Source organism: Streptomyces sp. NBC_00019, assembly GCF_045041015.1.
Lineage (GTDB): Bacteria > Actinomycetota > Actinomycetes > Streptomycetales > Streptomycetaceae > Streptomyces.
Genome location: NZ_CP108302.1, coordinates 6,755,321 through 7,210,216, shown reverse-complemented (window position 1 = coordinate 7,210,216; position 454,896 = coordinate 6,755,321). Strand labels below are relative to the sequence as shown.

General features: G+C 69.8%; 414 protein-coding genes, 3 tRNA genes, 13 pseudogenes and 1 riboswitch (2 of these 431 only partly in view). Of the genes and pseudogenes, 196 read left to right on the top strand and 234 right to left on the bottom strand.

Annotation, left to right across the window (positions count from 1 at the left end; all coding sequences use genetic code 11):
• Window positions 1–920: the start of a glycosyltransferase family 1 protein gene (locus OHU89_RS34175; RefSeq protein WP_405648698.1), read on the bottom strand. The gene continues 1,699 nt to the left of window position 1, outside the view; 920 of the gene's 2,619 nt are visible here — the first part of the coding sequence; its start codon is at window positions 918–920; its stop codon lies off the left edge, out of view.
• Window positions 921–1,214: 294 nt separating this feature from the next.
• On the opposite strand from OHU89_RS34175, the gene OHU89_RS34170 reads away from it, so the two are divergent.
• The 6 genes from OHU89_RS34170 (at window position 1,215) to OHU89_RS34145 (ending at window position 11,231) form a co-directional block, all read left to right on the top strand.
• Window positions 1,215–2,417: a S8 family peptidase gene (locus OHU89_RS34170; RefSeq protein ID WP_405648695.1), complete on the top strand. Its 1,203-nt coding sequence runs from the start codon at window positions 1,215–1,217 to the stop codon at window positions 2,415–2,417.
• A gap of 204 nt (window positions 2,418–2,621) precedes the next feature.
• Complete coding sequence (locus OHU89_RS34165; RefSeq protein ID WP_405648693.1) at window positions 2,622–4,706, top strand: alpha-1,4-glucan--maltose-1-phosphate maltosyltransferase; 2,085 nt, start codon at window positions 2,622–2,624, stop codon at window positions 4,704–4,706.
• Entirely contained in the window at window positions 4,703–6,403 is a 1,701-nt protein-coding gene (gene treS / locus OHU89_RS34160; protein ID WP_266887856.1) for a maltose alpha-D-glucosyltransferase, read from the top strand. The genes OHU89_RS34165 and treS overlap by 4 nt, the downstream gene beginning before the upstream one ends.
• A gap of 83 nt (window positions 6,404–6,486) precedes the next feature.
• Entirely contained in the window at window positions 6,487–7,857 is a 1,371-nt protein-coding gene (locus tag OHU89_RS34155) for a maltokinase N-terminal cap-like domain-containing protein (RefSeq protein ID WP_405648689.1), read from the top strand.
• Between the two features lie 26 nt (window positions 7,858–7,883).
• Complete coding sequence (gene glgB, locus OHU89_RS34150; protein ID WP_405648687.1) at window positions 7,884–10,301, top strand: 1,4-alpha-glucan branching enzyme; 2,418 nt, start codon at window positions 7,884–7,886, stop codon at window positions 10,299–10,301.
• Window positions 10,302–10,367: 66 nt separating this feature from the next.
• Window positions 10,368–11,231, top strand: coding sequence for a hypothetical protein (locus tag OHU89_RS34145; RefSeq protein WP_405648684.1), 864 nt, complete (start codon window positions 10,368–10,370; stop codon window positions 11,229–11,231).
• On the opposite strand, the gene OHU89_RS34140 is transcribed toward OHU89_RS34145, so the two are convergent.
• The 4 genes from OHU89_RS34140 to OHU89_RS34125 all read right to left on the bottom strand — a co-directional run bounded on the left by OHU89_RS34140 (window position 11,228) and on the right by OHU89_RS34125 (window position 14,834).
• Window positions 11,228–13,441: a HelD family protein gene (locus OHU89_RS34140; protein ID WP_405654778.1), complete on the bottom strand. Its 2,214-nt coding sequence runs from the start codon at window positions 13,439–13,441 to the stop codon at window positions 11,228–11,230. The genes OHU89_RS34145 and OHU89_RS34140 overlap by 4 nt on opposite strands.
• Window positions 13,442–13,594: 153 nt before the next feature.
• Window positions 13,595–13,909 (bottom strand): co-chaperone YbbN, encoded by a 315-nt coding sequence (locus OHU89_RS34135; RefSeq protein WP_266887862.1) that lies wholly within the window; start codon window positions 13,907–13,909, stop codon window positions 13,595–13,597.
• On the bottom strand, window positions 13,906–14,295 hold the full coding sequence (locus tag OHU89_RS34130; protein ID WP_405648681.1) for a MerR family transcriptional regulator: 390 nt from the start codon (window positions 14,293–14,295) through the stop codon (window positions 13,906–13,908). Before OHU89_RS34130 ends, OHU89_RS34135 begins: the two co-directional genes overlap by 4 nt.
• Before the next feature lie 29 nt (window positions 14,296–14,324).
• Window positions 14,325–14,834 carry an Lrp/AsnC family transcriptional regulator gene (locus OHU89_RS34125; protein WP_266887865.1) on the bottom strand — a complete coding sequence of 170 codons (510 nt, stop codon included), beginning with the start codon at window positions 14,832–14,834 and terminating at the stop codon, window positions 14,325–14,327.
• A gap of 45 nt (window positions 14,835–14,879) precedes the next feature.
• On the opposite strand from OHU89_RS34125, the gene OHU89_RS34120 reads away from it, so the two are divergent.
• Together OHU89_RS34120 and OHU89_RS34115 are read left to right on the top strand one after the other, a co-directional pair.
• Window positions 14,880–15,794 (top strand): NAD-dependent epimerase/dehydratase family protein, encoded by a 915-nt coding sequence (locus OHU89_RS34120; RefSeq protein WP_405648678.1) that lies wholly within the window; start codon window positions 14,880–14,882, stop codon window positions 15,792–15,794.
• A 1-nt stretch (window position 15,795) separates the two neighbouring features.
• Window positions 15,796–16,692, top strand: a complete 897-nt coding sequence (locus OHU89_RS34115; RefSeq protein ID WP_405648676.1) for an aldo/keto reductase — start codon at window positions 15,796–15,798, stop codon at window positions 16,690–16,692.
• Here the strand turns inward: OHU89_RS34115 and OHU89_RS34110 are convergent.
• The 4 genes and pseudogenes from OHU89_RS34110 to OHU89_RS34095 all read right to left on the bottom strand — a co-directional run bounded on the left by OHU89_RS34110 (window position 16,671) and on the right by OHU89_RS34095 (window position 21,159).
• Window positions 16,671–18,281 carry an AAA family ATPase gene (locus OHU89_RS34110; protein WP_405648672.1) on the bottom strand — a complete coding sequence of 537 codons (1,611 nt, stop codon included), beginning with the start codon at window positions 18,279–18,281 and terminating at the stop codon, window positions 16,671–16,673. The two genes, OHU89_RS34115 and OHU89_RS34110, sit on opposite strands and share 22 nt — an antisense overlap.
• Before the next feature lie 168 nt (window positions 18,282–18,449).
• A pseudogene (locus OHU89_RS34105) lies at window positions 18,450–18,959 on the bottom strand (maleylpyruvate isomerase family mycothiol-dependent enzyme); the annotation flags it as partial.
• Window positions 18,960–19,169: 210 nt separating this feature from the next.
• Complete coding sequence (locus tag OHU89_RS34100; protein WP_405648669.1) at window positions 19,170–19,388, bottom strand: hypothetical protein; 219 nt, start codon at window positions 19,386–19,388, stop codon at window positions 19,170–19,172.
• 97 nt (window positions 19,389–19,485) lie between these two features.
• A complete protein-coding gene (locus OHU89_RS34095) occupies window positions 19,486–21,159 on the bottom strand; it encodes an MFS transporter (RefSeq protein WP_405648666.1) in 1,674 nt (557 codons plus the stop codon).
• Between the two features lie 124 nt (window positions 21,160–21,283).
• Here OHU89_RS34095 and OHU89_RS34090 point away from each other — a divergent pair, with 124 nt between their 5' ends.
• A complete protein-coding gene (locus OHU89_RS34090) occupies window positions 21,284–21,901 on the top strand; it encodes a TetR/AcrR family transcriptional regulator (RefSeq protein WP_405648663.1) in 618 nt (205 codons plus the stop codon).
• A gap of 96 nt (window positions 21,902–21,997) precedes the next feature.
• On the opposite strand, the gene OHU89_RS34085 is transcribed toward OHU89_RS34090, so the two are convergent.
• Window positions 21,998–23,380 (bottom strand): cation:dicarboxylate symporter family transporter, encoded by a 1,383-nt coding sequence (locus OHU89_RS34085; protein ID WP_405648660.1) that lies wholly within the window; start codon window positions 23,378–23,380, stop codon window positions 21,998–22,000.
• A 152-nt stretch (window positions 23,381–23,532) separates the two neighbouring features.
• Between OHU89_RS34085 and OHU89_RS34080 the strand changes: the two are divergent.
• Window positions 23,533–25,170, top strand: a pseudogene (locus OHU89_RS34080) (ATP-binding protein); the annotation flags it as partial.
• Between the two features lie 569 nt (window positions 25,171–25,739).
• A complete protein-coding gene (locus OHU89_RS34075; RefSeq protein ID WP_266887881.1) occupies window positions 25,740–26,429 on the top strand; it encodes a response regulator in 690 nt (229 codons plus the stop codon).
• Here the strand turns inward: OHU89_RS34075 and OHU89_RS34070 are convergent.
• Window positions 26,416–26,964 carry a hypothetical protein gene (locus OHU89_RS34070; RefSeq protein WP_405648656.1) on the bottom strand — a complete coding sequence of 183 codons (549 nt, stop codon included), beginning with the start codon at window positions 26,962–26,964 and terminating at the stop codon, window positions 26,416–26,418. The two genes, OHU89_RS34075 and OHU89_RS34070, sit on opposite strands and share 14 nt — an antisense overlap.
• A 60-nt stretch (window positions 26,965–27,024) precedes the next feature.
• Between OHU89_RS34070 and OHU89_RS34065 the strand changes: the two genes are divergently transcribed.
• The 4 genes from OHU89_RS34065 to OHU89_RS34050 all read left to right on the top strand — a co-directional run bounded on the left by OHU89_RS34065 (window position 27,025) and on the right by OHU89_RS34050 (window position 31,160).
• Window positions 27,025–27,894: a 5'-methylthioadenosine/S-adenosylhomocysteine nucleosidase gene (locus OHU89_RS34065; RefSeq protein WP_405648653.1), complete on the top strand. Its 870-nt coding sequence runs from the start codon at window positions 27,025–27,027 to the stop codon at window positions 27,892–27,894.
• Window positions 27,895–28,073: 179 nt separating this feature from the next.
• Window positions 28,074–29,447: an extracellular solute-binding protein gene (locus OHU89_RS34060; protein ID WP_405648652.1), complete on the top strand. Its 1,374-nt coding sequence runs from the start codon at window positions 28,074–28,076 to the stop codon at window positions 29,445–29,447.
• 10 nt (window positions 29,448–29,457) lie between these two features.
• Window positions 29,458–30,318, top strand: a complete 861-nt coding sequence (locus OHU89_RS34055; protein ID WP_405648650.1) for a carbohydrate ABC transporter permease — start codon at window positions 29,458–29,460, stop codon at window positions 30,316–30,318.
• A 5-nt stretch (window positions 30,319–30,323) separates the two neighbouring features.
• Window positions 30,324–31,160: a carbohydrate ABC transporter permease gene (locus OHU89_RS34050; protein ID WP_405648647.1), complete on the top strand. Its 837-nt coding sequence runs from the start codon at window positions 30,324–30,326 to the stop codon at window positions 31,158–31,160.
• On the opposite strand, the gene OHU89_RS34045 is transcribed toward OHU89_RS34050, so the two are convergent.
• Both OHU89_RS34045 and OHU89_RS34040 read right to left on the bottom strand, forming a co-directional pair.
• Complete coding sequence (locus tag OHU89_RS34045) at window positions 31,097–33,301, bottom strand: tetratricopeptide repeat protein (RefSeq protein ID WP_405648645.1); 2,205 nt, start codon at window positions 33,299–33,301, stop codon at window positions 31,097–31,099. The genes OHU89_RS34050 and OHU89_RS34045 overlap by 64 nt on opposite strands.
• A gap of 66 nt (window positions 33,302–33,367) precedes the next feature.
• On the bottom strand, window positions 33,368–33,832 hold the full coding sequence (locus OHU89_RS34040; RefSeq protein WP_405648642.1) for a PPOX class F420-dependent oxidoreductase: 465 nt from the start codon (window positions 33,830–33,832) through the stop codon (window positions 33,368–33,370).
• 176 nt (window positions 33,833–34,008) lie between these two features.
• Between OHU89_RS34040 and OHU89_RS34035 the strand changes: the two genes are divergently transcribed.
• Window positions 34,009–34,722 carry a helix-turn-helix domain-containing protein gene (locus OHU89_RS34035; RefSeq protein WP_405648639.1) on the top strand — a complete coding sequence of 238 codons (714 nt, stop codon included), beginning with the start codon at window positions 34,009–34,011 and terminating at the stop codon, window positions 34,720–34,722.
• A 49-nt stretch (window positions 34,723–34,771) separates the two neighbouring features.
• Here OHU89_RS34035 and OHU89_RS34030 read toward each other — a convergent pair whose 3' ends face one another.
• Entirely contained in the window at window positions 34,772–35,797 is a 1,026-nt protein-coding gene (locus tag OHU89_RS34030; RefSeq protein ID WP_266887900.1) for an ATP-dependent 6-phosphofructokinase, read from the bottom strand.
• Window positions 35,798–35,979: 182 nt separating this feature from the next.
• Here OHU89_RS34030 and pta point away from each other — a divergent pair, with 182 nt between their 5' ends.
• From pta to pyk, 3 genes are all read left to right on the top strand, one after another.
• Window positions 35,980–38,085: a phosphate acetyltransferase gene (gene pta, locus OHU89_RS34025; protein ID WP_405648636.1), complete on the top strand. Its 2,106-nt coding sequence runs from the start codon at window positions 35,980–35,982 to the stop codon at window positions 38,083–38,085.
• Window positions 38,082–39,305 carry an acetate kinase gene (locus OHU89_RS34020; protein WP_405648633.1) on the top strand — a complete coding sequence of 408 codons (1,224 nt, stop codon included), beginning with the start codon at window positions 38,082–38,084 and terminating at the stop codon, window positions 39,303–39,305. The genes pta and OHU89_RS34020 overlap by 4 nt, the downstream gene beginning before the upstream one ends.
• A gap of 82 nt (window positions 39,306–39,387) precedes the next feature.
• Window positions 39,388–40,812 (top strand): pyruvate kinase, encoded by a 1,425-nt coding sequence (gene pyk, locus OHU89_RS34015; RefSeq protein ID WP_405648631.1) that lies wholly within the window; start codon window positions 39,388–39,390, stop codon window positions 40,810–40,812.
• Between the two features lie 124 nt (window positions 40,813–40,936).
• Here pyk and OHU89_RS34010 read toward each other — a convergent pair whose 3' ends face one another.
• The 4 genes from OHU89_RS34010 to OHU89_RS33995 all read right to left on the bottom strand — a co-directional run bounded on the left by OHU89_RS34010 (window position 40,937) and on the right by OHU89_RS33995 (window position 45,192).
• Complete coding sequence (locus OHU89_RS34010; protein ID WP_405648629.1) at window positions 40,937–42,235, bottom strand: hypothetical protein; 1,299 nt, start codon at window positions 42,233–42,235, stop codon at window positions 40,937–40,939.
• A complete protein-coding gene (locus tag OHU89_RS34005) occupies window positions 42,225–42,794 on the bottom strand; it encodes a DUF6114 domain-containing protein (RefSeq protein WP_405648626.1) in 570 nt (189 codons plus the stop codon). Before OHU89_RS34005 ends, OHU89_RS34010 begins: the two co-directional genes overlap by 11 nt.
• 117 nt (window positions 42,795–42,911) lie before the next feature.
• Window positions 42,912–43,547 carry a DUF6230 family protein gene (locus tag OHU89_RS34000; RefSeq protein ID WP_405648623.1) on the bottom strand — a complete coding sequence of 212 codons (636 nt, stop codon included), beginning with the start codon at window positions 43,545–43,547 and terminating at the stop codon, window positions 42,912–42,914.
• Window positions 43,548–44,211: 664 nt separating this feature from the next.
• Window positions 44,212–45,192, bottom strand: coding sequence for a tetratricopeptide repeat protein (locus OHU89_RS33995; RefSeq protein WP_405648621.1), 981 nt, complete (start codon window positions 45,190–45,192; stop codon window positions 44,212–44,214).
• 205 nt (window positions 45,193–45,397) lie between these two features.
• Between OHU89_RS33995 and OHU89_RS33990 the strand changes: the two genes are divergently transcribed.
• Window positions 45,398–46,036 (top strand): TetR/AcrR family transcriptional regulator, encoded by a 639-nt coding sequence (locus OHU89_RS33990; RefSeq protein ID WP_405648619.1) that lies wholly within the window; start codon window positions 45,398–45,400, stop codon window positions 46,034–46,036.
• On the opposite strand, the gene OHU89_RS33985 is transcribed toward OHU89_RS33990, so the two are convergent.
• The 4 genes from OHU89_RS33985 to OHU89_RS33970 form a co-directional block, all read right to left on the bottom strand.
• Complete coding sequence (locus tag OHU89_RS33985; protein WP_405648617.1) at window positions 46,012–47,712, bottom strand: methylmalonyl-CoA mutase; 1,701 nt, start codon at window positions 47,710–47,712, stop codon at window positions 46,012–46,014. The two genes, OHU89_RS33990 and OHU89_RS33985, sit on opposite strands and share 25 nt — an antisense overlap.
• Window positions 47,713–47,784: 72 nt before the next feature.
• Window positions 47,785–48,123, bottom strand: coding sequence for a DUF3817 domain-containing protein (locus tag OHU89_RS33980; protein ID WP_266887922.1), 339 nt, complete (start codon window positions 48,121–48,123; stop codon window positions 47,785–47,787).
• Window positions 48,124–48,190: 67 nt separating this feature from the next.
• Entirely contained in the window at window positions 48,191–48,700 is a 510-nt protein-coding gene (locus OHU89_RS33975) for a MarR family winged helix-turn-helix transcriptional regulator (RefSeq protein WP_046263392.1), read from the bottom strand.
• 11 nt (window positions 48,701–48,711) lie between these two features.
• The gene (locus OHU89_RS33970; RefSeq protein ID WP_405648614.1) at window positions 48,712–49,962 is read right to left on the bottom strand and encodes an MFS transporter; all 1,251 of its coding nucleotides are present in this window, start codon (window positions 49,960–49,962) and stop codon (window positions 48,712–48,714) included.
• A gap of 83 nt (window positions 49,963–50,045) precedes the next feature.
• On the opposite strand from OHU89_RS33970, the gene OHU89_RS33965 reads away from it, so the two are divergent.
• Window positions 50,046–51,032 carry a DUF5937 family protein gene (locus OHU89_RS33965; protein ID WP_267014862.1) on the top strand — a complete coding sequence of 329 codons (987 nt, stop codon included), beginning with the start codon at window positions 50,046–50,048 and terminating at the stop codon, window positions 51,030–51,032.
• A 178-nt stretch (window positions 51,033–51,210) separates the two neighbouring features.
• Window positions 51,211–52,209, top strand: coding sequence for a glycoside hydrolase family 6 protein (locus OHU89_RS33960; protein ID WP_405648611.1), 999 nt, complete (start codon window positions 51,211–51,213; stop codon window positions 52,207–52,209).
• A 31-nt stretch (window positions 52,210–52,240) separates the two neighbouring features.
• On the opposite strand, the gene OHU89_RS33955 is transcribed toward OHU89_RS33960, so the two are convergent.
• The 4 genes from OHU89_RS33955 to OHU89_RS33940 all read right to left on the bottom strand — a co-directional run bounded on the left by OHU89_RS33955 (window position 52,241) and on the right by OHU89_RS33940 (window position 56,926).
• A complete protein-coding gene (locus OHU89_RS33955) occupies window positions 52,241–54,196 on the bottom strand; it encodes a galactose oxidase-like domain-containing protein (RefSeq protein WP_405648609.1) in 1,956 nt (651 codons plus the stop codon).
• Window positions 54,197–54,198: 2 nt separating this feature from the next.
• Window positions 54,199–55,980 (bottom strand): glycosyltransferase family 2 protein, encoded by a 1,782-nt coding sequence (locus OHU89_RS33950; protein WP_405648607.1) that lies wholly within the window; start codon window positions 55,978–55,980, stop codon window positions 54,199–54,201.
• A gap of 308 nt (window positions 55,981–56,288) precedes the next feature.
• Window positions 56,289–56,582, bottom strand: a complete 294-nt coding sequence (locus tag OHU89_RS33945) for an MTH1187 family thiamine-binding protein (RefSeq protein WP_405648605.1) — start codon at window positions 56,580–56,582, stop codon at window positions 56,289–56,291.
• Window positions 56,579–56,926, bottom strand: a complete 348-nt coding sequence (locus OHU89_RS33940) for a DUF3817 domain-containing protein (RefSeq protein WP_405648603.1) — start codon at window positions 56,924–56,926, stop codon at window positions 56,579–56,581. Before OHU89_RS33940 ends, OHU89_RS33945 begins: the two co-directional genes overlap by 4 nt.
• A gap of 311 nt (window positions 56,927–57,237) precedes the next feature.
• Between OHU89_RS33940 and OHU89_RS33935 the strand changes: the two genes are divergently transcribed.
• The 5 genes from OHU89_RS33935 (at window position 57,238) to OHU89_RS33915 (ending at window position 60,420) form a co-directional block, all read left to right on the top strand.
• Window positions 57,238–57,699, top strand: a complete 462-nt coding sequence (locus tag OHU89_RS33935) for a zinc ribbon domain-containing protein (protein WP_405654776.1) — start codon at window positions 57,238–57,240, stop codon at window positions 57,697–57,699.
• Window positions 57,700–57,769: 70 nt separating this feature from the next.
• Complete coding sequence (locus tag OHU89_RS33930) at window positions 57,770–58,402, top strand: AIM24 family protein (RefSeq protein WP_266899296.1); 633 nt, start codon at window positions 57,770–57,772, stop codon at window positions 58,400–58,402.
• A 1-nt stretch (window position 58,403) separates the two neighbouring features.
• On the top strand, window positions 58,404–59,054 hold the full coding sequence (locus OHU89_RS33925) for an AIM24 family protein (protein ID WP_405654774.1): 651 nt from the start codon (window positions 58,404–58,406) through the stop codon (window positions 59,052–59,054).
• Complete coding sequence (locus OHU89_RS33920; RefSeq protein ID WP_405648601.1) at window positions 59,051–59,848, top strand: AIM24 family protein; 798 nt, start codon at window positions 59,051–59,053, stop codon at window positions 59,846–59,848. The genes OHU89_RS33925 and OHU89_RS33920 overlap by 4 nt, the downstream gene beginning before the upstream one ends.
• Window positions 59,849–59,943: 95 nt before the next feature.
• The gene (locus OHU89_RS33915; RefSeq protein WP_405648599.1) at window positions 59,944–60,420 is read left to right on the top strand and encodes a MarR family winged helix-turn-helix transcriptional regulator; all 477 of its coding nucleotides are present in this window, start codon (window positions 59,944–59,946) and stop codon (window positions 60,418–60,420) included.
• 14 nt (window positions 60,421–60,434) lie between these two features.
• Here OHU89_RS33915 and OHU89_RS33910 read toward each other — a convergent pair whose 3' ends face one another.
• On the bottom strand, window positions 60,435–61,850 hold the full coding sequence (locus OHU89_RS33910; protein ID WP_405648597.1) for an ATP-binding protein: 1,416 nt from the start codon (window positions 61,848–61,850) through the stop codon (window positions 60,435–60,437).
• Window positions 61,851–62,040: 190 nt separating this feature from the next.
• On the opposite strand from OHU89_RS33910, the gene OHU89_RS33905 reads away from it, so the two are divergent.
• A complete protein-coding gene (locus OHU89_RS33905; protein WP_405648595.1) occupies window positions 62,041–62,682 on the top strand; it encodes a PepSY domain-containing protein in 642 nt (213 codons plus the stop codon).
• A gap of 6 nt (window positions 62,683–62,688) precedes the next feature.
• Here OHU89_RS33905 and OHU89_RS33900 read toward each other — a convergent pair whose 3' ends face one another.
• From OHU89_RS33900 to OHU89_RS33890, 3 genes are all read right to left on the bottom strand, one after another.
• Window positions 62,689–63,951: an MFS transporter gene (locus OHU89_RS33900; RefSeq protein WP_405648593.1), complete on the bottom strand. Its 1,263-nt coding sequence runs from the start codon at window positions 63,949–63,951 to the stop codon at window positions 62,689–62,691.
• A 272-nt stretch (window positions 63,952–64,223) separates the two neighbouring features.
• Window positions 64,224–65,180: a methylmalonyl Co-A mutase-associated GTPase MeaB gene (gene meaB / locus OHU89_RS33895; RefSeq protein ID WP_266887950.1), complete on the bottom strand. Its 957-nt coding sequence runs from the start codon at window positions 65,178–65,180 to the stop codon at window positions 64,224–64,226.
• A 30-nt stretch (window positions 65,181–65,210) separates the two neighbouring features.
• On the bottom strand, window positions 65,211–66,413 hold the full coding sequence (locus OHU89_RS33890; protein ID WP_405648590.1) for an acetyl-CoA C-acetyltransferase: 1,203 nt from the start codon (window positions 66,411–66,413) through the stop codon (window positions 65,211–65,213).
• Between the two features lie 148 nt (window positions 66,414–66,561).
• Between OHU89_RS33890 and mce the strand changes: the two genes are divergently transcribed.
• Window positions 66,562–67,002, top strand: a complete 441-nt coding sequence (mce, locus tag OHU89_RS33885; RefSeq protein ID WP_405648587.1) for a methylmalonyl-CoA epimerase — start codon at window positions 66,562–66,564, stop codon at window positions 67,000–67,002.
• On the opposite strand, the pseudogene OHU89_RS33880 reads toward mce, so the two are convergent.
• Window positions 66,988–67,230: pseudogene (locus tag OHU89_RS33880) on the bottom strand (hypothetical protein); the annotation flags it as partial. The gene mce and the pseudogene OHU89_RS33880 sit on opposite strands and share 15 nt — an antisense overlap.
• On the opposite strand from OHU89_RS33880, the gene scy reads away from it, so the two are divergent.
• The gene (gene scy, locus OHU89_RS33875; protein WP_405648585.1) at window positions 67,212–71,093 is read left to right on the top strand and encodes a polarized growth protein Scy; all 3,882 of its coding nucleotides are present in this window, start codon (window positions 67,212–67,214) and stop codon (window positions 71,091–71,093) included. The pseudogene OHU89_RS33880 and the gene scy sit on opposite strands and share 19 nt — an antisense overlap.
• 209 nt (window positions 71,094–71,302) lie before the next feature.
• Window positions 71,303–72,241: a cellulose-binding protein gene (locus OHU89_RS33870; protein ID WP_046263072.1), complete on the top strand. Its 939-nt coding sequence runs from the start codon at window positions 71,303–71,305 to the stop codon at window positions 72,239–72,241.
• A gap of 12 nt (window positions 72,242–72,253) precedes the next feature.
• On the opposite strand, the gene OHU89_RS33865 is transcribed toward OHU89_RS33870, so the two are convergent.
• A complete protein-coding gene (locus OHU89_RS33865; RefSeq protein WP_405654772.1) occupies window positions 72,254–72,631 on the bottom strand; it encodes a TetR-like C-terminal domain-containing protein in 378 nt (125 codons plus the stop codon).
• Window positions 72,632–72,805: 174 nt separating this feature from the next.
• On the opposite strand from OHU89_RS33865, the gene OHU89_RS33860 reads away from it, so the two are divergent.
• The 5 genes from OHU89_RS33860 (at window position 72,806) to OHU89_RS33840 (ending at window position 77,687) form a co-directional block, all read left to right on the top strand.
• Entirely contained in the window at window positions 72,806–73,633 is an 828-nt protein-coding gene (locus OHU89_RS33860; protein WP_405654770.1) for an MFS transporter, read from the top strand.
• A 9-nt stretch (window positions 73,634–73,642) separates the two neighbouring features.
• Window positions 73,643–74,602 (top strand): ABC transporter ATP-binding protein, encoded by a 960-nt coding sequence (locus tag OHU89_RS33855; protein WP_405648583.1) that lies wholly within the window; start codon window positions 73,643–73,645, stop codon window positions 74,600–74,602.
• 2 nt (window positions 74,603–74,604) lie between these two features.
• Window positions 74,605–75,375 (top strand): ABC transporter permease subunit, encoded by a 771-nt coding sequence (locus OHU89_RS33850; RefSeq protein WP_405648580.1) that lies wholly within the window; start codon window positions 74,605–74,607, stop codon window positions 75,373–75,375.
• Window positions 75,376–75,486: 111 nt separating this feature from the next.
• Window positions 75,487–76,812, top strand: a complete 1,326-nt coding sequence (locus OHU89_RS33845) for an ABC transporter ATP-binding protein (protein ID WP_405648578.1) — start codon at window positions 75,487–75,489, stop codon at window positions 76,810–76,812.
• Entirely contained in the window at window positions 76,809–77,687 is an 879-nt protein-coding gene (locus OHU89_RS33840; protein WP_405648576.1) for an ABC transporter permease, read from the top strand. Before OHU89_RS33845 ends, OHU89_RS33840 begins: the two co-directional genes overlap by 4 nt.
• Here the strand turns inward: OHU89_RS33840 and OHU89_RS33835 are convergent.
• On the bottom strand, window positions 77,684–78,007 hold the full coding sequence (locus OHU89_RS33835) for a hypothetical protein (protein WP_046262493.1): 324 nt from the start codon (window positions 78,005–78,007) through the stop codon (window positions 77,684–77,686). The genes OHU89_RS33840 and OHU89_RS33835 overlap by 4 nt on opposite strands.
• A 222-nt stretch (window positions 78,008–78,229) precedes the next feature.
• Between OHU89_RS33835 and OHU89_RS33830 the strand changes: the two genes are divergently transcribed.
• On the top strand, window positions 78,230–79,258 hold the full coding sequence (locus OHU89_RS33830; protein WP_405648573.1) for an LLM class flavin-dependent oxidoreductase: 1,029 nt from the start codon (window positions 78,230–78,232) through the stop codon (window positions 79,256–79,258).
• 83 nt (window positions 79,259–79,341) lie between these two features.
• Here OHU89_RS33830 and OHU89_RS33825 read toward each other — a convergent pair whose 3' ends face one another.
• Window positions 79,342–79,734: an SCO5389 family protein gene (locus OHU89_RS33825; RefSeq protein WP_266887972.1), complete on the bottom strand. Its 393-nt coding sequence runs from the start codon at window positions 79,732–79,734 to the stop codon at window positions 79,342–79,344.
• Between the two features lie 249 nt (window positions 79,735–79,983).
• Here OHU89_RS33825 and nucS point away from each other — a divergent pair, with 249 nt between their 5' ends.
• Window positions 79,984–80,667, top strand: a complete 684-nt coding sequence (gene nucS / locus OHU89_RS33820) for an endonuclease NucS (protein ID WP_405648572.1) — start codon at window positions 79,984–79,986, stop codon at window positions 80,665–80,667.
• A gap of 103 nt (window positions 80,668–80,770) precedes the next feature.
• Here nucS and OHU89_RS33815 read toward each other — a convergent pair whose 3' ends face one another.
• The 4 genes from OHU89_RS33815 to OHU89_RS33800 form a co-directional block, all read right to left on the bottom strand.
• Window positions 80,771–83,293 carry an ATP-binding protein gene (locus OHU89_RS33815; RefSeq protein ID WP_405648570.1) on the bottom strand — a complete coding sequence of 841 codons (2,523 nt, stop codon included), beginning with the start codon at window positions 83,291–83,293 and terminating at the stop codon, window positions 80,771–80,773.
• 255 nt (window positions 83,294–83,548) lie between these two features.
• Entirely contained in the window at window positions 83,549–83,872 is a 324-nt protein-coding gene (locus OHU89_RS33810; RefSeq protein ID WP_067029557.1) for an STAS domain-containing protein, read from the bottom strand.
• Window positions 83,873–84,022: 150 nt separating this feature from the next.
• The gene (locus OHU89_RS33805; RefSeq protein WP_307025789.1) at window positions 84,023–84,871 is read right to left on the bottom strand and encodes a 3-hydroxyacyl-CoA dehydrogenase family protein; all 849 of its coding nucleotides are present in this window, start codon (window positions 84,869–84,871) and stop codon (window positions 84,023–84,025) included.
• Between the two features lie 136 nt (window positions 84,872–85,007).
• Complete coding sequence (locus OHU89_RS33800) at window positions 85,008–85,649, bottom strand: TetR/AcrR family transcriptional regulator (RefSeq protein WP_405648567.1); 642 nt, start codon at window positions 85,647–85,649, stop codon at window positions 85,008–85,010.
• 80 nt (window positions 85,650–85,729) lie between these two features.
• Here OHU89_RS33800 and OHU89_RS33795 point away from each other — a divergent pair, with 80 nt between their 5' ends.
• From OHU89_RS33795 to OHU89_RS33785, 3 genes are read left to right on the top strand one after another with little or no spacing between them, the layout of a single operon-like run.
• Window positions 85,730–86,512, top strand: a complete 783-nt coding sequence (locus tag OHU89_RS33795) for an ABC transporter ATP-binding protein (RefSeq protein ID WP_405648565.1) — start codon at window positions 85,730–85,732, stop codon at window positions 86,510–86,512.
• A 13-nt stretch (window positions 86,513–86,525) separates the two neighbouring features.
• The gene (locus tag OHU89_RS33790) at window positions 86,526–87,275 is read left to right on the top strand and encodes an ABC transporter permease (protein ID WP_405648563.1); all 750 of its coding nucleotides are present in this window, start codon (window positions 86,526–86,528) and stop codon (window positions 87,273–87,275) included.
• Between the two features lie 13 nt (window positions 87,276–87,288).
• Window positions 87,289–87,861 (top strand): cob(I)yrinic acid a,c-diamide adenosyltransferase, encoded by a 573-nt coding sequence (locus OHU89_RS33785; RefSeq protein ID WP_405648561.1) that lies wholly within the window; start codon window positions 87,289–87,291, stop codon window positions 87,859–87,861.
• On the opposite strand, the gene OHU89_RS33780 is transcribed toward OHU89_RS33785, so the two are convergent.
• The gene (locus OHU89_RS33780; protein ID WP_405648560.1) at window positions 87,858–88,391 is read right to left on the bottom strand and encodes a hypothetical protein; all 534 of its coding nucleotides are present in this window, start codon (window positions 88,389–88,391) and stop codon (window positions 87,858–87,860) included. The two genes, OHU89_RS33785 and OHU89_RS33780, sit on opposite strands and share 4 nt — an antisense overlap.
• 152 nt (window positions 88,392–88,543) lie before the next feature.
• On the opposite strand from OHU89_RS33780, the gene OHU89_RS33775 reads away from it, so the two are divergent.
• The 3 genes from OHU89_RS33775 (at window position 88,544) to OHU89_RS33765 (ending at window position 92,317) form a co-directional block, all read left to right on the top strand.
• Window positions 88,544–89,734, top strand: coding sequence for a sensor histidine kinase (locus tag OHU89_RS33775; RefSeq protein ID WP_405648558.1), 1,191 nt, complete (start codon window positions 88,544–88,546; stop codon window positions 89,732–89,734).
• The gene (locus OHU89_RS33770; RefSeq protein ID WP_405648556.1) at window positions 89,731–90,372 is read left to right on the top strand and encodes a response regulator; all 642 of its coding nucleotides are present in this window, start codon (window positions 89,731–89,733) and stop codon (window positions 90,370–90,372) included. The genes OHU89_RS33775 and OHU89_RS33770 overlap by 4 nt, the downstream gene beginning before the upstream one ends.
• A gap of 118 nt (window positions 90,373–90,490) precedes the next feature.
• Complete coding sequence (locus tag OHU89_RS33765) at window positions 90,491–92,317, top strand: glycosyl hydrolase family 18 protein (RefSeq protein ID WP_405648554.1); 1,827 nt, start codon at window positions 90,491–90,493, stop codon at window positions 92,315–92,317.
• 24 nt (window positions 92,318–92,341) lie between these two features.
• On the opposite strand, the gene OHU89_RS33760 is transcribed toward OHU89_RS33765, so the two are convergent.
• The 26 genes from OHU89_RS33760 to OHU89_RS33635 all read right to left on the bottom strand — a co-directional run bounded on the left by OHU89_RS33760 (window position 92,342) and on the right by OHU89_RS33635 (window position 120,122).
• The gene (locus OHU89_RS33760; RefSeq protein WP_266887997.1) at window positions 92,342–92,788 is read right to left on the bottom strand and encodes a DUF2550 domain-containing protein; all 447 of its coding nucleotides are present in this window, start codon (window positions 92,786–92,788) and stop codon (window positions 92,342–92,344) included.
• 128 nt (window positions 92,789–92,916) lie between these two features.
• Entirely contained in the window at window positions 92,917–93,291 is a 375-nt protein-coding gene (locus OHU89_RS33755; protein ID WP_046262507.1) for a F0F1 ATP synthase subunit epsilon, read from the bottom strand.
• A 132-nt stretch (window positions 93,292–93,423) separates the two neighbouring features.
• Window positions 93,424–94,860, bottom strand: coding sequence for a F0F1 ATP synthase subunit beta (atpD, locus tag OHU89_RS33750; protein ID WP_266887999.1), 1,437 nt, complete (start codon window positions 94,858–94,860; stop codon window positions 93,424–93,426).
• A complete protein-coding gene (locus OHU89_RS33745; protein WP_266888001.1) occupies window positions 94,860–95,777 on the bottom strand; it encodes a F0F1 ATP synthase subunit gamma in 918 nt (305 codons plus the stop codon). The genes atpD and OHU89_RS33745 overlap by 1 nt, the downstream gene beginning before the upstream one ends.
• 20 nt (window positions 95,778–95,797) lie before the next feature.
• Window positions 95,798–97,390 carry a F0F1 ATP synthase subunit alpha gene (gene atpA, locus OHU89_RS33740; RefSeq protein WP_266888003.1) on the bottom strand — a complete coding sequence of 531 codons (1,593 nt, stop codon included), beginning with the start codon at window positions 97,388–97,390 and terminating at the stop codon, window positions 95,798–95,800.
• A gap of 122 nt (window positions 97,391–97,512) precedes the next feature.
• Window positions 97,513–98,328 carry a F0F1 ATP synthase subunit delta gene (locus OHU89_RS33735; RefSeq protein ID WP_405648550.1) on the bottom strand — a complete coding sequence of 272 codons (816 nt, stop codon included), beginning with the start codon at window positions 98,326–98,328 and terminating at the stop codon, window positions 97,513–97,515.
• Window positions 98,325–98,873, bottom strand: a complete 549-nt coding sequence (locus OHU89_RS33730; protein WP_266821963.1) for a F0F1 ATP synthase subunit B — start codon at window positions 98,871–98,873, stop codon at window positions 98,325–98,327. Before OHU89_RS33730 ends, OHU89_RS33735 begins: the two co-directional genes overlap by 4 nt.
• Window positions 98,874–98,911: 38 nt before the next feature.
• Window positions 98,912–99,148 (bottom strand): hypothetical protein, encoded by a 237-nt coding sequence (locus OHU89_RS33725; protein WP_015657805.1) that lies wholly within the window; start codon window positions 99,146–99,148, stop codon window positions 98,912–98,914.
• 76 nt (window positions 99,149–99,224) lie between these two features.
• The gene (gene atpB, locus OHU89_RS33720) at window positions 99,225–99,992 is read right to left on the bottom strand and encodes a F0F1 ATP synthase subunit A (protein ID WP_266829795.1); all 768 of its coding nucleotides are present in this window, start codon (window positions 99,990–99,992) and stop codon (window positions 99,225–99,227) included.
• A gap of 273 nt (window positions 99,993–100,265) precedes the next feature.
• Window positions 100,266–100,703, bottom strand: coding sequence for a hypothetical protein (locus OHU89_RS33715; protein WP_266821968.1), 438 nt, complete (start codon window positions 100,701–100,703; stop codon window positions 100,266–100,268).
• Window positions 100,704–101,014: 311 nt separating this feature from the next.
• Window positions 101,015–102,355 carry an MraY family glycosyltransferase gene (locus OHU89_RS33710; RefSeq protein ID WP_405648546.1) on the bottom strand — a complete coding sequence of 447 codons (1,341 nt, stop codon included), beginning with the start codon at window positions 102,353–102,355 and terminating at the stop codon, window positions 101,015–101,017.
• A 129-nt stretch (window positions 102,356–102,484) separates the two neighbouring features.
• Window positions 102,485–103,726 carry a serine hydroxymethyltransferase gene (gene glyA / locus OHU89_RS33705; protein WP_405648544.1) on the bottom strand — a complete coding sequence of 414 codons (1,242 nt, stop codon included), beginning with the start codon at window positions 103,724–103,726 and terminating at the stop codon, window positions 102,485–102,487.
• 69 nt (window positions 103,727–103,795) lie between these two features.
• Window positions 103,796–104,467, bottom strand: coding sequence for a low molecular weight phosphatase family protein (locus tag OHU89_RS33700; protein ID WP_046262517.1), 672 nt, complete (start codon window positions 104,465–104,467; stop codon window positions 103,796–103,798).
• A complete protein-coding gene (locus tag OHU89_RS33695) occupies window positions 104,464–105,111 on the bottom strand; it encodes an L-threonylcarbamoyladenylate synthase (protein WP_405648542.1) in 648 nt (215 codons plus the stop codon). The genes OHU89_RS33700 and OHU89_RS33695 overlap by 4 nt, the downstream gene beginning before the upstream one ends.
• 50 nt (window positions 105,112–105,161) lie before the next feature.
• A complete protein-coding gene (prmC, locus tag OHU89_RS33690; RefSeq protein ID WP_266888013.1) occupies window positions 105,162–106,007 on the bottom strand; it encodes a peptide chain release factor N(5)-glutamine methyltransferase in 846 nt (281 codons plus the stop codon).
• A gap of 40 nt (window positions 106,008–106,047) precedes the next feature.
• A complete protein-coding gene (gene prfA / locus OHU89_RS33685) occupies window positions 106,048–107,124 on the bottom strand; it encodes a peptide chain release factor 1 (RefSeq protein WP_266888014.1) in 1,077 nt (358 codons plus the stop codon).
• A 103-nt stretch (window positions 107,125–107,227) separates the two neighbouring features.
• The gene (gene rpmE / locus OHU89_RS33680; RefSeq protein ID WP_020122779.1) at window positions 107,228–107,446 is read right to left on the bottom strand and encodes a 50S ribosomal protein L31; all 219 of its coding nucleotides are present in this window, start codon (window positions 107,444–107,446) and stop codon (window positions 107,228–107,230) included.
• 160 nt (window positions 107,447–107,606) lie between these two features.
• Window positions 107,607–108,743 carry an LCP family protein gene (locus tag OHU89_RS33675; RefSeq protein ID WP_405648539.1) on the bottom strand — a complete coding sequence of 379 codons (1,137 nt, stop codon included), beginning with the start codon at window positions 108,741–108,743 and terminating at the stop codon, window positions 107,607–107,609.
• 204 nt (window positions 108,744–108,947) lie between these two features.
• Window positions 108,948–110,690 (bottom strand): trypsin-like serine protease, encoded by a 1,743-nt coding sequence (locus OHU89_RS33670; RefSeq protein WP_405648537.1) that lies wholly within the window; start codon window positions 110,688–110,690, stop codon window positions 108,948–108,950.
• A gap of 173 nt (window positions 110,691–110,863) precedes the next feature.
• A complete protein-coding gene (gene rho / locus OHU89_RS33665) occupies window positions 110,864–112,888 on the bottom strand; it encodes a transcription termination factor Rho (protein WP_266888020.1) in 2,025 nt (674 codons plus the stop codon).
• 408 nt (window positions 112,889–113,296) lie between these two features.
• Entirely contained in the window at window positions 113,297–114,226 is a 930-nt protein-coding gene (gene thrB, locus OHU89_RS33660) for a homoserine kinase (protein WP_046262525.1), read from the bottom strand.
• 239 nt (window positions 114,227–114,465) lie between these two features.
• The gene (gene thrC / locus OHU89_RS33655; protein ID WP_266888023.1) at window positions 114,466–115,524 is read right to left on the bottom strand and encodes a threonine synthase; all 1,059 of its coding nucleotides are present in this window, start codon (window positions 115,522–115,524) and stop codon (window positions 114,466–114,468) included.
• 6 nt (window positions 115,525–115,530) lie between these two features.
• Window positions 115,531–116,823 (bottom strand): homoserine dehydrogenase, encoded by a 1,293-nt coding sequence (locus tag OHU89_RS33650; RefSeq protein WP_266888025.1) that lies wholly within the window; start codon window positions 116,821–116,823, stop codon window positions 115,531–115,533.
• Between the two features lie 144 nt (window positions 116,824–116,967).
• On the bottom strand, window positions 116,968–118,359 hold the full coding sequence (gene lysA, locus OHU89_RS33645) for a diaminopimelate decarboxylase (RefSeq protein ID WP_405648534.1): 1,392 nt from the start codon (window positions 118,357–118,359) through the stop codon (window positions 116,968–116,970).
• 17 nt (window positions 118,360–118,376) lie between these two features.
• Window positions 118,377–119,441: an ArgS-related anticodon-binding protein NrtL gene (gene nrtL, locus OHU89_RS33640; protein ID WP_405648532.1), complete on the bottom strand. Its 1,065-nt coding sequence runs from the start codon at window positions 119,439–119,441 to the stop codon at window positions 118,377–118,379.
• Between the two features lie 120 nt (window positions 119,442–119,561).
• The gene (locus OHU89_RS33635) at window positions 119,562–120,122 is read right to left on the bottom strand and encodes a response regulator (protein ID WP_405648530.1); all 561 of its coding nucleotides are present in this window, start codon (window positions 120,120–120,122) and stop codon (window positions 119,562–119,564) included.
• A 115-nt stretch (window positions 120,123–120,237) separates the two neighbouring features.
• On the opposite strand from OHU89_RS33635, the gene OHU89_RS33630 reads away from it, so the two are divergent.
• Window positions 120,238–120,309 (top strand) — tRNA-Arg (locus OHU89_RS33630).
• A gap of 101 nt (window positions 120,310–120,410) precedes the next feature.
• On the opposite strand, the gene OHU89_RS33625 is transcribed toward OHU89_RS33630, so the two are convergent.
• On the bottom strand, window positions 120,411–120,794 hold the full coding sequence (locus OHU89_RS33625; protein ID WP_405648528.1) for a DUF6083 domain-containing protein: 384 nt from the start codon (window positions 120,792–120,794) through the stop codon (window positions 120,411–120,413).
• A gap of 252 nt (window positions 120,795–121,046) precedes the next feature.
• On the opposite strand from OHU89_RS33625, the gene OHU89_RS33620 reads away from it, so the two are divergent.
• The 3 genes from OHU89_RS33620 (at window position 121,047) to OHU89_RS33610 (ending at window position 125,723) form a co-directional block, all read left to right on the top strand.
• A complete protein-coding gene (locus OHU89_RS33620) occupies window positions 121,047–122,444 on the top strand; it encodes a hypothetical protein (RefSeq protein ID WP_405648526.1) in 1,398 nt (465 codons plus the stop codon).
• A gap of 63 nt (window positions 122,445–122,507) precedes the next feature.
• The gene (locus OHU89_RS33615; RefSeq protein WP_405648524.1) at window positions 122,508–123,800 is read left to right on the top strand and encodes an acyltransferase; all 1,293 of its coding nucleotides are present in this window, start codon (window positions 122,508–122,510) and stop codon (window positions 123,798–123,800) included.
• A 144-nt stretch (window positions 123,801–123,944) separates the two neighbouring features.
• Window positions 123,945–125,723 carry a beta-ketoacyl-[acyl-carrier-protein] synthase family protein gene (locus OHU89_RS33610; protein WP_405648522.1) on the top strand — a complete coding sequence of 593 codons (1,779 nt, stop codon included), beginning with the start codon at window positions 123,945–123,947 and terminating at the stop codon, window positions 125,721–125,723.
• A 47-nt stretch (window positions 125,724–125,770) separates the two neighbouring features.
• On the opposite strand, the gene OHU89_RS33605 is transcribed toward OHU89_RS33610, so the two are convergent.
• Window positions 125,771–126,826 (bottom strand): Ku protein, encoded by a 1,056-nt coding sequence (locus OHU89_RS33605; RefSeq protein WP_405648520.1) that lies wholly within the window; start codon window positions 126,824–126,826, stop codon window positions 125,771–125,773.
• A gap of 60 nt (window positions 126,827–126,886) precedes the next feature.
• Between OHU89_RS33605 and ligD the strand changes: the two genes are divergently transcribed.
• Window positions 126,887–127,777 (top strand): non-homologous end-joining DNA ligase, encoded by an 891-nt coding sequence (gene ligD / locus OHU89_RS33600; RefSeq protein ID WP_405648518.1) that lies wholly within the window; start codon window positions 126,887–126,889, stop codon window positions 127,775–127,777.
• Window positions 127,778–127,805: 28 nt separating this feature from the next.
• Here ligD and OHU89_RS33595 read toward each other — a convergent pair whose 3' ends face one another.
• Window positions 127,806–128,609 (bottom strand): nuclease-related domain-containing protein, encoded by an 804-nt coding sequence (locus tag OHU89_RS33595; protein WP_405648516.1) that lies wholly within the window; start codon window positions 128,607–128,609, stop codon window positions 127,806–127,808.
• A 100-nt stretch (window positions 128,610–128,709) separates the two neighbouring features.
• Here OHU89_RS33595 and OHU89_RS33590 point away from each other — a divergent pair, with 100 nt between their 5' ends.
• From OHU89_RS33590 to OHU89_RS33560, 7 genes are all read left to right on the top strand, one after another.
• Window positions 128,710–129,216, top strand: coding sequence for a dual specificity protein phosphatase family protein (locus OHU89_RS33590; protein WP_405648514.1), 507 nt, complete (start codon window positions 128,710–128,712; stop codon window positions 129,214–129,216).
• 139 nt (window positions 129,217–129,355) lie between these two features.
• Complete coding sequence (locus tag OHU89_RS33585; protein ID WP_405648512.1) at window positions 129,356–130,006, top strand: hypothetical protein; 651 nt, start codon at window positions 129,356–129,358, stop codon at window positions 130,004–130,006.
• Entirely contained in the window at window positions 130,003–131,238 is a 1,236-nt protein-coding gene (locus OHU89_RS33580; protein ID WP_405648510.1) for an ATP-binding protein, read from the top strand. Before OHU89_RS33585 ends, OHU89_RS33580 begins: the two co-directional genes overlap by 4 nt.
• A gap of 148 nt (window positions 131,239–131,386) precedes the next feature.
• Window positions 131,387–131,851: an SH3 domain-containing protein gene (locus OHU89_RS33575; RefSeq protein WP_405648508.1), complete on the top strand. Its 465-nt coding sequence runs from the start codon at window positions 131,387–131,389 to the stop codon at window positions 131,849–131,851.
• A gap of 41 nt (window positions 131,852–131,892) precedes the next feature.
• Window positions 131,893–133,254: an FtsW/RodA/SpoVE family cell cycle protein gene (locus OHU89_RS33570; RefSeq protein ID WP_266888062.1), complete on the top strand. Its 1,362-nt coding sequence runs from the start codon at window positions 131,893–131,895 to the stop codon at window positions 133,252–133,254.
• Between the two features lie 20 nt (window positions 133,255–133,274).
• Window positions 133,275–134,732, top strand: a complete 1,458-nt coding sequence (locus OHU89_RS33565) for a penicillin-binding transpeptidase domain-containing protein (protein ID WP_405654768.1) — start codon at window positions 133,275–133,277, stop codon at window positions 134,730–134,732.
• A gap of 72 nt (window positions 134,733–134,804) precedes the next feature.
• Complete coding sequence (locus tag OHU89_RS33560) at window positions 134,805–135,311, top strand: DUF3291 domain-containing protein (protein WP_405648506.1); 507 nt, start codon at window positions 134,805–134,807, stop codon at window positions 135,309–135,311.
• Window positions 135,312–135,332: 21 nt separating this feature from the next.
• Here the strand turns inward: OHU89_RS33560 and OHU89_RS33555 are convergent, their stop codons facing one another.
• Together OHU89_RS33555 and OHU89_RS33550 are read right to left on the bottom strand one after the other, a co-directional pair.
• Window positions 135,333–136,229: an ADP-ribosylglycohydrolase family protein gene (locus OHU89_RS33555; protein WP_405648504.1), complete on the bottom strand. Its 897-nt coding sequence runs from the start codon at window positions 136,227–136,229 to the stop codon at window positions 135,333–135,335.
• Window positions 136,226–137,353: a ferritin-like domain-containing protein gene (locus OHU89_RS33550; protein WP_405648503.1), complete on the bottom strand. Its 1,128-nt coding sequence runs from the start codon at window positions 137,351–137,353 to the stop codon at window positions 136,226–136,228. Before OHU89_RS33550 ends, OHU89_RS33555 begins: the two co-directional genes overlap by 4 nt.
• An 89-nt stretch (window positions 137,354–137,442) precedes the next feature.
• On the opposite strand from OHU89_RS33550, the gene OHU89_RS33545 reads away from it, so the two are divergent.
• From OHU89_RS33545 to OHU89_RS33530, 4 genes are all read left to right on the top strand, one after another.
• Entirely contained in the window at window positions 137,443–138,381 is a 939-nt protein-coding gene (locus OHU89_RS33545; RefSeq protein ID WP_266888070.1) for a diiron oxygenase, read from the top strand.
• Between the two features lie 179 nt (window positions 138,382–138,560).
• Window positions 138,561–139,208, top strand: a complete 648-nt coding sequence (locus OHU89_RS33540) for a TetR/AcrR family transcriptional regulator (RefSeq protein WP_405648501.1) — start codon at window positions 138,561–138,563, stop codon at window positions 139,206–139,208.
• 10 nt (window positions 139,209–139,218) lie between these two features.
• On the top strand, window positions 139,219–139,530 hold the full coding sequence (locus tag OHU89_RS33535) for a hypothetical protein (protein ID WP_266888074.1): 312 nt from the start codon (window positions 139,219–139,221) through the stop codon (window positions 139,528–139,530).
• 103 nt (window positions 139,531–139,633) lie between these two features.
• On the top strand, window positions 139,634–140,683 hold the full coding sequence (locus tag OHU89_RS33530) for an NlpC/P60 family protein (RefSeq protein WP_405648499.1): 1,050 nt from the start codon (window positions 139,634–139,636) through the stop codon (window positions 140,681–140,683).
• On the opposite strand, the gene OHU89_RS33525 is transcribed toward OHU89_RS33530, so the two are convergent.
• From OHU89_RS33525 to OHU89_RS33505, 5 genes are read right to left on the bottom strand one after another with little or no spacing between them, the layout of a single operon-like run.
• Window positions 140,662–141,909: a styrene monooxygenase/indole monooxygenase family protein gene (locus tag OHU89_RS33525; RefSeq protein ID WP_405648497.1), complete on the bottom strand. Its 1,248-nt coding sequence runs from the start codon at window positions 141,907–141,909 to the stop codon at window positions 140,662–140,664. The two genes, OHU89_RS33530 and OHU89_RS33525, sit on opposite strands and share 22 nt — an antisense overlap.
• Before the next feature lie 25 nt (window positions 141,910–141,934).
• Window positions 141,935–142,579: an ATP/GTP-binding protein gene (locus OHU89_RS33520; RefSeq protein ID WP_266888080.1), complete on the bottom strand. Its 645-nt coding sequence runs from the start codon at window positions 142,577–142,579 to the stop codon at window positions 141,935–141,937.
• Window positions 142,560–142,967: a DUF742 domain-containing protein gene (locus OHU89_RS33515; protein ID WP_365392940.1), complete on the bottom strand. Its 408-nt coding sequence runs from the start codon at window positions 142,965–142,967 to the stop codon at window positions 142,560–142,562. Before OHU89_RS33515 ends, OHU89_RS33520 begins: the two co-directional genes overlap by 20 nt.
• Window positions 142,964–143,464: a roadblock/LC7 domain-containing protein gene (locus OHU89_RS33510; protein WP_405648495.1), complete on the bottom strand. Its 501-nt coding sequence runs from the start codon at window positions 143,462–143,464 to the stop codon at window positions 142,964–142,966. Before OHU89_RS33510 ends, OHU89_RS33515 begins: the two co-directional genes overlap by 4 nt.
• Entirely contained in the window at window positions 143,461–146,127 is a 2,667-nt protein-coding gene (locus OHU89_RS33505) for a nitrate- and nitrite sensing domain-containing protein (RefSeq protein WP_405648493.1), read from the bottom strand. The genes OHU89_RS33510 and OHU89_RS33505 overlap by 4 nt, the downstream gene beginning before the upstream one ends.
• Before the next feature lie 369 nt (window positions 146,128–146,496).
• On the opposite strand from OHU89_RS33505, the gene OHU89_RS33500 reads away from it, so the two are divergent.
• Complete coding sequence (locus OHU89_RS33500) at window positions 146,497–147,285, top strand: protein phosphatase 2C domain-containing protein (RefSeq protein WP_405648491.1); 789 nt, start codon at window positions 146,497–146,499, stop codon at window positions 147,283–147,285.
• A 129-nt stretch (window positions 147,286–147,414) separates the two neighbouring features.
• Here the strand turns inward: OHU89_RS33500 and OHU89_RS33495 are convergent, their stop codons facing one another.
• Window positions 147,415–147,909, bottom strand: coding sequence for a MarR family winged helix-turn-helix transcriptional regulator (locus OHU89_RS33495; protein ID WP_405648489.1), 495 nt, complete (start codon window positions 147,907–147,909; stop codon window positions 147,415–147,417).
• Window positions 147,910–148,142: 233 nt separating this feature from the next.
• Here OHU89_RS33495 and OHU89_RS33490 point away from each other — a divergent pair, with 233 nt between their 5' ends.
• Window positions 148,143–148,976 carry a lysozyme gene (locus OHU89_RS33490; RefSeq protein ID WP_405648487.1) on the top strand — a complete coding sequence of 278 codons (834 nt, stop codon included), beginning with the start codon at window positions 148,143–148,145 and terminating at the stop codon, window positions 148,974–148,976.
• Window positions 148,977–149,051: 75 nt separating this feature from the next.
• Here the strand turns inward: OHU89_RS33490 and lon are convergent, their stop codons facing one another.
• Entirely contained in the window at window positions 149,052–151,466 is a 2,415-nt protein-coding gene (gene lon, locus OHU89_RS33485) for an endopeptidase La (RefSeq protein ID WP_405648485.1), read from the bottom strand.
• A gap of 163 nt (window positions 151,467–151,629) precedes the next feature.
• Between lon and OHU89_RS33480 the strand changes: the two genes are divergently transcribed.
• The 7 genes from OHU89_RS33480 to OHU89_RS33450 all read left to right on the top strand — a co-directional run bounded on the left by OHU89_RS33480 (window position 151,630) and on the right by OHU89_RS33450 (window position 158,222).
• Complete coding sequence (locus OHU89_RS33480) at window positions 151,630–152,271, top strand: GNAT family N-acetyltransferase (protein ID WP_405648483.1); 642 nt, start codon at window positions 151,630–151,632, stop codon at window positions 152,269–152,271.
• Window positions 152,272–152,367: 96 nt separating this feature from the next.
• On the top strand, window positions 152,368–153,123 hold the full coding sequence (locus OHU89_RS33475; protein ID WP_405654766.1) for a GNAT family N-acetyltransferase: 756 nt from the start codon (window positions 152,368–152,370) through the stop codon (window positions 153,121–153,123).
• A gap of 142 nt (window positions 153,124–153,265) precedes the next feature.
• Entirely contained in the window at window positions 153,266–154,750 is a 1,485-nt protein-coding gene (locus OHU89_RS33470) for a sulfatase (protein ID WP_405648481.1), read from the top strand.
• Window positions 154,751–155,181: 431 nt separating this feature from the next.
• Entirely contained in the window at window positions 155,182–155,598 is a 417-nt protein-coding gene (locus OHU89_RS33465; protein ID WP_405648479.1) for an RNA polymerase sigma factor, read from the top strand.
• Between the two features lie 64 nt (window positions 155,599–155,662).
• A complete protein-coding gene (locus tag OHU89_RS33460) occupies window positions 155,663–156,583 on the top strand; it encodes a hypothetical protein (protein WP_405648476.1) in 921 nt (306 codons plus the stop codon).
• A complete protein-coding gene (locus OHU89_RS33455) occupies window positions 156,580–157,524 on the top strand; it encodes a hypothetical protein (RefSeq protein WP_405648475.1) in 945 nt (314 codons plus the stop codon). Before OHU89_RS33460 ends, OHU89_RS33455 begins: the two co-directional genes overlap by 4 nt.
• A gap of 20 nt (window positions 157,525–157,544) precedes the next feature.
• Window positions 157,545–158,222: an ATP-binding cassette domain-containing protein gene (locus OHU89_RS33450; RefSeq protein WP_405648473.1), complete on the top strand. Its 678-nt coding sequence runs from the start codon at window positions 157,545–157,547 to the stop codon at window positions 158,220–158,222.
• Here OHU89_RS33450 and OHU89_RS33445 read toward each other — a convergent pair.
• The gene (locus OHU89_RS33445) at window positions 158,192–159,037 is read right to left on the bottom strand and encodes a rhomboid-like protein (protein WP_405648471.1); all 846 of its coding nucleotides are present in this window, start codon (window positions 159,035–159,037) and stop codon (window positions 158,192–158,194) included. The two genes, OHU89_RS33450 and OHU89_RS33445, sit on opposite strands and share 31 nt — an antisense overlap.
• Before the next feature lie 268 nt (window positions 159,038–159,305).
• On the opposite strand from OHU89_RS33445, the gene OHU89_RS33440 reads away from it, so the two are divergent.
• The 5 genes from OHU89_RS33440 (at window position 159,306) to OHU89_RS33420 (ending at window position 166,702) form a co-directional block, all read left to right on the top strand.
• Window positions 159,306–159,983, top strand: a complete 678-nt coding sequence (locus tag OHU89_RS33440) for a spermidine synthase (RefSeq protein ID WP_405648470.1) — start codon at window positions 159,306–159,308, stop codon at window positions 159,981–159,983.
• Window positions 159,984–160,117: 134 nt separating this feature from the next.
• Window positions 160,118–160,858, top strand: coding sequence for a response regulator transcription factor (locus OHU89_RS33435; protein ID WP_046261291.1), 741 nt, complete (start codon window positions 160,118–160,120; stop codon window positions 160,856–160,858).
• Window positions 160,855–161,961, top strand: coding sequence for an ATP-binding protein (locus tag OHU89_RS33430; RefSeq protein WP_266888109.1), 1,107 nt, complete (start codon window positions 160,855–160,857; stop codon window positions 161,959–161,961). Before OHU89_RS33435 ends, OHU89_RS33430 begins: the two co-directional genes overlap by 4 nt.
• A gap of 281 nt (window positions 161,962–162,242) precedes the next feature.
• Complete coding sequence (locus tag OHU89_RS33425) at window positions 162,243–166,037, top strand: multifunctional oxoglutarate decarboxylase/oxoglutarate dehydrogenase thiamine pyrophosphate-binding subunit/dihydrolipoyllysine-residue succinyltransferase subunit (protein WP_405648468.1); 3,795 nt, start codon at window positions 162,243–162,245, stop codon at window positions 166,035–166,037.
• Between the two features lie 20 nt (window positions 166,038–166,057).
• Window positions 166,058–166,702: a hypothetical protein gene (locus tag OHU89_RS33420; protein WP_405648466.1), complete on the top strand. Its 645-nt coding sequence runs from the start codon at window positions 166,058–166,060 to the stop codon at window positions 166,700–166,702.
• Here OHU89_RS33420 and OHU89_RS33415 read toward each other — a convergent pair whose 3' ends face one another.
• Complete coding sequence (locus OHU89_RS33415) at window positions 166,703–166,885, bottom strand: DUF6104 family protein (RefSeq protein ID WP_405648464.1); 183 nt, start codon at window positions 166,883–166,885, stop codon at window positions 166,703–166,705.
• A gap of 62 nt (window positions 166,886–166,947) precedes the next feature.
• A complete protein-coding gene (locus OHU89_RS33410) occupies window positions 166,948–167,799 on the bottom strand; it encodes a hypothetical protein (RefSeq protein ID WP_405648463.1) in 852 nt (283 codons plus the stop codon).
• 150 nt (window positions 167,800–167,949) lie between these two features.
• Between OHU89_RS33410 and OHU89_RS33405 the strand changes: the two genes are divergently transcribed.
• Together OHU89_RS33405 and OHU89_RS33400 are read left to right on the top strand one after the other, a co-directional pair.
• Complete coding sequence (locus OHU89_RS33405; protein WP_405648461.1) at window positions 167,950–168,951, top strand: DUF4097 family beta strand repeat-containing protein; 1,002 nt, start codon at window positions 167,950–167,952, stop codon at window positions 168,949–168,951.
• 1 nt (window position 168,952) lies between these two features.
• On the top strand, window positions 168,953–170,008 hold the full coding sequence (locus OHU89_RS33400; protein ID WP_405648459.1) for a helix-turn-helix transcriptional regulator: 1,056 nt from the start codon (window positions 168,953–168,955) through the stop codon (window positions 170,006–170,008).
• Window positions 170,009–170,071: 63 nt separating this feature from the next.
• Here OHU89_RS33400 and OHU89_RS33395 read toward each other — a convergent pair whose 3' ends face one another.
• The 4 genes from OHU89_RS33395 to OHU89_RS33380 form a co-directional block, all read right to left on the bottom strand.
• Complete coding sequence (locus OHU89_RS33395; RefSeq protein ID WP_405648457.1) at window positions 170,072–170,638, bottom strand: Clp protease N-terminal domain-containing protein; 567 nt, start codon at window positions 170,636–170,638, stop codon at window positions 170,072–170,074.
• Window positions 170,638–170,847, bottom strand: a complete 210-nt coding sequence (locus OHU89_RS33390) for an HTH domain-containing protein (protein ID WP_059192380.1) — start codon at window positions 170,845–170,847, stop codon at window positions 170,638–170,640. Before OHU89_RS33390 ends, OHU89_RS33395 begins: the two co-directional genes overlap by 1 nt.
• 100 nt (window positions 170,848–170,947) lie before the next feature.
• Window positions 170,948–171,913 (bottom strand): zinc-binding dehydrogenase, encoded by a 966-nt coding sequence (locus OHU89_RS33385; protein WP_266888123.1) that lies wholly within the window; start codon window positions 171,911–171,913, stop codon window positions 170,948–170,950.
• Window positions 171,914–172,253: 340 nt separating this feature from the next.
• Complete coding sequence (locus OHU89_RS33380) at window positions 172,254–173,474, bottom strand: NADP-dependent malic enzyme (protein ID WP_046260412.1); 1,221 nt, start codon at window positions 173,472–173,474, stop codon at window positions 172,254–172,256.
• 614 nt (window positions 173,475–174,088) lie between these two features.
• Here OHU89_RS33380 and OHU89_RS33375 point away from each other — a divergent pair.
• The 4 genes from OHU89_RS33375 (at window position 174,089) to OHU89_RS33360 (ending at window position 177,410) form a co-directional block, all read left to right on the top strand.
• Window positions 174,089–175,048 (top strand): ABC transporter substrate-binding protein, encoded by a 960-nt coding sequence (locus OHU89_RS33375; protein WP_405648453.1) that lies wholly within the window; start codon window positions 174,089–174,091, stop codon window positions 175,046–175,048.
• 30 nt (window positions 175,049–175,078) lie between these two features.
• Entirely contained in the window at window positions 175,079–176,035 is a 957-nt protein-coding gene (locus tag OHU89_RS33370) for an amino acid ABC transporter permease (protein WP_405648450.1), read from the top strand.
• Window positions 176,032–176,793, top strand: a complete 762-nt coding sequence (locus OHU89_RS33365; protein ID WP_405648447.1) for an amino acid ABC transporter ATP-binding protein — start codon at window positions 176,032–176,034, stop codon at window positions 176,791–176,793. Before OHU89_RS33370 ends, OHU89_RS33365 begins: the two co-directional genes overlap by 4 nt.
• A gap of 233 nt (window positions 176,794–177,026) precedes the next feature.
• Entirely contained in the window at window positions 177,027–177,410 is a 384-nt protein-coding gene (locus OHU89_RS33360) for a hypothetical protein (protein ID WP_405648446.1), read from the top strand.
• A gap of 165 nt (window positions 177,411–177,575) precedes the next feature.
• Here OHU89_RS33360 and OHU89_RS33355 read toward each other — a convergent pair whose 3' ends face one another.
• Window positions 177,576–179,246: a recombinase family protein gene (locus OHU89_RS33355; protein WP_405654763.1), complete on the bottom strand. Its 1,671-nt coding sequence runs from the start codon at window positions 179,244–179,246 to the stop codon at window positions 177,576–177,578.
• 192 nt (window positions 179,247–179,438) lie between these two features.
• Here OHU89_RS33355 and OHU89_RS33350 point away from each other — a divergent pair, with 192 nt between their 5' ends.
• Window positions 179,439–180,068, top strand: coding sequence for a CGNR zinc finger domain-containing protein (locus tag OHU89_RS33350; protein ID WP_405648444.1), 630 nt, complete (start codon window positions 179,439–179,441; stop codon window positions 180,066–180,068).
• Here the strand turns inward: OHU89_RS33350 and sodX are convergent.
• Complete coding sequence (gene sodX, locus OHU89_RS33345) at window positions 179,972–180,406, bottom strand: nickel-type superoxide dismutase maturation protease (RefSeq protein WP_405648442.1); 435 nt, start codon at window positions 180,404–180,406, stop codon at window positions 179,972–179,974. The genes OHU89_RS33350 and sodX overlap by 97 nt on opposite strands.
• 145 nt (window positions 180,407–180,551) lie before the next feature.
• Between sodX and sodN the strand changes: the two genes are divergently transcribed.
• The 6 genes from sodN to OHU89_RS33315 all read left to right on the top strand — a co-directional run bounded on the left by sodN (window position 180,552) and on the right by OHU89_RS33315 (window position 186,038).
• Window positions 180,552–180,947 (top strand): superoxide dismutase, Ni, encoded by a 396-nt coding sequence (gene sodN / locus OHU89_RS33340; RefSeq protein WP_007491258.1) that lies wholly within the window; start codon window positions 180,552–180,554, stop codon window positions 180,945–180,947.
• A 132-nt stretch (window positions 180,948–181,079) separates the two neighbouring features.
• A complete protein-coding gene (locus OHU89_RS33335) occupies window positions 181,080–181,919 on the top strand; it encodes an MBL fold metallo-hydrolase (RefSeq protein ID WP_405648439.1) in 840 nt (279 codons plus the stop codon).
• 169 nt (window positions 181,920–182,088) lie between these two features.
• Window positions 182,089–184,344: a peptidoglycan recognition protein gene (locus OHU89_RS33330; RefSeq protein ID WP_405648437.1), complete on the top strand. Its 2,256-nt coding sequence runs from the start codon at window positions 182,089–182,091 to the stop codon at window positions 184,342–184,344.
• A 102-nt stretch (window positions 184,345–184,446) separates the two neighbouring features.
• Window positions 184,447–184,839, top strand: coding sequence for a helix-turn-helix transcriptional regulator (locus tag OHU89_RS33325; RefSeq protein WP_405648435.1), 393 nt, complete (start codon window positions 184,447–184,449; stop codon window positions 184,837–184,839).
• A gap of 26 nt (window positions 184,840–184,865) precedes the next feature.
• Window positions 184,866–185,276: a VOC family protein gene (locus tag OHU89_RS33320; protein WP_266888143.1), complete on the top strand. Its 411-nt coding sequence runs from the start codon at window positions 184,866–184,868 to the stop codon at window positions 185,274–185,276.
• Between the two features lie 15 nt (window positions 185,277–185,291).
• Window positions 185,292–186,038: a VOC family protein gene (locus tag OHU89_RS33315; RefSeq protein ID WP_405648433.1), complete on the top strand. Its 747-nt coding sequence runs from the start codon at window positions 185,292–185,294 to the stop codon at window positions 186,036–186,038.
• A gap of 4 nt (window positions 186,039–186,042) precedes the next feature.
• Here OHU89_RS33315 and OHU89_RS33310 read toward each other — a convergent pair whose 3' ends face one another.
• From OHU89_RS33310 to OHU89_RS33285, 6 genes are all read right to left on the bottom strand, one after another.
• The gene (locus OHU89_RS33310; protein ID WP_405648431.1) at window positions 186,043–186,234 is read right to left on the bottom strand and encodes a hypothetical protein; all 192 of its coding nucleotides are present in this window, start codon (window positions 186,232–186,234) and stop codon (window positions 186,043–186,045) included.
• Window positions 186,235–186,281: 47 nt separating this feature from the next.
• Window positions 186,282–186,608: a DUF952 domain-containing protein gene (locus OHU89_RS33305; protein WP_405648429.1), complete on the bottom strand. Its 327-nt coding sequence runs from the start codon at window positions 186,606–186,608 to the stop codon at window positions 186,282–186,284.
• 9 nt (window positions 186,609–186,617) lie between these two features.
• The gene (locus tag OHU89_RS33300; RefSeq protein WP_405648427.1) at window positions 186,618–187,814 is read right to left on the bottom strand and encodes an RNA polymerase sigma factor; all 1,197 of its coding nucleotides are present in this window, start codon (window positions 187,812–187,814) and stop codon (window positions 186,618–186,620) included.
• 5 nt (window positions 187,815–187,819) lie between these two features.
• Window positions 187,820–188,233: a YciI family protein gene (locus tag OHU89_RS33295; protein WP_266888153.1), complete on the bottom strand. Its 414-nt coding sequence runs from the start codon at window positions 188,231–188,233 to the stop codon at window positions 187,820–187,822.
• 84 nt (window positions 188,234–188,317) lie between these two features.
• Window positions 188,318–188,527, bottom strand: coding sequence for a hypothetical protein (locus OHU89_RS33290; RefSeq protein ID WP_405648424.1), 210 nt, complete (start codon window positions 188,525–188,527; stop codon window positions 188,318–188,320).
• 26 nt (window positions 188,528–188,553) lie between these two features.
• Entirely contained in the window at window positions 188,554–189,138 is a 585-nt protein-coding gene (locus tag OHU89_RS33285) for a dihydrofolate reductase family protein (RefSeq protein ID WP_405648422.1), read from the bottom strand.
• Window positions 189,139–189,267: 129 nt separating this feature from the next.
• Here OHU89_RS33285 and OHU89_RS33280 point away from each other — a divergent pair, with 129 nt between their 5' ends.
• On the top strand, window positions 189,268–189,858 hold the full coding sequence (locus OHU89_RS33280) for a TetR/AcrR family transcriptional regulator (protein ID WP_405648420.1): 591 nt from the start codon (window positions 189,268–189,270) through the stop codon (window positions 189,856–189,858).
• Between the two features lie 146 nt (window positions 189,859–190,004).
• Here the strand turns inward: OHU89_RS33280 and OHU89_RS33275 are convergent, their stop codons facing one another.
• From OHU89_RS33275 to OHU89_RS33265, 3 genes are all read right to left on the bottom strand, one after another.
• The gene (locus OHU89_RS33275; protein ID WP_405648418.1) at window positions 190,005–190,604 is read right to left on the bottom strand and encodes a GNAT family N-acetyltransferase; all 600 of its coding nucleotides are present in this window, start codon (window positions 190,602–190,604) and stop codon (window positions 190,005–190,007) included.
• 236 nt (window positions 190,605–190,840) lie between these two features.
• Window positions 190,841–191,917, bottom strand: coding sequence for a family 2 encapsulin nanocompartment cargo protein polyprenyl transferase (locus OHU89_RS33270; protein ID WP_405648416.1), 1,077 nt, complete (start codon window positions 191,915–191,917; stop codon window positions 190,841–190,843).
• A 113-nt stretch (window positions 191,918–192,030) separates the two neighbouring features.
• On the bottom strand, window positions 192,031–193,437 hold the full coding sequence (locus OHU89_RS33265) for a family 2B encapsulin nanocompartment shell protein (RefSeq protein WP_405648414.1): 1,407 nt from the start codon (window positions 193,435–193,437) through the stop codon (window positions 192,031–192,033).
• Between the two features lie 284 nt (window positions 193,438–193,721).
• On the opposite strand from OHU89_RS33265, the gene OHU89_RS33260 reads away from it, so the two are divergent.
• Together OHU89_RS33260 and OHU89_RS33255 are read left to right on the top strand one after the other, a co-directional pair.
• Entirely contained in the window at window positions 193,722–194,324 is a 603-nt protein-coding gene (locus tag OHU89_RS33260) for an N-acetylmuramoyl-L-alanine amidase (protein WP_405648412.1), read from the top strand.
• A gap of 67 nt (window positions 194,325–194,391) precedes the next feature.
• Entirely contained in the window at window positions 194,392–195,297 is a 906-nt protein-coding gene (locus tag OHU89_RS33255) for a 1-aminocyclopropane-1-carboxylate deaminase/D-cysteine desulfhydrase (RefSeq protein ID WP_405648410.1), read from the top strand.
• Here the strand turns inward: OHU89_RS33255 and fxsT are convergent, their stop codons facing one another.
• The gene (gene fxsT / locus OHU89_RS33250) at window positions 195,298–198,186 is read right to left on the bottom strand and encodes an FxSxx-COOH system tetratricopeptide repeat protein (protein ID WP_405648408.1); all 2,889 of its coding nucleotides are present in this window, start codon (window positions 198,184–198,186) and stop codon (window positions 195,298–195,300) included.
• A 79-nt stretch (window positions 198,187–198,265) separates the two neighbouring features.
• Entirely contained in the window at window positions 198,266–199,858 is a 1,593-nt protein-coding gene (locus tag OHU89_RS33245; protein WP_405648406.1) for a Na+/H+ antiporter, read from the bottom strand.
• Between the two features lie 62 nt (window positions 199,859–199,920).
• Between OHU89_RS33245 and OHU89_RS33240 the strand changes: the two genes are divergently transcribed.
• From OHU89_RS33240 to OHU89_RS33230, 3 genes are all read left to right on the top strand, one after another.
• The gene (locus OHU89_RS33240) at window positions 199,921–200,181 is read left to right on the top strand and encodes a UBP-type zinc finger domain-containing protein (RefSeq protein ID WP_095046657.1); all 261 of its coding nucleotides are present in this window, start codon (window positions 199,921–199,923) and stop codon (window positions 200,179–200,181) included.
• 259 nt (window positions 200,182–200,440) lie between these two features.
• Window positions 200,441–200,854 (top strand): anti-sigma regulatory factor, encoded by a 414-nt coding sequence (locus tag OHU89_RS33235; protein WP_030784224.1) that lies wholly within the window; start codon window positions 200,441–200,443, stop codon window positions 200,852–200,854.
• Window positions 200,855–200,871: 17 nt separating this feature from the next.
• Window positions 200,872–201,942, top strand: coding sequence for an RNA polymerase sigma factor SigF (locus OHU89_RS33230; RefSeq protein ID WP_405648404.1), 1,071 nt, complete (start codon window positions 200,872–200,874; stop codon window positions 201,940–201,942).
• Window positions 201,943–201,956: 14 nt separating this feature from the next.
• Here the strand turns inward: OHU89_RS33230 and OHU89_RS33225 are convergent, their stop codons facing one another.
• Window positions 201,957–202,406: a hypothetical protein gene (locus OHU89_RS33225; protein WP_365392805.1), complete on the bottom strand. Its 450-nt coding sequence runs from the start codon at window positions 202,404–202,406 to the stop codon at window positions 201,957–201,959.
• Between the two features lie 262 nt (window positions 202,407–202,668).
• Between OHU89_RS33225 and OHU89_RS33220 the strand changes: the two genes are divergently transcribed.
• Complete coding sequence (locus tag OHU89_RS33220) at window positions 202,669–203,637, top strand: diacylglycerol kinase family protein (protein ID WP_046260433.1); 969 nt, start codon at window positions 202,669–202,671, stop codon at window positions 203,635–203,637.
• 318 nt (window positions 203,638–203,955) lie between these two features.
• On the top strand, window positions 203,956–204,213 hold the full coding sequence (locus OHU89_RS33215; protein WP_016639615.1) for a WhiB family transcriptional regulator: 258 nt from the start codon (window positions 203,956–203,958) through the stop codon (window positions 204,211–204,213).
• Between the two features lie 181 nt (window positions 204,214–204,394).
• Here OHU89_RS33215 and OHU89_RS33210 read toward each other — a convergent pair whose 3' ends face one another.
• Together OHU89_RS33210 and OHU89_RS33205 are read right to left on the bottom strand one after the other, a co-directional pair.
• Window positions 204,395–205,861 carry a sensor histidine kinase gene (locus tag OHU89_RS33210; RefSeq protein WP_405654761.1) on the bottom strand — a complete coding sequence of 489 codons (1,467 nt, stop codon included), beginning with the start codon at window positions 205,859–205,861 and terminating at the stop codon, window positions 204,395–204,397.
• Window positions 205,862–206,310: 449 nt separating this feature from the next.
• Window positions 206,311–206,943 carry a TetR/AcrR family transcriptional regulator gene (locus tag OHU89_RS33205; RefSeq protein WP_266888185.1) on the bottom strand — a complete coding sequence of 211 codons (633 nt, stop codon included), beginning with the start codon at window positions 206,941–206,943 and terminating at the stop codon, window positions 206,311–206,313.
• 95 nt (window positions 206,944–207,038) lie between these two features.
• Between OHU89_RS33205 and OHU89_RS33200 the strand changes: the two genes are divergently transcribed.
• Entirely contained in the window at window positions 207,039–207,800 is a 762-nt protein-coding gene (locus OHU89_RS33200) for an SDR family oxidoreductase (protein ID WP_405648402.1), read from the top strand.
• 26 nt (window positions 207,801–207,826) lie between these two features.
• Here OHU89_RS33200 and OHU89_RS33195 read toward each other — a convergent pair whose 3' ends face one another.
• Window positions 207,827–208,897 (bottom strand): SIS domain-containing protein, encoded by a 1,071-nt coding sequence (locus OHU89_RS33195; RefSeq protein WP_405648400.1) that lies wholly within the window; start codon window positions 208,895–208,897, stop codon window positions 207,827–207,829.
• A 233-nt stretch (window positions 208,898–209,130) separates the two neighbouring features.
• Here OHU89_RS33195 and nagB point away from each other — a divergent pair, with 233 nt between their 5' ends.
• Window positions 209,131–209,916 carry a glucosamine-6-phosphate deaminase gene (nagB, locus tag OHU89_RS33190; protein WP_389956917.1) on the top strand — a complete coding sequence of 262 codons (786 nt, stop codon included), beginning with the start codon at window positions 209,131–209,133 and terminating at the stop codon, window positions 209,914–209,916.
• Window positions 209,917–210,003: 87 nt separating this feature from the next.
• Here nagB and OHU89_RS33185 read toward each other — a convergent pair whose 3' ends face one another.
• The 4 genes from OHU89_RS33185 to OHU89_RS33170 form a co-directional block, all read right to left on the bottom strand.
• A complete protein-coding gene (locus OHU89_RS33185; RefSeq protein ID WP_405648398.1) occupies window positions 210,004–211,491 on the bottom strand; it encodes a glycoside hydrolase family 3 protein in 1,488 nt (495 codons plus the stop codon).
• A 9-nt stretch (window positions 211,492–211,500) separates the two neighbouring features.
• On the bottom strand, window positions 211,501–212,376 hold the full coding sequence (locus tag OHU89_RS33180; protein WP_405648396.1) for a carbohydrate ABC transporter permease: 876 nt from the start codon (window positions 212,374–212,376) through the stop codon (window positions 211,501–211,503).
• Complete coding sequence (locus OHU89_RS33175) at window positions 212,373–213,362, bottom strand: carbohydrate ABC transporter permease (RefSeq protein ID WP_405648394.1); 990 nt, start codon at window positions 213,360–213,362, stop codon at window positions 212,373–212,375. Before OHU89_RS33175 ends, OHU89_RS33180 begins: the two co-directional genes overlap by 4 nt.
• Before the next feature lie 76 nt (window positions 213,363–213,438).
• On the bottom strand, window positions 213,439–214,722 hold the full coding sequence (locus OHU89_RS33170; RefSeq protein WP_361479656.1) for an extracellular solute-binding protein: 1,284 nt from the start codon (window positions 214,720–214,722) through the stop codon (window positions 213,439–213,441).
• 360 nt (window positions 214,723–215,082) lie between these two features.
• Between OHU89_RS33170 and OHU89_RS33165 the strand changes: the two genes are divergently transcribed.
• The 9 genes from OHU89_RS33165 (at window position 215,083) to OHU89_RS33125 (ending at window position 225,015) form a co-directional block, all read left to right on the top strand.
• Window positions 215,083–215,847, top strand: a complete 765-nt coding sequence (locus OHU89_RS33165) for a GntR family transcriptional regulator (protein ID WP_267014908.1) — start codon at window positions 215,083–215,085, stop codon at window positions 215,845–215,847.
• Window positions 215,848–215,956: 109 nt separating this feature from the next.
• Window positions 215,957–218,095 carry a carbon starvation CstA family protein gene (locus OHU89_RS33160; RefSeq protein WP_405648391.1) on the top strand — a complete coding sequence of 713 codons (2,139 nt, stop codon included), beginning with the start codon at window positions 215,957–215,959 and terminating at the stop codon, window positions 218,093–218,095.
• Window positions 218,067–218,267, top strand: coding sequence for a YbdD/YjiX family protein (locus OHU89_RS33155; protein WP_405648389.1), 201 nt, complete (start codon window positions 218,067–218,069; stop codon window positions 218,265–218,267). Before OHU89_RS33160 ends, OHU89_RS33155 begins: the two co-directional genes overlap by 29 nt.
• A 126-nt stretch (window positions 218,268–218,393) precedes the next feature.
• Window positions 218,394–218,651: a DUF3311 domain-containing protein gene (locus OHU89_RS33150; protein ID WP_405648387.1), complete on the top strand. Its 258-nt coding sequence runs from the start codon at window positions 218,394–218,396 to the stop codon at window positions 218,649–218,651.
• Window positions 218,648–220,258, top strand: a complete 1,611-nt coding sequence (gene mctP / locus OHU89_RS33145) for a monocarboxylate uptake permease MctP (protein WP_405648385.1) — start codon at window positions 218,648–218,650, stop codon at window positions 220,256–220,258. Before OHU89_RS33150 ends, mctP begins: the two co-directional genes overlap by 4 nt.
• A 73-nt stretch (window positions 220,259–220,331) precedes the next feature.
• Window positions 220,332–220,835: a GNAT family N-acetyltransferase gene (locus OHU89_RS33140; RefSeq protein WP_405648383.1), complete on the top strand. Its 504-nt coding sequence runs from the start codon at window positions 220,332–220,334 to the stop codon at window positions 220,833–220,835.
• A 77-nt stretch (window positions 220,836–220,912) separates the two neighbouring features.
• Window positions 220,913–220,995: riboswitch (cobalamin riboswitch) on the top strand.
• A gap of 148 nt (window positions 220,996–221,143) precedes the next feature.
• Window positions 221,144–223,513, top strand: coding sequence for a ribonucleoside-diphosphate reductase subunit alpha (locus OHU89_RS33135; RefSeq protein WP_405648381.1), 2,370 nt, complete (start codon window positions 221,144–221,146; stop codon window positions 223,511–223,513).
• Window positions 223,513–224,523 carry a ribonucleotide-diphosphate reductase subunit beta gene (locus tag OHU89_RS33130; protein WP_365392772.1) on the top strand — a complete coding sequence of 337 codons (1,011 nt, stop codon included), beginning with the start codon at window positions 223,513–223,515 and terminating at the stop codon, window positions 224,521–224,523. Before OHU89_RS33135 ends, OHU89_RS33130 begins: the two co-directional genes overlap by 1 nt.
• Window positions 224,524–224,583: 60 nt before the next feature.
• A complete protein-coding gene (locus OHU89_RS33125) occupies window positions 224,584–225,015 on the top strand; it encodes a hypothetical protein (protein ID WP_405648378.1) in 432 nt (143 codons plus the stop codon).
• Here the strand turns inward: OHU89_RS33125 and OHU89_RS33120 are convergent.
• Both OHU89_RS33120 and OHU89_RS33115 read right to left on the bottom strand, forming a co-directional pair.
• Window positions 225,008–225,784 (bottom strand): hypothetical protein, encoded by a 777-nt coding sequence (locus OHU89_RS33120; RefSeq protein ID WP_405648376.1) that lies wholly within the window; start codon window positions 225,782–225,784, stop codon window positions 225,008–225,010. The two genes, OHU89_RS33125 and OHU89_RS33120, sit on opposite strands and share 8 nt — an antisense overlap.
• 27 nt (window positions 225,785–225,811) lie before the next feature.
• Window positions 225,812–225,985, bottom strand: coding sequence for a hypothetical protein (locus OHU89_RS33115; protein ID WP_266888222.1), 174 nt, complete (start codon window positions 225,983–225,985; stop codon window positions 225,812–225,814).
• 92 nt (window positions 225,986–226,077) lie between these two features.
• Between OHU89_RS33115 and OHU89_RS33110 the strand changes: the two genes are divergently transcribed.
• Window positions 226,078–227,043: a helix-turn-helix domain-containing protein gene (locus tag OHU89_RS33110; RefSeq protein ID WP_266888224.1), complete on the top strand. Its 966-nt coding sequence runs from the start codon at window positions 226,078–226,080 to the stop codon at window positions 227,041–227,043.
• A gap of 4 nt (window positions 227,044–227,047) precedes the next feature.
• On the opposite strand, the gene OHU89_RS33105 is transcribed toward OHU89_RS33110, so the two are convergent.
• From OHU89_RS33105 to OHU89_RS33065, 9 genes are all read right to left on the bottom strand, one after another.
• On the bottom strand, window positions 227,048–228,424 hold the full coding sequence (locus OHU89_RS33105; RefSeq protein ID WP_405648373.1) for a cytochrome P450: 1,377 nt from the start codon (window positions 228,422–228,424) through the stop codon (window positions 227,048–227,050).
• Entirely contained in the window at window positions 228,421–229,506 is a 1,086-nt protein-coding gene (cyc1, locus tag OHU89_RS33100) for an epi-isozizaene synthase (RefSeq protein ID WP_405648372.1), read from the bottom strand. The genes OHU89_RS33105 and cyc1 overlap by 4 nt, the downstream gene beginning before the upstream one ends.
• Window positions 229,507–229,796: 290 nt before the next feature.
• Complete coding sequence (gene def, locus OHU89_RS33095) at window positions 229,797–230,447, bottom strand: peptide deformylase (RefSeq protein ID WP_266888230.1); 651 nt, start codon at window positions 230,445–230,447, stop codon at window positions 229,797–229,799.
• Window positions 230,448–230,629: 182 nt separating this feature from the next.
• Window positions 230,630–231,610, bottom strand: a complete 981-nt coding sequence (locus OHU89_RS33090; protein WP_405648370.1) for a tetratricopeptide repeat protein — start codon at window positions 231,608–231,610, stop codon at window positions 230,630–230,632.
• 105 nt (window positions 231,611–231,715) lie between these two features.
• Window positions 231,716–232,948, bottom strand: coding sequence for an HD-GYP domain-containing protein (locus OHU89_RS33085; protein ID WP_405648368.1), 1,233 nt, complete (start codon window positions 232,946–232,948; stop codon window positions 231,716–231,718).
• On the bottom strand, window positions 232,945–234,234 hold the full coding sequence (locus OHU89_RS33080) for an HD-GYP domain-containing protein (protein ID WP_405648366.1): 1,290 nt from the start codon (window positions 234,232–234,234) through the stop codon (window positions 232,945–232,947). Before OHU89_RS33080 ends, OHU89_RS33085 begins: the two co-directional genes overlap by 4 nt.
• 127 nt (window positions 234,235–234,361) lie before the next feature.
• A complete protein-coding gene (gene rsrA, locus OHU89_RS33075; RefSeq protein WP_046260457.1) occupies window positions 234,362–234,667 on the bottom strand; it encodes a mycothiol system anti-sigma-R factor in 306 nt (101 codons plus the stop codon).
• Complete coding sequence (gene sigR, locus OHU89_RS33070) at window positions 234,664–235,347, bottom strand: RNA polymerase sigma factor SigR (protein WP_266888268.1); 684 nt, start codon at window positions 235,345–235,347, stop codon at window positions 234,664–234,666. The genes rsrA and sigR overlap by 4 nt, the downstream gene beginning before the upstream one ends.
• A 257-nt stretch (window positions 235,348–235,604) precedes the next feature.
• Window positions 235,605–236,234 carry an alpha/beta family hydrolase gene (locus OHU89_RS33065; protein WP_405648364.1) on the bottom strand — a complete coding sequence of 210 codons (630 nt, stop codon included), beginning with the start codon at window positions 236,232–236,234 and terminating at the stop codon, window positions 235,605–235,607.
• A gap of 195 nt (window positions 236,235–236,429) precedes the next feature.
• Here OHU89_RS33065 and OHU89_RS33060 point away from each other — a divergent pair.
• Window positions 236,430–237,624, top strand: a pseudogene (locus tag OHU89_RS33060) (RNA-guided endonuclease InsQ/TnpB family protein).
• A gap of 41 nt (window positions 237,625–237,665) precedes the next feature.
• Here the strand turns inward: OHU89_RS33060 and OHU89_RS33055 are convergent.
• A complete protein-coding gene (locus tag OHU89_RS33055; protein WP_405648362.1) occupies window positions 237,666–238,481 on the bottom strand; it encodes an SOS response-associated peptidase in 816 nt (271 codons plus the stop codon).
• Window positions 238,482–238,756: 275 nt separating this feature from the next.
• Here OHU89_RS33055 and OHU89_RS33050 point away from each other — a divergent pair, with 275 nt between their 5' ends.
• The 3 genes and pseudogenes from OHU89_RS33050 to OHU89_RS33040 all read left to right on the top strand — a co-directional run.
• Window positions 238,757–239,824, top strand: coding sequence for an NAD(P)/FAD-dependent oxidoreductase (locus OHU89_RS33050; RefSeq protein WP_405648361.1), 1,068 nt, complete (start codon window positions 238,757–238,759; stop codon window positions 239,822–239,824).
• Window positions 239,821–240,561, top strand: coding sequence for a DUF1365 domain-containing protein (locus OHU89_RS33045; protein WP_405648359.1), 741 nt, complete (start codon window positions 239,821–239,823; stop codon window positions 240,559–240,561). The genes OHU89_RS33050 and OHU89_RS33045 overlap by 4 nt, the downstream gene beginning before the upstream one ends.
• Window positions 240,558–240,917: pseudogene (locus OHU89_RS33040) on the top strand (SAM-dependent methyltransferase); the annotation flags it as partial. The gene OHU89_RS33045 and the pseudogene OHU89_RS33040, both read left to right, overlap by 4 nt.
• Here OHU89_RS33040 and OHU89_RS33035 read toward each other — a convergent pair.
• From OHU89_RS33035 to OHU89_RS33025, 3 genes and pseudogenes are all read right to left on the bottom strand, one after another.
• Window positions 240,915–241,310, bottom strand: a pseudogene (locus tag OHU89_RS33035) (molybdopterin-binding oxidoreductase); the annotation flags it as partial. The pseudogenes OHU89_RS33040 and OHU89_RS33035 sit on opposite strands and share 3 nt — an antisense overlap.
• Window positions 241,311–241,626: 316 nt before the next feature.
• Window positions 241,627–242,376, bottom strand: a complete 750-nt coding sequence (locus OHU89_RS33030) for an anti-sigma factor domain-containing protein (RefSeq protein ID WP_405648357.1) — start codon at window positions 242,374–242,376, stop codon at window positions 241,627–241,629.
• A pseudogene (locus tag OHU89_RS33025) lies at window positions 242,373–242,956 on the bottom strand (sigma-70 family RNA polymerase sigma factor). Before OHU89_RS33025 ends, OHU89_RS33030 begins: the two are co-directional and overlap by 4 nt.
• 359 nt (window positions 242,957–243,315) lie before the next feature.
• Between OHU89_RS33025 and OHU89_RS33020 the strand changes: the two are divergent.
• The 4 genes from OHU89_RS33020 to OHU89_RS33005 all read left to right on the top strand — a co-directional run bounded on the left by OHU89_RS33020 (window position 243,316) and on the right by OHU89_RS33005 (window position 246,856).
• Complete coding sequence (locus OHU89_RS33020) at window positions 243,316–244,029, top strand: M50 family metallopeptidase (RefSeq protein ID WP_405648355.1); 714 nt, start codon at window positions 243,316–243,318, stop codon at window positions 244,027–244,029.
• 86 nt (window positions 244,030–244,115) lie between these two features.
• Window positions 244,116–245,432 (top strand): 3-phosphoshikimate 1-carboxyvinyltransferase, encoded by a 1,317-nt coding sequence (gene aroA / locus OHU89_RS33015; RefSeq protein ID WP_405648353.1) that lies wholly within the window; start codon window positions 244,116–244,118, stop codon window positions 245,430–245,432.
• A 13-nt stretch (window positions 245,433–245,445) separates the two neighbouring features.
• On the top strand, window positions 245,446–246,456 hold the full coding sequence (gene rsgA / locus OHU89_RS33010; RefSeq protein WP_405648351.1) for a ribosome small subunit-dependent GTPase A: 1,011 nt from the start codon (window positions 245,446–245,448) through the stop codon (window positions 246,454–246,456).
• Between the two features lie 76 nt (window positions 246,457–246,532).
• The gene (locus tag OHU89_RS33005; RefSeq protein ID WP_405648349.1) at window positions 246,533–246,856 is read left to right on the top strand and encodes a DMT family transporter; all 324 of its coding nucleotides are present in this window, start codon (window positions 246,533–246,535) and stop codon (window positions 246,854–246,856) included.
• A 78-nt stretch (window positions 246,857–246,934) separates the two neighbouring features.
• Here OHU89_RS33005 and OHU89_RS33000 read toward each other — a convergent pair whose 3' ends face one another.
• Window positions 246,935–247,543, bottom strand: coding sequence for a TetR/AcrR family transcriptional regulator (locus OHU89_RS33000; RefSeq protein WP_405648347.1), 609 nt, complete (start codon window positions 247,541–247,543; stop codon window positions 246,935–246,937).
• Window positions 247,544–247,719: 176 nt separating this feature from the next.
• On the opposite strand from OHU89_RS33000, the gene hisN reads away from it, so the two are divergent.
• The 6 genes from hisN (at window position 247,720) to OHU89_RS32970 (ending at window position 252,484) form a co-directional block, all read left to right on the top strand.
• A complete protein-coding gene (gene hisN / locus OHU89_RS32995; protein ID WP_046260465.1) occupies window positions 247,720–248,520 on the top strand; it encodes a histidinol-phosphatase in 801 nt (266 codons plus the stop codon).
• 136 nt (window positions 248,521–248,656) lie between these two features.
• Entirely contained in the window at window positions 248,657–249,049 is a 393-nt protein-coding gene (locus OHU89_RS32990) for a cyclic nucleotide-binding/CBS domain-containing protein (protein ID WP_046260466.1), read from the top strand.
• Window positions 249,050–249,178: 129 nt separating this feature from the next.
• Complete coding sequence (locus OHU89_RS32985) at window positions 249,179–249,595, top strand: Fur family transcriptional regulator (RefSeq protein ID WP_266822234.1); 417 nt, start codon at window positions 249,179–249,181, stop codon at window positions 249,593–249,595.
• Between the two features lie 131 nt (window positions 249,596–249,726).
• Window positions 249,727–250,494, top strand: coding sequence for an ABC transporter ATP-binding protein (locus OHU89_RS32980; RefSeq protein ID WP_405648344.1), 768 nt, complete (start codon window positions 249,727–249,729; stop codon window positions 250,492–250,494).
• A complete protein-coding gene (locus OHU89_RS32975; protein WP_405648342.1) occupies window positions 250,491–251,351 on the top strand; it encodes an ABC transporter permease in 861 nt (286 codons plus the stop codon). Before OHU89_RS32980 ends, OHU89_RS32975 begins: the two co-directional genes overlap by 4 nt.
• Window positions 251,348–252,484 carry an ABC transporter substrate-binding protein gene (locus tag OHU89_RS32970; RefSeq protein ID WP_405648340.1) on the top strand — a complete coding sequence of 379 codons (1,137 nt, stop codon included), beginning with the start codon at window positions 251,348–251,350 and terminating at the stop codon, window positions 252,482–252,484. The genes OHU89_RS32975 and OHU89_RS32970 overlap by 4 nt, the downstream gene beginning before the upstream one ends.
• A 50-nt stretch (window positions 252,485–252,534) precedes the next feature.
• Here OHU89_RS32970 and OHU89_RS32965 read toward each other — a convergent pair.
• The 4 genes from OHU89_RS32965 to OHU89_RS32950 all read right to left on the bottom strand — a co-directional run bounded on the left by OHU89_RS32965 (window position 252,535) and on the right by OHU89_RS32950 (window position 257,786).
• Window positions 252,535–252,608, bottom strand: a tRNA-Met gene (locus OHU89_RS32965).
• A gap of 65 nt (window positions 252,609–252,673) precedes the next feature.
• A complete protein-coding gene (locus tag OHU89_RS32960) occupies window positions 252,674–254,515 on the bottom strand; it encodes a tetratricopeptide repeat protein (RefSeq protein WP_405648338.1) in 1,842 nt (613 codons plus the stop codon).
• Window positions 254,516–254,722: 207 nt separating this feature from the next.
• Window positions 254,723–254,796: transfer RNA gene (locus OHU89_RS32955), tRNA-Met, on the bottom strand.
• A gap of 59 nt (window positions 254,797–254,855) precedes the next feature.
• Window positions 254,856–257,786, bottom strand: a complete 2,931-nt coding sequence (locus OHU89_RS32950; RefSeq protein ID WP_405654759.1) for a UPF0182 family protein — start codon at window positions 257,784–257,786, stop codon at window positions 254,856–254,858.
• A gap of 163 nt (window positions 257,787–257,949) precedes the next feature.
• Between OHU89_RS32950 and OHU89_RS32945 the strand changes: the two genes are divergently transcribed.
• Window positions 257,950–258,492: a PPA1309 family protein gene (locus OHU89_RS32945; RefSeq protein ID WP_266888290.1), complete on the top strand. Its 543-nt coding sequence runs from the start codon at window positions 257,950–257,952 to the stop codon at window positions 258,490–258,492.
• A 95-nt stretch (window positions 258,493–258,587) separates the two neighbouring features.
• On the opposite strand, the gene OHU89_RS32940 is transcribed toward OHU89_RS32945, so the two are convergent.
• The 4 genes from OHU89_RS32940 to OHU89_RS32925 all read right to left on the bottom strand — a co-directional run bounded on the left by OHU89_RS32940 (window position 258,588) and on the right by OHU89_RS32925 (window position 261,714).
• The gene (locus OHU89_RS32940) at window positions 258,588–259,685 is read right to left on the bottom strand and encodes a PDZ domain-containing protein (protein ID WP_405648336.1); all 1,098 of its coding nucleotides are present in this window, start codon (window positions 259,683–259,685) and stop codon (window positions 258,588–258,590) included.
• Between the two features lie 58 nt (window positions 259,686–259,743).
• Window positions 259,744–259,899 carry a hypothetical protein gene (locus OHU89_RS32935; RefSeq protein WP_266888294.1) on the bottom strand — a complete coding sequence of 52 codons (156 nt, stop codon included), beginning with the start codon at window positions 259,897–259,899 and terminating at the stop codon, window positions 259,744–259,746.
• A gap of 138 nt (window positions 259,900–260,037) precedes the next feature.
• A complete protein-coding gene (locus tag OHU89_RS32930; protein ID WP_266888296.1) occupies window positions 260,038–260,499 on the bottom strand; it encodes a molybdenum cofactor biosynthesis protein MoaE in 462 nt (153 codons plus the stop codon).
• Window positions 260,500–260,601: 102 nt separating this feature from the next.
• The gene (locus OHU89_RS32925; RefSeq protein WP_405648334.1) at window positions 260,602–261,714 is read right to left on the bottom strand and encodes an SDR family oxidoreductase; all 1,113 of its coding nucleotides are present in this window, start codon (window positions 261,712–261,714) and stop codon (window positions 260,602–260,604) included.
• A 193-nt stretch (window positions 261,715–261,907) separates the two neighbouring features.
• Between OHU89_RS32925 and OHU89_RS32920 the strand changes: the two genes are divergently transcribed.
• Together OHU89_RS32920 and OHU89_RS32915 are read left to right on the top strand one after the other, a co-directional pair.
• A complete protein-coding gene (locus OHU89_RS32920) occupies window positions 261,908–263,344 on the top strand; it encodes a zinc-dependent metalloprotease (protein ID WP_405648332.1) in 1,437 nt (478 codons plus the stop codon).
• Window positions 263,341–263,856, top strand: a complete 516-nt coding sequence (locus tag OHU89_RS32915; protein ID WP_405648330.1) for an NUDIX hydrolase — start codon at window positions 263,341–263,343, stop codon at window positions 263,854–263,856. The genes OHU89_RS32920 and OHU89_RS32915 overlap by 4 nt, the downstream gene beginning before the upstream one ends.
• Before the next feature lie 52 nt (window positions 263,857–263,908).
• Here OHU89_RS32915 and OHU89_RS32910 read toward each other — a convergent pair whose 3' ends face one another.
• The 4 genes from OHU89_RS32910 to OHU89_RS32895 form a co-directional block, all read right to left on the bottom strand.
• Window positions 263,909–264,664 (bottom strand): AIM24 family protein, encoded by a 756-nt coding sequence (locus OHU89_RS32910; protein ID WP_405648329.1) that lies wholly within the window; start codon window positions 264,662–264,664, stop codon window positions 263,909–263,911.
• Window positions 264,665–264,681: 17 nt separating this feature from the next.
• Window positions 264,682–265,362, bottom strand: coding sequence for an AIM24 family protein (locus OHU89_RS32905; protein ID WP_062718094.1), 681 nt, complete (start codon window positions 265,360–265,362; stop codon window positions 264,682–264,684).
• A gap of 11 nt (window positions 265,363–265,373) precedes the next feature.
• Window positions 265,374–267,050, bottom strand: a complete 1,677-nt coding sequence (locus OHU89_RS32900) for a TerD family protein (RefSeq protein ID WP_405648327.1) — start codon at window positions 267,048–267,050, stop codon at window positions 265,374–265,376.
• A 116-nt stretch (window positions 267,051–267,166) separates the two neighbouring features.
• Complete coding sequence (locus tag OHU89_RS32895; protein ID WP_266888312.1) at window positions 267,167–267,763, bottom strand: M48 family metallopeptidase; 597 nt, start codon at window positions 267,761–267,763, stop codon at window positions 267,167–267,169.
• Window positions 267,764–267,995: 232 nt separating this feature from the next.
• Here OHU89_RS32895 and OHU89_RS32890 point away from each other — a divergent pair, with 232 nt between their 5' ends.
• Both OHU89_RS32890 and OHU89_RS32885 read left to right on the top strand, forming a co-directional pair.
• Complete coding sequence (locus OHU89_RS32890; protein WP_405648324.1) at window positions 267,996–269,240, top strand: TOMM precursor leader peptide-binding protein; 1,245 nt, start codon at window positions 267,996–267,998, stop codon at window positions 269,238–269,240.
• Complete coding sequence (locus OHU89_RS32885; RefSeq protein WP_405648322.1) at window positions 269,233–270,597, top strand: ABC1 kinase family protein; 1,365 nt, start codon at window positions 269,233–269,235, stop codon at window positions 270,595–270,597. The genes OHU89_RS32890 and OHU89_RS32885 overlap by 8 nt, the downstream gene beginning before the upstream one ends.
• Window positions 270,598–270,638: 41 nt before the next feature.
• Here OHU89_RS32885 and OHU89_RS32880 read toward each other — a convergent pair whose 3' ends face one another.
• The 5 genes from OHU89_RS32880 to OHU89_RS32860 all read right to left on the bottom strand — a co-directional run bounded on the left by OHU89_RS32880 (window position 270,639) and on the right by OHU89_RS32860 (window position 274,533).
• Window positions 270,639–270,848 carry a hypothetical protein gene (locus OHU89_RS32880; protein ID WP_405648320.1) on the bottom strand — a complete coding sequence of 70 codons (210 nt, stop codon included), beginning with the start codon at window positions 270,846–270,848 and terminating at the stop codon, window positions 270,639–270,641.
• 137 nt (window positions 270,849–270,985) lie between these two features.
• Complete coding sequence (locus OHU89_RS32875) at window positions 270,986–271,312, bottom strand: hypothetical protein (protein WP_405648319.1); 327 nt, start codon at window positions 271,310–271,312, stop codon at window positions 270,986–270,988.
• Complete coding sequence (locus OHU89_RS32870) at window positions 271,309–271,677, bottom strand: WhiB family transcriptional regulator (protein WP_046262221.1); 369 nt, start codon at window positions 271,675–271,677, stop codon at window positions 271,309–271,311. Before OHU89_RS32870 ends, OHU89_RS32875 begins: the two co-directional genes overlap by 4 nt.
• 174 nt (window positions 271,678–271,851) lie before the next feature.
• The gene (locus tag OHU89_RS32865; RefSeq protein WP_095046840.1) at window positions 271,852–272,136 is read right to left on the bottom strand and encodes a hypothetical protein; all 285 of its coding nucleotides are present in this window, start codon (window positions 272,134–272,136) and stop codon (window positions 271,852–271,854) included.
• Between the two features lie 198 nt (window positions 272,137–272,334).
• Window positions 272,335–274,533, bottom strand: a complete 2,199-nt coding sequence (locus tag OHU89_RS32860; protein ID WP_405648316.1) for an ATP-dependent DNA helicase UvrD2 — start codon at window positions 274,531–274,533, stop codon at window positions 272,335–272,337.
• A gap of 184 nt (window positions 274,534–274,717) precedes the next feature.
• Here OHU89_RS32860 and OHU89_RS32855 point away from each other — a divergent pair, with 184 nt between their 5' ends.
• The 5 genes from OHU89_RS32855 to OHU89_RS32835 all read left to right on the top strand — a co-directional run bounded on the left by OHU89_RS32855 (window position 274,718) and on the right by OHU89_RS32835 (window position 277,160).
• A complete protein-coding gene (locus OHU89_RS32855; RefSeq protein WP_405648314.1) occupies window positions 274,718–274,975 on the top strand; it encodes a mycoredoxin in 258 nt (85 codons plus the stop codon).
• Between the two features lie 155 nt (window positions 274,976–275,130).
• Window positions 275,131–275,346, top strand: coding sequence for a hypothetical protein (locus OHU89_RS32850; protein ID WP_405648312.1), 216 nt, complete (start codon window positions 275,131–275,133; stop codon window positions 275,344–275,346).
• The gene (locus OHU89_RS32845) at window positions 275,333–275,842 is read left to right on the top strand and encodes a DUF6879 family protein (protein ID WP_405648310.1); all 510 of its coding nucleotides are present in this window, start codon (window positions 275,333–275,335) and stop codon (window positions 275,840–275,842) included. Before OHU89_RS32850 ends, OHU89_RS32845 begins: the two co-directional genes overlap by 14 nt.
• Window positions 275,824–276,672 (top strand): helix-turn-helix domain-containing protein, encoded by an 849-nt coding sequence (locus tag OHU89_RS32840; RefSeq protein WP_405654757.1) that lies wholly within the window; start codon window positions 275,824–275,826, stop codon window positions 276,670–276,672. Before OHU89_RS32845 ends, OHU89_RS32840 begins: the two co-directional genes overlap by 19 nt.
• A 281-nt stretch (window positions 276,673–276,953) precedes the next feature.
• Window positions 276,954–277,160, top strand: a complete 207-nt coding sequence (locus tag OHU89_RS32835; RefSeq protein ID WP_405648308.1) for a hypothetical protein — start codon at window positions 276,954–276,956, stop codon at window positions 277,158–277,160.
• A 224-nt stretch (window positions 277,161–277,384) separates the two neighbouring features.
• Here OHU89_RS32835 and OHU89_RS32830 read toward each other — a convergent pair whose 3' ends face one another.
• Window positions 277,385–277,969: a recombinase family protein gene (locus OHU89_RS32830; RefSeq protein WP_405648306.1), complete on the bottom strand. Its 585-nt coding sequence runs from the start codon at window positions 277,967–277,969 to the stop codon at window positions 277,385–277,387.
• A 166-nt stretch (window positions 277,970–278,135) separates the two neighbouring features.
• Between OHU89_RS32830 and OHU89_RS32825 the strand changes: the two genes are divergently transcribed.
• Window positions 278,136–278,471, top strand: a complete 336-nt coding sequence (locus OHU89_RS32825) for a hypothetical protein (protein WP_405648303.1) — start codon at window positions 278,136–278,138, stop codon at window positions 278,469–278,471.
• A gap of 209 nt (window positions 278,472–278,680) precedes the next feature.
• Window positions 278,681–279,298 (top strand): helix-turn-helix domain-containing protein, encoded by a 618-nt coding sequence (locus OHU89_RS32820; protein WP_307713521.1) that lies wholly within the window; start codon window positions 278,681–278,683, stop codon window positions 279,296–279,298.
• A 54-nt stretch (window positions 279,299–279,352) separates the two neighbouring features.
• Here the strand turns inward: OHU89_RS32820 and OHU89_RS32815 are convergent, their stop codons facing one another.
• Window positions 279,353–281,053: a recombinase family protein gene (locus OHU89_RS32815; RefSeq protein ID WP_405648300.1), complete on the bottom strand. Its 1,701-nt coding sequence runs from the start codon at window positions 281,051–281,053 to the stop codon at window positions 279,353–279,355.
• Between the two features lie 52 nt (window positions 281,054–281,105).
• Here OHU89_RS32815 and OHU89_RS32810 point away from each other — a divergent pair.
• Window positions 281,106–281,202 (top strand): annotated as a pseudogene (locus OHU89_RS32810) (NrdH-redoxin); the annotation flags it as partial.
• 58 nt (window positions 281,203–281,260) lie between these two features.
• Here OHU89_RS32810 and nudC read toward each other — a convergent pair.
• The 5 genes from nudC to OHU89_RS32785 all read right to left on the bottom strand — a co-directional run bounded on the left by nudC (window position 281,261) and on the right by OHU89_RS32785 (window position 291,441).
• Entirely contained in the window at window positions 281,261–282,202 is a 942-nt protein-coding gene (gene nudC, locus OHU89_RS32805; RefSeq protein WP_405648297.1) for an NAD(+) diphosphatase, read from the bottom strand.
• A 153-nt stretch (window positions 282,203–282,355) separates the two neighbouring features.
• Window positions 282,356–283,768: a dipeptidase gene (locus OHU89_RS32800; RefSeq protein ID WP_405648296.1), complete on the bottom strand. Its 1,413-nt coding sequence runs from the start codon at window positions 283,766–283,768 to the stop codon at window positions 282,356–282,358.
• Between the two features lie 10 nt (window positions 283,769–283,778).
• Window positions 283,779–287,294 carry a UvrD-helicase domain-containing protein gene (locus tag OHU89_RS32795; protein ID WP_405648294.1) on the bottom strand — a complete coding sequence of 1,172 codons (3,516 nt, stop codon included), beginning with the start codon at window positions 287,292–287,294 and terminating at the stop codon, window positions 283,779–283,781.
• A gap of 116 nt (window positions 287,295–287,410) precedes the next feature.
• Window positions 287,411–290,800, bottom strand: a complete 3,390-nt coding sequence (locus tag OHU89_RS32790) for an ATP-dependent helicase (RefSeq protein ID WP_405648292.1) — start codon at window positions 290,798–290,800, stop codon at window positions 287,411–287,413.
• A gap of 275 nt (window positions 290,801–291,075) precedes the next feature.
• Window positions 291,076–291,441 (bottom strand): MGMT family protein, encoded by a 366-nt coding sequence (locus OHU89_RS32785; RefSeq protein WP_266888333.1) that lies wholly within the window; start codon window positions 291,439–291,441, stop codon window positions 291,076–291,078.
• A 186-nt stretch (window positions 291,442–291,627) separates the two neighbouring features.
• Here OHU89_RS32785 and OHU89_RS32780 point away from each other — a divergent pair, with 186 nt between their 5' ends.
• The 3 genes from OHU89_RS32780 (at window position 291,628) to OHU89_RS32770 (ending at window position 297,681) form a co-directional block, all read left to right on the top strand.
• The gene (locus OHU89_RS32780; protein ID WP_405648290.1) at window positions 291,628–294,330 is read left to right on the top strand and encodes a lysylphosphatidylglycerol synthase domain-containing protein; all 2,703 of its coding nucleotides are present in this window, start codon (window positions 291,628–291,630) and stop codon (window positions 294,328–294,330) included.
• A 116-nt stretch (window positions 294,331–294,446) separates the two neighbouring features.
• Window positions 294,447–295,991, top strand: coding sequence for an alpha/beta hydrolase (locus OHU89_RS32775; protein ID WP_405648288.1), 1,545 nt, complete (start codon window positions 294,447–294,449; stop codon window positions 295,989–295,991).
• A 130-nt stretch (window positions 295,992–296,121) separates the two neighbouring features.
• On the top strand, window positions 296,122–297,681 hold the full coding sequence (locus OHU89_RS32770; protein WP_405648286.1) for an alpha/beta hydrolase: 1,560 nt from the start codon (window positions 296,122–296,124) through the stop codon (window positions 297,679–297,681).
• Between the two features lie 62 nt (window positions 297,682–297,743).
• Here the strand turns inward: OHU89_RS32770 and moeZ are convergent, their stop codons facing one another.
• The 12 genes from moeZ to OHU89_RS32710 all read right to left on the bottom strand — a co-directional run bounded on the left by moeZ (window position 297,744) and on the right by OHU89_RS32710 (window position 312,599).
• Entirely contained in the window at window positions 297,744–298,922 is a 1,179-nt protein-coding gene (moeZ, locus tag OHU89_RS32765) for an adenylyltransferase/sulfurtransferase MoeZ (protein ID WP_266888340.1), read from the bottom strand.
• A gap of 63 nt (window positions 298,923–298,985) precedes the next feature.
• Entirely contained in the window at window positions 298,986–299,735 is a 750-nt protein-coding gene (locus OHU89_RS32760) for a spherulation-specific family 4 protein (protein WP_405648284.1), read from the bottom strand.
• Complete coding sequence (locus OHU89_RS32755) at window positions 299,723–300,688, bottom strand: NAD-dependent epimerase/dehydratase family protein (RefSeq protein ID WP_405648282.1); 966 nt, start codon at window positions 300,686–300,688, stop codon at window positions 299,723–299,725. Before OHU89_RS32755 ends, OHU89_RS32760 begins: the two co-directional genes overlap by 13 nt.
• Before the next feature lie 178 nt (window positions 300,689–300,866).
• Window positions 300,867–302,165, bottom strand: a complete 1,299-nt coding sequence (locus OHU89_RS32750) for a hypothetical protein (protein ID WP_405648280.1) — start codon at window positions 302,163–302,165, stop codon at window positions 300,867–300,869.
• The gene (locus OHU89_RS32745) at window positions 302,162–303,856 is read right to left on the bottom strand and encodes a DUF3492 domain-containing protein (protein WP_405648278.1); all 1,695 of its coding nucleotides are present in this window, start codon (window positions 303,854–303,856) and stop codon (window positions 302,162–302,164) included. The genes OHU89_RS32750 and OHU89_RS32745 overlap by 4 nt, the downstream gene beginning before the upstream one ends.
• 190 nt (window positions 303,857–304,046) lie before the next feature.
• Window positions 304,047–305,885: a dipeptide ABC transporter ATP-binding protein gene (locus tag OHU89_RS32740; RefSeq protein WP_405648277.1), complete on the bottom strand. Its 1,839-nt coding sequence runs from the start codon at window positions 305,883–305,885 to the stop codon at window positions 304,047–304,049.
• Window positions 305,882–306,880: an ABC transporter permease gene (locus tag OHU89_RS32735; RefSeq protein ID WP_405648275.1), complete on the bottom strand. Its 999-nt coding sequence runs from the start codon at window positions 306,878–306,880 to the stop codon at window positions 305,882–305,884. The genes OHU89_RS32740 and OHU89_RS32735 overlap by 4 nt, the downstream gene beginning before the upstream one ends.
• Window positions 306,877–307,863: an ABC transporter permease gene (locus OHU89_RS32730; protein WP_405648273.1), complete on the bottom strand. Its 987-nt coding sequence runs from the start codon at window positions 307,861–307,863 to the stop codon at window positions 306,877–306,879. Before OHU89_RS32730 ends, OHU89_RS32735 begins: the two co-directional genes overlap by 4 nt.
• A gap of 4 nt (window positions 307,864–307,867) precedes the next feature.
• Complete coding sequence (locus OHU89_RS32725) at window positions 307,868–309,586, bottom strand: ABC transporter substrate-binding protein (RefSeq protein WP_405648271.1); 1,719 nt, start codon at window positions 309,584–309,586, stop codon at window positions 307,868–307,870.
• Window positions 309,587–309,733: 147 nt separating this feature from the next.
• Window positions 309,734–309,826, bottom strand: a complete 93-nt coding sequence (locus OHU89_RS32720) for an Ms4533A family Cys-rich leader peptide (RefSeq protein ID WP_323185132.1) — start codon at window positions 309,824–309,826, stop codon at window positions 309,734–309,736.
• 56 nt (window positions 309,827–309,882) lie between these two features.
• A complete protein-coding gene (locus OHU89_RS32715) occupies window positions 309,883–311,535 on the bottom strand; it encodes a DUF3152 domain-containing protein (protein WP_405648269.1) in 1,653 nt (550 codons plus the stop codon).
• An 8-nt stretch (window positions 311,536–311,543) separates the two neighbouring features.
• A complete protein-coding gene (locus OHU89_RS32710; RefSeq protein WP_405648267.1) occupies window positions 311,544–312,599 on the bottom strand; it encodes an alpha/beta fold hydrolase in 1,056 nt (351 codons plus the stop codon).
• 164 nt (window positions 312,600–312,763) lie between these two features.
• Between OHU89_RS32710 and OHU89_RS32705 the strand changes: the two genes are divergently transcribed.
• The 4 genes from OHU89_RS32705 to OHU89_RS32690 all read left to right on the top strand — a co-directional run bounded on the left by OHU89_RS32705 (window position 312,764) and on the right by OHU89_RS32690 (window position 314,646).
• Window positions 312,764–312,982 (top strand): hypothetical protein, encoded by a 219-nt coding sequence (locus tag OHU89_RS32705; protein WP_405648265.1) that lies wholly within the window; start codon window positions 312,764–312,766, stop codon window positions 312,980–312,982.
• Between the two features lie 191 nt (window positions 312,983–313,173).
• Entirely contained in the window at window positions 313,174–313,815 is a 642-nt protein-coding gene (locus OHU89_RS32700; RefSeq protein ID WP_266888352.1) for a TetR/AcrR family transcriptional regulator, read from the top strand.
• A gap of 136 nt (window positions 313,816–313,951) precedes the next feature.
• Window positions 313,952–314,179, top strand: coding sequence for a DUF3107 domain-containing protein (locus tag OHU89_RS32695; RefSeq protein ID WP_046262201.1), 228 nt, complete (start codon window positions 313,952–313,954; stop codon window positions 314,177–314,179).
• Between the two features lie 197 nt (window positions 314,180–314,376).
• On the top strand, window positions 314,377–314,646 hold the full coding sequence (locus tag OHU89_RS32690; protein ID WP_267016455.1) for a hypothetical protein: 270 nt from the start codon (window positions 314,377–314,379) through the stop codon (window positions 314,644–314,646).
• 112 nt (window positions 314,647–314,758) lie between these two features.
• On the opposite strand, the gene OHU89_RS32685 is transcribed toward OHU89_RS32690, so the two are convergent.
• Window positions 314,759–315,496 carry a ferritin-like fold-containing protein gene (locus OHU89_RS32685; RefSeq protein WP_266888354.1) on the bottom strand — a complete coding sequence of 246 codons (738 nt, stop codon included), beginning with the start codon at window positions 315,494–315,496 and terminating at the stop codon, window positions 314,759–314,761.
• A gap of 494 nt (window positions 315,497–315,990) precedes the next feature.
• On the opposite strand from OHU89_RS32685, the gene OHU89_RS32680 reads away from it, so the two are divergent.
• On the top strand, window positions 315,991–318,564 hold the full coding sequence (locus OHU89_RS32680; protein ID WP_405648260.1) for a DEAD/DEAH box helicase: 2,574 nt from the start codon (window positions 315,991–315,993) through the stop codon (window positions 318,562–318,564).
• Window positions 318,565–318,843: 279 nt separating this feature from the next.
• Window positions 318,844–319,728, top strand: coding sequence for an alpha/beta fold hydrolase (locus OHU89_RS32675; RefSeq protein WP_405648258.1), 885 nt, complete (start codon window positions 318,844–318,846; stop codon window positions 319,726–319,728).
• 19 nt (window positions 319,729–319,747) lie between these two features.
• Here the strand turns inward: OHU89_RS32675 and OHU89_RS32670 are convergent, their stop codons facing one another.
• Complete coding sequence (locus OHU89_RS32670; RefSeq protein ID WP_405648257.1) at window positions 319,748–320,641, bottom strand: NYN domain-containing protein; 894 nt, start codon at window positions 320,639–320,641, stop codon at window positions 319,748–319,750.
• A gap of 206 nt (window positions 320,642–320,847) precedes the next feature.
• Here OHU89_RS32670 and OHU89_RS32665 point away from each other — a divergent pair, with 206 nt between their 5' ends.
• Window positions 320,848–321,000: a hypothetical protein gene (locus OHU89_RS32665; RefSeq protein WP_095046964.1), complete on the top strand. Its 153-nt coding sequence runs from the start codon at window positions 320,848–320,850 to the stop codon at window positions 320,998–321,000.
• Between the two features lie 82 nt (window positions 321,001–321,082).
• Here OHU89_RS32665 and OHU89_RS32660 read toward each other — a convergent pair whose 3' ends face one another.
• The 3 genes from OHU89_RS32660 to OHU89_RS32650 form a co-directional block, all read right to left on the bottom strand.
• A complete protein-coding gene (locus tag OHU89_RS32660) occupies window positions 321,083–321,688 on the bottom strand; it encodes a MarC family protein (RefSeq protein ID WP_266888366.1) in 606 nt (201 codons plus the stop codon).
• 53 nt (window positions 321,689–321,741) lie between these two features.
• Window positions 321,742–322,599, bottom strand: a complete 858-nt coding sequence (locus OHU89_RS32655) for a PHP domain-containing protein (protein WP_405648253.1) — start codon at window positions 322,597–322,599, stop codon at window positions 321,742–321,744.
• A gap of 191 nt (window positions 322,600–322,790) precedes the next feature.
• Complete coding sequence (locus OHU89_RS32650; RefSeq protein ID WP_266888370.1) at window positions 322,791–323,432, bottom strand: DUF6758 family protein; 642 nt, start codon at window positions 323,430–323,432, stop codon at window positions 322,791–322,793.
• A gap of 173 nt (window positions 323,433–323,605) precedes the next feature.
• Here OHU89_RS32650 and OHU89_RS32645 point away from each other — a divergent pair, with 173 nt between their 5' ends.
• A complete protein-coding gene (locus tag OHU89_RS32645) occupies window positions 323,606–324,829 on the top strand; it encodes an MFS transporter (RefSeq protein WP_405648251.1) in 1,224 nt (407 codons plus the stop codon).
• A gap of 30 nt (window positions 324,830–324,859) precedes the next feature.
• Here the strand turns inward: OHU89_RS32645 and OHU89_RS32640 are convergent, their stop codons facing one another.
• Window positions 324,860–325,444 carry a suppressor of fused domain protein gene (locus OHU89_RS32640; RefSeq protein WP_405648248.1) on the bottom strand — a complete coding sequence of 195 codons (585 nt, stop codon included), beginning with the start codon at window positions 325,442–325,444 and terminating at the stop codon, window positions 324,860–324,862.
• A gap of 478 nt (window positions 325,445–325,922) precedes the next feature.
• On the opposite strand from OHU89_RS32640, the gene OHU89_RS32635 reads away from it, so the two are divergent.
• The gene (locus OHU89_RS32635; protein WP_046263536.1) at window positions 325,923–327,041 is read left to right on the top strand and encodes a magnesium and cobalt transport protein CorA; all 1,119 of its coding nucleotides are present in this window, start codon (window positions 325,923–325,925) and stop codon (window positions 327,039–327,041) included.
• A 37-nt stretch (window positions 327,042–327,078) separates the two neighbouring features.
• On the top strand, window positions 327,079–327,591 hold the full coding sequence (locus tag OHU89_RS32630; RefSeq protein WP_405648246.1) for a hypothetical protein: 513 nt from the start codon (window positions 327,079–327,081) through the stop codon (window positions 327,589–327,591).
• Here the strand turns inward: OHU89_RS32630 and OHU89_RS32625 are convergent, their stop codons facing one another.
• Window positions 327,592–328,347: a hypothetical protein gene (locus OHU89_RS32625; RefSeq protein WP_405648244.1), complete on the bottom strand. Its 756-nt coding sequence runs from the start codon at window positions 328,345–328,347 to the stop codon at window positions 327,592–327,594.
• Between the two features lie 175 nt (window positions 328,348–328,522).
• On the opposite strand from OHU89_RS32625, the gene OHU89_RS32620 reads away from it, so the two are divergent.
• From OHU89_RS32620 to OHU89_RS32610, 3 genes are read left to right on the top strand one after another with little or no spacing between them, the layout of a single operon-like run.
• Window positions 328,523–329,803, top strand: a complete 1,281-nt coding sequence (locus tag OHU89_RS32620; protein ID WP_405648242.1) for a magnesium transporter MgtE N-terminal domain-containing protein — start codon at window positions 328,523–328,525, stop codon at window positions 329,801–329,803.
• The gene (locus tag OHU89_RS32615) at window positions 329,793–330,380 is read left to right on the top strand and encodes a DUF1003 domain-containing protein (RefSeq protein WP_405648240.1); all 588 of its coding nucleotides are present in this window, start codon (window positions 329,793–329,795) and stop codon (window positions 330,378–330,380) included. Before OHU89_RS32620 ends, OHU89_RS32615 begins: the two co-directional genes overlap by 11 nt.
• A 43-nt stretch (window positions 330,381–330,423) precedes the next feature.
• Complete coding sequence (locus tag OHU89_RS32610; protein ID WP_405648237.1) at window positions 330,424–331,557, top strand: Mrp/NBP35 family ATP-binding protein; 1,134 nt, start codon at window positions 330,424–330,426, stop codon at window positions 331,555–331,557.
• A 63-nt stretch (window positions 331,558–331,620) separates the two neighbouring features.
• Here the strand turns inward: OHU89_RS32610 and OHU89_RS32605 are convergent, their stop codons facing one another.
• The 5 genes from OHU89_RS32605 to sigE all read right to left on the bottom strand — a co-directional run bounded on the left by OHU89_RS32605 (window position 331,621) and on the right by sigE (window position 336,813).
• Window positions 331,621–332,277 (bottom strand): hypothetical protein, encoded by a 657-nt coding sequence (locus OHU89_RS32605; RefSeq protein WP_046263530.1) that lies wholly within the window; start codon window positions 332,275–332,277, stop codon window positions 331,621–331,623.
• Window positions 332,278–332,538: 261 nt separating this feature from the next.
• A complete protein-coding gene (locus tag OHU89_RS32600) occupies window positions 332,539–332,979 on the bottom strand; it encodes a sec-independent translocase (protein ID WP_307026215.1) in 441 nt (146 codons plus the stop codon).
• Between the two features lie 169 nt (window positions 332,980–333,148).
• Window positions 333,149–335,029: a trypsin-like peptidase domain-containing protein gene (locus tag OHU89_RS32595; protein WP_405648234.1), complete on the bottom strand. Its 1,881-nt coding sequence runs from the start codon at window positions 335,027–335,029 to the stop codon at window positions 333,149–333,151.
• A gap of 156 nt (window positions 335,030–335,185) precedes the next feature.
• Window positions 335,186–336,121 (bottom strand): zf-HC2 domain-containing protein, encoded by a 936-nt coding sequence (locus OHU89_RS32590; protein WP_405648232.1) that lies wholly within the window; start codon window positions 336,119–336,121, stop codon window positions 335,186–335,188.
• Window positions 336,118–336,813: an RNA polymerase sigma factor SigE gene (gene sigE / locus OHU89_RS32585; protein WP_171147868.1), complete on the bottom strand. Its 696-nt coding sequence runs from the start codon at window positions 336,811–336,813 to the stop codon at window positions 336,118–336,120. Before sigE ends, OHU89_RS32590 begins: the two co-directional genes overlap by 4 nt.
• A gap of 301 nt (window positions 336,814–337,114) precedes the next feature.
• On the opposite strand from sigE, the gene OHU89_RS32580 reads away from it, so the two are divergent.
• A complete protein-coding gene (locus OHU89_RS32580; protein ID WP_095046686.1) occupies window positions 337,115–337,747 on the top strand; it encodes an O-methyltransferase in 633 nt (210 codons plus the stop codon).
• 87 nt (window positions 337,748–337,834) lie between these two features.
• On the opposite strand, the gene OHU89_RS32575 is transcribed toward OHU89_RS32580, so the two are convergent.
• A complete protein-coding gene (locus tag OHU89_RS32575) occupies window positions 337,835–338,002 on the bottom strand; it encodes a DUF3117 domain-containing protein (protein WP_003966491.1) in 168 nt (55 codons plus the stop codon).
• A 362-nt stretch (window positions 338,003–338,364) separates the two neighbouring features.
• Here OHU89_RS32575 and OHU89_RS32570 point away from each other — a divergent pair, with 362 nt between their 5' ends.
• Window positions 338,365–339,156 carry an enoyl-CoA hydratase/isomerase family protein gene (locus OHU89_RS32570; RefSeq protein ID WP_405648230.1) on the top strand — a complete coding sequence of 264 codons (792 nt, stop codon included), beginning with the start codon at window positions 338,365–338,367 and terminating at the stop codon, window positions 339,154–339,156.
• Between the two features lie 3 nt (window positions 339,157–339,159).
• On the opposite strand, the gene OHU89_RS32565 is transcribed toward OHU89_RS32570, so the two are convergent.
• Together OHU89_RS32565 and OHU89_RS32560 are read right to left on the bottom strand one after the other, a co-directional pair.
• Entirely contained in the window at window positions 339,160–339,741 is a 582-nt protein-coding gene (locus tag OHU89_RS32565) for a DNA-3-methyladenine glycosylase I (RefSeq protein ID WP_405648228.1), read from the bottom strand.
• Window positions 339,738–340,112 carry a DivIVA domain-containing protein gene (locus tag OHU89_RS32560; RefSeq protein WP_159038182.1) on the bottom strand — a complete coding sequence of 125 codons (375 nt, stop codon included), beginning with the start codon at window positions 340,110–340,112 and terminating at the stop codon, window positions 339,738–339,740. The genes OHU89_RS32565 and OHU89_RS32560 overlap by 4 nt, the downstream gene beginning before the upstream one ends.
• A 142-nt stretch (window positions 340,113–340,254) precedes the next feature.
• On the opposite strand from OHU89_RS32560, the gene folP reads away from it, so the two are divergent.
• Window positions 340,255–341,115: a dihydropteroate synthase gene (folP, locus tag OHU89_RS32555; protein ID WP_405648226.1), complete on the top strand. Its 861-nt coding sequence runs from the start codon at window positions 340,255–340,257 to the stop codon at window positions 341,113–341,115.
• Between the two features lie 141 nt (window positions 341,116–341,256).
• On the opposite strand, the gene OHU89_RS32550 is transcribed toward folP, so the two are convergent.
• Together OHU89_RS32550 and dapE are read right to left on the bottom strand one after the other, a co-directional pair.
• A complete protein-coding gene (locus OHU89_RS32550; protein WP_405648224.1) occupies window positions 341,257–342,015 on the bottom strand; it encodes a TIGR00730 family Rossman fold protein in 759 nt (252 codons plus the stop codon).
• 98 nt (window positions 342,016–342,113) lie between these two features.
• Window positions 342,114–343,193 carry a succinyl-diaminopimelate desuccinylase gene (gene dapE / locus OHU89_RS32545; RefSeq protein WP_266888401.1) on the bottom strand — a complete coding sequence of 360 codons (1,080 nt, stop codon included), beginning with the start codon at window positions 343,191–343,193 and terminating at the stop codon, window positions 342,114–342,116.
• Window positions 343,194–343,343: 150 nt separating this feature from the next.
• Here dapE and OHU89_RS32540 point away from each other — a divergent pair, with 150 nt between their 5' ends.
• On the top strand, window positions 343,344–344,240 hold the full coding sequence (locus OHU89_RS32540) for a heavy metal transporter (RefSeq protein WP_405654753.1): 897 nt from the start codon (window positions 343,344–343,346) through the stop codon (window positions 344,238–344,240).
• 310 nt (window positions 344,241–344,550) lie between these two features.
• Window positions 344,551–344,997 (top strand): ATP-binding protein, encoded by a 447-nt coding sequence (locus OHU89_RS32535; protein WP_405648220.1) that lies wholly within the window; start codon window positions 344,551–344,553, stop codon window positions 344,995–344,997.
• 67 nt (window positions 344,998–345,064) lie between these two features.
• Here OHU89_RS32535 and OHU89_RS32530 read toward each other — a convergent pair whose 3' ends face one another.
• Together OHU89_RS32530 and fdxA are read right to left on the bottom strand one after the other, a co-directional pair.
• Window positions 345,065–346,159, bottom strand: a complete 1,095-nt coding sequence (locus OHU89_RS32530) for a bifunctional succinyldiaminopimelate transaminase/glutamate-prephenate aminotransferase (protein WP_405648218.1) — start codon at window positions 346,157–346,159, stop codon at window positions 345,065–345,067.
• Between the two features lie 116 nt (window positions 346,160–346,275).
• Window positions 346,276–346,596 carry a ferredoxin gene (gene fdxA, locus OHU89_RS32525; protein WP_006346810.1) on the bottom strand — a complete coding sequence of 107 codons (321 nt, stop codon included), beginning with the start codon at window positions 346,594–346,596 and terminating at the stop codon, window positions 346,276–346,278.
• Between the two features lie 140 nt (window positions 346,597–346,736).
• On the opposite strand from fdxA, the gene OHU89_RS32520 reads away from it, so the two are divergent.
• Complete coding sequence (locus OHU89_RS32520; RefSeq protein ID WP_405648216.1) at window positions 346,737–347,765, top strand: GNAT family N-acetyltransferase; 1,029 nt, start codon at window positions 346,737–346,739, stop codon at window positions 347,763–347,765.
• A gap of 17 nt (window positions 347,766–347,782) precedes the next feature.
• Window positions 347,783–348,634 carry a transglutaminase-like domain-containing protein gene (locus OHU89_RS32515; protein WP_267014931.1) on the top strand — a complete coding sequence of 284 codons (852 nt, stop codon included), beginning with the start codon at window positions 347,783–347,785 and terminating at the stop codon, window positions 348,632–348,634.
• A 64-nt stretch (window positions 348,635–348,698) separates the two neighbouring features.
• Here OHU89_RS32515 and OHU89_RS32510 read toward each other — a convergent pair whose 3' ends face one another.
• Genes OHU89_RS32510 through OHU89_RS32495 form a run of 4 tightly spaced genes read right to left on the bottom strand, consistent with a single transcriptional unit; the run spans window position 348,699 to window position 352,148 of the window.
• Entirely contained in the window at window positions 348,699–349,313 is a 615-nt protein-coding gene (locus OHU89_RS32510; protein ID WP_405648213.1) for a response regulator, read from the bottom strand.
• Window positions 349,310–350,500, bottom strand: coding sequence for a sensor histidine kinase (locus OHU89_RS32505; RefSeq protein WP_405654751.1), 1,191 nt, complete (start codon window positions 350,498–350,500; stop codon window positions 349,310–349,312). The genes OHU89_RS32510 and OHU89_RS32505 overlap by 4 nt, the downstream gene beginning before the upstream one ends.
• 5 nt (window positions 350,501–350,505) lie before the next feature.
• On the bottom strand, window positions 350,506–351,246 hold the full coding sequence (locus tag OHU89_RS32500) for an ABC transporter permease (RefSeq protein WP_266888419.1): 741 nt from the start codon (window positions 351,244–351,246) through the stop codon (window positions 350,506–350,508).
• Window positions 351,243–352,148 carry an ABC transporter ATP-binding protein gene (locus OHU89_RS32495; RefSeq protein ID WP_405648211.1) on the bottom strand — a complete coding sequence of 302 codons (906 nt, stop codon included), beginning with the start codon at window positions 352,146–352,148 and terminating at the stop codon, window positions 351,243–351,245. The genes OHU89_RS32500 and OHU89_RS32495 overlap by 4 nt, the downstream gene beginning before the upstream one ends.
• A gap of 181 nt (window positions 352,149–352,329) precedes the next feature.
• On the opposite strand from OHU89_RS32495, the gene OHU89_RS32490 reads away from it, so the two are divergent.
• On the top strand, window positions 352,330–352,659 hold the full coding sequence (locus OHU89_RS32490) for a hypothetical protein (RefSeq protein ID WP_405648209.1): 330 nt from the start codon (window positions 352,330–352,332) through the stop codon (window positions 352,657–352,659).
• A gap of 70 nt (window positions 352,660–352,729) precedes the next feature.
• Here the strand turns inward: OHU89_RS32490 and OHU89_RS32485 are convergent, their stop codons facing one another.
• The 4 genes from OHU89_RS32485 to OHU89_RS32470 all read right to left on the bottom strand — a co-directional run bounded on the left by OHU89_RS32485 (window position 352,730) and on the right by OHU89_RS32470 (window position 356,972).
• Window positions 352,730–355,240: a hypothetical protein gene (locus tag OHU89_RS32485; RefSeq protein ID WP_405648208.1), complete on the bottom strand. Its 2,511-nt coding sequence runs from the start codon at window positions 355,238–355,240 to the stop codon at window positions 352,730–352,732.
• Between the two features lie 250 nt (window positions 355,241–355,490).
• Window positions 355,491–355,901 (bottom strand): DUF6113 family protein, encoded by a 411-nt coding sequence (locus tag OHU89_RS32480; RefSeq protein WP_405648206.1) that lies wholly within the window; start codon window positions 355,899–355,901, stop codon window positions 355,491–355,493.
• Window positions 355,898–356,758, bottom strand: a complete 861-nt coding sequence (gene mshB / locus OHU89_RS32475; RefSeq protein ID WP_405648204.1) for an N-acetyl-1-D-myo-inositol-2-amino-2-deoxy-alpha-D-glucopyranoside deacetylase — start codon at window positions 356,756–356,758, stop codon at window positions 355,898–355,900. The genes OHU89_RS32480 and mshB overlap by 4 nt, the downstream gene beginning before the upstream one ends.
• Before the next feature lie 19 nt (window positions 356,759–356,777).
• Window positions 356,778–356,972, bottom strand: coding sequence for a hypothetical protein (locus tag OHU89_RS32470; RefSeq protein ID WP_266888429.1), 195 nt, complete (start codon window positions 356,970–356,972; stop codon window positions 356,778–356,780).
• A gap of 176 nt (window positions 356,973–357,148) precedes the next feature.
• On the opposite strand from OHU89_RS32470, the gene OHU89_RS32465 reads away from it, so the two are divergent.
• Entirely contained in the window at window positions 357,149–359,266 is a 2,118-nt protein-coding gene (locus OHU89_RS32465) for a prolyl oligopeptidase family serine peptidase (protein WP_405648202.1), read from the top strand.
• A gap of 128 nt (window positions 359,267–359,394) precedes the next feature.
• Here the strand turns inward: OHU89_RS32465 and OHU89_RS32460 are convergent, their stop codons facing one another.
• Genes OHU89_RS32460 through OHU89_RS32440 form a run of 5 tightly spaced genes read right to left on the bottom strand, consistent with a single transcriptional unit; the run spans window position 359,395 to window position 364,964 of the window.
• Window positions 359,395–360,447 carry an ABC transporter ATP-binding protein gene (locus tag OHU89_RS32460; protein WP_405648200.1) on the bottom strand — a complete coding sequence of 351 codons (1,053 nt, stop codon included), beginning with the start codon at window positions 360,445–360,447 and terminating at the stop codon, window positions 359,395–359,397.
• Window positions 360,440–361,414 carry an ABC transporter ATP-binding protein gene (locus tag OHU89_RS32455; protein ID WP_405648198.1) on the bottom strand — a complete coding sequence of 325 codons (975 nt, stop codon included), beginning with the start codon at window positions 361,412–361,414 and terminating at the stop codon, window positions 360,440–360,442. The genes OHU89_RS32460 and OHU89_RS32455 overlap by 8 nt, the downstream gene beginning before the upstream one ends.
• Window positions 361,415–361,423: 9 nt before the next feature.
• Entirely contained in the window at window positions 361,424–362,401 is a 978-nt protein-coding gene (locus OHU89_RS32450; RefSeq protein ID WP_405648197.1) for an ABC transporter permease, read from the bottom strand.
• Window positions 362,394–363,317: an ABC transporter permease gene (locus OHU89_RS32445; RefSeq protein ID WP_405648195.1), complete on the bottom strand. Its 924-nt coding sequence runs from the start codon at window positions 363,315–363,317 to the stop codon at window positions 362,394–362,396. Before OHU89_RS32445 ends, OHU89_RS32450 begins: the two co-directional genes overlap by 8 nt.
• Before the next feature lie 6 nt (window positions 363,318–363,323).
• Complete coding sequence (locus OHU89_RS32440) at window positions 363,324–364,964, bottom strand: ABC transporter substrate-binding protein (protein ID WP_405648193.1); 1,641 nt, start codon at window positions 364,962–364,964, stop codon at window positions 363,324–363,326.
• Window positions 364,965–365,413: 449 nt separating this feature from the next.
• Here OHU89_RS32440 and OHU89_RS32435 point away from each other — a divergent pair, with 449 nt between their 5' ends.
• The 6 genes from OHU89_RS32435 (at window position 365,414) to OHU89_RS32410 (ending at window position 372,386) form a co-directional block, all read left to right on the top strand.
• A complete protein-coding gene (locus OHU89_RS32435; protein WP_266888444.1) occupies window positions 365,414–366,442 on the top strand; it encodes an ABC transporter permease in 1,029 nt (342 codons plus the stop codon).
• 81 nt (window positions 366,443–366,523) lie between these two features.
• Complete coding sequence (locus tag OHU89_RS32430) at window positions 366,524–368,302, top strand: ABC transporter substrate-binding protein (RefSeq protein ID WP_405648190.1); 1,779 nt, start codon at window positions 366,524–366,526, stop codon at window positions 368,300–368,302.
• A gap of 82 nt (window positions 368,303–368,384) precedes the next feature.
• The gene (locus OHU89_RS32425; protein WP_171142985.1) at window positions 368,385–369,365 is read left to right on the top strand and encodes an ABC transporter permease; all 981 of its coding nucleotides are present in this window, start codon (window positions 368,385–368,387) and stop codon (window positions 369,363–369,365) included.
• 9 nt (window positions 369,366–369,374) lie between these two features.
• Window positions 369,375–370,400 (top strand): ABC transporter ATP-binding protein, encoded by a 1,026-nt coding sequence (locus OHU89_RS32420; protein WP_267014937.1) that lies wholly within the window; start codon window positions 369,375–369,377, stop codon window positions 370,398–370,400.
• A 23-nt stretch (window positions 370,401–370,423) separates the two neighbouring features.
• The gene (locus OHU89_RS32415) at window positions 370,424–371,470 is read left to right on the top strand and encodes an ABC transporter ATP-binding protein (RefSeq protein ID WP_405648187.1); all 1,047 of its coding nucleotides are present in this window, start codon (window positions 370,424–370,426) and stop codon (window positions 371,468–371,470) included.
• A 175-nt stretch (window positions 371,471–371,645) separates the two neighbouring features.
• Window positions 371,646–372,386, top strand: a complete 741-nt coding sequence (locus OHU89_RS32410; protein WP_405648185.1) for a class I SAM-dependent methyltransferase — start codon at window positions 371,646–371,648, stop codon at window positions 372,384–372,386.
• 73 nt (window positions 372,387–372,459) lie between these two features.
• Here OHU89_RS32410 and OHU89_RS32405 read toward each other — a convergent pair whose 3' ends face one another.
• The 8 genes from OHU89_RS32405 to OHU89_RS32370 form a co-directional block, all read right to left on the bottom strand.
• Window positions 372,460–373,581 (bottom strand): ABC transporter ATP-binding protein, encoded by a 1,122-nt coding sequence (locus OHU89_RS32405; RefSeq protein WP_405648183.1) that lies wholly within the window; start codon window positions 373,579–373,581, stop codon window positions 372,460–372,462.
• 11 nt (window positions 373,582–373,592) lie between these two features.
• A complete protein-coding gene (locus OHU89_RS32400) occupies window positions 373,593–374,654 on the bottom strand; it encodes an ABC transporter ATP-binding protein (protein ID WP_405648180.1) in 1,062 nt (353 codons plus the stop codon).
• A gap of 10 nt (window positions 374,655–374,664) precedes the next feature.
• Entirely contained in the window at window positions 374,665–375,645 is a 981-nt protein-coding gene (locus tag OHU89_RS32395; protein ID WP_327719201.1) for an ABC transporter permease, read from the bottom strand.
• A gap of 87 nt (window positions 375,646–375,732) precedes the next feature.
• Complete coding sequence (locus OHU89_RS32390) at window positions 375,733–377,541, bottom strand: ABC transporter substrate-binding protein (protein WP_405648178.1); 1,809 nt, start codon at window positions 377,539–377,541, stop codon at window positions 375,733–375,735.
• A 121-nt stretch (window positions 377,542–377,662) separates the two neighbouring features.
• Window positions 377,663–378,700: an ABC transporter permease gene (locus OHU89_RS32385; RefSeq protein WP_351689507.1), complete on the bottom strand. Its 1,038-nt coding sequence runs from the start codon at window positions 378,698–378,700 to the stop codon at window positions 377,663–377,665.
• A 642-nt stretch (window positions 378,701–379,342) separates the two neighbouring features.
• Window positions 379,343–381,250 carry a translational GTPase TypA gene (gene typA, locus OHU89_RS32380; RefSeq protein WP_266888468.1) on the bottom strand — a complete coding sequence of 636 codons (1,908 nt, stop codon included), beginning with the start codon at window positions 381,248–381,250 and terminating at the stop codon, window positions 379,343–379,345.
• 134 nt (window positions 381,251–381,384) lie between these two features.
• Window positions 381,385–381,984 carry a hypothetical protein gene (locus OHU89_RS32375; RefSeq protein ID WP_405648174.1) on the bottom strand — a complete coding sequence of 200 codons (600 nt, stop codon included), beginning with the start codon at window positions 381,982–381,984 and terminating at the stop codon, window positions 381,385–381,387.
• Between the two features lie 89 nt (window positions 381,985–382,073).
• Window positions 382,074–384,278: an ABC transporter family substrate-binding protein gene (locus OHU89_RS32370; protein WP_405648172.1), complete on the bottom strand. Its 2,205-nt coding sequence runs from the start codon at window positions 384,276–384,278 to the stop codon at window positions 382,074–382,076.
• Between the two features lie 283 nt (window positions 384,279–384,561).
• On the opposite strand from OHU89_RS32370, the gene OHU89_RS32365 reads away from it, so the two are divergent.
• From OHU89_RS32365 to OHU89_RS32350, 4 genes are read left to right on the top strand one after another with little or no spacing between them, the layout of a single operon-like run.
• Complete coding sequence (locus OHU89_RS32365) at window positions 384,562–384,852, top strand: hypothetical protein (protein WP_266888474.1); 291 nt, start codon at window positions 384,562–384,564, stop codon at window positions 384,850–384,852.
• A 19-nt stretch (window positions 384,853–384,871) separates the two neighbouring features.
• A complete protein-coding gene (locus OHU89_RS32360) occupies window positions 384,872–385,693 on the top strand; it encodes a hypothetical protein (protein WP_405648169.1) in 822 nt (273 codons plus the stop codon).
• Window positions 385,693–387,636, top strand: a complete 1,944-nt coding sequence (locus OHU89_RS32355; protein ID WP_405648167.1) for a fumarate reductase/succinate dehydrogenase flavoprotein subunit — start codon at window positions 385,693–385,695, stop codon at window positions 387,634–387,636. Before OHU89_RS32360 ends, OHU89_RS32355 begins: the two co-directional genes overlap by 1 nt.
• Window positions 387,633–388,403, top strand: coding sequence for a succinate dehydrogenase/fumarate reductase iron-sulfur subunit (locus tag OHU89_RS32350; RefSeq protein ID WP_405648165.1), 771 nt, complete (start codon window positions 387,633–387,635; stop codon window positions 388,401–388,403). The genes OHU89_RS32355 and OHU89_RS32350 overlap by 4 nt, the downstream gene beginning before the upstream one ends.
• Here OHU89_RS32350 and OHU89_RS32345 read toward each other — a convergent pair.
• The 3 genes from OHU89_RS32345 to OHU89_RS32335 are packed head-to-tail and all read right to left on the bottom strand — an operon-like array spanning window position 388,384 to window position 390,858.
• Window positions 388,384–388,713 (bottom strand): hypothetical protein, encoded by a 330-nt coding sequence (locus OHU89_RS32345; RefSeq protein WP_405648163.1) that lies wholly within the window; start codon window positions 388,711–388,713, stop codon window positions 388,384–388,386. The genes OHU89_RS32350 and OHU89_RS32345 overlap by 20 nt on opposite strands.
• The gene (locus OHU89_RS32340; protein ID WP_405648161.1) at window positions 388,710–389,699 is read right to left on the bottom strand and encodes a phosphotransferase; all 990 of its coding nucleotides are present in this window, start codon (window positions 389,697–389,699) and stop codon (window positions 388,710–388,712) included. Before OHU89_RS32340 ends, OHU89_RS32345 begins: the two co-directional genes overlap by 4 nt.
• A gap of 46 nt (window positions 389,700–389,745) precedes the next feature.
• A complete protein-coding gene (locus tag OHU89_RS32335; RefSeq protein WP_405648159.1) occupies window positions 389,746–390,858 on the bottom strand; it encodes a hypothetical protein in 1,113 nt (370 codons plus the stop codon).
• A gap of 93 nt (window positions 390,859–390,951) precedes the next feature.
• Between OHU89_RS32335 and OHU89_RS32330 the strand changes: the two genes are divergently transcribed.
• On the top strand, window positions 390,952–392,496 hold the full coding sequence (locus OHU89_RS32330) for a hypothetical protein (RefSeq protein ID WP_405648156.1): 1,545 nt from the start codon (window positions 390,952–390,954) through the stop codon (window positions 392,494–392,496).
• Between the two features lie 79 nt (window positions 392,497–392,575).
• Here OHU89_RS32330 and OHU89_RS32325 read toward each other — a convergent pair whose 3' ends face one another.
• From OHU89_RS32325 to OHU89_RS32300, 6 genes are all read right to left on the bottom strand, one after another.
• Window positions 392,576–395,251 carry a SpoIIE family protein phosphatase gene (locus tag OHU89_RS32325; RefSeq protein ID WP_405648154.1) on the bottom strand — a complete coding sequence of 892 codons (2,676 nt, stop codon included), beginning with the start codon at window positions 395,249–395,251 and terminating at the stop codon, window positions 392,576–392,578.
• Window positions 395,252–395,512: 261 nt separating this feature from the next.
• Window positions 395,513–395,950, bottom strand: coding sequence for an ATP-binding protein (locus tag OHU89_RS32320; protein WP_405648151.1), 438 nt, complete (start codon window positions 395,948–395,950; stop codon window positions 395,513–395,515).
• Between the two features lie 191 nt (window positions 395,951–396,141).
• Window positions 396,142–396,537: a (deoxy)nucleoside triphosphate pyrophosphohydrolase gene (locus OHU89_RS32315; RefSeq protein ID WP_405648148.1), complete on the bottom strand. Its 396-nt coding sequence runs from the start codon at window positions 396,535–396,537 to the stop codon at window positions 396,142–396,144.
• 30 nt (window positions 396,538–396,567) lie between these two features.
• Window positions 396,568–396,762 (bottom strand): SPOR domain-containing protein, encoded by a 195-nt coding sequence (locus tag OHU89_RS32310; protein WP_405648146.1) that lies wholly within the window; start codon window positions 396,760–396,762, stop codon window positions 396,568–396,570.
• A 309-nt stretch (window positions 396,763–397,071) separates the two neighbouring features.
• On the bottom strand, window positions 397,072–397,824 hold the full coding sequence (locus OHU89_RS32305) for a GntR family transcriptional regulator (RefSeq protein WP_266888494.1): 753 nt from the start codon (window positions 397,822–397,824) through the stop codon (window positions 397,072–397,074).
• A gap of 147 nt (window positions 397,825–397,971) precedes the next feature.
• A complete protein-coding gene (locus OHU89_RS32300) occupies window positions 397,972–399,126 on the bottom strand; it encodes a DUF4190 domain-containing protein (RefSeq protein WP_266888496.1) in 1,155 nt (384 codons plus the stop codon).
• Between the two features lie 90 nt (window positions 399,127–399,216).
• Here OHU89_RS32300 and OHU89_RS32295 point away from each other — a divergent pair, with 90 nt between their 5' ends.
• Together OHU89_RS32295 and OHU89_RS32290 are read left to right on the top strand one after the other, a co-directional pair.
• Window positions 399,217–400,422 carry a serpin family protein gene (locus OHU89_RS32295; protein WP_405648143.1) on the top strand — a complete coding sequence of 402 codons (1,206 nt, stop codon included), beginning with the start codon at window positions 399,217–399,219 and terminating at the stop codon, window positions 400,420–400,422.
• Entirely contained in the window at window positions 400,422–401,576 is a 1,155-nt protein-coding gene (locus OHU89_RS32290) for a serpin family protein (RefSeq protein ID WP_405648141.1), read from the top strand. The genes OHU89_RS32295 and OHU89_RS32290 overlap by 1 nt, the downstream gene beginning before the upstream one ends.
• 21 nt (window positions 401,577–401,597) lie before the next feature.
• Here OHU89_RS32290 and OHU89_RS32285 read toward each other — a convergent pair whose 3' ends face one another.
• Window positions 401,598–403,154, bottom strand: a complete 1,557-nt coding sequence (locus OHU89_RS32285; RefSeq protein ID WP_405648139.1) for a S8 family peptidase — start codon at window positions 403,152–403,154, stop codon at window positions 401,598–401,600.
• A 138-nt stretch (window positions 403,155–403,292) separates the two neighbouring features.
• On the opposite strand from OHU89_RS32285, the gene OHU89_RS32280 reads away from it, so the two are divergent.
• Window positions 403,293–404,399, top strand: a complete 1,107-nt coding sequence (locus OHU89_RS32280; protein WP_405648137.1) for a pyridoxal-phosphate dependent enzyme — start codon at window positions 403,293–403,295, stop codon at window positions 404,397–404,399.
• On the opposite strand, the gene OHU89_RS32275 is transcribed toward OHU89_RS32280, so the two are convergent.
• Entirely contained in the window at window positions 404,400–404,840 is a 441-nt protein-coding gene (locus tag OHU89_RS32275; RefSeq protein WP_266888507.1) for a MarR family winged helix-turn-helix transcriptional regulator, read from the bottom strand.
• Between the two features lie 128 nt (window positions 404,841–404,968).
• On the opposite strand from OHU89_RS32275, the gene OHU89_RS32270 reads away from it, so the two are divergent.
• The gene (locus tag OHU89_RS32270; protein ID WP_405648134.1) at window positions 404,969–405,940 is read left to right on the top strand and encodes an SMP-30/gluconolactonase/LRE family protein; all 972 of its coding nucleotides are present in this window, start codon (window positions 404,969–404,971) and stop codon (window positions 405,938–405,940) included.
• Between the two features lie 16 nt (window positions 405,941–405,956).
• Here the strand turns inward: OHU89_RS32270 and OHU89_RS32265 are convergent, their stop codons facing one another.
• Window positions 405,957–406,787: an oxidoreductase gene (locus OHU89_RS32265; protein ID WP_405648132.1), complete on the bottom strand. Its 831-nt coding sequence runs from the start codon at window positions 406,785–406,787 to the stop codon at window positions 405,957–405,959.
• Window positions 406,788–406,868: 81 nt separating this feature from the next.
• Here OHU89_RS32265 and OHU89_RS32260 point away from each other — a divergent pair.
• The 3 genes and pseudogenes from OHU89_RS32260 to OHU89_RS32250 form a co-directional block, all read left to right on the top strand.
• Window positions 406,869–407,273 (top strand): annotated as a pseudogene (locus OHU89_RS32260) (LysR family transcriptional regulator); the annotation flags it as partial.
• Between the two features lie 144 nt (window positions 407,274–407,417).
• Complete coding sequence (locus tag OHU89_RS32255) at window positions 407,418–408,326, top strand: squalene/phytoene synthase family protein (protein ID WP_405648131.1); 909 nt, start codon at window positions 407,418–407,420, stop codon at window positions 408,324–408,326.
• Between the two features lie 84 nt (window positions 408,327–408,410).
• The gene (locus OHU89_RS32250; RefSeq protein ID WP_405648128.1) at window positions 408,411–409,067 is read left to right on the top strand and encodes a Uma2 family endonuclease; all 657 of its coding nucleotides are present in this window, start codon (window positions 408,411–408,413) and stop codon (window positions 409,065–409,067) included.
• Window positions 409,068–409,136: 69 nt separating this feature from the next.
• On the opposite strand, the gene OHU89_RS32245 is transcribed toward OHU89_RS32250, so the two are convergent.
• From OHU89_RS32245 to OHU89_RS32230, 4 genes and pseudogenes are all read right to left on the bottom strand, one after another.
• Window positions 409,137–410,213 carry an FkbM family methyltransferase gene (locus tag OHU89_RS32245; protein WP_405648125.1) on the bottom strand — a complete coding sequence of 359 codons (1,077 nt, stop codon included), beginning with the start codon at window positions 410,211–410,213 and terminating at the stop codon, window positions 409,137–409,139.
• Window positions 410,132–412,048, bottom strand: coding sequence for a stealth family protein (locus OHU89_RS32240; protein ID WP_405648123.1), 1,917 nt, complete (start codon window positions 412,046–412,048; stop codon window positions 410,132–410,134). Before OHU89_RS32240 ends, OHU89_RS32245 begins: the two co-directional genes overlap by 82 nt.
• 195 nt (window positions 412,049–412,243) lie before the next feature.
• A complete protein-coding gene (locus OHU89_RS32235) occupies window positions 412,244–412,591 on the bottom strand; it encodes a hypothetical protein (RefSeq protein ID WP_405648122.1) in 348 nt (115 codons plus the stop codon).
• Between the two features lie 98 nt (window positions 412,592–412,689).
• A pseudogene (locus OHU89_RS32230) lies at window positions 412,690–413,811 on the bottom strand (MFS transporter).
• A gap of 139 nt (window positions 413,812–413,950) precedes the next feature.
• Between OHU89_RS32230 and OHU89_RS32225 the strand changes: the two are divergent.
• Window positions 413,951–414,556, top strand: a complete 606-nt coding sequence (locus OHU89_RS32225; RefSeq protein ID WP_405648120.1) for a TetR/AcrR family transcriptional regulator — start codon at window positions 413,951–413,953, stop codon at window positions 414,554–414,556.
• Window positions 414,557–414,571: 15 nt separating this feature from the next.
• On the opposite strand, the gene OHU89_RS32220 is transcribed toward OHU89_RS32225, so the two are convergent.
• The 5 genes from OHU89_RS32220 to OHU89_RS32200 form a co-directional block, all read right to left on the bottom strand.
• A complete protein-coding gene (locus OHU89_RS32220; protein WP_405648118.1) occupies window positions 414,572–414,691 on the bottom strand; it encodes a hypothetical protein in 120 nt (39 codons plus the stop codon).
• Between the two features lie 629 nt (window positions 414,692–415,320).
• Window positions 415,321–415,665, bottom strand: coding sequence for a hypothetical protein (locus OHU89_RS32215; RefSeq protein WP_405648116.1), 345 nt, complete (start codon window positions 415,663–415,665; stop codon window positions 415,321–415,323).
• 681 nt (window positions 415,666–416,346) lie between these two features.
• On the bottom strand, window positions 416,347–416,895 hold the full coding sequence (locus OHU89_RS32210) for a low molecular weight phosphatase family protein (protein WP_405648114.1): 549 nt from the start codon (window positions 416,893–416,895) through the stop codon (window positions 416,347–416,349).
• Window positions 416,892–418,376, bottom strand: a complete 1,485-nt coding sequence (locus OHU89_RS32205; RefSeq protein WP_405648113.1) for a polysaccharide biosynthesis tyrosine autokinase — start codon at window positions 418,374–418,376, stop codon at window positions 416,892–416,894. Before OHU89_RS32205 ends, OHU89_RS32210 begins: the two co-directional genes overlap by 4 nt.
• Before the next feature lie 210 nt (window positions 418,377–418,586).
• Window positions 418,587–418,862 (bottom strand): hypothetical protein, encoded by a 276-nt coding sequence (locus OHU89_RS32200; RefSeq protein WP_405648111.1) that lies wholly within the window; start codon window positions 418,860–418,862, stop codon window positions 418,587–418,589.
• A gap of 7 nt (window positions 418,863–418,869) precedes the next feature.
• Here OHU89_RS32200 and OHU89_RS32195 point away from each other — a divergent pair, with 7 nt between their 5' ends.
• Together OHU89_RS32195 and OHU89_RS32190 are read left to right on the top strand one after the other, a co-directional pair.
• Window positions 418,870–419,355 (top strand): hypothetical protein, encoded by a 486-nt coding sequence (locus tag OHU89_RS32195; protein ID WP_405648109.1) that lies wholly within the window; start codon window positions 418,870–418,872, stop codon window positions 419,353–419,355.
• A gap of 62 nt (window positions 419,356–419,417) precedes the next feature.
• The gene (locus OHU89_RS32190) at window positions 419,418–420,365 is read left to right on the top strand and encodes a glutaminyl-peptide cyclotransferase (protein WP_405648107.1); all 948 of its coding nucleotides are present in this window, start codon (window positions 419,418–419,420) and stop codon (window positions 420,363–420,365) included.
• Window positions 420,366–420,443: 78 nt separating this feature from the next.
• Here OHU89_RS32190 and OHU89_RS32185 read toward each other — a convergent pair whose 3' ends face one another.
• Genes OHU89_RS32185 through OHU89_RS32170 form a run of 4 tightly spaced genes read right to left on the bottom strand, consistent with a single transcriptional unit; the run spans window position 420,444 to window position 426,202 of the window.
• On the bottom strand, window positions 420,444–421,637 hold the full coding sequence (locus OHU89_RS32185) for a glycosyltransferase family 4 protein (protein WP_405648105.1): 1,194 nt from the start codon (window positions 421,635–421,637) through the stop codon (window positions 420,444–420,446).
• Complete coding sequence (locus OHU89_RS32180) at window positions 421,624–422,322, bottom strand: D-glucuronyl C5-epimerase family protein (RefSeq protein WP_405648103.1); 699 nt, start codon at window positions 422,320–422,322, stop codon at window positions 421,624–421,626. Before OHU89_RS32180 ends, OHU89_RS32185 begins: the two co-directional genes overlap by 14 nt.
• A complete protein-coding gene (locus OHU89_RS32175) occupies window positions 422,319–423,542 on the bottom strand; it encodes a glycosyltransferase family 4 protein (protein ID WP_405648100.1) in 1,224 nt (407 codons plus the stop codon). The genes OHU89_RS32180 and OHU89_RS32175 overlap by 4 nt, the downstream gene beginning before the upstream one ends.
• Complete coding sequence (locus tag OHU89_RS32170) at window positions 423,539–426,202, bottom strand: O-antigen ligase family protein (RefSeq protein ID WP_405648098.1); 2,664 nt, start codon at window positions 426,200–426,202, stop codon at window positions 423,539–423,541. The genes OHU89_RS32175 and OHU89_RS32170 overlap by 4 nt, the downstream gene beginning before the upstream one ends.
• A 314-nt stretch (window positions 426,203–426,516) precedes the next feature.
• Between OHU89_RS32170 and OHU89_RS32165 the strand changes: the two genes are divergently transcribed.
• From OHU89_RS32165 to OHU89_RS32155, 3 genes are read left to right on the top strand one after another with little or no spacing between them, the layout of a single operon-like run.
• Window positions 426,517–427,476 carry a UDP-N-acetylglucosamine 2-epimerase gene (locus OHU89_RS32165; RefSeq protein ID WP_405648096.1) on the top strand — a complete coding sequence of 320 codons (960 nt, stop codon included), beginning with the start codon at window positions 426,517–426,519 and terminating at the stop codon, window positions 427,474–427,476.
• Window positions 427,473–428,780, top strand: a complete 1,308-nt coding sequence (locus OHU89_RS32160) for a glycosyltransferase family 4 protein (protein WP_405648094.1) — start codon at window positions 427,473–427,475, stop codon at window positions 428,778–428,780. Before OHU89_RS32165 ends, OHU89_RS32160 begins: the two co-directional genes overlap by 4 nt.
• The gene (locus OHU89_RS32155) at window positions 428,777–429,394 is read left to right on the top strand and encodes an acetyltransferase (RefSeq protein ID WP_405648092.1); all 618 of its coding nucleotides are present in this window, start codon (window positions 428,777–428,779) and stop codon (window positions 429,392–429,394) included. The genes OHU89_RS32160 and OHU89_RS32155 overlap by 4 nt, the downstream gene beginning before the upstream one ends.
• On the opposite strand, the gene OHU89_RS32150 is transcribed toward OHU89_RS32155, so the two are convergent.
• The 5 genes from OHU89_RS32150 to OHU89_RS32130 all read right to left on the bottom strand — a co-directional run bounded on the left by OHU89_RS32150 (window position 429,352) and on the right by OHU89_RS32130 (window position 435,174).
• Complete coding sequence (locus OHU89_RS32150; protein ID WP_405648090.1) at window positions 429,352–429,600, bottom strand: hypothetical protein; 249 nt, start codon at window positions 429,598–429,600, stop codon at window positions 429,352–429,354. The two genes, OHU89_RS32155 and OHU89_RS32150, sit on opposite strands and share 43 nt — an antisense overlap.
• A 37-nt stretch (window positions 429,601–429,637) precedes the next feature.
• Window positions 429,638–430,801 (bottom strand): DegT/DnrJ/EryC1/StrS family aminotransferase, encoded by a 1,164-nt coding sequence (locus OHU89_RS32145; RefSeq protein ID WP_405648088.1) that lies wholly within the window; start codon window positions 430,799–430,801, stop codon window positions 429,638–429,640.
• Window positions 430,794–431,498, bottom strand: a complete 705-nt coding sequence (locus tag OHU89_RS32140; RefSeq protein WP_405648086.1) for a sugar transferase — start codon at window positions 431,496–431,498, stop codon at window positions 430,794–430,796. The genes OHU89_RS32145 and OHU89_RS32140 overlap by 8 nt, the downstream gene beginning before the upstream one ends.
• A complete protein-coding gene (locus tag OHU89_RS32135) occupies window positions 431,495–433,411 on the bottom strand; it encodes an SDR family NAD(P)-dependent oxidoreductase (RefSeq protein ID WP_405648084.1) in 1,917 nt (638 codons plus the stop codon). Before OHU89_RS32135 ends, OHU89_RS32140 begins: the two co-directional genes overlap by 4 nt.
• A gap of 263 nt (window positions 433,412–433,674) precedes the next feature.
• A complete protein-coding gene (locus OHU89_RS32130) occupies window positions 433,675–435,174 on the bottom strand; it encodes a DUF4012 domain-containing protein (protein ID WP_405648082.1) in 1,500 nt (499 codons plus the stop codon).
• Between the two features lie 788 nt (window positions 435,175–435,962).
• Here OHU89_RS32130 and OHU89_RS32125 point away from each other — a divergent pair.
• From OHU89_RS32125 to wecB, 4 genes are all read left to right on the top strand, one after another.
• Window positions 435,963–437,060: a DegT/DnrJ/EryC1/StrS family aminotransferase gene (locus tag OHU89_RS32125; protein ID WP_405648080.1), complete on the top strand. Its 1,098-nt coding sequence runs from the start codon at window positions 435,963–435,965 to the stop codon at window positions 437,058–437,060.
• A 41-nt stretch (window positions 437,061–437,101) separates the two neighbouring features.
• Complete coding sequence (locus tag OHU89_RS32120; RefSeq protein WP_405654749.1) at window positions 437,102–438,094, top strand: Gfo/Idh/MocA family oxidoreductase; 993 nt, start codon at window positions 437,102–437,104, stop codon at window positions 438,092–438,094.
• Between the two features lie 545 nt (window positions 438,095–438,639).
• Entirely contained in the window at window positions 438,640–439,293 is a 654-nt protein-coding gene (locus OHU89_RS32115) for an acyltransferase (protein WP_405654747.1), read from the top strand.
• Entirely contained in the window at window positions 439,290–440,390 is a 1,101-nt protein-coding gene (wecB, locus tag OHU89_RS32110; RefSeq protein ID WP_405648079.1) for a non-hydrolyzing UDP-N-acetylglucosamine 2-epimerase, read from the top strand. The genes OHU89_RS32115 and wecB overlap by 4 nt, the downstream gene beginning before the upstream one ends.
• On the opposite strand, the gene OHU89_RS32105 is transcribed toward wecB, so the two are convergent.
• Entirely contained in the window at window positions 440,378–441,685 is a 1,308-nt protein-coding gene (locus OHU89_RS32105) for a nucleotide sugar dehydrogenase (RefSeq protein ID WP_405648077.1), read from the bottom strand. The two genes, wecB and OHU89_RS32105, sit on opposite strands and share 13 nt — an antisense overlap.
• 230 nt (window positions 441,686–441,915) lie before the next feature.
• On the opposite strand from OHU89_RS32105, the pseudogene OHU89_RS32100 reads away from it, so the two are divergent.
• A pseudogene (locus tag OHU89_RS32100) lies at window positions 441,916–442,202 on the top strand (Uma2 family endonuclease); the annotation flags it as partial.
• Between the two features lie 110 nt (window positions 442,203–442,312).
• Here the strand turns inward: OHU89_RS32100 and ychF are convergent.
• Window positions 442,313–443,401 (bottom strand): redox-regulated ATPase YchF, encoded by a 1,089-nt coding sequence (gene ychF, locus OHU89_RS32095; protein ID WP_405648075.1) that lies wholly within the window; start codon window positions 443,399–443,401, stop codon window positions 442,313–442,315.
• Between the two features lie 168 nt (window positions 443,402–443,569).
• On the opposite strand from ychF, the gene OHU89_RS32090 reads away from it, so the two are divergent.
• Entirely contained in the window at window positions 443,570–444,100 is a 531-nt protein-coding gene (locus OHU89_RS32090; protein ID WP_405648073.1) for a DUF6542 domain-containing protein, read from the top strand.
• Window position 444,101: 1 nt separating this feature from the next.
• On the opposite strand, the gene ppgK is transcribed toward OHU89_RS32090, so the two are convergent.
• Window positions 444,102–444,845, bottom strand: coding sequence for a polyphosphate--glucose phosphotransferase (ppgK, locus tag OHU89_RS32085; RefSeq protein ID WP_405648071.1), 744 nt, complete (start codon window positions 444,843–444,845; stop codon window positions 444,102–444,104).
• Window positions 444,846–444,874: 29 nt separating this feature from the next.
• Window positions 444,875–445,885, bottom strand: a complete 1,011-nt coding sequence (locus OHU89_RS32080) for a 4-hydroxy-3-methylbut-2-enyl diphosphate reductase (RefSeq protein WP_405648069.1) — start codon at window positions 445,883–445,885, stop codon at window positions 444,875–444,877.
• A gap of 116 nt (window positions 445,886–446,001) precedes the next feature.
• On the opposite strand from OHU89_RS32080, the pseudogene OHU89_RS32075 reads away from it, so the two are divergent.
• From OHU89_RS32075 to OHU89_RS32060, 4 genes and pseudogenes are all read left to right on the top strand, one after another.
• Window positions 446,002–447,373: pseudogene (locus OHU89_RS32075) on the top strand (APC family permease).
• A gap of 48 nt (window positions 447,374–447,421) precedes the next feature.
• Window positions 447,422–448,630, top strand: a complete 1,209-nt coding sequence (gene xseA, locus OHU89_RS32070) for an exodeoxyribonuclease VII large subunit (protein WP_405648067.1) — start codon at window positions 447,422–447,424, stop codon at window positions 448,628–448,630.
• Between the two features lie 9 nt (window positions 448,631–448,639).
• Window positions 448,640–448,885, top strand: coding sequence for an exodeoxyribonuclease VII small subunit (locus OHU89_RS32065; RefSeq protein WP_405648065.1), 246 nt, complete (start codon window positions 448,640–448,642; stop codon window positions 448,883–448,885).
• A gap of 399 nt (window positions 448,886–449,284) precedes the next feature.
• Window positions 449,285–449,572 (top strand): annotated as a pseudogene (locus OHU89_RS32060) (nitroreductase family protein); the annotation flags it as partial.
• An 87-nt stretch (window positions 449,573–449,659) separates the two neighbouring features.
• On the opposite strand, the gene OHU89_RS32055 reads toward OHU89_RS32060, so the two are convergent.
• Window positions 449,660–450,184, bottom strand: coding sequence for a DUF4245 domain-containing protein (locus OHU89_RS32055; RefSeq protein ID WP_405648063.1), 525 nt, complete (start codon window positions 450,182–450,184; stop codon window positions 449,660–449,662).
• 127 nt (window positions 450,185–450,311) lie between these two features.
• Between OHU89_RS32055 and glpX the strand changes: the two genes are divergently transcribed.
• On the top strand, window positions 450,312–451,346 hold the full coding sequence (gene glpX, locus OHU89_RS32050) for a class II fructose-bisphosphatase (protein WP_046260654.1): 1,035 nt from the start codon (window positions 450,312–450,314) through the stop codon (window positions 451,344–451,346).
• A 185-nt stretch (window positions 451,347–451,531) separates the two neighbouring features.
• Here glpX and OHU89_RS32045 read toward each other — a convergent pair whose 3' ends face one another.
• Both OHU89_RS32045 and OHU89_RS32040 read right to left on the bottom strand, forming a co-directional pair.
• Window positions 451,532–451,906 (bottom strand): WhiB family transcriptional regulator, encoded by a 375-nt coding sequence (locus tag OHU89_RS32045; protein ID WP_095046695.1) that lies wholly within the window; start codon window positions 451,904–451,906, stop codon window positions 451,532–451,534.
• Between the two features lie 163 nt (window positions 451,907–452,069).
• Window positions 452,070–452,753, bottom strand: coding sequence for a DUF1707 domain-containing protein (locus OHU89_RS32040; protein ID WP_405648060.1), 684 nt, complete (start codon window positions 452,751–452,753; stop codon window positions 452,070–452,072).
• Between the two features lie 155 nt (window positions 452,754–452,908).
• Between OHU89_RS32040 and OHU89_RS32035 the strand changes: the two genes are divergently transcribed.
• Window positions 452,909–454,576: a fumarate hydratase gene (locus OHU89_RS32035; protein WP_405648058.1), complete on the top strand. Its 1,668-nt coding sequence runs from the start codon at window positions 452,909–452,911 to the stop codon at window positions 454,574–454,576.
• Window positions 454,577–454,822: 246 nt separating this feature from the next.
• Window positions 454,823–454,896 carry the 5' portion of a class II fumarate hydratase gene (locus OHU89_RS32030; protein WP_405648056.1) on the top strand. Its footprint extends 1,312 nt past the window's final position, so only the first 74 of its 1,386 coding nucleotides appear in the window; the start codon lies at window positions 454,823–454,825; its stop codon lies beyond the right edge, outside the window.

The window sequence follows — 454,896 nt, the reverse complement described above, 5'->3', positions numbered from 1 at the left end:
TCCAGCGCCGCATCGAAATCAAGCCCTTGATCGCCCAGTTCGGCGATCCGCTCCAGCCCCAGGAACCCCGCGTGGCCCTCGTTGGTGTGGAAGACCTCGGGTGCGGCGTGGCCGGTCAGTCGGCAGTACGTGCGCACCGCCCGGACCCCGCCGATTCCCAGCAGCATCTCCTGGAGCAGCCGGTGCTCGCTGCCGCCGCCGTAGAGCCGGTCGGTCACTCCTCGTTCGCCGAGATCGTTCTCCTCGACGTCGGAGTCGAGCATCAGCAAGGGCACGCGGCCGACCTGGGCCAACCAGATCCGGGCGTGCAGCTGTTTGCCGCCGGGCAGGGCCAGCGACACCTGTGCGGGCGTGCCGTCGGCCTCCCTCAGCAGCCCCACGGGCAGCTCGTTGGGGTCGAGGACCGGATAGTGCTCCTGCTGCCAGCCGTCGCGGGACAGCGACTGCCGGAAGTAGCCGTGCCGGTACAGGAGCCCCACGCCTATCAGCGGGACGCCCAGGTCGCTGGCCGCCTTCAGATGGTCGCCCGCCAGGATGCCCAGGCCGCCGGAGTACTGCGGCAGGGCCGCCGTGACGCCGAACTCGGGTGAGAAGTAGGCGACGGCGGCGGGGAGTTCGCCGGACTGGACCTGGTACCAGCGCTCGCCGGAGACATAGTCGTGCAGATCGTCCGCGGCGGCCGTCAGCCGGCGCAGGAAGCGACGGTCCTCCGCCAGCTCCGCGAGGCGCCGGGGCGGTACGTCGCCGAGCAGGCGTACAGGGTCGCAGCCCGAAGCGGCCCAGCACTCCGGATCGACAGACTGGAACAGGTCACGGGTCTCCGCATGCCAGGACCAGCGCAGATTGCGCGCGAGGTCGCTCAGCGGCCGGAGGGGTTCGGGCAGTACGGGTCGGACGGTGAAGCGACGGATAGCCTTCATTGCCACCTCGTACGACGTGCGGAGGGGGACGCACCGCGCTGTGCGCCCCGTCGTCACCGTCGACGGTATCGGCCGACGGCCGTCGTAACCACGGTGCCGCAGAACCAGACAGACCGGAAAACGCCGCAACCTTCACGCGCCCCTCATGGACGATATGGCCGATTCCGCCCCCGTAGGCGTCCTTGTGGTGGCTTCGCACCCCACGAGAGGCTGCACGTGGCGTATCGGCCACGCCGGTCGACTCCCGGTGAACCACGGCCGCCGTACGCCGAGTTGAGGAGGGGAACTCACACCATGGCACGGACGCGCACACGGCGTCTGCGCTGGGCGGGGGGCCTGACCGCGGTGACCTGTGCCGCCGCGCTTTCAGCCATCACCCTGCCCGCGCACGCCGCACCGGAGGGGAAGATACTCGGCGCCGGGAACCCCGGTTCCGTCGGGGGAAGCTACCTGGTGACTCTCAAGGGGGGAACGAAGGCTCCGTCGGCGGCGGGAAAGAGTCTCGCCGAGAAGTACGGGGCGAAAATAAGCCATACCTACGGCACGGTCCTCAACGGCTATGCGATCAAGGCCGATGAGAGACAGGCCAAGTTGCTCGCGGCCGACTCCCGCGTGGCGTCGGTCGCCCAGGACACCCGTGTGACCCTGGAGCACAAGCAGCAGAACCCGCCGTCCTGGGGGCTGGACCGCGTCGACCAGAAGAATCTGCCGCTGGACAAGAGCTACACCTGGCCCGAGTCCGCGGGCGCCGGAGCGACGGTGTACGTGATCGACACCGGCATCCGCATCTCGCACAAGGACTTCGGCAAACGCGCCAGTCACGGCTGGGACTTCGTCGGCAACGACAGGACCGCGAGCGACGGGAACGGCCACGGCACCCATGTCGCCGCCACCGTCGCGGGCACCAAGTACGGCGTAGCCAAGCAGGCCGAGGTCGTCGCCGTCCGTGTCCTCGACAACGCCGGCTCGGGCACGACCGCCCAGGTCATCGCGGGTATCGACTGGGTGACCAAGCACGCGAGGAAGCCCGCGGTCGCCAACGTCAGCCTCGGCGGCTACCGCAACGCCCAACTCGACGCCGCCGTACGCAACTCGATCAAGTCGGGTGTCACGTACACGGTCGCGGCCGGCAACGACGCGCTGCCGGCGAGCCTCTACTCGCCCGCGAACGTCACGCAGGCGATCACGGTCGGCGCGAGCGACAAGAAGGACGCACGGGCGGACTTCTCCAACTTCGGAGCGGCCCTCGACCTGTTCGCCCCGGGCGTCGCGATCACCTCGGCGTCCAACAAGGGCGACACCGCCAAGGCCACCTACTCGGGTACGTCGATGGCGTCGCCGCACGCGGCGGGCACGGCCGCGCTCTATCTGGCCGACCATCCCAAGGCCACACCCGCACAGGTGTCCAAGGCACTGGTCGCACAGGCTGTTTCCGGCAAAATCTCCGGCCGATGGCTTGCCTCGCCGAACAAACTGCTGCAGGTTCCGGCCTCGTAGCGACAGCGTGCGGAAACCGGCCCCGTTCGTCTCGAACGGGGCCGGTCTTGTGTGTAGACATACGCGTGAGTAGTTAACAAAGTGCCGGATTGCCCACCCGAATAGGGTGGGAAGGCTCCTCCGGTACAACCCTCAGGAACACCACGCAGGACCCACCTCCCCACAGCCATCCGCCCACCCACGTTGACGCGGACAGGAGCGGTCATGCCCGCCACGCACCACTCGTCAGCACCCCCGACGGCCGGCACCGAGACACCCCCCGAGCAGCACTCGGCAGACATCCAGCCACCGCCTCCGGAGCCACCCTCCACCGGCGACGGCATCGGGCGCATACCCGTCCTCGACGTCCGTCCGATCGTCCAGCGCGGACGCCGGCCCGCGAAGGCGGTCACCGGCGAGACCTTCGAGATCTCGGCCACCGTGTTCCGCGAAGGCCATGACGCGGTCGCCGCCAACGTCGTACTGAAAGACCCCGAAGGCCGCCCGGGCCCCTGGACGCCGATGCGCGAACTGGCCCCCGGCACCGACCGCTGGGGCGCCGACGTCAGCGCCGGCGAACCCGGGCACTGGACCTTCCAGATCGAGGCCTGGGGCGATCCGATCAGCACCTGGCGCCACCACGCCCAGATCAAGATCCCGGCGGGCATGGACACCGACCTCGTCCTGGAGGACGGTGCGCGCCTGTACGAGCGGGCCGCCGACGGCGTCCCCAAGGGCGAGGGCCTGCGCAAGGTGATCCGCGCCGCCGTGGCGGCCCTCCGGGACGAGACCCGCCCGGCCGCGGCGCGGCTGGCGGGGGCGTTGACGCCCGAGGTGGACGCGGTGCTGGCGCGGTATCCGCTACGGGATCTGGTGACGGTCTCGGAGGTGCTGCCGCTGCTGGTGGAGCGGGAGCGGGCGCTGTACGGGGCCTGGTACGAGTTCTTCCCGCGGTCCGAGGGCACGCCGGAGCACCCGCACGGCACTTTCCGGACGGCCGCGCGCAGGCTTCCGGTCATCGCCGGGATGGGCTTCGATGTCGTGTATCTGCCGCCGATCCATCCGATCGGGTCGACCTTCCGCAAGGGCCCGAACAACACCCTGTCGGCCGCTTCGGAGGACGTCGGGGTGCCGTGGGCGATCGGCTCTCCGGAGGGCGGGCACGACGCGATCCATCCGGATCTGGGGACGATCGAGGACTTCGACCGGTTCGTGTCCGAGGCCCGCAGGCACGATCTTGAGATCGCTCTGGACTTCGCCCTGCAGTGTTCCCCCGACCATCCGTGGGTGCAGAAGCATCCGGAGTGGTTCCACCACCGCCCGGACGGCACCATCGCCTACGCGGAGAACCCGCCGAAGAAGTACCAGGACATCTACCCGATCGCCTTCGACGCCGACATGGACGGCCTGATCGCGGAGACGCTGCGGGTGCTGCGGTACTGGATGGACCACGGCGTGCGGATCTTCCGGGTCGACAACCCGCACACCAAACCGGTCGTCTTCTGGCAGCGGGTGATCGCGGACATCAACGCCTGCGACCCGGACGTGATCTTCCTGGCCGAGGCGTTCACCCGCCCGGCCATGATGCACACCCTGGGACAGATCGGCTTCCAGCAGTCCTACACCTACTTCACCTGGCGCAACACCAAGGAAGAACTCACCGAGTACCTCACCGAGCTGTCCGGTGAGGCGGCCGCCTACATGCGGCCCAACTTCTTCGCCAACACCCCCGACATCCTGCACGCCTACCTCCAGCAGGGCGGCCGGCCCGCCTTCGAGATCCGCGCCGTCCTGGCCGCCACCCTCTCCCCCACCTGGGGCATCTACAGCGGCTACGAACTGTGCGAGAACACCCCCCTGCGCACCGGCAGCGAGGAATACCTCGACTCCGAGAAGTACCAACTCCGCCACCGCGACTGGGAAACCGCCGACAGCATCACCCCCCTGATCACGCAGCTCAACCGGATCAGGCGAGCGAGCCCCGCCCTGCGCCAGTTGCGCGATCTCCACTTCCACCACGCGGACCGGGAAGCGGTGATCGCGTACTCGAAGCGGAGCGGCTCGAACACGGTTCTGGTGGTCGCCAACCTCGACCCTCACCACACCCAGGAGGCCACGGTCTCGTTGGACATGCCGCAACTCGGCCTGGAATGGCACGAGTCGGTGCCGGTGCGCGACGAGCTCACCGGCGAGACCTATCACTGGGGCAGGGCGAACTATGTGCGCCTCGAACCGGGCACTCGCCCCGCGCACATCCTCACCGTCCTGCGACCGTCCACCCCGCAGACCGGAGGGTCACCCACAACATGATCGTCAACGAGCCCGTCCAGGACACCTTCGAGGACACTCCCGCGAAGGACCGGGACCCCGACTGGTTCAAGCGTGCCGTCTTCTACGAGGTGCTCGTCCGCTCCTTCCAGGACAGCAACGGCGACGGCGTCGGCGACCTCAAGGGCCTCACCGCCAAACTCGACTACCTGCAATGGCTGGGCGTCGACTGCCTGTGGCTGCCGCCCTTCTTCAAGTCCCCCTTGCGTGACGGCGGATACGACGTCTCCGACTACACCGCCGTCCTGCCCGAGTTCGGCGACCTCGCCGACTTCGTGGAATTCGTCGACGCCGCCCACCAGCGCGGCATGCGCGTCATCATCGACTTCGTCATGAACCACACCAGCGACCAGCACCCGTGGTTCCAGGAGTCCCGCAAGGACCCCGACGGCCCCTACGGCGACTACTACGTCTGGGCCGACGACGACAAGCAGTACCAGGACGCCCGGATCATCTTCGTCGACACCGAGGCCTCCAACTGGACCTTCGACCCGGTCCGCAAGCAGTACTACTGGCACCGCTTCTTCTCCCACCAGCCGGACCTCAACTACGAGAACCCGGCCGTCCAGGAGGAGATCACCTCCGCACTGCGGTTCTGGCTCGACCTGGGAATCGACGGCTTCCGCCTCGACGCGGTGCCGTACCTCTACCAGCAAGAGGGCACCAACTGCGAAAACCTTCCGGCGACCCACGAGTTCCTCAAGCGGGTCCGCAAGGAGATCGACGCGCACTATCCGGACACGGTGCTGCTGGCGGAGGCCAACCAGTGGCCCGAGGACGTCGTCGACTACTTCGGCGACTACCAGTCCGGCGGCGACGAATGCCACATGGCCTTCCACTTCCCCGTCATGCCCCGCATCTTCATGGCCGTGCGCCGGGAATCGCGCTACCCCGTCTCGGAAATCCTCGCCAAGACCCCCGCCATCCCGTCCAGCTGCCAGTGGGGCATCTTCCTGCGCAACCACGACGAGCTGACCCTGGAGATGGTCACCGACGAGGAACGCGACTACATGTGGGCCGAATACGCCAAAGACCCCCGCATGCGCGCCAACATCGGCATCAGGCGGCGGCTCGCCACCCTGCTCGACAACGACCGCAACCAGATCGAGCTGTTCACCGCGCTCCTGCTCTCCCTGCCCGGCTCGCCGATCCTCTACTACGGCGACGAGATCGGCATGGGCGACAACATCTGGCTCGGCGACCGCGACGCCGTCCGCACCCCCATGCAGTGGACACCCGACCGCAACGCAGGATTTTCGTCCTGTGACCCCGGACGGCTCTATCTGCCGACCATCATGGACCCGGTCTACGGCTACCAGGTCACCAACGTCGAGGCGTCGATGTCGTCGCCCTCCTCGCTGCTGCACTGGACCCGCCGCATGATCGAGATCCGCAAACAGAACCCCGCCTTCGGCCTCGGCTCCTACACCGAACTCCAGTCGTCCAACCCCGCCGTCATCGCGTTCCTGCGCGAGTACGAGGACGACCTCGTCCTGTGCGTGCACAACTTCTCCCGCTTCGCACAGCCGACGGAGCTGGACCTGAGCCCGTTCAACGGGCGGCACCCGGTCGAGTTGTTCGGCGGGGTGCGGTTCCCGGCCATCGGGGACCTGCCGTACTTGCTGACGCTGGCAGGGCACGGTTTCTACTGGTTCCGCCTCCGCAAGGAAGCCCTCTAGAAGCCCGGCGGGACGGTTTCCCCCGTCCCGCCCGGGGCACGCATCAGTAACACCCCGCCCACCCGGGGAAAGGACGCGACGCCATGTCGGAAGCCGTCACCCGTACTGCCACGACAAGTCCCGCCCTTCTTGCGTCACTTGATCCACTGCTGCGGGAGTGGCTGCCACGGCAGCGGTGGTTCGCGGGCAAGGGCCGTCCGGTCACCGGGTTCTCGCTGGTCGCGGCCACCGAACTGCTTCCCGTCGACGGCAGGCTGGGCCTGTACCACCTGTTGGTGCGGGCCCATCAGCCCATGACCTCGGGCGACTGCTACCAGCTCCTCATAGGCGTGCGCGAGGCGCTGCCACCCCATCTGGCGCCCGCGCTGATCGGCCACATGGAAGAGGGCCCGCTCGCCGGACGCACGGTGTACGAGGCCCTGTACGACCCCCGGCCCGCCGAGGTGCTCCTGGAGGCGCTGCGCACCCAGGCCCGCATCGGCGGGCTGCGCTTCGAACGGGACCCGGGCCAGGAGATCCGGCCCGGTCTGGTGCCCCGCATGGTGACCGCCGAGCAGTCGAACTCGTCGGTGGTCTACGGAGATACGTTCATCCTCAAGCTGCTCCGCCGGATCGTGCCCGGCGTCAACCCCGACCTGGAGCTGCCGTTGGCGCTGGCCCGCGAAGGCTGCCCGCGGGTACCGGCGCCGACGGCGTGGCTGCACGAAGACCTCGACGAGGAGTCGTACGTCCTCGGTGTGCTCCAGCCCTTCGTCCAGGGCGCGGCGGACGGCTGGGAGCTGGCGCTGCGCGAGCTGGCCAAGGGGGAGGACTTCGCCGCCGAGGCACGGGCGCTGGGGCGGGCCACCGCCGAGGTGCACACCGCGCTGGCCCGGGCGCTGCCCTCGGTGACCCTGGGCGCGGCCCAGCTGCAGCTGCTGGTCGACGGCATGATCGAGCGCCTGGAGGCGGCCGTGCAGGCGGTGCCCTCGCTGCGCCCGTACACCCCGGGGCTGTACTCGGCGTTCACCGCGCTGGCCGAGCTGGCCGCTGAGGGCCGTACCTGGACCGCGCAGCGCGTGCACGGCGATCTTCACCTGGGCCAGTGTCTGCGCTCGCCCGCCGGGCAGTGGTCACTGATCGACTTCGAGGGCGAGCCGTCGAAACCGCTGCCCGAGCGGCGGATGCCGCAGCCGCCGACGCGGGACGTGGCGGGCATGCTCCGCTCCTTCGACTACGCCGCCCTCTCGGCCGATCCCCCGATGCCGGGCTGGGCCCACGCCTGCCGGGCCGCGTACTGCTCCGGGTACGCCGAGGTCGCCGGGGCCGATCCGCGCACCGACCCCGTGCTGCTGCGGGCCTACGAGACGGACAAGGCGATCTACGAGGTCGTCTACGAGGCCCGGCACCGCCCCGACTGGCTGCCGGTCCCGATGGCCGCGATCGAGCGGTACGCCACATCCGATCTGATCTGACCCGCACAGCCGAGGAGGCTCCACCCGTGACCCCGCGCCCCCCGTCCAGCGATTCGGATCCGAAGAAGTCGGCCAAGAAGGCCGCGAAGAGCGTGAAGAAAGCCGCGGAGAAGGCGGTCACCAAGAAGGCCACCGCGAAGAAGGAGGCTCCGGCGGCGAAGAAGGCCGCCGCCCAGAAGGTCACGGCGAAGAAGGCTCCCACCAAGAAGACGCCCGCCAAGAAGCTCCCGGCGCAGCCCGAGCCCGTCGTACCCGCGGCCTCCCCGACCCTCGACGCCCACGACCGCGACCGTCTCCTCTCCGCCACCCACCACGACCCGCACGGCGTCCTGGGCGCCCACCCGGTGCCCGGCGGCATCGCCTTCCGCGTCTTCAAGCCGTTCGCGCTCTCCGTCACGGTCGTCGCCGGAACCCTGCGGGCGGAGCTGCACGACGACGGCGACGGGTTCTTCTCGGGCCTGGTGCCACTGCGGGAGGTCCCCGCGTACCGGCTGCTCGTGGCGTACGAGGGAAGCGTCCAGGAGACCGAGGACGCGTACCGTTTCCTGCCCGCGCTGGGCGATCTGGACCTGCATCTGATCGGCGAGGGCCGGCACGAGCAGCTGTGGACGGTGCTCGGCGCCGAGCCGATGACCCACCAGGACGTGCCCGGCACCCGCTTCACGGTGTGGGCGCCGAACGCGCGCGGGGTGAGCCTGGCCGGCACCTTCAACTTCTGGGACGGCACGGGGTATCCGATGCGCTCCCTCGGTTCGTCCGGTATCTGGGAGCTGTTCGTGCCCGGCATCGGCGAGGGCGAGCTGTACAAGTTCGCGATCACCCGGCAGGACGGTTCGAAGACCCTGCGGGCCGACCCGATGGCCCGCCGTACGGAGGTCCCGCCCAACACCTCGTCGATCGTGCACGCCTCGCATCACGAGTGGCACGACGCCGCGTGGCTGGAGCGGCGCGCGGACACCCCGGCGCACGAGGGCCCGTTCTCGGTGTACGAGGTCCATCTAGCCTCCTGGCGACCGGGACTGACGTACCGTCAACTCGCCGAGCAGCTCCCGGCGTACGTCAAGGACCTCGGCTTCACCCACGTCGAGCTCATGCCGGTCGCCGAGCACCCCTTCGGCGGCTCCTGGGGCTATCAGGTCACCGGCTTCTACGCCCCGACGGCCCGCCTGGGCACCCCCGACGACTTCAAGTACCTGGTGGACGCCTTCCACGAGGCGGGCATCGGCGTGCTGATGGACTGGGTGCCGGCCCACTTCCCGCGTGACGACTGGGCGCTGGCCGAGTTCGACGGGCGGCCCCTGTACGAGCACGAGGATCCGCTCCGCTCCGCGCATCCCGACTGGGGCACCCTGGAGTTCGACTTCGGCCGCCGCGAGGTGCGCAACTTCCTGGTCGCCAACGCCATTTACTGGTGCGAGGAGTTCCACATCGACGGGCTGCGGGTGGACGCGGTCGCCTCGATGCTCTACCTCGACTACTCGCGCGAGCCCGGCCAGTGGCTGCCGAACGAGCACGGCGGACGGGAGAACCTGGACGCGGTGGCGTTCCTCCAGGAGATGAACGCCACGGTCTACCGGCGGGTGCCGGGCGTGGTGACCATCGCCGAGGAGTCGACGGCCTGGGACGGCGTCACCCGCGCCACCCACCACATCGGCCCCGGCGGCTTCGGCGGACTCGGCTTCGGCCTGAAGTGGAACATGGGCTGGATGCACGACTCCCTGGGCTATGTCCAGCACGAGCCGATCCACCGCAAGTACCACCACCACGAGATGACCTTCTCCATGGTGTACGCCTACAGCGAGAACTACGTCCTGCCGATCTCCCACGACGAAGTCGTCCACGGCAAGCGCTCCCTGGTGTCGAAGCTGCCCGGCGACTGGTGGCAGCAACGCGCCACCCACCGCGCCTACCTCGGCTTCATGTGGGCCCACCCCGGCAAACAACTCCTCTTCATGGGCCAGGAGTTCGCCCAGGGCGCCGAGTGGTCGGAGGCGCACGGCCCGGACTGGTGGCTCCTCGATCCGGCGTACGGCGCGGAGGCGGACCACCGCGGGGTGCGGGACCTGGTCCGCGACCTCAACATCGTCTACCGCCACACCCCGGCCCTGTGGCAGCGGGACACGGACCCCGCCGGCTTCGAGTGGATCGTGGGAGACGCGGCCGACGACAACGTCTTCGCCTTCATGCGCCTCGACGCCGAAGGAACCCCCCTCCTCGCCGTCTCCAACTTCTCGCCCGTCGTCCGCCACGACTACCGTCTCGGCGTTCCCGACTCCATCCCCGCCTGGCACGAGACCCTCAACACCGACGTCGGCAAGTACGGCGGCGGCGACCTCACCAACCCGGACGTCATCAAGCCGGAGGCGACCGCCTGGCACGGCCGCCCGGCCAGCATCACCCTGACGCTGCCGCCCCTGGCAACGCTGTGGCTACGGCCCGAGTAGCGGGGAGCGGCACTCCGTAGAGTGGTCCGGGTCCACGTCGGTGCTCCACGGGGGAGTTGCGGGCCCATGCGATCCGGAAGCACGCGCGGGGCGGTCCTGGCCGCCCTGCTCTGCGCTGTCGCCGTACTGCTGCTCGGCGCGTGCGGAACGCAGGTGGCCGGCCGGGAGACCTCGCCGTCGGCCACCGCGTCCGCGCCGGTCACCGGGCTACCGTGGACGCTGTCGGCGCCCATCCGGATCACCGGCGCCACTCTCGGCACCGACCGACGCACGGTGACCATCGCCGCGGACGTGCCCAGCGGCCCGAACCCGTGCGTGCGGAACCTCAAGGCGGTGCTCACCGAACCCGTGGGGAACAGCGTGCGGGTCCAGGTCACCTACACCTCGCCGGCGGGCGACAGACGCTCCGGCTGCACCGGGACGGCCACGGCCAAGACCCGGGTCAAGCTCCCCGAGCCGCTGGGAGAGCGGGAGTTGGTGGTCGGCATGGATGTCGTGTTCACCGCCGAGGGCGCCCACCTGCCCGCGCTACGGCTCTGCGGTGACCTGGGCTGCACTCCTGCGGCCACCGGCTGCACCGTCGCCTCCTACGAGCAGGCGCTGAAAGCGGTCGGCGCACCCGCGCACACCTATCGGGACGCGGAGCACTGCGACGGCAAGTGGCTGGTGCTGGACTTCTCCTGGCGCACGGGCCCGGTCTGCGGTGACACGACGAGCGGGGCCTGCACCTCGCGGCTGGGCGACCGTTGGTTCTTCAAGGCCGAGAAGTCGGGCTGGAAGCCGTTCTTCCGCACCGCGGAGGGGGGCTGCCAGGACGTGCGGGACAGGGAGCCGGCCTTCCCGACCGCCCTCTGCGCGTCACTGGAGCCCCTCGCCCCGTCGCTGCACCCGACCCACTCCACGACGACGACCAAGGCACCCTCGCCCTAACCGGCCAGCGCCTTCGGCAGTCGTCCGGTGTGCAGCACCCCCAGCCGCTGGGTGGCCCGGGTCAGGGCCACGTACAGATCGCTCGTGCCGTACAGCCCCGGCTCGACCACCAGCACGGAGTCGAATTCGAGGCCCTTGGACTGACGCGGGTCGAGGAGTACGACGGTCCGGGTGAGGTCCGGTTCGGCGCCCGCCGTCACCCCGTCCAGGTGCGCCGCCAGCCTGGTGTGCAGATGGCGTGGGGCGATGACCGCGAGCCGGCCCTCGGCGGGGGTCAGCTCCTCGACCGCCTTGGCCACGGCGCCGGGGAGGTCGTCGGTGGCGCGGACCCAGGGCCGTACGCCGGTCGAACGGACCGAGCTCGGCGGTTCGAAGTCCGGGTCCTCCGCCCGTACGACGGCTGCCGCCAGCTCCATGATCTCGGCGGGCGTGCGGTAGTTGACGCCCAGGCGGGTGTGGTCCCAGCGGTCCTCGACATACGGTTCGAGGATCTTCTGCCAGGAGCCGACGCCCGCCGCCTCCGCGGTCTGCGCGGGGTCGCCGACCAGGGTCATCGAGCGGGTCGGGCTGCGCCGCATGAGCAGCCGCCAGGCCATCGGCGACAGCTCCTGCGCCTCGTCGACGATGATGTGCCCGAAGGCCCAGGTCCGGTCGGCGGCCGCGCGCTGGGCGGCGCTGCGGTGGTCGTCCTCCTCCTGTCGCTCGGCGAACCGTTCGGCGTCGATGATGTCGTGCGCGGACAGCACCTCGGAGTCCTCGTCGTCGATGTCCTCGAACTCATAGGTCCGGGAGGCGTAGGAGACGTCCAGCACACCCTGTGCGTACGCGACCTGGGTCTCCCGTTCACGCTCGGCCCGTGCCCGCGCCAACCGCTCGTCCACGCCGAGCAGTTCGGCCGCCTCGTCGAGGAGCGGTACGTCCGCCACCGTCCACGCCCGGGTCACCGGGCGCCTGATCGCGGCCGCGTCCTCGTCGGGGAGGTAGCCCACCGGGTCGGCGAGGAAGTCCGCGACCAGGCGCTGTGGCGTCAGGCGGGGCCACAACTGGTCGATGGCGGCCCACACTTCACGGTTCTCGGCGATCTCGTCGCGGATCTGTGTGACGTCGCTCGGGTCGAGGAGGTTCGTGCCGTCGTACGGGTCGGTGCCGACGCGCTCGGCGTACAGCTCGGTGAGCGTGTTGAGGATGTGGCCCTCGAAGTGCTCGCGGGCGACGTTGTGCGGCAGTCCGGCCTCGCGGGTGCGCTCGCGGGCGACCCGCACCAGGTCGTCGTCGAGCATGAGGATCTCGCGTTCGTGCTCGATCGCGATCACCGGATCGGGCAGCGACTGCCAGTCGCGTACGGCTGCGGCGAGGACGTCCGCCATCGCGGCGTGCCCCTTCACCGCGGCCGCCTCGCGGGTGTCGGTCGCCTTCGCCTTCACGCCGGGGAACAGTTCTCCGACCGTCGCGAGGAGCACGCCCGTCTCTCCCAGCGAGGGCAGCACCTCGCCGATGTAGCCGAGGAAGGCGGGGTTGGGGCCGACGATCAGGACGGCGCGCTTGGCCAGCAACTCACGGTGTTCGTACAGGAGATACGCGGCCCGGTGCAGGGCGACGGCCGTCTTGCCGGTGCCGGGGCCGCCCTCGACCACCAGCACCCCGCGGTGCGGTGCCCGGATGATCTCGTCCTGCTCGGCCTGGATGGTCTGCACGATGTCGTGCATCCGGCCGGTGCGGGCGGCGTCGAGCGCGGCCAGCAGTACGGCGTCGCCGGTCGGGTCCTCGTGGCCGGTGCGGGTCGCGTCGCCCAGATCGAGGATCTCGTCGTGCAGGGCGGTGACCTCACGGCCCTCGGTGGTGATGTGCCGGCGCCGCCGCAGGCCCATCGGGGTGTGGCCGGTGGCCAGGTAGAACGGCCGGGCCACGGCGGCCCGCCAGTCGATCAGGACCGGTGTGCGCTCTGCGTCGTCCCTGCGCAGGCCGATCCGGCCGATGTGGTGACTGGTGCCGGACATCAGATCGATCCGGCCGAAGCACAGCGAGCCGTCCACCGCGTTGAGCGCGGCCAGCAGCCCCGAGCGCTCGGCGACCAGGATGTCCCGCTCCAGGCGGGCCTGCATGGGCGTGTTGCCCTGGGCGAGCGCGTCGGTGACACCGGTCTCGGTGTCACCGCGCAGGGCGTCCACGCGTGCGTACAGGGTGTCGATGAATTCCTGCTCACCGCGAATTTCACCGCTGTTTGACAATTCCACTCCCACGCCGATATACTGTGCCTACCGAGCTTCCTTGCGACCGAATTCCCGTAAAGTCGCGAACCATTGAGTGTAACCAAAGAAATCCCCCCGGCACAATTGCCGAGGGGATTTTTTCGTTATGCGTAATCAGATCACGTCGGCCAGTTCCTCCAGCAGCCGGCGCTTGGGCCTGGCTCCCACCATGGACTTCACCGGCTCACCGCCGCGGAAGACCATGAACGTGGGCATCGAGAGGACTTTGTAGGCGTTCGTGGTCAGCGGATTGTGGTCCACGTTCAACTGCACCACCTTGAGTCGGTCGGCCTCCTCGGCGGCGAGGGCACGCAGCACGGGGCCCATCTGTCTGCACGGCGGGCACCAGTCGGCCGTGAACTCCACGAGCACCGGCATCTCGGACCCGATCACTTCCGCCGCGAAATCCGCGTCCGTCACATCGATCACAGTTCCTGCCCTCCCAGTTCGCACAACGGTGGTTCGTCCCCGGCCATGGCCGCCAGCCGTGCGCCGATCTGCGCCCGCACCGTCTGCAGTTCGCCGATCAGCTCGTCCAGCTCCGTCAGCTTGCGCCGGTAGACCGCGAGCGAGGCGGGGCACGAGTCGCCCTCGGGATGCCCGGACCGCAGACACTCCACGAAGGGCCGCGTCTCCTCCAGGTCGAACCCGAAGTCCTGGAGCGTCCTGATCTGCCGCAGCAGCTTCAGATCGCTCTCGTCGTACGCCCGGTACCCGTTGTCGCCGCGCCGCGCGGGCAGCAGCCCCCGGGACTCGTAGTACCGCAGCGTCCGCGTCGTGGTCCCGGCCCGTGCGGCCAGCTCGCCGATTCGCATACGTACGAACGTAAGCCTTGACCCCGACGTCAAGGCAACAGCGGTTTGCGCTCCACGGGAGAGGTGAGCACGATCGAGGTCGTCGTGCGGCCCAGCGCGGAGACCGCTTCGAGGACCTCCTCCAGGTGGACCGTGTCGCGGACGGCGACCTTGAGGATCCAGCAGTCCTCGCCGACCACGTGGTGCACCTCGGTGATCTCGGGGCGCTCGATCAGCTCCAGGGTCCTCGGGTGCTTCAGGTTGTAGCCGCCGTGCGGGTTGACCCGGATGAACGCCTGGATGCCGTAGCCGAGCCGGGCGGGGGCGACATGGGCGCCGTAGCCGCTGATCACACCCGCCGTCTCCAGCCGCCGCACCCGCTCGGTGACCGCCGCCGGACTCAGCCGCACCCGGCGCCCCAGCTCGCTCAGCTTGATACGGCCGTCGCTCTGGAGGAGCTCCAGGATCTGCCGGTCCAGCGCGTCGAAGGCCACCGAGGTTTCATCGGTGGTGGCTCGCAGATGCCGAGGTTCTTTCGGCGCGGCGGCCTGAACTCCCATGGTTCCCCCTTCAGAACGTGGATGTACGCCGGGAGAATTATGGCCATGGAAAAGGCACGGGAGATACTGGTCATCGGCGGCAACCGCTATTTCGGCAAGCGCCTCATCGCACGGCTGCTGGCCGCCGGAAACCGCGTGACCGTACTGAACCGGGGATCCTCGCCGCCACCGCCGGGCGCGACGCATCTGGTCGCCGACCGCAATGACGAGAAGTCCCTGACGGACGCGCTCGGTCCTCGGGTGTTCGACGTCGTCGTCGACCAGGTCTGCTACACCCCCCGGCAGGCGGAGATCGCCCGCCGGGTCTTCGCGGGGCGCACCGGGCGCTATGTGATGACGTCGACGGTCGAGGTGTACGAGTACGAGGACTCCATCGCGCTCGTACGGGAGGATGCCGTGGATCCGCTGACGGTGACCGTCGACACCGAACTCCCCTGGGACGACCCGGAGTTCCTGGAGTCCCACTACGGCGAGGGCAAGCGGCAGGCGGAGGCGGTGTTCGCGGCCGCTCCGGACTTCCCGTACGCGGCCGTCCGCGTGGCCCATGTGCTGGGCGGGGACGACGACTTCACCGGACGCCTCGACCACTACGCCTCCCGCATCCGCACCGGCGAGCCGATCGCGGTGCCCTTCTCGAACCAGCCCGCCACCTACATCCACGTCGAGGAGATCGCCGACTTCCTGGCGTGGGCGGCCGGCGAGGAGTTCACGGGACCGGTCAACGCGGCCTCCCACGGTCTGCTGAGCACCGTCGAGCTGTGCGAGGCGGTGACCGCGCACCTGCCCCGGGGCAAGGTCGTACTCCAGCTCGTCGAGGTCGGCGAGGTCTCGCCGTTCGCCTTCTCCCGCTCCTACGGCATGGACAACTCCCGCGCCGCACGGCTCGGTTTCCCCTTCGGCGACGTACGGCAGTGGCTGCCCACGGCGATCGCCGAGACGCTCGGGAAGGGCGGCAACTGACATGCGGTACCGCACACTTGGCGACCTGCGGGTGAGTGCCGTCGGGCTGGGCGCGATGCCGCTGTCCCTGGAGGGCCGCCCGGACGAGCGGCGGGCCCTGGCCACCGTGCACGCGGCACTGGACGCGGGCGTCACCCTGCTGGACACGGCGGACTCGTATCATTTGCCCGGCGCCGAGCCCGGCCACAACGAACTGCTGGCGGCCCGCGCCCTCGCCGCGTACGGCGGTGACACGTCCGACGTGCTGGTGACGACGAAGGGCGGCCGGGGCCGGCCGGCCGACGGCAGCTGGACGGTGACGGGTGACCCGAGCCATCTGAAGCGGGCCGCCGAGGGCTCCCTCAAGCGGCTCGGCGTCGAGGCGATCGGCCTCTACCAACTGCACAAGCCCGACCCGGCCGTGCCCTTCGAGGAGTCGGTCGGCGCACTGCGGGAGCTGCTCGACGAGGGCAAGATCCGCCTCGCCGGGGTCTCCAACACCGATGTGGAGCAGATCCGTTCGGCCCGCGCGATCCTCGGTGACCGGCTGGTGTCGGTGCAGAACCAGTACTCCCCCGAGGTCCGCGACAGTGCGGCCGAGCTCAGGCTGTGCGCGGAGCTGGGTCTGGCGTTCCTGCCGTGGAGTCCGCTGGGCGGTATCTCGCGCAGCGCGCTGGACGGGCCGTCGCGGCTGGCGGGGGCGGGGCGCTTCGGCGCCTTCCACGAGGTCGCGGCCGAGCGCGGGGTCAGCGCCCAACAGGTGTGCCTCGCCTGGCTGTTGGCGAAGTCGCCGACCGTGATCCCGATTCCGGGGGCGAGCCGGCCGGAGACGATCCGGGACTCGGCGGGCGCGGCGGACCTCGTACTGAGTGCGCAGGAGCTGGCGCGGCTGGACGCTCAGCGCAGCGGCGGGTCGTAACGGCCGGGAGGCGTCCCCGGGTATCCCGGGTACAGGCCCGGCCCCGGGCGCAGGCCCCTGACGACCCGCACCTCCCCTCCCGCGTCCTCGTCGCCGTCCGCCATCCAGTCCTCGTCCTCGATGTCCTCGGCGCCCCGCACCCCCAGCAGCCGGCGGGTGAGCCGGTCTCCGTCGGACAGCAGCTCGTCGAGGGCCTCGCGGACGTCCTGCCCCTCGGTGCGGTCCGACTCGCGTTCGGCGGCGATGAGCACGGACCGGCGTACCAGTTCCTTGGTGAAGGAGGCGGTCGTGCCCTCCGTGCGGGTCACGACCTCGTCCGCGATGTCCTGGCCGAGGCCCAGCCCGCTTCCGTACAGGCCGAGCAGGGCGGCGCGGCCCGCGGCATCCGGGAGGGGGATCTCGACGGCGAGGTCGACCCGGCCGGGGCGCTGCACGAGGGCGGGTTCCAGGAGGTCGGCGCGGTTGGTGGTGAGGAGGAAGGTCACGTCGGCGTCGTCGCCGAGGCCATCCATCTCGTTCAGCACCTGGAAGAGCAGGGGCTGTTCGCCGCCGCCGTAGTCGCGGGCCTCGGCGATGAGGTCGCAGTCCTCCAGGACGACGAGGGCCGGCTGGAGCATCCGGGCCAGTGCGCAGGCCGGGCCGATGGCCTCGATGCTCTCGCCGGACAGGATCACCACCGTGAACTGCGGCAGGTGGGAGAGGAGATAGCGGATCGTGTGGGTCTTGCCGGTGCCGGGCGGGCCGTACAGCAGCAGTCCCCGGCGCAGATGCTGACCGGCCGCGCGGAGCTGTTCGCGGCGCCGGGCCACACCCACGACCTGGCGCTCCACGCGGTCCAGGAGTCCGGCCGGCAGCACGATGTCGTCGCGGGTCAGGTCGGGGCGGCGGTGGAAGCGGAACGGTCCGAGACCGTGGCCGAACTCCGAGCCCTCGAAGGAGAGGACCTGTCCGCGAAAGACGTTGTGCTCGCGCAGAAGGGCGTCGATCTCGGCGAGGAAGCGGTCCCCGAACTCCTTCTCTCCGGCGAGGACCTCGAGCTCGACCTTGTTGCGTCCGTACTCGTCCTGCGGGCCGCGCAGGAGAACGGCGAACCGCTCGTCGCCCTCCGTGCCGAGGTAGAACCCGCAGGAGACACAGGCCAGTTCCTCGTCCGGGGAGACCGGCAGGTGGGCGTAGTCGACGGCGCCGACCACGAACCGCTGGTGGCGGTCGGCGACTTCGAGGATGTCGCCGAGGGTGAGCTCGCCGTGGTGCTGGGAGCCGCGCATGCCGATCAGTTCATGGGTACGGCCGTCGGCGGCGAACCAGCGCTCCAGAGCGAGGTGGACGTTGGGCAGGTCGTACGAGGCGTACGCGGCCTTCACCACCGGGCGGTCCGTCGGCGCCGAACCCAGGTGGTCGCGGAGCCGCTTGGCCAGGTCGCGGCTGCCGTCGGCCTCGGTGCGCTTCGGGCGGGCGACCGCCGCGAGGAACTCGTAGAACAGCTCGCTGATCCGGTCCAACGACAGGGGCGAGGGCTCGCGGTCCTTCCCGTACCTCGCCTCGTACTCGGCGCTGCTGACGATCTCCACCCCACCGGGCTCCCCCATGTCCGCCTCCGCGTCGCTCTGCCCTACGCCCCGAGGTTCTCCAGCCTGCGCCCCAGCGGGCCGCGGGTCAAAGTATTTGGGGCAAGTGGTCGCGAACAGACCGGAAAGGGACGGGAGACGTCACTCAGGTGGCGTCGAGCAGCGCCTGCTCCTCTTCGCATCCCCCGTTCAGCCCGCCTTCGGAACCGCCCCGTCGAGCCGTGGTGCCGCCGCCTCCGTACGTCCCGTCAGCAGGAGCAGCAGCGCGGAGACCGGGCCGCTGATCTCCTCCCCCTCACCTCGCGTCCACTCGATGTCGGTGGCGACGAGTCGGGCCTTCGGCAGTGGCCAGGGGCGGGGCGGGAAGCGCATGGTCCACACCCGGTCGACGGAGTCGCGGGCGGCGGCCGGGGGCATCTCACGGTGCCGGCCGAGCGCGAGGGCGATGTCCTGGCCGTGTACGAGGAGGTCGAGGAGGGGTTCGCGGGGAGAGGTGGTGGGGGCGAGGCGACGGGAGCCGATGATGGAGCGCAGATCGGCGACGATCTCGGCGACGGGCCGCTCCGCCTCGCGTACGGCCGAGTCGTGGATCATCCGGTTCCAGTCGCCGCGGGCGCGGACCATCTCCCGGACGACCTGCCCGTACGTGAAGCGTGCCGCGACGATGAGATGCGCGGCGACGTCCCGCACCCGCCAGTCCCAGCGATGGCGCTGCGCCGGGCGGGGCTTGTCTGCGCGGGAAAGTCCGCGCCCGCAGGGGCGCGGGGAACTGCGCGACCAGCCACGGTCGGCCCTCGCACGTATACGAACCACGAGTAGCAGTGCCCGAAGCGCCTCACCCAGCGGAGCGCCATCGCCCGGTACGGGCGTGCTCCTGTTCCTCCCGTACCGGGCCCTGGAGAAGACGGGCTATGTGACGCGGGTCCCGGGCCCTGCTCCCAGCGCCCATCGCACTCTGATCTCGGTGTAGGTGTACCCGCGCAGCGCGTAGACGCGCTGCGCGCCCTGGTCGAACGCGATCCGGCTGACCCAGGTGGCAGCCTCGTTGCAGGCAGCCAAGGTTGCCTGCAACGCCTCCGCCGGCTCGGGCGTCGGGGTGAGTCTGACCTGCACCACAAGCTTCACCATCACCGAACGTACACACCTGCACCAGAACCAATGACACGTTCGAGATCATTCACTGGATCAGCGGCATACTGCTGACGCAGAGCGGGAGTTCGGTGAGTCAGCGGCTGCCGGCGAGCTCCTTCTCCTCCGCGGCCGCTTCGACGGGCTCCGCCGCCTTGTTCCGCCCCGGCAGCAGCACCGCGACCAGCACCGTGCCGACGCCCAGGACCACGGCCCCGATCAGGCTGGTGTGGGCGACCGCGTCCGAGAAGGAGGAGCCGACCGCGTCGGCCATCTGCTTGGCCCCGGCGGCGAGTTGATCGGCCTGCCCCTTCAACTGGGCGGCCTGCTGGGGGTCCGTCGCCTTCGCGGCCTGTCCGGCGATCTGCCGGGCCTGCTCCCCGATGCCCTGCGCGACGGCGTACCCGGCACCGACCGAGTCCTGTGCGGTGTCGAGCGTGGCCGCGGGGAGCTTGCTGCCGCCCGTGGCATCGGCGAGGTGGTCCGAGTACGACGTCGCCAGCAGCGAGCCGAGGATCGCGATGCCGAGCGAGCCGCCGAGCTCGATCGAGGTGTCGTTCACCGCGCCGCCGACGCCCAGTTCGGACTCGGGGAACGCCCCCATGATCGCGTCCGTGGCGGGCGAGAGGGCGAGGCCGATCGCCAGACCGAGGACGGCGAGGGGGGCGACGAAATCGCCGTACGACGAACCGGCGTCGACCTGCGTCAGCAGCGCGAGCGCCGCGGTGCCGCCGACCATGCCCGCGGTGACCGTCCACTTCATGCCGACCCGCGGGGTGAGGAAGCCGGTCAGGGCCGAGCCCGCGAACACCGCACCGGCGAGCGGCAGCATGCGCAGGCCGGTCTCCAGGGCGCTGTAGCCGAGGACGAACTGGAGGTGCTGGGTGAGGTAGTAGAAGGCGCCGAAGACGGCGAGGAAGAACAGGGCGACGGCGAGGTTGGAGCCGGCGAAACCGCGGTCGGTGAAGCGGCGGACGTCGACGACGGGGCGCGGGTGACGCAGCTCCCACAGGACGAAGGCCAGCAGTCCGGCGCCCGCGACGACCGCGGCGCCGATCGCCTTCGCACCCCACCCGAAGTGCGGGCCTTCGATGATCATGTAGACCAGCGAGCCGATCCACACCACCGACAGCAGCCCGCCGACGTAGTCGATCCGGCCCTTGTCCCTGGCCTTGGACGGCGGTACGAGGACCAGGGCGCCGACGATCGCGAGCGCGGCGACGGGGACGTTGATGAGGAACGTCGAGGTCCAGTCGTGGTTCTCCAGGAGCGCGCCCGCGACCAGCGGACCGGCCGCGATGGCCACGCCCGACGTGGCGGTCCACACGGTGATCGCCTTGGCCCGCTCGGCGCGCGGGAAGGTCGAGGCGAGCAGGGACAGCGTCGCCGGCATGATCATCGCGGCGCCGGTGCCCATCACGGCACGGGCCGCGATGACCGTCGTGGAGCTGTCGGCGAAGTACCCGAAGACGGACCCGCCGCCGAACACGGCCAGGCCGAGCAGAAGGGCGCCGCGGCGGCTGTACTTGTCGCCGATCGCGCCGAGCAGCAGCATCAGCGCGGCGTACGGGACGGTGTAGCCGTCGATCACCCACTGCAGGTCGGCGCTGGACAGACCGAGGTCCTCGGTCATGGCGGGCGCGGCGACCGTGAGGGCGGTGTTCGCCATCACGATGATCAGCAGGCTCAGACAGAGGACGAGAAGCGCCCACCAACGCCGGGCGTAGGGGCGGTCCATCCTCTCGACCTGTTCGGTCATGACGAGTCGCATGGCAGGGGTGGCCTTCCTCGGCGGACTTGTTTCCACGGCTTGCACAGCGCTGTGCACTTGCACAACAATGTGCAATGTACGCTCGCTGCACAGCACTGTGCAAATCGTTGAGGAAGGAGGCACAATGGCGTCCATGACCACGGGTAACACCAGCCGCGCCGACGCCAACCGCCGCCGCATCCTCGACGTGGCGCTCGCCGAGCTGCTGCGCGATCCGGACGCGTCCATGGACCAGATCGCGCGCGCCGCGGGAGTCGTACGGCGGACCGTGTACGGGCACTTCCCCAGCCGTGAGGCGCTGCTGAGCACGCTCGTCGACGGAGCCGTGGAGGCGGTGGCTGCCGCCGACGAGGCGGGGCGCAAGGGCGTCGAGGACCCGGCACAGGCGCTGGCCGCCTCAACCCTGGCGGTCTGGGAGGTCGCCGACCGCTATCGCATCCTGGTCGCGCTGGCCCAGCGCAGCGTGACGATGCAGGGCATCCGGGAACGTCTGGCGCCGGTGCGCGAGTCCAGCGAGGAGCTGCTGCGGCGCGGCCTGGACGAGGGCGTCTTCGTCTCCGTGCTGCCCGTGCCGGCTCTGGCGTACGTCCATGAACAGCTGGTGTTCGCGGTGATGGAGGCGGTGAACGACGGCCTCCTGGCACCCGAAGAGGCGGGCCGCTCCGCCGCGGTCACCGTACTGACCGCGGCGGGCGTACCCGCCTCTCGTGCCACCGAGCTGGTGGCGAAGCTGAGCGATTGAGTTGTACTGCCTTTGACCACTGCCCGGGCGGCTGAGCGACGGGGGAGCTACTCAGCCGCCCGGAGTCTGTTGCCCTCGTGGGGCCGGGCCCTGCCCCTAGGCCTTGGCGAGTTCCTTCTCTCCGCCCTGCTCCGGCACATCCGCGACAACGGTCTCGTGGCCGTCGTCGAGGAGGGTCTTCTCGTCGAACGGCAGGTGACCGGCGAGGACCTGGTCGACGCGCTCGCGGTCGATCTCCTTGGTCCAGGTGCCGATCAGGACCGTGGCGACGGCGTTGCCCGCGAAGTTGGTGAGGGCGCGGGCCTCGCTCATGAAGCGGTCGATGCCGACGATGAGGCCGATGCCGTCCACCAGGGCCGGCTTGTGCGACTGCAGACCACCGGCCAGCGTGGCCAGACCCGCACCGGTGACACCGGCGGCGCCCTTCGAGGCGACGAACAGGAAGAGCAGCAGCGGGATCTGCTCACCGATCGACATCGGCGTACCCATGGCGTCGGCGATGAACAGCGAGGCCATGGTCATGTAGATCATGGTGCCGTCGAGGTTGAAGGAGTAGCCGGTCGGGACGGTGATGCCGACGACGGGCTTGCTGATGCCCAGGTGCTCCATCTTCGCGATGAGCCGCGGCAGCGCGGACTCGGAGGAGGAGGTCGACAGGATCAGCAGGAACTCACGGCCGAGGTACTTGAAGAGCGTGAGGATGTTCAGGCCCGCGATCACCCGCAGCAGCGTGCCGAGCACGATGAAGACGAACAGGATGCAGGTGGTGTAGAAGCCCAGCATCAGCAGGGCCAGGTCCTTCAGCGCGTCCACGCCGGCGGAGCCCACGACGGCGGCCATGGCACCGAAGGCACCGATCGGAGCGGCCCACATGATCATGGCGAGGATGCGGAAGACGAGGCGCTGGATGTGCTCGACACCGCGCAGGATCGGCGCACCGGCGGGGCCCATGGCCTGCAGCGCGAACCCGGCGAGCAGGGCGATGAGCAGCGTCTGCAGGACCTCGCCCTGGGTGAACGCGGAGATCATCGTCGTGGGGATGATGCCGAGCAGGAACTCGGTGGTGTCCTTGGCCTCCGCGTCGACCTGTGCGTGACCGGCGTCCTTGACCGCGTCGGTCACCGCGAGGCCGGTGCCCGGGTCCAGGATGTTGCCGACGACGAGGCCGATGCCCAGCGCGACCATCGACATGATCGTGAAGTAGAGCAGCGCGATACCGCCGACGGCACCGACCTTGGCGGCCTTCCGTACCGAACCGATACCCAGCACGATCGTGCAGAAGATGATCGGCGAGATCATCATCTTGATCAGGTTCACGAAGCCGGTACCGATGGGCTTCAGCTCGACGGCGAAGTCCGGCGCGACCATGCCGACAAGAATGCCGATGGCGACCGCGACGATCACCGCGATGTACAGATAATGGGTGCGGTCCCGCTTGGCGGGCGCGGCAGATGCGGTTTCGGGGGTGCTGGCGGCCACGGCTGCCCTCCTTTGACGTCTTCGTCGGTTGACACCGGCGTGCGGCTCACGTCCGGGCTTTAGAGGAATGCCGTGACTATCTCCCGCCCTGTGAGGGCGGTCACCCTTCCGTTCATTTAGTTCACACTTACTGTCGGAGGCACACTGACGACATGCACATCCCGGTCCCGAGACCCCGCAGCCTGGCCGGCCAGCTCTTCGCCATGCAGGCCGTGCTCATAGCGGTGCTCGTCGCCGGGTACGCGCTCTTCACCTACGTCAGCGACCGCAGCCAGGCCGAGGACGCGGCCGGCCGCCAGGCGATGGGGGTGGCCCGCGCGGTCGCGGACGCCCCTTCCGTACGGGAGGCCATCGGTACGTCCGATCCGTCGGCGAAGCTCCAGCCGTACGCGCTGCGGGTGATGCACGACGCCGACGTCGACTTCGTCACGATCATGAATCCGAAGGGGATCCGCTGGACGCACCCCCGCCAGGAGGAGATCGGCAAGCACTTCCTCGGCAACATCACCCCCGCCCTGCGCGGCGACTCCTTCACCGAGACGTACACGGGCACGCTCGGCGCCTCGGTCCGCGCGGTCACGCCGATCAAGGCGGACGGCAAGGTCGTGGGCCTGGTCAGCGCGGGTATCAGGGTCGAGGCGATCAGTGAGCGGGTGCAGGGCCAGCTGACGGCCCTGCTGGGCGTCGCCGCGGGCGCGCTGGCGCTGGGCGCGGTGGGCACGTACGTCATCAACGCCCGCCTGCGCCGCCACACCCACAACATGAACGCGACCGAGCTCAGCCATATGCACGACTACCACCAGGCCGCGCTGCACGCGGTGCGCGAGGGGTTGTTGATGCTGGACGGGCAGTACCGGGTGGCGCTGATCAACGACGGCGGCCGGGAACTGCTCGGCGTGGCCGATGACGTGGTGGGCCGCTCGGTGGCGGAACTCGGCCTGCCCGCCCCGCTGACAGGCGCGCTACTCGCGTCGGAGCCGCGGGTCGACGAGGTGCACCTGACAGCGGACCGGGTCCTGGTCATCAACACGTCACCGGTGTCCGGAGGAGACCGCCGGGGCACGGTCGTGACCCTGCGCGACGTGACCGAACTCCAGTCCCTGATGGGCGAGTTGAACTCCGAACGCGGCTTCACCCAGGCCCTTCGCTCGCAGGCGCACGAGGCGGCGAACCGTCTCCACACGGTCGTCTCGCTGATCGAACTCGACCGGGCCGAGGAGGCGGTGGACTTCGCCACGGCCGAACTGGAGCTGGCGCAGGCGCTCACCGACCAGGTCGTGGCGGCGGTGAGCGAACCGGTACTGGCGGCCTTGCTGCTCGGGAAGACGGCACAGGCGAACGAGCGGGGCGTGGAGCTGGTGGTGTCGGAGGACAGCCGCCTGGACGACGGTCTCCTGCCGGCCTCGCTCCCCGCCCGCGACCTGGTGACGATCCTCGGCAACCTGATCGACAACGCGGTGGACGCGGCGCAGGGCAGCGTGGGCGCGCGCGTCACGGTGACGGCGTACACCGAAGCCGACGAGCTGATGCTGCGCGTCTCCGACACGGGCGGCGGCGTGGACCCGGCGCACGCGGAGGCGGTGTTCCAGCGAGGCTTCTCGACCAAGCCGGCGGGCCCGGGCGGCCGGGGGCTGGGCCTGGCTCTCGTACGCCAGGCAGTCGGCCGCCACGAAGGGACGCTGACGGTGGCCGAGGCTGCCGGGGGCGGGGCGGAGTTCGAGGTTCGCGTGCCGTTGCGGGGTGGGGGGTCGGCCGAGGCCGGGGTGCGGGGGGCTACTCGGGCCGGGGGCGGGGTGCGGGGGGTGACTCGGGCCGGGAGCTCGGCGGAAGCCGGGAGCGTGGGGGGCGCGGCGGAGACCTGGGGCGAGGTGCAGGTCGGGGGCGGAGTACAGACCGGGAGTGTCGGGGGCGGGGCGGAGGGCCAGGGCGCGGTGCGGGTCGGGAGCGGGGTGGAGACCGGGCGCACGGCGCAGACCACGAACATCCGGAGCGAGCCGGAGACCGGAGACACAGCGCACACCACGAACATCCGGAGCGAGCCGGAGACCCGGGGCGGAGTGCAGACCAGGGGCGTCGAGGGCGAGGCGGAGGCCGGTAGCGGGACTGAGGTCGGGGCGTCGGTGTCGTCGTGGGGGAGCGATGGGGCGGTGGCGCTGGAGACCGCGCGGGGCGGCGGTGTGGGGGCCGGGCGTACGGTGGGCGCGGCGGCGTCCGAAGATGCGTCGACGACAGGTGCCGCACCGGTGGGGATCGAGCCGCGAACCCCGGGGCCGGAGGGTGCCGAACCGGAGGGCTCCGAGCGTGGGGTCCCCGCGCCGGAGGGCGCCGGTTCGCGGGGTACCGCTTCTGGAGGCGACGCATGACGACCCAGCCACAGCCGATCCGTGTCCTGGTCGTGGAGGACGACCCGGTCGCCGCGGACGCGCACGTCATGTACGTCAACCGGGTGCAGGGCTTCACGGCCGTGGGCAAGGCGCACACCGGGGCGGAGGCGCGGCGCCTGCTGGACCGTACGCCGGTGGACCTGCTCCTGCTGGACCTGCACCTCCCCGACGTGCACGGTCTGCAGTTCGCCCGCTCCCTCCGGGCCGCCGGACATCAGGCGGACGTGATCGCGGTGACGTCGGCGCGGGACCTGACGGTGGTACGGGAGGGGGTCTCCCTGGGTGTCGTCCAGTACGTCCTGAAGCCGTTCACCTTCGCCACGTTGCGGGACCGGCTGGTGCGGTACGCCGAGTTCCACGCGTCGGCGGGCGAGGCCAGCGGGCAGGACGAGGTGGACCGGGCGCTGGCGACACTGCGCGCGCCAGGACCGGCGGCGCTGCCGAAGGGGTTGAGCTCCCCGACGCTGGAACGGGTCACCGTGGCGCTGCGGGACAGCGGTGAGGGACTGACGGCCACCGGACTCGCGGAGGTCGTCGGGATCTCACGGATCACCGCCCGGCGCTATCTCGAGCATCTCGTCGACGCGGGGAGGGCGGCGAGGGCTCCGCAGTACGGGACGGTGGGGCGGCCGGAGTTGCAGTACCGGTGGGTCAAGGGGCCGTAGGACCGAACGGCCGCGTATATACGACGACTTGGGCCGCGAGCCCGATCACGGTCAGCGCCTCGACGAGCGACAGGACGAGAAGTCCGGCACTGGCCTCGCCCGCGGCCCAGTAGACGGTGAGCCCGGCGAGGGGTACGACACAGAAGGCCATGAGGTCGATCCCGCACTGGATGACTTTGCGCTGACGCCGGCGGGAGTCGGAGCGGTGGGCGGTCTCCCAGGCGAACGCGTGCTCGGCCCTGGCGAGTTGGGCGAGCTTCGGTCCCAGCTCGTGGCGTACGTGCCTGCCGATCGCGGAGATCTTCTCGTCGTTGACGAGGTACGTCCACCCGAGCACGACGCACACGGGCGGGAGCGCGAGCAGCATGTCGGGGCGTTTCGCCTGGGCGGTGGCGGCGATGACCGCGGCGACGATGGTGAGGGTGACGTAGAGCAGGTTGTCGCGGAAGCCGATGCGGGTCTTCTGCTCGTCCTTGAGGGTCTGGTACTCGGCGAGGAGGAGTTGCCCGACGGTCACGTCATGCTGGTCCGGCATGAGCTCTCCTTTGGTCCCAACGGCGTCCCTGCGCAGGTCACTTGGCCGTACCTTAAGGGAGTGACTCGACCCACCGTGGCGGTGTTGACCGCGTTGTCCCTTGAGTACACGGCCGTGCGGGGACACCTCTCCGACGTACGGAAGCCGGAGCATCCGCGAGGCACGCGCGCCGCGGTGGGGGTGCTGGCGGGTACACCGTGGTCGGTCGCCCTGGTGCAGATGGGCGAGGGGAATCTGACGGCCGCCGCGCTCACGGAGCGGGTGATGACGTGGCTGGAGCCGGAAGCCGTCTTCTTCGTCGGGGTCGCCGGGGGGCTGAAGAGCGACATCGCGTTGGGGGACGTGGTGGTGGCGACCAAGGTGTACGCGGTGCACGGGGGCAAGGACACGGACGAGGGCTTCCATGTACGACCGGAGGCCTGGCGGGCTTCGCATCGCCTGCGGGCTGCGGCGCAGGAGGCGTTGCGGGACGATCCCCGGGCGCATCTGAAGCCGATCGCCGCGGGGGATGTGGTGCTGGCGGCTTCGTCGTCCGCGCTGGCCGAGCATCTGCGGAAGTACTACAACGACGCCGCCGCCATCGAGATGGAGGGCGCGGGGGTCGTGAGCGCGGTGGACCTCGCGGGTGGGGACGCGTTGGTGATCCGGGGGATCAGCGATCGGGCCGACGGGGACAAGTCCCGGCTGGACGGGGAGGGTTGGCAGCCTCGGGCTGCGGCGAGTGCGGCTTCGGCGATGGTGGCGGTACTGCGGGAGCTGCGGCCGTTCGGTGGGCGGTCGTCACCGGCGGGTTCGGCGGGGGCCGATGACTCCGGGGAGGGTCCCCATCATGGGTCCGTCTACGGAGGGGACCACTTCGACTTCCGGAACAGCACGTTCAACGGACCGTTCGTGGGCAAGCGGGTGGAACGGGGGGATGGGGACCGGTAGGCCCGGGTCGGTGCATGGGCCGGTGCCTGTCGCCACGGCTGCGTTGCCGGCGGGGTTCACGAGGCCCGCCGAAGCCGCCAACACCCAATCCGCCGCAGACTCATTGACCTGACTAGACCACTCCCCCTACGTTCACCGGGCAGCCACCCGGCCACCCCCACGTGAGCCCGTAGGAGGTCATGCCCGTGCGCCCCACCGCCGTTCTCCCCGTACTCCTCGCCGCCGCCCTCACCGCCACCGCCCTCACCGCGTGCAGCTCCGGATCCGGAAGCGACCCGGACACGCTGAAGGTCTCCTTCAAGCAGTCCACGGACAACTCCATCAAGGTGATGGACGAGTACCTCGCCGGCGTCAAAAAGCAGTTCGAGAAGGCGAACCCCGGCAAGAAGGTCGAGCTCGTCCCGATCAAGGCCCCGGACTCGGAGTACTACACCAAGGTCCAGCAGATGCTCCGCTCCCCCAAGACCGCCCCGGACCTGGTCTACGAGGACACGTTCCTCATCAACTCCGACATCACCAGCGGGTACTTGAAGCCCCTCGACGCCTACCTCGCCAAGTGGCCGGACTGGAACCGGTTCATCGACACGGCGAAGACCGCGGCCAAGGCCGAGGACGGAAAGACGTACGGCGTCCCGGACGGCACGGACACCCGGGGCCTGTGGTTCGACAAGGGCATCTTCGCCAAGGCCGGTCTCCCCGCCGAATGGCAGCCCAAGACCTGGGGCGACGTCCTCGAAGCCGCCCGCACGATCAAGGAGAAGGTCCCCGACGTCACCCCCCTCAACGTCTACACCGGCAAACCCGCAGGTGAGGCCGCGACGATGCAGGGCTTCGAGATGCTGCTCTACGGCACGGCCGACGGCACCGCGGACCCCCTCTACGACACCGCCACCAAGAAGTGGATCGCCGGCGGCCAGGGCTTCAAGGACGCCCTCTCCTTCGTCGAGACGGTCTACAAGGAGAAGCTCGGCCCGGACGTCGAGACCGCTCTGGACCCCAACATCCAGACCATCATCCGCGGCGACCTCCTGCCCAAGGGCAAGCTCGGCATCGACCTGGACGGCTCCTGGCTCCCGCAGGACTGGCTGGAGGGCAGCGGGCACGAATGGCCCGAGTGGTCCCAGAAGCTGGGCCTCGCCTACATGCCCACCCAGAACGGCCAGGCCCCCGGCAAGGTGAGCATGTCCGGCGGCTGGACATGGGCGATCCCGTCGAAGGTGGCCAACCCCGACCTGGCCTTCGACTTCATCAAGACGATGCAGACGAAGGCGAACGCCCAGAAGTGGTACGTCGCCAACTCCGGCATCGCGGTCCGCAAGGACGTCGCCGAGGACCCCGCGTACGCCGACGCCCAGCCCGGCATCAAGTTCTTCACCGACCTGGTCGCGAGCACCCACTACCGGCCCGCCTACCCGGCGTACCCGAAGGTCTCCACCGCGATCCAGGAGGCGATGGAGGGTGTGACGACGGGCGACATGTCGGTGGCGGAAGCGGCGAAGGCCTACGACGAGGAACTGAAAACGGCGGCCGACGGCAAAGTGATCGAGAAGTGAGCCCTCTCCCATGAGACTCACGAGGACCGCCCGCGCCCTCCCCCTCGCCCCCTCCGTGATCCTCCTGCTCCTCTTCCTGGCCGGCCCGATCGCGTACTGCGCCTACATTGCCTTCACCGACCTCCAGCTCACCGGCCAGGCCCAGGAGTCGTTCATCGGCTTCGAGAACTTCCGTACGGCGTTCGGGGACGAGGCGTTCCTGAACGCGGTGTGGCTGACGCTGGTCTTCACGGTCGTGTCGGCACTGATCGGCCAGAACACGCTGGGCCTGGCGCTGGCCGCGCTGATGCGGCGCGCGTCGAAGCCGGTGCGCACGGTCGTCGGCGCGGTGGTCATCGCGGCGTGGGTGCTCCCGGAGGTGGTCGCCGGCTTCCTCCTCTACGCCTTCTTCCGCCGCGAGGGCACCCTGAACGCCATCCTGGACTGGCTCCATCTCCCCACCCAGAACTGGCTGTTCACCCTGCCGATCCTCGCGGTGTCGTTCGCGAACGTGTGGCGGGGCACGGCGTTCTCCATGCTGGTCTACTCGGCGGCGCTGAACGAGATCCCCAAGGAGATCACCGAGGCGGCGGAGGTCGACGGCGCGGGCGGCTGGCGCCGCATGTGGCACATCACGCTCCCGATGATCCGCCGCTCCATCGGCACGAACCTCATGCTCATCACCCTCCAGACCCTGTCCGTCTTCGGTCTGATCTGGGTGATGACGAGAGGCGGGCCGGGAGGCAAGAGCCAGACCCTCCCCCTCTTCATGTACGAGGAGGCGTTCCAGAAAAGCATGATCGGCTACGGCACGGCGGTGGCGCTGCTGCTTCTGGTGGTGGGCTCGCTGTTCTCGGCGGTGTACGTGCGTCTGCTCCGGACGGAGGTCTGACACCGATGGCATCCATGACATCCCGCAGAACCGCCCACCGCCTGGCCGCCGACGCGGGCCTCCTGGTGGTGGCCGCCGCGTTCATGCTCCCGCTGACTTGGGTGCTCCTGTCCTCGGTGGACCCGGACGCGAACCTCCGCGTGAAGCTCCCCGACGGTGTGACCCTGTCCCACTTCGACGCGGTCCTGACACCGGAGATCACGTTCACGCCGCTGCTGAACAGCCTGCTGCTGTGCGGTGGCGGCACCCTGCTGACGGTGGTGTGCGCGGCGCTGGCGGCGTACCCGCTCTCCCGCTTCCGCTCCCGCCTGAACCGCCCCTTCCTCCTGACGATCCTGTTCGCCACGAGCCTCCCGATCACCGCGATCATGGTCCCGGTGTACGCCCTGTTCGTCCAGGTGAACCTGATCGACACCCTCCAGGGCACGATCTTCTTCTTCGCGGCCTCTCAACTCCCCTTCGCCATCTGGCTGATGAAGAACTTCATGGACGGCGTACCGAAGGAACTGGAAGAGGCGGCCTGGACGGACGGCGCGTCATCCTTCCAGTCCCTGCTCCGGATCGTCCTCCCCCTGATGGGCCCGGGCGTGGCGGTGGTGACGGTCTTCTCCTTCGTCATGATGTGGGGCAACTTCTTCGTCCCGTTCATGCTGCTGCTCACACCGGATCAGATGCCGGCGGCGGTGAGCATCAACGAGTTCTTCGGGAACCGGGGGATGGTGGCGTACGGGCAGCTGGCGGCGTTCTCGGTGATCTACTCGACGCCGGTGATCCTGCTCTATGTGCTGGTGGCCCGACGGTTGGGCGGGGGGTTCGCGTTGGGCGGGGCGGTCAAGGGGTGAGGCGGGCGGGCGTTGCCGGCCTGTCCCGCGGCCACCAGCGCCCGCGCCGCCTCTGCCGGAGCGTTGGCCACGGTGAAGGCGTCGACGGCCTGGAGCCAGTAGGCGACCGCCCTGGCGGCGTCGTGAAGGTGTTCGTGGACTCGGGCCAGGCCCCGCAGACCCTGCCCCGCTCGGTACCAGTCCTCGAAGTCCTGGTGAATCGCCACGGCCTCGCCGTAGGCCTCGACGGCCTCCTCGGCCCGGCCTGCCGCCCGAAGTGCGGTACCGAGGTTGTGCCAGGCTCTGGCTTCCCGCTGCCGGTCGCGTACGGCCTGGTACAGCTCGAGCGCACGGGTATGGGCGGCGATCGCCTCGTCCACCCGGCCCGCCTCCCGCAGGGCGATGCCGAGGTTCCCCCAGGAACTGCCCAGGCGTTGGCTGTCCTCGGCAGTGTGGTTGATGTCCCGGGCGCGTGAATGGGCCTTGATCGCTTCCTCCACCCGGCCCGTCCGGCGCAGAGCGATGCCGAGGTTGTTCAAGGCGTTCGCCTCACCCCGATGCTCGGCCAGGTCCTTGTAGAGCTCGTGGGCATTGCGGTGGGCATCGATCGCCTCCTCGAGTCGACCCGCCCCGCGCAAGGCACTCCCGAGGTTGTCCCACGCGCTCGCCTCCGCTCTGTCGTCCTCCGACCGGTAGGCCGCTTCGAAGGCGGCTCGGCTGACGGTGATCCAGTCGTGGTAGCGCCGTCGCCACTCCAGATACGCCGCCAGCCGCGCGGCCAGCCGCACTGCCCGGTCCGCATAGCGCGTCTCACGCGCCCACTGAACGGCCGCGACCAGTCCTGGCCGCTCCGCATCCAGCCAGTCCAGCGCCGCTTGGCGGTCCTGGAGCCCCTGCGGCTCCGGCCGGCCCGGAAGCCACCGGAGATGGTCGTCGGCAGCGCGCGCCAGCCGATGGTAGTAGGTGAGCACCCTCAGCCTCGCCTGTTCGGCCTCCGCCGCCAGCTCCGCATCGGCCGCCACCACGCCCGTCCCGTAGGCCCGGACCAGGTCATGCAGCCACCACCGGCCACGGCCTCTTCCCCGCGTGACCAGATGGGCGCGGGCCAGGGCCTCCAGAGCACCTTGCGGCGGGACCGGATCGTCGGTCAGAACGGTGATGACGTCCGTGGTCACCTCCGGCCCCGGAGCCACCGCCAGCAGGCGGAACAGCCGTGCCTGATCGGGAGGCAGATTCCGGTACGACAGGTCGAAGGCCGCCCGCACGCTGCGTTCACCGTCGTCGAGGTGATCGAGTCGGTTCCGGAACTCGGCGAGTTCACCGGCGAGTTCGGCAACAGGCTTGTCCACGTCCAGTACGAGGAGCGCCGCCGCGATCTGCAACGCGAGCGGCAGATGCCCACAGCGCAAGGCGACCTGCGCGGCTGCCTCGGCCTCGTCGGCGACACGGCTGTCAGCGGGATCGGCAATGCGCAGCGCTCGTTGGAGCAGGTCATACGCCTCCCGCGGGGTCAGTTCGTCCAACGCCAGCAGCCGCGCTCCCAGTTGAGGCAGCTTGCTGCGCGAGGTGACCAGCAGTCGATGTCGTGGGTCCCCCGGGACGAGCGGGCGCACCTGCTCCGGCGAGGACACGTTGTCGGCCAGCACCAGCACCGCGCCCTGCTGCCGCGCCCTGTCCGCGAGCCTCGACCGGTACAGGGAGCCCTGTTCGTCCGCCCCCAGCGGAATGTGCTCGGGCTCCAGGCCGAGCGCCCGCAACAGCGCCTCCAGTGCCTGATCCCCCGCGACGGGCTTCTCGTCGTACCCGTGCAGGTCCAGGAACAGCACCCCGCCCGGAAACCATCCCGCCGCACACGCCCGGTGAGCGGCCTCCACCGCGAGAGCGGTCTTGCCGATCCCCCCGAGTCCGGACACCGCGGCGACCAGCACCGGTACCGCCTCGGAGGCGGCGTCCCCCGCCGACGGGCCGAGCGCTTCGAGCAGTCGGGTCAGCTCACCGTCCCGGCCGGTGAAGCCGGTGGCCCGCGCGGGCAGGGCGTTCAGCGCCGTAGGAGCCGCCGCGCGCTGATAGAAGTTCCCCTTCGCCACGACGGGGCCCTCGAACTGCGCACCTCCGAAGTCGAGGTGGTCCCCGCCGTACCGCCCGTCGCCCTCGTCGCTCATCGAGCCGCCCCCCGCAACTCCTGCGCCCGCCACGTGCCCTCACGGTACGCACCGGATCGCTTTCCCTTAAGCCCCTTCAGGCAACACCCCGGGACGGAACGGCTCCACCCCCACAACCCTCCGCACCTTCACCGGCTCGATCAACAACATCACCCGCCGCTCCCCCGCCAACAACCACGGATACCGCTCCTCCCCGATGTACTTCCGGGTAAGCCGGTCCATGGACCGCTCCGCCTCCTCGCCCTCGACGAAACGCACGACCCGCCCCCGGATCTCCACCCGGTCGTAGGGGTTCTCGGGGTCATGGTGCGACAGCGAAACGCTCGGATTGCGCCGAAGATTCTCCTCCTTCACACGCCCGATCGCCGTGTTGACCATGACGTACTCCCCTTCGAGATCCGCCCACATGGGCGAGACCTGCGGAGACCCGTCCGCCCCCACCGTCGCGAGGTGCCAGAAGTTCGGCGCCAGCAACCGCTCGCGAATATGCCCCTCTACCTTGCCATTCACCTCGTACACGAAGATCCACACACCTTTCCGGAATCCCGATCAAGCCACTGCGCGCCATCCTCGCCACCACCCCCACCCACCCGACAGACGATCTTCAGCCACCCCCGACCGGGGCCTGAACCGTACGTTCCTACAATCCGTGATCCTGGCCGAACAGACCGTGGTCTCCGGAGCGCAACGCCCCTACGTTGTGCCCCGTGCGCCGACCCCCAGCCCTCCCGAACCAGCCAGGCCCTCCCTTCAACGCCCCCGCCGCCCGCCGCCTCCGTACCGCCCTGAACATGGGCCCCGAACATGTCGCCTACGGCATGCGGGCCTCCTACGGGCTGCCCTACGTCACCCCGGACCTCGTCATCGCATGGGAACGGGGCACGACGAACCCCACCAGCCCCGAACTCACCGCTCTCGCGGGCGTGCTGTGGTGTTCCGCCGGCGAACTCATCGGCAAGCCGCGCACCCTGCGCGAGCACCGGATCAGGCGCGGCCTGGCCCCCGAGGACGTCACCCATGCCCTGGGGCTCGAACTCCTCGCCTATCTGCGCATGGAGGAGAACAACGACTGGCGCGGCAACGACCGTCAGTCCGCGGTCCTCGCCGAGGTGCTGGACCTGGCCCTGCCGGACTTCGTCACCGTCACGGGCCGTGAGCCACGGCTGACCGAGCATCTGCGCAGCGCCGTCACCACGCGCTGGCAGGCGTACGTCCGTCCCGTGAGCAAGATCGTGCCCCTGGACCGGCGGCTCCTGGAGGATGTCCTCCAAGAGCTGCACCAGGAGTACCAGGGGCAGATGGTCGCCACGCTGAGCTGGGGAGAAGGCAGCGCGGCAGGCGATTCGAGCCACTCGGGCCGAGACTTCCTCGACCGGATCGTCGACAACTTCTGGACGAACGTCCAGAAAGTCACGGGGTAGAAGTCCCGGCGAACACGGTCCGGGCGATCTCGGTCCGGGCGAGCGCGGTCTAGAAGACCGACTCCGCCTCGTCCATCCGGTCCTTCGGAACCGTCTTCAACTCGGTCACCGCCTCCGCCAGCGGCACCGTCACGACGTCCGTCCCGCGCAGCGCCGTCATCCGCCCGAACTCACCCCGGTGCGCGGCCTCCACCGCGTGCCACCCGAAGCGGGTGGCCAGGACGCGGTCGTACGCCGTCGGTACGCCACCTCGCTGGACGTGGCCCAGGATGACCGGCTTGGCCTCCTTGCCGAGCCGCCGCTCCAGCTCGTACGCCAGCGCCGTACCGATGCCCTGGAAGCGCTCGTGGCCGAACTGGTCGATGTCGCCCTTGCCGTAGTCCATGGAGCCCTCGGCGGGGTGCGCTCCCTCGGCGACGCAGATGACCGCGAACTTCTTGCCGCGGGAGAAGCGCTCCTCGACCATCTTGACCAGATCGGCCGGGTCGAAGGGGCGCTCGGGGAGACAGATGCCGTGGGCGCCGGCGGCCATGCCGGACTCCAGCGCGATCCAGCCCGCGTGGCGGCCCATGACCTCGACGACCATCACCCGCTGGTGGGACTCGGCCGTCGTCTTGAGGCGGTCCATCGCCTCCGTGGCGACCCCTACCGCCGTATCGAAACCGAAGGTCCGGTCCGTCGAGGAGATGTCGTTGTCGATCGTCTTCGGGACGCCGACGACCGGGAGGCCCGCGTCCGACAGCATCCGCGCCGCCGTCAGCGTGCCCTCGCCGCCGATCGGGATCAGCGCGTCGATACCGAAGTCACGGGCGATGTCGGGCGCGTTCTCACAGGCCTCGCGGAGGCGGTCGCGCTCCAGACGGGAGGAGCCGAGGATCGTGCCGCCGCGGGCCAGGATGCCGCTCACCGCGTCCAGGTCGAGGCTGCGGTAGTGGCTGTCCAGGAGGCCCGCGTAGCCGTCCTCGAAGCCGATCACCTCGTCGCCGTACTGCGTGACCGCTCGGTGCACGACCGACCGGATCACTGCGTTCAGGCCGGGGCAGTCGCCGCCTGCGGTGAGAACTCCGATACGCATCGTGCTGTGTCTCCTGCTCGCTGTTGATACCGGTGAGCCAGTCCGATTGTTTCACGTCCCACACCGCACTGCCGCCTCCACTCCTGACGGGCGCCTTAGCCAGCGCGAGAGGTATTGTCAAGAGGGTTCTGCTCACCTCGGTGGGCGATTTTTGTGCCCCCTCTTTCGAACGGAGAGCACGCGTGACCCGCAGCGTGTACGTGACCGGAATCGACCGCGGCGACGGCCGCCAGGTCGTCGAGCTGGGGGTCATGGAACTCCTGACCCGGCAGGTCGACCGGGTGGGTGTCTTCCGGCCCCTCGTCCACCACAGTCCCGATCGGCTGTTCGAGTTGCTGCGCGCCCGCTACCGCCTCTCCCAGGACCCCAAGACGGTCTACGGCATGGACTACCACGAGGCGTCCGCGCTCCAGGCCGAACAGGGGACGGACGAGCTGGTCTCGACGCTCGTCGACCGCTTCCACCTCGTCGCCCGTGACTACGACGTCGTCCTCGTCCTCGGGACGGACTTCGCCGACACCCAGCTCCCCGACGAGCTCTCGCTCAACGCCCGGCTCGCCAACGAGTTCGGGGCGTCCGTCATCCCCGTCGTCGGCGGCCGCAAGCAGCCCGCGGAGTCGGTGCTCGCCGAGACCCGTAACGCGTATCGCGCCTACGACGGCCTGGGCTGCGACGTCCTCGCCATGGTCACCAACCGGGTCGCCCGCGAGGACCGGGACCTCATCGCCGAGCGGCTGGACTCCTCGCGGCTGCCCGTGCCCTGCTACGTCGTGCCGGACGAGCCCGCCCTGTCCGCGCCGACCGTCTCGCAGATCGGCCAGTCGCTCGGCGCCAAGGTGCTGCTCGGCGACGACTCGGGGCTCGCCCGGGACGCGCTCGGCTTCGTCTTCGGCGGCGCCATGCTGCCGAACTTCCTCGGCGCCCTGACCCCGGGCTGTCTCGTCGTGACCCCGGGCGACCGCGCCGACCTGGTCGTCGGCTCGCTCGCCGCGCACAGCGCAGGCACCCCGCCGATAGCCGGTGTGCTGCTCACCCTGGGGGAGGTACCGAACGATGACGTCCTCACCCTCGCCGCCCGCCTCGCCCCCGGCACCCCGGTGCTCTCGGTGCCCGGCACCAGCTTCCCGACGGCCGAGCAACTCTTCTCCCTGGAAGGGAAGTTGAACGCGGCCACGCCACGCAAGGCGGAGACCGCGCTCGGCCTCTTCGAGCGGTACATCGACAGCGGCGACCTGCTCAAGCGGGTCTCGGCGCCGAGCAGCGACCGCGTCACACCGATGATGTTCGAGCACAAGCTCCTGGAGCAGGCCCGCTCCGACAAGCGTCGCGTCGTGCTGCCCGAGGGCACCGAGCCCCGCGTCCTGCACGCGGCCGAGGTGCTGCTGCGCCGCGGCGTCTGCGAACTCACCCTCCTCGGCCCCGTCGACCAGATCCGCAAGAAGGCCGCCGACCTCGGCATCGACCTCGGCCACGCCCAGCTGATCGACCCTGCCACCAGCGAGCTGCGCGACTCCTTCGCCGAGAAGTACGCGACCGTGCGCGCCCACAAGGGCGTGACGGTGGAGCTGGCGTACGACGTCGTCTCCGACGTGAACTACTTCGGGACGCTGATGGTGCAGGAGGGGCTCGCCGACGGCATGGTCTCCGGCTCCGTGCACTCCACCGCCGCGACCATCCGGCCCGCCTTCGAGATCATCAAGACCAAGCCGGACGCCGACATCGTCTCGTCCGTCTTCTTCATGTGCCTCGCCGACCGGGTCCTCGTCTACGGCGACTGCGCGGTCAACCCGGACCCGAACGCCGAGCAGTTGGCCGACATCGCCATCCAGGCGGCCGCGACCGCCGGGCAGTTCGGGGTGGACCCGCGGATCGCGATGCTGTCGTACTCGACGGGTACGTCCGGCTCCGGCGCCGACGTCGACAAGGTGCGCGAGGCGACCGAGCTGGTGCGGCTGCGGCGGCCCGATCTGAGGATCGAGGGGCCCATCCAGTACGACGCCGCCGTCGAGCCCACCGTCGCGGCGACCAAGCTGCCGGAATCCGAGGTGGCCGGGCAGGCGACGGTTCTGATCTTCCCGGACCTCAACACTGGCAACAACACCTACAAGGCCGTGCAGCGTTCGGCCGGCGCGATCGCCGTCGGCCCGGTGCTCCAGGGTCTGCGCAAGCCGGTCAACGACCTGTCCCGGGGCGCGCTCGTCCAGGACATCGTCAACACCGTCGCCATCACGGCGATCCAGGCCCAGTCCCCCGCCCCGTCCCCCACCGAGAAGGCGTCCCAGCAGTGAGCTCGCCCCGCGGCACCCGTGTCCTCGTCCTCAACTCCGGTTCCTCGTCGGTGAAGTACCAGCTGCTCGACATGCAGGACAGCAGCCGGCTGGCCCTGGGCCTCGTCGAGCGCATCGGCGAGGAGTCCTCGCGGCTCAAGCACACGCCCCTCACCACGGGCGACTCCCGTGAGTGGACCGGGCCGATCCCCGACCACGAGGCCGCCTTGAAGGCCGTGTCGGAAGAACTGGCCAAGGACGGGCTCGGCCTCGACTCCCCCGAGCTGGCCGCCATCGGCCACCGGGTCGTGCACGGCGGGCAGTCCTTCACCGCGCCCACGGTCATCGACGACGCCGTGCTCGCCGAGATCGAGCGGCTGATCCCGGTCGCCCCGCTGCACAACCCGGCCAACCTCACCGGTATCCGCACCGCTCAGGCGCTGCGCCCCGACCTGCCCCAGGTCGCCGTCTTCGACACCGCGTTCCACACGACGATGCCGGAGTCGGCCGCCCGGTACGCGATCGACGTCGCCACCGCCGACGAGCACCGCATCCGGCGCTACGGCTTCCACGGCACCTCGCACGCGTACGTCGCCCGGGCCACCGCGAAGCTGCTGGGCAAGGCGCCGGAGGAGGTCAACGTCATCGTGCTGCACCTGGGCAACGGGGCCTCGGCCTCGGCGGTCGAGAAGGGCCGGTGCGTGGACACCTCCATGGGGCTGACGCCTTTGGAGGGGCTCGTGATGGGTACGCGCTCCGGAGACGTGGATCCGGCCGTCATCTTCCATTTGATGCGTGTTGGCGGAATGTCCACGGACGAGATCGACACTCTTCTCAACAAGAAGAGCGGCTTGATCGGGCTGTGCGGGGACAACGACATGCGGGAGATCCGCCGCCGAGTGGACGAGGGTGACGAACAGGCGCAACTCGCCTTCGACATCTACATTCACCGTTTGAAGAAGTACATAGGCGCCTATTACGCGGTGCTCGGCCGGGTGGACGCGGTGGCCTTCACAGCGGGCGTCGGGGAAAACGCGAGTCCGGTGCGGGAGGCTGCGGTGTCGGGCCTCGAGGAGCTGGGTCTGATGGTGGACGGCGAGCTCAACGCCGTACGGAGCGACGAACCGCGGCTGATCTCCCCGGAACACGCACGCGTGGCCGTGGCCGTCGTGCCCACCGACGAAGAACTGGAGATCGCCACACAGACCTACGCGCTGGTCGGAAGTAATACACGGCAGTAACACGCCTGAGCAGATAGGCGCCCATTTGTATCTTCCACCAGACGGAATATTCCGTAGCGAAACAAACCGATAGGATCGCCCCATGCGCCGTTCGAAAATCGTCTGTACTCTCGGCCCCGCGGTCGACTCCCACGAAATGCTCGTGTCCCTGATCGAAGCCGGCATGAACGTGGCCCGCTTCAACTTCAGCCACGGCACGCACGCCGAACACCAGGGGCGGTACGACCGCGTCCGTGCCGCCTCCAAGGAGACCGGCCGGGCCATCGGTGTCCTCGCCGACCTGCAGGGCCCCAAGATCCGCCTGGAGACCTTCGCCGAGGGCCCGGTGGAGCTGGAGCGCGGTGACGAGTTCGTCATCACGACCGAGGACGTCCCGGGTGACAAGCAGATCTGCGGGACCACCTACAAGGGTCTGCCGGGCGATGTCTCGCGCGGCGACCAGATCCTCATCAACGACGGCAACGTCGAGCTGAAGGTCCTGGACGTCGAGGGCCCGCGGGTCAAGACGATCGTCATCGAGGGCGGTGTCGTCTCCGACCACAAGGGCATCAACCTGCCCGGCGCGGCCGTGAACGTGCCGGCGCTGTCCGAGAAGGACGTCGAGGACCTCCGTTTCGCGCTGCGCATGGGCTGCGACATGGTCGCGCTCTCCTTCGTCCGGGACGCGGGCGACGTGCAGGACGTCCACAAGGTGATGGACGAGGAGGGTCGTCGCGTCCCGGTCATCGCCAAGGTGGAGAAGCCTCAGGCGGTGGCGAACATGGAGGACGTCGTGATGGCGTTCGACGCCGTGATGGTCGCCCGTGGTGACCTCGCCGTCGAGTACCCGCTCGAGAAGGTCCCGATGGTGCAGAAGCGCCTCATCGAGCTGTGCCGCCGCAACGCCAAGCCGGTGATCGTGGCGACCCAGATGATGGAGTCGATGATCACCAACTCCCGTCCCACCCGCGCCGAGGCATCCGACGTGGCCAACGCGATCCTGGACGGCGCGGACGCGGTCATGCTGTCCGCCGAGTCGAGTGTGGGCGCGTACCCGATCGAGACCGTCAAGACGATGTCGAAGATCGTCACCGCGGCCGAGCAGGAGCTGCTCAGCAAGGGCCTGCAGCCGCTCGTCCCCGGCAAGAAGCCGCGCACGCAGGGCGGTTCGATCGCCCGCGCCGCATGCGAGATCGCCGACTTCCTGGGCGGCCGGGGCCTGGTGGCCTTCACGCAGTCCGGTGACACGGCCCGCCGGCTCTCCCGCTACCGCGCGTCCCAGCCGATCATCGCCTTCACCACCGACGAGAACACCCGCAACCAGCTGGCCCTCAGCTGGGGCGTCGAGTCGCACGTCGTGCCGTTCGTGAACAGCACCGACGAGATGGTCGACCTGGTGGACCAGGAGATCATCAAGCTCAACCGCTTCAGCCCGGGCGAGATCGTCATCATCACCGCCGGCTCGCCCCCCGGCGTCCCCGGCACCACCAACATGGTCCGCGTCCACCACCTGGGCGGCGAGAAGTAGGACCCCGGGGCCCCTCCAGGGGCCCCGACGGCCGAGAAGGCCTGTGTACGGCGCTGAGGGCGCCCCCTGGATCAGGGGGCGCCCTCAGGCGTGTTGCGGCTCCCGAACGGGCCTGTGGGGGCGCTCAGTCGGTGGTGTAGTTGTGCAGCCCGGGCACGTGCAGGGTGCCGCCGAACTGGCCGGCCTGCACGACCGTCACCTTGGTGAAGTAGATCAGCGGGATGTTCAGCGGAGGCGGGCTCTTCGGGCTGAACGTCACCGGGATCAGTCCCAGCAGGTTGCCGGAGATGCTCTCCGTGTACATCACCGTGTCGCCGTCACGGATCGTGGACGTCGAGCCCTTGGCCGCCTGCACGTGGTAGGTCTTGCCGGACTGCTCGTCCTTCACCGTCTGGTGCAGGTCGCCGATGTCGGTGCCGTCGGAGATGACGTACTTCAGCACCTCCTTGACGGTGCCGTCGGCCGTGCGCACCTTGACGATGCCCTTGTAGTCGGCGCCCTTCAGCAGCAGCGAGCTGGCGTTCAGGTACCAGGGGTCGGCCGGCAGCGGCACGGTGTTGTCCACGCCGCCCTCCGCGTCGGTGGCGACCGGGCAGTCGTCGACGTCCGTGCTGGAGCTCGGCGACGGGCTGGCGGTGACCGCCTCGGCCGCCTTCTCGACGGCGTCGGTGGTGTCCTCGGCAGCCTTGGACGCCGCGTCGGTCGTGTCCTTCACGGTGTCCTCGACCGTGTCGGCGACCTTGCCGGTGGTGTCCTTGACGGCGTCGGACGCGTCGTCGTCCTTGCTGTCGTCGGAGGGGCTCTCCGAGGCCGAGGCCGACGGCGTCGGGCTGGCGCTCGCGGACGGCGAGGCACTCTCACCGCCCGTGAAGATGCCCTCGATGGCGTCGCCGATCTCCTCCAGCACGTTCCCGCTGCTCTCGGAGGCCGAGGGCGAGGGCGTGGCGGTGGCACCGGACTGGGCGTCGTTGGAGCCCGCCGAGGACGAACTGGCGGACGCCGACGGCGTGGGCTCGGCCTCGTCGTCGGAACCTGAATCCGACGAGGAGTCGCCGCCCGAGTCGGAGCCCGGGGAAGCGGACGCCGAGGGAGTCGCCTCCGCGTCGTCGTCGGAGTCGCTGGCGGACGCCGACGGCGACGGCGAGGCGGACGCCGAGGCGCCGTCCTCCAGCGCCGTGACACAGTCCTTGTACTCGTCGGCCGTCAGGCTCTTGGAGGCGGGCTGGTCCTCCGCGTTGGCGAGCGTCGGCGTGAACCCCATCCCCATGAGGACCGCGGTCGGCATCGCCGCCAGGGCTATCGCCTTGCCGGCGGGCATGTGGAAGCGGGTGAACAGCGGCTTCTTGGGCGCCGCATGCCTTGGCCCGGTTCTCGCACGGGACCCCTCCACATCAGCCCCGTGGGTCACCTCGTCAGCCGGCACTGTGCCTCCCGTTCGCCCCGTTCGCCGGGCTCGTTCCTGACAGATCGTTCGGCTCACCGACGTCGTACGCGTCCTTGGAGAGCGTGGGAACCGCACCCTCGGGGGCACTGCCCTCACCCGCGGTGCCCTCCTGGCCCGGCTCATGCACCGGCGGCTCGCCCGGCACCCAGGCCACGGCCATCGCTCCGCCGATGAGGGCGAGGAGGAAGCCGACGAGGAAGCCGCCGAGGTTGGACACGGGGATGGACACCAGGGCCAGCAGGATCGCCGCCACGCCTGCGAACGTGCGGACGTGCTTCTGGAACCAGAGGCTGATGCCGAGGACGACCAGCAGCACGCCGATGATCAGCGACCCGGCGCCCGCGGTGGTGGCCATCGCGAGAGTCAGGTGACCGATCTGGATGTGTGCGTAAGGGAAGTACGCGATGGGGATTCCGCCCAGAAGGACGAACAGGCCGGCCCAGAACGGCCGGTCGCCCCGCCAGGCGCGGAACTTCCGCTTGATGACCCGGATGTAGTGCTCGTCGTGGCCGGGTACGGCAGGAGTCTCGGCGCTCATGGATACAGCTCCCTGGTGCGGCGTTGCTGTGGTGGTGAGTTGTACGGCATGTGAAGAACCGCGCTTCACAGTGGACGGGCGGGGGCGCCATCGGCTCCCCCGCCCGTCAGCGAGTGCTTAGTAGCACTCCTTGACACCCGACGACAGCGACATCTTCAGGCCGCTGAGCTTGAAGGTTCCGGCAGTGGTCGCCCACGCCGTCTGCTTCACGCCGGTCAGCGTGGCCTTGTCGGCCTGCTGGGCGAAGCCGAAGGGGTTGGACTGCTCGGCGCCACCCTTCATGCCCGGACCCTTGCTGGCGTCCTTGGCGGCCACACCGATGTCGATGTTCTCGAACGTCGCGTCGGCCTCGAGCTCTTCGACGTCGATGTACAGGTTCTCGGCCTGGACGGGAGTACCGCCGCCGCCCGCCTTCAGGATCAGGCTGACGGAACCGAGGATCGGGATGTTCGGCGTGACCACGGACTGGCACATGCCAGTGATCGAGGCCGACTTGAACGCCGAGACCGCGACGGGGTGAGCCGTCTTCTTGCCGTCAAGGGTGTAACCCGTGTCAAGCGCACCGTACTGGGAGAAGCCCGTACCGACGAGCTTGTCCGCGGTGACCTTGAACGACTGGCCCGACACACTGAACGACGCGGCGAGAGCGCCCTGCGCGAGGGCGACACCTATCGCAGCCGTGGCGGCCACGCTGGGCACCATCACGACGGCGAACCGCTTCCATCTGGTCCCGCCACGCACCTGGGACTCCATATTTCCTCCTTCTCGGACGTACATCTCCTGGCCCTGACTGCCCCTGTCGAACATGACGGCTCAGCCGGGCAGGGATGGGAGAAGTGCTACGTCCTCGGGAAGGGGAGCGCCCGTACTCGGAGGCGCGAACCGCGCACCGATCACCGGCGATCACCCCCGAGCGACAACCACTGGTCGCGCCTGAGCACATCACGCACAACCTTGCTGGACAGGCTTCACCGGAAGGCGAAGACCCCCCTGCCCAAGAGCAGGCACCACTGCTGCCTGCTCTGCTCGGTGGGGACCCAGGAGTTCCCGCGGGCCCGACCGGCTGTCGGGGTGCGGGGAATGGACCGAGCGTCGCCGATCGTGGTGCATTCTCGCCGCCCGCACAAGGGGCTTCGTTACTCGGTAGTAACGGCCGGATAACCGAACAACGACCCGCCGGTCTCGGCCGACGACTCAGGGTGGCGCGGAAGGGGCGGACAAATTTGTTGATGGACGGACAGAATCCGACAGATCAACGCCCAAAACTTACTTGCAGTAACAGCGGCCGCGATTACCAAGATTTGGTAAAGCGCGGCCGCAGTGGCACTCCGTCGGCAAATCTTTCACTCGGGCACCACAGGCCCGGGTGTTTAGGGACTGGTCAGAACGGGGCTCCCGCCCCGGTCGGCCCCCGCCCCTAGAACAGGGCCCGCGCCAGCGCCCGGCGCGCCGCGACCACCCGCGGGTCATCGGCGCCGACGACCTCGAAGAGCTCCAACAGCCGTACACGTACGGCATCCCGGTCGTCACCGAACGTGCGCCGCACGGTGTCGATGAGCCGCCCGAAGGCGTCATCCACATGCCCGCCCACCAGATCCAGGTCGGCGGCGGCGATCTGCGCCGGCACATCGGCCGGCTTCTCGGCGGCGTCCTTGCGGACCCGCTGCGGGTCCAGACCCTGCACCCGCTGGAGCAACTCGGCCTGGGCGAGGCCGAGTTTGGCCTCCGAGTTGCCCGGGTCGTCGCTCAGTACGTTCTTGTACGCCTGCACCGCACCGCCGAAGTCCCCCGCGTCCAGGGCCTGTACGGCGGCTTCGAGCAGCGCGTCGTAGGGTCCGACCGGCGTCGCGGGCGCGGCGGCCTGTGCGGCACCGGGCCGGGCGTCGGGGTCCACCGTGATCCCGGTGAGCCCGAAGCGCTCCTCGGCGACCTGCACCAGCTGGTCCAGGGTCTGCTGGATCTGCTCCTTGCCGGCGGCTCCCTGGAAGAGCGGCAGGGCCTGTCCGGCCACCACCGCGAAGACGGCGGGGATCCCCTGGACCCCGAACTGCTGCATCAGCATCTGGTTGGCGTCGACGTCGATCTTGGCGAGGAGGAGGCGCCCGTTGTACTCGACGACGAGCTGCTCAAGGACCGGGCTCAGCTGCTTGCAGGGCTCGCACCACTCGGCCCAGAAGTCGATGACGACCGGGACCTCGGTGGAGCGCTGCAGGACGTCCCGCTCGAACCCGGCCTCGTCGACGTCGATGACGAGATCGGCCGGCGAGACGCCTCCGGCGCCGCCGCCCTGCCGGGCCGCTGCGGCGCGCGCCTGCTCCGCCTTCTCCTTGGCCTCCTGGGCCGCCTTCACCGCGGCGAGGTCGACGACTCCGCTCATGGACATGTTCCGTGGCTGCATGCGTCTATCCTCCCCCGTCCGCGCGTGCAAGTGAAAAGCGTTGAGAAAGCCGGTACCGCTATCTGTACTGCCGAGCGCCGGGTCCCCACCCCACGCCAGTGGTTTCGCTACGGGTCGTAGCGTAATGGCACCGGGTGCCTCGGGGCCACCGGAGCCCGGTGATCTCCCTCACGGCCTCACAGGAACCGCCGGTTATGGTCGTGGGATGCAGAGCCGCACTCCCGCCCCACGGGCCACAGGACGCCCCCGCAGCGCCGCCGCGGACGCGGCGATCCTCGCGGCGACCCGGGAGGCCCTGGTGGAGCTGGGCTGGTCCAAGCTCACGCTGGGAGACGTGGCGGCGCGGGCGGGGGTTGCGAAAACGACGCTCTACCGTCGCTGGGCGGGCAAGAACGAACTGGTCGTCGACGCGGTGGCGGAGCTCTTCGACGAACTGGAACTCCCCGACCGCGGCACTCTCGCCGCCGACATCGAGGGCGTGGTCCTCCAGTTCGCGCGGATCCTGGACCGCCCGGAGGCCAAGAGCGGCCTGATGGCGGTGATCGCCGAGTCCACCCGCGACGAAGTCCTGCGCGAACGCATCCGCGAGTCGATCGTCGAACGCCAGAAGCGCCTGGTCCTGGAGGGCCGCGCCCGCGCCGAGCAGCGCGGAGAGCTTCCCCCGGTGCCGGATCCGGAGGAAGCCGCGCGCACGGTGGATCTCATCTTCGACGTCGTCGCGGGAGCGGTGGTCCACCGCACCCTGGTGAGCGCGGGCGCGGCGGACGAGGAGTGGGTACGGAGCTTCACGAGGGTGCTGCTCCTGGGCCTGACCTCCGCTCAGAACCCCGCCGGCTCCGTGTAGACGCCCCACTCGTCCCGCAGCACCCCGCAGATCTCACCGAGGGTCGCTTCGGCCCGTACGGCGTCCAGCATCGGCCCGATCATGTTGCCGCCGTCCCGGGCGGCCGCGAGCATCGCGTCGAGCGCGGTGCGTACCGCGGCCTCGTCCCGCGCGCCCTTGCGGGCACCCAGCGCGCGCACCTGCTCCACCTCCACCTCGTGGCTGACCCGCAGGATCTCCAGGTCGCCGGTGACGGAGCCGTGGTGGACGTTGACACCCACGACCCTCTTGTCGCCCTTCTCCACGGACCGCTGGTACTGGAACGCGGACTCGGCGATCTCGCCGGTGAACCAGCCGTCCTCGATGCCGCGCAGGATGCCGGAGGTGATGGGCCCGATGGGATGCCGCCCGTCGGGATGGGCCCGCAGCCCCCGCTCCTTGATCTGCTCGAAGATCTTCTCGGCGTCGGCCTCGATACGGTCCGTCAGCTGCTCCACGTACCAAGAACCACCCAGCGGGTCCGCCACGTTGGCGACCCCGGTCTCCTCCATGAGTACCTGCTGGGTCCGCAGCGCGATCTCCGCGGCCTGCTCGGACGGGAGCGCGAGGGTCTCGTCGAGGGCGTTGGTGTGCAGGGAGTTGGTGCCGCCGAGCACGGCCGCGAGCGCCTCGACAGCCGTCCGTACGACGTTGTTGTACGGCTGCTGCGCGGTCAGCGACACCCCGGCGGTCTGGGTGTGGAACCGCAGCCACTGCGCCTTGTCGCTCTGCGCCCCGTACACGTCCCGCATCCACCGCGCCCAGATCCTGCGGGCCGCGCGGAACTTGGCGATCTCCTCGAAGAAGTCGACGTGGGCGTCGAAGAAGAAGGAGAGCCCGGGCGCGAAGACCTCGACGTCGAGTCCGCGACTGAGCCCCAGCTCCACGTACCCGAACCCGTCGGCGAGCGTGTAGGCGAGCTCCTGCGCGGCCGTGGAGCCCGCTTCCCGGATGTGGTAGCCGGAGACGGAGAGCGGCTTGTACGCAGGGATACCGGCCGCGCAGTACTCCATCAGATCCCCGATGAGCCGCAGATGGGGCTCGGGCTGGAAGAGCCACTCCTTCTGCGCGATGTACTCCTTGAAGATGTCGGTCTGGAGAGTGCCGTTGAGCACCCCGGGATCGACACCCTGCCGCTCGGCGGCGACGAGGTACATGCAGAAGACGGGAACGGCGGGCCCACTGATCGTCATGGAGGTGGTGACGTCCCCGAGCGGGATGTCCTTGAACAGCACCTCCATGTCGGCGGCCGAGTCGATGGCCACCCCGCAGTGCCCGACCTCCCCGAGCGACCGGGGGTCGTCGGAGTCCCGTCCCATGAGGGTCGGCATGTCAAAAGCGACGGACAGCCCCCCGCCCCCGTTGGCGAGGATCTTCTTGTACCGCTCGTTGGTCTGCTCGGCGTTCCCGAACCCGGCGAACTGCCGAATGGTCCATGTGCGCCCCCGGTACCCGGTCGGATAGAGCCCCCGCGTGAACGGATACTCCCCCGGCCACCCGATCCGCTCGAACCCCTCGTACCGGTCCCCCGCCCGAGGCCCGTAGACCGGCTCCACGGCATCCCCGGACAACGTGGTGAAGTCCGCCTCCCGCTTGCGCGAGGCGTCGTACCGGGCCTGCCACCGTCGGCGGCCCTCTTCGATGGCGTCAGCGTCCATGCTTCAAATTTACTAGGACGTCCTAGTAAATGTCGATGGAGAACCGCCGCGAGCTCTCTCGCGGCGGTGGAGTTACGCCTTGGCGACGACCGCGCCGTCCTCGGCGACCTGGCCCTCGAGCTCGTGAGTGATCTTGCGCTCCACGAAGAAGGCGGCCGTCGGAATCGTTCCTGCGAGCAGGACCCAGAGCTGCTTCTTGACCGGCCACTTGGCCTTGGAGCCCAGGTCGAAGGCGAAGACCAGGTAGACGACGTAGAGCCAGCCGTGGGCGATGCCGACGACGCTCGTGAAGCTGTCCGCGCCGTCCATCTCGAGCAGGTACTTGGCGATGACGCCCAGGGTCAGCAGGACGAGCAGCACGCCGGTGACGTAGGCCATGACGCGGTAGCGGGTCAGCACGCTCTTTTTCATGGGTACGAGCGTAACCGCCGGTTTCGAACGATCTTCCGGCGCCCCTGAAGGGCCTCAGGCGTGTCCGTCAGTCCTCGTCGAAGTCGTGCGCGGCCACCCGTAGGGGCCTCAGCATCGCGAAGAGTTCGGCGCACTCCTCCGCGTCGTACACGCCGAGTCCGAAGTCCATGGCCATGAGGTCGCGGGTGGCGGATTCGACGACCTCGCGGCCCTTTTCGGTGATGACGGCGAGCGTGCCGCGTCCGTCGTTGGGGTTGGGCTTTCTGTCCACGAGGCCCGATTTCACGAGGCGGTCGACGGTGTTGGTGACGGACGTGGGGTGGACCATGAGGCGCTCGCCGATCTTGGACATGGTCAGCTCGCCGGCCTTGGAGAAGGTGAGCAGGACCAGGGCCTCGTAGCGCGCGAAGGTCAGTCCGTAGGGCTTGACGACCGCGTCGACCTCGGCGAGGAGGATCTGGTGGGCGCGCATGATCGAGGTGATCGCGGCCATGGACGGCACGTTTCCCCAGCGCTGCTTCCAGAGTTCGTCGGCGCGGGCGATGGGGTCGAAGGGAAGACTGAGGGGCTTCGGCACGGCACCAGACCTTACCGGCCGGTCACATGCTGGTCAGCACCGTCTTGGCATTCGGTCCGGCGGGCCGCCACGGCCAGCAGCACACAGCACGCCGTCCCCAACACTCCCGCCCCCGCCACGGTCCCCGCGACCCCCGCGAACTCCGCCACCACCCCCGCCAGCGCCATCCCCACGCCCTGGATCGTCATCAGGCCGGCCGTCAGCAGCGTCATCGCCCGGCCCCGCACCTCCTCCGGCACCGCCCGCACGAACCACTGGTCCAGGCCCAGCGTGTAGGCCGACCCCGCCCCCGCCAGCACCAACACCAGCAAGGAGACGGACAGACCCGGGTGCAGCACATACGCCACGTACGGCACCAGCGTCACGCACACCAGCGGCAACGCGATCCGTTCCCGGGCCGCCGGCCCCAGCCGCGCCCCCGCCCACAGCTCGCCGGCGATCGTGCCCACCGGCAGCGCGCACATCAGCAGTCCCAGCCCCACCGACCCCGCGCCCAGATCGTCCGCGTACGGCGCCGCCAGCGCCTCCGGCACCACCGAGAACATCGGCGGCACCCAGAAGAGGAACAGCAGCACCCGGACCCGGCGGTTCGCGAACACCTGCCGCGCGCCCTTCAGTGACTCCGCCACCAGCGCGGTCCCGGCCCCCGCCCGCGCCGGCCGCCGCCGCGTACCGAAGCGCAGCAGCACCGCCGACGCACAGAACGTGGCCACCGTGATCAGCAGCGCATGCCGCGGCGCCACGACGGTCAGGAGCAGGCCGCCCACCCCGTACCCCACGAGCAGCGCGCTCTGCGACACGATCCGCAGCAGCGAGCGGCCCAGCACGAACAGATCGCCGTCCCCGAGGATGTCGGCCAGCGTGGCCATCCGCGTCCCCTGGAACACCGGCGCCACCACCGCCAGACAGCACCGCAGCGTCAGCAGCAGCGCGATGCCCGCCCCCGGCACCGCCATCGGCAGCACGCACGCCGCGCACACCAGATCGCACACCACCAGCACCCGCCGGGCCGGAAAGCGGTCGGCGATCCCCGCGAGAAGGGTGCCGCCGACGACGTACGGCAGGAATCCGAGCGCGAACGCCAGCGCGCTCATCAGGGGCGAGCCGGTCAGGTCGTAGACGAGGACCGAGAGCGCGATCTCGCTGACCACGACACCCAGCAGGGAGAGCAGGTGCGCCACGAAGACCGCGCGGAACTCCCGTACGGCGAAGACGCGGCCGTAGCCGGTGGGCGGGGCGGCGGTGAGGATGTCGTCCGTCATCTGCAGCAGCGTGCCGACCACCGCGCCCGCGCCCTAGAGTTTCGGACACAGCCGAATCTTCCCGCCATCCACCAGGGACACGCATGCCGTCGCGACTGCACTTCGGTGAGGACGACTTCCTCCGCTGCCGCTTCGCGATCTCCCCCCTCTGGGAGACGCAGGAAGTCGTCCGCACGCTCAAACGCCCCGACCGGCACGGCTATCACACGCCCTGGCTGCGCCGGATCCGCACGGCGGCCGCCGAGCTCGATCTCACGCCGTTGTGGCTGCTGATGCCCCGCCGCGGGCACTCCCCCGACTGGCTGGGCCCGCCCCCGCTCGGGCCCGCGGCCACCTTCGAGGAGGAGATCGCGGCCGTACGCGCGAGTGATCCGGTGGCCGCACGCGCGGACACCGCGAAGTCGCTCGCGTCCACGCCCGGCGCGCTGGAGTCGGCGCACGGGCGGGCCTGGATGCGGGATCCCGTCCTTATGGTGCGGGAACTGTCCGACGCGATGGAGGAGGTCTGGCGCACCCTCGTCGCCCCGGACTGGCCTCGGCTGCGCGCCCTGCTGGAGGCCGATGTCGCCTTCCACTCACGCCGACTGGCCGAGGTGGGGCTCGGCGGACTGCTGCCGGAGATCAGCCGACGGTTCGGGTGGGACGCGGGGACGCTGACCGTCGAGCACCGGGGCGAGCACGAGCGACGGCTCGAAGGGCAGGGGCTGGTGCTCATGCCGAGTGTCTTCATCTGGCCGGACGTGGTCAGCACCTATGACCCGCCCTGGCAGCCGACCCTCGCGTATCCGGCGCGGGGCATCGGCGGGTTGTGGGCCGAGCCCGACGACCGTACGTCCGACTCGCTCGTACGACTCCTGGGCCGCGGCCGTGCCGCCGTACTCGCCGCCCTCGACGAACCGGCCACGACCACCGCCCTGGCCCACCGGCTCGGCCTCGCCCCGTCATCCGTGTCCGCACACCTGACAGTCCTGCGCGATGCGGGCCTGCTCACCGCGAGGAGGTACGGCCACCAGGTCCTGTACGAACGCACACCGCTGGGGATCGCGCTGAGCGGGACCACGCCCCGTTAGGGGCGGAGGGGCGGGCCCCGCTCAGGGGCGTGGCGAACTGCGCGACCAGCCACAACGAACCCGCACCCGAAACACGGCCCTCCCGCGGAGCGGTGTCGCATAGGGCTCGGACACGTGATCCATGTGACGATGAGTCACGCACCCTTACTCAAAGTCACCCCTCGCGCAAGGGAGCAGCATGCCCCGGCTGACCCACACCCTCGCGGTCCTCGCAACCCTCACGCTCACCGCAGGCTGTTCGTCCGCGTCCGACGTCGGGGAGGCCTCCGTCGCCGGCGCGGCCAGCAGGAAGTCGGGCTCGGATCCGGCGTCCCCGTTCTGGGTGGACCCCAACAGTTCCGCCGCCCAGCAGATCCAGCTGTGGCAGCGGGAGGGCCGTACCCAGGACGCGGCGCGGCTCCAGAAGATCGCGGACCAGCCGGCCGCGCTGTGGCCGGCCGGTGAGGTCGACCCGGGTCCGACCGTCAGGGCGGCCACCGCGTCGGCCGCGGCCGAGGACCGTACGGCACTGTTCGTCGCGTACAACATCCCGCACCGGGACTGCGGTCAGCACTCGGCGGGCGGGGCCGCGGACGCGGACACCTACCGGCAGTGGATCGGGAGGTTCGCGGACGCGCTCGGGGACGCCGAGGCCCTCGTCGTCCTCGAACCCGACGCGGTCGCGCACATCGTGGACGGCTGCACACCGGGCGAATACCACGCCGAGCGCGAGCAGTTGCTGGGTGAGGCGATCGACCGGCTGAAGCAGCAGCCGAACACGAAGGTGTACCTGGACGCGGGCAACCCGTCCTGGATCCGGGAGCCCCGGAAGCTGGTCGAGCCACTGCGGCGGGCGGGCGTCGCGAAGGCCGACGGCTTCTCGCTCAACGTCTCCAACTTCCAGACCGACGCCGTCACCAAGGAGTACGGCCGCCGCCTCTCCAAGGACCTCGACGGCAAGCACTTCGTCATCGACAGCAGCCGTAACGGCAACGGGCCGCTCCCGGGCGTGTGGTGCAACCCGCCCGGCCGGGCGCTGGGCACCGCGCCGACGACGAGCACGGGCGAGACGGCCCTGGACGCCTATCTGTGGGTCAAGCGGCCCGGCGAGTCGGACGGGACCTGCGAGGGCGGTCCGGACGCCGGGCAGTGGTGGCCGGAGTACGCCCTGGGGCTGGCGGGCAACTCCCGGAACTGACCGGCCACTTCACCTGCCGCACCCGCTTCGCCTACTTCACCTGGATCCACTTCGCTTCCGACGAGGTGCCGTCAGCGTCCGTCACGAACAGCATGTACCAGCCGGGCGGCACCAGAGCCGGGTCCTTGGGCACGTCGAAGGTGACGGCGTCCGCGTTCTTCGTGATGCCGAGTTCGATGGAGCGCTGTTCGACGTCGGTGGTGTGTGTCACCGCGCTCGGCCGCATCAGCCGGGCCTTGGCGATCCGGTCCGCGTCGTCGGTACGGAAGGTCGCGCGGTGGTTCGCGCCCAGCGCCTTCGGTCCGTCCTTCAGCTCGGGGCGGTCGGCGCCGCCGCGGTGCAGGGCGGGCGGTGTGAAGATCTCCATGCGCTGCTCGAAGTGGCCGAGCTTGGTGTTCTGCTGGTCGTCGTAGAGCGGGTCGGAGCCGAAGCTGGCGACCCTTCCGTCGGGCAGCAGCAGCGCCTCGGAGTGGTAGTTGCGGCCCACCGTCGGGGACGCGGCCTCGTGGAAGACGTTGCCCTTCGGGTCGTAGAACTGCGCCTTGAGGATGTTGCTGGCGCTGCGGCCGCGGTAGTCCTCGGCGCCGTTCGCGGTGAACACGGTGTCGTCCGGCATGATCACGCTGTTCAGGTACCGCGTGCCCTGCGGGAGGTTGGGGCCGTCCTCGAAGACGGGGTTGTCCTTCTTCAGGTCGATGACGGCCGTGCGCGGGGTCGACTTCTTCGACTCGCCGACGCCTCCGCCGCCGAGGATCATCACCTTCTGGTCCTGCGCGGGCGGGAGCAGGAGGGATGCCGAGGTCTCCGTCTCGTCGGCGTCACGCAGACCGGGCACCTTCTCGAAGGTGTTGGTCTTCAGGTCCCACAGCCCCGGTTCGCGGCCCATGTCGGCAGGCCCGTAACCGGCGTTGGAGGCCGGATAGAAGAGCTTGCCGCCCTTGGTGAGGAAGAGCGCGGGGTACGTCGGGAAGTACCGCTTCGGCCCCGGGGACCACTTCTTGGTCTTCGGGTCGTAGATCTCGTTGTCGCCCGGGTCGATCATCCCCACGTCGTCCAGGCCGGAGACGGCGAGGACGCGGCCGTCGTCGAGGCCGACCAGGGTCGGGTACCAGCGGGCCTTGTCCATCGGGTCGACCGGGATGTACTTCTCGGCGACCGGGTCGAACTCGTAGGCGGCGCGGATGCCTTGGAAGTCCTGCTTGTCGAGGGTGATCTTCTCGCTGAGCCCGTAGGCGTTGTCCACGTCCTTGCCGGTCAGGCCCACGATCTCGTACTGGGCCTGCTTCTCGGTGACGGACATCGGGCCCTTCTCCACGGCCTCCACGAAGACCCGCGCCTCGGCGGCCGTCACCTTCGTCTGCCAGGGCTGCATCACACCGCGGGCGTTGTAGGTGACCTTGAAGGACTTCTTCGCCTTGGGGACGGTGACATCGAACTTGGTGGCGTACTCGACTCCGGCGGGCGAGCGGAAGCGGGTCCCCTTCTTCAGGACCATCGCCCTGTCGGGGTTCTCGTTCTTCACGCGCATGCCGCCGCCGGCCCGGTCGACCTCGCCGTCGAGCAGCTCGTAGCGGGCGGTGCCGCCGGCCACGAGGAGTCTGCCGTCCGGGAGTTGGGCGTGTCCTGAGCAGAAGAAGTCGTCGGGGGTGGGGATCTTCCTGAAGGTGTCGGTGGCCGGGTCCCAGAGAACGGTGTCGAAGGACCCCTCGTCGAACTTCTTCTGCTCGTTCCCGGAGCCCGCGACGATGAGCACCTTGCCGGTGTGCAGGAGCGCCGCGTGGATGGCGTTGGTGCGGTACTCCTCCGGGATGTCGATCCGGCTCCAACTCCCGTACTTCGCCTTGTACTCGGGCTGGGCGATCTTGTACGCGTAGTACTGGTCACCGGCGAAGTCGAGCGCGGCCGGGGCGTTCAGGCCGACGAGGACGGCGATGCCGCCGATGCCGAGAACGGTCTTCTTGGTGCGCCGGGACGGCTGGTAGGCCATGCCTAGTTGCCTCCTGTCGTGGTGCTGGAGGTGGCGGCGAGGGCGGGCTCCGTGCCGTCGACGGGGCGGGGGGTGGCTGAGGCTTTGGCCGTGGCTGTGGCGCGGTGGGCCTGGCGCTCCTTGAGGCGGGTGGAGATCCACACCCCTACCGGGGCCAGGGATATCGCCATGGCCAGGACCGCCCAGGTGCGCATCGCCACATGTGTGTGGTCCAGGACGACGGAGGCGGCCAGCGAGGTCGCCAGGAGAGCCGCCCAGAACAGATGAATGCGGAAGGTGAGCAGACGGTCGGGGCTGGCGTCGCCGCCCTTCGGGGTGACGACGAAGCGGCTGGGGCGGCGGATGAGGGCCTCGCCGAAGGACTTGAGGTAGATCGGCGCGGAGAGGGCCGACATCGCCATGCCCGCGAGGCCGCCGGAGCCCTCGGGCTCGTGCGGGGAGACGTTGTGGCGGCGGTTCCAGAGGTAGAGGCCGATCTGGAGGGCGGCCGCGTCGCTGTAGAGCATCAGCCAGACCGATGCGGCGACCTGGGTGCCGGACGCGCCGAACCAGAGGAACAGGAAGCAGCTCAGGATGCCCAGGAACCAGTTGACGGCCGTCATCGGGTAGTAGACGAGCATCAGCGTGTACGAGAAGAGGCGCCCGGGCGGCATCGTGAACGGTGCCTTCCAGTACTGCTTGAAGAGCGTCTCGTACGTGCCGCGCGACCACCGCATCTGCTGGGTGAAGAAGTCCGTCCAGGAGGCGGGGCCTTCGCCGACGGCGAGGACGTCGGGGGTGTAGACGCTGCGCCAGTGGTTGCGGGTTCTCGGGTTGCGGTGGCGGTGGAGCTCGAAGCCGGTGGCCATGTCCTCGGTGATGGAGTCGTAGAGGCCGCCGATCTGTTTCACGGCCGCGATGCGCACGACGTTGTTGGTGCCGACGAACATGGGGGCGCGGTAGCGGTTGCCGGCGCGCTGGATCAGCGCGTGGAAGAGGAACTGCTGGGACTCGGCGGCCTTGGTGACGGGGTTGTGGTAGTTGCCGTACACCTGTGGGCCCACGACGAAGGCGACGTCCGGGTCCCGGAGGTAACCCGTCATCCGCTCCAGGAAGTTGGGGAGCGGGACGTGGTCGGTGTCGACCGAGGCGAAGAAGTCGTACTCGTCGCCGTGCATGGCGATCCAGGCGTTGTAGTTCCCGTGCTTGGTGTTGGCCTTGTGGACGCCCTTGGGTCTGTTCCACTCGGGGACGCCGTGGCGGGTGAAGTGCCGTACGCCGAGTTCCGCGCAGAGGGCCTTGGCCGGTTCGTCGTCGCCTTCGTCCAGGAGCCAGACGTCCAGGGGGCCGGTGTGGGTGATCTTCGTGGCGCCTTCGAGGGTGGCGCGGACCATCTCCAGGGGTTCCTTGCCCGGGACGTACGTCGTGAGGAAGGCGACGCGGGTGCCGGGTTCGGGGGTGACGGGGACGGGGTCGCGGGCCACGAGGGTGGCGTGTGCGACGGAGACGACGTTGACGACCATGAACAGTTCGATGAGCGCGATGGCTATGAGCATCGTGATGTCGAGGCCGACCATCCACTCGTCGCCGCCCTCGCGCTCGACCCAGTGAGTGGGCCAGACGAGGTAGACCAGCAGGGCGCCGGTGAGCAGGGGCGCGAGGGTCATGAGGAGGATCGCGCGTATTCGGTGCGGCTCGCCTGCGAGGAGTGAGGTGTACTGCACCCGGTACTTTTCGGCGGACGGCTCCGTGAGCGGTCCGGCAAGTCGGCTGTGGGTGTCGTAGTCGTAGCCCTCCGGCCTCACAGCGCCCTCCAGTGATCGAACGAGCCGATATCCACACACAAGTGGAGATTTACGGGCGTGTCGAACTGGGAGGGTCCAGGCGGGTGGGGGTACGGAATGCCTGCGGCGGCCTGCGCGGGTCCGGTGGGGGCGTGCGTCGCGCATGACGGTTCGTCGGGGGTCGGTGCCGCACCGGGGGTGTGTCCCCTGCTCGCCGTTGCGCAAGCGCGGGTGGTGCCCCGCCTGGGGACGGTCCGCGCCCCGTGCACAAGAAAACCCCGGCCCACGCGGGCCGGGGTTTCGTCTGTCCTCGGGTCTTCGCGCCGAGGTTACTCGGCCAGGTGTCGCTCCACCGTCGCCACCTTGGAGGTCAGGCCGTCGGTCACGCCCGGGCGGATGTCCGCCTTGAGGACCAGGGACACGCGCGGGGCGCGTTCCTCGACCGCGGCGACGGCGCGCTTCACGACGTCCATCACCTCGTCCCAGTCGCCCTCGATCGAGGTGAACATCGCGTCGGTGCGGTTGGGCAGGCCCGACTCGCGGACGACACGGACGGCGTCGGCGACGTACTCCCCCACCTCGTCGCCCACGCCGAGCGGCGTGACGGAGAAGGCGACGATCACGACGCCTTCACCGCGCTCTCCTGGCGGGCGCGGGAGGCGATGACCGCGTCCTCGGCCTCGCGCTTGAGCTTGCGCTCGGCGAAGAAGCCGCCGGTGGGCAGGACCGAGAGGACGAAGTAGAGGGCGGCGGTCTTCACGGGCCACTTCGTACGGTTCCAGGCGTCGGCCCAGAAGACCACGTAGAGGACGAAGAGGACGCCGTGGACCATGCCCATCACGGGCACCGCATTGAAGTCCGTGGTCCGCTTCAGGACCGAGCAGACGAGCAGGAGCAGGAACGAGACCGCCTCGGGGGCGGAGACGAGGCGGAGGCGGCGCAGGGCGCTGGCGGTCTTGAGGTCCACGGGTCACCTTCGGTGGAGGGGCGTCGACGCTTTGTGAATGCGTGCACAAACGTTTGCCCATTGTGGCAAACGGGTTCGTGAACGCGGGGCGGGGGGTCCCTATCGCCTCGACCTCGAGGGCGCGGCGGGCCCCCAGAAGCTGGCGGCCGTCAACTGACCGAGGCCCGTCGGGAGAACCAGTGGCTCGGCGCCGGGAACGCGGACGTGCAGCAGCAGGCAGCGAGGCCAAAGCGACGGAGCGTGCCAAGGCCGCCCGACTGACGGCACGCGAGGCAAACCGGCGCAAGGACTGGTGCGAGAAGACCAGCACCATGCTCGCCCGGACATACAGGCTGGTGCGATTTGAGAAGTTGAACGTCAAGAGCATGACTCGCTCGGCCAGGGGCACCCTCGCAGAGCCAGGCACGAAGGTGGCGCAGAAAGCCGGACTCAACCGGTCCATCCTCGCGCAGGGGTGGGGCCTCCTTCGGCAGCGCACCGGACACAAGGCCCCCGGGCGCGTCGAGGACGTGCCCGCCCCATTCACTTCTTTGCGCTGCAGTGCCTGCGGATGGATCGAAAAGAAGTCGCGCAAGAGCCAAGCCGACTTCGTCTGCGTGTCCTGCGGCTTCACATGCAACGCGGATGAGAACGCAAGTATCAACATCGCGGCAGGACAGGGCGGCATCCTCCGCCCCCGGCGCTCCGCCGGTGCCGGAGGGGTGACAACGGCCACCAGCCGTTCGAGTGCCCGTGAACCTCAACCCACCTGGGTTGGAATCCCCTTCTTCTGAAGAGGGGGAGGATGTCAACCACGGGCTCTGTCGGCGGAGCCGCCCTCCGGGCTACCTTCGCAGCGTGGCGATGTTCCGACTTCAAGGAAGCAAGGTGCTCGCCGTCGAGATGACCGGGGACGCCGTGAAGGCGAAGAACGGCTCGATGGTCGCGTACGACGGACAGATGGCGTTCAAGAAGCTCAGCGGTGGCGGTGAGGGCATCCGGGGCATGGTGACCCGGCGGATCACCGGTGAGCAGATGACGGTGATGGAGGTGAGGGGGCAGGGGACCTGCTGGTTCGCCGATCGCGCCTCCGAGATCAATCTCGTCGGTCTCCAGGGGGACAAGCTCTTCGTGGAGTCGAGCAATCTGCTCGCGACCGACGGCGGGCTGCGGACGGGGACCAGTTTCACGGGGCTGCGCGGCGCCTCGCAGGGCAACGGGCTGTTCACGACCACTGTCGAGGGCCATGGACAGGCGGCGATCACCTCGGACGGTCCGGCCGTGGTGCTGCGGGTCAGCCCGCAGTACCCGCTGAGCGTCGACCCGGGGGCGTACATCGCGCACCAGGGGAATCTGCGGCAGTCCTTCCAGTCCGGTGTGACATTCCGCACTCTCATGGGAGAGGGCGGCGGCGAGGCCTTCCAGATCCGCTTCGAGGGGGACGGTCTGGTGTACGTCCAGCCCAGTGAGCGGAACACGATCGCGGGGGATGTCTGAGATGGCCTTCCGTGAGCTCAACTCGAAGATGGTCGAGGCGACCGTCATGCCCGGGCAGCGGCTGTTCAGCCAGCGCGGCGCGATGCTCGCCTACACGGGCGAGGTGTCCTTCACGCCCAACACCCAGGGCGGCCAGGGCGGGATCGCCTCGATGATCGGGCGCCGGGTCGCGGGCGAGGCCACTCCCCTGATGACCGTGGAGGGCAGCGGCACCGTCCTGTTCGGGCACGGCGGCCACCACGTCCAGGTGATCGACCTCACCGGCGACACCCTGTACGTCGAGGCGGACCGTCTCCTCGCCTTCGAGGGCACCCTGGACCAGGGCACGATGTTCATGGGCTCGCAGGGCGGCGTCATGGGCATGGTCCGCGGCCAGGTCACCGGCCAGGGGCTGTTCACCACCACCCTCAAGGGGCACGGCTCGGTCGCCGTGATGGCCCACGGCGGCGTCATCGAGCTGCCGATCACCCCGCAGCGGCCGGTCCATGTCGACCCGCAGGCCTACGTCGCCCACCACGGCGACGTCCGCAACAAGCTGTCCACCGCGCTCGGCTGGCGCGACATGGTGGGCCGCGGCTCCGGCGAGGCATTCCAGCTGGAGCTCAGTGGTCACGGAACGGTGTTCGTCCAGGCGTCGGAGGAGAAGCTGTGAGCACCTACCCGGGCGCGGGCCCCACCGTCCACGACCCCGCGACGCTGCCCGTCGACGACAAGGTGAACAACTACACCTTCTGCGTGGAGCTCAAGGGGAGCCAGTGGTTCCTGCAGAAGGGGAAGATGATCGCCTACTACGGATCGATCGACTTCAACGGCGTCGGGCACGGGCGACTCGACCGACTTGTCCGTACGTCTTTCCATTCGCCTCTGCACGCGAGCGACTGGGTCGTGGCCGAGGGTTCGGGCAAGATGCTCCTCGCCGACCGGGCCTTCGACGTGAATTCGTACGACCTCGAGAACGGCAACCTGACCATTCGCTCAGGCAACCTGCTCGCTTTTCAGCCAAGTCTCGCCCTCAAGCAATCGATCGTGCCGGGTTTTCTGACCCTGATCGGAACCGGAAAGTTCGTGGCCGCATCTAACGGCCCGGTGGTGTTCATGGAACCCCCGATCCGGGTGGACCCGCAGGCGCTCGTCGGCTGGGCCGACTGCCCGTCGCCGTGCCATCACTACGACCACGGCTACATGACCGGCCTGATGGGCGGTCTACGTGCGATGACGGGCCTGGGCGGGGCCTCTGGAGAGGAGCATCAGTTCGAGTTCGTGGGGGCCGGCACCGTACTGCTCCAGTCCTCCGAGGCACTGATGGCGGAGCAGGCCACGGGAGCGGTTCCCCAGCAGGCCGGAGTACCCGGTTCCGGAGTGCCGTCCACAGGTCCTTCACAGCAAGCGGGCACACCGCGCCTTCCCGGACAGCTGGGGGACCTCCAGCGTCGCTTCGGGCTGTGAGCGGTAGTCTGCGGAGTGTGACGTCGAACGTGTGCACGCCGCCACGCCAAAACCCTCACTAGTTCGCCTTTCAACTTCTTAGGTAGACTTCATTCATGGAGACCGAGACGGCCACGCCCTGGCTGACCGATGCGGAGCAGTGCGCCTGGCGCACCCACCTGGAGGTCAACAGGCTGTTGACGTACCAGCTCGAGAAGGACCTCCAGCCGTTCGGCCTGACAATGAACGACTACGAGATCCTGGTGAATCTCTCCGAGTCGGAGGATGTACGGATGCGGATGAGTGATCTCGCGTCCGCCACCCTCCAGTCCAAGAGCCGCCTCTCACACCAGATCACCCGCATGGAGAACGCGGACCTGGTGCGGCGCGAGAACTGCGAGTCGGACCGCCGCGGTCTGTACGCGGTCCTCACCGAGCACGGCATGGAGACGATGAAGAAGGTCGCGCCACACCACGTGGCGTCTGTGCGGCGCCACTTCATCGACCTGCTGAACCCCGATTCCATGGCGGAGCTCGACAAGTCCCTGCGGCCCATCGCGGACCATCTGCGCGGCCAGCGCGGGCGCCCCTGACCGGGTAGCGGCAGCTAGACGAGCGGCAGGCGGAGTTCGAACAGGGCTCCGCCTGCCGGTGCGTCGCGGACCGTGAGCGTGCCGCCGTGACGTGCGGCGACGTCCCGGGCGATGGCGAGCCCGAGCCCGGCGCCGCCGTCGTCACGGCTGCGGGCCTCGTCGAGCCGTACGAACCGCTCGAAGATCCGCTCCCGGTCGGCCTCGGCCACCCCGTCCCCGTCGTCGGCGACCTCGACGACGGCCCACGCCCCGTCCCGCCGTACGGTCGCACCGATCGCCGAACGGGCGTGCCGCTGCGCGTTGTCGAGCAGATTGCCGATCACCCGCTCCAGCTGGCTCCGGGACCCCGCCACTTCCACGTCCGCCGTCTCGGCGGTCACCCCGTCCCGGCCCCGCGCCTCCCGCCGCACCACCTCTCCGAGGTCGAGCCGCTTGTCGCCGGGCCCCTCCCCCGCGTCCAGACGGGCGAGCAGCAGCAGATCGGCGGCGAGGCGCTGGAGTCGTACGGTGTCCTGGACCGCGCCCGGCACGTCCAGCAACTCAGGATGGGCGGCGCCCACTTCCAGCTGGGTGCGCAGGGACGCGATCGGGCTGCGCAGTTCGTGCGAGGCGTCGGCGACGAACCGGCGCTGGCGCTCCACGGAGGTCTCCAGCGCGGCCAGCGTCGCGTTGGTGGTGCGGGCGAGCCTGGCGACCTCGTCGTGGGTGTCCGGCTCCGGTACGCGTCGCGCGAGGTCCTCGGAGGCGGTGATCGCGGCCATCTCGCGCCGGATGCCCTCGACCGGGCGAAGGGCGCGCCGGGTGACGAGCCAGGTCGCGGCGGCGACGACGCCGAGCAGCAGGGGGAAGCCGATCAGCATGACGGTGAGCGCGGTGTCCACGGCGCTCTGTTCGGTGTCCAGGGACTCGCCGGCGTAGACGGTCAGCTCGACCCCGTCGTCGGTCTCCACGGGGAGCGCCGCGAAACGGTAGTCGGCGCTCTCGCCGTCGATGGTCGCGGTGCCGTCGGTGAGCTCGACGTCGTCGCCGATCTCGCCGGGTTCGAGGGCGGTGTCGTCGTCCGCGTCGTCGTCGGAGTCGCCGTCGCCCGAGCCGCTCGGGCTGCCCGGCTGCGCCTGTGCCTTCACCGCGTCGGTGGCGGTGCCGCTGATCCGCTCCAGGCCGTCGCTGACCGCGACCAGCGTGCCGTTCGCGTCGACGACCTGGACCGGGTTCTCGTCGCCGAGGTCCAGGTCGGCGTACGACTTCCCGGTGGCGAGCAGGGTGGCCACGCCGCGCGCCGAGCGTTCCGCCTGGGTGTCCGCCTGGTCGATGAGGTTGGACCGCAGCGAGAACAGCACCGCCGCCCCGGCCATCACCAGCGCCACGGCCACGACGAGACTGGCACCGAGGGTCGCGCGCGAGCGGACCGAGCCGAAGAAGCTGCTCACCGTCCCGCCTCCAGCCGGTACTCGTCCTCCGCGATCAACAGGCGCATACGTACAGGTTCGCAAAGCAAAGCTGAAGATCCCTTCAGGTGGCTTCAGGTTCCCCTCAGCGTCGGTCGGCGATGTTCGGTCATGTCGAAAGCGAGCGAATCGCTGGAACCGAGCGAAAACGATCGAAGGGGAAGGAACCCTCATGAAGCGCAACATCGTCATCGCCACCCTCACCGCCGCAGCCCTGGCCACCGGCGGCACCGTCGCGGCCTTCGCCGCGGGCGACGACGAGACGGCGGCGCAGCGCCAGTCGAGCTCCGACACGCAGGTGGTCGCCGACCACGACGACGCGGACGACCGGGCGGACGACGTGAACGACGACGCCGAGGACCGTACGACGGTCGCCGACGGCGATGTCAGCGCCGCCGAGGCGATCGCGGCCGCGCTGAAGAGCGTCCCGGGCACCGCCGTCTCCGCCGACCTGGACGACGAGGACGACACCGGCAAGGTCGTGTGGGACGTCGACGTGCTGGGCGACGGCACCACGTGGCACAGCATCACGATCGACCCCGCCACCGGCAAGGTCCTCGGCTCCCACACCGAGCAGGAGGACGACACCGCCCAGGTGCGGGCCGCCCTGAAGGGTACGTCCGTGACGGCCGCGGAGGCGGCGAAGGCGGCCGCCGCCAAGGGCACCGTGACGTCCGTGGACCTCGACGAGGACGGTGCCTCGCAGGCCTGGGACGTGGAGACCCGCACCTCCGGCAAGGCCGACCAGGACTGGCAGGTCGACCTGAACAACGGCAAGGTCACGGCGGACCGCTCGGACGACGACCAGGACTGACGCGGGTCACAGAACCCGCACGTCAGCCGCAGCGGACACGGCGGCCGTACGCTCCGGCGTACGGCCGCTTCGCCGTGCCGGGACCAGTGCCCCGACCAGTGCGGCCACCATCGCGACCGCCCCCGCCACCGCGAAGCACACCCCCAGCGGCAGCCGCTCCACCAGCAGTCCCGCGGTCGCCGCGCCGGTCGAACTCCCGGCGTTGACGGCCGTGTTGACCCAGGCGCCGGCCTGCGTGCGGAAGCCCGGCGGGGCCGCCTCGTCGGCGATCAGGTACGCCGTGGTCAGGGCCGGTGCGACGAACGAGCCGGCGAGGGCCGCCGCCAGGGCGAGGATGCCGGGGCCCGGGGCCAGGCCCGCGGCGGCCAGGGTGAGGCCCAGGCCGGCGCAGAGGAGCGGGAGGCGGACCCGGGCGGGCATCCGCCAGTCGACGGCGCCGTTCAGCAGTCCGCCCACCGCGCTGCCCGCCGACAGTGCCGCGAGGACCCAGGCGACGGTGTCGTCCCCCTGCTGCCGGGCCGCGGCGAAGGCCACGACCAGGAGGTCGACCGCGGCCAGCGACAGACCCACGCCCGCCGCCACGACCACCGGCTGCAGCAGGGGCCCACGGGGCAGCGAACCGGCTCTGGACGAGCGGGACTTGGGGTTCCCGGTGGGACGTATCGAGGAGACCGCGGGTGAGGTGACGAAGGCGAGGGAGCCCGCCGCCATGAGCAGGGCGCCCAGCAGGACGCCGGCGGCCGGGGAGGCGACGCCGATCACCAGGCCGACCAGTAACGGGCCGGTGACGTAGAGGAGTTCCTCCGCGACGCCGTCCAGGCTGTAGGCGCGCTGCAACAGCGCCCGGTCACCGACGAGTTCGCCCCACACCGTGCGCATCGTGGGGCCGAGCGGGGGCGCACAGGCGCCCGTGACGGCTGCGGTCACGCCGAGCACCACCGCGGGTGCGCCCGGCCGCCAACTCACCGCCGCGAGCGCGCAGAGCAGAACCGCGTGGAGCAGGGCCATGGGGATCAGGGCCCGCCGGGGACCGTACCGGTCGACCAGCGCCGCCCGGTAGGGCGACAGGAGCACACCCGTGGCACCGAACAGCGCCATGACGACACCGGCCACGGCGTACGACCCGGTCGCGCGGGTCACGGCGAGCATGACGGCGATCGGGGCCATTCCGTACGACAGCCGGCCACTGAGGGCCGCCAGGAAGGTCCGGCGGGCATGGGGGACACGGAGCACGGCGGCATACGAAGGCCGCCGCGAGGACGCGGACATGGGAGGTTCCTCTACTGGAGGCATGAGCGAGGGACGCCGAAGTGCCGCGACGGCCGCCGTCGGCCGGTCGCGAGCGGGGCGCGCTCTATGCCAGGAGAAGGAACATGTGGATCAACGTACCAACCGCGCGCGGAGCTTGACCAGGGGGCGGGTCGGCGGCGGGGGCACGGGGGTCGGCACCTGTGTCCCAGCCTTGGGTGGGAAAGCACAGGTCACCGAAGTACGGCGTCGGCGTGGGAACGGGTCTGCCGATCCCACCCTCGACGACCGCCTCAGCCCTGTGTCAGGCCCGCCACCAGCTCGTCCGCCGCCCCGTACGGGTCCAGCTCCCCGGCCACGATCCGGTCCGCCAGCGCGTCCAGGCGTCGGTCGCCGTGCAGGTCGCCGATCCTCTCGCGCAGGGCCGTGACCGCGATGGTCTCCACCTCACGGGCGGCGCGGGCGCGGCGGCGCTCCGCCAGGACTCCGCGCTCCTCCATCCAGGCGCGGTGCTTCTCCAGCGCCTCGACGACCTCGTCGATGCCCTCGGAGCGGGCGGCGACCGTCTTCACGATCGGCGGGCGCCAGTCGCCGGGGCCGCGGGACTCACCGAGGCCCAGCATGTGGTTGAGCTCACGGGCGGTGGCGTCGGCGCCGTCCCGGTCGGCCTTGTTGACGACGTACACATCGCCGATCTCCAGGATTCCGGCCTTGGCCGCCTGGATGCCGTCGCCCATGCCCGGGGCCAGCAGGACCACGCTGGTGTCCGCCTGCGAGGCGATCTCGACCTCCGACTGACCGACGCCGACCGTCTCGACCAGGACGACGTCGCAGCCTGCCGCGTCCAGGACACGGATCGCCTGCGGGGCCGACCAGGCCAGGCCGCCGAGGTGGCCGCGCGTGGCCATCGAGCGAATGTAGACGCCCGGGTCGGAGGCGTGGTCCGACATCCGGACGCGGTCGCCCAGCAGGGCGCCGCCCGAGAAGGGCGAGGACGGGTCGACGGCCAGGACGCCGACCCGCCTGCCCTGCTTGCGGTACGCGGTGACCAGGGCGGACGTGGACGTCGACTTGCCCACGCCCGGCGAACCGGTCAGACCCACGACGTACGCGTTGCCCGTCAGCGGGGCCAGCGCCGCCATGACCTCCCTGAGCTGCGGGGACGCCCCCTCCACCAAGGAGATCAACCGGGCCACGGCACGCGGCCTGCCCTCCCTCGCCTGGGCCACCAGAGAGGAGACGTCCTGCATCACAGCTCCGTTCCGTCAGAGAAGTACAGCTCAGGCCTTGGGTACCCGCACGATGAGCGCGTCACCCTGACCGCCGCCGCCGCACAGCGCGGCCGCGCCGACACCACCGCCGCGCCGCTTCAGCTCCAGCGCCAGGTGCAGCACCAGACGGGCGCCGGACATGCCGATCGGGTGGCCCAGGGCGATGGCACCGCCGTTGACGTTCACCGTTTCGGAGGACACCCCGAGGTCCTTCATTGACTGGACCGCGACGGCGGCGAAGGCCTCGTTGATCTCGATCAGGTCGAGGTCGGAGACGTCCAGGCCCTCCTTCTTCAGGGCGTGGAGGATGGCGTTGGACGGCTGGGACTGGAGGGAGTTGTCCGGTCCCGCCACATTGCCGTGGGCGCCGATCTCGGCGATCCACTCCAGGCCGAGTTCCTGCGCCTTGGTCTTGCTCATCACGACCACGGCCGCGGCACCGTCGGAGATCTGCGAGGACGTGCCCGCCGTGATGGTGCCGTCGCGGGTGAACGCCGGGCGCAGCTTGCCCAGGGACTCCGCGGTCGTCTCGGCGCGGATGCCCTCGTCCTTGCTGAAGACGACCGGCTCGCCCTTGCGCTGCGGGATCTCGACCGGGGTGATCTCGGCCTCGAAGATGCCGTTCTTCTGCGCGGCCGCGGCCCGCTGGTGGGACAGGGCGGCGATCTCGTCCTGTTCGGGACGCTGGATGCCCAGGCGCGCGTTGTGCTTCTCCGTGGACTCGCCCATGGCGATGTTCTCGAAGGCGTCGGTCAGACCGTCGTGGGCCATGGCGTCGAGCATCTCGATGGCGCCGTACTTGAAGCCCTCACGGGACTTCGGAAGCAGGTGGGGGGCGCTGGTCATGGACTCCTGGCCGCCCGCGACGATCACGTCGAACTCGCCCGCGCGGATCAGCTGGTCGGCCAGCGCGATCGCGTCGAGGCCCGACAGACAGACCTTGTTGATGGTGAGCGCCGGGACGCCCATCGGGATGCCGGCCTTGACCGCGGCCTGGCGCGCCGGGATCTGGCCTGCCCCGGCCTGGAGCACCTGGCCCATGATCACGTACTGCACCTGGTCGCCGCCGATTCCCGCACGGTCGAGGGCGGCCTTGATCGCGAAGCCGCCGAGATCGGCTCCGGAGAAGGACTTCAGTGAGCCGAGCAACCGTCCCATCGGAGTGCGGGCACCCGCCACGATGACGGACGTCGTGCTGTTCGAACCAGACATGAGGTGCGATCCCCTTTCAGCTGCACAGCTGAGGAGTGAACGAGGGTTTACTTCGAATGTACTGAGTGGCACTCCGTGCCGTCACCGGGCCGTCGGTGTGATCGCGCGCACGTTGCGTAACCACCTCCGGAGCGCTGCACTGAGTTCCATGCTGACGCGAATCGACCACATCGGGATCGCCTGTTTCGACCTGGGCAAGACTGTCGAGTTCTACCGGGCCACCTATGGCTTCGAGGTGTACCACTCCGAGGTCAACGAGGAGCAGGGCGTGCGCGAGGCCATGCTCAAGATCAACGACACGTCGGACGGCGGGGCCTCCTACCTGCAGCTCCTCGAGCCGACCCGCGAGGACTCCACCGTCGCGAAGTGGCTCGCCAAGAACGGCGAGGGTGTGCACCACATCGCTTTCGGTACGGCGGATGTGGACGGCGAGTCCGCGGACATCCGCGACAAGGGCGTACGCGTTCTGTACGAGGAGCCGCGGCGCGGCTCCATGGGGTCACGGATCACCTTCCTGCACCCGAAGGATTGCCATGGAGTACTGACAGAACTGGTCACTTCGGCGCCTGTTGAGTCACCTGAGCACTGACCCCCGTACATATGGGCCGGTAGGGTTGGGGGCGGTCGCCGCTCTTTGGGGGCGACCGCGGGCCGGGGTCCGGGTTTCGGGGGACAAGCGTCGGGGCGGCAGCCCTTGCTCCGCCGTTGATCTGACACCATTCCCCGGGGGCCCCGTTCGGCGGATGGACGGAGCTCGTTTGGGCAGACACGCGACCAGGGGACGGATGGGACCGCGCAGTGCGGGGCTACGAAAGCCAGGAGCGAGTGCCGGCGGCTGACGTCGACCATCTCTCTCGGTTCGAGGCCGAGATGGATCGGCTGAAGACCGAGCGGGAAAAGGCGATCCAGCACGCCGAGGACCTCGGCTACCAGGTCGAGGTGCTGCGCGCCAAGTTGCACGAGGCGCGGCGCACCCTCATGTCCCGACCGTCCTACGACGGCGGCGACATCGGCTACCAAGCCGAACAGTTGCTCCGCAACGCCCAGGTCCAGGCCGATCAGTTGCGCCAGGACGCCGAGCGCGAGCTGAGCCAGGCACGGGCGCAGACGCAGCGCATCCTCCAGGAGCACGCCGAGAACGCGGCGCGACTCCAGGCGGAGCTGCACCAGGAGGCGGTCACCCGCCGCCAGCAGCTGGACCAGGAGCTCTCCGAGCGCCGCCAGACCGTCGAGTCGCACGTCAACGAGAACGTGGCGTGGGCCGAGCAGCTGCGCGCCCGTACCGAGCAGCAGGCCCGCCGGCTCCTGGAGGAGTCCCGCGCGGAGGCCGACCAGGCCATGGCCGCCGCCCGCGCGGAGGCCGAGCGGGTCGCCGCCGAGGCCCGCCAGCGGCTCCAGAGCGAGGCCGAGACGGCCCGCGCGGAGGCCGAGCAGCTGCTGCGCCGCGCCCGCACGGACGCCGAGCGGCTGCTGAACGCCGCGTCCACGCAGGCCCAGGAGGCCACCGACCACGCCGAGCAGCTGCGCAGCTCCACGGCGACCGAGTCGGACAGCGCCCGCCGCGAGGCGACCGAGCTGAGCCGTGCGGCCGAGCAGCGGATGACGGAGGCCGAGGAGGCGCTGCGCAAGGCGCAGAGCGAGGCCGAGAAGCTCGTCGCCGAGGCCAAGGCGACCGCCGAGAAGTCGCTCACCAGCGCCGAGTCGACCAACGAACAGCGCACGCGTACGGCCAAGGAGCAGGTCGCCCGGCTGGTCACGGAGGCCACCAAGGAGGCCGAGACCACCAAGGCGGACGCCGAGCAGGTCGTCGCGGACGCCCGCGCGGAGGCCGAGAAGATCGTCGCCGAGGCCTCCGAGAAGGCCCGCACGATCACCGCCGAGGAGACCGCGTCCCAGCTGGGCAAGGCGGCCAAGACCGCCGAGGACGTCCTCAACAAGGCGTCCGAGGACGCCCGTAACACCACCAAGGCCGCCGCCGAGGAGGCCGAGCGGATCCGTTCCGAGGCCGAGGCCGAGGCGGACCGGCTGCGCGCCGAGGCGCACGACATCGCCGAGCAGCTCAAGGGCTCGGCGAAGGACGACACCAAGGAGTACCGGGCCAAGACGGTCGAGCTCCAGGAGGAGGCCCGTCGGCTGCGCGGCGAGGCCGAGCAGCTGCGCGCCGACGCGGTCGCCGAGGGCGAGAAGATCCGCGCGGAGGCCCGCAAGGAGGCCGTCCAGCAGATCGAGGAGGCGGCCAAGACCGCCGAGGAGCTGCTGTCGAAGGCCAGGCAGGACGCGGACGAGCTGCGTCAGACGGCCACGACGGACAGCGAGAAGGTCCGCACCGAGGCCATCGAGCGCGCCACCACGCTGCGCCGGCAGGCCGAGGAGACCCTGGAGCGCACCCGCCAGGAGGCCGAGCGGCACCGCGCGGAGGTCATCGAGCAGTCCGAGGGCATCAAGGCGGACGCCGAGCGGGCCGCGCGGGAGCTGCACGAGGAGACCGAGCAGGCCATAGCGGCCCGCCATGCCGAGGCCGCCGAGGAACTGACCCGGCTGCGCACCGACACCGAGGAGCGCCTCGCCGCCGCCGAGCAGGCGCTGACCGACGCCCGCGCCGAGGCCGCGCGGATCCGTCGCGAGGCCGCCGAGGAGACCGAGCGGCTGCGCGCCGAGGCCGCCGAGCGGATCCGCACCCTGCAGCACCAGGCCGAGGCGGAGGCCGAACGGCTGCGCAACGAGGCCGCCTCCGACGCGTCCGCGTCCCGTGCGGAGGGCGAGGCCATCGCCGTACGGCTGCGTTCGGCGGCCGCGGCCGAGGCCGAGCAGCTGAAGGCGGAGGCCCAGGACACCGCCGACCGGGTCCGTGCGGAGGCGCAGGCCGCCGCCGAGCGCCTCGCGACGGAGGCGTCCGAGACGCTGGCCGCCGCCCAGGAGGAGGCCGTCCGGCGCCGCCGCGAGGCCGAGGAGACACTCGGTTCTGCGCGCCAGGAGGCCGACCAGGAGCGCGAGCGGGCCCGCGACCAGAGCGAGGAGCTGCTGGCCTCCGCACGCAACCGTGTGGAGGAGGCACAGGCCGAGGCGGTGCGGCTGGTCGAGGAGGCCGACCGGCGCGCCACCGAGATGGTGTCGGCGGCCGAACAGCACGCCCAGCAGGTACGGGACTCCGTGGCCGGGCTGCACGAGCAGGCTCAGGAGGAGATCACCGGGCTGCGCAGCGCCGCCGAGCACGCGGCGGACCGCACCCGGCGCGAGGCCGAGGAAGAGGCGGACCGGGTCCGCGGCGACGCCTACGCCGAGCGGGAGCGGGCCAGCGAGGACGCGGGCCGCGTCCGGCGCGAGGCGAACGAGGAGTCGGAGGCCGCCAAGGCGCTCGCCGAGCGCACCGTCGGAGAGGCGATCGCGGAGGCGGAGCGGCTCAGGTCGGACGCCTCCGAGCACGCCCAGCGGGTGCGCACGGACGCCTCGAACGCGATCGCCGAGGCCGACCAGGCCGCCGCCCGCACCCGGGCGGACGCTCGTGAGGACGCCAACCGCATCCGCTCGGACGCGGCCTCGCAGGCCGACGCCCTCATCACCGAGGCGCGCAACGAGGCCGAGCGGCTCACCACGGAGACGCTCACCGACACCGACCGGCTGCGCACGGACACGGTCAACGAGGCCGAGCGCGTACGGTCCGAGGCGGTCGCCAAGGCCGAGAAGCTGATCGCGGACGCCACCGGGGACGCGGAGCGGCTGCGCGCCGAGGCCTCCGACACGGTCGGTTCCGCACAGCTGCACGCCGAGCGGGTCCGCAGCGACTCCGAGCGCGTCAAGGCCGATGCCCTGGCCGAGGCCGACCGGGTCACGACGGCCGCGCGCGAGGAGGCCGAGCGGACCCTCGACGAGGCCCGCAAGGACGCGAACAAGCGGCGCCAGGACGTGGCCGAGCAGGTCGACACGCTCATCACGGAGACCACGGCCGAGGCGGACAAGCTCCTCACCGAGGCGCAGCAGCAGGCCCACAAGACCACCGCGGACGCGGAGGGGCAGGCCGACTCCATGGTGGGCGCGGCCCGCACGGAGGCCGACCGGCTGGTCTCGGAGGCGACCGTCGAGGGCAACTCCCGGGTGGAGAAGGCCCGTACGGACGCGGACGAGCTGCTCGTCGGTGCCCGCCGGGACGCCACCGCCATAAGGGAGCGCGCCGAGGAGCTGCGCGACCGCATCACGACCGAGATCGAGGACCTGCACGAGCGGGCCCGCCGCGAGGCCGCCGAGACGATGAAGTCGACCGGCGACCGCTGCGACGCGCTCATCAAGGCGTCCGAGGAGCAGCTGGCCAAGGCGCAGGCGAAGGCCAAGGAGCTGGTCTCGGAGGCCAGCTCCGAGGCGGGCAAGGTCCGTATCGCCGCCGTGAAGAAGGCCGAGGGGCTCCTGAAGGAGGCCGAGCAGAAGAAGTCGGCGCTCGTGCGGGAGGCCGAGGAGCTCAAGGCGGAGGCGATCCGCGAGGCCCGGCGCACGGTGGAGGAAGGAAAGCGCGAGCTGGAGATCCTGGTGCGCCGCCGCGAGGACATCAACGCCGAGATCTCCCGTGTCCAGGACGTCCTGGAAGCGTTGGAATCCTTCGAGGCCCCTTCGGCGGGCAAGGACGGTGCCGTCAAGGCCGGCGTCACGGTCGGCGCCCCTCGATCGGGTGGCAAGTCGTCGGACAGTTAGGCGACGGACAGCTGACCGAAGGCTGACCGACAGGTCGAGTTCCGGTGCCGTCTGGGGCCTTTGACCAAGTTTTTGGCAAGCCGTCCCGGGGTTAGCCACTCAAAAGGGGTGTCATTCTCCAGATCAAACACGTATCCGCTCGATGACACACCGCTTCGGCCCCTAGGATTCCCCCTATCACCTCACCGGTCTCATTTGACAGGAACCCCATGAGCGACACTTCCCCCTACGGCTTCGAGCTTGTGCGGCGTGGGTACGACCGCGCTCAGGTGGACGAACGGATCTCCAAGCTCGTCTCCGACCGTGACAGCGCTCTCTCCCGCATCACCGCTCTGGAAAAGCGCATCGAGGAGCTCCACCTCGAAACGCAGAACGCGCAGGCTCAGGTCACCGACGCCGAGCCCTCGTACGCCGGTCTCGGCGCGCGTGTCGAGAAGATCCTCCGCCTCGCCGAGGAGGAGGCCAAGGATCTGCGCGAGGAGGCCCGTCGCGCGGCGGAGCAGCACCGCGAACTCGCCGAGTCGGCGGCCCAGCAGGTCCGAAACGACGCGGAGTCGTTCGCCGCGGAGCGCAAGGCCAAGGCCGAGGACGAAGGCGTCCGGATCGTCGAGAAGGCCAAGAGCGACTCCTCTCAGCTGCGCCAGGAGGCACAGAAGGACGCGCAGCAGAAGCGCGAGGAGGCGGACGCCCTCTTCGAGGAGACCCGCGCCAAGGCCGCCCAGGCCGCCGCGGACTTCGAGACGAACCTCGCCAAGCGTCGCGAGCAGTCCGAGCGCGACCTGGCGTCCCGTCAGCAGAAGGCCGAGAAGCGCCTCGCGGAGATCGAGCACCGCGCGGAGCAGCTGCGTCTCGAGGCCGAGAAGCTGCGCACGGACGCCGAGCGCCGGGCCCGTCAGACCGTCGAGACGGCGCAGCGCCAGGCCGAGGACATCGTGGCCGACGCGAACGCCAAGGCCGACCGGATCCGTTCGGAATCCGAGCGCGAGCTGGCCGCCCTCACCAACCGCCGCGACAGCATCAACGCCCAGCTGACGAACGTGCGCGAGATGCTCGCCACGCTCACGGGCGCCGCGGTGGCCGCAGCCGGTTCGCCGGCCACGGACGACGAGCCGATCTCCCGTGGAGTTCCGGCTCAGCAGTCCCGGTAAGCAGTAGCGCGTTCAGAGGCCCGCACCGTCTCCCCCGGAGGTGCGGGCCTCTGGCGTACCCACCAGGGGCAGGAAGACGTCGTCGACGATCTCCGTCAGCGTCTCGTCCGTCACCTGTTCCCGGCTCAGCAGGATCTCGTGGCGCAGGAGGTCCGCGGGGAGGGTGAGGACCCGTCGGGGCCGCTCCGCCGTGGGGATCTCGCCGCGCTCGGCGGCCCGCTCGACGAGCGTGCGCAGCACGCCCCGCATGATGCCGATGAAGGACGGGTCCACGTCCCGGGCCTCCGCGAGCAGCCCGTGCAGCGTGTCCGGGCCGATCTCCCGCTGGCGGCGCGCACCCGCGCGGAGCACCTCCAGTACGTCTTCCCGCAGCGAGCCGGTGTCGGGCACCCGGTCGGCGATGGACCCGGTGCGGTGGCGCACGGCGGCGATACCACCCGCCTCGACCCCGCGGTTCTCAAACTGGCCGGCGTGCTCGTCCTCGGCGCCCTGGCCCCCTGCTCGACAGCACGATCGTGTCCATAGCCATCCACACCCTCGGTCGGCCACTTCAGCTGGCGCTGGATCTTCTACGTCAACCTGCCCCTGTGCCTGCTCGCCCTCGCGCTGGCCCGGCGGTACGTCCCCGAGGACGTACCGCCGGGCACCGACCACCGCCTCGACACGACGGGCCTGCTGCTCCTCTCCCCCGGCCTCGCCGCGCTCGTCTACGGCCTCTCCCGGGACGGCCTCACCCGGGACACCGCGATCCCCGCGGGCGCCCTGCTCGTCGTCCTGTTCGCGGCCCACGCCCTGCGCTCCCCCGCACCCCTCGTCGACCTCCGGCTGTTCCAGGACCGCGCCTTCGCCGTCTCCTCCACGCTGATGTTCCTGAACGGCCTCGCCCTGTACGGCGGGATGTTCCTGCTGCCGCTCTACTACCAGCAGGCGCGCGGCGAGAGCGTCGTCGCCGCCGGGCTGCTGCTGGCGCCACAGGGCCTGGGCAGCCTGCTGTCCCGGGCGACAGGCCCCCTCACCGACCGCGTCGGCCCCCGCCCGGTCGTCCTCACAGGCCTGCTGCTGTCGGCCCTGGGCACCCTCCCCTTCGCCCTCCACCACCCCGCGGCAGCCCTCCTTCCCCTCGCCTTCGTCGTCCGGGGCCTCGCCGTGAACGTCGGCGCCCACCAGGGCCTGAGCCCCGACCGCATCCCGCACGGCAGCACCACCGTCCGGATCGTGCAGCAGCTCGGCGGCTCCGTCGGCACCGCCGTCCTGGCCGCCGTACTGGCGCGCGGGCGGGGAGCCGCGGCCTTCCCGCACGCCTTCCTCTGGTCGACGGCCTTCACGGTGCTCGCCGCCCTCGTCGCACTCGCCCTGCCCGCTCAAGTGGCAGCCCCTGAACGCCCGTCTTAGCGTGGCCGCATGATCGAGCTCGAGGGCCTGACCAAGCGGTACGGCGAGAAGGTGGCGGTCAACAACCTGACCTTCGCCGTCAGACCGGGCATCGTCACGGGCTTCCTCGGGCCCAACGGCGCCGGCAAGTCGACGACGATGCGGATGATGCTCGGCCTCGACCGCCCCACCGCCGGTGACGTCCGGATCGACGGGCAGCACTACGACCACCTCAAAGAACCGCTGAAGTACATCGGCGCCCTGCTGGACGCCAAGGCCATGCACGGCGGGCGCAGCGCCTTCAACCACCTCCTCTGCCTCGCCCAGAGCAACGGCATCCCCCGCAGACGGGTCGCCGAGGTCCTCGACACCGTCGGCCTCACCGCGGTGGCGAGGAAGAAGGCCAAGGGGTTCTCCCTCGGTATGGGACAGCGGCTCGGCATCGCGGGCGCGCTCCTGGGCGATCCGCGGATCCTGATGTTCGACGAGCCGGTCAACGGGCTGGACCCCGAGGGCATCCACTGGATCCGCAACCTGATGAAGTCGCTCGCGGCACAGGGGCGGACCGTCTTCGTCTCCTCCCACCTCATGAGCGAGATGGCGCTGACCGCCGATCACCTCGTCGTCATCGGTCAGGGGCGGCTGCTCGCCGACACCTCCATGGCCGAGTTCATCGAGCAGAACTCGCGGTCGTACGTCCGGATCCGCTCACCCCAGCGCGAGCGGCTGCTCGACGTGCTGCACGAGGCCGGGGTCACGGTCGTGGAGAGCGGCAACGGGACGCTGGAGGTCGACGGCGGCAAGCCCGAGCACATCGGGGAGCTGGCCGCGCAGCACCAGCTCGTGCTGCACGAGCTGAGCCCTCAGCAGGCCTCCCTGGAAGAGGCGTTCATGCAGCTGACCGCGGAGTCGGTCGAGTACCACGCACACTCCGACACACCCGTCGCGGCGCCACCCCAGCAGTGGGGCGACGACTGGAAGGGGAACTGACCATGGCGGCGCTCCAGGTCGTACGGTCCGAGTGGACCAAGATCCGGTCGGTGGCCTCCACCGTGTGGACGCTCTCCCTCGCCGTGGTCGTCACCCTCGCCCTCGGCACGCTGATCGCGGCCCTGTCGAAGAACGAGTTCGACACGATGAGCCGCAACGACCAGCTCTCCTTCGACCCCACCTTCATCAGCTTCGCCGGGATGGGCCTCGGTCAGCTCGCGATGATCGTGTTCGGGGTGCTCGTGGTGTCGAACGAGTACAGCACCGGCATGATCCGCACCTCGCTGGCCGCCGTACCGCAGCGCGGCACCTTCCTGTTCAGCAAGATCGCGGTGGCCGCTGGACTCTGCCTCTTCGTCGGCCTCGTCACCAGCTTCGTCACCTTCTTCCTCGGGCAGGCGATGCTCGGCTCGCACCGGGCCGAGATCGGCGACCCGGGAGTGCTGCGCGCGGTCATCGGCGGCGGGCTCTACATGACCCTCATCGCGGTGTTCTCGATGGGCGTGGCCACGATGCTGCGCTCACCGATGCTGTCGCTGGGCATCCTGATGCCGTTCTTCTTCCTGATCTCCAACATCCTCGGCAACGTCTCGGCGACCAAGAAGATCGGCCAGTACCTGCCCGACCAGGCCGGCAGCAAGATCATGCAGGTGGTCACCCCGATCGACGACGACACTCCGTACGGTCCCTGGGGCGGGTTCGGGATCATGGTGCTGTGGGTGGTCGCGGCGGTCGCGGGAGGGTACGTCCTGCTGAAGAAGAGGGACGCATGACGCCCCGGAGCTTTGCTCGCTCTTGAGTGGAACCGTCAGCGCCCGGTTAAGCTCCTAACCCTTACGGGGGCGTGTGCCCTGCTGTCCTGAACCTTTCGATGGGTGCGGAGCATGATCGAGGCAGTCGGCCTGACCAAGCAATATGGCGACAAGACCGCTGTGTACAACCTTTCCTTCCAGGTGCGGCCCGGTGCCGTCACCGGCTTCCTGGGCCCCAACGGCTCCGGCAAGTCCACGACGATGCGGATGATCCTCGGTCTGGACAACCCCACGTCGGGACAGGTGACGATCGGCGGCTATCCGTACCGCAAGCTCCCCAACGCCCCCCGCCAGGTGGGCGCGCTGCTCGACGCCAAGGCCGTGCACGGCGGCCGGCACGCCCGCAACCATCTGCTCTGCCTCGCCCAGCTGTCCGGCATCCCGGCCCGCCGGGTGGACGAGGTGCTCGGCGTGGTCGGACTTCAGGACGTGGCCAGGAAGCGCTCCAAGGGCTTCTCCCTCGGCATGGGCCAGCGGCTCGGCATCGCCGCCGCGCTGCTCGGCGACCCCCAGGTGCTGCTGTTCGACGAGCCGGTCAACGGGCTCGACCCCGAGGGCATCCTCTGGGTGCGCAACCTGATGAAGTCCCTCGCGGCGGAGGGCCGTACGGTCTTCGTCTCCTCGCACCTCATGAGCGAGATGGCGCTGACCGCCGACCACCTGATCGTCATCGGGCGCGGACAGCTGCTGGCCGACATGAGCGTGCAGGACTTCATCGCCGCGAACTCCGCCGGCTTCGCGCGCGTACGCACCCCCGACACCGATCCGCAGCTGCGCGAGAAGCTGACGTCCGCGCTGACGGAGGCGGGCGGGCATGTGCTGCCGGAGCAGGACGGCGGGCTGCGCATCACGGGTCTGCCGCTCCCCCGCATCAGCGACATCGCCCACGACACGGACGTACGCCTGTGGGAGCTCTCCCCGCACCAGGCCTCGCTGGAAGAGGCGTACATGCGGATGACCCAGGGTGCCGTCGACTACCGCTCGACGATCGACCAGAAGGCGGGCCTTCAGCAGCCCCTCCCGCCGGGAGCCCAGCCTCCGATGCCGGTCCCGGGCCAGGGCCAGCCCGGCTGGTACGCGCCTCCGCCGCCGCAGCAGGGCGGCCAGCCGCCCGCGGGCGCGGCGCCCGTCGGCGCGTACGGCACCGGGCAGCCCCCGGCAGGCCCGTACGGCGCCCCGGGCGCGGGTCAGCCCAACCCGTACGCCCAGACGCCTCCCCAGGCCCCCCAGGCCCCGGCCCAGCCCTCCGGCCCCGCGACCCCGCCTGCGCCCCAGCAGCCCGCCCCGAGCGCCCCCGCCGCAGCCCCCGCGCCCCAGCAGCCCGTCGCCGCCCCGCCGGCCCCGCAGCCGACCCCCGCGCCCGCCGCCGACCTGACGAAGTCCGAGGACGCCCGATGAGCACGCCCCAGCCCCCGATGCCGCAGGCCGCCGCACCCGACTGGCAGGCGGCGCCCGCTCCCTCGTACGCCGCGTACACCTCGCCGATCCCGGTCGTGCGCACGCACCTCGGGCACGCGATCGCCTCGGAGTGGACGAAGATCCGCTCGGTGCGCTCGACGATGTGGACGTTGGGCGTCTTCGTGCTGCTGGTCGTCGGCATCGGCCTGCTCGCCGCCGCCGTGGTGTCGAGCAGCGCGAGCGAGGGCGATCTGGCCGGTGAGAACCCGCTGTCGTTCGGCTTCTTCGGACTGCTGCTCGGCACGATGTGCGTGATCACGCTCGGCGTGCTGACCACGGCCTCCGAGTACGGCACCGGCATGATCCGCACGACCATGACCGCGTGCCCGAGCCGTGGCCGGGTGCTGACCGCGAAGGCCATCGTCTTCTTCCTGGTCGCCTTCGTCGTCACGTTCGTGTCGGTCCTGCTGGTCGCCCTCGCCGACGTGGCCCTCCTCGACGGCACCGGCGTGAAGGACCCCTCCGGCAGCGAGTGGCTCAAGGGCACCCTCGGCATCTCGCTCTACATCGCGCTGCTCGGCCTGCTCTCGCTGATCGTCGGCTCGATCATCCGGCACTCGGCGGGCGCCATCACCATCATGATCGGCCTGGTGCTGGCCCCGCTGGTCATCGCCCTGTTCATGTTCTCGTCCTCGCTGGAGGACCTGCGCACGGCCCTGTTCGAGTACTCCATCCCGAACCAGCTGAGCGTCTTCTACTCCAACTCGCTCACCGAGACCGGCCCCTCCGGCTGGGACCCGCTGTGGATCATCGCGGGAGTGACGGCCGCCACGTTCGCCGGCGCCTACGCCCTCCTCAACCAGCGCGACGTCTAGAACCTCGGCGCGTTACGGGACCGCTGCACCCGCGAGGTGCGGCGGTCCTTCGCGTTCCAGCACGCCTTGTGCCAGTGCCGGCGCTCGTCGACGCCCGAGTGGTCCGGCCAGGCCACCACATGCGGGACACCGTCGGGGATCAACTGGTCGCAGCCCGGGCACCGGTAGGACTTGCCCTGGGCACTCGCCCCCGCAACATGGCGGATGTTCCACTCCTCGCCCTGCCAGCTCTCGGTGGACTGGAATCCGCCGTAACGTCCCGAGCTGTCGTCCCCGCCTGAGGGGTCGGCTCCTTTGGGTCGGTTGCGACGCGGGGACACAGGACACCTCACGGGGCTATACAGGAAGCATGGGCCGTGTCCAGCCTACGCGGCACGAGCCTGGGTAGGCGTAGGGGACCAACCCCCACAAGTGCCTCTTCATATCGGCCCATTCTGCAGACAATCCGAGTATCTCTTCGCCAGGCCGTGTCCTCGGCACGTGTCAGACGGTTATGCCGGGTGGGGGAGCTCCGCGTCGGAGCCAAGGAAGCAGGAAAAGCAATGCACGTTGGAAGTTTCGTGTTGGCGGCCCAGTTCCCGGGGCAGGGCCAGGGGGAGGCACTGCACCGCGCGGTCCGCTCGGCCGAGGTGGCCGAGGAGGCCGGCCTCGACTCGGTCTGGCTGGCCGAGCATCACTTCGTGCCGTACGGCACCTGTCCATCGGCGATCACCCTGGCGGCGTTACTGCTGGGCCGCACCCGTCGCCTCAGGGTCGGCACCGCGGTCAGCGTGCTGCCCACCGTCCACCCGGTCGCCCTCGGCGAGCAGGCCGCGCTGCTGCACGTCGCGTCCGGCGGACGGTTCTCGCTGGGCGTGGGGCGCGGCGGGCCGTGGGTCGACCTGGAGGTGTTCGGCTCGGGCCTGGAGGCGTACGAGACGGGGTTCCCGGAATCACTCGATCTGCTGGTGCGCTGGCTGCGCGAACCGTCGGTGGCGGCCTCCGGGGAGCGCTTCAACTTCCGTGAAGTAGCCGTCGTACCGCGGCCGTCGGAGTCCCTGTCGGAGGAGCCGGGACCCGAGGTCGTCGTCGCGTGCACCTCCCCGGCGAGTGTGCGGCTGGCCGCCGAGCGCGGACTGCCGATGCTGCTCGGGATGCATGTGGGGGACGAGGAGAAGGCCGAGATGGTCTCCCTGTGGCGCACCCACGCGCGCGCTGCGGGCCGTTCGCCGGAGGAGGTGCTGGGCGCGGCCCATGTCTCGGCCGGGGTCTGCCAGATCGCGGACCGGCGCACGGACGCGGTGGAGGCCCTGGTGAAGGCGATGCCGGGCTGGCTGCGGCAGGGCCTGGAGGCCCATGTGACGGTCGATGGCCGGCATCGCTCGATGCGCGACCCGGTGGCGTACACCGAACTGCTCTGCGGACTGCACCCAGTGGGCACTCCGCGGCTCTGCGCCGACCGGCTCGCGGCGACCAGCGAGCGGACCGGCATCTCCCGCTTCGCCCTGCTCACGGAGGGCTCGGGGGATCTGGCGGCGACGGAGGAGAACGTCCGGCGGCTGGGCGCCGAGGTGCTCCCCCACCTCGGCTGACCGTGCGTACCGCCCCCGCCGTGCTTGCCGCCCCGTACTTGAGCACCCCCCGCGTACGGAGCGGCAAGCAGGCAGCTCGCCGCTCAGCAGTCCCGGAACTCCGGTGACTGGTTGAGCAGCTGACTACGGACCGAGGTGAAACGGGCCAGTGACTCGTCCACCGAGCCGTCCAGCGGGAACACCGCCACACGGTGGCAGTTCTGGAAGGCCAGTCGTACCCCGAAGTGCCGTTGCAGCGCGCCGCGTATCGCGTCACTCGCAAGCGCACGCAGCAGCTGACCGCGTGCCTGCTCGTCCGGCGGAGGCGTCTGGTTGTCGGCGAACTGACCGCCGTCGACCTTCAGCTGGGCCACCAGGGAGCTGACCATCTCCCATGCGTAGGGCAGGGAGGTCCGGACGCAGTCGACGAATTCCGCTTCGTCGACCTCGCCTCGCTCGGCCTTCTCGAGTAGGGCCGGTGAGACGTCGAGCGACATGGGTTCTCCTCTCGCACCCCCGAACAGGTATTCAGGGGTTGCCGGACAGATAAGGGAGTTCGCGAATCTGAACACGCTGAGTGCACGCTCCGCGACCTCCCGGTTACTACGGTAAGCAACGGACGGTGACGGCACCAGGCGAACGCGTACATAGAGAGCCCTGGTTGGGCACACAATCGGCCACAAACGAACATCGCGTTTCTGGGGCGAATCGCGTGGACCCGGGCCCGTCGAGTAGCGTTGCCGACCATGCGTCTCGTCATTGCCCGGTGCTCCGTGGACTACGCGGGCCGGCTCACCGCCCACCTCCCGTCCGCCCCCCGTCTCATCCTGGTGAAGGCGGACGGCAGCGTGTCGATCCACGCGGACGACCGGGCCTACAAGCCCCTGAACTGGATGTCGCCGCCCTGCACGTTGAAGGAGGAATCGGGGGAGTTTCCCGAGGGCGCCGTGGGCGTCTGGACCGTCGTCAACAAGGGCGGCGAGAAGCTGATCATCACCATGGAGGAGATCCTCCATGACTCCTCGCACGAACTGGGTGTGGATCCCGGCCTGATCAAGGACGGCGTGGAAGCACACCTTCAGGAGCTGCTCGCCGACCGTATCGACACCCTCGGCGACGGCTATACGTTGATCCGCCGCGAGTACATGACGGCCATCGGCCCGGTCGACATCCTGTGCCGGGACGCCGAGGGCCAGACCGTCGCGGTCGAGATCAAGCGGCGCGGCGAGATCGACGGCGTGGAGCAACTCACCCGCTATCTCGAGCTGTTGAACCGCGACCCGCATCTCGCCCCGGTCCGCGGCGTCTTCGCGGCCCAGGAGATCAAGCCCCAGGCCCGCGTCCTGGCCACGGACCGCGGCATCGGCTGCACGGTCCTCGACTACAACGCCCTGCGCGGCATCGAGGACGACAAGCTGAGGCTGTTCTGACGGGTTTTTCTTCTACGCCGGTTCTCCTACGCCGGTTCCTCAACGACTGAGAGGGCCGGGTCCTGTTTCCAGGATCCGGCCCTCTTGTGTTGCCGTACCGGCGTCAGATCACCGCGCTCGACGCCGTGCCCGAGGTGCTGGGCGAACCCGCGCCGCTGCTCTCCGGGGCGCCGGCGGAGGTGCTCGCCGATGCGCTGGAGGAGGCGGGACCGCTGGCCGAGTCCGAGGTGGACGGCTCGTCCGAAGGATCCGGCGTGGGGCTCGTCGTGGGCGAGGGCGACTCGGATGTCTCGGTCGGCGTCGGTGAGCCAGTGGGATCGGTCGGCGTCGACGACGTCGGCGGCTTCGAGGTCGAGGACGGCGGCTTCGTCGTGGGCGTCTTGCTCGGCGAACTCGACGTCCCCTTCGTCCCGCTCGGGTCGTCCGAAGGCTCCGCGGTGTCCGTCGGTGTCGGGTCGTCGGACGTGCCGTAGGTGCCGTCGGGGCCGGGGTCGGTCGGCCGGCTGGTGGCCTCGCCGGTGTCGCCCTCGTCGCCGTTCTTCGGCACGTCGGCGCCCAGGCTGCCGTCGTCCAGGCCCTGGCTGGCCGACGGGTTGGGGCCGACCTTGGTGGACGGGTTGTCGTTGTCCGGGTTGGAGGTGGCACCGAGCGTCACCACCGTGCCGAGCACCGCCGCGAGCAGCGCGCCCGCGCCGGCCGCGACGAGGTTGCGCCGGGCCAGACCCTTCAGACCGCCACGGGCCTTGCGGTTGGGAACAGGGGCCGCCGGAACCCGGTTGGTGACCAGGGTCGAGTTGTCGAACGGCGACTGGAGCGGCGGGAAGGCCGCGGGGACGCCACCGGGAGGCGACTGCGACACCTCGTACCGGGCGTCGGGCACCTCTTCACCGGTGGTCGCGCCGATTCCGAGCGGGGTGCCGGAGCGGTCGGAGACCAGCGCCAGAGCCCGGCGGCCGGCCACCGTGCCGCGCTTGTCGGCGAGTGAGCCGCGCAGCCCGATGGAGGCCTCCAGCTCGGAGCGGGCCCGGTCGAGCTGATCGGCGCAGAGCGCTAGAACGCCCAACTCGTGGTGGAAGTAGGCCCGTTCTCCCCCGTCACCGGCGATCCGGGCGGCCTCGGCGCCGAACTGCAGGGTCCGCTCCCAGGCGCTCCAGTGCAGCCCCGCGGCGAACGCGGGCGCCGCCGTGCGGGCCAGCTGGACGGTGACGGGCTCCTCGTCCTCGGCGGGCGGGACGGCGGCCGGCACGAGGATGCCGAGCGCGGCGAGCACGGCGTCCGCCTCGGCGCACACCCGCTCGGGAGTGACCGACGGATGCCCGGCCCACCAGGCGTAGTGCTGGGCGGCGTCCAGGGCCTTGGCCTCGGCGTCGGTGCCGTATCCGGCGGCCTCCAGCTGGCCCTGCACCCCGGCGGCGAGCCGGTAGCGGGAGCCGACCGGGGAGACCAGCGCGCAGCCCAGCAGTTCGCCGAGGGCGGCGTCCGCGTGGGTGTCACCGACGAGGGCGGGCAGATGTGCCTGGTGCGGCACCTCGCCGCCGAGTGCCACGGCGAACCGCAGTGCGGCGCGTGCCGAGTCGCTGAGCCGGGTGGCGAGCAGGGCCGCGGGCGCGGCTCCCTCGGCGAGCGAGGGCAGCGGTACGTCGTGTCCGTCGCCGGCCTCGAAGGGCGCGTCGACCTGGGCTTCCTGGAAGACGCCGAACTCGTCGAAGGCCTCCGCGCTGGCCCGCAGTTCGTCGCGCTGCCGGAGCAGGGCGCCGGCCTGGACGAAGCGCAGCGGCAGACCCTCGGACTCGAACCAGAGGTCGCCGGCCCAGTTGGCTTCTTCCTCGGTGAGGACCCGGCCGACACCTCGCTCCAGGAGCTCGACGCCGCCGGCCCGGTCCAGGCCGCTGAGGAAGACCTCCTCGATGGCCGAGTCGGCGGACGGCGCGGGCACGTCCGGTGTCGTGGCGACCAGGAAGGCGCACTCGGGAGTGGCGTCCAGGAGTTCGTCGAGCGCGGCACCGCCGAACTCGACGTCGTCCAGGACGACGACCGCGCCGATCTCCCGGACGTACCCGAGCAGCTCGTCCCGTGCGGGCCGGTGCAGGGGGGCGTCGAAGACGGCGTAGAAGAGGTCGTACAGCAGGTCGTCGGCCGTGCGGTGGAAGCCGGTGAGCCGGACCACGCCGTCGGGGGCGAGGTCCGAGCAGTCCTCGGCGAGGAGGTCGAGCAGGCTGGTGCGACCGGAGCCGGCGGGGCCGGTGAGACGTACGGAACGGCCGCGGGCGAGCAGGCGTACCAGTCGTTCCCGCTCGTCCTGGCGGGCCAGGAGGTGCAGCGTGGGCCGGTTGAGGCCGGCCGGGACGGGCGGCTTGGCCGCGCGGTCCACCTCGGCACGTTCGGTGGCGCTGAGCTTCCGCGGCCGCGAGGGCCGCTCGCCGGGCGGGCAGACTTCTATCTCGCTGCCGTCGACGGGGTTGACGGTGAGCAGGTAGTCGCCGGACACCAGCTGCACCGTGCGGGCCAGGGCGGGTGTGCTCTGGCCGAAGTCGGGTGTGAGGGGGTCCCTGGGCGGGCGCTGGCGCGGCGAATCGCCGTCACCGTCATGGCCGTACTCCTCGGGTCCCCGGTTGTTCGGGTCCATAGGTTCAAGCCCCCCAAAAGCGTCGTGTGCCGAGCCCCTCCCGGCCTTGCTGCACACCGCGCTGTCGCTTCTGGTCCGGGCCCGCTCATTCAGGGATGTTCACTCAGCGGGCGACCGAACCCTAAACCTTCGCACAGTATCTACGACAGCCCGGGGTACCGCGCCGTCCGAGACGTCACAGTCTCGTGAGGATTGTGCGCGACGTGCATTTCACAGCCACAGCACCCGGCCCTCACACCGCATTCACACAAGGGGTCACACCCTGGGTAGCGACTCCACCCCGATGCCGCCCTCGATCGCCAGGATCCGGTGCAGCCGGGTGGCCACCAGCAGGCGCTGCATCTGCGGCGGTACGTCGCGCAGCACCAGGCGTCGGCCGCAGCGGCCGGCCCTGCGGTGGGCCCCCATGATCACCCCGAGTCCGGTGGCGTCCCAGGAGTCGAGCTCGGACAGATCCAGCACCAGATCGCCGACTCCGTCGTCGACGGCCGTGTGCAGGACCGTACGGGCGTCCGCCGCGCTGCGGACGTCGAGGCGGCCCCCGACGACCAGCTCGGCGTGGTCGCCCCTGATGAACATATGCGCTCCCCGTGGTGCGTCTCGTGCTCCGCGAATGTGATGTCCGGTGATGCAACGTCTGACTGAGTTGGACGGTCAGAGGTTGCCGTCTGTAAGCGAACCGATACCGAATTCACCCCCGGGAGTGATGCCTCAGGGGCCTGTGCGGTTTCAGTGCTTGTAGAAGCCCTGCCCGCTCTTGCGCCCGATGTCACCGGCGTCAACCATCCGGCGCATCAGCTCCGGTGGGGCGAACTTCTCGTCCTGGGTCTCGGTGTAGATGTTGCTCGTGGCATGCAGCAGGATGTCGACGCCGGTGAGGTCGGCCGTGGCGAGCGGGCCCATGGCGTGGCCGAAGCCCAGCTTGCAGGCGAGGTCGATGTCCTCGGCGGTGGCGACGCCCGACTCGTAGAGCTTGGTCGCCTCGACGACGAGGGCGGAGATGAGCCGGGTGGTCACGAAGCCGGCGACGTCCCGGTTGACGACGATGCAGGTCTTGCCGACGGACTCGGCGAACTCCCGTGCGGTGGCGAGGGTTTCGTCGCTCGTCTTGTAGCCGCGGACGAGCTCGACGAGCTGCATCATCGGCACCGGCGAGAAGAAGTGCACTCCGACGACCCGCTCGGGGCGCTCGGTGGCCGCCGCGATCTTGGTGATCGGGATGGCGGAGGTGTTGGAGGCGAGCACGGCGTCTTCGCGCACGATCTTGTCGAGGGCACGGAAGATCTCGTGCTTGACCTCGAGCTTCTCGAAGACGGCCTCGACGACGATGTCGGCGTCCGCGGCCGCGTCCAGGTCGGTGGTGGCGGTGATCCGGCCGAGGGCGGCGTCGGCGTCGTGCGCCTCCAGCTTGCCCTTGCTCACGAACTTGTCGTACGAGGCCTTGATGCCGTCGGTGCCACGCTTGAGCGCCTCGTCGGTGACGTCCCGCAGGACGACGTCCCAGCCCGCCTGAGCGGAGACCTGGGCGATCCCGGAACCCATCAAGCCGGCGCCGATGACGGCAAGCTTCCGTGCCACTGTGCGACTCCCCTTTGAACGCCTTACATGCTGTTTACGACTGCCTCTTCGGCGGACCTTAGCGGGCGTGAGGTGCTGTGTGACCGGTTAGTAATGCGCGTCACGTCTCATCTGACGGACATCACACCGGCACGGCTCATCCGTGGTCTCGTACGGCGTAGTTGAGCACGTTCTCGCTCAACAGCTCCTCGATGTCGTCGAGAAGCGCCAGCACCTCTCGTGACACTTCGTCCGGATTGCGCCCGGCGACCATCTCACGTCCGATGTGGACGAACACCTCCGAGTGGACCCAGCAGATCTGACCGGCGATCAGCCCCGGCAGCGGGTCCGCGTCGACGGCGCCGGTCGCCTCCCGGAGGGTCGCTTCGAGGTGGTCGTGGATCTCCTGCTGCAGACTCCACAGCCGGGAACGGAGCGGCGGCGCCTCGTGGATGCAGCGCATGAAACGGTCGTAGCCCGCCATGAGGCCGACCCGGGGCGAGACCGCCTCCACCTCCGCGCGCAGCTCGCGCAGCACGGCCCGCGCGGCCGACTCCCCCACGTCCCGGCCGCGCACCCAGCGGGAGAGCTGTTCGACGACACCGGAGGAGCGGTCGAAGAAGAGGTCCTCCTTCGCCGGGAAGTAGTTGTAGACGGTGTTCACGGAGACATCGGCGGCCTCCGCCACCTCCGCGATGGTCACGGTCACGAACCCGTGCTCCAGGAACAGCCCGGTGGCGATGTCCGAGATCCGCTGTCTCGTCTCGCGCTTCTTCCGCTCCCTGAGCCCTTCAGCCATGGTCCACATCCTAGCTTCGCTGGGCTCTCTGAAACTTTGGGGTCATTGCAAAATTTAAGAGACTCTGTTTTTCTGTGGCCATGACCGTCATCAGTACCGCGGGCCTGGCCCGCACCTTCCAGACGAAACTCGGCCCGGTGGAGGCCGTGCGCGGCATCGACCTGAGGGTCCGCGAGGGCGAGATCCTCGGCTTTCTCGGCCCGAACGGCGCCGGGAAGACCACCACCCTGCGGATGCTCACGACCCTGTTGAAACCCACCGGCGGCGCCGCCACCGTCGCCGGCCACGACCTCGCCACCGACCCCGCCGGGGTACGGAGGGCCTGCGGCTATGTGGCCCAGTCGGGAGGGGTCGACCCGCAGATCACCGTGCGGGAGGAACTGGTCACCCAGGGCCGCCTCTACCGCCTGACGAAGACCCAGGCAGCCGGGCGGGCCGAGGAGTTGGCCCGGGATCTGGACCTGACCGAGCTGCTCGACCGCAAGTGCGGGGCGCTGTCGGGCGGTCAGCGCCGGCGGCTGGACATCGCGATGGCCCTCACCCATCGCCCGAAGGTGCTGTTCCTCGACGAGCCCACCACCGGCCTCGACCCCGGCAGCCGGGCCGACCTGTGGGACCTGGTCCGCCGTCTGCGCGACGAGCACGGCACGACGGTGTTCCTGACCACCCACTACCTGGACGAGGCCGACGCCCTCGCCGACCGTCTGGTCGTCGTCGACAAGGGCGTGGTCGTCGCGGAAGGCACCCCGACCGCGCTCAAGCTGGAGTACGGCGGCTCGATCGACGCCTCGCTCCAGGACACCTTCCTCGCCATCACCGGCCGCAGCGCCACACCGGCCGACGCCGCCTCCGTAGCCGTATAGGAATCCCCCGACGATGCTTCTCCACGACACCGCGCTGATCTACGGCCGCTATCTCCGCCAGTCCCTGCGCTCCCGCTTCGCCCTGCTCTTCGGCGTGCTGATGCCGCTGCTCTATCTCCTCTTCTTCGGTCCGCTGCTCACCGATCTCCCGCTGGGCGGGGCGGGCAGCTCGTGGCAGATGCTCGTGCCCGGGCTGTTGCTCCAACTCGGCCTGTTCGGAGCCTCGTTCGCGGGGTTCACGATCATCGTCGAGAAGAGCCAGGGGGTGGTGGAGCGGATGCGGGTGACGCCGGTCAGCCGGCTGGCGCTGCTGCTCGGGCGGGTGCTGCGCGACGCCACCGTCTTCGTCCTCCAGGCGGTGCTGCTCGTGCTGGCCGCGCTGGCGATGGGTCTGCGGGCCCCGCTGCCCGGCATCCTGATCGGCTTCGCGTTCGTCGCGCTGCTGACGGTGTCGCTGGCCTCGCTTTCGTACGCGCTGGCCATGAAGCTGCACACCCCGGGGGAGTTCGGTCCGGCGGTCAACGCCCTGACGATGCCGATGATGCTCCTGTCCGGTCTGATGCTCCCGATGACCCTGGGCCCGTCCTGGCTGGACGTCCTCTCGCACTTCGTGCCGTTCCGCTATCTGGTGGACGCGGTCAGGGACGCGTACGTCGGCTCGTACGCCTCGGCGCACATGGCGTACGGCGTGCTGGTCGCCCTCGCCCTCACGGCACTCGCCGTGACGGTGGGCACACGCGTGTTCCGAACGGCCGGGGCGTAACTACGCTGGCCCCATGGTCAATCTGACGCGCATCTACACCAGGACCGGCGACCAGGGCACCACCGCCCTCGGCGACATGAGCCGGGTCGCCAAGACCGATCTGCGGATCTCCGCGTACGCCGACGCCAACGAGGCGAACGCGGTGATCGGCACGGCGATCGCGCTGGGAGGACTCGACGAGGAGATCGCCAAGGTCCTCACCCGTGTGCAGAACGACCTGTTCGACGTGGGTGCGGACCTGTCGACGCCGGTCGTGGAGAACCCGGAGTTCCCGCCACTGCGGGTCGAGCAGTTCTACGTCGACAAGCTGGAGGCGGACTGCGACCACTTCAACGAGCGGCTGGAGAAGCTCCGCTCCTTCATCCTGCCCGGCGGCACGCCGGGTGCGGCCCTGCTGCACCAGGCGTGCACGGTCGTACGACGTGCCGAGCGCTCCACGTGGGCTGCGCTGGAGGTCCACGGCGAGCTCATGAACCCGCTGACCGCGACCTACCTGAACCGCCTGTCCGACCTGCTGTTCATCCTGGCCAGGTCGGCGAACACGGAGACCGGGGACGTGCTGTGGGTGCCGGGTGGGGAGCGTTAACGCTCGCGCTTGGGGAACAGGGTGTAACTGGCGGCGATGATCACGTTGATGCCGATCAGCCACACCATGCGCTGCTGCCAGGCCCGTAGCGAGTCGGTCCCGCCCTCGCCGCCGACGTACCAGATCGCGGCCTGGAGCAGGGTCATGGCGACGACCGCGGCGAGGATCCAGCGGCCCGCGACCTTCCATTCGTGGACGGCGCGGGCCGTTCCGTACTTCGGCGGCCGTACCGGCGGCGGGCCGCCCGCGAAGCGGTGGGCGAAGCGGGCGTCGGCCCATCGCATGGTGGAGTGGCCGAGGCCCACGGTGAAGCCGATGTAGACGGCGGCCAGGCCGTGCTTCCAGTCGGGCTCGGCGCCGCCGCGCAGGTCGACCGCGGTGACGACGAACAGCACGAGCTCCAGCAGCGGCTCGCACAGCAGCAGGGCCAGCCCCACCCGAGGCATCCCGAAGACGTACCTGAAGGCCAGTCCCGCGGCCAGCAGCACCCAGAACGCCACCTCACAGGCGACGATCAGTCCGACGATCACGGTCCGCTCCCTTCACTCACCCTTCCAGGCTCCCGGCGCGCACCGCCGCTTTCGTCGTCGCCGCTGACGAAGTCGCCGTACATCGAAAGATGCAGTCCAGGACCGTCCCCGGGGATCAGGCGGACGCCGCGCGGGCCGTGTTTCATGGGGACATGGCCGTACGACTCCCCCGCCCGCACCGCTTCGACGTGTACATCGCGGCCGGCGGGCTGCTCGGCGGGCTGCTGCTCGTCCTCGCGGGCCTGGGCACCCGGCGGTCCGACGACCCGATCACTCTCTTCGACGGCCCCTGGCCGGTGCTGGTGCCGCTCACCGTGCTGGCGGGCTGCGAGCTGCTGCGCCGCACGGCACCCCGCGTGGCCCTGCTGACCGGCACGGTCGCGATCTGCGCGGACCTGCTGACCCAGGGCAGCATCGCGTCGGTGCTGATGTTCACGGACGTCGTCTATGCGGCCGTCCTGTACGGCCCGCTCGCCTCGGCCCGGCGCATCCAGTGGATCACCGGTCTGCTCACGGTGGCCGGGACGCTGGTGCCGTTCGCGGTGTGGCGGGTGCCGGAGGCGCTGCTGATCGGCGTCGTCGTCGGTGTCGTGGCCTACGGGCCCGCCGCGACCGGCTGGATCGTCCGCAACCACCGCGACGCCGCCGAGGCCGCGCGCCTGCGCGCCGAACAGACCGCTCTGCTCGCCGAGATGGACCGCACCCAGGCCGTCGTCGCAGAACGCGCCCGGATGGCACGGGAGTTGCACGACATGGTCGCCAACCATCTGTCGGCGATCGCGATCCACTCCACGGCCGCGCTGTCGCTGGACGATCCGGAGACGTCCCGGCAGGCCCTCGGCGTCATCCGCGAGAACAGCGTCAAGGGACTTGAGGAGATGCGCCGGCTGATCGGCATCCTGCGGGACGGCGACAGTGAACCCAGCGCGGTCCCGACCCTCGACGGCCTCTCCGTCCTGGTCGACGACGCCCGCGCCAACGGCCTCGACGTCACGCTGGAGGCCGAGCACGGCACGACCCTGCCGGCGCCCGTCGAGCTCGCCGCCTACCGGATCGTCCAGGAATCCCTCACCAACGCCCTCAAGCACGCGTGCCCCGGCCGGGTCACCGTGCTTCTGCGCCAGGCGGACGGTTCCCTCGCCATCGCCGTGACCAGCCCGTACGGCGACCGCGACGGGCCGAGCGCGCCCGGTTCCGGCGCCGGTCTGGTGGGTATGCGGGAGCGGGCGGCACTGCTCGGCGGCACCTTCGAGTCCGGCCCCGAGAGCTCGGCGAACGGCAAGATCTGGGCCGTTCGCGCCACCCTGCCCGTCGCCGACGTCACTGAAGGAGATCCCGCATGATCCGCGTGCTCGTCGCCGAGGACCAGTCCGCCGTCCGCGCCGGACTGGTCCTCATCCTGCGCAGCGCGCCCGACATCGAGGTGGTCGGCGAGGCCGCGGACGGCGAACAGGCGGTTGCGCTGGCCCGGGAACTGCGGCCCGACCTGGTGCTGATGGACGTACAGATGCCGCGTCTGGACGGGGTGTCGGCGACCCGGAAGGTCACGGAGGAGGGGCTCGCGGACGTCCTCGTGCTGACCACCTTCGACCTCGACGAGTATGTGTTCGGGGCGCTCAGGGCCGGGGCGTCCGGGTTCCTGCTGAAGAACACGGAGGCGAGGGACCTCGTGGAGGCGGTCCGAACGGTGGCGCGCGGCGAGGGGATCGTCGCTCCGGCCGTCACCCGCCGGCTGATCTCCGAGTTCGCCGCCAAGCCCGTACGGCAGCCGAGCGTCGACCCGGCGGTCCTGGACACCCTCACCCGCCGGGAACGCGAGGTGCTGTCCTGCCTGGGCGAGGGCCTGTCCAACGCGGACATCGCGACCCGTCTCGACATGGCGGAGGCGACGGTGAAGACGCACGTCAGCCGAGTGCTGGGGAAGCTGGAGCTGCGCAGCCGCGTGCAAGCCGCGGTGCTGGCGCAGGAGTTGCGTGTCTGAGCGATCGCATACCGAGTGGTCCAGACCTATTGACCCGTGGTCCAGACCTTTCTATTCTCGCCGCACCGTGGGCGTGAAGGCTCAGTTGCGCCCCCAACACCCCTCAAGGAGGCGCGGCATGCGCTTCAGACACAGAGTGGCGGCAGGGATAGCGACCCTGGTGCTCCCCTTCGCCGGCCTCGTCGGCCTCGCGAGCCCCGCCCAGGCCGCGACATCCGCGACCGCCACCTACGCCAAGCCGCAGGACTGGGGCACCGGTTTCGAAGGCAAGTGGACCGTCAAGAACACCGGCGACACCGCCCTCAGCTCCTGGACCGTCGAGTGGGACTTCCCCTCCGGCACGTCCGTCACCTCCGCCTGGGACGCCGACGTCACCTCCTCCGGCACCCACTGGACCGCCAAGAACAAGTCCTGGAACGGCACCCTCGCCCCTGGCGCCTCCATCTCCTTCGGCTTCAACGGCGCCGGGTCCGGCTCCCCCGCCAACTGCAAGCTCAACGGCGGCAGCTGTGACGGCGGCACCACGACCCCCGGTGACAGCGCGCCAAGCGCCCCCGGCACTCCCACCGCCTCGGACATCACCAACACCTCGGTGAAGCTCTCCTGGAGCGCCGCCACCGACGACAAGGGCGTCAAGAACTACGACGTCCTGCGCGACGGCACCAAGGTCGCCACCGTGACGACGACGTCGTACACCAACACCGGCCTGACCGCCGGCACCGCCTACTCCTACACGGTCCAGGCCCGCGACACCGCCGACCAGACCGGCCCGGTCAGCGGCGCGGTCGCCGTCACCACCACCGGCGGCACCACCGAGCCGCCGCCCACCGGCGACAAGGTCAAGCTCGGCTACTTCACCGAGTGGGGCGTCTACGGCCGCAACTACCACGTCAAGAACCTGGTCAGCTCGGGCTCCGCGTCGAAGATCACGCACATCAACTACGCGTTCGGCAACGTCAAGAACGGTCAGTGCACCGTCGACGACACCTACGCCGCCTACGACAAGGCCTACACCGCCGACCAGTCCGTCAGCGGCACCGCCGACACCTGGGACCAGCCGCTGCGCGGCAACTTCAACCAGCTGCGCCAGCTCAAGGCCAAGTACCCGCACATCAAGGTGCTGTACTCCTTCGGCGGCTGGACCTACTCCGGCGGCTTCGCCCAGGCCGCGGCCAACCCGGCCGCGTTCGCCAAGTCCTGCAAGGCGGTCGTCGAGGACCCCCGCTGGGCCGATGTCTTCGACGGCATCGACATCGACTGGGAGTACCCGAACGCCTGCGGACTGACCTGTGACACCTCGGGCGCCGCGGCCTTCAAGAACCTGATGCAGGCCCTGCGCACCGAGTTCGGCTCGAACTACCTGGTCACCGCGGCCATCACGGCCGACGGCTCCTCCGGCGGCAAGATCGACGCAGCCGACTACGGCGGCGCCTCGGCCTCCGTCGACTGGTACAACGTGATGACGTACGACTACTTCGGCGCCTTCAACGCGCAGGGCCCGACCGCCCCGCACTCGCCGCTGACCTCGTACTCCGGCATCCCGCAGGCGGGCTTCAACTCCGCCGACGCGATCGCCAAGCTGAAGTCGAAGGGCGTGGCCTCGAAGAAGCTGCTGCTCGGCATCGGCTTCTACGGCCGCGGCTGGACCGGTGTCACCCAGGCCGCCCCCGGGGGCACGGCGACCGGCGCGGCCCCGGGCACCTACGAGGCAGGCATCGAGGACTACAAGGTCCTCAAGACGTCCTGCCCGGCCACCGGCACCATCGCGGGCACGGCATACGCCTACTGCGGCAACAACTGGTGGTCGTACGACACCCCCGCCACCATCGGCACCAAGATGACCTGGGCCAAGAACCAGGGCCTCGGCGGGGCGTTCTTCTGGGAGTTCAGCGGCGACACCGGCAACGGTGAGCTGGTGAGCGCCATCAACAGCGGGCTGTCGTAAGCGGGTTACGACCGTCAGTAGGACCTAGGCGACATTGACGCGCTGACCGGGCGGGGCTGCTTCCAGCCACGCGAGGAAACCGGTCAGCGCGTCTTCGCTCATGGCGAGTTCAAGCCGCGTGCCCCGGTGCAGACAGGTCAGGATGACGGCGTCGGAGAGCAGCGCCAGCTCCTCCTCGCCCTCGGGCAGCCGACGCCCGGCGACCTCGATCGCGGCGCGCTCCAGGACGCGGCGCGGGCGGTAGGCGTAGGAGAAGACGCGGTACCACTCGATGCGGTCGCCGTTGTAGCGGGCGACGCCGTAGCTCCAGCCCTTGCCGTTGGTATCGGGTTTCTCCGGGACGTCCCAGCGCAGCGAACAGTCGAAGGTGCCGCCGGAGCGCTGGATGAGTCTGCGACGAAGGCCGAAGACGAACAGTCCCAGCACCACAAGTGCCACGACGATTCCGCACACAGTCAGAGCGAGGACCATCGACACCGACCTCCTCGTCTACTCGGTAACGGAATGGAAAAAACATCCACATTTGCCTCAGCCGCGACCAGGGCCGGATTGCTCCGGTCCCAGCCGCGGCTGAGTGACGTCATACGGTCTCGCGCAGGCTAGCGCGTCGCCGCCGCACGGATTCGTACGTCCGCGCGGCGCTCGGCGGCGGCGTCACCCTCCGCCTTCGCACGCTCCAGCTCGCGCTCCGCGCGCTGGACGTCGATCTCGTCCGACAGCTCGGCGATCTCGGCCAGCAGCGACAGCTTGTTGTCCGCGAACGAGATGAAACCGCCGTGCACCGCGGCGACGACCGTTCCACCATCACTCGTACGGATGGTCACCGGGCCCGACTCCAGCACACCGAGCAGCGGCTGGTGACCGGGCATGACGCCGATGTCGCCGGACGTGGTGCGCGCGACGACCAGGGTGGCCTCGCCGGACCAGACCTCTCGGTCGGCCGCGACCAGCGCGACGTGCAGCTCAGCAGCCAAGGTGGCTCCTCGGGTCACCACCCGGCTGTTCGGCCGGGTGTTGGTTACAAGTCTAGTAGGCGTGAAAGAGGGGGCGGGACGTGCCCCGCCCCCTCAGTCGAACTCAGAGCTCAGGACTCTTCAGGTCCGAGTTCAGGAGACGCCGAGCTCCTTGGCGTTGGCCTTGAGGTCCTCAATGCCACCGCAGAGGAAGAACGCCTGCTCCGGGAAGTGGTCGTACTCGCCGTCGATGATCGCGTTGAACGCGGTGATCGACTCCTCCAGCGGGACGTCCGACCCGTCGACGCCGGTGAACTGCTTGGCGACGTGGGTGTTCTGGGACAGGAAGCGCTCCACGCGACGGGCACGGTGGACGACGAGCTTGTCCTCTTCGCCCAGCTCGTCGATACCGAGGATCGCGATGATGTCCTGGAGGTCCTTGTACTTCTGCAGGACACCCTTGACACGCATGGCCGTGTTGTAGTGGTCCGCCGCGATGTAGCGGGGGTCCAGGATCCGGGACGTGGAGTCCAGCGGGTCCACGGCCGGGTAGATGCCCTTCTCGGAGATCGGACGGGAGAGAACCGTCGTCGCGTCGAGGTGGGCGAAGGTGGTGGCCGGGGCCGGGTCGGTCAGGTCGTCCGCGGGGACGTAGATCGCCTGCATCGAGGTGATCGAGTGACCACGGGTCGAGGTGATGCGCTCCTGGAGGAGACCCATCTCGTCGGCCAGGTTCGGCTGGTAACCCACCGCGGAGGGCATACGGCCGAGCAGGGTCGAGACCTCGGAACCGGCCTGCGTGAAGCGGAAGATGTTGTCGATGAAGAACAGCACGTCCTGCTTCTGCACATCGCGGAAGTACTCCGCCATGGTCAGACCGGCAAGGGCCACGCGCAGACGGGTGCCCGGCGGCTCGTCCATCTGACCGAAGACCAGGGCGGTCTTGTCGATGACGCCCGACTCCGCCATCTCCTCGATGAGGTCGTTGCCCTCACGAGTGCGCTCACCGACACCGGCGAACACGGAGACACCGTCGTGGTTGTTGGCGACGCGGTAGATCATCTCCTGGATGAGCACCGTCTTGCCGACGCCGGCACCACCGAACAGACCGATCTTTCCACCCTTGACGTACGGGGTGAGAAGGTCGATGACCTTGACGCCGGTCTCGAACATCTCGGTCTTCGACTCGAGCTCGTCGAAGTTCGGAGCCTTGCGGTGGATGCCCCAGCGCTCGCCGTCGTACTGCTCGTCGGTGTTCAGTACCTCGCCGAGGGTGTTGAACACCTTGCCCTTGGTGAAGTCGCCGACCGGCACGGTGATGGAGGCACCCGTGTCGGTGACCGAGGCCTGGCGGACCAGACCGTCGGTGGGCTGCATCGAGATGGTGCGGACCAGGCCGTCACCCAGGTGCTGGGCGACCTCCAGGGTCAGCGTCTTCTTCGCGCCGTCGAGGGCCGGGTCGGCCACCTCGACGTGCAGAGCGTTGTAGATCTCCGGCATCGCGTCGACGGGGAATTCCACGTCGACGACCGGGCCGATGACCCGGGCGACGCGGCCCGTGGCAGCGGCCGTCTCAACTGTCGTCGTCATTACCTGTCACTCCCCGCGGTCGCGTCGGCCAAGGCTGCGGAGCCACCGACGATCTCGCTGATTTCCTGGGTGATTTCGGCCTGGCGGGCCGCGTTGGCAAGACGGGAGAGAGTGGTGATCAGCTCTCCCGCGTTGTCTGTGGCCGACTTCATCGCGCGCCGCGTGGCGGCGTGCTTCGAAGCGGCCGACTGGAGCAGCGCGTTGTAGATACGGCTCTCCACGTAGCGCGGCAGAAGGGCGTCGAGGACGTCCTCCGCCGAGGGCTCGAAGTCGTACAGCGGAAGGATCTCGCCCTTGGGCGTGGCCTCCGCGGCGACCTCTTCGAGGCTGAGCGGCAGCAGACGGTCGTCGAGCGCCGTCTGCGTCATCATCGAGACGAACTCGGTGAAGACGATGTGGAGTTCATCCACGCCACCCTCGGCCGTGTCCTTCTCGATGGCCTCGATCAGCGGACCCGCGACCTTCTTCGCGTCCGCGTACGTGGGCTCGTCGGTGAAGCCCGACCACGACTCCGCGACCTTGCGCTCGCGGAAGTTGTAGTGAGCCAGACCGCGGCGGCCGACGATGTACGTGTCGACCTCCTTGCCCTCGGCCTCGAGGCGCTCGGTCAGCTTCTCCGCCACCTTGATGGCGTTGGAGTTGAAGGCGCCTGCGAGACCACGGTCGCTCGTGAGGAGCAGCACCGCGGACCGCACGACCGTCTCGGCCTGCGTGGTCAGCGGGTGCTTCGTGTTCGAGCCGGTTCCGACCGCCGTGACCGCGCGGGTGAGCTCGGTCGCGTACGGCGTGGAGGCCGCCACCTTGCGCTGCGCCTTGACGACACGCGAGGCGGCGATCATCTCCATCGCCTTCGTGATCTTCTTGGTCGCGGTGACGGATCGGATGCGACGCTTGTAGACCCGGAGCTGGGCTCCCATGAGTCAGGTCCCTTCCGTCGTCACTTGGCCGCGGCGGCCGGCGCGTCTTCGCCGAGAAGCTTGCCGTCCGAGGTCTCGAACTGCTTCTTGAACTCCGCGATGCCGTCGGCGATGGCGGTGAGCGTGTCGTCCGACATCTTGCCGCCCTCCTTGATGGAGGTCATGAGGCCCTGCTCCTTGCGGTGCAGGTACTCCAGGAGCTCCTTCTCGAAGCGGCGGATGTCGGCGACCGGGACGTCGTCCATCTTGCCGGTGGTACCGGCCCACACGGAGACGACCTGGTCCTCGGTCGGCATCGGCTGGTACTGAGCCTGCTTGAGCAGCTCGACCAGACGCTGACCGCGCTCCAGCTGCGACTTCGACGCGGCGTCCAGGTCGGAACCGAAGGCGGCGAACGCCTCCAGCTCGCGGTACTGGGCGAGGTCGAGGCGGAGACGGCCCGAAACCTGCTTCATCGCCTTGTGCTGCGCGGAACCACCGACTCGGGAGACGGAGATACCGACGTTCAGCGCGGGGCGCTGACCGGCGTTGAACAGGTCCGACTCCAGGAAGCACTGGCCGTCGGTGATGGAGATGACGTTGGTCGGGATGAACGCCGAGACGTCGTTGGCCTTCGTCTCGACGATCGGCAGACCGGTCATCGAGCCCGCACCCAGCTCGTCGGAGAGCTTCGCGCAGCGCTCCAGCAGACGGGAGTGCAGGTAGAAGACGTCACCCGGGTAGGCCTCGCGCCCCGGCGGGCGGCGCAGCAGCAGGGACACGGCGCGGTAGGCGTCGGCCTGCTTCGAGAGGTCGTCGAAGATGATGAGGACGTGCTTGCCCTCGTACATCCACTGCTGACCGATGGCCGAACCGGTGTACGGCGCCAGGTACTTGAAGCCGGCCGGGTCGGACGCCGGGGCGGCGACGATGGTCGTGTACTCCAGCGCGCCGGCCTCGTCGAGGGCGCCACGCACGGAGGCGATGGTCGAGCCCTTCTGGCCGATGGCGACGTAGACGCAGCGGACCTGCTTCTTCGGGTCACCGGAGCGCCAGTTGTCACGCTGGTTGATGATCGTGTCGACGGCCAGGGCGGTCTTGCCGGTCTGACGGTCACCGATGACCAGCTGACGCTGGCCACGGCCGATCGGGGTCATCGCGTCGACGGCCTTGTAGCCGGTCTCCATCGGCTCGTGCACCGACTTACGGGCCATGACGCCCGGAGCCTGCAGCTCAAGGGCGCGACGACCGCTGGTCTCGATCTCGCCGAGGCCGTCGATCGGGTTGCCGAGGGGGTCGACGACACGGCCGAGGTAACCCTCGCCCACGGCGACGGACAGGACCTCGCCGGTGCGGGTGACCGGCTGCCCCTCCTCGACGCCGCTGAACTCGCCGAGGATGACGGTACCGATCTCGCGCTCTTCCAGGTTGAGCGCGAGGCCGAGGGTGCCGTCCTCGAACTTCAGCAGTTCGTTGGCCATGGCCGAGGGAAGACCCTCGACCTTCGCGATGCCGTCGCCGGCAAGGGTGACCGTACCGACCTCCTCGCGCGAGGCCGCGTCCGGCTTGTACGACTGGACGAAGTTCTCCAGCGCGTCCCGGATCTCCTCCGGCCGGATCGTGAGCTCCGCCATCTGGGTTCCCTGCTCTCCTTGTTGGGCCCGAAGTTTCAACTTGGGGGTCTGGGGGCGACCCCCAGGAATCCTCTGCACGGCCCAACCGGGCCGTCTGTACGTACTGCTTATGAAGTTGCTGCTCAGCCCGCCAGGCGGCGGCCGGCGTCCTCGATGCGGTCCGCGAGGGAGCCGTTGATGACCTCGTCGCCGACCTGCACCCGGATCCCGCCGAGGACCTCGGGGTCCACGTCGATGTTGAGGTGCATCGTGTGGCCGTAGAGCTTCGCGAGAGCGGCGCCCAGGCGCTGCTTCTGCGTGTCGCTCAGCGGCACCGCCGAGGTGACGACGGCGACCAGCCGGTCCCGGCGCTCGGCGGCGAGCTTGGACAGGGACTCCAGTCCCGACTCCAGGCTACGTCCCCGCGGCGCGGTGACGAGACGCGTCACCAGACGCTCGGTGGTCGCATGGGCACGGCCGCCGAGCAGGCTGCGCAGCAGCTCGCTCTTGGCCGGCGCCGTCGCGGCGCGGTCGGTCAGCGCGGCGCGCAGCTCGGTGTTCGAAGAGACGATCCGGCCGAACCGGAACAGTTCGTCCTCGACGTCGTCGAGCGCGCCCGTCTGCTGCGCGGCGGTGAGGTCGGCGATGTTCGCCAGCTCCTCCAGGGCGTCCGCGAGGTCACGCGACTGCGACCAGCGGGAGCGCACCATGCCGGACACCAGATCGGCGGCCTCGCCGCCCACCTGGCCACCGAGGAGACGCTGGGCCAGTTCGGCCTTGCCCTCGCCGGCCTGCGCCGGGTCGGTGAGGACCCGACGCAGCGACACCTCGCGGTCGAGCAGCGCGGTGACGGCGGCCAGCTCCCCGGCGAGCGTGCCGACGTTCACGGACGTGTTGTCCGTCAGCGCGTCGAGACGCTCACGTGCGGCTGCCAGGGCCTCGCGGCTCGCTCCGTTCATCGCGCAGCCTCGGCCTTCTCCTCGAGCTCGTCGAGGAAGCGGTCGATCACGCGGCTCTGTCGGGCGTGGTCCTCGAGGGACTCACCGACGAGCTTGCCGGCCAGGTCGGTGGCGAGCTTGCCGACGTCCTGGCGCAGCGCGGAGGACGCGGCCTTGCGGTCGGCCTCGATCTGCGCATGACCGGCGGCGACGATCTCCTCGCGCTGCCGCTGGCCTTCCGCGCGCATCTCGGCGATGAGCGTGGCGCCCTGCTCCTGTGCCTCCTGGCGGAGACGCGCGGCCTCGTGACGGGCCTCCTGGAGCTGAGCCTTGTACTGCTCAAGGACGCTCTGGGCCTCGACCTGAGCCGCCTCGGCCTTCTCGATTCCGCCTTCGATCGCCTCGCGGCGCTCCTCCAGAACCTTGTTGATGTTCGGAAGCAGCTTCTTCCAGAAGAAGAAGAACACGATGGCGAAGGCGATGGTGCCGACGAGCAGCTCGGGGCCCGGAGGAATGAGCGGGCTCTGCTCTTCCTCGGCCGCCAGCTGTACCCAATTGGCGATCACATCAGTGCCTTTCGTCGATTCGTGTCAGTAAGCGGTGATTACTTACCGAACACGAACGGCATAACGATGCCGATGAGGGCGAGCGCCTCACAGAAGGCGAAGCCCAGGATCTGGTTGGCGCGGATCAGGCCGGCGGCCTCGGGCTGACGAGCGAGGGCCTGGGTGCCGTTACCGAAGATGATGCCGACGCCGACGCCGGGGCCGATGGCGGCGAGGCCGTAGCCGATGGAGCCGAGCGAACCGGAGACAGCGGCGAGGGTCTCAGTGGCAGCCATGCTGATTCTTCCTTCTCTTTCTTGGACCGGCGGGGGTTGGCCACCGGACGTTCTGGGGCTTGGGGGCGGGCGGTGCTCAGTGGTGCTCGGCGAGAGCGCCCTGAATGTACGAGCAGGCGAGGAGTACGAAGACGTACGCCTGGACGGCCTGCACGAAAAGCTCGAAGAGGATCATGACGACGGTCATGACGAACGAGACACCGGCCGCCGGGATCATCCAGCTGTTCAGCAGGTACCAGGAGGCGACGGTGAACATCACCAGCATCAGGTGGCCGGCGAACATGTTGGCGAAGAGTCGCACCGCGTGTGTGAACGGGCGGACCAGCAGGTTCGAGAAGAACTCGATGATCATGACGAGCGGCAGCACGCCGCCGAGCGACTTGTCGTAGCCCGTGACGTTCTTGAAGAAGCCGACGAATCCGTGACGCTTGAAGGTCACGGAGACCCAGGTCACGTAGACGATGGCTGCCAGCACGATCGGGAACGAGATGATCGATGACACCGGGAACTGGGCCAGCGGAATCACGGACCAGATGTTCATGATCCAGATGAAGAAGAACAGCGAGACCATCAGGGGGACGTACTTCTCGCCCTCCTTCTTGCCGAGGGTCTCGTAAACGATGTTCCGGCGTACGAAGTCGTAGCCGGCCTCACCGATCATCTGCACCTTGCCCGGAACAACCTTGGCCTTGCCGAACGCGGCCCAGAAGAAGGCGACGACGAGCAGGGTGGTGATGAGCGCGAGCAACATCACCTTGTTGAACTCGAACCCGCCGACCTCGGCGATGGGCTGGAACAGGAACGAGTGCAGGCCCGGAGCCGGAAAGCCACACCCGTCGGACATGATCCGACAGCTCCAGTCAAAGGCGAGCTGGGTCTGGTCAGCACTCACCGCGGGCTCCTTCGGCGTGACGCATGGGTACGGCTACCTCGTTGTGTCGGCGCGGCACGCAGCCGCTGGTCGGCACCGGACAGGTGTTACGGATGTGAGGGCGGCTGGGGGGCATCAAGCCTCGCGATTGAGCAGGCGTCAGCTCAGATGCCCGCGCCCGCGATGCCGCAGTTGGCACCGGACGATAGCAGGAGTTCTTCCACGCCTTTATCCCGGCCCTACCCCTCACGACGACGACCCTGACTTCTCCGACTTCCCGCTCTTCTCGGAGTCCGGGTCGACGTAGAAGATCTTGGCCTTCATATGCGCGCGGGCCTGTGCGGCCATCCACACGACGGTCGCGACGACAAGCGAGGCCGCGAACGCCTTGGGGTTGAAGAGGGAGGTGTCCTGGAAAAGGGCCACGAAGATGAGGAGCAGCAGGAGTTGGGCGACATAGAGCATCAGCCCCATGGCCTGGAACAACTGCGGGAGCGTTTTTGCCGTCCATTGCAGGACGTACAGACCGATTCCCATGAACAGGATGGCCAGCACTGTGCCGACGGTCGCTCCCAGTGCCCCCTTGCCGCCGGCCACCACTCCACTGACAGCAACGGTGACCACGCCGACGGCCGCTGTTGGCACAGCGGTCTGGAGAAGGTTCCGGGCGTCATTGGACGGCATGGCGGCAACTCCGCTTTCACAGGGGGCAGGGTGTCGTCATGGACGAGCGTAGTCCCGGATGGAGAGCTTGAGTCTCACGCCAATGGACCGTCGCACTACGGTCCTTCGACTCTGTCCGGGGTTCTCGTGAACCGTATCACAAACTATTTGATGAGGTCTTTACCTGGCTGGTGTGCTCGCTGTCACACATGAGAGTGAGAGTGCGCGTCTGCGCAAAAACGCCGCCCACTTGTCTGGTATTGGGGCGCTTTGCACACCCAACCCACTCCCACGACTTGGCAATGCTCTAGTCAGATTCTTACCTTGCCGCGTCAGCGCGACGTTCCGGCTTTCCGCCTGTCCAGGAAGCGCGAACGGACGCCGAGGGCGGTCGCCCCGTTGACGCCGGAGACGCCGACGGCGACCGGAGTGCGCTCCTCCTCTTCCTCCGACTCCACGGCCGCGGCGGCCGGTTCGGCGACCGGCGCGGATTCCGCAACGGCCCTGCGGCGGCGGTAGCGCGGCGGCACGATGGCCTGCGCCCACATCGGGGCACGCGGCGTGAACCGCGGCAGCAGCAGGAGGAGCAGGCCGATCGCGGAGAGGAACACCACGCTCAGGACGATCCACATGGACGCGGAGTTCACGGAGTACGCGAGCGCGCCGAACGCGATCAGCGCCGACCAGAAGTACATGATCAGCACCGCGCGGCTGTGCGAGTGCCCGATCTCCAGGAGCCGGTGGTGCAGATGCCCGCGGTCGGCGGCGAACGGCGACTGACCGCGCCAGGTGCGGCGCACGATCGCCAGGACCAGGTCGGCCGCCGGGATCGCGATGATGGTCAGCGGCAGCAGCAGCGGGATGTAGACCGGCACCGTCTGGTGCACGGCCGCCTTCTCGGACCCGGCGAACAGCTTCAACGCGTCGGGGTCGACCTGACCGGTGATGGAGATCGCACCCGCGGCCAGCACCAGACCGATCAGCATCGAGCCGGAGTCACCCATGAAGATCCGCGCCGGATGCATGTTGTGCGGCAGGAAGCCCAGGCACATGCCCATCAGGATCGCCGAGAACAGCGTGGCCGGGGCGGCGGCCTCGATGCCGTACGACACCCAGACGCGGTAGGCGTAGAGGAAGAACGCCGCCGACGCGATGCACACCATGCCCGCCGCGAGACCGTCCAGGCCGTCGACGAAGTTGACCGCGTTGATGGTGATGACGACGAGCGCCACCGTCAGCAGGGTGCCCTGCCACTGGGTCAGCGCGACATTGCCCACCGTCGGGATCGGCAGCCACAGGATCGTCAGACCCTGCATGACCATGACGCCGGCGGCGATCATCTGGCCGCCCAGCTTGATCAGGGCGTCGATCTCGAACTTGTCGTCCAGGACACCGATCAGCCAGATCAGCGCGGCACCGCTGAGCAGCGCCCTGGGCTCGTTCGACTTGTCGAAGACCTGGCTGAGGTTGGTGAGGTGGTCGGCGACCAGCAGACCCGCGCACAGGCCGAAGAACATGGCGATACCGCCGAGCCGCGGAGTCGGTTCCCGGTGCACGTCACGGGCCCTGATCTCCGGCATCGCTCCGGCCACGATCGCGAACTTCCGTACCGGCCCTGTCAGCAGATACGTCACCGCGGCCGTGATGCAGAGCGTCAGCAGGTATTCACGCACAGGCTTCCCCACAGGTCTCGCTGGCCATCTCAGCCCCACACCCTAGCGATGGACGCATATGGATGGGGACTTTCGGGTAGCGACGATGGTTGCACGAGTGGCTGTGCACCTCGGAACGCCTACCCCCGCTCAGGCCGGATACGGCGGAAATCCCCCGACCAGATCCCGGACTTCTTCACGTGCCTTCTGCGTCTCGGCCTCACCTCTGAGCACCCCCGCGAGCAGTACGGCGATCCGCGCCGTCTCCGCCTCCCCCATGCCCTGGGTGGTCACGGCCGCCGTTCCCAGGCGCAGGCCGCGGGCGTCCGCGTGCGGCAGCGCACAGCAGTCGAGCACCATACCGGCCGCCGCGAGCCGACCCCTCGCGGTCCGCCCGTCGACACCGAGCGGTGCCGGGTCGGCGGTGACCAGATGGGTGTCGGTCCCACCGGTGGTGACGACGAGCCCCTCGGCGGCCAGCCCCGCCGCGAGAACCCTCGCATTCGCGACCACCTGATGGGCGTATGCCGTGAAGGCCGGTGTTGCCGCCTCGCCGAACGCGACGGCTTTGGCGGCGATGGTGTGCATCTGAGCGCCGCCCTGCGTGAACGGGAAGACGGCCCGGTCGACCCGCTCGGCAAGATCGGCGCCGCACAGGATCATGCCGCCGCGGGGTCCGCGCAGCACCTTGTGCGTGGTGGCGCAGACGACGTCGGCGTACGGCACCGGACTGGGCGCCGCTCCCCCGGCGACGAGCCCGATGGGGTGGGCGGCGTCGGCGATGAGATACGCCCCGACCTCGTCGGCGACCTCGCGGAAGAAGGCGTAGTCGATGTGCCGGGGGTAGGCGATGGAGCCGCACACGATGGCCTTGGGCCGGTGCTGACGGGCGAGCGTGCGGACCTGGTCGTACTCGATGAGCCCGGTCTCCGCGTCGACGCCGTACGGCACGAAGTCGAACCAGCGGCCGGAGAAGTTGGCGGGCGAGCCGTGGGTGAGGTGACCGCCGTAGGGCAGGCCGAGGGCGAGAACGGTGTCGCCGGGGCGCAGGAGCGCGGCATAGGCGGCCAGCACGGCCGACGAGCCCGAATGGGCCTGCACATTGGCGTGCTCGGCGCCGAAGAGGGCCTTGGCGCGGTCCACGGCGATCCGCTCGGCGACGTCGACGATCTCGCAGCCGCCGTGGTGCCGGGCACCGGGGTATCCCTCGGCGTACTTGTTCGCCAGCGGCGACCCCATCGCGGCCAGCACGGCCGGCGAGCTGAAGTTCTCGGCGGCGATCAACTGCAACGACGTCGACTGCCGCGCGAGCTCACCGAGCAGGATCTCGGCCAGCTCGGGATCCTGCCGCCGCAGGATGTCGGTGGTCTCGGGGGCATGGGTGACCGACATGGTGGACTCCGGGGCGTCGACGATGACGTACGTCCAATGTAGGCCCGAGACCGGTGGGGTGCTCGGTCGTCACGTCCTGGCAGCTACTCCGGTGAGAGCAGTGACGACAGGATCCACCGCCTGATGTATCTCGTCCCCGATCGACCGGAAGAACGGCAGCGGCGCCCCGTAAGGGTCGTACACCTCGTCCGCCTCCGCCGTCGGTGCCAGGAGCCACCCGCGTAGAGCCGCCGCGGCGCGGACCAGGGCGCGCGCGCGGGCCACCACGCCGTCCTCCAGGGGAGGCAGCGTTGTCGGGTCTATCGCGCGGACCAGGCGGGTGAACTCCTTCAGGGTGAAGGTGCGCAGGCCCGCCGAGTGGCCCATCGAGATGACCTGCTGACGGTGGTCGCGGGTGGCGGTGAGGACCAGGTCGGCCATGATGACGTGCTCGTCGAGGAGTTCGCGGCCCGTGAAGCCGGTCGCGTCCGCGCCGAAGTCGGCCAGCACGGTCTCCGCGTTGGCCTCCATGGGTGCGCCCTCATGGCCCCAGGTCCCCGCGCTCTCCACGACGAGCCCGCCCCACAGCGGGTCGCCGAGCCGGTCCGCCAGGGCATGCCGGGTCAGCCGCTCGGTGATCGGCGAGCGGCACACGTTGCCGGTGCTGACGTGGAGGATGCGGAAGGTGTCACGCGGGAGCCCTGTGAAGGTCCGCGTCTCCTCCGGGTCCCATATGCCACGCCCCGCGTCAGGGGCCGTCAATTCGCCACCTCGAGGTCGGGTACGACCTTCCGGAGCTCCTCCGCGGAGATCGCGCCCGCACGCAGCAGCAGCGGCACCTCACGGGTGACGTCGACGATCGAGGAGGGGACGTTGCCCGGGGTCGGACCGCCGTCGAGGTACACGGAGACCGAGTCGCCGAGCATCTCCTGGGCCGCGTCACAGTCCTCCGGCGCCGGATGGCCCGTCAGGTTCGCCGAGGACACCGCCATCGGGCCGACCTCGGTCAGCAGCTCGATGGCCACGGGGTGCAGGGGCATCCGCACGGCGACCGTGCCCCTCGTGTCCCCCAGGTCCCACTGCAGCGACGGCTGGTGCTTGGCGACGAGCGTCAGCGCGCCCGGCCAGAACGCGTCGACGAGCTCCCAGGCCAACTCGGAGAAGTCCGTGACGAGGCCGTGCAGGGTGTTCGGGGAGCCGATGAGGACGGGCGTGGGCACGTTGCGGCCCCGGCCCTTGGCCTCCAGCAGGTCGTGCACCGCTTCCGAGGAGAACGCGTCGGCGCCGATGCCGTACACCGTGTCGGTCGGGAGGACCACGAGCTCGCCACGGCGGACGGCGGACGCGGCTTCGCGCAGACCGGTCGAGCGGTCGGTCGCGTCGTTGGTGTCGTATCGCCGTGCCATTTAGCGGGCCTCCTCGTACACGTACTGCTCTGAAGACTGCGGGGTGTGGCTCACGGCATCGCCTTGCGGGCCGTGGCGAACCGGGGGCGGTTGTTGAGGTCCGGGTGGTCGGCCGCGTCGGCCCAGCCCCGCTCCTCGGTGAAGATCCACGGCACCTGGCCGCCCTGGGTGTCGGCGTGCTCGATGACGACGACGCCGCCGGGGCGCAGGAGCCGGTGTGCGGTCCGTTCCAGACCGCGGATGAGTTCGAGGCCGTCCTCCCCTGAGAACAGGGCGAGTTCGGGATCGTAGTCCCGCGCCTCGGGAGCGACGTACTCCCATTCGGTCAGCGGGATGTAGGGCGGGTTGGAGATGACCAGGTCGACCTGGCCGTCGAGGTCCGGGAAGGCGTCCAGGGCGTTGCCCTGACGCAGGTCGACCCTGGACCCCTCCATGTTCTTGCGCGTCCACTGCAGGGCGTCCTCGGACAGCTCCACGGCGTGCACCCGGGAGCGCGGGACCTCCTGGGCGAGGGCGAGCGCGATGGCGCCGGAGCCGGTGCACAGGTCGACGATGCAGGGCTCCACGACGTCCATGGCGCGTACGGCGTCTATCGCCCACCCCACCACGGACTCGGTCTCGGGCCGCGGCACGAAGACCCCGGGGCCGACCTGGAGCTCGAGGTACCGGAAGAAGGCCCGCCCGGTGATGTGCTGGAGCGGCTCGCGCTGCTCACGGCGGGCGATGACCTCCCAGTACCGGGCGTCGAAGTCCGAGTCCTTCACGGAGTGCAGCGCGCCCCGCTTCACGCCGTGCACGAACGCGGCGAGCTCCTCCGCGTCGTTGCGCGGCGAGGGCACGCCGGCGTCGGCCAGCCGCTGGGTGGCCTGGGCCACCTCTGCGAGCAGCAGGTTCACGCAAGTCCTCCGTGTCGTACTAGGTCGTGCGTACGTGCCTTTAGGCGGCTGCCAGCTTCGCCGCCGAGTCCGCGTCGACGCAGGCCTGGATCATCGCGTCGAGGTCGCCGTCCAGGACCTGGTCCAGGTTGTACGCCTTGAAGCCGACGCGGTGGTCCGAGATGCGGTTCTCCGGGAAGTTGTACGTACGGATCTTCTCGGAGCGGTCGACGGTGCGGACCTGGCTGCGGCGGGCGTCGGCGGCATTCTTCTCCGCCTCCTCCTGCGCCGCGGCGAGCAGCCTGGAGCGCAGGATACGCAGTGCCTGCTCCTTGTTCTGCAGCTGGCTCTTCTCGTTCTGGCAGGAGGCGACGACTCCGGTGGGAATGTGCGTGATGCGCACGGCGGAGTCGGTCGTGTTGACGGACTGGCCGCCGGGGCCGGAGGAGCGGTAGACGTCGATGCGGAGGTCGTTCGGGTTGATCTCGACGTCGACCTCCTCGGCCTCGGGGGTCACGAGGACACCGGCCGCGGAGGTGTGGATCCGGCCCTGGGACTCGGTCGCCGGCACCCGCTGCACGCGGTGCACACCGCCCTCGTACTTCAGCCGGGCCCAGACGCCCTGCCCGGGCTCGGTGGCACCCTGGCCGCCCTTGGTCTTCACGGCGACCTGGACGTCCTTGTAGCCGCCCAGCTCGGACTCGGTGGCGTCGATGATCTCGGTCTTCCAGCCGACCCGCTCGGCGTACCGCAGGTACATGCGCAGCAGGTCGCCGGCGAACAGGGCGGACTCATCGCCGCCTGCGCCCGCCTTGACCTCGAGGATGACGTCCTTGTCGTCGTTGGGGTCCCGCGGAACGAGCAGCAGGCGCAGCTTCTCGGTGAGCTCCTCGCGCTGCTTCTCCAGCTCCTTGACCTCGGCGGCGAAGTCCGGGTCGTCGGCGACGAACTCCTTCGCCGTCTCGATGTCGTCGCCGGTCTGCTTCCAGGAGCGGTACGTGGCGACGATCGGGGTGAGCTCGGCGTAGCGCTTGTTCAGCTTGCGCGCGTTGGCCTGGTCGGCGTGGACCGACGGGTCCGCGAGCTTCGTCTCCAGGTCGGCGTGCTCACCGACGAGTTCCTCGACGGCCTCGAACATCTCAGGGCTCCTGTACTGCGGATGAAGGGGGAAGGCGGGCGACCAAAAACGCCGGTCCCGGCGCACTCCGAGGAGTGCGGCGTGGACCGGCGCTGGTGGCTCGCTACTTCTTGGCAGCAGCCTTGCCGAAGCGGGCCTCGAAGCGGGCCACACGGCCACCGGTGTCGAGGATCTTCTGCTTGCCCGTGTAGAACGGGTGGCACTCGGAGCAGACCTCGGCGCGGACGGTGCCGCTGGAGATCGTGCTGCGGGTGGTGAACGACGCGCCACAGGTGCAGCTGACCTGCGTCTCGACGTACTCGGGGTGGATGTCGCGCTTCAAGGTGTCTCCTAGTTTCGGGAGGGCACCGGGTCGCCGTCCGCGGGTTGCGGGGGGCGTGAACCGGGGCCGACGTACCAGTCTGCCAGCACTGGCCGCATCCCCCAAAACCGGGAGGCGGGGCGATCTATTCCCAGCGCCCCGGCGGGGGTCGTGCACGGGCCTACGGCGAGGTCACGACGCCCTTGGCCTGGCCGGTGGCGGTGCCCTTGGTGGCGCTCTTCGGGATCGCCTGGTCGTTCTCCAAGGCCTTCCAGACCAGCTTCGCCTTGTCCTCGTCCACCAACACCCGGTTGCCGTCCTGCGGGTCGTACTGGACCGGCATGGTCACCATGGTCATGTTCTTGGAGCTGATGCCCTTGAGACCGTTCGCGAAGGACATCAGCTTGTTGACCGAGCCGAGGCCGGTGTCGGTCGTCACGGCGTTGGTCGCGGTGTCGGCCAGGTTGTAGAGCTTCTTCGGGCTGCCGAAGAGGTCGACGGTCTTGATTTGGTTGATCAGGGCCTTGATGAACGCCTGCTGGAGCTGGATGCGCCCGAGGTCGGAGCCGTCGCCGACGCCGTGCCGGGTGCGGACCAGGCCGAGGGCCTGCTTGCCGGTGAGCGTGTGCGTGCCGGCCTTCAGGTCGAGGTGGCTCTCGGGGTCGGTGATGTTCTTCGTGGTGGTGACCTCGACGCCGCCGAGCTCGTCGATGAGCTTCTGGAAGCCGGAGAAGTCGACCTCCAGATAGTGGTCCATGCGGATGTCGGTGAGCGACTCGACGGTCTTCACGGCGCAGGAGGCGCCGCCCGTGGAGTACGCGGAGTTGAACATCACGTTGGTCGCGGCGTCGTGCTCGGTGCCGTCGGAGTCGGTGCACTCGGGGCGGTCGACGAGGGTGTCGCGGGGGATGGAGACCACGCTGGCCTTCTTGTGGCCCTCGTAGACGTGCACGATCATCGCCGTGTCGGAGCGGGCGCTGCCGTCGTCGGCACCGCCGCCCAGCTTCTTGTTGGAGCCGGAACGGGTGTCGGAGCCCAGGACCAGGATGTTCTCGGAGCCGTTGTCGACCTTCGTGGGCCGGTCGGTGCCGAGGGCCTGGTCGATGTCGACGCTCTTGATGTTGCCGTTGAGCTTGAAGTACAGATAGCCGGCGCCCGTACCGCCCAGCACGACGATGCCCGCGGCGGTCCAGGCCGTGATCAGCAGGCCCTTGCGCTTGCCGCGGGTCTTGCGGCGGCGGCCCTTGGCGCGGTGGCGCGGGCCCGTGGTGCCGGACTCCTCGGGTATACCGGGTTCCGGCGTGCTCTCGGCAGACATGTGCTCCTCGTTCTCGTCCGGTCGGTTACCCCCTGCTTTCAGGGTCAGACGTGGTCGTTACGACCCGAACATCACCATGGTCGCTCCGTCCGGTCAGACGGGTAAACCGGAGAAAGGGTTGCACAACGCACTGTGCCCACCCCGTGGAGGAGTGGGCACAGTGCGTAGTCGTTGAACGCGGGCGTACCGCGCTCACCTGCTATTTCATCCGAAGATGTCGTACTGCTTGAAATCGGTACCGACCGAGATCCTTGTGGCGAAGATCTCGCTCGTGGCCTTGCCGGTGCCCTTGTACAGGTACAGGGTGCCGCCGGGCGTACGGGCCAGGAAGTCGGCCTTGCCGTCGCCGGTGATGTCACCGATGGCGTCGAAGGCGTTGTACGTCGAGTTGCTCCAGGTGCGCACCTTCACGCGGGCGGAGAAGGGGCTGGAGGCCTTGCCGGTGCCCTTGTAGAGGTAGATGGCACCGGTGCTCTTGTTGCGCGCGAGCAGGTCGGCCTTGCCGTCACCGTTGAAGTCGCCCTTGCCGCGGAGCATGTTGTAGGCGTTCCAGCCGGTGCCGGTGCCGATCTGCACGCGGGCCGAGAAGGTGCCGTTGCCCTGGCCCGGGTAGAGCCACGCCTTGCCGGCGGAGTCCACGGAGACCAGGTCGGGCTTGTAGTCGCCGGTCAGGTCACCCGGGGTGATGATGCGGGTGCGGGTCTTCCAGTTGTCGAAGATCTGCTTGGTCGCCCAGTCCCGGATGGACCAGTCGTAGTGCGTCCAGTAGACGTCGCCGTTGTCGCTGCGGCGGTACACCAGGTCCTGGACGCTGTCCCGGTCGAAGTCCGTCTGGGTGACGAGGTTGACGCCGCCCCAGTCGCCGAGGCTCTGCCGGGCTCCGAAGGACGTGCCCTTGGAGTCCTTCTCGTAGCCCGTCTTCGTGGACGCGTTGCGCACGAAGAGGTCGGCCTTGGCATCGGTGTAGCTCATGTTGGCGTCGTCGACCTGGGCGTAGGCGGCACCGAGGTACGTCTTGACCTTCGAGAAGACGCTGTACGCGCCCTTCTCGACGCAGTCCAGGACACCCCAGGAGACGACACCGACGATGCGGCCGCCCACGACCAGCGGGCCACCGGAGTCACCGTTGCAGGCGGACGTCGTACCGGTGTCGCTGCCGCTGGCGGGCTTGCCCGCGCAGACCATGTGACCCTTGACGAAGTCCGTGCCGTAGTAGTTGGCGCAGGTGGTGTCCGACTGGATCGGCAGCGTGGCCGTCTTGAGGGTGTCGGAGACGTCCTGGGTGGTGGAGCTGGTACGGCCCCAGCCGTAGACCTTGGCGCTGGTGCCGGCGGCGTACGAGGCGGTGTCCGTGGACGTCGTCATACGGATCGGCGTCGCCTTGACCGGGGAGGCCAGGGTGAGGACGGCGATGTCGTTGTCGATGGTCCGCGAGCTGTACGACGGGTGGGTCCACTGACGGACCACACCGGAGACCGTGCCCGTGGTGTTGCCCGCGTCGTCGGGCAGTTGCGTGGCACCGGTGACGATCGCGCCGTACTTGGCCCAGTCGTAGCCCTTGGCGCAGTGCGCGGCGGTGAGGATCTTCGTGGGCGAGACGACGGTGCCGCCGCAGAAGAAGCCGGTGTCGGTGGTGTCGTCGTAGTACCAGAGCTGGGCCATCCACGGAGCCGAGGTGATGGTCGTGGTGGACCCGCCGATGATCTTCGCGTCGACGGTGCCGCTGCTCGAGCTCAGCGACGACTTGCTGGTGTTCTCCCCCGCGGTGTCGTCACCGGCGACCGCGCCGGCGACGCGCTTCTCCAGCTCGGCCTGCGACACCGTGCTGATGGCGGGCTTGACCGTCGGCTTCGGAAGCGCGGTCGCGGCACCGGCCGACGAGGTCAGCAGCGCGGCGGCGACGGCAGCGGCGACACCGGCCGCGCCGATGGGCAGGGCGATCCGCATCCGACGTCTGTGGCGACCGGCTCCGGACATGGCTGTACCCACTCAAGTCCCCCCTCGGGATCAGAAGTTCAAGGGTCGAAAAAGCGACCGAAGAGCGCGATCGTACACCGCGCCACAGACAGCAAAGAGGGCCACCCTTGCAACAAGGGTGGCCCTCTTTATGAAGACTTACGTCAGTCGCCGTTGCCCGGCGTCGGCGTCGTCTTCTGGATCTGCATCAGGAACTCGGCGTTCGACTTCGTCTGCTTCATCTTGTCGAGGAGCAGTTCGACCGCCTGCTGCTGGTCGAGCGCGTGCAGCACCCGGCGCAGCTTCCAGACGATCCCGAGCTCGTCGGGAGCGAGCAGGATCTCTTCCTTACGGGTACCGGACGCGTCCACGTCCACCGCCGGGAAGATGCGCTTGTCGGCGAGCTTGCGGTCGAGCTTGAGCTCGGCGTTGCCGGTGCCCTTGAACTCCTCGAAGATGACCTCGTCCATGCGGGACCCGGTGTCCACCAGGGCGGTGGCGAGGATGGTCAGCGAGCCGCCGTCCTCGATGTTGCGGGCCGCACCGAAGAAGCGCTTCGGCGGGTACAGGGCGGTCGAGTCGACACCACCGGACAGGATGCGGCCGGAGGCGGGAGCGGCGAGGTTGTACGCACGGCCCAGACGCGTGATCGAGTCGAGCAGCACGACCACGTCGTGGCCCAGCTCGACCAGACGCTTGGCACGCTCGATGGCGAGCTCGGCGACCGTGGTGTGGTCCTCGGCCGGACGGTCGAAGGTCGAGGAGATGACCTCGCCCTTCACCGACCGCTGCATGTCGGTGACCTCTTCCGGACGCTCGTCGACCAGGACGACCATCAGGTGGCACTCGGGGTTGTTGACGGTGATCGCGTTGGCGATCGCCTGCAGGATCATGGTCTTGCCGGTCTTCGGCGGGGCCACGATCAGACCGCGCTGGCCCTTACCGATCGGCGCGACGAGGTCGATGATGCGGGTGGTGAGGATGCCCGGGTCCGTCTCCAGACGGAGGCGGTCCTGCGGGTACAGCGGCGTCAGCTTGTTGAACTCCGGCCGCCCGCGCCCGGATTCGGGCGCCATGCCGTTGACGGAGTCCAGCCGGACCAGCGCGTTGAACTTCTCGCGGCGCTCGCCGTCCTTCGGCTGACGGACCGCACCGGTGACGTGGTCGCCCTTGCGCAGGCCGTTCTTGCGGACCTGGGCGAGGGAGACGTACACGTCGTTCGGACCCGGGAGGTAACCCGACGTACGGATGAAGGCGTAGTTGTCGAGGATGTCCAGGATGCCCGCGACGGGGATCAGGACGTCGTCGTCGGCGAGCTGCGGCTCGGCGGTGGCGCCACCCATCTCGTCACGGCCACGACGGCCACGACGGTCCCGGTAACGGCCGCGACGGCCACGACGGCCGCCGTCGAAGTCGTCGTCGTCCTGCGGGCCGGCGTTGCGGTCCTGACGGTCCTGACGGCCGCCGCCCTGCTGCTGGCTCTGCTGCTGGCCGCGCTGGCCACCCTGCTGGTCGTCGCCCTTGCCGCGGCGGTCGCGGTCGCGGCCGCCCCGCTCACGGTCACCGCGCTCGGCACGGTCACCGCGGTCGGCACGGTCCCGGCGGTCGCGGCGGCCCTGACGGCCATCCGCGTCACCGGCGTCGCCCTGCGTCTGCGCGGGCGTCTCGGCCTTCGGCTCGCTCTTCGCCTCGGCGACCACCGTCTCGGGGCTGCCGGCATCGGCCGTGGCACGACGACGACGGCGCTCCGTGGGAGCGTCCTCGCTGGCGGGCTGGCCGGGAATCTCGATCTGCTGCTGGGCCACGGCCTTCTCGGCGGGAGCCTCGGCCGCCTTCTCCGCCTTCTTCTCGGCGGCTTCGCCGGTACGGGCCTTGGAGGTGGCGCGGCGCTTGGGCTTGGTCTCGGCGGCGTCCCCGGCGGGGGACGACGCGGCCTTCGCCGGGGCGGCCCCACCGCCGGCCTGTGCCTCCTTGATGACCTCGATCAGCTGGCTCTTGCGCATACGCGCGGTGCCCCTGATGCCGAGGCCGGATGCGACCTGCTGCAGCTCGGCCAGCACCATGCCGTCGAGGCCGGTACCGCGGCGCCGCCGGGAGCCGGCACCGGTGGCAGGCGCGGAGGCGTCCGTGGAGGGCGCGGCAGCGGTCTCCTCGACACGTGCGCCCATCAGATCGGTGGTGTCGCTCACGAAGGGTCCTTCCCTGGAGCGGACGTCGGCCTGTCTGGCTCGGCGACCGTTTGTGCTGTCCGACGGCGGTCCCATCCTTGTGGACCGTGCCGGGGCGGTTGTCCGCCTGGGCGGCGGAGGAATCTGGTGATGGCGCTTCCCAGAGCAGTGACACCGACGGTCTGTGTCACGTGGCTCGGTCGCACCGGTTCCGGAGCGTGCCCGGCAAGTCGCTCAGTGCCCGCGTACGAGGTACAGCCCGCATACGTCGTACGAAACACAGTGCGGCTTGGGAGGCTCCCGGAAGAATGTCTGTCCCGGACGGGGACGTGAAGCACCTCGCCATGGTGGGGTCGGGTGCAGACTTGAGGTTAACACTACCGGATCCAACAAACATTCCCCCTCTCCAAATCCGGCAATCGCCGGTATTCAGATGTCACTGGTAGAAGCGAGCGGCAGCACAATCGCCCCCTGAGCATCGAGTTCAAGCCGGTTGGCGGCCCAGCCCTCACCTGCCAGATGGGCCACCTTGTCCGCGCTGTCCTCATCGGCCAGCGCGAGAACGGTGGGCCCGGCTCCGGAAATCACGGCCGGTACTCCGTCCGCCCTCAAGCGCTCCACGAGTGCGGCACTTTCCGGCATGGCCGGAGCCCGGTATTCCTGGTGCAGCCGGTCCTCGGTCGCGGGCAGCAACAGCTCGGGGCGCCGGGTGAGCGCCTCGACGAGCAGCGCGGCGCGGCCCGCGTTGGCGGCGGCGTCGACGTGCGGCACGGTGCGCGGCAGCAGTCCGCGCGCGGTCTCGGTGAGAACCGGTTTCCCGGGCACGAAAACCACCGGAACGACGGAACGATCGGGTTCCATCCTGATCGCCCGCGCGGCGCCTGCCTCCATCCAGGAGAGCGTGAAACCGCCGAGCAGACACGCCGCGACATTGTCGGGGTGCCCCTCGATCTCGGTCGCGAGCTCAAGGAGCGCGGTGTCGTCGAGCTTGGACTCGCCGCCTATGGTCACGGCACGCGCGGCGACGATGCCCGCGCAGATGGCGGCCGAGGATGAGCCCAGGCCACGGCCGTGCGGGATGCGGTTGGCGCACACGATCTCGAGACCGCGCGGCTGTCCGCCGAGCAGGTCGAAGGCGGTGCGCAGGGACCGTACGAGAAGGTGCTTCTCGTCGCGCGGGAGGGTCTCGCTGCCCTCACCCGCGATGTCGATGTGCAGCCCGGAGTCGGCCACCCGGACGACGACGTCGTCGTAAAGCCCCAGCGACAGGCCTAGGGCGTCGAAGCCCGGGCCGAGGTTGGCGCTGGTGGCGGGGACGCGCACCCGGACGGCGGCGGCGCGGAACGCTGGACCGGCCATCGCTCGATGACTCTCCTTGAGCTGCGTGATTGTCGAAGACATTCGATACGTACCTGGAAACCCTCGGGTCGCGGAGATGACGCGACTCCCGGCCATGCGCGGGGGCATATGCGGCGGGCGGGTTCAGTACAGCCTATCGAAGGAAGGTTCTGTGGCGACATAGGGCGCACAGGAGGCGCACGATGCGTGTCGTAAGCCCCCTGTGCACCCCCTATAGGGATGTCGCTCCAGAGATGTCCTTATACGAGGCCGAGGCGCTCGGCCGCCGTCGCCGCGTCGACCGGGACGGTGACCGGCTGCGGGGCGCCGGCGACGGCCCAGTCGGGGTCCTTGAGGCCGTTGCCGGTGACGGTGCACACGATCTTCTGGCCCGGGTCGACCAGGCCCTGCTCGGCGGCCTTCAGCAGACCGGCGACGGACGCGGCGGAGGCGGGCTCCACGAAGACGCCCTCCTGCGCGGCCAACAGGCGGTAGGCGCGCAGGATCTCACGGTCCGTCACCTCGTCGATGAGGCCGCCGGACTCGTCCCGCGCCGCGAGGGCGTAGTTCCAGGAGGCCGGGTTGCCGATGCGGATGGCGGTGGCGATCGTCGACGGGTCCTTGACGACCTCGCCGCGCACGATCGGGGCACTGCCGGAGGCCTGGAAGCCCCACATACGGGGGGTCTTCGCGGCGATGCCGTCGGCGGCGTACTCCTTGTAGCCCTTCCAGTACGCGGTGATGTTGCCCGCGTTGCCCACCGGGAGGACGTGGATGTCGGGTGCGTCGCCGAGCATGTCCACGATCTCGAAGGCGGCGGTCTTCTGGCCCTCGATACGCACCGGGTTGACCGAATTGACCAGCGCCACGGGGTAGTTGTCGCTCAGGGCGCGGGCCAGGGTGAGGCAGTCGTCGAAGTTGCCGTCGACCTGGAGGATCTTCGCGCCGTGGATGAGCGCCTGGCCCATCTTGCCGAGCGCGATCTTTCCCTGCGGAACGAGTACGGCACAGACCATGCCGGCGCGCACCGCGTACGCGGCGGCGGAGGCGGAGGTGTTTCCGGTGGAGGCGCAGATGACCGCCTTCGCGCCCTCCTCCTTGGCCCGGGTGATGGCCATGGTCATGCCGCGGTCCTTGAAGGACCCCGTCGGGTTCGCGCCCTCCACCTTGAGGTGGACCTCGCAGCCCGTGCGCTCGGAGAGCACCTGCGCGGGCACGAGGGGCGTGCCGCCCTCGCGGAGCGTCACGACCGGCGTGCTGGCGGAGACGGGCAGCCGGTCCCGGTACTCCTCGATGATTCCGCGCCACTGGTGGGTCATTGCTGGTTACTCTCCTTCAACCCGCATGATGCTGGCGACACCGCGCACGGTGTCGAGCTTGCGCAACGCCTCGACGGTCCCGCCCAGGGCGGCGTCGGACGCGCGGTGGGTCACGACGACGAGGGAGGCCTCGCCGTCCTTGCCCTGCTGGCGAACCGTATCGATGGAAACCCCGTGCTCGGCGAACACGGTGGCCACCTGGGCGAGAACACCCGGTTTGTCCGCCACGTCAAGGCTGATGTGGTACCGCGTGAAGACCTCGCCCATGCCCGACACGGGAAGGGCGGCGTACGCGGACTCGCCGGGACCGGTCGCACCATTGAGCCGGTTCCGACAGACGGCGACGAGGTCGCCGAGCACGGCCGAGGCGGTGGGAGCACCACCGGCGCCGGGGCCGTAGAACATGAGCTGACCGGCGGCGTCGGACTCGACGAAGACGGCGTTGTAGGCGCCGCGCACGGAGGCCAGCGGATGGGTCAGCGGGATCATCGCGGGGTGCACGCGCGCGGTGACGGACCCGCCGTCCTCGGCCCGCTCGCAGATCGCGAGCAGCTTGATGGTGCAGCCCATGTTCTTCGCGGAGGCGAAGTCGGATGCGGTGACCTCGGCCATCCCCTCGCGGTAGACGTCGTCGAGACGCACGCGCGTGTGGAAGGCGATACCGGCGAGGATGGCGGCCTTGGCGGCGGCGTCGAAGCCCTCGACGTCGGCGGTGGGGTCGGCCTCGGCATACCCCAGGGCGGTGGCCTCGTCGAGGGCCTCCTGGTAGCCGGCGCCCGTGGAGTCCATCTTGTCGAGGATGAAGTTGGTCGTGCCGTTGACGATGCCCAGCACGCGGTTGACCTTGTCGCCGGCCAGGGACTCGCGCAGCGGCCGGATCAGCGGGATGGCACCGGCTACGGCGGCCTCGTAGTAGAGGTCCGCGTCGTGCTCCTCGGCGGCGGCGTGCAGGGCCGCGCCGTCCTGGGCGAGGAGCGCCTTGTTGGCGGAGACGACGGAGGCACCGTGCTCGAAGGCCGTGGTGATGAGGGAACGGGCGGGCTCGATACCGCCGATGACCTCCACCACGACGTCGATGTCCCCGCGCTTGACGAGGGCGGTGGCGTCGGTGGTGACGAGCTCGGCCGGGATGCCTTCGCGCACCTTGGAGGGCCGTCGCACGGCGACCCCGGCGAGCTCGACGGGGGCACCGATGCGCGCGGCGAGGTCGTCGGCGTGCGTCGTCATGATGCGCGCCACCTCTGAGCCGACAACCCCACAGCCCAGCAGCGCCACCTTCAGCGGACGCGTACGCATCATCCGACCTCGTTTCCTCATACCGTCTACGGTTGGACCAGTCTCACTCACCGGACGGGAGTTTCTACCCTTCGTCCGGATCGTGAGACGTCTATTTCATTTGTACGGGGGTGGCAGACAGGAGATCTTCCACCCGCCGACGAGGGCTCACCCGATGTCGAGACGCAGGAGGTCCTCCTCCGTCTCACGGCGGACGATGACCCGGGACTCACCATCGTTCACCGCGACGACCGGCGGCCGCAGCACATGGTTGTAGTTGCTGGCCATGGACCGGCAGTACGCACCCGTGGCCGGTACGGCGATGAGGTCACCGGGCACGATGTCGGCCGGCAGGAACGCGTCCTTCACCACGATGTCCCCGCTCTCGCAGTGCTTGCCGACGACCCGGGCGAGCATGGGCTCGGCGTCGGAGGTGCGGGAGACCAGGGCGACGGTGTACTCGGCGTCGTACAGCGCGGTCCGGATGTTGTCGGACATGCCGCCGTCGACGGAGACGTAGGTGCGGAGGCCGTCGAGGGGCTTGGTGGTGCCGACCTCGTAGAGCGTGAAGGCCGTGGGGCCGACGATGGCGCGCCCCGGCTCGACCGAGATACGGGGGGTGCGGAGCTTCGCGGACTCGCACTCACGGGTGACGATCTCGGTGAGCGCCTTGGCGATCTCGTGGGGCTCGCGGGGGTCGTCGGCGGACGTGTAGGCGATACCGAGGCCACCACCGAGGTCGATCTCGGGAAGCTCCACGCCGTGCTCGTCGCGGATGTCCTTCAGCAGCCCGACGACCCGGTGGGCGGCGACCTCGAAGCCGGACATGTCGAAGATCTGCGACCCGATGTGGGAGTGGATGCCGATGAGCTCGAGGCCGTCCAGCTGAAGAGCCCGTCGTACGGCTTCGGCGGCCTGGCCACCGGCCAGCGGGATGCCGAACTTCTGGTCCTCGTGGGCGGTGGCGATGAACTCGTGCGTATGTGCTTCCACGCCGACGGTGATACGGATCTGGACGCGCTGCCGCTTGCCGAGTTCCTGGGCGATGTGGGCGACGCGGACGATCTCCTGGAAGGAGTCGAGGACGATACGGCCGACGTCTGCGCGGATCGCCCTTTCGATCTCGTCCTTGGACTTGTTGTTGCCGTGGAAGGCGATGCGGTCGGCGGGCATACCGGCGGAGAGCGCGGTGGTGAGCTCGCCACCGGAACAGACGTCGAGGTTGAGCCCCTCCTCGTGCAGCCAGCGGACGACTGCGCGGGAGAGGAAGGCCTTGCCGGCGTAGAAGACGTCGGCGTCGGCACCGAAGGCGGAACGCCAGGCGCGGGCCCGCGCACGGAAGTCGGTCTCGTCGATGACGTAGGCGGGAGTGCCGTGCTCCTCGGCGAGCTGCGTGGCGGTGATGCCGCCGACGGTGAGGACACCGTCCTCGTTGCGCGTGACCGTCTGGGCCCAGACCTTCGGGTCGAGGGTGTTGAGGTCGGCGGGCGGCGCGGAGTAGTGGCCCTCGGGGAGGACGTCGGCGTGACGGGGCCCGGCGGGGTGTGCGGAACGGCTCATGGTCTGTGGCTGGCTCTCTAGATGTGGTCGGGTGCGTCGATGCCGAGCAGGGTCAGGCCGCCGGCCAGCACCGTCCCGGCGGCTTCGGCGAGGGCGAGCCGGGAGCGGTGGGCGACCGAGGGTTTCTCGTCGCCGAGCGGGAGGACCGTGGGAAGGAAGGCGAGGGTCGCGTCGGCGACGGTGACCAGGTGGCGGGCGAGACGGTCCGGCGCATGCGCCGTGGCGGCGGCGCCCAGGATCCGGGGGTGGTCGGCGAGGGCGGCGATGAGGACACCGGGCGCGGCTTGCGGGTCTCCAGGCCGTACGTCGCCGGGGCGGGGGTCGAATCCCAGGTCGGCGGCGTTGCGACTGAGGGCCCGCGTGCGGGCGTGGGCGTAGCGGACGCGGAAGAGAGGATTGCTCTCACGCTGGACCAGGTGCTCGTCGGTGATGCGGGGCCGGTCGTGAGCGGCGGGGTGGAGCAGCGCCCAGCGGGCGGCGTCGCGACCGAGGGGGGTGGGGTCGGCGGGGGCGGGCACCGGACGGACGCTCACGTCGAGGGGGGCCGGTGCCTCGAGGGTGCCGGAGGCGTCGACGCGTGCGCCGAGGGTGTCGGTCCATTCCGGCCGGGGCGGGGCTTGCGAGGACGTACGGACGAGGGCGCCCTGGGAGACGAGGATGCGGGCGATGGCGTCCATGACGACGACGGCGCGGACCTCGTGCGGGGCGTGGAGCTGCACGATCTGTCCGGTGGGGCGGTCGTTGTGGCCGTACCGGAGGCCGCGCCGCAGGATCTCCTCGACGAGCGCGGCAGGGGTGGTGTCGCGCAGGCTGATGTTGAGGAACCCGGGCCCGGTGACGACGACGTCGGTGACGCCGGGGGTGTCGAGGAGATGCGGCCGGAGGATCTCGGCGACCTTTGCCGATGGCTGCCCGGCGGGGCGGGCGAGCTGGAGGGCGATGTTGGTGGCGTAGTCACCACAGCCACCGGGCCCGGGGGGCGTGACGACGGCCCGTCCGGGAACGGTCACGCTCAGCTCCCCGCCGTCGACAGCGCGACGGACCGCGCGCAGCACGGTACGGGAGAGCTCGACGGGGGTCACGGGACAAGCGTAGGGGAGGAGGGGGGTGGGTAGGCGAGTCGGTTTGGGCGAAGGTCCGCGATGTGGACGGGGGCGAGACCGGGCCGGGCCGACGTGGAGCAGGTGGGGCGGTCGGCCGGTTCAGCCGCCGGTGCGCCCGGCCCTCTCGGTCTCCCCGGCACCGAGGACGCGCCCGAAGACGTCGTCGCTGTCCTCCTCGGCCGGGTCCGCGGCATGCCTGCGCTCGATCAACTGCCGTACGAGCTGGACAAGTTCGGCGGGTTCGAAGGGCTTGGCCAGGAAGGCGTCGACGCCGACATCGAGACCGCTCTCGACCTCGTGCTGCGTACAGGCGCTGACAATGGCAAGAGGAAGATCACGGGTCCGAGGATCGGAACGCAGCCGGGCGGCGGTCCGAAGCCCGTCGAGTCGGGGCATAACGACATCAAGGGTCACCACGTCGGGCCGCACCTGATGCACCACATCCAGACACTCGGCACCATCGGCCGCGGTCACGACCTCGATGCCCTCCAGCTCGAGATTGACCCTGATCAACTGCCGGATGACCTTGTTGTCGTCCACAACAAGCACCCGGCCCGATGCGCCTGGCACAACTCGAGAGTAGGTCCGGACCGGCCACCGCGTCCGGGTTTTACCGACTTCTGCCCCCACAGGGGAACGAACGAGATCACCAGTCCCCACAACCGACCACGACGACCCCTCCCGGACAGGGCTACGACGCCGATAAACCCGTTCATGAACACCCCGACGGAGCTGGTAGTGTTCTACCCGTCGCCGCGAGCAACGCGACCGACACGCCCCCGTAGCTCAGGGGATAGAGCAACGGCCTCCGGAGCCGTGTGCGCAGGTTCGAATCCTGCCGGGGGCACCCTGTATGAGGTGCCCAGAGACCCCGTAACCAGCAGTGATGCTGAGTGCGGGGTCTTCGCGTGTGTGCAGGTCGTGGGGCACCCTGGGATTGAGGCGTCCTCAGCCGACGTCCGGCAGTCTCTTGGGGGGTTGGGGCGGGTCCGGTGCCTGCTGTCGATCCACTCGGCGGCCGTTCTCGCCCCGCAGGCTTGTCAGCCATGGCCAGAGATCGGGGAGTGGTTGGGCCGAGCAGGCGAGTCGGTGTTCGATGCGGCAGCGCTGGAAGGGGTCCGGCGGGCATACGCCGTAGACCGTCACCCGCCCGTCGGACAGCTCGATCCATCGGTGTTCCGCCGGCACGGTGTGGGCCAGCGGCTCCATGTCCGGCTCGAGCAGCACCCAGTCGTACTCCAGCGTCGCCACGCGGTCGGCCGACAAGCCGCAGTAGACGCAGCGTGACTGCCCGCGCTCCAGCCTGCGTGGTCCTTCGTCCAAAGCCCCCATATCGCGAGGGTCGACAGCCCAGGCCCGCGTGCGAAGAGGGGAATCGGACGGAACGCCTGATGCGTGCACCCATTGTTGAAACCACGCACAACGCGGAAGGTGCGCCCCGCAACTGACGACCGACTGAGCGCGGCCGAGACCTCACGAAGCACCCCGGCCCATGTGAGGCTTTGCCTAGGCGGCGGCAGGCGTGTGGACCTCAAGTCGGGGCGCCGGTCGCCCATTTGAGGCCGGGATTGCGGGGAGGTTGTCGTGGGGGCCAGTAGCGTTCTGATCGACCAGACGACGTTGTGCGAGGCGGCGAGGTTGCTCGAGGGCGTCTCCACGCCCATGGCGCGTCGGACGATGGGGGCCGTGACGCCCGGTACGGCGGAGCGGCTGGCGCATCTGTCGACGTTGCTCGACGCGCTGCTCCTGTATGACGAGGTGCGGGTGCTGGATGCGCAACTGCCCCCCGATGCCGAGCAATTGACGTTGCGGCGGGTACTGCTCGACCGTCGCATCCTGCGGTACGTCGACACGCGGCCCCTTTCGGTGGAGGTGTCCGAGGAGCTCACGCACTTCCTGCGCGCCGCCGAGGCGGGTCCTCGCCAGTCGACTGGGCTGCACAGCCACCCTTACGCGTCCGCCGACGAGGTGGGCCGGAGCGTCCGGCAGTTGCTGGACCATGCGCCCGCGTCGCAAAGCGACGGTCTGGTCCACGCCCTGCACAGTGACGTCGAAGGCGACCTGGCTCACTGGTGGATCGGCAAATGGGCGGAGGCGTTGCACGCCGACCCCGTGCGCATTCTCGGCACGGAGACGCTCCACTTCATCGGCTACTGGAGCAGCGGCGCGATCACCGGCGGTGTCTCACATCTGCGGACCTTCGTCTACTGGCGGACCGCCGCCCGTCTCCGTATCCCGTTCCTGCCCTCGCTGCGCCGTCTGCCCGTCTACCACCTCATGACGGACCACGTACGCCGTACCGTGCAGGACCGTGTCTACGAGGTCGTCGCCGACTCCTTCAGGGCGACCGTCGCGGAGGTGTACGAGGACGAGGAGCCGTTGGCGCTCTATCTGCCGCCCGCGCTCTCCCTCTTCCTCGACCATCTCCGCGCGCACGGAGACATCGCCGCGGCCGTGGACGCCCTGCGTCACCAGCACCGCAGACTCCGCCGGAGCCTGGCCGAGCTGCAACAGACCCTGGACACCGGCTCGTCGCTCGGGGAGGCCCGGGCCGCCCGCAAGCGTCTGAAGGCGGCCTTGGAGACCCTGCGCGCCGACCTCGACCCGGGCGACCGGACGGCGGGCGGCACGGTCGACCAGCTCATCGAGATCGTGCCCGGCGTGGTCAAGGCGGCCGCCAACCCCCTTGATGTGGGCGGCTACGCGGACGCGCTGCTGGCCCGGCCGTCCGACTGGATCCGCTCCTGGTGGTTGCGGCGGCCCGTGCGCTCCGCCCTCCGGCTGAGCACCCGGCTGGAGGACCTCAGCCGATACGACCGTCTGCTCGAGGAGGCGACGGGCCACCGCTGCGATCCGGCCGAGGTCGAAGCCCTGCGCCGCTCGTACGGACGGGAGTTGGAGCTCTACGGCGGTGACAGCCGACTCCCGAGCGCGCCTCCGATGACGACCGCCGCCGAGCCGTCGGAGCAGGAACCGGCCTAGCCTCCGGGCCGACTTCGCCAAGTCAGGGGCTTGGTGAGGTGGTTGATGGCAGCATCACCGAGCATGGGCAGAGATCGGTACGTCGACTTCCTGCGCGCCTGGGCGATCGTGTCGGTCGTCGCCGGGCACTGGCTCATCACCGCGCTCGTGCGGGAGCCCGACGGGGCGATCCGTGCGCCGGAGTTGCTCGCCGAGATTCCGTGGACGCAGTGGCTGACGCTCGGGTTTCAGATCATGCCGCTGTTCTTTCTGGCGGGAGGGTACGCGGCGGGTGGGTCCTGGGCCGCCGCGAGCGGTGACGCCTCGGGGTGGGTACGGCGGCGGGCCCTGCGGCTGCTGGTGCCGGCCGGGGTCTACAGCGGCCTCGTGCTGATCGCCGTAGGGGTGTGTCAGCTCGTCGGGGTGGATGCCGGCACGCTCGAACTCGTCGGGTGGGCCATGGCGATGCAGTTCTGGTTTCTGCCGGTGTATCTGGTGCTCAGTGCGCTGACGCCGCTGCTGCATGCGGCGCATCTGCGGTGGGGGCTGCTCGTGCCGGTCGGGATGGGGGTGGTCGCCGGAGTCGCGGCGTACGTGCCGTACGGAGGGCTCCTCGGCTACGTCCTCGTGTGGGGCGTCGCCTATCAGCTCGGCTTCTGCTGGCGGGACGGTCTGCTGCGGGGGAAGGGCCTCGCGCTGGTGGGCTGTGGTGGGGCGGCCTTTGTCGGGCTCGTCGTCCTCGGGCCCTATCCCGTCAGTCTCATCCGGGTCACCGGGCAGGACCCCAGCAACACCGATCCGCCCTCCCTCGCCATGCTCGCCTGGGTGGTGGCCCAGGTGGGCGGGTGCCTTCTGCTCGCGCCTCTCCTCAGGAAGGTGCTTGCGCGGGAGCGGGTGTGGCGGGTGGTCCGGGGTGTCGGGGGTGCCAGCATGACGCTCTATCTGTGGCACATGCTGCCCGTGCTCATCGTGGCCGCCGGCTTCTATCTGACCGGGCTCGCGCCCCAGCCCGCGCTGGGATCGCCCGCCTGGTGGGGGCTGCGGGTGCCCTGGCTGGTGGTGCTCGGGGTCGTCATGGCCGGGGTGGTGGCGGGGGTACGGCCGTTGGCGGGGATCCACGGGCGGGCTCGGCTCTCGGTACAGGGCCGCTCCTGGACGCTCTGGCTCGGGCTGGCGTTCGCCGTCGGGTCTCTCGCTCGCTTCGCCGTGCACGGCTTCGCTCCCGACGGGCGGTTTCCCCTGCTGTCGGCGCTCGGGCTGGCGGTGGGTACCGCGCTGGTGATGCCGGCCGGTGATCGGCCTGTGTGCGACCGTGACCTTCCACACAGATCATCCACAGCAGCGTCCGGCAACTCACCTGTGCCTGAGGTGAGTTGACGACGGGTCCGTTTCACCGCCTGTTTGCGGAGTGCAAGAAACCGGGCATGTTTCCCTTTCAACTATGGCCTTTCCGGCTTTCGTCCAGTTCACTCGGGACGGCCTGCCGCAAGGCAGTTCGGACCACAGGAAGCACGTACGGATATGTCCAAATCGTCCGAGAATCCGCAAGTACCGATAAATCCCTATCCTGTTAGCGCCGCCGAGGTCATCCCGGGGGATCTCGTCGCCCTGGCGCCGGAGGATGTCGAGGGGCCGCGGTGGTACGTCGTCACGCACACGCTGCCCGAGTCGCCGGAGACGATCCGGCTGACGTTGCGGCCGCCGCTGGGCGGTGTGGACCGCGACGAGGTGCTCGGGCGGGAGCGGCCGGTGACCGTCGCCTGCCGGCGGATGGATGTCGCCGCTGCGCCTCGGCTCTCCTCGCCCCCTCTCGACGACGTCGAGTTCCGGGACGGGGACCGGGTGGGATCCCTGCGGGCCGTAGATCCGGGCGCCGTCGAGGTGACCTTCGTACGGCGCTGGGGGGTCTGGCATCGGGATCTCGACCACTGCGCCGACGCGCCCGCCTCCGACCGTGACGTACGGCGGTGGGCCGCCGACGCGGACCGGGAGGGGTTCGTCGTACGACATCATCCTCGGCCCGCGCGTGAGGCCGCTGCCTCCGGACCTCGGCGGGTCGTCGTCACCGGGCTCGGGGCCGTCACTCCGCTCGGCGTCGGGGTCGACGCGCTGTGGCGGGGGCTGCTCGACGGACGGCACGGGATACGGGAGTTGGACGACGAGGAGTTCCGTGAGCTGCCGGTGCGGGTGGCCGGGACCGTACCCGTCGATCCCGTCACGCTGCTGCCCCGCGCTGCCGCTCGGCGGATGAACCGTGCCGCCCAGTTCGCCGTGCTGGCCGCGCGCGAGGCCTGGGGGGACGCCGGGTTCGTGGACGGTGGGACGGTCGAGAGCGGGCTTGATCCGGCGCGGGTGGGGGTCAGTCTCGGGGCGATTCTCGGGGACGCGTCCGTGCTCGTGGGCGGGGACCGGAAGCTGCGGGACAAGGGGCCTCGTGGGGTCTCGCCGCTCACCACTCCCATGACCGTGCCCTCTCAGGCCGCCTCCCAGGTCTCCCTCGACCTGCACATCACCGGCGAGGCGCGGACCGTCACCAGCGCCTGCGCCTCCGGGACCGAGGCGATCGGGCAGGCCATCGACCGCATACGGTACGGCCGGGTCGACCTCGCTCTCGCGGGTGGCGCGGAGGCTGTCGTCACGCCGGCGATCATGGCCTCGTTCGCCTCCATGCGGGCGCTGTCCCAGGCGGGGTTGGACGATGGGTCACCCTCGCGGCCGTTCGCCAAGGACCGGGACGGGTTCGTGAACGGGGAGGGCGCGGGGGTGCTCGTACTCGAGGCCGAGGAGCATGCCCGGGCCCGGGGTGCGCGGATCTACTGCGAGGCCGCCGGGTGGGGGCTCTCCGCCGATGCTCATCACATGGCCGCACCCGATCCTTCCGGGAGCGGGGTCGCGCTGGCCGTGCGGCGGGCGGTGCGGGACGCGGATGGGTACGTGGTGGACGTCGTCCATGTGAACGCGCATGCGACGGCGACCGTGGAGGGGGACCTTGCCGAGGCGGGTGCTCTGCGAGCCGTGCTGGGGCGACGGTCGGTGCCGGTGACCGCGCTGAAGGGGCACCTCGGGCATCTGCAGGGAGCCGCGGGTGGGGTCGAGGCGGTTGGCGCCGTGCTGACGTTGCATCACGGGGTGGTGCCGCCGACCGTGGGGTGCCGGGAGGTCGACGACGCGGTCGGGCTGGATGTGGTGCTCGGGGAGCCGCGGGAGTTGCCGGCCGACGGCGACCTGGCGCTCAGCAACTCGTTCGGGTTCGGAGGGCACAACGCGGTACTGGCCTTGCGACGGCTCGGGCTCGCATAGTTCGGCGCCGCCGGGCTGCGGTGTCGGAAGGGGCAGCGGGGCTCGTCTCAGGCCGAGCGCTTGCGGGGTGTTGTCTTCTTCGCTGTCGTCTTCTTCGCCGAAGCCGTGGTTTTCGACGCCGTGGACTTTGACGCCGTGGACTTCGACGTCGTCTTCTTCGCCGCCGTCGATTTCTTCGCCGACGCCGCCGTCTTCTTCGCGGAAGCGGTCGTCTTCTTCGCGGTCGCCGTCGCCGTCGACTTCTTGCCCCCCGCCTGCTTCGGCGTGGCGCGTGCCGACTTGCGCTGGGGCAGGCGGCGGACCTCCGCGGGCTCCTCGCCCCGGGACTCCTTCGCGTCGCGGACGCTCTTCTCCAGGGCGGCCATGAGGTCGAGAACCTTGCCGCCCTTCGCGGGTTCCGGGGCCTCGGGCACGGTCTCGCCGGCCGCCTTGGCGGCGACGACCTCCTCGAGGGCCTCGCGGTACTCGTCGTGGAGGTCGTCCAGGTCGATCTCGCCCAGGGTGTCCATCAGCGCGTCCGCGAGGTCCAACTCCTTGTCGTTCACGGTGACCTTGGTGTCAGGTGCGACACCCTGCGGGGCCCGGACCTCGTCCGGCCACAGCAGCCCGTGCATGGCGATCGCGTCCTCCACGACCCGCAGCATGCCCAGGCGCTCCCGGCCGCGTAGCGCGAACTTGGCGATGGCGACCTTGTTGCTGCGCTTCAGCGCCTCCCGCAGCAGCGTGTACGGCTTCGCCGCCGGGGCACCGCCCGCCGCGAGGTAGTACGCGGCGTCCATCTGGAGCGGGTCGATACGGTCGGCCGGTACGAAGGCGACGATCTCGATCGTCTTGGCCGTGGGGAGGGGGAGGTGGGAGAGATCGTCGTCGGTGATCGGGATGATCGTGCCGTCGGCGTCCTCGTAGCCCTTGCCGATCTCGGCCGAGCCGACCTCCTTCTCCTCCAGCTCGCAGACCTTGCGGTAGCGGATGCGGCCGCCGTCCTCCAGATGGATCTGGCGGAAGGAGATCGAGTGGCTCTCGGTGGCGTTGACCAGCTTGATGGGGATGCTGACCAGGCCGAACGAGATGGCGCCGTTCCATATGGATCGCACGATCAGCACCTTTCCGGAAAATAAAGGCTATTAGGGTGTTATCCACCCATTCCGTGGGATTCTCATCGTATGACGCCGATCACCGAGGTGGACGGGCACCGGCTCGCGCTCAGCAATCTGGACAAGGTGCTGTATCCCGCGACCGGGTTCACCAAGGGCGAGGTGCTGCACTACTACGCGACCACCGCCGACGCCCTGCTCCCCCATCTGCGGGACCGGCCGCTGTCCTTCCTGCGGTATCCGGACGGCCCCGACGGTCAGGTGTTCTTCGCCAAGAACGTGCCGCCGGGTACGCCCGACTGGGTCACCACCGCCGAGGTGCCCAGGTCGGAGGGGCCGGCGCGGATGGTGCTGGTCCAGGATCTGGCGAGCCTGATCTGGGCCGCGAACCTCGTCACGGAGTTCCATACGCACCAGTGGGTGATTCAGCGGCCCAACCATGCCGACCGGCTCGTCTTCGATCTAGACCCCGGCTCTCCGGCCACCGTCGTCGACTGCTGCGAGGTCGCGCTCTGGCTGCGGGAGCGGCTCGCCGAGGACGGGATCGAGGCGTACGCCAAGACGTCCGGGTCCAAGGGGCTGCATCTGCTGGCCGCCGTGCACCCCACCCCCTCCGAACGGGTGACCGAGTACGCCAAGGAACTGGCCGTCGCCGCCGAACGCGCCCTCCCCCGCCTCGCCGTGCACCGGATGACCAAGAGCCTGCGGCCCGGAAAGGTCTTCGTCGACTGGAGCCAGAACGCTGCCCGGAAGACGACCGCCACGCCCTACACCCTGCGGGCCCGACAGGAACCCACCGTCTCCGCCCCCGTCACCTGGGACGAGGTCGAGGCGTGCCGGTCACCCGGGCAGCTCACCCTCCTCGCGACGGACATCGCACCCCGCCTCCAGGACCACGGCGACCTGCTCGCCCCGCTCCTCGAAAGCGCTGACGCGGCTCGACTGCCCCGGCTTCGGTGACCGTCATCGCTTCAGGCCGTCGACGTGGTCACACACGCGTCCATGTGTGCCGGTCGCGTGCCATCGCGTGCAGGGCCTCCACGTCCGCCGGCTTGAGCATCCCGCCGAGCCGGGCCAGGCTCTCCACCTCCGTGTCCGCGATGATCCGGACCTCTCTCGGCGGGGCGGTGATCCGGACGTCCGTCGGGCCGACCAGGGCGAGGACGGGATGGACCTCGGCGGTCAGGGCGTAGGAGGCGCGGTCGGCGTCGGCGCGGACGCGGCGCAGCAGCGGGTGGGGGTCGCGGCGGCCCAGGGAGACCATGGGGTCGGCGACCGTCACCCGTTGCTTGCGGGCGTACACCGAATGGATCGCGAAGAGGCCGCCGGGACCGATCGCCAGATGGTGGACGCGGTCGCCGCCGGGCAACGGGACCGAGTGCAGGACGTGCCAGCCCGCCCCGTCCAGCCGGTCCAGCGCCTCCCCCACCGCCTGCTCGGCCAGCAGCGCCCTGCGGCGCGGGTCCGGGCGCAGCCGGTGCGGTGGTCCCGGGTCACGGTCGAGGGCGATCTGGAGGGCCTCGCCGGGGCGGTTGGGCGCCAGGTCGTCGTCCGGGTGGAGGGTGAGCCGGGCGAGCTCCGCCGGTGTCGGCACCGGGGGCGGCCCCACCGCCACCGGGCCGGTCAGGAAGGGCCCGAGGACTTCGAGTACGTCGTCTCTGCGGTCCTCGCTCAACAGGTTCACCCGGGCCGCCTCACGGTCGTACCAGGCGACGTTACGCCCGTCCGTCAGGCACACGTAGAGCCGCTCCTGGCCGTGGCGCCAGGTCGGTATGACGCGCAGTCCGCTCATGCACCATCACCCCTTGACCATGGGAACAGGCGGGGTGCTCCAGGGGCAAGAAGGCGGTTACCTTTGGGAGTAGTTGGGTGGGGGAGTTGGGGAGGCGTTGTTGCGTACCCGCAGGAAGCAGCCCGACGTACCGGCCCCGGACAGTCCATGGAGCGAGATAGTGCCCGGCCTGTGGATGGGCGGGCACGAGTTCAGGGGGCACTCGGGGCAACTGGAATTCGCCGTCGTACGGGACGAGTTCGATCTCGTCCAGACCTTGCTGAGGCTGCCGGGGCACGGGCCCGACCCGGGAGTGGAACACCATGTCTGGCCGATTCCTGACGGGCCACTGGACGGAACCCAGCTCGCGGGCGTGATACGCCTCGCGCAAGCCGCGAGCGACGCACTGGACGAGGGCCGCAAGGTCCTCGTCCGCTGTTATCACGGCTACAACCGCTCGGGGCTGGTCATCGCACACGCGCTGATCCGGAGCGGGCGCTCCGCGGAGGAGGCGATCCGGACGATCCGGGCCCGCCGCTCGCCGTGGGCGCTGCACAACGACCTGTTCGTCGACTATCTGCGGGCGGGGCTGCCGACCGCGCGGCTGCTGGAAGAGCTGGCAGAGTAGGCCCACGTCCCGCCCATCAGGTGCGCAAAAAGGACTTCCATACGAATAAGGTGTACGGGCCGGTCACACCCCACCGCCCGCCCGTCCCGCCAGGAGCACAGTGCCACGCCCCGTCCGTTCCCTCGTTACCGCAGCCCTGGTGCTGGCCACCGTCGCGGGCTGCGGTGACGCGGGCGGACTGCACGGCGCGGGCCCCACCTCGACCGCGACCAGCCCGGCGCGGCTGTGGCCGAATCTGACCCCTGCCGCAAGTCCCGCCTGGAACTACGACGACGGCGAGTCCGAGGCCATGAAGGGCATCACGGCGCCGGGCGACGACGTCCGCAAGGTGGATCCGGTGGCCGTCGTGAAGGCGGAGATCGCCCAGCATCCCGACGAGTACTCCGGCGCGAAGGCGCCGTACCGCGAGACGGCCCGCCGCATGGCGTACTGCGGGAAGAAGCCGGCCGACAGCCGGTGCCCGCTGCTCAAGGCGTACTACCGCGACCTCACCGGCGACGGGCACGACGATCTGACGCTGGGCTTCCGGCTGCTGCCGGGCCACCAGACGGCGGTGCGCGTCTACACCTTCGAGGGCGGCCGGCTGGTGCAGGTCATGGCCAACGAGGACGCCGTGAGCGGGGTCGAGCTGGCCGGGCGCTCGGTGATCATTCACGCGCCGTCCGACCTCGCGGACTACGAGTACCGTTTCCAGTGGACCTGGGACCCGGAGCAGCACGTCATGCTGCTGACCCACGACGAGATGCTGCACATCGGCAAGAGCCCGTCCCCGTCGGAGAGCTCGCGGTGAGGCTCGCGCTCCCCCGGTGGGCCGGCACCCTCGCCGTGAAGGCCGCCGCCTTCATCACGGTGATGTGCTGTGCGCTCGCCGCGTTGCTCGGCGTCCTCGTGCATGTCTCGGTGACCAACCAGACCGTCGGCCAGGCCCGCGACCTGGCGCTCCAGCGACTCGAGGACGCGACCTCGGCGTACGAGGCCGGGGACACCCTCGGACCCTTCGCGGGCGTCGATCCGCCGGGGCTGCCGGACTCCCTGCGGGACCTGGCCGTGGCGGGCGACCGCGGCACGATGGTCGCCACCCGGGACGGGGACCCCGCGATGTGGGCGGCCGGCCCCGCCGACGGGAACCGGGCCCTCGCGGTCCGTGTCGACTACCGCCAGCAGGCCCGCACCATCGCCGCCCTCGACCGGTCGATCCTGTGGTCCTCGGCGCTGGCGATCGGGGCGACGCTGCTGGTGGGGGCGTTCGCGGTGACACGGGTGACCCGGCGGCTGCACGCCACGGCCCGGGTGGCCCGGCGGATCAGCGCGGGTGACCTGGACGCACGGGTCGACGATCCCCGCACGAAGGATCCCTCGCGGCCCCAGGACGAGGTCGCCGCGGTCGCTTCGGCACTGGACTCCATGGCGGCCTCGCTGCAGGGGAAGCTGCTGAGCGAGCAGCGGTTCACCGCGGACGTGGCGCATGAGCTGCGGACGCCGTTGACCGGGTTGCACGCGGCGGCGGAGCTGTTGCCTCCGGGGCGGCCCACGGAGTTGGTGCGGGATCGGGTGGGGGCGCTGCGGACGCTGACGGAGGATCTGCTGGAGATCTCGCGGCTGGACACCGGGCGGGAGCGGGTGGAGCTGGACACCGAACCGCTGGGGGCGCTGGCCGAGCGGGTGGTGCGGGCGTCCGGGACCGACACCGAGGTCGTCGTCGTACGGGATGTTTCCGTGGAGACGGACCGGCGGCGGCTGGAGCGGGTGCTGGGGAATCTGGTGGCCAACGCGCATCGGCATGGGAGAGGGCCGGTGTCTCTGACGGTTGACGGGCCGGTCGTGATCGTGCGTGATCACGGGGACGGGTTTCCGGAGTATCTGGTCGAGCATGGGCCGCAGCGGTTTCGGACGGAGGGGGGTTCGAAGGGGCATGGGCTGGGGTTGACCATCGCTCTGGGACAGGCGGAGGTGTTGGGGGCGCGGCTTTCGTTTTCGAATGCGGCCGGTGGTGGGGCGGTTGCGACGTTGGTGCTGCGGTAGTTCGCGGTCCGACGGTTGTGTGGGGCTGGTCGCGCTTCCCCGCGCCCCTTGGGGCGTTCTCCTATGGCCCAGTTTGGAAGGCGGCCCACGGACAGCGCTCCTAATGTGGCGAATAGTCAAGTTCGCCCTACTTGTGGAGGTATCTCCCATGTCCCTGCGCTCCCGCCTCTCCATAACCGTCGTCGCCGGCGCCTTCCTCGCCGCGGCCGCCGTCACCCCCGCCGTCGCGAACGACGACTGGGGCGACTCCCAAAGCAACTCCCAGAGCGACTCCCAGAGCGACTCCCAGAGCGACCCCCGCGGCGACTGGGGCGGCTCGCAGGGCGAATCGCAGAGCGACTCCCGCGGTGACTGGGGTCAGCACCAGCAGAGCAACCAGCGCCTCTACAAGGGCGTCGTGACGGCCAGCACGCTGCGGCTGCGCAGCAAGCCGACGACCGGCTCCCAGGTCATCCGCTACGCCTACCAGGGCGAGATCGTGTCGATCTTCTGCAAGACCGGCGGTCAGAACATCGACGGCAACCACCTCTGGTACCTCCTCACGGACGGCACCTGGGCCTGGGGTGCCGCCCGGTACATCGACAACATCGGGCCCGCGCCACGCTGGTGCTGAGGCTAGGAAGACAACCTGCCCCATTTGGGTAAGTTCCGGACATGACCAAGGCCGGAACCACCGTGGCTCAAGCGGATCCCCCCGCTCCCGCTGTACGCCTCCCCCGGCGCCGTGGCATCGAACTCGCCCTCATCGTCGTCGCCGTACTGCTCTCCGTGTACGGCTACTGCGACGTCGGCCTCGCCACCTACGGCACCGTCCCGCCCGGCGCCGCCGGCTACGGCGCCGGGCTCGGTGTGCTGGCGCTGGTCGCGCATCTCGTGGTGCGTTACCGGGCGCCGTACGCCGATCCGCTGCTTCTGCCGATCGGCGTCCTGCTCAACGGACTCGGCCTGGTCCTCATCTACCGGCTCGACCTGGAAACGCCCGGCGACCGGGCGGCCCCCACCCAACTCGTGTGGTCCACGGTCGGTGTCGCCCTGTTCATCGTGACCGTGCTGCTGCTCCGCGACTATCGCGTGCTCCAGCGGTATGCGTACGTCTGCGTGGCGGCCGCGCTCGTGCTGCTCACCCTGCCGATCTTCTTCCCCTCCGTGAACGGTGCCCGGATCTGGATCCGGATCGCCGGATTCTCCATCCAGCCGGGCGAGTTCGCGAAGGTGCTCCTTGCGGTCTTCTTCGCGGCCTACCTCGCCGCCAACCGGAACGCGCTCGCGTACACGGGGCGTCGGGTGTGGCGGCTCCAGCTGCCGACCGGGCGGGTGCTCGGGCCGATCGTGGCGATCTGGCTGCTGAGTGTGTGCGTGCTGGTGCTGGAGCGGGACCTCGGCACCTCGCTGCTGTTCTTCGGACTGTTCGTGGTCCTGCTCTACGTCGCCACCGGGCGCACCGGCTGGATCGCCGTGGGCCTGCTGCTGGCCTCCTTCGGCGCGGTCGCCGTCGGATGGCTGGAGCCGCATGTGCACAGCAGGGTCGAGGACTGGCTGCATCCGTTCGCCACGATCGAGGCCGGCCAGGGGCCGAACCAGCTCGCGCAGTCCCTGTTCGCCTTCGCCGCCGGTGGCATGCTCGGCACCGGGCTGGGGCTCGGCCACTCGATCCTCATCGGGTTCGCGGCGAAGTCGGACTTCATCCTGGCCACGGCGGGCGAGGAGTTGGGGCTTGCCGGACTGTCGGCGATCTTCCTGCTCTACGCCCTGCTGGTGGAGCGCGGCATCCGGGCCGGGCTGGCGTTGCGCGATCCCTTCGGGCGGCTGCTCGCCGTCGGGCTCGCCTCGATCGTGGCGTTGCAGGTGTTCGTCATCGCCGGCGGGGTGACCGGACTGATCCCGCTGACCGGGATGGCGATGCCGTTCCTGGCGCAGGGCGGCTCGTCGGTCGTCACCAACTGGGCGATCGTGGCGCTGCTGATCCGGGTGAGCGACTCGGCCCGCAGCCAGTACGACGGGGAGGTGGCCCCATGACCCAGGACAGGACCCGGCACATGACCCGCTACATCCGGCACTCCGCCTGCTTCTGCGCCCTGCTGCTCGTGGCACTGCTCGTCAACGCCACCCGCGTCCAGGTCTTCGAGGCCGAGTCCTACGACGGCAACCCCGCCAACCGCCGCTCCTCCATCGCCCGTTACGGGCAGCCGCGCGGCGACATCCTGGTCGGCGGAGAGTCGGTCACCGGCTCCCAGGACACCGACGGGCGGCTGCGCTACGAACGGACGTATCCGAAGGGCCCGTTGTACGCGCCGGTCACCGGGTTCGCCTCGCAGATCTACGGCACGACGTTCCTGGAGCACGCCGAGGACGGCATCCTGTCCGGGACCGACCCGATGCTCTCGGGGTTCCCGCTGTGGAACGACTTCACCCGTGCCCAGAGCCCCGGCGGGAACGTGGTCACCACCATCGACGGGGCCGCCCAGGAGGCCGCCTACGCGGGGCTCGCCGGGCGGAAGGGCGCGGTGGCGGCGATCGAGCCGTCGAGCGGGCGGATTCTGGCGCTGGTGTCGAGTCCGTCGTACGACCCGGGGGTGCTGTCCGGGAACGACGCGGCCGTGGAGCGGTCCTGGGCGGGGCTGAACGAGGACCCGGACAAGCCGATGCTCAACCGGGCGATCCGGCAGACCTATCCGCCGGGTTCGACCTTCAAGGTGGTGACCGCGGCGGCCGCGCTGGACGCGGGGGTGGTGACGGACGTGGAGAAGCCGACCGACTCACCGGACCCGTACCGTCTGCCGGGCACCTCGACCTCGCTGGTGAACGAGGCGACGGGCTGCGAGGACGCCTCGGTGCACGCGGCCTTCGTGTGGTCGTGCAACACGGTGTTCGCCAAGCTGGGTGTGCGGGTCGGGGTGGCGGACATGGCGGCCACGGCGGCGGGGTTCGGCTTCAACGACCAGGGGCTCGGCATCCCGTTCTCCGTCGCCGAGAGCACCTTCGACGTCTCCGTCGACAAGGCGCAGCTCGCGCTGTCGTCGATCGGGCAGTACAACACGCGGGCCACACCGCTCCAGATGGCGATGGTGTCGGCGGCTGTCGCCAACGGGGGGCAGGTGCGGCCGCCGTATCTGGTGGAGCGTACGACCCGCTCGGGCGGCGCCACCGTGGCCGCGTCCGGCGCACGGACGGTACGGCAGGCGATGTACCCGTCGACCGCCGTACGTCTGAAGGAGCTGATGGAGGACGTGGTGCGGGAGGGCACCGGCACCAACGCCGCGATCCCCGGCGCGACCGTCGGCGGCAAGACCGGCACCGCGCAGCACGGGGTGGGCAACTCCGGGACGCCGTACGCCTGGTTCATCTCCTGGGCGCAGGGCGAGCGCGACATGGAACCGAAGGTCGCGGTCGCCGTGGTGGTGGAGGACGCGGAGGCGGACCGGGGGGAGATCAGCGGGGGCGGGGACGCGGCGCCGATCGCCCGGGCGGTGATGGAGGCGGCGCTCAACTCGTAGGTTGGCGGCGTCTGTTCACGTGGTGAGACGGGGTCTGTACTTCCGACAGAGGACCGACCTACCGTTCGGTACATGACTTCAGCCGTCGCGTACGAACTCGCCCAGGTCAATATCTCCCGCCTCAAGTTCCCGCTGGACTCACCCGAGTTGAAGGACTTCGTCGACGCGCTCGACCCGGTCAACGCCTCCGCGGAGGCGGCCGACGGCTACGTCTGGCGCCTGCAGTCCGAGGCGGGCGACGCGACCGACATCAAGGTCTTCGGCGACGACTGGCTGATCATCAACCTGACGATGTGGCGGGACACCAACGCCCTGACGGCCTTCATGTACCAGGGCCAGCACCGCGAGATGCTGGCCCGGCGCCGCGAGTGGTTCGAGAAGGTCGCGGAGGCGATGACGGCCCTGTGGTGGGTCCCGGCCGGCCATCGCCCGACGGTCGCGGAGGCCGAGTCCCGGCTCCTGCACCTCCGGGCCAACGGCCCGACACCGTACGCCTTCACCCTGCGGACGTCGTTCCCGGCCCAGGGTGCGGAGCCGGTTTCGTTCGCGGTGCCGGAGGATCTGGGCTGCGGGGTCTAGGGCCTGTACGGCGGACAGCCCCTAGCCGACTCCGCCGGGTACCGCCTCCCGACGTCGCAGCCACCCCTCCGGCACGTCCTCCACGCCCGTGCGGGCGGCGACGACGCCGCCCGTGATGGCGCAGGTGGTGTCGACGTCGCCGAAGCCCTCGGCGGTGGACCAGAGGGCGGAGACGAGGTCGTCGGCGTGGCGGGCGGCGGTCCAGAGGGCGAAGGGGACGGTGTCGTCGGCACGGATCCGCTGTCCGTTGCCGAGGAGGTCGGAGGCCTTCCAGGGTTCCGTGGAGAAGGGGACTTCCGCGGCACGGACGAGACCCTCCTGCACCGCGCTCCGGGGCGTCAGCGACGCCACCGCGTCCAGCGTCAGCTCATGTCCGGCCGACAGCGCCGCGGCCACCGCCACGGCGACCGCACCCGCGACCCCCTCCGGGTGGGCGTGCGTGACCTCGGCCGACAGGGTGGCCTGCTCGACCACCCGGGACAGATCGGTGTGGAACCACGCGCCCAACGGCGCCACCCGCATCGCCGCACCGTTGCCGAGGCTGCCCTCGCCGCCGAAGAGCTCCCGGGCGAACTCGGGCCAGCGGCCCGGCTCGTGGAGCAGCCGGGGCAGCAGCTGGTGCATGCCATGGCCGTATCCACGGGCGGGATCGGCGTCGTAGCCGAGCGCGAACGCCTGGGCCAGCTCGGTCCGGCGTACCTCACCGAACTCGTCGAGCACCCGGAAGATCCCGAGCGCCATGGCCGTGTCGTCGGTCCAGTGCCACTCGGGCTCCTGCGGCATACGACGGTCACGGACCTCGTTGTACGCCTGCCGGGGCTCGCGGAAGAGCGGGAACCACCGCTCGCCGAACGCGTCACCGAGGGCGAGACCCTCGAGGCTGCGCCGCGCTACGACACGGTCCGAGACGATGGTCACTCACTGGCCCCCAGCTCGATCGACTGCCGCACTTCAGCGACGCGTTCATGCTCCTCCGCCGCGAACCGTTCCGCATCCAGTTTCTCGGCGACCTCCTCGTCCTGGGCCATCAGCAGGTCGAGGTTGGAGTCCCCCATCTCGAAGACCCCCATGTCGACATAGGCCTGCTGGAGCCGCTTGCCCCACAGCCCGATGTCCTTGACGCACGGCACGATGCGCGAGAACAGCAACTGCCGGAACAGGGCGAGGAATTCGGACTGCTCGCTGTACTCCTCGGCCTCGGCGGTCGGGATCCCGAAGTTCTCCAGGACCTCGACACCCCGCAGCCGGTCCCGCATCAGATAGCAGCCCTCGATGACGAACTCCTCCCGCTCCCGGAGTTCGGCATCGCTGAGCTGCTTGTAGTAGTCCCGCAGCGCCATCCGCCCGAAGGCCACGTGCCGGGCCTCGTCCTGCATGACGTAGGCGAGGATCTGCTTGGGCAGCGGCTTGTCGGTCGTGTCGCGGATCATCCCGAAGGCGGCAAGGGCAAGCCCCTCGATGAGGACCTGCATCCCCAGATAGGGCATGTCCCACCGGCTGTCCCGCAGTGTGTCGCCGAGCAGGGACTGGAGGTTGTCGTTGATCGGGTAGAGCATCCCGATCTTCTCGTGCAGGAACCGGCCGTAGATCTCCGCGTGCCGGGCCTCGTCCATCACCTGGGTCGCCGAGTAGAGCTTGGCGTCGAGATCGGGCACGGACTCGACGATCCGCGCCGCGCAGACCATCGCGCCCTGCTCACCGTGCAGGAACTGGCTGAACTGCCAGGAGGCGTAGTGCTGCCGCAGCTCCCCCTTGTCCTTCTCCGTCAGCTTCGCCCAGTGCTTGGTGCCGTACAGGGACATGGACTCGTCGGGCGTGCCGAGCGGGTCGTCCGGATCGACCTCCAACTCCCAGTCGATGCGCTTCTGCCCGTCCCACTGCTTGTCCTTGCCCTTCTGGTACAGGGCGAGCAGACGGTCCCGTCCGGAGCCGTTCTCTTGGCCAACAAACATGGCCTCCCAGCTGAAACGCGCCGCGCCGGTGGCCGGCACCTGCCAGTGAGGGTCTCCCGGATCTGTGGCGTACAGGTCGAAAGTCGGCATGTCCCGCAGGCTCACACGCGGTAGACGCGGGGTCAACAAGTCGCGCGCGAGGGATTGACGAGCTTGCTGACAAGCAGTCTCATAAGGGCATGACGACGTTGACGGACGCCGACGCGCTCGCGGGGCTGCGCGATGCGCTCGGCCTGCTCAAGGACCGGGAGCAGGTGGCCCAGCGGCTCCTCGACTCCTCCGCGAAGCACTCCTTCGACCCGGACAAGGAACTGGACTGGGAGGCGCCCTTCGAGGAGGGCAAGTGGTTCTGGCCCCCGGAACTGGTCTCCCTCTACGACACCCCGATGTGGAAACGGATGAGCGAGGAGCAGCGCATCCTGCTCTCCCAGCACGAGGCGGCGGCGCTGGCCTCGCTGGGCATCTGGTTCGAGATCATCCTGATGCAGCTGCTCGTCCGGCACATCTACGACAAGGCGGCGACGAGTGCGCACGTGCGCTACGCGTTGACCGAGATCGAGGACGAGTGCCGGCACTCGAAGATGTTCGCCCGCCTGATCTCGCGCGGCGGCACCCCCTGGTACCCGGTCAGCCGGGCCCACCAGAACCTGGGCCGCCTCTTCAAGACCATCTCCACCACCCCCGGCTCCTTCACGGCCACGCTGCTCGGCGAGGAGGTCCTCGACTGGATGCAGCGGCTGACGTTCCCGGACGAGCGGGTGCAGCCCCTGGTCCGGGGCGTGACCCGTATCCACGTCGTGGAGGAGGCCCGCCATGTCCGCTACGCCCGTGAGGAACTGCGCCGCCAGATGATGACGGCGCCTCGGTGGTCGCAGGAGTTCACGCGGGTCACCTCCGGTGAGTTCGCGCGCGTCTTCTCCGTGGCCTTCGTCAATCCCGAGGTCTACACGAACGTAGGCCTGGACCAGCGAGAGGCCATGGCGCAGGTGAAGGCGAGCGGCCACCGCCGGGAGGTCATGCAGACGGGCTCGAAGAAGCTGACGGACTTCCTGGACGACATCGGGGTGCTGCGGGGTGTCGGGCGACGCCTGTGGAGAGCTTCGGGGCTGCTGGCCTGATGGTCGCCTGCGGGCCGGTGGGGGCTGGTCGCGCCCACGCGGCGGAGCCGCATATTGATACAGCCCCGCGCCCCTGGGTGGGTACAGCTGGGCATGCGTTGACTGCACCCACCTCAGGGGCGCGGGGAACTGCGCGACCAGCCACGACGCACCCGCAGACGCCCGACTACGCTGCACCCATGACCCCTGCCGCGCCCGCCTATCGCCGTCTGAGTGTCGAAGAGCGCCGCACCCAGCTCCTCGAAGCCGCCCTCAGCCTCTTCGCGCACCGCGCACCCGAGGACGTGTCTCTAGACGACGTGGCGGAGGCGGCCGGAGTCTCGCGGCCCCTGGTGTACCGGTACTTCCCCGGCGGCAAGCAGCAGCTGTACGAGGCCGCTCTCAGATCCGCCGCCGATGAACTCCAGCAGTGCTTCGACGAGCCCCGCGAGGGCCCGCTGCTCGTCCGTCTCTCCCGTGCCCTCGACCGCTACCTCGCCTTCGTCGACCAGCACGACGCCGGATTCAGCGCGCTGCTCCAGGGCGGCAGCGTGGTCGAGACGTCCCGCACCACCGCCATCGTGGACGGCGTACGCCGAGCCGCGGCCGAGCACATCCTCAGCCACCTCGGGGTCACCGAACCCGGCCTCCGGCTCCGCATGACCGTACGCATGTGGATCACCGCCGTGGAGGCGGCGTCCCTGATCTGGCTCGACGAGGGCAAGCAGCCTCCCCTCGACGAGCTCCGCGACTGGCTGGTAGAGCAGTTCGTCGCCGTACTCACCGTCACCGCCGCCCGCGACCCGCAGACGGCGACGCTGGCGCAGACCCTCACGTCGCATATCTGAGACTGGTCCCGTGAAGAGCGAAGACACCCCCTTCGAGGGCGGGCCGATGGACGGCCGCGTGCTGCCCGTCCTCCTGGGCCCCACCGGCCACCCGCCCAAGCAGTACCGCATCCCGGTCCCGGACGCCGCCGGGGGCCCGCCCACCGTGCTGGTCTACCGCCGTGTCCCACGGGGCCAGAGCAAGCGGCTCGGCCTCCCGCAGGGGTGGAAGTACGAGTACGAGCCCGAGGGCACGCCCTCCCGTCTGCGCTGGCCATGGTCGAAACCCGCCACCAAGCCCGACGCCACGCCGGGCGGCAAGCGGGAGGACACCGACGGGTGACGTGATTGGGCCGAACCGCGCACGCTCGGCGCGCGCGCCCTTCCGACCCGTCCCATGCTCGCCGTGCGGAACAGAACGGCTGTCCCGCACCGGAGGTGATGACGTGTCAGGAAGGCTTCTGCGCCTGGCGTGTACGGCGGCGATCGCGGCCGGTACAGCCCTGGCGCCCGTGCCCGCGAACGCCGTACCGGAACCCGGTGAGCGCACGGTCGCCGAACTGCTGACGGACCTTCAGCGCCTGTACCGGGAGGCGGAGCAGGCCACGGAGACGTACAACGCGACCGAGGAGAAGCTGAAGAAACAGAAGGCGGAGGTACTCCGCCTGGACACCGCGCTGTCGCGGGCCCGGCTCTCCCTCCACGACAGCCGGGGCGCGGCCGGCCGCCTGGCCCGCCAGCAGTACCAGAACAGCACCAACATCTCCCCGTACGTCCGTCTGCTCCTGGCCCGCGACCCCCAGCACGCCCTCGACCAGGGCCATGTCATCGGCCAGTTGGCCCGGGAGCGCGCCGAGACGGTCGGCCGCCTGACCGGCAGCGAGAAAAAGGCCGACGGTGTGGCGCGCGAGGCCCGCAAGGCACTGGACGCCCAACTCACGCTGGCCGCACGCCAGAAGAAGGACCGGGACGGTGTACAGAAGAAGCTGCACGACGTCGAGGAGCTGCTCTCCTCCTTGAGCGAGGAGCAGTTGCGGGAGCTCGCCCGGTTCGAGAAGGACGAGATCACCGAGGCGCAGGACGAGCTCATCGCGTCGGGTGCCCTGAGCGACAAGGACCGCAAGCCGTCGGACCAGGGCGACAAGGCGGTGCGCTACGCCATGGACCAGCTCGGGAAGCCGTACAAGTGGGGTGCGGAGGGGCCGAAGGAGTTCGACTGCTCAGGTCTGACCTCGGAGGCGTGGGGTCATGCGGGGACGCCCATCCCCCGGACCAGCGAGGAGCAGTGGGCGCGGCTCCCCCGTATCCCTCTCAAGGAGCTGCGCCCCGGCGACCTGGTGATCTACTTCGCCGACGCCACCCACGTGGCGATGTACCTGGGCAAGGGCGAGATCGTCCAGGCTCCGAGGACCGGCGAGAAGGTCAAGCTGTCGCCGATCGCGTCGAACCCGATCCTCGGAGCCGTACGCCCTGATCAGGACAGCGAGGCCAGGTAGGCCGCCGTCTTCTCGGGCTCGTAGAAGAAGTTCTCGAAGTCGGCCGGGTCGTCGAACGCGTTGGCGAACCGGTCGGCGGCGGGCTGCAACTGCCCTGCCGCACCGATGAGGTTCAGGACGTGCTCCGGCGGCGGCGCCAGCATCGCGTTCGTCCACTTGGTGACGTGCTGGGCCGTGTCCCAGTAGCGGTCGAACGCCCCCTGCATCCAGTCCTCGTCGAACTCCTTCTCCCCTCGCTCGAGGATCGACGCGAGGTACGAAGCGGCGCACTTGGCGGCGGAGTTGGAGCCCTGGCCGGTGATCGGGTCGTTCGCGACGACGACGTCGGCGACACCGAGGACAAGTCCGCCACCGGGGAGACGGCCGATGGGGTTACGGACGGTGGGCGCGTACCGGCCCGCCAACGTGCCACCGGCGTCGGTCAGTTCGACCTTCGTGGCCCGCGCGTACTCCCACGGCGTGAACCTCTCCATGAGTTCCAGGGTCAGGGAGAGGTGTTCCGCGGGGTCCTTCACGCCGTTGAAGACGTCGAGCGGGCCGCCGGGTATGCCCTCCCAGAACAGGATGTCCGCGCGGCCGGAGGTCGTGAGGGTCGGCATGATGAACAGCTCGCCGACACCGGGGACCAGGTTGCAGCGGACCGCGTCGTACTCCGGGTGCTCGGGCCGGGGGCCCAGGCCGTGGACGTACGACACGGCCAGCGCGCGCTGCGGCTCGCTGTACGGCGAACGGGAGGCGTCCCGGCCGAACATCGACACCAGCTCGCCCTTGCCCGCCGACACCAGCACCAGGTCGTACGTACGGGCGAAGTAGTCGAGGTCGGAGACCGCCGCGCCGTGGATGACGAGCTGGCCGCCGCGCTGGGCGAACGTCTCCATCCAGCCCGCCATCTTCACGCGCTGGTCGACCGACTGCGCGTACCCGTCGAGCTTGCCCACCCAGTCGATCGCACGGGCCGCCGGGCCCTCGGCCCACGAGCCGGGGGCCGCGACCGAGACGCCGAGTCCTTCGATCTTCGGGGCCTGGGACTCCCAGAAGTTCAGCTGGAGATCGCGCTCGTGCTGCAGTGCCGTGTGGAACATGCACTGCGTCGACATGACCCGGCCGGAGCGGATCTCGTCCGCCGTCCGGTTCGACATCAGGGTGACCTCGTACCCGTGCGACTGGAGTCCGAGGGCGAGCTGGAGACCGGACTGGCCGGCCCCTACGACGAGTATCTTCCGCATACGGCTGGTGGCTCCTTGGTCGCGACTACTCAGGTGTTTCGTCCAGCGCGTGGCCGACGAGGGCCAGGAGGCTCTCGATCACGGAGATCCGGCGGCGCGCATCCATGATCATTACAGGTATGTGCGCGGGGATCGTCAACGCCTCCCGCACGTCCTCCGGTTCGAAGAGCTCACTCTCGTCGAAGTGGTTGACCGCGACGACGTACGGCAGTCCGCAGCTCTCGAAGTAGTCCAGCGCCGGGAAGCAGTCCTTCAGACGGCGGGTGTCGGCCAGCACGACCGCGCCGATCGCACCGCGCACCAGGTCGTCCCACATGAACCAGAACCGCTGCTGGCCCGGCGTGCCGAACAGATAGAGCACCAGGTCGTCGTCGAGCGTGAGGCGGCCGAAGTCCATGGCCACGGTGGTGGTGAGCTTGCCGGGCGTGGCGGTGAGGTCGTCGGTCTCCTCGCTCGCCTCGGTCATCAGCGCCTCGGTCTGCAGGGGCGTTATCTCCGAGACGGCGGTGACGAGCGTGGTCTTGCCGACGCCGAAGCCGCCGGCCACGACTATCTTCGTCGCGATCGGGGCCCGGGTACGGTCCGTCTGCCAGGACCTGAGGTTGTCGTCGGTTTCGACTTCGACGAGTGGGGCGACGCCACGAGCGGCGTCAGAGACGACGGAGTCCACTCAGCACCCTTTCGAGCAGAGCGCGGTCCGGGCGGCCGGTCCCGTGACCGGTGCCGGTGCCGTACACACGGATCTTTCCCTGGTCCGCGAGGTCGCTCAGGAGCACGCGGACCACGCCGAGCGGCATCTTCAGCAGCGCGGCGATCTCGGCCACCGTGCGCATACGGCGGCAGAGTTCGACGATGGCCCGCATCTCCGGCATGACCCGGGTGTTGAGGGAGCCATTCGTCAGTTCCTTGCGCTCCTCGGGGGCCTCCAGTGCCGCGACGAACGTCTCCACGAGGAGGACGTGGCCGAAGCGGGTGCGGCCGCCGGTGAGCGAGTAGGGGCGGACGCGGGCGGGCTTGCGGTCGCCGCCGCGGACCGGGAGGTTCGGACGGCCGGTCATCGCGCGCCCCCCGTGGTCTCGGACTCCAGCGACTGCCTTAGCTCACTGCGGAGTTCGGGGGTCAGGACGTGTCCGGCACGGCCGACGAACAACGCCATGTGGTACGCCACGACGCTCATGTCACTGTCCGCGGAGCCGTGCACACCGAGCAGCGAGCCGTCGCTGATCGACATCACGAACAGGCTGCCCTCGTCCATCGCGACCATCGTGTGCTTCACCCCGCCCGACTCCATGAGCTTGGCGGCGCCGATGGTGAGGCTGCCGATGCCGGACACGATGGTCGCGAGGTCGGCGGAGGAGCCTCGTGGGCCCTTCGGGGTGGTGCGGGTCCGACGGGCCTTGTCGTTGGTGCCGGGGTCGGAGGAGAGCAGGAGCAGTCCGTCCGATGAGACCACCGCTACTGACTGGATGCCCGGCACCTCCTCGACCAGGTTCGTCAGCAGCCAGTGCAGGTTGCGGGCTTCACTGCTCAGTCCGAAGGTACTGGGCGCGGTCAACTGCTTGCCTCCTCGGGAGTTCCCCCCGTGGATTCTTCGCTGTGTGCGGGTGTCCTCGTCTGACCCGTCTGTTCGGCGATCTCGGCTTCTACGTCGCGGTAGCCGGCCTCCGCCCCCCGGCGGAAGCCGCCGAGCCTCCGGCGGAGGGCCTCGGCGTCCACGGAACTGCTTCGCGGGCGCGGTGTGGTCGCGGGCGCGGCGATCTTGGGTGTGCGCTTGGGGAGGCCCTTTGCGGTGAGCTGGTCCTCGTCCGGGGTGCGCTCGTGTTCGGTGTCGTCGTCGTCGGACGCGGGTGGCCCCTGTAGGGGTTCCTCAGCGTCGGCGGCCACGGGTTCAGGGGTTGCTTCGGGCTCCGCCGGAATCGGTACCAGCAGCTCCATCGTCGTCTCGGCAGGGCTCTCCTCCCCTGCCGTCTCCGACGTCCGTACGGCCTTCTCCGCCAGGGCCACCAGCACGTCGCCGGTGCCCGAACGGGTGGGCAGGACGTTGGAGTTGGCCTCCGCGTCGGCGCCCGGGAGGGAGAAGGTGTGGGTGGCACCGGACAGCGGGGCGGCGGAGGGGACCGCGGCGGACGGTGCCGGCGCCAGCAGACCCTTCGGGAGAACGACCACCGCGGCGATGCCGCCCTGCTTCTGCTCACGGAGCTGGACGCGGACGCCGTGGCGGTGGGCCAGGCGGGCGACGACGTACAGGCCGAGGCCGAGTCCCTCCTCGCCCTCCTGGTCGTACGGGGAGTCCGGGTCGAAGTCGCCGAGGCGGGAGTTGAGACGGGTCAGCCGCTCGTCGGTCACGCCGATGCCCTCGTCCTGGACGGAGAGCATGACCTCGCCGCTCTCCAGCAGCCAGCCGGAGACCTCGACGGGCATGTCCGGCGGGGAGAACGACGTGGCGTTCTCCATCAGCTCGGCCAGGAGGTGGGACAGGTCGTCGGCCGCGAAGCCCGCGACATGCGCGTGCGGGGGCAGGGCCGCGATGCGGACGCGCTCGTAGCGCTCGATCTCGCTCACCGCCGCCCGTACGACATCCACCAGCGGGACCGGACCGGCGTGCTGCTGGACGTGTTCCGTGCCGGCGAGGACGAGGAGGTTCTCGCTGTGGCGGCGCATGACCGTGGCGAAGTGGTCGAGCTTGAAGAGGGTGGCGAGGCGGTCGGGGTCCTGCTCGCGCTCCTCCAGGCCCTCGATGACGGCGAGTTGGCGTTCCACCAGGCCGAGGGTGCGCAGGGCGAGGTTGACGAAGGTGCCGCCGATGCTCTCGCGAAGACGCGCCAACTGGGCGGCGGACTCGGCGAGTTCGGTGCGCAGCTCCTCGCGGGCGTCGGCCATCTTCTGGCGCTGGCCGACGAGGTGCTTGCGGTCGGACTCCAGGGTGGCGACGCGCTCCTGGACGGCGACGGCGTGCGCGTGCAGGGCGTTGACGGAGCGGACGACCTGGGCGAACTCGTCGTTGCGGCCGGTGAACTTGACCGGTTCCTCGGTGGTCGGCTCCTCGGACTGTGCCAACCGGGCGGAGCCCAGGCGCAGGACGGCGAGCGGGCGGGTCAGGGTGCGGGCCATGGCGGTGGCGATACCGACGGCCAGCAGCATGAGGGCGCCGAGGATCGCGACGCGCAGCTCCAGCGCGGTGACGTCGTCGTCGCGGAGCTGGGCGAGGTCCTTGGTGCGCTGGTTGTAGAGGGCTGACTCCACACCGCGCATCAGGTCCACTCGGGCGGAGAGGGCGGCGTCGGCCTTCTTGGTGCTGGTGTCGAGTTCGCCGTCGGAGAGCGTGGCCTGGTCGGTGAGGGCGGCGAGGTATTTCTCGGCGGAGTTGACCTCGGGGCCGGTGACCGTGGAGTCGAAGCTGTTCTTCGCGGCCTCGGGAGCCGTGTCGTGGAAGTCGGCGAGGGCGGCGTCGGAGCGCAGCCGGGCCTGCTGGGCGGCGGCGGTGAGGGCGTCGCGCTGCTTGGTGTCTGCGGCCGAGGAGGTGACGACGGTGGAGGAGAGTCCGGTGACGGGGTCGGTGACCGTCTGGGTGGTGCGGGGCACGCTGAGCGCCGCGAGGAGCAGGCCGCGGGCGGCGGCCGACTGCTGTACGGCGGAGTCCAGCTCGGCGAGCGCGTAGGCGCCGGAGCCCGCGCGGGGCGGCATCTGCTCGGCCAGGTGCTCGGCGAGACGGTGCAGCTCGTTGATGGCCGCGGAGTAGGTCTGGTGCACCCCGAGGGCGGAGCTCTTGCCGGTGAGCGCGGCCCGGCGCAGGGCGGCGATGCCCTCGAGATCCGTACGGAGGTCTGCGGGGGTGTCGGTGTCGGCGCGCAACTCCTCGACCTGGCGGTCGACGCGGACGCTGCGCTGCTCGGAGGGCGCCTTGGACTTGGCGCGCCCGGCGGCGACGTACGACGTGACCTCGTCCCGCTCGTCGGCGAGCGAGTGCGCGAGGATCAGGGCGTCCTGGGTCTGCTCGGCGAGCGTCACCAGGTCCTGGGAGTCGCTCAGTTCGCCCGAGGCGGCGAGGATCGAGGGGGTACCGGCTCCGGCGATGGCGGCGGCCACGACGGCCGCGGCGACGATCAGCCGGTTGCGTACGTGGGTGGGGCGGCCCTTGCCGACGGCGGAACCGTCGGCGGTGGCGGGATCGGCGGGGGCCGTCTGCTTGCTCGTACGACGAGGCCGCGTCTTCTGCACCGGTGCTCGCATTCCTGACTCGTGTGCCCATGGGCCCGGGTGACGCTCCGTCAACTGGAGTCACACACCGGGTACGTTTCCCGACCCTCCCAGTGCCGCTGTGCAGCGGGCGCGCATCACCCGACCCGCCACCCGAAGGAGTGAACCCCGGACGGGAGTTGGCGAGCAAGTTCCGGTGGCATGGTCAGCGATCTTGACCGGCGGGCCGGTTGGACGTCGCCGCCGACCGATGGCATTATCCGCCACCACGCCTTCCCGGAGTGAACCATTCCCTCCCAAACCAGGCGCCTGACCTGCGCGACTGCGCCCGTCCGACGACCATTGCCAGCCTTTCGTGAACACCGTGAAGGGCTCGTGCAGACTGGCCGAATGCGTACGGAACTTATCTCGGAGCCCGGCGACCGGACCCGCCCCAACGAGGACTTCGCGAGTGTCGCCCTTCCGGCCTCCGGACAGGGCGGGGCGCTCGTGGTCCTGGACGGCGTCACGCCGCCGGCGGGCGAGACGGGGTGTCTGCATTCCGTCCCCTGGTTCACGGCACGACTGGGTGGCGCACTGACCGAACTGACCGTTTCCCTCCCCGATGTTCCGCTGACCGAGGCGCTGAGCCTCGCCGTCTCGCGTACCTCCGAGTCCCACGCTCACACCTGTGACCTTTCTCACCCACGCACACCACAGGCCACGGTGGTTGTCGCACGCTGGTCGGCGCGGACGGTGGAGTACCTGGTCCTCTCGGACTCGGCCCTGCTGCTGGAGTCGGAGGACGGCACGGTGACAGCCGTCCTCGACGACCGCCTCTCCCGCCTCCCCCGCTCCTCCCTGACCTCGGACGCCCTCATCGACTCGACCCTCCGCAACAAGGAGAACGGCTTCTTCACCGCCGCGGCCGATCCGTCGGTGGCAGGCCGTGCGGTGACGGGCGCACTACCGCGCCCGTCGGTCCGGTCCCTGGCCGCGCTGACGGACGGCGCGACCCGGTGGGTGGAGAAGTTCCGCGAGGGCGACTGGACGGACTGCTTCACCTTCGTACGCAAGGACGGGGCGGGGGCGTTGGTGGCGCGAGTGCGGGAGTTGGAGGGCGCGGACGCGGAGGGGCGGGTGTATCTGGGGCGGAGCAAGACGCATGACGATGCGACGGTGGTGTACGTCGAGCTGTGAGGCGGGGTCAAGGGCTCGGGGACGCCTCGGCACTGACCGAGGGGCCTGCTCCCGGGTTCGTGCGCGGTGAGAACGGTGGCCGCCCCGGGGCTGCCGAGCCCGACGACGAGCCACCGATCGCCGGCCAGGTCAGCGCTCCATGCCCCGGTTCAGCTCATGCAGCAGACGCGCGAGTTCGGACACCTCGCGGGGGTTCCAGTCCGCCAGCCGCCCCGCGTACCGCGCGCGTCGTGCGTTCCGTACCCGCCCCACCCGGGACCGCCCCTCCGCCGTGAGCTCGACGAGCCAGGCGCGGCCGTCCGCGGGGTCCGGGGCGCGGGTGACGAGGCCGAGGGTCTCGAGGGCGCGGAGTTGACGGGACATGGTGGCCTTGCCCACGCCGATGTACGCGGCGAGTTCCGTGGCGCGCTGTTGACCGGACTCCTCGAGGCGCACCAGCAACCCGTACGCGGCGGACTCCAGGTCGGGGTGGACCTCGCGGGCCATCTCGCCCTGGTTGGCCCGGGCGCGCCGCAGGAGCACGGTCAACTCGCGTTCCAACGCGAGGAATTCGGGCTGGTCGAGACCAGTCCTGGACCCGCTGGACACGTCTCCGTGCCCGCCGCTGTTCCCGTCTTCGTGCACGTCAGCCCCTGCCTCGGTTTTCCCGGTCCTGAAAGTTTCCGCCAAATTGCGCCGTCACCGCAGCTCGGTAAGTATTTCGCAGGGCTAGACCAACGGCAGCAACCGGTCCCTCTTCCCACCCGCTCGTCGACGTGCGTAGCTTCTTGACCAGGCGCTGACTGGCATGCCCACGCCATACACCCCCGGCCGGGTGTTCCCCCACCGAGCATCACCGAGCCCCTCGGAGGCACGCCATGCCCGTGCACAGACCCGGATCGCCCCGCCCGCGCCACCTGTTCCTCGCCGGCGTCCTCTCAGCCGTGTACGCACTGCTGTCCATAGCCCCGGCGTCGGCCGCCGAGTCGCCCGACGCCACAGCCACGCCGGCCCGCGGCACCGCCCGCATGGGCATGGGCGTCGTCGCCCACGACGGACAGGGCGGCCTGCCCGCCCACACCCGCGCCGCCCAGACCGAGGGCGTCGACGTGGCCAGCTACCAGGGCAACGTCGCCTGGACGACCCTCTGGAACAGCGGGGTCCGGTGGGCCTACACCAAGGGGAGCGAGGGGACGTACTACACGAACCCCTACTTCTCCCAGCAGTACAGCGGCTCCTACGGCGTCGGCATGATCCGCGGCGCGTACCACTTCGCGACCCCGGACACCACGACCGGCGCAACGCAGGCCAACTATTTCGTCGACCACGGAGGCGGCTGGTCCGCCGACGGCAGGACCCTGCCCGGCACCCTCGACATCGAGTGGAACCCGTACGGCGACTCCTGCTACGGCAAGACCAAGAGCGCGATGGTGAGCTGGATCCGCGACTTCCTGAACCAGTACAAGGCCCGCACCGGCCGGGACGCCGTCATCTACACCTCCACCAGCTGGTGGACCCAGTGCACCGGCAACTACGCCGGCTTCGCCGCCCACCCGCTGTGGATCGCCCGCTACGCCTCGACCGTGGGGACCCTGCCGGCCGGCTGGAGCACCTACACGATGTGGCAGTACACCTCGTCCGGGCCGACGGTCGGCGACCATGACCGGTTCAACGGGGCGCTCGACAGGGTGCAGGCGCTCGCCAAGGGCTGATCCCTTCCCCGGTACGGCGAAGGCCCGGGCCTCCCTCACGAGAACCCGGGCCTTCACCTCATCCGATGACGTCCGTCACGCCGCCACCGGAACCTCCGACGTCGCCCCGTTCACGGCCGGCGACAACGCCAGTTCCAGGACCTGGCGGACGTCCGTCACGGCGTGGACGTCGAGCTTGTCCAGCACCTCGGCGGGGACGTCGTCCAGGTCGGGCTCGTTGCGCTTGGGGATGATGACGGTCGTGACGCCCGCCCGGTGCGCGGCCAGCAGCTTCTGCTTCACGCCGCCGATGGGCAGCACGCGACCCGTCAGCGAGACCTCGCCCGTCATGGCGACGTCGGTCCTCACCAGCCGCCCGCTCAGCAGCGACGCCAGTGCCGTCGTCATCGTGACGCCCGCGCTCGGGCCGTCCTTCGGCACCGCGCCCGCCGGGAAGTGGATGTGCACGCCCCGGTCCTTCAGGTCGCCCACCGGCAGCTCCAGTTCGGCGCCGTGCGAGCGAAGGAAGCTCAACGCGATCTGCGCGCTCTCCTTCATCACGTCGCCCAGCTGGCCCGTCAGGGTCAGACCCGCCGCACCCGTCTCCGGGTCCGCCAGGGACGCCTCCACGAAGAGCACGTCACCGCCCGCGCCCGTCACCGCAAGGCCCGTCGCCACACCCGGCACCGCGGTACGGCGCTCCGCCGGGTCCTGCGCCGACTCCGGCACGTGGTGCGGCCGCCCGATCAGGCCCCGCAGCTCCTCGTCCGTCACCGAGAACGGCAGCTTCCGTTCGCCCAGTTCGTGCTGGGCCGCGACCTTGCGCAGCAGCCGTGCGATGGACCGCTCCAGGGTGCGGACGCCCGCCTCGCGCGTGTACTCGCCGGCGAGCTTGCGCAGGGCGCTCTCGTCCAGGGTCACCTCGTCCTTGTCGAGGCCGGCCCGCTCCAGCTGGCGCGGGAGCAGGTGGTCACGGGCGATGACGACCTTCTCGTCCTCGGTGTAGCCGTCGAGGCGGACCAGCTCCATACGGTCGAGCAGGGCCTCGGGGATCGCCTCCAGGACGTTGGCCGTGGCGAGGAAGACCACATCGCTCAGGTCCAGCTCCACCTCCAGGTAGTGGTCCCGGAAGGTGTGGTTCTGCGCGGGGTCGAGGACCTCCAGCAGGGCCGCCGCCGGGTCACCCCGGTAATCGGACCCCACCTTGTCGATCTCGTCGAGCAGGACCACCGGGTTCATGGACCCGGCCTCCTTGACGGCACGGACGATCCGGCCGGGCAGCGCGCCGACGTACGTACGCCGGTGACCGCGGATCTCGGCCTCGTCCCGCACACCGCCGAGGGCGACGCGGACGAACTTGCGGCCCATGGCGTGCGCGACGGACTCGCCCAGGGACGTCTTGCCGACGCCGGGCGGGCCGACCAGTGCCAGGACGGCGCCGCCACGGCGGCCGCCCACCACACCCAGCCCCCGGTCGTTGCGCCGCTTGCGCACCGCGAGGTACTCGGTGATCCGTTCCTTCACGTCCTCAAGGCCCGCGTGCTCGGCGTCCAGGATCGCCTTGGCGCCCTGGATGTCGTACGCGTCCTCGGTCCTTTCGTTCCACGGGAGTTCGAGCACCGTGTCCAGCCAGGTCCGGATCCACGATCCCTCGGGCGACTGGTCGCTGGACCGCTCCAGCTTGTCGACCTCCTTGAGGGCCGCCTCGCGGACGTTCTCCGGCAGGTCGGCGGCCTCCACGCGGGCGCGGTAGTCGTCGGACTCCTCGCCGTCCTTCTCGCCGTTGAGGTCACGCAGTTCCTTGCGGACGGCCTCCATCTGGCGGCGGAGCAGGAACTCGCGCTGCTGCTTGTCGACGCCTTCCTGGACGTCCTTGGCGATGGTCTCGGCGACGTCCTGCTCGGCGAGGTGGTCGCGGAGCTGCTGGGTCGCGAGCTTGAGGCGGGCCACCGGGTCGGCGGTCTCCAGCAGCTCGACCTTCTGGTCGGTGGTCAGGAAGGGCGAGTAACCGGAGTTGTCGGCGAGCGCGGAGACGTCGTCGATGGCCTGGACACGGTCCACGACCTGCCAGGCGCCACGCTTGCGCAGCCAGGCGGTGGCGAGGGCCTTGTACTCCTTGACCAGTTCGGTGACATGACCCGGCAGCGGCTCGGGCGCGGTCTCGTCGATACGGGTGCCCTCGACCCAGAGGGCGGCACCCGGCCCCGTGGTCCCGGCACCGATGCGCACCCGTCCCCGGCCGCGGATCAGCGCGCCCGGGTCGCCGTCGGCCAGCCGGCCGACCTGCTCGACGGTGCCGAGGACACCGGTACCGGGGTAGGTGCCGTCGATGCGTGGCACCAGCAGGACCTTGGGCTTGCCCGGCTCCGACCGGGCGGCGGCCTCGGCGGCCTCCACCGCGGCGCGTACGTCGGGGTCGTTCAGGTCGAGCGGGACCACCATGCCGGGCAGCACGACCTCGTCGTCGAGCGGCAGCACGGGCAGAGTGAGCGGTGTGGACGTCGAAGCCATGATCTCCCCTTCGGCACTCAAGTTGAGCTATGCCGACTCAATGCACGTGAGCCTTCGATTGTTCCCCTGGGCGCGTTCGCTGTGAGCGATCACGTCTGCCGGAATGCGTGACCGGCTACTGTAATAACCCCAGACGGCTTGCAATCATTACCGAAGGGGTGTCATGGACCGGACCGTGCGGGCATGGGTGGACGGATGGGTGCTCTCGCGCGGGGCGGCCCCGCCGGTGGTCGAGCCGTGGGGCTGCACGATCGACATGGGCGTGGACGGCCATGTCGCACGGCATGTGTTCGGCGCGATCGACGAGGACGTCGAGGAGACGGCCGTGCGGAAGGTGGCCGGGGTGGTCACCGGCGCCGGTGTGTGGCTCAAGGTGTTCCGGGATCCGACCGTGGTCGGCGGCTGGCTGGGCGAGGGCTGGTGGATCGACCCCGAGCCCGGCCACCTGATGACACTCCCCCTGACCACGACACCCGAGCCGACGGTCCCCGACGGCTTCCGTCTGCGCACCTGGTCCCGCGGCGGCGTCACCCGCACCATGCTCGCCGCCCCCGACGGCTCCTGGGCGGCCCGCGGCCAGCTCGCCCCGACCGGCGCGACCGCGGTCGTCGACCAGGTCGAGACCTCGCCGCAGCACCGCCGCAAGGGCCTCGGCACGGTCGTCATGCACACCCTCCAGCGGGCCGCCTCGGAACAGGGCGCGGAGAGCTGCGTCCTCGCGGGAACGCCCGCGGGGCGGGGGCTGTACGAGTCGCTGGGCTGGACGGTGACCGCGCCCCTGACCAGCGCGAAGTTCACCGGCTGAGGGCGCCGCACGAAAACCGGTTGCCTCCTGTGCCGGGCGCCGTACGGTCGTGCCGTGACCGACACCAAGATCTTCCTCGCCGCCTACGACGACCAGATGCGCGGTGCGCCGCCCACCCCGCCCGCCGGGGTGACGTACGAGAACGACGGCCCGCTACTGCGGATCGTCGGACAGTTCCGGGGGTTCGTGAGCGGGCCGCGTGAACTCGGCGTCGACGGGGACGCGCTGGACGGACTCATCGTCCGGCAGCGGGACTTCTTCGCGGCGCGCGGCGAGGCCGTGGAGTGGAAGACACGGGGCCACGACACCCCGGCCGACCTCACCGAACGGCTCCGCGCGGCCGGCTTCCTGCCGGAGGACCGGGAGACGGTGCTGATCGGACGCGCGGCCGACATGGCCGTACGCGAGCCCGCCCTGCCGGACGGCGTGACGCTGCGGCGGGTCACGGCGGACGCCGACATGCGCCGCATCGCCGCCATGGAGTCCACCGTCTGGGGCCAGGACTGGAGCTGGCTCGCCGACGACCTCATCGGCCGGGTCGCCGCCGCCCCCGACGAGATCTCGATCCACGTCGCCGAGGCGCACGGCGAGGTGGTCTCCGCGGCCTGGCTGGCCTTCCGCGCGGGCACCGCGTTCGCGAGCCTGTGGGGCGGCTCCACGCTCGCCGAGTGGCGAGGACGGGGCATCTACCGCGCCCTGGTGGCCACTCGCGCCGCCCTCGCGGCCGCGCGCGGTGTCACGTATCTGCACGTGGACGCCTCCGACGACAGCGCGCCCATCCTGCGCCGCCTCGGCTTCGAGGCGGTGACGACGACCACGCCGTACGTCTGGAACCCGCCCCGCGCGGCCTGACGCGCGCTGCGATCGCCACAACACCACAGGTCCGTCGTCATGAACCCGCAACGGCATTCACAGGAACCGCCTGCACACTGCAAGCTCGTTCACAGCTTGATTGAGCACTTATACGGGCTTTTACGGGGACTTGGGGACGCACATGGCCGAGGAGCAGCGGCGCGGGCCGGGACGGCGGGCGCTGATCGCGGGCGCCGCCGTCGCGGCCACGGGGGCGACGATCCCCTTCGTCACCAAGGGCGCCGACGGCGACGGTGGCGCCGACTCCCCCACCCCGAACGGGGCCCCGACGGCAGCCCCCGTCGCGAGCCGCGCCGCCTCCTCCCCCGGCACGCGCGGGGACGCCCGCCCCAACATCCTCCTGGTCCTCACCGACGACCAGCCCAAGGAGACGGACTGGGCGCTCCCGCAGACCCTCGACTGGCTCGGCGGCCACGGCACCACCTTCGCCCGCGCACACGCCAACACCCCGCTGTGCGCCCCGTCCCGCGCCTCGATCATGTCGGGCCGGTACGCCCACAACCACGGTCTGCTCGACACCCGCCACCCGTACCACCTGGACCAGCGCACCACGGTCCAGCGACAGCTGCGCGAGGCCGGATACCGCACGGGCCTGTTCGGCAAGTACCTCAACTACTGGCACACCGGCGACGCCCCGCCCCACTTCGACGAATGGCTGCTCCAGGAGCCGGTGCGGTATTACGACGGCCACTACAACGACAACGGCACCGTCCGGAACATCCGCGGGTACAACACCACCGTCATCAAGGACCGCACCCTCGATTTCATCGAGCGGTCCCGCTCCGACGACCGGCCGTGGTTCGCGTACGTGGCCACGCGCTCGGCGCACGAGGTGAACGTCGCGGAGCGGAGGTACGCCCACACGCGCGTGCCCGAGTGGAAGGGCCGCCCGTCGGTCCTCGAACCCAGCAAGGGCGACAAGCCTCGCTTCCTGCGCGAGGCGCACCACACCTTCGCCCAGGGCAGGGCGCTGCGCGCCCGCCAGCTGCGCACCCTGCTCTCGGTGGACGACGCGATGCGCGACTTCCGCGACAAGCTGCGCGAGCTGGGCCAGTTGGAGAACACCCTGGTCCTGTTCACCAGCGACCACGGCCTCTGCTGGGGTGACCACGGCTGGCTGCGCAAGTCGGTGCCCTATCGCCCGAGTCTGGAAGTGCCGTTCCACCTGTCCTGGCCGGCCGGCGGCCTCGGCACGCCCCGCACCGACGACCGTCTCACCGGCCACGTCGACATCGCCCCGACCTTCCTGGACGCGGCCGGCATCACCCCGGACACCCCGCACGACGGCCACTCCCTGCTGGACGCCGGGAACGACCGCACCCACCTGCTCGCCGAGTGGTGGTGGAACCAGCAGGACAAGCAGCCGATCCACACCTGGGCGTCGTACATCGGCAAGTCGGAGCAGTACACGGAGTACTACCGCACCCGCCTCGCCGCCGACGGACGCCCACGCGGCACCGGCAAGGTCCTCTTCCGCGAGTACTACGACCTGCGCGCCGACCCCTACCAGCTCAGGAACCGCCTGCACGGAGCGGGCCCGGAGGACGAACAGCGGCTCGGGGTACCGGGGTTGGCGAGGGGACTGGCGGCGGCGCGCCGCAGCTGACCCCCGGTGGTGCGGGGGCGCTCGTGCGCCGCCCGTGTGCTCCCTGTCCCCCCGCGGCAGTCTCGGCGCCTGCAACCTCATGCGGCGCAGCGGGCGTTGGTCGGACGTGATGCCATTGGCGGCCGCGCCTGGGAATTCGGCGGCCCGAGCGAACGACCACCACCGAGGCCGCATGACCACCTATCCCGGGTGTCGCTCCTGCACCGACCCACCGACCGCTCCGGCGTCCGGCGAGGACGACGGCGCACGCTGTGACAGCCATCTGGTGCGCGCGATGGCCGGGGGCAGCAGAGCGGCCCTCTCCGAGCTGTTCGCCCGGCATGCGGGCCATGTCTTCGCGCACCTGCTCGCCCGCGGCTTCGGCCCGGAGACGGCGGAGGACGCCGTACAGGAGGCGTTCCTCACCGCCTGGAAGAGCGCGTCCGGGTTCCATGAGGGCAACGCGGGTCGGCTGGCTGCTGCGCATCGCGTACTGCCGTGCCGTCGACCAGGAACGCATGCACGGGCGGTTCCGCGCCGCCGCGGACCGCGCCGGCGACCGGCTGGCCCCGTCCTCGTCGGTGGCCCCGTCCGCCGAGGACTGCCTCCTCGCGTCCTCGGCCCGCTACACGTCCCTCGCCGTCGCCCTCGCGGGCCTTCCGACGCGCTATCGCGAGGTCATCGAGCTGCGCTACGTCCATCAGCTGACCGTCCGTCAGACCGCCCAGCGGCTCGGCGTACCGGAGAACACCGTGAAGGCATGGGCGGCGCGGGGGTGTGCGCGGTTACGGGAGCGGCTGCGAGAGGAGAGCGCCGAGGGGGGTGACGACGACGGCACTCGGCACAGGGTTCCGCCGCCTCGGCCGTGAGGGGCGGGGGCACGGGGCGGTCATTCGGACGCGGATGCGGCGTGGGCCCTGACAGGTGGGGGCCGTGGTGTTCGGCACCGTGCTCGGGTTCTGCGGGTACGAGGGGCTGGAGACGGCCGCCGCCTGGCGGGGGGACTGGTTCGACACCGGCCAGACCCTGCAGGCGGGTCTCGACATGGTCCTGCTGGTCACGGTGCCCTTCGCGGCCCGACAGGGCGGTATGGAGGCGCGGGCGAGGACGGAGTGGACCGGGGACTGCTCTGCGCGGGGTCCGCTGGCGCGTGCCCTGTTGTCCGTCTCGCCCTCCGTGCTGTGGCCGCTTGCGACGTTCGGCGTCATGGCGTCGGCCACGTCGGCCATGACCTGGCCGGCCGCCACGGCGGGACAGCCGCCGGTCTTCGGCGTGGTGCACGGCATGGCGCTGCTGACCGGTGCCGCCTGTCTGGCCCACGTCGTGGGCGGGTTGTGCCCGCTGCGCGTCCTGCCGCTGCTCGCGGTGCTGGTCCTGTTGCTCCCGGCCCTGCTGGGCTTCGGTCTGGAAGGGCAGGACGTACGGCACTACACGGGCCCGCCGATCCCCCAGCACCTCCCGATGGGGGCGGTCTCGACCGCCGCCTGGTGGCGGCCGTGGGCCGGCGTGGCCGCCCTCGTGTTCGCCGTCGTCGGCGGGCTCGCCCTTCAGCCGCGACGTCCGCTCGTGGCCATGTTCCTGCTTCTCACCGTTCTGGCCTGCACCGACCTCGGACACCTGAACGGCAGCGACCGGACGCCCGATCTGGTCGCCCCCATCGCCGTGCACTGCTCGAACGGCTCACCCAAGGCCTGTCTCTCGGACGACCGGAAGGCATACCGCTCCGAACTCACCGACGCGGTCGACCACTTCAGCCACCGTCTGGCCGGTGTGCGGGGCGCTCCCAGCCACTACCTCAAGGCGGTCCACACCGGAGACCCCCTCCCCGAGATCCCGAAGGCAGCGACACCATGACCGAACCCCCCGCCCCCGCCACCCGCCTGCACCCGCCCCTCGTCGACGACCGCCACCTCCCCGTCTCCTGGGTGACCGCCTACGCCGGGGGCCGCCTCGACGCCGGTCTGCTCGGGCGTGCCGAACCCCATCTGCGGCACTGCCGCCGCTGCGCCGAGGCGGTCAACGACGCCGTACGGAACGGGCCGCACCAGGCGCGGCTGGACGCGCTGCACACCGTGCTGCTCAACCGGATCGGCGGCGGCCCGCGCACCGGCCCGATGCCGCCACCCACCCCCGGAATCGCCCCCCGCACCGGCCCGGCTCCACGGCTCGCGGCGACGCAAGGCCTCAGGCTGTCCTGGATCGTGGCCGTCGTCTGTGTCTCCGCGCTCGGCGTGGGGCTGGCCAGAACCGTCGACTCGTCGATGCCCCGGCTGCTTCTGCTGCTGTTCGCGCCCACCCTGCCCATGCTCTGCGTCGCGGGCAGTTACGGCGGTCGGGTCGACCCGTTCGCCGAGGTCACGCGGACGACGCCGGCCGGCGGTCTGCGCATCCTGCTGCTGCGGACCACGCAGTTGCTGGTGGTGTGCGTCCCGCTGGTCACCGGTGTGGCCGCCCTGATGCCCGGCGCGAGCAGCAGTCCCTGGACCTCCGCGGGCTGGCTGCTCCCGTGTCTCGCGGTGACCCTGGCCACGCTGCTGCTCAGCTCCTGTCTGGGCAGCTGGGCGGCGTCCCTGGTGACCGGCTGCGGCTGGCTGCTGCTGGTGTACGTGCTGGCGAAGCCGCTCACCGAACACCGCGACGGCAGTCTGGCCCACCGGGTGACGGAGGCTCTCACCACTCTGCAGCTGCAGTTCATCGACACCCTCGGCACGCTGGTGTTCGGCGCCGTCTCCGCCGTACTCGCGGAGCTCCTGGTGCTGCGGCGGCACGCCTTCTCCCGACCGGGGGCCCGGTGATCCGTGCCGACCGCGTCAGCGTGACGTGCCGTCGCGCCCTCGTCCTGGACGGCGTGGACCTCAGCCTCGGGCCGGGCGTGCACGCCCTGCTCGGGGCCAACGGCGCGGGCAAGACCACACTGCTGCGGATCCTCGCGACCGCCGCGGCGGCCACCGAGGGCACCGTCACCCTGCTGGACCGGGACCCGCGCATCCCGGCGCAGCGGCAGGAGATCCGGCGCCGGCTGGGCTATCTCGCCCAGGAGTTCGGGGTGTTCCGCGGCTACACGGTGCGTGAGTTCCTGGCTTACGCCGGCTGGTTGCGGGACATGCCGGGCCGACGGATTCCCGCTGCCGTGGAGTACGCCGCGGCAGCCGTCGGGCTCGCCGACCGGCTCGGGCACAAGCTGCGCACCCTGTCCGGCGGCATGAAGCAGCGGGTCGGTATCGCGCAGGCCATCGTCAACTCGCCCTCACTGCTTCTCCTGGACGAGCCGACCGTCGGGCTCGACCCTGCGCAGCGGACCGGTTTCCACACCCTGGTGCGCGAACTCGGCCGTACCGCCTGCGTGGTGGTGTCGACCCATCTCATGGAGGACGTGCGCGGTGCCTGCGAGGACGTCACGGTGCTGTCCGGCGGGCGCGTCACGTTCCACGGCACGCTCGCGGAGCTGGACGCAGCCGGGGGCTATGCGGCGGTGGCCGCGCCTGGGGTCTGAGCCGGGTGCCAGCGCCGTATCACCGTCCAGGTCGCGATCCCGATGGCCAGCGAGATCAGATGCCCCCACTCGGTCATCGGGTCGGTGAAGGCGAGCAGATCCTGCACCAGCATCCCCCCGAACAGCCCGAGCAACGGCCACCGCAGCCACGGCGGGAGCAGCCCCGCCAGCGCGCCCGTGCCCGCGGCGACGCCGAAGCTGATGCCGTAGTCGAGGCGGTGCAGGGAGCTGTCGGGCAGATGGCCGACCAGGACGGCCAGGCCCACTGGGAGCTCGGTCGCGAGGGTGGCAAGGACGTGGCCGAGGAGGAAGACGCCGGCCGCGCGCAGGCCGCCTATCCGGCGCTCCAGCGCGGTCATGACCAGCAGGAAGCCGAGCACGTACGGCGACGCGATCCCGCCCGCGATCCACAGCGCGCTGGCCAGCAGGACCAGTACGGGCGTGTGCACGAGGTGGGCCACGTCGGTGCTGGAGCCCTGGAGCAGGGAGTGGACGAGGGTGGGGTCGGCGTACTCCGTGACGAGCGAGCTGACGGCGAGGACGGCGGCGTAACCGAAGGTGAAGGGCGTCCCGGTGGGGGTGGGGAGGAGACGCCAAGGGCGAACCCTCAAGCGGGCCTTGGGGACTTTGGGGGCTTCGAGGGCCTTGCTGGCCGTGGAAGCCTTGGCCGCATCCGCATCCGCATCCGCATCCGGAGCCGAGACCGGGACCGGTCCGCGCTGGCCCGGCACCCCGTCCAGCAGCCCGGATACATCGGGAAGCCAGGCGTCCGGAGGAGTGGGCACCGCGTCCGCAGACTTCGCAGTCCGTTCCACCGTGAGGCGCTCCTTCCGTTTCACCCCAGCCTTCGCGCTCTCCTGCCCCGTGTCTGTGACCGGCGCCACGCGGATCTCGATTCACAGCCACTTCTCAAGAACCGTCCGGCAGCCCGATCCCTTCCACGACATCCGTGCCGGGCCTCAACTCGCCGCTCTCGACAGCGCGCTGGAGGGAGGCGGCCATGACCTCCACGAGCTCCTGGGCCCTGGACCGGGCCCCGGCCAAATCCCTGTGCACCCGCCACCGAACTGCCAGGATGGGCGGATGCCCATCTCGTACGACATCCCCGAAGTCCTGGACCGTCGTGAGGGCCCGCACGGTGAGGTCGTGCTGCGCCGGCACGGTGAGCTGCTGCAGATCATCGCCAACGGGTGCTTCCTGATGGACACCTCCGACGGGCGCTCGGAGCGGCTGCTGATGGACGTGGCGCTCGACGCGCTGGACGGGCGGCCAGAGCCGGGTGTGCTGATCGGCGGGCTCGGGGTCGGGTTCTCGCTCGCACATGCCGCCGCGGATCCGCGCTGGGGCCGGATCGCGGTCGTGGAGCGCGAAACGGCCATCATCGACTGGCACCGGCACGGCCCGCTGTCCGCGCTCTCGGCACCGGCGCTCGCCGATCCACGGACCGAGATTCTGGAAATGGACCTTGTCACTTATGTGAATGAGACGTCGGACACGTACGACGCGCTGTGCCTGGACATCGACAACGGGCCCGACTGGACCGTCACCGAGGGCAACGACGGGCTGTACTCGGCGAGCGGACTGGCCAGCTGCGCAAGGGTGTTGAGGCCCGGTGGGGTACTGGCCGTATGGTCGGCGCAGCCTTCGCCGGAATTCGAGGGATCCCTACGGAATGCCGGGTTCCAGCGGGTGCGTACCGAAGAGGTCCCGGTTGCCCGGGGCGTTCCGGACGTCGTACACCTCGGGGTCCGACCTGGATAGCCGAGGCGTGGTGACTCCCCGTACTCTGCTTCCCTGGCGCAGATCATTCAAGCGTCAATCGCAAGCATGCGCAGGCATAAGCCAGTAAGCGGGATCACCCCACTGATTCCGGAAAGCAACCCTTGGGGCGGGCGATGGAGCAGACACACACCTCCCACAACGGCACGGCTACGGCCACTCCGGGCGCACAGCGCCGGGTGCTGGTGGTCGAGGACGACCCGACGATCGTGGAGGCCATCGCGACCCGCCTGCGTGCCGAGGGATTCCTCGTGCAAACCGCGGGCGACGGTCCGGCGGCGGTCGACACGGCCGAGGCCTGGCAGCCCGATCTGCTGATCCTCGACATCATGCTGCCCGGCTTCGACGGTCTGGAGGTCTGCCGTCGTGTGCAGGCCGCCCGGCCGGTGCCGGTGCTGATGCTGACCGCGCGCGACGACGAGACCGACATGCTGGTCGGACTCGGGGTCGGCGCCGACGACTACATGACCAAGCCGTTCTCCATGCGTGAGCTGGCCGCACGCGTGCACGTGCTGCTGCGCCGGGTGGAGCGGGCCGCACTGGCCGCCGCGACGCCCAGAAGCGGCATCCTGCGCCTGGGCGAGCTGGAGATCGACCACGCGCAGCGCCGGGTGCGGGTGCGGAGTGAGGATGTTCACCTCACCCCGACCGAGTTCGACCTTCTGGTGTGCCTGGCGAACACCCCGCGCGCGGTCCTCTCCCGCGAGCAGCTGCTCGCCGAGGTGTGGGACTGGGCGGACGCCTCCGGCACCCGCACGGTCGACAGCCACATCAAGGCGCTGCGCCGGAAGATCGGTGCCGAGCGGATCCGCACGGTGCACGGCGTGGGCTACGCCCTGGAGACGCCGACGCCATGAGCGGCGGTCCGCCCGGACGGAGAGGTCCCTGGGAGCCCTGGGGCGGCGTGCGCCCGTTCTCGATCAAGACCAAGCTGGGTGCGCTCGTCGTCACCTCGGTCCTGATCACCACGGGTCTGTCGATGATCGCGGTTCGCACCAAGACGGAGCTGCGCTTCATCACGGTGTTCTCGATGATCGCCACATTGCTCATCACGCAGTTCGTGGCGCATTCGCTCACGGCTCCGCTGGACGAGATGAACGCGGTGGCCCGGTCCATCTCGCACGGCGACTACACACGCCGGGTGCGGGAGAACCGCCGGGACGAGCTGGGCGACCTCGCCGAGACCATCAACCGGATGGCCGACGACCTGGAGGCCCAGGAGCAGCAGCGCAAGGAGCTCGTGGCGAATGTCTCCCATGAGCTGCGCACCCCTATCGCGGGGCTGCGGGCGGTGCTGGAGAACATCGTGGACGGGGTCTCGCCCGCGGACCCCGAGACGATGCGGACGGCACTGAAACAGACGGAGCGGCTCGGCCGGCTGGTCGAGACGCTGCTGGACCTCTCCCGCCTCGACAACGGCGTCGTACCGCTGAAGACACGTCGTTTCGAGGTGTGGCCGTATCTGTCGGGCGTGCTGAAGGAGGCCAACATGGTCGCTTCGGCGCGTGCGGGCATCGCTTCCGGATCGGGCAGTCACACGCGTACGGACGTGCATCTGCATCTGGACGTGTCCCCGCCCGAGCTGACCGCCAACGCGGACCCGGAGCGGATCCACCAGGTCGTGGCCAATCTGATCGACAACGCGGTCAAGCACAGCCCGCCGCACGGGCGCGTGACGGTGAAGGCCCGGCGCGGGCCGCTGGCGGACTCCCTTGAGCTGGAGGTTCTCGACGAGGGCCCCGGTATCCCGCGCTCGGAGTGGCATCGCGTCTTCGAGCGGTTCAACCGGGGGGCCGTGAACCGGCCGCACGGTCCGGGCAGCGACGGCGGTACGGGGCTCGGTCTGGCGATCGCCCGCTGGGCGGTGGATCTGCACGGCGGCCGGATCGGAGTGGCCGAATCCGAGCGGGGTTGCCGGATTCTTGTCACCCTTCCGGGACTTCCTTCTCTGCCAAGTTGACGTAAAGTTCGAACCGGAGCCACAAGATCCATGTGCGTCCGCGCTGACGGACACGTGTGATCGGCCACAGGCCCGCGCCATCGGCGTCCGGGGCCCTGCGAAGCCCTTCCCATCTGAAGCGGAACCACGCTTGTTTCCCGCCATTTCTGGCCCCGAAACACACTTTCCGATGTGACTTACGCGACGATGACCTTGCCCGGCCTGACCTTCCCGGCCATGGGGGCGTAGCCTTTATTCCCGCTGTCCATCACCTTGTGAAGCGGAAGAGGGCGGTTGCCGCCGTGTCGCCACAGTCCCCCAGTAACTCGAGCATCTCGACCGACACCGACCAAGCGGGGAAGAACCCTGCTGCTGCGTTCGGTCCCAATGAGTGGCTCGTCGACGAGATCTATCAGCAGTACCTCCAGGACCCGAACTCGGTAGACCGAGCCTGGTGGGACTTCTTCGCCGACTACAAGCCGGGCGCCGCTGCCGCCCCGGCGGCTGCGGCTCCGGCCCCTGCTGCCGCGCCGGCCCAGGCCGCGCCCGCCGCCCCGGCCGCTCCCGCGGCTCCTGCGGTGCCCGCGCCGGCTCCCGCCGCGCCTGCTGCTGCGAAGCCCGCGGCCGCCGCGCCGGCGCCCGCGAAGGCCGCCGCCCCGGCTCCGGCCGCTGCGAAGCCCGCCACGGCCAAGCCGCAGGCCGAGCCCGCCGCCGCGTCCGCGGGCGGCCCGGAGCTGGTCACGCTGCGCGGCCCCGCCGCCGCCGTCGCGAAGAACATGAACGCCTCGATCGAGGTGCCCACGGCCACGTCCGTGCGCGCGGTCCCGGTGAAGCTGCTCTTCGACAACCGCATCGTCATCAACAACCACCTGAAGCGCGCCCGGGGCGGGAAGATCTCCTTCACGCACCTGATCGGCTACGCGATGGTGCAGGCCATCAAGGCCATGCCGTCGATGAACTACTCCTTCACGGAGAAGGACGGCAAGCCGACCCTGGTCAAGCCGGAGCACGTCAACTTCGGCCTCGCCATCGACCTGGTGAAGCCCAACGGTGACCGCCAGCTGGTCGTCGCGGGCATCAAGAAGGCCGAGACGCTGAACTTCTTCGAGTTCTGGCAGGCCTACGAGGACATCGTCCGCCGCGCCCGCGACGGCAAGCTGACGATGGACGACTTCACCGGTGTCACGGTCTCCCTGACCAACCCCGGCGGCCTCGGCACCGTCCACTCGGTGCCGCGTCTGATGCCCGGTCAGTCGGTCATCATGGGCGTCGGCTCGATGGACTACCCGGCGGAGTTCCAGGGCACCTCCCAGGACACCCTGAACAAGCTCGGCATCGCGAAGGTCATGACGCTCACGTCGACCTACGACCACCGGGTCATCCAGGGCGCCGCCTCCGGCGAGTTCCTGCGCATCGTCGCGAACTACCTCCTCGGCGAGGGCGGCTTCTACGACGAGATCTTCGAGGCCCTGCGGATCCCCTACGAGCCGGTCCGCTGGCTCAAGGACATCGACGCCTCGCACGACGACGACGTCACCAAGGCCGCCCGTGTCTTCGAGCTGATCCACTCCTACCGGGTCCGCGGCCACGTCATGGCCGATACCGACCCGCTGGAGTACCGCCAGCGCAAGCACCCCGACCTGGACATCACCGAGCACGGCCTCACCCTGTGGGACCTGGAGCGCGAGTTCGCGGTCGGCGGTTTCGCGGGCAAGTCCCTGATGAAGCTGCGCGACATCCTCGGCGTGCTGCGCGACTCGTACTGCCGCACCACCGGCGTCGAGTTCATGCACATCCAGGACCCCAAGCAGCGCAAGTGGATCCAGGACCGCATCGAGCGCGCGCACTCCAAGCCGGAGCGCGAGGAGCAGCTGCGCATCCTGCGCCGGCTGAACGCGGCGGAGGCCTTCGAGACCTTCCTGCAGACGAAGTACGTCGGCCAGAAGCGCTTCTCCCTGGAGGGCGGCGAGTCCGTCATCCCGCTCCTGGACGCGGTCATCGACAGCGCGGCCGAGTCGCGCCTGGACGAGGTCGTCATCGGCATGGCCCACCGCGGCCGGCTGAACGTCCTGGCGAACATCGTCGGCAAGTCGTACGCCCAGATCTTCCGCGAGTTCGAGGGCAACCTCGACCCGAAGTCGATGCACGGCTCCGGCGACGTGAAGTACCACCTGGGCGCCCAGGGCACCTTCACCGGCCTGGACGGCGAGCAGATCACCGTCTCGCTGGCCGCGAACCCGTCCCACCTGGAGACGGTCGACCCGGTCATCGAGGGCATCGCCCGCGCCAAGCAGGACATCATCAACAAGGGCGGCACGGACTTCACGGTCCTGCCGGTCGCCCTGCACGGTGACGCGGCCTTCGCGGGCCAGGGCGTGGTGGCCGAGACCCTGAACATGTCGCAGCTGCGCGGCTACCGCACCGGCGGCACGGTCCACATCGTCATCAACAACCAGGTCGGCTTCACGGCGGCTCCCGAGTCGTCGCGCTCCTCGATGTACGCCACCGACGTGGCCCGCATGATCGAGGCGCCGATCTTCCACGTGAACGGCGACGACCCCGAGGCCGTCGTCCGCGTGGCCCGGCTGGCCTTCGAGTTCCGTCAGGCGTTCAACAAGGACGTCGTGATCGACCTCATCTGCTACCGCCGCCGCGGTCACAACGAGTCGGACAACCCGGCCTTCACCCAGCCGCTGATGTACGACCTGATCGACAAGAAGCGCTCGGTGCGCAAGCTCTACACCGAGTCCCTCATCGGTCGCGGCGACATCACCCTGGAAGAGGCCGAGCAGGCCCTGCAGGACTACCAGGGCCAGCTGGAGAAGGTCTTCACCGAGGTCCGCGAGGCCATCACGGCCCAGCCGGCCGCGGGACCGATCTCGGACCCGCAGGCGGACTTCCCGGTCGCCGTGAACACCGCGATCACCTCGGAGACCGTGAAGCGGATCGCCGAGTCCCAGGTCAACATCCCCGACACCTTCCACGTCCACCCGCGTCTGCTGCCTCAGCTGCAGCGCCGGGCGACGATGGTCGAGGACGGCACGATCGACTGGGGCATGGGCGAGACGCTGGCCGTCGGCTCCCTCCTGCTGGAGGGCACCCCGGTCCGTCTCTCCGGCCAGGACTCCCAGCGCGGCACGTTCGGCCAGCGCCACGCGGTCCTCATCAACCGTGAGACGGGCGAGGAGCACACCCCGCTCCAGTACCTCGCCGAGGACCAGGCGCGCTACAACGTCTACAACTCCCTGCTGTCCGAGTACGCGGTCATGGGCTTCGAGTACGGCTACTCGCTGGCCCGCCCCGACGCGCTCGTGCTGTGGGAGGCGCAGTTCGGCGACTTCGTCAACGGCGCGCAGACGATCGTCGACGAGTACATCTCGGCGGCGGAGCAGAAGTGGGGCCAGACGAGCGGTGTGACGCTGCTCCTCCCCCACGGCTACGAGGGCCAGGGCCCGGACCACTCCTCGGCCCGTGTCGAGCGGTTCCTCCAGCTCTGCGCCCAGAACAACATGACGGTCGCGATGCCGACCCTGCCGTCGAACTACTTCCACCTCCTGCGGTGGCAGGTGCACAACCCGCACCACAAGCCGCTGGTGGTCTTCACCCCGAAGTCGATGCTGCGCCTCAAGGCCGCCGCGTCGAAGACGGAGGAGTTCACGTCGGGTCAGTTCCGCCCGGTCATCGGCGACTCGACGGTGCCGGACCCGGCCGCGGTGCGCAAGGTCGTCTTCGTGACGGGCAAGCTGTACTACGACCTGGATGCCGAGCGCACCAAGCGGGGCAACACGGACACGGCGATCATCCGTATCGAGCGCCTGTACCCGCTGCCCGGCGCCGAGGTCCAGGCGGAGATCGCCAAGTACCCGAACGCCGAGAAGTACCTGTGGGCCCAGGAGGAGCCGGCGAACCAGGGCGCATGGCCCTTCATCGCCCTCAACCTGATCGACCACCTCGACCTGGCGGTCGGCGCGGACGTCCCGCACGGCGAGCGCCTGCGGCGCATCTCGCGCCCGCACGGCTCGTCGCCGGCGGTGGGTTCGGCCAAGCGTCACCAGGCCGAGCAGGAGCAGCTGGTGCGTGAGGTGTTCGAGGCGTAGGTCTCGGAACAGTTGATCAATTGATCGCAGAAGGGCCCGACCCCGTCCAGGGGCCGGGCCCTTCCCGCTACGGGGGTGTGTTCGTGGGCGAGCGCCATATACGGAAGATGTTGCGTCGGATGGGCGGCGGCGAGCCCGTCCAGGCCACCACCGGCGTGGGGACCACCAAGGGGCTCGCTCGACTCGCCTTCTACGCCGAGCAGTTCGGGTACGAGTACGTGAGCGCTCATCAACTCGACAGGAAGTACGCGATCCGGGTCGTGCCCGCCCACGGGCCCGCCGCCCGCGCGCGGGCGGCGGAGAACTGGGTGAGATACCCGGGCGCCGCCCAACGAGGCGCGCTGCCGCCACTGGATGACGACGCGGTCGCGGTGCTGAACGCGCGGATCAGTTTCGAGCTGGCCACTCGCTTCACCGAGAAGCAGATGTTCGGGCTCACCGCGTTCGGCTTCACCGGGCTGGCCATCGGCCCCTGGATCAAGTTCGGCCTTCTCGTCGGCGCCACCCTCTGGACCGCGCTGATGGCCCTCATCCCGGTCCTGCTCGTCGCGAACCGGCGCTACCGGGCCAAGAACGCCGCCCTGCTGGAGGCCGCCGGGTTCACCGCGGTGACCGAGCCGGACGGGCGGCCGCGGTATCTGCCGCCCGCCGGCCGGCCGGACTGACTACTCGTCGTCCTCTTCGTCGTCCAGCCGCGCCAGCCACGTGGCCAGCCGCTCCACCGGCACCTCGAAGTCCGGATTGAGATCGACGAACGTCCGCAGCTGCTCGGCGAGCCACTCGAAGGTGACCTCCTCCTGGCCGCGCCGCTTCTCCAGTTCTTCGATGCCACGGTCGGTGAAGTACAACTCTCGCTCCTGATACGGACGGGCACTGCCCTGGGACCTACTCCCTCAGGGTATGCCGTACGTCAGTCGCGGGGACGGGCCAGGTCGTACGCCAGCCCCAGCGCCCCGTGCGCCAGCAGCAGGGCGCCCGCCGTGATCCAGCCGCCGCTGCGGCGGCGCAGCCCGAGCGCCGTGAGCGGAACGCCCGCGGCCACCTGGGCGAGGGCGAGAACGCGGGCCCTGGGGGTGCCTGCCCAGGGGAGCCAGGGGCCCAGGCGGCTGCTCTCGACGACGTCGAGCTCCGCGCGGGCCGCGTCCCGCCAGCCCGACCACTCGACCGGGCGGGCGTCCGGCTGGACGCGGGCGACCTCGCGGAGGCGGTCGGCGGGTTCGCCGGGGGTGAGGCCGATGGGGAGGGTCAGGCCCGCGCGGGTGAGGACGGCGAGGAGGCCGCGGAGGCGGGCGCGGGCGTCGGCTGCCGGGTCCGCTTCCATGAGGGCGTTCAGGGACTGCACGTCCAGGACCGGGTCCAGGCCCAGGCGGGTGGCGAAGGTGCGCATGGCCTCGTCCTCGCCGGCCGGGGTGCCGTTGGCGAGCCAGACGTAGCCGACAGGGCGGCGGAAGCCGGAGGCGAGGGTGTAGCCGCTGCGGTCGGCGTCCCACCACAGGGCGAGGACGGGCCAGGGGGCGCCGACGGCCAGTGCCGTGGCCCAGCCGGTCAGCACACGGTCGACCGGCTCGCCGCCCTGCTGCCAGGGCTTGCCCTCGGGGACGAGGACGCTCCACTGCGCGCCCGCGCCCGTGAGCAGCATGCGCTCACGCAGCAGCTGGGCAGCGGAAGCGACGGACTCGGGGTCCGCGCGGCAGAGCAGCAGTGCGCCCGGGGCGGGACCGGTACGAGGGGTACCGGGGCGAGGGGCTTCCGTCGGCGACATGCTCACACGCTAGGCGGATTCATATGGTTTGGGCACTTTTGGGCCGCGAACATCCCCAGAACGGGTGTCTTGACTTTCCGTGTCCGCGATATATCGTGAATGGCGGAAGACGCGATATGGCGTGTGCGGTGTCACGGGGAGGTCTGCACCATGTCCGAGTGGTCCGTATCGGAGCCCAGGAAGCTCACGTTCGACGAGCCGGTGAGCCAGCTCCATGTGCGCATCGTCAATGGAACGGTGAACGTCGTGGGCACGGACGAAGGTTCCGCCCGTCTGGAGGTCTCCGAGCTGGAGGGACCGCCCCTGGCGGTGACCCAGGAGGGCGGCACCCTCACGGTGGCCTACGACGATCTGCCCTGGAAGGGCTTCCTCAAGTGGCTGGACCGCAAGGGCTGGCGGCGCCGTGCCGTCGTCTCGCTGGCCGTGCCGGCCGACACCCGGGTCGAGGTGGGCGTGGTGGGCGCCGCAGCCGTGGTCTCGGGGATCGACGGACGCGCGGAGGTCAAGGGGGTCACCGGCGACACCACGCTCGTGGGGCTCACCGGTCCCGTCCGCGCCGACACCGTCTCGGGCAACCTGGAGGCCCAGGCCCTCCGCGGAGACCTCCGCTTCAACTCCGTCTCCGGGGACCTGACCGTGGTCGAGGCGGGTTCCTCGGTCAAGGCGGACTCGGTGAGCGGTTCGATGATCGTCGACCTCGATCCGACGAGCCGCCCGACCGACATCAACCTGACGAGCGTCTCCGGTGAGATCGCCATCCGGCTCCCCCACCCGGCGGACGCGGAGGTGGAGGCGAACACCGCGAGCGGAAAGGTCTCCAACGCCTTCGAGGACCTGCGGGTCGGCGGCCAGTGGGGCGCCAAGCGGATCACCGGCCGGCTCGGCGCGGGCAACGGCAGTCTGAAGGCGACCACCGTCTCGGGCTCGATCGCCCTGCTGCGTCGGCCGCCGGCCGAGGACGTGCCGTGGGACGTGGACCCGACGGACATGGGCCCGGTGCCCGAGGAGGCGGGCACCGGGCCGGTGGCTGATCCACAGAGCGACTCGGGGGACAATTCCGTTTCCGGCCCGGGTGAGGGCGCTGACGCCGCGGACGCGGCCGACGCCGACGACACCCCGGCCGACGGCACGACCGACAAGAAGGTGCTCTGACATGCCTCCCGTCTTCGCCCACGGCCGCCTCCGCCTCTACCTGCTGAAGCTGCTCGACGAGGCCCCCCGCCACGGCTACGAGGTGATCCGGCTGCTGGAGGAGCGGTTCCAGGGGCTGTACGCACCCTCGGCCGGCACCGTCTACCCCCGCCTCGCCAAGCTGGAGGCCGAGGGCCTGGTCACCCACACCACCGAGGGCGGCCGCAAGGTGTACTCCATCACGGACGCGGGCCGCGCCGAACTGGCCGACCGCAGCGGTGAGCTGGCCGATCTGGAGCTGGAGATCCGGGAGTCGGTCGCCGAGCTCGCCGCCGAGATCCGGGCCGATGTGCGCGGCGCGGCGGGCGACCTGCGGCGCGAGATGCGGGCGGCCGCCTCGCAGGCCCGCGGCGGCGGCGAACAGGACGGCCCCCCGGGGGAATTCGGGGACCACACCGACAACGAGTCGTGGCGCGCGGCCAAGGAGGAGATGCGCCGCGTCAAGCAGGAGTGGAAGGAGCAGGCCCGGCGCGCCAAGGACGAGAGCCGGCGGGCCCGCGAGGAGGCCCAGCGGGCCCGGCGTCAGGCCAAGGAGGCGCAGGAGCACGCTCGGGTCCAGGCTCAGGAGGAGGTGCAGCGCATCGCACGGCGGGTCCAGGAGCAGGTGCAGGACCACTTCGCGCGGGGCGACTGGCCGACGGGGGTGCGCGAGGGGCTGACCGAACTGGCCAAGGAGTTCGGCGAGTTCGGGCGGGACTACGGCAGGGAGTTCGGCAAGGACTTCGGGTTCGGGCACGGGCACGGGCAGAAGAGCGCGGCGAAGTCGGCGCCGGGCGCGCCCGAGTACTCGCAGACCCCCGAGGACTTCCCCGCCGACTACGAACCGACCTGGGCCCATGAGGACGGCACCGGGGACTCGGCCCGTGACCTGGACCGCCTCCTCGACCGCTTCCGGGACGACATCCGCGACGCGGCCCGGGACCACGGCGTCACCTCGGACCAGCTCCGCGACGCCCGCCGGCACCTGTCGACGGCGGCGGCGCACATCGGGGCGCTGCTGCGGACACCGAAGGCCTGAGTCTGCTCAGGGCCACCTCAGGCCCCGGCGCCGAAAACCGCCCCGGGCCCGCCCCCACCTCCCTCAGCCCGCCTTCGCCTCCCCGTCGCCGTAGAGCACACGGACCAGCGACTCGTATGTCACCCCATGGTCCGCGAGCACCTCGCCCGGGACGCCGGGGCGGATCGTGAGGGCGAGCAGTATGTGTTCGTCGCCGACACGGCGGTCATGGCGGGCGACGGCGGCGCGCAGGGAGCGTTCCAGGATGTTCCTGGCGCCCTGGCTGAAGGGGCGGCGCCCGGACAGGCCGCTCTTGCCCTTGCGGTCGCCGGACATCGCGCCGACACCGTGCACCTCCTCGACGCGGGCGACGATCTGCGCGACGTCGATGCCGAGTCCGGCGAGGGCGTCGGACTCGGCCTGGGAGAGGCCGGCGTGGCGCCGGGACTCGGCCAGGGACTGCCGAACCGACTCCTTGCGTTCCTCCGCGACACCCAGCGCGGCCAGCGCGAAGGACGCGCGGCTCGCCTCGCGGTCGAGCAGCGCGAGCAGGATGTGCTCGGCGTCGACGCTGGCCGCGCCCGTCCCTTCGGCCTGTTCCACCGCCGACTGCACCACGGCGCGGGCGTCCTTCGTGAACCGCTCGAACATCAATGCCTCCCGTACTTCTTGTGCACGGCCTGCCTGGTCACACCGAGTTCGGCGGCGATCTCCTGCCACGACCAGCCCTGGTTGCGCGCGCTGCGCACCTGCACCGACTCCAGCTGTTCGAGGAGCCGGCGCAGGGCGGCGACGGCCCGCAGGCCGACCCGTGGATCGCGGTCGCCCGCACGCTCGGCGAGGTCCGTTGCTTCGGTCATGCCGTCAACTTACGTTGACATGGATCGCATGTCAACCAGGGTTGACACCCCAGGCGCAAGAAAGGCGGGCCCGGAGACCCGGACCCGCCTCACCCGCGCATCAGGAATGCGTGAGCACGATCTTCCCGAACTGCTCGCCCGACGCCAGCCGTTCGAAGCCCTCCCGGGCCCGGTCCAGCGGAAGCACCTCGTCGATCACCGGACGCACCCCGGTGGCCGCGCAGAAGGACAGCAGGTCCTCCAGCTCGTCCTTGGTGCCCATGGTCGAGCCCACGACCTTGAGCTCCAGGAAGAAGATCCGGGTGAGTTCGGCGTGCGAGGGCCGGTCGCCGCTCGTCGCACCGGAGATGACCAGCGTGCCGCCCGGCCGCAGAGACTTCACCGAGTGGGACCAGGTGGCGGCGCCGACGGTCTCGATGACGGCGTCCACCCGCTGCGGCAGCCGCGCCCCCGACTCCAGCGCCTCCACGGCGCCCAGCTCGATCGCCCGCTTGCGCTTGGCCTCGTCCCGGCTGGTGGCGAAGACCCGCAGACCGGCGGCCTTGCCGAGCACGATCGCGGCCGTGGCGACACCACCGCCGGCCCCCTGGACGAGGACCGAGTCGCCGGGGCGTACGCCCGCGTTGGTGAAGAGCATCCGGTACGCCGTCAGCCACGCCGTGGGCAGACAGGCGGCCTCGGCGAAGGAGAGCTCCTTGGGCTTGGGCAGGACGTTCCAGGTCGGCACGGCGACCTGCTCGGCGAAGGTGCCCTGGTAGTGCTCGGTGAGGATGGAGCGTGGCTCCCTGGGGCCGACGCCGTGTCCGGTCTGGCCGATCACGGAGTGCAGGACGACCTCGTTGCCGTCCTCGTCGACACCGGCGGCGTCACAGCCGAGGATCATCGGCAACTTGTCCTCGGACAGGCCGACGCCCTTGAGGGACCAGAGGTCGTGGTGGTTGAGGGAGGCGGCCCTGACGTCGATCACGCTCCAGCCGGGTCGGGCCTCGGGAGCCGGACGCTCCCCCAACTCGAGTCCGGAGAGCGGCTGGTCACGGTCGATGCGGGCGGCATAGGCGGCGAACATGACCTTGACGATAGGGTCCACCGGCGACGCGGGGAACCGTGAAGCCATGTGACACACACCCTCTTGCGCCGCCCGGCGTCCAAGGACGAGGCCCCACCGTCCCGATCCCCCACCCACCCGCACCTTTCAGCCCGCCCGGCGCCCGAGGACGAGGCCCTTCGGGCCGATGGGGGTCCAGGGGGCGGAGCCCCCTGGGGGCGGGGTCGAAGGGGCGGAAGCCCCTGGAGGATGGGACGGGTAGGGGCGGCGGGGGCGAAAAACCACCCGCCCAGCCCTCCGCCCGGGTAAAAAAAGCGACCCCGCCCGGCGAACCGGACGGGGTCACCCACAGCTACCTGCCTCAGCGGCGGGCAACGCCTTCCGCACGGGCCGCGGCCGCGACAGCCGCGGTAACGGCCGGAGCCACCCGCTCGTCGAACGGCGACGGAATCACGTAGTCCGCCGCGAGGTCGTCACCGACGACCGCCGCCAGGGCCTCCGCCGCCGCGATCTTCATGCCCTCGGTGATACGGGAGGCCCGCACCTGAAGCGCCCCGGCGAAGATGCCCGGGAACGCGAGGACGTTGTTGATCTGGTTCGGGAAGTCGGAGCGGCCCGTGGCCACGACCGCCGCGTACTTGTGCGCGACGTCCGGGTGCACCTCGGGGTTCGGGTTGGCCATGGCGAAGACGAAGGCACCCTCTGCCATCGAAGCCACCGCCTCCTCCGCCACCGTGCCGCCGGAGACGCCGATGAAGACGTCGGCACCCTCCAGAGCGGCCTCAAGGGACCCGGTGATGCCGGCCTTGTTGGTGAAGCCGGCGAGCTCCCGCTTGACCGGGGTCAGATCGTCCCGGTCGGCCGACACCACGCCCTTGCGGTCGGCGACGGCGACGTCCCCGATCCCGGCGTCGACGAGGATCTTCGCGATGGCGACACCGGCCGCGCCGGCGCCCGAGATGACCGCACGGAGCTCACCGACCCCGCGCCCGGTCAGCCGCGCGGCGTTCCGCAGGGCGGCGAGGGTCACGACGGCCGTGCCGTGCTGGTCGTCGTGGAAGATCGGGATGTCGAGGGCTTCCTGGAGGCGCTTCTCGATCTCGAAGCACCGGGGCGCCGAGATGTCCTCCAGGTTCACGCCGCCGAAGGACGGCGCGAGCCGGACCACGGTCTCGACGATCTCGTCGACGTCCGTGCAGGCCAGCGCGATCGGCACCGCGTCGACGCCACCGAACTGCTTGAAGAGGATGGCCTTGCCTTCCATGACCGGAAGGGAGGCCTCGGGCCCGATGTCACCGAGTCCGAGCACGGCCGTGCCGTCCGTGACGACGGCGACGACGGAGGACTTCCACGTGTAGTCGTGGACGAGGTCGGGCTGCTCGGCGATGGCGCTGCACACCTTCGCCACGCCGGGCGTGTACGCGAGGGACAGGTCGTCCTTGTCGCGGATCGGCACGGTGGCCTGCACAGCCATCTTGCCGCCGCGATGCAGCGCGAACGCGGGATCGAAGGAATCGAGGGGCTCCGCCCCGTCCTGGCCCGTACCGCTGTCGCTGCGAGGATTGACGATCTCCGCTGCCACTTGTTCTACCCCTTAGATATTCATGGTTTGAGGGTGGCCACTCCTGGTTGAGAAGTGGGCGGGCACCGCGTACGACCCTGTCGGTGATGCGTATGGGTCGTGCGCGACGGGCGCGCCGCACACGCGCCCTGAGCCCCGGATGAGGGGTGTAAAGAACCTTCTTACCGGACGGACGGCACCTGCGACGAGTCCATAAGTGCAAGGTCACATGACGGACCTTGTGGGCCACGGACCGGTGACATGAATCATGGTCAAATATGAGGACTCGTCCTCGATTGCCTCTTGACAAGGACTTGAACAGCGGGCCCAGACGTCAAGGCCACGCTCGCATCCTGAGATGCGCCGAAGATCCTCCGGCCGGAAGGACAGATTCCCGCAGAAGGTGCGGCCGTGATGTCCGACCTGATGCGGTTCGGGGGTCACCCGTTATCCGATTTTGACATGGCTGGGCCCCTGAATGGTCCAGTCCGAATGGCAAGATGCCGTAATCACACGAGGTCGCGACACTCAAAGGCGTGTGCTCTCGTCGACCTGAGAAACCAAGGCATCCGTCGATCCCGTCGGCAGATGCCCGCCCCATCGGCAACTCCACCCATCCGCCGGAGGAACCCAAAATGACCGCAAGCTCCCGTCGTACGACCGCCGCGCGCTCCAGGACTGCCGCGGTAGGCGCGATCGCGGTCGCAGGCGCCCTGCTTCTCACCGGTTGCGGTGACCAGACGGAAGGCGGCGGCGACAGCTCCAACGAGACGTCGTCGTCGAGCAAGGCCCCGCTCTTCGACAAGCTGCCCGCGGACATCCAGAAGGCGGGTGTCATCAAGGTCGGCACCAACGCCGAGTACGCCCCCATGGAGTACCAGGAGGGCGGCAAGATCGTCGGTGTCGACCCCGACATCGCCGCGGCGCTGGGCAAGCAGCTGGGCGTGGAGTTCAAGTTCACCTCCGGCTCCTTCGACGGCCTGATCACCTCCCTGAACTCCGGCCGTTACGACGTCGCCATGTCGTCCATCACGGACACCAAGGCGCGCCAGGAGGGCCTGGACGACAAGGGCAAGAAGCTCGGCCCGGGCGTCGACTTCGTCGACTACTTCACGGCCGGCACCGCCGTGTACGTCCAGAAGGGCAACCCGAAGAAGATCAACTCGATCGAGGACCTCTGCGGTCAGACGGCCGCCGTGCAGCGCGGTACGACGTACGAGCAGGCCCTGCAGGCGCAGTCGAAGTCCTGCACGGACGACGGCAAGAAGAAGATCACGATCGAGTCGTTCGAGAACGACACCGAGGCCCAGACCCGTGTGAAGTCGGGCGGCGCGGTCGCCGGCGTCAACGACTACCCGGTCGCCATCGACATGGCCCGCAAGGCCGACGGCGGCAACGCCTTCGAGGTCGTCGGCGAGCAGGTCGACGCCGGCCCGTTCGGCATCGCCGTGAACAAGGACAACAAGGAGCTCTCCGCCGCCCTGGAGGAGGCCGTCAACGCGATCATCGAGGACGGCACCTACAAGACGATCCTGGAGAAGTGGGGCGCCGAGAGCGGCGCCATCGACAAGGCCGCCATCAACGGCGGCAAGTGACCGACCCAGCAGCACTGAAGGGCAGTCACTGTGACTGACAAGTTCGACAAGGAGCCGGCGGACGCAACACCGCCGGTCTCCAAGGAGGCCTCCGTTCCGCCGGAGGCGATCAAGGCCATCCCGGTCCGCCACTTCGGCCGCTACGTCAGCGCCGTCGTGGTCCTGGCCCTGGTGGGCCTGCTGGTCAACGCGTTCGCCACCGCTGAGAAGATCCAGTGGAGCGCGGTCGGCGACAAGATGTTCGACTCCACGGTCCTCGCGGGCGCTGGCCGCACGCTGCTGATCAGCGTCCTGGCGATGATCCTGGGCGTGGTCCTCGGCGTGATCCTGGCCGTCATGCGGCTCTCCAAGAACCCGGTGACCAGCTGGGTGGCCTGGGTCTACATCTGGTTCTTCCGCGGGACGCCGGTCTACGTCCAGCTCCTCCTGTGGTTCAACCTTGCGCTGATCTTCCCGATGCTGAATCTCGGTCCGATCTACAAGGACGAGATGACGGACGTCATGACCCCGTTCATGTGCGCCCTGCTCGGCCTCGGCCTCAACGAGGCGGCGTACATGGCGGAGATCTGCCGCGCCGGTCTGATGGCGGTCGACGAGGGCCAGACGGAGGCGTCGCACGCGCTCGGCATGAGCCACGGCAAGACGCTGCGCCGCATCGTCATCCCGCAGGCGATGCGGGTGATCGTGCCGCCGACCGGCAACGAGTTCATCAACATGCTGAAGACCTCGTCGCTGGTGTACGCGGTGACGTACAACGAACTGCTGCGCGCCACCTCGACGATCGGCTCCACGTCGTACGCCGTGATGGAGATGCTCTTCGTCGCCTCGATCTGGTACCTGGTCATGACCAGCGTGTTCAGCGTCTTCCAGTACTACCTGGAGCGCTACTACGCGCGCGGTTCGAGCCGCAGCCTACCGCCGACGGTCTTCCAGAAGATCAAGGCGAACATGCTCGGGCTGGGCAGTGAGAGGGGCAAGGCAGCATGACCGCCATGGTGAAGTCCGAGGGCGTCCACAAGTCCTTCGGCCTGGTCGAGGTCCTCAAGGGCATCAACCTGGAAGTGAACACCGGCGAGGTGTTCTGCCTCATCGGCCCCTCCGGCTCCGGCAAGTCGACCTTCCTCAGGTGCATCAACCACCTGGAGAAGATCAACGCCGGTCGCCTGTACGTCGACGGCCAGCTGGTCGGCTACCGCCAGAAGGGCGACAAGCTGTACGAGCTCAAGGACAGCGAGGTCGCGCAGCAGCGCCGGGACATCGGCATGGTGTTCCAGCGGTTCAACCTGTTCCCGCACATGACGGCGCTGGAGAACGTCATCGAGGCGCCGGTCCAGGTCAAGGGCACCAGCAAGTCCGAGGCCCGGGAGCGCGGCATGCAGCTCCTGGAGCGCGTGGGTCTGGCCGACAAGGCCAAGAGCTACCCCTCGCAGCTCTCCGGCGGCCAGCAGCAGCGCGTCGCCATCGCCCGCGCACTGGCGATGGACCCGAAGCTGATGCTCTTCGACGAGCCGACCTCGGCCCTCGACCCGGAGCTGGTCGGTGACGTCCTCGACGTCATGCGCGACCTCGCCGAGTCGGGCATGACGATGGTCGTCGTCACCCACGAGATGGGCTTCGCCCGCGAGGTCGGCGACAGCCTGGTATTCATGGACGGCGGCGTGGTCGTGGAATCAGGCAATCCGCGTGACGTGCTTGCAAGTCCCCAGCACCAACGCACACAGGCGTTCCTATCGAAGGTCTTGTAGCAGTCAACGGTTTGCAATCGCAGAGGGGCGGCGCGGGACACTGCGCCGCCCCTCTGCTGCTACAACCGAAGCCCAACCTCAAATCCTCCTCAGATCATCTGTCCACCCCTTGCACGAGAGACAGCTGCAACAAAGAATCACGTGGTCAAGATTCTTTGATCTTGAGATTCGGGGGTCCGTGCTTCAACCGGCACATCCTGATGACCGCCGAGGGGAACATGAAGTTTCGCCCTATGTCTGCCTTGCTGCTCTCGGGAGTTGCTCTCGCGGGGACGATAGCCACGAGCAGTCCCGCCCAGGCCGCCACCCGCACTTGTACCGCCGACCAGTTCAGGTACGACATCTGCTTCGATGGAAGCAATGACGCTTTCTACGTCGCCGACATGGTCGCCGACGGCCGCAGGGCCGTCGTCAGATGGAACGCTCACGACGGCTCTGGGCGCGCGGGTGAGTGCCACGACTCGAATGGCGCCCTGAACGGGTGGACCGTGTGCGACTACGACTTCAAGGAAGGATCGGACAATTACGTCGCCTTCATGGGGTCTACTCGAGAAGGCGCCAACGGGGAAAACAAAGATATTTCCTTCCTGATTATCGGATACATCACCCCGCGATAGCCAAGCGCACAGGTAAGCCGACACTCAGTAAATGGTCGGCACTCACTGGGGCGGTACGGGTGCCCCGTACCGCCCTTTCTTTGGACTTGCGGAGGCGACTTCAGCCCGAATTGACCGATCGGCGACGGGTCGCGGGAAGGGTGCAGCCAGTAAATGTCACCGCGCCTAAACGTGCCGGTCAGCGAGCTGCCCAATGTCATGCCAGGCCGTACTCTGTGCGATGTCCAGCCAGTTTTCCGGCCATTCAAACCGCGGGTCGATCCACCCCAGCTTTCGCCTCTGCTCCAGAGTCCAGTGTTCGTATCCAATCCGCTCCGGATGCATCTCCTTGCGGTGCACGAAGGAGCCGATGGCTGCTCCTCTCACCAACTCGTCCGTCCCCCGCCACTGGACTGATACACACCGCGGGTCGAACCTGTTCCCCGCCTGAGGCTCCATCACGACCTTGGAGAAGACCGCCTGGAACGTCTCCCTCCTTTGGTGCGGGTCAAGTTCGGGCCATACGTCGATGATTTCCGGATCGATCTCAACAGCACGCTCGGCTTCCGAAGCCACCTGCGCCAACACGCTCTCCGCCCGGATCTTCTGCTCGCTCCAGCGCCGAGTGAACCTGTTGTACTCGCCTGGGCCGATCTGCCCGGCCTCAGCAGCCCGTCTCCATTTTTCGATATTGCTCTCAGCCTCATTCTTGAGCCGCAGAGCTTCTCGCGCGGCAAACGTGTCGCCTTTCCCTGGCTGTCTGAGCCCCGGCCTCGCAAGCCGAAGAAACGTCAGCACCGTTACGTACATGTCGAGCTGGCGAACGGAGCGAGAGACGTGGTGACTGCGACACACGTAGATCTCCTGCGTGTACCCACCCCTCTTCCGGTGCACATTCCGCGTCCCTCGGACCGTCTCACCACAGATCCCGCAGAGAGCGAAATGAGTCAACGCGTACTTGACCGGTGCCGACTTGCCCGACTGCTGAGCCCTCAACCTCGCCCGTGCGGTGTTAAAGGTCTCGTCCTCGACGAGCCGCGGCCATCGGGCACGCGCGGAGACCACGCGTTCGCCGCCACTGGTGGCATCGATGAGATTCCGCTCCACTTGACCGATGTAGGCGATGTTGAAGGCCATATCGCGGAGGCTCTGACGGCTCCACGTCCCAGTCGCTCCCCGGCGTCCGCCGGGAGTGGGTACCCCGCGCTTGTCCAGGTCGTTCTTGATGCGATTGATGGGCTCGCCTTCGGCGATACGAGCAATCACCTCACGCACGATCGTGCAAGGGGTGTCCCCCGCCGGAGTCACGGGAGTGTGATCGATAACCCATGTCGGGCGATTGCTCCCGTCGGGGTCACCTTTCCGCATGCCATACGGTGGCCTCCCGTGCGGACGCCCCTCCTCGGCAGCGCATCGCAGTCCTCGCCGTACACGTTGTGACACGCACTCGGCCTCTCGCTCTGCGGCTTCTCCGTCAGTGACAGCCCGCCTCAGGTCGCCAGGAGCGCTCGGATCGATGATCTGGCCGGAGTACCACAGACGAACACCGACTCTGGCGCAGGCGTCGAGCAGCTCGAGCCAATCGGCGGTCACACGCTCGAACCTGCTCATCTCCCATGCCGCGATCAGGGTCACCCGTCCTTCCTTGACCAGCCGCCCCAGAACCCCGAACGCTTCTCGGTCCTTGAGAGCGAACCGGCTGGCCGAGCAGTCCTCGTCCCTGAGCTCCGCCACCACTCGCCATCGCTGGACATCCGCCGTTCGCCGGAGTTCCCCGAGCTGCTGATCAGTTGAGCGAGTATCCGACGCAGGCGATGACGCCTCCCGTTTCACGTGACTCACCCGCGCGTAGAGCACAACCTCTTCGGCCGAGCGCACCGATCACCTCCACATGAAGATCACGCACTCAGAGTGACTACAACGCTACCTTAAGTGTGTGTCGCCAGGAGTGGCAGTTACTCCTTCCCGCTCCGCCATCGAGCGGATGTAATACTCTTTTGGCATTGCATCCCTTACGCGAGTGCGCCCCCTGATAGCCGAAGGACCTTCATGGAACTGGCCTATTACTCGGACTATGCCGTGCGCCTCGTCAACACCGAGGACCCGGCCCGGGGCAAGGACTCGCTCACCTCGGTCGAGGCCGTTCGCGACCTGTTCGGCGCCAGCCAGGACGCGGCCCGGCGCGCCGCCGAGGCCGACGTCAGCCGCTTCCGCTCGGTCCGCGGACGTCTGAGGGCGGTCTTCGAGGCCGCGGACGGCGGCGACGAGAGCCTCGCGGTGAACCTGCTGAACTCGCTCCTCCTGGAGTTCCCGGTGAGCCCGCAGATCTCCGGGCACGACCACCGCGACGACGACGGCCGCCCGTTGTGGCACATGCACCTGGCGGACCACCCGTCCAACGCGACCGCCGGCTACGCGGCCATCGCGGCGATGGGCCTCGCCTTCCACCTCACGGAGTACGGAGTGGACCGCCTCGGCCTGTGCGAGGCGTCGCCCTGCCGCAACGCCTATCTGGACACGTCCACGAACCGCTCCCGGCGCTACTGCTCCGACCGCTGCGCCACCCGCGCCAACGTGGCCGCCTACCGCGCCCGCAAACGCCTGGAGGCCGACCGGTCGGCGAAGACGGGCCTGGCGCAGGACAGCGCCCAGCGCGCGACGGCGAACGGCGAACGCTGATCCGGCTTGCGCGGCCGGTACCTCAGACGCACCTTGCCCAGGACCAGCTCGACGGGCACGACCCCGTAGTCCGTGCTGTCGCCACCGGCGTACGCGTTGTCCCCGAGCACCCACCAGCCGCCCTCGCGGCGTTCCACGGCCCGCTTGACGACCAGCAGGTCCTGCTGGAACGGATGCCGCAGGACGACCACGTCGCCCGGCCGGATCCGGGCCCCGTACTGCACCACGAGCCGGTCCGCGTGGTGCAGCGTGGGCACCATCGACGGCCCGGTCACCTCGGCCGGCCCGAAGGGCAGGAGCGCCCCCCTGTGTTCGGTCTCCTGCGACAGCTCCGGCATCCCCGGCACCTCCCCTGTCCGTTCATCCACCAGTCTGATACTGACCCCGGACTTTTGTCCTAAGCCCATGGGGGCACTCGCGAAATCGCCTCTCCCAGGGAGTAATGTCGCACCTGAGAAGACGATCACGAGGAAGGAATGCTCCATGCTTTCCCGCCTGTTTGCCCCCAAGGTCAAGGTCAGCGCACACTGCGACCTGCCCTGCGGTGTGTACGACCCGGCCCAGGCCCGCATTGAGGCGGAGTCGGTGAAGGCCGTGCAGGAGAAGATGGCCGCCAACGACGACCCGCACTTCCAGGCCCGTGCCACGGTCATCAAGGAGCAGCGCGCCGAGCTCGCGAAGCACCACGTTTCCGTGCTCTGGAGCGACTACTTCAAGCCCCCGCACTTCGAGAAGTACCCGGAGCTGCACCAGCTGGTCAACGACGCCCTGAAGGCCCTCTCGGCCGCCAAGGGCTCGACCGACCCGGCCACCGGTCAGAAGGCTCTGGACTACATCGCCCAGATCGACAAGATCTTCTGGGAGACCAAGAAGGCCTGACGCACAGTCAGCCGTCCGTGACCGGCGATCGGTGCACCATCGCGGGTCAGCGGGGATCTGAAGGGGTCCGGCCGAAGTTCTGGCCGGGCCCCTTCGGCATTCGTCGGAAGCAGCCAGAGCGAAGGAGCCGTGGTGTCCTCCCTCAAGCGCGTGTCCGGTACCGAACTCCCGATCTGCCGCACCTGCGGAGTGCAGTACGCCGCACCCCGTGCCGACTGCCCGATCTGCCTGGACGAGCGGCAGTACGTCGGCTGGGAGGGCCAGCGCTGGACCAGCCTGGCCGAGTTGCGCGACAGCGGCCGCCGCGGGCAGCTGCGCGAGGAGGGGCCCGGTGTCGTCGGCGTCGCCGCGGAGCCGTCCGTGGCCATCGGGCAGCGGGCGCTGCTGCTGCGCTCACCGGCCGGGAACGTGCTGTGGGACTGCGTGGGCTACCTCGACGACGAACTCGCCGCCGAGGTCGAGAAGCTGGGCGGCATCAGCGCGATCGCCGTCAGCCATCCGCACTTCCACGGCGCGATGACCGAGTGGGGCCGGGCCTTCGACGCCCCCGTGTACATCCACGCCGCCGACCGCGACTGGGTCGGCCGCCCCGATCCGCTGATCGAGTACTGGTCGGGCGACACCCACCCGATCGCCCCCGGCATGACGCTGATCAACGCGGGCACGCACTTCGCCGGCGGCACCGTGCTGCACTGGGCGGACGATCCCGAGGGGCGCGGTGCGCTGTTCAGCGGCGACATCTTCATGGTGGTGATGGACCGGCGGTGGGTCAGCTTCATGTACAGCATCCCCAACTTCATCCCGGAGCGGCCGCGGACCGTCCGGCGCGCGCTGAGGCTGGTCGAGCCGTTCGGCTTCGAGCGCATCTACGGGGCGTTCTGGGGACGGGTGGTCACCGCCGACGGGGCGGCCGCGGTGCGGCGTTCGGCGGAGCGGTATCTGCGTTTCGCGCTGGACGACGACGAAGGGTGACACAGATCACCCGAGCTCCTCGCTCATAATTGCCCGCCTCATGAGGAATTGACGTTCTATCGGGCGCTTGTCTTCCGCTGTCGGGCGCTTGTCTTCCACATACCTTTCCCTTTGGCAACACATCTGTGATGCCACTGGGGGCACTGTTGCGAAAGGTGTGCGCGTCGACATGAGACGTCGTTGGTGGGGGGCGGCCGCGTTGACGGCCGCGACGGTGACCGGGGCACTGGTCGTCCAGGGCATGACCGGCGGTACGGCGGACAGCGCGGCGGACGACGGCAAGTCAGGGCCCGTCAAGAGCAGCACCCGCACGGCGCAGCTGTCCGTGGCCGCCGACGGCACCTCCGCAAAGCTCGGCAAGCGCGACACCGCGTCCTTCAGCATGCTCGGCCTCACCTGGTCCGACACGTCCGCGCGCGTGAGCGCCACGATCGAGGCCCGCACCCGGGACGCCGGGACCGGCACCTGGTCCCAGTGGCTGACGCTGGAGGGCGACGGCGGCGAGGGCGAGCAGGGTGCCACCCGTGCCGGCACCGAGCCGGCCTGGGTCGGGGCGTCCGACGGCGTGGAAGTGCGGGTGGACGGCAAGTCCTCGGCCAAGCTGCCCAAGGGGCTGCGCCTCGACATGGTCGACCCGGGCTCCGGCACGGTGTCCGGCCTGGAGCCGGCCGCCTTCGCGATGGACGCCACCACCGAGTCGCCGTCCGCCTCTCCCACCGAGAGCTCGACGGAGGTCTCCTCCGAGCCGTCGACCGGCGAGACGGACGGCACGGGCACGCCCAGCGCGTCCACGACCCCGACCGATACGCCCACGACCACCGAGCCGACGACCACCACGCCGAGCGCGTCCACGTCGCCGACGGCCTCCCCGTCCTCGACGGCTCCCTCGGCCCCGCCGTCCACCGTGCCGGAGCCGCCGATCACCTCGCGGGCCGGCTGGGGCGCCGACGAGTCGATCAGCCCGGAGGAGCCGGCCTATCTGCCGGGCGGGAAGATCAAGGCGGTCACGGTCCACCACACCGTCGACTCCAACGACTACACCTGCGAGCAGGCCCCGGCCGTCGTCCGCGGCATCTACGCGTACCACGTGAAGACGCTGGGCTGGAAGGACATCGGCTACAACTTCCTCGTCGACAAGTGCGGCACGGTCTACGAGGGCCGCAAGGGCGGCGTCGACCGCCCGGTGCTGGGCGCGCACACCTACGGCTTCAACAGCCAGACCACCGGTATCTCGGTGCTCGGCACCTACACGGACGCGGCCCCGAGCACGGCAGCGATGACCTCGGTCGCCAAGATCGCCGCCTGGAAGCTCGGCCAGTACGGGGTCGATCCCAACGGCACCACCACGCTGACGGCGGGTGCGGACGGCAACAACTACTTCGGCAAGTCGTGGACCCTGGGCACCCAGCTGACGTTCCCGACGATCATCGGTCACCGCGACGGCTACAACACCGAGTGCCCGGGTGACGCCTTCTACGCCAAGCTCTCCACGATCCGCGGCTGGGCGGCGGGACCGGTCTCCGGCCTCGCCCTCAAGTCGGTCACGGGCGCGGGTGCCGTCGGCTCGACGACGTACACCAAGGCCTCCGTCACCCTGAACTGGTCGGCCACCACCCCGTCCGCGCTGATATCGAAGTACGAGATCCTCGTCGACGGCAGGGCCGCCGCCACCACCGCGGGCACCGCCACCAGCGGCAAGGCGACCCTCGCGGTCGGCAGCCACAAGGTCGCCGTACGGGCTGTCCACCAGTCCGGCACCACGGCGACCACTCCGACGGCCACGGTCGTCGCGGAGACCACCGCGCCCGCCTTCTCCACCAAGCCGAACCTCGCCCTGCGCTCCGGCACGGTGAGCACCACGGCCGTCCCGCTCACGCTGAAGTGGAAGGCCACCGACACGGCCGCGCTGAAGGAGGTCAGGCTGACCGCCCCGGTCGCCAAGACCTACGGTCCGACGACGATCAGCGCCTCCCACACCGCCAAGTCCGGTACGGCGACGGCCTGGTCGATGAAGGCGTACGACCAGGCCGGCAACACCGCGACGGCCTCGGTCAGCGGCACCCCGGTGATCCTCCAGGAGACCTCGGCGACGAAGTCGGGTACCTGGACGGCCAAGTCGTCGACCAGCTACCTGGGCGGCAAGTCGTACACCAGCAAGACCAAGAACGCCTCCCTGAGCTGGACGTTCACCGGCCGCTCGGCGGCCTGGGTGGTCTCGCGGGCCTCGACCTCGGGCCAGGCGTACGTCTACGTGGACGGCACGAAGGTCGCCACCGTCGACCTCAAGTCGACGACGACCAAGTACCGCGACGCCGTCTGGACGAAGACCTGGTCGAGCAGTGCCAAGCACACCGTCAAGATCGTGGTCGTCGCCACCAGCGGCCGCCCGACGGTGACGACGGACGGACTGGTCTACCTCAAGTGACGAGCCTGAACTGACGAGAGGGGGCGGGGAGCGATCCTCGCCCCCTTCGTCATGGAAGCCGTTCGTGAAGTCGAACACGCGCCTCCGTGCGATGCTGGCGAAGTGAACCGTGAGGATCTCATCAGACTGCGCAAGGCACGCGACCGCATGGACCGCGAGTACACCGAACCCCTCGACGTGACCGCCCTCGCGCGCACCGCCCTGATGTCCCCGGGCCACTTCCAGCGCAGCTTCAAGGAGGCGTACGGCGAGACGCCGTACGGCTATCTCATGACCCGTCGCGTCGAGCGCGCGAAGATGCTGCTGCGCCGCGGCGACCTCTCCGTCACCGATGTCTGCATGGCGGTCGGCTGTACGTCCCTCGGCTCCTTCAGCTCCCGCTTCACCGAACTGGTGGGCGAGACGCCGAGCTCCTACCGGGCCCGCTCGCACGAGGAGAGCGCGGAGATCCCGCCCTGTGTGGTGCGGGCGTACACGCGCCCCCGACGGACGTGACGCCGTTCTGACCTTAGGTTGGTCCCATGGACCTGAAACTCCACACCTGTTTCATCGCCGTCGACGACCACGACAAGGCGATCGCCTTCTACTGCGACGTCCTGGGCCTGGAGATCCGCAACGACGTCAAGTACGAGGGGATGCGGTGGACGACCGTCGGGTCGCCGCTGCAACCGGACGTGTCGATCGTCCTGGAGCCGCCCGCGGCCAACCCCGACCTCTCCCCCGCCGACCGGGAGGCGATGGAGCAGCTGCTGGCCAAGGGCGTGCTGCGCGGGGTCAACTTCACCACCGAGGACTGCGACGCCCTCTTCGCCCGCGTGCAGGAATCCGGCGCCGACGTGATCCAGGAACCGACGGACATGCCGTACGGGGTGCGCGACTGCGCGTTCCGGGACCCCGCCGGAAATATGCTGCGGTTCATGCAGTCCCCCTGATCTACGATCCCCGGCATGAGCATCCGCTGGACGTACGCCTTCGTCGACCGTCGCATCGAACTCCTCGACCGGGCCCATGAGTTCTGGACGGCGGTCACGGACACGCGGCTGTCCGCGCCACGTGGCTCGCGGGGCGAGTTCGTGACCCTCGTACCCGACGGCGCCGACGCCTGCGTCAAGGTCCAGGGCGTCGACGAGGGCGGCGGCGGTGCCCACCTCGACTTCTCCGTGGATGTGGACGGCCTGCCGGAGTTCGTGCGGTCGGCTCTGCGACTGGGCGCGACCATGGCCGCCGAGCACGAGGGGTGGGCCGTACTCCGCTCCCCCGCCGGGCACTTGTTCTGCGCGGTGTCCTGGCAGGGGGAGTCGGTCCGCCCGCCCGTCGTCCACGGCAGCCGCCTCGACCAGGTCTGTCTCGACCTCGCACCTTCGCTCTACGACGCCGAAGTCACGTTCTGGAGCGCCCTGTTGCCCGACTGGGAGTCCCGCCCCGGCTCCCTGCCGGAGTTCCACGTACTCGTACCGCCGCCCGGCCTCCCGGTCCGCATCCTGCTCCAGCGGCTCGGCGAGGAACGCGTCGGCTCCGCCCATCTCGACCTGGCCTGCGCGGACATCGAGACGACCCGGGTCCGGCACGAGGAGCTGGGCGCGCAGACGGTCGCGCACGGCAAGCACTGGACGGTGCTGCGGGACCCGGCGGGCGGGACGTACTGTCTGACCGGCCGGGATCCGGAGACGGGCGGGCTGCCCGGCACGTCCTGATGGACTAGCGCGTCCTGATGAAGCAGAGGGCGTCCGAGGCCTCTTCGTCGGCGGGCCCGGACGTGACGAACCCGCACTGCTCCTCCCACCCTTCCGGAAGCGAGGGCTGCGGGCTGAACTCCGCCCAGCCCTTGGGCTCCTGGGGCCCGGCCGAGTCCTGCAGCAACCAGGTGAGCCCGCCCGCGACGGCCACCACGGCGGCCCACACGATGACGACCCACCGCCATAACCGTGGACGCCGCGTCACCCCCACGGCTCCACGTCGACCACGGCGTCCACCGGGAGCGGCCCGTAGATGTGCGGGAACTCCTCGGCACCGGGCTCCGGGGCCTCGTACTTCAGGGGTACGCCGAGCCGGTCGGGGTCGATGACCAGGAGCACCAGTTCGTCGGGGCCGTCGTAGGAGCCGTAGAGGAAGGCGGCGACGTCCGGGAGCTGCGCGCGCGTCGAGCAGTGGATGAAGCCCTCCTCCTGGAGGGTCTTGCCGCGGGTCGACATCTCGTACGTGCCGCGGGCGCTGGCGGCTTCCCAGAGGGCGCGTTCGGTCAGGTGCACGATTGGCGTGGACATGGACTCACGTTAAGCCCTGAGCCGTGCCGCCCGCCCGTGCAAATAGCGCTGCTCGGGCAGGCTCAGCGTCTGCGCGGCCGCCGACTCGTAGGCGGCGCGGGCTTCGTCGTACGATCCGGCGCGCTCCAGCAGATGAGCCCGTACGGCATCCCGGCGATGTCCCAACTCACCCTCCAGCGCGTCCACTTCGGCAAGGCCCGCTTCGGGCCCGTGGACCATGGCGAGGGCGACCGCGCGGTTGAGGAGTTCGACGGGGCCGGGGACGAGGCGGACCAGGACGTCGTAGAGGCCGAGGATCTCCCGCCAGTCGGTGGCCTCGGCGGAGGGTGCCTCGTCGTGCACGGCGGCGATGGCCGCTCGCAGTTGGTACGGGCCCGCCGGGCCGCCGCTCAGGGCGTGGGTGATGAGCGCCACGCCCTCCTCGATCGCGGCCTTGTCCCAGCGGTCGCGGTCCTGTTCGTCGAGGGGAACGAGGTCGCCGTGCGGGCCGGTACGGGCCTCGCGGCGGGCGTCGGTGAGCAGCATCAGGGCGAGCAGTCCGGTGACCTCGCCGGTGTCGGGGAGGAGGCGGTGGACAGTGCGGGTCAGGCGGATCGCCTCGCCGGCGAGGTCGCGGCGTTGCAGCGCCGGGCCGGAGGTCGCCGTATAGCCCTCGTTGAAGATCAGGTAGAGCGTGTGGAGGACGGCCGGCAGCCGCTCCACGCCGTGGTCGGGCCACCCGAAGCGCACCCCCTTGACGCGCTGCTTGGCGCGGCTGATGCGCTGGGCCATGGTCGCCTCGGGCACCAGGTGGGCGCGGGCGATCTCCGCCGTCGTCAGACCGCCGACCGCACGCAGGGTGAGGGCGATCTGCGCGGGCGGGGGCAGGTCGGGGTGGCAGCACAGAAAGAGGAGGGAGAGGGTGTCGTCGTCCTGCGGGACCCGCTCGGCCGGTGGCAGGGCGAGCGCCGCCGCCTTCTCCTCCCGCGCCCGCCGCGCGTCCTCCGCCCGCAGTGCGTCCACGAGCCGCCGCGAGGCCACCTTGATGAGCCAGCCGCGCGGGTTGTCCGGCACCCCGGCCTCGGGCCACTGCCCGGCCGCTGCGAGGAGTGCCTCCTGTACGGCGTCCTCGGCGGCGTCGAAATGGCCGTACCGCCTGATCAGCGCGCCGAGGACCTGCGGCGCGTGCAGGCGCAGCAGGTCCTCGACATCGGTCGTCCGTCGCACGCGGCTCAGATGTCCCCGGCGCCGTCCAGGATGGGGCGGATCACCACGGGGTACTCGGGGGCGCCCGCGGGCTGCGGGCAGCGGGCGATGCGCTCGGCGATCTCCGTGACCCGCTCCAGGCTCGCGCAGTCCAGCACCCAGTAGCCGGCCAGCAGCTCCTTGGTCTCGCTGTACGGGCCGTCGGTGATCACGGCCTTGCCGTCCGCACCGAGGCCGACGTGGCGGACCTTCGCGGGTTCGGCGAGGCCCTGGCCGTCGACCATCTCGCCGCTCTCGGCCAGGTCGTCGTTGATCGCGCTCATGAAGGCGTACATCGCCTGGATCTCCTGCTCGCTCCAGGCCGGGGAGTCCGCGGAGGCCTTGCCGCGCATGGCCTCGTAGTCGGCCTGGGTTCCCTGCACCATGACCAGGTACTTCATGAGTCCACTCCTTCGGCTCCGGCCACCCCTGACGGGCGGCTCTCACAGGGAACGTCGGAGCCGGGCCCGGGTTCTCGACAGGGTTCAGGATTCTTTCGCGGCGGATTTCCTGCCGATCTTCTTCGCGCGCTCGTCCTCGGGCTCACTGCCCTCCTTGACGTGCGCCTCGCACTTGGGGTTCCGGCATGGCCCGGCCACCCAGACCGGGACCCACGCGCCCAGCGTCTTGTGACGCTTGACGACCGTCTCGACAGACTGTCCACAGACGGGACAGGCATGATTTTCGCTGTCCATGCCTTCAGAGTAGGGCGGACAGGGCGTCAGCGCTTCCTGCTGTACGTCCGCACGAAGACGCCGTTCTTGAAGGTGCGGACGTCGTCGAGGCCGAACTCGGTGATCGAGAAGCCGGATCCGAACATCGGCATGCCCGCGCCGATGGTGACCGGGTACGTCTTGATGACGAGCTCGTCGATCAGCTCGAACAGTTCGCCCGCGATCCGGGATCCACCGCACAGATAGATCCCCAGCTCTCCCTCCTCGGCCTTCAGTTCGCGGACCTTGCCGACCAGGTCGTCGGCGATGATCTCGACGTTGGGGTCGGGTGACTCGGTCAGGGTGCGCGAGGCGACGTACTCGCGCAGGTGGGCGTAGGGGCTGGTGATGCCCTCCTTCAGGCCCTCGTTGTAGCTGCCGCGGCCCTGGACGACGGTGTCCCACCGCTTGTTCTCGAGTGCGTCGAGTCCGAGGGCCCTGCGGCCCGCGGTCGCCAGGGTCTCCGGGTACTCGGCCGCGAGGAACGCCAGGAACTCCTCGTCGACGAACGGCATCATGAACATCGCGTCGCCGCTCTCGTCCCCGATGAAGCCGTCGATGGAACAGGCGATGAAGTACGTGAGCTTGCGCAAGCTGGTCTCTTTCCGTCGGCTGTGTGCTGGCTGTGTACTGCCCGTTGAACGACTTCATTTGTAGTGCTTCACTTGTAGTGGTTGCAAGGTGTTTTCGGCATCTGGCACAAGTAGGAGAGGGGATTCCGCATGGCGAGCAATCCGGAGCGCCGGGCGGCGCTGGTCGACGCGGGGGTCGAGGTGCTCTCGCGGGAGGGGGCGCGGGGGCTGACGTTCCGTGCGGTGGACGCGGAGGCCGGGGTGCCCGTGGGGACCGCCTCCAACTACTTCACCGGGCGCGACGATCTGCTGCGCCAGATAGACGCCCGGCTGCACGTACGACTCGCTCCCGATCCTTCGGTGCTCGCCGAGCTGATGACCAGACCGAAGGACCGCGCGCTGGTCGCGGCCTTCATGCACGACCTCATGGCCCGCGCGACCCACGACCGCACCGGCTATCTGGCCCTCCTGGAAATGCGCCTCGAAGCCACCCGCCGCCCCGAACTCCGGGAGTCCTACACCAAGTCGGTACGGGGCGACCTCGACTACGGCATGCAGTTCCACCGCGACGCGGGACTGCCCGGCGGCGACGAGACGGTCGTGGTCCTCTACCTCGCGATGCTCGGCCTGATCCTGGAACACCTGACCCTGCCGGGGGTCCTGGACGGAGCGCTGCCGGGGGTAGGGGTGCCGGAGGGGATGGTGGAGCGGGTTGTGGGGGCGGTGGTGCCGGAGGGGTAAGCCGGCCCCGCCCAGCACCCCCGTGGCCGGGCGCACCGCGGGGATCGGACACACACACCGCGGGACTGGCCGCACCGTGGGGGCTGGCCGCACCGCGGGCCCCGGCGTCCCCTGGGCCCCGGTGGATGCGTCCCGCTCGCGTCGGATCAGCCCCGTGGCTCGCGCCACATCGGCCACATCCGAGGGCCGGCCGGGAGGTCGAGCGCGGGGCCGGTGAGCTGGAAGCCGAGGCGCTCGTACAGGGCACGGCTGCGGGCGCTGCTTGCCTCCAGGTAGGCGCAGAGGCCCTCGCGGTCGCAGCGGTCGAGGACCGAGGCGATGAGCGCGGTGCCCAGGCCCTGGCCCTGGTGCTCCGGTGCCACGCCGATCATCCACAGGTATTCGTGGGCGCGGCCGGCGGGGTGGATGTCCGCCGTCAGCCGGCCGATCAGCTCGACGCGCTCATTGTCCGGGTCGACCTCCGCGCGCAGCTCGGCCGGACCGTCGGCGCCCTCCTCGTCCGCGTGCTCGCCGTCCGGCATCGGCAGCCACAGCGCACAGGCCGTACCGTCCTCGGTGACGTCGACGCGCCCCTCGGCCAGCACGATGTCGGTGAAGGCTGCCATGAGCCGAGGGTGGGTCGTACGACGGTGCTCGTCACCCGGGAACACCCACCGGCTGACCGGGTCGTCCTGGAACGCCGCGTCCAACAGTCCGACGACAAGCTCACGATCCCCTTCGCCCGCCGCCCGGATCGCCACACCCATGTTCCGCCGCCCCTCGAATCAACTGACCGTGACCGTACGGGCGTTGACTCTATCGGGGACCAAGTGGCGAGTGAGCCCAAAAAAGGGCGGGGCCCGCACGCCGTGGGGATGTGCGGGACCCGCCTGACCGGAGCCCCTCGGGGCCGTGCGGGGTCAGGAGCCGCACGGCCCCGGGGGCTCCGGGGTCCGGGTCGACTGCTTCCACAGAGCAGTACGGCCTACTGAGGTACCAGCGCTCAACTGGTGCGCCGTGTCACGAACTCGGCCAGGGCCAGCAGTCCCCCCGCCGCCGCCGGCTCGGGCACCGCACGGGACAGTTCCGCCATCGCGCGGGCCATCCGGTCGGCCGCCTGGACCTGCGCCCAGTCACGTCCCCCGGCCCGCTCGACGGCGAGTGCCGTCCGGTCCAGGTCCTCCTTCGCGTACGGAGCCGCGTAGAGCTCCGCCAGTTCCGCGCCCGCCGGGGTGCCGGAGGCCAGCGCGGCGACCACCGGCAGTGACTTCTTGCGGACCGCGAGGTCGGCCCCGGCCGGTTTGCCGGTGTGGCGCGGGTCGCCCCATATGCCGATCACGTCGTCGATGAGCTGGAAGGCGAGCCCGGCCTCCCGGCCGAACGCGTCCAGCGCCTCGACGTCCTCCCGCGACGCGCCCGCGTACAGCGCGCCCAGCGCACAGGCACATCCGAGCAGCGCGCCGGTCTTGGCCTCGGCCATGGCGAGCGCCTCGTCGAGGGTGACCTCGTCGGGGCCCTGTGTCTCCATGGCCGTGTCCGCGTGCTGTCCGGCGCACAGCTCGACGACACAGGCCGTGAGCCGGGCGGCCGCGGCACCGGCCGCCGGGTGCGGGTCCTGGGCGAGCAGCCCGAGGGCGAGCGCCTGGAGGGTGTCCCCGGCGAGGATCGCGTCGGCGTCACCGAACACCGTCCACGCGGTGGGCCGGTGCCGTCGGGTGGTGTCCCGGTCCATCACGTCGTCGTGCAGCAGCGTGAAGTTGTGGACCAGCTCCACCGCCGCGGCCGCCCGCACGGCCACCTCCCGCGCCGCCGCTCCCCCCAGTGCGGCGGCCGCGGTGAGGACGAGTGCGGGCCGTATCGCCTTGCCGGCGTTGCCCGCCGCCGGGGTGCCGTCGGCGTGCTCCCAGCCGAAGTGGTAGAGCGCGATCCGGCGCATGGAGCCGGGCAGCGACTCGATCGCCTCGCGCAGCACGGGGTCGACCGACGCCCGTGCCCGCTCCAGGATCACCGCCGCCTCGTGCCCGTCGAGCGGCTCCGTCCCGGCAGGGTGCTGTGTCGCCTCCCTCATGAGCTCGGCCATGGAGGTCCCCTCGGAGAATCCGCGGACGGTGGCGTTTCCGCTGCGACTGGGCGCATACGACCGGGGTGTACCCGCCCGCGGGGGCGGGGACACGGTTCCCAGCTGCAGAAACGTCACCTCCACCGGCCGATCTCGACGTTCTCCAGCACGCCGAGCGCGTCCGGCACAAGCACCGCGGCCGAGTAGTAGGCCGTCACCAGGTACTTGATGATCGCCTGCTCATTGATGCCCATGAACCGCACCGACAGGCTCGGCTCGATCTCGTCCGGGATACCGGCCTGCTGCAGACCGATGACACCCTGCTCGGCCTCGCCGGTACGCATCGCGATGATCGAGGTCGTACGGGCCTCGGTGACCGGGATCTTGTTGCACGGGTAGATCGGCACCCCCCGCCAGGTGGGGATGCGGTTGCCGCCCACGTCGATGGTCTCGGGGACGAGTCCGCGCTTGTTGAGCTCACGCCCGATCGCGGAGATCGCGCGCGGGTGCGCGAGCAGCAGCTTGGTGCCGCGCCGCCTGCCGAGGAGCTCGTCCAGGTCGTCGGGGCTGGGAACGCCGTCGTGCGGCTGGATGCGCTGGTCGTACTCGCAGTTGCTGAGCAGCCCGAACTCGCGGTTGTTGACGAGCTCGTGCTCCTGGCGCTCCTTCAACGCCTCCACGGTAAGCCTCAGTTGCTGCTCGGTCTGGTTCATCGGCTGGTTGTAGAGGTCGGCCACGCGCGAGTGGATGCGCAACACCGTCTGGGCCACGCTCAGTTCGTACTCGCGCGGCCGGGCCTCGTAGTCCACGAAGGTGTGCGGGATGTCCGGTTCACCGCTGTGGCCGGCCGCGAGGTCGATCGCCTTCTCACCGTATTTGTTGGTGCTCTGCTCCGGGATCGCGCGCAGCGCCTGGAGGTGCTCACGCAGGGAGTCGGTGCGCTCAGCGACCTGCTCGACGGCGTTCCGCGGAAGGACGAGCACCGTGCAGCCGGTGACCGCGCGCGCGGTGTACTCCCAGATGGCCTCGGGGTCGAGCAGCGCCTGGTCGCCGAAGTAGGCGCCGTCGGCGAGGACTCCGAGGACGGCGTCGTCGCCGTAGGGGCCCGTGCCGATCTTCTCCACCCTGCCGTGCGCCAGCAGGAAGACCACGTCGGCCTGGCTGCCGAACGAGGCGATCACGTCCCCCGCCGCGAACTCTCGCTGCTCACACCGCCGGGCGAGCTCCGTGAGCACCTCCTCGTCCTCGTACGACCGAAGCGCCGGCAGTTCGCACAGCTCCTCCGGAATGACCTCGACCCGATCGCCCGTCTTCACGAAAGTGACCCGGCCGTCCCCCACGGCGTAGGTCAGCCGCCGGTTCACGCGGTACGTACCGCCTTGAACATTCACCCAGGGCAGCGTGCGCAGCAGCCAGCGCGAGCTGATCTCCTGCATCTGGGGTGCGGACTTGGTGGTGGTGGCCAGGTTCCGCGCGGCCGCCGTGCCGAGACTCTGCTGCGGCCGACCCTGCTCGGTGCGGACCTCTTCGCCTACCGACATATGAGAATTGCCCTCCCGGTCATACCCCGGCGCCGGTCTGCACCGGGGCATCGATCTGCGGACCAGCCTTCCATCACGGAGCGTGCCGGTGCTATTACACGAAAGGGTTGGAATGGATCTTCGATAACTGGGCAATACCGAGATCTCGCACACCGTTCCCGGCCCGGTGTCCGAAACGGCTCGCACACCGTACGAACCAGGTGGTCCCGGCTGTCCACCCCGGGTACAAGCAGCGGTACGAGCCGGTCGCGACAGGCGGTCGCCGCGCAAACGAAGGAGGCGGCATGGCCGCACCCATGTCCGCGAGCACGTTCCTGGACGCACTGCAGGACGAGGGCGTCACCGTCGTCCAGGTCGGCGACTGGAGACATCACAACCGCAATCACAAGGGCCCCTGGGGCCCGGTGCACGGCGTGATGATCCACCACACGGTGACCAAGGGCAGCGAACGCACCGTCGAACTCTGCCGCGACGGCTACGAGGGCCTCCCCGGCCCGCTCTGCCACGGCGTGATCACCAAGGACGGCCGCGTCCACCTCGTCGGCTACGGCCGCGCCAACCACGCGGGCCTCGGCGACGACGACGTCCTGCGCGCGGTGATCGCCGAGAAGGCCCTCCCGCCGGACAACGAGGCGAACACCGACGGCAACCGCCACTTCTACGGCTTCGAGTGCGAGAACCTCGGCGACGGCCGGGACCCGTGGCCGGCGGCCCAACTGGACGCGATCGAGAAGGTCGCCGCCGCGATCTGCCGCCACCACGGCTGGACAGAACGGTCGGTCATCGGCCACCTGGAGTGGCAGCCCGGGAAGGTGGACCCACGCGGCTTCACGATGGCGTCGATGCGGACACGGATCAGGGACCGTCTGAAGCAAGGGGCCGTCTGAAGCAAGGGGCTGTCCGAAGTAACGGCACGGATGTTCCGGGGGCGACCACACAGGCGACAATGAGGGCGTGACCAGCACCGACCTCGCCGCCCTGCACCCCCGGCTCCCGTCGCCGCTGCAGGAGATCGAGGACGACCGCTTCACCCGCCGGGGCGTCCGCCTGTTGCTGAAACGCGACGACTTGATCCACCCGGCCCTCGTCGGCAACAAGTGGCGCAAACTCGCCCCGAACCTCACGGCCGCGGCGGGCCGCACGCTGCTCACCTTCGGCGGCGCGTACTCCAACCACCTGCGCGCGACGGCCGCCGCGGGGCGGTTGCTGAGCCTGCCGACGGTCGGCGTGGTCCGCGGCGACGAACTGGCCGACCGGCCCCTGAACCCCTCCCTGACCCGCTGCGTGTCCGACGGCATGCGGCTGTGTTTCGTCGACAGATCGACCTATCGCCGCAAGAACGAGCCGTCGACTCTGGCCGCGGTACTGCGCGCGGCCGGCACCGAGGACGCGTACGTCGTGCCCGAGGGCGGGAGCAACGCGCTTGCGGTACGGGGCTGTCGGGCACTCGGCGAGGAGTTGCGGGGCCGGGCCGACGTGGTCGCGGTGGCGTGCGGCACCGGAGGCACCTTCGCAGGTCTTGCGGCGGGACTGGGGCCGGGTCAGCGGGCGTTGGGGATACCGGTGCTCAAGGGCGGGTTCCTGACGGCCGACATAGAGGGTCTGCAGCGGGAGGCGTTCGGGGGCCGTCGTGGCGAGTGGTTGCTGGACGACCGGTTCCACTTCGGGGGGTACGCACGGACGACACCCGAACTCGAGGCCTTCGCGGAGGACTTCGAGGGGCGGCACGGGGTGGGGGTGGAGCGGCTGTATGTCGCCAAGTTGCTCTATGGACTTGTGACCCTGGGCGAGGAGGGGGCGTTCGCGACCGGCACCAGGCTGGTCGCGGTGGTCACCGGCGCTCCGTTTCCCGGCGGCTGACTACGGGGACTTCTTGCGGAAGCCTCGTTTGGTCCCCTTCTTGCCGGTCAGTTTCTGGGCTTGGCGGTGCATTCCCATCCGCTTGTAGACCGTGGCCAAGGCGTTGACGGTGATTGAGGTTTCCTTGTGCTCAGGCCCGAGGGTGCGGCGTCGCACGGCCAGCACGTGCTCGAGCATCGGGGCGGCCTCCCGGGAGCAGCGCATCTCATGCAGGATGAGGGCGAGGTTGTAGATGGTGCGGAGCGTTTCCGGATGCTCCTCGCCGAAGCCGGAGCGGCGCCGGTCGAGCACCTCCTCCAACAAGCGGCGAGCCTCCTCGAATTCGCGCAGCGTGCCGAGAGAGATCGCGAGCTGGTTCATCGACAGGAGGGTTTCGCCGTGATCCGGTCCTTGGACCCGACGCTGCGAGGCGATGGTGTCCACGAGCACACGGCGGGCCTCCTGGTCCTCCCTCACGTCGTGCAGGACGCGGGCAAGGGCGTACATGACCCTTGAGGTGTCCGGATGGTCCTCTCCGTGGACCCGACGACTGCGTGCGAGCGCGTTCTCGATGATGGTCCTGGCCTCGTCATGCCTCCCCAAGTCCTTCAGCACGATGCCCAGCGACCGCGCTGCGGAGAGAGACACGGGGTGATCGTCCCCGAGAGTGGTCCGGCAGCGTTCCCACGTCTCCCGAAGCAGCCGATGTGCGTCGGTCACCTCGTCCAACTGGTGAAGGGAGTCTCCGAGCTGGATGGCTGAGCGAAGGGTCTCGGGGTGGTCGTCGCCGCGCAGACGACGACGCCGCGTCAGCACGTCCTTTTCCAGCTCACGTGCCGCGACGACATCGCCCGAAGTGTAGAGAGACCCGGCGAAGTTGCTGGCCGACAGGAGCGTGTCGGGGTGGTCGTCGCCCAGCAGGCGGCGCCTGCTGGCCAGGATCTCCCGGTACATGACCAGCGCCTCCCTGCTCGCGCCGAGCCCGCCGAGAATCGCGGCAAGGTCGTTGGCGGACTTCAGCGTGTCAGGGTCGTCGTCGCCCAGTGTCCGCCGACGGCGGTTGAACGCGTCCTCGATGATGGGCCGGGCCCCGCGAAGATCCCCAAGGTCCGCTGTCGCATGGCCGAGGTACTGCATGCAGGTCAGGACATCGGCGTCGTCGGCGCCGACCTCGGTGGTCCACGCGTCGCGCAGGGTGGCGGCGAGTTCGGCCGCGGCCTTGGGCTGGGCGCTGCGTATGAGGAAGTGGATCGCGTCACAGAGCGTCCGGCGCAGTTCGGGCCGGTGGGTGACGTCGATGTGCCGCGATCCGAGGTGCGAAACCATGCTCGCCCAGGCGGGCCAGTCGGCCGGATCCTGTGGATCTCCCGGCGCGACAACGGCCAGCACGGCAGCCACGTCGTCGCTGATCGCCTCCGCCTGCACCCCATCGACCTGGTCACGAAGGACGGCCTGCGTCAGCCGGTGCACCTGGAAGGCCCCGCCGTCGATACGGACCAGGCTGTAGCGGCGCAGGGGTTCGAGCGTGGATCTCATCCATGTCAGCTCGTCCGGATGGGCCGGAATCGTGGTCAGCCGGGCGCGCGCGTTCACCAACCAGTCGGTCGGGATCGGATCCGGGCCGAGGAACGCCGTGAGCCGGAGCAGCGCCGCGGCGTCAGGGTGCTCGTCCGCGAGATTCCCGGCGGCGATACCCACCGCGGCCGCCAGCGACACGGGATAGTCCGGATCCTCCCCCTCCCGCAGGATCCTCGTGTTCTCGCGCAGCAGCCTCAGATAGAGCCCGGCATGCGTCCCCTTCTCGATCATGTCCGCGGCCTGGGCCAACGCCAGGGGCAGGTCACCGAGTTCGCCGGCCAGCGCGTCGGCCTCGTCCTCGGTCGTGCTCGGGACACGGTTCTTGAAGTACGCCAGGGAGTCCGCCCGCGTGAACACGTCCAGGGACATCGGACGGGCGAGCCGGCGCCAGTTGGGATTGCGGGACGTGATCAGGACGTGCCCGGAGCCCTCCGGCAGCCAGCGTTCGACCTGTTCGGGATCCTCCGCGTTGTCGAGGATGATCAGCCACCGTCGCCGGCCGCGCAGCGCCGTCAGCAGCGTGCGGGCGTTGTGCTCGGCGCCGGCCTCCTTCAGCGCGATGCCCAGCCGGTCCGCCAACTCGGTGTAGTGGACGGGGATCTGGTCGGACTGTTCCGCGTCGATCCACCACACCAGGTCGTACTCGCCGGCGAACCGGTACGCGTACTCCAGGACGATCTGCGACTTGCCGATGCCGCCCATCCCGTGCAGCGCCACGACGGAGTGCCGGTCGGCGGGCAGGCCGTCGCGGAGCTGGGCGATCTGGGTCTCGCGGCCGGAGAAGTCGCGGTTGCGGCGGCGGCTCACATTCCACACGCCTGACTCGCCGGTGCCGTCGGTGCCGCCGGGCAGCGGGGGCTTCGGGCCGTGCGGTACGACCGACTCCTCGGGCACCTCAGGCGTGTTCCCCGGGAACGCGGGGCGTTCGGTCGGCCGCCGGTTTCCGTTCACCGCGGTCCGCAGCGCCTCGACGGCGGCCTTCTCGTCCAGCCCGTGCAGGTTCTTGCGGATTCTCGCGGCGAGCATCGCGGGTACGTCGACGCCGACGAGCGGCTCCACGGCCAGGGGTATCAGCCGGTCCCGCCGGGCGACCACGGCCGACCACTCCTCCTGCGTCCAGCGCCCCCGCTCGAAGTACGACGTGGACAACAGCGCGACGACCGCGTCCGCCCGCCTCAGCCCCTCGTCCATGCGCTGGACGAAGTCGTCCCCGGTGTCCCAGTCCCACACGTCGAGGACCGTCGAGTGGCCGCTCTCCTCGAGATGCCACGCCACCCACTCGGCCCACGGCCGGTCCGCTCCCGCGTAGCTGATGAAGTAGGTGTCGGCCACTCCGCCCCCCGAGTCACCCCGTGCCGATCGTGTCCCGCCTATGATCCCCCGTCAGACCGCCGCGGGAGTACGGAAGTCGTCACGCCGCCTCCCGATAGGCCGCCGCCTCCTCCAGGTCCAGCCTGCGCAGCAGGGTCCGGAGCATCTCGTCGTCGATGTAGCGCCCGTCCCGCAGCTTCACGAACACCTCGCGTTCGGCGCCGATCATCTCCCGGGACAGCCGGCGGTACGTGTCGTCGACGGTCTCGCCGGTCACCGGGTTCACCGAGCCGAGGCGCTCCCAGACGGCGTTGCGGCGGCGCTCCAGGACGGTGCGGAGGCGGTCGGCGAGGGGTTGTGGGAGGGAGTTGCGTTCGTCGGAGAGAAGGCTGTCCAGGGTGCGTTCGGCGGCCCGGGAGGCCTGTGCCTGGGCGTTGGCCTCCGCCAGGGTCTCGGCCTGGGCGTCGCGGCCGGGGAGCTTCAGCAGGCGGATCAGCGGGGGCAGGGTGACGCCCTGGACGACCAGGGTGCCGATGACGGTGGTGAAGGTCAGGAAGAGGATGAGGTTGCGGCCGGGGAACGGCTCGCCGCCGTGCGTCTCGGGGATCGAGAAGGCGATGGCCAGCGAGACCACGCCCCGCATGCCGGCCCAGGCGATGACGAACGGCGCCTTCCAGGTGGGGTTGTCCTCACGCTCCCTGATCCGCGCGGAGAGCAGGCGCGGCAGGAAGGTCGCCGGGTACACCCAGACGAACCGGGACACGACGACCACCGCGAAGACGGCCACCGCGTACCAGACGGCGTCGACACCCTCGTACTCCCCGAGGCCCTTCACCACGACGCGCAGCTGCAGGCCGATGAGGGCGAAGACCGACGACTCCAGGACGAAGGCGACCATCTTCCACACGGCGTCCTCCTGGAGGCGCGTGGCGAAGTCGACCTCCCACGCGCGGTGTCCGAGGAAGAGAGCCACCACGACGACCGCGAGGACTCCGGAGGCGTGGAACTGCTCGGCGGCGGCGTAGGCGACGAACGGGATCAGCAGGGAGAGGGTGTTCTGGAGCAGAGGTTCCTTGAGGTGGGTGCGCATCCAGTGGATCGGGACCATCAGGATCAGGCCGACCGCGACGCCGCCGACCGCCGCGAGCAGGAACTCGCCGATGCCGCCCGCCCAGGACGCGCCCTCGCCGACCGCGGCCGCGAGGGCGACCCGGTAGGCGGTGATCGCGGTGGCGTCGTTCACCAGGGACTCGCCCTGGAGGATCGTGGTGATCCGGGACGGCAGCCCCACCCGGCGCGCGACCGCCGTCGCCGCGACCGCGTCCGGCGGCGCCACCACCGCGCCCAGGACGAGTGCCCCGGTCAGCGACAGTCCGGGCACGATCTGGTAGGCGGCCCAGCCGACGACGAAGGTCGCGAAGAGCACGTACCCCACGGACAGCAGCGCCACGGGCCGCAGTTGTGCGCGCAGGTCGAGGTAGGAGCTGTCGGTGGCCGCCGAGTGCAGCAGCGGGGGCAGCACGAGGGGCAGGACGACGTCCGGGTCGAGGGTGTACTCCGGGACCCCCGGGACGTACGAGAGCACCAGCCCCACGGCGACCAGCAGCAGCGGTGCCGGCACCGGGGTGCGCCGGGCCGCCGCGGCGACAGCGGCGCTGCCCGCCACCAGCAACAGCAGTGGCATCACGTCCATGGTCTTCGCCCGCCCTCGTTTTTCTGCGCGGTCTTCCGCGCAGCCGTCGTAATCTGGCAATCATGAAACAGTGCACGCATGCCGACGCGCTGCCGCACCCGGAACCCGCCCCGCTGAGCGACACGTGTGTCGAGTGTCTGCGCGAGGGCCGGCACCCGGTGCAGCTGCGACTGTGCCTCGACTGCGGCCACGTCGGCTGCTGCGACTCCTCGCCGGGCAGACATGCCACCGAGCATCACAAGGATTCCGGACACCCGATCATGCGGACATTCGAACCCGGTGAGAGCTGGCGATGGTGCTTCGTGGACCACGTACTCGTATGACCTCGGACCGCTCCGGTTTTCGACGGTTCGACCGTCTGACGTCTGGGTACGTCAACCCGGCGCGCGTTCTTCCCAATTGGAGCCGCAGACCCCTAGACACGGAGCGTATCCACAGTTTTACTGTGAGTGACGCCGAGGGGTTGGGGTCCTGGGGACAGGAAAGTTGAGAGCGCGATAGCGTCACCGCTGAACCACACTTCGCGTTACCCCGGGGGGCGACCCTCGGCCCCGAAAAGCTTGTACCACCTTGGAGGTGAGGGTGTCCCAGATCGCAGGCGAGCCCGCGACCCAGGACTTCGTGGAAGTCCGGCTGCCGGCTGCGGGTGCCTACCTGTCGGTGCTGCGTACGGCGACTGCCGGCCTCGCGGCCCGTTTGGACTTCACCCTCGACGAGATCGAGGACCTGCGCATCGCGGTGGACGAGGCCTGCGCGATCCTGCTCCAGCAGGCCGTGCCCGGCTCGGTGCTCAGTTGCGTCTTCCGCCTTGTCGACGACTCACTCGAGGTCACCGTCTCGGCGCCGACCACGGACGGTCACGCCCCCGCGCGTGACACCTTCGCCTGGACCGTCCTGTCCGCTCTCGCGGGCAAGGTCTCCTCAGCCGTGGACGACGACAAAACCGTTTCGATCAGCCTCTACAAACAGCGCGGCGCGGGACCCGGGCCGGCGTGAGGACAGGGGACGGGCCGGTGCGTGACGAAGAGCGCGGCACACGGGAGCTGCCGGCCGAGGGCACAGGCGGGTCCCGACGCACGGGGGAAAACGGCATCCCCGAACAGGCCCGGCCGCATCCGGAGGACGACTCGCCGGAGGCCGGCCTCCTGGACGACGGGCAGCGGGATCAGGAAGGTGCCGTGCAGAGCGTTCCTCTGGACGGACGGATCGGGGTCTCCCCTGTCCGAGCAGAGACGAGGGCTCGGGGAAGGGCGACGGGCGGGACGATGAGCGAGCACCAGCGAGACGACCAACAGGGCGCGCAGAGCGGGCAGGCCACTCAGCACAACCCTCAGGACCGCAGCGGAGCACGCGCGCTGTTCATCGAGCTGCGCAAGCTGCAGGACGGCAGCACGGAATACGCGGACCTGCGCAACCGGCTGGTCCGTATGCACCTGCCGCTCGTCGAGCACCTCGCGCGCCGCTTCCGCAACCGCGGCGAGCCGCTGGACGATCTGACCCAGGTCGCCACCATCGGACTGATCAAGTCGGTCGACCGCTTCGACCCGGAGCGTGGCGTCGAGTTCTCGACGTACGCGACCCCGACGGTCGTCGGCGAGATCAAGCGGCACTTCCGGGACAAGGGCTGGGCGGTCCGCGTCCCGCGCAGGCTCCAAGAACTGCGCCTTTCGCTCACCACGGCGACGGCGGAGCTCTCGCAGCTGCACGGCCGCTCCCCCACCGTCCACGAGCTGGCCGAGAAGCTGGGCATCTCGGAGGAGGAGGTCCTGGAGGGCCTGGAGTCCGCCAACGCGTACTCCACGCTGTCCCTGGACGTCCCGGACACCGACGACGAGTCACCGGCGGTGGCGGACACCCTGGGCGCGGAGGACGAGGCGCTGGAGGGCGTCGAGTACCGCGAGTCGCTCAAGCCGCTGCTCGAGGACCTGCCTCCGCGCGAGAAGCGGATCCTGCTGCTGCGTTTCTTCGGCAACATGACGCAGTCGCAGATCGCGCAGGAGGTCGGCATCTCGCAGATGCATGTCTCCCGGCTGCTGGCGCGGACGCTGGCGCAGCTGCGGGAGAAGCTCCTGGTGGAGGAGTAGCCGAGGGCCGGGCCCTACTTCTCCGCACCGCCGGCGTTGCCGGGCCCGCGGATTCCGAGGGCCCGGGTCGTCTCTCCGTTGACGAGCAGGACGAGCGCGGTGACCGCGACGACCGCGAGCACGATCCCCGCCGGAATCGCCACGCTGTCGGCCTGCAGCAGGTTGTAGGCCACGGGCAGCGCCAGGATCTGTGTGATGACGGCGGGCCCCCGGCTCCAGCCACGGCGGGCGAGCAGCCCCCGTGCGGCGAGCAGCGGCAGCAGGGCGAGGACGATCACCGTGATGCCGCCGGTGACACCGGTCTGCCTGTTGTCCGGGTCACCCGTGAATCCCGCCACGAGCATCCACACGCCCCCGACGAGCAGTGCGAGCCCCTCCAGCGCGGCCAGCGCGGCAGCGTAGGTCAGCCGCCGCGGACGCGGACCGACGGTTTCCTCGGGAACGGGCGTCTGCTCACTGGTCACCTCTGAAGGGTATCCGCCGCCCACGGCGCCCCCATGGCGGGCCCGAGCGCCTCTCCGGCGGATCCGGACCCATGGTCGGCACTCCCTGGCGCCTCCCCGGCAGCTCCGCGCACCGCTCCCCGGCGGACCCGGAAACTCCCCCGCGGAGCCGGGCGCACCCGGCGGGCGCGAGTGCCTCCGTGGCGAGGTTCACGTGCTCATCTCTTACTTGATCCCTACCTCGGCCTGTGCCGGGTACCACCCAGTAGGTACCCTGCAACTCATGCGTGCACTTCTCGTGGTCAATCCGGCAGCTACCACCACAAGCGCACGTACGCGCGATGTGCTGATCCACGCGCTCGCGAGCGAGATGAAGCTCGAGGCGGTCACCACCGAGTACCGAGGGCACGCGCGCGACCTGGGCAGGCAGGCGGCGGAGAGCCGGGACGTCGATCTGGTGGTCGCCCTCGGCGGCGACGGGACGGTCAACGAGGTCGTCAACGGTCTGCTGCACGCCGGGCCCGACCCGGAGCGGCTCCCCCGTCTCGCCGTGGTCCCCGGCGGCTCCACCAACGTCTTCGCCCGCGCCCTGGGCCTGCCCAACGACGCCGTGGAGGCGACCGGCGCGATCCTGGACGCACTGCGCGACGGCAGCGAGCGCACGGTCGGCCTGGGCCTGACCTCGGGCACGCCCGGCACGGAGGACGAGGCGGTGCCCGCGCGCTGGTTCACCTTCAACGCGGGCCTCGGTTTCGACGCCGGTGTGGTCGGCCGGGTCGAGCAGCAGCGGGAGCGTGGCAGGAAGTCGACGCATGCGCTGTACGTCCGCCAGGCCATGCGTCAGTTCTTCGGCGAGGCCCACCGCCGGCACGGCACGATCACCTTGGAGCGCCCGGACGCCGATCCGGTGACGGATCTGGTGCTGTCCATAGTCTCGAACACTTCTCCGTGGACGTTCCTGGGCAATCACCCGATGTACGCGTCGCCTAAGGCCTCGTTCGATAAAGGCCTCGACGTACTCGGTCTCAGCCGAATGACGACCACCGCGGTTGCCCGGTATGGCACCCAGTTGCTCACTTCGTCCCCCGAGCGTGGCCCGCATGGCAAGCATGCGTTCTCCCTGCACGACCTGGACCAGTTCACCTTGCATTCCAAGGTGCCCCTGCCCCTTCAGATGGACGGCGACCACCTAGGGCTGCGTACGAGCGTGACGTTCACAGGCGTACGCCGTGCACTGCGTGTGATTGTGTGAGCAGAAAGGGCTGAAGTCCTTTCACTCGAACGTTTAGGCCAGGATCCACCCCATGGAAGTACGGCTGTGACCTAGTCGACACCGAGGAATCAAAAAAAACTTTCCGGAAGGGGTTGTATCCGCCGCTGAGGTTTGCGAGTCTCTACGTGGCGATCGGGACAGCCCGCAACACCGGCTCCACAGATCACCGGAACCCCTCTTCAATCACAGGACCTCGTCAGGGAAACCTGACCGGTGGCCCTTCACTTGTTGAGGGATTCGTGAAAGCGTTCACATTCACAAGCAACTTGCATGTAATACCAAGGAGAGGTAGCAGCCATGGACTGGCGTCACAACGCCGTTTGCCGCGAGGAAGACCCCGAGCTCTTCTTCCCCATCGGCAACACCGGTCCTGCGCTGCTGCAGATCGAGGAAGCCAAGGCCGTCTGCCGCCGCTGCCCCGTCATGGAGCAGTGCCTGCAGTGGGCGCTCGAGTCCGGCCAGGACTCCGGCGTCTGGGGTGGTCTCAGCGAGGACGAGCGTCGCGCTATGAAGCGCCGTGCCGCCCGCAACCGGGCCCGTCAGGCTTCTGCCTGATACACCCACCCCGCCTGAGCTTGGCGGCGCGTACAGCGAGTACGCATCTCCCGCCCCCGAGCCGCAGCGCGCAGTACCCCCGATGCGCAGCACAAGCTGGCAACGAGCATTCGAGCCCCGGACCACTTCAGGTCCGGGGCTTCTTGCTGTGCCCGTTTACTGAACACAGCGCGTTTCACTCCTACTTGTTCGCGCTCACCGGAACGTCCAGGATCACCCGGGTGCCGCCCTCCGGTGCCGGAACCATGTCGAACGTTCCGCCCAACTCGCCCTCGACCAGCGTTCGTACGATCTGAAGACCGAGGTTGCCCGCGGTGTGCGGGTCGAAGCCCTCGGGCAGACCGACCCCGTCGTCCTGGACCGTGACGAGGAGGCGGGCGTCCTTCGTCGTACCACCGCGGACGGCCGAGACCTCGACCGTGCCGGTTTCACCCTCGCGAAAGCCGTGTTCCAGGGCGTTCTGGAGGATCTCGGTCAGCACCATCGACAGCGGGGTGGCGACCTCGGCGTCGAGGATGCCGAAGCGACCGGTGCGCCGGCCGGTGACCTTGCCGGGCGAGATCTCCGCGACCATCGCCAGGACCCGGTCGGCGATCTCGTCGAACTCCACGCGCTCGTCCAGGTTCTGAGACAGCGTCTCATGCACGATCGCGATCGACCCGACCCGTCGTACCGCCTCTTCGAGGGCTTCGCGGCCGCGATCGGAATCGATACGGCGGGCCTGGAGGCGCAGCAGGGCGGCGACCGTCTGGAGGTTGTTCTTCACCCGGTGGTGGATCTCCCGGATGGTCGCGTCCTTGGTGATCAACTCGCGCTCGCGGCGCCGCAGTTCGGTGACGTCGCGGAGCAGGACCAGCGAACCGATGCGGGTGCCCTTGGGCTTCAGCGGGATCGCCCTGAACTGGATGACCCCGTCGCCCGACTCGATCTCGAACTCGCGCGGCGCCCAGCCGCTGGCGACCTTGGCGAGCGCCTCGTCCACCGGGCCGCGGGTGGGGGCGAGTTCGGCGGTGGTCATGCCGAGGTGGTGGCCGACCAGGTCGGAGGCGAGGCCGAGACGGTGGTAGGCGGACAGCGCGTTCGGGGAGGCGTACTGGACGACACCGTCGGCGTCGAGACGGATCAGGCCGTCGCCGACGCGTGGGGCGGCGTCCATGTCCATCTGCTGGTTCGCGAACGGGAAGGATCCGGCCGCGATCATCTGCGCGAGGTCCGACGCGCTCTGCAGATAGGTCAGTTCGAGGCGGCTCGGGGTACGCACGGTGAGCAGGTTGGTGTTGCGGGCGATGACACCGAGGACGCGCCCCTCCCGTCGTACGGGGATCGACTCGACCCGTACGGGGACCTCTTCGCGCCACTCCGGGTCGCCCTCGCGCACGATCCGGCCCTCGTCGAGCGCGGCGTCGAGGAGCGGGCGGCGGCCGCGTGGGACGAGGTGGCCGACCATGTCGTCCTGGTAGGAGGTGGGGCCGGTGTTGGGGCGCATCTGCGCCACGGACACGTACCGGGCGCCGTCCCGGGTGGGCACCCACAGCACGAGGTCGGCGAAGGAGAGGTCGGAGAGCAGCTGCCACTCCGACACCAGCAGATGGAGCCACTCGAGGTCGGAGTCGTCGAGAGCGGTGTGCTGGCGGACCAGTTCGTTCATGGAGGGCACGTGTGCGAGCGTACCTGGCGGTATGTGGATGGCCTAAAAGCGCCGGGGATCGTACGGCCGTACACACCGACCCGGTCCGAACGAGCCCTGAGAACACCCGCGGGCCGCGGCGCCTGAGAGGGACCCTCAACCCTCTCGGCACCGCAGCCCGGAGCAACATCGGCCGCGGGGTGTGCGGTCCCGGTCGGCCGAAGGATGAGGAGCCGGGGCAGTCAGGGCAGAGAGCACCGGTTCCTCGGTCCGCCTTCCTGTGCGGGGAAGACGGAAGTCTGTGTATTCAGTTCTCTGCAACGCATTGTGGACTAGACCACTCGATGTGTCCATGCGTTGGAGGCTGTTCGTTGTTGTCAGTTCTCCGAGGGTCCCCGAAGTGGCTCGACCCCCGCTGGAGAACTGATCGGACGCCCTAGCATCCACCACGCAGCCTAACCCGTGTGGGTTCATGTGCGGGGCCAGATGGCCATGGCAATTTCCGCGAGCGCTTCCAGTTCCGCCCGGCTCGCCCCGTCGCGCGCCTGCTGGGACATTCCGTTGATGATCGCCCCGGTGTGGCGGGCGAGCGCGGCGGCGTCGACGCCGGGCGGGAGTGCGCCGGTGGCGATGTCCGCCCGGATACGACTCTCGAAGGCGGCGATGGTGGCGTTGCGCCGGTCGCGCAGGGAGTCCGCGACCTCCGGGGTCGTGCAGTTGATGGCCGCGTGGGCGATGAGACAGCCGTGCGGGCGCTCCGGGTCCGTGTACCTGGCGGCGGCTTCCCGCAGGGTCCGCTCCACCACGGCGCGGGCGGTGGGTTCCTCGGCGAGGGCCCGGTCGGCGAAGGCTGCGTAGCGGGCGGTGTAGACGCGGACGGCTTCGTCGAAGAGGGAGCGCTTGTCGCCGAAGGCGGCGTAGAGACTCGGGGCGCCGATGTCCATGACCCGGGTGAGGTCGGAGACCGAGGTGGCCTCGTAGCCGTGCTCCCAGAAGGCGAGGATCGCCTTCTCCAGGGCGGTCTCCCGGTCGAAGGAACGGGGCCGGCCGCGAGTCCGGGCCGCGGGTCCGGTCTGCGCCTTCGTCTCCTCGCTGCTCACCATGGAGTGCATTTTATAGCGGGTGCTAGAGAATTGTCGGCACGCTGTTGTACGGTCTTTCTGTATCGACCGCTAGGGAATTGCGAGGGGGCGTCGGCATGGGTGGCACGGGTGTGCTCGCGGGCAGGACGGCACTGGTCACGGGAGCGAGCAGGGGGATCGGACGGGCGGTGGCCGAGCGGCTGGCGCGCGACGGGGCGCGGGTCGCCGTGCACTACGGCAGCAATGAGGCGGCGGCGAAGGAGACGGTCACCGCGATCGAGGCGGCGGGCGGGAGCGCGTTCGCGATCCGGGCCGAGCTGGGCGTGCCCGGCGACGCGGAGTCCTTGTGGGAGGCGTTCGACCGGCATGCGCAGGGACTGGACATCCTGGTCAACAACGCGGGCATGGCGCTCTTCGCCACCGTCGAGGAGACGGACGAGGAGCTCTACGACCGGACGCAGGCGGTCAACGCCAGAGCGCCGTTCTTCATCGTCAAGCACGGCCTGCGGCGACTGCGCGACCACGGCCGGATCATCAACGTCACGGCGGCGACGGACGCCGCCATCTCCCCCATCGCCGCCACCCACATGGCCAAGGGAGCCGTCACGACCCTGACCCGCTCCCTCGCGGCCGAGCTGGCACCGCGCGGCATCACCGCCAACTCGGTCGGGCCCGGCTTCATCGACACCGACCTGACGAGCGCGGCCCTGGCCGACCCCGCGATACGTGCGCACGCGGAGTCCGTGTCGGTCTTCAAGCGCGTCGGCACCACGTCCGACGTGGCCGATGTGGTGGCGTTCCTGGCGTCACCGGACTCCCGCTGGGTCACGGGGCAGCACATCGATGCGACCGGGGGGTCCTTGCTGAGCCTGCACTAGCTCTCCGGCCGAGCCCGCCCCGGCCGTCAGCGGGTCTCCGTCACCTTCGCCAGGGCGCGCGGCGCGTCCGGGTCCTGGCCGCGGGCGATCGTGACCTCGTAGGCGAGGAGTTGCAGCGGGATGATCTCCAGGACGGGCTGGAGCTCCTCGGGGACGCCCTCGGTGGGCAGGACGAAGCCGGCCGATGCCTGTCCGACCTGGCCTGCGGGACCGATGACGACCAGGTCGGCGCCGCGGCCGCGCAGTCGGTCGAGGACGGGCTGGAGAGCCTCGCCGCCCTTGCCGTCGGTGACGACCGCGATGACCGGGGAGACGTTGTCGACCATGGCAAGGGGGCCGTGCAGAAGGTCGGCGCCGGAGTAGGAGAGGGCGGGGATGTAGCTGGTCTCCATCAGCTTGAGGGCGGCCTCCTTGGCCGTGGGATAGCCGTAGCCGCGTGAGGTGATCACCATGCGCTCGGCGAAGCGGTAGCGGGAGGCGAGGGCGCGGACCTCGTCCTGCCGGGCGAGGAGCTGTTCGGCGAGGTCGGGCAGGGTTTTCGCGGGGGCGCCGTCGCCGCCGCGCAGGCCCTCGACGAAGAGATAGAGCGCGAGGAGGGAGGCGGTGTAGGTCTTGGTCGCGGGGAGCGCCTTCTCCGGTCCGGCCATGATGTCGACGTGGTACTCGGAGACGCCGGCCAACGGTGAGTCGGGGTTGTTGGTGACGGCGAGGGTGATCGCGCCGGCCTCGCGGGCGGCCCGGGTCGAGGCCACGAGGTCCGGGGAGCCGCCGGACTGACTGACGGTGATGACCAGGACGTCGGTGAGGTCGGGGCGGGCGCCGTAGGCGGTGGTGGTCGACATCGAGGTCAGACCGCAGGGCAGGCCGAGGCGGATCTCCAGGAGGTACTTGGCGTAGAGCGCGGCGTTGTCGGAGGTGCCGCGGGCGGTGAGCAGGACGAAGCGGGGGTTGCGGGCGGCGATCTCCTGGGCGACCTGCCGGATGCCGGGGGCGCCCTCCTCCAGGATCCGGCGGAGCACGGCAGGCTGCTCGGCCATCTCTCGGGCCATGATCCGGCCGGGGAGTTCGCTCTGGGGCTCCGATGTCGTGGCGGTCATGCGAGGTCCTCCCGAGTGGGGCCGTGCGTCCGGTTCTCGAGTGGCCGGTGGCCTCTCCTATTCCACTCCCCCGGGCCCGGAGACGCCTGTGCGGGGTGCGGATCCGTCCGTCCCGGCACCTCGTCCACACCTGTTCGCAGCCGTCTCGTACGGGCCGCTTCACCTGGGCAGGGAAAGCTGATTCTGTTAAATTGGTCTAAACCACATAGCCCTTTCAGAACGGCAGGCCCAGCGTGGAAGTTGTCATCGTTCCGGACGCCAAGTCGGGCGGCGAGCTCATCGCCGAGGCCATGGCGCAGCTCCTGCGGCGCAAGCCCGACGCGCTGCTCGGCGTGGCCACCGGCTCGACACCGCTGCCGATCTATCAGGCGCTCACCGCGAAGGTGCGGGCCGGTGCGGTGGACGCCTCGCGGGCGCGGATCGCCCAGCTCGACGAGTACGTGGGGCTCCCTGCCGAGCATCCGGAGTCGTACCGGTCGGTGCTGCGGCGCGAGGTGCTGGAGCCGCTGGGGATCGGGATGTCCTCCTTCATCGGACCGGACGGCACGGCGGAGGACGTCCAGGGGGCGTGCGAGGCGTATGACGCTGCGCTGGCGAACGCCGGGGGTGTGGATCTGCAGTTGCTCGGGATCGGGACCGACGGGCACATCGGGTTCAACGAGCCGTGTTCCTCGTTGGCCTCGCGGACCCGGATCAAGACGTTGACCGAGCAGACTCGGGTGGACAACGCGCGGTTCTTCGACGGTGACATCTCGCAGGTGCCGCATCACGTGATCACTCAGGGGATCGGGACGATCCTGGAGGCCCGGCATCTGGTGCTGCTCGCCACGGGTGAGGGGAAGGCGGACGCGGTGGCGGCGACGGTGGAGGGGCCGGTTGCCGCGGTGTGTCCGGCGTCGGCGTTGCAGTTGCACCCGCATGCCACCGTGGTCGTCGATGAGGGGGCGGCGTCCAAGTTGAAGTTGGCGGACTACTTCCGGCACACGTTCGCCAACAAGCCGGACTGGCAGGGGATCTAAGGGCAGTTCGCGGGCTGCTGGCCGTATGTGAGCGAAGACAGGCGCCGGTTCCCTTCCAAGGAACCGGCGCCTGTCTTGTCGTACCGGCTACTCCCCCGCGATGACCTCCGCCGCCGCCCTGCCGCACACCCTCGCCGCGCCGTGCGTCGCGATGTGCAGGGCGCCGCGTGCGGGAGCCTGGGGGACGCCCATCTCGACCACGATCGTCTCCGGGCGGCTGCGGAGGACGCTGTCCAGGGCTGCCGTCATCCAGGGGTGGCGGTGTTCGTCGCGGACGACGGCGACGATGCGGCGCCGACCCGCTGCCGCCAAGGCGGCCATGCCGGCGCCCTCGCCCGCGAAGCTGCCCGTCTCCGTGCCGGGCAGGAGGCGGGTGAGTTCCGCGGCCACGCCCCACGGGGTCTCGTCGCCCACCGCGAAGTTGGCGACCGGGGTGAAGGCGGCGACGTAGGGCGGTTCGGTGAGAGGGGTGGAGTTCTCGGCGCCGGTCAGGGTGAGGGCTCGGCGGGCTGCGCGGAGGCCCACCTCCGGGCCCGCCTCGGTCTCCGTGTCGGCCGCCGATGCCGCCGCGGTCCAGCGGGCCAGGGAGCGGACGCGTTCCGCCGCGTCCGCCAGGCGCTCCTCGGGGAGTTCGCCCGAGCGGACCGCCGACACCAACGCGTCGCGCAGACGTCGTACCGTCTCGTCGTCCGCCAGGCCGCCGCCCACGCAGATCGCGTCCGCGCCGGCGGCGACGGCCAGCACGCTGCCGCGTTCGATGCCATAGGTGTCCGCGATGGCCCGCATCTCCATGCCGTCGGTGACGATCAGGCCGTCGTAGCCGAGTTCGCCGCGAAGGAGGTCCGTCAGCACCTTGTGGGACAGCGTCGCCGGGTGCTCGGGGTCCAGGGCCGGGACCAGGATGTGGGCGCTCATCACCGCGCGGGAGCCGGCGGCGATCGCGGCGCGGAACGGGGAGAGTTCACGGGACATCAGCACCGGGAGGTCCACGTCGATACGCGGCAGGGCGTGGTGGGAGTCGATCGCCGTGTCGCCGTGGCCCGGGAAGTGCTTCGTGCAGGCGGCGACTCCGGCCGACTGAAGGCCCGTGACGTAGGCCGCCGTGTGCCGGGCGACCAGGTCCGCGGAGGCGCCGAAGGAGCGGACGCCGATCACCGGGTTGTCCGGGTTCGAGTTCACGTCGGCCGACGGGGCCCAGTTGAGGTTGACCCCGCAGGCGGCGAGTCGGCGGCCCAGTTCGGAGGCCACCTCGCGCGTCAGGTCCACGTCGTCGACCGCGCCGAGTGCGTGGTTGCCGGGGAAGGAGGAGCCCGTCCGCACCTCCAGGCGCGTGACGTCGCCGCCCTCCTCGTCGATGGCGACCAGGACGTCGTCGCGTTCGGCGCGCAACTGGGCGGTGAGCGCGGACAGCTGGTCCGGGGACGTGATGTTGCGGCCGAACAGGCCCACCGAGGCGAGCCCCTCCCCCAGGCGGCGCAGCAGCCAGTCGGGGGCGGTGGTGCCGGTGAAACCGGGCTGGAGGACGGTCAGGGCGTCGCGGGTGAGTGTGTCCGTACCGCTGGCGAAAGTCGTCATCGGGTGGCGTTATCCCTTCACCGCGCCGGCGGTCAGACCCGCGGCCATCTTGCGCTGGACGAGGAGGAACAGGACGACGATCGGCACGGCCATCAGGGTCGATCCGGCCATCATCGGGGCGTATTCGGTGCCGTGCTTGGTGGTGAAGTTGCCCAGCCAGACGGTCGCCGTCTGGTTCTCCTGGCTGAGCAGCATGAGGGCGTAGAGGTACTCGTTCCAGGCCTGGATGAAGCCGTAGACCGAGGTGGCGACCATGCCGGGGGCGAGGAGCGGGAAGACCACGCGCAGGAACGCGGTCGTGCGGGAGCAGCCGTCCACCATCGCCGCCTCCTCCAGCTCCTTCGGGATGTTGACGATGAAGCCGCGCAGCGTCCACACCGTGAAGGGGAGGATGAAGGTCAGATAGGTGAGGACCAGGCCGGACAACCGGTCGTACTGACCGAGGTCGTTGAGCAGCAGGAAGACCGGGATGATCATCGCGACCAGCGGGACCATCTGGACCGCCAGGATGCCGACGATCACGATCTTGCGGCCGCGGAACGCGAACCGGGAGATGGCGAGCGCGGCCAGCAGGCCGATGACGACGCCGATCGCCACCACCGAGAGGGACACGATGAGGCTGCGGCCGACCGGGCCCCAGAAGTCGGCGATGTTCAGCGCCCGGTCGAAGTTGGAGAACGTGATGCCGGTGGGCAGCAGGCTCGGATCCGGGTCGATGGCGTCCTTGGCCGGCTTGAAGGCCGTGTTGAGCATCCAGTAGACGGGGAAGCCGGCGGTGACGAAGACGAGGAGACCGAGGAGGTTCCAGCCGGCCTTGGACTTCCGGCGCCCTGAACGGCCCTGCGAACCGCGCCCCGAGGTGGCGATCGCGCTCGTGCTGGTCATTCGACGTCTCCGATCTTCAGCATCTGACGCATGTAGACCGCGACCACGCCGAGCAGGAGCAGCACGGTGAGCAGGGCGATCGCCGAGCCCTGGGCATAGTCGTTGACCACGAAGGCACGGTCGTAGGAGTAGGTGGTGAGGAGCTGGAACTCGGCCTCCGGATGCCCGTTGCGCATCACGAAGACCTGCGGGAAGACGCCCATGTCCCAGATGACCGAGAGCGTCGTGAGCATCACGATGATCGGCTTGAGGATGGGGAGGGTGACGAAGCGGAAGACGCCCCAGGCGCCCGCGCCGTCGAGGCGGGCCGCCTCCTCCAGCTCGGCCGGGACCTGGGTGAGCCCGGCGCTGAGGGTGATCACGACGAAGGGGACGGCTCCCCAGACCACCAGCAGCATGATCACGGCCAGACCCTGCGGTCCGCTCGCGAACCAGTTGTGGCCGACCATCTCGACCCCGGGCAACTTGCTGAGCAGCGCGTTGAGGATGCCGTAGTCCGCGTCGAAGAGCCACTTGAAGACGGTGGTGGCGACGATGATCGGCATGCCCCAGCTGGCCACGAGGGCGATGTTGACGAGGGTCTTCACCCAGCCGGAGACCCGCTGGAGCAGCAGCGCGATCAGCATGCCGGCGACCATCGTGAAGATGACGCAGCCGGCCGCGAAGACGACCGTGCGCACGACGACCGCCCAGAACTCGCCGTCGCCCAGCACCTTGCTGAAGTTGTCGAACCCGACCGACTCGGCCGGCTTGAAGCCCCACAGCTGGGACTGCCCGAACTCCTGGAAGGACAGGGTGACCAGGCGGACCAGCGGATAGCCGAGGACGAGCGCCAGGATCAGCAGACAGGGGGCGAGCAGCAGCCAGGGGGTGCCGGCTCCGCCGGAACTCCGCCCTCCGGATGGCTTCTTCCCCACGGCCGGTGCTGGTGGTGGTGACTGCCGCGCCGGCGGCACTTTGGCAGTGGTCGTGTCTGCGGCACTCATCCGCGCGCTCCTCAGCGGTCCCTCAGGTCGTACGAGAAGCAGGGCCCCGTCACGCTCAACGGGGCCCCGCCGATGGTCACTTGGTGTTGATGACCTTGTCGATCGCGGCGTCCGCTTCCTTCGCGGCGTCCTCGACCGACTTCTTGCCGGTGCCGATGGACTGCAGCATGGTCTGCAGGACCTGGGCCTTCTCGACCTGGCCCCAGCCGGGCGCCATCGGGACGAACCAGTTGGACTCGGCCGCGGTGGCCGGGACCGCCGTCGCCGGGTCGTTCTTCAGGGTGGCGAGGTCGGTCTTGTTGTTGGGCAGGTTGCCCTTGGCCATCAGGCCCTTCTGGCCGGCGGAGCCCGTGAAGGCGTTGATCCACTCGGCGGCGACGGCCTGCGCGTCGGACTTCACCGGTACGGCGAGGTCGGAGCCGCCCAGGAAGACGGGGAGGTTCTTGCCGGACGGGCCGGGCATCACGAAGTTCTCGACGTTGCCCTCGAGCTTGCCGGTCTTGTCGTTCTCCTTGGCCGCGGCGGTGGCGCCCTCCCACGCGGGAGCGAAGATCATGCCGGACTTGCCCTGGCCGTAGACGATGTAGCGGTCGGACTCGTCCTTGGTCTTGTCGCCGTGCATGTACGTGTCGACGACGTTCTGGAACGCCTTCAGGCCCTTGACGGACTCGGGCGAGGAGAGGTTGGCCTTCCACTGGCCGCCGGACTCGACCGCGATGGAGCCGCCGGCGTCGTAGACGAAGGACATGGCCGCGTACCAGTCACGGGTGGGCTGGTACCACGCGTTGAACTTGTCGCCCTCCTTCTTCTGGACCTTGTCCAGGGCGGCGGTGAGCTCGTCGTACGTCTTCGGCGTGGACTTGACGCCGACCGAGGCGAAGAGGTCCTTGCGCCAGTTGGCGACGCGGCCACCGGCGTAGTACGGGACACCGTAGGTCTTGCCGTCGTAGGTCACCGAGGCCTTGAGGCCGTCCAGCCAGGCGTCCGAGCTGTCGAACTTCGCCGGGTCGACGGGCGCGAAGGCGCCCTTGACCATGTAGCTCAGCATCTCGGTGTTGCCCATCTCGACCACGTCGGGGGCCTTGTCGGTGGCGAGGACCGCGTCGAGCTTGGCGTTCTTGTCCGGCCAGCCGTAGTACTCGTGCTTGATCTTGATGCCCGGGTGCTTCTTCACGATCGCCGCGTCGGCGGCCTTCACCAGCTCGGGCCAGTTGTTCTGCGCGTCCACGGTGAGCCAGACGGTCAGTTCCTTGGCGTCGGCGCCGCTGTTGTCCGAGCTGCCGCTGTCACTGTCCCCACATGCCGCGATGGAGACCATCATGCCCGCGATACCGATCGCGGCTATCAGCTTGCGCTTCACGCCACCCTCCTCAGGGATGCCACAAACCCCCCTGCCTCCCCGCACGAGCGTTGGGCCGGGACCTGGACCAATGGTGTAGACCAGTAACCGGAGCTTGGAGCAGACCAACAAGCCTGTCAAGGGTGTCCGAACCGGCTCCGACCAGCCGTTATGGGACCTACATATGCAGGAACCTTTAAGTAAGAAGCCCTCGAAAACATGGGCCGCGGAGGGCAGACTTCCACTAGACCATTTGACCTGGTGGACTAGACCAAAAGAGACCGCGACGGTATACAGAGGGGATCACGGAGCGTACGGGGGACACCCCGGTACGCTGCCGTGCCACGATGTGAGCCGCATCCGGAGCCGGGAAGGCAGAGCATGAGCACCGACGTCAGCAGTGCGGAGAACGAGGGCGGGGCCGGCGTCCGTACCGCGCGCGTGCCCAAGTACTACCGCCTGAAGAAGCACCTGCTCGACATGACGGAGACACAGTCGCCCGGTACGCCGGTCCCGCCCGAGCGCACCCTGGCCGCGGAGTTCGACACCTCCCGCACGACCGTCCGCCAGGCCCTTCAGGAGCTCGTCGTCGAGGGCCGCCTCGAACGCATCCAGGGCAAGGGCACCTTCGTCGCCAAGCCGAAGGTCTCCCAAGCGCTCCAACTCACCTCGTACACCGAGGACATGCGCGCCCAGGGCCTCGAACCCACCTCGCAGCTCCTGGACATCGGCTACATCACCGCCGACGACCGCCTCGCCGAGCTCCTCGACATCACGGCCGGCGGCCGGGTGCTGCGCATCGAGCGCCTCCGCATGGCGAACGGCGAGCCGATGGCCATCGAGACGACCCACCTCAGCGCCAAGCGCTTCCCGGCACTGAGGCGCAGTCTCGTGAAGTACACGTCCCTCTACACCGCCCTCGCCGAGGTCTACGACGTCCATCTCGCCGAGGCCGAGGAGACCATCGAGACCTCGCTGGCCACCCCCCGCGAGGCCGGCCTGCTCGGCACCGACGTGGGCCTGCCGATGCTGATGCTGTCCCGCCACTCCCTGGACCGGGACGGGCAGCCGGTGGAGTGGGTCCGGTCGGTGTACCGCGGGGACAGGTACAAGTTCGTGGCGAGGCTCAAGAGGCCTGTCGAGTAGCGCTCTTTCCATGTCGAGCAGAGCTTCTTCAATACCGCACGCGGTGTAGCGGAACCGCACATCCTGCTCTACGGTCCTCCCGTCTCCGTATGGACGGGAGGACCGCGCTGTGCGTACCGCGAACGTCCGAACCATCGCCATCTGGACCGTCGTCGCGCTGATCGCCGCCACGGGCTGGGCCGTGCTCGCACTCTCCCGCGGTGAGGACGTCTCCGCCGCCTGGATGGTCGCGGCCGCCCTCGGCTCGTACGCGATCGGCTACCGCTTCTACTCGAAGTTCATCGCGTACAAGGTCCTCAAGGTCGACAGGACCCGGGCCACCCCGGCCGAACGCCTCGACAACGGCATCGACTTCCACCCCACCGACCGGCGCGTCCTCCTCGGCCACCACTTCGCGGCGATCGCCGGCGCCGGACCGCTCGTCGGCCCCGTGCTGGCCGCGCAGATGGGCTATCTGCCCGGCACGATCTGGATCATCGTGGGCGTGATCTTCGCGGGCGCCGTCCAGGACATGGTGGTGCTGTTCTTCTCGACCCGGCGCGACGGCCGCTCGCTCGGCCAGATGGCCCGCGAGGAGATCGGCCCGTTCGGCGGCGCGGCAGCGCTCATCGCGGCGTTCGCCATCATGATCATCCTGCTCGGTGTGCTGGCCCTGGTCATCGTCAACGCCCTCGCACAGTCGCCCTGGGGCACCTTCTCCATCGCGATGACCATCCCGATCGCCCTGCTCATGGGCTTCTATCTGCGGGTCCTGCGCCCCGGCCGGGTCGCCGAGGTCTCGCTCATCGGCGTGGCGCTGCTGCTGTTCGCCCTGATCGCGGGGCGCTGGGTCGCGGAGTCCTCGTGGGCCGGCACCTTCACCCTCGCGCCCTCGACGCTGGTCGTCTGGCTGGTGGCGTACGGCTTCATCGCCTCGATCCTGCCGGTGTGGATGCTGCTCGCACCGCGCGACTACCTCTCCACCTTCATGAAGATCGGCACGATCTTCCTGCTCGCACTCGGTGTCGTCGTCTCCCTGCCGACCCTGAAGATGGACGCGGTCACCGACTTCGCCTCGCGCGGCAACGGCCCTGTCTTCGCGGGGTCGTTGTTCCCCTTCGTCTTCATCACCATCGCCTGCGGCGCCCTGTCCGGCTTCCACTCCCTCATCTCCTCCGGCACCACGCCGAAGATGATCCAGAAGGAGACGCAGGTCCGGATGATCGGCTACGGCTCCATGCTGATGGAGTCGTCGGTCGCCGTGATGGCACTGGTCGCGGCGAGCATCATCGACCCGGGCCTGTACTTCGCGATGAACGCGCCCTCGGGAGCGATCGGCACGACCGTGCAGGAGGCCTCGCGGGTGGTGACCGGGTGGGGCTACGCGATCTCCCCCGACGACCTGGCCCGCGCGGCCGAACGGGTCGAGGAATCAAGTCTGTTGTCCCGGACCGGCGGGGCGCCCACCCTGGCCATCGGGGTCTCGGAGATCTTCTCCAAGGTCACTGGCGGGAGCCTGAGGGCCTTCTGGTATCACTTCGCGATCATGTTCGAGGCGCTGTTCATCCTGACCGCGCTCGACGCCGGCACCCGCGTGGGCCGGTTCATGCTCCAGGACATGCTGGGCAACGTCATCAAGCCCTTCAAGAACATCAGTTGGAAGCCCGGCCTGGTCATCACCAGCGCGATCGTGTGCGGTCTGTGGGGGTACTTCCTCTGGGTGGGCGTCCACGAACCCCTCGGCGGGATCAACCAGTTGTTCCCGATCTTCGGCATCTCCAACCAGCTCCTCGCCGCCGTCGCCCTGGCCGTCTGCACCACACTGCTCGTGAAGTCCGGACGCCTCAAGTGGGCCTGGATCACCGGGATCCCGCTCGCCTGGGACGCCACGGTCACGCTGACCGCGAGCTGGCAGAAGGTGTTCTCCAGCGATCCCAAGGTCGGCTTCTTCAAGCAGCGCCAGATCTTCCAGGACGCCATCGACCGGGGCGAGGTGCTGCCGCCCGCCAAGAGCATGGACGACATGCGCACCGTGGTCACCAACTCCACGGTGGACGGCGTACTGACGGCCGTCCTCGCGCTGCTGATCGTCGTGGTGATCGCCGACGCCCTGCGGGTCTGCGTCCGGCACGTACGCCGTCCCGCGCTCTCCACGCTCAGCGAGTCGCCGTACGTCGAGTCGAAGATCGTCGCCCCGGACGGGCTGTTCCCGACCCGGGAGGAGAAGGAGGAGGCACGCCATGAGGTCGGCACTGCGGCGGGCAGTTGAGGGGGTGCGCTGGTACGTGCGTGAGCTGACCGACGAGTCGGCGTACGACCGCTATGTCGCGCACGTCCGCCGGGACCACCCGCAGGCGGACGTGCCGACCCGGCGGGCGTTCGAGCGGATGCGGACGGACCGGCAGGAGGCGGACCCCCGGCAGGGATTCCGCTGCTGCTGACACCGATTCCGGACCTTCACCGAATCGACATACCGATATGCGGACGAGGTCTTCCACTCCTGTCACACCGTGACCTAGATTGCCTGCGCGTTACACGGTGATCAGTGAGGGGATCGGAGCCGCCGTATGTCAACAGATTCGCCCGAGGCCAGACCACCGGTGGTGACACCCGTGCGGGTCGTCATCGCCCTGTGCCTCCTGGCACCGTTCGTCGCCATGCTGTGGGTCGGCTCGTACGCCAAGGTCGACCCCACGTTCATAGGCATCCCGTTCTTCTACTGGTACCAGATGCTGTGGGTGCTCATCTCCACCGCGCTGACGATGGTCGCGTACAAGCTGTGGCAGCGTGACCAGCGCGGCCGCCGGGAAGGTGCCTCCAAGTGAACGACGGCGTGAACGGCGTGGCACTCGCCGTCTTCATCATCTTCTTCCTGGCCGTCACGGTCATGGGCTTCCTGGCCTCGCGCTGGCGCAAGGCCGAGAACGAGCACACGCTGGACGAATGGGGCCTGGGCGGCCGGTCGTTCGGCACCTGGATCACCTGGTTCCTGCTCGGCGGCGACCTCTACACCGCGTACACCTTCGTCGCCGTACCGGCGGCGATCTACGCGGCGGGCGCGGCCGGCTTCTTCGCGGTGCCGTACACGATCCTCGTCTACCCGCTCATCTTCACCTTCCTGCCCCGGCTCTGGTCGGTCTCCCACAAGCACGGCTATGTGACGACGTCCGACTTCGTGCGCGGCCGGTGGGGCTCCAAGGGCCTGTCGCTGGCGGTGGCCGTCACGGGCATCCTGGCGACGATGCCCTACATCGCCCTCCAACTCGTCGGCATCCAGGCGGTGCTGGACGTGATGGGCGTCGGCGGCGGGGAGAACACCAACTGGTTCGTCAAGGACCTCCCGCTCCTCATCGCCTTCGGTGTGCTGGCGGCGTACACCTACTCCTCGGGTCTGCGTGCCCCCGCGATGATCGCGTTCGTGAAGGACACGCTGATCTACATCGTCATCGCGGTGGCGATCATCTACATCCCGATCAAGCTGGGCGGGTTCGACGAGATCTTCGGCGCGGCGAACGACAAGTACACCGCCGCCAAGGCGGGCGGCCTGGTCCCGCTCGAGGCGGGCCAATGGACGTACGCCACGCTGGCGTTGGGCTCCGCGCTCGCGCTGTTCATGTACCCGCACTCGATCACCGCGACGCTCTCCTCCAAGAGCCGTGAGGTGATCCGCCGCAACACCACGATCCTGCCGCTGTACTCGCTGATGCTGGGCCTGCTCGCCCTGCTGGGCTTCATGGCGATCGCGGCCGATGTCGACGTCACCAACCCGCAGTTGGCGATCCCGCAGCTCTTCGAGGACATGTTCCCGAGCTGGTTCGCGGGCGTGGCCTTCGCGGCGATCGGCATCGGCGCGCTGGTGCCGGCGGCGATCATGTCCATCGCGGCCGCGAACCTCTTCACCCGCAACATCTACAAGGACTTCATCAAGCCGGACGCGACGCCGGAGCAGGAGACGAAGATCTCCAAGCTGGTCTCGCTGCTGGTGAAGGTGGGCGCCCTGGTCTTCGTCCTCACCATGGACAAGACGGTCGCCATCAACTTCCAGCTCCTGGGCGGCATCTGGATCCTCCAGACCTTCCCGGCGCTGGTCGGCGGCCTGTTCACCCGCTGGTTCCACCGCTGGGCACTGCTCGCGGGCTGGGCGGTCGGCATGATCTACGGCACGGTCGCGGCGTACGGCGTGGCCTCCCCCACGCAGAAGCACTTCGGCGGCTCGTCGAAGGAGATCCCGGGCATCGGCGAGATCGGCTACATCGGTCTGACGGCGTTCGTGCTCAACGTGGTGGTCACGGTGGTCCTCACCTTCGTCCTGAGGGCCGCGAAGGCCCCCGAGGGCGTCGACGAGACGCGCCCCGAGGACTACACGGCGGACGCGGGCGACCCGGGCGTACAGGTGGAGCTGCCGCCGGCGACCGCGGGTTCCGCTCACTGAGGGTCACGGTGATCGACGGGCCGCCGGAACATCCGGCGGCCCGTCAGCGTGTCGGTCGGGCACACTCGCCCTCATGGACATCGAGATCCGGGCTGCGGACCCCACCGAATACGACGCGATCGGCGAGATCACGGCCCAGGCCTACCTCCTGGACGGCCTCCTCACCTTCGGCGAGAGCGACTGGTACCTGGGCGAGTTGAGAGACGTCGCCAAACGAGCCGCGGCGGCCGAGGTACTCGTGGCCCTCCTCGGCGGCGAGCCGATCGGCACCGTCACCTACGTCCCCGCCGGCGGCCCCATGGCCAACCTCGCCCGCCCCGGAGAGGCCGAGATCCGCATGCTGGCCGTGTCCCGGGCGGCCCGCGGCAGAGGAGCCGGCGAAGCCCTCGTCCGCGCCTGCGTCGACCGGGCCAGAGCAGCCGACGGCTGCACCGGCATGGTCCTGTCGACCCAGCAGATCATGCACGCCGCGCACCGCATCTACGAACGTCTCGGCTTCACCCGCGTCCCCGCACGCGACTGGAACCCGATCCAGGGCGACGAGTTCACGCTTCTCACCTACGAGTTGACTCTCTGAAGTCGCTGCGACACAACATCTAGGGGTGCCAACAGAACCCGGCACAAGATGTATGCTCATGCTCGCTGTCGCCGCAGGGGAATCCGGTGCGAATCCGGAACTGTCCCGCAACGGTGTACTCATGCGTGCATAAGCACATATGAGAGTCAGTCCGAGGACCTGTCGACAGTGTGCCCAGGCCGCCGTGGCCCGGGTGCCAAGACGTCCGGGCCTCGTGGAGTGGGCCGGTGGACGCGACGCCCCGTGCGCTCGTGTGCTGCCCCCTGCCCTCCGCAAGGCCCCCGTGCCGAGCGAGGGAGAGCCCCCACGTGACCATCGCGCCAGTCGACCCGGCTTCAGTGACGCAGGCGGAGACCGACGGTCCCGGTACCGCGCTGCTGCGGACCCTGACCGAGCTGACCGCCGACCTCCCCGACGCCGACCCCGGACGGGTCGCCGCCGCCGCGCTGCGCGGCCGGTCCGCCCGGGCCGACGAGTCGGAGCTGCGCGAGCTGGCGACCGAGGCGGCCGCGGGGCTGATCTCCGAGGACCCCGCCTACTCCCGGCTCGCCGCCCGGCTGCTGACGATCAGCATCGCCGCCGAGGCCGCCTCGCAGGGCGTCACGACCTTCACCGGGTCGGTCGCGGTCGGCCACCGTGAGGGCCTGGTCGCGGACCGCACGGCGGAGTTCGTCCGGGTGCACGCCTCGCGGCTCGACGCCTTGATCGACGTGCACGCCGACGACCGCTTCGGCTACTTCGGCCTGCGCACCCTGCACAGCCGCTACCTCCTGCGGCACCCGATCACGCGTCAGGTCATCGAGACCCCCCAGCACTTCATGCTCCGGGTGGCGTCCGGCCTCGCCGAGGACGACACCGCCAGGGCCCTGGACGAAGTCGCCGCGCTCTACCGGCTCATGAGCCGCCTCGACTACCTCCCCTCCTCCCCCACGCTCTTCAACTCCGGCACCCGGCACCCCCAGATGTCGTCCTGCTACCTCCTCGACTCCCCGCTGGACGAGCTGGACTCCATCTACGACCGCTACCACCAGGTCGCCCGTCTCTCGAAGCACGCCGGCGGCATCGGACTGTCGTACTCCCGTATCCGCAGCCGCGGTTCGCTGATCCGCGGCACCAACGGGCACTCCAACGGCATCGTCCCGTTCCTGAAGACGCTCGACGCCTCGGTCGCCGCGGTGAACCAGGGTGGCCGGCGCAAGGGTGCGGCCGCGGTCTACCTGGAGACCTGGCACTCCGACATCGAGGAGTTCCTGGAACTGCGGGACAACACCGGTGAGGACGCCCGGCGTACGCACAACCTGAACCTCGCGCACTGGATCCCGGACGAGTTCATGCGCCGGGTGAACGCCGACGGCCAGTGGTCCCTGTTCTCCCCCGCCGACGTGCCCGAGCTGGTCGACCTGTGGGGCGCGGAGTTCGACGCCGCGTACCGCGAGGCGGAGACGAAGGGCATCGCCAAGAAGACCATCCCGGCGCGTGACCTGTACGGCCGCATGATGCGCACCCTCGCGCAGACCGGCAACGGCTGGATGACCTTCAAGGACGCCGCCAACCGCACCGCCAACCAGACGGCCGAGGCGGGCAGCGTCGTCCACTCGTCCAACCTCTGCACGGAGATCCTGGAGGTGACCGACGACGGGGAGACGGCGGTCTGCAACCTGGGGTCCGTCAACCTCGGCGCGTTCGTTGTCGGCGACGACATCGACTGGGAGCGGCTGGACGAGACCGTCCGCACCGCCGTCACCTTCCTCGACCGGGTCGTCGACATCAACTTCTACCCGACCGAGCAGGCGGGCCGTTCCAACGCCCGCTGGCGGCCGGTGGGCCTGGGTGCGATGGGCCTCCAGGACGTCTTCTTCAAGCTGCGGCTGCCCTTCGACTCCCCGCAGGCCAAGGCGCTCTCCACCCGGATCGCCGAGCGCATCATGCTCGCCGCGTACGAGGCCTCCGCCGACCTGGCCGAGCGCAACGGCCCGCTGCCGGCGTGGGAGAAGACCCGTACCGCGAAGGGTGTCCTGCACCCCGACCACTACGACGTGGAGCTCACCTGGCCGGAGCGCTGGGCCGCACTGCGGGAGCGTATCGCCGCGGTCGGTATGCGCAACTCGCTCCTGCTGGCGATCGCCCCCACGGCCACCATCGCGTCCATCGCGGGCGTGTACGAGTGCATCGAGCCGCAGGTCTCGAACCTCTTCAAGCGCGAGACGCTGTCCGGCGAGTTCCTCCAGGTCAACTCCTACCTGGTCGCCGAGTTGAAGCAGCTCGGCGTCTGGGACGCGCAGACCCGGGAGGCGCTGCGCGAGTCCAACGGCTCGGTACAGGGCTTCACCTGGGTGCCGCAGGACGTCCGCGACCTGTACCGCACGGCGTGGGAGATCCCGCAGCGCGGCCTGATCGACATGGCCGCGGACCGGACCCCGTTCCTCGACCAGTCGCAGTCCCTGAACCTGTTCCTGGAGACGCCCACCATCGGCAAGCTCTCCTCGATGTACGCGTACGCCTGGAAGCAGGGTCTGAAGACGACGTACTACCTGCGCTCGCGCCCGGCGACGAGGATCGCCCGCGCGGCCCAGGCGCAGGCTCAGCCCGAGAAGAGCATCCCCGTCCAGCAGGTGACCTCCGAAGAGGCCCTCGCCTGCTCCCTTGAGAACCCCGAGTCCTGCGAGGCCTGCCAGTAATGCCCAGCAACCAGAACCTGCTCGACCCCGGCTTCGAGCTGACTCTGCGCCCCATGCGCTACCCGGACTTCTACGAGCGCTACCGGGACGCCATCAAGAACACCTGGACCGTCGAGGAGGTCGACCTCCACTCGGACGTCGCCGACCTGGCGAAGCTGTCCGAGGGCGAACAGCACATGATCGGCCGCCTGGTGGCCTTCTTCGCAACGGGCGACTCGATCGTCGCGAACAACCTGGTTCTGACCCTCTACAAGCACATCAACTCCCCGGAGGCGCGCCTGTACCTGTCGCGCCAGCTCTTCGAGGAGGCCGTGCACGTCCAGTTCTATCTGACCCTCCTGGACACCTACCTCCCCGACCCGGAGGACCGTGCGGCCGCCTTCGACGCGGTGGAGAACATCCCCTCCATCCGCGAGAAGGCCGAGTTCTGCTTCAAGTGGATCAACGAGGTCGAGAAGCTGGAGAGCCTGCAGACGCAGGCCGACCGCCGCCGCTTCCTCCTCAACCTGATCTGCTTCGCCGCGTGCATCGAGGGCCTGTTCTTCTACGGCGCCTTCGCCTACGTCTACTGGTTCCGCAGCCGGGGCCTGCTGCACGGCCTCGCCACCGGCACCAACTGGGTGTTCCGGGACGAGACCATGCACATGTCCTTCGCGTTCGAGGTCGTCGACACCGTCCGCAAGGAGGAGCCGGAGCTCTTCGACGACCAGCTCAGGGAGCAGGTCGTCGACATGCTGAAGGAGGCCGTCGAGGCCGAGCTCCAGTTCGGGCGCGACCTGTGCGGTGACGGCCTGCCGGGCATGAACACCGAGTCGATGCGCCAGTACCTCGAGTGCGTCGCCGACCAGCGCCTCACCCGCCTCGGCTTCGCCCCGATCTACGGCTCCGAGAACCCCTTCTCCTTCATGGAGCTGCAGGGCGTCCAGGAGCTGACCAACTTCTTCGAGCGGCGGCCGTCCGCGTACCAGGTCGCCGTGGAGGGCACGGTCGATCTGGACGAGGACTTCTGACCGAGGATCGTGGATCCCTCCTCGCCGCTGTTACGTCACAACGGTGAGGAGGGATTCTTCATGCGCCGTATCGCGACTCTCGCCGTCACAGCCCTGCTGCTGGCCGGGTGCGGAACCCAGACCGGCGGCGACCGAGGTGACAGCGGTGACTCCGTGTCGCCGTCGCCGTCGTCTTCCGGCTGTACGGCCGTACCGGAACTGCACGCCGCCGACAGTGGCCGCACGGTCTGTCTGGCGGTGGGCGGCACGGTCCGGGTCGCCCTGGACGGGGCGAAGAACCGGCCGTGGACACCGGTCACCGCCGAGGGCAGCGGGCTGGAAGCCGCCAACAGCGGCATCGTGCTGCTGCCGGGTGATGCGAACGCCGCGTTCGAGGCGGTCTCGGCGGGCACGGTCCGGCTCGGTTCGTCCCGCCCGCTGTGCGCCGCCGAGACCGGCAAGGTGTCCTGCAAGGGCATTCAGGACTGGTCGGTCACCGTCGTGATCACTTGAGCGTGACCGCGTCCCCCATCGACACCACACGTGCGGTCGTCGTCGTGCCGGGGAAGTACCAGCGCCAGCTGCCTGCCGAGGTGACGGTGACCTTGGTGGTCAGCTTTCCGGCATCGCCCGTCTTCACGGTCTTGACGGTGCTGTAGTGGGCGGCGCCGGCCGGGCGGTACTGGAGCTTGACCTCCTGGCCGGTGAAGCCGTGGTACTTGAGGTCCTCCCAGTTGGCCCGGGAGAGCTTGCCGTTGATGGTGAGCCTGGCACCCTTGGCGACCGGCTCGGGGGTGGCGTCGGTCGTGAGCTTCGAGGCGCGCTTGACCTTGTACTGGGCGATGTCGTCCGAGATCCAGTAGTCGCCGTCGTTCGCCTTGACGGTGGCGTCGACCCGCCAGACGCCGGCGACCTTATTGCTGTCGATGTCGTCGCTGTCGGCGATCCAGCCGGGATCGATCGTGACCGTGCCCGTGCAGACCGACGTCGTCGAGCTCTTCTTCACGCAGGACGAGTCGCCGTCCCAGGTCGCGAAGCCGTACCCGTTGATCTTGTTGAACGTGAAGAGATCCGTGATCTTCTTGACGCCCGAGTTGTCCTTGATGGTGATCGCGACCGGGTACTTGACGGTCTTCGCCGTGCCGACGATGACGTTGTTGCCGTTGTTGACGACCGTCTTCGTGACCCGGATGTCGCCCTTCCCCTCGGCGTGCGCCCCGGTGGCCGTGAGCAGTACGAGCGCTGCCGTCCCGCCCGCCACGGCCCATGTTCTGTGTCTCATGATCCTCCCCTGTTGGTGCAGGAGAGGTTAGACGGTGTGAGCGACCCGGCGTGAGGTGCGCCTGTGCTGCTGGGCTTCCTTGATCTGGCGGTCCATGCGTCGGTCGCGGACGATGCCGGTCACGGCGGGGGCGACCAGCAGAACCAGGATGGCGAGAACGATGAGCATTCCGATCAGTCCCTCTGTCTGTGCGGTAGTCATGACACCACTGTCACGCCGGACGCTCCTTACCAACAGTGGCAGGACTGCCGTACAACCTCGATTTACTGCCACTGTCGAGGCATACTGAAAACATGCTGAAAAACGTGGCGGCCGTCCTGCTCGACGGAGTGCACCCCTTCGAACTCGGGGTGATCTGCGAGGTGTTCGGCATCGACCGCAGCGACGAGGGACTGCCGACGTACGACTTCGCGGTCGCCTCGGCGGAGGGCCCCTCGCTCACCACCCATGTCGGCGGCCTCACCGTGGGCACGCCGTACGGCCTCGAGCGACTGGAGGAGGCCGACCTGATCGCGGTACCCGCGGGGGCGGACTATGTCGTGCGCGACTATCCGCCCGAGCTGCTCGACGCACTCAGAAGGGCCGTCGACCGGGGCGCCCGGGTGCTCAGCGTCTGCTCAGGCGTCTTCGTGCTCGGCGCCGCCGGACTCCTCGACGGGCGGCGCTGCAGTGTGCACTGGCGGCAGGCGGACGAGCTCGCCGTACGCAACCCGCGGGCGGTCATCGAACCCGATGTCCTGTACGTCGACGAGGACCCGGTGATCACCTCCGCCGGCACCGCCGCCGGCATCGACGCCTGTCTGCACATCGTGCGCAAGGAGCAGGGACCCGAGGTCGCCAACAAGATCGCCCGGCGCATGGTCGTACCGCCGCACCGGGACGGCGGACAGGCGCAGTACATCGAACGGCCCCTGCCCAAGAACTCGTGCGACACCGTCGGCGAGGTGCTGGTGTGGATGGAGCACCACCTCGACGAGGACGTCACCGTCGAGCAGCTCGCCGACCGCGCCCACATGTCCCCGCGCACCTTCGCCCGCCGCTTCCAGCAGGAGACGGGCACCACCCCCTACCGCTGGATCCTGCGCCAGCGCGTGCTGCTGGCCCAGCGGCTGCTGGAGGGGACCGACGAGACGGTGGACGCGGTCGCGGGTCGGACGGGTTTCGGCACCGCGGCCGCACTGCGCCACCAGTTCGTACGGGCACTGGGGACCACCCCGAACGCCTACCGAAGGGCGTTCAGGGGGCCGGAAGCGGCCTGATCGGTCACCTCGCGACGGGCCGCAGCAGCAGCTTGTGCGGGCGGAGCGTGATGCCCACCCGCGTCCCGTCGTCGGAGCCCGACACCTGCTCGAAGCGGTACTTCGTCGCGACCGCCGCCGTGATCAGCGACAGCTGCGCCATCGAGAAGTGGTCGCTGGGGCACTTGCGGTTGCCCACGCTGAACGGGCTCATGGCGTATTTCGGCACCTCCTTGACCCGCTCGGGAAGCCAGCGGTCGGGGTCGAACTCCAGGTTGCCCTTGTACGACTTCGCATCGCGCTGGATCGCGTACGGGCTGTACACGATGTCGGCACCGGCCGGAATGCGATACCCACCGAGTTCCGTGTCGGCGACCGCCCGGCGCGTCAATATCCACACGGCGGGGCGCAAACGCATGGCCTCGACGACGACATTGTTCGTGTGGGTCAGCGCCCGGACATCCTCGAATGCGACAGGACGGCCGCCCGTTACGGATTGAACCTCCTCACGCACCCTGTCCGCGTGTTCCGGATATTCCGCGAGCACTTGGAGCAGCCACATGATCGTGGAGGCCACTGTTTCGCTGCCCGGGGTGAGTATGGCGACCACCTGGTCGTGGATCTCCTGTTCCCCGATGGGGTCGCCATTGTCGTCCTTCGCCTCCAGCAATGCCGTCAGCAAATCGTCCGGCTTTTGACCAGATGCGCGGCGCTCGGCGACGATCTCGTCGACCAGCAGATGCAAATCGGCCAGGGCCGCGTTGAATTTGCGGTTGGGTGGCAGGGGGAGGTTGTACAGCGGTCCGAGCGGGACGACCATCCGCCGGTACATACCGCGGAAGACGGTGGCGAGCGCCACGCACAGCCGCTCGGCCCGCTCGTCCATGAAGTCGCCGCGCAGCAGACAGCGGGCCGCGATGCGCACCGCCACCCGGAAGGACTCGGAGGTGCAGTCGATGGTCTCCCCGGGCTGCCAGCGCGTCGTCAGCGCGTGCGCCTCCTCCTCCATGATCGCCCCGTATCCGGGAATCGCGTCCAGCCGGAAGGCGGGCTGGATCGTGCGTCGCTGCCGCCGGTGCCGCGGACCGTTGGCGGTGGCCACGCCCTCCTTGCCGAGCAGCCCCTCCAGGGACTGCCACAGCGGCCCGTCGATGACGTAGTCGGGGTTGAGTGCCATGGCCCCGGTGAGGGCCGGCGTGGTGACGGCGTACACCGTCTTGGGGCCGAGCTTGAGCCGTACGACGTCGCCGTGGTCACGCAGCTGGGACATGAAGGCCAGCGGATCCCTCAGCAGCTTCAGCCCGTGCCCGAGGACCGGAACGGCCCCTCCCGCGAGGACCGGCTCACGCTGCCCGGGCCCCGGTGTCACCGGGGCTTCGGGCTTCACAGACTCGACGGTCATTTCTCACCTGCCGCTTCGTTGTTGACGTACGGGGGTGTGGACCGGTCGTCCCAGCTGTCGACCATGTAGCGGCCGGACTCGTGGTGGAACCAGTAGACGGTGCTGAACCAGTTGCGCATATTGCCGACACAGGCCCGCACGGTGGCGCTCAGGTCTTTTCCGCGCAGGGTTCCGTCGTCGAGCGACACGGCGAGCCGCAGGGCCGATTTCTCGGCGACAAGGAATTCACTGATGCATTCCTCGACCCGTCGGCGGACTTCCCTTATGGCCTCCTCGAGCGTCAGCCCCTCGTGTTTGATGAGGCTGATCCCGAGATTGTGGACCTCGTCGCCCGCTATTTCCTTCGGCAGTGAACAGAGGTCGTTGTACCAGGCGGCGAATTCCTGGCTCAGGAGTGCCGCCCGCCGATATGCCGGGTGTTTCCGTACCCGGTCCGGGAGTTCCCGGCCCGCGCTCGGCTCCAGCAGATCGGTCCAGATCCAGTGCGCGAAAGTGAGGCGCCGGAGCGCGAGGTATTCCTCGACGGTCGGCACGACACCTTCGGTGCGGTTGCGGAATTCCCGGTTGTACGCCTCGATCACCGAGTGGAAGTGCCGGGCGAACCGCGCGTTCCATGTGCCGGGCAGGAACGCGTACAGCCGCACCATGGTGTCGGCGAACGCCGCGACCAGGGGATCCTCGTGGTGCAGGTGCTCCTGGGGGGAGTCGAGTGCCGCGTGCAGCCGGTACCTGAGCTGCCGCCAGGCCTCGCGCCGGTGGTGGACGATGTCGCGGTCGTGCCGATCGTCCCAGACGAAGAACCACGCGCTGTAGTCCGCTATCGCCTGGAGGACCTCGTCGGAAGCGCCCAGGTAGTAGCCCGCCATGAGGTCCGTGTAGCAAAGACCGTCGGCATATTCCTCCACCTTGTCCGCCGGCATGAGCCGCTTTTCCAGCAGCCAGGTGCGTGTCTTCTCCTGGAGCTGGGGCCAATACGAGTGGAGTTGCCGGGGAAACGCCGCCTCGATCACCGGGAGAGAGAGCGACGGTGGGACCGCGATCGCTGTCGGTGTCGATGTGGTGCCGTGTGAGAAAGCATGCACGAACTAACCCCTCTCAGCCGCCAGTTGCGCACGCCCCTCCCGCAGTGCCGGGCGTGCGCCGTTGCGTATCCCCGCACTTCCCATTCAGCACCACAACTGACCGATCTGGGAACGGATTTACACCATTCACTACCCCACGGTGCCGAGAATCTCCCCTTGTGTGACTGAATCTGGATCACTAGGGGAGCACATACGATCGAACGTGCGACGGACAGACGAACGGCGCCTGGTCAGAGAGGGGAAGCTGAACAGACGCCGTGCGCAAGGGACTTGTGTGATCCAGAGAGGTCTCAGTCGTTGGCGACCACGGCGTAGCGGGGCTCGTTCTCGGCCATCTGCCGCAGCGCGTCCTTGCGTTCACGCTTGGAGAGCCGGTCGATGTAGAGGTATCCGTAAAGGTGATCGGTCTCGTGCTGCAAACACCGAGCGAAGTACCCGGTGCCGCGGACCTTGATCGGGTTGCCCTTCTCGTCCTGCCCGGCCAGCTCGGCGTAGTCGGGGCGGGCGAGCGGCGCGTACGCGGTCGGCACGGACAGGCAGCCCTCATTGCTGTCGTCCAGGACGCGCCGGTCGGCGGGCAGGTCGACGAGCTTGGGGTTGCAGACCACGCCGACGTGCCGCTTGCCCTCGTCGTCCATGCAGTCGTACACGAAGACCTTCAGGTCGACGCCGATCTGGTTGGCGGCCAGGCCCACGCCCTCGGCGGTGCGCTGTGAGGCGAACATGTCCGCCACCAGCTGGTCCAGCTCCGCGCCGAACTCGGTGACGTCCCTGCACTCCTTGTGCAGCACCGGGTTCCCGACGACGGTGATGGGCCGCGAGGTCCCACGCTCCCGCCAGCCGTTCTCCCGCTCCTCGGTCTCCTCGGTGTCGATGACGAAGCCCTCGTCGTCCACGGGGAGCACGCCCGCGTGCTGCTGATCGGTGTCCTGCTGCGCCATGACCGACGTATGCCTTCCTGAAACCATGGGAATTCTGCGAATACAGGGTAAGGGGAGCGCGCCCTGAAGGGGCGCGGGGCTGTGCCCGATATGCGGCTCCGCCGCGATGGGGGTCCCTCCCGCTCGAGCGAAGTCGAGAGTGGGGGAGCGACCAGCCACGACGGACCCGCAGCCGAAATCCGTCAGCACACCTCTTCAAGATCACGCCAGTTCCGCGAATCCGGACTGTCGGCAACCCACCCGTCCAACAGCCCCCGCACCAGCGCGGCCGGCGCCGCAACACCACACTCCCGCTCCGGCACCCACAGCTGCCCGTCCGTCCGATGCCCCAGCGGCCCCGGATGCCCCGGCTCACTGTGGTCATGCGGATCGAGATGCTCCCCGTCGCCCTCGTCGGACGGCATCTGCGACTCGGAACACATCCGGCACAGCAGCCGAACGGACGACGACCAGTCCTCCGCGGCGAACCCCGCGTCGGAGGCGAGCTGCTCCAGGGCGTCCCGGTCGGCCTCCGTCGCGGCCTCCAGCAGCACCACCCACGTCGGCACCGGCGACGGCGCCCACAGCTCGATCTCGTCGAACACGGGGTACGAGTGCCCGGCAGCAGTGGTCCGCTCGCCGTGCGGCACCCCGTCGTGGAGCACGACCTCACCCCAGCGCCGCCCGGACGACGGCAACGGGATCGACAGCACCTCGATGCGGGCCGGATCCAGCCGCCGGCCCCACACCACCTCGGCCTCCCCCTCCGGGGACAGCCGTACGGCGGCGCTGCCGAGGTCCATGCGGACCGGCTCGCCGGGGTCCGCGGCCCCGCCCGGCACCCGCAGCCCGTAGGCCTGCCAGGCCCGCCGGGCCAGCGGCCAGTCCTGGAGCGCGGTGGCCGCGATGCCGACGTTCCACCAGTCGGGTGCGCCCGTCTCCCGGTCGAGCAGCGCGACGGCCCTGAGGCCCGCGGCCCGCGCCTGCTCCCAGTCGTGCCGGAACTTGTGCAGCAGGGCGAGGTTGAACCAGGACTCGGACAGCCAGGGCTCCAGGTCGGCGGCCCGCGTCAGCAGCGCGCCCGCGTCCTCGTACCGACCGTCGCCGATCAGCGTGAACGCGCGGTCTGTGGCCTGCCGCCAGGAGGCGGAGGGCCGGTGCCGTCCCTTGCCGAAGATCCTCACGATTCCCGCCTGCCAGTTCCGTTCAGTGGGCTGGCCATCGCCCCCGGACACCCTCTTCTTCGCATCCAACCATGCGCGGCTGGAAGGGCGCTCATTACCCATGGGTTACCCAACCGAGGGCAGGGTAAGACAGTCCCTGGCCAGCACCCGGGCCAGCGCCTCCACGACCTCGGGCGCGTAGTCCCCCGCGGTGGCGAGCCGCAGCTCCTCCAGCGCGGTGAGGGGCCCGCCGGGCCCGGCGTCCCGAGCCTTCTCCTCGTAGGCGTTCACCGCCCGCACGATTCTCGCGGCCACCGGCTGCTGCCGATAGGGGTCGGCCTGCCGCTCCACGACCACGGCGACCGTGCCGTCCACCCCCGTCTGCCGCACGACGGCCCCGCCGAGCAGGGCGATCCGCCGCTGCTCCTCGGTGGGCAGCCCCGCGGTGGCCCCCGCCGGGACCGGGTCGATCAGGCTCAGCTGTCCGATGTCGTGCATGAGGGCGGCGTACTCCAGGACGGTGAGATCGGGTCCGGTCAGCCCCAGGTCCCGCCCCACGGCCTTGCTGAGCTCGGCGACGCGCCGGGCATGCCCCGTGGGGGTATAGCCGGCGATCTCGGTGGCCCGGGCGAGGGAGGCGATGGTCTGCCGGTAGGTGGTCCGTACGGCGGCGTACCGCCGGAAGGCCAGCTGGGTGAGGAGGAGGGGCAGGGAGAAGACGGGCAGCGCCCACAGTCCGACGACGGCGACCGCGAGGGCCATCACCGCGCCGGTCGCGCAGACGGCGGACCCGATGCCGAGCAGGGCCCGCAGTTCGTGCCTCAGCAGCGGGGCGAAGGGCCAGCGGGTACGGGAGTGCGCGAGCGCGGCGGCGAGCACGGCGTCGCAGAGTGCGGTCAGGGCGAGGAGCGCGATCAGCACGAGGGCGTACGCCGGTCCGCCCCAGGCGTCGAAGACGCCCCGGTTGTAGAGGGGCTGGAAGCAGACGGCGCAGAACGCGGTGCTGAGCAGGCGTCGCGAGAGATGGTCGACCATCGGACCCTGCCCGCGCGCGATGTGCGGCACGCTGCCGAGGAGCGCGGCGGCGAGCACGACGGTGACCACCTGGAGGACCCCGTGTGTGGTCGGCCGCCCGGCATCCGCCCCGAGCAGCGCGTACGCCAGCGCCCCGGCGGCCCCGAGCGGCGCGGCCTCCCGGACCCGGGCACCGGTCCACCGCGCGAGCTCACCGCCGGTGATCAGCACCCCGAAGGCCAACGCGACCCCGCGCTCCTCGAGCCCCGTCCAGAGGATGACCCCGAGCGACACGAGAGCGAGAACCCCCGCCGAACCATGCACAAGCAGCCGAGGCCACCTCATCGGTGTGCTCCGGGGCGGCTGGAGACCGGGCGGCGGGGGCGCGGTGGGCGTTCCTCGTCCGCGGTCACCGCGGGGTGCCAGCCGTGTCTGGCCAGCGCACGCACCAGCGCCGTGACCATCCGCGGGTCGAACTGCGACCCCGCGCACCGCTCCAGCTCCTCCAGCGCGGTGGCGACAGGCCGCGCCCGGCGATACGAGCGCGTCGACGTCATGGCATCGAAGGCGTCGGCGACCGCCACCACCCGCGCGGACTCGGGGATCTGGCTCCCCACCAGCCCGTACGGATACCCGCTCCCGTCCAGCCGCTCGTGGTGATGCAGTACGGCCGCCCGCGCCTCCCCCAGAAACGAGATCCCCCGCACCATCTCGTGCCCGTACTCGGGATGCAGCTCGATGACGCGCCGCTCCTCCGGGGTCAGCGGCCCGTCCTTGCGCAGCAGCCGCGTCGGCACGCCCAGCTTGCCGACGTCGTGGAGGATCCCGGCGAACCGGAGCACCTCGATGCGGCCCGCGTTCATGCCGAGCTCACGGGCGATCATCATCGAGGCCTGGCCGACGCGCTCGCTGTGCCCGCGGGTGTACTCGTCCTTGATGTCGACGGCCTGCACGAGTGCGCGGATGGTGGCCTGATGGGCGGCCTGTTCCCGGTGGTACTGGGCGAAGGCCCACCAGGACACACACATCGGCAGCAGCACGAGGAGCGCGGCGACGGGCCCGTACGGGCTGCGCCACAGCACGGCCATCATCAGTCCCGCGAGCCCGTGCACGGCGATCGGCGCGAGGGAACGTACGAACAGACCGCGCCAGGCCAGTCGTACCGGCACCCGCTCGGCGAGCGCCAGGATGCCCCCGTCCAGAACGGTCAACACCAGACAGAAGGCGATGACGGCCGCCCCGGCCGGGACGAGCACATAGGGAAAGTCGGGGGTCACGACGGCGTCCCTGCCGCCCAGCGCCCAGTGCACCCGGGACGCCGTCCAGACGGCGACGGCGAGTTGGGCGGCCCGCCAGATCCGGCGGATCGCGCGCGGCCGCTGCGCGACCGGGGAGAGCAGCGCCCCCGGCAGCGCGACGAGCGCGGCGGCAGGGGGCGGCAGCAGGAAGGCCCCGGCGAGCAGCACCGGATAGAAGGTGCCGGAGAACCGCTCGCCCCCGGCGTAGAGGGCGGCGAGCAGGGCCACCGCCCACCAGGGGGCGGTCACCGCCGGCAGCGCGTGCACGCAGTACAGGGCACCGAGGGCGACACCGACCACGTACACGCGTGCCCGTGCCGCTGTCCCCTCCATGACGCCCCTTTGAGATCTCCCGAGCCGGCTCAGCTTCGGAGCCTAGGAGGGCAAGAGGGGGTTCCGCGGGCCGATTACCCGCGGATTAGCACGTTCGAGTGACGACAGCCCGTTCCCAGAAGGGAGTTCAGGCTTCCTGGGCCGGGGCCGCGGTGATGTCGTGCTCGGGCACCGCCTGCCCGGAGCGGATCAGGTCGAGCCGCCCCAGGACCTTGGAGCGCAGGTCGGTGGGGACGTCGTCATGACCGCAGCACCGCTTGACCAGCTTCTTCACGGCCTCTTCCAGGCCGTACTTCTCCAGGCACGGCGAGCACTCCGTGAAGTGCTGCTTGAACTTGTCGCGGTCGACGTCCGGCATCTCACTGTCGAGGAACTCGTAGAGATGATCGAGTACCTCACTGCAGTCCGTCTCGTGCGGCTCTCCGCAGCTCATGAGCCCGAACCTTTCGCTTCGTTCGACTCTCCGGCGCCGGCCGGGACCAGCCCGCGCTCACGGGCGTAGTCCTCGAGCATGCCGCGCAGTTGGCGACGGCCCCGGTGCAGCCGGGACATCACCGTACCGATGGGTGTCCCCATGATGTCCGCGATCTCCTTGTACGCAAAGCCCTCAACGTCCGCCAGATAGACGGCGATGCGGAATTCCTCGGGGATCGCCTGGAGCGCTGCCTTCACGTCCGAGTCGGGCAGGTGGTCGAGCGCCTGCGACTCGGCGGAGCGCAGACCGGTCGACATGTGCGACTCGGCACGTGCGAGCTGCCAGTCCTCGATCTCCTCGGCCGCGGAGCGCTGGGGTTCACGCTGCTTCTTGCGGTACGAGTTGATGAAGGTGTTGGTCAGGATCCGGTACAGCCAGGCCTTCAGGTTGGTGCCCTCGCGGAACTGGTGGAAGGACGCGTACGCCTTGGCGTACGTCTCCTGCACCAGGTCCTCGGCGTCGGCCGGGTTGCGCGTCATGCGCAGGGCGGCCGAGTACATCTGGTCGAGGAATTCGAGCGCGTCCCGCTCGAAGCGCGCGCTGCGCTCCGAGGTGGTCTCCGTGCTCGTGCCCTGGCCCTCGGGCTGCTCCGCCTGGCCGTGTTCGGTCCCTGCGTCGGTACCGGGAACCGGACCCACCTCCTCAAGATTGCGGGCAGGACCGAAACCGATCCCACCAGAATCGGAGGATAGAACACGATCCGGTCCGCCCGCCGCCCGAATAGGGCCGGTCTTGGCCGCGTGCAGCACCGTCCAGTCCAGGTCAGCGCGGCTGCTGCGGCTCGGGCAGAAGGTCGAACCCATGCGGCGGACTTCCTCTCTACGACGGTCGGTGCTGGTTCTTCAGCACTTCTGTCCGCCACAACAGAGCTCCGGGGCTCAACATTCCCGGGCCTTTACCCGAGTGACCCGGCCCACTTCACCACCGCGCCGGTGATGAGCGTCACGGCCTGCTCCTGAGTGAGATCCGCCTTCTTCGGCACCGCGAATCCATGATCGCCGTACGCCACCTCGACCAGCTCATAAGCGCCGTCCGGAAACTCCTCCGGCTTCCCGAAGGGGTCGTTCCCGCCCTGTACGACCAGCGTGGGCACCCCGGACCCCAGCAGCTCGTCGGCCCGGGACTTCTCGGGCTTGCCGGGCGGATGCAGCGGGAAACTGAGGGCGAGCACGGCGGTGGCGCCCAGCTCGACGGCGGTACGGCAGGCCACGCGGGCCCCGGCACTGCGCCCGCCCGAGATGACGGGCAGCCCCGGCTCGGCCACGGCGGGCCAGATCCCCCGCCATCCCACGTCGAGGGTCTTCGGCGGAGACGCCACCTTCTTGCCCGCCACCCGCCAGGGCTGCTCGACGAGGGCCACGGTCACACCGTGTCCAGGGAGGGTCTGTGCGAGGGCCTGCAGATCCCGCGCATCGATACCGCCGCCGGCCCCATGGCTGACGGCGAGGACGAGGCGTGCCTTCTTCGCGGGGTGCCAGGTGATGCGGGCGTCGCCGGCATCCGTACCGATGATCTCGGTCGTCATATTCGTCACCTGGCGAGGATGCCCCACGTCGGCACGAGTCCAGGCGGATGCCCCCGACAGAGGAACCTCAGGAACACACGCGCGACTGATCACCGGTTGGGGTGATCACGCCAAAAAGGCAGCGCAGGCGTACGGGAGTCGCACATACGGTCACCTGGTGGAAGGAAGTCGGACCACTGGGCAGGAGGTGATGGCATGGCAGTAGTGCACGGGGCTGAGAAAGCTCGGTACACGTATCGCCTTCGGATGTCATCCGGCGCCCATACAGCTCTGCTGGCGGAGTGGGACCGGTGCAGGTGGATCTGGAACGAGTGCGTGGCCCGCTCGAAGAAGGCCCATCGGGACCGAGAACCCTGCGGTCCGGCGCGACTGGACCGGATGCTCACCCAGGCCCGAACCGTCACGCCCTGGCTGGCCGAGGGTTCCTCGGTGCCCCAGCAGCAACTCATCCGAGATTTCGGGAAGTCCCGCGCCAAGGCTTTGAAGGACATCAAGGACCGGCTGCCTGTCAGGCAGCGGGCCGGCCTACCTGGCCACAAGAAGAAGCGCGACGCCACTCCGACGCTGAACTACACACAGCGGGGCTTCCGACTCAAGGGCGGACGGCTCCATCTGGCGGGTGGGGTCGTCGTCTCCGTGGCGTGGTCGCGGGAACTGCCCGCCGAGCCCTCGAGTGTGCGGGTGTACCAGAACAACGTCGGTCATTGGTACGCCTCGTTCGTCGTCCCAGCCGCAGTCCAGCCGTTGCCTCCCACTGGACGGGTGCTCGGCATCGACTGGGGCGTGAAGGAGATCGCGACCACGACCAGCGACGGCCACGACCTCCCACACCCCGACCACGGCAGGAAGGCCCGGCAGCAGTTGTCCCGGTACGACCGGATGATGGCCCGCCGCAAACCCAAGAAGGGCCAAGCCGCCTCAAAGGGCTACCGGGAGGCGAAACGGGTGGCGGGCGAAGACGTACCAGAAGATCGCCCGGCAGCGGCAGGACCATGCTCGTAAGTGGGCCAAGAAGGTCGTACAGCATCACGACGTGATCGCGGTGGAGGACTTCAGGCCGAAGTTCCTCGCGAAGTCGCCGATGGCACGGAAGGCGCCTGACGCGGCAATCGGCGCGGCCAAAAGGGCCTTGCTGGAGATGGGTCGCAAGCACGCGCGGGACGTCCGCCTGGTACACCCCGCGCACACCACCATGGACTGCGGCAGGTGCGGAGCGAGAGCCAAGCACGCCCTGCCGTTGTCGGAACGCACCTACACCTGCACCGCGTGCGGGCTCGTGTCCCCCAGGGACAAGAACTCCGCACACGTGATGCTCGTCCGGGCTGGTCTGGTCCCGGCTGGTGACGAGGGCGTAAGACCTCCTGGAGCGCCGCTCCAGGAGGCCGCCTGAGCCAGGAATCCCTATTCCCGCGAGGGAGGGGAGCAGTCAAGTCAGAAGAGTGTGCCCTCTTCGGGCCCCTCCAGCTCGGTCAGCAGCTCCGGTCCGTTGTTGCGGACGTTGCTGACGGCCGTGGAGACCGGGTAGGCGCGCATCAGCCCTGCCGGGGGCGGCTCCAGGAGGGAGCGGAGGTCCTCGACGTCGGTGCGGGAGGGGTCCAGCCAGGAGTCCCAGCGGTCCGGCGTCAGCATCAGCGGCATCCGGGGGTGGATGTCGGCGAGGGCGTACGGTCCGTCGGCCGGGGCGACCGCGAGCGGGGTGGTCTCCGCCTCGGTGGTGATGACCGAGCAGGTCACCCACCAGGCCTGCGGATGGTCTTCCGGGAGGGTCTTGTCCCGCCAGAACTCGTACAGCCCCGCCATGGCGAAGACGGACCCGTCGGCCGGCAGCACGAAGTACGGCTGCTTGCGCGGGCGCTTCTTCTTGCCCTCGACCTCCAGGTCCCGCTCCGCCTTGGCGGTGACCCACTCGTAGTAGCCGTCGGCGGGGATGATGCAACGGCGGGAGGAGAAGGCCCGCTTGTACGACGGCTTCTCGTGGACGGTCTCGGCGCGGGCGTTGATCATCCGGGCGCCGCCCTCGGGGGTTTTCGACCAGCTCGGCACCAGCCCCCACTTGAGCGTGCGCAGCTGACGAACGGGGCGTGGATCGTCCGCGTCCTTGAGAGGACGGTCGAGGACGGCGTAGACCTCCTTGGTGGGGGCCACGTTGTAGTCGGGGGCCAGTGTCTCCTCGGGCTCCCACTTCTCGATCTCGAAGATTCCTGCGAGATCCCCGGGCCCACGACTCGCCGCATACCGCCCGCACATCTGTAACCACCCCTCCGGCCTCCTGCGCCCCGTCCGCCGGGACATGTCCAAGAGTGGCAGACCACCGCCGTGCCCACGCCGAGTGTGCGAGCGGACAGGAGACGGGCCCGGCGTCCGGTGCCGCGCGGGCGATCCGTCGCGGGGCCAATCCGATGCCCGACCTGATCCGGATTACGCGGGACAGCACTGATCGCGGCCGACAGGAGGAAGGGCGATGGAGCGCACGTCGAGACAGGCGTCGCGAGCGCCGGAGCACGCGGGGCGGCGCCGCCGTCGTGGGCGCCGGGGTGGCGGGGCTGACCGCCGCGTACGTCCTGGGCCCGGACCGTCACGTCACCCTCTACGAGGCCGACGACCGGCTCGGCGGACACGCACACACGCATGAGCTGACCTCGCCGCACGACGGGAGGATGCACCGCGTCGACTCCGGTTTCATCGTGCACAACCGGCGGACCTACCCGTATCTGCTGCGGCTGTTCGACGAACTCGGCGTCGCCACGCAGGAGTCGGAGATGAGCATGTCGGTGCGGTGCGAGGGGTGCGGGCTCGAGTACGCCGGTGCCCGCGGCCCGGCCGGCCTGCTCGCGCGGCCCCGCAGCCTCCTGCGCGGCCGCTATCTGCGGCTGCTGGCGGAGGTTCCGGCGTTCTACCGGGCGGCCCGCCGGCTGCTCGCCGAAAGCCCCGAGGACCCTCTCACCCTCGGCGAGTTCCTGGACCGGGAGGGCTTCTCCGGCTACTTCCGCGCCCACTTCATGACTCCGGTGGTGTCCGCCGTGTGGTCCTGCGACGCCGCGACCGCGCAGCTCTATCCCGCCGCCTATCTGTTCCGGTTCCTGGCCCACCACGGGATGCTCTCGGTGGGCGGTTCCCCGGTGTGGCGCACGGTGACCGGCGGCTCGCGCGAATACGTCGACCGGGTCGCCAAGCACGTCGACGAGGTCCGCACCGCCACCCCCGTCCGGGCCGTGCGACGGCACGCCGACGGCGTCGACATCACCGCCGAGGACGGCACGACCGAGTCGTACGACGCCGTGGTGATCGCGGTCCACCCGGACTCGGCGCTGCGGCTGCTGGCCGACGCGACCGAGCGTGAGCGGGAGGTGCTGGGCGCGTTCCGGTACTCCCGCAACTCCACGCTCCTGCACACCGACACCGGGCTGCTGCCGCGTGCGCGTGGTGCCCGCGCCTCCTGGAACTACCTGATGCCGTCGTGCACGGCGGGTGCCGACCGGGTGCGGGTCAGCTACGACATGAACCGGCTGCAACGCCTCGACGCCGCCGAGAGGTTCGTGGTCACGCTGGGCGGCGAGGACCGCGTGGATCCCCGGCGGGTGCGCTGGTGAGCACCGTACCGGCCCTGTACCCCTGCACGATCGCCCATGTCCGGACCACGCCCCGGCGGTACGCGCTGCGCCACCGCACGTACATGTGGCTCGTCGACCCCGACCGCCCGCCCTGGCTTCCGCTTCCGCTGCGGCCGTTCGCCCGGTTCGACGCGCGCGACCACTTCACCGGTGACCGGCCCACGATCCGGGCGGGTCTGGACGCCTTCCTGGCCGCGCACGGCGTGGACCTGGACGGCGGGCGGGTGCTGATGCTCACCCACGCGCGCGTGCTCGGGTACGTCTTCAACCCGCTCACCCTGTACTGGTGCCACGGCCCGGCCGGGGAACTGCGCTGCGTGGTCGCGGAGGTGCACAACACCTACGGCGGACGCCACGGCTACCTGCTGCATCCGGACGCGGCCGGCGCCGAGAAGGAGCTCCGGACCGACAAGAAGTTCTATGTCTCGCCGTTCTTCCCCGTCGACGGCCGCTACCGCATGCGCCTGCCACCTCCCGGAGCGCGGCTCGACGTGACCGTGCACCTGGACCGCGAGGGCGGCCGGGCCTTCACCGCGACCGTGCGCGGCACCCGGCGCGCGGTGAGCACGGCGTCGCTGCTCCGGCTGGCGTTGCGGCACCCCTGGTCCACCCTCGCCGTGTCGGCCGCGATCCGCGCCCACGGCATCCGCCTGTACCTGCGGGGACTGCCCGTACAGCCCCGCCCGGAACACCGCACCTCGGAGAAAGCGACATGACGACAGCGAGGCCGGCAGAGCCCCGTACCGCCCCCCACCGGCACATCAGTCCCACCGACACCGGCGACGGCCGCGGCGCCCCCGTCGACGCCGCCCGCTGGCCGGACGTCGCCGTCGTACCGAAGGCGTCGTGGCCCCGGACCGCCGTGACGCGGGCCCTCGTGGGGCATGCCCTGCGCGGGCTGCCCCTGTGGACCCGGTTCGCCGGCTCCGAGCCCGTCGGCCGGGGCGGGCCGCTGCTGGAGGTGAGGGATCCGGAGAGCTTCCACGCACGCGTGGGCACCCACGGACTGGTCGGGTTCGGGGAGTCCTACATGGCGGGCGAGTGGGACGCCCCCGACCTGGTCGCCGTCCTCGGAGAGTCCGTTCGAATCGGGCCGGCTGATGGCCGCGGCCGCCCCGACGGCACCGAACAGCAGAACACCGGCGGCGGCGGTACGGCGAAATCGCAGCGCTGCCATTCCCAGAGCGATGGCGAAAACGGCGAGCACGAAAAGAACACCGAGCTGAAGAACGAGTTTGTCGTCGGTGCCGAAATTCCGGATCGCCCAGTCCTTCACCGCGGCGGGCGTCCGGTCGATCGCCGCGCCGCCGACCACGACGACGGGGCCGGACTGCGGCCGAACCGCCGTCGACACCAGCTCTGCCGTGGCGAGCGCGGCGAAGCCTGCCAGCGCACCGCTGAGCGCGGCCAACGCCGGCCGTGTCCACCCGCGGGTGTTCCGGAATTCCTTCTCGTCATCGGTCACGTGGGGAATCCGGTCCCGATCGGCCGGGGGATTGGTCGGCCCTCGATCGGATGAATAATTCTTTCCGGACCAATCCGCAGCGGCTTCCGCTACGGATAAGGAACATTCACCGGGACGCGAAATCCCGCCACCTCTTTTCCGGCAAGCGGAATCAGAGGCAGCGGGACCGTCATGGTGATCCGATGTGCGGCTTGCGCCGGAAACAGAGCGGTCAGGCGCCGCTCGACGCCCTCGCGGACGGCACGGGCCGGGCCCACGGCTCCGAACCACCGGCCCCGCCGCATCAAGACGGGGCCGGTGGCGCCGGCCGGAAGACTCAGGCCGGCAAGGTCATCAGGGCGAGCGGAGCCGAGGTGGGCTGCTTCGAGCCGCCGTCGGGTTCGACGGTGATGCCCATGCCCGACGCCGAGTCCACGGGACCTCGCATCAGGACGGCCTGGTCGGCGCGGGCGGGGTCCATCAGGCCGGCCGAGCGCATCGCTCCGCCGTCGTCGAACCACAGCTGGTAGACCTTCCCGCCCGGGGGACTCGCCATCCCGGAGACGAGGAAGACGGCCCTGTCCAGGTCACGGGAGACCACGACCGTGCCGGTGGCACCCCCGGCCAGCTCCGCGGCCCGGGTCCGCGCGTCCGGTGCGGCCAGCACGGCGGCGATCTCGTCCGCCCCCTGCTCGGCGCGGTGCGCCCGGCCCAGCGCGTCCTCGGCCCGTTGGTGCTGCCACACCGTCGTACCGCCGAGCGCGGCGGCCGCCAGACAGGCGGCCAGCGTCCACCGCGACAGCAGGCGGGCCCGCAGCAGCTTACGGCCCGAGCCGGACCGGGCCGATCCGCCTGGCCCCTCCTGCCGGACGGTGGTGATCCGCCGCAGCACCTGCTCGCGCAGCGCCGCGGAAGGCGTCACCGAGGCCGCGAGCCCCAGGCGGGCCGCGGTGGCGGCCAGCTCGGCCGTCTCCTGCGCGCACGCCTCGCAGCCCGCGAGGTGCCGCTCGAACACCTCGCGTTCCCCGTCGGGCAGGGCGTGCAGCGCGTAGGCACCCGTCAGCCGGTGCAGGTCGGTGGCCGTCATGCCGTCACTCCCAGGCAGTCGCGCGCCGGATGAGTCCGTCCCGCAACCGGGTCTTGACCGTGCCCAGCGGCAGCGACAGCGCCTCCGCCACCTGCCGGTAGGTCAGTCCGCGGTAATAGGCCAGCGTGACGGCCTGGTGCTGGATCTCGGTCAGCGTGCGCAGACAGCGCCGCACCTGTTCCCGCTCCAGCCGTGCCTCGACCTGCTCGGTCACCTCGTCGTACTCGGGCGTGCGCTCCAGCAGGGCGGCCTTGTGGTCCCGGACGGCCGCGGCCTCCACCGAGCGCACCCGGTCCACCGCCCTGCGGTGCGCCAGCGTGAGGATCCAGTTGATGGCCGTACCCCGGTCACGGCGGTAGCGGGGCGCGGTGCGCCACACCTCCACCAGGACCTCCTGGGCCACCTCCTCCGACTGAGCCTGGTCGCGCAGCACGGCACGGACGACACCCAGGACCGACCCCGCGACGGCGTCGTACACCGAGGCGAACGCCTTGTCGTCGTCCAGGGCCACACAGCCCACGAGCTCCTCCAGGTCCGGCTCGGCAGAGGGATTTCTGGCGATATGTACAGCTTCTTTCACCGAGGGCCTCCGCGGTCGGGACATCTCCGGACGTAATCCGATCCAGCTGAGGCGGCGGATTGGTCCCGATGACTATGAAAACGCAGGTGACGCACGAGGACGCGGACATAACTCCTCCGCCCTTGCGTCACCGAGGGGATTCCGGCCGACGTCCCGTCGTGGATGCAGCCCGCCGTCCCGCGCCGCCCCACCGTCACGGAACCGTCCCGGAACGGAGCGCGACCACCCCGAACCCAACGCTGTGACCTGCATGTTTACGGTCAGGAACGATGGCCGCCACGTGGACGTCTCAGATAGCGTCCGGACATCCGTGCCACACTGCCAGACTCCGTACGACCGAGAGGGAGCCACCGGGAGACATGGACACCAGCACAGCGACCTCTCTCTGGGACGAGCTGATCGGCACCCAGCCCGACCCCGACCTGTGGGTGGTTCTGGCCACCTTGGTCGCGGCGCTCGCCCTAGTGGTCCCGCACGGTCTGTGGCGTGTCTCGCGCAACGCCATCACCATCGCCCACGAGGGCGGCCACGGTCTGATCGCCCTGCTCACCGGTCGCACCCTCACCGGTATACGGCTGCACTCCGACACCAGCGGCCTCACGGTCAGCCGGGGCAAGCCGCACGGCATCGGCATGATCCTCACCGCGGCGGCCGGCTACACCGCTCCCCCGCTGCTGGGCCTGGGCGGCGCGGCCCTCCTCGCCGCCGGCCGCATCACCCTGCTGCTGTGGCTGGCGACACTCCTGCTCATCGCGATGCTGGTGATGATCCGCAACGCGTACGGCGCCCTGACGGTGGTCGTCACCGGCGGCACGTTCGTGGTGGTCTCCTGGCTGGCGGGTCCCCAGGTACAGGCCGCGTTCGCGTACGCGGCGGTCTGGTTCCTCCTGGCGGGCGGCGTCCGTCCCGCTTTCGAGTTGCAGGCGAAGAGGGTGCGAGGAGGCGCGGGGGATTCCGACGCGGACCAGTTGTCGCGTCTGACGCACGTACCCCCAGGACTCTGGTTGTTCCTGTTCCACGCGGTGAGCCTGTGCTCACTGATAGGTGGCGGTCGCTGGCTACTGGCGGTGTGACCAGCCGACCCAGGGGGGCGGGGAACTGCGCGACCAGCCACGATGGCGCAGCACTCGACAGACAACCCCCTACTAAAGTGGACCCCATGGCTTTGAACCCCGCAGACACCGCCCTCTGGCCCGCCCCCCACGCGAGCGGAGCCGTCGACGCAACGGTCCACGTGCCGGGGTCCAAGTCAGTAACCAACCGAGCCCTGGTCCTCGCGGCCCTCGCCAGCGAGCCCGGCTGGCTCCGCCGCCCCCTCCGCTCCCGGGACACCCTCCTCATGGCCGCGGCCCTCCGCGAAATGGGCGTGGGCATCGAGGAAGGCGTGGGCCCCGACGGCACAGGCGAGTCCTGGCGCGTTCTCCCCGCAGGCCTCCGCGGCCCCGCCACGGTGCACGTCGGCAACGCCGGCACCGTCATGCGCTTCCTCCCCCCCGTCGCCGCCCTCGCCGACGGCGAGATCCGCTTCGACGGCGACCCGAGGTCGTACGAGCGTCCCCTGAACGGCGTCATCGACGCCCTGCGCGTCCTCGGCGCCCGCATCGACGACGACGGCCGCGGCGCGCTGCCGCTGACGGTCCACGGCGGCGGCGCCCTGGACGGCGGCCCGGTGGAGATCGACGCGTCCTCGTCGTCGCAGTTCGTGAGCGCGCTGCTGCTGAGCGGCCCCCGCTTCAACCAGGGCGTGGAGGTCCGCCACATCGGCTCCACCCTCCCCTCGCTCCCCCACATCCGTATGACCGTCGACATGCTGCGCGCGGTCGGCGCCCAGGTCGACACCCCGGAGTCGGGCGGCGAGCCCAATGTCTGGCGGGTCACGCCGGGTGCGCTGCTCGGCCGGGACCTGACGATCGAGCCGGATCTCTCCAACGCCCAGCCGTTCCTGGCGGCGGCCCTGGTGACCGGCGGCAAGGTCGTCATCCCCGACTGGCCGAGCCGCACCACCCAGCCCGGTGACAAGCTGCGGGAGATCTTCACCGAGATGGGCGGTTCCTGCGAACTCACCGAGTACGGCCTGGTGTTCACCGGTTCGGGTGCGATCCACGGCATCGACGTGGACCTGGGCGAGGTCGGCGAGCTGACTCCGGGCATCGCGGCGGTGGCGGCGCTGGCCGACTCCCCCTCGACGCTGCGCGGTGTGTCCCATCTGCGCCTGCACGAGACGGACCGCCTGGCCGCGCTCACCAAGGAGATCAACGAGCTCGGCGGTGATGTGACCGAGACGGCCGACGGACTGCACATCCGCCCGCGCCGACTGCACGGCGGGATCTTCCACACGTACGAGGACCACCGGATGGCGACGGCCGGCGCGATCATCGGTCTCGCGGTGGAGGGCGTGCAGATCGAGAACGTGGCGACGACGGCGAAGACCCTGCCGGACTTCCCGGAACTGTGGACCGGGATGCTCGGGGCGTAGGGGCCTAGACATCATGCGTCGCTACGGCAAGCACACCGACGAGGACGACATCCGCAGCCGCCCGAACCGCAAGGGCAACCGGCCGCGTACGAACATCCGGCCCAAGCACGAGGAAGCGGTCGAGGGCATGGTCCTCACCGTCGACCGGGGCCGGCTGACCTGTCTGGTCGACGACACGGTCGTGATGGCCATGAAGGCCCGCGAACTGGGCCGCAAGGCCGCCGTCGTCGGAGACCGGGTGGCCATCGTCGGCGACCTCTCCGGCGAGAAGGACACCCTGGCCCGTATCGTCCGCATCGCGCCGCGCACCTCGGTGCTGCGCCGTACCGCGGACGACGACGACCCCTTCGAGCGCGTGGTCGTCGCCAACGCCGACCAGCTGGCGATCGTCACGGCCCTCGCCGACCCCGAACCCCGCCCGCGCCTCATCGACCGCTGTCTGGTCGCGGCGTTCGACGGTGGTCTGACTCCCCTCCTGGTCCTGACGAAGTCGGACCTCGCCCAGGCCGACAAACTGCTGGAGCTGTACGGCCACTTGGACATCCCGCACGTCGTCACCAGCCGCGAGGAACTGGAGAACGGCAGCGCGGTGAACCGGGTGCGCGAGGAACTCGACGGCAAGATCACGGCGTTCGTCGGCCACTCGGGCGTGGGCAAGACGACGCTGGTGAACGCGCTGGTCCCGGAGGACCAGCGCCGTGTGACGGGTCATGTGAACGCGGTGACCGGTCGCGGCCGCCACACCACCACCTCGGCGCTGGCGCTGCCCCTGGCGGGCGACGCGGGCTGGGTGATCGACACTCCGGGCTTGCGGTCGTTCGGCCTGCACCACGTCGATCCGTCCCGCGTGATCCTCGCGTTCCCCGACCTGGTGCCGGGAACCGAAGGCTGTCCCCGTGCGTGCAGTCATGATGAGCCGGACTGCGCGCTGGACCAGTGGGTAGCCGAGGGGCACGCGGACCCGGCGCGGCTGTACTCGCTCCGCCGTCTGTTGGCGACCAGGGAACGCAAGGAAGGCGACTGACCTCCGCGTTGTTTGTCTCCGTACAGGTTAGGTAAAGGCATAATCGCACCGAGCCGGACATACGGGAGGACAGCACATGGCGTGGCTGCTGGTGGTGGTCGCCGGGTTGTTGGAGACCGGTTTCGCCGTGTCTCTCAAGCTCTCGCACGGTTTCACTCGGCTGTGGCCCACAGTCGCGTTCTGCATCTTCGCCCTCGGCAGCTTCGGCCTGCTGACCCTGTCGCTGAGGAAGCTCGACGTGGGCCCGGCGTACGCGGTGTGGACCGGCATCGGGGCGGCGGGCACCGCGATCTACGGCATGATCTTCCTCGGCGACCTGGTGTCGACACTGAAGCTCGTCTCGATCAGCCTCGTCATCGTGGGCGTGATCGGCCTCCAACTGTCCGGCTCGGCACACTGAGGCCCGCTCGGCCGACCTTGCCGCAGCCCGACTCGCCCTCCGGACCGGGGACTTCACCCCACGCCGAAGCAACGGCCCTCACACCGGCTGTCGGTGCAGTGCGCTGCGCACCAGGTCCGCGACCCCGCCCTCGCCCGGCGGGGCGGCCACGCAGGACAGGGCGATCCGGACGGTCAGTTCGCAGGAGCGGGCGAGGTCGGCGAGGTCCGTCTTGTTCGCGCCGGGTCCGCAGAGCACCGCCACGGCACGGTCGCGGACCAGTGCCACGAAGTCGCCGGGCGACGGCAGCGGGCCGTCGGCCCGGCGCTGTGCCGGTACGGCCGAGGAGGACGGGACCGCGGACAGCGTCGGGGAGGGCAGCCGTTCGCTCCAGCAGCCGGTGAGCATGGCCCGTACGAGCGCGTTGTCCTTGGCGGTGGCCACGGTCCACTCGGCGGTCGCGGTCAGCCGCTCACGGGCGTCGCTGTGGGTGGCGAGCGCGCGCTCGACGCCGGCGAGATATCCGTCGGCTTCCCTTCTCACCAGCGCGCGGGCCAGCCCTTCCTTGCTCCCGAACTCGTTGTAAAGCGTCTGCCGGGACACTCCTGCCGCCGCGGCGACATCCACCATCCGCACGGTGGACCACGGCCGGCGGGCCAGCGCCGTGTATGCGGCGTCCAGCAGGGATTCCCTCGCTGCAGGCATCATCGCCTCCTAGGGGCGAGCGGCTCTGGGCCCAGATTTGACGCGCGTGAGGGCACTGTCAAGGGTTCGCGAGGGCATCGGGGGGCGCCCTTGATCCACCGCACGCCGTCCGCACGGGGCCCGTCCGCACCTTGGTCCCGTGTAGCCCCGTACCGACAACGGCAGATACCGTTCGCCCCATGCCGGACTACCTCGACGACCTCCGCTTCGCCCACGTCCTCGCGGACGCGGCCGACGCAACCACCATGGACCGTTTCAAGGCGCTGGACCTCAAGGTCGAGACGAAGCCGGACATGACCCCGGTGAGCGAAGCGGACAAGGCGGCGGAGGAGATCATCCGCACCCACCTCCAGCGCGCCCGCCCGCGGGACGCGATCCTCGGCGAGGAGTACGGCGTCCAGGGCACCGGCCCCCGCCGCTGGGTGATCGACCCGATCGACGGCACCAAGAACTACGTCCGGGGCGTCCCCGTCTGGGCCACCCTGATCTCCCTGATGGAGGCGGCGGAGGGCGGCTACCAGCCCGTTGTCGGCGTCGTCTCCGCCCCCGCGCTCAACCGCCGCTGGTGGGCCGCGAAGGGCCACGGCGCGTTCTCCGGGCGCAGCCTGACCTCGGCCTCCCGTCTGCATGTCTCCCGCGTCTCGAAGATGTCGGACGCCTCCTTCGCGTACTCCTCCCTGAGCGGCTGGGAGGAGCAGAGCCTCCTCAACGGCTTCCTGGACCTGACCCGCGACGTGTGGCGCACGCGCGCGTACGGCGACTTCTGGCCCTACATGCTCGTCGCCGAGGGCGCGGTCGACCTCTGTGCCGAACCCGAGCTCTCCCTGTGGGACATGGCCGCCAACGCGATCATCGTGACGGAGGCGGGCGGCTCCTTCACCGGCCTCGACGGCCGTCCGGGCCCGCACAGCGGCAACGCGGCCGCCTCCAACGGTCTGCTCCACGACGAGATGCTGGGATACCTCAACCAGCGCTACTGAGCGCGTACGCCCTCAATCGGCCGCACGCGCCCTCTTGTTGACCCTCGCTTTACCTGCGACTCTGAGGGGACCCTCATTTGTGAACTTGTGAATCCTCGAACTATCTCGGGGGTTCGTAGGAGGTGACTCCGCACCCATGCTCGTCCGTGACGCCATGAGCACAGTGGTTCTCACCATCGGCCCCGCACACACCCTCCGCCAAGCCGCCGCCCTGATGTCAGCCCGGCGCGTCGGCGCGGCCGTGATCCTCGACCCCGATGCCGGAGGCATCGGCATCCTCACCGAACGCGACGTCCTCAACGCCGTGGGACTGGGCCAGAGTCCGGACACGGAACGCGTCCACGACCACACCACCACCGACGTCGTCTTCGCGGCACCGTCCTGGACCCTGGAGGAGGCGGCCCGGGCCATGGCCCACGGCGGCTTCCGGCACCTCATCGTCCTGGACCACGGCGAGCCGGTCGGCATCGTCTCGGTCCGCGACATCATCCGCTGCTGGGCACCGGCACGACAGCACGTCCCGGCCTGAGCGCAGTACGGGGGGTGGGCCGGGCGACCCGGCCCACCCCCCGCCACACTGGACATTGTCCAACTCAAGGTACACTCTAAATTCACACCTATTCGGAGCCTGGTCCCCCTTGCTGTTAAGGTGACCCCTATGAGTGACCTTCTGGAACGACTGCGCGGCCGCGGATGGCGGATGACCGCGCAGCGGCGCGTCGTGGCCGAGGTCCTCGACGGCGATCACGTCCACCTGACGGCCGACGAGGTCCACGCACGGGCCGTCGCCAAGCTGCCCGAGATCTCCCGCGCGACCGTCTACAACACGCTGGGCGAACTGGTCTCCCTGGGCGAGGTGCTCGAGGTCGCCACCGACAAGCGCGCCAAGCGGTACGACCCGAACGCGCACCGGCCGCACCACCACCTGGTCTGCGCCCAGTGCGGCGCGATCCGCGACGTCCACCCGAGCGGCGACCCGCTCACCGACCTCCCCGACTCGGAGCGCTTCGGCTTCACGGTCTCGGGCGTCGAGGTGACGTACCGCGGCGTCTGCCCGAACTGCGCGGCGGCATAAGCCTGCTTCCGAAGCCCCGGCCCCTCTTGGGCGCCGGGGCTTTGTGCTGTCTACAGGCTTCCCGGATCTGACGGACCGTCATATGGTCAACGGCACCCACCAGTCCGTTCCGCACTCCGCGAGGAGACCCCGTGGGAGAGCCGTATCCGAAACTCAGCGCACGTGATCTGACCCGAACCTTCGGCCGTGGCCCCGGCGCGGTGGCCGCCCTCGGCCCGCTGGACCTGTCCGTGACCGCCGGTGAGTTCGTCTGTGTCGTCGGCCCCTCGGGCTGCGGCAAGTCCACCCTGCTGCGCATCGCCGCGGGTCTGCTGCGCCCCAGCACGGGCCGCCTGGAGATCCGTACGACCAGCCCTCGCCCGGCCGCCATGATCTTCCAGGACTACGGCATCTACGACTGGAAGACGGTCCGCGCCAACGTCCGCTTCGGCCTCGACATCCAGCGCGTCCCACGCCGTGAGGCCGACGCCCGCGCGGACGCCTGGCTGGCCCGCATGGGCCTGTCCGACTTCGCCACCGCCTACCCCTCGACCCTCTCCGGTGGCATGCGCCAACGCGTGGCGATCGCACGGGCGTTGGCGGTGGAGCCCGAACTCCTCCTGATGGACGAGCCGTTCGCGGCCCTGGACGCCCAACTCCGCATGATCCTCCAGGACGAACTCCTGGAACTCACCCAGACGACCCGCACCACCACCCTCTTCATCACCCACAGCCTGGAGGAGGCGATCGTCCTCGGCGACCGCGTCCTGGTGATGTCCGCCCGCCCCGGCCGCATCATCGCCGAGCACCACCCGCCCTTCCCCCGCCCGCGCACCGGCGGCATCCGCTCCGCGCCGGAGTTCACGGACCTGAAGAGCGAGTTGTGGGACCTGCTGCGCAAGGAGGCGGTGCCGGCATGACGACGACCGCTCCCGCACGGGAGTCCGTCCTGGTCCGTACCCCGGGCCCGCACGAGCTTCATCCCGTACGCACCCACAGGCGCCGACGCGCCCTGGAACTGTCCCTGGCGGCGACCGTCCCCCTGTTCCTGGTCCTCCTGTGGCAACTGGCCGCCGACCGGGCCTGGATCGACTCCCGTGTCTACCCGGCACCGTCCACGATCTTCGCGGACGGCTGGGACCGGGCCGCGGCGGGCGACCTGTGGCCGGACGTGTGGGCAACGACGAAGCGGGTCGTGGCGGGCTACGCGGTGGGCACGGCCGCGGGATACGCGCTGGGCCTGCTGATGGGCTCGCTCTCCCTGGTCAGGGCGGCCCTGGAGCCCCTGCTGGACGCCCTGTACGTGGTACCGAAGCTGGCCCTGCTGCCGATCTTCCTGAACATGTTCGGCCTGGGCGAGGGGCCGCAGGTGGCCCTGGTCGCGGCGACGGTCTTCTTCTTCGTATGGATCTCGACGATGTCCGCGGTCATGTCGATCCCCTCCGGCCACCGCGACGCCGGCCAGGTCTTCGGCGCCTCACCCTGGCAGATGTTCCGCCACGTCCTGCTGCCGGCGTCACTGCCGTCGGTCCTGGTGGGCGCGCGCATAGCGGCGGGCGTGGCCGTGCTGGTGATCGTCGCCTCGGAGCAGATCGCGGCGACGAACGGCCTGGGCCATCTGATCTTCGACTCCCGCGCGTTGTTCCAGAACGACGTGATGTTCGTGGGAATCGTCTGTGTGGCGGCCCTGGGGGTCGTCTTCTCCGAACTGGTGCGGGTGGTGGGCCGGTTGCTCACCCCATGGGCGCCGCGGGACCGTGGACGGGGGCAGTCATGAGGGGACGTACGTACGTGGTGGCGGCGATGACCGCCGTACTGCTGACCTCGGCGGCCTGCTCGTCGCCGTACGAGGAGACCGCACCGCGCGCGGGCGCCGGGAAGCGCACGATCAGCCCCGTGGAGGGCTGTGGCGCCACGTCCTGGACGGACCCGGCCGACCTCTCCCCGAGCCGTCTGCCGGCCCGCTGTCAGCCCGGCGCACCGGCGCCGAGGCCGCTGGCGAAGACGACGAAGCTGACGATCGCGACGGGAACGCTGAGCGCCGAGTACGTGGCACCGCTGCAAGTGGCGCTGGACAAGGGTGAGTTCAAGCGTGAGGGTCTGGACGTCACCCTCAAGGTCCTCCCGACGCCGGACGCGCTGCCCCTGCTCGCCAAGGGCGACCTCGACGCGATCTGGGCGGCTCCGGAGGCGGCCGTGATGAACGGTCTCCGGGGCGGCTTCGACATCAAGTGGGTAGCGGGGAACTTCTCACCGGACCCCGGCTCGAAGAGCGGCCTGTGGGTGCGGCTGAAGGACGGCGAGAGCGCGTCCCACGTGTCCATGGCCGGCCGCAGACTCGGCACGATGATCGGCAAGGGCTCCGTCATCGCGTACCCCATGGAGAAGGCCCTGGAGAAGCACGGCGGCGGCCTGGACGAGATCCAGTACCAGCAGCTGGGGTCCGCGGACGTCCTCACCGCCCTGGAGAACGGCGGCGTCGACTCGGCCTGGCTCCTGGACCCGGTGTGGCGCAAGGTCGACGGACAGCCCGCCTACGCCTTCCTCGGCGGCCAGCCGCAGGGCGAGCCGCTGGGCGGCATGCTGTACGGCCCTTCGCTGCTCCAGCGGGACGTGGACGCGGGAGTGGCCCTGCTCCGGGCGTACATCCGCACGGTGAACTCGTACTTCTCGACGGACTACAAGAACGACGAGGCCTACGTCACCTACCTGGCGAAACTCCTGAAGGCAGACAAGCAGATCCTCCGCTCGACCCCGTCCCTGCGGATGGACTGGGAGATCCGCAAAGGCACCACCGACCGTCTGCAAGCGGCATATACCGCGCAAGGAGTCTCCGAGGGCGACCCACTGCCGGAGTCCAGGACGGTTGACCGCGCCCTGTACGAGGAGGCGGTGGGCCATCGGCCATGAACAAACACCGAGGGCCGGAATCCTTCTGGATTCCGGCCCTCGGCCTTCAGTAGCGGGGACAGGATTTGAACCTGCGACCTCTGGGTTATGAGCCCAGCGAGCTACCGAGCTGCTCCACCCCGCGTCGGTGAAATGAACACTACGTCAACGCAGAGGACGGAAGCAAATCGCTCATCCACGGCCCCACCGTCAGGCCGACAGCTCCTGCCGCAGCGCGTCCCGCAGCCGAGCCGCCCGCTCCGACACCTCCCGCGGTCCCAGCGTCACCGCCCGGTCAGCCCACCGCTGCCCCTCAGCGAGCTCCCCACGACGCGCGTAGACCAGGGCCAACCGCAACGCCGCCCGCCCGTGCCCCGCGTCCGCCGCACGGGTCCACCACACCGCCGCCTCGGGCTCACTCCCCTCCCGGGCCAGCAGCAGCCCGAGATTGAAGGCACCGTTGCGGGAGCCCGCCTCGGCCGCATCCCGGTACCACCGGGCCGCCCCCACGACATCCCCCCGGGAAGCGGCCAGCATCCCGACCCGCACCTGCGCCCGACGGTGCCCCTGAGACGCCGCCCGCTCGTACCACTCCTCGCACTCGCTCTTGGACGAGTGCACCGGCTCCCCCAGCTCATGCGCGGGCGTCGGCGGACGCCGGGCGTCCAGCACGGTCGCCAGCCGATACGCCGCCTCCGAACTGCCACCTCCCGCCGCACACCGCAGATGCCGCTCCGCCGCCGCCTCGTCCCCGTCCCGCAGCCGCGCGATCCCGACCTGGAGCGCCGCCTCGGTGTGCCCGGCGGCCGCGGCCCGCTCGTACCACCGCAGCGCGACGACGGCGCCCTCTTCAGTGCCTCGCCCGGCGAAGAGGATCCCGAGGTTGAACGCCGCGTCCACGCTTCCGGCCTCGGCCGCCTTGGAGAACCACGGCTCGGCCCCGGCGGTGTCCCCGCCCTGCAGCAGCAGGATCGCCAGCGCGTTCGCCGCCTCCCGGTGCCCGGCGTACGCCGCCCGCCGGTACCACTGCTCGGCCTGTGCGGTCCGCGCCTGCTCGGCGCAGAGCAGCCCGAGGTTGTACGCGCCGTTGACATCACCGGCGTCCATCGCGGCCCGGTACCACCGCTCGGCGGTCTGCGTCTCGCCCCGCTCGGCGTGCAGCGCCCCCAGCGCGTTCGCCGCGTTGCCGTCCCCGTCCTGTGCGGCCCGCAGCCACCAGACCGCGGCGCTCTCGACGTCTCCCGCGTCACGCAGCAGGAACCCGAGGGCACAGGCGGCCCGCGCCTCGCCGTCCTTGGCGGAGGTCAGGTACCAGCGCCCGGCCTCCTTGAGCTCACCGCGCCGCTCCAGGATCGCGCCGAGGTGCAGCGCGGCCCGCCGGTGTCCGCGCGCGGCGGCCTGGCGGTACCACTGCTCGGCTGCCGGGGAGACACCGTTGTCGGACCCGTCGTCCCCCTCGGCCGGCACCTCGCGATCAAGAGCGCGCGCGAGCCGGTAGGCCGCCTCACGGTGCCCACGCTCGGCCGCGGCCCGCATCCAGTGCCCGGCCCCGGCGTCCGCGCGGTGCTCCAGCAGATCGGCGAGCGCGTACGCGCCGAGGGCGTGTCCCTGCTCGGCGGACTGGCGCAGCCAGTACTCGGCGGCGGGCTCGTCGCCCTTCTCCCGGTGGTGGCGTCCCAGCGCGTGCGCGGCCGCGGCGGACCCGGCGACGGCGGCGATCCGCCACCATCCGGCGGCCTCGTCGGCGTATCCGCGCTGGTGCAGAAGGACACCCAGGTTGTTGGCGGCAGCCCGGTCACCCGCGGCGGTGGCGGCACGCAGCAGGGGTTCGGCTCCGTCGAGATCACCGCGGCGCAGCAGCATGGCCCCGAGGACGCTCATCGCCTCGACATCGCCGGCTTCCGCGGCGAGCCGCTGCCTTGCTTCCTCGGCGGCCTCACCGGTTTCGTCCCGGTCGGAAGGCTGCACAAGATCGGCAGACTGCACAAAGTCAGCAGACTGCTCAAACCGCCCTGTCTCCAACAGAGTTGCCTTGTCCCCCATAACGTCCATCGTCGCACCACCTGCAACCTGGGTACACCTGGTATACCGCAGCCAGTGAGGTCACTTCAGCGTTTTGTCGACATGCCCACAGAGAGACAAGTCAAACACAGTTCGCCCAACTCCCCGCGGCGGCACGGCCATCCCTCTCTGCGGCACATGCGTTCGCACATCACGAAGGCCCGGATCCTTGATCAGGATCCGGGCCTTCGTTTTCAGTAGCGGGGACAGGATTTGAACCTGCGACCTCTGGGTTATGAGCCCAGCGAGCTACCGAGCTGCTCCACCCCGCGCCGTTGTGTTCAAACCGTACCACGGCGCGGGAGGGGCATTTGACCAGCTCAGGAACTGATCAGCCGCTGGGACTGCTGCTCGGGCTCGGACTGCCGCTCGGACTCGGGCTGCTGCCGCCGGTCTTGTCTTCCTTGGCCTGTGCGTCCTCGGCCCGTTGCAGCGCTTCCTCCAGGTCCTTCTGCGCCAGGCCGTACGCCTCCCAGTCGCCCTTCTTCAGGGCTTCCTGGCCGTCCTCGAAGGCCTTCTGGGCGTCGTTCAACGCCTCTTGGACCGTCGGGTTGTCGGAGGTCGGTGGCGGAGTCGTCGTGCCCCCGTCGTCGTCCTCCGGTGGCGTGGTGGTCTCACCGTCCGCCCCGAACACCTTGTTGAGGGCCTCGTCGAGGGTGTCCTCGAAGGCGGTGTTGCCTCCGTAGGTCACCAACACCTTCCGCAGCAGCGGGTACTTGAGTCCACCACCGCGTACGTAGACCGGCTCCACGTACAGCAGTCCTCCGTCGAGCGGCACCGTCAGCAGGTTTCCGTACTCCACCTTGGAATCACCTCTGTTGAGGAGGCTGATGGTCTCGGCGATGTTCTGTTCGGAGTTGAACTGGCTCTGCACCTGTTTGGGTCCGGGGACGGTGGTGTTCGTCGGCAGTTTCAGAATTCTGATCTTGCCGTAGTCGCTGGTGCCCGCCTCGGCGTCGACCGACATGAACGCGCTGAGCTGATCACGGCCGTTGGGCGTGAACGTCGTCGTGAGCGAGAACGCCTGCGCCTTCTGGTCGGGCATCTTCATGCTCAGGTAGTACGGCGGCACCGCGTCGCCCGACTGGTTGGTCGGGTCGTCCGGCACCTGCCACACCTCGGAGCCGCTGAGGAACGTCGTCGCGTCCTTCACGTGGTACCGGCTGAGCAGCTCGCGCTGGACCTTGAACAGGTCCTGCGGGTAGCGCAGATGGGCCATGAGCGAGTCCGAGATCTCGGTCTTCGCCTTCACCGTGCCCGGGAACGCCTTCATCCAGGTCTTCAGGACCGGGTCCTTGGTGTCCCACTGGTACAGCTTCACCTGGCCGGTGTAAGCGTCGACGGTCGCCTTCACCGAGTTGCGGATGTAGTTGACCTGGTTCTGCTGGGCCACCACCGCGCGCGAGTTGTTCGTCGCGGTCAGCGAGTCGGCCGTGGTGTCACCGAGGGTCGTACGCGACGAGTACGGGTAGCCGTTCGTCGTCGTGTACGCGTCGACGATCCACTGGATCTTCCCGTCCACGACCGCCGGGTAGGCGTCGCCGTCGATGGTCAGCCACGGGGCGACCGCCTCGACGCGCTCCTTGGGCGTGCGGTTGTACAGAATCCGCGAACCCTCGCCGATCGCGCCGGAGTAGAGGATCTGCGGCTCGTTGAACGCCACCGCGTAAGCGGCCCGGTTGATCGGGTTGGAGAGGTTGACCCCGCTCTTGCCGGTGTAGCTGAAGGTCTTCTCGCCGTTGTCGTCGGAGTAGTCGATCTCCTTCTGGGGACCGCCGACGATCGAGTACTCGGTGGTCTTCTCACCGTAGTAGACACGTTGCTGGTACGTCCCGAGGTCACCCTGCGAGGGCAGGTCGGACTCGGTGAAGACCGGGCGGCCCTCGGAGTCGGCGGCGGTGCCCTTGGCGGCGACCACGCCGTAGCCGTGGGTGTAGCGGAAGTGGTCGTTGATCCAGTTGTTCTTCGGAATGCCGGCCAGGTTCAGCTCGCGCAGACCGATGACCGTGTCCTGGTCCTTGCCGTCCTTGGTGTAGCGGTCGACGTCCAGGTTGGTCGGGAACGCGTAGTAGTTACGCATCTGCTGGAGCTGCTGGAACGTCGGCGAGGCGATGTTCGGGTCCATCACCCGGATGCTGGCCGTGCCGTCGACGTCGTCGCGCAGCTTGGTCTTGTCCGTGGTGGTGGACGTGCCCGAGTACTCATTGACGTTGGCGTCGTCGATGCCGTACGCCTCACGCGTCGCCTTGAGGTTCTTGGTGACGTACGGCGCTTCCTTGGCCTGCTCGTTCGGCTGGACCTGGAACTTCTGGACGATCGCCGGGTAGAGGCCGCCGATGAGGATCGCCGACAGCACCATCAGACCGAAGCCGATGACGGGCAGCTGCCAGGTGCGCCGCCACAGGGTGGCGAAGAACAGCAGGGCGCAGATGACGGCGATGCAGAACAGGATCGTCTTGGCCGGCAGATAGGCGTTCGCGTCGACGTACCTCAGGCCGGTCCAGTTGTCGGTCGCCTTGAAGTCGCTGGACTTCACCGCGAGGCCGTACCGGTCGAGCCAGTAGGCCACCGCCTTCAGGGCGACGAAGACGCCCATCAGCACCGACAGATGGCCCGTGGCGGCGGCCGTGGCGCGCGCTCCCGGGCTGGTGATCCTGAGCCCGCCGTACAGGTAGTGCGTCAGTGCGGCGGCGATCACGGACAGGATCGCAGCTGCGAAGCCGAAGCCGAGCAGGAACCGGTACCAGGGCAGGTCGAAGGTGAAGAAGGAGATGTCGAGCTTGAACTGCGGGTCCTTCTCACCGAAGGACACGCCGTTGACCCACATCAGCCAGGTCCGCCACTGGCTCGACGCCGAGGCGCCGGCGATGAGGCCGACCAGCGCGGTGATCCCCAGCAGCAGCCACTTCTTGTAGGGCGCGATGCCCATGCGGTAGCGGTCGAGGTTCTGCTGCTCCATCGACATGGCACTCAGCGGTGGCCGCAGCCGGTGCGCCAGCCAGATGTTGAAGCCGACCGCCAGGGCCATCAGCAGGCCGAAGACGAAGAACAGCCCGATCTTCGTCGACAGGGTCGTCGTGAACACGGACGAGTAGTTCACCGACCGGTACCAGAGCCAGTCCGTCCAGAACCCGGCGAACATGGTGAACGCCATGCCGAGCACGGCAAGGACGCCCAGTGTCATGAGCAGGGTCCGGACACGCCGGGACGGGCGGCCCACTCTGATCCGTGGCCCCGTCGGGCCTCCGCCGCGGTCCGGCATCTGGAAAGCCAAGGTGCGCACCTCGAAAGTCGCTGTTGGTCCGTCAGACCCGCGTCCCCGCGGGCCGTCCGTGGGCCACGTGATCGTAGGCCCTCACCTATGCAACTTACTCACGCTTTACTCGGTTCCCGATTCGGGCCATGAACGAGGCAGGATTGTGACCATGTCCAACACACCCATGGCAGCGAGCCCCCTGACCCGGGCCGTACTCGAGATCGACGAGTACGTTTCCGGCCTCGGCTGGGACCAGCCCGCTCGCCTCTTCGCCCTCGTAGACACCGCCCGGCTGCGCGCTCAGGAACCGGGCCTCGCGGCCCAGCTCGGCCTGGAGGACGAGCAGGCGACCACCGGCCTCACCCCGATCGAGCAGGAGGAGATTCCGGCGGGCAAGCCGCTGGACGAGTTCCTCGGCACGATCGCCTGGCCCGACCCGGTCGTCGGCTGCGCCCTGACGGTGGAGCGCCTGATGCTCCCGCCGTCCGCCGAGGCGTCGGTCCCGGAGGGCCTGAGCGACAAGAAGCTCTCCCAGTGGGTCGCGAAGCACCCCGACCGCCAGGAGGTCCGCATGACGGTCGCGGTCCTGCGCGACGGCACCCGCGACTCCGCCCTGCGACTGCGCGAGAAGGACTCCCCGACGGAGGTCCTCACGGGCGGCGCCCTGGTACCGGGGCTCGCGGAGGCGCTGTCGGCGACGTTCGAGGACTGAGTTCTTCCGGTACGACGGCCCCCTCTCGTACGACAACGGGGGCGCCCCTGGCCCTGGGGGCGCCCCCGTTCACGTACGCGCGCGTGTCTGTTCCGTCAGCCCTTGGTCGTGCACTTGGGCAGGTCGGCGGTGTCGCCGGAGCGGATGTCGTCGAGGGCGCCGAGGGCGTCCTCGATGGTCTTCACCTTGACCAGCGTGAGCCCGCCGGGGGTGTCCTTGGCGGCGGCCGCGCAGTTGTCGGCGGGCGTGAGGAAGTACTGGGCACCCTTGTCGCGGGCGCCGACGGTCTTCATCTCGATGCCGCCGATCGGGCCGACCTTGCCGTCGTCGTCGATGGTGCCGGTGCCGGCCACGAACTTGCCGCCGGTGAGGCTGCCCGGGGTGAGCTTGTCGTAGATGCCGAGCGCGAACATGAGCCCGGCACTCGGGCCTCCGACGTCGGCGAGCTTGATGTCGATGGTGAACGGGAAGGTGTGGTCGGTCCCGGCGGAGATCCCGACGATGGCGCGCTTCTCGCCGTCGTCGTCGGACGCCTTGGTCGTGACGGTCACGTCCTCGGTCGTGGTCGCCGTCCGCTGCTCCTTCTCCGCGGCGGCCTGCTCCTTGGCGGGCACGATGGTGAAGACGACCTTCTCGCCGACCTTGTGCTTGGTGACCAGCTCGGCGACGTCGGCGGGCTCCTTGACGGTGGTCCCGTCGACGGCCTTGATGACGTCACCGGCGTGCAGCCTGCCCTCGGCCGGGGAGTCCTTGACGACCGTGGAGACGATCACGAAGGACTTCACGGGGACGTCCAGCTCCTTCAGGGCGGCGACCTTGGCGCTCTCCTGGGACTGGCTGAACTCCTCGGCGTTCTCCTGGGTGGACTGTTCCTCGGTCTTGCCGTCCGGGTACAGCGTGTCGTGCGGCACGACCTTGTTGTCGTGCGCGAGCCACCCGTACACGGCCTCGACGATGTTCATCTTGTAGTCGGCGCTGGTGACCCGGACGGTGGTCATGTTCAGATGCCCGCTCGTCGCGTACGTCTTCCGGCCGGAGATCTGGAGCACCGGCTCGCCGTCGTGATCGCCCAGGGTGTTCACCGTCGGCCCCGGGGACATCTCCGCGTACGGCACGGGGATCAACACACCCGCGCACAGGAGCGCGATCAGCATCAGGGTGGAGGCGAGCATCGTCGCGGTGCGGCGTGGCATGCCACGACAGTACGGGACGCCCCTGTCAGCGACCCGTCAGGGCTGCCTCAGGACTGTCTCAGGGTTGCTTCTCCATGGCCTTGCGGAACCGGGCGTACCCGTCCAGCTCGGGCCCGTCGCTGCGTGCCCCTCGGGTCCGGTTGGCCCAACTGCCCCATAGACCTGCGCCGATCGCAGCCAAAAGCGGAATCAGCAACCAGGCGAGCGCCGCCATGCTGTCCTCCCAACCCCGGTGCGCGACCGCAACTGACTGATCAGCAGATTAACCATCCGCACTGACAACGCTCATGCCAGGGGTGCGGTTACGCAACCGGAGGGGAGAGAAGGAAGGGTTCAGCGGAGGCCGTGGGTTTCAGCAGGCGCCGACCCACTCCTCGGTGCCGTCGGAGAACTTCTGATGCTTCCAGATCGGCACTTCGTGCTTGAGGTCGTCGATCAGCTTCCGGCAGGCCTCGAAGGCCTCCCCGCGATGCGGACACGACACGGCGACGACGACGGCGAGATCCCCGACGCTCAGGTCCCCCACGCGATGCACCGCGGCCAGCGCCCGCACGGGGTACTCGGCGACGACCTTCTCCGCGATCCGCCGCATCTCCGCCTCGGCACTCGGATGACACGAATACCCGAGCTCGTCGACGTCGGCTCCGCCGTCGTGATTGCGCACGGTCCCCACGAACAGCGCGGTCCCCCCGGCCGCGTCGTCCCCGACGGCCTTGAAGACCTCGTCCAGGGAGAGCGCGGTCTCACGAATGGCGATGAGCTTGATCGCGTCCTGCGCGCCCCGCTCACCGGGGTGATCGTCGATGGCTGCCATGCCCCCATCGTGCCCCATGCCCGCGACCACACGGAATAGCGCTATCCACCGGCACACACGCGTGGGCGTTTGGAGCCTCCTACAGGCCCGGACCCCTCGCCCTCAGATCCGCCGCCGCGCCTTCCGCGCCCGCCGCACCACGGCCGCCGCGCCCAGCAGCGCCACCGTCGCGCCCGCGGCACCCGCGGCCGTCGCGTCCTTGCGGCCCAGTCGGCGCCCCGCGACCGTGTGCCGTCCGGAGACCTCCTCCAGCAGCTCCGCGAGGACCTCCTCGTTGGTCCACTGCGGCCGCCACCCGGCGTCGTGGAGCCGGCTGCCGCTCACCACCCAGGGGTACATCGTGTAGGCGAGATCCCCGGCCGGAGACGGCGTGAGCCCGATCCGGTGCAGCCGGGCCGCCGCGCCCAGCGCGACGGCCGACGGCAGCTCCATCCGCCGGATCCCGCTGAGCTCCTCGACCTCCTCCTGCTCCAGCCACCCGTCACACCCGACGGCGAGCTCGCCCTCGACCTTCTCCAGGACGGCGTACTCCAGAGCACTGCACAGATCCTCGACGTGGCAGAACTGCCAGGCAGGCCGGGAGCCGGCCACGACCAGCAGCCGCGGCGACTCGAAGTACCTGGTCAGCGCGGTGTCGGTGCCTCCGACGAGGACAGCGGGCCGCACCACGGTGACATTCAGCCCGGGGTGCGCCCGCGGAGCGCGCCGCGCGAGCCGCTCGACCTCCAGCAGATCCCCGACCCCGGTGGCCTCCGCGGTCGCCCGCAGCTCCGCGTCCTCGGACAGCGGCAGCTCGTTGTCCGGCAGGGCGCCGTAGACCATGGCGGAGGTGCACAGCACGACCCGGTGCACGCCGGCCGCGGCCGCGGCGGTCAGCACGGTCTGCGTACCGCGCACGTTGTAGGCCGTACGGGCGGCGCCGTCGGTCTCCAGGTCGAGATCGAGCGCCAGATGCACCACGACATCCGCGCCCCGCAGCTTCTCCGCGATCGCCGGATCCCGCACATCCAGGATGTGCCACTGCGCCGCCGCGCACTCCCCTCGGCGCTCGTCGATGGCGATGACCTGCTTGATCTCCTCCGAAGCGGCGAGCCGCTCGGTGAGCAGCGCGCCGACACCGGCGGCGGCGCCGGTCACGGCGACGACGGGCCCGCGCACACCGGGATGGGTTGTCTGGTTTCGCGCTGCGCGAACCTGTGGATCGGGGGAACTCACCGGGCGTCTCCAGCGGTTGTCTTCAGTACGGGCGCGAGTGACGCGTACGTACCAGGTGGCATCCATCCTGCCGCAGGCCGAGACTCGGCGGAGCACCGAGGCCCGATCCGCCCACGGTGTCTAGGCTGGGTGGTGTTATCGGGCAGTCGCGCCGTCGGAGAGAAACCGGCGGCCTTACCAGCCGAGGAATCCCGTGAGTGACACCCCATTCGGATTCGGCCTTCCGCCGGAGGAGCCGGACGACGGCGACGAGGGCAAGAAGAAGGACCAGCAGAGCGGTGGTGGTCAGGGCCCGGCCAACCCGTTCGGTTTCGGCGGGCTGCCCGGAGCCGGCGGCTTCGGTGCCCCTGGTGCCGACAACCCGTTCGCTGCCATGTTCGGTTCCCTGAACCCCAACGACCTGGGCGCCGCGTTCCAGCAGCTGGGCCAGATGCTCTCGTACGAGGGCGGCCCGGTGAACTGGGACATGGCCAAGCAGATCGCCCGCCAGACGGTCTCCCAGGGCACCGCCGACGGCACCAAGGACGCGAGCGTCGGCCCCGCCGAGCGCACCGCGGTCGAGGAGGCCGTCCGCCTGGCCGACCTGTGGCTCGACGACGCGACGTCCCTGCCGTCCGGCGCGGGCTCCTCCGTGGCGTGGTCCCGCGCGGAGTGGGTCGAGGCGACCCTGCCCGCGTGGAAGGAGCTCGTCGACCCGGTCGCCGAGCGCGTCGGCACCGCCATGGGCGACGTCCTGCCGGAGGAGATGCAGGCCATGGCCGGCCCGCTGATCGGCATGATGCGCTCGATGGGCGGCGCCATGTTCGGCACGCAGATCGGGCAGGCCGTCGGTGCGCTGGCGGGAGAGGTCGTCGGCTCGACCGACATCGGCCTGCCGCTGGGCCCGGCAGGCAAAGCCGCGCTGCTGCCGCTCAACATCGAGGCCTTCGGCAAGGACCTGGGCGTGGCGCAGGACGAGGTGCGGCTGTATCTCGCGCTGCGCGAGGCCGCCCACCAGCGTCTCTTCACGCACGTGCCGTGGCTGCGCTCGCACCTGTTCGGCGCGGTCGACGGGTATGCGCGCGGCATCAAGGTCGACACCGCCAAGCTCGAGGACGTGGTCGGTCAGTTCGACCCGCAGAACCCCGAACAGCTGCAGGACGCTCTCCAGCAGGGCATGTTCCAGCCGGAGGACACGCCCGAGCAGAAGGCGGCCCTGGCCCGTCTGGAGACGGCTCTGGCGCTCGTCGAGGGCTGGGTGGACGCGGTGGTCCACGCGGCCGCGAAGCCACGTCTGTCGTCCGCGGACGCGCTGCGCGAGACCCTGCGCCGCCGTCGCGCCTCGGGCGGCCCGGCCGAGCAGACCTTCGCCACGCTGATCGGCCTGGAGCTGCGCCCCCGCCGCCTGCGGGACGCCTCCCGTCTGTGGGCCTCGCTCACGGACGCACGCGGTGTCGACGGCCGGGACGGTCTGTGGGCCCACCCGGACATGCTCCCGACCGCCTCCGACCTGGACGACCCGGACGGCTTCGTGCACCGCGAGCAGCTGGACTTCTCCGAGCTGGACAAGATGCTCGGCGAGGCGGCGCAGAAGCCCCACCTGAAGAAGAAGGACGCCGACAAGGACGACAAGGGCGACGACACCGAGTGAGCCTGTTCGACGACGCGGTCCTCGTACTGAAGGGCTACGAGGACCAGGAAGAGCTGCGCCAGACCTATCTGGACCATCTGGCGACGCACCCGGACGGCATGTGGAAGGCCTGCGGCGACGGGCACATCACGGCGAGCGCGCTGGTGATCGACCCGTCGCGCGGGCAGGTCCTGCTGACCCTCCACAAGAAGCTGCAGATGTGGCTCCAGATGGGCGGCCACTGCGAACCGGTCGACGAGACCCTGGCGGCGGCCGCCCTGCGCGAGGGCACCGAGGAGTCGGGCATCGGGGGGCTGACCCTGCTGCCCGGCGGCCCGGTCCGCCTGGACCGCCATCACACGCCGTGCGCCTGGCACCTCGACGTCCAGTACGCGGCGCTTGCCCCGGCCGGGGCGGTGGAGGCGATCAGCGACGAGTCCCTGGACCTGCGCTGGTACGCGTACGACGAGGTGGCGGGCGTGGCGGACGAGTCCGTCGTACAACTGCTCGAAGCGACCCGGGCCAGGCTGTGAACGCGTAAGGGGCGACCACCATGGATGGTCGCCCCTTACCTGTCAGATGTGGCTAGCTCCAGACGTTGCCCTGGTTCTGGCCGCGAGCCCCCTGCTGGCCCATCCCGTACTGCGCGGCGAGGCCGGAGCCGATCTGGGCGTTCTGCGGCGGCAGCAGCTCGCTGGGCTGGACGATCGCGTAACCGCTGCCCATGAAGCTGAGCTCCCAGCCCTCACCGGTGTTGCCCCGACGCCGGAACACCCCGGAGGAATGCGTCTGGGCCTGCATCTGGACGCGCAGCGAGGTCGACCAGGCGACGATCGCGTCGGCGTCGCAGTTGACGTACTTGTCGGGCGTCACCTGCATCATCAGCGGCGCACCGGAGGTCATGAGGGCGACCTTGCCGCGGCCGGTGATGTTGAGCTGGTACTTCCCGGAGCCGGAGATGCCGTAGAGGCTGTCGACGGCGATGACCTCGTGGTGCAGCGACGAGTCCATGGCGAGGACGTAGCTGCTGTCGACGGTCAGTCCGTCCTGCTCCACGTCCACCAGATGGACGTGCTGCTTGAGATTGGCGAGATAGACCGTGCCCTGCCCGTGGCAGCGCATCAGATCCAGGCCCTCACCGGTGCTCGCACGCGCGCGTCCCTGCTGGTTGCTCTGGTACTCGGCGTCGAACTCCATCAGGCCCTGGTAGGCGACCATCGTGCCCTTGCGGGCGAGGATGTCGTCGTGGCCCTCCAGGCTGACGCGGAGCATCTGCTTGTTCTGCAGGCTCCAGCGGTCCTGGGTCTGCTGGTCGTTGTAGGCGAAAAGCGGACTCTGCATGACGTTCTGGCTCCCCCTCAGCCCCGGACCCGGAGGCGGTCGGTGCTGTCCTCGCTGGGCTGGACGACGACGATGCCCTGGCCCGAGAAGGCCATCTGGTAGGCCTCACCGCTGCCCCGGCCGATGAGCGACTGCGCCTTGAAGCTGCGCTTGCCCTTCACCTTGAGATTCGGGGACCAGGCGACGAGCGCGTCGGGGTCGACGTACGTCTCGTCCTCGCCACCGCCGCAGTCGACGACGATCGGCTTGCCCCGGGAGGTCAGCGCGACCCAGCCCTGCCCGGAGATCTTGGTGTTCCACAGTCCCTGCCCGGCGAACTTCGCCAGGCCCTTCACGCGCTCGACACCCCAGGTGAGGTGCGCGTCGAAGGCGAGCAGGTTGGTGGCGTTGACGGAGATGCCGTCGCCGTTGAGGTTGATGACGACCACGTTGGCGCCGTAGTCGGCGAGATAGAGCAGCCCGTCGCCGGTGCACTTCATCAGGGGCGCGCCCTCGCCGGTCATCCAGTCCTTGGCGATCTGACGCACGGCCGGCGGGTTGGGCTCGTACTGGACGAACCCTTCGTAGGCGACCATCGAACCCACGCGCGCAAAGAGGTCGTTCCCGGTCTGCATGGCGATCTTCGCCATGTGGTTGCCGTGGTTCTCCATGCGGGCCGTGACGGGTGCGGGAGCGAAGCCCGCGAGTGGCTGGTTCATGACGGACTCCCTCAGATCTCGTACGGCTGGACGACGATGAAGTTGCCGGGCGCGGCCCGGAACTGCAGGTTGACGCTCTCCCCGGTGTCGCCGGGGTAGGCGTTGCGCCGCATCCGGACCTGGCTGGAGACGACCACCTGGGCGGCGGACGACCAGGCGACCACGGCGTTGGCGTCGGCGAACGTCGTGGGCGTCACCGGCAGCACCACGGGCGTGCCGTGCGTCTTGAGGACGATCGTGCCGGTGCCCTGGAACAGCATCGTGAACAGCGCGCCGCCCGGGATGCCGTGTCCTTCGATACGGCGGACCTCGTACTGGAGGCTCTCGTCGAAGGCGAGGACGTTCTCGGCGGAGACGCAGATGCCGTCGCCCTGGAGTTCGATGGGGTGCAGCATCGTGGAGTTCTCGGCGAGGAAGACCTGACCCTGGCCGGTGCAGCGCATCAGCTGCATCTCCTGGCCGGTCGCGTTGCCGACGACGCGGCCGGCGAAGCCCGCGCCCTTGTAGCTGAAGTCGACCTTGCCCTGGTAGAGCACCATGCTGCCCTGCCGGGCCAGCACGGGGTGCCCGCCGATGCCGAGGTCGACACGGACGAGCTTCTTGTTCTGCTGCGTCCAGCGCTGGCCGGTGGGCGTCTCCTTGAACTGCTGGAGAGCGCCCGCGACCCCCGCGGCCTGGGGTGCGCCCTGCGGTACGCCCTGGGGCGCGCCGTAGGGGGCCTGCTGGCCCGGGACCTGGCCGTACGGAGGCTGCTGACCGTAGCCCGGGGGCGGGGTCGGCTGGCCGTAGCCGGGCGGCGGGCCAGGAGCCTGGGGCGCCTGCGGGGCCTGAGGCTGGGCGCCATAGCCGGGCGGCGGGGCGGGCTGGCCGTACTGGGGCTGCTGCTGCGGCTGGCCGTAGGGCGCGGGAGCCGGCGCCGGAGGCGGTACCGGGGCGCCGCCGGGCGGGGTCATGGGCGCGACGATGGTGGGCTGGGCGTGCATGTTCGGCGCGGGCGCCGGGGCCGGGGGCGGAGTCGCTCCGGGCGGGGGCGCGAAGCCCTGCGGGGCGGGCGCGGGCGCCGGGGCGCCGAACGCGGGCGGCGCGGTGGCCTGGGCCGGCGGGGCGAAGCCCGGGCCGGCGCCGGTCTGCGGCTGCGGCGGGGCCGCGGGGGCCTCCTCCTCGGCGACCTCGCCGCCGAAGTTCTTCAGCAGTGCGTCCAGGCCGCCGTCGAAGCCCTGTCCGACCGCGGCGAACCGCCAGACGTCCTTCAGGTAGAAGTCGCCCAGCATCACGGCCCGCTCGGTGGAGAACTCCGAGCCGTTGAAGGAGTAGCGGGCCACTTCCTCGCCGCCGGCCACGATCCGGAGGTATCCGGGGGCGACCTGCGACATCTGGCCGGCGCCGTCGATCGTCGCCGTGAAGGACAGCTTCTGGATCTGCGCCGGGATCCGGTCGAGGGTGACCCGGAAGGACTCCGAGTCACCCGCCTGGGAGCCCAGAAGCTGGATGGACTCCTCAGGGGACTTCGGCTGATTGAAGAAGACGAAATACCGGTCGTCCGAGAGCCGTTCGTCGGCGTCGAGACCGAAGCAGCTGATGTCGAAGCTCAGTCCGGGGCCGGCGATCTGCACACCTACGTACAGATCCGTGCCCGCGGTGAGGTCACTGACCTTGGCCTTGTGGCCGCGTTGGAATTCCCTGGCCATGCGTAACGACCGTCCCCCATCCAAGTGCGAGTGCGTCGCGCCAGGCTAACGGCAAACTCGGACAGTGGACGAAGTCGGTACAGACCCGGTACACAATCCCCGGCCGGGGACGTCGGTCACTCTCCGCGCGCGCCGGGCAAATGGGGCAACCGCTCGGCCGCGACCACGCCTTCGAGGTAGCCCCGGGCCCGCTCGGTGCGCGGGTACGCCTCCAGGAGCCGCCAGAAGCGGGGCCCGTGTCCGGGCACGAGCAGATGCGCGAGCTCATGGACGAGGACGTAGTCGACGACGTATTCGGGCATGCCCTGCAGCCGGTGCGAGAGGCGGATGCTGCTCTCGGAGGGGGTGCACGAGCCCCAGCGGGTGTTCTGGTTGGTGACCCAGCGCACCGAGGCGGGCCGGGCGCGTCCGTCGAAGTACTGGGCCGACAGCCGTTCGGCGCGTTCGGCCAGTTCGGTGTCGCCGAGTACCCGCTTGCTCTCCTGGGCGGCCAGCTTGTCGAGCATGACGCTCACCCAGCGTTGCTCCTCCGCCTCGGACATCCGGGCAGGGATCAGCACAACGGTGCGGTCGCCCTCGCGGTACGCGGAGACCGTCCGGCGTCGTCGGGCGCTCCTTCGCACCTCGATCGCGCTCGCACCCGAGCCGCTGGGCGGCTGGCTCGACGTGCGTCGCTGTGGTGTTCCGGCGCGGTGCAGTGGGTCGGCGGACACGCCCCGACGTTACCCGCTGTGAGGGCTGGAAGTCCCGACTCCGGGACGGTTCGGTCCGGATCCCCCACCATGCGTTTGATTTGTACGACGAATACCCACCGCCTGTGGACAACTTTCGGCGGCGAATCACCGATCCGGGCATGCTGGCATTCGCCGACGGAGCCACAACCGAGAACCGAAAAGTCTCCGGGCGGCGGACGGGGATGTTCCACGAGGGCTACGGGGGCCTGTCATGCAGTCTTCACAAGATCCGCCAGTTACGGCGATCCCGCTGGTTCCACTGGTGAAACCCGCGCTGCGGCGCGGCTGGCGCGACCTGAACACCGTGCAGTTCGGGATGACTCCGGCGCACGCGATGACGCTGGGTCCGATGGACACGGCCACGGGCAGTTTCCTCGACCTGCTCAACGGCACCCGCGGTCCGGGGCTGCTGCGCGAGGAGGGGCGGCGCATGGATCTGCCCGACGGCCATGTCGACCGGCTCCTGGAGCGGCTGGCGCGGGCCGGGCTGCTCGACGACGCGCGGGGCGGCGGCCAGGCCGGTGACACCCTGCGAAGGAAGAAGCGGGTCCTCGACCGGCTCCGCCCCGATCTGGCCTCGCTGTCCCTGACGACGTCCGAACCGGGCGAGGGGATCGAGCTGCTGGCCGCCCGTCGCTCGCTGCGCGTACAGGTCAGGGGCGCGGGCCGGGTGGGCTCGGTGCTGGCCTCGCTGCTGGCGGGCGCCGGCGTCGGCGAGGTCGATGTGCGCGACGTCGGCGAGGTCGAGCCGTGGGACGTCGCGCCGGGCGGGCTGCCCGCCGAAGCGATCGGCAAGCGCAGGGACGAGGCCGCCCGGCGCGCGGCACGCCGGTCCGCGCCGGACCGCTCTCCACGCCGGCCGGCCTCCGGGGACGGCGAGCCCGGGTTCTCCCTGGTGATCCTCGCCCCGAGGGACGACGTCGCGGTGCACGCCCCACCACCCGCCGACTCCCTCGTCGACTCCGGTACGCCCCATCTGTACGCCGGTGTCGTGGAGGCGACGGGTGTCGTCGGCCCTCTCGTCCTGCCCGGGGTGACGAGTTGCGCGGGCTGTCTGCACGAGGGGCGCGCGGACCGGGACCCGGTGTGGCCCCGGCTGGTCGCGCAGTGGCGGTCGGGTTCGGGGCGGTCGCGCCAGGTGCGTCCGTGCGACCTGGCGCTGGCCACTACGGTGGCGGGGTTGGCGGCCGCGCACGCCCTCTCCTTCCTCGACGGCCGGACCCCGTCGAGTGCCGGCGCCCGCTGGGAGGTCTCCCTCCCCGCCCTGAACTGGCATGCTCGGCCGGTCTGGGCGCATCCCGCGTGCCGGTGCGGAGCCGCGGAGAAAGGTAAGGAGGAACACACCGTCAAGGACGGGGAGTCGCACGAGACAATGGCGGAGCAAGGGCCGTCGAAGGAATTGCGCCGTGAGGCGGATGCGGCACGGCCTGCTGGGACCTGGAGGGCGCATGTCTGATCTTCCCCGCAAGGCGGTCACCCGTACCGCCAAGCTCGCCGCGCTCCCGCTCGGCTTCGCAGGCCGGGCAACCTGGGGGCTCGGCAAGAGAATCGTCGGGGAGTCCGCGGAGATCGTCGGCCGTGAGCTGCAACAGCGCACGGCGGAGCAGCTGTTCAAGGTGCTCGGCGAGCTCAAGGGCGGTGCGATGAAGTTCGGCCAGGCCCTGTCCGTCTTCGAGTCGGCGCTGCCCGAGGAGGTCGCCGGTCCCTATCGGGCCGCGCTGACCAAGCTCCAGGAGGCGGCGCCGCCGATGCCGACGCGCACGGTGCACCGGGTGCTGGAGGAGCGGCTCGGGGAGGACTGGCAGGAACTGTTCGTGGAGTTCGAGGACAAGCCCTCCGCCGCGGCGTCGATCGGCCAGGTGCACCATGCCGTGTGGCACGACGGCCGCGAGGTGGCGGTCAAGGTGCAGTACCCGGGAGCCGGCGACGCCCTCCTGTCCGACCTGAACCAATTGAGCCGTTTCGCCCGACTTTTGGGCCCGCTGATCCCCGGCATGGACATCAAGCCGCTCATCGCGGAACTGAGGGACCGGGTCTCCGAGGAACTGGACTACGGCCTGGAGGCCCAGGCCCAGCAGGCCCATGCCGACGAGTTCGCGGACGACCCGGACGTCGTGGTGCCGGCGGTGGTCCACCAGTGCGACCAGATCCTGATCACCGAGTGGATGGGCGGCGTCCCCCTGTCGGAGATCATCTCGGACGGCACCCAGGAACAGCGCGACCGCGCCGGCCAACTGCTGGCCCGCTTCCTCTTCTCCGGCCCGGCCCGCACCGGCCTGCTCCACGCCGACCCGCACCCCGGCAACTTCCGCCTCCTGCCCGGCGGTCCCGACGGCGAGGACGACTGGCGCCTGGGCGTCCTGGACTTCGGCACGGTCGACCGCCTCCCGGGCGGACTGCCCACCCCCATCGGCGACTCCCTGCGCATGACCCTCGACGGCGAGGCGGAGGCCGTCTACGAACTGCTGTGTCTGGAGGGCTTCGTCAAGGAGTCCATAGAGCTGGAACCCGACGCCGTGCTCGACTACCTCCGGCCGATCATCGAACCGGCCCTGCTCGACGAGTTCACCTTCACCCGCGGCTGGATGCGCAGCCAGGCGGCCCGCATCGCCGACATCCGCTCCCCCGCCTACCAACTGGGCAAGCAGCTCAACCTCCCCCCGGCATACCTCCTCATACACCGCGTCACCCTGAGCACGATCGGCGTCCTGTGCCAACTGGGCGCGACGGTACGGCTGCGGGAGGAACTGGAGGAGTGGCTGCCGGGGTTCGTGCTGGAGGAGGAGACCGAGGAGTCGGCTGCGGAGGCGTGAGCCGCTGGTGAACCGGGCGACGGCAAGGCGTCAGCGATGCCCTACCACCAAGCCGAGTCCAAGCGCCCCTCGATCGCCCTGAGGTTCTCCCTCGAGCAGGTGTCGCAGAAGTACTGGCGGACGCCGTTCTCCACGGAGCAGATCCAGGTGGGCCGCGGGCCGTCGGCGGTCGTGCCGCAGCGGGCGCACACGAGAGGCTGGGGCTCCGTGGCGGAGCCGCTGTCTTCGCTGCCCCCGGGAAGACTCGTCACGCGGCGACGATATCGCCGCGGCCGGCGGATCGGCGGGCACAACGCACCGCGGGGGCCGGTCCGTGCGAACGGACCGGCCCCCGCAGGGAGCTTTCGCCTCCCGGAGTCCGGAAGGCCATCGCTTCAGGTGTTGTCGCTTACTGCATGACCGCGATGGCCAGCGCACGGCGGGCGCGCATCGAGGCGCGCTCGGCCCGGCGCTGCATGCGGCGCGCGGCCGCCAGGCTCACGGCCCGGCGTTCCTGCTGCGCCTCGTGCAGTCGCTCGTGCATATGCGCACGAGCCAGGGCTTCTGGTTGAAGTTGCATCTCTCGGGTCCTGCTCTGGCGCAAGTCGCTCGCACCAACGGTGGTGAAGTCTGGAATCGCGGAGCCCGCGGGCTCGGTGGTGGACGGCTTCATCGGGGCCTGCTTCTTGGGGTCGAGCGTGAGGGGGCGGTCGATCGTTCCTGCGATGGTGTTCATGCCATGACCGGGTTCTTGCGCGGGCGACCACGCGGCCGCTTCCGGGCGACGACGACACCCTGGACGAACAGCTCGCCACCCCAGACGCCCCAGGGCTCACGCCGCTCCTTGGCGCCGGCGAGGCAGGCCTCCATCAGCGGGCAGGTGCGGCAGAGGGACTTGGCGTACTCGACGTCGGCCGGCGACTCGGCGAAGAAGACCTCCGGGTCGTACGAACGGCAGGGGACGGGTACGCCGAGGCTCTCGATGGCGTCGTCGAGCGCGGTGAGCGCAGTGAGCGGGATCAAGGTGGAGTCCTCCGTGAGGCCGGGCGGGGGGATCGTTTCGGAAGGCGGTACGGACGGGGCGTGCGCTTCGAGTTGCACGGTTCGTCTTCCTCGTCTGGTCGGTCCGGCCCTGTTGGACCGGTGGTCGGCTGGGTACCGGGTTCTTTTCTTGTCCCGAGGCCCCTTCGCTCCGTCATCCCCGTTCGAGGACAAACAGAAGGGCCGCGGATCCCGGGTGGGGTTCCGCGGCCCTGAAGGCGCCGGCCTGATCAATCAGGCTGGATCACTCCAGGGTTCTGGCCCACGGAAGGCCCACATCAGGTGGTGCTGCGTCGCCTGCTTCCGGCTTCCGGCACCGGCTGCCGTAAAGGCATAGGCATGCGCCTGACCCTCTACTGCTTCCAGTGCCTTCGTCGGTCGCTCATTGCGCTCACGAACGGGAAGACCGGCGCGAGACACGGAGGCTGCCGGGCCGGCGACACGAATGCCGGACAGACCGGTGCCCTGGTTCGAGACAGCGAGCATGCACAGGGAGGCGACGACCGAGCGATCGGTCATTTTCGCGGTGAAGCTGGCGTTGATGCTGGTCACTGGACTCGCCTCCTCTCGGCGTCTCGGGAGACCGGCGTGAACCGGTCCTGCGGGTATGTAAGTAGAGCACGGAATCGGGGCCTTCGAGAAGGCCTCCGTTCCCGTGGCTAAGAACCTATGGGGATTGCCGGGGCATGCGCAAACTATTTTTTCGACGAGTTCGGATCAGTTCCCCGCTTCTTCCGCCCCGGGCTCCTGGCCTGCGCAGATCGCCAGCACATCGGCTCCGAAACGGTTGAACTTGCGGACGCCGACCCCGGGGATCCGCGCGAGCTCACCCTCGTCGTCGGGGACGGCCTCGGCGATCGCCATCAGTGTCTTGTCGGTGAAGACGCAGAACGCGGGCTGTCCGCTCCGGCTCGCCTGCTCCGCCCGCCACTCGCGCAACCGCTCGTAGAGGCCCTCGTCCATGTCGGAGGGACAGTCCTCGCACCGCATCAGCTTCATCTCGCCGGCGTCGGTGAGAGTGCGCCCGCAGGCCCGGCAGCGGGCCGGGGTGCGCTGGGTCCGCCTGGGCACGGCACCGGCCGTACCGCTCGTGAAGCCGCGCTCCACGCCGCCGGGGCCACCGGCGGCGGCGCGCGCGGCGGCACCGGTCGAGCCGGGGCGCAGCCCGTCGAGGAAGCGGCTGGGGCGGCGATTGGGGCGTCCGCCGGGCGAGCGGGACAGCGCCCAGGAGACATGGAGGTGCTCCCGGGCACGGGTGACACCGACATAGAGGAGACGGCGCTCCTCCTCGATCTGCTCGTCGGTCTTTGCGTAGGTGATCGGCATCATGCCCTCGGCGACCCCGACCAGGAAGACGACGTCCCACTCCAGGCCCTTGGCCGAGTGGAGAGAGGCGAGGGTGACGCCCTGGACGGTCGGGGCGTGTTGGGCGCCCGCCCGCTCGTCCAGTTCCGCGACGAGGTCGGCGAGGGTGGCGCCGGATCTGGCCGCGGCGAAGTCCTGCGCCAGGTTCACCAGGGCGGCCAGCGACTCCCAGCGCTCTCTGACCGCGCCGGACCCTGCCGGGGGCTCAGTGGTCCAGCCCTCTCCGGAGAGCACGGCACGCACCTCGGAGGGCAGGTCGGGGGCATCGTCCAGGAGGGCGTCGTTGCCGCCGAAGCGGGAGGCGGCGCGCAGCGCGATGCCGGCCTTGCGCACCTCAGGTCGGTCGAAGAACCGTTCGGCGCCGCGCAGCTGATAGGGGACACCCGCGTCGGCGAGAGCCTGTTCGTACGTCTCGGACTGGGCGTTCGTACGGAAGAGGACGGCGATCTCGGCGGCCGGGACACCGGCGGCCATCAGTTCGCGGATGCGGCGGGCGGCGCCCTCGGCCTCGGCGGGCTCGTCGGTGTACTCGGTGTAGACGGGCTCGGGGCCGGGGGCGCGCTGCGAGATCAGCTCCAGGCGGTGATCGGCGGCGCGGCCGCTGGCCTGGGCGAGCAGGCCGTTGGCGAGATGGACGACCTGGGGGGTGGAGCGGTAGTCGCGGACCAGCTTGACGACGGTGGCACCGGGGTGGCGGGTGCGGAAGTCGAGAAGGTGGTCGGGAGTTGCTCCCGTGAACGAGTAGATCGTCTGGCTGGCGTCGCCGACCACGCAGAGGTTGTCCCGGTCGCCGAGCCACAGCTCCAGCAGGCGCTGCTGGAGGGGGCTGACGTCCTGGTACTCGTCGACGACGAAGTGCTGGTACTGGGCGCGGACCTGGTCGGCGATGTCGTGCCGGTCCTGGAGGACGGCCACCGTCAGCAGCAGGACGTCCTCGAAGTCGATGACGCCGCGCTCGCGCTTGAGGTCCTCGTAGGCGGCGTAGAGCTGGGCGACCTCGGCGGGGTTGCGGGGGACGTCCCGGCCCGCCTTCGCGGCCGCGAGGGCGTAGTCGCCGGGGACGGTCTGGGTGACCTTGGACCACTCGATCTCGGCGGTGACGTCCCGCAGCTCGCCCCGGTCGAGGCGGATACGGCAGGCGGCGGCCGCGTCGACGACGAGCTGGATCTTGCGGTCGACGAGCCGGGGCATGGAACCGCCGACCGCTTTCGGCCAGAAGTACTGGAGCTGGCGCAGGGCGGCCGAGTGGAAGGTGCGGGCCTGGACCCCGGCGGCACCGAGCTGGCGGAGCCGGCCGCGCATCTCACCGGCGGCGCGGTTGGTGAAGGTGACGGCCAGCACGCTGGAGGGCTGCAGGATGCCGGCGCGCACTCCGTAGGCGATGCGGTGGGTGATCGCCCGCGTCTTGCCCGTACCGGCGCCCGCCAGCACGCACACCGGCCCGTGCAGCGCCAAGGCCACTTCGCGCTGCTCGGGATCGAGCCCTTCGAGCACCGCGTCGGCCGTGTCCGGGACCTGCGGGAAAAGGGTGGAGTGCGTTGCTGCTGTCACACCGCCATGCTGCCAGGTCGGCGGGGACGGCTGTGCCGGTTGTCCACAGGCAGGGGCTCGCAGTCGTACTAATGCGGCAGGCGTCACCTGGCCGGGCAGCGCGGTCGGGAATGGCGCTCCGGTCGCATACGTTCCACCGTGTGGACCAACCTCGTCCCCGAGCCACCAGAGGAGCGCGCGAGACATGCAGGGCACTGTGACGATGTACAGCACCACGTGGTGCGGCTACTGCCAGCGGCTGAAGAAGCAGATGGACCGCGAGGGCATCGCGTACACCGAGATCAACATCGAGCAGGACCCGGCGTCCGCGGTGTTCGTCGAGAAGGCGAATGGCGGAAACCAGACGGTTCCGACGGTTCAGGTAGTTCCCTCCAGCGGTGGCACCGAGGTCGTGATGACGAACCCGAGCCTTGCCCAGGTGAAGCAGGCGCTCGGCGTCTGATCCCCGCGATACGCAACCCCCGATCGGCCTGGAGCTGATCGGGGTTTGCGCGCTCCGGGGACTTTCCCGTTTTGGAAAGCCGGGGATCTTGACCGTGCTGGCCGAAGGCCAGAAGCATCGAACGCGACAAGGACTGTCGACCTGAGGGGGAAGCCGTGGGCACACCGCTGCGGAAGCTGTCGGGAGACCCGGAGTGCAAGAACGGCACGTGCCCGACGCTGTGGGGTACGGATGATGGCAACGACTACGTGGTACAGGGTTACGTGATCACCGACCCTGAGCGGCTGGCACAGCTCGACCTTCCCGAGGGAGAGACGGCCGTCATGGTCCCGGCCGCCGTACTTGAGGAGTTCTTCCGTGCTCAGCGGTGAGGAGTTCGGCCGTCTCTTCGAGACCTTCGAGCGGACCGCGTTCCGGCTGGAGACGCTCGACGTGTATGACGTGGAGGAGGAGCGGGAGGAGATCGCTCGGTTCCTCGCGGGTGAGGACTTGGGCCCGGAGTGGAGCGACAACCCATGGGTGCGCTCGATGACCGACAAGGGCAAGAGCGTGTCCCGCGTTCATGTCCTGCGCTCCCCTCTGACTGACTACCTGCGTTACGAGCTGTCGGCTTACCCCGGCAACATCAAGGCCGGGGAGTCCATCGGGATCATCGATCTTGCCGAGCAGGAGGTGACCGGCCTGCCCGATCACGACTTCTGGCTCTTCGACGACCGTGACGTGTACCGCATGCACTACACCCCCGAGGGCAAGTTCATCGGCGGTGAACTCCTGTCTACCGACCGGCTGAGGGAGTACCAGGGTTACCGCGACCTGGCGCTCACCCACGCCGTGCCGTTCGCGGCCTACTGGGAGCGGCATCACTGACCACGGAGTCGATCGGGAGAGCCCTGCGGGCACTGCGGGAAGCATCGGGACTGACCGGTGACGCTGTAGCCCGCAGGGCTTCCATGTCCGCAGGGAAGCTCTCGAAGATCGAGAACGGCCGGACCCTGCCCACCGTTCAGGACGTCGACCTGATCCTGTCCGCGTTCGGCGTCTCGGACGCAGTGAAGGAACAGTTCCTCGCAACTGCCCGAGCCGAGGTCACCGAGGCCACAGCGTGGCGCCTGCTGCGCCGTATGGGCCCGTGGAAGCACCAGAACACCATCAAGGCCATCGAGGCCAACACAGCCGCTCTCAGGCTGTTTCAGGGGCAACTCATCCCCGGACTCCTCCAGACACCGGAGTACGCCACGGCGGTGTTCTCCCTGCCCCCAGCTTTGCCGGACGAGACCAGGGCTCGGACGGTGGCAGCGAGGATGGAGCGGCAGGCGACGCTCTACGAAGACGGCCGGTCGTTCTACTTCGTGATCTGTGAGCACGTCCTACGGTGGCTGATCTGTGAGCCAGTCGTGATGGCAGTACAACTTGATCGGCTCGTGTCCCTGTCCCGCCTTCCCAACGTGACCGTTGGGGTGGTGCCCCTGACTGGTCGGATGCCGGACTTCCCCATGACGTGCTTCAGCATCCACGATGACCGGCTTGTGATCGTCGAGACGTTCCACTCGGAGATCACGACACGGGACCCCAGGGACATACAGACGTACGTCGACACCTTCGAGCGGTTCGCCGACGTGGCGCTCTTCGGCGATGACATGCGCGCCCTGGTCGAGAGCATCCGAGACGAGTTCTTGCCTCAACAGGAAAGAACGTAGGGCCGCTTCGCTGGAGCCCCAAGGATGGATCGCGGCGAGATCCAGACGGGGAGGCCGTACAGGATGAGCACACCGAAGACGACGATGGCGGAGCCAGTGCACGTGACAGCTCCAGCCCGGGAGCCGGACCCCGTGGCAGGCTGCCGCGAGTGCCTCGGTATCGCGGTGACTCGAACCAACGCCCGATCGGTTGGGGACTACTCGAAGGCGTCAGATGCGAACGTCGTACTCCGTACGCACCTGCGGGAAGACCACGGGGCCGAGTGATGGTGCGCTCCGTCATGCGGTATGTGAAGCACAGGATCACGGAGCACCCGGACACTGACGTGACCTTCGAAGCGAAGTGCCTTCACTGCAAGTGGATGGCCACGCCCTCGACGGAGGGCGCGGCGGTCGACGTGGAGTGCATGAGCCACACAGGCCGGAGCGGGCACAGGGGCTTCCGACGGATCTGCACATCGTTCGCGATGGTGGTCCGGGAAGAGTGAGGGACAGGCCCCCGGCGCGCTGAGGGACGGCGAGCATCACGACCGAGGTGCGCCGGAGGGGGGAGCGGTTCGAGCGACCTGCACCCCCTGTGCCTGCCTCTGTCGACTCCCCCAGTGGTCGGCAAGGGAAGGCATCGTTACGCCTGTCAGACGGCGTCAGACACGTATGACAGCGACCCCCGGCGTGAGCCGAGGGCACTGCCGGAAGGCGCTGTGCGCCTGTCTCAGGCGCTCTCTCCAAGGTGGCGGTAGAGGGTGGCTCGGGAGATCCCGAGAGCCTTGGCGATGGCGCTCACGCTCTCGCCCTTCGCCTTCCTGGCGCGGGCCACGGTGAGCGCGTCCTCATCGACCACGGTCGGCCGTCCGCCAGTACGCCCCTGTGCCTTTGCTGCGTCCAGTCCTGCGCGGGTGCGCTCCTTGATGAGGCTGCGCTCGAACTCCGCCATGGCTCCGACCACCTGAAGCATGAGACGGCCATCGGCCGTACCAGGGTCGATGTTGGCCAGTGCACCCGTGAGCACCTTGAACCCGATGCCGCGCTCTCGAAGGGTGTCGACCATGGTCACCAGGTCGATGAGGGAACGGGCGAAGCGGTCAAGCTTCCACACGCACAGGGTGTCCCCGGGGCGGGCGTAGTCGAGCGCTGCCCGCAGCTCTGCCCGGTCGGTGTTCTTGCCCGATGCCTTGTCCTCGAAGATCCGGGCGCAGCCTGTGGCCGTCAGTGCGTCGCGCTGCAACTGCGCTTCCTGGTCATCGGTGGAGACGCGGGCGTAACCGATGAGATGACCAGTGATCGTGTTCGTCGTCATGATCGGGACTGTCTCAGAACTCGTCTCAATACGTCAAGCCTGAGACGGAAGTTTCGAGACGGGTTTTGAACAGGGCCGCGCCCCCTCCTGGGGCGCTTGCCGTCTCGTCTCACAAACCTTGGTTTTCGAGACGCTGTACTGCGTTGCGATGGTGGATCCTTGAAGCATGGACATCGAACTCCTTGTCGTACCGGACTGCCCCAACGAGGGACCGGCCGCTGCACTGCTGCGGCAAGCGCTTGACGATCTCGACTTGCACGACGTCTCACCTGTCACGCGGGTGATCGATGACCAACGAGAAGCGGAAAGGGTCGGCTTCACTGGCTCCCCGACGTTCTTGCTCGATGGCCGTGACCCCTTCGCCGATCCCGGTAGCGCGCCCGGCCTGACGTGCCGGATGTATCGCACCCCGGATGGACTCGCAGGTGCGCCCACCCTTGGGCAGTTGCGCCAAGTACTCGAACGTTCCCAGCTACCGCGTAGGCAAGAGGGTGGGGTATGACCCCCTGAAAGGGCCTTGCTCGACCGCCGTGTCTTGGCGGCCCAAATCCTGCCACGGTTCTGGGGTCCGCCTGAGAGGCGCCTCACATGCGATGACCTGCGCTTTTGTTCCTGGAGACCTGTAGATTTCGGAGTCCTTGTTGAGTCTTCGGAGAAGGGAAGCCCGCGATACAGGAGCACGTATGGCGTCGTGCGCTGGTGCGCTCGAACATGAAGCACGCAGAGAAGCTGGTCGGCGTCGCCATGGCGTTGTACGCGGACTACGAGACAGGCGAGAACGTGTGCCCGTCGAACGGGACGATCGCCAAGGAACTCGGCTACGGCGGGAAGGCCCCGGAGCAGACGGTCAACAAGATCGTGGGCAGGCTGCGTAAGGCTGGCTGGCTCACGAAGACCGGCAAGGTGCCGGATGGTCCAGTGATCTACCGACTCACCTTGCCGAAGCAGGGGGGTATGGCTGAGGAGCCATACAACCTACATACCTTCAAGAGCGACGGCGGCAGGAGTGAGGAGCCAGCGGCGAAGAGCAAGCCGGTAGGCGAAGAGCGGCCCCCCGTAGGGGGCCGACAGGGCGAAGACGAAGGGCGCAAGCAGCCGGCGAAGGTGGGCCGCGTGAGCGGCCCCCAGCAGGAAGACGAAGGGGCTGGCTCCCTTGGGGGGCCTTCGGCCCCCACCTTGTCCTTCGTAGATCTTGGCAAGGCCAGGCAAGAGGAACAGCGTCGACGCTGGTTCGGAGACGCGTACGCAGCTCCCTCGCCGGTGGACTTCGACTACGACGGCTTGACCGACCGGCTTCAAGAAGCAGGGCACGAGCCGCCGCCCTTCTGATCGCAAGACAGAAGGCCCCCAGGTCGGGGGCCTTCCTCGGTTACTCAGCCTGCATCAGGCAGAGGGAACCATCTCGGTTCCCTCTGCTCCCTTGGCTTCCTCCTCGGCCTTCGCCCGCTGCGCTTCCCGTTCCGCTTCGAAGTCCTCCCAGCGGCTGACGATCTCCCACTCCACACACGTAAGCGCCTTCGGCTTCTCGTACGGCTTGCCCGGCAACGAGATCGGCGTGATCGGTGAGAGCACCTGAGAAGACTTGGAGGGCACATCCCAGTACGTGATGCCCTGCTGCTTGATGTTCTCGATCAGGTCGCCGGGATCGATGGCCAGGACGTCATGTCCGAAGTACGCCTTGACCTTGTGCTTCTTCAGCCACTCGCGCCGTTCGTCGACGCTCGACCGCTCCCACCACTCCGCGTAGCCCTCGCCCGTACCCGTCCATACGGTCACCGGCTTCGGCCCCTCCTGGCTCGTGACCTTCTCCCGGTCCTGGGCAAGGCTGGCGACTTGCGAGGCGTACGCGACGGCGCTGAGCTCATCCTGCTGGAGTTCCTTCAGGAGCTGGTTCATCTTGCCGTCGATCACGGCGAGCTTCGCCGCACGGCTGTCGTCGATGGTCGTCTTCGACTCCATCCGTTCCAAGTGGCCGATCTCGCCCAACAGGGTCGACTCCAGCCAGAGGTAGAGGTCTTCGGCCCAGAACCTCTGCTTCGGGCATGCCTGGATGCCCTTGCTCTTGTTGCCGTGACAGCGGTACCGCTCGCGCTTGCCCTTGGCCGGGTCGCCCTTCACGAAGTAAAGGGCGCTTCCGCACAACAGGCAGAACGTCACGCCCACCGTCGGCGACGTAGAGCCCTTCTGCTTCTTGTACTTGACCGAGGCGACGGCTTCCGACAGCTTCGTCCACTCCTCCTCGTTCAGTACCGGCTCAGAGCGCGTGACGGGTGTGCCGTCGTCGTTACGGACAACGGCACCATTGGCACGTACGTACTCCCCGAGCAGAGAGCGGCTGGTCAGTACGGCTTGCGCTGTGGTCGGCGTCCACCTGGCTCCCCGAGGCTTCGGGTCCGCCAGTCGAGTTGTGCTCTCGCCTGCCGCCGCGCGGATACGAGCGATGTCCTGAGCCGTGGGTACGCCTTGCTCGTTCAGCCAGTCGGCAACGGCCGAGAAGCTCGGCTTCTCGATGAAGCGCCGGATCATCTCGATCAGCGTCGGGCCGTACTCGGGGTCGAGTTCCAGGGTGAAGCCTCCGTCGCCCTTCACCGCTCTGCGTCCGAACGGGACAAGGCCACCCGGCCAGCGGCCGGTCTTCCGCATGGTCTCCCGGGAAGCCTTGTTACGGGCCTTGATGGCGTCCAGTTCGGCCTCTGCGACCACAGCCAGGATCTTGGCGATCGTCTTGCCCCACGGCTTCGAGAGGTCGAATCCCTCCTCACAGGAGATGAGGCCCTTACCGTTCGCCTCGCACCATTCGATGATGTCCGAGAGGTGGCGGACCGACCGCGCGATGCGGTCGATCTTCAGGATGATGATGTGGTCGAACTGGTGCTTCTTGTTGTTGAGCCAGTCGCCCAGGGATGGGCGTACCCACGGCGAGATGGACGCCGACACGTCGATGTCGACGGCGAAGTCGACCAACTCCATTTCCTCCGCGTCCGCACGCTTGCTGATGCGGGTGCGTTGCGTCTCCTCCCCCGTCTGGTTCTCGTTGCCGACGGACAGACGGACCACGCCAAGAGCCCTGGGCTTCTCGCTCACGCTCTTCCCTCCCCCACAAGGGGCGGCCCTCCCTGGCCGCCCTCACGTAGCGGGAAGTCTACAGACCGTGCCGACCGTGCTGTTCGCCCGGCGGTTCGACGCTGACGAACCCGTCGCTGGCCCAGGTGAAGCAGAAGATCGCCGCGTAAGCGACCTACGTACACGCAAGTGGGGCGGCTCCCGACCGGGAGCCGCCCCACTGCGTTGTCAGACGCCGCGCGTCGGCAGCGGCTTTCCGTACCAGAGCTCGATCAGGCGGGCCGCGATCGAGATGCCGTAGGGCGGCAGGACCTCGCCGGAGTCGAAGGCGGCGCCCAGTTCGTCGCGGGAGAACCAGCGGGCCTCGCCGATCTCGTCGCCGTCGACGTTGATCTCGATGGAGGTGGCGCGGGCCAGGAAGCCGAGCATGAGGCTGGACGGGAACGGCCAGGGCTGGCTGGCGATGTACTCGACCTGACCGACGCTGATGCCGGCCTCCTCGAAGACCTCGCGGCGCACGGCCTGCTCGATGGACTCGCCGGGCTCGACGAAGCCGGCCAGCGTCGAGAAGCGGCCCTCGGGCCAGTGGACCTGGCGGCCCAGCAGGATGCGGTCGTCCTCGTCGGTGACGGCCATGATCACGGCGGGGTCGGTGCGCGGGTAGTGCTCGGCGCCACAGGCCTGGCAGCGGCGGATGTGGCCGGCCGCGGCGATGACCGTGCGCTCGCCGCAGCGGGAGCAGAAGCGGTGGGTGCGCTGCCAGTTCTCCAGACCGACCGCGTGCACCATCAGGCCCGCCTCGCGCGGCGACAGCAGCAGGCCCGCCTCGCGCAGGCCCGCCGGGCGCGCGGACTGGTCGATGCGGCCGGGCAGGGCGTCCTTCTGGAGGGCGAAGTAGCTGACGCCCTCCTCGTCGATGCCGAGGAAGTAGCGGTGTGCCTCGGTGAGCGGAGCCTCGAAGGCGGGCGTCATGAGGAGTTCGGTACGGCCGTCGGCCGTCTCGTCGACGAGGACCTGACCGCCGGACACCACGAAGCAGCGGGTCGTGGGGTGGCTCCACGCCGCCGCGAGCCAGGCCTCGTCGAGCCGGTGGTGGGCGGCCCGGTCGATGCCGCTGGGGGCGGTGAGCGAGATGGGTCGATCGGCGGTGTGGTCGGTCCAGGTGGTCACGGGTACTTCCAACTCCCCCGGTGGAACGGATTTTTTCGGCGGGCGGTGCGGCGGGACGTACGGCGGGAGGCGACCGCGTCCGGTGTTCGGCGGTACGGGACAGCTCTTCCAGTCTGCCCCGCGCTCCATGCCGATCCGGACACCTCGGGATGATCAGGGCGCATGCCGCCAGTGCTCAGCGAGGTCTCCCCACAGGTACGCGGTGGTCTCGACGCCCTTGAGGAGCAGGTCGAGCTCGACCTTCTCGTTCGGCGCGTGCCAGGCGTCGGAGGGGACGGAGATACCAAGGAAGAGCACGGGGGCGCCGAGAACTTCCTGGAGGTCGGCGGCCGGCCCGGAGCCGCCCTCGCGGGTGAAGCGGACGGGCTTCTCGAAGGCGCGGCCCATGGCGCGGACGACGGACTGCAGGGCCGGGTGGTCCAGCGGGGTCAGACACGGGCGCGTGGCCGCGCCGAACGTGATCTCGCAGCGGATCCCGGCGGGCACCTGCTCGGCCACCCACGCGCGGACGGCCTTCTCGATGTGATCGGGGTCCTGTCCGGCGACGAGGCGGAAGGACAGCTTCACCATCGCTGAGGACGGGATGATCGTCTTGTTGCCTGGGCCCTGGTAGCCGCCGCCGATGCCGTTGACCTCGGCGGTGGGGCGGGCCCAGATGCGCTCCAGGGTGGTGTGGCCGGCCTCGCCCCGAGTGGCGTACGACTTGGCCGTGTGCAGCCATTGCTGCTCGTCGAAGGGCAGCTCGGCGAAGAGTTCGCGCTCGCGGTCGGTCAGTTCGACGATGCCGTCGTAGAAGCCGGGGACGGCCACGCGTGCGTCCTCGTCGTGCAGGGCGGCGACCAGGCGGGCGGCGGCGGTCGCCGGGTTGGGCACGGCGCCGCCGAAGGAACCGGAGTGGATGTCCTGGTCGGGGCCGTGGAGCCGGATCTCGCACTCGGCGAGACCGCGCATGCCGGTGCAGACGGTCGGGGTGTCCTCGGCCCACATGCCGGTGTCGGAGACGATCACGGCGTCGGCGGCGAGCCGCTCCGCGCGCTCCTCGACAAGGGCACGGAAGTGCGGCGAGCCGGACTCCTCCTCGCCCTCGATCAGCAGCTTGAGGTTCACGGCGGGCGTGCTGCGGCCGGTCGCGGCGAGGTGGGCGCGGACGCCGAGTGTGTGGAAGAACACCTGGCCCTTGTCGTCGGCCGCCCCGCGCGCGTAGAGCCGGTTCTCGCGGACGACGGGTTCGAAGGGCTCGCTGTCCCAGCCGTCCTCCAGGGCTGCGGGCTGCACGTCGTGGTGGCCGTAGACGAGGACCGTGGGCGCACCGGGGACGTCGGAGGGCCACTCCGCGAAGACGGCGGGGGCGCCAGGTGTCTCCCAGACCTCGGTGGTCGGGAAGCCGGTCTCCTGGAGTCTGGCGGCGAGCCAGTCGGCGCTGCGGCGTACGTCGGGCGCGTGGTCGGGCTGGGCCGACACGGAGGGGATGCGCAGCCACTCGGCGAGGTCGCCGAGGAAGGCGGTGCGGTGCTGCTCGATGTACGTACGGACGGCGCTGACGGCACTGTCAACGGGGTGGCTCATGGTCACGAGCCTATCGGCCCGCACCGACATCCTCGGTGGGCGGTTCCTCACAGTTTGCTTGCGCGGAAGGGTCCTCCAGCAGCAGCCGCTCCAGCGCGCTCCGGTCCGCGAGGTCGTCCGGCCGGTCGATCTCCCCGCTGCGGACGTACAGGAAGGCGGCCGTGACCGACTCCAGAGGCACCCCCTGCTGCTCGGCCCAGGCGAGCCGGTACAGGGCGAGCTGAAGCGGGTCGGCGGTGCGGTCGCGGTTGGTCTTCCAGTCGACGATCTCGTACGTCGCCGTCTCGCCGTCGCCCTCCTTGTAGACCGCGTCGATACGGCCCCGCACCACGCGACCGGCGATGGCCAGCTGGAAGGGGGCCTCCACCCGGTGGGGCGTGCGGTGGGCGTACTCGGTGCGCTCGAAGGCGTCCTTGAGGGCTTCAAGATCACGTTCGTCGACGATCTCGGCGTCGCCGCCGGGCAGCTCCTCCGGCTCGAGCATGGGCAGCGTCAGCGCCTCGAAGCGAGCCTCCACCCATGCGTGGAAACGGGTGCCTCGGCGTGCGGCGGGTTGTGGGGGGCGCGGCATGGGGCGCGCGAGTTCCTGCGCGAAACCGTCCGGGTCGGCTGCCAGGCGCAGCAGCTGGGAAGCGGTGAGCGAGGCGGGCAGGGGTACGTCGGTGACGGCCTCCCGCGCGCGGAGGAGCTCACCGGTGAGGGCGTCGAGGTCGCGGTCCCAGGAGGCGAGGGTGCGGGCCTCCTCCGGGGTGAGGCGGGGGCGGGCGGGCCCGCTGTCCGGATCGGGGTCCGTCGGGTGGGCACGCGCGTGCGCGGTCGCGCCGGTGTCCGGTGCCGTCGCCTGGTGCGGGACTGTCGGGCGGTCCGCCGTCCATGTGTCCCAGTCGGCCGAGTCGCCGGGGTCGCCGGAGTCGTGGGGGAAGACCTCGTCCTCGTAGGGAGGCTCGTCGTCCTCCGGTGGCGGCCAGTCCGGGTCGCTGTACGTCTCCGGGTCGTGCTCGGCGGGGTGGCCGTCCGCGTGGGTGGCGAGGCGCTCCAGGTGGGCCAGGACCGTCTCGGCGGCGGCGCGACGGCGGGTCAGGGCCGTGTCGTCGAGGGGCAGGGGCCAGACCTGGTCGACGGTGGCCGCGTGGAGGGCCGGGTTCTCCTCGTCCTCGGCGGGCTCGTCCGCCCACGCCTCGATCTCGCCGTGGCCGGCCTCGCAGTGCTCGTACAGGGCCTGGAGGAAGTCGGACGGGCCGCGGGGCTTCTTCTGGGCGGGCCCCCACCAGTGGCCGGAGCCGAGGAGGAGGGAACGGGGGCGGGTGAAGGTGACGTAGCCGAGACGGAGTTCCTCGGTGTGCTGGTGCTCCTTCATGGCCTCCTGGAAGGCCTTCAGACCGCGGGAGTCCCACGCCTCCACGTCGGGCAGGGTGTCGGCGTCGCCGCGCAGGTCGTGCGGCAGCACCTTGCCCTGGGCAGTCCACTTCTCCCGGCCCTGGGTGCTGGGGAAGGTGCCGGTGACCAGGCCGGGCACGGCGACGACGTCCCACTCCAGGCCCTTGGACTTGTGCGCGGTGAGCACCTTGACCGTGTTCTCCCCGCCGGGCAGGGCGTTGTCGAGGCCCTTCTCGTACTGGGCGGCGGTGCGCAGGAAGCCGAGGAAGGCCAGCAGGGTCGCCTCGCCGTCTCCCGCGGCGAACGAGGCGGCGATGTCCAGGAAGTTGGACAGGGTCTCTCGGCGGCGGGCTGCCAGGGCGTGCGGGGACGCCGACAGTTCCACCTCCAGGCCGGTGACGGCGAGGACTCGGTGCAGGACGTCCATGAGCGGGTCGGCCAGGGAGCGGCGCAGGTCGCGCAGTTCGGTGGCCAGGCGTGCGAACCTCACGCGCGCGTCCGGTGAGAAGGGCAGCCCGTCGTCGTCCCCGTCGCCGTCGAACGGTGTCTCCAGGAACGTGTCCAGGGCGTCCGCGAGCGATATCACCTCGGACGGGTCGACCCCCTCGACGGCCTCGGCGAGCCGGCGGTCCGGGTCGTCTTCGCCGTCCACGCGTGCGTGGGACACGAGACGCCGGGCGCGGCGCCCCAGGAGGGCGAGGTCGCGCGGCCCGATGCGCCAGCGGGGGCCGCTCAGCAGACGGACCAGGGAGGCGTTGGCTCCGGGGTCCTGGAGGACCTCGCAGACGGCGACAAGGTCGGCGACCTCGGGCAGGTGCAGCAGGCCGGAGAGGCCGACCACCTCGACCGGGATGTCCCGGGCGACCAACGCGCCCTGGATCTCGGCGAAGTCGGTCGCCGTGCGGCACAGGACGGCGATCTCGCCGGGCGCCTTGCCCGTGTTCACCAGGTGCGCGATCGAGTCGGCGATCCAGTCGATCTCCTCGGCGTGGGTGCGCAGCAGGGCGCAGCGCACCACGCCGTCGCGTTCGGCGCCGGGGGCCGGGCGGAGAGCCTCCACGCCCGCGTGCATGGCGCGCAGGGGCTCGGCGAGGCCGTTGGCGAGGTCGAGGAGGCGGCCGCCGCTGCGGCGGTTCTCGCTGAGCGACTGGCGGGCGGCCAGGTGGCCGTCGACGTGGGCGAAGTGCTCGGGGAAGTCGTCGAGGTTGGCGACGGAGGCGCCGCGCCAGCCGTAGATCGCCTGGCAGGGGTCGCCGACCGCGGTCACCGGGTGGCCGGTGCCGGCACCGAAGAGACCCGCCAGGAGGACGCGCTGGGCGACGGAGGTGTCCTGGTACTCGTCGAGCAGCACCACCCGGAACTCGTCGCGCAGGATGCGCCCCACCTCGGCGATCTGGGCGAGCTCGGCGGACATGGCGATCTGGTCACCGAAGTCGAGCAGGTCGCGCTCGCGCTTGGCCGCGCGGTAGCGGACCACCAGCTCGGCCAGTTCACGGCGTGCGGCGGCCGCCTCGGGGACCTTGCGCAGGTCGGCGTTGGTGAGTTTGGCGCTCCCGAGGGAGAGCAGCAGCTCGGCGTCGTACGCGCGCAGCGCTTCCGGCCGTACGAGGTGTTCGGCGAGCTCGGCGTCGAGGGTGAGGAGGTCGCCGACCAGGTCCGGGAAGGAGCGGGTCAGGGCCGGGTAGGGGCCCGGGGCTTCGCGCAGCACGCGCGCGGCGAGCTGGTAGCGGGTGGCGTCGGCGAGGAGCCGGGAGGTCGGCTCCAGCCCGATGCGCAGACCGTGGTCGGTCAGCAGGCGGCCCGCGAAGGCGTGGTACGTCGAGATCACGGGCTCGCCGGGCGGGTTGTCCGGGTCGATGACGTCGGGGTCGGTGACGCCCGCCTTGATGAGCGCCTTGCGGACGCGTTCGGCGAGTTCGCCGGCGGCCTTGTTGGTGAAGGTGAGGCCGAGGACCTGCTCGGGGGCGACCTGGCCGGTGGCGACCAGCCAGACCACGCGGGCCGCCATCACTGTGGTCTTGCCCGACCCGGCACCGGCCACGATCACCTGCGGTGCGGGCGGCGCGATGATGCAGGCCGTCTGCTCCGGGGTGAACGGGATACCGAGGAGCTCCTTGAGCTGATCGGGATCGGTGATGCGGGCGGCCATGTCGGAGAGGCTAGCGGCGCCCACTGACAGTCGAGGACGAATCGCCCTCCGGAACACATCCGGGCCGGAAGAAGCACAGGTCAGCACGGGTGGTGCAACCGATCACACCAGTACGGTCACTCGACCACGTGACGTCCTTCGGGGCGAGCGCTGCACGACGCCCGGAACGCACAGTGCGTGCAGTGCTGCCCTGCGCTCGGCGTGAACCGCTCGTCGAGGACCTTGCCGGCGGCCGTGGCGAGCAGATCGCCGACCCACTCCCCTTCGAGAGGCTCCTGTGCCTGCACCTTGGGCAGCGTCTCGCCACCGTCCCGCTTGGCGGCGCCCTGACGCAGCTGGACGAGTTCCGCGCCGCCCGGCTCCGGACGGACCCCGTCGAAGGCCTCGTCGACGGCACCCTCCCGGACGGCCAGCTGGTAGACGGCGAGCTGTGGGTGGTGTTCCACCTCCGCCTTGCTCACCGTCTGCTTGCCGGTCTTGAAATCGACGACGTAGGCGCGCCCCTCGCCGTCCGCCTCGACGCGGTCCATCTGGCCCCGGATGCGCACCTCGTAGTCGCCCGCTCCGAGGGTGACGTCGAAGTCGTGCTCGCTGGCGACCGGTGTGCGTCCGGTGCGGTCCATGACGTGCCACTGGAGGAAGCGTTCGAGCGCCACGCGCGCGTTCTCCTTCTCCTGCGCCGACTTCCAGGGCGCGTCGAAGGCGAGCGCGTTCCACACGGAGTCGAGGCGCTCCATGAGGACGGCGAGGTCGGCCGGGGTGTGTCCGGAGGCGACCTCGTCGGCGAGGACGTGCACGACGTTGCCGAAGCCCTGGGCGACCGTGGCGGGCGCGTCGGCCTTCACCTCGCGGCCCAGGAACCACTGCAGGGCGCAGGTGTTGGCGAGCTGGTCGAGGGCGCTGCCGGAGAGCACGACGGGCTGGTCCCGGTCGCGCAGCGGCACCTTGGACTCGGTCGGCTCGAACATGCCCCACCAGCGGTAGGGGTGGGCGGACGGGACGAGCGGACGGCCGTCCTCGTCGGCGAGCGCGGCGAGCCGGGCCAGCCTGCGGGCGGCGGCCTCCCTGAGAGTGTCCGAAACACGCGGGTCGACGGTGGTCGCACGGAGTTCGGCGACGAGCGCGGCGACGGACAGGGGGCGGCGCGGGCGGCCGGTGACGTCCTTGGGTTCGACGCCGAGTTCGGTGAGGAAGCGGGAGGGCTGGTCGCCGTCGTCCGCAGGGGCCTTGACCGCCGTGACGACCAGACGTTCACGCGCGCGTGTGGCGGCGACGTAGAACAGACGGCGCTCCTCCGCCAGCAGCGCGCCCGGGGTGAGCGGTTCGGCGAGTCCGTCGCGGCCGATCCGGTCGGCCTCCAGCAGGGAGCCGCGGCGGCGCAGGTCGGGCCACAGGCCCTCCTGGACGCCCGCGACGACGACCAGGCGCCACTCCAGGCCCTTGGAGCGGTGCGCGGTCATCAGGCGGACGGCGTCAGGACGTACGGCACGTCGTGTGAGGGTGTCGGCGGCGATGTCCTCGGCGTCGATCTCCTCCAGGAAGTTGAGGGCGCCCCGGCCGCCGGTGCGCTCCTCCGCGCGGGTCGCGGTCGCGAACAGCGCGCACACGGCGTCCAGGTCACGGTCGGCGTTGCGGCCGGCCGCACCGCCGCGCCGGGCGGCACGCTCCAGGCGCGTGGGCCACGGTGTTCCCTCCCACAGGTCCCAGAGCGCCGCCTCGGCGCTGCCGCCGCCCGCGAGTCGCTCACGGGCCTTGCGCAGCAGTGCGCCCAGCCGCTGGGCGCCGCGCGCGTACGCGGGGTCGTGCACGGCAAGCCGCTCCGGCTCGGCGAGCGCCCGCGCGAGCAGCTCGTCCGAGGGCGGTGGCAGCGGGTTGCCGGCCGCCCGCTCCTCGTCGCGCAGGGCCCGCCCGAGGCGGCGCAGGTCGGCGGCGTCCATGCCGGCGAGGGGGGAGGCGAGGAGGGTGAGGGCGGTCTCGGTGTCGAGCCAGCAGGGGGTCTGCTCTTCGACAGGTGCCTCTTCGACAGGTGCCTCTTCGGTGGAGGCCTGCTCAGCGGACACCTCCCCGGTAGAGGTCTCCCCCGGAGGAGCCTCCTCGTCGGGGCGCGCCGAGGCCTCCGCCGTGGCCACCGCCCGCAACGCCGTCAGCAGCGGCGCCACCGCCGGTTCGTGCCGCAGTGGCAGATCGTCGCCGTCGATGTCGAGGGGTACCCCGGCCGACGTCAGGGCTCGACGGACCGTCGGGATGGTGCGTGACCCCGCGCGCACCAGTACGGCCATCTCGCCCCACGGGACGCCGTCCTCCAGGTGCGCCCGCCGCAGGATGTCGGCGATGTTGTCCAGTTCCGTGCCGGGCGTCGGGTACGTGAAGACCTCGACGCGGCCGCCCTCCCGGACCGGGGCGAGCTCGCGGTGGGCGCGTGCCTTCGCCGCCGGGAGCCGGGTCAGCGGCATCCGCTGGGTCAGCAGCCGGGTCGCGCTCAGCAGGGCGTCACCGGAGCGGCGGGAGGTGCGCAGGACCTCGACGGGCGCCGGGCGGCCGTCCGCGCGCGGGAAGGCCTGCGGGAAGTCCAGGATGCCGTTCACGTCGGCGCCCCGGAACGCGTAGATCGACTGGTCGGGGTCGCCGAAGGCGACGAGGTTGCGGCCGCCGCCGGCGAGGGCGTGCAGCAGCCGTACCTGGGCCGGGTCCGTGTCCTGGTACTCGTCCACGAACACGGCGTCGTACTGCGTGGCGAGCCGCCCGGCGACCTCGGGGCGGTGGGCGAGGAGCACCGCGCGGTGGACCAGCTCTGCGTAGTCGAGGACGCCCTGCAGGTCGAGGACGTCGAGGTACTCGGCGAGGAAGGCGGCCGCGGCCCGCCAGTCGGGGCGGCCGATGCCGCGGGCGAAGGCGTCCAGGGCGCCCGGGCCCAGGCCCAGTTCGCGGCTGCGGGCGAGCACCGCGCGGACCTCGTCGGCGAAACCGCGGGTGGTCAGGCAGGCACGCAGCTCGTCCGGCCAGCGCACATGCGCGAGGCCGAGCCGCTCCAGGTCGGGCTGGCCGGCGAGCAGTCCGCGTACGGCGACGTCCTGCTCGGGGCCGGACAGCAGCCTGAGCGGCTCCACGAACAGGTCGCTGTCCTGGTGGGCGCGGACCAGGGCGTAGCAGAACGAGTGGAAGGTGGTCGCCCGGGGCGCGCGGGCGGCCCCTATGCGCAAGGCCATGCGGTCGCGCAGTTCGACGGCGGCCTTGCGGCTGAACGTCAGCACCAGCACGCGCGCGGGGTCACCGCCGCGGGCGATCCTGGCCGCCACGGACTCCACGAGCGTGGTGGTCTTGCCGGTGCCCGGACCTGCGAGGACGAGCAGCGGACCGGCCCTGTGCTCAACCACGGAGCGCTGTGCGGCGTCCAGACGAGGGGGGTCCACGCGGGTCGGCGGGGTACGCACCAGTCGGTAAGCGCCACGGCTCCCCTGCCGCACCTGAGGGTGCGGCAGGCGCCTGGTGAAGGAAGAGGAGCTCACGTGGTTCGCCGGTCCTGGTGGGTGTGCTGGTCGGGCGTCCGCCGTACGTGCAGGGCGGTGATCGCGGGATGAGGGGGACGCGTGCAGTCGACGCTACGCCGACGGAGAGATCGGAAGCAGGTCTTCCGCTTCTTCCCGTACGACACTCACGGCGCTCGCGACACCTGTGTCCCTCGCCCCACGAACGTACGGCATGCCACGGACGTGCCCGCTTTCGCCCGTTTCCCCCGTACGGATCACAGGCCGCCCCTGGACCCGTCCGATGGCGGAAGCTGTCAGGTGTGACCCTCCGCGCGTTCGCCGCCGTCCCATCGCGCCCGTTTCATGTCGAGGCGCGGCAGGTGGCCCTCGGCGGCCCTGCTCGCCGTCTTCAGCGGGGTGCCCTCCGCGCGGTAGTGGTCGAGCGCCCGCAGCTCGTGGCCCGGGAGCAGCACGCCGTCCGAGCGGACGACCCGCCACCACGGGACGGCTCCCCCGTAGAGGGCCATCACCCGGCCGACCTGACGCGGCCCGCCCTCCTCCAGCCACTCGGCCACGTCGCCGTACGTCATGACGCGCCCGGGCGGGATGAGTTCCGCCACTTCCAGGACGCGCTCGGCGTACTCCGGCAGGGCGTCGCGCGGAAGGCTCTCGTCGCTCATCCGCCCCATCCTGCCCCACCCCACCGACAATGTGACGCGCTGACCACCGTGCGTATCCCTCGCCCCCGGGCGGCGCTTCGGGCAGACTGTGCGCCCCCGCGTTTGCACCCTGATGCCCCCGTGTGTCGGTGGGGCATGCCACCATCGTGCGGGCGGTGACCGGTGATACGAGATCAAGAAGAGACGATGAAGCAACAGGGCGTGCACCCGGAGGGCGCGGAGAGCACCTCTGACGCTTCGTCGCGCCCGGGCACCAGTGAGGAAGAGGCGGCGGTCGAGTTCGAGGACGAGACGCACAGCGACGAGGTCGAGGGCGACGAGCCCCTCCTCCCCGCGCGCGTGCACCGTCCGTCGGACCTCATGCGGCTCCTCGTCGGCGTGCTGGCGGTGGTGATCCTGCTGGCGATCGCCGCGTTCGCGCACGGCACCACCTCCGGTCTCGAACAGGACATCAACAAGGGCACGGGGCAGGCGCCCGACCTGCTCATCAAGATCGCCGGCCTGGCTTCCAGCATCGCGATCCTGCTGGTGCCGGTCGCCTTCGCGATCGAGCGGCTGATCAAGCGCGACGGGCTGCGCATCGCGGACGGCGTGCTCGCGGCGGTCCTGGCGCACGGAGTGACCCTCGCCACCGACCTGTGGGTCGCCAAGGCCGCTCCCGACTCGATCCAGGAGGCGCTCACCCAGCCCTCCCCCGGTGACATCCACGCCCTCACCGACCCGGTGCACGGCTATCTCGCGCCGGTCATCGCGTACATGACGGCGGTCGGCATGTCCCGCCGGCCGCGCTGGCGCGCGGTGCTGTGGATCGTGCTGATGCTCGACGCCTTCTCGATGCTCGTCACCGGCTACACCACACCGTTCTCGATCATCCTGACGGTGCTGATCGGCTGGACCGTGGCCTACGGCACGCTGTACGCGGTCGGCTCGCCCAACGTCCAGCCCACCGGGCGGACGCTGATGGCGGGCCTTCGGCACGTCGGCTTCCATCCGGTGAGCGCGGCCCGCGAGGAGGTCGCGGAGACGCCGGAGACCGGCGACCGCGGCCGGCGCTACTTCGTCACCTTGGAGGACGGTCCACCGCTGGACGTGACGGTGGTCGACCGGGAGCAGCAGGCGCAGGGCTTCTTCTACCGCGCGTGGCGCAATCTGACCCTGCGCGGCTTCGCCACCCGCAGCAGCCTCCCGTCGCTGCGCCAGGCCCTGGAGCAGGAGGCCCTGCTCGCCTACGCGGCCATCGCGGCCGGCGCCAACGCCCCCAAGCTCATCGCGACCTCCGAACTCGGCCCCGACGCCGTGATGCTCGTCTACGAGCACACCGGCGGTCGCACCCTCGACTCGCTGCCGGACGAGGACATCACCGACGACCTGCTCCGGGACACCTGGCACCAGGTGCGGGCCCTGCAGTCCCGGCGCATCGCCCACCGGCGCCTCGTGGGCGACGCGATTCTGGTGGATCGTTCCGGCACGGTGATCCTCACCGATCTGCGCGTCGGCGAGATCGCGGCCGGCGACCTGCTGCTGCGCATGGACATCTCCCAGCTGCTGGTGACGCTCGGCCTGCGGGTGGGCGCCGAGCGCGCGGTGGCCGCGGCGGTGAGCGTGCTCGGCCCCGACGCCGTGGCCGACTGTCTGCCGATGCTCCAGCCCATCGCCCTCAGTCGCTCCACGCGCGCGACGCTGCGCACACTGGCCCGGGAACGCGCCCAGCGCGAGCGCGACGCGATCCTGGAGGCGTCCCGGCAGGCCAAGCAGGCCAGACTCGAGGAAACGCAGGAAGACGCCAGACCCGTACTCGAGAAGCCCGACAAGAAGGCTGTACGCGCGGAGGCGCGGGCCGAGAAGCGGGCCATCGACGAGGCGCTGGACGAGGCCCGCGAGGAGGACCTGCTCACTCAGATCCGCCACGCCGTGCTGCTGATCAGGCCGCAGGCGCCGGTCGAGCCGGCCCGCCTGGAGCGGGTGCGGCCGCGCACCCTGATCAGCTTCATCGCCGGTGCCATCGGCGCGTACTTCCTGCTGACGCAGCTCACCCACATCGAGTTCGGCCCGCTCATCCAGAACGCCGAGTGGGGCTGGGTCGCCGCGGCCGTGCTGTTCTCGGCGGCGAGCTACTTCGCGGCGGCGATGTCGCTGCTGGGATTCGTGCCCGAGCGGGTGCCGTTCATGCGGACCGTGGGGGCGCAGGTCGCCGGGTCGTTCGTGAAGATCGTCGCGCCGGCCGCGGTGGGCGGTGTCGCTCTCAACACGCGCTTCCTGCAACGCCAAGGGGTGCGGCCCGGGCTCGCGGTGGCCAGTGTCGGCGCCTCGCAGCTGTTCGGGCTCGGCTGCCACATCCTGATGCTGCTGTCCTTCGGCTATCTGACCGGCACCGAGAAGACACCTTCGCTGTCGCCGTCCCGGACGGTCATCGCGGGTCTGCTGACGGTGGCGGTGCTCGTGCTCGTCGTCACCTCCGTGCCGTTCCTGCGGAAGTTCGTCGTCACGCGCGTGCGGTCGCTCTTCGCGGGCGTCATCCCGCGCATGCTCGACGTGCTCCAGCGGCCGCAGAAGCTCCTCACCGGCATCGGCGGCATGCTCCTGCTGACCGCCTGCTTCGTGATGTGCCTGGACGCCTCGATCCGGGCCTTCGGCACCGAGGGCTCCTCGATCAGCATCGCCAGCGTCGCCGTCGTCTTCCTCGCCGGCAACGCGCTCGGCTCGGCGGCCCCGACACCGGGCGGTGTGGGCGCGGTCGAGGCGACCCTGACCGTCGGCCTCATCGCCGTGGGCCTCGAAAGCGAGGTCGCCGCCCCGGCCGTGCTGCTGTTCCGGCTGCTGACCCTGTGGATCCCGGTGCTGCCGGGCTGGCTGGCCTTCAACCACCTGTCCCGCAAGGGCGCGCTGTAGGCACGCGCGTACGTCGTACGTCAGCCACGTACGCGTGCCTCGTACGACCGGCGCGCGCGTACCTCGTACGGCCCGTGCCCCGAGCGGCCCGGGGTGCCCGACCGCAGGATGGGATCATGCCGAACCCTCCCCGCCTGCGCGTCGCTGCCCTGACCGTCTCCGCCGTCCTGCTGTCCACCCTGCTGGCGGGCTGCGGCGACGACTCCGAGGACCAGGACGTCACAGCCCAGAAGCTGAGCTGGAAGGACTGCCCGGCACCGAACGCGGCGGAGGGCGGTGGTGACGCCCCGTCACCTCTGCCGAACGGCGACGAGTGGCAGTGCGCCACCCTGAAGGCGCCGCTCGACTGGGACGAGCCCAAGGGCGACAAGATCGGGCTCGCGCTGATCCGGGCGAAGGCCAGCGGCGACGAGAGCAAGCGGATCGGCTCCCTGATCTTCAACTTCGGCGGCCCCGGCGGCTCGGGCGTCACCACGCTGCCCGCCTTCGGCGAGGACTACGCGAAACTGCGCACCCGCTACGACCTGGTGAGCTTCGACCCGCGCGGGGTGGGCCGCAGCGAACCCGTGGAGTGCCTCAACGACCTTCAGCTCGATGCGTACTTCCAGCAGGACGCGACCCCTGACGACGCGGCCGAGCGCACCAAGCTCCTGGACAACACAAAGGAGTTCAACGCGGCCTGCGAGGACAACTCCGAGAAGGTGCTCTCCCATGTGCGCACCACCGACGCGGCCCGCGACATGGACCTGATGCGCCAGATCCTCGGCGACGAACAACTGCACTACTTCGGCATCTCGTACGGCACCGAACTCGGCGGCGTCTACGCCCATCTGTTCCCCAGGAAGGTGGGCCGCGCCGTCTTCGACGCGGTCGTCGACCCGACCGAGGACTCGGAGCAGGGCTCCCTCGGGCAGACCAAGGGCTTCCAGCTCGCGCTCGACAACTTCGCCGAGAACTGTGTGTCGCAGACCGAGGACTGCCCCGTCGGCGACAGCGCACAGGACGTCAAGGCCCGTATCGCCAAGCTGCTGAAGGACCTCGACAGCACACCGATCCCCGGTGTCGGCCTGCGCAAGCTGACCCAGACCGCGGCGACCAGCGGAATCGCCCAGTCGCTGTACTCGCAGGACTTCTGGGAGTACCTCACCGAGGGCCTGGAGCAGGCGTACGACGGGGACGGCCGGGTGCTGATGCTGCTGGCCGACTCCATGAACGGGCGCAACGAGGACGGCGAGTACAGCAACCTCAGCGCGGCCAACATCGCCATCAACTGTGCCGACGACAAGCCCCGTTACACCGAGGACTACGTGGAGCGGAAGCTGCCCGAGTTCCGGTCCGCCTCCCCGATCTTCGGCGACTACCTGGCATGGGGCATGGTCAGCTGCACCGACTGGGCCGTCGCGGGCGCCGCCGGACACCCCGACGTGAGCGCGGCCGGCTCGGCGCCGATCCTCGTCATCGGCAACACCGGCGACCCGGCCACGCCGTACGAGGGGGCGCGGAAGATGGTGGCCGCGCTGGGCGAGGGCGTGGGCGTGGGGCTGACGTACAAGGGGCAGGGGCACGGCGCGTACGACAGCAAGAACAAGTGTGTGCAGAGCGCGGTGAACGGCTATCTGCTGGACGGGAAGGTACCCACGGCGGGGACGGTCTGCTCCTGACGCGAGGATTCCGCAAAACCAGCAGGTCAGAGCGTTATCCACAGGCATGCGCAGCTGTGATGCGGGCCGCCTACCATGGCATGACCGCCATCCGCGGCACAGTGCGGACGGCCTGCAAGGGGGGACTGCGATGACGCGTTTCGTACGGTGGACGGCCCTGGCCGCCGCCGCGGCACTGCTGGTGGGGGGCTGCAGCGGCGGCTCGTCCGACGACGGCGAGGGTGACGAGGGGACGAACACGTCCACTCCGTCGTCGGGTGCCTCCGACACCGAGGCGGCCGCCGCGCTGCCGTCCTCGCTGACCTCTCAGAAGCTCGACTGGGAGGGCTGCAAGGGCACGGCGGACTCCCCCGCGCCGAGCAGCGAATGGCAGTGCGCGACGCTCAAGGTGCCGCTGGACTGGGCGAAGCCGGAGGGCAGGACGATCGGTCTGGCGCTGATCCGCGCCACGGCCCGCGGCGACAAGAGCGAGCGCGTCGGCTCGCTGCTGTTCAACTTCGGCGGCCCGGGCGGCTCGGGCGTGTCCATGATGCCGCTGTATGGCGCGACGGTCTCCACGCTCCGCGAGCGGTACGACCTGGTGAGCTGGGACCCGCGCGGGGTCGCCGCCAGCGAGGGCGTCCGCTGTCGCAGCGACAAGGAAATCCAGTCCGCCGAGAGCGTGGACGCGACACCGGACACCGCGACTGAGGAAGCGGCGTACTTCAAGGACGCCGCCACCTTCGGCAAGGGCTGCGAGAAGGCCGCCGGGGCGCTGCTGGCGCACGTCTCGACCACCGACACCGCCCGCGACATGGACCTCATGCGCCAGGTGCTGGGCGACACGAAGATGCACTACTTCGGCATCTCCTACGGCACCGAACTCGGCGGCGTCTACGCCCACCTGTTCCCGAAGAACGTCGGGCGGCTGATCCTCGACGCGGTCGTCGACCCGAGCGCCGACACGGTGGGCCACGCGGAGAACCAGACCCGGGGCTTCCAGCGGGCGCTCGACGACTATCTGAAGTCGACCGGCCAGGACCCCGAGCAGGGCACGCGGAAGATCGCCGACCTGCTGAAGGAGCTCGACGCGAACCCGCTGCCGACCGGCTCCGACCGGAAGCTGACGCAGACGCTCGCGGTCACCGGCATCGTGCTTCCCCTCTACAGCAAGGCCAGCTGGCCCACCCTGACCAGTGCGCTGGAGGCCGCGGAACAGGGCGACGGCTCGGAGCTGCTGACGCTCGCCGACGGCTACAACGAGCGGGACACCGCGGGGCACTACGGCACGACGACCCACTCGCAGCGGGTCATATCGTGCCTGGACGACAAGCAGCGGCCGACCGCCGCGGAGACGAAGAAGCTGCTACCGACATTCGAGAAGCTCTCGCCCGTCTTCGGTGCCTTCCTGGGCTGGGACACGGCCGGCTGGTGCCACGACTGGCCGGTGACCGGACAGTGGGACACCCCGGAGGTGAGCGCTCCCGGTGCGCCGCCGGTCCTCGTGGTCGGCAACACCGGCGACCCGGCGACGCCCTACGAGGGCGCCCGGAAGATGGCGGACGAACTGGGCAAGGACGTCGGTGTGGTGCTCACCTGGAAGGGCGAGGGGCACGGGGCGTACGGCAGCGGGAGCGACTGCGTCGACTCCACGGTGAACGCGTATCTGCTCAAGGGCACGGTGCCGAAGGACGGCAAGGTCTGCTCATGACGACGGCGGGGGTTCCCCGCACCCGTGGTGCGTGGAACCCCCGCCGATCGCAGCAGGTCCGGTCAGTACACCGGCTTGTCCGGCTCGATCTGGTGGACCCAGCCGATCACGCCGCCGCCGACGTGCACGGCGTCCGCGAAGCCCGCGGACTTCAGCACGGCGAGGACTTCCGCACTGCGGACACCCGTCTTGCAGTGCAGGACGATCTTCTTGTCCTGCGGGAGGCTCTCCAGGGCGGTGCCCATGAGGAACTCGTTCTTCGGGATCAGCTTGGCGCCCGGGATGGAGACGATCTCGTACTCGTTGATCTCGCGGACGTCGATGATCTCGATGTTCTCGCCGTCGTCGATCCACTCCTTGAGCTGCTTGGGAGTGATCGTCGAGCCGGCGGCCGCCTCCTGGGCCTCCTCGGAGACGACGCCGCAGAAGGCCTCGTAGTCGATGAGCTCGGTGACGGTCGGGTTCTCGCCGCAGACCGCGCAGTTCGGGTCCTTGCGGACCTTGACCTGGCGGTACTGCATCTCCAGGGCGTCGTAGATCATCAGGCGGCCGAGGAGCGGCTCGCCGATGCCCGCGAGGAGCTTGATGGCCTCGTTGACCTGGATGGAGCCGATGGACGCGCACAGCACACCCAGGACGCCGCCCTCGGCGCAGGAGGGAACCATGCCCGGCGGCGGGGGCTCCGGGTAGAGGCAGCGGTAGCACGGGCCGTGCTCGGCCCAGAAGACCGAGGCCTGGCCGTCGAAGCGGTAGATCGAGCCCCACACGTACGGCTTGTTCAGCAGCACGGCCGCGTCGTTGACGAGGTAGCGGGTCGCGAAGTTGTCGGTGCCGTCGACGATCAGGTCGTACTGGCTGAAGATCTCCATCACGTTCTCGGCCTCGAGCCGCTCTTCGTGGAGGATCACGTTCACGTACGGGTTGATGCCGAGGACGGAGTCGCGCGCGGACTCGGCCTTGGAACGGCCGATGTCGGCCTGGCTGTGGATGATCTGGCGCTGCAGGTTCGACTCGTCGACCTCGTCGAACTCCACGATGCCGAGCGTGCCCACGCCCGCCGCGGCCAGGTACATCAGCGCCGGCGAGCCCAGGCCGCCGGCGCCCACACACAGCACCTTGGCGTTCTTCAGCCGCTTCTGCCCGTCCATCCCGACGTCGGGGATGATCAGGTGGCGGGAGTACCTGCGGACCTCGTCTACGGTGAGCTCGGAAGCGGGCTCGACCAGGGGTGGCAGCGACACGGGGACTCCGTTGGTCGGTCAATCACTACGGTTGTTCTCCCCGTAACACTGCCATGGCCTTCTTCATTCCGAGACACCTGTTCCGATCCGCGAGACGATTTCGTCCCAGTAGCCGGGCATGGCCTCCCAGGGATCGGCGCGGCCGCCCCGGTCCGTGCGGTCCGTGAAGTAGATGGTCGAGGCGCCCTGCCAACGGGCGATGCGCAGCGCCTCGTCGAGATGGCCGCCCGGTACCCCGTGGACGAGATGGCAGAAGCGCTCGGGCGGGTAGTCGGCGGTCCACTCGGCCACCTGCGACCAGCGGTAGTCGCTCCACGGGCCGGAGAAGGTGACCAACTGGTCGGCGCTCTCCGCGTAGCCGGGGTGCGGATGGGTGCCGTGGCCGAGGACGACATGGGCATCGTCGCGGATCGCGCGGAGCGTGGTGACCGTGCGCCGGATCTCGGGGAGCGCGGTGCGTTCGGTCGGGCAGCGGTAGAGGAGGAAGCCGTCGGCCTTGTACCAGTCGATGTAGCGGTGCGCGTCGGAGATCATCTCGTCGAAGCCGCGCGCTCCGTATGTCGCGTCGATGTGACCGAGGACCCGGACGCCCGCGTTGCGCAGCCGGCCGGCCGCCTCCAGACAGTGCGGGTCGGGGCGGCTGCCGGGGCCGTCGGCGACATTGAGGACGACCCAGTGCACGGGGGTGCCGGGGCGGGTGAGTTCGGCCCATTCGGCGGGGGCGACGAGGGGGTGTGCGAAGCCGGGGACACCGACGCCGGTATGGAGTTCGGTGCCGGACGCGGACTTCTTCGTGCTGGTCAGATGCGGCATGCCGCCTCCATCCAGATGTCGGCGAGTGATTCTTCGAGGTTGATCCGGGGGCGCCAGCCGAGCCGGTCGCGTGCGGTGCGCACGTCGGCCTGCTGCCAGCTGCCGCAGCCGTCCGGGTACGGGTACGGGTACGCGGCCGGAGCGCCATGGTCTGGTTCGGAGCGGGGGTGACCGATGGATGCCCTGAGCGGGCCGGGAGGTCCGTCGAGTTCGTGGAGGGCGCCCCCGTATCCGGCCACGCGGGCCAGGACGGCGGCGGCGTCACGGAGGCGGACGGCACGGCCGGAGCCGATGTTGATGACGCCCTGCGCGGCGGAGAGGCTGGCGGCGTGGACGGCGCGAGCGACGTCGCGGACATCGATGAAGTCCCGTTGGGCGCCCAGACCGCCGAGCTTGAGTTCGCCGTCACCGGACTGCATGGCGCGGCGCATGGCCTCGGCGAGGCGGCCGAGCGGGGATCCCGCGGGGGTGCCGGGCCCCGCCGGTGAGAAGACGCGGAGTACCACCGCGTCCAGGCCGGACCCCAGGACCAGTTCGGTGGCGGCGAGTTTGCTGACGCCGTACGGGCCGCCGGGGCGGGGGACGGCGTCCTCGGCGGTGGAGGAGCCGGGCTGGCTCGGGCCGTACTCGGCGCCGCAGCCGATCTGGACCAGCCGTGCCCCGCAGCCGCTGCGGCGCAGGGCCTCGCAGACGGTGGCCACGGCGACGGTGTTGTGGCGGGCGAGTTCACGGGCGCCGCCGCGGGTGGCGCCCGCGCAGTTGATGACCACGCCGGGGTGGACCGCGTCGAGGAAGCGGGTGAGTGCTCCGGGACTGCCGGACGCGAGGTCGAAGCGGACGTCGGCGTCGTCGCCGCGGCCGAGGGCGGTGAGCTGGACGGCCGGGTCGGCGAGCAGGCGGTCGGCGACGAAGCGGCCGAGGTAGCCGTTGGCTCCGATCATCAGGACCCTCATCGTGTGGCTCCCGTCGCCGGGTCTTCGGGTCGGGAGGTGTTCATGTGGTGCTCTCCTGTCAGAACGGTGTGCCGTCGGCGGAGGGGCGAGATGCCTGCGACGGCCTGCTGGTGTGAGTGGGGGCGCGCGGGGCGCCGTGCTGCTTCGTCGTGCGTCGTCGGGTTCGCGCCCCGTTGCCTCACCACTGCTGGTCCGTGGGGGCGTGGGCCGAGGCCCTCGTCAGCCTGCGGGTCGCGTGCAGCAGGAGGGTGAGCGCTCCTGCCGCGCAGGCGAGCGCCGGGACGCCGCCCGGGCCCCAAGTCTCGGCGAGGGACTGGATCGGGGCGCCCAGGAAGTCGCAGCCCGGGAGGCGGGCGGTGAAGACCGAGGCGATGGCGGTCAGCTCCGTCATGGCCGTGACGGTCAGAACGAGTGCCGGGGCGTGGGTGAAGCCGTGGTTGGTGAGGAGACGGGAAAGGAAGAGGAGGGCGCCCAGGGTGAGGGTCTGGGGGTAGCGGCCGGGTTCGCCCAGGGCTGCCGAGGTCGGGATCAGCAGGGCCGTCAGGGCGCACAGGTACAGGGCGAACACGCCGAACAGCAGCGGCAGTACGGAGGCGGTGAAGTCCTCCAGGCCCCGGCTGAGGGTGAGTTTGCGGCGGGCTCGGGTCGTGAAGAGGTGGGCGGTCCAGGCCGCGGGGGCGCAGGACAGGGTGAGGGCCAGGACGGGGGCGGTCGTCAGCGGCCAGGGGTCGTCGGGGGTGCCGGTGGGGAGAGCGTCGGGGCCGCCGGTGACGGCTGCCTGGAGCAGGCCGTCGCCCAGGAGGGCGTAGGCGATCAGCCAGCAGGTCAGGGTGAGGATGCGGGGAGGTGAGTGGTGGGTGGTGCTCAGGGGGCCGCGGGTGAGTGCGGCGCGCAGCGACAGAGCCACGGCGAGCGTGCCCACGAGGGCCACGGCCAGACGGGGCTGACCGTCGGTGAGGCGGAGGCCGGCCACTGTCGCGGCGCACAGTGCGCCCGGCAGGAGGGTGAGCAGGATCCAGTCGGCGCTTGCGCGGGGGGCGTCGGAGGGGGTGGCGGGTGAGGGGGTCTCGCCGTCTCTCGACACGCGCGCGTACATCTCCTCCGCGAGGGAGAAGACGTCCCGGTGGCGGAAGCGGGTCGCGGTGCGGTCGGTGACGCCGTGTACCTCCAGGCCTGCCGCGATCTCCAAGGGATCCACGGCCCGTTCGCACAGCTCGCGATGGCGGTGGATCAGGGCCTTCACGGGATCCGCAGCGGCGCGGCGGGGGGCCGGAGGCTGTCTGCGGGCAGGGGGTGCCTCGGGGGCGCGGAGGGCCGGTCTGTCCTCGTCCCCGATGGCTACGACGGTTTCGGTGCCGTCGGCCTCAGCGCCCTCGCCTTCGTCGCCGTCCCCCACCAGCCACTCCTCCGACCGTGCGTCCCACGGGCCGGGGCTGGCCGGGGTGCCGGGGCGGTCCAGTTCGCCGAGGTCGCTCATCGCGCTCCCTCCGTGGCGGGCAGCGGGGTGTTGGCGCGTACCGGAGGGCCTGCCGCCCAGCCGGGGCCGCCGCGGGCCACGACCCGTGCTCCGGAGTCCGTCCAGCGGCCGGGCATGTGGGCCTCGGCGGGGACGGCGAACGGAAGCGGTTCTCCGGTGGTGTTGTCGAGGACGACCCGGCGGACCGGGTGTCGCGAGACGATCTCCAGGTAAATGCCGTGAAATGCCGTGATGTTCTGTTCGACGGTGAACAGCTCGAGCGCCCGCGCGCGTGCCGCGGCGCCCAGGCGCTCACGGCGCTCGGGGTCGCGCAACAGGGTCACGCACGCCTCGGCGAGCGCCCGCGGATTGCGCGGGGGTACAACGAATCCGGTGCCGCCGATGGCCTCCACCACCGCGCCGACGTCGGTGGACACGGTCGCGCGGCCGCAGAACATGGCCTCCACCAGGCTGATCGGGAAGCCCTCGACGACGCTGGACAGGACGGTCACGGCGCCCGACGCGTACGCGTCGGCGAGGGCCGGGACCTCCGGGCCGCCGATCTCCCCGAAGGAGACCGGGTTGTCGCCGACGGCGTGCAGTCCGTCCGCCTCGTCCGGGAAGAGCTGCGCGGCCAGCGCCTTGCAGTGGCCGAGATAGGCCGTGCCCTCGGGCCCAGTGGGCGCTCCGATGATCCGCAGTCGGGTCTTGGGCTCCTCCTTGCGGATCTCCGCGAAGGCGTGCAGGAGGGAGATGAGGTCCTTGGTCGGTTCGATACGGCCGACCCAGACCAGGGTGTCGGGATCCGTGCACTCCGGGGACTCGCCGACCTCCGCGAAGCGGGCGGCGTCCATACCCGGATAGACCGTGCGGATCTTGTCGCGGTCGGCGCCACAGCGCTCCTGCCAGCGGCGGGCGTGTGTGTTGCCGGGGGTGACGAGTGCGGCGCGGCCGTAGATCTCGGCGGCGAGCCGGCCGTGGAAGGCGGCGAGCAGCGACCGCACCGACGGCGAGGCCTCCGTGGCGGACAGGTAGTGCGTCCGCAACTGCACCCCGTACTCGGTCACCAGCAGGGGGACGTCGGAGAAATGGCGGGCGAGCAGTCCGGGCAGAGCGGCCGGTCCGCCGGAGGCCGCGTGGCACAGGTCGACCGAGCCGAGCCCGTCGTCCTCGTGCCAGTCGAGGGACAGGGGGCGCAGCGCGCGTTCCAGGTGTGCGGCCACGGCGAGCAGATCGGGTACGCGCGCCTCGCGGGCCGTGCGTGCGGCGCCCGGCGCACGACAGGCGTGCTCGAGGGCACGTACGGCGGTCTCGGAGCGCAGCGCCCCCACCAGCCCGCCCTCGTCGCGGGCCAGTTCGGCGAGACCGTACAGCGCACTGCCGAAACGGTCCGCCTCAAGGGCCGACGGCTCCTCGGAGGGGCCCGCGCAGAGTACGGCCGCCAACTCGCCGTAGCACTCGGCGAACCGCCGGCGCGCACGGCGGCCGTACCCGACGCCGTCGTCCTCGGCCGCCCACAGGGGCGCCGTACGCACCCGGCTGACCTGCGAGGGAAGCGGGACCCAGCCCTCGTCCTCCTGGCGCTCGCTGCGGCTGAGCGCGTAGATGTCGAACTCGTGCTGCCCGAGCCCGCGCACGAGCCGGTCGCACCAGAGCCTGGCGTCACCGCTCACATACGGATAGCCACCCTCCGTAAGCAGTCCGATGCGCACGAGCGCACCCCCGATCTCCCGTATGGGGAGCCGCCGTTGGTCCGGCGGCTCACAGCGGGACGAACGTATGCGGACATGACGGTGGCGCGACGGACGGTTGTCCATCGCGCCACCAAAAGGGGTGAACGGTCGTAACTTTCCCGTGCGGGCCGCGTTCGATCGCGCTAAGAGATCAAGCAGTTACGTTACGTCAGACAGCGGCCAGCTCCCTGCGTGCCGCTCTGCGCCGCGCGGCCACCTCGGGATCGAGCGCCGGTACGGCGGCCAGGAGCTGCTTGGTGTACGGGTCCCGGGGGTTGTCGTACACCTCGTCGGCGGGTCCCGACTCGACGATCCGGCCGCGGCGCATCACCGCGACCCGGTCGCTGACCTGCCGTACCACGGCGAGGTCGTGGGCGACGAAGACGAGCGCCAGCCCGAGTTCGCGCTGCAACTCGCCGAGCAGGGCGACCACCTGGGCCTGGGTCGTCACGTCGAGCGCGGAGACCGGCTCGTCGCACACGATGATGCGCGGGTCGGCCGCGAGCGCCCGCGCGATGCCCACGCGCTGGCGCTGTCCGCCGCTGAACTCGTGCGGATAGCGGTCGTAGTGCGCCCCTTCGAGCCCCACGCGCTCCAGCAGTTCCCGAACGCGCCCCTTGATGCGCGTCTCGTCCTTCTCGCCACGCGCGCGTAGCGGGTCGGCGATCGACTCGCCCACGCTGCGGCGGGGGTTGAGGGAGGAGACGGGATCCTGGAAGACCATCTGCACGTCGGGGCGCACCCCGCCGCCCGGCTTGATCTCCCCCGCCGTCGGCTCCAGCAGCCCGACCAGCATGCGCCCGAGCGTCGTCTTGCCGCTGCCGCTCTCACCGACGATGCCGAGGGTCTCCCCGCGGCGGATCGTCAGCGACACGTCGTCCACGGCGACGAACGCCCGCTTGCCGCGGCCGAACTCGCGGCGGAGGCCGTGCGCTTCGAGGACGACGTCGGTGGGCCGCGCAGGCGTCTCGGAGGCGGGTTTCGGTGGCGCCCCGGAGGGCGGGCCCGGCGGTTCGGGGGCCGCGTCGGGGTGTGACCCGGCAGCCGTCGGCGAGGACCCGACCGAGGCGGTGCCGGGCGCGCTCGACGGCTTCGCGGGACCGTCGGGAGACGGCACAGCGGCTGTCGTCGAGCCCGCCCGCGAGGCGCCCTGCGGCGCCTCCGGCCCGGCGTCCGACGCACCCGGGGCGGCCTCCGCCCTCGCGGCCGGTACTCCTGCCGCCGCGCGCCGCCGCACATCCACCCGCGGCACCGCTCCCAACAGCTCCCGCGTATACGCCTGCGAAGGCGCCCCCAGCACATCCCTCACCGCCCCGTGCTCGACCACGCGCCCGTGCCGCATCACCAGCACCTCGTCGACGCTCTCGGCCGCCACGCCCACGTCGTGCGTGACGAGCAGCAGCCCCATGCCGGTCTCCTCGCGCAGCGTGTGCAGCAGGTCGAGGATCTGGGCCTGGACGGTGACGTCGAGGGCGGTGGTCGGCTCGTCGGCGATCAGGAGGTCCGGCTCGCAGGCCAGCGCCATGGCGATGAGCGCGCGCTGGCGCATGCCGCCGCTGAACTCGTGCGGACGGGACCGGGACCGGCGCGGTGCGTCCGCGATTCCCACCCTGTCCAGCACCTCCACGCCACGCGCACGTGCGGCTCGGCGCGACACGCGCGCGTGCACGCGGTACACCTCGGCGATCTGGTCGCCGATCGCGTAGTACGGGTCGAGGGACGACAGCGGGTCCTGGAAGACCATCGCGGCCTTCCCGCCCCGCAGCCGCCGCAGCGCCTCGTCCGAGGCCGCCGGTATGTCGATGCCGGCGACCTCGATCGCACCGCCGACCTTCGCGCCCGTGCCGCGATGCAGCCCCAGCAGGGCGGAGGCGACCGTGGACTTGCCGGAGCCGGACTCACCGACCAGGGCGAGGGCGGCGCCCTTCTCGAGGCGGAAAGAGAGTCCGTCGACGGCCCGCAGCTCGCCGAACTCGACCGTCAGGTCCCTGACGTCCACCAGACTCATGCGAGCACCACCCGTCGGTCGGCCACCGCGTACAGCACGTCCGCGACGGCGTTGGCGACGACCACGAAGAAGCCGATGACCAGGACCATGCCGACCACGACCGGCAGGTCGATCACATTGACGGCATGGACGAGCTCCTGGCCGATGCCCGGCAGTCCGAAGAGCGTCTCGGTGAGCACCGCGCCGCCGACCGCGCCGCCGAAGTTGTTGGCGTTGAGCGCGATGACCGGCGCGAGCGCCCCGCGCAGCGCGTGCCGCCCGATGATCGACCGCTCCCCCACGCCGTACGCGCGGAAGGTGCGGATGTGGTCCTCGGCGAGCGTCTCCAGCATCGACGCGCGCGTGAGGCGGGCGAACGCGGCCGCCTCGATGAGGGCCAGCGACAGCCAGGGCAGCAGGAGGTTCCACGCCCACTGTTCGGGGTCGTCGGTGAAGTTCACGTACTGCGGGAACGGCAGCAGTTGCAGCTGCCCGCAGACGACGATCATCAGGACCAGGCCGATGACGAAGACCGGCGTGGCCACACCCGCGAGCGTGATGCCGGTCAGGACGCGCTCGGTGAGCCGACCGCGCCGCCACGCGGACAGCACGCCGGTGCCGACGCCGAGGACCAGCCAGAGGACCATCGCGCCGAACACCAGCGACAGGCTGACCGGCAGCTTGGCCAGGATCAGCTGGGTGACCTGCTGGTCGCTCTGGTACGACAGCCCGAGGCAGGGCGCCGAGCAGTGCTCCACGGACGTGCCGGTCGAGTAGTCCTGGCCGGCGACGAGACCCTGCAGGAAGTGCCAGTACTGCGTGTACAGCGGGTCGTTCAGGTGCAGTTGGTCGGCGACCTGCTGCACCTGGGCGGGCGAACAGCGCGGGCCGCAGGTGATCTGGGCGACGTTGCCGGGGGTGACGTAGAAGACGACGTAGACGATCACCGAGATGGCGAACAGGGTGACCAGGGCGCCCAGGAGGCGGCGCAGCACGAAGCCGGTGAAGCCGCTCATGCCTTGGCCTCCCTCTTGCGGCCCGTTCCGACGCGCAGACGTGAGGGCGCGCGCGGGTCGAGTGCCGTGCGGACGCCGTCGCCGAGGACGGTGAGGGCGAGCACCGTCACGAAGAGCGCGCCCGCGGGCAGCAGCAGGTACTGCGGGGCCGCCTGGTACCAGACGTCGGCGGCGGTCAGCATCTGTCCCCACGACGGCGTCGGGGGTTTCACTCCGACACCGAGGAAGGACAGCGCGGCCTCGACGGTGATGTTGATCGGGACGAGGAGCGCCGCGTACGTGATGACCGGCGCGGCGAGGCCGGGAAGGAGCTCGCGGCGGGCGATCCGCCAGGTGCTCCAGCCGCTGAGCCGGGCCGCGGAGACATAGTCGAGCCCCTTGAGGGTGAGGGTCTGCGCGCGCGTGATCTTCGCGATGTTGCCCCAGGCGATGAGGCCGACGACGAGGGCGACCAGGACGGGCCGCGGGAAGTCCGACGGCACGATCGCGAGCAGGGCCAGCGCCATGATCATGAGGGGCAGGGCGACGATGATGTCGGTGAGCCGGCTCAACAGTTGATCAACCCATTGACTGCCGAGGGCGGCCGTCACGCCCACCACGACGCCGATCAACACCTGCACGACGGTCGCGGCCAGCGCGACGCCCAGGGAGACGCGAGCGCCGTAGACGAGCCGCGCGAACATGTCGCGCCCGGTCTGCGGTTCGACGCCGAGCCAGTGGTCGCCGCTGACGCCCCCGAAGGAGCCGACGGGCACGCCACCGCGCGCGGAGTCGACCAGGGAAGGGTGGTAGGTGGTCGGGTCCTGGCCCTCGATGGCGGTCAACAGCGGCGCCGCGAGCGCGACCAGGACGAGCAGCGCGACGACGGCCGCCGCGACGAGGGCGGCGCGCTGCGTTCGCAGCCGCCGCCAGAACTGACGGGCCCCCGAGGCCCCCGAGACGGACGCCTCGGGGGCCTGGGTGGCGACAAGTGCCTCGCTCACGGCGCTACTTCACCGCGACCTGCGAGATGTCCAGCACCCCGGTCCAGTCGCTGATCACGACGTTCTTGATGTCCTTGCCCACCAGCCGCTTGTAGACGGGGTGGAACAGCGGCACGGTCAGCGCCTGCTCGCCGATCTTCTTGTCCAGTGCACCCCACCGCTTGGCGGCAGCGTCAAGGTCGGTCAACTTGTTGATCGAGTCAATCTCGGCATTGACCGACTTGTCGTTCAACAGGCCCGTGTTGAAGTTCGCGCCGTCCTTCACGATCTGTCGGCCATCGAAGATCGGGGCGAGGAAGGGACCGCCGGACGGCCAGTCCGCACCCCAGTGGGCGAGGAAGAAGCCGGGCTCCGTCTTCACGGTGTGGATCTTGTCGGAGTAGTCGTTGTCCTCCAGACCCTGCAGCTTGACCGTGATGCCGGCCTTCTTGAGCGCGTCCTGGATCGCGGTCGCGATCTCCGGGCTGGTCTCGAAGTCCTTGGCGTTGGAGTGGGTCAGCGTGATGGTGAGCCCGTTCGCGTAACCGGCCTCCTTCAGCAGCTCCTTGGCCTTCGTCGCGTCGCCGACGTCACCCGCCGGGAACAGGTCGTAGGGCTCGTAGCCGAAGGCCTTCTGGTTCGGCAGGAAGGTGGTCGCGGCCTCGGCAAGGGACGATCCACCGGCGGCGTTGACCACCGACGAGCGATCAATGGCGTACGAGATCGCCTGCCGCACCTTGACGTTGTCGAACGGCTTGACCGTCGGGTTGAACGCTATGTAGTTCGTGTAGCCGAAGTGCCCGGTGCCGACGCGCGCGGCCAGCTCCTTGTCGCCCGTCACCTTGGCGAGCTCGGCCGGCCCGAGGTTGGTGTCCGTGGTGACCGCGGTCGAGTCCGTCCCCTGGGACGCGGACAGCCGCTGGTTGATCACGGAGGAGTCGAGCCCGGACCGTACGTCCACCTTGTCCGGGTAGGCCTTGCGCTCGGCGTCCGTCGAGGCGGACCAGTACGTGTTGCGCTCCAGGACGAGGTGCTCACCGTCGTTCTCGTTCTTGACGACCTTGTACGGGCCGGACGAGACCGGGTGCTCCTCGTACTTCGTCCCGGTGTCCTTGGCCTTCGGCACCGGCGTGAACTGCGTCTGCGTGGCCAGGTACGGGAACTCGCCCTCGGGCTTGTTCAGATGGAAGACGATGGTCCGGTCGTCCGGCGTCTCGATCGCGTCGAGCCCGCCCTTGTCCTTGTACGGCCCCTGGTAGTCGGCCGCACCGACCAGCCAGTCCCGCAGATAGGGGGCGCCGCCGGAGAGTTCGGGCGCGAAGGACCGCTCGATGCCGTACTTGATGTCGGCGGACGTGATCGCGGTGCCGTCCTCGTACTTCAGGCCCTTCCTCAGGGTGTACGTCCACACGGTCGCGCCCTTGCTGGGGCGCCCGGTGTCGGTCGCGAGGTCCGGGACTACCTCGGCACCGGCCTCACCGTTCTCGCGGTTGCGGGTGGTGAGCGTACGGAACACCAGGGACGGGACGTTGCCGCCGCCGGAGGTGTAGAGACGGGCCGGGTCGAAATCCTGCTGCGGGTTGGAGTTCAGGACCGTCAGGGTGCCGCCCTTGTGGGGCGTGGAGTCACCACCGGAGCCCTTGGCATCGTTGTCGTCCGGCCCGCAGGCGGCGGCGCCCGCTGCCAGAACCAGGCTTACGGACACCGCGGCCACGCGGCGCGCTGTGACGGACGGGTGACGCATCAGAAACGACCTCTCGAATGGTGAGACAGGCAGACAAGGGGTGAGACAAAGGGAACAGAAGTCTGCCCGGGCGTCAGGTCGCCGAAAAACCGTGACCAGGTCACGGGAAAGGAAAAAGATCGCGACGCGAACGCCCGAGGGCGGACGTCAGCGACAGTGAATGTCGGCCACGCACAGTGCGGTCACGCCGATGAGCGCCAGCTCGATGGCGGCGCGAACGGAGGCGTGACGGGGCGACATGCGCAGCAATATGTACGACTTTTCTGCGCATGTCAACGCGACACAAGAGGCGCCCGTCAACTCCCGGGGTAGGCCCAGGGGTTGGCTTTGCACGTGATTCCGTTGTGGTTCAGGAACTTGGTCTGCTGCTGCATGACCGGGGCGAGTTCGCCGTTCTTGTCGCAGGTCACGTGGTGGTAGCCGAGCCGGTGACCGACCTCGTGATTGATCAGCATCTGCCGATAGGCGTGAATTTGATCACCGTAGGTCCTGGAACCCTGAGCCCACCGATAGGCATTGATCATCACGCGCTCGGTGGAAGCCGAATCACAGGACACGTTGTCCACGGTGGTGTCCAGACCGGACTTCGCACACCACTCCGCGGTCGTCCCCGGACTCGCGAGCGTGATCACGAAATCGGGCTTGCCGGAGTAGATGCGCTCGAAGGTGCGGGCACCGTTGTGGGCCCAGCTCCGGTCGTCGTTGAGCGTCTTCTGCACGGCATGGGCGAACAGCTCGCCGTCGAGCCCGAGTCCCTGCTCGACATCCACGCGATAGGTGAACTTCTGTCCCGTGCCGGGCGCCTTGTCGATGCCCTTGACCGCGTCGAACTTCCCCGAGCCTTCGAGCTTCGCGTCGAGGGCGTACCGCCGGCCCATCTTCTGCTCGTACGTCAGCGCCACGCCCGGCGACGAGGACTGCGTCGGCCGCCCGTCCGAGCGCGAGGCCGAATCCCGAGCGTCCCGCGCCTGGTCGGTGGCCGACTGCGAGCGTACGGCGTCGTCGTCCCGCCCGTCGGCGACCTGACCTGCGACGACGATGGCCAGAACGGTGGTGACGGCGGCCGCCGCGATGCCGGTGAAGGCCCGCCCCTTGCCGCCCTTCTGCTGCGCGGGCTCACCGGTGGGCGGCTCGTGGTCGTCGGCATCGGCGTCAGTACGGGGCTGCGGCGCGGTCTGCCAGTCGGTGACGGAGGCGTACGGGTCGGCCGGACCCTGAGGAGAACGGGGCGCAAAGACGTCCCGGTCCCCGAAGGCGTCGAGATACTCCTGCCGAGGGCTCGCCGCCCCTGTCTGCCGGGGTCCTCCGGGAGGCGCCTGCCGCTGTCGCGGTATCGCGACACCGGGCGCACCAGCCATGCCCTGCGCCCCCAACTCGCCCCATGCACCGCCTGCTTCACGCTGCTCGGGGTGACCGCCACGGACCCGGGGGGTGCCGTGCGCGGGGGTGCCGTCGGAGAACCTGGGCGTGCCGTGGGCAGGGGTGCCGTCGGGGAAACGGGGCATGCCGTGCGCGGGAGTGCCGTCGGGAAGACGCGGCACACCCTGCGCGGGCGTACCGTCGGCGAACCTCGGCACACCACGAGCCGGCGTCCCGTCGGCCAAGCGCGGAACCCCCCGTGCAGGCGTCCCGCCCCCGAACCGCGGCCCCCCCTGCGCCGGAGTCCCGCCGGCGGACCTGGGCACCCCCTGCGCGGGCGTCCCGTCCGGGAACCGCCGTACCCCCTGTGGAGCCTGCCGGTAGACCGGATCCCCGTACACCGAGGGTCCGCCCGGCGCCGGCATCCCCTGCCGCGGCGGAGCGCCCTGCGGCGGGCGTACGGCTCCTTGCCGAGGCGAGGCACCCTGGGGCCCCGGAGCGCCCTCGGCCTGCCGGCCATCTCGTTGTGCGGCTATGTCCGCGGGGTCACTCTTGGGAGCAGGCCCGCGGCGGCGACTGTGTCGTCCCACCCCGCCCCTCAGCTCCCCGCGCTCGCGGCCTCGGCCGCGCTGTCGGACACACCGGCACTCACTGACGCCTCATCACCGGACGCGCCCACAGACCCGCCCCCGTCGTCGGAACCCCCCGTGTCCGCAACGAAATCCCGGAAGGCCCGGGACACCGTGTCCGGATACTCCATCATCGCCACATGCCCCGCTTCCGGCAGGGTCAGCAGCCGGGAGTCACGGAAGGACCGGGCCGCCTTCTGTGCCATGCGATAGCCGACAAGCTGGTCGCGGCCGCCGTAGACGAGCAGGGTCGGTGCGAGGACCCGCTCGGCCTGGCGCCACAGCGCATGCTGCCCGCCGAGCGTGTACGCGTTGACCAGCCCGCGCGCGGACCGTGTCATCGCGTCCCAGAAATACGGGAGTTGCTGCCGTCGCTCCATCTCCTCGACGGCATGCCGGAACCCCTCCGGTGAGACCCGCGTGGGATCGCCGTAACAGAGCGCCGTGACGCCACGGACGCGCTGCTCGGCCGTCCAGTCACGGCTGAGCCGGGTGAACAGCGCGGCCACACCCGGCACCGCGAGGAGCGCGGTGGGCACCGCGCTGCGCTGTACGCGGATCTCGGGGAGCGCCGGCGACACGAGCGTCAGCGTCCGCACGAGGTCGGGGCGGACAGCGGCCACGCGCGTGGAGACCGCGCCGCCGAGGGAGTTGCCGAAGAGGTGCACCGGGCCGCGGCCGGAAGCGTCCAGAAAACGAATCACCGCACGCGCGTGTGCGGTGATCGAGTAGTCGCCGTCGTCCGGCGGCGGCGAATCCCCGAACCCGGGCAGGTCGACGGCCTCGCCGTCGAGAACACCCTCGAGCTCCAGCATCAGCGCCGACCAGTTCTGCGAGGAACCGCCGAGGCCGTGGACGTAGAGCGCGGGCGGCAGACCCTCGCGCGCGGGCGGTCTCGAACGCACCGACAGCGTGATCCCCGGCAACCCCACCGACCTGAGCCGCTCGCCCTCCGCCACCCTGACGGGCGTCACCTTCGGGAGCACATTGGCGGCCGGTACGGACGGCAACTCGGTCGAAGACATGCGGCAATGTTACGAGACGATCACGCAGTGGTTCATGTGTTCGCCGTCACAAAGACCACGCACATCGCATGGCGTCCGAATCGCGTGTCTCCTAGGCTCGTACGCAGGGCACCCGCATGTGGCCCCCTGCACCAGTCAGGGACGTTCTAGGAAGGGAGCCCACAATGGCCTACGACCCCAGCGACCCCGACACCTTCGAGGACAGCGGCGGTGACATCGAGCTCGACGTCGAGGCCCCCGAGGGCGACGCCGCCGAGCAGCAGATGGCCGTCTCCCAGAACCGCGACGACCCACTGACCGGCGTCGACACGGACGAGGCCAACGAGGCCGACCTCATCGAACAGGCCCGCGTCGTACAGATCGACGAGGAGGACTATCGGTGACGCCCGGGGCTCCATCACCGAGCAGGAGCGCGACAGGCGCTGCCCGCTAAGTGCCCCTTTGAAACCTTCGCGGGGCTTTCGCCGCCGTCCGGTACGTGAAATTCTGCGCTCGCACCGCGCACACCACGGTTACCGAAAAGTACGATGGCGGCGCGGCGCACACCGCAAGTGGACGACTTATGGGAGGCGGCGTGACAGCCATCGAGCAGACAGAGGCGGCACGCCCTCGAGGTACGCGCCTGCCGCGCCGTGCCCGACGGAACCAGCTGCTGGGCGCCGCACAGGAAGTTTTCGTGGCGCAGGGCTACCACTCGGCCGCGATGGACGACATCGCCGAGCGCGCCGGAGTCAGCAAGCCGGTGCTCTACCAGCACTTCCCGGGCAAGCTCGACCTCTATCTCGCACTGCTGGACCAGCACTGCGAGTCCCTGATCCAGTCCGTCCGGCACGCGCTCGCGTCGACCAGCGACAACAAGCAGCGTGTACGGGCGACCATGGACGCCTACTTCGCGTACGTCGAGGACGACGGCGGCGCGTTCCGCCTGGTCTTCGAGTCGGACCTGACCAACGAGCCCGCCGTGCGCGAGCGCGTCGACAAGGTCACGAACGAGTGCGCCGAGGCGATCTGCGACGTCATCGCCGAGGACACCGGCCTCTCGCGCGCGGAGTCGATGCTGCTGGCCTCGGGTCTGGGCGGCCTCGCGCAGGTCGTGGCCCGCTCCTGGCTGCACAGCGACCGCAGCGTGCCGCGCGATCAGGCGGTCCAGCTGCTGACGTCCCTGGCGTGGCGCGGCATCGCCGGTTTCCCGCTGCACGGCCTCGATCACCACTGACCCGACACTTTGTTCCCGCCCGCTGTTCGCTCCTGGCGTTCTTGCGCGGAGCGTGAACGTCCCCTCACCGGGCTAATGTGTGCTGGGTACGGCGCGCAAGGTCGCGCACTTCACTGACCGTCGGAGGGACATAGCCGTGGAGGTCAAGATCGGCGTGCAGCACGCGCCCCGCGAGATCGTTCTGGAGAGCGGTCAGAGTGCCGAGGAGGTCGAGCGCGTGGTGGCCGAGGCACTCGCCGGAAAGTCGCAGCTGCTGAGCCTCACGGACGAGCACGGCCGCAAGATCCTGGTCCCGGCGGAGCGCCTGGCCTACGTGGAGCTCGGCGAGCCGGCCCCGCGCAAGGTGGGCTTCGGCGCGCTGTAGACGGACGCATACGAGAAGGGCCCGGCGACGTGAAGTCGCCGGGCCCTTCTCGTCGTACGGGCAAAGCTCCCCAAGATTTTTTTCTCCACATATGGAGCACAAGCCACCCACAGAGGAGGATTGCATTCCGCAGGTCACGGGTATGACGGGCTACGACCGCAATGCGCAGCGTGACCGTGTGGGAGGGACCCCAAATGATGTTGCTGGAAGCGCTCGGTTCCGCATTGCTCGGTCTCGTCCTGGCAGCGGTGGCAGCTCACCGGCTGGCCCACCGCCTGCCCGCCCGCTCCCTGGTCATGGCAACGGGCGTCGCCGGAGCCCTGTTCGGCGCGTTCGTGACGCACAGCGCGCTGGGCGCGGGCAGCATCCTGGTGAACCTGATCGGCGCGATGGTCGTCTCGGCCGCGTCCCTCTCGCTCCTGCTCCGCCCAGCGGGAAGACTCCGCCGTAGGTCGGCACCGGCGTAAGCCTGATTTCTCGAACGCCCTTAGGGAAGCGCCCTTCAGGGGCGCTGGGAACTGCGCGACCAGCCCCCACAACCGGCAGTCGCGCAACAACCCAAGCCACCCCCACGGGGCACTAGGCCGCCAACCCCAGCGCAGCCATCCGCTTGGTGTGCGCCTCGGTGATCCGCGAGAACATCCGCCCGACCTCGGCCAGATCGAACCCGTCGGCAACCCCACCCACGAGCATCGTCGACAGCGCATCCCGGTCCGCGACGACCCGCTGCGACTGCGACAGGGCCTCGCCCATGAGACGCCGCGCCCACAGAGCGAGACGACCGCCCACACGCGGATCGGCATCGATGGCCGCCCGCACCTTCTCCACGGCGAACCCGGCATGTCCGGTGTCGTCCAGCACCGCCAGCACCAGCTCACGGCTGTCCGAGTCCAACCGCGCCGCGACCTCCCGATAGAAGTCACTGGCGATCGAGTCACCGACGTACGCCTTGACGAGCCCCTCCAGCCAGTCCGAGGGCGCCGTCTGCCGGTGGAAGCCGTCCAGTGCGGCGACGAACGGCTCCATGGCCGCCGTCGGCTCCGCACCGATCTCGGTCAGCCGGTCGCGCAGCTTCTCGTAGTGGTGGAACTCCGCCGACGCCATCTTGGCCAGCTCCGCCTTGTCCGCGAGCGTCGGCGCCAGCTTGGCGTCCTCCGCGAGCCGCTCGAACGCCGCCAGCTCCCCGTACGCGAGCGCGCCGAGCAGATCCACGACAGCGGCCCGGTACTGCGGTTCGGCGGAGGCCTTCGCCCAGTCCTGGGCGGCGACTCCGGTGGGTTCGGGAGAAGCGTCGGAGGTGTTGTCAGGCGTCGTCATGAAGCGCACAATAGCCCGCTCCCCGCGCGGCGGAAGTCCCTGGTAAAGCAGTGTGACGACGACTACGTGACCAAATCGGCCATCGCATGTGCGCGTTTCCGGGGTATGGTGGTAATGCGCCTGCTGAGTACGCACGTCTATGAGGACCGCGTATTTCGACGGGCCGCACGTATGAGGATGCCCGGTCGGTGGCCCCGGTCGGCTCCGACCTGACAGCTCTCCTTGGCCGTACGGCACTGTGCGTACGGCATCCGGAGGGACCCTCAGCGGTTCGAGCGCTTGAGCGTCGGCAGAGGTCCCGTGCCATTACGGCTAGCCCCGTAAGGCGGTCGACGTCCCCAGCACGGTCCTAGACGACCCCCGAGCTCGCCTCGCACCGCGCACACAGAAGAGGCAAAACCCTGACTACGACGTTCAGAGATCTCGGAATCCTTCCCGAGACCGCCGAGGCCCTCGAGGCCGTCGGCATCATCACCCCCTTCCCCATCCAGGAGATGACGCTCCCCGTCGCCCTTTCCGGCACGGACGTCATCGGCCAGGCCAAGACCGGCACCGGCAAGACGCTGGGCTTCGGCCTCCCGCTCCTCGAGCGCGTCACCGTCCCCGCCGATGTCGAGGCCGGCCGCGCGAAGCCCGAGGACCTCACCGACGCCCCGCAGGCCCTCGTCGTCGTCCCCACGCGCGAGCTGTGCCAGCAGGTCACCAACGACCTGCTGACCGCGGGCAAGGTCCGTAACGTACGCGTTCTCGCCATCTACGGCGGCCGGGCGTACGAGCCGCAGGTCGAGGCCCTCAAGAAGGGCGTCGACGTGATCGTCGGCACCCCGGGCCGACTGCTGGACCTCGCGGGCCAGAAGAAGCTCAGCCTCAAGCACATCAAGGCACTCGTCCTCGACGAGGCCGACGAGATGCTCGACCTGGGCTTCCTGCCCGACGTCGAGAAGATCATCAACCTGCTGCCGGCCCGCCGTCAGACGATGCTGTTCTCGGCGACCATGCCGGGCGCGGTCATCGGTCTCGCGCGCCGCTACATGTCGCAGCCCACGCACATCCGCGCCACCGCGCCGGACGACGAGGGCCAGACGGTGCGCAACACCGCGCAGTTCGTCTACCGCGCGCACAACATGGACAAGCCCGAGATGGTCTCGCGCATACTGCAGTCCGACGGCCGGGGACTGGCCATGGTCTTCTGCCGTACGAAGCGCACGGCGGCCGACCTCGCCGACCAGCTCCAGCAGCGCGGCTTCGCCTCCGGCGCCGTCCACGGCGACCTCGGCCAGGGCGCGCGTGAGCAGGCACTGCGGGCCTTCCGCAACGGCAAGGTGGACGTCCTCGTCTGCACCGACGTCGCCGCTCGCGGTATCGACGTCGAGGGCGTGACGCACGTCATCAACTACCAGTCCCCCGAGGACGAGAAGACGTACCTGCACCGCATCGGCCGTACCGGCCGCGCGGGTGCCAAGGGCATAGCGATCACCCTCGTCGACTGGGACGACATCCCGCGCTGGCAGCTCATCAACAAGGCGCTGGAGCTCAACTTCAACGACCCGCCGGAGACGTACTCCACCTCCCCGCACTTCTACGAGGAGATGAACATCCCCGCGGGCACCAAGGGTGTCCTGCCGCGTGCCGAGCGCACCCGCGCGGGCCTCGCCGCGGAAGAGGTCGAGGACCTGGGCGAGACCGGTGGCCGTGGTGGCCGCGGTCGCGGTGACCGGGGCGACCGAGGTGGCCGCGGTGGCCGGGACGAGTCCCGTTCCGCCGACCGCGAGCGCCCGGCTGCCCGTACGCCGCGCCGTCGCCGTCGTACGCGCAATGGCACACCGCTGGACGGGGCCGCCGCACCGGTGGGCACGACCGCGCCGGAGGAGACCGCGGTGACCGAGGACGCGTCCGCGTCCCGCACCCCGCGTCGCCGTCGCCGCACCCGTAACGGAGCCGCCTCGCTGGAGTCGGTGCCGGCCACGGCCACGACGTCCGAGGCCGCGGAGGTCGCGGTCGACACGGCCGAGGCCACGGAGACCAAGCCCCGCCGTCGCCGTAGCCGCAGGTCGGAGACGGTCGCCGTCGAGACGCCGGCCGTCGTCGAGGTCCCGGAGGTCGTCGCCGAGGTCAAGGAGCCCGAGGCGCCCGCCGCCGAGGCCACCGAGACGAAGCCCCGCCGCCGGACCCGCAAGGCCGCGGAGACGGTCGCCGTCGAGACGCCGGCCGTCGTCGAGGTCGCGGAGGCCGAGGCCCCCGCCGCCGCGCCGCGTCGCCGCACGCGCAAGACGGCTGCCGCCGCCGAGACCGCGGTGGACACGGCCGAGGGCACGGAGGCCAAGCCGCGCCGCACCCGCAAGGCCGCTGCCGCTCCCGAGGCCGCCGTCGACACCGCCGAGGCCGTGGAGACCAAGCCGCGCCGCACGCGGAAGACGGCCGCCGCCGAGACCGTGGTCGACACGGCCGAGGCCGCCGAGGCCAAGCCCCGGACCCGCCGCACCCGCAAGGTCGCCGAGACCGCCGCGACTGTCGCCGAGATCCCGGCGCAGGCAGCGGAGGAGCCGGAGACCCAGCCGCGCCGCACCCGCAAGACGGCCGCCGCCGCGGAGACCGCGGTGGACACGGCCGAGGGCACGGAGGCCAAGCCGCGCCGCACGCGCAAGACGGCCGCCGCCGCCGAGACCGCGGTCGACGCGGCCGAGGCTCCCGCCGCCGCGCCGCGCCGCCGTACGCGCAAGGCCGCCGAGGCCGCCGAGGCAGTGGTCGACACCGCCGAGGCCACCGAGGCCAAGCCCCGGACCCGCCGCACCCGCAAGGTCGCCGAGACCGTCGAAGCCGCTGCGGCTCCGGAGGTCACCGAGGCCAAGCCGCGTCGCACCCGCAAGACGGCCGCCGCCACGGAGACGACCGAGGCCAAGCCGACGCGCGCCCGCAAGACGGCTGCCGCCACCGAGGCCAAGCCGGCTCGCGCGCGGAAGACGGCCACGGCCGCCGACATCCCGGCCCAGGCCGCCGAGGAGCCGGAGGCCAAGCCGCGCCGCCGTACCCGTAAGGTCACGGCCGCCGCGGAGTCCACGGAGAGCTGACCGCTCATCCGACGGCCCGGCCCACTTCACGTGGGCCGGGCCGTCGGCGTTTCCGGCCCCCTCGTGAAGAGCGTGCCCGGCTCACACACCCACATGGCCCCTCGCCCCGGAGCAGCGAGACCGCCGCTGCCCCGAAGCAGCGAGACCGCCGCCTCACGAACCCGCCTCACATGCACCGCGGCGTGCCGCTCGACCCGCCACGCCCCGCCAGGGCCCCACATGGCCCACCTCACATAGCCACCGCCGCCCTCCACCCGCCCCGCCGGATAGCCTCAGGGCATGAGCAGGCCCCCCACCTTCGCCCCGCCCCCCGGCGCCCGCGCCCACTCCCTGCGCACCGCTCGCGGTGAGTTCGCTGTCGTCGACGCGCCCGTGACGGACGGCGTCGCCCCCAGGGGAACCGCTCTGCTGCTGCCCGGGTTCACCGGCAGCAAGGAGGACTTCAACCCGCTGCATGTGCCGCTCGCGGCGCGCGGGTACCGGACGGTCGCGGTGGACGGACGGGGACAGTTCGAGTCCGACGGTCCGGCGGACGACGAATCGGCGTACGCGCAGGACGAGTTGGCGAAGGACGTGCTCGCGCAGGCCGCGGCCCTCGACGGACCCGTGCATCTCGTCGGGCACTCGCTCGGCGGGCAGATCGCGCGGGCCGCCGTCCTCCTGGACCCCGGCCCCTTCCGCTCCCTCACCCTCATGTCCTCGGGCCCCGCCCAGATCTCCGGCTCCCAGCAGCAGCGCGTGAAGCTGCTCCGGGACGCGCTGACGGTGATGAGCATGGCGGCGGTGTGGGACGCGATCCAGGCGATGGAACCGCCGGAGGAGACCGACACCGGAGGCGAGCTGGACTCCGGGCTCGACGACCGGGAGGACCTGCGCCGACGCTGGATGGGCACCAAGCCCGCCCAACTCATCGCCACCGGCCGCCAGTTGTGCGCCGAGCCGGACCGGGTGGCCGAACTGGCCGCCGTACCGCTGCCGTTCCACGTACTGTCCGGCTCGCACGACGACACCTGGCCGGTGCCGCTGCTCGACCACATGGCCGTCCGACTGCGGGCCCGCAGGACCGTGATCCCCGGCGCCGAGCACTCCCCCAACACGGACCGCCCCCTGGAGACGGCCCGCGCCGCCGCCGACTTCTGGGACAGCACCCGGTCGCCCCAGTAGGCCGGGCCACCAAGAACCGCTAGTACTGCCCCTGCAGGTGCTCCCAGAACCCGTCCCGCAGCGCCCGCCGCAGATCCGCCTGTCCCCGCAGGGAGTACTGCAGCAGCCCTTCCGCCTCCACCAGCAGATCCTGGTCCACCGACCCCGGCAGATAAGGGTGCCCCGGCAGCAGCTCCCCCACCGTCTCCCGCCCCCGCGCCGCCAGCCACTTCGCCGCGATCTGGGCGCCCACGAAGCGGACGTCCTCGCGGCCGGGCCGGTTCACCGAGGTCTCGTAGCCGGCGGACGTACGCCGTGACACGTACGGCTTGAAGAAGTCGAGGTCGAGGACGCGCTGGCTGTCGACCTCCCACAGCAGCGGCTCGGCCTGGTTGCGGCCCTCGGGCGCCTCGATGCCCCACAGATGGACGCGGGCGCCGTACCCCTGGGCCGCCTCGACCGCCGAGACCAGGTCCTCGTCGCCGCCGAGCAGGGCCGCGTCGCTGATCGCGCGGTGCCGGGCGAGGGACTCCAGATCGGTCCTGATCAGTGAGTCGACGCCCTTCTGCTGGTTGTTGGCGTTGAGATTGCCCAGCCGCACCTTGACGTCCGGAAGCTCGGCGATCGTCTGCTGCTCCGAGGTGTGGATACGGCGCCGGGCGCCGTCGTACCAGTAGACCCGCAGCAGCCTGCTGTCCGCGAAGATCGTGCGGGCCCGGTCGATGAGCGCCTCGATCAGCCCCTCGGCGTCCAGGTCGAAGGCCCGGCGGTCCTCGGTCCCGGCGACCAGACGGCCCGCGGCCGCGTACAGATACCCCGCGTCGACGAAGATCGCATGGGTCGAGGGCGTCTTCGCCACTTCGGCGAGCATGCGCGTCAGCAGCTCGTTGGTGTGGTCGATGCGGGCGGTGAGTGCCGCGAGGTCGTCGTTCATCGCCTCCATTGTCCCGGCGGTCACGCTGCGAACACAACCGGTCCCGGTCGGTCTCCGAAGAGAGAGCGGAGAGTCGCTTACCGGTCAGTAGTTAGTCGTTCGAAAAATTTCTTTAGCGTAGGGAATGTTTGTAACGCGCACCCCGTTGACTACCTACGTACGCAGTAATTCTCCGCAGGAGGATGACCAGACGAAGGGAGAAGCCCATGCGCTTCGAAATCATGCGACTCGACGACGTCGACGGCACGCCCGTGGACAGCACCGTTGTGGACGCCGCCTCCGTCAATCGGATCGTTCAGCAGGCCGCCTCGATAGGCCAGCGACTCTGGATCCGCCCGGCCGAGGCCTCGGCCTCGTAACACATACGCAGTAACACAGGCTTCAGAGCCCCCGTACGGCAACGATGTCGTACGGGGGCTCTGCGCTGTCCGGCCACGGGGATCAGCTCCCCTGGATCACCTGCGTGATGCCGTTGATGATCTGCTGCACGGCGATCGCGGAGAGCATCATGCCCGCGAGCCGTGTCACCAGGACCACGCCGCCGTCCTTGATGACCCGGATGATCAGCAGCGAGTACCGCATCACCAGCCACAGCACGACATGGATGGCGAGGATCGCCATCCACACCGACACCTGTGTGGCGACGCTGTCGGCCTTCTGCACGGCGAGGATGACCGACACGATCGCGCCCGGCCCGGCGAGCAGCGGCATGCCCAGCGGCACCAGCGCCACATTGACGTCCTTGGTCTGCTTGGGCTCGTCGGTCTTGCCGGTCAGCAGGTCGAGAGCGATCAGCAGGAGCAGCAGCCCGCCCGCGATCATCAGCGCGGGGACGGAGACATGCAGGTAGTCGAGGATCTGGTGGCCGAGGAGCCCGAAGACGGTGATGACACCGCCGGCGACACAGACGGCCTGGAAGGCCATCCGCTTCTGCACCTTGGCGGGCCGGCCGGAGGTCAGCGCCAGGAAGATCGGGGTGATCCCGGGGGGATCCATGATGACGAACAGGGTCAGGAACAGGGAGCCGAAAACGGCAGCGTCGAACACAGGAGAGCCTTGCGAGGAGGAAGGAAGAGATCAGATGGACGTGAGAGCGAGTCTCAGGCTCCGCCGGTCCCCGGCACCGGGAACGCGCCGGTGGCACGCCGGGTGATCTCGCCGTACACCTCGGGGTCGGTCCGGTACTCGCCGAGCGTGACGGTCTTGCGGCTGCCGTGGTAGTCGGAGGAGCCGGTGACCAGCAGCCCCAGCTCGGCGGCGAGCCCGCGCAGCCCGACCCGTGTCTCGTCGTCGTGGTCCATGTGGTCGACCTCGATGCCGTCGAGCCCGGCCGCGGCCATCTCGGCGATCGCGGACTCCGGAACCGTATGCCCACGCTTGCTGGCGCCCGGGTGCGCGAAGACGGTGACCCCGCCCGCGGCCTTGACCAGCCGGATCGCCTCGAAGGGGTCGGTCTCGTGCTTCTCCACGAAGGCCCGGCCGCCGTCGGCGAGCCAGTCCTGGGTGAAGGCGTCACTCACGGTCGGTACGACCCCGAGCTCGACGAGCGCGGTGGCGACATGCGGCCGCCCGACGGACCCGTCCCCGGCGATCCGCATCACCTGTTCCCAAGTGATGGGCACACCCAGCTCGTTGAGCTTGACGACCATGCCCCGCGCCCGCGGCACCCGGTCGTCCCGCACCAGTTCCCGCTCGGCGAGCAGCTCCGCCTCCTCGGGATCGAAGAGGTAGGCCAGCATGTGCATGGACACGCCGTCGATACGACAGGACAGCTCGGCCCCGGTGACGAGCGTGAGCCCCTCCGGCAGCGCGGCGATCGCCTCGGCATACCCACGCGTGGTGTCGTGATCGGTCAGCGCGACAACGTCCAGCCCGGCAGCGGCGGCATTACGCACCAGCTCAGCAGGCGTGTCCGTACCGTCGGAAGCCGTGGAGTGGGTGTGCAGATCAATACGCACGACACGAACTCCAGACACTGACGGGACACAAGGGACCGCTCAAGGATAACCAGATTTTCAAGGGCCCCTGTCACACCCGAAACCTGTGAGCGACCTTTACACAGGCTCACCCAGGGGCGCGGGGAACTGCGCGAAAAGCCACAGACAACCCGCAGCCGCCAACGCACCGAAGCCCCCCACCCCCGCAGGCGCTACGGCTCAAGCAGGCGCGGCGACAACGCTCCGCAGGGCACCAGCTCGACCTCCGCACCCGCGTCCCGCAGATCCGTCAGCACCAGCTCGTCGTACATCAGCAGCCCCGACTGCTCGGGCCACACCACGGCCCACAGCCACAGTCCGCGAGCCTCGCCCGCGAAGACCGCACGATCATCCGGCGCCCCGGAGACATGCCACAGCGGCGTAGGCCGCCCGGCGGCCAGCACCTTCGCCTGCGGCGGCTTCTCAACGTTCATGTACGGCCCCGGATCCGGCCCGTCGATCCCGGCGTACCGCGCACCGAGACCCACACCGAGCTCCTCGGCGACAAGGATCAGCTCCCCGATACCGCCCAGCGGACCCGGCCCCGTGCACGCCACCGCCGTCGCACGACCCCCGCTGCGATCGTCGCCCGCGCAGCCCACACCTGTGAACAGCCAGCCGACCGGCAGTGGCCACGGCATCCAGACCGGTACCTGTGTGCGGTGCACCACGACGTCGAGAGCCTCGACGCTGGGCGGGATCACCGGCTGCAGCGGATGCACGGTCCCGTGCACATCGCACTGCCAGGTGTCGGCGAAGAGACCGGGAGCCCTGACCCGGCCACCACACTTCGGGCAACTGGGTTCGCCCCTCATAGGGCCCCACGGTCCTACCCCTGCTCCCCCACGTCAAGGACGATCACCCGTCCGGGCGGAACCGCCTCCGGGATCGCCCCACCAGGGGGCACTAGATGTAGCTTGCATTAATTAGCTGCCCTAACTTACTATGTGCATATACCAACCATCTCCTCGCCGGAATTGGAGAAACCATGGACGCCTTCGACGCGGGAGCGGGCAGCCTCCTGCGACAGCCCAAGGCGGTCTGGGCCACGGCCGGTGCCTCCGTCGTCGCCTTCATGGGCATCGGACTGGTCGACCCGATCCTCCCGTCCATCGCCCAGGGCCTCGACGCCACCGCCAGCCAGGTCTCCCTGCTCTTCACCTCGTACTTCCTCATCACCGCCGTCGCGATGCTGGTCACCGGCTTCGTCTCCAGCCGCATCGGCGGCCGCAAGACCCTGCTGCTCGGCCTCGCGTTCGTGGTCGTCTTCGCCGGCCTCGCGGGCACCTCGAACTCGGTCGCCGAACTCGTCGGCTTCCGCGCGGGCTGGGGCCTCGGCAACGCCCTCTTCGTCTCGACGGCCCTCGCCGTCATCGTCGGCGCGGCGGCGGGCGGGAGCGCCGCGGCCATCCTGCTGTACGAGTCGGCGCTCGGCCTGGGCATGGCATGCGGCCCGCTGCTGGGCGCGCTGCTCGGCGACGCCAACTGGCGCTACCCGTTCTTCGGCACGGCCTTCCTGATGGCGGTCGGCTTCCTGTGCATCACGGTGTTCCTGAAGGAACAGCCCAAGCCGGCCCGCAAGACCTCGGTGCTCGACCCCATCAAGGCACTGGGCCACGGCGGCCTCGCCTCCGTCGCCGCCTCGGCCTTCTTCTACAACTACACGTTCTTCACCGTGCTGGCCTTCACGCCGTTCGTGCTGGACATGACCCCGTACAAGTCGGGTGCCGTGTTCTTCGCCTGGGGCGTGCTGCTCGCCGTGTTCTCGGTGCTCGGGGCACCGCGTCTGCAGCGGCGGTTCGGTTCGCTGAAGGTGCTAGGCGGCTCGCTCGTCCTGCTCGCCGTCGACGTACTCGCCCTCGGCTACGGCAGCCACACCACCGCGATCGTCTGCACGATCCTCTCCGGCGCGTTCATCGGCGTGAACAACACCGTCTACACGGAGCTGGCGCTCGGCGTGTCGGACGCGCCGCGCCCGGTGGCGAGCGCCGGCTACAACTTCGTGCGCTGGTTCGCGGCCGCCGCCGCGCCCTACTTCGCGCCGAAGATCGAGGAGTGGACCGACATCCACATCCCGTTCGTGGTGGCGGCGGTGACCGCCGTCCTGGGCGCGCTCGTGGTCGTCGTACGACGGAACGCGCTCACTCATGAAGCGGAAGAACTGGAGTCGAAGCACGCCACAGAGGACAGCGTGGCCGTCTTCGCCAACTGACGCTTTTCAGCCACCGGTTGGTGACATCAGTCACGCCAGCGGGACGGACTTGCGGGACGGATCCCGGAGGTCCGTCCCGTTCGTCAGCCAGCGCTCCTGGAGGGCCTGAGCACCGTGGACGCGCTTCCAGGCCGCCTCGTTCGGGGTCATGGGCAGCAGCGGCAGGAACTGGACCGGGTCCATGGGCTCGTCGAGCTCCAGGTCCTCGACCAGGCCACCGGGTTCGGCCACCAGGACCGAGGTGAACGGGGCGCCGGGCCACAGGGGTTCGCCGACGTCGAGGGAGGCGCCGGGGGCCACGATCACACCCTCGACCTGCGGGGACGCGGCAAGTACGGCGAGCGGCCGGAGCACCTTGTCGGTTTCGGAGAGACCGGCGCGGACCGAGAGGACCAGCTCGGCGCGCGGCCCCTTGACCGGGTCGGCGAGCATCGCGGTGGGATCACCCATCGGTTGCGCCGACATGCCGAGCGTGGCGTAGCGGACGATGTCGCCCTCCTGGAAACGCAGCACCTCGACGCGGTCCGTGCCGAGGAAGGTGACCGCGGCGCGCGCGTCCGGTTCGCCCAGCGCGGTACGCAACCGGGCCTCGACCAAGGGAAGAACATCAGCCATGCCGCGAGCATAGAACTCGTCAGTACCGGGCAAAGCAGCGCCTTGACTATTCAGTCGGCTGATACTCTTTGCCGGTGGTTCGGGGCAGCACGCAGAAGCGTCGCTATCGAGTCCCGACGCCGTGAGACTCCCCCTACGGGGAATGGATCGTCCCTTACGAGGGACCGACCGGAGGAGGTGGGGCTGTCATGGATCGAAGTCGACCTGGTAGTACCACTCGCTCTTCCGGCCACTGATGTAGCTGATCCGCCTTCGGCCGATCGCCGCCTCTCACGCTCGCGTCTTCATCGTCGGAAGAGCACTTCGTCTCGTTTTGCCTGATCTGTTTGATCTGTATCAGCAGCGAAACCCGCTACCGCAATGGTGCGGTGCTCCCCGCTTTGTGGACGTGCCAAACATCCGCAGTCAGGACGTCCTCATTCCGGGCAGTTCCATCCGTTGAAGCGGCTTTTCGTTGCCTGTCGCGAAGGAGCCCGCCATGTCGATGATCCGCGACCTGCGTGCCGTGGTCCGACCCTCCCGCGTCTCGCTGCGCAAGAGCAGCAGCACCGATTACGACACCACGCGTGACCCCGGCACGCCCTCGGCCGTCGTCGACTGCGCCGTCTACCGCGACGGGGCCCGCGTCCAGATGCCGAAGGCCCTGACCCCGCACGAGGCGATGCGTCAGGTGCGCCGCGACGGGGGCTTCGTGTGGATCGGGCTGCACGAGCCGACCGAGGCCGAATTCTCCGGTATCGCAAGCGAGTTCGGGCTGCACCCGCTGGCCGTGGAGGACGCGGTGCAGGCACACCAGCGGCCCAAGCTGGAGCGCTACGACGACTCCCTGTTCACCGTCTTCAAGACCATCCACTACGTCGAGCACGACGAGCTCACCGCCAACAGCGAGATCGTCGAGACCGGCGAGGTCATGTGCTTCACCGGACGGGACTTCTTCATCACCGTCCGGCACGGCGGACAGGGTTCGCTCCGGGCCCTGCGCCACCGCCTCCAGGACGACCCCGAGCTGCTCGCCAAGGGCCCTTCGGCGGTGCTGCACGCGATCGCCGACCATGTCGTCGACGGGTACATCGCGGTCGCCGACGCGGTGCAGGACGACATCGACGAGGTCGAGACGGAGGTGTTCTCGCCGGGGCGCAAGGGCTCGCCGCGCGGCACGGACGCCGGCCGGATCTACCAACTCAAGCGCGAGGTCCTGGAGTTCAAGCGGGCCGTCTCGCCGCTCCTGCGCCCCATGCAGCTGCTGAGCGAGCGCCCGATGCGGCTCATCGACCCCGACATCCAGAAGTACTTCCGGGACGTCGCCGACCACCTCGCCCGGGTCCAGGAGCAGGTCATCGGCTTCGACGAGCTGCTCAACTCGATCCTCCAGGCCAACCTCGCGCAGGCGTCCGTCGCGCAGAACGAGGACATGCGCAAGATCACCTCGTGGGCGGCCATCATCGCCGTACCGACGATGGTGTGTGGTGTGTACGGCATGAACTTCGAGCACATGCCCGAGCTGCACTGGCGGTACGGCTACCCCGTGATCATGATGATCACCGGTGTCATCTGCCTCGGCATCCACCGCACCCTGAAGCGCAACGGCTGGCTGTGACCCGGCCCCGGTGACCCCGCCTGGATAGGCTGGGCGCATGACAAGCGAGCTGCTCGACCAGGCCCTCGTCGAGGAGGCCACGAAGAAGTCCGGCCTCGTCTGGGTCAGGGGTCCCGAGGGTCCGGCCCAGGCGCTCTGGCACGTGTGGCACGAGGGTGCGGTGTGTCTGGTCGGCGACGGGCCGGGCGAGCAGCCGCTGCCAGGCCTCACCGACGGGACCGAGGCCGAGGTGACCGTCCGCAGCAAGGACAAGGGCGGACGGCTGGTCTCCTGGACGGCGAAGGTCGTCGAGCTGACCGCCGGGTCCGAGGTCTGGGACGCGGCCGTCGCCGAGCTCAAGGGCAAGCGGCTCAACGCGCCCGACGGCGAGGCGATGACGGGGCGCTGGGCGCGCGAGTGCCGGGTGCTGCGGCTCGAGCCGACGGGGTCGACGCTGCCGTTGCCCGACGGGGATCTGGCCGAGGCGCCGGTTCCCACGACGGCCACGACCCGTCAGCCGATCCCCGCGGGGCTTCCGAAGCTGCTGCTGAAGCGGCGCAAGCGGAAGTAGTCAGGACGTCGGCAGCTGCTTGCCGTAGTCCACCGTCTCGTCCTCCGCCGGCTCCTTCAGGCTGAAGGACTTGCCCCAGCCCGAGAAGGTCAGCGTGCCCGCGCCGCCCGCGCGCTCCAGGCGGAGCGGATACGGCTCGCCCTCCAGGGAGACGTCCAGCTTGCCGCCGGAGCCGTCGTCGCCGGTGATGCGGATGGTGCGGGTGCCGGACTGTTCGTGGTGGCCGTCGGTGGACAGCTCGCCGTGGAGGGTCAGCAGGCCCGCCAGGAGGACGTCCTTGTCGGTGAAGCCGCTGAACTTCTTGTACGAGGGGTCTCCCTGCGGCACCTTCACGAACTTGTCGTCGAGTTTGTCGGCGGCCGCCGTGTCGGTGCCGGAGTCGTCCTTGCCGTCCTGCTGTCCCCAGAAGTCCGCGTCGGCCTTGAGGTAGAGCTGCTCGCCGATCCGCAGCAGCCGGAAAGTCGCGCCTTCGGAGGTGACCGAGCCCGAGCCTCCGTCGGACTTGAGACGCATGTCGAGTTTGTAAGTGCGCCCGCTGGTGACCACGTTCCCTGAGAGACGTACCGAGTCGGCGGATTCGGCGGCCGCCTTGGTCTTCGTCTGGATCTGGGCGGCCGGCAGCTTGCCGACCCCGTTGGTGCCCGCGTCGGGGTCGTCACCACCGCACCCTGTCAGGCCCGTTCCCGTCACGACCAGGGCGCACATCGCGCCCAGCAGTCCGGTCCGGCGGGTGCGGCCCTGGGGAATCGCAGTCACAGGTGGGGCTGCCTTTCTGACGAGGGTCCATCGGAGGCGTACCGCAGAGTACCGGGGCCCCGCGGGCCCAACGGAGCCAGTCCGTCCGGACCGCCCCACCAGGGCGTACCGCATCGGGACGGGCTAGCCTGAAGCCCATCCCAGCGGGCAATTGGCGTGAATAGGAGGCGCAGGCATGGCAGGGGGTGTCCCCAGGATCTTCGTCTCGCACCTCGCCGGAGTCGCCGTCTTCGATCCGAACGGCGACCAGGTGGGCCGGGTGCGCGACCTGGTCGTCATGCTGCGCGTCGGACGGAGACCACCGAGGGTGCTCGGCCTCGTCGTCGAGCTGTCGACCCGGCGCCGTATCTTCCTGCCCATGACCCGCGTGACCAGCATCGAGTCCGGCCAGGTCATCACCACCGGGGTGCTCAACGTCCGCCGCTTCGAGCAGCGGCCCACCGAGCGCCTGGTCTTCGGCGAGCTCCTGGACCGGCGCGTGACGCTCGTCGAGGCCAAGGAAGAGGTCACCGTCCTCGACGTGTCCGTGCAGCAGCTGCCGGCCCGCCGGGACTGGGAGATCGACCGTGTCTTCGTGCGCAAGGGCGGCAAGGGCGGCGCCTTCCGCCGCAAGGGCGAGACGCTGACCGTCGAGTGGTCCGCCGTCACCGGCTTCTCCCTGGAGGAGCACGGACAGGGCGCCGAGAGCCTCCTCGCCACCTTCGAGCAGCTCCGCCCCGCCGACCTGGCGAACGTCCTGCACCACCTCTCCCCCAAGCGCCGCGCGGAGGTCGCCGCGGCCCTCGACGACGACCGGCTGGCCGACGTCCTCGAAGAGCTCCCCGAGGACGACCAGATCGAGATCCTCGGCAAGCTCAAGGAGGAGCGGGCCGCGGACGTCCTGGAGGCCATGGACCCGGACGACGCGGCCGACCTGCTCTCCGAGCTCCCCGAGGAGGACCAGGAGCGGCTGCTGAGCCTGATGGAGCCCGCCGACGCGGCCGACATGCGGCGCCTGATGTCCTACGAGGAGCACACGGCCGGCGGTCTGATGACGACCGAGCCGATCGTCCTGCGGCCGGACGCCACCGTCGCCGACGCCCTCGCCCGGGTCCGCAACGCCGACCTGTCGCCCGCCCTCGCCGCCCAGGTCTACGTCTGCCGTCCGCCCGACGAGACGCCGACCGGCAAGTACCTCGGCACGGTGCACTTCCAGCGCCTGCTGCGGGACCCGCCGTACACCCTGGTCAGCGCGATCATCGACGACGACCTCCAGCCCCTGGACCCGGACGCGGCGCTGCCGGTCGTCGCCGGGTTCTTCGCGACGTACGACATGGTGGCGGCGCCCGTGGTGGACGATTCCGGGTCACTGCTGGGCGCGGTGACCGTGGACGACGTGCTGGACCACATGCTGCCGGAGGACTGGCGGGAGACCGAGTTCCACCTCGAGGACGAGGTGACTCCGCATGGCTCCTGAGCGTGAGACGTCGGCCCGAGAGCGCACCCCGGCGGGCGCCACCGCCGCCACGCGCCCGCGTGCCCGTCTGGACCAGCCCCGGCCGCCCCGGCGGCGCCTGCTGCCCGAGTGGGACCCGGAGGCCTTCGGACGGCTTTCGGAGCGCATCGCGCGGTTCCTGGGCACCGGGCGGTTCATCGTCTGGATGACGATCGTCATCATCGTGTGGGTGCTGTGGAACATCTTCGCGCCCGGCGACCTGAAGTTCGACAACTATCCCTTCATCTTCCTGACCCTGATGCTGTCCCTGCAGGCCTCCTACGCGGCCCCGCTGATCCTGCTCGCGCAGAACCGGCAGGACGACCGCGACCGGGTCAACCTCGAACAGGACCGCAAGTCGAACGAGCGGTCGATCGCGGACACCGAGTACCTGACCCGCGAGATCGCCGCCCTGCGGATCGGCCTCGGCGAGGTCGCCACCCGGGACTGGATCCGCTCCGAGCTGCAGGACCTGGTGAAGGAAATGGAGGAGCGACGGGACGGGCACGTCGTATTCCCGGCAGAACGGTCTGCGGGACGTGACGTAGAAGACCGCTGACGGGCATGCCGAGGCCGCCGCGGATCGCCGTACCATCGTCCTTATGGTTACGGAAGACGCGGTGCGCGAGGCACTGGCGACGGTGAACGACCCCGAGATCAACCGACCCATCACCGAGCTCGGAATGGTCAAGTCGGTGGACACCGGCGAGGACGGAGCGGTCGCGGTCGCCGTCTACCTGACGGTCTCGGGCTGCCCTATGCGGGAGACGATCACGCAACGCGTGACGGATGCCGTCTCGGCGGTCGAGGGCGTCACCCGCGTCGACGTCACGCTCGACGTCATGAGCGACGAGCAGCGAAAGGAGCTGGCGACGGCCCTGCGCGGGGGCCAGACCGAGCGCGAGGTCCCCTTCGCCAAGCCGGGTTCGCTCACGCGCGTGTACGCGGTGGCCTCCGGCAAGGGCGGCGTCGGAAAGTCCTCGGTGACGGTGAACCTGGCGGCGGCGCTGGCCGCGGACGGTCTGAAGGTGGGCGTCGTGGACGCCGACATCTACGGCCACTCCGTGCCCCGCATGCTGGGCGCCGACGGGCATCCGACCCAGGTCGAGAACATGATCATGCCGCCGTCGGCGCACGGTGTGAAGGTCATCTCCATCGGCATGTTCACCCCGGGCAACGCCCCGGTGGTGTGGCGTGGCCCGATGCTGCACAGGGCGCTTCAGCAGTTCCTCGCGGACGTGTACTGGGGTGACCTCGACGTCCTCCTCCTCGACCTTCCGCCGGGCACGGGCGACATCGCGATCTCCGTGGCGCAGCTGGTGCCGAACGCCGAGATCCTGGTCGTCACGACCCCGCAGCAGGCTGCCGCCGAGGTGGCCGAGCGGGCGGGTGCCATCGCCGTCCAGACCCACCAGAAGATCGTGGGCGTGGTCGAGAACATGTCCGGCATGCCCTGCCCGCACTGCGACGAGATGGTCGACATCTTCGGCACGGGCGGCGGCCAGGCGGTCGCCGACGGCCTCACGAGGACGACCGGCGCCACGGTCCCGGTCCTCGGCTCCATCCCGATCGACGTCCGCCTCCGCGAGGGTGGCGACGACGGCAAGCCGGTCGTCCTGAGCGACCCGGACTCCCCGGCGGGCGCGGCCCTGCGGGCGATCGCGGGGAAGCTGGGCGGACGCCAGCGCGGCCTCGCGGGACTGTCCTTGGGGATCACTCCGCGGAACAAGTTCTAGATTCTCGTACGACGAGGGGGGCGCCGACTCACAGAGTCGGCGCCCCCCTCGTCGTAGCACCGGCTATGCGTAAGCCGAGATGTCCTTGATCATGGCGAAGCCGAGCCCGTACGCGCTCATGCCTCTCCCGTACGCCCCCACGTGCACGCCTTCCGGCGTGGACCCGGCGAGGACCCAGCCGAACTCGGACTCGCGGTAGTGGAAGGACGTCGGCACCCCGTCCACGGGGAGCGACAGGGTCGACCAGTCCGGGCCGTCGAGGTCGTCGGCCAGGGCCCACGCCGTCTCCGTCTGCTGGTCCAGCCAGTCGTCGCGCAGCGAGTGGTCCATCGAGCCGGGCCAGGTGAAGGACAGCAGCCCGACCCCCGCGAGCCATGCCGCCGAGGAGACCGACGTCGCCTCGAGAAGCCCCGTGCCGTCGGCGCTCCTCCGGGACGGATTCGCCGCGACGGTCACCACCACCGCGAACTTCTCCTTGTCCTCCGACGCCTCGTTCCGTACGGAGGGCTCGTCACCGTGCCCGATCGAACCGTGTTCGACGGCACCGTCGGCCGCCGTCCCGACCTGCATCAGCCAGCGCGGACCCGTGAAGGCCTCGTCGAGGCCGTACCACGGGAAGGGCGCCAGCAGGTAGCCGTCGACCGTGCGCCGGGCGGAGGGGACCTGCTGTCCGCCCTCCGCGGCCGGGGCCTGTGCGACCGCCTGACTCGTCGTCTCCATGTGCCCGGACGCCTCCTCGTTCCTCGTCGGTCCGGAACGGCCCACCCCCCTTCGGGCGACTCGTCCGGTCCGCACAACAACTCGGCAGCATAGCCACCCCACCGGGACCAGCAGGGAAAGCGCCCGGCGCGTGGGGCGTCCGGGCGTCCGGTTCAGGCCGCACGGAGGCGTGGCGGGATATGAAACGCGTCACGTACGACTGAGCCGCACGTCACTGACGTGCGGCTCCGGAGCATGTGTACGACTGCGGGTGTACGACGTTCAGGTGGCGTCCGCGTCGAAGACCGGGCGGTCGTCCTTGCCGTCGTCGTCGGGCTTCTTGGTCATGTCGATCCGGCCGCCTGACGACGACCCGGAGGAGGACGAGGACGACTCCGACTCACGGCCGTGGACCGCGTCCGTGACCTCGGCCATCTCCTTCTTGATGTCGAAGCCGTTGCGGATCTCCTTGAGCCCCAGCTCGTCGTTGTCCATCTGCTTGCGGATGAACGTCTTGGGGTTCAGGTCCTCGAACTCGAAGTCCTTGAACTCGGGACCGAGTTCCGAGCGGATGTCCTGCTTGGCGCTCTCCGAGAACTCCCGGATCTTCCGGACGGTCCGCATGACGTCCTGGATGACCTTCGGGAGCTTGTCCGGACCGAAGACGAGCACGGCGAGGACAACGAGCGTCACCAGCTCGAGCGGTCCTATGTCATTGAACACCTGAAGCTCCTTGCGATGTCCGGGCCGGGTCCACGGTACCCGGCCATCCGGTACGACCGGTACTGTCCCGAGGCCTCCGAGTGCGCGGGCATGAGCGGTTTTGAGGGTTGTTTGCCTTGTGGGACGGGGTTTGCGGGCGCGCCTGTGAGGTTTCTGTTAATCGGGGCGCTCAATCGCCGTCCGAGGATCCGAGCACCAGGGAGATGGTCAGCTCCCCGCCGCCGCGTTCCACGGTGAGCTCCAGCTCGTCGCCAGGGCGGTGGGCGCGGGTCTTGACGATCAGCTCCTCGCCGGAGTGGATGCGCTGGCCGTCGACCTCGGTGATGACGTCGCCCGCCTTGATGCCGGCCTTGTCGCCGGCGCCGCCGGCGATGACCGCGGGTCCGCCGTCGTTGCCCTTCGTACCGACGCGGGCGCCGTCGCCCGAGTAGTCCATGTCGAGGGTGACGCCGATGACCGGGTGGGTCGCCTTGCCGGTGTTGATCAGCTCTTCGGCGACGCGCTTGCCCTGGTTGATGGGGATGGCGAAGCCGAGGCCGATCGAGCCGGACTGGGCGCCGCCGGACTCGGAGCCGTCGTCGGCGGAGCGGATGGCGGAGTTGATGCCGATGACCCGGGCCTTGGAGTCGAGGAGGGGGCCGCCGGAGTTACCGGGGTTGATGGGCGCGTCGGTCTGCAGGGCGTCGACATACGACACGTCGCTCCCGTCGCCGCTCTCGCCGCCGGCCGTGATGGGTCGCTCCTTGGCGCTGATGATCCCGGAGGTGACGGTGCCCTCCAGGTCGTAGGGGGCGCCGATGGCGACGACCGGGTCGCCGACCTGGACGCTGTCGGAGTTGCCGAGGGTCATGGGCTGGAGCCCGCTGACGCCGGTGACCTTCACGACGGCGAGGTCGTAGCCGCTGTCCCGCCCGACGACGGTGGCCTTGGCGGTGTCGCCGCTGTGGAAGGTGACGGATATGTCCCCGTCGGCTCCGGCGGGCTCGACGACGTGGTTGTTGGTGAGGATGTGGCCCCGGTCGTCGAGCACGAACCCGGTGCCGGTGCCTTGCTCCTCCGCGCCGCTCACATGGAGGGTCACCACGCTGGGCAGCGCCCGCGCGGCAATCCCCGCCACGCTGTCCGGCGCCCGCCCTGCGGGCTCGGCGTCGGCCTGCGGCAGCTCCACGTCCCCCACACCGCCATTGCGCTCCAGATAGGCCCCTACGGCCCCACCGACGCCCCCGGACACGAGCGCGAGCAGCACGGCACCGACGACGAGGACCTTCCTGGCCCGCTTACGACGTCCGTCCTTGGTGGGGACTGCGGCGCCGTTCTGCTGGAGGGAGGTGGGGAGGGGAACGGGGACGGGGGCCCAGGGGTCGTAGTTCCGCCAGGGGTTGGCGGGGGGCGGGGTGGGCGGGGTTTCGGCGTAGGGCGCTGGAGAGGGTGCGTCCGTGTAGGAGGGGGCGCTGGGGACCGGCGACGGCACGGGGGTGCTGGGGACCGGTGCGGGTGTGCTGTGCGCGGGGGTGCCGTGAGCCTGCGGGGGCGTCGGTATCGCCGTGCCGTGGGACGGGGTGGTCGCCGGGTGCAGTACCGGCGGAGCCGGCGCCCAGGGGCCGGGCTCGCCGTACGGCGGGGTGCTGTACGGGTCGGGGTCGTGCAGGGGCTTGGGAGAAGGGTCTGCCGCGCCCTCCTCCACCGCCGGGGCGGTGCGCGCGAGGGGCAGGCTCAGCTCGAAGTCACCGTCACCCTGGGCCCCAGCGGGGACCCGGTCCTCGGGCCTGGGCTCAGGCTCGGGTCCGGGCTCGGACGAACCGTCCTCGCGGACCGCATCCCGCGGCGACCTCAGCTCGAAGTCGCCCCCGGCATCGGCCGTGTCGGCCACATCCTGAGGCTGCCTCAGCTCGTAGTCACCGTCGGCGGTGGGACCCGGCACCGGAGGTGCCCCCTCGGTCCCCACGCTGTACTCGCCCGGCGCGGCCGGAGCCCCTTCCGCCTGGTCCGCAGGGCCCTGCGGACGCGGTCGGCTCCACCACTTCGCCTTCGTGGGCTTCCCCTCGTTCATGCTCTCCCCACAGCCAGGGCCTGGCCGGCACGTCGGCCCCGCTCACCTGCGCCTGTCAGGCACGCTGCCGCCATCACGGCCTGATCTGCCGGACAGGCACGGGCACGGCTCTCCCTGGATTCAACCAGGTTCGGGCGCCGACGCGCAGAGGCCGGGTCAGCGGGTGGTGCCGGAGGGGGAGGAGGTCGCGTGGGGGACGGGTGCGGCGAGCAGGCCCGGCGGGGTGAGGTCCGCGGCCGTGGACCAGGAGGTCAGGGTGAGCGGCGGGGTCGAGCTGAGCGGACGTATCAACGGGGACATGGCGGCCGCGCCGGCCACCACGGGTGCGGTCAGTGTGGCCTCGTGCGCCTGGGTGCCGGGAACCAGCGGCGCGGACGCCTCGGTCGGGGCGACCGGGGCGTCGATCCGGGACTGGTCCTGGGCGAACAGCGGACCCACCGCACGGCGACGCTGGCTGTCGGGTGTCGCGGCGCCCGTGCCGCCCTGTGTGCGAGCCGGGGTGACATTACTGCCGCCCGAGCCGCCACGGGCGTCCGTGTCGGTCGGCACGACCGTGGAGACGCCGCCCAGCGCGATCGCGGCCAGCGACACCGCCCCGCCCACGACGAACGCGAACCGCATACCGCGCGACGCCGACCGCTCGGCCTCGTGCCGGCTGACGTCATGGATACGGAAGCCACCGTTGGAGGGAGCCAGCGCGGAGGCGTGCGGCGTCGCGGGGACGTAGTCGAACTCGAAACGCTCGCCGCGCTTCACGCCGAAGACTCCGGCGGTGCCGGGTCTTCCGGAGAAGCCGTCGGGGAATCCTCCCCCGAACGGCGAGCCGCCGTCCGAGTCACCTCCTCCGGGCAGCCCCTGGAGGCGGGCCAGGAAGCTCTCGGAGGGAGGCGGGGGTGCGGCCTCCGCGAAGACGTTCTTCAGTCGGCGCTGGGCGTCGGCCTCGGCCTTGCACCTGGCGCAGGTGGCAAGGTGAGCGAGGACGCGCTCGCGCGTCTCATGACCGAGCTCGCCATCGACCAGCGCGGCGAGTCGGTCTCCCAGGTGCTGCTCAGCAAACCGCCCTTCGGCGGGATTGGGCCGTGATCCACTCACGCGGTCGCGCCCCCTCCCCCCAGAGCGGCGACGCGGGGCACGAAGGAGCGACGCTCGGCCCGCGCCTCCGGCGAACGGTGCGCGAGCGCCTTGCGCAGCTGGGAACGGCCGCGGTGGATACGCGAGCGGACCGTGCCGAGCTTGACGCCCAGGGTCGCGGCGATCTCCTCGTACGACAGTCCTTCGATGTCGCACAGGACGACCGCGGCGCGGAACTCGGGCGCGAGGGTGTCGAGCGCCTGCTGGACGTCCGCGTCGAAGTGCGCGTCGTTGAAGACCTGCTGCGGCGACGGCTCACGGCTGGGCAGGCGCTCCGCCGCGTCCTCACCGAGGGCGTCGAAGCGGATGCGCTGCTTGCGCCGGACCATGTCCAGGAACAGGTTGGTGGTGATGCGGTGGAGCCAGCCCTCGAAGGTGCCGGGCGTGTACGTCGACAAAGAGCGGAAGACGCGGACGAAGACTTCCTGAGTGAGGTCCTCGGCGTCGTGCTGGTTGCCCGTCAGGCGGTAGGCGAGCCGGTAGACCCGGCCGCTGTGCGTGCTGACGATCTCCTCCCACGTCGGAGGAGTCCAGGCCTGCCCGTCCGCGTCGGTGGAGAAGGTCGCGGTGGCGTATTCGCCGTGGCTGTGGTCAGCAGCGGTGTCGTTCACGGATTTCGGCCTACCCGCCGATCCGAGGAAGCGCCGCAGCACTCCTCCCCGATCCAAAGGCGCGGCCGCACCTCCCCTGTCGGCTCTGGTGGTGTCCAGTGGAGCCCCTACCATAGCCACCTCGCCCGTTAGCTCCGGATAAGCGGTTTTACGAGAATTTGATCTGGGCTGATACCGCTCGTGCGGCTGCGTCACCGCCCGCTCGGGGCCCTGCTCATCATCGTGATCCAACTGTGTCCCCCCGGGTGCGTCTCCACCCCTCTAAACGCCCGGTCCCATCTGCGGGTTCCCGGGCCCAACGGATACAGTCACGCCCAGGCAACCACGGGGACAGGAGAGGGTCATTACCGCCAACCGGCAGACGAGCTGGGCGTTCGCCGACGCCTACGTCGCCGAGGACGAAGTGCTGCGCTGGGCCCGTGACCGGGCCCGTGAAGCGGGCCTGCGCTCGGTGTCGCCCGGCGCGGGCGCAGCCCTGCGGTTGCTGGCGGCCTCCGTCGACGCGAAGGCGGTCGCCGAGATCGGCACCGGCACCGGCGTCTCCGGTATCCATCTGCTGCACGGCATGCGGCCTGACGGCGTGCTCACCACGGTCGACCCCGAGCCGGAGCACCAACAGTTCGCCCGGCAGGCCTTCCGCGCCTCCGGGTTCGCCAGCAACCGGGCCCGCTTCATCCCGGGCCGCGCCCTGGACGTCCTGCCCCGCCTCACCGACGCGGGCTACGACCTGGTCTTCTGCGACGGCGACCGGCAGGAGGTCATGGACTACCTCGCTGAATCGTTGCGCCTGCTGCGGCAGGGGGGCCTGGTCGTCTTCGAGGGTGTCTTCGCGCACGGCCGGACGATGGACTCGGGTCCACAGCCCACCGAGGTACTGCGGCTGCGCGAGTTGCTGCGCGCGGTGCGGGAGAGCCAGGAGCTGGTGCCGTCGCTGCTGCCGGTGGGCGACGGGCTGCTCTGCGCGGTCAAGCGCTGACCCTCGCACCGCCCGGACCTGGGCAAACACCTGCCCCGGCACCGAAAACGATGCCGGGGCAGCTGAAGGGGTATGGTCGCTTCCGCGTCAGCCGACGACCTTCTTGAGGGCGTCACCGAGCGCGTCGGCCTCGTCAGGGGTCAGCTCGACGACGAGCCGACCGCCGCCTTCGAGCGGAACGCGCATGACAATGCCCCGCCCCTCCTTGGTCACCTCGAGCGGGCCATCGCCCGTCCGCGGCTTCATGGCCGCCATGCTCGTTCCCCTTCCTGAAACCAGCTCATCGTCAAAGCCGACGGCCCTAGGAGGGCACGCGTGTCGTGCGTGGGCACGCGACACCGGCATCGAACACATTGCTTCCAGGCCATTATCCCGCATCTCAGGACCCGATGACCAACATCAGTCGGCATCGCTTGGGCAACGCGCGCGAGCAAAACCACTCAATTCGGCGATGTGACTGCGATACTGCGCGGCCGCACACCTGTCCGGCGACCTCTTTCGGTCCCACATTCTTTGACGCAGGTCACACGTCCGTTCCGGTCGTTCGACGATGATCTCCGCCATGCTGTCCTTCGGAACCCGCAAGTAACCCGCTGGGACGCAGGAGGGGACAGGCCATGGCCGACACCGTGCTCTACGAGGTGAGCGACGGGCTCGCGACGATCACGATCAACCGTCCCGAGGCGATGAACGCGCTCGACATCGCGACGAAGGTCGCGCTGCGGGAGGCGGTGGAATCCGCGGCCGGTGATGGAGCCGTACGGGCGGTGCTGCTGACCTCCGCCGGGGAGCGGGCGTTCTGCGTGGGACAGGACCTCAAAGAACACATCGGGCTGCTGGCCGAGGGCTCGAAGAAGGTCATGAGCACGGTCGCGGAGCACTACAACCCGATCGTGCGGGCGCTGACGCAGATGCGGAAGCCGGTGGTGGCCGGGGTGAACGGCGTCGCGGCCGGGGCCGGGCTCGGACTGGCACTGGCGGCGGACTACCGAGTGGTGGCGGACACGGCGGGGTTCAACACGTCGTTCGCGGGGGTCGCGCTGACGGCGGACTCCGGGGTCTCGTGGACCCTCCCGCGCGTGGTCGGGCCGGGGCGCGCCGCCGATCTGCTGCTCTTCCCACGGACGATCAAGGCTCAGGAGGCGTACGAGCTGGGTATCGCGAACCGTCTCGTACCGTCCGCCGAGCTGTCGGGCGAGGCCGCGAAGGTTGCGCGGGCGCTGGCCGAGGGACCGACGGTGGCCTACGCGGCGATCAAGGAAGCTGTCGCGTACGGGTTCTCGCACTCCCTGGCCGAGACGCTGGACAAGGAGGACGAGCTGCAGACGCGGGCGGGATCCTCGGAGGACCATGCGATCGCCGTGCAGGCTTTTGTGAACAAGGAGAAGCCCAAGTACTTGGGCCGCTGAGCTTCAGCTCTGCCTGGCCACGCACGTGGCCAGGTGGTCGTCCACCAAGCCGCACGCCTGCATCAGCGCGTACGCCGTCGTCGGGCCGACGAAGCGGAGGCCCTTCTTCTTCAGGGCCTTCGAGAGGGCCGTCGACTCGGGAGTGATCGCCGGGACGTCCCCCAGCGTCTTGGGGGCCGGGCCCGGCGTCTTCGGGGCGTGGGACCAGATGAAGTCGTCGAGCTCACCCGGCGCCCAGTCGGCCAGCACGCGTGCGTTGGCGAGCGTGGCGTCGATCTTGGCCCGGTTGCGGATGATGCCCTCGTCGGTGAGAAGGCGGTCCCGGTCGGCGTCCGTGAACATGGCGACCTTGGCGATCTCGAAGCCCGCGAAAGCCGCGCGGAAGCCTTCTCGGCGGCGCAGGATCGTGATCCAGGAGAGGCCGGACTGGAAGGCCTCCAGGCTCAGGCGTTCGTACAGGGCGTCGTCGCCGTGGACCGGGCGGCCCCACTCCTCGTCGTGGTACGCGACGTAGTCCTCGGTGGACAGCGCCCAGGGGCAGCGCAGGGCGCCGTCCGGGCCGGCGAGTGCGGCGGCGTCGGTCACTGCTGCTCCCCCGGACCCTCGGCGGGCTTCTCCATGGACACATGCGAGACGGGCGCGCCGTGCGTGACCGCCTGGGCGCCGGCCAGGGCGGACTCCAGGTCGGCGATACGCGCGTCGCGTTCGGCGAGTTCGGCGCCGAGGCGGCTGAGGGCGTCGTCCACGTCGCCCATGCGGTAGCCGCGGGCGGCGAGCGGGAAGCGGAGGGCCTCGACATCGGCGCGGTTGACCGGGCGCTCGAGCGGGAGGGGGTCCTGGAGCCGCTCCGGGGCGGCCTCGGGCAGGGGGCCTGTCTCGCCGCCGCCCACCACGGCGAGCGTCACCGCGGCGACCACGACGGCGAGCGCGACGACGAGGAACAAGAACATAACCATCGCTGAGGGTCCCCATGCTCGGTGAATGTGCTCGGAGTCGAATGTGTCAGAGTCCGATCGTGCCATGCGAGTCTGACAGTTAGGGTCGCAGGCGGCCGAGGAAGCGGCCGTACCCAGGTCGTACTACGAGAGGTCACAGCGGATGCTCAGGCTGGGCAGGCGGGAATTCGGGCCGCACGAGCCGGTGATCATGGCGATCGTGAACCGGACCCCGGACTCCTTCTACGACCAGGGCGCGACCTTCCGTGACGAACCGGCCCTCGCGCGCGTGGAACAGGCGGTGGCCGAGGGTGCCGCGATCATCGACATCGGCGGGGTCAAGGCCGGGCCGGGTGAGGAAGTCTCCGCCGAGGAGGAGGTGCGGCGGACGGTCGGGTTCGTGGCGGAGGTGCGGCGGCGGTTCCCGGATGTCGTGATCAGCGTGGACACCTGGCGGGCGTCGGTCGGTGCGGCCGTGTGCGAGGCGGGGGCGGATCTGCTGAACGATGCGTGGGGTGGGGTCGATCCAGGGCTCGCGGAGGTTGCTGCGCGGTACGGGGTGGGGCTGGTGTGTACGCATGCGGGGGAATCGGAGCCTCGTACGCGGCCGCATCGGGTTTCCTACGACGACGTCATGGCCGACATCCTGCGGGTGACGGTGGGGCTGGCCGAGCGGGCGGTTTCGCTGGGGGTGCCTCGGGAGTCGGTGCTGATCGATCCGGGGCACGACTTCGGGAAGAACACGCGGCACAGTCTTGAGGCGACGCGGCGGTTGGGGGAGATGGTGTCCAGCGGGTGGCCTGTGCTGGTGTCGCTGTCCAACAAGGACTTCGTCGGGGAGACGTTGGACAAGCCGGTGAAGGAGCGGGTGGTGGGGACGTTGGCGACCACTGCGGTGTCGGCGTGGCTGGGGGCGCAGGTGTACCGGGTGCATGAGGTTGCGGAGACCCGGCAGGTGCTGGACATGGTGGCGTCCATCGCGGGCCACCGGCCACCGGCGGTTGCCCGGCGGGGGCTGGCGTAGGGCGTTTCTCGCCCCCGCCGCCCCTACCCGTCCCGTCCCTGGGGGCTGCGCCCCCAGACCCCCGCTTCGGCCCTGGACGGGCCTCGTCCTCAAACGCCGGACGGGCTGGTCGGTCAGCCCTTCCGGCGTCCGAGGAGGCTTCTAGCGGCCCGCCTCCTTCGAGACCAGGGCCACCGCCTCGTCCACGTCGTCCGTCACGTGGAAGAGGAGCAGGTCCTTTTCCGACGCCTTGCCCTGGGCGATCAGGGTGTTGGTGATCCAGTCGACGAGGCCGCCCCAGTACTCGGTGCCGAAGAGGACGATCGGGAAGCGGGTGACCTTCTGGGTCTGGACGAGGGTCAGGGCCTCGAACAGCTCGTCCAGGGTGCCGAGGCCGCCGGGCAGGACCACGAAGCCTTGCGCGTACTTCACGAACATCATCTTGCGGACGAAGAAGTACCGGAAGTTGAGACCGATGTCGACGTAGGGGTTGAGCCCCTGCTCGAAGGGGAGCTCGATGCCGAGGCCGACGGAGATGCCCTTCGCCTCGCAGGCACCCTTGTTGGCCGCCTCCATGGCCCCGGGACCGCCACCGGTGATGACGGCGAAACCGGCCTCCACCAGGCCCCGTCCGAGCTGCACGCCCGCCTCGTACTCCGGTGAGTCCGCCGACGTCCGCGCCGACCCGAACACGCTGATCGCGGGCGGGAGTTCGGCGAGCGTGCCGAAGCCCTCGATGAACTCCGACTGAATGCGCAGGACCCGCCAGGGGTCGGTGTGGACCCAGTCGGAGGGGCCGCCCGCGTCCAGGAGGCGCTGGTCGGTCGTGCTCGCCGTCACCTGGCCCCGCCTTCGGAGGACCGGTCCCAGGCGCTGCTCCGACGGTGGCTGCTTCTTCCCCTCGGGGTTGCCGGTAGCCATGTGCGCTCCCTCCACTTGCGGGTGTTTCCACCTCAGCGTAGATCTACGCGGGTTACAGAGGGGGGACATGCGGATGTCCGACCGGCGCGAGGCTCACTTCACGCCGTCAGCCAGGACTTCAGCTGCTCCTCCGCCTCGGGAATCAGCGACACCTTGACCCGCTCGTCCACCTTGTGGGCCAGGAGGGGGTTGCCCGGGCTGTAGTTCACCGCGGGCACACCGAGTGCGCTGAAGCGGGCGACGTCCGTCCAGCCGAACTTGGGGTGGACCTCGCCGCCGACGGCCTCCACGAAGGCCGCCGCCGACGGGTGGTTCAGGCCGGGGCGCGCACCGCCCGTGTGATCGTCCACCACGAACTCGTCCACCCCGCAGTCGGCGAAGTACTCACGGACGAACGCCTCCGCCTCCTCCTCGCTGCGGTCGGGCGCGTAGCGGAAGTTGACGGTGACCGTGCAGGCGTCGGGGATGACGTTGGTGGCCACCCCGCCCTCGATACGGACCGCGTTGAGGCCCTCGTGGTACTCCAGACCGTCCACCATCGGCTTGCGCGGCTCGTACGCCGCCAGCTTCGCCAGCACCGGCGCCGCGGCGTGGATCGCGTTCGAGCCCATCCACGCGCGCGCGGAGTGCGCCCTCTCCCCCTTGAACTTGAGCAGCACCCGGAGCGTTCCCTGGCAGCCGCCCTCGACCTGGCCGTTCGTCGGCTCCAGCAGCACGGCGAAGTCGCCGGCCAGCCACTCCGGGTGGGCCTCGGAGACGTGCTTGAGGCCGTTGAACTCGGCGGCGATCTCCTCGTTGTCATAGAAGACGAAGGTGAGGTCGCGGTTGGGGGCCGGGACCGTCGCCGCGATACGGAGCTGGACCGCCACCCCGGACTTCATGTCGCAGGTGCCGCAGCCCCACAGGTAGCCGTCCTCGTCGAGGCGCGAGGGCACGTTGTCCGCGATCGGGACCGTGTCGATGTGGCCGGCGAGGATCACCCGCTCCGCGCGGCCCAGGTTCGTACGGGCCACGACGTTGTTGCCGTACCGGTCGACCGTCAGGTGCGGAAGCGCGCGCAGCGCGGTCTCGATCGCGTCCGCGAGCGGCTTCTCGGTGCCGCTGACGGAGGGGAAGTCGACGAGCCGCGCGGTGAGCTGCGCGGCGTCCAGCGTGAGGTCAAGCGGGGTATCGGCCATGCGGTCGACCCTAACGCGCCGGGCTCCGCCCGCTCTGTCCACACCCGGCTCGGACACCACAGGGGCCTCCGCTACCTTGTACGGATGCCAGCGCAGTCCCGCCCTCAACAGCGTCGTCGTGGTCGCCTTTTCCGTGGTCTGGCGGCCTTCGTGATTTTGTGTGCCGTCGCCGGATATCTGGTGGTTCAGTACATCACCGCGGGCACGGACGCCCCGGGCTGCAAGGTCGTCTCGGGCAGGGACGACGGGGTGGCCTACGAGTTCACGCCGGAGCAGGCGGTGAACGCGGCGACGATCACGGCCGTCGGCACCGGGCGCGGGCTGCCCGAGCGGGCGGTGGCGATCGCGCTGGCGACCGCGCTCCAGGAGTCGGGCCTGCGCAACATCACCCATGGCGACCGGGACTCCCTCGGCCTCTTCCAGCAGCGGCCCTCGCAGGGCTGGGGCACGGAGAAGCAGATCATGGACCCGACGTACGCGGCCGGGGAGTTCTACGAGCATCTGGTCAAGGTCGACGGCTACACGAAGCTGCCGCTCACCGAGGCAGCCCAGCGCGTGCAGCGCAGCGGCTACCCGGAGGCGTACGCCAAGCACGAGCCGGACGCGACGGTGCTGGCCGCCGCCCTCACCGGGACCTCGGTGGCCACGCTGACCTGTGACGGCCGCTCGGAGGCGACCCTCGCCGCGGGTCCGGAAGGGGTGCGCGAGGCGCTCGTACGGGACTTCGGCGGGGACGCGCTGGACACCACCGCCAAGGAGGTGGGGGCCGCCGAGGCGACGCCCGCTCCGGAGGCCACGGTGTCCGGGCGGACCGTGACCGTGCCCGTGACCGGCGCCGCCAAGGGCCGCAGCAGCCAGGAGCGCGGCTGGCAGCTCGCGCACTGGGCGGTGGCCAACGCCTCCGCGCTGCACATCCAGCGCGTCACGTACGCCGGGCGGGAGTGGACCGCCGGGAACACCCAGAGCGAGTGGCGGGCGATGTCGCCGGAGGGAACCGGCGGGGCGGAGAAGGGCACGGGATCCGTGCGGATCCTGACTGCTCAGTAGTACGGACGATCACCCGCAGGGGTTACGCACGACCGCCACGGACGGCGGTGTGCGCAGGTTTTCGCGCAGTCACCCTCGTATTCGCCAAAACCCTTGCGAACAAAGGGCTGTAAGGATTCGGCACACTTTCCGACCGGACACCTTTTGACCGTTTTTATCCGCAGCCGATAATGCGACGCATTGCCAACTCTTTACGTTGGGCCGCCGCAACCTTCGCGGGCTTCGAGCGGTAGTCACTGCGTCCGAGGCCGGTGATCAACTGCCGGACACGGTCGAACACTTCCACGTTCTCTCCCGTCAAAGGAGCATCATGTCCCTCCCCCTGACCCGCAGGATCGCCCGTGCCGCGCTGCTCGTCGCTGCGGGAGCGGCAGCCGGGGTCGGTGCGGCCGGCTCCGCCAGTGCGGCCCCCGCCGAACTGCCCACCTCGAACCTCGGCGGGCTGACCGCCCTGGACGGGGCGAGCGTCGGCAACACCGTCGACGGAGCGGCGCAGAACGCCACCGGGCTCGCGGGCAACACCGGTGGCAACGCGGTCAAGAAGGCGGTTCCGACCGCCGGCAAGACCAGTGGCAAGGTCGCGAAGAAGGCGGCGCCGGCCGCGCAGCAGACGGCGGGCGACGCGGCGGGCTCCGCCGGGGACATCCTGGGTGACACGACGTCCACCGCGACGAAGGGCGGTCTGCCGACGGAGTCCCTCACCAAGGGTGGCCTGCCGACCGAGTCCCTTCCGGTGAAGAGCCTCCCGCTCGGCTGACGTCCGGCTGACACGGCGATGGGGTCCAGGGTTGTCTCCCTGGACCCCATCGCCGTGTGCGCAACGGTTACGCGAGCCGCTCCACGGCCGCCCGCACCCGTTCGTCCGTCGCCGTGAGGGCCACGCGGACGAACTTCTCGCCCGCCTCGCCGTAGAAGTCGCCAGGGGCCACGAGAATGCCCAGGTCGGCCAGGTGGGCGACCGTGGTCCAGCAGGACTCGCCGCGGGTGGCCCAGAGGTAGAGGCTGGCCTCGCTGTGCTCGATGCGGAAGCCGTGGGCCTCCAGGGCCCCGCGCAGGGCCTTGCGGCGGGCCGCGTAGCGCTCGCGCTGGACGCGGACGTGTTCGTCGTCGCCGAGGGCCGCCACCACCGCCGCCTGGGTGGGCGCCGCCGTCATCATGCCGCCGTGCTTGCGGATCTCCAGGAGGGGGCCCAGGACCGCCGGGTCGCCGGCCAGGAACGCGGCGCGGTAACCCGCCAGGTTCGAGCGCTTCGACAGGGAGTGGACCGCGACGATGCCGTCGTACGAGCCGCCGTTGACGTCCGGGTGCAGGACCGAGACCGGGTCGGCGTCCCAGCCGAGCTCCAGGTAGCACTCGTCGGAGAAGATGAGCACCCCGTGCTCGCGGGCCCAGGCCACGATCCGGGTGAGCTCTTCCTTGCCCAGCACCTTGCCCGTCGGGTTCGACGGCGAGTTGAGCCACAGGAGCTTCAGACCCTCGGGGTCCAGCTGTGTCGGGTCGTCGTAGACCTCGTACTCGGCGCGGGCCAGCCGGGCGCCGACCTCGTACGTCGGGTAGGCCAGGCGCGGGTAGGCGACGCGGTCGCCGGGGCCGAGGCCCAGCTGGGTGGGGAGCCAGGCGACCAGTTCCTTGGAGCCGACGATGGGCAGGACGTGCTTGTGCGTCACCTCGCGGGCGCCCAGGCGACGCTCCACCCAGCCCGTGATCGCGTCGCGCAGCGCCGGCGTGCCCCAGACCGTCGGATAGCCCGGCGAGTCCGCCGCGTCGACGAGCGCCTTCTGGATCAGGTCGGGAACCGGGTCGACCGGGGTGCCGACGGACAGGTCGACGATGCCGCCGGGGTGCGCGAGTGCCGTCTTCTTGTACGGCTCGAGCTTGTCCCAGGGGAAGGTGGGGAGACGGTCGGAGACTGCGGACACGGTGTCTGGCTCACTTTCTGGTACAGCACTCGTACGGCAAACGCCTCGGTCCCGTACAGCGATCAGAGGTGATCGAGCCGTACGGGACCGAGGCGGCGCGCGGGTGCGGGCCGCTCTTACTGGTTCTGCGGCGGCAGCCCGGCCACGAAGGGGTGGTCGCGCTCGATCAGGCCCAGCTTGCTGGCACCGCCCGGGGAGCCGAGCTCGTCGAAGAACTCGACGTTCGCCTTGTAGTAGTCCTTCCACTCCTCCGGAGTGTCGTCCTCGTAGAAGATCGCCTCGACCGGGCAGACCGGCTCACAGGCACCACAGTCGACGCATTCGTCCGGGTGGATGTACAAGGACCTGGAGCCCTCGTAGATGCAGTCGACCGGGCACTCTTCGATGCACGCCTTGTCCTTCACGTCGACACAAGGCTGCGCGATGACGTAGGTCACGCTGTCGTTCCTCCTCGATAGGGCGCTGGCGGGCCTCCTCAGGCCCTGCCGCCTGGCGCGCGGGAGCGCGGCGTCGTCGATGCCCGCCCCTAGTATCTCCGTTCTTGGCCATGATCCGAACAGGAGGGGTGAACTGACCTGTGGAAATCTCTGCGACGGGGCGCCTTGAGGTCCGTATCACCACTGCTGACGTGGGTAAACGGGTTTCCGTACGCCGCATGAACGATCCTGCGGTTCCGGGTGAGAAGTTCACCGACACGGTGGGTGTTCTCGCATCATGGGACAACGGTGTGCTGCTGATCACACGGAAGAGTGGCGAGACCGTCCACATCGCGGAATCCTCGCTGGTCGCGGGCAAGGTGGTGCCGAGCGCCCCGGCCCGTCGCCGGGGACCCTCCGCCTCCTACCAGGAACTCGCGCACGTCTCCACGCGCGCGTGGCGGCCGGTGGAGAGCGAGCGGCTCGGCGAGTGGGAGCTGCGGGCCGCGTCGGGGTTCACCCGGCGGGCCAACTCGGTGCTCCCGATCGGCGACCCGGGGATACCGCTGGACGGGGCGCTGGAGGCCGTACGGCGCTGGTACGGCGAGCGTGGGCTGCCCGCGTACATCCAGACCGCCACCGGCGCCGAGGGCACGCAGGAGCTGCTGTGCGCGGAGCTGGAGCGGCGGGGGTGGGAGCGCGAGGTGACCGCCGAGCTGTGGATCGGCGCGCTGGCCCCCGTCGCCGACCGGGCCGAGGCGGACGAGGTTCTGCTGGCCCGCGACGCGGACGAGGCCTGGCTCGCCCGGTACCAGCGCAAGGGGGTGAGCGAGGTGGCGCTGAAGGTGCTGGGGAGCGGTCCCTCGGTGTGGTTCGCGACCGTGCCGGGTTCCTCCGACGGAGCGGCTCCCGCCGCCATCGGGCGGTGTGTCGTCGACGGGCGGTGGGCCTCCTTCTCCGCCGTCGAGGTGGATCCCGAACAGCGGCGGCGGGGGCTCGCCACCACGGTGATGGCCGCGCTGGCCCGGCGGGCGCTGGACGAGGGCGCGTCCGCCGCATGGCTCCAGGTCGAGTCGGACAACACGGGTGCACGGGCGCTGTACGCCGGGATGGGCTTCGCGGCGCATCACGCGTACCACCACTACCGGGAACCGGCGGGTCCCGACAGCGGCCGGTACGGATCATCGTGACCGGGCACGAGCCAGCTATGCGTCCCCTCTACCCCCCGCCCCCGGAACGCTCCGCCGAACTGCGCCGACGGTTCGCCGAAGAGGCGCGGTCCGAGCGGCCCGATCTGTCGTTGCTGTGCCTGCTGGTGGGCGCGGAGGCGGACGGGACGCTGGACGAGGCGGGCATGGACGCGGCGCAGATCGAACTGGACCGGCTGGCGGGGCAGCTGCCCTTCCGGCCCGGCGGGCCGCGGTCCTGGGCGGTGTCCCTGCGGGAGCTGCTCGGGGAGCGGTTCGGGTTCCGTGGCGCCCCTGGCGACTACCAGCGGCTGGAGTCCTCGCTGCTGCACTCGGTGCTGCTGCGGCGGCGGGGGCTGCCCATCCTGCTGTCCGTGGTGTGGATGGAGGTGGCTCGGCGGGCGGGGGCTCATGTGTACGGGGTCGCGCTGCCGGGGCATTTCGTCGTCGGGTTCGGGGCGGAGGAGGAGCAGGTGCTCGCCGATCCGTTCGACGGGGGGCGCGTGTTGAGCGGGTCCGACGCGGAGCTGTTGGTGGCGGGGGCGACGGGGGCTCCGCTGGAGCCGTCGATGTTGACGCCGGCTGACCCTCTGGATGTGGTGCTGCGGATTCTGAACAACGTGCGGGCGTGGGCGGTGGCTCGGCCGGAGCGGTCGGATGTGGCGTTGTGGGCGGTGGAGTTGGCGTTGCTGTTGCCTTCGCATCCGGCTCGGTTGCGGTATGAGCGGGCGCAGTTGTTGGTGCAGCGGGGGGATTTTCTGGGCGGGGCCACGGAGTTGGATGCGTACGCCGAGGTGGTGGGGGCGGTGGATGAGTCTGCTGCGGCTCGGGTTCGGCAGCAGGCTCATGCCGCGCGAGCAATGTTGAACTGATGGCTGCGGGGCGACTACAGGTTCGCTGTGGCTGGTCGCGCAGTTCCCCGCGCCCCTGAGGGCGTTACAGCCAGCCCTTCTCCCTTGCCAGGCGCGCTGCCTCCGCCCTGTTCCTCACCGCCAGCTTCTGAATTGCCGTCGACAAGTAGTTGCGGACCGTTCCCTGCGACAGGTGCAGGGACTGCGCCAACTCCGCGTTCGTCGAGCCGTCCTCCGCCGCCCTCAAGACCTCGCGCTCGCGGTCCGTCAACGGGTTCGCGCCGTCCGCCAGAGCCGCTGCCGCCAGCGTCGGGTCGATGACCCTCTCCCCCGTCAGGACCTTCCGTACCGCTTGCGCGAGTTGGGCCGCGGGGGCGTCCTTGACCAGGAAGGCGTCGGCGCCGGCCTCCATCGCGCTGCGGAGGTAGCCGGGGCGGCCGAAGGTGGTGAGGACGACCAGCTTGACCGCCGGGAGTTCCTTGTGGACCTGGGCCGCCGCCTCGATGCCCGTGGCGCCCGGCATCTCGATGTCCAGGAGGGCCACGTCGACGTCGTGGGCGCGGACCGCGGCCAACACCTCGTCGCCGCGGGCCACCTGGGCGACGACCTCGATGTCGTCCTCCAGACCGAGGAGGGCGGCGAGTGCCTCGCGGACCATCGACTGGTCCTCGGCGAGGAGGACCTTGATCGTAGGGCTCATGCGCCGGATCCTACGGGCGCCGACGTGGGGGCGGGGACCCGGGCGACCAGGCGGAACCCGTGCTTCGTACGGCCCGCCTCCAGGGTGCCGCCCGCCTTCTCCAGGCGTTCGGTCAGGCCCGTCAGACCGTTGCCGGGGCCCTTGCCCGAGCCTCCCGAGCCGTTGTCCTCGACGGAGAGTTCCAGCACCGGCCCGTCGAGGGTCTGCCGCCGCAGGACCTCGATCGTGCAGCGGGTCGCGCCGCTGTGCCGTACGACGTTGGTGACCGCCTCGCGCAGCGCCCAGGCGAGGGCGGCCTCACTCTCCTCGGGGACGCCTTCGAGGTCGGGTTCGGCGGGCACCTCCGCGGTGACGTCGGCCGCGGTCAGGGCGACCTGTGCGCCCGCGAGTTCGTCGGACAGGCGGGCGCGCCGGTAGCCGGAGACGGCCGCGCGGACGTCGACCAGGGCCTGGCGGCTGACCTGTTCGATGTCGGTGACCTGCTGGGCCGCCTTGTCGGGGTGGTCGGGGAGCATCCGGCCCGCGAGCTCGCTCTTGAGGGTGATCAGCGAGAGCGAGTGGCCGAGGAGGTCGTGCAGGTCCCTGGCCAGGCGCAACCGTTCCTCGTTCGCGGCCAGTTGGGCCACCGTCGCGCGGGCCTTGCGCAACTCCACGGTCGTCCGCACCAGTTGCTTCACGCCCATCATCGCGAAGCCCAGGAGCAGCACCACCAGGATCAGGCTCCAGTCGTCCGAGCCCACGTGCAGGCCGACCAGGACCATCGCGAGGGCGTTCGCCCCGACCGCCCAGTACGCGAAACGCTGCGGCAGAGTGGCGCCGCATGTGACGGAGACGTACACGAACAGGCCGATCCAGGCGCTGCCGAGGCTGAGGCACAGGACCACCGCGAGCAGGCCGAGCAGGGCGACCAGGGCACCGACCGCCGGTCCGGAGAACGGGCGGCCCATGTTCCGGAAGACCAGGGTCAGATAGACGCCGGTGAAGGAGGCCAGCGCCACCCAGCCGGCCGCGGTCGCGGCCGTCGAGTGGTCGCCGGAGTTCAGGTCCTGCACCGGTGAGCCGAGGAAGATCAGCCAGGGCAGTATCCAGACGAGCTTGCGCACCGCGTCCGTCCGGTTGCGGGGCGTCCGGCCCACCAGGATCGAGTTCTCCGCCCGGAGCTCCGCGGGCAGCCCGTCGTCGGTCATCGTCCTCACGCCTTCAGCGTGTCCTTCCGGTACAGCCAGGCCGCGCCGCCGGTGAACAGGGCGAAGAAGACGGCGAGGACGGCGATGTCCTTGGCATGCGGGGCCTGGCTCTGCTCGATCGCCTGCCCCAGGGCAGCGTACGCGTGCGTGGGCACCCACTCGGCGATGTCCTGGAGCCAGGCCGGGAAGGTCGTCGTCGGCATCCACAGGCCGCCGAGGATGGACAGCCCGAAGTAGGTGATCATCGTGATCGGACGGACCGCGTCCCCGCTCGCGAGGTAGCCGATGGCCACGCCGAGCGCGGCGAAGACGAGACTGCCGGCCCAGATCGCGCCGGTGAGGGCGAGCCACTGCCAGGCGTCCAGTCGTACGTCCTTCACGACCGCGGCGACGGCGAAGACGACGACGATGGACGGCAGGCTGACGACCGCGGCGCTCGCGGTCTTCGCGAGGACATAGCCCCGGCCCGGCAGTGTGGTCAGCCGCAGCTGCCGCACCCAGCCGGTCTCCCGCTCCTTGGCGATGCGCTCGCTGTTGCCCATCAGGACGGCGGTGAGGGCCCCGAAGGAGGCCATCGAGACCATCATGTAGGTCGGCAGGGTCAGGCCCGTCCCGTCGACCTTCGACGTGCTGTCGGCGCTGCCGCCGATGAGCAGGAACAGGACCGACGGGTAGATCACCGAGAAGAACAGGAACTTGCGGTTGCGCAGGGCGCGGGCCAGCTCCAGCCTGATCAGACTGTTCATGACGTACGGGCCTCCTCGGCCTCGGTGATGGCGACGAACGCCTGCTCCAGGCCGAGCCCGGCGACCTCGACGTTGCGGGGGTAGACGCCGAGGCCGTAGAGGGCGTGGACGGTGGCGTCGGCGTCGCTGGACTGGATGCGGACGGTGGGACCCGAGACCGTGAGCGTGGTCAGGAAGGGCAGGGTGCGCAGGGCCGTCTCGTCGACGGGGGCCTCCAGGTCGAAGGAGATCCGGCGGACGCCCGCCTTCGCCTTGATCTCGGCCGCGGTGCCGTCCGCGAGGAGCCGGCCGCGGTGCAGGACCAGCACGCGGTCGGCGATCGCGTCGGCCTCCTCCAGGTAGTGGGTGGCGAACAGGACGGTCCGCCCCTGGTCGGCCTGCTCGCGCATGGTGGCCCAGAAGCCCTGGCGGGTGGTGACGTCCATGCCGGTGGTGGGCTCGTCGAGGACGATCAGGTCGCTGTCGCCGGCGGTCGCGAGGGCGAAGCGGACGCGCTGGGCCTGGCCGCCGGAGAGCTTGTCGACCTTGCGGTCGGCGAGCTGGGAGATCCCGGCGCGGGCCAGGACGTCGGAGGGGCGGTAGGGCCTCGGATGCAGATCGCAGGCGAGCCGCACCAGCTCGGCGACCGTCACCTCGTCCATCAGCCCGCCGCTCTGCAGCATCGCGCCGACCCGACCGGCGACGATCGCCTCACGCGGTCCGCTGCCGAAGAGCCGCACGCTGCCGCTGTCGGGGTTCTTGAGTCCGAGCAGCAGATCGAGCGCGGTCGACTTACCGGCGCCGTTGGGGCCCAGCAGGGCCACGGTCTCACCCGGATACAGAGCCAGGGTCAGACCGTCCACGGCCCGCACCTCGCCGTACACCTTGCTCACCTGGTCGAATTCGACCGCTGTCGTTGTCATGTGATCCAGAGTGGCTCCAGGGGTGCGGACGCGGGCAGTGTCGGGCGTCCGGAGTGCCGCATGACAGATGTCATGCCGTGCGGGCCACGAGGAATTCGGTGGCGTGCACACGCCAACGTGGGTAACTTGGCCGCCGCTCGGCCCGACCAGCCGTGCACAACCACCACAGGGGGTAACTGTGATGCGCAAACTTCTCGCCGGTGTCGCCACCGCCCTGCTCACCGTGGCCGGCCTGACCTTCGCCGCTCCGGCGCAGGCCGCGTCGTCGGACACGGTCTCCGTCCAGGAGGTCAACTGCCACGCCAAGGAGAGCGTCCGGATCCGGCAGTCCAAGTCGACCGGCTCGAGTGCCCTCGGGCTCTTCCCGAAGGGCGCGGGAGCGGAGTGCGGCGGCGCCTCGGAGGGTGGCACCTTCACCGCCTGCGGCTACACCAACGGATACTTCTGGATCGCGATCAACTACCAGGGCATCAAGGGCTACGTCGCCCTGTACTGCATCACGCGTCCGTGACCATGACCGTGTGAAACCCGTGAAGGCCCGTCCTGGAGGACGGGCCTTCACGCGTGCGAGGGGTCCCGCGTCAGCTCGGGTTGGTGTCGATCTCCCCGGTGCGCTCCGCCGTCGTCTTGCCGAGCAGCACCTTGCGCAGTACGGAGACGACGTCCTGCGGCAGGACGTCCCGCTCCCCGGTCGCCGTCTTGACCTTCACACCGTCGAAGACGGTGCCGTACGCCTCCTTGAGCGCCTCCAGGTCGTACGTGTCCACGAGCTTGCCGTCGATGGCCTTGACGCCGAGGATCTTCGGCAGGGACACGGCGCCGAACTGGATCGGCTGGCTGCCGCCCTTGATGGTGACGAGATCGGACATCGCGGGCTCCGCGAACGCCTTCATCATCCGGTCGACCTCGGCGTTGGTGATCGACGGCTGCTGGGTGGTCGTCGCGACCGTGACCGGAGGGACCGTGCCGGTCTCCACCTGGGTGCGGTACGCCTCCTCCACCGCGGTGGTCGACTTGGCGACGTCGATGCCCTTGCCCGTCTTGCCGTACACAGCGACCGCCTTGCCGGCGGAGGTGAACTTGATCGTGCCGTCGCTGACCGAGCCGGAGCTGCCGCCGGCGTCCTTCAGGGCGGCGGTCAGCTTCTCGCCGTCCACCGGCATGTTCGGCTCGACGACCCGGTGGTTGCCGAAGAGGGAGCCGATGACGGACATCGGGTTGTAGTCGCTCTGCGCCGCCACGGCGACCGTGGCCGTCTCGTCGAACTGGAGGCCCGCCTGGTCCGGCTTGAGCTCGACGGTCTTGCCGCCGACCGACAGCTTCAGCGGCTTGTTCACCCGGTCGCCGAACGCCTCGTCGAGCTTCTTGACGGCGTCGTCGCGGGTGCCGCCGCCGATGTCGACGCCGAGCACCGTGGTGCCCTTGGGCACGTCGGAGTGGTTCATCAGCAGCCCGGCGCCGTAGGCACCGGCCGCGATGACGAACACACCGCTGCCGATCAGGACCAGCTTGTTGCGGCCCTTCTTCTTGCCCTTCTTCGACGAGGCCGGCACGTTCTGCGCCACCGGCTCGGGGAGCTTCGGGACCGTGTGCTGCATCGGTCCGTCGGACGGGGCGCCCGGCCCGAACGGGGCGTTCTGGGTGCCGGGCGGCACGACCGGGATACCGCTGGTGACGGTGTGCCCGGAGACGTTGTCCGGCGGGGCGCCGGGGGTGCCGTAGCCGGGGGTGCCCGGTTCGGGGGCCGGCTTCTGCGGGGTGAGGATCGCGGTGTCGTCGCTCAGACCGCCACCGGGACCACGACCGGGTCCGCCGGGGCCGCCGTGCGGACCGGCACCGGGGAGGGTGCCCGCGCCCGGCCCTGCGAGGCCGGCCATTCCGGCGGAGGCGCCGGGCGCACCGGGGCCGCCGAAGCCGCCCGGGGCACCGGGACCGCCGGGGCCTGCGGGGCCGCCGAGCGCGCCGGGGCCACCAGGACCGCCGGGACGCGGCTGACCACCGGGGCCGCCAGGGACACCGGGGATGCCGGAACCGCCGGGACCAGCCGGTCCGCCGGGAGCGCCAGGGCCACCAGGCCGACGGTGACCGCCAGGGCCGCCCGGAGCGCCGGGGCCGCCGTACGCGCCCGGGCCACCAGGACCGCCAGGACCGCCCGGCCCGCCGCTGACCGGCGGTACGACTGGACCGTCACCGGTGACCGGGCCGCCCGTCGGACCCGCGGGGCCCTGGGGGCCGCCACGGCCGTTCGGGCCGGCGAAGTCGTTCGGACCGTTGAAGTCGTTGGAGGCGTCGAAGCGGTGCGAGCCGGTGGAGCTGTTGAAGTCGTTCAGGCCGTCGAGGCTGTGCGAGCCCGTCGAGCTGTTGAAGTCGTCGTAGCCGTTCGCACCACCCGGGCCGCCCTGGGCTCCGTAACCGCCCTGTCCGCCTTGCCCGTGCTGACCGTTCTGCCCGTTCTGCGCACCGCCACCGTTCTCCGCGAAGTACGGCAGATCGTCGCGCCGCGGCTCGCCACCCGGACGCGAGCCGTTGCCCAGCGCCTCGGTCACGTCGAAGGAGCCGGTGCCGCCGCCGTGCCCGGGCGCCACGGGGCCGCCGGTCGCACCGGGGAGCCCCGCACCGTTGGTACCGCCGCCGGGACGGGAACCGCCCGGCACGCTCATGGCACCGACCACACCACCGGGGCGTCCGGCAGCGGGGCCGGGACGCGCGCCGCCAGGAGCGGCACCGGAACCGGCCGGCGCCGCACCTGAACCACCGGGCGCACCCGCCCCGTTGGTCGCACCGCCGCCCTGACCGCCCTTGGGCGGGCCGGACTTGCGCGGCGCGAACCAGTTGCTCGGCTTCTCCTCGGAGGGCGGCGCGGGCTCGGCCGGAGGCGCGACGGTGCCCGTGGGGGCGCCCGGTGCCGGCGTCTCGGCCACGGCGGGCGCGGCAGGCTCGGCATCCGCGACCGGTGTGCGCACGACGACCGGCGGGATGGGCCGCGACCCGGGGATGTTGATCCGGATCCGGGTCGTCAGCGTGGTCTCGGTCTTGCGCTCCTCGGACTGCGTGCCCGAACGGCCCGCGTCCGTACCGTCGTCGGAAGCCATGGGCGTCCCATAGGGCGGCGTGCCCGAAGGGTAGGCGGCTCCGCCGCGCCCGTTGGGCCCGGAGGACGGACTGTCAGTTTCACGACTCAAGGCAGGTTCTCCCGGTTGGCTCCACCGGCCGTGTCGACCTCAACTGCGCGGGCGGCTCGGCGGCGCGCACCACCATACTGGCCACTTCTGGCGCGTATCCCACGACCGCTGGGGAAACCCACACCGGACTCGCACGTCCCAGTCGCGGCGAAGTGGTACGTCACTTGCCAAGTCGGACGGCATCGCCGCCTGGTTGCCGCCCCTGCCCAAGCGTGGCGCAGATCACAGCTGTGGCCATGCCGCCGAGCAGAAACAGATACGAGCCGGTCCCCGCTCCGAAGAGGAAATCCCCCTCCGGTCGGCTCGCGGTGAGCAGGATGACGGCGAGCATCCAGCCGGCGGCGGGTGCGACGGCCCCGCCCCGGCTGCCGACGGCACGCGCGCCGCCCAGACAGAGTCCGGCCTCACCGGCGAGCGCGAGCAGCAGCCCGCCCGGGAACCAGCCGGCCTGCACCAGCGACCCGGCGGCGCCGACGACCGCGCCGAGCACGAAGAGGCCCACGTACACCAGCGCCCGCCCGGCGGGGGGCGCCTTCAGGGGCTGGGCCAGCAGGGGTCCGGGATCGTTCATGAGGTCGCCTCCGTACCGGCGAAAAGATCGGTCTCGCGCGCTCCGAGTGCCCTTTCTCCCCGTGCCAACTCGTAGTACTCGGTGGTGAAGACGGGCTGCGCGAGGTCGTTGGACAGCACGAAGTACGGCTCGGCGACGGTGACCTGGGTGGCGTGCGCGGCCATCGCGGCGGCCTTGGCGGCGGCGTACGCGGTGCCGTCGATCTCGGTGGTGATCCGCTCGTCGGCCACGACGCCGGGGACGTCGTCGAGGACGCCCGGCTTGTCGAAGGGAAGCCCCGGCAGCACCTCGGCCAGCCGCTCGAAGGCCTGCTCGCCGACCGAGCGCGGTACGCGGTTCCAGTAGATCTTGGGGATCGTCCAGCCCGCTTCGGCGGCCAGGTCGGCGCCGCGCATGGCGACGCGGTGGGCCTGGATGTGGTCGGGGTGGCCGTAGCCGCCGTTCTCGTCGTAGGTGACGAGAACGTGGGGGCGTACCTCCAGGATCACCTCGACCAGCCGGGCGGCGGCCTCGTCGAGGTCCGCCCGCCAGAAGCACGCGGGGTCGTCGTTGTCGGCGAGGCCCATCATCCCGGAGTCCAGGTAGCGGCCGGGGCCGCCGAGCAGACGGAAGTCCTGGACGCCGAGTTCACGCATCGCGGCGGAGAGCTCGCCCAGCCGGTACTCGCCGAGGGCGGTGCCGGTGAGGTGCTGGAGCTCGGCCGGGATGACCTCGCCGCGCTCACCGAGCGTGCAGGTGACCAGGGTCACGAGGGCACCCTCGGCCGCGTAGCGAGCCATCGTCGCGCCGTTGTTGATCGACTCGTCGTCCGGGTGCGCGTGCACCAGCAGCAGACGCCGGGCGGGAGGTTCCGTCATGGACCCCACCCTAAAGGCGTCAGAACTTGATGCTGCCGATCATCCCCGCGATGTTCGTCGTCAGCTCGCTGATCGTCGGCGCCATGGTCGAAGAGGCCAGGTAGAAGCCGAGCAACATGCAGACGACCGCATGTCCGGCCTTCAGCCCTGACTTCTTGACCAGCAGGAAGACGATGATCGCCAGCAGCACCACCGCCGAAATCGAAAGTGCCACGGCGGCTCACCTCCAAAGATCCCAAGAGCGCGGGGGTCGGACCAGGGGGGCAGATAAATCCATACAGGCGCCAGCAGGTTCATACCCACTATGCGCTAGTGATCATAACTATCCGTGCGCGCGCATCGGTCGGCGCACTGCCGCACAAGGGGGCGCATGGCCAATATGGTCGAAGCATGACGACGACGTCCGACTCCTTCCCCCGCCGGCATGCCCGGACCCAGCGGTTCACGCTCGGCGCGCCACGCGCGTTCGCGGTGGCTCCCGACGGTTCCCGTGTCGTGTTCCTGCGCTCGTCCTCCGGTACGGACCGGGCGAGTTCGCTGTGGGTGCTCGACCCCGCGGACGGCGGGGAGCGCGTGGCGGCCGACCCGCGCGCCCTGCTGGGCGGGGCCTCGGAGGACCTCTCGCCGCAGGAGCGGGCGCGGCGCGAGCGGAGCCGTGAGGGCGGGGCCGGGATCGTCGGCTACGCCACCGACACGGCGGTCGAGTTGGCCTCTTTCGCGTTGTCAGGACGGCTTTTCGTGGCGGAGCTACGGGCCGGCACGGCACGTGAACTCCCCGCCCCGGGGCCGGTGATCGACCCACGCCCCTCCCCCGACGGCCGGTTCGTCGCCTACGTCACGCGGGGCGCCCTGCGCATCACGGGCACCGAGGGCGAGGGAGACCGGGCGCTGGCCGAGCCGGAGTCGGAACAAGTCACCTACGGGCTCGCGGAGTTCATCGCGGCCGAGGAGATGGGGCGCTCGCGCGGGTTCTGGTGGTCGCCGGAGTCTGACCTTCTGCTGGTCGCGCGCGCGGACGACACTCCCGTACGGCGCTGGTGGATCTCCGACCCGGCCCGTCCCGAACGTGATCCACAGCACGTCGCGTATCCGGCGGCGGGTACGGCGAACGCGGAGGTCCGGCTCTTCGTGATCGGCCTCGACGGCGCGCGCACGGAGGTGTCCTGGGACCGGAAGCGCTACCCGTATCTGGCGCATGTGCACTGGTCAGCGGCGGGTGCGCCGCTGTTGCTGGTGCAGGCTCGGGATCAGCGCAGCCAGCTGTTCCTGGCCGTGGACCCGGAGTCGGGGGCGACGCGGATGGTGCACGCCGACGAAGATCCAACTTGGCTTGATCTTTTCCCAGGAGTGCCCTGCTGGAGCCCTTCCGGGCGGCTCGTCCGGATCGCCGACGAGGGGGGCGCTCGGGTCCTCGCGGTGGGCGAACGCCCGTTGACGGGGCCGCAGTTGCACGTCCGTGCGGTGCTGGACGTCTCCGACGACGACGTGCTGGTCTCGGCGTCGGCCGGGGAGCGCGCGGCCGCACCGGAGACCGGCGAGGTGCATGTGTACCGGGTGAACGAGCTCGGCATGGAGCGCGTCTCGCAGGAGCCTGGCGTGCACTCGGCGGTGCGCGCCGGGGGTGTGACGGTGCTGGTGTCTGCGACGCCGGGGCGGGCCGGGGCGCGGGCGCAGGTGCTGCGGGACGGCAAGCGGACGTCGACTGTCACGTCGTATGCCGAAGATCCCGGTATGTCCCCGCGCATGATTCTCACCGAGGGGGGCGCACGGCGGATCCCATGCGCCGTGCTGCTGCCTCGAGATCACGACGGTGCGACCCCGTTGCCGGTTTTGATGGATCCCTACGGTGGTCCGCACGGTCCCCGTGTCCTGGCCGCCCATAACGCGCACCTCACCTCGCAGTGGTTCGCCGACCAGGGTTTCGCGGTGGTCGTCGCGGACGGCCGGGGTACGCCCGGTCGCTCGCCGGCCTGGGAGAAGGCGATCCACCACGACCTCACGGTGTCCCTGGACGACCAGGTCGAGGCGCTGGAGTCACTGGCGAAGTCGTATCCGCTCGACCTCTCCCGGGTGGCGATCCGGGGCTGGTCCTACGGCGGCTGGCTGGCGGGGCTCGCGGTGCTGCGCCGCCCCGATGTCTTCCACGCGGGGATCGCGGGGGCGCCGGTGACGGACTGGCGGCTGTACGACACGCACTACACGGAGCGGTACCTGGGCGATCCGACGGCGTCACCGGAGTCGTACGCCAAGAGCTCCCTGCTGACCGACGAGGGCCTCTCCTCCCCCGCCGAGCCGCACCGGCCCCTGATGATCGTCCACGGCCTGGCGGACGACAACGTCGTCGCGGCCCACACCCTGCGCCTGTCCTCGGCCCTGCTCTCGGCCGGCCGCCCGCACGAGGTCCTGCCCCTGTCCGGGGTGACCCACATGACCCCACAGGAACAGGTCGCGGAGAACCTGCTCCTGCTCCAGGTCGACTTCCTGAAGCGGTCGTTGGGGGTGCCGTAACCGCACAAACACCCACGAACCGCGTTAACACACAGGCAACTTGGCCGACCCGATCCCGATATACGGACGGGCCAGTCTAAAGAACGTACGGCCGTGCGGGTGCCGTAAACGGACCGGGGTGCGCCATGTCACCCCGGTCCGTTGCTGTGTGGCTCCTCCGGCGGCACCACCTGCTTCTCCTCCGCGAAATGGCAGGCCGAGTCGTGGGCCGTCGGGCCCGGGAGGAGGCGGAACTCGCTCGGGACCGCCAGGGCCGGTACCTCCAGGGCGCAGCGTTCCTGGGCCTTCCAGCAGCGGGTGCGGAAGCGGCAGCCGGAGGGGATGTTGGTCGGGGAGGGGACGTCTCCGGTGAGGATGATGCGTTCTCGGTGTTCACGGGCCTCGGGGTCGGGGACCGGGACCGCGGAGAGCAGGGCCTGGGTGTAGGGGTGCGTGGGGTGGTCGTAGATCTCCGCGTCCCTGCCGATCTCCACGATGCGGCCCAGGTACATCACGCCCACGCGGTCCGAGATGTGGCGGACGATCGACAGGTCGTGGGCGATGAAGACGTACGAGAGGTCGAACTCGTTCTGCAGCCGGTCCATCAGGTTGATGACCTGGGCCTGGACGGAGACATCGAGCGCCGAGACCGGCTCGTCGGCGACGATCACCTCAGGGCGGAGCGCCAACCCCCGTGCGATACCGATGCGTTGGCGCTGGCCGCCGGAGAACTGGTGGGGGTAGCGGTTGATGTACTCCGGGTTCAGGCCGACCACGTCCAGGAGGTCCTGGACCTTCTTCCTGCGGTCGCCCTTCGGCGCCACCTCCGGGTGGATCTCGTACGGCTCCCCGATGATGTCGCCCACCGTCATACGGGGGTTGAGGGAGGTGTACGGGTCCTGGAACACCATCTGAATGTTGCGGCGCACCGACTTGAGGGCCTTGCCGGAGAGCTTGGTGAGGTCCTCGCCCTTGTACTTGATCGTGCCGGCGGTCGGACGTTCCAGGTTGACCAGCATCTTGGCGACCGTGGACTTGCCGCAGCCCGACTCGCCCACGATGCCCAGGGTTTCGCCGCGGTCGAGGGCGAAGTCGACGCCGTCCACCGCCTTCACCGCGCCGACCTGCTTCTTGAAGAGGATGCCCGTGGTGAGCGGATAGTGCTTGACCAGCCCGCTGACCTCCAGAATCGGCTCAGCCATTCAGGCACTCCCTCCAGAAGTGGCAGGCACTCGTGCGGTCTTCGGAGACGTCGTACAACGGGGGTACGTCCGTCCGGCACACGTCCTGGGCCATGGGACAGCGGGGGTTGAAGGCGCAGCCCGGCGGGATGTTCATGAGGTTGGGGGGCAGGCCCTTGATGGCGTAGAGCTCCTGGCCCTTCTGGTCCAGGCGCGGGATGGAGTCGAGCAGACCCCTGGTGTAGGGGTGGGCCGGCGCCTTGTAGATGTCGTGGACGGGCGCCGACTCGACGATCCGGCCCGCGTACATCACCGCGATCCGGTCGGCGACGTCCGCGACCACGCCGAGGTCGTGGGTGATGAGGATGAGCCCCATGTTGAGCTCGCGCTGCAACTCCGCGAGCAGGTCCATCACCTGGGCCTGGACCGTCACGTCCAGCGCGGTCGTCGGTTCGTCGGCGATGATCAGGGCGGGTTCCAGGGCCATCGCCATCGCGATCATGATGCGCTGGCGCATACCGCCGGAGAACTGGTGCGGGTACTGCCTGACCCGCTCCCTCGCCCCCGGGATGCGGACGCGGTCCATCAGCTCGATCGACCTGGCCCGGGCGTCCTTCCTCGACATGCCCCGGTGGACGACGAACATCTCGCCGAGCTGGTCGCCGACGCTCAGCACCGGGTTCAGCGAGGACAGCGCGTCCTGGAAGATCATCGCCATCTCGGCGCCCCGGACCTTGCGCCGCTCCTCCTCCTTCAGCTTCAGCAGGTCCTTGCCCTGGAAGAGGATCTCGCCACCGGTGATCCGCCCAGGCGGCATGTCGAGGATTCCCATCACCGCCTGTGCCGTCACCGACTTGCCGGACCCCGACTCACCGAGCACGGCGAGCGTCTCGCCCGCGTCCACCGAGTAGTCGACCCCGTTGACGGCCTTGGCGACCCCGTCCCGCGTCCGGAACTCCACATGCAGATCACGCACTTCGAGCAGCATGACGCCGACTCACCTCAGCTTCGGGTCGAGGGCGTCGCGGACCGCGTCGCCGAGCATGATGAACGCGAGGACGGTGAGGGCGAGAGCGCCGGCCGGCCAGAGGAGCATGTGGGGGGCCTGGCGGATGTAGGCGGAGGCCGAGGAGATGTCGATGCCCCAGCTGACGGTCGGGGGCTTCAGCCCTACGCCGAGGTAGGACAGGGTCGCCTCCAGCGAGATGAAGGTGCCGAGCGCGATGGTCGCCACGACGATGACCGGGGCCACTGCGTTGGGCGCGATGTGGCGCAGCAGCTGGCGGGAGCTGGAGGCACCCAGGGCCTTCGCCGCCTGGACGTAGTCGTTCTGTTTCGCCGTGATGACCGAGCCCCGGGCGATCCGGGAGATCTGTGGCCAGCCGAGCAGCACCATGAAGCCGATGACCGGCCAGACCGTGTTGCTGGTCACCACGGACAGCAGGACCAGGCCGCCGAGGACCACCGGGATCGCGAAGAAGACGTCGGTGATGCGGGACAGGATCGAGTCCGAGAACCCGGCGAAGAAGCCGGCCAGCCCGCCCAGGACCGAGCCGAGGATCGCGACCCCCAGCGTGGCGCAGACGCCGACCGTGACGGACGTACGGGCGCCGTACACCGTGCGGGTGTAGACGTCGCAGCCCTGACCGTCGAAGCCGAAGGGGTGTCCGGGCTGTGAGCCCTCCTGCGCCTTGGCCAGGTCGCACTTGAGGGGGTTGCCGGAGGCGATCAGGGACGGCCAGATGGAGATGACGACCAGGAAGAGGATCACCAGGCCCGAGATGATGAAGACCGGGTTGCGGCGCAGGTCGCGCCAGGCGTCGGACCAGAGCGAGCGGGGTTTGCCCGCCGGGCCCGTTCCCTCGGGCCCGTCGGGTGTCTCCTCCAGGGTCTCCCCTTCCGCCGTCGCGAGGTCCATCGTGCCGCCCATACCGGTCGGGGCGATCGCTCCGTCGTCGTACGGCTGCTCAGGCATAGCGGATCCTCGGGTCGAGTACGGCGTAGAGGAGGTCGACCAGCAGGTTCGCGATCAGGAACACCAGGACGAGCACCGTCACGAAACCGACGACGGTCTGGGTGTTCTGGCGGAGGATGCCCTGGTAGAGCTGGTAGCCGACGCCGTGGATGTTGAAGATGCGCTCGGTGACGATCGCCCCGCCCATCAGTGCGCCGATGTCGGTGCCGATGAAGGTGACGACGGGGATCAGCGAGTTGCGCAGCAGGTGGCGGATGACGACCCTCCTGCGGGGCAGCCCCTTGGCCACCGCCGTACGGACGTAGTCGGACTGTTTGTTCTCCGCGATGGAGGTACGGGTCAGCCGGGTCACATAGGCGAGGGAAACGGACGCGAGAACGAGCCCCGGCACGATCAGCTCGCCGAACGTGGCGTCCGTCGACACCGACGGTTTGATCCAGCCCCACTCGACGCCGAGGAGGAGCTGGAGCAGCAGACCGGTGACGAACGTCGGGACCGAGATCACCACGAGCGTGAACATCAGGACCGAGGTGTCGACGGGCCGGCCCCGGCGCAGGCCCGTGACGACACCCAGCGTGATGCCGATGACGATCTCGAAGAGGATCGCGACGATCGTCAGCCGGATCGTCACGGGGAACGCCGTCGCCATCAGCTCGGTGACCTCCTGCCCGTTGAACGCGGTGCCGAAGTCGCCGGTGAAGACGTTCCCCATGTAGGTCAGGTACTGCTGCCAGACCGGCTTGTCGAGGCCGAACTCCTTCTCCAGCTGGGCGGCCGTGGCGGGGTCGCACTGCCGGTCGCCGCACAGGCCCGCGATGGGGTCGCCCATCACGTTGACCATGAGGAAGATCAGGAGGGTGGCGCCGATGAACACCGGGATCATCTGGAGCAGACGCCGGACGACGTAGCGTCCCATGGCGGGTCAGCTGACCTTGATCTCGTTGTAGACGGGGACGCTGAACGGGTTGAGCTTCACGTTGGACAGCCGCTCGGAGTAGCCCGCGCTGCCGTTCTGGTACCAGAGCGGGATGGCGGCCATGTTGTCCCGGACGACCTCCTCGGCCTTCTGGAACGTCTCGATCGCCTTGCCGGTGTCGGTCTCGGCGTTGGCCTCGTCGACGAGCTTGTCGAAGTCCTTGTTGGACCACTTGCCGTCGTTGGAGGAGGCGTTGGTGTAGTAGAGCGGCTGCAGGAAGTTCTGGATGAGCGGGTAGTCCATCTGCCAGCCGGCACGGAACGGGCCCGACATCTTCTTGTCGGTGATCTGGGTACGGAAGTCGGCGAAGGTGCCGATCGGGTTGCCGACACAGGCCTTGTCGTTGTCGAGCGCGTTGTTGATGGAGTTGCAGACCGCGTCGACCCACAGCTTGTGGGAGCCGGTGTCCGCGTTGTACGTGATCTTGAACTGTCCGCCGGGCAGCCCGCCGCCCTCCTCGATGAGCTTCTTGGCCTCGTCGGGGTCGTAGTCGCAGGCGTCACCGCACAGGCCGTCCTGGAAGCCGCCCGCCTCGCCGAGCACCGGGGAGGTCCAGTCGGTGGCGGGGGTGCGGGTCTTCTCGAAGATCGTCTCGGTGATCTGCTTGCGGTTGATCGCGCGGGACAGGCCGGTGCGGACCTTGTCCATCCCGCTCTTGTTCCAGTCCTTGTCGTAGTACGGGAACGCAAGGGTCTGAATGATGCCGGCCGGGGTGTTGATGTACCGGTCGCCGAGGTCGCTGGAGACGTTCTTGAGCTGGGCGGCCGGGACGTCGTCGACCAGGTCGAGGTTGCCGGCCATCAGGTCGGTGTAGGCGGTGTTGTTGTCGGTGTAGACCTTGAGGGTCACACCGCCGTTCTGCGCCTTGTCGTCACCGGGGTAGCCGTCCCACTTCTTCAGGGCCATCTGCGAGCCCTTGGTGTACGAGTCGATCGTGTACGGGCCGTTGCCGACCGGCTTCTTCACCCAGGCCGCGTGGTCGGTGAAGAACGCCTGCGGGAGCGGGGCGTAGGCCGGGTAGCCGAGGGTGTCGGGGAAGGTCGAGAACTTCTGGCTGAGCTTGACGGTGAAGGTGTTGGTGCCGGTGACCTTCAGTCCGGAGAGCGTCTGGGCGGTCTGCTTGCTGCCGTCCTCGGGGTGCACCTTGTCGTAACCGTCGATGTAGCTGAAGAAGTACGCGTTCTTCTGGTTGTTCTTGAGGCCGGCCCCGTAGTTCCAGGCGTCCACGAACGACTTCGCCGTGACCTTCTCGCCGTTGCTGAAGGTCCAGCCGTCCTTGACGGTGACAGTGAAGTTCTGGGAGTCGCTCGTCTCGATCTTCTCGGCGAGCATGTCCTCGGCCTTGCCGGTCTCCGGGTCGTACTTCTTCAGGGACCGGAAGATCATGTCGAGGACCTTGCCGCCCTGCACCTCGTTGGTGTTGGCGGGCTCCAGCGGGTTCTGCGGGTCGCCCCAGGAAGAGCTCAGCACCGCGCCGCCGTCGCCACTGCCGCCGCCGCTGTCGCTGTCCCCGCCCCCGCAGGCCGTGGCGGCGAGGGCGACCGCCACCGCGCATGCGGCCCATTTGGCGTGCGTGGCTCCGCGCATGGAGTTCCTCCTGTGTGACTGCACTGTTCCGTTACCGGCCAATATCGGCATAAAACAGGCAGCCCGCACATGCACTCACCCCTTCAGGGGAACGGCCTGGGAAGGTCCGACCTTCGACACAATGGATCTTCCATGTAGCGCGCAATGGATCTTCACGATCCGATGCCGAACCGTTGGATAGCGACCCTCCTATGTACGGATTTCGACACTCCGGCGTCCGTATATCGAACTCATTGCCCGATTGGGGCAGTTGGCCCGATGTAAGACACAGGCCGATCACGGCACGCTACACGCGTAGCTACAGATTAGTCAAAGAAAGGTAAAGAAAGTAAAGAGCCACCCAAGTCGACCGAGAATTTATTGACCTTGAATGAATTGCGTTGAAAAAGTCCGGCGTAGCCCGTAGGGACCGCCCTGCGGAGTCCTTGATCCACAGGGCACGGAGCATCATGACCCCCCCAACCCCTTCCCCGGTCACTTCACTCGAGGTGACCGACGAAGACAGCGCGGCACCGGTGAAGTCCTCGGCTCTCAAGGGCAACGAGAGCCGCTCGCCGGGACGGCTCGCCTGGAGCCGTTTCAAACGGGACCGCGCAGGCGTCATATCCGGGTACGTGGTCCTCTTCTTCTTCGTCGTGGCGATCGGCGCTCCGCTGATCTCCAAGCTCTACGGCAAGAACCCGTACACGACGTACGGCATCAACACTCCGGGGCTCCTCAACGAGTTCGGCTTCCCGGTCAAGGCCAACGGCGGCATCAGCGGTGACTTCTGGTTCGGCGTCGAGCCGCAGCTCGGCCGGGACGTCCTCACCTTCCTGCTCTACGGCATGCGCAACTCGCTGCTCATCGCCACCGCGGCCACGCTCCTGACGACCCTGCTCGGTGTCGTCATCGGCATCACCGCCGGCTACCTGGGCGGCCGCACCGACTACTTCGTCGGCCGGGTCATCGACATCCTGCTGGCCTTCCCGCAGACGCTGTTCTTCATCGCCTTCTGGCCGGTCGTGCTGGCGATCTTCGTGTCGCCGGAGGAGAACACCCCGATCTGGCTCACGGTCACCAGCCTCATCACCGTGATGACCGCCTTCGGCTGGGCCTCCATCGCCCGTCTGCTGCGCGGCGAGGTCCTCGCCCTGCGCGAGCGGGAGTTCGTGGAGGCCGCCAAGGTCACCGGCGCCTCGCCGGCCCGGATCATCTTCAAGGAACTGCTGCCCAATCTGTGGACGCCGATCCTGATCCAGTCGACGCTCCTGCTGCCCGCCTATGTGACGGCGGAGGCGGGACTCGCCTTCCTCGGCGTGGGACTCACCGACCCCACGCCCGACTGGGGCGTCATGCTCCAGTTCGGCGCCAAGTACTACCAGGACGACATCACCTTCATGCTCTTCCCTGGTCTCTCCATGGTGATCTTCGTCGTCGCCTTCAACCTGCTCGGCGACTCGGTCCGCGACGCGCTGGACCCCAAGACGAAGCGCTGAGGCACCCCACTCCGACCGAGCGACGGGGCCCGGCCGGAGTACACCAAGCACCATCCCTATCCACAAGAAATCGGGTCAGCCATGTCTCTTTCCCGCAGAAACTTCGTCATAGCCACAAGCGTCGCGGCCGCGGGCTCGACGCTGCTGTCCGCGTGCAGCAGCGGCGACGCGGGCGGCAGCGGCGGCAGCGCGACCGAGGGTGCCAAGACGTACTCCAAGGTCACCGTCGGCACCGCGGCGGACTCGACCGGCCCCGCGCCGGAGATCACCGGGGCGAAGAAGGGCGGGACGATCCACGGTCTGGCCCCGGACGACTTCTCGCACCTGGACCCGGGTCGCATCTACTACGCGTACAACTCGACCGCCGCGCTGCTCCTGCACCGCTGCCTGACCGGCTACAAGGTCGCCGCGGACGGCTCGCAGAAGCTCGTCGGCGACCTGGCCACGGACACCGGCACGATGTCCAACGCGGGCAAGACCTGGACCTTCACGCTGAAGGAGGGTCTGAAGTGGGAGGACGGCAGCGAGCTGACCGTCGAGGACGTGCGCCACGGCATCGAGCGCCTGTGGGCCCCGTACATCATCGAGTCCGCCAGCTACGTCCAGATCGCGCTGACCGGCAAGGGCGGCAAGTGGCGTGACGCCTACGAGGGCCCCTACAAGGGCAAGCACCTGTCGGAGATCGTGACGGACAAGGCCAAGCGGACCATCACGTTCAACCTGGCCGAGGCCCGCCCCGACTTCAACTTCACGATGGCGATGCACTCGTACGCCGCGGTGTCCCCGAAGCTGGACACCAAGGAGAAGTACGACAAGAACCCGGCCGCCTGTGGTCCGTACAAGATCAAGAACCACACGACCGACAAGTCGATGACGCTGGTCCGCAACAAGAACTGGGACCCGGCGACCGACGCCATCCGCAACAACTACCCGGACGGCTTCGAGTTCACCTTCGGCATCGAGACCCTGGACTCCACGGACCGTCTCATCGCCTCCCAGGGCAGCGACGCCTTCGCGGTCTCCATCTACAAGGGCGTGCCCGCCGAGCGCATCCAGAAGGTCCTCACCGACCCGGAGCTGAAGAAGCGCACCTTCAACGGCCTGCTCACCGGCACGTACTACTACGCGATCAACACCAAGCGCGTCACCGACCTGAAGGTCCGTCAGGCCCTCAACATGGCCTGGCCGCTCCAGCAGATCCGCCAGATCTACGGCGGCCCGTCCTCCGGCGACTTCGCGACCACGGTCCTCAGCCCCGACATCCTGGGCCGCGAGAAGTTCGACATCTACGGCAAGCTGAAGAAGCCGCAGGGCGACCCGGCCGCCGCGAAGAAGCTGCTGAAGGAAGCCGGCAAGGAGGGCGTGAAGATCGTCTACGCCTTCCCGCAGGACCCGACGTACAACAAGACCAAGGTCGTCATCGAGAACGCGCTGAAGGAGGCCGGCTTCACCCCGGTCATCAAGCCGCTCGACTCCACCTCGTACTACGACCAGGTCCAGAAGCTCGACAACAGCTACGACGTGATGTGGTTCGGCTGGTCCCCGGACTGGCCGACCGCCTACACGATGATCCAGCCGCTGTTCGACAGTGCCAGCGTCGGTGACGGTCTCTACAACGTCTCGCAGACGAAGATCTCCTGGATCGACGAGACCATCCAGAAGAACATGGTCCTCACCGACCAGAAGAAGGCCGGTGAGGCCTGGGCCGCGCTCGACAAGCGGATCATGGAAGAAGTCGCGCCGATCATCCCCGAGATGTACCAGCGCCGTTACTACGTCTACGGCAACAAGGTCGGCGGAGCGATGTTCGACCCGAACTTCTCCGCGACGCTGCTCTACAAGACGTTCGTGAAGGCCTGACGACCGGCCCTCGTGGCGGGGCGGCCCTCGGCCGCCCCGCCTCCTTCCCCCCTTCGGCATCCGTCAGGAAATCCCAACTGCCATGCTCCGCTTCCTTGTCCGACGAATTCTCGGCGCCGCGGTGATCCTGCTGATCATCAGCGCCATCGTGTTCGTCCTGTTCTACGCCGCCCCGCGCGACCCCGCCCGCATCGCCTGCGGCAAGGCCTGCACCCCCGAGACTCTGGAGCTGGTGCGGAAGAACCTGGGGATCGCCGATCCACTGCCTGTGCAGTACTGGGACTGGCTCAAGGGCATCTTCGTCGGCCGCGACTACACGTCGTTCGGCAACTGCAACGCGCCCTGCCTCGGCTACTCGTTCCAGAACCGCGAGCCGGTCCTCGGCACCATCATGGACCGCTTCCCGACCACCCTGTCGCTGTCGCTCGGCAGCTCGGTCATCTACCTGACCTTCGGCATCGGCGCGGGCATGCTGGCCGCCGTGAAGCAGGGCAAGGCCCTCGACAAGATCGCGAGCTCCGCCTCGCTGGTCGCGTCCTCGATGCAGATCTACGTCGTCGGCGTCCTCGCCACCTATCTGCTGGTCGACCAGTGGAAGGTGCTGGACCGGGCCAGCTACACGCCCTTCACGGACGACCCGGCGGCCTGGGCCAAGGGTCTGCTGGTGCCCTGGATCGTGCTGTCCCTGATCTGGACGGCCAACTACACCCGTATGACGCGCTCCCAGATGGTGGAGGCGCTCAGCGAGGACTACGTCCGTACGGCCCGCGCCAAGGGCATGTCCCGCCGCACGGTCTTCTTCCGCTTCGCCTGGCGCGGTGCGATGGGGCCGATCGTCACCATCTTCGGCCTCGACCTCGGTGTGCTGCTCGGCGGTGCGATCATCACCGAGTCGACGTTCAGCCTCCAGGGCCTCGGCATGCTCTCCGTCAAGGCGGTCAGCACCAACGACCTGCCGATGCTGCTCGGTGTCGTGCTGGTCGCCGCCGGCGCGATCGTCGTCTTCAACATCGTCGTCGATGCCCTGTACGCCCTCATCGACCCGCGCGTGCGCCTCGCTTAAGGAGAGACCATGAGCACCCCCTTCCTCTCCGTCCGCGACCTCAAAGTCCACTTCTCCACCGAGGACGGTGTCGTCAAGGCCGTCGACGGGCTCTCCTTCGACGTGGAGAAGGGCCAGACCCTCGGCATCGTCGGTGAGTCGGGCTCCGGCAAGTCCGTCACCAACATGGCGATCCTGGGCCTTCACGACCCGCGCAACACCAGGCTCGACGGCGAGATCCTGCTCGACGGCAAGGAGCTGATCACCGCCTCCGAGCGCGAGCTGGAGAAGCTGCGCGGCAACAAGATGTCCATGATCTTCCAGGATGCGCTGGCCTCCCTGTCGCCGTACCACACCATCGGCGCGCAGATCGGCGAGACGTACCGCAAGCACACCGGCGCCTCCCGCAAGGAGGCCCGGGCGCGGTCGATCGAGATGCTGCGCCGGGTCGGCATCCCGCAGCCGGACATGCGGGTGGACGACTACCCGCACCAGTTCTCCGGCGGTATGCGCCAGCGCGCGATGATCGCGATGGCCCTGGTCTGCGACCCGGAGCTGCTGATCGCCGACGAGCCGACCACGGCTCTCGACGTGACGGTCCAGGCCCAGATCATGGACCTCCTCAAGGACCTCCAGCAGGAGTTCGGCACGGCCATCATCTTCATCACGCACGACCTCGGTGTCATCGCCGACATCGCGGACGACGTGTTGGTGATGTACGGCGGGCGCTGTGTGGAGCGGGGCACCAAGGAGGAGGTGCTGCGCGCGCCCGACCACCCCTACACGCTGGGGCTGCTGGGTTCGATGCCGAGCCTGACCGGGCCGGTCGACGTGCCGCTCTCCCCGATCCCGGGCTCGCCGCCCTCGCTGCTCAACCCGCCGTCGGGCTGCCGCTTCCACCCCCGGTGCGCCTTCGCGGAGAAGGTCGCCGGCGGGCTCTGCTCCAGTGAGCGGCCGGGTCTGAAGGTCCTCGACGGGCGGGGCTCGGCGTGCCACCTGACGGCGGACCAGAAGCACGAGCTCTTCACCGAGCACGTCGCGGCCCGGACCCACTGACGTACAAGACGGGATTCACCACCATGAGCAACACCACCCCCCTCCTGGACGTCTCGGGTCTGACCAAGCACTTCCCGGTCAAGGGCGGCTTCCCGATCCGCCGCACGGTCGGCGCCGTGCAGGCCGTCGACGGCCTGGACTTCCAGGTGCACGAGGGCGAGGCCCTCGGCCTGGTCGGCGAGTCGGGCTGCGGCAAGTCGACCACGGGCCGGCTGATCACCCGGCTCATGGAGCCGACGGCCGGCAGCATCTCGTACCGGGGCAAGGACATCACGCACGCGTCCCGCAGGGCGCTGGCGCCGATCCGCTCCGAGATCCAGATGATCTTCCAGGACCCCTACGCGTCGCTGAACCCGCGCCAGACGGTCGGCAAGATCATCTCGGGCCCGATGGAGATCAACGACATCATCCCGGAGGGCGGCCGCGAGAAGCGGGTCCGTGAGCTCCTGGAGATCGTCGGTCTCAACCCCGAGCACTACAACCGCTTCCCGCACGAGTTCTCCGGCGGACAGCGCCAGCGCATCGGTGTCGCCCGTGCCCTGGCCCTGGAGCCGAAGCTGATCGTCGCCGACGAGCCGGTGTCGGCCCTCGACGTCTCGATCCAGGCGCAGGTCGTGAACCTGCTGCAGAAGGTGCAGCAGGAGCTGGGCATCGCGTTCGTCTTCATCGCCCACGACCTCGCCGTCGTACGCCACTTCTCGCAGCGCGTGGCGGTCATGTACCTCGGCAAGATCGTCGAGATCGCGGACCGCGACGACCTGTACGACAACCCCCGCCACCCCTACACGCGGGCCCTGCTGTCCGCTGTGCCGGAGGCAACGGTGGACGATACACCGACCCGCGAGCGCATCCGTCTCACCGGCGATGTACCGTCTCCTCTGAACCCGCCCTCGGGCTGCCGCTTCCGGACCCGCTGCTGGAAGGCGACGGAGAAGTGCGCGACCGAGGCACCCCCGCTGGTCCAGGTCGAGGGCAACAAGCCCGGCCACCTGACCGCGTGCCACTACCCCGAGACGGAGGGAACCGTTCCGGCCCCTCGTCTCTCCAAGGACCCCGAGGCAGCGGTCTGACAACACCCCTTTTCCGTCAGCCGCCGCCCTTTGCGGAACGGACTTTCTCGGCCCATTGACCCGAGCCCATGAACGTCCGCTCCAGGGGAACGAAGGCCCGTACCTCCCCAGGTACGGGCCTTCGTCATACGGGGATCCCGTCATATGGCTCCGGCACCTGTGACAGACTGCCGCGATGGTCGATCGCTCGTTCGCGGATCTCTCGCTCGCCGCGCTGTACGACTCCCTCAACCCGTGGGGTCCGGGCGACGACTTCTACCTCGGTCTCGTGATGTCCGCACCCACCGTGCTCGACGTCGGCTGCGGCACCGGACGCCTGCTCGCCGCGGCCCGCCGGACCGGACACCCGGGGCAGCTCACGGGGCTCGACCCCGCCGCCGCGATGCTGGTCCAGGCACGGCGCCGGGAGCCCGGCGTGGAGTGGGTGCTCGGAGACCTGCGCTCACGTGCCTGGTACGGGGAGTTCGACCTCGTCACGATGACCGGGCACGCCTTCCAGACCCTCGTCGGCGACGAGGAACTGCGCGCCGGCTTGCGTGCCGTCCGGACCGCCCTCGCGGACGGCGGACGCTTCGTCTTCGAGACCCGCAATCCGGCGGCCCGCGCCTGGGAGTCCTGGACACCGGACCGGGTGTACGAGGCCGCCGACGCGGACGGCACCGTCGCGTGGATGTGGCACGAGGTAGCAAGTCCCGTGGTCGGGGACCGCGTGACACTCACCTCCACCTTCGAGGGCGTCCGCTGGGACCGCCCCCAGGTCACCACCAGCACACTGCGCTTCCTCGACCAGCCCGCCCTGGAGAGCTTCCTGGCCGAGGCCGGGCTGGTGGTGGAGGAACAGTACGGCGACTGGGGCAGGGGACCTGTGACGTCGGGGAGCCCGGAATTGATCACGGTGGCGCGAAGCGCCCCGTGACCAGGGGCGCGGGGAACTGCGCGACCAGCCCCCACCGGCCCGCAGCCGACACTCCACAGCCCCCGGCATCCGATTAGTCGCCCAACTCCTCCTCCAGCGCAGCCAACGCAGGATCCAGCACGATGTCCTCCTCGCGCCCCTCGATCGTCGGATCCTCCGGAAAGTGGCACGCCGTCAGGTGTCCCTCCCGGTTACCGGAGATCTGGACCAACGGCGGCTCCTCGGCCGCGCACTTGTCCTGCGCCTTCCAGCACCGCGTACGGAACCGGCACCCGGACGGCGGCGAGATCGGCGACGGCACATCGCCGGCAAGGCGGATCCGCTCACGGTTGGGCGCGTCCTCGTCCGACAGGTTCACCTCGGGCACCGCGGACAGCAGGGCGTGGGTGTAGGGGTGGCGAGGGCGGGTGTAGATGGAGTTGCGGTCGCCGACCTCGATGATCTTGCCGAGGTACATGACCGCCACACGGTGCGAGAAGTGCCGTACGACGGCGAGGTCATGGGCGATGAACAGGAACGCGATGCCCAGCTCCTGCTGCACCTGCTTCAGCAGGTTCACCACCTGCGCCTGGATGGAGACGTCCAGCGCCGACACCGGCTCGTCGGCGACGATCAGCTTCGGCTCCAGGGCCAACGCCCGTGCCACACCGATCCGTTGCCGCTGCCCACCGGAGAACTCGTGCGGGAAGCGGTTGTAGTGCTCTGGGTTGAGACCCACGATCTCGAGCAGTTCGCGTACGCGCTTCTCGCGGCCGCCCTCCGGCTCGATCTCGTTGATCTCCATGGGCCCGGAGATGATCTTGCCGACCGTCTGCCTCGGGTTCAGCGAGGAGTACGGGTCCTGGAAGATCATCTGGATCTCGGAGCGGATCGGCGCCAGCGCCCTGCGGGACGCGTGCGTGATGTCCTTGCCGCGGTACGAGATCGTGCCGGCCGTCGGCTCCATGAGCCGCGTGATGAGCCGGCCCGTGGTCGACTTACCGCAGCCCGACTCGCCGACCAGGCCGAAGCTCTCGCCGACGTTCACGGTCAGGTCGATGCCGTCGACGGCCTGCACGGCACCGACCGTGCGGCGGATCGGGAAGCCGCCCTTGACCGGGAAGTGCTTGGTGAGCCCCTCCACGACCAGCAACGGATCTCCGGCCGAGCCGGTGGTGGCCCCTCGTGGGGCGGGGAGGACGAGGTCCTCTTTCATGACGGGTCCTCCTAGCCCAGGCTGGGCTTGATCTCTTCGACGAAGATGGTCCGCTTCTGATCCGCCGTGAGGTGACAGGCGGAGGCGCGGTCCGGGGCCAGCAGGGGACGTTCGTCGACGCAGCGGGTGCCGCCGACCCGGTCCTGGAAGGTGCAGCGGGGGTGGAAGCGGCAGCCCGAGGGCGGGTTGAGCAGTGAGGGCGGGGCGCCCGGGATGGGGGCGAGCGGGGCGTCGAGGTCGGAGTCGATGCGCGGCATCGAGTTCAACAGGCCCCAGGTGTAGGGGTGTTGCGGCGAGCGCAGCACCTCGTTCGTCGTGCCGCGCTCGATGGCGCCGCCCGCGTACATCACCATGATGTCGTCGGCCATGTCGGCGATGACACCGAGGTCGTGCGTGATGAAGACGATCGCCGAACCGAACTCCTGCTGGAGGTCCTTCAGCAGGTCCAGGATCTGCGCCTGGACCGTCACGTCCAGCGCGGTCGTCGGCTCGTCGGCGATCAGCAGGTCCGGGTCGCACACCAGCGCCATCGCGATCATCGCGCGCTGCCGCATACCGCCGGAGAACTGGTGCGGGTAGTCCTTCGCCCGCTCCTTGGGGTTGGGGATGCCGACCTTGCCGAGCATCTCCACGGCACGCGCCCAGGCCACCTTCTTGGAGGCACCGGTGTGCTTCATGAAGGGCTCGGCGATCTGCCGGCCCACCGTGTAGTACGGCGACAGCGCGGTCAGCGGGTCCTGGAAGATCATGGCGACCTTGTTGCCGCGCAGCTTCTCCAGCTCGGACTCGCGGGCGGTGGTCAACTCCTGCCCCTCCAGCAGGATCTCGCCCTCGACGGTGGTGAACTTCGGGTTGTGCAGCCCGAGGATGGTCAGGTTGGTCACGGACTTGCCGGAGCCCGACTCACCGACGATGCCCAGCGTCTTGCCGCGCTCCAGGTCGAAGGAGAGCCCGTCGACGGCCCGGACGATGCCGTCCTCGGTCCTGAAGCTGACGTGCAGGTCCCGCACCGAGAGGAAGGCGCCCGCGTCGGACGGGACGGGCGCCCCGGCCTCCTTGGTCAGAGTGGTCACGACAGAACTCCTAGGACAGCCGCACGCGCGGGTCGATGATGGCGTAGCAGGCGTCGACGACGACGTTGCACAGCAGGATCACGGCGGCCGAGAACAGCATCACGCCCAGCAGCAGCGGCAGATCACTGAACTGCACCGAGTCCACCGCGAGTCGGCCGAGTCCGGGCAGTCCGAAGGTGTACTCGGTGATGATCGCGCCGCCGAGCAGCGAACTCAGGTCGATGCCGAGGATGGTGATGATGGGGATGAGGGAGCCGCGCCAGGCGTACCGGAAGAAGACGTAACGGCCGCTCATGCCCTTGGCCTTGGCCGTGCGGACGTGCTCCTCCTGGAGCTGCTCGATCATCGCGGAGCGCGCCATACGGGTGTACTGCGCGGCGAAGATCGTCGACAGGACGACCCAGGGGATCATCAGCCCGGTGAACCAGGCGGCCGGATTGTCGGTGAGGGGGGTGTACTTGGGCTCGTCGAAGGCGTGCGTCTGGTACACGAGGATGGCGAGCGCGAGCGGGCCCAGGAAGTAGATCTGCATCGAGCTGAGCGCCATGGAGCCCGCGGTGAACGTCTTGTCGACGAGGGAGCCGCGCTTCCAGGCGGCGAGCAGTCCGGTGCCGAGACCGACGAACAGGAACATGATCGTGGCGCCGAACGCGAGGGAGAGCGTGAGCGGCAGCCGGTCCAACAGGGTTGTCCAGACTGCCTCGTTGGTGTGGTACGAGTACCCGAAGCACGGGGCGGGGCACGGCCCTTGCGGGAAGTTGTCGCGACCGGCCACGAGTCCCGACAGGAAGATCCAGAACTGCTCCGGGATCGACTTGTCGAGTCCGAGCGTCTGGTGGATGTTCGCCAGGGCGTCGGGCGTGCACGTCTTGCCGCACATCAGCAGCGCCGGGTCGCGGGGCATGCCGAAGAAGAGCAGGAAGGCGACCACGGTCAGCAGGACCAGGATCACGAGTGAGCCGAGGATCCGGCGGAGGAGGAAGCGCAGCATCTCAGTGGCAGCTTTCGGGCTTCAGGCCTGGCGTCGCCGGTCGCGTCCCGTCACGGGAGGGGGCGCGACCGGCGCCGCTTGGACGGGTTACTTCACGTACAGCCTGCGCGGGTCGACGCCGCCGATGACGTCGTCGTACACAAGGCCGCCGATCTTGGACCCGGCGATCTGGGTCTGCTTGTAGTACGCCGTCGGGATGTTGGAGACGACGTCCTTCACGATGTACTCGTTGATCTTGTTCCAGGCCGCGGCCGCCTTGACCGGGTCGGTGAGGGCTGCGGCCGCGTCGATGTCGGCGTTCACCTTCGGGTCGTTGATGTGCGAGTAGTTGGACGCGCCGTCCTGGATCTGGCGGCCGTCGTACAGCGGCGGGATCACGGTCGACGCGCTCGGCCAGTCGGCACCCCACGCGGTGTGGTAGATGTCGTAGTTGTTCTTGACCTTGCTGACCTGGTCGTAGTACGTCTCGGCCGGGATCTCCTGGCGCTGGACGTCGAAGCCGGCCTTCTCCAGACCCGCCGCCATGGCGGTGGAGTACTGCTGGCCCTCAGGGGTGTTGATGTAACCGAAGGTCAGCTTCAGACCGACCTTGCCGGCCTTCTCAAGGAGCTGCTTGGCCTTGGCCGGGTCGCCCGCGGGCTTGGCCTTCTTGCCGAAGGGGTCGAACTTCGCGTCGTAGCCGGTCACGGTCGGGCTGATGAGACCGCCGGCGACCTCCATCGCGTCGGTGCCGCCGAAGGCACGCACGAACGGCGTGATCGGCAGGGCGTAGGCGATGGCCTCGCGGACCTCCTTCGACTGCATCTCCGGCTGGGACAGGTTGATGTTCATCTGGCCCACGTACGGCTGGTAGCCGGAGACCGTGCGGGACTTCAGCGCCGCGTCGTTCAGGACCTTGGTCAGGTTGCCCGCGTCGACCTGGTTGCTGAAGCTGATCGCGGTCGCGTTCGCGCCCGAGTCGTCGAGGATCGCCTTGGTGGAGTCCTCGTACTGCTTGTTGAACTCGAAGCTGAACTGGTCGGCGTACTGGTGGCGGACCGCGTCGGTCTTCGCGTCCCAGTTGGTGTTCTTGACCAGCGTCATCGACTTGCCGGACTTGAACTCGGAGATCTTGTACGGGCCCGAGGTCATCGGGGCCTTGTCGTACTTCTCCTTGGTGTCCTTGGCCTGCGACACGATGGAGTAGCCCGCCATGGCGAGCGCGTACGGCAGGTCGGGCTTGGCCGTCTCGAACTTGAAGACGATCGTCTTGTCGTCGGGCGTCTCAAGGACGCTGTCCGGCAGGTGCTTGCCCTTGTACGGACCGTCCGGGAGAAGCTTGCGGTACTCCGCGCCCGGGGTGTTGGCCATCCACTGCTGGATGAACGTCGGGCCGTTGGAGACGAACGGTGCGAAGAGCCGCTCGAAGGTCTGGCGCACGTCCTTGGCGGTGATCGCGGAGCCGTCGGCCCACTTGATCCCGTCCTTGAGCGTGAACTTCCAGGTCTTGCCGCCGTCCGTGGTCGTACCGCTGTCGGTCGCCAGGTCGCCGACGACCTCGTGCTTCTCGCCGTCGTCGCTGGTCGCCTTGTAGCTGGTCAGACCGCGGTGTATCAGCTGCGACAGGGCCATCTCGTCCGAGACGTAGATCTGTCCGGGGTCGAGGTGCGCGAAGCTGTCGCGCTGCAGCACCGTGATCGTGCCGCCCGCCTTAGCGCCGGTGATCTCGGCGGCCGGGCCGGTCGAGGCCTTCTCGTCGCCGAAGGTGATGCCGGACTGCTGCCGCTCGGCGTTCTCCTTGTCCTGCTTGTCGTTGTCACTGCCTTTGCTGCCACCCTCGCTGCAGCCGGTGAGCACGAGAGCCCCCGCCGCGAGCAGTGAGAGCGCGGCGTACGCGCGGCGTCCACCCTTACCCATCACTCAGATTCCACCCATCTTGTGTCACCGGTGTGCCTGTCACCAGTGCGAATTGAAGTGCGGACCGGCATCAGAGGTGCCATCCGGTCGTTGTCGGGCGAGGATGCCCACAACTCGGTGGTCAGCGCGCCGTCTTGGGATCGAAGGCGTCCCTGACCGAGTCCCCGAGCAGGTTGAACGCCACGATGAAGATGATCATCGAGATGCCCGGGAAGAACATGTAGGTGATGTCGTTCTGCATCACGAGTTCGGTCGACGCCTTGGAGAACATCTGTCCCCAGTCCGGCGTCGGCTCGACGATTCCGACCCCGAGGAAGGACAGACCGGCCTCGGCGGTCACGAAGTTGGGGAGCATGTACGTCGACTGCACCAGGATCGGCGTGACCACGTTGGGCAGGATCTCCCTGCGGATGATCCGCGTCGGAGACGCCCCGCTGACCTTGGCGGCCTCGATGAACTCCCGTTCTCGCAGGGCGAGTGTGGTGCCGCGCAGGATGCGCGCCAGACTCATCCAGCCCAGGAACCACTGCACCGTGATGAGGGCGACGACCCGGACGTACACGGGTGTCTCGTCGCGCGGGCTGACGAACAGCGAGACCACGACGGGCATGCTCGCGATGAAGAACAGCTGGGCCGGGAAGGCGAGGAGGAAGTCGATGACCCGGCTGATCCAGTAGTCCGTCCGGCCGCCGAGATAGCCGGCCGCGACCCCGAGGAGGATGCCGGTCAGCACCGTCGCGACGGTGACCGCCAGCGAGATCATCAGGGAGTTGCGGATGCCGTAGATCAGCTTGGTGAAGACGTCGTAGCCGTTGCCGGGCTCCAGGCCGAACCAGAACTCGCCGCTGATGCCGCCGTTGGGCTGGATCGGCACACCGGCGCTGTCGAAGAGTTCGGGCCGTTCGTCCGCGAACACCGTGTACGGGTCCTTGCCGTACAGCTTGGCTATCAGCGGGGCCGCGAGGCCGACCACGAAGAAGAAGATCACGACGTACGCCGAGATCACTCCGGTGCGGTCGCGCTTGAAGCGGATCCACATCAGCTGACCCGGAGAGCGGCCCTCGAGCTGCTTGGCCTCTTCCGGTTTCGTCTTCGGCGCTTTCTCGCCGTCGACGACGACCGACGTACCGCCGCCCTCGATGTCGATAGGACTTGTCACAGTTCGCCCATTTCACAGGTGTGGGTGTGCCGAACCGGCGACCGGCGCGAGAGATGCGCGATCGCGGTTCGGATCATGAAGAAGCGTCAGCGGCGACGCACGGCCCACGGGAGAACCCGCAGCCGGACGCGCGTAGTGGTAAGGGCGTGGCCCTTCAGAGCCGATCGCCGTGCGCCGGGGCGCAGTTGCCGACTACTGCGGACGCTGTGACCCACCTGGTGCTTGTGACACCGCGCATGGGACTCCTCCTCATGACTCCACGTGTTCACCAACAGGAGGGGGTTCATGTCTTTCCTCCGACACCCCTGACGGAGGGTCAGACACCCCCTGGTGCTCGAGAGTCGGCGCCGTCCCCACGGCGCGAGACCCATTGACCCGAGCGCTACGCGGCTAACTATCTGCCATGAGCCAACCGGCGACCACTGTCTTTAAATCTCGATTCAGTCACAGCTGGCGCGTACATCTTCCGAAATTTGGACAAACCGTCTGGCGGGATAAGGCCGCGAAACGGACGTGTTACATGTGTATCGGGCGTGGATCTCCGCATTACGGACATCGACCTCAGGAATCCGACTGAAAATGAGTTGCAAAAAGCCCGGGCACCCCCAAGATGGGGGCACCCGGGCTTCAAGCGACCGATTGTCAGCCGTGCTTGGCGCGGCTCGCGGTACGGGCGCGGTCACGCTGGTCGAGCACGACCTTGCGGATGCGAACCGCCTCCGGAGTCACCTCGACGCACTCGTCGTCACGGCAGAACTCCAGCGACTGCTCGAGCGACAGCTTGCGCGGCGGCACGATCGCCTCGAACGAGTCGGCCGCGGCGGAACGCATGTTGGTGAGCTTCTTCTCCTTGGTGATGTTCACGTCCATGTCGTCGGCGCGGGAGTTCTCGCCGACGATCATGCCCTCGTACACCTCGGTGCCGGGGTCGGTGAACAGCACGCCGCGCTCCTGGAGGTTCGTCATCGCAAAGGCGGTGACGGCGCCCGCGCGGTCGGCGACCAGCGAACCGTTGTTACGGGTCGTCAGGACGCCGAACCACGGCTCGTGGCCCTCGTGGATGGAGTGGGCGATGCCCGTGCCGCGCGTGCCGGTCAGGAACTCGGTCCGGAAGCCGATGAGGCCGCGGGAGGGGACGACGAACTCCAGGCGGACCCAGCCCGAACCATGGTTGGACATGTTGTCCATCCGGCCCTTGCGGACGCCCATGAGCTGCGTGACCGCGCCCATGTGCTCCTCGGGGACGTCGATCGTCATGCGCTCGACCGGCTCGTGGACCTTGCCGTCGATCTCCTGGGTGACCACCTGAGGCTTGCCGATGGTCAGCTCGAAGCCCTCACGGCGCATCTGCTCGACCAGGATGGCCAGCGCCAGCTCGCCGCGGCCCTGCACCTCCCAGGCGTCGGGACGCTCGGTGTCCAGGACGCGGAGCGAGACGTTACCGACCAGCTCGCGGTCCAGGCGGTCCTTGACCTGACGGGCGGTGACCTTGCGGTCCTTGACCGCGGCCTTGGCCGAGGCGCCCTTGCCGGTGCCGCCGCGGCCGACCAGCGGTGAGGTGTTCGTACCGATGGTCATGGAGATCGCCGGCTCGTCGACCGTGATCAGCGGGAGCGCGATCGGGTTCTCGGGGTCGGCGAGGGTCTCACCGATCATGATGTCCGGGATACCGGCCACGGCACAGATGTCACCGGGCCCGGCCATCTCGGCCGGCTTGCGGGTGAGCGCCTCGGTCATCAGCAGCTCGGTGATGCGCACGTTGGACATCGTGCCGTCGCGCTTGATCCACGTGACGGTCTGACCCTTGCGCAGCTCGCCCTGCTCGACGCGCAGCAGCGCGATACGGCCGAGGAAGTTGTCGGCGTCCAGGTTGGTGACGTGCGCCTGGAGCGGGGCCTCGGTGTCGAACTGCGGGGCCGGGACGTGCGAGAGGATCGTGGAGAAGAACGGCTCCAGGCTGTCGCTGTCCTGCGGAACCGTGCCGTCCTCCGGCTTGGTCAGCGAGGCGACACCGTCACGCGCACAGGCGTAGACGATCGGGAACTCGATCTGGTCCTCGTCGGCCTCCAGGTCCAGGAAGAGGTCGTAGGTCTCGTTGACGACCTCGTCGATCCTGGAGTCCGCCCGGTCGGTCTTGTTGATGCACAGGATGACGGGCAGACGCTGCTGGAGCGCCTTGCGCAGCACGAAGCGGGTCTGCGGCAGCGGGCCCTCGGAGGCGTCCACCAGCAGCACGACGGCGTCGACCATCGACAGGCCGCGCTCCACCTCGCCGCCGAAGTCGGCGTGACCGGGGGTGTCGATGATGTTGATGGTGATGACGTCCCCCCCGTCCTTGGGGTGGTACTTCACCGCCGTGTTCTTGGCGAGGATCGTGATGCCCTTCTCACGCTCCAGGTCGTTCGAGTCCATCATGCGGTCGTCGAGCGACTCCGCAGCGTGCGCGGCGAAGGCGCCGGCCTGCTTGAGCATGGCATCGACCAGAGTCGTCTTGCCGTGGTCGACGTGGGCGACGATGGCGACATTGCGGATGTCGTGGCGCGTGGCCATATTGCGGCGTACTCCCGGAGTCTTAGGAAGGGGCGTCGCGTACGTCTGGTGTTACGCGGACCCTGCCGGGCTGTACATGCCACGGCCTCACCCCATGGTACGTGGCGTTGACGGGGACGGCCTCCGCAGGGGACTCAGGCCTCCCCGACGGCACGGGATCCGGCCGGGCAGCTCCGCACCGCGGCCTCGTGCGCGGCCGTGTCCTTACGGGGGTCGTCGGCGCAGGAGAGGAAGCCGATGCCGAGGGTGTCCCAGCTGCGTACGTGCCCTTTGACCGGCTCGCCGCCGTCGCAGGTGTACGTGAAGTCGGCGTCGACCATTTTGAGGGCGTCCCAGGAGTAGTACGCGCCCTTCGTGAGTTGCGTCTCCACGTCGTAGTAGGTGTCGTACCGGGTGTCCTCGTCGTCGGAGGGGTCGGCGAGCGGCTCCTGGACCTTCAGGTGCCTGCCCAGCGCGAGGATCACCCCCCCGGCGTTCGTACCGTCCGGCACGGGGCTCACCGTGGGCTGGTACCTCAGGGTGTCGTAGGACCTGAGCCGGGCCTTGTAGGACGCCGTCCTCTTCTTGATCACGATGGGGTCCGCCAGCCGGATCAGCTTCTCCGTGCGGGTGACACCCGACCACGTGTACGTCCCGTCCGCACAGGCTCCGGCTCGGTCCTCCGTGTCACCGCTGCAGCCCGTCAGCCCCGCCCCGAGGGCCACCAGCGTCGCCCCCACCACCCACGTACGCATCCCCGTCGTCCCTCTCCCCGGCCGTACGACGGCCGCCACCCCGCTCGTTGCGGGGTGGCGGCCGATCGTGTGCTGAAGGGAATGATCTCCTACTTCGCTGTGGGGCTCGCCGCCGGCCTCGCGCCCTTCTTCAGGAACCCCATGTCCTCGTAGACCGGAGTCCCGAAGCCGAAGGCCCCCGCGTTCACCACGTTCTTCCTCGCGGCCGTCAGCTGGGGCCGCTGGTACAGCGGGATGGATCCGGCCGCCGCCCAGATGCGGGAGTCGGCCTTGCGGATCAGGCCCCGGCTCTCGCGCTCGTCCAGCGTCGCCACCGCCTGGTCGAAGAGCTGGTCCACCTGGTCGGTGCCGACCCGCGTGTAGTTCTGCTCGACGTTCAGGGAGCCGTCGGCCGCCGGCACCGGCTTGGCGTAGATCGGGCGGCCGTCGGTGGCGGGGAAGGCGGAGGCGGGCCAGGAGTACAGGGCGAGGTCGTACTGGCCCGACGCGATGTGGTCCTTGAAGTAGCTCTCGTCCTCGACCTTGGAGATCTCGGTGCGGATACCGACCTTCCGCAGCATCCCCGAGATCCGGTCGGCCACCGTACCCAGGGTCTGCGAGCCCGGGCCCGACGGCAGTACGAAGCGGAGCGTGAGCGGCTTGCCGTCCTTGGCCAGCGCGCCCGCCGCGGTGCCCGCCGCCGCGGTGCCCGCCGGCGCGGCGGTGCCCCGCGGGGCGTACGCGCCCGGCGCCCCGCCCTGCTTCAGCTTGTTCGTGTACTGCTTGCCGTCCTGCGCGAGGTGCTTGGGGTCCTTCTTCTCCCGGTCGGCCTCACGGCGCGCCTTGTCGTCCTCGCCGACGATGTACGTGTCGTCGTCGCCGTCCTCCGACTTCGCCCCGGCCTTCTCGCCCTCGGCGCCGGCCGCCTTCTCCCCCTTCTTCTTCTCCTCCTTGAGGGGACCGCCCCGCACCCATCCGGCGTCCGTGAGCAGGGCCTGCGCCTCCGCCGTGTCCTGGCCGCCGAGCGCGCCGCTGTTGTCGGCGTACGCGGCCTGGCCGGAGAGCGCGAGATGGCTGCCGACCGGTTCGGCGGGCAGGCCGAGCGGCGTGAGGACCACCGAGGCGAGGGCCTCCCGGTCCAGGGCGCGGGCCACTGCACGGCGCACCCGCTCGTCGGCGAGGGGGCCGTCGGCGCCGTTGAGGGCGAGCTGGGTGTAGGCGGGCTCCAGGGAGCGGCGGACCTCGAATCCGCGCAGCGCCTGCTGCTGACGGGCGTACGTCGTGACCGCCGTCCGCTGCTTCTCGCGGGCGCTGATCTCGTCGTCGGCGGCATCCTCGTCGGAGCCGTTGGCGACGGCCCAGGAGCGCAGGGAGTCGGCGGCGCTGAGGTCGCTGCCGGGGCCCATCAGCGGGGTGCTGCTCGCGCCGCGCCTGGGACCGGCGGCGACGGTGATCCGCTTGACGGACTCAGGGTCGATCTCGGCCAGGTCGAGCTTGCCTGCGGCCAGTGCGGCGGCGCGCTCCTCGCGCGGCACGGCCCGCAGCACGATCTCGTCCAGCTTGGCGGGGTGGCCCCACCAGCGCGGGTTGCGGTCGAGCGTGACCTCGTCGTCCTTGCGGTCGACCTCCTTGAGCCGGTACGGCCCTGCGGTGACCTTGAGCTTCTTGCGGGCCCCGTCGTTGAAGGAGTCCGGGGTGCCCATGACGTCCTTCGGGTACAGCGGCGAGAACAGCGACTTCCAGTCGGCGTACGGCCGCTCGAAGGTGACCTTGACCTCCAGGTCGTTCTTCCCGCGCTCGATCCTCTCGATGCGGTCGTAGCCGGCGTTGCGGGCCGTCCAGTACGCGGTGTCCTTGCCGGACAGGGCACGCCACTGCGCGGCGAAGTCGGCGGCGCCGATCTCCCGGCCGTCGCTCCACACCGCCTGCTGGTTGAGCTTGTACAGCACGACCTGCTGGGGCTCGGTCTCGACGACCTCCGCCTTCTCCAGGTAGTCGGGGCTGACCTGCGGACGCCCGTTGGCGTCGAGCCGGTACATCGAGGGCAGGACGGCCTGGGCGACACGGGTGGTGGTGCCGTCGGCGTCCGCCTGGAACGTGTTCAGGGTCTCCGGCACGGAGTCCACGGCCCAGCTGAGACTGCCGCCGTCGGCGACCATCGCCCGGGCGACGGGCGCGACGTCCGGCCCGGCGAGCGGCCGGCCGGCCGGATCCTTCGTACTGCAGCCGGCGAGTGCGGGCACGGCCAGCGCACCCGCGGTGAGGAAGGCGACCGAGCGCATGACCGCGCGCGGGCCGACGCCGTCGTGGGACATGCCACATACCTCCGGGGGTGCACCGCCGGTTTGGATCACGTTTGGCGGTATATGGAGTTGATCAGATGTATGCGGCCACTGAAGAGGAAAGGGTTCGGCAGGGGGCGGCGACACGGCGAAGGCGGCGCCGAAGCCCACCCATGCGGCGCAATCCAGGGCGTACCGGGGGCGCGCACGGAGGCTCACGATCCGCCAATCCGTGCACGTCCCTTCACACCGGCAGGTGTGACGCGCAACACTCGCAGGCGCACATGAACGTTGCCGCCCTAAGTGAGGTCACGTCATGGCCCTGCACGATGAACTGGCATCGGCCCAGCGCTGTCTCGACGAGCTGCTCCGGTATGTGAAACGCCTGGAACAGCAGTTGGGCAGCGGTGGTCTCGAGATGCGCCGCGTCCGCATGGACGCCGACCGTCTCCGGGAGAGCCTCGTACTGCTGAAGGACGCCGACCCGGCGCTCGCGAATGCCAAGCGCCCCGATCTGGTCTCCATCCCCGACACCCCGTACGACAACACCCTCTGGACGGACTCGGACGACGAGGGACTCGGCGCCCGCGACCGCCACGCCCCCTGAACCCGACCGGAGTCATGCGTTGGCCACTGGTACGGAACCCCATCTGAACAGCGGCGGTGTACGAACGGGTACGCGCGCCGCGATCGACGCTCCGCATCTGCGGACCGACCGCTGGTGGCTGGCGCCTGCCGCCACCACGGCCGGTCTGCTGGCGTTCATCGTCTACTCGACCTGGCGCGCGTTCGCGAACGCCGACTACTACGCGGCGCCCTATGTCTCGCCGTTCTACTCCCCCTGTCTCGCGGAGAACTGCGAGCCGATGCGGAACGGCCCCAACTGGGAGATCTTCGGCAGCTGGTGGGGCTTCTCGCCCGCCGTCCTGATCCTGATCTTCCCGCTCGGCTTCCGGCTGACCTGCTACTACTACCGCAAGGCGTACTACCGGGGCTTCTGGGCCTCCCCACCGGCCTGCGCGGTGGCCGAGCCGCACAAGAAGTACTCCGGTGAGACCGGCTTCCCGCTCATCCTGCAGAACATCCACCGGTACTTCTTCTACGCCGCGATCCCGGTCGCCGGAATCCTGACGTACGACACCGTGCTCGCCTTCCGCGACGAGCACTACGAGTGGGGCCACATGGGCCTCGGCACCCTGGTGTTCCTCGTCAACATCCTGCTGATCTGGGCGTACACGATCTCCTGCCACTCCTGCCGGCACATCGTCGGCGGCAAGCTCAAGCACTTCTCCAAGCACCCCGTGCGCTACCGGATGTGGCAGTGGGTCGGGAAGCTGAACGCCCGGCACATGCTGCTCGCCTGGTCGTCGTTGGTGAGCGTGGCGCTCGCCGACTTCTACGTCTATCTCGTCGCATCCGGTGCCTTCGACGATCCGAGGTTGTTCTGATGTCCGTGGTGGACCGGCAGGAGTGGGACGTCGTCGTGGTCGGTGCCGGGGGCGCGGGCCTGCGGGCGGCCATCGAGGCGCGCGAGCGGGGCGCCCGCACGGCGGTGATCTGCAAGTCGCTGTTCGGCAAGGCGCACACGGTGATGGCCGAGGGCGGCATCGCGGCGGCGATGGCCAACGCCAACGAGCGCGACAGCTGGCAGGTCCACTTCCGCGACACCATGCGCGGCGGCAAGTTCCTCAACCAGTGGCGGATGGCCGAACTGCACGCGCAGGAGGCCCCGGACCGGGTGTGGGAGCTGGAGACCTGGGGTGCCCTGTTCGACCGCACCAAGGACGGCCGGATATCCCAGCGCAACTTCGGCGGCCACGAGTACCCGCGCCTCGCCCACGTCGGCGACCGCACGGGGCTCGAACTCATCCGGACCCTCCAGCAGAAGATCGTCTCGCTGCAGCAGCAGGACAAGAAGGAGACCGGCGACTACGAGTCCCGTCTGAAGGTCTTCCAGGAATGCACGGTCACCCGCGTCCTCAAGGACGGAAACCGGGTCTCTGGAGTCTTCGCCTACGAGCGGGAATCCGGCCGTTTCTTCGTCCTGGAAGCCCCGTCCGTGGTCATCGCGACGGGCGGTATCGGCAAGTCCTTCAAGGTGACGTCGAACTCGTGGGAGTACACCGGCGACGGCCACGCGCTGGCGCTGCTGGCGGGCGCGCCCCTTCTGAACATGGAGTTCGTGCAGTTCCACCCGACGGGCATGGTCTGGCCGCCGTCGGTGAAGGGCATCCTCGTCACGGAATCCGTCCGCGGTGACGGCGGGGTGCTGCGCAACTCCGAGGGCAAGCGGTTCATGTTCGACTACGTCCCGGACGTCTTCAAGGAGAAATACGCCGAGTCGGAGGCCGAGGGCGACCGCTGGTACGAGGACCCGGAAAACAACCGGCGTCCCCCCGAACTCCTCCCCCGCGACGAGGTCGCCAGGGCCATCAACTCCGAGGTGAAGGCGGGCCGCGGCTCCCCGCACGGCGGGGTCTTCCTGGACGTGTCGACGCGGATGCCCGCCGAGGTCATCAAGCGCCGGCTGCCGTCCATGTACCACCAGTTCAAGGAGCTGGCGGACGTCGACATCACCGCGGAGGCGATGGAGGTCGGGCCCACCTGTCACTACGTGATGGGCGGCATCGCGGTCGAGTCCGACACGGCCGCCGCACGCGGGGTGCCGGGGCTGTACGCGGCCGGCGAGGTCGCGGGCGGTATGCACGGCTCGAACCGGCTCGGCGGCAACTCCCTGTCCGATCTGCTGGTGTTCGGCCGCAGGGCGGGCCTGCACGCGGCCGAGTACGCGGCGGCCCAGGCGTTCGCGCGCCCCGCGGTGGACGAGATCCAGATCGACGCGGCGGCCGCGGAGGCGCTGCGCCCCTACTCGGCGGAGTACCCGGAGACGGGCGCGCAGGACGCGCGTCCGCCGGAGAACCCGTACACCCTCCACCAGGAGCTCCAGCAGGCCATGAACGACCTCGTCGGCATCATCCGCCGCGAGCCCGAGATGAAGCAGGCCCTGGAGAAGCTCGCCGAGTTGCGGGTACGGGCCCGGCGGGCCGGCGTCGAGGGCCACCGCCAGTTCAACCCCGGCTGGCATCTCGCCCTGGACCTCAGGAACATGCTGCTGGTCAGCGAGTGCGTGGCGCGGGCCGCGCTGGAGCGCACGGAGTCGCGCGGCGGCCACACCCGCGAGGACCATCCGACGATGGACCGCAAGTGGCGCCGTCTCAACCTGCTGTGCCAACTCACCGATCCCACCGGCGGACTGGCGGCCACGGACCCGGTCCGCGGCCAGATCGAGCTCACCCGTGAGACCACCGACCCCATCCGTTCCGACCTGCTCGCCCTCTTCGACAAGGAGGAGCTGGTCAAGTACCTCGCCGAAGAGGAGCTGTACGAGTGAGCAGCTACAAGGCCCGCTTCAAGGTGTGGCGCGGCGATGTGAAGGGCGGCGGCCTCAAGGACTTCGCGGTCGAGGTCAACGACGGCGAGGTGGTCCTGGACATCATCCACCGCCTCCAGGCCACCCAGGCCCCCGACCTCGCCGTCCGCTGGAACTGCAAGGCGGGCAAGTGCGGTTCGTGCTCGGCGGAGATCAACGGCCGGCCGCGACTGCTGTGCATGACCCGGATGTCGGTCTTCACCCGGGAGGAGACGATCACCGTCACTCCCCTGCGTGCCTTCCCGGTCGTCCGCGACCTGGTCACGGACGTCGGCTTCAACTACGAGAAGGCACGCGAGGTCCCGGCCTTCGTGCCGCCGGCGGATCTGGGTCCCGGCGAGTACCGGATGATGCAGGAGGACGTGGACCGCTCGCAGGAGTTCCGCAAGTGCATCGAGTGCTTCCTGTGCCAGGACACCTGCCATGTGGTCCGTGACCACGAGGAGAACAAACCGGCGTTCGCCGGACCCCGCTTCCTGATGCGGGTCGCCGAGCTGGACATGCATCCGCTGGACGCGGCGGACGAGAGCGGCCTGGACCGCAAGAAGGCGGCCCAGGACGAACACGGCCTCGGCTACTGCAACATCACCAAGTGCTGCACGGAGGTCTGCCCCGAGGGCATCAAGATCACGGACAATGCGCTGATCCCGCTGAAGGAGCGGGCGGTGGACCGCAAGTACGACCCGCTGGTGTGGCTGGGATCGAAGATCAGGAGGAGGCCCTCGTAGCTCCGGCGCCCGCCGGGAACCGGGCCCGGCGCTGCACGTACAGGCCGAGCATGGCCACGGCCACGCCGGCCAGCGCGTACGGGAAGAAGCCGGGGTGGCGCGACGCGTCGAGCGGGCCCAGGAAGAGGAACGCGCCCGTCCCGGCCTGGTTCAGCAGCGTGCCGTATCCCCACACCCTGGGCCGGAGTATCTTCGCGCTTCCCCGCCCCGGGAGCAGCCAGCCCTTGGTGACGGCGGCCGTACCGATCGCCAGGCCGGCCGTGATCACCACGGCGCCCACGATTCCCAGCACCTCGTTCATACCGATCATGCTTCCACGAGCTCCAGCACACGCAAGAGATTTGACTCGGCGATGGCCTGCATGAAACCAGGGTTTGGGAAGTCACCGTCCAGGAGCCGGAGCGGGCCCGCGACCAGGGACAGGTGCATGGCGAGCCGGTAGAGGCGCAGCCGGTCCTCGTCCAGGCCGGGGACGCTCAGCGCGTCGTAGCGCGGCCCGAAGCGGATCCGCAGGAAGACGTGCTCCCACTCCACGTCGAGGTACATGAGGCCTTCGATGTCGATGAGGGCGGGCCGGCCGTCGGTGTCCAGCAGGACGTGGTCGGGGCCGAGTTCACCGTGGATCAGGGTGTGGCGGGCGCGCGGGCGCACGGCGGCGGCCAACTCCTCGATCCTGGCCGCCAGTCGGTCCGCCGCGGCGGCGATCCGGGCATCCCGTACGGCGGTGGCGGCGATGTCGCGCAGCGCGCCCTCGGTGATCCGCCGCGCGCAGGAACTCGTCGACGGGGCACCGCCGTTGTCGACGACCACGACCTTCCCGAAGTCCGGGCCCTCGTGCGCGTGCAGGAGCGCGAGCTCTCCGGCCAGCCGCTCCAGGGAGGCGCGGGCCGCGGTCGGGTCCCTCTCCAGGGCCTCCTCCAGGCTGCCGCCCGTGATGTCCTCCATGATCGCCACGTCCGCGGGGACGTGGGTGTGCGTGGCGTCGGCGTGCAGGACACGGGGCGTGCGGACGCCGGCCGCGACGAGACGGTCGTGGGCGGCCGTGAACACGTCGAGACTCGAGCCCGCCGAGAAGGGGTCGCGCAGGTCGGAGGGGCCGGAGTCCCAGTAGTCCTCGGCGGCCGACCAGACGTAGGCGACCGCCGTGCTCCCGTCGTCGAGGGCGAGCCGGTAGACGCCCTTCTTGGAGCCGCCGCGCAGCCGGGTCACGGCGGCCAGGGTGCGGTGGGGGCCCAGGGCGGTGCGGGCGAGCGGTGCGAGGTCGTCGCGCGTGAGGAACTTCCGGGTCGCGGTCATCCGGCAGATCGTCGCAGCAGTGCGTGGCGGACCGCCTCCGTTTTTCTCAGCGCACCCAGTCCTTCTCGTACGCCGTCCAGTCCGCCTCCGTCGCCGCGAAGTCGACGTACAGCGCCACGCCGAAGTTGGCGCGGTCCGCGTCCGTGCGGGACAGGCCGAGCCGGACTCCCCTGACCGCGGCCGGGACCGTCTCGGCGGCGGCGCGGTGGCCGAGCTTGTTCTCGTGGAAGAAGGGCAGGCCCATGAGGAGGTCCGTCGAGGGCGGGGTCACTTCCAGGGCGAGCGAGGTCTGCTGGGCGACGTAACCGCCGTACAGGCTCTCCAGGGGCATCGCGGTGTCGTACGACATCACGGCGATCTGGTCGACGCGCCGCGCGACCTGCCCGAAGTACTCCTGCGACCACCACTTGGGATGCCCGGTGAGGGCGCCCGCGACCCAGTGCAGTGCCGGGAGCGGGTCGATCTGGTGGGCGGCGACGGAGAGGGGGACGCCGCGGTCGCGGGTGACCGCGCGGAGGGAGTCGAGGAGGGTGAGGTAGTCGTGGTCGCCGGAGTGGAGGGGCTCCAGGTCGAAGTGGACGCCGTCGAAGCCGGTGGCGAGGATCTCGCGGGTGGAGCGCACCACGGCGTCGCGGGTCGCCGCGCGGTCGAGGTGCAGACCGTCGGGGGTCTCGTTCGCGAGCTTGTCGCCGAGCCAGGCCTGGACGCGGATGCGCGGCGCCGCGCTGTGCAGGGTGGTGATGAGCCGGCGGGCTCCGGGATACGACGACTTCGGCAGCGTTCCGTCGTGTTCCAGGGGGCCCGAGTGGACGTAGAGGTCGCGGATGCCCGTTGTCTTCAGGCGTTCGGCGAGTGCGGTGACGTCCTTGTCGGTCTCCCGGCCGTCCACCCAGGCGTGGCCGAGCCAGATCGCGTCGCGGTTGCGGGTGTGGGTGCCGTCCGCGGGGTCGCCGGTGTAGTTGAGGCGTAGCGCTGTGGCCGCGGCGAGGGTGGGGAGCAGAAGGGTCAGTGCCGAGGCGAGGGCGATGCGCTTGAGCCATCGTTTCCAGCCCGCACCGCCCTTGCCGCTCTCCCCGTCGGGTACGGGTGGGCCCTGCGAGGGTTCGTCGGCCTCGGCGACCGTGGGTTCCTTCTCGTCGCCGGTCCCTGTCTCGCTCATCCCCGCGCCCCCTCGCTCCCGACCCTGCCCCGCCGTTCCACCCCTGCCCCACCCCGGTCGCGCCGCCGCATTCCTGCTCATACGCTCCGGAATGTGACGTCATCCTTGTTCTGGGGCCGACAGCGGCGCGCGACCTCGCACATATCCGTGCGGGTGGCGCACACTCTGCTGGGCGGGCTGGCCGGGGTGGTGTGGCTGGTGTTGCCGGGGATGACGTTCGACGACGGTGCCGCGGTTGCGGGGCCCCGGGCGGGGACCGCGCAGCAGATCCAGGCTCAGGAGGACGGATCCTCGGCCGCCGACCTCGTCCTTCCGCTCCTCGTGGTGGGCGCCGCGGGTGCGGTCGCGGGATACACCTACGTACGCCGTACGCGGCGGGCCCGGACCCGCACCACTCCCGGCGGCGCCCTCGTCGCCCCGTGGACACCGTCCACCGGTGAACTCGACGCACAGGCACAGGCGTTGCTCGTCACGGCCGACGACTGCGTCCGCACCAGCCGTGCGGGACTCGGCTTCGTCGAGGCACGGTTCGGGAAGAGTGCCGTGGCGCCCCTCACGGCGGCCCTGCGGGACGCGGAGGGCGAGCTGAGGGCCGCCTTCCGGATGCGGCAGCAGTACGACGACGGTGTACCGGAGGAGCCCGCGGCCCGGCGGCACGCGCTCGCCGGGGTCGTCGGACGGTGCGAGGAGGCCGGGCGGCGGCTGGACGCGGAGGCGGCCCGGTTCGACCAGCTGCGGGCGCTGGAGAAGGGCCTGGGCGAGGCCCTGGAGGTCGCCGAGGACCGCTTCCGGGCGCTGGCCGGGCGCACCGGGACCGTCGAGGCGCTCCTCACCGACTGGCACGAGCGGTACGCCCCCTCGGCCACCGCCCCCGTCACCGGCCACACCGAACAGGCCAAGGACCGCCTGGTGTTCGCCACCGTCCGCCTCAACCAGTCCCGCCAGTGCGCCGACCGCGCGGAGACCGAGAGGGCCGCCCTGCACCTCTGCGCCGCAGAGGGCGCGATCGCCCAGGCCGCCATCTTCCTGGACGGCGTCGAACGGCTCGGTGCGGCACTGAGGAACGCCGAGGCCCTGGTACCGGCGGCACTGACCGGCGCGGAGGCGGAACTCGCGAGGGCACGGAAAGGGCCGGCCGATGTGCCCGCCGGTGAGCTGTGGGCCCGGATCCTGCATGCCGACGGCGCCCTGGCCGTCGTACGGGACGAACGGACCACCGGACCGTACGACCCCCTCGGCGCCCTGCGCCGGATCGTGCGGTCGGCCGGTCCGCTGACGACGGAGCCGACGGCCGGGGTGCTGGGAGCGGCCGCCCTGCTGGTCGGCCGTACCGCGATATCCGCCGCGGACGATGTCGTCGCGACCCACCGGGGCGCGGTGGGCGCGGTGGCCCGCACCCGGCTGGCGGAGGCGGCCCGGCTGCTCACCGAGGACCCGACAGCCGCGGCCGAGTACGCCGGGGAGGCCCGCGACCTCGCCGAACAGGACGTACGGGTACACGGCAACCCGGCGACAGAGCACGAGAGCGGTGTGGCGGGGGCGATCCTGGGCGGGGTACTGCTGGACGCCGAAACGCCCACGACCTTCGGCGGCCCACGGACGCGGGCACGCGGGACGGGCGCGAACGCGCCCCTCTAGGGGCGCGGGGAACCGCGCGAACAGCCACGAACAACCCGCAGCCGCCGACGACCGCGAACCCCCGACTCAGTAGGCATGCTCAGAACAAGCTGAGCAAGGCCTCCGCGGGGTCCGCCAACCCCGTCTCCCCGTCCGGCAACGGCAGCTCGAACCACACCGTCTTGCCCCGAGGCGTCCGGCGCGACCCCCACGCCGCACTCAGCAGCCCGACCAGCTGCAGCCCGCGCCCGCCTTCGTCCGTGTCACGCGCCCGCCGCCGCCGCGGCTGCACCAACCCGGAGTCCCACACCTCGCACACCAGGGTCCGGTCCAACAGCAACCGCAGCCTGATCTCACCCTCGCCGTACCGCAGAGCGTTCGTCACCAGCTCACTGACCAGCAGCTCCGTCGTGTCGACCAGCGGCTCCAGATCCCACGCCAGCAACCGCGCACGGGCGTACTCCCGCGCCCGCCCCACACTCCGCGGCTCCCGCGGCAGCGTCCAGTCGCCCACGGAGTCCTCGGGCAGGCCCTGGACACGTGCCATCAGCAGGGCGATGTCGTCCTCGCCGTGGTGGCTGTCGAGGGTGTTGAGGACGTGGTCGCAGACGTCCTCGAGCGGCTGGGCGGGATCCGTCAGCGCGCCCACGAAGGCCTGGAGCCCCTCGTCGAGGGGGTGATCGCGGCTTTCGACCAGTCCATCCGTGTAGAGCGCCAACAGCGCGCCTTCGGGGAGTTCGACCTCAACCTCCTCGAAGGGCTCGCCCCCGACGCCGAGCGGCATGCCCGGCGGCACGTCGAGCATGAGGGCCGCCTCTCCGGGCTCCACGAGGACCGGCGGCAGATGACCCGCGTTGGCGAAGGTGCAGCGGCGGGTCACGGAGTCGTAGACCGCGTACACACAGGTCGCCAGGTACACCTCGGACAGGTCGGCCTCACGGGGCCGACGGGCCGCGCGGGTGGCCTGCTGGACACCGCCCGGCGCACCGAGGCCGCGCGCGATCTCGTCCAACGCGCTCAGCACTTCGGCCGGTTCGAGGTCCAGCAACGCCAGCGTCCGTACGGCGGAGCGCAGTTCACCCATCGCCACCGCCGCCCGCAGCCCGCGGCCCATCACGTCGCCGACCACCAACGCCGTACGGTGACCCGGCAGTTCGATGACGTCGAACCAGTCGCCGCCGACCTCGCTGGGCCGGTCGGAGGAGGAGTTGCCCGGCAGATAGCGACACGCGATGTCGAGGCCGGAGGCGACCGGGTCGCCCGGGGGCAGCAGGGACCGCTGCAGCATCAACGCCCGCTCGTGCTCACGCCGGTACAGCCGCGCGTTGTCGATACAGACCGCCGCCCGCGCCGCCAGCTCCACCGCCAGATCCCGGTCCCGGTCCCCGAACGGCTCGCTGCCCTTCGTACGGGCGAACTGCGCCAGTCCTACGACGGTGTCGTGGGCGACCATCGGCACGGCGAGCGTGGACTGCACCAGGCCGCCCTCCTCGGCCGGGATGAACAGCGGGCGGGCGGTGCGCAGGGCGTCCGCGCAGGGCGAGTTGAAGGGGTAGTGATGGACGGCGCCGACCGAGACGGGCGGGCCCGAGCTGATGAAAGGGGCGTCGGAGACGGCGCTGGCGAAGGCGACGCGGCGGAGTTCCGCGCTGCCGTCGGCGAGTCCCGGCGGGGTCTCGTCCCCCGCCAGGAGGCCCTGGTAGAGGTCGACCGTGGCCAGGTCGCAGAAGCCGGGGACGACGACGTCCAGGAGTTCGCGGGCCGTGGTCTCCAGGTCGAGGGAGTTGCCTATCCGGGCGCCGGCCTCGTTGAGAAGGGCGAGATTGCGCCGCGCCGCGGCCGCTTCCCGGGCTGCCGCGCGACGGGCCGTGATGTCGGTCGCGAGCCAGGCGATGCCGATGGGGCGGCCGGAGCCGCTGCGCACGCGGTAGAGGTTGACCGACCAGTGGCGGCGCTCGTCGGAGCCGGGCAGAAAGCCGGTGACGTGCATGTCCGTGATGGATTCGCCGGTCTCCAGGACGCGGCGCAGGGTGGCCGCCACCCGCTCGGCCTCGGGTCGGGGCAGATAGTCGCTGACTCCCTTGCCACGGTGGTCGTCCGGGGTGCCGCCGAAGAGGGAGGCGAAGCGGTGGTTGGCGCGCCGGACCCGCAGATCGGGGTCGATCAGCAGAAAGCCGAAGGGAGATTGACCGAAAATCGACTGCGAGGCGGCAAGGTCGGTCTCGATGCGACGCAGAGTGCGGACGTCCACGACGATACAGACGGCGGCCCGCTCACCCTCCGCGGTCTGCGTCGGCATGACGTAGACCTCTGCCAGCCCCTCCTCGCCCGCCTCTTGGTCGGCCGACTCCGGCACCCGGAAGGGGACCACTCCGGTCCACTCGCGGCCGTCGAGGATCTCGGCCATCTTGCGCTGACCGACCTCACGCTGGTCGGCGTCTATGAACGCCTCGATGGGGTCCATGCCGACGGCCCGGTCGGCGGGGATCCCGAAGAGCTGCTCGGCACGCACACTCCACTGGTCCACGAGGCCGTCGGGGCCGATGGAGAAGGACGCGACCTTGATGTAGTCGTAGATGGAGCCGGGCGGACTGCTCTGCCACATCGCGTCGCCCCGGGGTGCGCCAGCGGCTCCGCCGGGTCCACCGGTGGATTCCAGACCTGTTCCGCCCATGGCACCACGCGTCACGTCGGCCGCTGTGTCACCCACGGCCTCCGACCTCGCGCCGTCCGACGGGTCCTCGGACTCCGTGGCCTTCGCTGGTATCTCGCTCACGCGAACCGTCCCCTCCAGCTCACCGCGTCCGGCACCGGTCACCGGCAGCGGCTGCCCGCAGTATCCAGCACTACGGCGCCGCACAACACGGTGTTCACGATCACAGCACGGTCCCAGCGTTTTTTGGACCGCACCGCGACAACACTTCCAGTCTTCTAACCAGCCAACACACTGTCGAATCACGTACTCCGGCAACCGTCAGTGGCCTGAACCAGTTGCTGGACAGCGCGGGCGGGGTCGTACAGCCCGGACGCCCCCGGTTCATTCCGGGACCGCGAGCTCGAACCACACCGTCTTGCCCGCCTCACCTGGTCTGGTGCCCCAGCGGCGCGAGGAATGGGCGACCAGTTGCAGACCCCGGCCGCTCTCGTCCTCGGGGTCGGCGACCCGCTCCCGCGGCGGGTCCGGGAGCGGGTCGGAGACCTCGACCAGCAGGACGTCAACGAGGCCGGTGGGGCGGACGAGGCGGACGCCGATGGGGCCGGTGGCATGTCGCAGCGCGTTGGTCACCAGCTCGCTGACCAGCAGGGTCGTGATGTCGGCCACGCTGTCGAGGTTCCAGTCGCGCAGTCGGCCGCGGACGGCGGTGCGGGCGGCGCGTACGGCGCCGGGGTCCGCGGGAAAGGTCCAGTCGGCGCAGTCGCCATCGGTGTCGATCACGCCGATCACTTCCCAGGCCACGCCCATGTCCGGTTTCATGGGGTTAATGGGCACATACCCGATATCCGGGGCGGGGTACCGCGTGGGAGGGCGCCTCGTGGTGCGAACGGCGTAGCTGGGGGCGCCTATGAGGCTGGGGGTGGCTGTTGTGTGGCGGCTGCGGGTGAGTGGTGGCTTGTCGCGCCCCGCGGCGGAGCCGCAAATGTCACAGCCCCGCGCCCCTAGGGCATCTACAGCCGACCGGCGATTTCACGGACCGCCTCTACGTCCTGGTCCAGCCACGGCACGTCCCAGAGCTCGGCCGGGGTCAGCCAGCGGAGGTCGTCGTGGTCCTGTAGGGGCTTGGGTTGCGGTGAACCCGGGAGCAGACGGGCCGTCCAGACCTGGAGGACGTAGGGCGGCTTCAAGGGCCACTCCCCCGGGATTCGCTCCCCCACCTCCGCCTCTACGCCCAGCTCCTCCCGAAGCTCGCGCGCCAGCGCTGCCTCGGAGGTCTCGCCCGGTTCGACCTTGCCGCCGGGGAGTTCCCAGCGGCCGGCCAGTTCGGGGGGTGCGCTGCGGCGGGCGGCGAGGAGGTGGTCGGCGTCGAGCAGGGCCGCGCCCACCACCACGATCGGTTCCGTCATGTGCCGGAGCCTACGGGAGGCGTCGATCGGTCAGTTCGCCGTCGCGCTGCCGCCGTTCTGGCCGATGCGTTCGACCCAGTACAGCTGCTTGTGGCCGCGGCTGTCGAGGCTGTCCGCGATCTTCTGCGCCTCGGCCCGGGTGGCGTAGCGGCCCACGCGGTAGCGATTGCCGTTGTCGTCCTGCCGTATGACGAGCCAGGGAAGAGTGATCGTGCCGTCGTTCATCGCGCCCCACCGCCCCTTCCCGCTCGCGGTTGTCGCCGTACCCCGCCCGCTAAGGAAACCGCAATCCGCATATGCCCGAGCCTACGCCTAACCTTTACGCAGCGAACACGGATTCTCACAAAGAGGTACGCAACCAGCCAGAACGCAGGGGGCGTGCGGCGTCGAACGCGCCGTGCGCCCGCATGAATGCATCCGGTCAGAGCGGTGTGCGCAGGCCCGGGGCCACCTGCGAGAACGGCCAGATTCCAACGCCGCTCGCATAGGCCCCGGTTGGACGGGTACTGGTGGCAACTGCCGTAGCGGCGTGCGCTACTTCACCGGAAGGTGGTAGGCGACCCGGTAGCGGTCCGCCGGGATGACCACGTCGGCCGTCTCCACGGGGCGGCCGGAGGCGTAGAACGTGCGGTGGACGACCACGACGACATGGCCGGGGACGCCGCCCAGCGCGAGGAGTTCCTCGGCGAGACCGGGGCGGGCGCCGACCTCCTCGGTGACGTTGTCCACGATCACGTCGATGGCGGCCATGCGCTCGACGACGCCCATGCCGCCCAGCGGGCCCTCCTCGGGCAGCATCACGGGGGTGCGGCCGGTGACGGCGAGGGGCTCCCAGGAGGTGGAGAGCATCATCGGCTCGCCGTTGTCCCGGTAGACGTACTTGGTGCACATCACGCGGTCGCCCGGCCGGATGCCGAGCCGCTCGGCGACGGCGACGCTCGCCTCGGCCTGCGCGCTGCGGGACTCCCAGGTGCCGCGTGTCTCGCCGTCGGCCTGCTCCTGCCGGAAGGGCGTGGCCCCGCCGTCCGGACGGAAACCGGAGCGGGCCACCCGACGCGGCACCGGGCGCTCGCGCACATACGTCCCGGAGCCGGAGCGGCCCTCGACCAGCCCCTCGGCCATCAGCACCTTGCGCGCCTCCAGGGCGACGGTGTCCGAAACGCCGTACTCCTCGCGGATTCTCGCCTGGGACGGCAGCCGGGTGTGCGGTGGCAGCGAACCGTCGGCGATCTTCTTGCGGAGATCGCCCGCGACGCGCAGATACGCCGGCTGCTCACCGAATGTCACTGGCCGCTCCCATCAGGTTGTACAGACAGCAACAGCGTGGCAACCGTGGGTTCCGCCATGCAAGCAAAGGCCAGAGAATCACTCGATGTAGTGACATGTGCCCGGGTCGGGCTTTACGCAGGCACTTTCTCCCCGCTATAGCGGTGATCACACATCGAGTTCCCCGGCGCCCCCGCCGCCGCTCCCGCTGTCGTAGTCCTCGTCGTACGACGGCACCGTGGTGGCCAGGCCCAGAGCTTCGCGGGCGGTGACCGTGGACTTGCCGTCGACGAAGTCATAGCCGGCGTCGTAGTGCTCGTAGTACGTGTCGACGTCCTCCGCGTCCGCCGCCCTCGCCCACTCCTTGCGGGCGTCCTTCATGTCCTTCACGAAGTCGGCGACGGGCCGCGCGGCCTCGGCGGACCAGGAGCGGCCGCCCAGCGCCTCGGACTGCTCGCCGAGCGCGGTGTCGACGTCGGCCGCCCACTCCGTGTTCGCCGGGAGGTCGTCCTCGGCGTAGTCCTCGGGCTCCTCGTAGAGCACCGTGTCCAGGGCGTTGGCCGCCTTCAGGAAGGCCAGCTGGTCGGCGTCGAGGGTCGTCTCGTCGTTGCGCAGCGAGCCGGTCAGGCTCTTGTCCTCGTCGACGTTGCCGAACAGACAGGTGATCTCGCGGTCCCCGAAGGCCCAGCTGTCCTCGGACGGCAGCAGGTAGTAGACGTCCACGTCCTCCGGTACGGCCCAGGCGTCCATGGCGTACGTCTCCTGGAGCGCGTAGCACTTGTCGCCGGCGGTGTCCTCGATCGCGCTGTCGCCCGGGAAGTCGCCGCCGGGGAGCTTGACGACGGCGAACACCTCACCCTGGTGCGCCTGGGCGCAGGGCATCTCGTCGACGTCGTAGGTCTCGCCCGTCAGGGCATCGGTGCCCGAGTCGAAGCAGTCGCCCTTCTTGAGCGAGTAGGCGCTGCCCTCGCCGCTCGCGGCGTCCTTGAAGCCGTCCCAGAAGTCGGCGGCGGCGCCGGTGGTGAGCGACACGGTCCACAGGACGAGGCCCACCGAGGACAGCACGGAACCCGCGATCGCCATGCCCTTGCCGCGCTCGCCCTTCCTCTTGATCTGGCTCAGCGCGATGAGTCCCAGGACCAGCCCGACGGCCGGCAGGAAGCAGAGGATGCCGAGGACCAGGGCGGCGATGGCGAGGCCGTTGACGGGCACGGGCTGCGCGTATCCGCCGTAGCCGTAGCCCCAGGGGCCGGGCGGGGCGTAGGGGCCCGGCGGGTACGGCCCTTGGGGCTGGTGGGGGCCGGGAGGCGGGGGTATGGACACGGGTACCGTGCTCCTGGTTCGGGCTGGGGGTTCTCGGGAGAACTCACGTGCGACTTGGCGCATCGTAAGCGCGGGGTGAGTGGGGGCGGAATGGCGGTCACGAATGCGACGATCCGGGCGGTCAACGACCTGACCGTCCGGTGGGCGGGTGCCTCGGCGGGCGGGACGGTCTTCTCGGCGGCGGGCGTGTGGCCGCTGCTGGCGTTCCTGGCGGACGGCGCGACGGGCAGGGCACGGGGTGAGCTCGCGGAGGCCGTGGGGATGCCCGCGGAGGAAGCGGCGGGCGCGGCGCGGGAGTTGCTGGCCGCCATGGGACGGATGCGGGGGCTGGACTCGGCGCTCGGGCTGTGGACCAAGCGGACGCTGGAGCTGCGGGAGCGGTGGGAGGCGGGGCTGCCGCTGGAGGCGCACGGGGTGTTGACGGGCGATGTGGGCGTCGACAAGGGGGCGCTGGACGCGTGGGCGGTGAAGCGGACGGGCGGGCTGATCGAAGAGATGCCCGTGCAGGTGACCGAGGACACCGAGATGGTGCTGGCGAGTGCGCTGGCGTTGCGGACTGAGTGGCTGAGCCGGTTCTGGGAACGGCCCCTGTGGCCGCGGACGGGACCGTGGCAGGACAGGCAACTGGTGGGGCTGCGGCGGAGCAGTGAGGTGCTGGACCGGGTCGGGGTGGCCGATACGCCCGACGGTCATGTCACCGAGCTGAAGGTGCTGGGTGACAACGCCATCGACGTGCATCTGCTGCTCGGCGAGGAGCGGATGACGCCCGGGCAGGTGCTGGGGGCGGGCGTGGACCTCCTGGCGCGGAGGCGTGCGGTCGTGCCGGGTGATCGGCTGCCCTACGGGGAGGTCGGTCCGGGCCTGCGGGTCGGCAGGGTCCGCAGCGCGACGCCCGACCCTCCGATCCTGGACGTGACCGCCGTCGCCTTCGACATGAGCGCGAAGCATGACCTGCTGGAGCTCCACCACGTGTTCGGTCTCACCACAGCGAGAGACGCGAGCCGGGGGCACTTCCCCGACATCAGCGCCTCACCGCTGGCCATCGGCTCGGCCCGGCAGTCCGCCATGGCGAAGTTCACGGCCCTGGGCTTCCGTGCCGCCGCGGTGACGGCCATCGGCGCCATCGGCGCCGGTATACCCCGGCTCCGCTGGGTGACCACCAGGATCGACGCCACCTTCGACCGTCCCTTCGGCTTCCTCGCCGTGCACCGCCACTCGCGGCTCGTGCTCGCGTCGGGGTGGGTCACGGATCCGACGGAGTGCCCCGAAGACCCCGAGTACGACGAGGACTTCTGATGATCGACGCGGTGAACGGGCTGGCGGCCCGCTGGGCAGCCACCGTCGAGGGCGGGACCGTCTTCTCGGCGGCCGGTGTATGGCCCCTGCTCGCCTTCCTGGCGGACGGCGCGATGGGCAGGGCACGGGAGGAGCTGGCGGAGGCTCTCGGCGTCCCGGCGGAGCAAGCAGCGGCGGCGGCACGGGAGTTGCTGGCGACCATGGCCGCCGTCGACGGGCTGGACTCGGCGCTCGGACTGTGGACCAAGCGGTTCGTGGAGCTCCGGGAGGAGTGGGAGGCGGGGCTGCCGGCCGAGGCGCACGGCGTGCTCACCGGCGACCTCGACGCCGATCAGGAGGCCCTGGACGCCTGGGCCGCCAAGCGCACCGGCGGGGCGATCGGGCGGATGCCGGTGACGCTGGGGCCGGACTCCTCGCTGGTGCTGGCGACCGCGCTGGCGTTGCGGACGGACTGGGAGGTGCCGTTCCAGGGCGATCTGGTGCCGTGGTGCGGCCAGGACCGGTCCGGGCTCAGCCGCACCGACGCGGACCTGGACGGTGTGGCGGTGGCGCGGACGGAGGTCGGGGCGGTGACCGCGGCGCGGGTGCGGGGGACCGACGGCGTCGATGTGCATCTGCTGCTCGGGGACGAGGAGTTGACACCCGGGCAGGTGCTCGGCACCGGGGTGGACATCCTGGCGGGCACGGTGCCGGCCGTACCCGGGAGCCGTCTGCCGCTCGGCGCGGTCGGGCCCGGGCTCAGGATCGAGACGGTCCGCACCAAGAGCCCCGAGCCGCCGAGCATCACGCTGAGCACCGTCGAGTTCACGCTCGACGCGGATCACGATCTGCTGGCGCACCCCGGGTTGTTCGGTCTGGCCACGGCGTCCGACCGCGCCCCCGGCCACTTCCCCGGCATCAGCCGGGCGCCGCTCGCCCTCACAAAGGGACGGCAGTCGGCGACGGCGACGTTCGGCGCGGAGGGGTTCCGGGCGGCGGCCGTGACCGCGTACGTCATGGACTGGATGAGCTGGGAACCCGAGCCGTACGAGTCCAGGCGGGCCCACGTCGGCTTCGACCGCCCCTTCGGCTTCCTCGCCGTCCACCGCGACACACGGCTCGTCCTCGCGGCGGGCTGGGTCACCGACCCGAAGCCCTCCGCGAGGACGACCTGAAACCGACGGACCGTTGACGTACTAGAACTGCAGCGCCCAGGCGTCGATCCGCCCGGTGTCCAGCGCCGCGTTGTCACTGACCCTCAGCCGCCACGTGCCGGCCGCGGCCTCGGAGGAGGCGTTCACGGAGTACGTGGTGTTGATGTTGTCCGCGCTGCCGCCGGTGCCGTACGCCTTGAGGGTGTACGCCGTGCCGTCGGGGGCGATCAGCTGGACCTGGAGGTCGCCGATGTACGTGTGGACGATGTGCACCTCGACGGGCAGGGCCGAGGGCGCGTTGCCCGTGACGCCGGAGACGGTCACCGGGGACTCGGCGGTGGAGTTGTCGGCGATCGCGTAGTCCGCGGTGTTCTCGAAGCGCGGCCCTGGCGGGGTGACGGTGCCTCCGGGGACGTTCAGGAGCCGGTTGGGCGAGCCGGTGCCGGGGCTGGTGACGACGCCGGTGGAGGCGAGGCTCACCAGTGCGGAGGAGACCTGCGCGGGCGTCGAGGACGGGTTGGCCGCCAGGTAGAGCGCCGCCGCGCCGGCCACGTGCGGGGTCGCCATCGACGTACCGGAGATGGTGTTCGTGGCGGAGTCGCTGGTGTTCCACGTCGAGGTGATGGACGAGCCGGGGGCGAACAGGTCCAGGACCGTGCCGTAGTTGGAGTAGCTCGCCTTCGCGTCGGTCGAGGTGGTGGCGCCGACCGTGATGGCCTCCGTCACGCGAGCGGGCGACCGGGTGGAGGCGTTGGTCGTCTCGTTGCCGGCCGCGACGGCGAAGGTGACGCCGGAGGCGATGGCGTTGCGGACCGCGGTGTCCAGGGCGGTGTCGGCGGTGCCGCCGAGGGACATGTTGGCGACGGCCGGCTTGACCGCGTTCTGGGCGACCCAGTCGATGCCGGCGACGACCTGGGCGGTGGTGCCGGAGCCGGAGTTGTTCAGGACGCGGACGCCGACGATGCTCGCCTTCTTGGCGACGCCGTAGGCGGTTCCGGCGACCGTGCCGGCGACGTGGGTGCCGTGGCCGTTGCCGTCCTGGGCGGTGTTGTCGTTGTCGATGGCGTCGTAGCCGTAGCGGGCCCGGCCGCCGAAGTCGCTGTGGGTGATGCGGACGCCCGTGTCGATGATGTACGCCGTGACACCCGTGCCGGCCGAGTCCGGGTAGGTGTACGAGCTGTTCAGCGGGAGCGTCTTCTGGTCGATGCGGTCCAGGCCCCAGGACGGCGGGTTGGTCTGCGTCGCCGCGATGCTGAAGGTGCGGTTCTGGACCACGGAGGAGACGGCCGGGTCGGCGGCGAGACGTTTCGCCTCGGACGCGGAGGCCTCGATCGCATAGCCGTTGAGCGCCTTGGTGTAGGTGCGCTCGATGTCGGCGCCGTACTGCTCGGCCAGCGCCTTGCCCTGGGCGGAGCCCGACTTGGTGCCCGCCTTCAGTGTCACGATGTAGCTGTCGGCCACGGCGTTCGCCGCGCCCTCGTACTGGACACGGCCTTCGGGAGCGGCCGTGGCCGGGAGGGCGGAGACGAGGCTCGCGGCGAGTGCGGCGGTCATCGCCGCGCCGAGCACCGCACATCTTCGGTGACGCATCGCTGCCATCTGAGGGATCCTCCTCGATCGCTGGTGCGCTGATATGTTCATGTCAATTTGCTGTGGGGTTGCTGTGCGCCCGCCGAAAGATTGATGCCTCCGCAGGAATTGCACAAGGGCCCTGCAGGGCCCATCTACGCTGCGCACATGACCCCACTGCCGGACTGTTACTGCCCCGTCGACGGCACCCGCGTCCCCGGCGGTTCGCTCGTCTGGTGCTGCCCGGTCTGCCGAGGCCCCCTCGACCTCGACTTCCACCCCACCCCGGCATCGCTCAAGTCCCTTACCGGACGGGCGAACTCCCTGTGGCGGTACGCCGAGACACTCCCCCTCGCGGCCCCCTCGGTCTCCCTCGGCGAGGGCCGCACCCCGCTGGTCCCCCTGCGCGACGGCGTCTCGGCCAAGCTGGACTTCCTGATGCCGACCCTGTCCTTCAAGGACCGGGGCGCGGTGCTGCTCGCCGAACTGGCGCTGCGCCTGGAGCCGCGCCGGGTGGTCGCGGACAGCAGCGGCAACGCGGGCACCGCCGTCGCCGCGTACTGCGCTCGGGCGCGGCTGCCCTGCACGGTGTTCGTCCCCGAGGGCACGTCGGCGAAGAAGCTGGAGCAGATCGGGGCGCACGGGGCACGCCTGGAGGTGGTCGCCGGTGACCGTGAGGCGGCCGCGACGGCGGCCCGGGAGGCGGCGGACTCGGCGGGCACCTTCTACGCCTCCCATGTCTTCAACCCGTACTTCCTGCACGGCACGAAGACCTACGTCCATGAACTCTGGGAGGACCTCGGCGGCCGCCTCCCGGACGTCCTCGTCCTTCCCGTCGGCAACGGCACGCTGCTGCTGGGCGCGGCCCTGGCCGTCGCCGAGCTGCACGGCGCCGGACTGATCGACCGCCGCCCCGCCCTGTACGCGGTCCAGGCGGCGGCGGTGGCTCCGCTCGCCCAGGCCTGGCAGGAGGGGGCGGAGGATCTCGTCGGCACGACCGCGGCGGCGCCGACTCTCGCCGAGGGCATCGCGATCCCCCGGCCGCCGCGGGCGCGACAGATCCTGCGGGCGGTGCGGGAGTCCGGGGGCACCTTCGTGACGGTGACCGAGGATCAGATCCGGCACGCCCAGCGGGACCTGGCGTCGATGGGGCTGTTCGTGGAGTCGACGGGGGTGGCGTGCTGGGCGGCCGTGCGGGAGGGGGTGCTCGGGGAGCGGAGCGGGGTGGTGCCGCTGTGCGGGGCGGGGATGAAGTCGGGGCTGGCTGAGGCCTAGTTACGGCCGTTCCTTCTCCAGGAGCTCGACGCACCGCCCCAACAGCCCCACCAGGGCCTCGCGTTCCTCGTCCGTGAACTCGGCGGCCAGGGCCCGCTCCACCCGTACGGCGCGGGCGTCCGCGTCGGTCATGACGGCGCGGCCCTCGTCGGTGAGCCGGGTCTCCAGGACGTTGCGGTGCCACTCGTGGGGAGTGCGCTCGATGAGGGCGCGGTCCTGGAGGTTCTTCAGGACGGTGTTCATCGTCGGCGGTGTGACCCCGCACAGCCGGGCCAGGGCCGCGGCCGAGATCCCGGGGTTCTCGGAGAGGACGAGCAGCGCCGCGTACTGCGCGACGGTCAGGCCCGCCGGCTTCAGGACCGCGGTCTTCGTCGCGTTGAGAGCCTGTTCGGCCCGCTTGATGTGGGAGCCGAGGCGCTCGGAGGCGGGCATGGACGTCATCTGCGCATGGTAGCGGCCTCGACTATCGATAAGCCTTCACTCATTCATTAATCCATTGACGATGATTAGGACTCTAATCTACGTTCACACCCATCAGTCAGTGAGCAGCCGAACCGAGAGGCTCCGCCGTGTCCCGTACGATGCCCCGCCGCACCTTCCTGACCAGCGCCGCCGCCCTCACCGCCACCGCGGCCCTCCCTGCGACGCCCGCCGCGGCCGCACCCCGGATCACCACCGCCTTCGAACTGCCCGGCGACCGCGTCTACCCCGAGGGCATCGCCGTCGACCCGCGCACGGACGACGTGTACGTCGGCTCGTACGGCACCGGGACCGTGTACCGGGCGGCACACGGCCGCCGTAGGGCCGAGGTCTTCCTGCCCGCCGGAGCCGACGGCCGGACCACCGCCAACGGCATCAAGGCCGACCGCGCGGGCCGCCTGTGGGTCACCGACTCGACGGCGGGGGTCGATGTGTACGACATCCGCAGCCGTGCCCTGCTGGCCCGCTTCGCACCGCCCGGTGACACCCCGTTCCTGATCAACGACCTGGTGATCACCGCGGACGGCACGGCCTATGTGACCGACAGCTTCCGGCCGCTGGTGTACCGCGTCACCCCGGCCGACCTGGACCGTGCCCGCGGTGGCCGGGCGACGCTGAGCCCGTACGCCGATGTGAGCGGGGTCGGCGTACCGCGCGACGCGTACACCCTGAACGGCATCGCGACCGACGGGCGGCACCTGTTCGTCGTCGACATGGTCGTGGGCGATCTGTTCCGGGTGGACCTGGCCACCGGTGCCGTACGCCAAGTCGCTCTGCAAGGCGGGGACATGGCGCACGGGGACGGGCTGGAGCTGGTGGGCGGGACGCTGTGGGTCGCGCACAACGCGTCGAACACGCTCAGCAGGTGGCGGCTGGGCCGGGGTGCCGGATCGGCCCGGCTGGAGCGGCGGTTCACCGATCCCGGGCTGCAGATCCCGACCACGCTGGTGCGCAGTCGGGGGCAACTGCTGGTCGTGCGCTCCCAGTTCGACAAGGGCGGGCCGTTCGGGCCGGGGGTGCCGCAGACCCCGTTCACGGTGGCTCGGGTGGACGGGATCTGAGGGGCCGCTCGGGCGGTCAGTCGTCGAAGCCGGTCGCCCGGGTGGTCTTCGCCCACGCCGTGACGTCCTCGCGGACCTGGTCGAGGTGGCCCAGGACCGCGGTGACGCCGTCGTCGCCGAGCGGGAGGCGCAGGGGCGTGTGCTCTGCCTGGAGGGCGGCCAGGATCACCGCGGCCGCCTTGGCCGGGTCGCCGGGCTGGGAGCCGTCACCGCCGGCGACGACACCGCGGGTGCCGCTGACCTTGGCGTACACCCCGCTGTCCGCGCTCGCACCGGCCCGGTCCGCCTCGAACAGCGAGGTCCGGAAGGCGCCCGGCTCCACGATCAGCACCTTGATGCCGAACTCCGCGACCTCGTCCGCGAGCGCCTCGGACATGCCCTCCAGTGCGAACTTCGTCCCGCTGTAGGCGCCGAAGCCCGCGAAGGACATCTGCCCGCCCATGCTGCTCATCTGCACGATCGCCCCGGAGCGCCGCTCCCGCATCGACGGCAGCACGGCCCGCACGAGCGCCGCGGGCCCGAAGACGTGCACGTCGAACAGCGCGCGCAGCTCGTCCTCCCCGGTCTCCTCGAAGGCGCCTACATGGGTGCGGCCCGCGTTGTTGACGAGGACGTCGATCCGCCCGTGCCGCGCCACCACGTCCCGTACCGCCGCCTCGGCGGCCACCGTGTCGGCGACGTCCAGGCGCAGCGCCTCCACCTGGTCGGGGTGGGCGGCCACGAGGTCGGCCAGCGCCTCGGGCCGGCGGACGGCGCCCACGACGACGTCGCCGTCGGCGAGGGCGGCCTGCGCGATCTCCCGCCCGAATCCGCTGCTCGCCCCCGTGATCAGCCAGACCTTGTTCATCTCGATCCCCTTTTCCGATTGGCTCGTGAACCACCTTCCTGCGAAAGTCCGTTGCCCGTCCAAGACCCGCGGTGATAACCGATGGCTATGACAACGGACGTACACCTGAGGGATCTGCGCTACTTCCTCGCGGTGGCCGAGGAACTGCACTTCACCCGCGCGGCCGAACGGCTGTATGTGTCCCAGCCCGCTCTGAGCAAGCAAATACGGTCTCTGGAACGGCAGTTGGGCGTCGAGCTGTTCCGCCGCGATCGGCACGGCGTGACGCTCACCGGGGCCGGCGAGGCGCTGCTGCCGCACTCCCGGCGGGTGCTGGCCGACTGGGCGGAGGGGGCGTCGGCGGTGGCGGCGGCACGCTCGGCCCAGCGCAGCACGCTGGTCGTGGGGATGAGCACCAGCCCGGGCCGTGGCGGACCGCTGCCGGCGATCCGGTCCCGTTTCACCGCTGCCCATCCGGACGCGGCACTGCGTGTGCGCCAGGTGAGTTGAGCCCGAGCCGGTATGTCCTCGCCTGGCGGGAGGGGGACCGCAGACCGCTGGTGCGCGCGTACGCGGAGGCGTGCCGGTCGGTCGCGGGAGCCTGACAGGGCGGCTGCTTCGCGGCGCACCGGCGCTGTCTACGATCACCGCATGAGCGCGTGGAAGAGGGCCCTGGACGCGGCGGGGATCCGGGAGCCGGAGCTGCGGAGCGACTACGACGCCCAGCGGCGGCTGGTGGCACGCGAGCGGCGCAGTTCGTATCTTGCGGCCCGGGTGCTGCTGCCGCGGCCGATGCTGCCGCACGTGGTGGCCGCGACGGCCGTGATGCACCACGGGGACGACCTCCTGGACACCGGCCCGAAGCCCGGGCGGGTGGCGGCGTGGGCGTCCTGGGAGCAGCGGGTGCGCGAGGCGCTGGAGAAGGGCGTGGCCGACGATCCGCCGATCCGCGCGTTCCTGCACACCGTGACCGCTCATCCGCGGCTCCGGGAGGCGACGGAGGAGTATCTGGCCACCGCCACGGCCGAGTTGGAGTTCACCGGCTTCACGACGGAGGCCGACTTCCAGACCTATGTGGACGCCTACTCGCTGCCCGCTTACCTGCTGGTCGGCACCTTGCTGGGGCCGCAGACCGACGACGGGCCGTACCGGGCGCTGTCCCGGACCCTCATCGAGGGCAGCCAGCGGCTGGACTTCGTCAACGACCTCGCCGAGGACCTCCCGGAAGGCCGCCTCGGCATCCCGACCGAGACGCTGCGGCGCTACTCGCTCACGGCTGAGGACCTCACGGCGGGCCGAGCCTCACCGGGCCTGCGCGACTTGGTGCACGACCAGGTCGACGCCGCCCGGACCGCCCTGAAGGTGGCACGCGAACTGCCCGCCCTGGCGGCGCCCCCGGGCCGGGCGCTGCTGAGCGCGGTGATCGAGATCGAACTCCTGACCGCGGACGCGGTGTCGGCGCGCGGAACGGGGCTGCTGCACGGCTCCGCGAGCCCGCCGCTGCCGGGCACGCTGCGGGTGCTGCGGAACGCCCGCAAGCTGCGCCGAACGACGTCCTGACCGGGAGCTCCCGACGACGTGAAGGCGGTCGCCCCCGTTGACGATCTCGTGGCCCGGTCCCGGTCGGATCGCTACGGTTGAGCCATGTCCGCACTGCCCGACTGGATGCGCCCGCCGCGCGCGGAAGGCTGGTTCGCGGAGGACCTGGACCGCCTCCCCGAGGCACCCCGCCATACCGAGCTGATCGACGGAGCTCTCGTCTTCATGCTGTCGCCCCAGCGGTGGTGGCACGGCCACCTCGTCACCATGCTCACCGTCGCTCTCATGGAGCAGGCACCCGCCGATGTCAGAGTCGGCCGCGAGATGACCATAAAACTGGACGACCGAAACCGGCCCGAGCCGGATCTGCTGTTGACGACAGCCACGTACGACGGAGACCGCACCTGGTTCACACCGGACGAGGTACGGCTCGTCATCGAGGTCGTCTCCCCCGAGTCCGCCCACCGCGACCGCACGGTGAAGCTCCGCAAGTACGCGGAGGCCGGCATCCCGCACTACTGGTGCGTCGAGGACGAGGGCGGGGCGCCCGTCGTCCACGTCTACGAACTCGACGAACCGACCGGCCGCTACGCACCCGGGGGTATCTTCCGGGGCACCCTGGAGCGCCCGGTGCCTTTCGAAATCAGCCTGGATCTCGACAAGCTCACCCCGCCGAGCGGGAAGTGGAAGTCGTACGGGAACGCGGAGGGGGCCGGGCTCACCAGAGCCCGGCCCCCTCCGTTGCGGCTGATCAGACGTTGAAGCGGAACGTCGACTACAACGCTCCCACCCGCTGAAACGGGCATCTGCGAGATCCAAGTCAGCACAGAATCAGCACGGTTCGAACAAGGTGGCGTCGAACGGTTCATCGCCTACGCGGCGTTCGGACAGCCGCACGCGCTCGGCCCTCGGGACTGGTGACGTCGCATGTTCATGTGTCGCGTGTTCGCAGTGCAAGAATGATCCGTCCTCACGCGGAGTGAACCTTGTGCGCCGCAGATACGGGGCGTTCCAGCCGCGGGGGAAGGAGGCACCGGCGGGGACCATCAGGTTGGTGCGCTCGTCGCACGCCAGGATGGTCCTGAGCCAGGTGCGTACCGCGAGGTGGAAGTCGTACGTGAGCGGCGCGGGCGCGAGCAGCCAGTCGCGGCACTGACTGCCCACGTGCCGACGGTAGTCGCCGCGGTTTCTGCCGGGCCACGGGCTCTCCGGCTGGAGGAGATGCAGTCCGTATCCCAGCTCGGCGAGCACATCCAAGGCCCGCCCCAAGGCGTCATGGTCGGAGCCGGGCAGGATCTCCAGCACGATCCAGGGCCGGTGCCGGCGCACCGTCTCCAGCGCGCCCGCCAGCACCTGGCCCTCCAGCGTCTCCACATCGATCTTGATGAGGTGGGGCCGGGCCGACCGTTCCTCGGTGAACGCGTCCAGCGTGGTGACCGGCACGCTCACGGTCTCGGTGTGCTTGCGATGCGCGGCGTTGAGGGAGTTGGAGGATTCGGCCTTCAGGGACAGGTAGAGCTCGGCGGTGCCCGGCGTGTCGGAGACCGCCGAGGTGATCAGCTCGAAGCCGAGGCCGTTGTGCCGGCGGATGTCCCCACAGATGCGTGCCGTGTCCGGTGTCGGTTCGAAGGCGTGCACCGACAGCCGATGGCCGTACACCGCGTCGATCAGTGCCGCGTAGAGCCCGATGTGCGCGCCGACGTCGTACACCGCGCTGCCCGGCGGCGCCTGCTGCGCCAGAGCCAGCAGCGTCGCCTGGGTCACGGGCTCGTACCCCGCCAGGCCCGATCGACGCAGCTGCCGCTGTACGGCGGTCTGCTTGCGGCTCAGGACGTTGAGCGCCCGTGGATAGGAGCCGTCGGCCTCGAGGACGCCGGAATGGTGAGGGAGCCTGATGGCGAGGGGCATGGCAGGGAGAGCTCTTCCTTGTGGTCGGGCTGGTGCTCGAAGGGACTGGGGGCGGGGAAGTAGCCGTCCAGGAAACGCTGTACGAGGTCCACATCGGTGTGGCGCTCGGCGTCGCAGGTCACCGTGTCGTTGAGGCAGAAGGCGACATTCGATCTGGAGGCCAGCAGACGGCCCAGCCGCGGGGCGATGTCGGGCTGGGAGATGTCGATGTAGTCGTAGCGGATGCCGCCGGGCACGGCCCGGCCCGTGTGGAATGCGTAGTAGTGGTGCAGCGAGTTGGTGATCGAGATGTCGTCCGGGCTGCGGAAGGCGTGGGCGGCGGTGCGCCGGTGTTCGTCCGCGAAGACCTGTTCGATCTCCGCGAGCACACTGCGCCGCAGCGCGCACGGTGTGTGCTTCATCTTCTGGGTGATGCTGCTGCCGAAGCGGGCCTGAAGGAGCCGGCGGTTGGTGAGGCCCGCGGCGGAGACCGGTACGTCGTCCGCGCCCGCGCTTCCGACGGGCGGCAGCAACGCCTTCGAGAGGAAGAACTTGCTGATGCCGTTGGCCAGGAAGAACTGCTGCGGCACCGTGGGGCGCCCGAGGAAGACGTCGTCGTTGAAGTAGAGGAACTGCTCGGCGAGCCCCTCGATGTGATGCAGCTGGCTCTCGATGGCGTGCGAGTTGAACGTCGGGAGCACGGCAGGGTCCGTGAAGATCTCCCGGTGGTCGACGACCGTGAGCCGGGGATGTCCGGTGTCCAGCCAACCGGGCACCTGCTGGTCGGTGACGAGGTAGACGTGCCGGATCCAGGGGGCGTACATGTGCAGCGAGCGCAGCGAATAGCGCAGCTCGTCGCGGCTGAGATAGCGGGCCGCGTTGGCGGCCTGCGGGTGGTACGGCTCCCCCACGACCGTCGCGCGGCGCCGCTGCCATTCGGGGTCGGAGCCGTCGACCCAGGTGTACACGGCGTCGACGGGGAAGTGGATGTCGTCGGGCACCGGCTCGGCGAACTCGCGCCGGGTGCGTACGGCGGCGGGCTGCGGCCGGGTGTGCTCGGACGCGAGTCGGGTGAAGCGGCGACCGGGGACCTCGACCGTGGGTGCCTCCCGGCAGACGCGCTCACAGGTACGGTTGCGGCGCGGCGCCACGAGTTCGGCGCCCCCCTCGGACGGTCGCCAGACCTCGATGTCGCAGCCGTAGCCCGCACCGAGCACCATGCCGGGTGCGGCGGCGTCGGCCAGATAGCAGAAGACGCGGATGACCTGCCGGCCGGCGGCCCGGTGCCAGGAACGCCGGGAGCCGGCCGGTTCGGCGCGCCGGTCCCGGGCCCGCTCGGATCCACCCGTCCGCGTGAGGTACGCCGGCACGTCCGCGCCCATGGCGACCAGTGCGCTTTCGGCTGCCGCCCGGTCTTCGGAGCTGATCCCCACGGCGGAGGAGGTGCTCGCGGCATTGCGTACGACGAAGTGCTCCACGCCCGCCTTTTCCAGCGTGCTCAGCACCAGTCGCAGATTGTGCTCCCGGGCCAGAAGGGGCGTCACACCCTCCTGCAGCAGGGCGATACGGGTCCCTCCGGCGGTCCGTACTGGCACCCGTTCGCCGTCCCGCAGCAGTCCCAGGCGCTTCAGGCGCGCGCAGAGCCGGCGGTGCCGCGCCTCGCGCACCAAGGACGCCGGTCTCTCCAGCCGCTGCCGCAGCCTCTCCCACTGCTCCGCACCGAACCGGGCCCGCACGGCCCTGCGCATCCGCAGGGGCAGCAGCCTCCGATAGATCCTGAGCACCGCGGACGGCGGTGGAGCCTGAAGCTGCGCGGCGCGCCGCGCATCGGCCTGCGCCGGGAGTTTGATGGTCATGGCACACCCCTGGTCTGTCTCGTCCAGGTGTCTATGCACTTGCCCGCCGGGCGAATATCGCATATAGGCGGAAACAGCCCGATTGTCCTAATGCCTCAGCCTCCCGCGGCAGGCCGGTCGGCGCACAAGACACGCGATCTTGTCTGAGGGCACCGATGTCCACGAGGTGACCCGTGCTGTCTCCGCCCCCCTCTACTACCGCCTGGCGGCGAGAGCCTCGACGGAGCCCTCCACCGGCCAATAGGTCAGCACCGAATCAGCACCGGCCGATTTCCCGGCAGCGCTGCCAGGCGCGGGACACGAGGTGTCCGTAGATGTGACGGTGACTTTGATGGGCCTGTCGCCGAGTGAGCGGGAAACCTCGTGAATGGGGATGCCGTTCACGAGCGCCGTCGAGGCGAAGAAGTCCCGCAGGGGGCGCGGCGTGTACTTCGCCCGGCCCTGGCTGTCCACCAGCCCCGCAGCCGTGGACGCCTTCTTGAAGTGGTGGCCGTACGTCGAAATAGCGACGCCCGGATCCCGTACGGCGCTCAGAGTCCGCACAATGCGGCGCAGGCTGGCGTGCCGCCGCCGGTACAGCGGCGGCGCATCAGTCGGTGCCGCGTGGCTACGCCTCTGCGGTGGGCCCTGTGAAGGCCCGGTCAGCGAAGGGCGTCGTTGGTGCGGGCGGTCCAGATCGCCAGGGCGGCGAGGAGGGCGCAGGCTCCGCCGAGCCACAGCACACCCTGGAGGGTGAGCGTGTCGACGATGACGCCGCCGACCAGCGCGCCGAGGCCGATGGACAGGTTGAACACCGCCACCCACAGCGAGGAGGCCGCTTCCACCGCCCGCGGAGCGGCCTTGATCATCCAGGTCTGGAGGCCCACGGACACACCGCCGTAGGACAGACCCCAGACGATCAGCAGGATGGCGCCGCCGACCGCGGTCTGGCCCAGCAGCAGGAAGAGCGGCATCGCGACCGCCAGGGCCACGGAGATGATCAGCACGCTCCGGTACACCTGGCGGGAGAGCGCCGAGCCGGCGACGAAGTTGCCGATCATGCCGGCCACACCGAACCCGAACAGCAGCGGACCGACGTAGCGCTCGTCGATCCCCGACAGCTTCTGCAGCGCCGGGCTCACGAACGTGTAGGCGGCGAAGTGCCCGAACACGATGAGCACCGTCGCGATGATGCCGACGCGCACACCCGGGTTGCGGAACTGCTCCATCAGCAACTTCGGCCGGATGGCCTGCGAGGCGGCCATCCCCGGCAGCACCGCCAGCAGGGCGATGAGCGTGACGAGCGCCAGGGCGCTCAGCGAGGAGAAGGCGATGCGCCAGCCGGTGAGGTCACCGACCAGGGTGCCGAGCGGGACACCGAACACGTTCGCGGCTCCGACGCCGCCGAAGATGACCGCCGTGGCTCACGGCACGTCCTCGGGGGCGACGAGCCGGACGGCCAGGCCGCTGGCGACCGCCCAGAAGCCGCCGATCGCGATACCGACCAGCACCCGGGAGCCCACCAGGACGGCGAAGTTCGGTGCCAGGGCCGAGCCCAGGTTGGAGACGGTCATCAGGGCCATCAGGCCGAGCAGCAGGATGCGCCGGTCCATCGACCCGACAAGCATCGGGACCAGCGGTGCCGCGAACGCGGCGACGATGCTGGGCACCGTCACCATCAGCCCAGCCGTCCCCTCGGAGACCGACAGCGCGGACCCCACGGAGGTCAGCAGACCGATCGGCAGTTGCTCGGCGGTGACCAGCAGGAAGGTGCCCAGAGCCACCGCAGAGACCGCAAGCCAGCGACTTTTCTCCGGGGCCTCTGGTTCCTGTGTCCGGGCGGGGGTCTGTTCTGCGGTCGCCAACGGAGCCTCCTTCACTAATTTGGGAGCGATCGCTCCACAAGTTGGGTAAGGTGAACACATGGCACGCCCCCGACAGTTCGACGAGAAGAACGCGGTCACGTCGGCGACAGAGCTGTTCTGGCGACGCGGTTACCACGCCACCTCGGTGCGCGACCTGGGTGACGAGCTGGAACTCACGCCCAGCAGCCTGTATCGGACGTTCACGGACAAGCACACCCTGTTCCTGCGCGCGCTCGACCACTACCGGGCCACCGAGTCGGCTCAGGCCCGGCAGCGGCTGGACGTGGCGAACCGTCCCGTTCGGGAGGTGCTGCGGGAATGGATGCTGTGGCTGGTCACCTGCCCGGCCGACGGCAAGTCCGGCCGCGGGTGCTTCGTGGTCAACACCGCCACCGAGCTCGGCACCACCGACGAGAAGGTCCGTCAGCGGACCGAGGCCGCCTTCGAAGCCACCCGGCAGGCCCTGCGCGCGGCGCTGGCCGAGGGTCGTGACCGTGGCGAACTGTCCACCGGCCTCGACATCGACGACGCCGTGGAACTGCTGTTCACCACGGTGCTCGGCCTGCGGGTGCGGGAACGCGCCGGCCACGACATCGAGCGTCTGACCACCGCGATCGATCTCGCAATCCGGGTCCTTGGGCCCGCACCCGCGGAACCTGTCTGAGGGCACCGGGAGGTGTCAGGCCGGCGCGCCGAGCCACGCGGCGGCCACCTCGACCAGGCCCGGAGTCCCCGCTCCGCGTCCCTGCGCACTCCAAAGCACATAGCCGTCGGGGCGGATCAGGGCCGCCGGAGCCAAGCCCCTGCGGCTCCACGGCTCTCCTACGTTCAGGACGAGTTGATCCCAACCCGCACCACAGCCCCAAAAGTCAGCACGGTACGGAATCCCAGGTGTGACGGCAGGTGCCCACAGACGGCCACGGCCACGCCCTCAAGTCAGCGCCGATCGACTCGGGGCCACCCCAACGACTCCAATAGCGCCGCATGTTCGGGATCGCCTCCTCCGCGAACTCGATGAGCGCCTCCACCTTCGTCAAGTCGGCCGCAACCTCCTCCGGCGTCACGGTGAGGGCCTCCGACGACCGACTTCGTTGCGCCGGGCTCGCATGCGGTTGAAGGGACGCAGTATGGACCCGAGCGGCGGATCGAGCTGTGCTCGCACGGCCTCGCACTGACGGTCTGCCCACCACGACTGGTGGCGCGCAGTCCCTGGTTCTGCAATACCGCGGCCAGCGCTCTGCGCGCGGCGTCACAGGCCAGCCTGTACGCACCCCTCCGGGTCCGTGGCCAACAACTGCCGCGCGGAGCCAACATGCATACGGGCCCGGACCAGTTCCGCTTCGGCAGCCCGCCGGGAAGCGGGTACACGTTCAAGCTCACCGCTGCCGATAAGCGCGTCGACTGTCGAACGCCCTTGATTCCAACGCGTCATTGCGCCTCCAGGTCAAGGTTCAACTGGACCAGCGGACGTTCGCGAACACTGGTGAGGAACGGATCATCCGTGCGGGCCTCCCACCCCTCGGCGGAGACCCGATGGACGTTGACCACACGACGCAGCCGTCGGGACGCCTCCTCGGCAAGGTCAAAGAGCGCGTCGGCATCGGGATCACCGACAGCGAGGACATCGACATCAGCGGGCGGCGGCCCCGGCTCGCCGTTGTACCGAGCGGCCCAAGAGCCGCAGATATAGGCCCGATGCACACCTTCGAGTCCCGCGAGTGCATCGGTGAGCAACGGCATGGGACCGAAGGAGACGGACATGAGATCGCTCAACGGACGGTACAGCGGGGTATCCGTACGAGCCGTATCAGTCAGCAGCGGTCGCTCACCATGCCCGCATGGGCGCTTCCGGCGAGGTGCGCTCGATGTCAGCACCAAGCCAACACGGGAACGATGAAGGGGCCGGGCTCGCCAGAGCCCGGCCCCTTCTGACCTGCACACTCGACGAAGCACCTAGCGCACAGTAACGACTTGATCACACATCGAAGCGGAACGTTGACCACAACGCTCCTACCTGCGTAAACGGGCATCTGTAAGATCCGAGTCAGCACAGAATCAGCACGGTTCAAACAAGTCAGTATCGAACGGTTCAGCCGCACGGCACCGGCCCCAGGCACTGGCAGGAAATGCCCGTGGATGTCGATCGTGGTCTTCACCGACCGGTGGCCCAGCCAGCGTGAGACCTCATGGATCGGAACGCCGTGAGTTGGGGCGGTCGAGGCGAAGAAGTTGCCGCAGGCTGCCAGGCGTGTACTTCGTCTTGCCGTCCGCATCGACCAGGCCGGTCAACTGGCACGCCTTCTTGGAAGTGGTAGCCGTAGGTGGAGACGGTGGGCATCGTGCCCTTGCCGCGCCGGCGCGGGGCGAGGGGGACCTCAAGCCGCCGCCTGCGCCTCCGAGGGAGGACCGTTCGTGACACACCACGGGATCAACTGGAGAACCGCAACCGCAGTACTAATGACGCAGCCCCCACAGCCGGACCAGCCCGGTCACCGCCCTGTCGATCTCCAGGGCACACTCGTACAGCTCTTCACGGGGCCTGCTCCAGGGGTCCGGGATGTCGTCCTCGGCCGGCGGGACTGGGGTCGCGGCACCGCGGCGGGCGGCAGCCGCCGCCGCCACGTCCTCGAAGCCGCCCCCGCCACCCCCCGCGGCTCCGCCGTCCGCGAGCCGCACGAACTCCTTCAGAGTGAAGCAGCGCCGCATCGCCGCCGGCGCGAGGCGCACGGCCGCCTCGCGGTGCTCGCGCGCGAGCCCGAGGACCAGCGGGGCGCCCGCCATGAGCTGTGCGGTGAGCGGGCGGGAGGCGAATCCGGAGCCATCAGCGCCCAGTTCCTCCAGGACCGCCCGAGTGGTGTCCTCCATACGGAAACGATGCCACGCCTCCGTGCCGGCGCTCTCCGGCCGCAAGACCGAGCCCGGCGGCAGCTTCGCCGCCAGCAGGCGCTCTGCGAGCACCGAGCGGTGCACGTTGCCCGTGCAGACGAACAGGATCCGAGTCATCTCCCGTCCGTGGGAAGCGTCACCGCGGAGGCGGCCGTCCCCTCCGGCGTGGCCGACGTACGCGGAGCGGGCAGCTCGCCGTACTGCCCGTAGGCGCCGTAGCGGCCATAACGGCCGCCCTTGGGAACCGGAGCCATGCTGAACACGGTGCCGAGCACGCGCGCCCCCACGCGCTCCAGCGATTCCGTGGCGGTGCGCACCTGGTCCCGGTTGGTCTTCCCGGCCCGTACGACAAGCAGCGCACCCTGGGTGAGAGAGGCGAGTCCCATGCTGTCGGCGACCGGCAGCAGCGGCGCAGTGTCGATGATCACAACGTCGTACACGTCCGCGAGCTCGCGCAGCACTTCTTTCATACGCGCCGAGGCGAGCAGTTCCGCGGGGTTCGGCGGCACAGCACCGCTGGCGAGCACCGAGAGGCCGCCGGCGACCTGCTGCATCACATCCTCGACACGGGCTTGTCCGATGAGCACCGTGGTCAGGCCCCCGTCCTGGACGAGGCCGAAAGCCGGCGCCACGCACGGACGGCGCAGGTCGCCGTCCACGAGGCAGGTGGAAACGCCGGCCTCGGCGAGGGAGCGGGCGAGGTTCATCGCGACGTTCGTCTTGCCCTCACCGGGCATCGAGCTCGTCACCACGATGATCCGCGGCGGATCGTCGACCTGCGAGAACTGCAGGTTGGTACGCAGTTTGCGGAACGCCTCGGCGCGCTTGGAGTGCCCGTCGGCACTGACCAGCGGCTGCCTTGGGGCGGTCCTGTCGTACGGAATGGTGCCGAGGCCGGGCAGAGCGGTGAATGCGCCCAGTGCCTCGCTCGTCTTGACCGTGGTGTCGAGCGTCTCGCGGAGGGCGACCAGCCCGGCGGCGAGCAGCAGGCCGCCGACCACACCCGCGGCCAGGTTCAGCAACGGGCGGGGCGATGTAGGAGAGGTCGGGGCGACGGCTTCCTCGGTCACGCCCAGGGAGACCGGGGAGACCGGTGGGACAGGCGCGGCATCCTCGGCGTTGTCACCCGTTTCGGGCAGTGTCGAGGGGGCCGGCTCCTTGGGGGTCTCCAACTGCTCGACGACCCAACTGAACCTACTCGCAACGGTATTGGCGATACGTGCCGCGCGCCGGGGCTCGGTGTCCCGAACGGTGATGTCGATGAGCACGGTCTTGAGCGGAACGACGGCGGTGATCCGGGACGCCAGCTCTTCCGGGGTGGTGCGCAGCCGCAGCCGTTTCACCACGGGAGCGGTGACCTGACGGGTCCTCACGATCTCGGCGTACGACTGCACACGCGCCTGCGAGAACGTCTGCCCCTGGTTCAGATCGATGGTGTTCTCACCGGTGCGGGTAGCGACGAAGAGCTGCGTCCTCGCCTCGTACACGGGGGTGCTCACGCTTGTCACGGCGAGCGCCGCCCCGACCGCGAGAACCAGACAGACCACGACCGTCGGCCAGCGTCTGGCAAGAGCCTTCAGGAATCCTTGGAGATCCAAGCTGCACCCCTCACGGGACTGAGGGAACCACCCGAATTGGGGCTTCTGTTCCCTATGGACGCAGTCGACCATAGGGACTCGGACTCTTCGAGCGAGGGAGCCACCCCCCGTGTCGCCCCCTCGAAAGACCCGCGACGCACACCGTGCGAGCCGGGACTCCCCCAATCCGGTGACTTCTTGCGCCATCAAACCAATAAATGTCGTTATGTTCTATTTGCGCAATGTATCCAGGTAATTGGTGTCCACCCCGAATCGCGGCCGCCGCACGACCAGGCCCGGACCCAAGTCGAGGAGATTGAAGAAGATGACAACATCGCGCAGATGGCGGGCCGCTCTGGCATCGGCGGCATCGACTGCCATTCTCATCGCGGCACCGCTGATCGGGGCGCAGGCCGCCTCGGCACAGCCGTACCCGCCGCCGACCCCGCCCCTGTCCGTCAGCACCACCACGGTGACAGCCGGGGAGGAGTTGAGCTTCAGCACCATCCCCGGCGTGTTCGAGCCCGGGACGGACGTCACGGCGCTGCTGGAATCACGCCCGGTCGTGCTCGGCCACTTCCGGGCCCGGGCCGACGGCTCGGTTGCGGGGACCGTGACCATCCCGGCGGACACCACTTCCGGCTGGCACGTCTTCCGGCTCACCTCCAAGCACCCCCACCAGAGTGTCGCCGTCAGCATCTACGTGCAGGGCAGCATGACGCCCACCCCGACCCCGAAGCCGCCCCACCACCCGGGCAAGCCCGGGCACCCTGACGAGGCAGGGTACGGAGGGCACCACGGAGATGGCGGCGGCCGCAACGATGCCCACGAACTCCCCGCAGCCGTCGAGCCGTCGAATTCGCCGGGCTCGGACCAGAACGGCAAGGGGCTCGCGGCGACGGGCAGTGAACAGGCGCTGCTGATCGGCGGCACGGCGACCGCCCTGCTCATGGCGGGCGGTGGCACGATGCTGGCCGTACGCCGTCGTCGCAGTTCCTGAAAGATCAGTACGTGCCCACGGCGGAACCACGGCGTCCCGGCCCGGACCGGGACGCCGTCCGCTTGCCTGGAACCAGTCGTTCCGGCAACCGGGCGGCTGGCAGTCGCCGCACACCGAGACCCGCCCTGCCGGCCATCGCGGCACTCCTGATCACCGGCTCCGTCTGGATCGCAGCCACCGGGCTGCTCACCCGACCGGAGCCGCTCGCGGGCGGGCGGGACATCGAAGCAGTGTCCGACGATCCGGCCGGCCGAATCCACACGCACTGGCGGCAGGTCAGCCCCCACGGGGTCGAACGCCTGCGGGTGAAGGTCCTCGAAACCCTCCCCCACGACCCGAAATCGTTCACTCAGGGCCTGGAGATGGCTGGCGGCACGCTCTACGAGGGCACCGGGCTGTCCGGTCAGTCCTCCGTACGGTCCGGGGCCCCTGGCAAGCCACCCATGGTGCACACCAGCCTTCCCGCTCCTGTCTTCGGTGAGGGGATCACGCTGCTGGGCCGGACCTTGTGGCAGCTGACCTGGCGGGACCGAGTCGCCATCGAGCGGGACGCGACGACTCTGAGGGAGCTGCGCCGCGTCCCGTACCCCGACGAAGGCTGGGGCATCTGCTTCGACCGCGGCAGGCGGCAGCTGGTGACGAGCGACGGCTCGGCACTACTGACCTTCCGCGATCCGCGCACCCTCGCGAAGACCGGTGAGGTCACCGTGACCGAAGACAGCCGTCCGGTGACGAGTGTGAACGAGCTGGAGTGCGCCGACCACGCCGTCTACGCCAACGTGCTGCCCACCGAACGCATCGTGCGCATCGACACCGTCACCGGCGCGGTGACGGCGAGCATCGACGCCTCGGGCCTCCTGCACGCCGACGAACTCGTCCCCGGTTCCACCCTGAACGGCATCGCGGCCGTCCCCGGAACGGACCAATTCCTCCTCACGGGCAAGTTCTGGCCCAAGATGTTCCGTGTCGTCCTTGTTCCGGCACAGCCGCCGAGCCGCCCTGACCGCTGAACCGGGCAGTGGGCCGGTGGGGCCTCCCGGCACGAGGCACCAACTCCTCGTTGCCCTCCGCATACAGTGGGGCCCTGATCACACCGTCCCCGCGCGGGCCACATCCCTGTACAGCCGTTCGAGTTCCGCGACCTTCAGGGAGCCGCGCTCGGCCTGGCTGATCAGCATCCGATTGGACAGGCGATCATTCGCATTCAGCGGCCCTGCGTTTGAGAGAGCGTCAGCCAGCGAGCTGACCAGCGGATCGGGAAGCAGATCCGCCAGCAGGCCCTCCGCCAGCAGTTCTCGGTAGGGCGCGATGTCGGAGAGCAGCAGCCGGCACCCGGCAGCCGCGGCTTCGAGCACCGATGAGCTTCGCTGGTCGGCCTGGGGAACCGAAATCGCCGCATCGCTTGCGCGCATCAGGCTGAACATCTCGGCCTGGCCGAGTGGCTGATCGATGACGGCGACCCGGCCGGGCAGATCTTGTGCCCGGGCGCGCAGAAGTGCGAGATATTCCTGCTGTGCGCGTCTGGCGCCGGCATGAGTCGGCTGGTGACCCGCCACCAACACAAGGAACAGGTCGGGCCGGACTCGCGCGGCACGGGTGAATGCCGCGAGAATCTCGTGGGTCCGGTAGACCTCCGACGTGCTGCGGACCGACAGCGCGACCGTGACTCCGGCCGGAATGCCGTACTTCGCGCGCGTCAACCGGGGATCGGCGTCGTTTCCTGCATCCAGCAGCGCGTCCGGTACCCCCCAGGAAAGGACCGTGATCCGTGAAGAGAGGACCCGGTATCGGCTCGCGACCAGCTCAGCCACCTCCCGGGAGGTCGGCACCACGCGTGCGGCCCGCCGGAGCGCCAGCCGAGCGACCAGCGCCCGGCCTGAACGCCGGTCCGCCGCACGCAGTTCGGATCCCCACGGAGTGATCACCACCGGCACTGCCGGGTGGACCGGCAGCAGAAGGGAGAGCGCCCCGTGCACGCCGAGCGAATGGACGTGGATGACATCCGGCCGCGCCCGGCGTACCTCACGGCGCAGCCAGTGCCCCCCGCGCACTGCCCGCAACGGCAGGCACGCCCCGGTGGGGGCGGACACGGCTCGCCAGCCGTCGGGACGCAGGCCCGGCTCATGCCAGCTGCAGACAGTCACCTGATGCCCCCGCATGGCCAGATCGTCCGCCCAGCGCCGGGTGTGCGCCGACGTGGCCGACGCGAGCAGGACGACGCGCAGCGGCGCGGCCGGCGCATCGCAGACGCCGAGCCGTCGGGCCTGGTCATGACCGGGCACGGCGCTCCTTGAGTACGAACCGGCCCTTGCCCGCCGCAGCCCGCAGCTGGCTGGCCGGACTGCGCGTGTAGCGGTCCCACGCGATGGCCACCGCCGGCCATCGCGGGTCGGCGCTCAGCTCACAGAGACCGAAGAGGGCGAAGACCGCACCGTTGAGGAAAGGGCTCCCCAGTCGGTCGTAGTGCGAGCAACCGCCCGCGTCCAGCGGCCGGAGCATCAGTTCCACCGCGCCCTCGCTCGCATCGAGGAAGGACCGCCGGCCGGTCGTGGCGTATCCGCGCAGCATCACAGACACCGCCAGGCCCAGGGCCATGGCCGAGTACCAGCCCGGGCGCACCGGGTACCGGGGCGCTGGTACCGGACAGCGCCAGCCGCCATTGCTGTCCTGGCCGGCGCGCAGCCATGCGGCCTGGGTCAGCAGAGCCTGCACGCCCGGCGACCGTTCGTCCCCAGTGGCCGGGTATCGGTCGGCGGCGAGCGCGCCGGTGTGCTGTGCGAGCGCATACATGCTGACCGAGACCGGGTTCCGGTAGGTCTCGCCGGTCGCGGCACGGCGCACCACCACGCGCTCGTGGTCGAGCATGCTTCCGGCCGTCATCGGCCGTAGGTCGAGCAGGTACCTGCCCGGCTGGCCGGTCGGCATGTCACCCGGCAGCGTCGTTCCGGCCCGCGTACCGTCCTTCACGCTGGATTCTTCCGGCGGAGCTGCCTGCGACGCCCTCGCGCGGCCAGTGCCTGGTGGTACAGATCGTTCACCTGCCTCACTGTCCCGGCGATATCGAACTGCCGGAGCACGAGTTCACGGCCGCGGCCGGCCATGCGGAGACTATCTGCGGGATCGGCGAGCAGTGAATTCACGGCCTGTGCCAGTGCCGCCGGATCGGCGGGCGGAATCAGCAGGCCGGTGCGACCGTGCTGGACGGTGTCCGGCAGGCCACCGACGTCGGTCGCCACGACGCCCTTACGCATGAGCAACGCCTCCACCATGGTGTAGCAGGCGGACTCGTCCATGGATGGGTTCACCAGTACGTCCAGCCCGGCCATGACCGAGCTGATGTCGGACCGGATCCCGGTGAACCGGATCCGGTCGGCGACGCCGAGCCGGGCGGCACGGCGTTCCAGCTCGCGCCGGTACTCCCCGTCACCGATCAGTTCGTCACCGACCACGAAGAACCTGGCACTGGGGTTTTGTCGCAGGATCAGCGGGACGGCGTCGATGAAGACTTCGTGCCCCTTGACACCAATCTGACGGAAATCGCGCAACTTGCTCGGGTACATGTAGGCGACCATGCCCACGGCCGGCGTGTCGTCGCCGAGCCCGAACTCACGGCGGAACGGCTCCGGCGGGGTCGCCGGATCGAACCGGTGCACGTCGCAGCCGTAGTAGCTGACCGCGACCGACCGCGCCCCCATGGCCTGGTAGCGGTGCGCGATCGCGCGGCACGATCCGAGCACCAGATCGTCCCGACGCAGCGAAAGCCACTCCAGGATCCGGAAGGGCGCCATCCGTAGATGCACCAGTCCCGGAACCTGCGACACGACCAGCGCCGGCCGGTAGGCGGCCGACGCCACACGGGCCACGAACATCGCGATGATCAGATGCGAATGGATGACATCCGGCTTGTATTCCCTGACGAACTTCGCCAGCCGCCACTGCGCAGCCGTCAGCCCCGGCAGTTGCCTCATCCGCCAGGACAGTCCGAACGGGATGATTTCCACCCGGACGCCCTCGATTGCACGCAACCGGTCGGCAAGCGGGCCCTCGCGGGGCAGCACCGCGCACACCTCGTTGCCCAGTTCGGCCAGGCCCCGCACCTGATCGTGGAACCAGCTTCCGCCGACGGCGGTCGAGGTGATCTGCAGGATGCGCAGCGGCCGCGGCTTGCCGATCGTCGACGTACTCATCGGGCCACCTGTGCCGGTGCGTCGGCCGGAACCGGTTTCGCGGCCAGGACGATCAGCATCAGAGCGGCCAGCAGCGGGGGGACCATAAGGATCTCGCCGAAGAGCGAGCAGACCCCGGCACCGACCATGGCCAGCAGAGCCGCCTCGCCCGCCGGAGCACCGGAGCGGAGCGCGCACCATGCCCGGCGGGCGCCGAGCACGGCAAGCGAGCAGACCCCGACCGCGCCCACCAGGCCGGTCTGTGAGAGCACTGTCAGATAGGTGTTGTGTGCGAAATCCAGGAGCGGGAGCGGTAGGAACATGACCTCGTAATCACCGGTGGCTTGGTAGTAGGCGGGCAACTGGCTGGCGAAGTTCAGATATCCGACACCGAAGATCGGGTGCGCCTCGAACATCCGCAGTGCGCTGCTCCACAGGTCGAGCCGTACTGCGGAGCTGGCGTCCGGAGTGCCGCCGCCGAGGATCGAGCCGAAGCGGGCCGCGATCGCGGCGGGCAGCAGCGGTACCAGGCAGGCCGCACCGGCGCCCAGGGCCAGGACACCGCGCAGCGATCTGCGCAGGGCGTAGAGCGCGACCACCGCGATGCCCGCCAGAAAGGCTGCGCGGCTCAGCGAGTACGCAACCCCCAGGGCAAGCACGACGACCCCGGCGCCGGTTGCCAGCCTCGGCAGGCGCTCCCGGACGGCCGGATAGCGCCCGAGCAGGACTGCGGCCGCCATGACGAACAGGGCACCCACGGCGTTGTGGTTGGCCGCGTCCTCTTGAGTGATGGCCATAACGGCGGTGTCGACAGGGGCGAGATCCGTCGTCGTCGCGAAGAGGGAGCCGACCTGAACAATCTCGATCACGGCCAGAATCACGCTGCCGCAGCAGAACACCAAGAGTGCCCGGTCGAGAGCCCGTCCAGGTTCGGCGACCAGTGGCAGCAGCATCAGCGGCGCGCACATCAGCAGCAGGTGCTGCCATTTGCCGGTACCCGGCAGATCGGTGTGGCCGATCACGGCGCTGGCGGTCACCATGTAACCGACCGTGCCGACAGTGATCAGGGCGCCGATCAGCTTCGGCCACGCGATCCCCCGGCCGGCGACGACGCGGCCCAGCAGGCAGATGAGCATCAGAGCGATCAGCCGTTTCGGGCTGATCAGCGAAGTCCCGACGTCGGACTGCGAGAGCGGGATCGCGGCCGCGAGCAGATACAGACCCGCGTTCGGGATCAGCAGACAGGCCAGCACGATGACCGTAAGCCCGGCAGCGCTCGCGGCGCCGACGGCGGGGCTGTACGCCGTCACGAGACAGCCGGCACCCGCCGCGGTCAGGAGCCCCGCCGTGACCACGGGTGCTCTACTGGCCAGGACGGACCTCATCAGCCTCGGGCACGCGGCCCGCCAGCGGTCGCCGACCGTCTTGGCCGACAGTCGCCCAACCGGCGGGCGCGCCGGGGCGGCCGACCCCTCCTCGGTGGCGGGCTCGGCCGGAAACCCACGACGGGCGCGGACGCCCAGCCGAACACCGCGGCCGACCAGCACCGCGAACACCAGGTATCCGGCCGAGTCAGCGATACCGGCACCGACCGCGGCGTACCGGGGAGTCAAGGCAACGAGCAGCGCGATGTTGACCATCGCAGCCATCGCGGTGGCTGCGATCACCGGCCGGAGCAGGTCGGCCGGCGCCAGGTATGCCTGGAGCGAGCGGCCCACGCTGAACAGCACGAGGCCGGGGAGCATCGCCCAGAGCACCTGCACGGCACCGGAGTACGGCCGCCCGTAGACCGCTGGGATCAGCACGGGCGCAACTGCCGCCGCCACGGCGGCCGACACGGCGGCGGCAGCGAACACGGTCCGGGCAATCCTGGCCGCCGCCCGCGCATCGACGGCACCCGACGTGACCGCGGGAAACATCACCAGCGCAACCGCCGTCGGGAGCAGGAACATCACCTCAGCCAGGGGCAGCGCCACGGCGTACATGGCGACGGCCGTCGCCCCGGCAAGCAGCTGGATCACCGGCACGTCGAGGCGCAGCATTCCGTAATGGATGAGATTCGGGAGATAGGCCCTGATGGCGAAGGTCCCGAAGGTCCGGGCGGACACCGGTTCACCATCGGCGTGGACCCGGGCGGTGGCCGCGATCAGGAGCACCCCGGCGCAGAGCAGCTGCCCGGCCAGCGCCGCCAGGAAACAACTGGTGGGGGTCAGCGATCCCGTGGCGAGCAGGCCGCAGACTCCGACGAGGTGGCAGCCCGCGGGGACGATGCTCGCGAGGTTGTACGTCCTGACCCGGCCACGGCCGATCTCAGCAGTGCCGAGCAGCATGGTCAGCAGGGTCATCGGGCACATGGTGGCCGCGACCAGCGCAAGCCGGAACGGCACGCCAAGCAGCACGACCGGCCAGAGATGGCCGAGCAGCAGCCACAGCCCCGCCAGGGCCGAACCGGTAATTAGGGAGAACACCACGCTCCACCGCACGATCTGCCGGAATGCGGTGTGTGAGGTTCCGGCGAACCGGGCGTTGGCGTTGTCCACACCCAGGACCGCGACGACGCTGAGCACGGCGGGGGCCGAGATCATGACCGCGAACGTGGCCCTGCCTTGCACCCCCATGTCCCGCGCGACGATGACGCCCGCCGCGAAGCTCATCGCCGTGGCCAGCAGTCGCGCGGCCACTGTGCCCCCGATCGCCGCGGGACTTACCCCTGGCAGCTGGGTGCGGAGACTTTTCATGATCGACTGCACCAGGGAACAGCCTCCGGAGTCGCGAGTCGGAATCGGCGCTGCGGGGCGGGGGACGGTCTCGCCGCCTCGGCATGCAGGCACAATGTAGCGGCATAGGTGACAGAAAGTATCCATATGGGCGCGCACAGTAGTAGTTTTCTCCGTGTCGGGCCGTCCACGGCCGGCCTGGCCAGACGTCAGGAGAAGGCTTTTCCGGCGCGGAGGACCGGGCAGGACAGGGGAACGCAGTTGTGAAAGTGCTCAGCGTGGTCGGTGCACGTCCGCAGTTCGTCAAGCCGGCGATCGCGTGGCAGCTCGCCCGCCGCGGCGATGAACACCTGATCGTGCACACCGCGCGGGAACGCCTGGACTGGCTACTGCCCTACGGCGACACCAACTCCACCCTCGCCGGAACGCTCGCGGCGGCGGCACGAGAACTGCCCATCGCGCACCTGGAGGCGCGCCTGCGGTCCTTCGACCGGACGATGCCCGAGGAACGCAACCGGATCGAGGCCGATCATCTGGCCGGCCTGCTGCTCGCCCGGACCACGGTGGCGATGGCCAATGTGGCCGCCGAGGGTCTGACCGCTCGCTCGCTGCCGGTCGGCGGTCTGACGGCGGACACGCACCGGGTGACCAGGGACCGGTGGCCGGGGTCGGGTGAGGAACGGCATTCACCGTTCCTGACCGGGCATCAAGGGCTCTACCCGCTCGCCGCCGTGCACCGGCAGGAGGCAGGCCACCACCGACGCTCCGGACCGGCCGGCCGCGATAGTTGCCGCGCTCGCCGCCTGCCCCAAACCCGTCCGGCTGCCTGTACACCCACAACTCGCCGTCAGAGCCCGGGAGTTCGACATCGACCTGTCGGGCGGCTCACTGCGGGCGGCAGACCCGCTGCCTCACCGGAGCGTGATCGCCACGTCGGCCGGAGCCGACGGGCTGATCACCAACTCCTGCGGCCTGCAGAAGGGGCACTGGTGCTCGAGGTCCCGTGCAGCACACTGTGCGCCGAGACGCAGTGGCCGGAGACTCTGCAGGGCTCGAACGTCCTGGTGCCCGATCTCCGAGAGCTGCCGGCGGCAGTGGCCGGGCCGCCAACGCCCTTCGGTGACGGTGAAGCCGCCGTCAGGATCATCGACGTACTGGCGTCACGGGCCCACGACGAGCCCATTGCTCGGCACGCCGTCAGGTGCGGCAGGGCGGCTTCGGCGGAGGTGAGGACATGAGGATCTGGATCTTCAACCACTACGCGGCGCCACCGGACTGCGCCGCCGGCACCCGGCACTACGAGGTGGGCCGGGTGCTGGCGGCAAAGGGGCACGACGTCACCGTCTTCGCCAGCAGCTTCAGCCATTTCAGCAGACGCGAGGAACGGCTCGCGCCCGGCGAGAAGGTGGCCACCCGGACGATCGACGGCGTCCGCTTCGTCTGGGTCCGCACGCCGCCCTACACCGGCAACGGATACCGCCGCGTGCTGAACATGGCCCGCTATGCGGCCCGGGTGCTCTCGACGCAGCGCGGCCTGAACCGGCCGGATGTGATCGTCGGCTCATCAGTACACCTGGCCGCGGTGCTCGCCGCCTGGCTGGCGGCCCGCGTCCGCCGCGCCCGCTTCGTCTTCGAGGTACGCGATCTGTGGCCGCAGACGCTGATCGACATGGGCGCGCTGCGCGCGAACGGGCTGCCTGCCCGGCTGCTTCGGCTGGCCGAATCCTTCTGCTGTCGGCGTGCGTCCGCCGTGATCTGCCTGCTGCCGGGTGCCGCCGACTACCTGCAGGCCCGTGGCGTCCCGGCCACCAAGATTCATTATGTGCCGAACGGGATCGCCGACTTCCCCCGGCCGATGGAACCGGGTGAGCCGGCCGACCCGAACGTTGCGGCCCCCGGGGACCGGGCCGCCGACCTGATCGAGCGGATCAGGCGCTTTCGCAAGGACGGTTGTCTCACCGCCGGCTACATCGGCTCGCACGGACCGGCCAACGGGGTGGCGACCATTGTCGCGGCCGCGGCGGAGTTGCGGGGCCCCGGCCATCCGCAGGTCGCTGTGGTGATGGTCGGCGACGGCCAGGAGAAGGCCGCGTGCCAGCGGCTCGCTCACCGGCATGGCCTGGACAACGTGCTGTTCTGGCCGCCGGTGCCGAAGCAGGCCGTGCCGGCCGTGCTGGCCGAGCTGGATGTGACGCTGTTCTGCCTGCGCGATGTCGCGGTCTTCAAGTACGGCCTGAGCAGCAACAAGCTGTTCGACTACTTGGCGTCCGGCAAGCCCGTGCTGTTCGCGAGCAACGCGCCCGGCGGCCCGGTGCGCGAGTCCGGCGGCGGCGTGTGCGTGCCCGCCGAGTCACCGGCCGAAATGGCGGGCGCGCTGGCCGGGCTGGCCGCGACGAGCGAGGCCGAACGGGAGCGGATGGGCGAGCGCGGCCGCCGCTGGGTCTACCAGCATCACGGCATGACCGCGCTGGCAGGCGCGTTCCTGGCCGCGGTCTCGGAACCGGTGCGGCGCGGGGGCCCGGTGACGGAGGCACTGCTGTGACGCTGCACATCGTGGGCGCAGGCGGCTTCGGCAGGGAGACGCTGGACGCGGTGAGGGCGACAGCCGCGGCACCCGAAGTGGTTTTCGTGGACGAGCACCCGGCAGCCACTATGGTGGACGGCTGTCCGGTGCTGCTGCCCGGGCAGTTGGCTGCGTCCGGCGGGCAGCGGAACGAGTTCGTGGTCGCGATCGCCGACGCCGACGTGCGCCGCAGGCTGGCCCGGGAGTTCGAAGATCGCGGCCTGCGAGCGGCGACAGTGATCGACCCGCGTGCAGTTGTCTCCCCCGGCGCCAGGATCGGGCGTGGCTGCGTTGTGCTGGGTCAGGCGTTCATCTCCACCGGCACCGTCACCGGCGCACACGTCCAGGTCAACTACCAGGCCAGCATCGGTCACGACACGGTGCTCGAGGATTTCGTGACGATCCTGCCGGGGGCCAACATCGCCGGCAACGTGACCATCGGCGCCGGGTCCACGGTGGGCAGTAACGCCGCCGTGCTCCAGGGCCGGCGGATCGGGCCGTCCGTCATGGTCGGCGCCGCGGCTCTGGTGACCCGCGATGTCGCCGTCGGTCAGGTGGTCGTCGGCGTCCCCGCCAGGGCCCGGGAGCCCTGACCGTCCGGTTCGGTCACGGGATCCCCAGCACCCGGCGTCCGCGCAGATCCCCTGCAGGAGTCCACGTCCAGCGCGAGCGACTGGTGCAGGTCCGGCAGCACGGGCAGGCCGGGCACCGCCGTGCCGCCGGTCAGGTCCCGATCGCGGGCCGTGACCAGACGTACACCGGGCAGCGCGGCCAGGACCTGGGCGCGGTTCTGGCCCATCGCGCCCAAGCCGTGTACGCCCGCTCGTGATGCGCGGTCACCGGGCACCAACCGGCATCGGCTGATCCGTGGCATTCCGCGACGCGGTTGCCCGGCCGACGGCGGTGGTCACCGCGTCGGCGATCTCGGTCACCTCGGCCTCGGTCAGCCGGTGGTGCACCGGCAGCGAGAGCATCGCCTGGGCGATGGCCTCGGTCACCGGCAGTGCCGCGGCGTCCCCGGTGCCGCCGTTCCCCCGGGCGAAGATCGGCTGCCGGTGCACCGGCGGGAAGTAGATCCGTGCTTCGATGCCCTGGTCCAACAGGTCGGCGAGCACTTGGTCGCGGATGCCGGGAAGCAGGCAGGTGTAGAGCATCCAGCTTCCCCGGGCATCGGGTAGCTGATGCGGCGTCGTCAGGCCGGGCAGCCCGGCCAGCCGCTGGGTCAGTGATTCCGCGATCAGCTGTTTGCGCCCCAGGATGCCGTCCAGCTTGCGCAGTTGCACCCGGCCGATCGCGGCCTGCATCTCGGTCAGCCGCCAGTTGTAGCCGAGGCTCTCATGCCGGTACAGCCCGGTCTGACCATGGTTGCGGAGCAGTTTCAGCCGCTTTGCGACGTCCGGGTCGTTGGTCAGCACGATGCCGCCCTCACCGGTGGTGATGTTCTTGGTAGGGGTGAAGCTGAACATGGCCGACCGGCCGAAGGTGCCGACCGGTCTGCCGCGGTACTCGGCGCCGGCCGCCTGCGCGGCGTCCTCCAGCAACGGCACGCCGGCCGCGCCGCATACCCGCGCCAGCCCGTCGAGGTCACCGGGCTGCCCGGCGTAGTGGACGGTCATGACCGCCCGCGTGGCCTGGGTGATCCGGGTCGCGACCGACAGCGGGTCGAGGTTGAACGTCCGCGGGTCGATGTCGGCGAACACCGGGGTGGCCCCGACGTGGCACACCGATGTCGCGGTGGCGACGAAGGTCATCGACGGGACGATCACCTCGTCGCCGGGGCCGATGCCCTCGGCGAGCAACATCGCATGCAGCGCGGCCGTGCCGGTGCAGAACGTCACACCGAAACGCGCCTGATGCCGGTCGGCGAACTCCTGCGCGAAGGCCTCGTTCTCCGCGCCGTTGGTGAGAACACCGCTGCGCAGGACCCTGCGTACCGCCTCACCCTCCTCCTCACCGAGGTCGGGACTGGCAAGCCGGATCCGGACGTTGCTGTCAGCCACCTGAGAGCATCCCTTCTGGTTTGCGGGCGATCGGATCGTTGTCGTGGCTGGCGGTGGCTCCGCCCCCGGCCAGGACCGTCCAGACGGAGAGGAACAAGATGGCCAGGTCGAGCCGGAAGCTCGGGCGGAGTACGTAACGCAGATCCCACTCGATGCGCTCCGGCCAGCTCAGCCGCTGTCGCCCATGCACCTGCGCCAGGCCGGTCAGGCCTGGGGTGGCCAGCAGCCGCAACTGCTGACGATCGGTGTACCGGCTTACCTGGTAGGGCAAGGTCGGCCTGGGCCCTACCAGGCTCATCTGTCCGCGCAGCACATTGACCAGCTGCGGCAACTCGTCAAGGGACGTGCGGCGCAGTACCCGGCCGACCGCGGTCACCCGGGCAGTATCGGCGTCACCCGGTTGCTCCGCGCCGGCCGGAACACTCCGCATCGTGCGCAGTTTCAGCAGGACGAACGGGCGGCCGTCCCGGCCGACCCGCTGCTGCCGGAACAGTACGGGTCTGCCATGCGCGAGCAGGTGCGCCAGCGCGGCGATCGCGCAGAGCAGAGCGGCCGGCACGATGATCAGGCTGACCACGACCAGGTCCAGCGGTCGCTTGCCGCGGTACGACCTGCGGTGAGGCACCCGGTCGCCGACCCGGTCGCCGCCGGGCGCTGGGTCTGCCGGGTACCGGCCTGACAGAGGCGGGGCGGTCATCTGCTGGCCTCCGCTTTTCCGGGCTGGCCGGGCTGGCCGGGCAGCGCGGGCTGGTCGGCCGACTGCTCGGGGCCGGGCGCGACGGCGAGACGCGCCAGGGCGGCGCGTACCTCATCGGCATCGGTGAGGTGACCGATCCCGATGACCTCACCGGCATCGAGTACGGGCACCGGCACCTGCCTGACCAGCGGATGCCTCGGCCGGTGGTCAGGCTCCCCCTTGCCCAGCAGGTCCTCGGTCAGCTTTTCGCCGGGCCGCAGCCCGGTGAAGACGATCTCGACGTGCCGCGATGCCGAGGCGGCCATGCGACGGGCGAGGTCGACGATGCGGACCTGTTCTCCCATGTCAAGGACGAGGACCTCACCGCTCTCCCCGACGGTCACGGCCTGCAGCACCAGTTGGACGGCTTCGGTGGCTGTCATGAAGTAGCGAGCGACCTGAGGGTGAGTCACGGTGACCGGGCCGCCCGCAGCGATCTGCGCGGACAGCGAGCCGAGCAGCGAACCCCGGCTGCCCAGGACGTTGCCGAATCTGACGGACACCCAGGTCCCGGGGAATTCACCGGCCAGGTGGGCGGTGAGCCGCTCGGTAATCCGTTTGGAGGTGCCGAGGACACTGACCGGGTCGGCCGCCTTGTCGGTGGAGACGTTCACGAACGACCGCACGCCACAGGCCGCAGCCGCTTGCAGCACGTTCAGCGTGCCGGCCACGTTCGTCTTCAGCGCCTCGGCCGGATACCGCTCGAGCAGCGGCAGGTGTTTCACCGCCGCCGTGTGGAACACGATCTCGGGGCGGGACTGCGCGAAGACCTCGCGGATGCGGGAGGCATCTGTGATGTCGGCGAGTACGACCTCGTCGGAATCGAGCAGTGCACGGCCGTGCAGCGCGAGCTGGATCGCATGCAGAGCTGACTCGTCCCGGTCGAGCATCACCAGCGACGCGGGACCCAGCCGGTGCAACTGGCGGCACAGCTCCGAACCGATCGAGCCGCCGGCGCCGGTGACAAGGATGCGGCGTCCGGCGAATTGACCGGCAGCCGATTCAAGGTCCAGCCGGATCGGATCGCGGCCCAGCAGCTGAGTGATCCGCGGGTCGCGGACGTCGTCGATCCGCGCCGGTCCGGCGACCAGTTCCTCAACGCGCGGAATCACCTTCGTGATCAGCCCGATCGACTCGGCCAGCGTGATCAGCTCGCGGATCACTTGATCGCCCCGGCACCCGCCGGCGATCGCGATCACCATGACCGTCGCCCCGGTCTCGGCAGCGACCTCCGCGAGCCGGTCCCGCCCGCCGCGCACACGGATACCGCAGATCCGCAGTCGGCGCTTGCCTGGGTCGTCATCCAGCAGGGCAACCGGTTGGTACCGCGCGCCAGGCTGGCCGATCAGCCGCTGCACCAGTTGCGTTCCGGCGCTGCCCGCACCGAACACGATCACCTTGACGGCGGTCGGCGCGGGCCGTCTCGGCCTGCGCCGGATGGCCGCGACTGCGGCCCTCACGGTGATCATGGCAAGCACGCCGACCAGGGCGGCGAGGCCGGCCACGCCTGGCTTTTCGCCCACCAGGGGAAGCCCCGCCTGGCAGATGCCCTCCAGAAGGAGCCCGGTCAGCCCGGCGGAGACCAGCACCGCGCTCAACTCCGCGCCGGTCTCGGCCTGATAGCGCCCGGAGTAGAGCCCGCACACGGCCCCGGCCAGTACCGCTGCTGTCGATGTGACAGCACAGATGATCACCAGATCGCCTGGTCCGACGAGCGGATCGGAAGCGCCGCTGGTGATCAGGCCGGCAATCAACAGGCCGCAAGTCCATGCGATCGCGTCTATGGCGGCTTGCACCGTCGGCCGGCGGTACCGGGCGGCAACGTCAGACCAACCACCCGGCACAACGCGGCTTTCCTGTGCGGTGTGGAACACCGCAGGATGAACCGCTGTCAGCTTGTCGTTGCCCGCGCATTCCCCACGCAAGGTGAACCCCGATCAGCAGGTTGTCATGTGCCAAAGACCTATTCCGACACTTTGCCGACGGCATGTCCACGGACGCCGCCGCATCCTTTTGGGTGGATCAGAATATTTCTTGCGTTCTGGCAGACTTGACTTTTCGCTGCTCGGCTGGATGAGTCCCGCTGCGCCCTTCTTGAGCGGGCGTGCGCACCTTGAGGTTCACTCAAGCGGCCCGACTACTTCACGCACGGCTGGATACGCACCTTGGTGGTCTGCGGCCATGCCAACGGCTGCAAGGGCACCACGGGGGCGCGGTCGGAAGCCGGTTCCAGCAGACGAATGTCCACTTCTCGCGTCTGACCGGGCAGGAGTTCCACCTGCGTCCCGAGTACGGGGTGACCGCGCTCCTCGGTCGACGACAACAGAAGTCGCCGCCCGTCCAGCGTCCCACCGGTGAACCGCGCACCGGAACTGGCGTACAGCGAAAGCCAGATGCTTGTGGACCCCCGGAGGTGTGAGCGCCGGGGATCGTCGGAACGGAGAGGTACGAGGGCAGGCAGGCCCGCAGCGGGAGCGGTGTTTGTCAGCCTGATTCGCACCACGCTGGAACGAGTACCGCCCTCGCAAGGACCAAGCTCGTAGGTCAACGACCGCCGCAGATAGTAGTCCATTTTGTTGCCTGCGGAATTGTTGACCACGAGATAGGCGAACGGCCCTGTTCTCTCGGGGACGTCGCCGGCCAGCCCGGCTTCTTCGAGTGCCGACTCGGTGGAGGCATCTCTGCTCCACACACGCAGTCGGCCGTCGTCGACGTTCTGCCGCAGTGCGTGGAGGAGGGCCGCCGAATCATGGTGGTGACCCAGCAAGGCAGCAGCGACTGACTGTGCGAGCTGTACCAGGAAACGCTTTCGTTCGATGTTGCTGTACGACGCGTAAAGGGTGCTCTCGGTGAGCTCTACGGTGTTATCCGCCGTCAGCTGCTTTCCGTCCGGAAGTCGGACCGGCCCCGTGGCTCTGAGGACACGGGCAAGTCCCACAGGATCGGCCGCGATGGCCCCATCGAGACGCTGCCCCGTATGCCGCTGCCACAAGCCCACCCAGATCTGCGCCGCATAGGGAAAATGAGCGGACAGGTTGGAATTGGCCAGCCCCTGCGTGCTCTCAGCAGCTCCGTACCGGCGGTCGAACGCCGGTCCGAAGTTCACCACGGGGGTCGAGGTGCGCGGCAGCGTGTCATCCGACGCAAAGTCGTGCAAAGTGATGCGACCACGGTCGGCGGTCAAGATACCAAAGGTACCTACGAGGCCACCGGTGCCCCGGGCCTCGGCATTGTTCTGGAAGGCCAGAAAGTAGGAGCGTGGCCCCGAGGCACCCAGAAGAGGCATCAGCAGCCGCGTCGTCGCCTCCGCCTGGGAGACCGAGTCGGAAAGGCGTGCCACTCTGTCGGACAGCCGCTGCCGTGCCATGTCGAGGCGACCGACCACTGTCGAGCCGGGCAGGCCATCCAAACTCGTCTCGATTCCGGTCAGCTGACGGTCCACATTCCCCAGCAGGTCCGTGGCAGCCGAAAGCCGACGGAGGTCGACGCGACCGTGGGACACGATCCGGCCGGACGCGAGCATCTGATGCAGTCGCACGGCCTCTGGCAGCACCCCGGTGGCCATCTCGTCGGCGGCGACACTCAGCCCCCGGGCAGAGCGGAGCGGTGGACCCATCAGTGGGAGGGCCTCGGCCACGCTCCACACCGGCGTGCCGGCCGCGCTCCGGGCGGCAGCTGTGTGTCTCCGGATGTCGCCCAACCCCTCGGCTGAGGGCCGGCGATGACGGGCCATCTCCGCTTGCAGTCGGTCAGTGGCCACCTGAGCCGCAGCAAGATTGCTCTGGACCGCGCGGACCTCCCACACCAGGAAACCGGCCGACGCGGCGGACAACAGACCGACGGCTCCGGCAACCCAGAGGAAGACCCGGTGGCGGCGCCGTAACATCAGAGCCGCGAATGCCCGCGCACTCTCCACAGCGCCCTTCCGGCTGCACGCTGGGTCCTTCCCTGCCTTCATTGCCTACCCATGAATCGAAGGGTCCACCGGAACCAAGCATTTTTCGTGGATCAGTAATGACAGTCACTAAGACGCATTGCAAGCGTCACCACGCCAGATGGCGGGAAACTTGGTCCGAACGGCCTAGCCTCGATCTCTCACACGGCAACGCTTCCAGAAGCTCCTGCATCGACGCCTCCTACAGCGTTCGTGACACGCCCAAGAAAAACTGAAGTTCAAAAAGGCTCACTGCGTGAAGCCGTCGATTCTTCGGTTGAGAACCGGCATCGCACCCTAAGGAGTACGTGCGCACTTACCATGATGAAGCCTATTGTGGCGCGTGTACTCGATGTGTTCCTGAATTAAGCAACGTGCATCGCCTCTGATCGTCCATAAGAGTGGATATGTGACGCGCAGGAAAACCGGGTGGGGTGAGCAGAAGTTGAACGTAGGTCGACTCTCTCTCGCCCCCCGAACGGAGAAGTCCAGTGACCCGCTCCTTTCCATCGATCCCGGCGGCCAGACCCGTGATCGGTGAGGCCGAGATCGCTGCGGCCGTACGCGTTCTGCGTAGTGGCCGTGTCGTCCAGGGCCCAGAAGTGGCCGCGTTTGAAAACGAGTTCTCCGAGTTGGTCGCCGGACGCGCCTGCGTAGCGGTCAACTCCGGAACCTCCGCCCTGCAGCTGAGCCTCATGGCCCTGGGCATCGGACCGGGAGACGAGGTCGTGGTGCCCTCGTTCTCGTTCGCGGCGACCGCCAACGCAGTACGCCTGGTAGGCGCCGATCCCGTCTTCGCCGACATCACGCCCGGCACCTACTGCCTTGACCCGCTCGCCGCGTCAGCGATGATCGGTCCGCGCACCGCGGCCCTCATGCCGGTGCATCTGTACGGGCACCCCGCGCCCATGGACCAGCTGATGGAGCTTGCCGCACGCCATGGGCTCGCCGTACTGGAGGACGCCTGCCAGGCGCACGGAGCCACGCTGCACGGACGCCCCGTCGGCAGCTTCGGTGAGGCAGGATGCTTCAGCTTCTATCCGACGAAGAACATGCACGCTCTCGAGGGCGGCATCATTTCGACCGGCGATCCGCACCTCGCCCGCACCCTTCGGCTTTTGCGGAACCAAGGCATGGAGCAGCGATACGAGAACGAGATCGTCGGGGCCAACATGCGGATGACCGACGTCGCGGCGGCCGTCGGCCGTGAGCAGCTGAAGCAGCTACCAGCCTGGACGGAGCAGCGGAGAGCCAACGCCAAGGTGCTCGACTCCCACATCGAGGGACTGTCTGTTCCGCATGAGGCGGACGGCGCGCGGCACGTCTACCACCAGTACACGGTCCGCATCCCGGGCGGTCTTAGGGATTCCGTTCAGCAGGACCTGGCGCAACAGGGCATCGGCAGCACGGTGTACTACCCGACCCCGATCCACCGACTCAGGCCCTATCAGGACCACGGCAGGCCGTCCCTCCCCGAGACCGATCAGGCAGCTGCCGAGGTTCTGTCCCTCCCGGTTCACCCGACCCTGAGGCGGGCCGAGCTGGAGCGGATCGCACAGGCCGTGAGCGATGCCGGAGGAGTACGGTGAGCCGGCGCACCCTGCGGGCCGGACTCATCGGTCTTGGAGCCATGGGACACAACCACGCACGGGTGCTGTCGTCGCTTGACGGTGTCGAGCTGGTGGGCGTCATGGACCCGGCAGGCGATTCCACGAGGGCCGGCCGGAACACCCCCGTCGTCGCCACCCTGCCCGAGCTGCTCGCGCTTGGACTCGACTACGCGGTGGTCGCCTGTCCCACGGCGTTGCACGAGGAGGTCGGCCTGGCCTTGGCCGAGAACGGCGTGCCCGCGCTGATCGAGAAGCCGCTCGCCCACTCAGCGACGGCCGCACAACGGCTGGTCGACGCCTTCGACAGAGCCGGGTTGGTCGCCGGTGTCGGACACATCGAGCGGTTCAACCCGGCACTGCAGAGCCTGCGTTCCCGCCTCGAGGCGGGAGAACTCGGTGAGGTCTTCCAAGTGGTCACGCGCCGCCAGGGGCCCTTCCCGCACCGCATCGCCGACGTCGGGGTCGTCAAGGACCTGGCAACCCACGACATCGACCTCACCGGTTGGGTCACCGGCCACCACTACGTCTCGGTCTCGGCGCGCACGGTGTCCAAGAGCGGCCGCCCCCATGAGGACATGGTCTCCGTGGTCGGCGACCTCAGCGACGGCACCCTGGTCAGCCACCTCGTCAACTGGCTCAGCCCCCACAAAGAGCGCTACACGGCGGTGACCGGCGAGCGTGGCTGCCTCGTCGCCGACACTCTCACGGCAGACCTGACCTTCCACGCCAACGGAGCGGTGACCACCGAGTGGGAGGCGCTGCGCGCCTTCCGCGGCGTAGCCGAGGGCGACATGGTCCGCTACGCCATCCCCAAGCGCGAGCCGCTCCTCGTCGAGCACGAGCGGTTCCGTGATGCCGTGGACGGCAAAGCGACGGACATCGTCACTCTCGATCAGGGGCTGAGGACGGTCGAGGTGGCGGAGGCGGTCCTCGACTCGGCACTGAGGAAGGCGTCCGTGAGCCTGCGACGCCCGCACACGCCGGCCCTGGCAATGGTCACCCAGCGGTCGTGACGAGCACCCCTGCCGAGCGCCGGGAACCAGCCCGTTCGGCGAGCCGGCCACCAGGTGCAGGAAGTCCAGTGGACAGGCGCAAACGGTGACGTCCCATTCGCGGCGCGCCAGAAAGTTGGCGGTCGCCCTACTGATCGGAAACTCAAATGGTTCTTCCGCGAGTTGGGCCTGCCGCGTGCCCTGCTGCTCAGGGGCCTGGTCGGCGAACAGCACCTCACCGTTCTCGGCCTTCGCCGTCGCCCGGATCGCCGGCCACGTCTCCTCCAGCCAGGTCCGCACCGCCTCTCGGCTGGGCCGCCCGCATCTACCACCTGCAGGCCTCGGCGTTCACCGAGGAGCGCCTCGCCCACGCGGTAGTCAGCGCCCACGTCGACGCCGGACGGGAAGACAGGCACGCGACCCCTCCGGTGGAGACGGTTCGCTTGGTTGAAAACCTGTCTACCAGGGGCTTCGTCCGTTCGTCAGACCAACTTGCCGCTCAACGAACTGAGTTGAAGAGGGCTCAGACAGCGTACCCGGAGCAGCCCGTGCTCGTTGCTCAGCACATGAACCTCAGCGGGAAGGTGGCGTTTCCTCAGGTGCGGATCGCACCCGGTGCGCAGGTCGACGAGTCAGCCGTGCTGAGCCCTGGTACCACCGTGTGGGAACTCGCGCAGATTCGCGAGGAAGCCGTGCTCGGCTGTGACTGCGTCGTGGGCCGGGGTGTCTACGTGGGACCTGGGGTGAAGATCGGCCACAGGGTCAAGATTCAGAACCATGCGCTGGTGTATGAGCCTGCCGAGCTGGCCGACGGCGTCTTCGTCGGGCCTGCGGTCGTCCTCACGAACGACCGCAATCCTCGCGCCGTCGACGCGCACGGACGTCTGAAACGCGCCAGTGACTGGGAGGCGGTCGGCGTCCGAGTCGCTGAGGGCGCGTCACTCGGCGCGCGCTCAGTGTGTGTGGCTCCGGTCAGCATCGGCCGCTGGGCGATGGTCGCCGCGGGGGCCGTCGTCACCAAGGATGTGCCGGAATTCGCCCTCGTTGCCGGTGTCCCTGCCCATCAGATCGGATGGGTGGGCCGAGCCGGCGAGCGTCTGCGCGCACTGCCGGATCGGGTCGGATTCTGGGAGTGCCCGAGTAATGGGATTCTTTACGCAGAGACAGACGGAATTCTGACGGAGCTTTCAGCTCAATACCGAGAAAAGTTGAGCCCGTGAAGGTCATGAGCGTAGTGGGGGCGCGCCCCCAATTCGTGAAGCTTGCCGCAGTCGCCGCAGCGTTCGGCAACACGGAGCACCATCATACGATCGTCCACACCGGCCAGCACTACGACGCCGGTCTGTCCGACGTCTTCTTCACCGGCCTCTCCATCCCTGAGCCCCATGTGCACCTGGGCGTGGGCTCAGGCACCCACGGCGTGCAGACCGGTACCATTCTGGCGGCCCTCGATCCCGTCATCGCCGCCGCACATCCCGAATGGGTGCTGGTTTACGGAGACACCAACTCAACTCTTGCCGGCGCCCTTTCCGCGGCCAAACAGCACATCCCCGTTGCCCACCTGGAAGCGGGCCTGCGCTCTTTCAACCGGCGGATGCCCGAGGAGCACAACCGCGTCCTCACCGACCACGCTGCCGATCTGCTGCTCGCGCCCACCGAGGAGGCGGTGGACCACCTGGCAGCCGAGGGCCTGGCCGACCGCGCGGTCCTGACCGGGGACGTCATGGTCGACGTCTGCCTGCGCATCAGGGACAAGGTGCTGAGGGACAAAGCCACCGCCGCACTTCCGGCCTTCCTCGACGCCCAGGAGCCCTACCTCTTCGCCACATTGCACCGGGCCGAGAACACGGATCATCCCGAGCGCCTGGCCGCTCTCGTGAACGCCCTGGCCAGTCTGCCGGTTCCCGTCGCCCTGGCCACCCATCCCCGGCTGCTCGCACGTGCCGAGGACTTCGGCATCAAGCTCGACCACGGCTCTCTCCGTATCAGCAGCCCCCTTCCCTACGCCGAGCTGATCCGCACGGTGCTCGGCTCGCGCGGCGTGATCACCGACTCGGGAGGACTCCAGAAAGAGGCGTTCCTGCTGGAGCGCGTCTGCACGACACTCCGTACGGAGACGGAATGGCCTGAGACGCTCCGGGGCGGCTGGAACACACTCGTGCCGGATCCTCGTGAACTGGGCTCCCAGGCATGGCCCGACATCGTCCTGCGCCCTGCGCCCGAGAGCTCCCGCGGCATGCCGTACGGCGACGGGAAAGCAGCACCCCGCGTGGTGCGGGCGCTGGAAGATCACATGAGCGGATCTCAGGCCCGCTGAGCCGTCGGCGACGGCGCACCAAGCACGATCACCTCGGCCCCGGCCCATCGATCGGGGTCAGTGATCCGCCGCCCGTCGACCACGACGCGCACCTGCGGGAACCGGTCGGAGCCGAGCTCCCGGTACTCGCCGTGGTCGGCTTGGATGACGGCGGCGGTGACTGCCTGGCCGCTGTACGGCGGCAGGCCGAGTGCGCTCAGCTCATCGGCCCTGTACAGCGGGTCGGACACGTACGGTTCGGCGCCCCGCGACCGCAGTGCCTCGACGACGGGGAACACCCCGGAGAACGCGGTCTCCTTGACGCCGCCCCGATAGGCCGCGCCCAATACCAGCACGCCTGCGCCGGTCAGGTCGCCGTACACATCCGCAAGCCGCCGTACCGCGTACTCGGGCATCGAGGCATTGGTCGCACGGGCCTCTCGTACGACCGTCGCGTCCGAGTCGTTCCACAGGTACATCCGCGGATAGACGGGAATGCAGTGACCGCCTACGGCGATGCCGGGCCGGTGGATGTGGCTGTAGGGCTGCGAGTTGCAGGCGTCGATCACCAGGTCCACATCGATGCCGGTGCGGTCCGCGAACCGTGCGAACTGGTTCGCCAGCCCGATGTTCACGTCACGGTAGGTTGTCTCGGCCAGCTTCGCGAACTCCGCGGCCTCTGCCGAGCCGAGGTCCCAGACACCGTTGGGGCGAGGCAGCTCGTCGCGTACGTCGAAGTCGAGGAGGGACTCGTAGAACTCGACACCTCGGCGCGCGGAGGCCGCGTCAATGCCGCCGAGCAGCTTGGGGTAGCGGCGCAGGTCGGCGAATACCCGCCCGGTCAGCACCCGTTCGGGGCTGAAGACTAGAGCGAAGTCCCGGCCCGCGGTCAGCCCGCTGCCCTGCTCGAGCATGGGCGCCCAGCGCCCTCGCGTGGTACCGACGGGCAGTGTCGTCTCGTACGACACGAGTGTGCCGGGCCGCAGCCCGCGTGCCACAGCCTGCGTCGCTGTATCCATCCAGCCGAAGTCGGGGGTGCCCCGGGCGTCGACGTATACCGGAACGACCAGGACTACCGCCTCGGCCCGCATGACCGCCGCGGTCGTATCGGTGGTGGCCAGCAGCCGCCCCTCCGCGACGACGCTCTTCAGCCTCTCAGCGAGTCCGGCCTCGCCGGGGAACGGCTCAACGCCCTCATTGACCAGGTGCACGACGTGTCCGTCCACGTCGGCGCCGATGACGTGGTGGCCTTTTGCAGCGAACTGGACAGCCAGCGGCAGGCCGATCTTTCCGAGCGCCACTACACAGATCTGCACGGCTACTTTCCTCCGAGAGGCCACAAGATGCGCAGGCGACCGAAGAGAGTCGACACGCATTGGCAGAGAGTTCGCACTGCGCACCCTATCTCTGCAGTTTCATTTCAGTGAGCCGACACAAAGGGTCGCACCATCGTCTGAGCGAAGCTGTGTCGGCAGGACGCGTGAAGGCACGGCCCTCGGTGATCGGGAGTTATCGAGTTCACTGATCACCACAACGGAAGACCGTGCGCGCCTTGTTCGCCCCGGACGAAGTGCGATTGGTCGTCGAGGTCGTTTCCCCTGAATCCGCTCGCCGCGACCGCACGGTCAAGCTCCGCAAATACGCGGAGGCCGGGATCCCGCACTACTGGTGCATCGAGGAGGAGGACGGGGTTCCCGTCGTCCACGTCTACAAGCTTGACGAACCCACCCACGCCTACGCGCCCGTCGGCATCTTCCGGGGCACTCTCCAACGCCCCGTGCCCTTCGAGATCGTCTCGACCTCGACAAGCTCACTCCTCAACGGAGCAGCTGAAAGTCAGCACCAAGTCAGCACGTGAACACTGAAGGGGGCGGGCTCAACGGAGTCCGCCCTCTGCTGACCTGGACGCTTGACGGATTACCTGGCGGATAGTAACGAATCGATCACACGTTGAAGCGGAACTCCACGACGTCCCCGTCCTGCATGACGTACTCCTTGCCCTCCATGCGCGCCTTGCCCTTGGCGCGGGCCTCGGCGACCGAACCGGTCTCGACGAGGTCGGCGAAGGAGATGACCTCCGCCTTGATGAAGCCCTTCTGGAAGTCGGTGTGGATCACGCCGGCGGCCTCGGGGGCGGTGGCGCCCTTCTTGATCGTCCAGGCGCGGGATTCCTTGGGGCCTGCCGTGAGGTAGGTCTGGAGGCCGAGGGTGTTGAAGCCGACGCGGGCCAGCGTCGCCAGGCCGGGCTCCTCGGCGCCGACGGACTCCAGGAGCTCCATGGCGTCCTCCTCGTCGAGCTCGGCGAGGTCCTGCTCCAGCTTGGCGTTGAGGAAGATCGCCTCGGCGGGGGCGACCAGGGCGCGCTGCTCGTCCTTGAAGGTCTCGTCGACCAGTTCGTCCTCGTCCACGTTGAAGACGTAGAGGAAGGGCTTGGTCGTCAGGAGGTGCAGGTCGTGGAGGAGTTCCTCGTTGCCCGAGCCCTGGACGATGCCCTGCGAGAAGAGGGTGTCGCCCCGCTCCAGGATCTCCTTCGCCGCCTCGACCGCCGCGACCTTCGGCGCGATGTCCTTCTTGATGCGCGAGTCCTTCTGGAGACGCGGCAGGACCTTCTCGATGGTCTGGAGGTCGGCGAGGATCAGCTCGGTGTTGATCGTCTCGATGTCGTCCTTGGGCGAGACCTTGCCGTCGACATGGACGACGTTCTCGTCCTTGAAGGCGCGGATGACCTGGCAGATCGCGTCGGACTCGCGGATGTTGGCGAGGAACTTGTTGCCCAGGCCCTCACCCTCCGACGCGCCCTTCACGATGCCCGCGATGTCGACGAAGTCGACGGTCGCCGGGAGGATCCGCTGCGAGGAGAAGATTTCGGCCAGCTTTGTCAGACGCGCGTCCGGGACGCCCACGACACCGACGTTCGGCTCGATCGTGGCGAACGGGTAGTTGGCCGCGAGCACGTCGTTCTTGGTCAGGGCGTTGAACAGGGTCGACTTGCCGACATTCGGCAGACCGACGATTCCGATCGTGAGCGACACGTTGCGACTTCCCGTACGTGAGAGGAGAGGACTGAGGGCTGGGGCCGATCCACCAGTCTACGGCGTACCGGGCCCCGCCCCCTTCGAGGCGTCGAACACTTGGCCAAGGTCGATCCATCGGCGTGTCTGAGGGGCGATTCTGCATATAAACCGTCCTAAGTTGGTCCGGTGGAGCAACACAGGACGCGACCCCCGCACATCCGAGCACGACGCGAGACGCCATCCCTGCCCCCGCAGGCGGCCCGCGGCGGGCGCCGTCCGGCGGCCGTGCGACGGCCCGCTCCCCCGGTCGTGCAGGCGGTGCGACGCTTCCCCAACCCCCGGCTCACCGGGCTCGGCGGTGGTCTGTTCTGCATCGCGGTGATGCTGGTGCTCGGCTGCCTCGACGCACTGACGTTCGGGTCGCTGACGGTGTACGGCGTGCTGTTCCTGCCGGTGTGCGTGCTGACGGCCGCCTGGGTGCGGCGCAACGACCTGGTCACCGCACCCATCGTGGTGCCGATCGCCTTCGCCGCGGGGCTCGTGCCCCTCGCCCAGGAAGGGGACGGGTTCGGCGCCCGGCTGATGGGCCTCGTGACGGCCCTGGCCACCGAGGCCGGATGGCTGTACGGCGGGACGCTCCTCGCCGGTCTGATCGTGACGGTACGGAAGATCCGGCTGATGAACCGCCGGCGGCAGGCGAACCGCCGGCCCTCGTGAGCTACTCCTTCGCCGCCCGCATCGCCGCCCCCACGATCCCCGCGTTGTTCTGCAGCTGCGCCGGGACGATCTCCGCCTTGATGCCCTTGATGTGGTGCAGGAACTTCTCGGACTTGCGGCTCACGCCACCGCCGATGATGAACAGCTCGGGCGAGAAGAGCATCTCGACATGAGCGAGGTACTTCTGGACGCGGCGCGCCCAGTGCTCCCACGTCAGCTCGCCGTCCTCCTTGGCCTTGCTGGAGGCGCGCGTCTCCGCGTCGTGCCCGTGCAGCTCCAGGTGGCCCAGCTCGGTGTTGGGGACCAGGACGCCGTTGACGAACAGGGCGCTGCCGATGCCCGTGCCGAAGGTCAGCAGGACGACGGTGCCCATGCGGCCGTGACCGGCGCCGAACTCCATCTCGGCGACGCCCGCCGCGTCCGCGTCGTTGACCACCGTCACCGGCAGGCCGCCGAGCCGCTCGCTGAACAACGCGCGCGCGTCCGTGTCGATCCAGTCCTTGTCGACATTGGCCGCCGTACGGATAGTGGCCCCGCCGGTCACCACGCCCGGGAAGGTCAGCCCCACCGGCCCCGACCAGCCGAAGTGGTCGATGACTTCCTTCACACCGTCCGCCACCGCGTCCGGCGTCGCCGGGTGCGGGGTGAGCACCTTGCAGCGCTCCTGGGCGAGGTCGCCTCTGGCCAGGTCCACCGGGGCGCCCTTGATCCCGGATCCGCCGATGTCCACACCGAAGATCTGCATGGCCCTACGTTACGACGGGCGACCGACAGTCACTCCTTCGAGGTCCCCGTACGCTCCGCGACCAGCGCCGCGGCCTCCTCGCGCAGATCGCGGCGGAGCTCCTTGGGCAGCGAGAAGGTGATGGACTCCTCGGCCGTCTTCACCGTCTCGACGTCCCCGTAGCCGCGCGCGCCCAACCACTCCAGCACCTCCTCCACCAGCACGTCCGGGACCGAGGCGCCGGAGGTCAGACCGACCGTGGTGACGCCCTCGAGCCAGGCCTCGTCGATCTCGGAGGCGAAGTCCACCAGGTGCGCGGCGGGGGCGCCCGCGTCCAGGGCGACCTCGACCATCCGGATCGAGTTCGAGGAGTTCTTCGAGCCCACCACGATCACCAGCTGAGCGTCCTCGGCGAGCTTCTTGACCGCGATCTGGCGGTTCTGCGTGGCGTAGCAGATGTCGTCGCTGGGGGGTGAGATGAGCTGCGGGAACTTCTCCTTCAGCGCCTCCACGGTCTCCATGGTCTCGTCGACGGAGAGGGTGGTCTGCGACAGCCAGACGACCTTGGACTCGTCGCGGACCTCGACCTTGGCGACGTCTTCCGGGCCGTCGACGAGGGTGATGTGGTCGGGGGCCTCGCCGGAGGTGCCGATGACCTCCTCGTGGCCCTCGTGCCCGATCAGGAGGATGTCGTAGTCCTCCTTGGCGAAGCGGACGGCTTCCTTGTGGACCTTGGTGACCAGTGGGCAGGTCGCGTCGATGGTGGCGAGCTGGCCGCGCGCGGCCTCCTCGTGGACGACGGGCGCGACGCCGTGCGCGGAGAACATGACGATGTTCCCCTCGGGGACCTCCTCCGTCCGCTCGACGAAGACGGCGCCCTTCCTCTCCAGGGTCTGCACGACGTACTTGTTGTGGACGATCTCGTGCCGGACGTACACCGGAGCGCCGTACTGCTCCAGGGCTTTCTCGACGGCGATCACGGCGCGGTCCACACCCGCGCAGTAGCCCCGGGGGGCGGCGAGCAGGACACGGCGGCCAGGCGAAGCAGTCATGCGTCCCATCGTAAGGCCGCGCCGGACGGGTCAAAGATCGCGTTGCTGGCGAGACTGGCCGGGAAGTGTGAAGGGCGGGGAACCGGCGACGGCAGTCGACAGATGAAACGCCGGCGGAGGCACCGATGTCCGAGACCCAGACGACGACCCGTACCGCCGATCCTGGCCATGGCCTGCGGCGCAGCCTCGGATTCCGGGATCTGGTGGTCTACGGGCTGCTTTTCATCGCCCCCATGGCGCCCGTCGGCGTGTTCGGCACGCTCGACGCCAGGTCGCACGGGGCGGTGGCGCTGGTCTATGTCGTCGCCACGGTCGCGATGGCTTTCACCGCGTTCAGCTACGCGCAGATGGTGCGGGTGGTCCCGCGCGCGGGCTCTGTGTACGCCTACGCGCGCGTGGCGCTCGGAAAGGAGGCCGGGTTCATCGCGGGCTGGATGGCGATGCTGGACTACCTGTTGATCCCGGCGGTCGCCTATCTCTTCTCCGGCATCGCGATGAACGCGCTGGTCCCGGAGGTCTCGCGGTGGGTGTGGACGGCGGTGGCGGTGGTCGTGACGACGCTGCTGAACCTGTGGGGTGTACGGGCCGCGGCCCGGGTCGGCTTCCTGGTGCTGGCGATGGAGATCGTGGTCCTGCTGGTGTTCATGGTCTCCGCGACCGTCGTCCTCGCGCGCGACGGTGCCGAGCGGGGGTGGCTGTCGCCGCTGTCGGGGGACGGCTCGCAGGGGGGCGTTCGCGCTGTCGGCGGTCCTCGGGGCGGTGTCGATCGCGGTGCTGTCGTATCTCGGCTTCGACGCGATCGCCTCCTTCGCGGAGGAGGTCACCGGTGGGTCGGCGAAGGTGGCGCGGGCGGTGCTGTTCTGTCTGGCGCTGGCGGGTGTGCTGTTCGTGGCGCAGACGTATCTGGTGGCGCTGCTGGAGCCGATGTCGTCGGCGGAGCTGGCGGCCCAGCCGGGGAAGCAGGGGTCCGCCTTCTACGACGCCGTGGATGTGTCCGTCGGGACCTGGCTGCACGATCTGGTGGCGGTGAGCAAGGCGATCGGGGCGGCGTTCGCGGCGCTGGCCGGGCAGGCGGCCGCGGGGCGGCTGCTGTTCGCGATGGGGCGGGACCGGCGGCTGCCGCGGGTGCTGTCGAAGACGGATGCGGGGGTGCCGCGGGTGGCGCTGCTGTGCGCGGCCGTCATCACGCTGGTGGCGGCGGTGTGGGCGGCCCGGCGGGACGACGGGATGGACCATCTGGTGTCGGTCGTCGACATCGGCGCGCTCACGGCCTTCACGTTGCTGCACGCGAGCGTGGTGGGGTGGTTCGCGGTGCGGCGGCGGGGTGGGTCGGTGAGTTGGTGGCGGCATGTGCTGGTGCCGGTCGCCGGCGCGGCCATCACCGTCGCGGTGATCGTGGAGGCGTCGGGGGCGGCGCAGGTGGTGGGGACCGTGTGGTTCGTGATCGGACTCGCGGTCCTGCTGGGGCAGCGGGGGCGGCCGCAGGCCGCACAGTGACCGGCGGACCTGGGCCGCATTGTCACAACCGGCCACTACGCTCGGCGCATGGCTCTCAACACGTCCGCGGAAACGCCGCTGCCCGTCGGTGAGGTCTCCCGGCTGATCGGGGGATGGATCGACCGGCTCGGTGCCGTCTGGGTGGAGGGGCAGATCACTCAGTTGTCCCGGCGGCCCGGTGCCGGTGTCGTGTTTCTGACGTTGCGTGATCCGTCGTACGACATCTCGGTGAGCGTCACCTGTTTTCGGCAGGTGTTCGACGACGTCGCCGATGTGGTGAGCGAGGGTGCGCGGGTCGTCGTGCTCGCCAAACCGGAGTGGTACGCGCCGCGGGGGCAGCTGTCGTTGCGGGCCGCCGAGATAAGGCCGGTGGGGGTCGGGGAACTGCTCGCGCGGCTGGAGCAGTTGAAGAAGTCGCTCGCCGCCGAGGGGCTCTTCGCGCCCGAGCGGAAGAAGGCGCTGCCCTTCCTGCCGCAGCTCGTCGGGTTGGTGTGCGGGCGGGCGTCCGCCGCCGAGCGGGACGTGCTGGAGAATGCCCGGCACCGCTGGCCCGCCGTCCGCTTCGAGGTGCGCAACGTCGCCGTGCAGGGCGTGCACGCGGTGCCGCAGGTGGTGCAGGCGGTCAAGGAGCTCGACGAGAACGACGACGTCGACGTGATCATCGTGGCCCGGGGCGGGGGCAGCGTGGAGGATCTGCTGCCCTTCTCCGACGAGCAGTTGGTGCGTACCGTCGCCGCCTGCCGTACGCCCGTCGTCTCCGCCATCGGGCACGAGCCGGACAACCCGCTCCTCGACCATGTCGCCGACCTGCGGGCCTCCACTCCGACCGACGCCGCCAAGAAGGTCGTACCGGATGTGGGCGAGGAGTACGAGCGCGTGCGGATGCTGCGGGACCGGGCGCGGCGGTGCGTCGAAGGGTTCATCGAGCGGGAGGAGCGCGGGCTCGCCCATGCGCTCGCCCGGCCGTCGATAGAGGATCCGCACCGGATGATCGACGAGCGTGCCGATCACGTGGCCTCGCTCGTGGAGCGGTCGCGGCGCACCCTCGGTCATCTCCTCGACCGCGCCGACTCGGAACTCACGCACACGCACGCACGCGTGGTGGCTCTCTCCCCCGCCGCGACGCTGAAGCGGGGGTACGCGGTGCTGCAGAAGGCCGACGGGCATGTCGTGCGGGACCCGGAGGAGGTCACCGGTGACGAGGTGCTGCGGGCGCGGGTTTCCGAGGGTGAGTTCAGTGTCCGAGTCGATGCTTAGGGTGGGCGCATGACCAGCAAGGTGGATGAGGCGCTCGGGTACGAGCAGGCGCGGGACGAGCTGATCGACGTCGTACGACGCCTTGAGGCCGGTGGTACGACGTTGGAGGAGTCCCTCGCGCTCTGGGAGCGGGGCGAGGAGCTGGCCAAGGTGTGCCGGCGGTGGCTGGACGGGGCGCGGGCGCGGCTGGACGCGGCCCTCGCCGAGGGGGAGGCGGAGCCCCCGGCCGACGGGGCGGCCGGGGGCTCCGAGTAGCAGCGAGCGGTCCCATCGGTGTGGGCCGGATACATGACGAGCGGACACCATGCCTCTCGTCCTTGACCGTTCCTGAGGACTGGCCGCGAACAATCCCGTCCAGCCGCACGCCCCGAACGGTCTTGGGCGCACTGGTCGTCCGCTTTCGCATCCCGGGCGGCGACACGGATCCTGTCCGTGGTCCGAGCCGGGCGGGCGGAGTCCCTCACGACCTGGTCCTTCGGGTACGGCCAGAGGCGACGGGGAGGCCCTGAACCATCTCGCCCGTGGAGCAGGGGCCCCGCACGCTGGCACCGCACCCGGCGTCCCAGATCGCACAGCGAAGTTACCCCGAACAGCCCAAGCCACTGCAACCTCACGAGCCGACGATCACACGATCGAGTTAAGGCCTCCCGCTCGCCGTCCTGCCCGCAGGCCAAGGACCTCTTCTTCAGCGAGCGCCCGGCCCGTGAGAGCGCGGCCGCGCTGAACGCCGCCCTCCAGGCCGCGTACTTCATCATCGGCGTCCGCGCCGCCGGTCTCGCCGCCGGCCCGATGACCGGCGTCGACTTCGAGGGCGTCCGCAAGGAGTTCCTCGACGGCGACCACACCCCGCTGATGGTCGTCAACATCGGCAAGCCGGGCGAGGACGCCTCCCACCCGCGCTCCCCGCGCCTCGCCTACGACGAGGTCGTCACCACGGTCTGAGCGACCCGGACACAGCAGAAGGGCCCCGGCTTCGGGGGCCCTTCTGCTGTGTCCGGGTGTTCCGGATGCCTCGCGCGTCGGGGGCGCTCACTCCGACTTGAGGGCCTTCACCATCTGCGTCAGCTGGGCGTGCGACCCCGCGCCCGCCACCACGGTCGTCGCGCCGTCGGCCTGGTGGACGAGCGCGTCGTATCGACCGCCGGTGTAGCGCGTCCAGGTCCGGCCGCCGATCTCCTCGGTGGTGTCCGTCTCCTCGCCGCCCTGGCTGGCCTTGTCGATGAACTCGGCGGCCGGCTCATGGGTCGACTGCTCGATCTGGACGTAGCCGTCGCCGGGGGTGTGGAAACCGAGGTGCCAGGCGTCGGAGTCCGCGCCGTCGTACCGGACGGAGGTGGCCTTCCAGGTGTCCGGCAGACCCGCCGGCGCCAGCACGGGGTAGGGCGCCGCACGCCGGGCCGTGAGCAGCTCGACGCGGTAGTCGACCCGCTTGACCTCCTGCGGAGAGTCGTCGTGCGGGATGAAGAGGTAGATGATCCCCGCCATGAGACCGATCAGGCCCAGGGAGAGAACCATGTCCCGGACCGTCTTCTGCTTGCCGCTCGAACCTGCCACGGACCTATCGTCGCAGGTGCCCTGGTCCGCTCATCCGTGGGGTCCCCTGCTCATTTTGTCTGCCTGACGATAGAGTCGACGCCATCACCCTCATCCGGCCGTCGTCGTATCAGAAAGGTGCGCTCCGATGACCGAGCATCATCATCTGCCCTCCGAGCTCGAAGTACCCTCCGAGGCCCCCGACCGCAACCTCGCCCTGGAACTCGTCCGGGTGACCGAAGCCGCGGCCATGGCCGCGGGCCGCTGGGTCGGACGCGGCGACAAGAACGGCGCCGACGGTGTCGCGGTGCGTGCCATGCGGACCCTCGTCTCCACCGTGTCGATGAACGGCGTGGTCGTCATCGGCGAGGGCGAGAAGGACGAGGCCCCGATGCTCTTCAACGGGGAGCGCGTCGGCGACGGGACCGGGCCCGAGTGCGACATCGCCGTCGACCCGATCGACGGCACCACCCTGGCCGCCAAGGGCATGCCGAACGCGATCTCCGTACTGGCGGCCGCGGACCGCGGGTCGATGTTCGACCCGTCCGCCGTGTTCTACATGGACAAGCTGGTCACCGGCCCCGATGCCGCGGACTTCGTCGACATCAACGCACCCGTCTCCGTGAACATCCGACGGGTCGCGAAGGCGAAGCGGTCCACCCCGGAGGACGTGACCGTCGTCATCCTCGACCGGCCCCGGCACGAGGGGATCATCAAGGAGATCCGGGAGGCGGGTGCGCGCATCAAGCTGATCTCCGACGGTGACGTGGCGGGCTCCATCTACGCGCTGCGCGAAGGCACCGGCGTCGACATGCTGCTGGGCATCGGCGGTACGCCGGAGGGGATCATCTCCGCCTGCGCCGTGAAGTGTCTCGGCGGCACCATCCAGGGCAAGCTGTGGCCCAAGGACGCGGAGGAGCGGCAGCGGGCGATCGACGCGGGGCACGATCTGGACCGGGTGCTGACCACCGACGACCTGGTGTCGGGCGAGAACGTGTTCTTCGTCGCGACCGGGATCACCGACGGCGAGTTGCTGCGGGGTGTGCGGTACCGGTCGGAGACCGCGACGACCGACTCGATCGTGATGCGGTCGAAGTCGGGGACGGTGCGGAGGATCGACTCCGAGCACCGGTTGAGCAAGCTTCGGGCCTACAGCGCGATTGACTTCGATCGTGCCAAGTAGCGCCTGACAGCTCGGGGGGCGTGGTGCGTTGGCGGCTGCGGGTGCTTCGTGGCTTGTCGCGCCCCGCGGCGGAGCCGCATATCGATACAGCCCCGCGCCCCTGGGGGCGTTCAGTTCCCCCTGATGGAGAAGTGAAGGGCGCCCCCGGTGCGGTGGGGGCGCCCTTCATATGTCCTGCGCGGCCGTCAGCCCGCCTGCGCTATGCGGGAGGCTCCTGCCGCCTTCTTCAGTTCCATGTCGCGGCGCCTGCGGCGGGCCAGGACCACGCGGCGTTCTGCCGCGGTGAGGCCGCCCCAGACTCCGTAGGGCTCGGGTTGCAGGAGTGCGTGTTCGCGGCACTCGACCATGACCGGGCAGCGGGCGCAGACCCGCTTCGCGGCCTCCTCGCGGGAGAGCCGGGCGGCGGTGGGTTCCTTCGAGGGGGCGAAGAACAGGCCGGCCTCGTCGCGCCGGCACACCGCCTCGGTGTGCCAAGGCGCGTCTTGGTCCCTGTCTCGCACTGGCACCCGCTGAGCCGGAACGGCAGCTACCTGCAGGGACGAATGCGGCGGTTGCAGCACGGTCTACTCCTGACGACGGCTTCGCGAGCGAGCGACGATGCAGCAAGGCCTACCCGCTGTGCGCGTGCCTATGCACTGAGTTCCGAACCGCTGGATTCCGGGTGGTCCCGTGCTGGGGTGTGAGTGGAACCGATCGTTTCGCACGCGGCCCGATTCACAACCGTCAACGATCCAGATGCTTGCGCAAACTCTTGTCGACCTTGTGCTGCACCCGATCGAGAATGTCCGCGACGAGCTTGCCCCGCCGGGGCCTCCCCTCGATGTTGCCGAGCACGGCCCACCCGTCGACGTAGACCACGGGCGCCTCGGGGTCGTCCGAATCCAGTGTGTGCACCTCGAAGTTGCCCAGGACTCCGCCGCCGGTGCCGCGCAGCGACACGTTCTCCGGGACGCGGACCTCGACGTTGCCGAACACAGAGATCGCCTTGATCACGACCTGCTGGTACTCGAACAGGGCCTCGCTGAGGTCTATCTCTACGCTGCCGAAGATCGCGTACGCATGGATACGGCGGCCCGCGCGCCAGCGGCCCTTGCGGACGGCGCTGCTGAACACCGCCACCACGTTCTCGTCGGGCTCGATCGGGATGGCGCCGACGGTGGGGCGGTTGGGGGCGGCGGCCGGCGTCGTGCGCCGCTGGTGGGCGGCGGGCAGGTCCTGGATGAAGGCGTCCAGTTCACCGACCGTCTTGGCGGCCAGCGCGCCCTCGACCCGCTCGGCGTGCTCCTCCGCGGTGAGACGGCCCTCGGCCAGGGCCTCGCGCAGGATGTCGGCGATGCGGTCGCGGTCGGCGTCGGAGGCGCGCAGGTCGGTGGTGGCAGCGGGCGAAGTCTGCTTCTCAAGGTCCACGGCAGCAGCGTACCCAAACGCGATAGATCGCGACTAGGCCTGTGGACAACCAACTGAGCCTTACCTCACAAGCTGCGGGCCCTGGGCAGGTTCTACGCTGGTGAGGCTCGCCAATGGAGGCGGGTCGCCGTCTGCCGAGTGAGGAATGGGCTGAGATGCCTGAGTTCGCGTACACCGATCTGCTCCCCATGGGAGAGGACACCACCCCCTACCGGCTGGTGACCTCCGAGGGTGTCTCCACCTTCGAGGCCGACGGGCGCACGTTCCTCAAGGTCGAGCCGGAGGCGCTGCGCAAGCTCGCCGAAGAGGCCATCCACGACATCCAGCACTACCTGCGCCCCGCGCACCTGGCGCAGCTGCGGCGCATCATCGACGACCCCGAGGCGTCGGGCAACGACAAGTTCGTCGCCCTCGACCTGCTGAAGAACGCGAACATCGCGGCGGCGGGTGTCCTTCCGATGTGCCAGGACACCGGTACGGCGATCGTCATGGGCAAGCGCGGGCAGAACGTCCTGACCGAGGGCGGTGACGAGTCGGCGCTGTCGAAGGGCATCTACGACGCGTACCTGAACCTCAACCTGCGCTACTCGCAGATGGCCCCGCTGACCATGTGGGACGAGAAGAACACCGGCTCCAACCTCCCCGCGCAGATCGAGCTGTACGCGACCGACGGCGGCGCCTACAAGTTCCTCTTCATGGCCAAGGGCGGTGGCTCGGCCAACAAGTCCTTCCTCTACCAGGAGACGAAGGCCGTCCTGAACGAGGCCTCCATGATGAAGTTCCTGGAGGAGAAGATCCGTTCGCTGGGTACGGCCGCCTGCCCGCCGTACCACCTGGCGATCGTGGTCGGCGGTACGTCGGCCGAGTACGCGCTGAAGACCGCGAAGTACGCCTCCGCGCACTACCTCGACGAGATCCCGGCCGAGGGCTCGGAGCTGGGGCACGGCTTCCGGGACAAGGAGCTGGAGGAGAAGGTCTTCGAGCTGACGCAGAAGATCGGCATCGGCGCGCAGTTCGGTGGCAAGTACTTCTGCCACGACGTGCGCGTGGTGCGCCTTCCGCGGCACGGTGCGTCCTGCCCTGTCGCGATCGCCGTGTCCTGCTCCGCGGACCGGCAGGCCGTCGCGAAGATCACCGCCGAGGGTGTGTTCCTGGAGCAGCTCGAGACGGACCCGGCGCGGTTCCTGCCGGAGACGACCGACGAGCACCTCGACGAGGCCTCCGACGTCGTGAAGATCGACCTCAACCAGCCGATGGACACGATCCTCGCCGAGCTGACGAAGTACCCGGTGAAGACCCGGCTGTCGCTCTCCGGTCCCCTGGTCGTGGCCCGTGACATCGCGCACGCCAAGATCAAGGAACGCCTCGACGCGGGCGAGGAGATGCCGCAGTACCTGAAGGACCACCCGGTGTACTACGCCGGTCCGGCCAAGACCCCCGAGGGCTACGCGTCCGGCTCCTTCGGTCCGACGACGGCCGGCCGTATGGACTCCTACGTCGAGCAGTTCCAGGCGGCGGGCGGCTCCAAGGTGATGCTGGCGAAGGGCAACCGTTCCGCCCAGGTCACCAAGGCGTGCGACGCCTACGGCGGCTTCTACCTCGGCTCCATCGGCGGGCCGGCCGCCCGTCTCGCCCAGGACTGCATCAAGAAGGTCGAGGTCGTCGAGTACGAGGAGCTCGGCATGGAGGCGGTCTGGAAGATCGAGGTCGAGGACTTCCCGGCGTTCATCGTGGTGGACGACAAGGGCAACGACTTCTTCAACAACCCGACGCCTGCCCCGACGTTCACGTCGATCCCGGTCCGCGGGCCCGGGCTGGCGTAGCCCCCTCGGGGCGACCGGACTGTCTTTCGCCCCCGCCGCCCCTACCCGTCCCATCCCCAGGGGCTGCCGCCCCTTCGACCCCGCTCCCAGGGGGCTCCGCCCCCTGGACCCCCATCGGCCCGAAGGGCCTCGCCCTCAAACGCCGGACGGGCTGAAGGCACCGGTGGGTGGGGGTGGGACGGCGAACATGTCTCCGTTCGGCTCAAGTCCCGGAACATCGTGGCGTCCTCGATCGCTGTACCCGGTATGAGCGACTACCGCATCGAGCACGACTCCATGGGCGAAGTACGCGTTCCGGCCGAGGCCAAGTGGCGGGCGCA

What these genes read in the sequence shown, in the direction of transcription:
- OHU89_RS34170 (WP_405648695.1), top strand. Translation starts at nt 1,215, where the DNA reads ATGGCACGGACGCGCACACGGCGTCTGCGCTGGGCGGGGGGCCTGACC.
- OHU89_RS34165 (WP_405648693.1), top strand. Translation starts at nt 2,622, where the DNA reads ATGCCCGCCACGCACCACTCGTCAGCACCCCCGACGGCCGGCACCGAG.
- treS (WP_266887856.1), top strand. Translation starts at nt 4,703, where the DNA reads ATGATCGTCAACGAGCCCGTCCAGGACACCTTCGAGGACACTCCCGCG.
- OHU89_RS34155 (WP_405648689.1), top strand. Translation starts at nt 6,487, where the DNA reads ATGTCGGAAGCCGTCACCCGTACTGCCACGACAAGTCCCGCCCTTCTT.
- OHU89_RS34145 (WP_405648684.1), top strand. Translation starts at nt 10,368, where the DNA reads ATGCGATCCGGAAGCACGCGCGGGGCGGTCCTGGCCGCCCTGCTCTGC.
- OHU89_RS34130 (WP_405648681.1), bottom strand. Translation starts at nt 14,295, where the DNA reads ATGCGAATCGGCGAGCTGGCCGCACGGGCCGGGACCACGACGCGGACG.
- OHU89_RS34125 (WP_266887865.1), bottom strand. Translation starts at nt 14,834, where the DNA reads ATGGGAGTTCAGGCCGCCGCGCCGAAAGAACCTCGGCATCTGCGAGCC.
- OHU89_RS34120 (WP_405648678.1), top strand. Translation starts at nt 14,880, where the DNA reads ATGGAAAAGGCACGGGAGATACTGGTCATCGGCGGCAACCGCTATTTC.
- OHU89_RS34115 (WP_405648676.1), top strand. Translation starts at nt 15,796, where the DNA reads ATGCGGTACCGCACACTTGGCGACCTGCGGGTGAGTGCCGTCGGGCTG.
- OHU89_RS34110 (WP_405648672.1), bottom strand. Translation starts at nt 18,281, where the DNA reads ATGGGGGAGCCCGGTGGGGTGGAGATCGTCAGCAGCGCCGAGTACGAG.
- OHU89_RS34100 (WP_405648669.1), bottom strand. Translation starts at nt 19,388, where the DNA reads ATGGTGAAGCTTGTGGTGCAGGTCAGACTCACCCCGACGCCCGAGCCG.
- OHU89_RS34095 (WP_405648666.1), bottom strand. Translation starts at nt 21,159, where the DNA reads ATGCGACTCGTCATGACCGAACAGGTCGAGAGGATGGACCGCCCCTAC.
- OHU89_RS34090 (WP_405648663.1), top strand. Translation starts at nt 21,284, where the DNA reads ATGGCGTCCATGACCACGGGTAACACCAGCCGCGCCGACGCCAACCGC.
- OHU89_RS34075 (WP_266887881.1), top strand. Translation starts at nt 25,740, where the DNA reads ATGACGACCCAGCCACAGCCGATCCGTGTCCTGGTCGTGGAGGACGAC.
- OHU89_RS34070 (WP_405648656.1), bottom strand. Translation starts at nt 26,964, where the DNA reads ATGCCGGACCAGCATGACGTGACCGTCGGGCAACTCCTCCTCGCCGAG.
- OHU89_RS34060 (WP_405648652.1), top strand. Translation starts at nt 28,074, where the DNA reads ATGCCCGTGCGCCCCACCGCCGTTCTCCCCGTACTCCTCGCCGCCGCC.
- OHU89_RS34055 (WP_405648650.1), top strand. Translation starts at nt 29,458, where the DNA reads ATGAGACTCACGAGGACCGCCCGCGCCCTCCCCCTCGCCCCCTCCGTG.
- OHU89_RS34050 (WP_405648647.1), top strand. Translation starts at nt 30,324, where the DNA reads ATGGCATCCATGACATCCCGCAGAACCGCCCACCGCCTGGCCGCCGAC.
- OHU89_RS34045 (WP_405648645.1), bottom strand. Translation starts at nt 33,301, where the DNA reads ATGAGCGACGAGGGCGACGGGCGGTACGGCGGGGACCACCTCGACTTC.
- OHU89_RS34030 (WP_266887900.1), bottom strand. Translation starts at nt 35,797, where the DNA reads ATGCGTATCGGAGTTCTCACCGCAGGCGGCGACTGCCCCGGCCTGAAC.
- pyk (WP_405648631.1), top strand. Translation starts at nt 39,388, where the DNA reads ATGCGCCGTTCGAAAATCGTCTGTACTCTCGGCCCCGCGGTCGACTCC.
- OHU89_RS34005 (WP_405648626.1), bottom strand. Translation starts at nt 42,794, where the DNA reads ATGAGCGCCGAGACTCCTGCCGTACCCGGCCACGACGAGCACTACATC.
- OHU89_RS34000 (WP_405648623.1), bottom strand. Translation starts at nt 43,547, where the DNA reads ATGGAGTCCCAGGTGCGTGGCGGGACCAGATGGAAGCGGTTCGCCGTC.
- OHU89_RS33995 (WP_405648621.1), bottom strand. Translation starts at nt 45,192, where the DNA reads ATGCAGCCACGGAACATGTCCATGAGCGGAGTCGTCGACCTCGCCGCG.
- OHU89_RS33990 (WP_405648619.1), top strand. Translation starts at nt 45,398, where the DNA reads ATGCAGAGCCGCACTCCCGCCCCACGGGCCACAGGACGCCCCCGCAGC.
- OHU89_RS33985 (WP_405648617.1), bottom strand. Translation starts at nt 47,712, where the DNA reads ATGGACGCTGACGCCATCGAAGAGGGCCGCCGACGGTGGCAGGCCCGG.
- OHU89_RS33980 (WP_266887922.1), bottom strand. Translation starts at nt 48,123, where the DNA reads ATGAAAAAGAGCGTGCTGACCCGCTACCGCGTCATGGCCTACGTCACC.
- OHU89_RS33970 (WP_405648614.1), bottom strand. Translation starts at nt 49,962, where the DNA reads ATGACGGACGACATCCTCACCGCCGCCCCGCCCACCGGCTACGGCCGC.
- OHU89_RS33965 (WP_267014862.1), top strand. Translation starts at nt 50,046, where the DNA reads ATGCCGTCGCGACTGCACTTCGGTGAGGACGACTTCCTCCGCTGCCGC.
- OHU89_RS33960 (WP_405648611.1), top strand. Translation starts at nt 51,211, where the DNA reads ATGCCCCGGCTGACCCACACCCTCGCGGTCCTCGCAACCCTCACGCTC.
- OHU89_RS33955 (WP_405648609.1), bottom strand. Translation starts at nt 54,196, where the DNA reads ATGGCCTACCAGCCGTCCCGGCGCACCAAGAAGACCGTTCTCGGCATC.
- OHU89_RS33935 (WP_405654776.1), top strand. Translation starts at nt 57,238, where the DNA reads ATGCTCGCCCGGACATACAGGCTGGTGCGATTTGAGAAGTTGAACGTC.
- OHU89_RS33930 (WP_266899296.1), top strand. Translation starts at nt 57,770, where the DNA reads ATGTTCCGACTTCAAGGAAGCAAGGTGCTCGCCGTCGAGATGACCGGG.
- OHU89_RS33925 (WP_405654774.1), top strand. Translation starts at nt 58,404, where the DNA reads ATGGCCTTCCGTGAGCTCAACTCGAAGATGGTCGAGGCGACCGTCATG.
- OHU89_RS33915 (WP_405648599.1), top strand. Translation starts at nt 59,944, where the DNA reads ATGGAGACCGAGACGGCCACGCCCTGGCTGACCGATGCGGAGCAGTGC.
- OHU89_RS33905 (WP_405648595.1), top strand. Translation starts at nt 62,041, where the DNA reads ATGAAGCGCAACATCGTCATCGCCACCCTCACCGCCGCAGCCCTGGCC.
- OHU89_RS33900 (WP_405648593.1), bottom strand. Translation starts at nt 63,951, where the DNA reads ATGTCCGCGTCCTCGCGGCGGCCTTCGTATGCCGCCGTGCTCCGTGTC.
- meaB (WP_266887950.1), bottom strand. Translation starts at nt 65,180, where the DNA reads ATGCAGGACGTCTCCTCTCTGGTGGCCCAGGCGAGGGAGGGCAGGCCG.
- OHU89_RS33890 (WP_405648590.1), bottom strand. Translation starts at nt 66,413, where the DNA reads ATGTCTGGTTCGAACAGCACGACGTCCGTCATCGTGGCGGGTGCCCGC.
- mce (WP_405648587.1), top strand. Translation starts at nt 66,562, where the DNA reads ATGCTGACGCGAATCGACCACATCGGGATCGCCTGTTTCGACCTGGGC.
- OHU89_RS33870 (WP_046263072.1), top strand. Translation starts at nt 71,303, where the DNA reads ATGAGCGACACTTCCCCCTACGGCTTCGAGCTTGTGCGGCGTGGGTAC.
- OHU89_RS33855 (WP_405648583.1), top strand. Translation starts at nt 73,643, where the DNA reads ATGATCGAGCTCGAGGGCCTGACCAAGCGGTACGGCGAGAAGGTGGCG.
- OHU89_RS33850 (WP_405648580.1), top strand. Translation starts at nt 74,605, where the DNA reads ATGGCGGCGCTCCAGGTCGTACGGTCCGAGTGGACCAAGATCCGGTCG.
- OHU89_RS33845 (WP_405648578.1), top strand. Translation starts at nt 75,487, where the DNA reads ATGATCGAGGCAGTCGGCCTGACCAAGCAATATGGCGACAAGACCGCT.
- OHU89_RS33840 (WP_405648576.1), top strand. Translation starts at nt 76,809, where the DNA reads ATGAGCACGCCCCAGCCCCCGATGCCGCAGGCCGCCGCACCCGACTGG.
- OHU89_RS33830 (WP_405648573.1), top strand. Translation starts at nt 78,230, where the DNA reads ATGCACGTTGGAAGTTTCGTGTTGGCGGCCCAGTTCCCGGGGCAGGGC.
- OHU89_RS33825 (WP_266887972.1), bottom strand. Translation starts at nt 79,734, where the DNA reads ATGTCGCTCGACGTCTCACCGGCCCTACTCGAGAAGGCCGAGCGAGGC.
- nucS (WP_405648572.1), top strand. Translation starts at nt 79,984, where the DNA reads ATGCGTCTCGTCATTGCCCGGTGCTCCGTGGACTACGCGGGCCGGCTC.
- OHU89_RS33815 (WP_405648570.1), bottom strand. Translation starts at nt 83,293, where the DNA reads ATGGACCCGAACAACCGGGGACCCGAGGAGTACGGCCATGACGGTGAC.
- OHU89_RS33810 (WP_067029557.1), bottom strand. Translation starts at nt 83,872, where the DNA reads ATGTTCATCAGGGGCGACCACGCCGAGCTGGTCGTCGGGGGCCGCCTC.
- OHU89_RS33800 (WP_405648567.1), bottom strand. Translation starts at nt 85,649, where the DNA reads ATGGCTGAAGGGCTCAGGGAGCGGAAGAAGCGCGAGACGAGACAGCGG.
- OHU89_RS33795 (WP_405648565.1), top strand. Translation starts at nt 85,730, where the DNA reads ATGACCGTCATCAGTACCGCGGGCCTGGCCCGCACCTTCCAGACGAAA.
- OHU89_RS33790 (WP_405648563.1), top strand. Translation starts at nt 86,526, where the DNA reads ATGCTTCTCCACGACACCGCGCTGATCTACGGCCGCTATCTCCGCCAG.
- OHU89_RS33785 (WP_405648561.1), top strand. Translation starts at nt 87,289, where the DNA reads ATGGTCAATCTGACGCGCATCTACACCAGGACCGGCGACCAGGGCACC.
- OHU89_RS33775 (WP_405648558.1), top strand. Translation starts at nt 88,544, where the DNA reads ATGGCCGTACGACTCCCCCGCCCGCACCGCTTCGACGTGTACATCGCG.
- OHU89_RS33770 (WP_405648556.1), top strand. Translation starts at nt 89,731, where the DNA reads ATGATCCGCGTGCTCGTCGCCGAGGACCAGTCCGCCGTCCGCGCCGGA.
- OHU89_RS33765 (WP_405648554.1), top strand. Translation starts at nt 90,491, where the DNA reads ATGCGCTTCAGACACAGAGTGGCGGCAGGGATAGCGACCCTGGTGCTC.
- OHU89_RS33760 (WP_266887997.1), bottom strand. Translation starts at nt 92,788, where the DNA reads ATGGTCCTCGCTCTGACTGTGTGCGGAATCGTCGTGGCACTTGTGGTG.
- atpD (WP_266887999.1), bottom strand. Translation starts at nt 94,860, where the DNA reads ATGACGACGACAGTTGAGACGGCCGCTGCCACGGGCCGCGTCGCCCGG.
- OHU89_RS33745 (WP_266888001.1), bottom strand. Translation starts at nt 95,777, where the DNA reads ATGGGAGCCCAGCTCCGGGTCTACAAGCGTCGCATCCGATCCGTCACC.
- atpA (WP_266888003.1), bottom strand. Translation starts at nt 97,390, where the DNA reads ATGGCGGAGCTCACGATCCGGCCGGAGGAGATCCGGGACGCGCTGGAG.
- OHU89_RS33735 (WP_405648550.1), bottom strand. Translation starts at nt 98,328, where the DNA reads ATGAACGGAGCGAGCCGCGAGGCCCTGGCAGCCGCACGTGAGCGTCTC.
- OHU89_RS33725 (WP_015657805.1), bottom strand. Translation starts at nt 99,148, where the DNA reads ATGGCTGCCACTGAGACCCTCGCCGCTGTCTCCGGTTCGCTCGGCTCC.
- atpB (WP_266829795.1), bottom strand. Translation starts at nt 99,992, where the DNA reads ATGTCCGACGGGTGTGGCTTTCCGGCTCCGGGCCTGCACTCGTTCCTG.
- OHU89_RS33715 (WP_266821968.1), bottom strand. Translation starts at nt 100,703, where the DNA reads ATGCCGTCCAATGACGCCCGGAACCTTCTCCAGACCGCTGTGCCAACA.
- glyA (WP_405648544.1), bottom strand. Translation starts at nt 103,726, where the DNA reads ATGTCGGTCACCCATGCCCCCGAGACCACCGACATCCTGCGGCGGCAG.
- OHU89_RS33695 (WP_405648542.1), bottom strand. Translation starts at nt 105,111, where the DNA reads ATGGCACGGCGATACGACACCAACGACGCGACCGACCGCTCGACCGGT.
- prfA (WP_266888014.1), bottom strand. Translation starts at nt 107,124, where the DNA reads ATGTTCGAGGCCGTCGAGGAACTCGTCGGTGAGCACGCCGACCTGGAG.
- OHU89_RS33675 (WP_405648539.1), bottom strand. Translation starts at nt 108,743, where the DNA reads ATGTCTGCCGAGAGCACGCCGGAACCCGGTATACCCGAGGAGTCCGGC.
- OHU89_RS33670 (WP_405648537.1), bottom strand. Translation starts at nt 110,690, where the DNA reads ATGCGGATCGCCCTGCCCATCGGCGCGGCCGGTGTCGCCGCTGCCGTC.
- thrB (WP_046262525.1), bottom strand. Translation starts at nt 114,226, where the DNA reads ATGGCCGGTCCAGCGTTCCGCGCCGCCGCCGTCCGGGTGCGCGTCCCC.
- thrC (WP_266888023.1), bottom strand. Translation starts at nt 115,524, where the DNA reads ATGACCCACCAGTGGCGCGGAATCATCGAGGAGTACCGGGACCGGCTG.
- OHU89_RS33650 (WP_266888025.1), bottom strand. Translation starts at nt 116,823, where the DNA reads ATGATGCGTACGCGTCCGCTGAAGGTGGCGCTGCTGGGCTGTGGGGTT.
- lysA (WP_405648534.1), bottom strand. Translation starts at nt 118,359, where the DNA reads ATGAGCCGTTCCGCACACCCCGCCGGGCCCCGTCACGCCGACGTCCTC.
- OHU89_RS33625 (WP_405648528.1), bottom strand. Translation starts at nt 120,794, where the DNA reads ATGGGGGCTTTGGACGAAGGACCACGCAGGCTGGAGCGCGGGCAGTCA.
- OHU89_RS33615 (WP_405648524.1), top strand. Translation starts at nt 122,508, where the DNA reads ATGGGCAGAGATCGGTACGTCGACTTCCTGCGCGCCTGGGCGATCGTG.
- OHU89_RS33610 (WP_405648522.1), top strand. Translation starts at nt 123,945, where the DNA reads ATGTCCAAATCGTCCGAGAATCCGCAAGTACCGATAAATCCCTATCCT.
- ligD (WP_405648518.1), top strand. Translation starts at nt 126,887, where the DNA reads ATGACGCCGATCACCGAGGTGGACGGGCACCGGCTCGCGCTCAGCAAT.
- OHU89_RS33595 (WP_405648516.1), bottom strand. Translation starts at nt 128,609, where the DNA reads ATGAGCGGACTGCGCGTCATACCGACCTGGCGCCACGGCCAGGAGCGG.
- OHU89_RS33575 (WP_405648508.1), top strand. Translation starts at nt 131,387, where the DNA reads ATGTCCCTGCGCTCCCGCCTCTCCATAACCGTCGTCGCCGGCGCCTTC.
- OHU89_RS33570 (WP_266888062.1), top strand. Translation starts at nt 131,893, where the DNA reads ATGACCAAGGCCGGAACCACCGTGGCTCAAGCGGATCCCCCCGCTCCC.
- OHU89_RS33565 (WP_405654768.1), top strand. Translation starts at nt 133,275, where the DNA reads ATGACCCGCTACATCCGGCACTCCGCCTGCTTCTGCGCCCTGCTGCTC.
- OHU89_RS33560 (WP_405648506.1), top strand. Translation starts at nt 134,805, where the DNA reads ATGACTTCAGCCGTCGCGTACGAACTCGCCCAGGTCAATATCTCCCGC.
- OHU89_RS33550 (WP_405648503.1), bottom strand. Translation starts at nt 137,353, where the DNA reads ATGCCGACTTTCGACCTGTACGCCACAGATCCGGGAGACCCTCACTGG.
- OHU89_RS33545 (WP_266888070.1), top strand. Translation starts at nt 137,443, where the DNA reads ATGACGACGTTGACGGACGCCGACGCGCTCGCGGGGCTGCGCGATGCG.
- OHU89_RS33540 (WP_405648501.1), top strand. Translation starts at nt 138,561, where the DNA reads ATGACCCCTGCCGCGCCCGCCTATCGCCGTCTGAGTGTCGAAGAGCGC.
- OHU89_RS33525 (WP_405648497.1), bottom strand. Translation starts at nt 141,909, where the DNA reads ATGCGGAAGATACTCGTCGTAGGGGCCGGCCAGTCCGGTCTCCAGCTC.
- OHU89_RS33515 (WP_365392940.1), bottom strand. Translation starts at nt 142,967, where the DNA reads ATGACCGGCCGTCCGAACCTCCCGGTCCGCGGCGGCGACCGCAAGCCC.
- OHU89_RS33500 (WP_405648491.1), top strand. Translation starts at nt 146,497, where the DNA reads ATGCGTACGGAACTTATCTCGGAGCCCGGCGACCGGACCCGCCCCAAC.
- OHU89_RS33490 (WP_405648487.1), top strand. Translation starts at nt 148,143, where the DNA reads ATGCCCGTGCACAGACCCGGATCGCCCCGCCCGCGCCACCTGTTCCTC.
- lon (WP_405648485.1), bottom strand. Translation starts at nt 151,466, where the DNA reads ATGGCTTCGACGTCCACACCGCTCACTCTGCCCGTGCTGCCGCTCGAC.
- OHU89_RS33480 (WP_405648483.1), top strand. Translation starts at nt 151,630, where the DNA reads ATGGACCGGACCGTGCGGGCATGGGTGGACGGATGGGTGCTCTCGCGC.
- OHU89_RS33475 (WP_405654766.1), top strand. Translation starts at nt 152,368, where the DNA reads ATGCGCGGTGCGCCGCCCACCCCGCCCGCCGGGGTGACGTACGAGAAC.
- OHU89_RS33470 (WP_405648481.1), top strand. Translation starts at nt 153,266, where the DNA reads ATGGCCGAGGAGCAGCGGCGCGGGCCGGGACGGCGGGCGCTGATCGCG.
- OHU89_RS33465 (WP_405648479.1), top strand. Translation starts at nt 155,182, where the DNA reads ATGAGGGCAACGCGGGTCGGCTGGCTGCTGCGCATCGCGTACTGCCGT.
- OHU89_RS33455 (WP_405648475.1), top strand. Translation starts at nt 156,580, where the DNA reads ATGACCGAACCCCCCGCCCCCGCCACCCGCCTGCACCCGCCCCTCGTC.
- OHU89_RS33440 (WP_405648470.1), top strand. Translation starts at nt 159,306, where the DNA reads ATGCCCATCTCGTACGACATCCCCGAAGTCCTGGACCGTCGTGAGGGC.
- OHU89_RS33435 (WP_046261291.1), top strand. Translation starts at nt 160,118, where the DNA reads ATGGAGCAGACACACACCTCCCACAACGGCACGGCTACGGCCACTCCG.
- OHU89_RS33430 (WP_266888109.1), top strand. Translation starts at nt 160,855, where the DNA reads ATGAGCGGCGGTCCGCCCGGACGGAGAGGTCCCTGGGAGCCCTGGGGC.
- OHU89_RS33410 (WP_405648463.1), bottom strand. Translation starts at nt 167,799, where the DNA reads ATGTCGCCGACGGAAGCCCCTCGCCCCGGTACCCCTCGTACCGGTCCC.
- OHU89_RS33405 (WP_405648461.1), top strand. Translation starts at nt 167,950, where the DNA reads ATGTCCGAGTGGTCCGTATCGGAGCCCAGGAAGCTCACGTTCGACGAG.
- OHU89_RS33400 (WP_405648459.1), top strand. Translation starts at nt 168,953, where the DNA reads ATGCCTCCCGTCTTCGCCCACGGCCGCCTCCGCCTCTACCTGCTGAAG.
- OHU89_RS33395 (WP_405648457.1), bottom strand. Translation starts at nt 170,638, where the DNA reads ATGTTCGAGCGGTTCACGAAGGACGCCCGCGCCGTGGTGCAGTCGGCG.
- OHU89_RS33390 (WP_059192380.1), bottom strand. Translation starts at nt 170,847, where the DNA reads ATGACCGAAGCAACGGACCTCGCCGAGCGTGCGGGCGACCGCGATCCA.
- OHU89_RS33385 (WP_266888123.1), bottom strand. Translation starts at nt 171,913, where the DNA reads ATGTTCGCCGCCTATGCCGCCCGCATCGACCGTGACCAGCCGCTCTCC.
- OHU89_RS33375 (WP_405648453.1), top strand. Translation starts at nt 174,089, where the DNA reads ATGACCGCAAGCTCCCGTCGTACGACCGCCGCGCGCTCCAGGACTGCC.
- OHU89_RS33365 (WP_405648447.1), top strand. Translation starts at nt 176,032, where the DNA reads ATGACCGCCATGGTGAAGTCCGAGGGCGTCCACAAGTCCTTCGGCCTG.
- OHU89_RS33360 (WP_405648446.1), top strand. Translation starts at nt 177,027, where the DNA reads ATGTCTGCCTTGCTGCTCTCGGGAGTTGCTCTCGCGGGGACGATAGCC.
- OHU89_RS33350 (WP_405648444.1), top strand. Translation starts at nt 179,439, where the DNA reads ATGGAACTGGCCTATTACTCGGACTATGCCGTGCGCCTCGTCAACACC.
- sodX (WP_405648442.1), bottom strand. Translation starts at nt 180,406, where the DNA reads ATGCCGGAGCTGTCGCAGGAGACCGAACACAGGGGGGCGCTCCTGCCC.
- sodN (WP_007491258.1), top strand. Translation starts at nt 180,552, where the DNA reads ATGCTTTCCCGCCTGTTTGCCCCCAAGGTCAAGGTCAGCGCACACTGC.
- OHU89_RS33330 (WP_405648437.1), top strand. Translation starts at nt 182,089, where the DNA reads ATGAGACGTCGTTGGTGGGGGGCGGCCGCGTTGACGGCCGCGACGGTG.
- OHU89_RS33320 (WP_266888143.1), top strand. Translation starts at nt 184,866, where the DNA reads ATGGACCTGAAACTCCACACCTGTTTCATCGCCGTCGACGACCACGAC.
- OHU89_RS33315 (WP_405648433.1), top strand. Translation starts at nt 185,292, where the DNA reads ATGAGCATCCGCTGGACGTACGCCTTCGTCGACCGTCGCATCGAACTC.
- OHU89_RS33305 (WP_405648429.1), bottom strand. Translation starts at nt 186,608, where the DNA reads ATGTCCACGCCAATCGTGCACCTGACCGAACGCGCCCTCTGGGAAGCC.
- OHU89_RS33295 (WP_266888153.1), bottom strand. Translation starts at nt 188,233, where the DNA reads ATGAAGTACCTGGTCATGGTGCAGGGAACCCAGGCCGACTACGAGGCC.
- OHU89_RS33290 (WP_405648424.1), bottom strand. Translation starts at nt 188,527, where the DNA reads ATGGACAGCGAAAATCATGCCTGTCCCGTCTGTGGACAGTCTGTCGAG.
- OHU89_RS33280 (WP_405648420.1), top strand. Translation starts at nt 189,268, where the DNA reads ATGGCGAGCAATCCGGAGCGCCGGGCGGCGCTGGTCGACGCGGGGGTC.
- OHU89_RS33275 (WP_405648418.1), bottom strand. Translation starts at nt 190,604, where the DNA reads ATGGGTGTGGCGATCCGGGCGGCGGGCGAAGGGGATCGTGAGCTTGTC.
- OHU89_RS33270 (WP_405648416.1), bottom strand. Translation starts at nt 191,917, where the DNA reads ATGGCCGAGCTCATGAGGGAGGCGACACAGCACCCTGCCGGGACGGAG.
- OHU89_RS33265 (WP_405648414.1), bottom strand. Translation starts at nt 193,437, where the DNA reads ATGTCGGTAGGCGAAGAGGTCCGCACCGAGCAGGGTCGGCCGCAGCAG.
- OHU89_RS33260 (WP_405648412.1), top strand. Translation starts at nt 193,722, where the DNA reads ATGGCCGCACCCATGTCCGCGAGCACGTTCCTGGACGCACTGCAGGAC.
- OHU89_RS33245 (WP_405648406.1), bottom strand. Translation starts at nt 199,858, where the DNA reads ATGGACGTGATGCCACTGCTGTTGCTGGTGGCGGGCAGCGCCGCTGTC.
- OHU89_RS33240 (WP_095046657.1), top strand. Translation starts at nt 199,921, where the DNA reads ATGAAACAGTGCACGCATGCCGACGCGCTGCCGCACCCGGAACCCGCC.
- OHU89_RS33220 (WP_046260433.1), top strand. Translation starts at nt 202,669, where the DNA reads ATGCGTGCACTTCTCGTGGTCAATCCGGCAGCTACCACCACAAGCGCA.
- OHU89_RS33215 (WP_016639615.1), top strand. Translation starts at nt 203,956, where the DNA reads ATGGACTGGCGTCACAACGCCGTTTGCCGCGAGGAAGACCCCGAGCTC.
- OHU89_RS33210 (WP_405654761.1), bottom strand. Translation starts at nt 205,861, where the DNA reads ATGAACGAACTGGTCCGCCAGCACACCGCTCTCGACGACTCCGACCTC.
- OHU89_RS33205 (WP_266888185.1), bottom strand. Translation starts at nt 206,943, where the DNA reads ATGGTGAGCAGCGAGGAGACGAAGGCGCAGACCGGACCCGCGGCCCGG.
- OHU89_RS33200 (WP_405648402.1), top strand. Translation starts at nt 207,039, where the DNA reads ATGGGTGGCACGGGTGTGCTCGCGGGCAGGACGGCACTGGTCACGGGA.
- OHU89_RS33195 (WP_405648400.1), bottom strand. Translation starts at nt 208,897, where the DNA reads ATGACCGCCACGACATCGGAGCCCCAGAGCGAACTCCCCGGCCGGATC.
- OHU89_RS33185 (WP_405648398.1), bottom strand. Translation starts at nt 211,491, where the DNA reads ATGACGACTTTCGCCAGCGGTACGGACACACTCACCCGCGACGCCCTG.
- OHU89_RS33180 (WP_405648396.1), bottom strand. Translation starts at nt 212,376, where the DNA reads ATGACCAGCACGAGCGCGATCGCCACCTCGGGGCGCGGTTCGCAGGGC.
- OHU89_RS33175 (WP_405648394.1), bottom strand. Translation starts at nt 213,362, where the DNA reads ATGAGTGCCGCAGACACGACCACTGCCAAAGTGCCGCCGGCGCGGCAG.
- OHU89_RS33165 (WP_267014908.1), top strand. Translation starts at nt 215,083, where the DNA reads ATGAGCACCGACGTCAGCAGTGCGGAGAACGAGGGCGGGGCCGGCGTC.
- OHU89_RS33155 (WP_405648389.1), top strand. Translation starts at nt 218,067, where the DNA reads ATGAGGTCGGCACTGCGGCGGGCAGTTGAGGGGGTGCGCTGGTACGTG.
- OHU89_RS33150 (WP_405648387.1), top strand. Translation starts at nt 218,394, where the DNA reads ATGTCAACAGATTCGCCCGAGGCCAGACCACCGGTGGTGACACCCGTG.
- OHU89_RS33140 (WP_405648383.1), top strand. Translation starts at nt 220,332, where the DNA reads ATGGACATCGAGATCCGGGCTGCGGACCCCACCGAATACGACGCGATC.
- OHU89_RS33130 (WP_365392772.1), top strand. Translation starts at nt 223,513, where the DNA reads ATGCCCAGCAACCAGAACCTGCTCGACCCCGGCTTCGAGCTGACTCTG.
- OHU89_RS33125 (WP_405648378.1), top strand. Translation starts at nt 224,584, where the DNA reads ATGCGCCGTATCGCGACTCTCGCCGTCACAGCCCTGCTGCTGGCCGGG.
- OHU89_RS33120 (WP_405648376.1), bottom strand. Translation starts at nt 225,784, where the DNA reads ATGAGACACAGAACATGGGCCGTGGCGGGCGGGACGGCAGCGCTCGTA.
- OHU89_RS33115 (WP_266888222.1), bottom strand. Translation starts at nt 225,985, where the DNA reads ATGACTACCGCACAGACAGAGGGACTGATCGGAATGCTCATCGTTCTC.
- OHU89_RS33110 (WP_266888224.1), top strand. Translation starts at nt 226,078, where the DNA reads ATGCTGAAAAACGTGGCGGCCGTCCTGCTCGACGGAGTGCACCCCTTC.
- OHU89_RS33105 (WP_405648373.1), bottom strand. Translation starts at nt 228,424, where the DNA reads ATGACCGTCGAGTCTGTGAAGCCCGAAGCCCCGGTGACACCGGGGCCC.
- def (WP_266888230.1), bottom strand. Translation starts at nt 230,447, where the DNA reads ATGGCGCAGCAGGACACCGATCAGCAGCACGCGGGCGTGCTCCCCGTG.
- OHU89_RS33085 (WP_405648368.1), bottom strand. Translation starts at nt 232,948, where the DNA reads ATGAGGTGGCCTCGGCTGCTTGTGCATGGTTCGGCGGGGGTTCTCGCT.
- OHU89_RS33080 (WP_405648366.1), bottom strand. Translation starts at nt 234,234, where the DNA reads ATGGAGGGGACAGCGGCACGGGCACGCGTGTACGTGGTCGGTGTCGCC.
- rsrA (WP_046260457.1), bottom strand. Translation starts at nt 234,667, where the DNA reads ATGAGCTGCGGAGAGCCGCACGAGACGGACTGCAGTGAGGTACTCGAT.
- OHU89_RS33065 (WP_405648364.1), bottom strand. Translation starts at nt 236,234, where the DNA reads ATGACGACCGAGATCATCGGTACGGATGCCGGCGACGCCCGCATCACC.
- OHU89_RS33055 (WP_405648362.1), bottom strand. Translation starts at nt 238,481, where the DNA reads ATGTGCGGGCGGTATGCGGCGAGTCGTGGGCCCGGGGATCTCGCAGGA.
- OHU89_RS33030 (WP_405648357.1), bottom strand. Translation starts at nt 242,376, where the DNA reads ATGACGGCCACCGACCTGCACCGGCTGACGGGTGCCTACGCGCTGCAC.
- OHU89_RS33020 (WP_405648355.1), top strand. Translation starts at nt 243,316, where the DNA reads ATGGACACCAGCACAGCGACCTCTCTCTGGGACGAGCTGATCGGCACC.
- aroA (WP_405648353.1), top strand. Translation starts at nt 244,116, where the DNA reads ATGGCTTTGAACCCCGCAGACACCGCCCTCTGGCCCGCCCCCCACGCG.
- rsgA (WP_405648351.1), top strand. Translation starts at nt 245,446, where the DNA reads ATGCGTCGCTACGGCAAGCACACCGACGAGGACGACATCCGCAGCCGC.
- OHU89_RS33005 (WP_405648349.1), top strand. Translation starts at nt 246,533, where the DNA reads ATGGCGTGGCTGCTGGTGGTGGTCGCCGGGTTGTTGGAGACCGGTTTC.
- OHU89_RS33000 (WP_405648347.1), bottom strand. Translation starts at nt 247,543, where the DNA reads ATGATGCCTGCAGCGAGGGAATCCCTGCTGGACGCCGCATACACGGCG.
- hisN (WP_046260465.1), top strand. Translation starts at nt 247,720, where the DNA reads ATGCCGGACTACCTCGACGACCTCCGCTTCGCCCACGTCCTCGCGGAC.
- OHU89_RS32990 (WP_046260466.1), top strand. Translation starts at nt 248,657, where the DNA reads ATGCTCGTCCGTGACGCCATGAGCACAGTGGTTCTCACCATCGGCCCC.
- OHU89_RS32985 (WP_266822234.1), top strand. Translation starts at nt 249,179, where the DNA reads ATGAGTGACCTTCTGGAACGACTGCGCGGCCGCGGATGGCGGATGACC.
- OHU89_RS32975 (WP_405648342.1), top strand. Translation starts at nt 250,491, where the DNA reads ATGACGACGACCGCTCCCGCACGGGAGTCCGTCCTGGTCCGTACCCCG.
- OHU89_RS32970 (WP_405648340.1), top strand. Translation starts at nt 251,348, where the DNA reads ATGAGGGGACGTACGTACGTGGTGGCGGCGATGACCGCCGTACTGCTG.
- OHU89_RS32960 (WP_405648338.1), bottom strand. Translation starts at nt 254,515, where the DNA reads ATGGACGTTATGGGGGACAAGGCAACTCTGTTGGAGACAGGGCGGTTT.
- OHU89_RS32950 (WP_405654759.1), bottom strand. Translation starts at nt 257,786, where the DNA reads ATGCCGGACCGCGGCGGAGGCCCGACGGGGCCACGGATCAGAGTGGGC.
- OHU89_RS32945 (WP_266888290.1), top strand. Translation starts at nt 257,950, where the DNA reads ATGTCCAACACACCCATGGCAGCGAGCCCCCTGACCCGGGCCGTACTC.
- OHU89_RS32940 (WP_405648336.1), bottom strand. Translation starts at nt 259,685, where the DNA reads ATGCCACGCCGCACCGCGACGATGCTCGCCTCCACCCTGATGCTGATC.
- OHU89_RS32935 (WP_266888294.1), bottom strand. Translation starts at nt 259,899, where the DNA reads ATGGCGGCGCTCGCCTGGTTGCTGATTCCGCTTTTGGCTGCGATCGGC.
- OHU89_RS32930 (WP_266888296.1), bottom strand. Translation starts at nt 260,499, where the DNA reads ATGGCAGCCATCGACGATCACCCCGGTGAGCGGGGCGCGCAGGACGCG.
- OHU89_RS32910 (WP_405648329.1), bottom strand. Translation starts at nt 264,664, where the DNA reads ATGCAGAGTCCGCTTTTCGCCTACAACGACCAGCAGACCCAGGACCGC.
- OHU89_RS32905 (WP_062718094.1), bottom strand. Translation starts at nt 265,362, where the DNA reads ATGAACCAGCCACTCGCGGGCTTCGCTCCCGCACCCGTCACGGCCCGC.
- OHU89_RS32900 (WP_405648327.1), bottom strand. Translation starts at nt 267,050, where the DNA reads ATGGCCAGGGAATTCCAACGCGGCCACAAGGCCAAGGTCAGTGACCTC.
- OHU89_RS32890 (WP_405648324.1), top strand. Translation starts at nt 267,996, where the DNA reads ATGCAGTCTTCACAAGATCCGCCAGTTACGGCGATCCCGCTGGTTCCA.
- OHU89_RS32885 (WP_405648322.1), top strand. Translation starts at nt 269,233, where the DNA reads ATGTCTGATCTTCCCCGCAAGGCGGTCACCCGTACCGCCAAGCTCGCC.
- OHU89_RS32875 (WP_405648319.1), bottom strand. Translation starts at nt 271,312, where the DNA reads ATGAACACCATCGCAGGAACGATCGACCGCCCCCTCACGCTCGACCCC.
- OHU89_RS32865 (WP_095046840.1), bottom strand. Translation starts at nt 272,136, where the DNA reads ATGACCGATCGCTCGGTCGTCGCCTCCCTGTGCATGCTCGCTGTCTCG.
- OHU89_RS32855 (WP_405648314.1), top strand. Translation starts at nt 274,718, where the DNA reads ATGCAGGGCACTGTGACGATGTACAGCACCACGTGGTGCGGCTACTGC.
- OHU89_RS32835 (WP_405648308.1), top strand. Translation starts at nt 276,954, where the DNA reads ATGCGGTATGTGAAGCACAGGATCACGGAGCACCCGGACACTGACGTG.
- OHU89_RS32830 (WP_405648306.1), bottom strand. Translation starts at nt 277,969, where the DNA reads ATGACGACGAACACGATCACTGGTCATCTCATCGGTTACGCCCGCGTC.
- OHU89_RS32825 (WP_405648303.1), top strand. Translation starts at nt 278,136, where the DNA reads ATGGACATCGAACTCCTTGTCGTACCGGACTGCCCCAACGAGGGACCG.
- OHU89_RS32820 (WP_307713521.1), top strand. Translation starts at nt 278,681, where the DNA reads ATGAAGCACGCAGAGAAGCTGGTCGGCGTCGCCATGGCGTTGTACGCG.
- OHU89_RS32800 (WP_405648296.1), bottom strand. Translation starts at nt 283,768, where the DNA reads ATGAGCCACCCCGTTGACAGTGCCGTCAGCGCCGTCCGTACGTACATC.
- OHU89_RS32795 (WP_405648294.1), bottom strand. Translation starts at nt 287,294, where the DNA reads ATGGCCGCCCGCATCACCGATCCCGATCAGCTCAAGGAGCTCCTCGGT.
- OHU89_RS32785 (WP_266888333.1), bottom strand. Translation starts at nt 291,441, where the DNA reads ATGAGCGACGAGAGCCTTCCGCGCGACGCCCTGCCGGAGTACGCCGAG.
- OHU89_RS32780 (WP_405648290.1), top strand. Translation starts at nt 291,628, where the DNA reads ATGAAGCAACAGGGCGTGCACCCGGAGGGCGCGGAGAGCACCTCTGAC.
- OHU89_RS32775 (WP_405648288.1), top strand. Translation starts at nt 294,447, where the DNA reads ATGCCGAACCCTCCCCGCCTGCGCGTCGCTGCCCTGACCGTCTCCGCC.
- OHU89_RS32770 (WP_405648286.1), top strand. Translation starts at nt 296,122, where the DNA reads ATGACGCGTTTCGTACGGTGGACGGCCCTGGCCGCCGCCGCGGCACTG.
- OHU89_RS32760 (WP_405648284.1), bottom strand. Translation starts at nt 299,735, where the DNA reads ATGCCGCATCTGACCAGCACGAAGAAGTCCGCGTCCGGCACCGAACTC.
- OHU89_RS32755 (WP_405648282.1), bottom strand. Translation starts at nt 300,688, where the DNA reads ATGAGGGTCCTGATGATCGGAGCCAACGGCTACCTCGGCCGCTTCGTC.
- OHU89_RS32750 (WP_405648280.1), bottom strand. Translation starts at nt 302,165, where the DNA reads ATGAGCGACCTCGGCGAACTGGACCGCCCCGGCACCCCGGCCAGCCCC.
- OHU89_RS32740 (WP_405648277.1), bottom strand. Translation starts at nt 305,885, where the DNA reads ATGAGTCTGGTGGACGTCAGGGACCTGACGGTCGAGTTCGGCGAGCTG.
- OHU89_RS32735 (WP_405648275.1), bottom strand. Translation starts at nt 306,880, where the DNA reads ATGAGCGGCTTCACCGGCTTCGTGCTGCGCCGCCTCCTGGGCGCCCTG.
- OHU89_RS32725 (WP_405648271.1), bottom strand. Translation starts at nt 309,586, where the DNA reads ATGCGTCACCCGTCCGTCACAGCGCGCCGCGTGGCCGCGGTGTCCGTA.
- OHU89_RS32720 (WP_323185132.1), bottom strand. Translation starts at nt 309,826, where the DNA reads ATGTCGCCCCGTCACGCCTCCGTTCGCGCCGCCATCGAGCTGGCGCTC.
- OHU89_RS32710 (WP_405648267.1), bottom strand. Translation starts at nt 312,599, where the DNA reads ATGTCTTCGACCGAGTTGCCGTCCGTACCGGCCGCCAATGTGCTCCCG.
- OHU89_RS32705 (WP_405648265.1), top strand. Translation starts at nt 312,764, where the DNA reads ATGGCCTACGACCCCAGCGACCCCGACACCTTCGAGGACAGCGGCGGT.
- OHU89_RS32690 (WP_267016455.1), top strand. Translation starts at nt 314,377, where the DNA reads ATGTTGCTGGAAGCGCTCGGTTCCGCATTGCTCGGTCTCGTCCTGGCA.
- OHU89_RS32685 (WP_266888354.1), bottom strand. Translation starts at nt 315,496, where the DNA reads ATGACGACGCCTGACAACACCTCCGACGCTTCTCCCGAACCCACCGGA.
- OHU89_RS32680 (WP_405648260.1), top strand. Translation starts at nt 315,991, where the DNA reads ATGACGCTCCCCGTCGCCCTTTCCGGCACGGACGTCATCGGCCAGGCC.
- OHU89_RS32675 (WP_405648258.1), top strand. Translation starts at nt 318,844, where the DNA reads ATGAGCAGGCCCCCCACCTTCGCCCCGCCCCCCGGCGCCCGCGCCCAC.
- OHU89_RS32670 (WP_405648257.1), bottom strand. Translation starts at nt 320,641, where the DNA reads ATGAACGACGACCTCGCGGCACTCACCGCCCGCATCGACCACACCAAC.
- OHU89_RS32665 (WP_095046964.1), top strand. Translation starts at nt 320,848, where the DNA reads ATGCGCTTCGAAATCATGCGACTCGACGACGTCGACGGCACGCCCGTG.
- OHU89_RS32650 (WP_266888370.1), bottom strand. Translation starts at nt 323,432, where the DNA reads ATGAGGGGCGAACCCAGTTGCCCGAAGTGTGGTGGCCGGGTCAGGGCT.
- OHU89_RS32645 (WP_405648251.1), top strand. Translation starts at nt 323,606, where the DNA reads ATGGACGCCTTCGACGCGGGAGCGGGCAGCCTCCTGCGACAGCCCAAG.
- OHU89_RS32640 (WP_405648248.1), bottom strand. Translation starts at nt 325,444, where the DNA reads ATGGCTGATGTTCTTCCCTTGGTCGAGGCCCGGTTGCGTACCGCGCTG.
- OHU89_RS32635 (WP_046263536.1), top strand. Translation starts at nt 325,923, where the DNA reads ATGTCGATGATCCGCGACCTGCGTGCCGTGGTCCGACCCTCCCGCGTC.
- OHU89_RS32630 (WP_405648246.1), top strand. Translation starts at nt 327,079, where the DNA reads ATGACAAGCGAGCTGCTCGACCAGGCCCTCGTCGAGGAGGCCACGAAG.
- OHU89_RS32620 (WP_405648242.1), top strand. Translation starts at nt 328,523, where the DNA reads ATGGCAGGGGGTGTCCCCAGGATCTTCGTCTCGCACCTCGCCGGAGTC.
- OHU89_RS32615 (WP_405648240.1), top strand. Translation starts at nt 329,793, where the DNA reads ATGGCTCCTGAGCGTGAGACGTCGGCCCGAGAGCGCACCCCGGCGGGC.
- OHU89_RS32610 (WP_405648237.1), top strand. Translation starts at nt 330,424, where the DNA reads ATGGTTACGGAAGACGCGGTGCGCGAGGCACTGGCGACGGTGAACGAC.
- OHU89_RS32605 (WP_046263530.1), bottom strand. Translation starts at nt 332,277, where the DNA reads ATGGAGACGACGAGTCAGGCGGTCGCACAGGCCCCGGCCGCGGAGGGC.
- OHU89_RS32595 (WP_405648234.1), bottom strand. Translation starts at nt 335,029, where the DNA reads ATGAACGAGGGGAAGCCCACGAAGGCGAAGTGGTGGAGCCGACCGCGT.
- OHU89_RS32575 (WP_003966491.1), bottom strand. Translation starts at nt 338,002, where the DNA reads ATGGCGGCCATGAAGCCGCGGACGGGCGATGGCCCGCTCGAGGTGACC.
- OHU89_RS32570 (WP_405648230.1), top strand. Translation starts at nt 338,365, where the DNA reads ATGGCCGACACCGTGCTCTACGAGGTGAGCGACGGGCTCGCGACGATC.
- OHU89_RS32560 (WP_159038182.1), bottom strand. Translation starts at nt 340,112, where the DNA reads ATGGTTATGTTCTTGTTCCTCGTCGTCGCGCTCGCCGTCGTGGTCGCC.
- folP (WP_405648226.1), top strand. Translation starts at nt 340,255, where the DNA reads ATGCTCAGGCTGGGCAGGCGGGAATTCGGGCCGCACGAGCCGGTGATC.
- OHU89_RS32550 (WP_405648224.1), bottom strand. Translation starts at nt 342,015, where the DNA reads ATGGCTACCGGCAACCCCGAGGGGAAGAAGCAGCCACCGTCGGAGCAG.
- dapE (WP_266888401.1), bottom strand. Translation starts at nt 343,193, where the DNA reads ATGGCCGATACCCCGCTTGACCTCACGCTGGACGCCGCGCAGCTCACC.
- OHU89_RS32535 (WP_405648220.1), top strand. Translation starts at nt 344,551, where the DNA reads ATGTCCCTCCCCCTGACCCGCAGGATCGCCCGTGCCGCGCTGCTCGTC.
- OHU89_RS32515 (WP_267014931.1), top strand. Translation starts at nt 347,783, where the DNA reads ATGCGTCCCCTCTACCCCCCGCCCCCGGAACGCTCCGCCGAACTGCGC.
- OHU89_RS32510 (WP_405648213.1), bottom strand. Translation starts at nt 349,313, where the DNA reads ATGAGCCCTACGATCAAGGTCCTCCTCGCCGAGGACCAGTCGATGGTC.
- OHU89_RS32505 (WP_405654751.1), bottom strand. Translation starts at nt 350,500, where the DNA reads ATGACCGACGACGGGCTGCCCGCGGAGCTCCGGGCGGAGAACTCGATC.
- OHU89_RS32500 (WP_266888419.1), bottom strand. Translation starts at nt 351,246, where the DNA reads ATGAACAGTCTGATCAGGCTGGAGCTGGCCCGCGCCCTGCGCAACCGC.
- OHU89_RS32495 (WP_405648211.1), bottom strand. Translation starts at nt 352,148, where the DNA reads ATGACAACGACAGCGGTCGAATTCGACCAGGTGAGCAAGGTGTACGGC.
- OHU89_RS32490 (WP_405648209.1), top strand. Translation starts at nt 352,330, where the DNA reads ATGCGCAAACTTCTCGCCGGTGTCGCCACCGCCCTGCTCACCGTGGCC.
- OHU89_RS32485 (WP_405648208.1), bottom strand. Translation starts at nt 355,240, where the DNA reads ATGGCTTCCGACGACGGTACGGACGCGGGCCGTTCGGGCACGCAGTCC.
- OHU89_RS32480 (WP_405648206.1), bottom strand. Translation starts at nt 355,901, where the DNA reads ATGAACGATCCCGGACCCCTGCTGGCCCAGCCCCTGAAGGCGCCCCCC.
- mshB (WP_405648204.1), bottom strand. Translation starts at nt 356,758, where the DNA reads ATGACGGAACCTCCCGCCCGGCGTCTGCTGCTGGTGCACGCGCACCCG.
- OHU89_RS32465 (WP_405648202.1), top strand. Translation starts at nt 357,149, where the DNA reads ATGACGACGACGTCCGACTCCTTCCCCCGCCGGCATGCCCGGACCCAG.
- OHU89_RS32460 (WP_405648200.1), bottom strand. Translation starts at nt 360,447, where the DNA reads ATGGCTGAGCCGATTCTGGAGGTCAGCGGGCTGGTCAAGCACTATCCG.
- OHU89_RS32455 (WP_405648198.1), bottom strand. Translation starts at nt 361,414, where the DNA reads ATGCTGCTCGAAGTGCGTGATCTGCATGTGGAGTTCCGGACGCGGGAC.
- OHU89_RS32450 (WP_405648197.1), bottom strand. Translation starts at nt 362,401, where the DNA reads ATGCCTGAGCAGCCGTACGACGACGGAGCGATCGCCCCGACCGGTATG.
- OHU89_RS32445 (WP_405648195.1), bottom strand. Translation starts at nt 363,317, where the DNA reads ATGGGACGCTACGTCGTCCGGCGTCTGCTCCAGATGATCCCGGTGTTC.
- OHU89_RS32440 (WP_405648193.1), bottom strand. Translation starts at nt 364,964, where the DNA reads ATGCGCGGAGCCACGCACGCCAAATGGGCCGCATGCGCGGTGGCGGTC.
- OHU89_RS32435 (WP_266888444.1), top strand. Translation starts at nt 365,414, where the DNA reads ATGACCCCCCCAACCCCTTCCCCGGTCACTTCACTCGAGGTGACCGAC.
- OHU89_RS32430 (WP_405648190.1), top strand. Translation starts at nt 366,524, where the DNA reads ATGTCTCTTTCCCGCAGAAACTTCGTCATAGCCACAAGCGTCGCGGCC.
- OHU89_RS32425 (WP_171142985.1), top strand. Translation starts at nt 368,385, where the DNA reads ATGCTCCGCTTCCTTGTCCGACGAATTCTCGGCGCCGCGGTGATCCTG.
- OHU89_RS32420 (WP_267014937.1), top strand. Translation starts at nt 369,375, where the DNA reads ATGAGCACCCCCTTCCTCTCCGTCCGCGACCTCAAAGTCCACTTCTCC.
- OHU89_RS32415 (WP_405648187.1), top strand. Translation starts at nt 370,424, where the DNA reads ATGAGCAACACCACCCCCCTCCTGGACGTCTCGGGTCTGACCAAGCAC.
- OHU89_RS32410 (WP_405648185.1), top strand. Translation starts at nt 371,646, where the DNA reads ATGGTCGATCGCTCGTTCGCGGATCTCTCGCTCGCCGCGCTGTACGAC.
- OHU89_RS32405 (WP_405648183.1), bottom strand. Translation starts at nt 373,581, where the DNA reads ATGAAAGAGGACCTCGTCCTCCCCGCCCCACGAGGGGCCACCACCGGC.
- OHU89_RS32395 (WP_327719201.1), bottom strand. Translation starts at nt 375,645, where the DNA reads ATGCTGCGCTTCCTCCTCCGCCGGATCCTCGGCTCACTCGTGATCCTG.
- OHU89_RS32390 (WP_405648178.1), bottom strand. Translation starts at nt 377,541, where the DNA reads ATGGGTAAGGGTGGACGCCGCGCGTACGCCGCGCTCTCACTGCTCGCG.
- typA (WP_266888468.1), bottom strand. Translation starts at nt 381,250, where the DNA reads ATGGCCACGCGCCACGACATCCGCAATGTCGCCATCGTCGCCCACGTC.
- OHU89_RS32375 (WP_405648174.1), bottom strand. Translation starts at nt 381,984, where the DNA reads ATGCGTACGTGGGTGGTGGGGGCGACGCTGGTGGCCCTCGGGGCGGGG.
- OHU89_RS32370 (WP_405648172.1), bottom strand. Translation starts at nt 384,278, where the DNA reads ATGTCCCACGACGGCGTCGGCCCGCGCGCGGTCATGCGCTCGGTCGCC.
- OHU89_RS32365 (WP_266888474.1), top strand. Translation starts at nt 384,562, where the DNA reads ATGGCCCTGCACGATGAACTGGCATCGGCCCAGCGCTGTCTCGACGAG.
- OHU89_RS32355 (WP_405648167.1), top strand. Translation starts at nt 385,693, where the DNA reads ATGTCCGTGGTGGACCGGCAGGAGTGGGACGTCGTCGTGGTCGGTGCC.
- OHU89_RS32345 (WP_405648163.1), bottom strand. Translation starts at nt 388,713, where the DNA reads ATGATCGGTATGAACGAGGTGCTGGGAATCGTGGGCGCCGTGGTGATC.
- OHU89_RS32340 (WP_405648161.1), bottom strand. Translation starts at nt 389,699, where the DNA reads ATGACCGCGACCCGGAAGTTCCTCACGCGCGACGACCTCGCACCGCTC.
- OHU89_RS32335 (WP_405648159.1), bottom strand. Translation starts at nt 390,858, where the DNA reads ATGAGCGAGACAGGGACCGGCGACGAGAAGGAACCCACGGTCGCCGAG.
- OHU89_RS32320 (WP_405648151.1), bottom strand. Translation starts at nt 395,950, where the DNA reads ATGAAACCGGACATGGGCGTGGCCTGGGAAGTGATCGGCGTGATCGAC.
- OHU89_RS32315 (WP_405648148.1), bottom strand. Translation starts at nt 396,537, where the DNA reads ATGACGGAACCGATCGTGGTGGTGGGCGCGGCCCTGCTCGACGCCGAC.
- OHU89_RS32310 (WP_405648146.1), bottom strand. Translation starts at nt 396,762, where the DNA reads ATGAACGACGGCACGATCACTCTTCCCTGGCTCGTCATACGGCAGGAC.
- OHU89_RS32295 (WP_405648143.1), top strand. Translation starts at nt 399,217, where the DNA reads ATGGCGGTCACGAATGCGACGATCCGGGCGGTCAACGACCTGACCGTC.
- OHU89_RS32290 (WP_405648141.1), top strand. Translation starts at nt 400,422, where the DNA reads ATGATCGACGCGGTGAACGGGCTGGCGGCCCGCTGGGCAGCCACCGTC.
- OHU89_RS32285 (WP_405648139.1), bottom strand. Translation starts at nt 403,154, where the DNA reads ATGGCAGCGATGCGTCACCGAAGATGTGCGGTGCTCGGCGCGGCGATG.
- OHU89_RS32280 (WP_405648137.1), top strand. Translation starts at nt 403,293, where the DNA reads ATGACCCCACTGCCGGACTGTTACTGCCCCGTCGACGGCACCCGCGTC.
- OHU89_RS32275 (WP_266888507.1), bottom strand. Translation starts at nt 404,840, where the DNA reads ATGACGTCCATGCCCGCCTCCGAGCGCCTCGGCTCCCACATCAAGCGG.
- OHU89_RS32265 (WP_405648132.1), bottom strand. Translation starts at nt 406,787, where the DNA reads ATGAACAAGGTCTGGCTGATCACGGGGGCGAGCAGCGGATTCGGGCGG.
- OHU89_RS32255 (WP_405648131.1), top strand. Translation starts at nt 407,418, where the DNA reads ATGAGCGCGTGGAAGAGGGCCCTGGACGCGGCGGGGATCCGGGAGCCG.
- OHU89_RS32250 (WP_405648128.1), top strand. Translation starts at nt 408,411, where the DNA reads ATGTCCGCACTGCCCGACTGGATGCGCCCGCCGCGCGCGGAAGGCTGG.
- OHU89_RS32245 (WP_405648125.1), bottom strand. Translation starts at nt 410,213, where the DNA reads ATGCCCCTCGCCATCAGGCTCCCTCACCATTCCGGCGTCCTCGAGGCC.
- OHU89_RS32240 (WP_405648123.1), bottom strand. Translation starts at nt 412,048, where the DNA reads ATGACCATCAAACTCCCGGCGCAGGCCGATGCGCGGCGCGCCGCGCAG.
- OHU89_RS32225 (WP_405648120.1), top strand. Translation starts at nt 413,951, where the DNA reads ATGGCACGCCCCCGACAGTTCGACGAGAAGAACGCGGTCACGTCGGCG.
- OHU89_RS32210 (WP_405648114.1), bottom strand. Translation starts at nt 416,895, where the DNA reads ATGACTCGGATCCTGTTCGTCTGCACGGGCAACGTGCACCGCTCGGTG.
- OHU89_RS32200 (WP_405648111.1), bottom strand. Translation starts at nt 418,862, where the DNA reads ATGGTGCTGAAGCTCAACTCCTCCCCGGCTGTCACCGTGGTGGTGCTG.
- OHU89_RS32175 (WP_405648100.1), bottom strand. Translation starts at nt 423,542, where the DNA reads ATGAGTACGTCGACGATCGGCAAGCCGCGGCCGCTGCGCATCCTGCAG.
- OHU89_RS32160 (WP_405648094.1), top strand. Translation starts at nt 427,473, where the DNA reads ATGAGGATCTGGATCTTCAACCACTACGCGGCGCCACCGGACTGCGCC.
- OHU89_RS32150 (WP_405648090.1), bottom strand. Translation starts at nt 429,600, where the DNA reads ATGGGCCAGAACCGCGCCCAGGTCCTGGCCGCGCTGCCCGGTGTACGT.
- OHU89_RS32140 (WP_405648086.1), bottom strand. Translation starts at nt 431,498, where the DNA reads ATGACCGCCCCGCCTCTGTCAGGCCGGTACCCGGCAGACCCAGCGCCC.
- OHU89_RS32120 (WP_405654749.1), top strand. Translation starts at nt 437,102, where the DNA reads ATGGGACACAACCACGCACGGGTGCTGTCGTCGCTTGACGGTGTCGAG.
- OHU89_RS32115 (WP_405654747.1), top strand. Translation starts at nt 438,640, where the DNA reads ATGAACCTCAGCGGGAAGGTGGCGTTTCCTCAGGTGCGGATCGCACCC.
- ppgK (WP_405648071.1), bottom strand. Translation starts at nt 444,845, where the DNA reads ATGCAGATCTTCGGTGTGGACATCGGCGGATCCGGGATCAAGGGCGCC.
- OHU89_RS32080 (WP_405648069.1), bottom strand. Translation starts at nt 445,885, where the DNA reads ATGGGACGCATGACTGCTTCGCCTGGCCGCCGTGTCCTGCTCGCCGCC.
- xseA (WP_405648067.1), top strand. Translation starts at nt 447,422, where the DNA reads ATGGCTCTCAACACGTCCGCGGAAACGCCGCTGCCCGTCGGTGAGGTC.
- OHU89_RS32065 (WP_405648065.1), top strand. Translation starts at nt 448,640, where the DNA reads ATGACCAGCAAGGTGGATGAGGCGCTCGGGTACGAGCAGGCGCGGGAC.
- glpX (WP_046260654.1), top strand. Translation starts at nt 450,312, where the DNA reads ATGACCGAGCATCATCATCTGCCCTCCGAGCTCGAAGTACCCTCCGAG.
- OHU89_RS32035 (WP_405648058.1), top strand. Translation starts at nt 452,909, where the DNA reads ATGCCTGAGTTCGCGTACACCGATCTGCTCCCCATGGGAGAGGACACC.